Here is a 461373-nt window from a genome sequence, read left to right as displayed (position 1 = left end):
TTTCGGATGCCGGGTACCTGGTGCTGGGCCAGGAGGACATCGACCCCGCGGAACTGGCGGCACGGATCCGGCACCGGGCCGACGAGGCCCCGGCACGGCCCGAGGCCCCCGGATGCGGCACCGCCTGCGGCAGCGGTTGCGGCAGTGCCTCCTCGCGGGGCTGCGGCCCGATGGGCGCCGAACCGGTCCTCCGCCGCCGCGGTGCGGGCACGCAGGAGAACCCCAACGCATGAGTGTCGACACCTTGGACCTACTGGCCCGTGATTCCGGCCTGCTCTGGCACCCGTATGCCTCCCTCGATGCCGGGGCCCGCTACTCGGTGGCGGCCGCCCGCGGGGCCAGGATCACGCTGGAGGACGGCCAGGGCCGCAGCCGCGAGGTCATCGACGGGATGGCCTCCTGGTGGTCGGTGGTGCACGGCTACGGGAATCGCGTGCTCGATGCCGCAGCGCATGCGCAGATCGACAAGTTCAGCCACGTCATGTTCGGCGGACTCACGCACGAGCCCGCGGTGGAACTGGCCGAACGCCTGGTGGCCATGGCCCCGGGGAACCTGCAACACGTGTTCCTGGCCGACTCCGGCTCGATCAGCGTGGAGGTGGCACTCAAGCTGGCACTGCAGTACCAGGACGCGTGCGGGAAACCCGCGCGGCAGCGATTCCTGGCCCTGCGCGGCGGGTACCACGGGGACACCTTCGCGGCCATGGGCATTTGCGATCCCGTGGACGGCATGCACGCGGCGTTCGCGCCGCTGAGCCGCCAGCAGGTCTTCCTGCCCAGGCCCCCGGCCGCGCAGCGCACCGCATCCGGCGACTGGGTCTTTGGCGCGGACGAGCTGGAACGGTGGGAAGCCCAGGCGCGGGGCATTGCTGCCGAGCACGCCGGGGAACTGGCGGGCATCGTGTGCGAACCGGTCCTGCAGGGTGCCGGCGGCATGCACATCTACCCGCCACGGGTGCTGCGGGTGCTGCGGGAAATCGCCGACAAGCATGAGTTGCTGTTGATCGTCGATGAGATCGCCACCGGGTTCGGCCGCACCGGCAAGCTTTTTGCCGTCGAATGGGCCCAGGTCGACCCCGACATCATGTGTGTGGGCAAGGCGCTGACCGGCGGCTACCTCTCGCTGGCCGCGATGATGTGCACCCCGAAGGTGGCCGGGGTCCTTGGCTCCGGCAGCGGGTCGTCGGGGTCCGCGCTCCTGCACGGGCCCACCTTCATGGGCAACCCGTTGGCCTGCGCCGTGGCGTGCGCCTCGCTGGACCTGCTCACCGGCCCGGGCGATCCGAGGGCCGCTTCCGCGCAGTGGCACGCACAGGTGGCCCGCCTGGAGCGCGGCCTGCGCGCCGCGTTGGAGCCAGCGCGGGAACTGGCCGGCGTGAAGGACGTGCGCGTGCTCGGCGGTGTCGGCGTGATCCAGCTGCACGAACCCGTGCGCGTGGCGGACGTGACGCGCGTGGCCGTGGAAAACGGCGCCTGGGTGCGGCCCTTCCGGGACCTGGTCTACGTGATGCCCCCGTATGTCTGCACCGATGACGAGCTGCGGGTCCTGGGTTCGGCACTCACCGCTGCGGTGGGAGAAGTCCATGGCGGCTGACCCGACTTCGACCCGGCTTCCCGCGGCCGACGACACTGGACGGGCGGAGCCGGGATCCTGGGCGACCTGGCTGGCCGCCCGGGCGCGGGTGCGTGCCGCACGCGGCATGCAGCGCACCGACAACTCCCGCGGGCCGCTTATGGACCTGGCCTCCAACGACTACCTGGGTCTGGGCAGACACCCCGAGGTCCGGGCCGCGGCAGCCGCGGCGGTGCAGGAATACGGTGCCGGGGCCGCCGCCAGCCGCGTGGCCACGGGCACCCTGCCGGTCCACCGCGAGCTTGAAGGATCGTTGTGCCGGTACACGGGACGGGCGGAGGCGCTGGTCTTTTCCAGCGGCTACACCGCGAACCTCGGCGTGCTCGGTGCCCTCGGTGGCCCCGGCAGCCTCTTCATCCTCGACGCCCACGCGCACGCCAGCCTGATTGACGGCGCACGGCTTTCCGGGGCGCTGGTGGAAACCTCCCGACACAACGACCTCGAGCACATCGAAAGGCTGCTGCGGGAGAACCTGCGCGGCCCGGCACCCAAGCCGCGCGTCGCGGTGGTCGTCGAGTCCATCTACTCGGTGCTCGGGGACGCGGCGCCGCTGGCCGAGGCGGCCGAACTCTGTGCCCGCCACGGAGCCCTGCTGGTGGTGGACGAGGCCCATTCCCTGGCTGCGACAGACCAAGGCTCGGCGGTGCGTGCCGCGGGACTGGCCGGCTCCGGGCACGTGGTCGTCACCGCGACGCTCTCCAAGGCGCTCGGTGCGCAGGGCGGGGCTGCATTGCTCGGCGGGGAATCCGCGGGACTGCTGCGCGAGCACCTGGTGAACACCTCGCGCACCTTCCTGTTCGACACCGCACTGGCGCCGGCGGCCGCCGCCGCGGCGCTCCGCTCCCTGGCGCTTGCCGATCCCGGGCGAATCGGCAACCTTGCGCGCAATGCGAAGGTCATCTGCGAAACCCTGGCCGGGCACCCGGAACTGCGCGGGCGCATCGAGCCGGGCGCGGGTGCGGTCCAGTCGATCAAGATGCCCGGCGCGGCTGCCGCGATGGCCGTCACCGCCGCCTTGCGGGAACACGGCATCGCCGTGGCATGCTTCCGGCCGCCGAGTGTCCCGGACGGGATCTCGCGGCTGCGGATCACCGCACACGCGCACCAAGACCCCGTCGAATTGGCTCTCGTCCTGGGGACGGTAGCCCGGATCATCCTGGAAGTGGAATCATGAGCTGTCCCTTTGCCACCGCCGCGGCCGTTCAGAGCGCCCCCTTGGCGGGCCCGCTTCCCGCGGCCTACCCCGAAGCGGTGAACCGGCGCTACCGAAGCATCGAGGATCCCGCCGTGGTGCGGCAGATCCTGCGCAGGGCCGAGGAGTTCACCCCGGCCAACGCGCTGAGCACCGCCATCGCGCTGAGCCCCGCCGCGCTGCGCATCCTCGCATCGGTGCGTTTTGCCCTGCCGCCGGTCCTGGCAAGCGCCTCGGGCCAGGCGCACATGTCCGTCAGGCGGGTCGTGGCGGGCTTCTTCAGCCCGGCAAAGGTGCAGGCCCAGGGTTCGTTCATCGAGGAGCGGGTGCGCGGGATCTGCGCGGAACTGGAGGAGACCTACCGGGCCGGCGGCACCGTCGACCTGGCGGACCGGCTCGCGGCGGTGGTCCCCCCTGAAGTCATGCAAAAGCTCACCGGCATCCCCGTGCCGCCGATGGAATTCCTCAAGCGCTGGAGCCAGCACTCCCTGGAGCTCTTTTGGGGGTGGCCGGACGAGCAGCGGCAACTGGTGCTGGCCACGAGCGCCGCGGAATTCTTCGTCTGGCTCGTCGGCGCGGTGGACGAGTCGGTGGGGCGCGAAGACGGAAACCTGTATGCGACCCTGCACCGTGCGGGGGTGGATCAGCGCCGCATCGTCTCGCTGGGCTACTTCCTGGCGATCGCCGGACAGGAAACCACCACCATGCTCATCCAGACGGCGGTGTTCGGCGCCCTGGCCGACGGGCGCTGGGATTCCTGTGCCGATCCGCAGACCGGGGGACAGGCGTCCAAGGACGTGGTGCGCGAGGCCCTGGCCCTGGCGTCCTCGGTGCCCACCTGGCGGCGGATCACCGCCGTGGACGCCGAGGTCGGGGGCGAATCCTTCCGGGCCGGCGACGAGCTGGTGCTGCGCCTCTCCGGCGGGATGCCGGGTTCCCCGGACGACGACTCGCTGGCCTTCGGCTACGGGATCCACCGTTGCCTGGGCGCCGGCATCGCGCGCCTCGAAACGGAATTGGTGCTCAGCGCCACGGCGCGCGCACTGCCAGGAATCGAATTGCTCGATCGCGAGCCGCGGTGGAACCACCTGCTCTCGTTCCAGACGCCGGCGGACGTCAAGACGCGCCTGCAGGACGGCGCACCCATGCCGCGCAGCCAGAAGGGACACGCAAAATGATCTATGTTGTCACGGGAACCGATACGGACGTCGGAAAGACGGTTGTCACCGCCGCCTTGGCGGCCACGGCGTTGCGCCGTGGCGATCGGGTGGCCGTCTACAAGCCGACCCAGACCGGCGTGCGGCCGAACGAAGACGGGGATGTGCAAAACACGGCCAGATGGCTCGGGGCCCCCGACCGGCTGAGCGTGGTGGAGGGGATCCGCCTGCTTGAGCCGATGGCACCGGTGGATGCCGCGTTGGAGGAAGGCGGGGAGGCCGCCGCCGACGCGCTGCCCACGATGGCCGAGCACGTGCGGCGCATCAAGGCGCTGGCACAGGGCCACGATTCGGTCATCGTGGAGGGGGCGGGCGGGCTGCTGGTCTCGCTGACCCGCGCGGGGGAAACCATCGCAGACCTGGGTGCCGCGCTCGATGCGCACCTGGTGGTGGTGACCCGTCCCGACCTCGGGACGCTGAACCACACCGCCCTCACCCTGGAGGCGGCCGTCGCCCGGGGCTTTGCCCGCGGCACGTTGGTCTTGGGAAGCTACCCCGGTGCGCCTTCGGCGTTGCATGTCCGCAACCGCGGCAACCTGGAAGCGCTGGCCACCGACCGTGGATGGGACTGGGTGGATGGCCTGCCCGCGGGCCTGGTCGCTACGGGTCCGGCCCAGGGGAGAAACGAGGTTCTCTGGGAAGCGGGCCGCAGGCTGGCATCCGTGCTGGCGTAGCCAACACGCAGGCGTCGAACGCCGGCACTTCGAACTCGGCCTCGACAGCCTTGGCGGACACTCCTACGTTCACGGCGCGGAAGTGCCGCTCGCTCCCTGGTAGAGGATTTTGGCCAGGGCGATGGCGGTGTGCGTGGCCGGGTGGAAGTCGTGGGTGCGCCACATGAGATACACGGGCACGGGCTGGGTGTCCAGAAGCGGACGGTAGGTGATGCCTGCACGTCGGTACTGCGAGGCGGTCGATTCGGGGGTCACGCCGACGCAACGCCCCGTGGAGATGGCGGTGAGCCAGTCATCCACATCGCGGGTGTACTCGATGGCGGGTTGTTCACCCTCGGGCCACAGGTCCAGGGTGGTGGTTCCGGTGCGGTGGTCGATCGCCAAGGTCCGGGTGTGGATCTCGCGCAGGCGGACATGGTGCCGGCTGGCCCAGGCGTCGTCCGAGGCGAGGGCAACATAGCGGATTTCGTGGCCGATCAGGGCGTGCGCCCACGGTTTCAAATCCAGCGGGGCCCGGACGACGGCAAGGTCGCACAACCCCTCGGCGAGCCCGCCGGTCGGGGTGTTGTGGCGGATCAACCGCAGATCGGTCTCGGGGTGCTGGTCCTGCCAACGCCGCTGGAACTCGGTGGTGTGCCGGCCGAAGGCAGACCACGCATGGCCGATGTGAAGTCGGGTGTGGCCGGTGGTGGCTTCCCGGACGAGTTCGTCGGCAGCGCTGAGCAGCACTCGGGCCCGGGCCAGGACCTGGACCCCGGCCGTGGTGGGGGCGATGCTGCGGCTGGTGCGGTGCAGCAGCCGCACCCCGAGCACATCTTCGAGGCCGGCAAGGGTGCGGGAGACCGCGGCCTGGGAAACGCCCAGCTCAAGGGCGGCATCCGTGAAACTGCCGGTGTCGATGATGGCGACCAGGCAGCGCAGCTGCTTCAACTCCAGTGTCAACGTGTTCCGTCGCTTTCATCTATGTGTTTAGCGAATAGATTATCGCGTGGATGCATTTTGCGTATCCATCCGCTGCTTCCACCGTTGGAATCATGCAACTCGAACCCTCCGCTTCCGCCCAGCCCCTCGGTGCCGGTGTGCCCGGCAACCCCGCCACCTCCAGCGCCCGAGGGAGGCGGGGCGGAGTGCCACTGATGCTGGTCAGTGGCCTGTCAAACCAGACCGGGGCTTCGCTCGCGTCGCTGGCATTTCCCGTGCTCGGTCCGGCCGGGGTGGTGGCGGTCCGCCAATGGGTGGCCGCCCTCGTGCTGGTGCTGGTGGGCAGGCCGCAGCTTTGGCGCTTCAGTGCCGCCCAGTGGCGGGTGGTGCTGGGGTTGGCGTTGGTTTTCGCCGTGATGAACCTGTCCCTCTATGCCGCGATCGAGCGGATCGGGCTCGGCCTGGCCGTCACCCTGGAATTCCTGGGTCCGTTGGCCGTGGCGCTGCTGGGCTCACGCCGCCTCGCCAACGTGCTCTGTGCGACAGCCGCCGCGGGCGCGGTGGCCGTGCTGGTGCGGCCCACGCCGTCCACGGACTATGGGGGCATCGGTCTGGCGCTGCTGGCAGCCCTGTGCTGGGCCTGCTACATCCTGCTCAACCGGGAAGTCGGGTCCCGCGTGCCCGGACTTGAGGGCTCCGCCGCGGCCGCACTTGTCTCCGGCTTCCTTTACCTGCCGGTTGGTGCCTGGGTGCTGTGGCAGAATCCGCCGACGGTCGCGGTGCTGGGCTACGCCTTGGCGGCCGGGGTGTTGTCCTCGGCGGTGCCGTTCCTCGCGGACCTGTTGGCCCTGCGGCGGATCCCGGCCCATTCATTCTCGATGTTCATGAGCGCCAACCCCGTTTTCGCCGCGTTGATCGGCTTCGTCGCACTTGGCCAGCAACTCGACGCGCTCGCATGGTTGTCCATCGTGGTGATCGTCGGCGCGAACATCGCGGCCCTAGCCGTCGCGCAGCGTTCCACCCGCGGGTCCAGACGGTGAAAAAACTTCCATCCCGAAGCCGTGGCCATACCCATATGTGTCCGGTTTGCCTGGTGTTTTCTCGAAGGCGGTCTGCTGTCATGAAATGTGACGGGGGTGGACCCAGGTGAAATGCGCAGGGTGGTCCCGACTGTTTCCTATGCGGGGTTGCGCCGGAGGCGTTCCTGTGTTCGGCCGAAAAACCCTATGATCCAGCGGTATTCGGTGCTTTGCGGGTAGACTGACGGCGTCAAAAATCTAGGAGACTTGTCGACCGGTTATGAATTGTGACGACATAACCGAGGTCTTTGTTACGTCCTCGTCCTACGATGATTCGCATACTGCTCACCTTATTGAAAGGAACCCAAGGTGTCTGAAAACGAAGGCGTCTCAACCCCGGCAACTACCGTAGGTAGCGACCGCGTCAAGCGCGGCATGGCGGAAATGCTCAAGGGCGGCGTCATCATGGATGTTGTCACCGCAGAACAGGCCCGTATCGCCGAAGATGCAGGCGCTGTAGCCGTCATGGCTCTCGAGCGTGTCCCGGCCGACATCCGCGCCCAGGGCGGCGTTTCGCGCATGAGCGACCCGGACATGATCGACAGCATCATCGATGCGGTCTCCATCCCGGTCATGGCCAAGGCCCGCATCGGCCACTTCGTCGAGGCGCAGATCCTTCAGTCCCTGGGTGTCGACTACATCGACGAGTCCGAGGTGCTGTCCCCGGCCGACTACGAGCACCACATCGACAAGTGGGACTTCAAGGTTCCCTTCGTCTGCGGTGCCACCAACCTCGGTGAGGCACTGCGCCGCATCAATGAGGGCGCGGCCATGATCCGTTCCAAGGGCGAGGCAGGAACCGGCGACGTTTCCAACGCCACCGGCCACATGCGCAAGATCCGCGCCGAAATCGCCAAGCTTGCAGCCCTCCCGAAGGACGAACTGTACGTAGCCGCCAAGGAACTGCAGGCCCCGTACGAACTGGTCAAGGAAATTGCCGCCACCGGCAAGCTCCCGGTAGTGCTCTTCACCGCCGGCGGCATCGCCACCCCGGCCGACGCCGCCATGATGATGCAGCTGGGCGCAGACGGCGTGTTCGTCGGCTCGGGCATCTTCAAGTCCGGCAACCCGGCACAGCGTGCCGCCGCCGTGGTCAAGGCCACCACCTTCTACAACGACCCGGACGAGCTGGCCCGCATCTCCCGCGGACTGGGCGAGGCCATGGTCGGCATCAACGTCGCCGACATCCCGGCACCGCACCGCCTCGCCGAGCGCGGCTGGTAGCACCGGCTTCTCTCCGAGGCTGACGTAAGCGCAAAGGCCCGGCCCCGTTCGATTCCCTCAGGGAAACGGACCGGGGCCGGGCCTTCGTCGTTCGGACATGCATCGGGAGTTAGCGCAACACCATGTGCCGCCCGCGGCCGAGCAGGCGCATGCCGTTGGCCTCGAAGAACTGCGCCGAGGTCGGCGAGGCGGAGGCGATCAACTCGACCTGCGACTTTTCCTCAAGACCCAGCGGATTGACCATGCCACGCGCCAGCCCGTGCAGCAGGGCCGAGCCAACGCCTTGGCGCCGGTGTGCGGCGCCCACGGCCAACCCGTGGATCGCCAGCTGCCCTCCGAGAGCCTGCTGGGCAAAGGCCCGGCCCACCAGGTCCCCGTCAAGGGTCCTGGCGGTTGCCTGCTCGATGCGCCGCAGGGCCGGGTGTCCGGCGCTGAGTCCGGTGGAAGCCGGATCGCGCCAGAGATTTGCCACGTTCAGCTCCTGGGCGTCGGCTCCCGAAGCCTCCGGCACCTCGGTGCCAAGGCGCACGCGCCCCGGCCACAACTCGGCGGGGCTCACCAACTCGCCTGCATGCCAGCTGATCTGTGCGGCGTCGGTGAAACCGGCGGATTGCAGGCCGTCGGCCGGGGCTCCGGAATTGACCCAGGCCTCCACCCGGCGGGCACCCAAGCGGGTTCCCTCGGCCAGGCCGGGGCGGATGCCGGCTTCCTGGGCGTGCCGGGGGAAGAGCAGAACCAGCCGGCGGCGTGCGGGCTGCCAGGCCCACGAGCAACCGTGGGTCGTAAAGAGCTTGCCGCCCGTGGCGATCGCCATGGCCTCGTGCCACTGGGTGAGTGTCTCCTGGGCAAAGCTGATGGTTGTCATGCGCCCTGGCCCGTTGGCAGTCCCCGGCGAACCAGCAGCGGTTCGATCCTGGCCGGTCGGCCGCGGAAGAGCTCGTAGGATTCCAGCGGGTCGCGGGTGTTGCCGCGGGAGAGCAGCTCGCTGCGGAAATGGTCCCCGTTGCCCCGACGCAGGCCGCCGTTTTCGGTGAACCACTCCACGGTGTCGGCGTCCAGGACCTCCGACCAGATGTAGGAGTAATAACCGGCCGAGTAGCCGCCGTCGAAGATGTGCTTGAAGTATCCGGTGCGGTAGCGCGAGGGCACCAGGTCGGGGATCAGCCCGGCCTCCTTCAGGACGCGGTCCTCGAACGCTGCGGGGTCCTCGACGGTTTCCCCGGCCGGCAGCGAGTGCCAGGCCAGGTCCAGGACGGCCGCGGTGAGGTACTCGGTGGTGGCAAAGCCCTCGCCCCAGAGGGCCGCGGCCTCCAGCTTGGCGATGGTGCCCTCCGGCAGCGGTGCGCCGGTCTCGGTGTGGGCGGCGTAGCCGGGCAGGATTTCCTCGTGCAGGGACCACATTTCATTGACCTGCGAGGGGTACTCGACGAAGTCGCGCGGCACCGAGGTGCCGGCCAGCGACGGGTACTTCCCGGCGGAAAACAGCCCGTGCAGGGCATGGCCGAATTCGTGGAAGAGCGTGTTGACCTCGTCGAAGCTCACCAGCGCGGGTTCCCCCGCCGCCGGCTTCGGGATGTTCAGCGTGTTGGTGACCACCGGGCGCTCATTGAAGAGCCCGACGGATTCGCGGATCGAGTTCATCCAGGCGCCACCGGATTTGGTCGGACGGGCGAAGAAGTCGCCCAGGAAGAGCCCCAGGATGCTGCCGTCCTGGTTGTGCACGTCCCAGATGCGCACATCCGGGTGGTAGAGCGGCAGGTCGGTGCGTTCGGAGAAGGAAAGCCCGTAGAGCCGTTGCGCGGCGGCAAAGACGCCGCGGGCGAGGACCGCGTCGAGCTCGAAGTATTCGCGCAGCGCCGCGCGGTCAAGGGTGTAGCGCTCCTTGGCGACGGCCGCCGAGTAGTAGGCCCAGTCCCAGGGGTTGATCGGGGCACCGGAAATCTTGGCCAGCTCATCGGCCTCGGCGCGGGCGTTGGCCACGGCCGCCGGAACGAGTTCGGCCAGGCGTTCCCGGACCGCCTCGAGGGACGGTGCCGTTGCCCCTTCCAGGACCACGTCGGCATGGGTTTCGTGGCCCAGCAGTTCCGCGCGGGTGGCGCGCAGCGCGGCCATCCGGGCGGCAAGCCCCAGGGTGCGGTTTTCGCCGTCCCGGCCGCGGGTCACCGAGGCCTCGAAGAGCCGCCGGCGCGATTCGCCGATCTCCAGCGTGGCCAGCAACGGCTGGGCGGTCGGCAGCACCAGGGTCAGCAGGTACCCGGATTCGTGCCCGGCCTCGCGCGCGGCACCGGCGGCCGAGGCCAATTCTCCTTCGCTGAGCCCGGCAAGGTCCCCGGCGTCCTCGAAGTGGACGGCGGCATCGTTCATGGCGCCGAGCAGCTTGCGGGAATACTCGGAGGACAGGTCGGTGATCCGCCCGTTCAGTTCCCGCAGGGTTGCCTTCTTGTCCGCATCCAGTTCCGCGCCGGCGGCGCGGAAGGTGCGCAGCGTTTCGGACACCAGGCGCGCGTCCTCGCCCTCAAGCCCCGTGGCGTCGAAGGATGCCAGCCGGTCGAAGAGTCCCTGGTCCAGGTGGATCGCGTCCATGTGGCCGGAAAAGAGGGCCTGGAGCGTCGGGTCGATCTCGCGCAGGTCGTCGGTGCCGTGGGCGGAGAAGACCGTCCCGTACGCCATGATGGTCCGGCGCAACAGCTGCCCGCTGCGCTCCAAGGCCACAAAGGTGTTCTCAAACGTCGGAGCGTCGGCATCTTGCGCAATGGCCCGAAGTTCTTCCAGCTGCCGTGCCACGCCGGCTTCTGCTGCCTCCAGGTAGTGCGCTGCGGTGATGGCGGGGAAATCGGGGAATTCGAACGGCAAAGTACTTCGCTCAAGCAACGGATTCTGCATGTCCTCAAGCCTGTCACATGCCCGGCGCGCTGTCCGTTTCCCGCGCCGCCGAGGCCTCATCGAGGTTAGGCTCGTACCCATGGACGAACGCCCCGCCGATTCCGTGCGTGACCGAAGAATCCTTGCCATGCTTCCGGCGCTGGCGCTGGCAGTCGCGCTGGGGTCATGTTCGGTTGCGCCCGCGCAACCGGCGCGGGTCCCTGCACCGGCTTCTGCCGAACCCACATCTGTCACGGCAGCGCCAAGCGACGAGCCAACAGCAGGCACTGTGCCGCAGGAGCCAGCCGCACCGGATTCAACAGCAAAACCCCCGCCCGATGCGTCGTGCCCCGGGGACGAATGCATCGAGGTCGCCGTCGCCGGGGACATCCTCCTGCACCCGGCGTTGTGGGAACAGGCGAAAAAGGACGGCAAGGGGCAGCTGGACTTCGAGCCGCTGCTCGGCGGCATTGCGCCGTTCCTTGACGAGGTCGACCTGTCGCTGTGCAACCTTGAAACGCCGCTGGCCCCCAAGGGTGGCCCGTACCGGGGCTACCCGATGTTCGCGGTGCCGCAGGAAATCGTCCCGGCGCTCAAGGCCGTGGGGTACGACGGTTGCACCACCGCCAGCAACCACTCGATGGACGGGGGAGCGGAGGGCGTCATCCGCACCCTGGACGCGCTGAAGGACGCCGGACTGGTTTCCACCGGTTCCTACCGGAGTCCGGTTGATGCCGGGAAGCCGCTTCTCACGCAGGCCGGAGGCGCCAAGGTTTCGGTCATTGCCGGAACCTATTCTCTCAACGGCGTCGCCGAGGACGCCCCGTGGCGGGTCGACGACATCGACGAGGCCTCGCTGGTTGCCAGGGCCAGGACCGCACGCGCCGCTGGTGCGGACATCGTCCTGGCGGCAATCCACGACGGCGCCGAATACACCGACAGGCCCACTGCGGGGCAAAGGGAGCTGTACCGGGCCCTGGCCGACAGCGGCGAATTCGATTTCATCTACTCGCACCACACCCACTCGGTGCTGCCGATCGAAAAACGCGGAAGTACCTGGATCGTCTACGGGTTGGGCAATTCTGTGGCCAAGCACGACACCAAGACCGTGCTGAACCGTGAGGGCATCACTGTAAACATGCAATTCGTGCGAACCGCTTCCGGCTGGGAACCCGGGAAGTTGCGCTGGGTCCCGCACTTGATGGCCGAGGACCGCGCGCGCTGGTGTGCCCTGCCTGCGCCGGCCGGGAGCCAATGCACTGACACGCAGGGCGACGCCGCATCGCTGAAACGCACCACGGCAACCGTCAATGCCTTCGGTGCCGACCGGGACGGCGCAGGACCCTGGGTGCCGGCAGCCAGGTGAGGCCGATGATGCCCGACGCGCCGTGTCATCAAGATGGAATGGAGCCCCCCGCGGGTTTAAGCTTGGCTGTCCGCCTGCCCAAGCCGCAGGCGGAGCATACAAGGACAACCAGAAAGCGACACACGTGTCACGAATAGGAGTGCTCGCCCTGCAGGGCGATGTGCGTGAACATCTCCACACCCTGGGCGCCCTGGGCGCAGAGGCCGTCCCGGTGAAAACACCGCAGGAACTGGCGCGGGTCGAGGGCCTGATCATCCCCGGCGGCGAATCCACGGTGATCGACAAGCTCTCCCGTATGTACGGCGTGGCCGATGCACTGAAGGCGCGTATCGCCGACGGCTTCCCGGTCTACGGGTCGTGCGCCGGGATGATCATGCTGGCCAACACCATCGCCGACCCCACCACCAACCTCATGGGAGAGCCGCAACAGAGCTTCGGCGGCATCGACATGGTGGTGCGACGCAACGCGTTCGGCCGCCAGGTCGATTCCTTCGAGGTCGACATGCAGGTCCGCGGCCTGGAATCCGTGTCCAGCCAGGATCCGGACGAGCCGACCAAGCCCGTGCGCGCGGTCTTCATCCGCGCCCCGTGGGTTGAAAGCATCGGCACGTCCGTGGAGGCATTGGCCACTATTCCGGCGGCGAACACGCCGATGAACGCGGATGGGGTCCAGGTGGATAGAATTGTTGCAGTACGTTCGGGAAACCTGCTGGCGACGTCCTTCCACCCCGAGGTGACGGGCGAACGCCGCATTCACGAATTATTTATCCACATGATCAGAGGAGAAGCGTAAGCATGTCCGGCCACTCCAAATGGGCAACCACCAAACACAAGAAGGCTGCAATTGACGCCAAGCGCGCCAAGTCCTTCGCCAAGCTGATCAAGAACATCGAGGTCGCGGCGCGAGCCGGCGGCGCCGATATGGCTGGCAACCCGGCCCTGGAACTTGCGGTTTCCAAGGCAAAGAAGACCTCGGTTCCCAATGAAAACATTGACCGCGCCGTCAAGCGCGGCGCCGGTTTGACCGGTGAAGTCATCGACTACACCGAGATCATTTACGAAGCACGCGGCCCGCAGGGTTCGGCCCTGCTGATCGAGTGCTTGACCGACAACAAGAACCGCGCAGCCTCCGAGGTTCGCCTGGGCATCACCCGCAATGGCGGTTCCGTAGCCGATCCAGGATCTGTTGCGTACCTCTTTGCCCGCAAGGGTGTTGTCGGCCTGCCGAAGAATGGCCTGACCGAGGACGACGTGCTCATGGCAGTCCTCGACGCCGGCGCCGACGAGGTAAAGGAAGTCGGTGACTCGTTCGAGATCCACAGCGAACCGACCGACCTGCGCGCCGTCGTTGCAGCCCTTGAGGAAGCCGGCATCGAGTACGAGAGCGACGAAGTTGAATTCGTTCCCTCGATGCAGGTCGAGCTGGACGCCGAGGCGGCCCGCAAGTTCCTGAAGCTGGCGGAGGCACTCGAGGAACTCGACGACGTCCAGAACGTCTACTCGAACGCCGACATCAGTGCCGAGGTCATGGCAGAACTCGAAGAGGCCTAGGCCCCTTTGGCTCTGCGAGTGGTCGGCGTCGACCCCGGACTGACCCGTTGTGGGCTGGCCGTGGTCGACGTCGAACCCAACCGGCGTGCCACGCTCATCGATGTCAAGGTCATCGGCTCCGAACCGGACCTGCCGCTTGACCGGCGCCTTCTGGTCATAGCCGACGGCATCGACGCGTGGCTTGACCAGCACAAGCCCGATGTCGTGGCACTCGAGAGGGTCTTCAGCCAGCTCAATGTCAGCACCGTGATGGGCACTGCACAGGCCTCGGGCATCGTCATCGTTGCGGCGGCCCGCCGTGACATCCCCGTGGCGCTGCACACCCCCACCGAGGTCAAGGCCGCGGTGACGGGTTCCGGCCAGTCCAACAAGCAGGCGGTCGGCAAGATGGTCGCCAAGATCCTGCGCCTGGACGAGCCGCCCTCTCCCGCGGACGCCGCCGACGCCGCGGCCCTTGCCATCACGCATGGCTGGCGCGGTGCGGCATTCGGCTCCGCCGGCGCAGCGGCATCGGCTTCCTCCCCGCGCAGCGGAACCTCTGGCCTGACCCCGGCCCAGCGAGCCTGGATCGCCGCCGAGGCCAAGGCCCGAAGCGTCAAATCACGCTAAACGGGTTGGACGGGAACCGGCTTGGCGCCGGTTCCCGGGTTCGGCGGGCGATCAAATCCACGAACAAATTGCGTCCAGCCTGTAAGCTGTTCGTAGATATATTCGCATTGCCGGTCGTTGGTTGCCGGCAAACCCCAAACCACCGGAGGTCGGCCAGATGATCAGTACGCTCAGGGGAGTGGCGCAGCAAGTCAACCTGAACAGCGCGGTCATCGAGGTCGGCGGCTTCGGCATGCTCATCCAGGCAACCCCGCAAACCCTGTCCACCCTGCATGTGGGGCGCGAGGCATTGGTGCACACCTCCATGGTGGTCCGCGAGGATTCCATGACGCTCTTCGGCTTCGCCAGCGGCGAGGAGCGAGAAGTGTTCGAGGTCCTCGTCGGCGTTTCGGGCATCGGCCCGCGCACCGGGCTTGCCATCCTTTCCGTGCACACCCCGGAGGACGTCCGCATCGCGGCAAGCACCAAGGACACCAAGGCCTTCACCAAGGTTTCGGGCATCGGACCCAAGGGCGCCGAACGCATCGTGCTGGAGCTTTCAGGGAAACTCGCCCCGACCGGCGCCGTGGCAACCGGCGGCGTCGCCGTGGCCCCGGCATGGGAGCCGCAGGTCATCGAGGCGCTCACCGGCCTGGGCTGGACCGAGAAGGACGCCAACAAGGCCCTCGAGGCGTTGGCCAAGTCCGATCCGGAAATCACCACCAACGGCAGTGTTCCCGAGATCCTGCGGGCCGTGCTGCGTTCCCTGGGCCGCGGCACGCGTCCCGGACTCTAGGAGTAGACAATGAGCGAATCCGGCATCCTCACCAACGCAGGTTCCGAACCCGAAGAGCGTGTGCTCGAGGCGGCGCTTCGTCCCAAGAACCTCGACGACTTTGTGGGGCAGGCCCGGGTCCGCCAACAGCTCTCACTGGTGCTTGAAGCATCGAAGATCCGTGAGCGCACGGCCGACCACGTGTTGCTCTCGGGCCCCCCAGGCCTGGGCAAAACGACCCTGTCCATGATCATCGCCGCCGAAATGAATGCGCCATTGCGCATCAGCTCGGGTCCGGCGATCCAGCATGCTGGCGACCTGGCAGCCATCCTTTCGTCGCTGACGGAGGGCGAAGTGCTCTTCCTGGACGAGATCCACCGCATGAGCCGTCCCGCCGAGGAAATGCTGTACATGGCCATGGAGGATTTCCGTGTCGACATCATCGTCGGCAAGGGCGCCGGTGCCACGGCCATCCCGCTCGAACTTCCCCCCTTCACACTCGTCGGTGCCACCACGCGCGCCGGCCTGCTCCCCGGCCCGCTGCGCGACAGGTTCGGGTTCACCGGGCACCTGGAGTTCTACAGCACCGAGGAACTCGAACTGGTGCTGCGCCGTTCGGCCATGATGCTTTCCCTGAAGGTCAACTCCGCGGCTTTCAGCGAAATTGCCTCGCGTTCGCGTGGAACTCCCCGTATTGCCAACCGCCTCCTGCGCCGCGTGCGCGACTGGGCCTTGGTGAACAGGCTGGAAAACATCGATGCACGAGCCGCATCCGCCGCACTGGACATGTATGAGGTTGACGCGCGCGGCCTTGACCGCCTTGACCGTTCGGTGCTGCACGCACTGTGCACCAAGTTCGGCGGGGGACCGGTGGGCCTCTCGACCCTGGCCATCGCCGTCGGTGAGGAAACCGAAACCGTCGAGACGGTTGCCGAACCCTATCTGGTGCGCGAGGGGCTGCTCGGGCGTACCCCTCGCGGACGCATTGCCACCGCGGCGGCCTGGGACCACCTTGGCCTGCGCATGCCGGCAGAGGCGGTCTTCGCCGGACGCGGGGCTTATGAAAACGACGGGGACGACGGGGAATAGGAAATTCCCTGATCGTTTACCGGGTGAATACCGAGAATTCAAAGGATATTTACAGGGCAAATGTTGGCCTTGGTCACAGTTTCTGCATATCGGCACGATAGGATAAGGGTGCCCACCGGCTGCAAACATTCAGTGCGCAGACCGATGACTATGACTTAGAAACAGGTATTTACTCGTGACCGATTACGTTTTGGCCCAGGCCGCCGCTGGTGCGAAGGCCCCATTCGACCCCACCATGCTGATCATGCTTGCCGCATTTGGCCTGCTGATCTTCATGATGATGCGCGGCCGTAAGAAGGCGGCCAAGACACAGGAAGAGATCCGTTCGAACTTGGCACCCGGCGCCGAGGTCATGACCCAGTTCGGCCTCTTCGGTCGCATCGTGAGCATCGATACCGATGAGAACAAGATCGTCCTGGAAGTTTCCCCGGGCAACAACGTCACGGTCCACTCGCAGACCGTTGCCAAGGTCGTGGCCCCCGAGGCCGCAGCCCCGGTCGTCGAGGTTCCGAACGACGCTTCTTCGCTGACCGCTGCCCCGGCGGAATCGACCGAGACCCCGGCGTCCGAGACCCCGGCCTCCGAGACCCCGGCCTCCGAAACCCCGGCCCCGGCCTCCGAAACCCCGGAGGAGACCCTGCGTCGCCTCAACAACGAGGACAACGGCCCGAAGGCCTAATTGGACCTCACCACCCCTTAGCAGTGAACGGTTTGAGGGATTTCCAAGGTCCATGACCTTGGTCGAGTAATCCCCGTCCACCGGCATTCACCAAGCGGCCCGGGGCACTGACAAGGACCAACCGCTCCCAGTGCCCCGGGTTTTACGCGGAGTCTTCGCCCGCCATTTGATGCGGTCGCAACAATCAGAAAGCCTCACGATGTCAACTACTGGTCCGATCAAGCAGGCGCGTAAATCCCTGCTGTGGCTCGGCGTTATCTTCCTCATCTCTGCAGCCATTCTTGTCACCGGTGTGCTGAACGGGAAGACGACTTTTGCCCCGAAACTGGCCCTCGATCTCGAGGGTGGTACCCAGATGATCCTGGCGCCGCGCGTGCAGGGCGGCGCCACCGCCACGCAGGAGCAGCTGGACCAGGCCGTGGAGATCATCCGCGACCGCGTCGATGGCTCAGGTGTTTCGGAAGCTGAAATCACGACCCAGTCGGGTCGCAACGTCGTTGTCTCAATGCCGGGTGTTCCCGATGCCCGCACCCGTCAGCTGATCCAGGCCTCGGCCAACATGGAATTCCGCCCGGTCATCATCGCCGGTGGCTTCGAGGCCGTCCCCGAGGACCAGCGCACCCCGGCAGCGGATTTGCCTGAGCCGACGGAAAAGCCGAAGAACGCCTCGGACACCAACTGGATCACTCCGGAGCTGTTCAAGCAGTTTGAGGCCTACGACTGCCCTGCAGAATTGGGCAAGGGAGCGGACACCGTCCACGACCCGTCCAAGCCGATGATTTCCTGCGAGCCGGACACCGGTGCCAAGTACATCCTCGGCCCGGTCGAGGTTCCCGGCGCGAACATCGCCGATTCCTATTCGGAAATGGCTCGCTCCCAGCAGGGTGCCGTGACCGGCCAGTGGGCTGTCAACCTCGTCTTCAACGAGGAAGGCAAGAAGCAGTTCGCCGATGTCACCCAGCGCCTGGTCAGCCTGCCGGGTTCGCAGAACCAATTCGCCATCGTGCTTGACGGCACCGTGATTTCAGCACCCACGACCAATTCCGTCATCGGCGACGGCCGCGCACAGATCACCGGCAACTTCACCGAGGAAAGTGCCAAGGCGCTGGCCGACCAGTTGAAGTTCGGTGCCTTGCCGATCAGCTTCGAGATCCAGTCGGACCAGCGAATCTCCGCCACCCTCGGTGCGGACCAGCTCAAGAGCGGACTGATTGCCGGTTTGATCGGTTTGATCCTTGTTGGCATCTACTCGCTCTTCCAGTACCGGGCACTCGGTTTCGTGACCATCGTGTCGCTGCTGGTCTCCGGCGTCCTGACCTACATGGCCCTGGTGCTGCTTGGCTGGTCCATGAACTACCGACTGTCGCTGGCAGGCGTCGCGGGTTTGATTGTGGCCATCGGCCTGATCGCCGACTCCTTCATCGTCTACTTCGAACGCATCCGCGATGAGCTGCGCGACGGACGCCCGTTGCCTTCCGCCGTTGAAATGGGCTGGAAGCGCGCCAAACGCACCATCCTCGCGGCCAAGGCCGTGAACATCCTTGCCGCCGTCGTACTTTACATCGTGGCAGTCGGAAACGTCAAGGGATTCGCCTTCACCTTGGGCCTGACGGCAATCATCGACATCATCGTCGTCTACCTGTTCACGCACCCGGTCCTGCAGCTGCTCGCCAGGACGAAGTTCTTCGGCGAGGGACACCGTTTCTCCGGCCTGGACCCGTCGCTGCTTGGCGTCGTCCCGCTCTACCAAGGCGCGGGCAAGATCCGTAGCTTCAGCACCGAGGCCGATGCGGCCCGTGGCAAGAAGAACGCCAGTGCGGCCAAGGAAGCGGAACGTCGCCAGACCATCGCCGAACGACGCCAGGCTGCCTCCCATGGCGTGGCCACCAAGCAGGACGACAGCGCTGATAAGGATTCATCAAATGGCTAATCTCGCAACATGGGGCAATGAGCTCTACACCGGCAAGCGGTCCTACCCGTTCGTCGGCAAGCGCAAACTCTGGTTCGCCATTGCAGGCGTCTTGGTACTGCTTTCGATCCTGGTTCCGGTCGTCAAGGGCGGCTTCAACCTGGGCATCGACTTCCGCGGCGGCTCGGAATTCACCGTATCCTCCGTCGAGAAAACAGACGTCACCGTGGGCGAGCAGGCTGTGCTTGCGATCGCCGCTGACCACCACCCGAGCGTGACAAACATTGCGCCGAACACGATGCGCATCCAGACCGACAAGCTCACCGACGATCAGTCGCTGGAGGTCGCACAGGCATTGGCCAGCGCCTACGGCGTCACCGCCTCGGAAGTGACCTCGACGTTCGTCGGCCCGACCTGGGGTGCGGATGTCTCAAAGCAGGCATTGATCGGCCTGATCGTGTTCGTGGTCCTTGTGGCACTGCTGATGGCCGCATACTTCCGGACCTGGAAGATGTCGCTGGCGGCAATCATCGGCCTGCTCGCCGTTGTGATCATCACCGCCGGCATCTACGGGCTCTCCGGCTTCGAGGTAACCCCGTCGGCCGTCATCGGCTTCCTGACGATCCTCAGCTACTCGCTGTACGACACCGTCGTGGTCTTCGACAAGATCCGCGAAAACACGGCGGGCTTCGCCGACCAGCACAAGCGCAACTTCGAGGAACTGGTGAACCTGGGCATCAACCAGACCCTGGTCCGCTCGATCAACACCTCCGTGGTTGCGGTCCTGCCGGTCGCCTCGATCCTCTTCATCGGTTCCTACCTGCTGGGAGCCGGAACGTTGAAGGACCTGTCGCTGGCTTTGTTCATCGGCATCATCGTGGGCACCCTCGCCACGATCTTCATCCAAGCGCCGTTGTACGCGTGGCTGCGCCACAAGGACGCGGACGTGGTTGCACACAACAAGAAGATTGAATTGGTTCGCCAAGAAGCCTAATCATCTTCGACAAGACGGCGGGGTAGCGGATGTAATGTCCGCTACCCCGCCGTCTTGTATCAAGCGGAAGTGCTATAACCTTGCAAGAGACGTTGGTGAACCCTTTCCGCCCGGTTGCCGGGCGAGGAAGGCCTCCCCATCGCAGCGCGCGACCGCTGGTCAATCCCAGGATCGCATCATATCGAGAGGAGACACGCCCCAATGGTTGATAACCAGAGTGTCACGATGCCGGGAACCCCGGGACCGGCACCCAAGCGTGGAACGATTTCCAGGCTGGTGCGGCTGGCCGGCAGGGGCGCCAGCGCCCAACCACCGACTCTCGAGCCGCTGTTGCGCACCGTTCGCGCCCAAAACCCGAAGGCCGACCTGGATCTGCTGATCCGCGCCTACGAAGTGGCCGAGCACCACCACGAGGGCCAGAAACGCAAGAGCGGGGATCCCTACATCACCCACCCGGTGGCCGTGGCAACGATCCTCGCCGAAATGGGCATGACCGGGTCGATCCTTGCCGCCGCGCTGCTGCACGACACCGTCGAGGACACCGAGTATTCCCTCGACGCGCTGACCCGCGAATTCGGCGAGGAAATCGCCAAGCTCGTCGATGGCGTCACCAAGCTCGACAAGGTGAAGTTCGGCGAGGCCGCCCAGGCCGAGACCGTGCGCAAGATGGTCATCGCGATGTCCAAGGACATCCGCGTCCTGCTGATCAAGCTCGCCGACCGGCTGCACAACGCGCGCACCTGGCGTTACGTTTCCCCCGAATCCAGCGCCAAGAAGGCGCGCGAGACCCTCGAGATCTTCGCCCCGCTGGCCCACCGCCTGGGCATGAACACCGTCAAGTGGGAACTCGAGGACCTCTCCTTTGCGGCCCTGCACCCGAAGGTCTACGAGGAAATCGTCCGCATGGTGGGGGAGCGCACCCCCGAACGCGAGAAGTACCTGGGCACGGTGCGCAGCGCCATCGAGGAAGACCTGAACGAGGCACGCCTCAAGGCGACGATCAGCGGCCGCCCCAAGCACTACTACTCGATCTACCAAAAGATGATCGTGCGCGGCAAGGACTTCGACGACATCCACGACCTGATGGGCGTGCGCGTGCTAGTCGACTCGGTGAAGGACTGCTACGCAGCGCTCGGGCTCATGCATGCCCGTTGGACCCCGCTGCCCGGCCGGTTCAAGGACTACATCGCGCTGCCCAAGTTCAACCTCTACCAGTCGCTGCACACCACGGTGATCGGCCCCGGCGGCAAGCCCGTCGAGATCCAGATCCGCACCCACGACATGCACCTGCGGGCCGAGTACGGCGTGGCCGCCCACTTCAAGTACAAGCACGGCTCCGACGGCGTGGAAGTCAAGGCCGGACAGCAGGACATGGACTGGCTGCGCAGCCTCATGGACTGGCAAAACGAAACAAGCGACTCCAACGAGTTCCTTGACTCGCTGCGCTACGAAATCAATTCCGCCGAGGTCTTCGTTTTCACGCCCAAGGGACAGATCATGTCCCTGCCCGCCGGCTCCACCCCCGTGGACTTCGCCTACGCGGTGCACACAGACGTGGGCCACCGCACCATCGGTGCCCGGGTCAACGGCAAGTTGGTTCCGCTGAACAGCGAATTGCACCACGGTGATTTGGTCGAGGTGTTCACCTCCAAGGCCGAGGGCGCCGGGCCGAGCCAGGACTGGGCCGGTTTCGTGAAGTCGCCGCGCGCCAGGAACAAGATCCGCCAGTGGTTCACCAAGGAACGCCGCGAAGAGTCGATCGAAAAGGGCAAGGAGCAGCTGACCAAGGCGCTGCGCAAGAACAACCTGCCCCTGCAGAAACTGATGACCCACGACGTGCTCAGCGCCGTCGCCCAGGAATTGCGCCACCACGACATCGCCGCGCTCTATGCGGCCGTCGGGGACGGACACGTCTCGGCACAGAACGTCATCGAGCACCTCACGGCCATGGTCGGTGGCGACAGCACCACGGTAGAGGCCGCGCTCGAGGAAACCCCGATCTACGCGGTGCCGGGGCGCCTGGCGAATTCCGATGCCGGCGTGGTGGTCCAGGGTGCCGGAGAGGTGCTGGCCAAGCTGGCGCGTTGCTGCACCCCGGTGCCGCCGGACCCGATCCGCGGATTCGTCACGCGCGGCGCGGGAGTCTCGGTGCACCGTCTCGACTGCGTGAACCTCAAGCAGCTGGAACTGCAGCCGGACCGTCTGGTCCAGGTGCAGTGGGCGCCCACCAAGTCTAGCGTGTTCCTTGTCGAAATCCAGGTGGAGGCGCTTGACCGCAAGTCGCTGCTCTCGGACGTGACCAAGGTGCTCTCGGACAACCACGTGAACATCCTGGCAGCTAGCGTGAACACCTCGCGCGACAGGGTGGCGTTCTCCCGCTTCGCCTTTGAGATGGGCGACCCGAAGTACCTGAACCACGTGCTGAACGCCGTGCGGCGCATCGACGGCGTCTACGACGTCTACCGCACCACCGGCGGGCACAGGCGTTCCTAGCCCGCCGGATCCACGCCTGTCCGCGGCCCGTCCGGTGGTTCTTCCATGAGCCGCCGGATGATGGCCAGGGCCCGGAGGCGTCCGGGGCGGCGCACCGAGGATTCGACCTGCTCGAGCATCTTGGGATAGCCGCAGCGAAGCCGCGCCGAACCGTGGATGCGGCGCAGGATGGCAAAAGCCTGCTCCAGCTCGCTGTTGAAGGCGACATCCATGGCGGTGCGCAGCGGCGAGGTGACGTTGACCCCGCCAAGCGTGCAGATCTGTTCCTCGTCGATGAGTCCCTCGCTCATGCGCAGCATCATCCGCGCCGTCGGCGGGCAGGGCCGGTGGTAGCGCGGGACGACGACCTCCAATTCCCCCGGCATCGGTGCGCAACCGTATACCCACGCCGCGGTGCGGCGGCACAGGGCGCTCTGCTGCCCCAGGTGTTCGGCCGCCACAACCGCCGCAACCTGGGCGCGGCTCGAGGACGTGTCGGAGACGACCGTTGAAACATAGGCGCCCGGCAGAACCTCGCGGAGCACGCCGTGCAACCGCATGGCCTGGAGCTCGTTGAGCGTGAATGGTTCGTCCACCAAGGAAACGTGCGGGCCCAAGGGACCGGGCTGGGGCGACGGGCCGGTGGTGCGTGGTATTGCCGTGGGATCGATCGTGTCCGTAGCGGCAGGGGACTGCCCTGGCCCGGCGATGCCTGCGCGAGTGGGTGTGCTTTGCATGCATACAGCTTCACAGCCCACGGGACCTGCCGGGAAGGCATCGGGCGGATTGTGGATAACAGTGCCGCAGGGTCGGCAGGATCGGATTCCTGCCGACCCTGCGGCCGGTCTTCCATATATGGCAGCGCGATGGGCGCCGTACGCCCGGTGGCCGGACCGGCTTTCCGGAGCCAGCCACCGAGGGCCTGCGGAGCGTCATTTCGGGCCGGGCTGCGGGTCCGGGGTGTCTTCGAGTTCGGCGTGCCTGGGGCTGTCCGGGTTCATCAGCGAGTGCTTCCGGCCATAGACGAAGTAGATGACCAAGCCGATCACCAGCCATACCACGAAGCGCAGATGCGTGTCCCAGGAGAGCTGCCAGATCAGGAGCAACGAGAACAACGCACCGATCGCGGGGACCACGGGCATGAAGGGCAGCCGGAACGTGCGCGGGGCCTCCGGCTTGGTGTACCGGAACACGATCACCGCAACGCAGACCACGACGAACGCGGCCAGGATGCCGATGTTCGTCAGGTCCGCCACCAGGCGGATGGGGAAGACCCCGGCCAGGAAGGCCGCACCGAGACCGGCAATCCACGTCACGCGCTTGGGCGTGCCGCGGCGGTCCACCTTGGAGAACCACTTGGGCAGCAGGCCGTCCCGGCTCATGGAGAACCAGACGCGGCTGACGCCGAGCAGGAACGTGAGCATCACCGTCAGGATCGACACCACGGCGAACACGGAAATGATGCTGGCCACCACGGGCAGCCCGACACCGGTGAAGGCGGAAGCGAACCCGGCGGTGGGGTCGATGGCCGTGTAATTCTGCATGCCGGTCAGCACCAGGGTGGCGGCAACGTAGAGTACCATGGCAACCACCAGAGAGTAGATGATGGCCTTGGGCATGTGCTTCTTGCCGTCCGTGGCCTCCTCGGCGGCGGTGCTCATGGCATCGTAGCCGAACACCGCAAAGAAGACGGTGGCCGCGCCGGTGAGTACCGGGCCGAAGCCGCTGGGCATGAACGGGTCGTAGTTGTTGGTGTCGATGTAGAAGATGCCCAGCCCGATGATGAACAGGATCAAGAGGATCTTGATGCCCACGGCCACCAGCTCGAACCTGCCAAACGCCTTGGTGCCCCGGCCGAGGATCCAGGTGACCAGCAGGCACACTAGGATGGCTGGCAAGTTGACCACGCCGCCGCTGTCCGCGGTGGCGGAAATACTGTCTGGAAGTTGGACGCCGAATCCGCCAAGGAAGGCGTTGATGTAACCGGAGATGCCGATGGCGACGACCGCAACGATCGCAATGTACTCCAGCAACAGGTCCCAGCCGATAAACCAGCCGATCAGCTCCCCGAGGGCGACGTACCCGTAGGTGTAGGCGGACCCGGCACGCGGGATCATGCCGGCGAATTCCGCGTAGGACAGGGCCGCGGCGGCCGAGGCCAACCCCGCGATGAGGAAGGAGAACAACACGGCTGGCCCCACGCCGGGATGGGTTTCATCCCCGTGTGCCACGAGCCCGGCGAGGGAGAAGATGCCGACGCCGATGATGCCGCCGACGCCGATGGCTGTCAATTGCCACAGGCCCAACGACTTTTGCAGTCCGCTCTTTTTGCTTTCCAATTCCATCTCGGCGATTGGCTTGCGCCGCCAGACTGACTGTTTGTTTGGCTGGGTACTCATGCGGGGGCCTCCTGACTGGATGGCGGTGTCCGGACAGTGTGGCTCGGCGCCCGGGAGCACCATCAGGTGATGATAACCAAATGTCCCTTCAGTATGCGATCCGCGATCGGCGATGAAAAGGGATTTCTCGCGATCCGCCCTGGTTGTCCCGCCGGCCTGCATCCGGGAGCAACGCCGAGGGGCCCCGATCCAGGTGGATCGGGGCCCCTCGGTTGGTTGGCCATGTCGGTCCACGCACCGCGGGCGGGCGTGGATCTGGCTGCTACTGGAAGTCGGCTGCGGACTTCTGCAGGGTTTCGAGCCACAGGCGACGGGCGTCCAGGGCTTCCTGGGCCGAGCGGATCTTGGACTCGACGCCCTTGGCCTGGGCCTTCGCCAGGTCCTCTTCAAGACCGGCGATCGCGTCCTCAAGCTGGGTCAGCATCGAGTTCGAGCGGGCCTTGGTCTCCGGGTTGGAACGACGCCACTGGTCGTCTTCGGCCGAGCGAACGGCGTCCTCGACCTGGCGCAGCGAAGATTCAACACGCTGCATGTCGGCGCGCGGAACCTTGCCGGCTGCTTCCCAGCGGTCGCGGATGGACTCCAGCAACTTCTTGGTTGCAGCCAGGTCCTTGATCGGCAACAGGGCCTTTGCCTCGACGAGCAGGGCCTCCTTGACGACCAGGTTGGCACCGTACTCTTCGTCGATGGCGGCGTTGGCGTTCTGGCGGGCCTCGAAGAAGACGTCCTGGGCGGCGCGGAAGCGTGCCCACAGTGCGTCGTCGTCCTTGCGGGAGGCGCGCTTGGAGGACTTCCACTCGTCCATCAGGCGGCGGTATTCCCCGGCGGTTGCTCCCCAGTCGGTGGACTGTGCGAGTTCCTCGGCGCGGGCAATCAACGCTTCCTTGGTGCGCTTGGCATCGGCGTTGGTCGCATCGAGCTGCGAGAAGTAGGCGCGGCGGTGGCGGTCGAAGGTGGTGCGGGCTCCGCGGAAGCGCTTCCACAGGGCATCTTCGGTGGAGCGGCCCAGGCGGACGCCGGACTTCTGGGCGTTCTTCCACGCATCGAACAGGTCGTTCATGCGGTTCGAGCCCTGCTTCCACTGGACCGTGGTCGGGTCCAGTGCGGCCAGTTCTTCGGCCTCGTTCACGATGGCCTCGCGGGCAGCAAGCTCGGTGGCACGCAGTTCCTCGTTGGCCTTGCGCTCGGTGGCGACCAGTTCGGCCACGGCAACGCGTGCGGTTTCGATGCGGGCTTCCAGGGCTGCGATGTCGCCGACCATGGCACGCTCGGCAACGGTTGCTGCCAGGTGGTCAAGGGTCTTGTTCATGTCCGAGCTCGGCGCCTTGGCCGCAACGCGCTGCTCGAGCAGCAACAGGGCCGAGACGACCTCGTCGTGCTTGCGCACGAAGTAGGCTAGGGCCTCGTCGGCCGTTGCATCGGGGTACTGGCCCACCGGGTGCTCGGCACCGTCGATAAGCAGGAATACGTGTCCGTCCTCGGAAACACGGCCGAACTTAGCGGCTTCTTCCAGCGGCGTGGTGAACGTCGGGGGAGCCTGAATGGCGGCTGCCTTCTTCGCGGGGGCGCCCTTGGCGCCCGGGCGTGGAACCGCGGCGGGTGCCGGGGTCGGTACCGGAGCGGCCGGGGCTGCAGGGGCCTCGGGCTGCGCCGCCGGCGCCTCCTCTACCGCCGGCTCAACCGGGGTTGCCTCGTTCTGCTGCTCTTCGGCCACGATTGCTGGCTGGAGATTGTCGTCGGATTGCTGACTGGTGGTCACCGCTGAAACTCTTTCGCTAAGGATCGGCCCCGGAATTTGCGCCGGGACTCAACTGTCACCGCCACTTTACCCGCGTTGGCACGGCCGCAGGTACTCTTCGGCGAAAATTGAAGCAACTGGTCCCGCGGTTTCGCCATCGGCGCACCCGCGGCGCGACTAGACTTGTTCTCTGTGTGCATCCACGCCACGCCGCAGCCCGAGCTGCACGGCGGCACCGCACGCCACAAGTTCCACACCCCGATTTGACTCAAGGAGCACCCACTTCATGGCACGCAAGGCCTCACTATCCGGCTTCCCCGAATGGCTCCCGCAGGAGCGCGCGGTGGAGCAGCATGTACTGGACACGCTGCGCCGGATCTTCGAGCTCCACGGGTTCGCAAACATCGAGACCCGCGCCGTGGAAACCGTCGGCCAGCTCCTGCGCAAGGGCGAGATCGACAAGGAAGTGTACGGGCTCTCCCGCCTGGCGGCCGAGGAATCGGCGAAGAACGACCCCAACGCGCTGGCCCTGCACTTCGACCTGACCGTGCCCTTCGCCCGCTACGTGGTGGAGAACGCCGGGCACCTGGCCTTCCCGTTCCGCCGTTACCAGATGCAGAAGGTCTGGCGCGGCGAACGCCCGCAGGACGGCCGCTTCCGCGAATTCACCCAAGCCGACATCGACGTGGTCGGCGACGGCGAACTGCCGTTCCGCTACGACGTCGAACTGGCACTGGTCATTGCCGAGGCGCTTTCCGCACTGCCGATCGGGGACTTCCGCCTGCGCGTTAACAACCGCAAGCTTGCCGAGGGCTTCTACCTGGGCCTGGGGCTGACGGACACCGCCGGCGTGTTGCGCTCCATCGACAAGCTGGAGAAGATCGGGGCCGAGAAGGTCGCTGAACTGCTCAAGACCGAGCTCGGCGCCACCGACGAGCAGGCCGCCGCGGCCCTGTCCCTGGCGCAGATCTGCACCCAGGACACCTCCTTCGTGGAACAGGTCCGCGCCCTGGGCGTCGCCCACCCGCTCATGGAGGAGGGCCTGGACGAACTGCGCCAGGTCATCGAGGCCGCGGTGCTGCGCGCCCCGGGCAAGGTCGTCGCCGACATGTCGATCGCCCGCGGCCTGGACTACTACACCGGCACCGTCTACGAGACCGTCCTGGTGGGCCACGAGTCGCTCGGGTCGATCTGTTCCGGCGGCCGCTACGAATCGCTTGCCTCCACCGGCAAGAAGAACTACCCGGGCGTCGGCCTGTCGATCGGCGTGACCCGCCTGGTCTCGCGCTTGCTCGCCGAGAACAGCGTTGTTGCCGCCCGCTCGGTGCCAAGCGCCGTGCTTGTCACCCTGGCCAACGACGGCTCCTGGAACGACGCCCAAGATGTGGCCGCCGCGCTGCGCTCCCGTGGCATCGCCTGCGAGGTCGCGGCCAAGGCCGAGAAGTTCGGCAAGCAGATCAAGTACGCGGACAAGCGCGGCATCCCGTTTGTCTGGTTCACCGCCGAGGACGGCACTCACGAGGTCAAGGACATCCGCACCGGCGCCCAGGAACCGGCCGATCCGTCCGTGTGGAGCCCCGCGGCGCAGGACCTTGCCAACATGGTCGGCGCCCCCGTGCCGGCCTCTGCGTAGGCACTGCCTCCCAACGCGCCGCAACGGGTGCATGTCGGCGGGCCGGGCTTAGGCCCGCCGACGTGACTCGGCGCACACCGGGCGCGGTTCCGTGGTTGGCATCGGCCGCGTGCCGGTAAACTCGCACATAGATTCTTCACATCCGCACCCCCGCTGATCCCGCGCCACCGGCGCGCGTCACCGGGGTCCCTGCGCAATCCGCACCCTTCTGGAAAGGAATGCAGTGCTACGCACTCATCAGCTCGGCACCTTGAACGCCGAGAACATCGGAGAAACCGTCACCCTCACCGGTTGGGTGGCCCGCCGCCGCGACCACGGTGGTGTCGCCTTCCTTGACCTGCGCGACGCCTCCGGCTTCGCCCAGATCGTGGTGCGCGATGAGGAAGACTTCCACCCGCTGCGCAACGAATTCGTCCTGCAGATCACCGGCAAGGTCGAACGCCGCCCCGAGGGCAACGAGAACCCCGCGCTGGCCACCGGCGAGATCGAGGTCATCGCTGACAAGGTAGTGGTGCTGAACACCGCCGCGCCGCTGCCGTTCCAGGTCGACGAGCACGTCGAGGTCGGCGAGGAGGCGCGCCTGCGCCACCGCTACCTGGACCTGCGCCGCCCCACCCCGAACCGCAACATCCGCTTGCGCTCCGAGGCCAACCGCATCGCCCGCAACCTGCTGCACGACCAGGGTTACTGCGAGATCGAGACCCCGACGCTGACCCGCTCCACCCCGGAAGGCGCCCGCGACTTCCTGGTGCCGGCACGACTGTCCCCGGGTTCCTGGTACGCGCTTCCGCAGTCCCCGCAGCTGTTCAAGCAGCTCTTGCAGGTCGGCGGCTTCGAGAAGTACTACCAGATCGCCCGCTGCTACCGCGACGAGGACTTCCGCGCCGACCGCCAGCCGGAATTCACCCAGCTGGACATCGAGGCATCGTTCGTCGAGCAGGATGACATCATCGAGCTCGGCGAGGCCCTGGTGAAGGAACTCTGGAAGCTGATCGACGTCGAGATCCCGACCCCGATCGCCCGCATCACATACCACGAGGCCATGGCCAAGTACGGTTCGGACAAGCCGGACCTGCGCTTCGGCCTCGAGCTGACCGACATGACCGAGTTCTTCAAGGACACCGAGTTCGGCGTCTTCAAGGCCCCGCACGTCGGTGCCGTGGTCATGCCCGGCGGCGCCACCCAGCCCCGCCGCACCCTGGACGGCTGGCAGGAATTCGCCAAGCAGCGCGGCGCCAAGGGCCTTGCCTACGTGCTGTACAAGCAAGACGGCGAACTGGCCGGCCCGGTTGCCAAGAACCTCACCGACGTTGAGCGCGCCGGCCTGGCCGAGGCCACCGGCGCCAAGCCCGGCGACTGCATCTTCTTCGCCGCCGGAACCCAGACCGAGGCCCGCGCGCTGCTCGGCGCTGCCCGTGTTGAGATCGGCCACCGCACCGGCTTGATCAAGGATGGCGACTGGGCATTTGTCTGGGTTGTCGATGCCCCGATGTTCGAGCCCGCCGCGGCGGCCGTCGCCTCGGGCGACGTGGCAGTGGGAACCGGCGCCTGGACCGCCGTGCACCACGCGTTCACCTCCCCGAAGCCCGAGTTCTTTGACACCTTCGACACCGACCCGGAAAGCGCGCTCTCCTACGCCTACGACATCGTCTGCAACGGCAACGAAATCGGTGGCGGTTCCATACGTATCCACCAGCGCGACATGCAGGAGCGGGTTTTCAACCTGATGGGACTGGACAAGCAGTCCGCCGAGTCCAAGTTCGGCTTCCTGCTTGAGGGCTTCAAGTACGGCGCCCCGCCGCACGGCGGAATCGCCCTGGGCTGGGACCGCGTGCTCCAGCTGCTTACCGGTTCCGACTCGATCCGCGACGTCATCGCCTTCCCGAAGACCGGCGGCGGATTCGATCCGCTGACCGCTGCCCCGGCACCTATCACGCCGCAGCAGCGCAAGGAAGCCGGCGTCGACGCGAAGCCGGAAGCCAAGAAGGCCGAAACCAATGAGCCGGGCGAGGCCAAGTAGCCTCCACGACCTGGCTTGACCCCGCGGGGCGGGGGAGGAGCACTGATCCACACGGATCGGCGTTCTTCCCCCGCCCCGCGGCGTTTAACGAGCCCGTGAACAACTTCAAGCCCGGGATAATCCAGGGCTTGAAGTTGGGTGGCGTCCGTTCCGGGGGGGGGGGGGGGGGGGGGGGGCTGCAGGACGCGGTTCCTGGGCAGGAGAGTACTGCGGCGGGAAAACAACAGGAAGAAGTGGGTTTCATGCGGGCGGGGCTCGAAATCAACCGGGCTGATGCAAGGGGCCCATTCGCGCCGCGGGGAGCCGTACGAAAGACCGCAACAGTTTGGTGGATAACTATGGAACCATATGTTACCTAGATAAAATTTTGACTTAGTCCGAATTTTTGCGACGTACGTCAGGCAATCAACGCACGCCCAAAGAAGCGCCTTGATCCACGCCCTATTTGCCCAGCTCTCGCATTTGCCGTGTGTCCCTGATGTAGCAGGCCCCGGCTGCCTTTCGCCGGGGGAGGGGGCGCCTGATTGAGGGAGAGCGGTTCCCTCGACGCTCCGGCGGGATTGGACGCCGCCGGAGCGTCGGGGGAACGCGTTGGGAAGCGATGCATGTGGCTCAGCGTCGGTAGGCAATTTGGGACGTGCTGCGGCACGGGGCTGGACTGTAGAAGGCTCCGCCGGAACCGCATGGCGGTACCGCGCGACTTCTCATGCCTGCGCACAGCCGGGACGCCCCTTCCAGCGACTGCCCTCTCTGACTGTTGCGGGTGCGGCGGGACAGTATTGGCAACGGCGATGGCCCAGGGGCCCGGAGAAGACCAGCTGTTGTGGAGTCACGGTATCCGTTGGTGTCATGAAGCCTTGTACTTAGCGACGCGCGGGCACGCGGCGAGCAGGTACTGGGGGCACTGTATTCGGGGGAGCGGAACCGCCACGGACCGATCTGGTTCCCTGTGTGGCATACCCAGCAGTAACTAGCGTTCACGGAACCGCGTGGCAACGCTGCGCTGGATGAATCAAGTCAGGAGAGCCCTTCCCGGACCTGCCACCCGCCAGAAGTCTAGGGCGTACGACTGAAGAACATCCAAAATTGCACCACAAACGGCGTATATATATGTGGATATCCTTGCTACAATTTATTATCTAGATAAATTTTTTACTTAGTCCGGATTTTCGCGACTTACGTCAGGCAAACACACCCACCACCAAAGAGAGGCAAAGACATGCACCCTTTTGTTGGCCGATTGCGTCGTCGGCAATGTCCCGCAATGAGCACCATCAGCCGTACGATACCGGGGGAGTGGACCCAATGATCGAAGAGAAGAAGTTCCCCAGCAGCTGGCAGCGCGCAATGCTTCCCATGAGCCTGTTGGATGCGCTTGAGGCCGGCCCGAACCACGGGTACGCGCTGGCGCAGGCGCTCGAAGGGCGCGGTTTCTCACCCATCAAGGGATCGACGCTCTATCCGGCGTTGGTGAAGCTGGAGGCAGCGGGCCTATTGGACAGCACCTGGGAAGACGGGGACGGGGCGCCAGGACGAAAGGTTTACACCCTTACCGGATCCGGGCGCGGCCACTTGGCGGCGCAACGCGAATTGTGGTTCTTTTTCAAGGATGCGGTTCTGCGCAAATGACAACTCACCCGCGGAAGAAGACCATGAAGCGACCAAAAGGCAAAGCTGGCCCATGGCAGGCCGAAGCCGATTCCTGGCCCGAGGAGCATCGCGAGTGGGCGGTGGAAGCTGCCGTCACCATGATCTTTTCAGGTGCCGATGAGGCAGTAGTCGCCCCGGCGCTGGCGGAGATACGCGAAAGTGTGGCCGCCAGCGGGCAATCGCCCACCGAATTGTTTGGCGACTCTTTCGAATACGGCCTCGCCGCCGGCAAACGGCTCCGCCCGCCGGTCGAAGTTCTCGAAAACCGACTTCCCTTTCGGAACGTGGTCGGGGGAATTTCGGTCATGCTATTTGCATTCGGCGGGATGCTGACCGTGTTGGGACCCTGGTTTGGGTTCGACGATGGATGGACCGAAGTCAGCTTCAGCGGGCCTGTCGTGTGGTTCCTCCCATTGGTGTGTGTTTTTGTAGGACTCGGCCTGTGGGGCTGGGTGTTGCGCACGCGTGGCAGGCTCAAAGCCGCATGGCTTTCATGGGCGGGAACTGTCGCGGGACTTGCCGGAATCGTCACACTAGCGGCAAATCTGGACGACGTCCCGATGCAAGGACCGCTGAACTGGATCTTCCGCTGATCGGTGTCGGGATGTTCGCTTCAGCCTTCCTGATCCCACAGCAAAAGGGGCGGTCGTTAGTCGATGACTCGACGTGGGACGACGAACGCTGGTTCAGCCATGCTGAGAACCTGCTCCGTGGCCGCTATTCATTTCCTCGAAAGCTGGCCGCCGAGACGTTGCGCAAAGCCACCGGGCATCGCAAGCTCTCTGGTGATACGGCAAGCGCCGCAGAGCAATTCGGAAATATCGAACTCTTTGTCGCTCAGCTGGCATCCGCGGCCAGCCCTCCCTTAATGCGCAGCATGATCTTGAAACGGCTGGCCATCAGTGCGGGATTGATTTTTTACGGGACAGCCATGCTGATCCCCGACCTCACCGAAGACGGAATAGGCGTCTTGGCAGTGCTCAAGGCAGCTGCGTGGATAGGCCTGGTCGTCTGGTGCGTCATGTCCTGGAGGCCAAAACGCATAGCTGCGGACATCCAAGAACGCCAAGCATCCCGGCACACAGATGCTTCCAGCCTTTCAGCTCATCAGGCCGACGACTGAGTCTCCGAAAAAGCCTCAGCCCGGCAAGTCATCCGTGTCCACAATGAGCGTGTATGGACCGGAATTCACGAGCGAAACCTCCATCATCGCCCCAAACACACCGGATTCCACGTGTGCTCCCAGCGCCCTAAGTTGCGCCATGAATTCCTCATACAACGGCTCACTCACTGCACCGGGCGCCGCGGCGGTCCATCCAGGACGACGCCCCTTGCGCACATCCCCATACAGCGTGAACTGGCTGATCACCAGCAACGGTGCGTCCAAGTCCTCGCACGATTTCTCATCGGACAGCATGCGCAAGCGCCACACCTTGGCCGCCAGCTTTGCGGCCAGTGCCGGTGTGTCTTGATGCGTCACGCCGAGCAGCACCAGCAAACCCGGCGCATCGATTTTCCCGACGACTTCTCCCTCGACTTCAACCGATGCGCGCGATACAACCTGCAAAACTGCCTTCATGACGTCCTTTGTCTTCGAAATGGGTTCGGCGGCGGTCAACGACTGCGGCCAAGAACATTGGCCAGCCCGTTTGGTTGCCATCCGTGCCCAAACCGCACGCCATCTTCGACTCTACATATTTATGTTGATCGCCTGCACCTTGGCGCAGACCGACCTTGCGTTTAATTCCCGGATTCGTGCGGGCCGAGGGGAAGTCCACTTTCCCCCACAGTTGCCGGATGGCGGCAACACGAGTGCTTCAAAAAGCGCAGAATGATGGCTATGAGCACGCAAACGAGCACGCTCCCTTCGGGGTATGCCGAACCCCGGATGCTGGGCCAGGACATGGCCGCAGCCATACTCGGACTGCGTGAACTGATGGGACGGCTGGCCACGGTGCCACTGGACGCCGCGGCCAGTGCGATCATGCTTGGCCTTCTCGAACAAGGGCACCGTGCCATCGCCTACGGCCAGCTCGTGGCTACATTTGACGCGGACGCCGCCCAGATCCACCAGCTCGACCCAGCATCGGCTCAACAAATCGATGACCTGGTTGCAGATCCGCAGTCGCTGGCCGACGGAACAGCGTACATCCCGCCCGAGATCATGTGCCAAGGCATGGCTCCACACCGCAATACCGTCGCTTAGGTCCAGGCCCACTTGCACATTTCAGTCTCGGAAGCCCGCCGTAGGCTCACAGGCGCCCGGCTGCTGCTCGCTCCCGCATCCGCACCGGAAACAGCATCGGCAACCACGGAAGATACCTTGCCGCCCAAAACCTCAACACCCAGTTACCCGGTACTGGCCGGTGCCGCCTCCGACGGCACCGCGGATGTAGGCAACCTCTCCCATTTGGCGGGACGGCTCGAGGGTATGCAGTCACGCATCACCCCGCGCCCCGACGCCCGAAACATCACCACCGCAATCGAGGAAACGCTCGTTCACGAGGCACGGACCGGTGAACCCAAATCCTGTGGCAAGGCCATGCAGGACTGGGAGGAATTCCTGGCCGACAACGGGTCGCCCATCACCGATGACGAGATCCTGGCCAAGCGCGGCATGTTCTACCGCGGTTACAGGGACGGGTGCGACGAGTTCCTGCTGCGTTGCGACCCGCTCGAGTCCGAGGTCATCCTCTCCTTCGGAGAGGCGTGGAGCAACCCGCGATCGCGAAAGATGCCTCCCGGCTCCGCATCCACTGCCGCAACCCGGAATTCTCCATCCTTCGCGACGGGAGGCGATGCCATGCTGTCACCCTCGGGCACCCCTGACTTTTGCCCTGTTGGAACACCTGCCCCCGAATGGGCCCTGACACCCGGCGCCGCAGCACGGGACATGCCCCTGAGCGAATTGGACTGTGGACTTCCTCTGCAGTGGTGCTCCCTTGAAGATGCGGCCGGCGACCCGCGCAGCTCACCGCAATTGCTGCTCGATGCAGTCATCGCGGCTTGCGCCGGTGTTCTCTCGGGTGAGGATGTCAGTGATACCGGTGGAATGCACGTCAAGATCGGCGTTCTCATCGGTTATCGAAGCCTGCTGGGAGAGATGGAAGATGCCGGGATCACCGATCACGGCCGGCCCATTTCAGCCGCAAACATCAGGCGGATGGCTTGCAACGCCGACATGTTGCCAGCGGTGTTGGCGACCAATGGGGAATTGCTCGATCTGGGACGGGAGGCACGCGGTTTCAATAAGACCCAGCGTCGCGCCCTTGCGTTGCGGGACCGGGGCTGTACGGTTCCGGGCTGCCCCAGACCTGCCGCGACCAGCGAAGCCCACCATGTAAAGCCATGGCTAGAGGGCGGTGAGACCAGTGTCAAGAATGGCGCATTGCTTTGCCTCTATCATCATCTGCAGGTGCATGCCGGACTGATCACGATGAAGATGATCGACGGCGTTCCACATCTCGTCGAGCGCGCGGGCCAGCCGCGCGGCGCCCCGGAACGCAATCTCCACTGGTATCCGGAGCTTCGCACCTCCGGATACACGTCCCCGCTGTTTTCCGACTGATCGATCAACGCGGATCCGAGTCACTCGATACGCGGATGCGGGGAAAACAAACGGGCTCGTGCCCACACCCGTTGCAGCCAACCAAATACCGCGTGTGCGTCCAGATTGGTTGGACTCCGGCTACCCAGGCCGACGAAAATGTCAGCTGGATAAAACATCAGACCGGCTGAACTAGGCTAGGGGAGTGAACGATCTTCTCAGTGCGTTGGATGACGACGAGGAAAACAACGACGAGTATGTGCGCCCCCGGGCACCCCTTGCGGTCCGAATGCGCCCGCGTTCGGTGGAAGAACTCGTTGGACAGCAGCACCTGCTCAAGCCCGGTTCCCCGTTGCGCCAGTTGGCCGGCGTCGATGGACCCGGCCCCTCTGGTCCTTCCAGCATCATCCTCTGGGGACCGCCCGGCACCGGCAAAACGACCATCGCCCACGTCATCGCCCGTGCCCCGGGACGCCGTTTCGTTGAGCTCAGCGCCATCACCGCGGGCGTGAAGGACGTGCGCCGCGTCATGGACCAGGCGCTGGAGGACCGCGACCTGCGCGGGCTCACCACGGTGCTGTTCCTCGACGAGATCCACCGCTTCAACAAGGCCCAGCAGGACGCTCTGCTCCCCGGCGTCGAAAACCGCTGGGTCGTGCTCGTCGCCGCAACAACCGAAAACCCTTCGTTCTCTGTCGTGTCGCCGCTACTCTCGCGCTCGCTGCTGCTCACGTTGCGGCCGCTGGAGGAGTCCGACGTCGCCGGGCTGATCACACGGGCCCTTGAGGACCCTCGCGGGTTCAACGACGAGTTGGTCATGGACATGACCGCGCTTGACCATCTGGTGCGCATGGCCGGGGGAGACGCGCGCCGTGCCCTCACCGCGCTGGAAGCCGCGGCAGGCGTGGCATGGAGCGCGGCTGATGCCCAGTCGCAAAATCCGGAGCCAGCCGTTACCGTCGAGCCATCTCCGGAGGATGAAACATCAGGTCAAGGGGATGGCGCTGCCGATCCTGACGCCGAGGACGCGTTGGCAGTCGGCACGGATGAGGAACCCGAAGAGGACCGGCGGATCCGCATCACCCTCGAACACACCGAACGCGCCATGGACGCCGCAGTGCAGCGCTATGACAAGGCGGGGGACCAGCACTACGACATCATCAGCGCCTTCATCAAGTCCATCCGCGGCTCCGACGTCGACGCGGCCCTGCACTACCTGGCAAAGATGCTCGAAGCCGGCGAGGATCCGCGATTCATCGCCCGAAGGATCATGATCAGCGCCTCGGAAGACATCGGCATGGCCGATCCGACCGCGCTGCAAACCGCCGTTGCCGCGGCCCAAGCCGTCCAACTCATCGGCATGCCAGAGGCCCGAATCATCCTTGGACACGCCGTGGTCCACGTGGCAACCGCACCGAAATCAAATGCCGCCTACAACGGCATCAACGAGGCTGTTGCGGATGTGCGCGCCGGCCGCGGTCGCGGCGTTCCCATGCATTTGCGCGACGCCCACTATGCAGGTGCCCAGCAATTGGGCCACGGCAAGGGCTACATCTATTCGCACGATGCCCCGCATTCGATCGCCACGCAACAGTACGCACCGGATGACCTGCAGGGCGTCGACTACTACCGCCCCACGACAAATGGAGCCGAGCGTCTCATAGGCGAACGCCTCGAGCGAATCAGGGGCATTGTTCGAGCCAAGTTCCGCGGCAAAAAATAAACCCTGCACATCGCCGCCGGAGCGGCGCGATCCTGCGGCGATGTGCCGCAGAATTGATGGCGGTGGTAGGATTGATCCTTGGCTGGCAAGCCCTGTGTGCAAATTCAATGGAACTTCGGTTCTGTGGGGTGCGCAGACACGGGTTGTAGTGAATAGGGAAGCGGCTTCCCACAACTCTCCACGATGGAGGCCAGTTAGATAAACAGTCGCTCTAAAAGAAAAGGACACTCGTGGCTAACAACACTCGTGCCCGCCGTAAGGTTCGCCTCTCGCGAGCCCTCGGCCTTGCTCTGACTCCTAAAGCTGAAAAGTACATGGAGCGTCGTCCCTACGGTCCGGGCCAGCACGGCCGTGCCCGCAAGAAGCAGGACAGCGACTACGCAGTACGCTTGCGCGAAAAGCAGCGTTTGCGCGCCCAGTACGGCATCCGCGAAGCACAGATGACCCGTGCCTTCGAAGAAGCCAAGCGCACCAAGGGCCAGACCGGTGAAAACCTGGTCGAGCTGTTGGAAATGCGTCTGGACGCCCTGGTTCTGCGTGCAGGCTTCGCCCGCACCATCGCCCAGGCCCGCCAGCTGGTTGTGCACCGTCACATCCTGGTTAACGGCCAGCGCGTTGACCGTCCGTCGTTCCGCGTGTCCGAGGGTCAGCTGATCCACGTTCACGAGCGTAGCGAAAAGATGGGCCCGTTCCAGATCGCCGCTGCAGGCGCTCACCGCGACGTTCTTCCGACCGTCCCGGCTTACCTGGACGTCAAGCTTGAAGCCCTTCAGGCCAAGCTTGTTCGCCGCCCGAAGCGCTCCGAGGTTCCTGTAACCTGCGAAGAGAACCTCGTGGTCGAATACTACGCACGCTAAATTCGACGGGCTCACGCCCACCCGAATGATGCAGTGCAACACGAAGCCCGCGGCCCTGGCCGCGGGCTTCGTGTTTATCCGGCATGTTTCGGTTCTGTGCTACCGGCCACCATTCGGTAAGGTGGAAAAGCACACGTCACCAACGGCAGAGGAAAAGCACATGACAGGGTCGGATATCGCCGGACTCATCGCAGCAGGGGTCTTTGCCGTGCTCGTGGCACTGTTGGCCGTTCCCATTTGGAAGCTCGGCAAGGTGTTCGACGAGCTCCGTGCCGCGATTCGTGAAGTTTCCGACGGCACCACACCGCTGCTCACCGAGGTCACCACCACTGTTGTAACCACCAACGACCAGCTCCGCAAGGTCGAAGGCATCACCAACAACGTCTCGGACGCCTCCGCCAACATCAGCGCGCTTTCCTCACTCATGGCGGCAACCGTCGGGCAGCCGCTGATCAAGATCGCCGCGTTCTCCTCCGGTGTCCGGGCAGCCCTGGGAACCAAGCCCTCGGGCAAGGGACGCCGCAGCCGCTAGGGCAATGGCCCTCGAGCGCCGCTCCACCACCGACCCCGATCCGGAAAACCGCTGGATCGGGGTCGGTGGGACCGGCGCCGGGCGAAGTGCGAAACGTTCAGCGGGCTCAGGTCCGGCGGGAACAGCCGACACATCCAACGGCCTGGGTCCAACACGAAAAAAGAGGAAGCGCAGATGAAGAAGCTATTCTGGGTCGGCATCGGAATCGGTGTCGGCGTACTCGTCGCCCGCAAGATCGGCGAGGCCAAGTCGCTGGCGGGCCCCGAGGGACTCAACCGCACGATGGGTCGCATCGGCGATTCGCTGCATGAGCTCACAGAGGCATTCCGCGACGGAATGAACGAACGCGAAACAGAATTACGCCAGGCCCTGGGCCTGGATGAAGCAACCGGCCACGGCCGCCACTAAACTTGTAAGCGGTGTTGTGCCCGGATCGGATTGATTCCAGCGAACACCACCGCACCAGATATACCCCGTAAGCACGAAGGGACCGAAGAGGAACAATGAAATCGCAGGAAATTGCACGCCGGTGGGTCGACTACTTTGAGTCAAAGGGCCACACCGCGGTTCCCAGCGCCTCGTTGGTCTCCTCGGACCCGTCGCTGTTGTTCACGGTCGCCGGCATGGTGCCGTTCATCCCGTACCTGACGGCACGCGAAGAGCCGCCGTACACGCGCGCCACTTCGGTGCAGAAGTGCATCCGCACCGGTGATATCGAAGAAGTCGGCAAGACCGTGCGCCACGGCACCTTCTTCCAGATGGCCGGCAACTTCTCCTTCGGGGACTACTTCAAGGAAGGCGCGATCTCCTACGCTTGGGAGCTGCTGACCAGCCCGGTCGCGGACGGCGGCTTCGGCCTGCCCGCCGAGAAGCTGTGGATCACCGTCTACCACGAGGACGAGGAAGCACTGGCGATCTGGCGCGACAAGATCGGCGTTCCCGCCGGCCGCATCCAGAAGATGGGCAAGGCAGACAACTACTGGTCCACCGGCCAGCCCGGCCCGGCCGGCCCCTGCTCGGAGATCTTCTACGACCGCGGCCCGGAGTACGGCATCGAGGGCGGCCCGGAGGCCGACGACACCCGTTACATCGAAATCTGGAACCTCGTGTTCATGCAGTACCAGCGCGGCGAGGGCACCGGCAAGGACAACTTCGAGATCCTGGGCGAACTGCCCAAGAAGAACATCGACACCGGCCTGGGCCTCGAGCGCCTGGCGATGATCCTGCAGGGCGTCGAGAACATGTACGAGACCGACCAGGTCCGTCCGGTGCTCGACAAGGCCGCCGAGCTCTCCGGCAGGGAATACACCTCCACCGAGGACCACAACGACCCGCACCACGCCGACGACGTGCGCATGCGCATGGTCGCCGACCACATCCGCTCCTCGCTGATGCTGATCTCCGACGGCGTTTCCCCGGGCAACGAGGGCCGCGGCTACGTGCTGCGCCGCCTGATCCGCCGCGCCATCCGCGCCATGCGCCTGATGGGCGTCGAGACCGCGGTCCTTCCGGAACTGCTGCCGGTCTCCCGCGACGCCATGAAGGGCGTCTACCCGATCGTCGAGACCGACTTCGAGCGCATCGCCCGCATCGCCTACGCCGAGGAACGTGCCTTCCTGCGCACCATCGCCTCCGGCACCACCCGCCTGGAAGAGGCCCTGCGCATCTCCAAGTCCAAGGGCGAGGCACTCTCCGGCGAGGATGCCTTCGCGCTGCACGACACTTACGGCTTCCCGATCGACCTCACCCTGGAAATCGCCGCCGAGGCGGGCCTGTCGGTAGACGAGACCCAATTCCGCGCCTTGATGAGCGAACAGCGCACCCGTGCGCAGGAGGACGCCAAGGCCAAGAAGGCCGGCCACGCGGACCTGACGGTGTTCACCCAGCTGCACGAGCGCGGCGATGTCATCTTCACCGGCTACGACGAGCTGACCAGCGAATCCACCGTGCGCGGCATCGTGCACAACGGCGCCCTGGTGGACGTGGCCGAACAGGGCCAGCAGATCGAACTGGTGCTCAACGAGACCCCGTTCTACGCAGAGGCGGGCGGCCAGGCCGGCGACGTCGGACTCATCACCGGTGACGGCTTTGTGCTCGAGGTGCTCGACGTGCAGTCCCCGATCCGCGGACTGAACGTCCACCAGGCGATCGTGCGCGAGGGCGAATTGCCCGCCGACGCCGCGGTGCTTGCAGAGGTCGATCGCGCCCGCCGCCTGTCCGGGGAGCAGGCGCACTCCGCCACCCACCTGGTCCACGCCGCGCTGCACGAGATCCTTGGCCCGGACGCGCTGCAGTCCGGCTCCTTCAACAAGGCCGGCTACCTGCGCTTCGACTTCTCCTGGTCCGAGGCGCTCTCCGCCGCGGCCCGCAACGAGATCGAAGAGGTCGTCAACCTCTCCATCCGCAACAACCACCAGGTGCTGACCAACGTCATGCCGCTGGCCGAGGCCCGCGCCGCTGGCGCCATGAGCCTGTTCGGCGAGAAGTACGGCAACACCGTGCGCATGGTGGAGATCAACGGGGCCTGGAGCCGCGAACTCTGCGGCGGCACCCACGTGGACGCCACCGCGCAGATCGGTTCGCTGACCCTGCTGGGCGAGGCATCTGTCGGTTCGGGCAACCGCCGCGTTGAGGCGCTGGTCGGCATGGAAGCCTTCCGCCACGGTGCCGCCGAGCGCGCGCTGGTCTCGGAGCTCTCCGCGATGTTCCGCGTCCCGGCGGCGCAGCTCAACGAGCGCATCACCGACACCGTCGCGAAGCTGAAGAACGCGGAAAAGGAACTCGAGCGCCTGCGCACCGCGCAGCTGGCCGCCCAGGCCGGCACCCTGGTGGCCCAGGCCCGCGACATCAACGGCGTCCGCGTCCTGGCGCACGATGCCGGCGAGGTTTCCTCCGCCGACGGGCTGCGCACCCTGGCACTGGACCTGCGCGACCGCCTGGGCTCCGAGGCCTCGACCGTCGCACTCACCGGCGCCTCCAACGGACGCCCGATCGTGCTGGTTGCCACCAACGAGGCCGCCCGCACCAAGGGCGTCAAGGCCGGCGCGCTGGTGCGCACCGCCGCGAAGATCCTCGGCGGCGGCGGCGGCGGCAAGGACGACCTCGCCCAGGGCGGTGGCCAGGACGTCACCAAGACGTCCGAGGCCATCGAGGCGATGATCCGCTCGATCCAGGACCTGTCATAACTTCGGCAACAAACCCCGCACGCGGGGTGCTGCTCGGCGTCGACGTGGGCATGGCCCGCGTCGGCGTCGCGGCCAGCGATCCCGACGGCATGCTTGCGACTCCGGTGAAAACGCTGAAGCGCGACGCGAAGAAGAACAGCGACATTTCGGTGTTGGTGAAACTCGCCGCTGAGCGCGAGGTCAGGCAAGTGTTTGTCGGCCTGCCGCGTTCGCTCTCCGGCGGGGAGACCGCTTCGACGACCATGGCACGGGATTATGCCGACGAATTGGCTAATGCTCTGGCCCGGGCCTCCCTGGGCGTGGAGGTGCGTCTCGTCGATGAGCGGCTGACCACCGTCAGCGCGCACAGGTCCCTGCGCGAGGCCGGTTTGGACGGGCGAAAGCACCGATCGGTTGTCGACCAGGTAGCCGCGGTGGAGATTCTCCAACAGGTGCTTGAAATGCGCCGACACGGCCAGTTTGCCCCCGGGCAGCTGGTTTTCCCCGCGGATTCCGGGTTCGGCGATGTATCCTAAGGACCACAATTCCGCTGTTGATCACGCACGGCGCGTCCGCACCCGCGCAGGAAACGATCTGCATGACGCGTCACTTTTAGGTTACGATCAGGTCACATCTCAAAAAGCTGAACAGGTGGGCCTCCGTCGTCCCACGGCTACTACGTTGCCCGCGGGCAAGGGAGAACACCGCATGACTAACGAATCGTCCTTCGATTCCTCGCGCCACGAGAACGAGGTTTCACCGCGACGCGCCGCACGAGCGGCCCGTCAACGGGAGGAAGCCGGCGGGGACGACCCTGTTGCACCGTTCGCCGAGTCGGGTTCCGCCCACTCGGCCGCCTCTGCCGCTTCCGCGGCGGAGGCCCTTGAGGGCGAGCCTGTCGCTCCGACCGAGGCGCAGCTCGCCGCTGAGGCGCAGCGCGCCCAGGCCGTTGCCGCGGCCCAGCGCGCCCGGACCGAAGGCGCCCAGCGCGCCCGCTCCGAAGCCATCGAGGCGCAACGCGCCGCCGCGGAACGTGTGCGTGAAACGCTGCGCGCCAACGCCGCAGGTCCCCGCCGGGCCCGCACCGCCTCCGGCCGCAGCGCCGTGACCCCGGATTCGGCGCACTACTTCGCGCCCTCCGCCACCGCATCCGCAGCCGGCGGCCGTGCCCCGGAGACCGCCGCGGATGCAGGTGGCCCCTTCGACCAGGACCACCTTGCCGCTCCGCCGGTTTCGCCGACGGTTTCCCAGCCGAAAGCCCTGGCCGAAGCCCCCGCAGAACCTGCGATCCAGGAGCCTCCAGCCGCACCGGCGGCGGATCCGGCAGGCCCGCGCTGGGACGCCCGCGAACACGCGGCCATGAGTTTCAACGACATCCTCTCGCACCGGGACCATGCCGCGGGCAGTGAACCGCGTCCCGGCAAGGCCGATTCGATCCAGGACCCGAACTTCGAGCCGGCTTTCGGGCAGTCCGTGGAGCCTGTGCTCGAGGTCCCGGCCCCCGAGGCGCAACTCCCTGCATTCCCGGCCGCCGAGGCCGACGTTGCCGAAGGGCGCGCCGCCGAGCCCCATGAAGAACCCGTCTCCCACCTCCACGGCTACGAAGCAGGTTTCGAGGAAGTCCCCGACGCCTGGACCGACCCAGAAACGCCGGCACCCGTCGCCTACGGGGCGGCCTACGAGGCAGCGCCCGGAGACGTCTCGCACGACTACCACTACGAGGGGGACGAGTACCTCCCCGAACCCCACGAGCATCAATACGCGGAGCCCGAACCTGTCGCCCAGGGTGGCGGGCGGGAGAGCCTGTTCCTCAGCGGTCCGACCGCGGCGGACCGGGCACTTCGCAAACGCCGTCGCCGCCGCCGCAACGCGGTGATGGTAGCCGTGCTGCTGGGCTTCTGCGCAGTGATTTTCGGCGTCGTGATAGTTCTGCAGGGCGTCGTGGCCAAGCTGAACCCCAAGGATTACCCCGCGCCGGGCGGGGCAACCGTCAGTTTCGAGGTCAAGTCCGGCTGGGGACCCCAGCAGATCGGCCGTGCCCTTGTCTCGCAGGACATTGTCGCCAGCGACAAGCTCTTCCTCGAGGCTGTCCAGATGGTGGAAACGGAAAACCGTGAAATCCACCCCGGCAAGTACGACCTGCGCATGCAGATGCCCGCCCTGGACGCCGCCACGATCCTGATCGGCGAGGGTCCGGAAAAGGTCGGCTACGTGGCGATCAAGCAGAACACCCGCATGCCGGCGGTCCTGGAAGAGATTTCCAAGGCCACGGGCCTGCCGCAGGCCTCGCTGGAATCCCTCGCCGGGGACCCCGCGGCCTTCGGCATCAAGGGCAACGTGAAGAGCCTCGAGGGCTTCCTGCACCCGGGCGAATACCGATTCCCGCTTGATTCCGATGCCAAGTCGGTGCTGCAGCTGATGGTCGACGCCTCCAAGAAGGCGCTGGCGGACGAGGGCATCACGGATCCGGCGGAGCAGTACCGGGTGCTGACCATCGCCTCGATCCTGCAGGCGGAGGCCCGTCCCGACGACTACGGAACGGTTGCCGGCGCGATGGAGAACCGCCTGCACGCCAACAACACCGAGACCAACGGGTTGTTGCAGGTCGACTCCACCGTCATCTACGGGCTTGACCGCTTCACCCTGCACTTCACCCCGGAGGAAAAGCAGGACGCTGGCAACCCATACAACTCCTACGTCCACAAGGGCCTGCCCCCGACGCCGATCGGATCCCCGGGCACCTCGGCCATCAAGGCGGCCGCGAACCCGCAGGCCAACGACTACTACTACTGGGTGACGGTAAACACCAACACCGGTGAAACGAAGTTCGCCAAGACCTACCGCGAACACCAGGTCAACCAGAACGAGTTCCGCGCCTGGTGCGCGGCCAACACGGACGTCTGCAAGTGACCGGGGGGCACCCGGCACCCGGCGCGCGCGCCGCGGTGCTGGGCCACCCGATCGGGCATTCGCGTTCCCCGCTGCTGCATTCCACCGCGTACCGCGAGCTCGGCGTGCAGATCGACTACACGGCCATCGATGTGCTCCCGGAGCAGGCGGCGCAGTTCGCCGAGCGCCTGCGCACCGAACCCGGCTGGGTCGGGGTTTCGGTCACGATGCCGATGAAGGACGCGCTGATCCCGTACGTCGACGAGCCCTCGGAGCGGGTTCGCCGGCTCGGGGCCCTGAACACCATCGTCGTGTCCCGGGACGCGGGCGGAGTGCGGCTGCTTGCCGAAAACACCGACGTCGAAGGCATAATCCGGGCACTCGGCGTTGACCTGGGAACGGATTCCCCCGCGGCCGCCGGCCAAAGGATCGCAATCCTCGGAAACGGCAACACCGCGCTTGCCGCGCTCGAGGCGTGTGCCCTGATGGGTGCGGGCCACGTGGACCTGCTGGTGCGCAACCCGGAGCGTGCGCACGACGCGCTCAAGCTCGCCGGGATCCTCGGTCTTAGGGCAACCGCGTTGCCCTACACGGAGGCTGCGCCGCGCCTGCCGGGCTACGATGCGGTGATTTCCACCCTTCCGGCACATGCCGCGGATTCCTGGGTGCAGGTCCTTGGCCTTGGCGCTGGCGTCATCAAGCCCGGCGCCGTGCTCCTGGACGTGGCCTACGATCCATGGCCCTCCGCGCTTGCCAACGCCTGGGAAGCGGCCGGTGGTTTGGTCGTTTCCGGGCTGAGCATGCTGGTCCACCAGGGCGTGGAGCAGGTCAAGCTTTTTTCTGGAATTCAAGTTGCCGACTGGGGGCGCGTCACAAATGTGATGTGCGACGCAGTGGGCGTGCCCCGGCCCTGATCGGGCCGCGGGGACATGGCAGGATGGAGAGCATGTTGCGTTGGTTGACGGCGGGCGAATCACATGGCCCCGCATTGGTTGGAATTATCGAGGGACTGCCCGCGGGCATTGCCATCTCTTCACAGGATGTGCGCGATGCCCTGGCACGCCGCCGCCTTGGCTATGGCCGCGGCGCCCGTATGAAGTTTGAGCAGGACGAGGTCTCCTTCATGGGCGGTGTGCGCCATGGGCTGACCCAGGGCGGACCCGTGGCCATCGAGGTGGGCAACACCGAATGGCCCAAGTGGGCCAAGGTCATGAACCCGGATGAGGTCGACCCCGAGGAACTGGCTTCGATGGCGCGCAACGCGCCGTTGACCCGCCCGCGCCCCGGTCACGCCGACTTCACCGGCATGCAGAAGTATGGTTTCGACGACGCCCGCCCGGTGCTGGAGCGTGCCTCCGCGCGCGAAACCGCTGCCCGCGTGGCACTGGGATCCGTTGCCGCGAACTTCCTGGCCCAGCTGGGCGTGGAACTGGTTTCGCACACCGTGTCCGTCGGCACCGTCTCCTCGCCGGAGGGTTCGCCGCTGCCGCGCGCCTCCGATGTCATGGCCCTCGACGCCGACCCGCTGCGCTGCTTTGACGCAGACACCTCCGCGGCCATGGTCGGCGAGGTCGACGCAGCCCACAAGGAGGGCGAGACCCTCGGCGGCATCGTCGAGGTCCTGGCCTACAACCTTCCCCCGGGTTTGGGCTCCTACGTGCACTGGGACCGTCGGCTTGATGCACGCCTGGCCGCGGCCCTGATGGGCATCCAGGCCATCAAGGGCGTCGAGGTCGGCGACGGCTTCCTCACCGCATCGCGCCGCGGCTCGGCCGCACACGACGAGATCGTGCGTGGCGAGGACGGCGTCATCGACCGCTCGGGCAACAAGGCCGGCGGCATCGAGGGCGGCATGAGCATCGGCGACGTCCTGCGCGTCCGCGCGGCCATGAAGCCGATCGCCACCGTGCCGCGCGCCCTGCGCACCATTGACACCTCCACCGGCGAGGCCACCACGGCACACCACCAGCGTTCGGACGTCTGTGCCGTTCCGGCCGCGGGCGTCGTCGCCGAGGCCATGGTCGCCTTGGTGCTTGCCCAGGCCATGCTGGAGAAGTTCGGCGGCGATTCGCTGACCGAGGTCAAGCGCAACATGGAAACCTACCTGGACGCCATCCCCGAATCCCTGGGTTCGGTCCGCCGTCCATGACCCGCACGATCTTCCTGATCGGGCCGATGGCCAGCGGCAAGAGTGCTGTTGGCGCGGAGCTGGCCCGGCTGCTTGACACCCAGGCGCTGGACACCGACGCGCTGGTGGTCCGCGACCACGGCCCGATCCCGGAGATCTTTGCAAGCCGCGGGGAGGCCGGATTCCGCGGCCTTGAAACCGAGGCGCTGCGCGGAGCGGCTGAATCGTCCCGCGCCGCCGGCCCGGCCCCGCTGGTGGTTGCCACCGGCGGGGGAGCGGTGCTGGCGCCGGAGAACCAACGCATCCTGGCCGAGGGCTTCACCGTGTACCTGTACACGGATGCGGCCACGGTCGCGCACCGGATCGACGGGGACACAACGCGCCCGCTGCTTGCCGGCGCGGCCGCCGGCAACACGCCGGACGGCGTCTGCGCGGATGCGGAATCCCGCGCAGCCGAAGCGCTTGAGAGCTGGTCGCGGATCTTTGCCGAAAGGGCCGACACCTACGAGAAGTGCGCTGACCTGCGCATCGACACGCGTACCCTTGGCCCTGCCGAAATCGCGGAGGCAATCGTCACCGCCTACCGTGATACTGGACACTGAAACACCATCTCGCGTGCAGAAACACATACGCTTAATCTGTTGGACCGGGACATCGCGTTTCGGTCCAACTGCTAAGAGTCGCCCCGTTTCGGACGACGCGTTATCACTCACGCACACACCTTCCCGCGGCACGCGGATGGGCATGTGCGCTACGCAGCACTTGGAGGACCTACGATGAACCCCGCGCCCACGACGATCCACGTCACCGGATCGGCCCCGGCCGAGAACTACGACGTCATCGTCGGCAACGGCCTGCTCGGACGCCTGCCCGGCATCCTCGGCGAACGCGTCAAGCGCGTCATGGTCATCCACCCGCGCGCCCTGCGAAGCACCGGCGACACGGTCAAGGAAGACCTCGCGGCAGCCGGCTACGCGGCATTCTCCGCCGAGATCCCCGACGCCGAAGAGGGCAAGCACATCCAGGTTGCTGCGTTCTGCTGGCAGGTGCTCGGCCAGAACGACTTCACCCGCTCCGACGCGATCGTCGCCGTCGGCGGCGGCGCCGTCACCGACCTTGCCGGCTTCGTCGCGGCCACCTGGCTGCGCGGCGTGAAGGTGGTACACATCCCCACCTCGCTGTTGGGCATGGTCGATGCCTCCGTGGGCGGCAAGACCGGCATCAACACCGCCGAGGGCAAGAACCTCGTCGGCGCCTTCCACCCGCCGGCCGGAGTGCTGGTGGACCTCGACACCCTGGCCACGCTGCCCAAGAACGAGCTTGTCACCGGCATGGCCGAGGTCGTGAAGTGCGGCTTCATCGCCGACGAGCGCATCCTGGAACTTATTGAAGAGGACCCGGCGGATGCAACCACGGCCGGTTCGGCCCGCCTGCGCGAACTCATCGAGCGTTCCATCGCCGTGAAGGCCCGGGTAGTCTCCTCGGACCTGCGCGAAGCGGGGGAGCGCGAGTTCCTGAACTACGGCCACACGCTGGGCCACGCCATCGAGCTGGCCGAGCGCTACTCGATGCGCCACGGTGCCGCCGTCTCGATCGGCATGGCCTTCGCCGCCGAGCTGGGCCGCACCGTCGGCAAGACCTCCGATGCCGTGGCCGACCGCCACGTGTCGATCCTCAAGTCCCTGGGCCTGCCCACGACGTACCGCGGGGACCGCTGGAGCTCGCTGCTTGACGGCATGCGCCGCGACAAGAAGACCCGCGGGGACCTGTTGCGCTTTGTGGTGCTCGACGAGATCGGCCACCCGCGCATCCTCGATGTGCCGGACACCTCGCTGCTCTTCGCCGCCTACCAGGAGATTGCCGAATGACCACCCAGGAATTGACCCAGGACATGGCACAGTCGCTGACGCACACCCAGGAACTCCTGCAGGTGCCGACCTCCAGCACCGCCGGGGCCTCGACCCACAACATCGAGTCCGGCATCCCAGGCGTGCGCTTCGACCCGGAGTCCATGAGCCAGACCATCTCCGACGAGGCGTTGGCCGATGAGACGATGGCCCGCGGCAACGCCGCCGAGCAGGTCGTCGTGCTGCTGGCCCGCGGCCACGTCCGCGCGGCCAGCGAGCTGGTCGCGGAAACCCGCTTCAACGAGCCGCAAAACTTCGCCATGCGCGTGCTTGACACCTCGCTGACCCGGGCCTCGGGCGATCCGCAGCGTGCGGCCAACCGCCTGCGCGCAATGTTGAGCGAATTCAACGGCACCGCACACGAATCGGTGCTGCAGCAGCACCTGGGCATGGCATACGTGGAAAGCGGCGACCTGCGCGCCGCGGCAACCCGGTTCCGCAAGGCCATGGACCTGCGCACGGCCGAGGGTGCCGACGAGCGGCTCATCGACTCCTCGCGGCGTTGCCTGGAGGCGCTGACGGCGCGCCTCGAAAACCTGGCCCCGCAGGCCGCGGAACAAGCCCTCTAGCAGCATCTTCGGCCCTGTTTGCCGCACGTCGCGTGCGGCAAACGGGGCCCGCACGACTTCTGCCGGCTCGCGGGTCTGGCAGATCACCAAGAAAAATTGAGCGGCGGTGCATATCCGTGCGCTAAACTGGATCTTGGATTTTTGACAACACGCCCGGGCGGCCGCATTCATGTGGCCCCGCCCGCCGCGGCAGACACTTGCCGGCGGAGCATCGGGCGCATACGGGAAATGAGTAGATCGTGGCTTCAACCACCGACATCAAAAACGGACAGGTCCTCAAGATCGAGGGCCAGCTCTGGACCATCATCGACTTCCAGCACGTGAAGCCGGGCAAGGGCGGCGCCTTCGTGCGCACCAAGATGCGCAACGTGCTCACCGGCAAGGTCGTCGACAAGACCTACAATGCCGGCGCGAAGATCGAAACCGCAACCGTTGACCGCCGCGACTACCAGTACCTGTACCAGGACGGCGAAGACTACGTGTTCATGGACCTCACGGACTACGACCAGATCACCGTTCCGGGCACCGTCGTCGGCGATTCGGCCGGCTTCATGCTGGAGAACCAGAACGCCACCATCGCCATGCACGAAGGCGCACCGCTGTACATCGAACTGCCGGCCTCGGTCGTCCTCGAAATCACCTACACCGAGCCGGGCCTGCAGGGCGACCGCTCCTCGGCCGGCACCAAGCCTGCCACGCTGGAGACCGGCGTCGAGATCCAGGTGCCGCTGTTCGTCGAGCAGAACACCAAGGTCAAGGTCGACACCCGCACCGGCGATTACCTGGGGCGTGTCTCCTAGTGAGCGCACGCGCCAAGGCCCGCCGCAGGGCACTTGACATCCTTTTCGAAGCCGAGCAGCGCGACGTCTCGCCGCTGGCCGCAATGCGTTTGCGTCGTGAAGCAACAGACATCACGATCAACGAGTACACCGTCACCCTGATCGAGGGCGTCATGGCCGAGCTGGACCGGATCGACGAGATCCTCTCCTCCTACTCCAAGGGCTGGTCCCTGGAGCGCATGCCGACCGTCGACCGCACCGCGTTGCGCATCGGCGCCTGGGAACTGTTGTTCAACGACGACGTTCCCGACGGCGTGGCAGTGGCCGAGGCCGTCGCCCTGGTCCGCGAGCTGTCCACCGACGAGTCCCCGGAGTTCGTCAACGGTCTGCTCGGACGCATCCAGCAGATGAAGCCGACGTTGCTGGCCTAGCCGCCGGCAACACCAGGCAACCTTCAGGTGGCCGGGATCCACACGCATCAAGCGTGCGGGTCCCGGCCACCAGTTGCTTAACCCGTCAGCGGCATTGCCGGACCCGAACGAGCGAGCAACCCCTTGCGGGTGCAACGCGTCAGAAAACGCCCACGGCCCTGCCGGATGCCCACGTCGGCGCCGTGATCTGAAAGAATCGGCATCATGATGAAGATGCCGGAAACGGGCCTGCACAACAACATTCCCTCGTATGCGACCGACCGAACAGGGCTGTGCACGGGAACGCTGATCTTCGGCGTCGGGCTCCGCAACGAACCCGCGACGCTGGCCGGCATCACCCATCTAGTCGAGCACGTTGTGCTGTACATGGTTGAGCACTTGCCGCTCCTTCTCGGTGGTGTTGTCGACGATGATTCGGTGAAATTCCACGCCACTGGCGACGCGGAGGAAGTTGCACAATTTCTCAATGCCGTCGCTGTCGCCGTATCCGGTTTCTCCAGCGTGCCGGAAGAAGTGTTCAGTCGCGAAAAGTCGGTTATTGAGGCAGAAGACCCTTCAGCGTTTTGCACGGTTTCCAACGGTTTGTTGACAAATCGCTTCGGTGCCAACGGTCTCGGCGTCGGCTATTTGGGAGCTCCTGCCACCACCGGAATGCGCCTTGCGGAAGCTGTGGAGTGGGTCGACCGCTGGTTCACCGCGGAGAACGCGGCGGTGACGTTTACGGGCCGCATTCCCGGATCCCTGGATATTCGCCTTCCCTCGGGAAAAGTGCCGCTCAGGGAAGTGCATCCACAGGTGATCGACTCGCCCACGGTGGTTCGATCGCCGAAGGCAGGGGTGGCTCTTTCACTCTTGGTTCCGGCGGAGTTTTCGTCGTTGCTCGGGGAGGCCTTGTACCGGGAATTGACCTCCAGGCTTCGCCGCTCCCAAGGATTGATCTATTCGGTCGCGGTGCTCACCACCCGCATCGATGAATACCGGAATCAGTTGGATTTGGTTCTTGATCCCCTCCCCGCAAACGTCACAACGGCCTTCGGCGCGGGCATGGCGGCCCTTGATGAAATTGCCAAGCACGGATTCAGCGGGGAAGCGGTCAAATTCGCACGCAATGCACTTCAAGTGGAGCTGGCCTGGGAAGATAACATCGCTTCAAATTACCTCGACCAAATGGCAGTGGACGGGCTCCTGGGGCGATCCACGTCGACTTTGGATGAGCTGCACCGGCGCATTACAACGCAGAGTGGAGAAGAGCTCACGAGAGTGCTCAATGGGGCTATGTCGACGCTCGTTGTTGCCGTGAACCGCGACTTCAAGATCGGCAGGAAAAACGCGGCAGTTTTTGGGCTGGCTTCGGATCCTTTTGACATTTGGCAACGGGTCGAGGACCAAGGTGCCCACGACGAAACCGTGGTCGAATTGGATGGGCTCACTCCGTGGAAGCACAAATCTTCCAAGGCCACGCTCTGGCTCACGCCTTCCCGCCTCGTGAAGAGAAAAGCCGGCAAGACGCGCTCGATCAACCTGTTGGACCTAGCAGTAGTCGGGAACCGACAGTGCGGGTGCATCTCACTGATGGACCGCCGCGGACGGAGCACGGAAATCGTCTTGGATGACTGGAAACGCGCCAAGAGACTCAGGCGGGCATTGTTGGGATCTTTTCCCGCTGAAATTGTGCGGGAATTCCCCGAGGAGTAGGAACCGGCGGTTCACGGGGGAATTTCAGAATCCCAAGGTGCCGGTCGAATTGCCGCTTCCACGCACGTGACGCACCGACTCAACGGCAAATGCATCCCGTGAGTGGATCCCGGCCACCTGTTGCTTGACGGTCACTTGCTCAACGGTCGTTGTCGTCCGGTGTTGGCTCCGTCGTGCCGGGACCTGCCGATCCGGGAGAATAGGCCCGGGTCGATCCCTCTGTGGCGCTCCGCGGCGGCCGTGGCCCAGCGACCAATGCGAGCTGCTCAAGGTAGTCACCGCCGCTGGCGATGCGCGAGATGTGCCGGGGTTTGATGCCCGTCAGCCGGCGCTTCCAGCGCGCCCGGTAGGTGACCTCCAGCAGCCACACACGCTTTTTCTCGACCTCGGCCAGCGAACCGATGAGCATGCCGTCGGGCCATGCCACGTCGCGCATCACGCAGAGCAGCGCCCCGCCATCGCCCAGCGCCTTGAGCACCGCACGGGTCGTATCCAGGTCCTGCATGCCCAGCTCCGACTGCGGCACCGGCAGCTTCCAGGCCTCGAGCACCCGCGCGGCAAAGTGCTTGGTCTTGGCCACGTGGGAGATGTGCCTGCGGCGAATCGCCACCGTCTCGTCCGGAGCGCCGCCGGCGGTGGTAGCGTGCATCAGGATCCACTTGCCGCCCATGGCCAACACGTAGCCGCGGACCATCTCCGCGTCCCTGCCCTTGAGCGTCACATCGACCATGTGCCGGTAGTCGAGCGCCTTGACCAAGCGCGTGGAATTCTGCTTTGCGTGTTTCACCTTGCTCCTTGCGAGGGGTTGGCGGTTGCGGGTTGAAGGCCGGGGGCCGTGTCGCCGCAGCGGTTTTGGAACCTAGACTACGACGCCTGCCAACAATTGCGCGCGTTGCCTGTAGGACTGGTGCAGCAAGGCAAGCTCGCGGGCGTGGTCGCCCGCATCGGCATGGCCCGCGGATATGCGCTGCCGCACGCTTGCCAGGTCCATGGCGGTTTGCGTGAAGTCCTGCATCAGGCGCCCGCGCCCGTGGGCCGAGGCCCAGGCCCTGGCCGCCTTGCGGCCGGCCGGCGTGGCGAACATTGCTACCTCCGCGGGCGTGAACCAGCCCGCTTGCCGGTACTCGTCCAGCCGGCGGGCGATGAGCCGCAATTCGGCCCGCTGCAGCAGCACGACCGACACAACGGTTGCGACAAAGAGCGGCAGCTGGAGCAGGAAGTAGAAGTCCAGGAACGAGTCGAAGAAGATGCCCACCCCGCCGTTCCACAGGAAATGTCCGAGCACCGCCGGCAGCAGGCCCAGCCCCAGGTAGAGCGGCCAGCGGGACCGGTCCCCGTGCTCGGCGCACAATCCCAGCGCAAAACCCGTCCACGCGGTGAAAAGCACGTGCGCAAAGGGGGAGAAGAGCCCGCGCAGCACGAACACCGCCGCAAGGTCGCCCGGGGCTCCGGATTCGGCGTAGCTGGAGCCGAAGTACAGGATGTTCTCGGTGAAGGCGAAGCCCGCCCCCACCATGCCGCCGTAGACGATGCCGTCGATCGGCCCGTCGAAGTGCGCCCGGTTGAGCCAGAAGATCAGCAGCACCCCGGCGCCCTTGACCAGTTCCTCGACGATCGGCGCCTGCACCACGGCCCCGAAGGTGTCAAGGTCCAGCCGTCCGGCGGGATTGAAAAACAGCTCGGTGAACAGGTCGCCCACCAGCAGGGCGCCGGCCACCGACGTCCCGGCGCCCCAGAGCAGCGCCAGCAACAGCATGGGCCGCGGCTCGGGGTCCCAGCGGTCCACCCAGCGCAGGCCAGCCAGGCACAGGCCCAGCGGAACCATCGCCAGGAGGCCAAGCCACAGCAAGGTGCCGGAGCCGAAGATGCCGGAAAGGAAGAACGTGACGCCCAGCAGCAGCAGGGTGCACAGCACCAGCGCGACGAGCACCCCCGAACCGGGCCTGCCGGGTTGTGCCAGCGGCATTCCGACGGTGGCCGGCAGGCCGGTTGCGGTGCGGGAAGCCCCGGTCCACGGATCGCGCGGGTTGGGTTCGGGCGATGGCTTCATGGGGTGTGAGGTAACGCTCATGCACCAAAGCCTACGTGTGATGCACGCCGTGGTAATTTTGATGGAGTAGCAAACCACCAAAAATGAGCCAGCAACCTTTAAATTCCGTCCTGTGAGGCGGGGAAGGAGGCCGCATCATGAGTGACGACGCCAACGCGGCACGGAACTTAGCGCCAAAAACCGCCCGGACCGTCCTCTCGAGCGAGGACATCGACCGCGTATTGACCCGCATCGCCCACGAAATCATCGAGGCGAACAAGGGCACCCGGGACCTGGTCCTGTTGGGCATTCCCTCCCGCGGATTCCCGCTGGCCCAACGGTTGGCAGAGCGCATCGCCGCCACCGAACCGGGCCTGGACGCGGCCTCCATCGTCGGCCAGCTCGACGTCACCATGTACCGTGACGACCTGCGCCACTCCACCACCCGCACCCCGCTTCCCACGCGGCTTCCCGCCGGCGGCATCGACTCCAAGGTCGTGGTGCTGGTCGACGACGTGCTCTACTCCGGACGCACCATCCGCGCCGCGCTTGACGCCATCGCCGACCTGGGCCGCCCGCGCATCGTGCGCCTTGCCGTGCTGGTCGACCGTGGCCACCGCGAACTCCCGATCCGCGCCGACCACGTCGGCAAGAACCTGCCCACCGCCACCACCGAGAAGGTGCGCGTCCACCTGGCAGAGGTCGACGGCGAAAACAACAACGAAGTCATCATCGAGGCCGCTGCATGAAACACCTGCTCTCCACCCTTGATTTGTCGCGCGCAGACGCCATCCGGATCCTCGACATCGCCGAGGAAATGGCCGCGGTCGGCACTCGCGAGGTCAAGAAACTCCCCGCGCTGCGCGGACGCACCGTCGTGAACCTCTTCTTCGAGGACTCGACCCGCACCCGCATCTCGTTCGAGGCCGCCGCCAAGCGCCTGAGTGCGGACGTCATCAACTTCTCCGCCAAGGGCTCCTCGGTCTCCAAGGGCGAATCGCTCAAGGACACCGCGCAGACCCTGCAGGCCATCGGCGCGGACGCCGTGGTCATCCGGCACGGCGCATCCGGCGCCCCGGCCCGGCTGGCCGCCACCGACTGGATCGACGCACCGGTGGTCAACGCGGGCGACGGCACCCACGAACACCCCACCCAGGCGCTGCTCGACGCATTCACGCTGCGCAACCACTGGGCCCGCGTCAACGGGACCTCCACGCTGGGCACCGACCTGACGGGCATGAAGGTCGCGATCGTCGGCGACATCCTGCACTCCCGGGTGGCCCGCTCCAACCTCTGGCTGCTGCGCACCCTGGGCGCCGAGGTCACCATGGTGGCCCCGCCGACGCTGCTGCCGCACGGGTCCAACGTGTGGCCGTGCGCCATCAGCTACGACCTGGACGCAACCCTGGCCGGCGGCATCGACGCGGTCATGATGCTGCGCGTGCAGGGCGAACGCATGCACGCCTCCTTCTTCCCGAACACCCGCGAATACTCGCGCCTCTGGGGTTTCGACGACGCCCGCCTGGCCGCGCTTGACGCGCAGGGCCAGACCGAGACCATCATCATGCACCCCGGCCCGATGAACCGCGGCCTGGAGATCTCCTCCGCCGCGGCCGACTCGCCGCGCTCCACCGTGTTGGAACAGGTTTCCAACGGCGTCGCGGTTCGCATGGCCGTCCTCTACCTACTGCTATCGGGGGACCAGCTGCGTCCCTCCGGCCTCTAGAACCCTAAGAAACGGGAGTCACCGATGAGCACCAACACCAACACCTACCTGGTCCGCGGCGCGAAGCCGCTGGGCGCAGAGGCCACCGACCTTTTGATCAACGACGGGCTGATCGTCGCCCTGGGCGCCGATGCGGCAACCCACCCGGCCGCAGCCGGCGCCACCGTGATCGAGGCCGCGGGCCAGATCGCCCTGCCCGGCATGGTCGACTTGCACACCCACCTGCGCGAACCGGGCCGCGAGGACGCGGAAACCGTCGAGACCGGCACCCGCGCCGCGGCGCTGGGCGGCTTCACCGCCGTGCACGCCATGGCCAACTCCAACCCGGTGGCGGACACCGCCGGGGTCGTCGAGCAGGTCTGGTCGCTGGGCCGCCGCTCGGGCTGGGTCGACGTGCGCCCGGTGGGCGCGGTCACCGTCGGCCTGAAAGGTTCGCAGATGAGCGAGATTGGCGCCATGGCCGATTCCCGCGCCGCGGTCCGCGTCTTCTCCGACGACGGCATCTGCGTGTTCGACCCGTTGGTCATGCGCCGCGCCCTGGAATACGTGAAGGCGTTCGACGGAGTGATCGCCCAGCACGCCCAGGAGCCGCGCCTCACCGAGGGCGCCCAGATGAACGAGGGCGAGGTCTCCGCGGTGCTCGGACTGGCCGGCTGGCCGGCCGTCGCCGAGGAATCGATCATCGCCCGCGACGTGCTGCTGGCCGAACACGTCGGCTCCCGCCTGCACATCTGCCACGTCTCCACCGCCGGGTCCGTGGAGATCATCCGCTGGGCCAAGTCCCGCGGCGTGCAGGTCACCGCCGAGGTCACCCCGCACCACCTGCTGCTGACCGACGAGATGGTCAAGAGCTACGACCCGGTCTTCAAGGTCAACCCGCCGCTGCGCCGCGAGGCCGACGTCATGGCCCTGCGCGCGGCGCTGGCCGACGGCACCATCGACATCATCGGCACCGACCACGCGCCGCACCCTTCCGAGGCGAAGGAATGCGAGTGGGCCGCGGCCGCCATGGGCATGACCGGGCTGGAGACCGCGCTCTCGGTCGTCCAGCACACCATGATCGAAACCGGCATGATCAGCTGGGCCGACTTCGCGCGCATCACCTCCTCCGCGCCGGCGGAAATCGGCCGCGTGTCCGACCAGGGCCGCGCGCTGGAGGTCGGCGAGCCGGCGAACATCACGCTGGTGGACGCCGCCGCCCGCTGGGTCGTGGACCCGTACGCGATGGCCACCAAGGGCCGGAATTCCCCGTTCAAGGGACTGGAACTGCCGGGCAAGGTCACCACCGTGTTCTTCCACGGGCACCCGACCGTGCTGGACGGCGCCCTGGCCACCCCGCGCCTTGTGGGAGCCGAGTAAGTTGGGCCAATACACCGGCGCTGTACTGATCACCATCGCCATCATCGCGGTGCTGGTCGCCCTGATCCTGCTGGGCTGGCGCAACCGCCTGCGCCGCCAGTCGGACATCGCGGCCCCGCCCGCGGTGCCCGCCGACCCCGGCCTGCTGCTGGCGGACCCCAGCGAGGGGCAGTACGTCTGCACCACCACCGCCGGGGACTGGCTTGACCGCATCGCCGCCCACCAGCTGGGCATCCGCAGCAACGCCACCCTGGGCGTGCACGCCGACGGCGTGCTGCTGGCCCGCCACGGGGCCACCGACGTGTTCATCCCCGCGGCAACCATCACCAACGTGCAACGCGCCTCGGGCATGGCCGGCAAGTTCGTCGAAAAGGACGGGCTGCTGGTCATCACCTGGGCGCTGGGGGACAAGGCAGTGGACACCGGCTTCCGCCCCCGCTACCACCAAGAACTGCCGGTCCTGCTCAAGGGCATCGCCGCCCTGGGGCGGGCCGGAACACCGAACGACGAAAAACCATCACCCGCCGAGGATAAGGAAAACCAGTGACAGCAGTACTAAGGACCGAGCCAGCCCTCCTGGTGCTCGAAGACGGACGGGTTTTCCGCGGCCGCAGCTACGGTGCCGTCGGCACCACCTTCGGCGAGGCCGTGTTCTCCACCGGCATGTCCGGCTACCAGGAAACCCTCACGGACCCGTCCTACGCCAAGCAGATCATCGTGCAGACCTTCCCGCACATCGGCAACACCGGCGTGAACGACGAGGACGCCGAGTCCTCCCGCATCTGGGCCGCCGGCTACGTGGTGCGCGAGGCGGCGCGCCGCCCGTCCAACTGGCGCGCGCAGCGCTCCCTGGACGAGGAACTTGTCAACTTCGGCGTCGTCGGCATCCAGCACGTGGACACCCGCGCGCTGACCCGCCACCTGCGCGAACGTGGCGCCATGAAGGCCGGCGTGTTCTCCGGCGAGGCCGCGGCGGCCCCGGTGGCCGAGCTGATCGAGCAGGTCAACGCCCAGGCCCCGATGGAGGGGCTGAACCTCTCCGCCGTGGTTTCCACCCGGGAGGCCTACACCGTCGAGCCCAAGGACCACGGCTTCGACGGCGAGGTGGAGTTCTCCATCGCCGCGATCGACCTTGGCATCAAGGCGATGACCCCGCAGCGCTTCGCCGAGCGCGGCGTGCGCGTGCACGTGCTGCCGTACAACGCCACGTTCAAGGACGTCGTTGCCACCGGCGCGCAGGGCGTCTTCCTTTCCAACGGCCCGGGCGACCCGGCCACCGCCAACGTGCAGGTGGAGCTGGTACGCGAGGTGCTGGACGCGAAGATCCCGTACTTCGGCATCTGCTTCGGCAACCAGATCCTGGGCCGCGCCCTGGGCTACGGCACCTACAAGCTGCGCTACGGCCACCGCGGCATCAACCAGCCGGTGCTGGACAAGGCCACCGGCAAGGTGGAGATCACCAGCCAGAACCACGGCTTCGCCGTCGACGCCCCGCGCGAGGGCGCCTCGCTGGCCCCGCTTGACCGCTTCGGCCGCGTCGAGGTCTCCCACATCTCGCTCAACGACTCCGTCGTCGAGGGCCTCGTCTGCCTGGACCTGCCGGCGTTCTCCGTGCAGTACCACCCGGAGGCGGCCTCCGGACCGCACGACGCCAGCCACCTCTTTGACCGCTTCATCGACGTGATGCGCGCAGCCGGGACCGGCTCCGCATCCACCTCCACCACCGCCTCCACTCAGGAAGAGAAGTAATGCCCAAGCGCGAAGACCTCAAGTCAGTCCTGGTCATCGGCTCCGGCCCGATCGTCATTGGTCAGGCAGCCGAATTCGACTACTCGGGCACCCAGGCGTTGCGCGTGCTGCGCGAGGAGGGCCTGCGGGTCATCCTGGTCAACTCCAACCCGGCCACCATCATGACCGACCCGGAGTTCGCCGACGCCACATACGTCGAGCCGATCACCCCGGAGGTCGTCGAGAAGATCATCGCCAAGGAACGCCCGGATGCGCTCCTGCCGACCCTGGGCGGCCAGACCGCGCTGAACACCGCGATCGCCCTGGACAAGAACGGCGTGCTGGAGAAGTACAACGTCGAGCTGATCGGCGCCAACATCGAGGCCATCGAGCTCGGCGAGGACCGCGAGAAGTTCAAGGGCGTCGTGGAGCGCTGCGGCGCCGAGTCCGCCAAGTCCGTCATCGTCCACACCATGGACGAGGCCTTCGCGGCCGTCGAGATCCTGAACTACCCGGTGGTCGTGCGCCCGTCCTTCACCATGGGCGGCCTGGGCTCCGGCATGGCGTACAACGCCGAGGACCTGCGCCGCATCGCCGGCGCCGGCCTGCAGTACTCGCCGACCACCGAGGTGCTCCTGGAGGAGTCGATCCTCGGCTGGAAGGAGTACGAGCTGGAGATGATGCGCGACAAGGCGGACAACGTCGTGGTCGTCTGCTCCATCGAAAACTTCGATCCCGTGGGCGTGCACACCGGCGACTCGATCACCGTGGCCCCGGCCATGACGCTGACCGACCGCGAGTACCAGAAGCTGCGCGACATCTCGATCGCGGTCATCCGCGAGGTCGGCGTTGACACCGGCGGCTGCAACATCCAGTTCGCCATCGAGCCGGACACCGGCCGCATCGTGGTCATCGAGATGAACCCGCGCGTGTCGCGTTCCTCCGCGCTGGCCTCCAAGGCCACCGGCTTTGCCATCGCGAAGATCGCCACCAAGCTCTCGCTGGGCTACACCCTTGACGAGATCCCGAACGACATCACGCTCAAGACCCCGGCCTCCTTCGAGCCGGCCCTCGACTACGTCGTGGTGAAGGTCCCGCGCTTCGCGTTCGAGAAGTTCCCGGCCGCCGACGCCACGCTGACCACCACCATGAAGTCCGTCGGCGAGGCCATGAGCATCGGCCGCAACTTCACCGAGGCCCTGCAGAAGGCCCTGCGCTCCCTGGAGCAGAAGGGCGCGGAGCTGGAGTTCAACAAGCCGATGGACTTCGAGGTCGACCAGCTGATCGCCGACTCCGTCAAGGGCTCGACCTCCCGCCTGTCCAACGTGCAGCGCGCCCTGCTGGGCGGCGCCACGATCGAGCGCATCTTCGAGCAGACCGGCATCGACCCCTGGTACCTTGACCAGCTCGCTCTGATCAACGAGACCGCCGAGATGGTCCGCTCCAACCCGGACCTCACCGAGGACGTCTTGCGCACCGCCAAGCGCCACGGCTTCTCCGACGCACAGATCGCCAAGCTCACCAACAAGACCGAGGCGGTGGTGCGCGGCATCCGCCACGCCCTGAACATCCGCCCGGTGTTCAAGACCGTGGACACCTGCGCCGCCGAGTTCGAGGCCTTCACCCCGTACCACTACTCCTCCTACGACGAGGAGACCGAGGTCGCGCTGCACGAGAAGCCCTCGGTCATCATCCTGGGCTCGGGCCCGAACCGCATCGGCCAGGGCATCGAGTTCGACTACTCCTGCGTGCACGCCACCATGGCGCTGCGCAAGGCCGGCTACGAGACCGTCATGGTCAACTGCAACCCGGAAACCGTCTCCACCGACTACGACGTCTCCACCCGCCTGTACTTCGAGCCGCTGACGCTCGAGGACGTGCTGGAGGTCATCCACGCGGAGGAATCCACCGGCGGGGTGCTCGGCGTGTTCGTGCAGCTCGGCGGCCAGACCCCGCTGAAGCTCGCGCAGGAACTCGCCGACGCCGGCGTGCCGATCCTGGGCACCTCCCCGGAGGCCATCGACCTGGCCGAGCACCGCGGCGCCTTCCAGCGCGTGCTGGATGCCGGCGGCCTGATCGCCCCGAAGAACGGCACCGCCGTCTCCTTCGAGGAGGCCAAGCGCATCGCCGACGAGATCGGCTACCCGGTCCTGGTCCGCCCGTCCTACGTGCTCGGCGGCCGCGGCATGGAGATCGTGTACGACGAGGCAAACCTCTCCCGCTACATCACCAACGCCACGGAAATCACCGAGGACCACCCGGTGCTGGTCGACCGCTTCCTCGAGGACGCGATCGAGATCGACGTCGACGCCCTCTTCGACGGCAAGGACCTGTACGTCGGCGGCATCATGGAGCACATCGAGGAGGCCGGCATCCACTCCGGCGACTCCGCCTGCGTACTGCCCCCGATCACCCTGGGCAAGGACGTGCGCGACCGCGTCGTCGCCGCGACCCACGCCATCGCCGAGGGCGTCGGCGTGCGCGGCCTGATCAACATCCAGTTCGCGCTGGCCTCCGACGTCCTGTACGTCATCGAGGCCAACCCTCGCGCCTCCCGCACCGTGCCGTTCACCTCCAAGGCCACCGGCGTGCAGCTGGCCAAGGCCGCGGCGATGATCGGCGTGGGTGTGTCGATCGCACACCTGCGCTCCGTGCACAAGATGCTGCCGGAGACCGGCGACGGCGCCAACCTGCCGGACGGCGCGCCGGTCTCGGTGAAGGAAGCGGTGCTTCCCTTCGCCCGCTTCCGCACCCCGGAGGGCAAGGTCGTCGACTCGCTGCTCGGCCCGGAAATGCGCTCCACGGGCGAGGTCATGGGCATCGACAAGTACTTCGACACCGCCTTCGCCAAGTCGCAGGCAGCGGCCAACAACCCGCTGCCGACCTCCGGCAAGGTCTTCGTCTCGGTGGCCAACCGCGACAAGCGCTCGATCGTCATCCCGGTCAAGCACCTGGCCGACATCGGCTTCGAGATCGTCTCCACCGGCGGCACCGCCGAGGTGCTGCGCCGCAACGGCATCCCGTCCACCGTGGTCCGCAAGGTCCGCGAGGGCGCTGCCGAGGGCGAGTCCAACATCGTGGACCTGATCACCGACGGCGAGATCGCGATGATCCTCAACACCCCCTCCGGCGGCGAGGCCCGCGGAGACGGCTACGAGATCCGCGCGGCGGCAACCTCCGTCGGCACCCCGGTGATCACCACGGTCGCCGAATTCGGTGCGGCCATCCAGGCGATCGACGCCATGCGCCACTTCGAGTGGAACGTCTCCTCCCTGCAGGAGCACGCAGCCACCCTGAAGGCAGCCACCGCGTTGCGGGATGCAGCCGATGCCTAGCACCAACAACACCACCGTGCCGCAGGCCGGACGTGCCCCCTTCGGGCATCGTCTGGCCTCGGCCATGGCCGCGCACGGTCCGCTGTGCGTGGGCATCGACCCGCACCCGGGGCTGCTCGCGGCCTGGGGCCTGAACGACGACGTCGAGGGGCTTCGTGCCTTCTCGCTGCGCGTGGTCGAGGCCATGGCCGGACAGGTTGCGGCGCTCAAGCCGCAGGTGGCGCTCTTTGAGCGCCACGGTTCGCGCGGACTGGCCGTGCTGGAGGAAACCCTTGCCGCGTGCGCCGAGGCCAAGCTGCTGAGCATCGCCGATGCCAAACGCGGGGACATCGGATCGACCATGGCAGCCTACGCCGACGCCTGGCTGGGTGAGGGCAGCCCGCTGGCCTCCGACGCCGTGACGCTGAGCCCGTACCTGGGCTACGAGTCGCTGCGCCCGGCGCTGGACCTTGCCGCAGCCACCGGCCGCGGCGTGTTCGTGCTGGGTTTGACCTCCAACCCGGAGGGCAAGGCGGTACAGCATGTGGGAGGCGACGAGTCCGTTGCCAAGCGCATCATCACCGCCGTCGGTGCTGAGAACGCCGCCGAAAACCTGTCCGGGGTGCCGTTCGGTTCCACCGGCCTGGTCATCGGAGCCACCGTGGGTTCGGCCCTGGATGAGCTGGGCATCGACCTGGCTGCCTCCGCCGCCCCCATCCTGGCCCCCGGGCTGGGAGCCCAGGGCGCCACAGGCGCCGAGATGAAGGTCTCGTTCGGGGCGTTCTGGCCGCAGGTGCTCGGCACCTCCAGCCGTGACATCCTCAGGGCCGGTCCCGATGCGAAGTCGCTGCTCGAAGCGGCACTGCGTACCCGGGATTCCCTGGTCTAACAGGCCCGGCCGTCCGTCGGTCCGGCAGTGAGTGTGCGTTTGGCCTTCCGTCCCGCGAGGGAACGGAAGGCCAAACGCACACTGTTTTAACGGGGGTCGACCGGGCACATGCGAGGTCCATCCCGACCGCGTCCCATGGCACCAACACGCACTCCCACGGCCCCGAACCGCACGGGAGAACCAACCGGGCAGGGCTTCGAGCCCGCCGGAGGACATGGTTGGGCCACAATGAACCAATATGACACGGCCCAGTCGCTTTTTCACAGCATTTTGCCAGACTTCGAGAGGTTAGCCGTTTCGGGTGGGAGGTTGATCACGGGCCGTGAATATACCAGTCACTGACTGGTGCTTATGCGTAAATGTCCGCCACTGCGGATACCTTGGCCAAGATTCCCGAGAAGCGCGGTTTTCTAGGCATTTCCCGCGTGTTCGGCGCGCATTCCGCCCGTTTTCACCGGAAATTCGTGTTCGCGCAAGTGGGTGCGGATTCCGCGTCAGAATCATGATCTTGCTTACAGCGCTGTAATTATAAATCGCGTACGAAACACGGTTTTGACGCTTTGTCGCATTCGTGGTAGCCACGGCGCGAATACCCATTGCATCGGGGAGTAAGTTTGGCTATCTTCGGTTCAGGGCGCACCGCCCTAGTGCTGAAACCTACAGATGGAATGGCGGCAAGAGCATGGTACTGCGAGAACTCTCGGACGAGGATCGTATTCGAGCACGGGCGAAGGCGCTGGCAGCGCGCACGCGTCGGGCCGACATCAAGAACCAATTTGGCGCCGGCAAGCTCAGCATCACCGAGGTCCTGGATCTGGTTCCGGACGACGAGGCCATCGGGCGCCTGCGCGTGATGGACCTTTTGGAGTCCGTGCCGGGGGTCGGGGAAATCCGAGCCCACACCCTTATCGATAGACTAGGGATCTCACCCAGCCGGCGCCTGCGCGGACTGGGGCGCAAACAGCGCATCGCATTGGTGGAACATTTCCAGCAATCGCCACCCAAAACGAAAGAGTAATGAAGCACACCATGACGTTTAGTGCCCATCCTTCGGTCACAGTACTTGCCGGCCCCACGGCCGTGGGCAAGGGGACGATCTCGACCTACATTCGAGACAACTACCCGGAGGTATGGCTCTCGGTCTCCGCAACCACACGCAACCCCCGCCCCGGCGAGGTCGATGGTGTGCACTACTTCTTCGTCGGACCCGAAAAGTTTGCGGAACTGGTCCAGGACGGGGAAATGCTTGAATGGGCGGTCGTGCACGGGCAGAACAGCTACGGCACGATCCGCACCAAGGTGGAAGAGGCGGTTGCCGCCGGAAAGCACGTGCTGCTGGAGATCGACCTGCAGGGCGCGCGCCAGGTCAAGGAGAACATGCCGGAGGCGAAATTCGTGTTCCTGGCCCCGCCAAGCTGGGACGAATTGGTCCGCCGGCTCATCGGACGCGGCACCGAAACGCCCGAGGAGCAGCAGCGACGGCTGGAAACCGCTAAACTGGAACTTGCTGCCGAATCCGAATTTGACGTGACCATCGTCAACGACGAGATTTCGCGGGCGGCTAACGAGCTGGTTACCCTCATGGGATTGACCCCGCACGAGCACTAAAACTTTTTTGCCGGTGGGATCCTTGTGCGTCTTTGGCGCGCAAACCCCGCTCGCACCCCGACTGATCCACCGACTAGTTATTTGGAGGCTTCGTTGACCACGAACCTTGAAGGCATCATCAGCCCGTCCATCGACTCGCTGCTGACCACCACCGACTCGAAGTACGCCCTGGTGATTAACTCCGCCAAGCGCGCACGCCAGATCAACGCATACTACGCACAGCTGCACGAGGGCCTGTTCGAGTACGTCGGCCCGCTGGTCGACACCCGCCTGAACGAGAAGCCGCTGTCGATCGCACTGCGCGAAATCAACGAGGGCATGCTCAGCGTCACGAAGATCGAAGAAGCGGCAGAGTAATTACCCGGGCCTCCCAGGCTTTTTGAACATAGGGGCCTGGGCCCGGAAGCGGCCGGCTCCGCACGAGAGTATCGGTGGTAGCAGTGAAGCGCATTGTTCTTGGTGTATCCGCAGGGATCGCCGCCTACAAGGCAGCTTTGCTGCTACGGCTGTTTAAGGAGGCGGGCCACCACGTCGACGTGATCCCCACCGAGGCGTCGCTGCAGTTCGTGGGCATCGCCACCTGGGAGGCGCTGAGCGGCAACCCGGTGCGCACCAGCGTCTTTGAGGCCGTCGACACCGTCAACCACGTGCGACTGGGCCAAATGGCCGACCTGGTGGTGATCGTCCCGGCAACCGCGGACGTGCTGGCACGCGCGGCGGCCGGCATGGCCAACGACCTGCTCACCGGCACGCTGCTTGCCACCGGCGCGCCCGTGGTGATGGCCCCGGCCATGCACACCGAAATGTGGGAGCACCCGGCAACGCGGGCCAATGTTGCGACGCTGCGCTCCCGCGGCGTCCACGTGATGGACCCGGCCGTGGGCAGGCTCACCGGCAAGGACTCGGGCCCCGGGCGTCTGCCCGAACCCGAGGACATTTTTGCAACGGTCGGGCCGTACCTGTCCGATGCCGGCGAGGGCGCACCGGCGGAGCTTCCGCTGGCGGGCAGGATCCTCGCGATTTCGGCAGGCGGCACCCGCGAACCCCTGGACCCGGTGCGCTACCTCGGCAACCGTTCCTCCGGACGCCAGGGCATAGCCCTGGCCAAGGCGGCGATGGCCGCCGGCGCCCGGGTGCGCTTCATCGCGGCGCACATGGACCAGCCGGCGCCCGAGGGCGTCGAACTGAGCACCGCGTCCACGGCCCGGCAGCTGCAGGCCGCCGTGAACGAGGCCGCGCGCGGGGCCGACGTGCTGATCATGAGCGCGGCCGTCGCGGACTTCCGTCCCGCCGAGTACGTGGACTCCAAGATCAAGAAGTCCGACGAGCACGCCGACCCGGTCATCACGCTGGTGCGCAACCCGGACATCCTGGCACTGCTGGTTGCCGACCGCGCGGCGCAGGGGCTGGTCGGCGACCTGCCGGGCCTGATCGTCGGATTCGCGGCGGAAACCGGCGACGCGGAAAACAGCGTGCTTGAATACGGTGCGGCCAAGCTGGCCCGCAAGGGCTGCGAACTGCTGGTCGTCAACGAGGTGGGGGAGAACCTGACCTTCGGGACCGATGAGAATTCGGTCACCATCCTCTTTGCGAACGCCGCGGAGCCGGTGCACGCCGCCGGATCCAAGGACGACGTCGCCGCGGCCATCATCGCCGCCGTGGCCGGTGCGCTGCGCGGCTAGTACCGCACCCGGGGCCGCTCGCGGCGCGTCACCGGGCGTCACGCAACGTCATGCCCGCCGACCGGCCTCGTCACACGCACTTCACGGCGCTGACGCATGAATCTGACCGCGCGCCAAGTTGACGGTAGAGTGGCTAGGTGACTTTAGAAACCCCGCAGCTGCGCCTCTTCACCTCCGAATCGGTTACGGAGGGCCACCCGGACAAGATCTGCGACCAGATCTCCGATGCCATCCTCGACGCCATGCTGGCGCAGGACCCCAACTCCCGTGTAGCGGTGGAGACGCTGACCACCACCGGGTTGGTGCACGTTGCCGGTGAGGTGACGACCGACGGCTACGTCGAAATCCCGGAGATCGTGCGCCGCACCATCCTGGACATCGGCTACGACTCCTCTGCCAACGGCTTCGACGGCGCCCGCTGCGGCGTTTCGGTGTCGATCGGGCAGCAGTCCCAGGAAATCTCCGACGGCGTCTTCAACTCGCTGGAGGTCCGCGAGGGCACCGCGGTGGACCCGCGCGACGCGCAGGGCGCCGGTGACCAGGGCCTGATGTTCGGCTATGCCTCGGACGAGACCGAAACCCTCATGCCCACCCCGATCCACCTGGCGCACCGACTCTCCGAGCGCCTGACCGACGTCCGCAAATCCGGCCTGTTGGACCTGCTGCGCCCGGACGGCAAGACCCAGGTCACGGTCGGCTACGACGGCGATACCCCGGTCTCGGTCGAGACCATCGTGGTTTCCTCCCAGCACGCCGCCGAGTTCTCCCTGGAGGACCTGAAGGACGGGCTGCTGGAGCACGTGGTGATCCCGGTGCTGGCCAACGCCCCGCTAGACACCTCCAAGACCCGCATCATCCTGAACCCGTCGGGCCCCTTCGTCATCGGCGGCCCGGTCGGCGACGCCGGCCTCACCGGCCGAAAGATCATCGTTGACACCTACGGCGGGTTCGCCCGCCACGGCGGCGGCGCATTCTCCGGCAAGGACCCCTCGAAGGTGGACCGCTCGGCCGCCTACGCCATGCGCTGGGTCGCCAAGAACGTCGTTGCAGCCGGCCTGGCACGACGCGTCGAGGTGCAGATCGCCTACGCCATCGGCGTGGCGCGCCCGGTTGGCCTCTACGTGGAGACTTTCGGCACCGAGACCGTCGACCCGGCGAAGATCACCGCGGCGATCAACGAGGTCTTCGACCTGCGCCCGCTGGGCATCATCGAGGACCTGGACCTGAAGCGCCCGATCTACCAGAAGACCGCAGCCCACGGCCACTTCGGCCGCGAGGATACCGACTTCACCTGGGAAGCGCTTGACCGCGTGAACGCGCTCAAGGCGTACTTCGGGGCCTAGGTGCCCGTAAACCCGCAGCAGGGCCGCCCCGGCGCCGTGCCGCTGCCGGCCCCCGTGGCGCTTGACCCCCTCGAGGGCCGGCGCCGCGGGGGCCGAGCCGTTTGCCGAGCAATCCGGCAAGCCGTACGCCTGCCGATTTGGCAAGCCGCTAGGCAAATCGGTGGCCGGACGTGCCACAATGCTGGTGGACATCTGTCTGGCGGGCATCTGCCCGATGGGCAGCGCCAGGCATGGGTGGAAAACGGTGAACACCGAATACACCGATTACACCGACAAACACAGGACAACCCGAAGGGAACGCGCCGGCACCGTGAGTGATCCACTTCAGCCATCGCTGCTGGCCGGCTTTGACCTGGGCTCCACGCTGCCCGGAACCCCCAAGACGGCCGAGCAGCTGCCCGTGGCCCGGGTTGTCATCGACTCGGCGCTGCCGCACCTGGACCGACCCTTCGACTACCTAGTGCCAGCGGAGCTGGATGCCTTCGCGCAGCCGGGCGTGCGGGTGAAGGTGCGCTTCGGCGGCCAGGAGCTGGCCGGATTCCTCTCCGAACGCCTTGAACACGGCGAACCGGGCGTGAAATTGCAGCCCCTCGGAGCGGTGGTGTCGCCCGAGGTGGTGCTCAGCGCGCCGGTGCTTGCCACGGCCCGCGCCGTGGCCGAACGCTACGCGGGGACGCTCTGGGACGTCTTGCGCTCTGCCGTCCCCCCGCGCATGGCCCGGGTCGAAAAGGAAACCGGCACCGCTGCCGAAGCGACTGAGACGAACCCGCCTGAAACAAACCCGCCGGCAGCCGACCCGGGCCCGGTCGACCCGCGTGTCCCGAACCGACACGCCGACGATGCGCCCGTGGGCGATCAACACGGACTCCATCCACACAGCGTCGATTCACGCGATCTTGGACCATCACATGTCGACCCACTGCACAGCCCGCTGCTGGCCGAATACGACGGCGGGGCGCACTTCGCCGCGGAACTCGCTGCGGGCAATTCCCCGCGCGCGGTGCTCAGCGCGGTGCCCAACCGCCCCGGCCACTGGCCGGCGCTGTTGCTGGAGGCGGCGCTGGCGGCCAACGAATCGGGGCGCGGCGCACTGATCGTCGTGCCCGACGCGCGCGACCTGGCCCGGCTGTGCACGCTGCTGGACGAGCGGATCGGCGCCGGGAACTACGTCCGGCTCAGCGCCGAGGACGGGCAGACCCCGCGCTACAGGAACTTCCTCAGGGTGGCCCGCGGCAACACCAACCTGGTGGTGGGCACCCGCAACGCGGCCTTCGCCCCGGTGAAGGACCTGGGGCTGGCGATCATCTGGGACGATGCGGACACCTCGCACGCCGAACCGCGTGCCCCCTACCACCACGCCCGCGAGGTGCTGTTGTTGCGCAGCGAGATCGAGAACGCTGCCCTGCTGGTTGCGGCACCCGGGCGCAGCGCTGAGGCCCAGCGGCTGATCCGCAGCAACTGGGCGCTCGAGCTGCGGGCCAGCCGTGCGCTGCTGCGCGCCCACGCGCCGCGGGTGATCGCGGCCTCCGACGAATTCGAACAGAACCGCGACCCGCTGCTGCATGCGGCCCGGCTGCCCGCCGCGGCCTGGCGTGAGGCCAAGCGCGCGCTGGAACGCGGCCCGGTGCTGGTGCAGGTGGCCCGCACCGGATTCATGCCGGCGCTGCGCTGCGAACGCTGCAGGACCAGTGCGCGCTGCACCAAGTGCACGGGCCCGCTGGCGCTTGACGATGCGCGCGGCGCACCGTCCTGCGGCTGGTGCGGTCTGGTGGCGGCCGGCTGGTCGTGCGCCGAATGCGGGTTCATGCGGCTGCGCGCGGCGAGCATCGGCGCGGACCGCACCGTGGAGGAACTCGGGCGGGCCTTCCCCAACGTGAACGTGGTGGCGGCCACCGGCGCCAAGCCGCTGCACCATGTCCCCGACGCCCCGGCATTGATCGTCGCCACCCCCGGCGCCGAGCCGGTCGCGGAGCACGGCTATGCGGCGGTGCTGCTGCTGGACGGGGACCGGATGATGTCCCGCGAGGGCCTGCGCACCGGCGAAGAGGTGCTCAACCGGTGGATGGGTGCCGCGCAGCTGGCCCGCGGCCACGAGGGCGCCCCGGGCATGCCCGGCGGCGGGACCGTGGTGGTGGCCGGGGAGCCCAGCGAGCCGATGCGCGCGCTGGTGAGGTTCGATGCCGGAGCCTACGCCGATGCGGAACTGGGGGAGCGCCGCGTCTTGGGGCTGCCTCCGGCAGTGCGCACGGCCCTGGTCAGGGGTCCCGCGGCAACCGCCGACAAGTTCGTGGCGGCACTGGGCTTCGGGGACGATGTCCGCCTGCACGGACCGGTGCTGGAGGGCGAGGGCGAGCACCGCTGGCTGCTCTTCTACTCCTACGCCCAGGGGCCCGCCGTCACCAGGAAGCTGCGGACGCTGCGGGCAAGCTTCAGTGCGGCGAAGGAACCGATCCTGGCGATCCGGGTGGACCCGGACGGCATCCTCTAGCCGGCATCCTTCAGGACGGCCGGCCGGGCCCCGTGCAGGATGCGCGGCACCGGCTTGGGCACGTACGGGTGCGCGGCGCCCAGGAACCCGTTGACCAGCGCACCGGCCTCCGGCGCCTTCTCGTAGTGGACCAGGTGCCCGACCTCGGGAATCACCCGCATGACCCCGCGCGGGAACGCGCGCTCCAAGGCCTTCTGCCCCGGGATGGAGCCCAGCTCGTCCTGCTCGCCGACCACCAGCAACGTGGGCTGTGAGATCCGCGCGGCAAAATCGCGCACGGTCTGGGTGATCGACGCGGCGTAGGCCTCGCGCAGCGTGGCCCGCGAGGTGAAGCCGGAGAAGTAGCGGCGGTGCTGGTCAAAGACGTAGGCGCGCATGGCGGGGTCCTTGGACTTCAGCATCGCCAGGCTTGTCACGTCGGTGATGAGGCGCGAGCGCAGCAGCCCCTCGCCGAGTCTTGCCGGCAGCGCCGCCCCCGCCCGGTAGTAGAGGCTTGCGACCCGGGACATGAACGCCTGGTCGCCCTCGAGCGCGGGCTCGCAGATCGGGTTGATGAGCACCAGTTGGGCAAACGCCTCGGGGTGCTTGGCCAGGTAGGAGGAGGCGACGATGCTGCCGAAGGAGTGGCCCAGCAGGATGGTATCCGGCCCGAGGGCCAGCTCCGTGCGCAGCGCGTGGATGACCTCGGTGTACCCGGTCACGTCGTGTGTCGGCTGCGGGTGCCCCGGTGCGGCGGCGAACGGGGTGGAGACCCCGAAGCCCGGCAGGTCCGGGACGATGACCGTGTAGCCGGGCAGCTCTTCAATCAGCCTCACGAGCCCGTGGTGGTCTCCCCGGAAGCCGTGCACGGCCAGGATCACCCCGCGGCTGGTTTCCCGTGCGGGGTAGCTCCAGCAGTGGACTTGGGATCCGTGCACCTCGTGGATGCTGTGCAGGCTCGGGCGCTGGGGGCAGAAGACTTCGGCTGGCATGCATCCAAGCCTAGTGGCAAGTTGCGCCCCGGCGCGTGGTGTCCGGTACCTTGCGGCCGGTCACGGGATTACCCCCCCCCCCCCGCGTGGGTCGGTGATGAAAACTGATTGCGGGATCGTACAACTTTGGGTCAGTATCAGGCGTCAATGACTACATACTTTGTGGATTTCCTGCATCCCGGGTGGGCCGATCATGACTACTGCCCCTCGCGCCTGGATGGAAGTCGATCGTGGCGTGTGTCGGTCATCCCATTCGGAGTGCCACTCTGAACATGGGCAGGACGAGCAAGATCGTACAGATCGGCCTTCGCACTCGAGACAGATCTGAATCCATGCCCATGATGGCCAGCCCGCCGGAGGTGCGCTGGGAAACGCCCCCGCCGATCGCCAGCATCGTCGTCGATTCTCCCGCGCCGTTGGGGCCAAGCACGCCGAAGGACGCCCGCCCACGCAGGCACCTCGAGGAAATGCCATCCACAGCAGTGGTGTCGCCGTACTTCGTTGGTGAGATCGTGCGCGAAAATGACGATGTTTCCGGCAGGGTCTGAAAGATTTGCGTGAGGCACGCGCTCAACGGAATTCGTATAGACGACTGAGAAAAGCCGATAATGCCAATTCCTGTCCTGATGCCTGTCGAGACTACAGCCACCGCGAGCATTGGGTGCCGGGGCAGTGGATTCGGCACCCAATGGCCAGTTATCTGGACAAAACCCCAGCCATTCTCCCGACTGTGAATACCGCCATAAACCCATCTCGGTCGGGCTGAAATTTGCAACAGAATGGTAACGTTATCCATTCGTAATATTCCCTGATTGAAACTTGTGTGAACATGGCTGACAACTCTTCTACCGGCGACAAGCCAAAACTATCCCTGGGACTAAGCGGAACCCAGACCATCGGCTCGGCTATGGCCGCTGTAACCTCTGCATTAGTAGGCTCCTTCCTTGGGGTTGCAGGAACGCTTCTCGGCGCTGCACTCGGTTCAATCGTCGCCACGGTGGGTGGCGCTCTATATTCCCGGACACTCAAATCGGCTACCGATGTGGCCAAGGTGAGAATCCCCAGGCGAAACCGGCGCGGCCTCACTGCCGACGGTGCCGACGACGGCGAGGCCAACACGGGCGAAACGATGGCCGCCAGTGCACCGGCCGAGGTTGCCGGGGCTACCGACGACCAGCCAGCACGCGCTGGAAAGAAGCTCACGCCCAAGACCTGGATCAAGATCGCGTCGGTCAGTGTAGGCGCGTTCGCAATCGCGATGGTTGGCATCACCGCCGTCGAATTCGGCACCCAGCAGCCGATCTCCAGTCTGGTCTCGACGACGACGGGCATTGACACCGGCACGAGCAAGCAGAAGACGACGACACTCGGCCGGGTGCTGACCGGCAATCAGTCCCCAGCGGACAAGGCGGAGGAATCGACTGAGCCGGCGGACGAAGTGCCAGGGCAGACCGAGGATGGCACGGGCAAAGAGGGAACGAACAACGATAGCCAGGACGCGGACGGCACCCCGGTTGACGGGGACAGTGGTTCTGTCCAGATCGTAGAGCCGGAAACGGGCGAATCAGACGAAACCCCACCGGCGGACCTCGCTCCCGAAACCGAGCCGGCACCGGTCACCGACCCGAAAACTGAGCAAATCCCGGAGCCAAAAATCGTCACGGAACCGGGGTCAGCAAAGCAGGGCGACTCGTCGGGTGACGATGGAGCTGTCGGCACGGGCAAGTAGGGTCCCAATCAATACGGGCCGCAAGGCGGCAACGGCGATGCCGGCTTCGGTCCGCGGAGATCCTGCGGCCCGACGCCGGCACCGCCGTTTCCGGGCCCTTCCTCCGAGGGGCCGGGCACGAAGCCCCGACGACCCGACGAAAACGCCCACTCGGTGCATGGGGCAGCATTCGGAAACGGCGATTCGAAGAATCCATAAAACGCCGGAGAATCGACTGGGACTCCGCGTGGCCACCGGGTGTTGGGGGTATGGGTGCCTCTTCGTCTCCGGGCCGCAGATGGCCTCTTCGGTGCTGGGCTCATCGAACTACAATGGCCAGGCCATCGTCGCCGCGGAGATGAACCAGGCAGCCAACGACTACCGGGAATTGGATCCCATGGTTGAAAAAACCTTGAGAACCCGGGCGAAATGCCACGGAAGTGGCTGGTCGACACCGGGTACTGCTCGAAGGCGAACCTGGAGATTGCGCGGGACCTGAAAGCGGAGCCTGGCACCGGGTTCTCCATTTCCGCCGCCCGCATGAAACACGGCACCCGATCCTCGCATCGCCGAGGGGCCGGATTCCTGCCAATGCCACCGCCGGTGAGCGAATGGCCCGGAAGCTGAAGACCAAGATCGGGAAGAAGATCCATTCCAGGTGCAAGGCCTTCGTGGAGCCGGTCTTCGGGCAGATCCACGCCCGGCAGGGCAAGTACCTGTTGCTGCGGGGGCTGGAAGGCGCCCCTGGAATGGAAGATTGTCGCAGCGTGCCACAACCTCATGAAACTGCACGGCTACCGGACCGATTCGGTCGTGCAGTGGGTCTCGCGTGGGTCCGTGCTTCTCTTTGGCCTGGTCAAGGCTGCAGGCCGGACTTTTGAGGCTTCCGGCCGGCGATAGCGCCGAACACGTCATCCTTGGCCCACATTCCCGGCGTCACCCGTCTGTCACAGGAGTGCCGACACGTCTAGATGCCCGGTGCCCCGGGGGAGTTGAGCAGTTCCAGCGCCGTGCCCTCGTCGAGCACCAGGTCGGTGACCAGCCCTCCGGCGAGGGCCCCGCGCAGGGCCGTGAGTTTTCCGCGCCCGGAGACCACGCAGAGACGCCGAGGCACCTCGCGCAGGGTCTGCAGGCTGGGCCCGGTGGCGCGCTCGTTGATTTCGATGCCCTCGTCGCTGCCGTGTGCGTCGAAGAACATGGTGGCGACGTCGCCCACCACGCCGCGTTCGCGCAGGGCGCGGTCCTCCTCGTGGGTCAGGTAGCCGCCCCGGTAGACCTGCGAGGGGACGGCCGCCGCCGTGGCGCCCAGACTGAAGACCGCCAGGGTCATGTTTCGCTGGATCTTCAGTACCCGCTGCACCGATCCCTCGCGCCACATGGCTTCGCGGGTGGAGGCCCTGTCGAAGAACGCAGGGACGGGGAACTGCTCGACGCGTGCGGTGAACGCGGCCCCGAATCGCTGCAGGATGTCCGAGGCGTAGGTCAGCCCGGTGGTTTGCGGGTTCGCTGCGCCGTTGAGCTGGACGATCACGGTGTCGTGGGTGGGCTTGCGGCTCAGCGCCGTCGACATCGCCTGCACCGTGGAACCCCAGGCGACGCCGACCGTCATGCCGGAGGAGATCAGGGTGCTGAGCACGTGGGCGGCGTGCGAGGAGACGCGCTCGAGGATTTCGCTGTCGCTGAGCGACCCGTCGGTGGGAACCACAAACACCTGGAGTCCGTAGACGCGCTCGAGTTCGCGCACCAGCACGGGGGTCCTGTCCCCGGTGGCGTTGATCTCGATGTTCACCAGGCCGGTGCGCCGGGCCAGGCCGAGCAGCCGGGACACGGTGGAGCGTGAGACGCCCAGTTCGCGGGCGATCGACTCCATGGTCAGGTGCTGCAGGTAGTAAAGCTGCGCCGCGCGCAGGGCGTCGCGTTCGCGGGGAACGACCTGCGCCTGATGCAGTGCCTGTTGCTTCGCGTGCACGTTTAGAGCACCTGGTGCTGGTGAAACGTCGGTGGTTAGGTGCTGTTTCATCTGCCGAAACGGCCTTTCGTGCACATATGTGCATTTCGGTTGACGGGAGTGTTCTGCACTGACCAGACTAGCTCGTATCCGGTGCAATGCGGCTCCCAGAGCCCGCTGGCGATCATCCGGGGAGGTCTGTGCACTGTTGCTTGTTCGGTTTCGGTGCCAGAGTGGATTCCCCGGGGTGTGAACCGATTGTTCCCGGGTTGTTTGAAGTTTGAGCCACGCGTTACAGCACCATGGAAGGGCCTCACAGTGGAAGCCGCAACCCCACATCGTTCACAACTCGCCGCCTTGCGCGAGCGCCCGGGAGCCAAGGTCCTGATAGTGGGTGGCGGCATCAACGGGGTCGCCACGTTCCGCTACCTGGCCATGCAGGGTGTCGACGTTGCCCTGGTCGAAAGGGGCGACTACTGCCAGGGCGCCTCGGGCGCCTCCTCGCACATGATCCACGGCGGCATCCGCTACCTCGAAAACGGCGAGTTCCGCCTGGTCCACGAATCGGTGCAGGAGCGCAACTCGCTGCTGGAGATCGCCCCGCACTACGTCAAGCCGCTGCAGACGACGATCCCGATCTTCTCCACGTTCTCAGGCATCCTCTCGGCCCCCATGCGTTTCCTGACCCACCGCAGCGGCAAGCCCACCGAACGCGGCGCCGTGCTGATCAAGGCCGGACTGGTGCTCTACGACCTGTTCGCCGGCGCCGGGGCCTCCAAGCGCAACACCCCGTGGCACAAGTTCCGCGGGGCCAAGGCCTCGCTGGCCGAGCTGCCGCAGATGCGCGACGACGTGAAGTACACGGCGACCTACTTCGATGCCTCGGTGCACAACCCCGAGCGGCTCACCCTCGATGTCCTGCGCGACGGGCTGCACGCCAACCCCAACGCCCGGGCCAGCAACTACGTGTCCCTGGTGGGCCACGGCGCCCAGGGGGTCCGCCTGCGCGACGAGCTCAGCGGCGAGGAATTCGATTTCGACGCGCAGGTAGTCGTGAACGCCACAGGCGCCTGGGTCGACCTGACCAACCAGGCCATCGGCAGCCCCAGCAAGTTCATGGGCGGCACCAAGGGCAGCCACATCGTGCTGGACCACCCCGAACTGCTTGCCGCAACCGCCGGCCGAGAGATCTTCTTCGAGCACAGCGACGGCCGCATCGTGCTGATCTACCCGATGGGGGACCGCGTCCTGGTGGGAACCACCGACATCGACGCGGACATGAGCGTGCCCGCACGCTGCACGGACGCCGAGGTGCAGTACTTCTTCGACTTGGTCCACCACGTTTTCCCGCGCATCCGCGTCACCGAGAATGAGATCGTCTACAAGTTCTCCGGCGTCCGCCCGCTGCCGCGCCACGACGACACGGCCCCGGGATTCGTCTCCCGCGACTACCGCGTGGAGCGCACGGAGCTGGAAGACAATTCGGTCATGCTCTCGCTGGTCGGCGGCAAGTGGACGACCTTCCGCGCGCTGGCCGAAACCCTTGGCGGCAAGGTCCTTGCCGAGCTCGGCGTCACCGAGGTGCAAAGCACCCGCGGCGTGGCGATCGGCGGCGGCAAGAACTACCCGCGAAGCACCCAAGAGAAAAACGCCTGGCTGGCTGCCCGCGCCGACCGTGCACCGCGGGAGCGCCTCGAGGTGCTGCTCGTTCGCTACGGCAGCCGCGCCGACACGGTGCTTGATGCCATCGGGGTCAACGATCCCGTGCTGGCCGAATGCGCGGAACTTTCCGCGGCCGAACTGGTCTACCTGGCCGAACACGAACAGATCGGCACGCTCGTCGACCTGTTCATCAGGCGAACCTCCCTGGCGTTCCGCGGCCTGGTGACCCCGGAGCTCATGGCCGTCTGCGCCGGGATCCTCGCCCCGGTCCTGGGCTGGGACGCCGCCGAAATCGAAGCACAGGTCACCGAATGCACCCGGGTCCTGGAACAGGAACACGGGGTGCGCTTCGCCCCCGCCGGCGCCTAAACCCCGGGACCTGCGCTTCACCTCACCTTTTAGTTTCCATCTACCCCTTTACCCACGTTTTAGAACGTGGGTAAAGTGTGCCCAAAAGCGTTTGTGATTAAGCTCACGTCAGTAGGGGAATTTCAGCTCGAGGGGCCGCCTTTCGGCCGGGCTCCGGCTGGAAGCTGTTGCAAGAAATTCACGCCATGTTTTTCACTCACACACGAAAGAGGTTGAACCATGTCCCTAAACGCATTCATCGCCGAGATGCTCGGCACGATGCTGTTGCTCTTGATGGGCGGCGGTGTCGTTGCCAACGTGGTGTTGGCCAAATCCAAGGGGTTGGGCGGCGGATTCCTGATGATCAACTGGGGATGGGGCCTTGCGGTCTTCTCCGGCGTCTTCATCGCGGCCGCCTCGGGTGCGCACCTGAACCCGGCGGTCACCGTCGGCCTGTGGGTCAATCCCGATGTCCCCGAGTTCGGTCCGGGCATTCCCAAGACCTTCATCGTGGTCCTCATGTATTGGACCGCGCAGATGCTCGGCGCCATGATCGGCGCGGTCCTGTGCTACCTGGCCTACAAGCAGCACTTCGACGCGGAGGAAGATGCAGGGCTGAAGCTTGCCGTCTTCTCCACCGGCCCTGCCATCCGCTCCTACGGTTGGAACCTGGTCACAGAGATCATCGGCACCTTCGTGCTCGTCTTCGTGATTGCCGGCCTGGGCAAGACGCCGCACCAACTTGGCCCACTGGCGGTCGCCCTGCTGGTCGTCGGCATCGGCGCCTCGCTCGGTGGTCCGACCGGGTACGCCATCAACCCGGCGCGTGACCTCGGCCCGCGCATCATCCATGCGCTGCTCCCGATCAAGGGCAAGGGTTCCAGCGACTGGTCCTACTCCTGGGTGCCGGTCGTCGGCCCGCTGATCGGCGGCGTCATCGGCGGCCTGAGCGCCGCAGTCCTGTTCTAACCCGCGTGGCAAGCCACGGCTTCTTCGCAACAAACCACAGCAGTCCCCGCCGTGCTCCCCGACCCTCGGGGAGCACGGAACCCGCAACCGGGCCCAGGGCCCGACGTTGAAAGGACCCCACCAGCATGTCCAAGTACGTCATCGCCATTGACCAGGGAACCACCAGTTCCCGTGCCATCGTGTTCGACCACGCAGGCACCATCGTTTCCACGGGCCAGATGGAACACGAGCAGATCTTCCCGCAGGCGGGATGGGTCGAGCACAACGCCACCGAAATCTGGGACAACGTGCGCGAAGTCATCGCCGTCGCCCTGGCCGCCGGAAACCTGACCCGCCACGACATTGCGGCCGTCGGCATCACCAACCAGCGTGAAACATCGGTGGTCTGGAACAAGAAGACAGGCGTTCCGGTTTACAACGCCATCGTCTGGCAGGACACCCGCACCCAGTACATCGTCGAGGAACTCGCGGCCAACGGGGGCGTGGACCGCTACAAGGAACGCGTCGGCCTGCCGCTGGCGCCGTACTTCTCCGGCACCAAGGTCAAGTGGATCCTCGACCACGTCGACGGCGCCCGCGAGGCCGCCGAGGCCGGGGACCTGCTCTTCGGCAACACCGACACCTGGGTGACCTGGAACCTGACCGGCGGCACCGACGGCGGCGTGCACATCACCGATGTCACCAACGCCTCGCGCACCATGTTCATGGACCTGGAAACCCTCGCCTGGGACGACGAGATCCTCGCCGACTTCGGCGTTCCGCGCAGCATGCTGCCGGAAATCAAGTCCTCCTCCGAGGTCTACGGCGAGGTCCACTCCTCGCAGCTGCTGCGCGAGGTGCCGATCGCCGGCATCCTCGGCGACCAGCAGGCGGCAACGTTCGGCCAGGCCGCCTTCGGCGCCGGCGAGGCCAAGAACACCTACGGCACCGGCTGCTTCCTGATCTTTAACACCGGCGAAGAGATCGTGCGCTCCAAGAACGGGTTGCTGACCACCCTGGGCTACAAGCTCGGCGACGCGGCACCGGTCTACGCGCTGGAGGGCTCGATCGCCGTCGCGGGGTCCCTGGTCCAGTGGCTGCGCGACAACATCGGGATGATCGCCACCTCGGCGGAGATCGAGACCCTCGCGGCAACCGTGTCCGACAACGGCGGCGTGTACATCGTGCCGGCGTTCTCCGGGCTCTTTGCCCCGTACTGGCGCTCCGATGCCCGCGGCGCGATCGTCGGGCTGACCCGTTACGCAAACAAGAACCACATCGCCCGCGCGGCCCTGGAGTCCACGGCCTTCCAGACCCGCGAGGTGCTCGATGCGGTCAACGCCGACTCGGGCGTTCCGCTGACCGAGCTGAAGGTCGACGGCGGCATGGTCGCCAACGACCAGCTCATGCAGTTCCAGGCGGACCTGCTCGGCGTGCCTGTGATCCGTCCCAAGGTCACCGAGACCACGGCGTTGGGAGCCGCCTACGCCGCGGGCCTGGCCGTCGGGTTCTGGAACGACCTGGGCGAGCTGCGGGCCAACTGGTCCGAGGACAAGCGCTGGGAGCCGAGCATGGACACCGCGGAGCGCGAACGCCAGATGCGCCTGTGGCAGAAGGCCGTCACCCGCACCTTCGACTGGGTTGACGAGGACGTGCGCTAGGCGGCAGCAATAACCGCACCATGCCGAGCATGCAGCCGGTGCCCGGGTGTTGACCCCGCCACGAAGTGGGGCAACGCCCGGGCCTTGCTGTAGAATGCAGAACATGAACGTTGAGCTCTTGCTAACCTAGCCGTATGGGTAACACCCCATACGGCCGCCCCTTGCATGCAAGGGGCTTTTGTGTGTCACGGGGTCTTTCGATCCGGCGCACAGGCGGCCCGGCGAACCGGGAACGTTCCCGCATACGCGCACGATTATAAGAAGGCGAAACACGATAGTGAGCACTCAGCCCACCGGCACCGATACCGCGGACAACGAGTCCACCGCAGCGGCCTACAACTTCCAGGAGATGGAAGCCAAGTGGGCTCCGGTGTGGGACGAACTAGGTGTCTTCACCCCCAAGGACGACGGCAGCGCCGAACGCCGCTACGTGTTGGACATGTTCCCGTACCCCTCGGGCGACCTGCACATGGGCCACGCCGAGGCCTTCGCCATGGGCGATGTCGTCTCCCGCTACTGGCGCCAGTGCGGCTACGACGTCATGCACCCGATCGGCTGGGACTCCTTCGGCCTGCCGGCGGAAAACGCCGCCATCAAGCGCAACGCCCACCCCGCCGAGTGGACCTACGCCAACATCGACACGCAGGCCGCCAGCTTCAAGCGCTACGCGATCTCCGCCGACTGGGACCGCCGCCTGCACACCTCGGACCCGGAGTACTACCGCTGGACCCAGTGGCTGTTCACCCGCTTCTACGAAAAGGGCCTGGCCTACCGCAAGAACCACCCGGTGAACTGGTGCCCGAAGGACCAGACCGTGCTGGCCAACGAGCAGGTCGTCAACGGCGCCTGCGAGCGTTGCGGCACGCAGGTCACCAAGAAGTCGCTGAACCAGTGGTACTTCAAGATCACCGACTACGCCGACCGCCTGCTCGATGACATGGACGACCTCAAGGGCCACTGGCCCGAGCGCGTGCTGGCCATGCAGAAGAACTGGATCGGCCGTTCCGAGGGCGCCCACGTGGACTTCGTGATCGAAGCCACCGAGGCCAAGGAAGCGCACAAGACCACCGTCTTCACCACCCGCCCGGACACCCTGCACGGCGCCACCTTCTTCGTGGTTGCAGCCGACGCCGAGCTGGCCGGCGAGCTTGTCACCGAGGAGCACCGCGAGGCCCTGGAAGCCTACCAGGAACAGGTCAAGGCGCTGTCCGAGATCGAACGCCAGGCCACCGAGCGCGAAAAGACCGGTGTCTTCACCGGCCGCTACGCCATCAACCCGCTCAACGGGGAGAAGCTGCCGGTTTGGGCCGCGGACTACGTGCTGGCCGAATACGGCACCGGCGCGATCATGGCCGTGCCCGCGCACGACCAGCGCGACCTTGACTTTGCCCGCGCCTTCGGCCTGCCGGTGCGAGTTGTCGTCGAAACCGGCGCCGAGGACCCTGCCGAGACCGGCGTTGCCGCCGCCGGCGAGGGAACCCTCGTCAACTCCGGCGAGCTCGACGGCCTGCCCAAGGCCGAGGGCATCGCCCGCGCCATCGAGATCGTCGAGGCCGCCGGCACCGGCGAGAAGTTCGTGAACTTCCGCCTGCGCGACTGGCTGCTGTCCCGCCAGCGCTTCTGGGGCACCCCGATCCCGATCATCCACTGCGCCGACTGCGGCGAGGTCCCGGTTCCCGACGACCAGCTGCCGGTCCGCCTGCCGGACAACCTGCGCGGCGAGGACCTGGCCCCCAAGGGCACGTCCCCGCTGGCCGCCGCCAGCGACTGGGTCAACGTGGACTGCCCCAAGTGCGGCGCCGCCGCCAAGCGCGACACCGACACCATGGACACCTTCGTGGACTCGTCCTGGTACTTCCTGCGCTTCGTCTCCCCGAAGTACACCGAGGGGCCGTTCGACCCGGAGGCCGTGCGCAACTGGATGCCGGTCGGCCAGTACGTCGGCGGCGTGGAGCACGCAATCCTGCACCTGCTCTACTCGCGCTTCTTCACCAAGGTCATCTTCGACCTGGGCCTGATCGACGTCACCGAGCCGTTTGCCGCCCTGCTGAACCAGGGCCAGGTGCTCAACGGCGGCAAAGCCATGAGCAAGTCGCTGGGCAACGGCGTGGACCTGGGCGAACAGCTGGACAAGTTCGGCGTCGACGCCGTGCGCCTGACCATGATCTTCGCCTCCCCTCCGGAGGACGACGTTGACTGGGCCGACGTGTCTCCGGGCGGCTCCCAGAAGTTCCTGGCCCGCGCCTGGCGCGTGGCCCAGGAAGTGGCCAGCGAACCGGGCGTGGATGCGTCCACCGGCGACAAAGCGCTGCGCCACGTCACCCACAAGACGGTCCACGAGGCCACCGCGCTGCTCGAGGGCGGCAAGTTCAACGTCGTCATCGCCAAGGCCATGGAGCTGGTCAACGCGACCCGCAAGACCATCGACTCCGGCGCCGGCTCCGCGGACCCCGCCGTCCGCGAGGCCGCCGAGGCCACCGCGATTATCCTCTCGCTCTTTGCCCCGTACACGGCCGAAGACATGTGGGCCGCGCTGGGCCACGAGCCTGCCGTTGCCAACGCCGGATGGCCCACCGTCGACGAGGCATTGCTCGTCGAGGACAGCGTCACCGCCGTCGTGCAGATCAAGGGTAAGGTCCGTGCACGCCTTGAGGTGCCCGTTGACATCACCGCCGAGGACCTCGAGGCCCTGGCGCTTGCCAACGAGCAGGTCATCCGCTACCTGGACGGTGCGGCGATCAACAAGGTGATCGTGCGTGCGCCGAAACTGGTGAACGTGGTTCCCGCCTCCTAGTCAGGGGCTGTAGCCTAACCATATGGATCCAGACCAGTTGCCCGTCCGACCGCCGTGGCAGACACGCACCGGCGGTTGGGTGGACAAATTGCGCCAGCGGATGGACCGCCCCGAACACGGCGGTCCGGGCGGGCGCGGATTCATCCCCGTCGGGGTTGTCACCGATTCGGCGGCGGCCCTTCCGGCCGACTGGGCCAAGGCCCACGGGCGCTACCTGCGGGTGGTGCCCATGCCGGTGATGATCGACCACCAGATCTACTCCGAGGGCACCGACGACGTGCCGCACGAACTCGCCCTCGGTTTGGCCATGGGCAAGTCCGTGCGCACCTCGCGCCCGGCGCCCGGCCAAATGCTGCGCGCCTACCAGGAGCTTGCCGCCGCGGGGGTCAAGCGGATCATCTCCATCCACCTCTCCGGCTCGCTCTCCGGCACCGTGGAGGCCGCCCGCCTGGCGGCGCCGCAGTCCCCGGTCCCGGTCACCGTCGTCGACTCGCTCACCGTCGCCCTCGCCGAGGGCTTTGCGGTGATGGACGTCGTCGAGGCGGCCGGCGCCGGTGCCGGCCTCGAGGAACTGGTGGACATGGCGGGCCGCGCAGCGGAAAACCACGTGTTTTTTGCCGTGCCCTCCCTTGAACAGTTGCGCCGCGGCGGGCGGATCGGCACGATGGCCTCGGTGCTGGGTACCCTGTTGAACGTGAAGCCGATCCTGAGCGTCTGCGACGGGCACGTCATCGCCCACGAAAAGGTCAGGACGCAGTCCCGCACCCTGGCCCGGCTGGTCGCGATAGCCCGCGAGGAGGCCGCCGCGCGCGGCCCCGAGGTGCGCCTTGCCGTGCACTACTTCGGCAACGATGCCGCCGCCGAGGAAATCGTGCAGGAACTTGCCGGCGCCTCTCGCTTCGAGGTCCTGGCCGTTCCCGTCCCTGCGGTGCTGGGCGCGCACACCGGAGCCGGCGTGCTGGCCGTCGCCATCGGCGGCGGAACCGCGCCCCGACCGCCCGGACCGGACGCGGCCAAACCGCGCCGGGAGCAGCGGCCCAAGCACGGCGGGGATTCCGGGACCGCGCTGCGCCCGGAGGTTCCGGCGGCGACCCAGGAGTAGGGTTGCGCGCAGGGCGATGCTTGCTCAGGGCTTGGTTCCCCCGTTGACGTTCCGGTCGTGGCAGGCCGCCGCGGCCTCCGGCGCAACGGGCGGGGCCGGCACGGGCAGGTTGCGGATGCCGATCGCGGAGATCGCGGAGCCCGCAAACAGGAGCGCCGCCGTGACAAGCAAGACCCTGTGGAAGGAAGCGTAGTCCAGGGTGGCTCCGACGATCGTGCCCGTGGCCGCGACGGAAACCAACCCCGCAACGCGGGCCACGGCATTGTTGATGGCCGATCCGATGCCGCTGCGGTCCGCCGCGATTGACCCCAGCACTGCCGCGGTCAGCGGCGCCACCGTGACCGACAGGCCCAACCCGAACAGCACCACCCCGGGCAGGATCTGCCACCAGTAATCCAGCGGTTCCCGGGACGTGAGCATCAGCAGGAACCCGCACCCGGCCAGCAGCGGCCCGAGCGCCATGAACAGGCGCGGTCCGTGCTTCCCGGCCAGCGTGCCGAACAGGGCGGAGAAGCTCAGCGACATGATGGTCAGCGGGAGCGTGGCCAAACCCGCGGCCAGGGCGGAGAACCCGGCAACCTCCTGCAGGAAAATCGGGATGATGAACATCCCCAGCGACAGGCCGGCGTAGATCGAGGCCGTGGCAAGGTTGCCGACGCCGAAGTTCCGGATCCGGAACAGCCCCAGCGGCATCATGGGGTGTTTGGCGCGCGCCTGCCACCAGATGAAGCCGGCCAGGCAAACCAGCCCCGCGACGAAGGGCACCAGCACCAGCGGGCTGTTCCAGCCCAGCGTGCCCTGCATGATCAACGCAAAGACGGTTCCCGCCAGACCGAGTGCCGCAAGCAGTGCGCCCGGGATATCGACGTGGGCGCCCCCGGTCCCGTGCGCCGGGTCGTGCAGCCTGGCCAGCAGCGCCATGGTCGCGGCGATCGGCACCACGTTGATGCCAAAGACCCAGCGCCAGCCGATGGTGTCGACCAGCACCCCGCCAAGCAGCGGGCCGACGATGAATGCCGTGCCGGTCCACCCCGTCCACAGGCCGATGGCCCTGGCACGGGGCTCCTCCTTGAAGGTGGAGGTGATCAGCGCCAGCGAACTGGGCACCAGCAGGGCCGCCGCGGCGCCCTGGAGCAGCCGCGCCACAACCAGCACCGGGCCCGAGGGCGCCATGGCGCACAGAAGGGAAGCCGCGCCGAACAGCAGCAGCCCGGTCCGCAGCACCCGGACGCGGCCGTATGCATCGGAGAGGGCGCCTGCCACAAGGATCAGCGAGCCGAGGGTCAGCAGATAACCGTCAAGCACCCACTGCTGGAGGGCCAGTCCGCCGCCGAGGTCCGAGGCGATGGCCGGCAACGCCACGTTGACGATCGACCCGTCGAGAAACGCCACGAAGGAGGCCAGGATCGCCACCCACAGGACCACCCGTTCATGTGAAGTCATGCGGCGTTCCATTTGTCCCCTCCTGCCGGGGCCCCGGGTTGGCCTCCCTGCACGGGGACGCCGCCGTACACCCGCGGCTATACGCGGACCGGCTGCGCTCCAAGGGCCGTTCCCTTACGACAGAAGGTAGAACCGCGTGCACGAGGTGTCAACGACGGGGGAGCCGCCGGCGGCATCCGGCGATGGTTTGTGGCCTCTTTCGCCCGAGTTCCGGCATCCGTCCGTGCAGTACCGGCGACGAGCCGAACCCGCCAGTGGGAGTCGATTTTCGGGTCGCTCGTTATTGCTTTTGACCAGCGGCAGGTGTCCACTGTGTATAGGGCCTGCGCCACGGTGAACGTGGCCGTGTGGCGGGGACCGGACAATATTTATGGAACAACCTCCAGGAGGATGCCATGTCCGCAGAACCGGCTGAGCAGAAGACTGTGAAGCCTTGGGTCTATCGCGTGATGCCCGTCGAAGGCGAGGATAACAAGAAGTGGGACCTGCACAAGGTCCGGACCAGCAAGCATACGCACTTCCACACCGTTAAAGAAGCGGTTGCCGCGGCCCACGAGGAAGCCGGCACGCACCCGGCCCACATCGTCATCCACGCCCTTGACGGCCATGCCTACCGCGAGTACGACCTGAGCTGAAAGCGCATGAAGCCAGCCGCAATCCGACCGCAGCGAACGCGTGGCCGAATCCCGGCAGTGCAGACGATGGCCCACTTTGCCGTGCAAACACGCACCCGTGTTTGCACGGCAAAGTGGCGTCGGGGCACTGGTTGACGATGTGGGTTGAATGGACGTTTGCCGGAATAGTGATGAACGGGTGACTTGCGGGCGGCATTCCACGCGCGTTTGCATCGGTCCGACCTTGGAGTTCTCCACACCTTGGCCGGGGGAGTGACCCAAGACCGGAGCAATGCGTTGAACTGATGGCATGGGCAGACACGATTGGGCGGAACGTGCGGCCGCCCCAAACCTGGCGCAGGCACCGGGTCGCCTACGCGTTCTTGTCGGCAGGTCCGCAGTCATCGTTCTGGTCATCGGTGCGCTGAGCTGGATCTCGGTATCCATCGTTTTCAACCCGCCGCCGGGCAGCCCGAAACAGATCCAATCCGTGCCGTTGGCCGTCGACGGAAGCTCCGTGCCGGCAGAAAAGAGAACCGTCGAACAAGATCCGAGTGAACAAAGCGGGCAATCGCCGACGACCGGAAGCGAGGGTGCCGGTGCCAGCGTCGTCGTCCACGTCATCGGAGCGGTCAAGAAACCGGGCGTGTACGAGTTACCGCTGGGCTCCCGCGTGCTGGACGCGGTCAACCGCGCCGGCGGATTGCACAAGAACGCGGCGCCGGAGGCCATCAACTTGGCGGCCGAAGTCATTGACGGGCAGCAGCTTCGCATTCCGCTCCGTGGCGAGCGCTCAGTTCCCGCGGTCCAAGCGCCCGATGCGGCGGCCCCAAACGCCGGCGCTCCGGGCGGCATGCTGAACATCAACACCGCCACCAGTGCGGAACTTGAAGCGCTGCCCGGCATCGGCCCCGCGCTGGCCAAACGCATCATCGACTTCCGGCAATCCAACGGTGCATTCAAGAACCTCGCCGAACTTGATGCCGTCAGCGGCATCGGTCCGGCAATGCTGGCAACATTGCGCCAAAAGGTGGACTTCCAGTGAGCCGGGGCGCCGCGGGCGGACCCCTGTGGCGTTCGTTGCCAAGCCGGTTGTGGCGGCAGATGGCCGCGCACGCCGGCCGCAAGCCCAATGCGGTCGCTGCCGAGGAAGAGCCGCTCAGGTTGGACCTGCGCGGACTGTGGTGCCTGATCGGGGCCTGGGCCGCCGCGCTTGTGGGGGTGCGCCTGACCGTGCCGCAGCAGGGATGGGTGGCGCTCCTGGTCCTGGGCTTGTCCGGGCTCGGCGTGCTGTTGCTGCTGCGTACCAGGCACGCCCTGTTCGGCGGGGACACCGCCCCGGTATTCGCGGCACCCGCGCTGATGTGCGCAGCGGCCGGCCTGGTGCTGGCGAACCTCGCGCTCAGCGGGGCAACCACCGTGCCCGAACCGCTTCGCCAGGCCGCCGAAGACTCTGCTGTCGTCCGGCTCCGGGTCGAGCTGGCAGGCACTCCGAGAGCAGCCCTCGTGGCCGACAAGTTTTCCCAAGATGCCCCTGGGCACACCCGCTACCAGATTGAGGCACGCGCCGGGTCGATGCGCAGCGGTGACATGTGGCTCCCTGCCGATGCTCAAGCCACTCTGGACTACGGAGAATCGCTGGCCCCGGTCGGCACGGCGCCCACGCGCGGCACCCATGTGGAGGTGCTGGCCCGCATCACGCCGGCACCGGCCGGGCAGCGCAGCCGTTTCCGGCTCACGGCGGTGGCCCCGTTAGCGCTCTTGGGGACCGACAACCCACCAACCGTTGCCGAACACATGCGCCAAAAGTTCCAACAGCACGCGATGGCGCTGCCCGAGCCGGGGCGGGCGCTGCTTCCTGCGATGGTGTACGGGGATCGCGGCGGCCAAGGCCAGGAACTCTCCGACGCCATGAAGGCCGCGGGGTTGTCGCACCTGAGTGCCGTCAGCGGGGCAAACTGCGCCATGGTGCTCGGCGCGGTCTTTGCCTCGTGTCGCCTCTTCGGCGCGCCGAGATTGATGACCCTGTTTTTGGGAATTGCCGCCCTTTACGGGTTCGTGCTGTTGGTCGGCTACGAGCCCAGCGTGTTGCGCGCGGCCGTCATGGGAGCCATTGCCGCGCTCTCGGTGCGCTCCTCGAGGGGACGCAACGGGCTCTCGGCGCTGTGCCTTGCGGTGGTCGTGTTGCTGGCCATCGACCCCTACCTGGCGGGGGAGGCCGCGTTCCAGCTCTCCGCACTGGCCACGGCGGGGATCGTGCTCATCGGGCGCAGGCTTGCCGACAAGCTCTCACGGTGGCTGCCGCAATTCCTCGCCGAGGGAACGGCCATCGCCGTCGCGGCCCAGATCGCCTGCCTGCCGGTGTTGGTCGCCCTCAGCCCCTCCTTTTCGCTGTACTCGGTGCCCGCCAACCTGTTGGTTGCCCCGCTCATTCCATGGATCACCATCATGGGCACAGTGGGCATCGTGGTGCTCCTGTTCTCGGCACCGCTTGGCGCACTGTTGATCTGGGCCGCCGGCATTCCGGCGGCCGGAGTTGGACTTGTCGGAATGTGGGTGGCGGAATTGCCGGGCGCGCTGAGGCCTTGGCCCGCGGGCGTCCTGGGCGTCGCCCTGGCCTGGATGTTGTTTATCGCCGTTTTCTTCTCGCTGGGCTATGCGCCGGAGCGTCCCGGAACCTGGCGGTCGCGGATCCCCATGGGGGTCCAAGCCGTGGCAACGGGGTTGCTTCTGGGCCTCACCCTTCCCGTGACGGCTCTGGTTCCGGCACCGGCCGTGGCATGGCTGGTGGTGGCCTGCGACGTGGGCCAGGGCGACGGACTGGTGCTCAATGCCGGGGCGGCCGGGGCGATTGTCGTTGACACCGGAAGGGAACCGCCAGACATCGATGCCTGCCTGCGCCGCCTGCGCGTCGAGAAGATCGCCGCGGTCTTCATCACGCACCAACATGCCGACCATGACGGAGGGATCGCCGGAGCCGGGCGAAATCGTCAGGTGGGGCAGCTGTTCTATTCGGTGCTCGATGACCCGGCGAAGCCGCCGGAAGTCAACGGGCTCAAGGGCGATCAATTGGTTTCCGGAGACCATGGCAACGCCGGGACGGTGAGTTGGCGGGTTCTGGCACCAAGCCGCACGGATGCCAAGTTGGATGAAAATGATGCCTCACTGGTCATTCGCTTCGAAATGCAGGTGCCCGGAAGCAACCGGGTTGTTTCAATGTTGGCGACCGGCGACATGCAGGAAACGCCGATGGGCACGCTGCTGGCCTCCGGGGCCGTGCAACAGGCCGACATCTTGAAGATCGCACACCACGGGGCGGCCAACGGCGGCACCGAAATCATCGAGGTTGCGCGCCCCCTGGTGGCGCTGATCAGCGTGGGGAAGGACAACACGTACGGGCATCCGAGCCCGGACATCACCGGGGCCCTGCAGCAAAGGGGCGTGCCGGCGCTGCGCACCGACGAGCACGGCACGCTCGTCCTTGGCTGGGTAAATGGCGGGCTCAGCGTTTCGGCGCTGGAAACACAGCAACCGGCACAGCAGTTCGGGATGGAAACCCGTCCGAAAATCCCTAATGCGGGCGTTGCGGATAGTATTTATGGGGTTCTCCATTCACTACGTAAGGGTTCGGTCATGGCTGCGGCACGAGGCACAACTAAGAGCGCCGGGATTTCCTGGCGGGACGTCTCCCCGGCGGCGATCATCCTGTTGCAAGGCTCCGAGGAGCTACTTGCGTCCCGTTCCTTTGAGAAGGTCCGGGCAACCCTGCGGGCCGGCGCGGAAGTCGAACTCACGCGCTTTGAAGCCAACTCGTATGAACGCGGTGAATTGCTGCTGGCTTCCAGCCCTTCACTGTTCAGCGAAACCAAACTCATCGAGGTTCGCCAGCTGGCCAACATGAACGAGGACTTCCTAAACGATGCCCTCGAGTACGCCAAGGCCCCGGCACCCAACACCACGCTCATCATGCACCACGGCGGGGGAGTGCGCGGCAAGAAGCTGCTGGATGCGCTCAAGGCTGCCGGAGTGGTCATTGTGGACTGCCAACCGCTGAAAAAGGATGCGGAGAAGATCGATTTCGTCACCCAGGAATTCAAGGCAGCCAAGCGGCGCCTGAGCCCCGAAGCCGCCAGGGCCTTGGTTGCGGCGCTGGGCAGCGACCTTTCCGAATTGTCCGCGGCATGTTCTCAGCTGCTGCAGGACACCACCGGGGCGATCGACCAGGACGTGGTGGACAAGTACTACGGCGGCCGGGTCGAAGCCACGGGTTTCAAGGTTGCCGACGCGGCAATGATGGGACGAGCCGACGTGGCACTTTCCACGCTTCGGCACGCCCTTGCCACGGGAACCGATCCGGTGCCGATCGTCGCAACGCTCGCGATGAAGCTGCGCCAGGTTGCCAAGGTGGCCGGGGTCAGAAAGTCCGCAGGCCAGCTAGCAAGCGAACTGGGCATGCCCCCGTGGCAGGTGCAGCAAGCCCAGGAGCAGGCCCGCTACTGGAGTGCGGACGACCTGGGCCGCTGCATCCGCCTGGTTGCCGAGGCCGACGCCCAGGTGAAGGGTGCTTCACGCGATCCCGAGTACGCCGTCGAACGCGCGGTCACCCAGATAGCCCTGGCTGCCCGGCGCTAGGTCCAACCGTTCGGCAGCTACCGCTGAATTCCGCACTCGCGAGCATAGCGGTGGGGCTCAAGGGGAATCGGGCCGAAGCGTTCCAGGAAGCGCAGTCTCGCACGGGTTCGTGCCGCATGGCGGTTCCACAGGCCCGAGAAGAACATCACGGCGGCCGAGGCCGTCGAGACGGCTGCAACGACATCCGTTGGGTAGTGCACGCCGATGTAGATCCGGGAGAGCGCCAAGGCCACAACCATGGACGTAGCCCGAATCACCGCCGCATTCCGCCATCGGGTTCCACTGGCCAGGTAGTAGACGGCGAAGGCCAAGCCCACGGCCAGGCAGACGTGTCCACTGGGGAAACTGTCGAATCCCGTTTCCGGGGCCAGCGGGTCCGCCAGCAATGTGGGGTTCGGACGGGGTCGCGCCACGATGACCTTGAACACCTGCGAGGAGAGCCAGCCCACGGACGCAACGGCCCCGAATCCGATGGCGTTGACGGGTGAACGCCGGAGCAGCAGGAGAAACAGGCAGATCGCGGCCGGAAGGATTGCGCCGCCGAGTGGACTGAAGATGGTGCTAAGCAGAAGGGCCATCTCGTTAAGCAGCGTGTCGTGATGTCGGCTGATCTGCTGGTCGACCGCCAGTTCGCCTGTGGAGTAACCGGGTAGGAACTTTGCGCTGAAACCAACGGCCGGCACGAGCGCAAGCATTGCGGCGGGTATCAGCACCCGTGATTTCAGTTGCGGCAGAACCAACATCCGCATGCGTTCGCCGAATTGTGAACCCAGGTCCGCGGTCCGGGTCGTGCTGGCTTTACTCATCTGGCGGTCCGCTCATTTCAGCATCCGGGGTCAAGGGGCGAACGGCGCCGTCACCAGACACCGACCTGCCGAGGCCGCCGGCCTGTTCCGTACGTTGGCCTTGAGGGATCCGCTGGTTGGCTGGGTGCTTCCCTCCGGAGAAGTCGTGGTTCAGGGACCCGTATTCCTGCTGGGCACAGGTTCTGGAATTCAGGCGGGAAACCAGGGGCCCGCTTAAACAAGTAGGTCCTCCACCCAATTGGGTGGAGGACCTACTATGCAGTGAAGCAATCCTTAGAGGGCGTTAACCTTCTTGGAGATGGCCGACTTGTGGTTTGCTGCGTTGTTCTTGTGCAGCACACCCTTGGTGACGGCCTTGTCAATCTTGCGGCCAGCGGTTACCAGTGCGGTAGAGGCTGCTTCCTTGTCCTCGGACACAACGGCAGTGTTTACTGCGCGGATTGCGGTCTTCAGCTCGGACTTGATTGCAGCGTTACGCTGGCGTGCCTTCTCGTTGGTGAGAATGCGCTTCTTCTGGGACTTGATATTTGCCACTGTTTTAAACTCTCTTGCTCATCGCTTATATGGTCGGTGAGGGATATCTTCCGGGCCATTGACTGAGCGGCGTGGGGATACCTATGGCGACCCGGGAGAAGTGCCCGTCGACCTGCGCGGACACACAAGAAGTAATACTATCAGGTTCGCATCGAAGTCACGATTCATTCGCGGAATCGAGGACGTGATGCGGGTCAAGTTTTCGTGCCGGCAGTGACCTGCAATTCGCACTGAAACAGCACTTCAGACCGGAAATTCCCGATGTGTTGCCCCGCAGCCTAGGAACTGAGTCGGCCCGCGACACGCGAGAAAACCTGCTTGTTCAAGACGGCCCCCTCACGCCTGATGCCCGAAGGCCTGAGTCGGATCAGGCGATCAATCTTGACCTCACTAGGCCGCCCCTGCTTGTCCCACGGACCCGATCCGATGTCGACATAGTCCCTATCGGAGTGACCCGGATTGTTGTGGTCCTTGGATGTCAGCATGAGGGCCAACAGGTACTTTCCGTCTTTTCCCACCAGGAGGACCGGGCGGTCCTTGCCTTGGCTGAAGTCCTCTTCATACGGGACCCAAGCCCAAACGATTTCGCCGGGATCCGGCTGTCCGTTGGCTACGGGGTTGTAGACGGGCTTCACTGCACCATGGAAGTCGCCCGGGTAGTCGCCGTTTTCCCACCCCAGTGCCGAGTCTGAATCGGTGTGCACCGGCTTGGAGGCGTTGCGCGCACCGGCCGGAGCGGCGGATCTGGGCTTGGGTGCCGGTTTTGCTCCTGTTGCGGCTGTCCGGGAGCGAGTCGGGGCGGGCTTGGTGCCCTCATTTGCATTCGTGTCGTTCTGGGATTTCAGGAATCCTTCAAGGACTCGACCGAGAAACCCGAAGAATTTATTGGCGTTGAACTTCATCTGGCCAAACTATCAGGAGCAACACCTCGTGCCGATTGTGCGACACCGGCGTCGCGGCATGGGAGAATGGCCATTGCGAAGCAATTCGCTGCCAACTTACTTTTCCACTCCTTATTAGCGAGGTCCCTTACGTGTCACCCATGGCCCGCACCGCACCGGTGCCTGCCGCGACAGATCCGGCGATCATCAGAAACTTCTGCATCATCGCCCACATCGACCACGGCAAGTCGACCCTGGCCGACCGCATGTTGCAGCTCACCGGAGTCGTCTCCTCACGCGATATGAAGGCCCAGTACCTGGACCGGATGGACATTGAACGCGAACGCGGCATCACCATCAAGTCACAGGCCGTACGCATGCCATGGGAGGTCGACGGGCAGTCCTACGCACTGAACATGATCGACACCCCGGGGCACGTCGACTTCACCTATGAAGTATCGCGTTCCCTGGCGGCCTGCGAAGGCGCCATCCTCCTGGTTGACGCGGCACAGGGCATCGAAGCCCAGACCCTGGCCAACCTGTACCTGGCCATGGAGAATGACATGACGATCATTCCCGTGCTGAACAAGATCGATCTTCCCGCGGCGCAGCCCGAAAAGTACGCGGCGGAGATTTCCAAGCTCATCGGCTGCGATCCCGAGGACATCCTTCAGGTTTCCGGCAAGACCGGCATGGGCGTCGAGGCCCTGCTGGACAAGGTCGTTCGCGACCTTCCGGCACCGGTCGGGGACCCGAATGCTCCGGCGCGTGCCATGATCTTCGACTCGGTCTACGACACCTACCGCGGCGTTGTCACCTACGTCCGAGTCGTTGACGGCAACCTCTCGCCGCGCGAGAAGGTCCAGATGATGTCCACCGGCACCGTCTACGACCTGCTGGAAATCGGTGTCTCCTCACCGGAGCCGGTTCCCACCAAGGGCCTGGGCGTCGGCGAGGTCGGCTACCTGATCACCGGCGTGAAGGACGTGCGCCAGTCCAAGGTCGGCGACACCGTCACCAACTTTGCCAAGCCGGCCGAGAAGTCGCTGGGCGGCTATCAGGACCCGAAGCCCATGGTCTTCTCCGGCCTGTACCCGATCGACGGTTCGGACTACCCGGCACTGCGCGACGCGCTGGACAAACTGCAGCTCAACGATGCTGCCCTGACCTACGTCCCGGAGACCTCCGTAGCCCTGGGCTTCGGCTTCCGCGTCGGCTTCCTGGGCCTGTTGCACCTAGAAATCACCCGCGAACGCCTCGAAGCCGAGTTCAATCTGGACTTGATCTCCACCGCGCCGAACGTGGTGTACGAGGTCATGACCGATGACAAGAAGATGCGCACCGTGACCAACCCGAGCGAGTTCCCCGACGGGAAGATCCTCGAGGTCCACGAGCCGATGGTTGCCGGCACGATCCTGGCACCGAACGAATTCGTCGGCGCAATCATGGAACTGTGCCAGTCGCGCCGTGGCGTCATGCGCGGCATGGACTACCTCTCCGAGGAACGCGTGGAGATCCGCTACTGGCTTCCGCTGGCCGAGATCGTCTTCGACTTCTTCGACGTATTGAAGTCCAAGACCCGCGGCTACGCCTCGCTGGACTGGAAGGCCGACGGCGAACAGATCTCGGACCTGGTCAAGGTCGACATTTTGCTCCAGGGCGAACAGGTCGACGCGTTCAGTGCCGTCACCCACCGCGACAAGGCTTACGCCTACGGCAACATGATGACCCAGAAACTGCGCGAACTGATTCCTCGCCAGCAGTTCGAGGTGCCGATCCAGGCAGCCATCGGTTCGCGCATCATCGCCCGTGAGAGCATCCGTGCCATCCGCAAGGACGTTCTGGCCAAGTGCTACGGCGGCGACATCAGCCGTAAGCGCAAGCTGCTGGAAAAGCAGAAGGCCGGCAAGAAGCGGATGAAGATGGTCGGCCGCGTGGAGGTTCCCCAGGAAGCCTTCATCGTTGCCTTGTCATCCGACGAGCCCAAGAAGAAGTAATAATGCCAGGTGCTTTGCCCCTCGGGGATCCGGCACCATCGGACGGGTTGCTTCCGGCAACCTGCGCCGATGGTGCCGTGGACCGGACCTTTTCGGTCTACGTCCACATTCCGTTTTGCGCCGTGCGCTGCGGCTACTGCGACTTCAACACGTACACGGCCCATGAGCTCGGCTCGGGTTCCAGCCAGGACACCTATGCGGAAGCGGTCTCCTCGGAGATCGCCTTTGGCGCCAAGGTCCTGGAGGAATCCGGCGTGCCGCGGCGCAGCGTGTCCACCGTCTTCTTCGGCGGCGGAACCCCCACGCTGTTGCCCGCCGAGGACCTGGTCCGCGTGCTGCGTGAAATCCGCACCCAATGGGACCTGGCTCCCGACGCGGAAATCACCACGGAGGCCAACCCGGATTCGGTGACGCCGGAGTCCCTGCAGCTGCTGGCCGACGGCGGGTTCACCCGCGTGTCGATCGGCATGCAGTCCGCGGTCCCGCATGTCCTGAAAACCCTTGACCGCACGCACAACCCCGAGCGGGTCGGTCTGGCCGTGCAATGGGCGAAGGCTGCGGGCCTGCAGGTGAGCGTCGACCTGATTTACGGCACGCCGGGGGAGTCGATCGAGGATTGGCGCACCAGCGTCAACACTGCGCTGAGCTACGACCCCGACCATATTTCCGCCTACGCGCTGATCATCGAGGACGGAACGCGGCTTGCCGGGCAGATCCGCCGCGGCGAGGTCGCAAACATCGACGATGACGACCACGCCGACAAGTACCTGATCGCCGACGAACTTTTCGCCGCTGCCGGGTACAACTGGTACGAGGTCAGCAACTGGTCGAAGGACGCGGACAGCCGCTGCCTGCACAACCTTGCCTATTGGCAAGGTGGCGACTGGTGGGGCGCCGGGCCCGGGGCGCACTCCCACGTCGGCGGGCTGCGTTGGTGGAACGTCAAGCACCCTGCCGCCTACCAGCAGCGCATCGATGCAGGCACCTCGCCCGCCGCGGGACGTGAGACCCCGGACGAGGACGCCCGCTACCTGGAACGGGCCATGTTGTTGACACGCATCGTCGACGGCATGGACACCGCCGAACTGAAGCCCGAGGGCCGGAAGGCAATTGCCGGCTTGATTGCCGATGGCTTGGTGGTCCCCGAGGCGGCATTTGCCAAGAAGGTTGTCTTGACGTTGCAGGGACGGCTATTGGCCGATGCCGTGTTGCGGCGCCTGCTGGATTTCTAGGGAGCACTTCGCCGCCATAGCAGGTGGATCCTACAAAGGTGGGTGGCGGGTTGGAATTCCAGCCCGCCACCCACCTTTGTCATCTGGAGCAGGTGTCCTTGCAGAGCCGGTGCTGCCGTCAGGGGACCGCGGCGGCGTCTCCGCTCGCCAGCTTGGATGGTTTTCGGTCCGGCCGGGCCCGGGGAGTCTCGGCCCAGCGCGTCGATGAACGGTGCACAAAATGCGGTGGCCTGGACCGCTGCCGGAATGACCGGGCAAAGATCAAAAACCGGCTCGGGTGCTCTCCAAATCGTAAGGGGCACTGCCTTGTCGGCAATGCCCCTTACGATCCCACCCGGCTCTTTGCTACTTGAACAGCCGAAGGTTGAACGGGTAGCGGTAGGGGCGGGACTTGTTCGCGTTGATGCCCGCCTTGACGCCGCTGACGGTGAGGAAAATCCAGATTGCCACGACGAGGACCGCGAAGACCCATCCAATGACGGGAATCAGCGAGAGCAGGTTCAGCAGCACTGCCAGGACCGTGAGCGGAAACGTGAAGTTGAGCGCTTCCTTGGATTCCTGCGCGGTGAACGGCCCGCGCGAGCGGTACACGTAGTAGATGATGGCCGAGGGGATGCACCCAAGGATCGCGCCGAAGTGGGCGATGGTTGCCCACTGGCGATCTTCGGCAGGCGTCAGGGGCAGCGGGGCATCCGAGGAACCTTCGAATCGGTCCGGCTGGCCATTGCCTTCGCCGGGTGACTGTCGTGCCTCGTTGACCACTGCTGGTGTCCTCTTCGTTGCTGTTGGTGAATCGTTGGACAGTTTATCGCCAATCCAACGGGTCCATAGAATCGAACCGCGGCTTTGGGCGAGTCCCGGCCGGATGGTGAACGGTTATCCCCTGACTTGCGCCACCTTTGGGTTGCCCACGTGCCCGATCATAAGCGAAGCGTGAGCATTCTCACGGTGCTGACATTTTTCCGGCCGGGCGCGTCGCCGGTGGATGGAGAGTTATTCGGGCCCGTGGTCGCCTGCGGTGAGGAAGTCGATGACCTCTTCAACGCGGCCCAACAGCGAAGGTTCCAGATCCGCATAGCTTCGCACCTGCCCCAGGATGCGTTCCCATCCCTGGGCCACGTCGACCTGTTCCCGGTGCGGCCAGCCCAGGCCCTTGAGGATGCCGGTTTTCCAGTCCGTTCCGCGCGGCACCACCGGCCATGCCTTGATGCCCAGCACCGTGGGGCGCACGGCTTGCCACACGTCGACGTACGGGTGGCCGACAATCAGCACATTGCCGGCCGCGCCCGGAACCCGCATGGCCTCTGCGGCGATCTTTGCCTCCTTGGTGCCGGAAACCAAATGGTCGACGAGGATTCCAAGCTTGCGCTGCGGGCCGGGGGAGAAATCGCGGATGGCGGCAGCCAGGTCATCGACTCCGTGCAGGGGCTCGACGACAATGCCCTCCACGCGCAGGTCGTGGCCCCAGACCTTTTCAACCAGCTGGGCGTCGTGTTTGCCTTCCACCCAAATGCGGCTTGCCCGGGCGGTGCGGGCCCGCAGGTCGGTGACCATTCGCGACCCCGAGGCGCTGCGCGCCGTGCCCTGCTTGGCCGGCTGCGCGGCAACCGGTTCGGTGATTTCCACGGGCTCTCCCTCGAGCAGGAAGCCGAAACCCGTGCGGAAGGACTTGGTCCGGCCTGCCCGGTCCTCCAGGGCCATCACGCGCATGCCGCCGGATTTTTCCATGCGGACAACCTCTCCCACCCAGCCGCTTTCGACGTCTTCGAGCAGCAAGCCCAGGCTCAGCGGGACCTTGCGGAGCTGTCGTCGTGCGGGGGCGCTCATGTCTTGGGCGCCCCAGGTGTAATTGGTCATGGTTTCACTTTCCGGTGCCGGTGGTCGCATGCTGCGGCGGTGGGGCGTGTGGTGAACGCGGCACCGCCGTGTTTGAACAAACCATGCTAACAACCCAGCCGGACGTATTAGACTTAGCACTTGGACATGTCGAGTGCTAAAGGCCGCAAATTCGCGGGCCCGGGCACCCAGATGCGTCGTCGACCGTATCAATCTGGTAGTCAGGAGGGTAAGAATGACCGAACCGCGCAGGCTTGAGGTCCTCCGAGCCATCGTTGAAGACTATGTCAAGTCCCGTGAGCCGGTGGGTTCGCGGGCCCTGCTGGATCGGCACAACCTCGGCGTCTCGGCCGCTACCATCCGCAACGACATGGCTTCGCTTGAGGAAGAGGGCTTTATTGTTGCCCCGCACACTTCCTCCGGGCGGATCCCCACAGAGAAGGGCTACCGCCATTTCGTCGACCAAATCGGCGACATCAAGCCGCTCTCGCCAGCCGAGCGACGTGCCATTGCCGCGCTGATCGAGGGCTCGCACGACCTCAATGAGGTCCTCGAAAACACCGTCCGCCTGCTGGCAAGCATCACCCAGCAGGTGGCGCTCATCCAGGTGCCGCATTACTCAAACGCCACGGTCCGCCACATCGAGCTCGTGGGCCTTGGCGCCGGGCAGACACTCGTTGTCCTCATTGCCTCCAGCGGCAAGGTTGAACAGCGGGTCATTCTTTTGCCCCCGGAAACCGGCGAAGAAGACCTCCAGCGCCTGCGCGCGGTGTTCCTCGCGGTGTTGGACAACCGACCCATTGCAGATGTCTCAAAACTCTGCGGAGGTCCCACGGACCTGGTCGAACCACGACTGCTGCACGCGGCACGGGCCATCGCCGAGGCGTTGGGGGCGCTGGCTCGCAACAACACCGTGGACCGGATGGTCATGGCCGGCACCGCAAACCTGGCCCGCGCAAACCGCGACTTCCCGTTGAGCATCACCCCGGTCCTCGAGGCGCTTGAGGAACAGGTTGTGCTGCTGCGCTTGTTCTCCGAACTGGAACAGGACGCACACGGGATCGCGGTGGGCATCGGAACCGAAAACCAGTACGGCGCCCTCACGGAGGCCTCGGTGGTCGCGACCGGCTACGGGCCGGGCGAACAATCGATGATCGGCGTGTTGGGCCCGACCCGCATGAACTACCCCACCTCGATGGCCGCCGTGCGCGCCGTCGCCAGATATCTTTCCCGCATCTTGGCCGGCTGACCGCCGGGCCATTGTCAATTTTTGAAGTACGAAAGGACACAGCGAGCACTGTGAGCACTCACTACGAAGTTCTGGGCGTCAGCAAGGACGCCACGGGCGAAGAGATCAAGAAGGCCTACCGCAAGTTGGCCCGCAAGCTACACCCCGATGTGAACCCGGGGGAGGACGCCTCGGAGCAGTTCAAGCTGGTGACCCGCGCCTACGAGGTGCTCGCCGACGCGGACAAGCGCGCCAACTACGATGCCACGGGCAACGAAAACGGCACGGGCCAGACCGGTTTCGGCGGAGGCGGCGGTTTCGGCGGCGGCTTCGGGGACATCTTCGAGCAGTTCTTCGGCGGAGGCCAGGCCCAGGGCCCGGCCTCGCGCACCCAGCGCGGCCGCGACGCGCTGATCACGGCGACGATCGACCTTGCCGATGCGGTGGCCGGCACCGTGTACCCGCTGGACATGGAAACCGCCGTCACCTGCCCCACCTGCGAGGGTACCTGCTGCCGCAAGGGCACCTCGCCCGTCACCTGCAGCATCTGTCACGGCGCCGGCCAGGTCCAGCGCCCGGTCCGCTCCTTCCTGGGCCAGATGATGACCGTGGAGACCTGTGCGGCCTGCCGCGGCTTCGGCACCACCATCCCGGATCCCTGCATCGACTGCAACGGCCAGGGCCGCATCCGCGAACGCATCTCCAAGCAGCTCAAGGTCCCCGCCGGCGTTGCCAGCGGCACCCGCATCCACCTGGCGGGCCAGGGCGAGGCGGGTCCCGGCGGCGGTCCCAACGGCGACCTGTACGTGGAGATCGAGGTGCGCCGCCACAAGGTCTTCGAACGCGAGGGCGTCGACCTTCACGCACGCATGAACGTCCCGATGACGGCGGCCGCGCTCGGCGCGGACCTGAAACTGGAGACCTTCGACGGCGCCCAGGTCATCGAGGTCGAATCCGGCGCGCAGTCCGGCGACACGGTTCGCCTGGCCGGCTACGGCGTTCCGCGCCTGCGCGGCGGCAAGCGCGGCGACATCATCGTGCACCTGCACGTCGAGACTCCGACCAAGGTCGACGCGGCACAGCGCGAGCTGCTCGAGCAGCTGGCCAAGCTGCGCGGCGAGGAATTCGCCGAGGGCCGCATGGAAAACAGCGGCGGGATGTTCTCCCGCCTGCGCGGCAAGCTCGGCAACCTGGGCTCATGAGCAACCAGTGCTTCTTCATGGAGCCCGGGTCCATCGGCGACCCCGCCGTGGGTTCCGTGCTCACCCTTGAGGGGCCCGAGGCCCACCACGCGGTGAACGTGAAGCGCGTGCGCGGCGGGGAGACGATCGACCTTGTCGACGGCACCGGCGTGCGCGCACGCGTCGAGGTGCTGGACACCGACAAGTCCTCCCTGCGCGCCACGGTGGCTTCCGTCGAGCACGAGGAGGCCCAACCGGTCCGCATCACCCTGGTGCAGGCGCTGGCCAAGGGCGACCGCGACCTGCAGGCAGTCGAGTCCGCGGTGGAGCTCGGCATCGACGCGGTGCGCCCGTGGCAGTCCGAACGCGCGATCGTGCGCTGGAACGAGGCCAAGGCCGCCAAGGCGCTGGGCAAGTGGGAAGCGACGGTGCTCAGCGCGCTGAAGCAATCCAGGCGCACGTTCCTGCCCGAGGTCCTGCCGATGCTTTCCACCCCGGCGCTGGCCAAGTCCATGGCGGCCGCGGCGGACGCCGGGACTCCGGTGCTGGTGCTGGTGCTGCACGAACGCGGTGCCGCCTCGGTGGCCGACGTCGTCGGGACCTGGGCCGCCGAGCACGCCCGGGAGCTGGCCGCCGGCAAGGCGCCGCGCGCCGAGGTACACCTGGTCGTCGGGCCCGAGGGCGGGATCTCGGACCACGAGATTGACCAGTTCCTGGCCGCCGGCGCCAAGGTGGCGCTGCTGGGCCAACACGTGCTGCGCGCCTCGACCGCGGGGCCCGCGGCGCTGGTGCTCGTCAGGCACCTGCTCGGACAGCTTTAGGAAGCGGCCCCTGACGCAGGCAAAAAGATCCCTGTGCCGGATTCCCCTTGGTGGGGGATCCGACACAGGGATCTTTGCGTTGGCGGTGTTTGGTCGGTGCGGCTAGGTCGGCGGGAATCTCAGTCCTCCACCGTGAAGTCCTTGGATTCGATGGCGACCCGCTTGTCAGTGGTCGCGTCGACGCCCCATGCGGTGAACGTGTAGTCGCCGGCCTCGAGCTTGTGGCTGAAGGAGAATTCGTTGGTGTCCAGGCCGTCGCCGCCCGTGGGCAGCTGGCCGGAGGCGACGGGCTCGGTCGATTCGCTTTTGGTCTTCAGCGGGTTCATGGACTTCCTCCGCCGGATCTCCCAGAATTCCCCGCCGGGGAAACTGGCGCTCAGGCCGCGGAAATCCACCTGCCCGGCGGGCACGGTGCTGCCGGCTTGCGGGTCGATGACCCACAGCGGGGCCGCAAGCTTGGAATCGCGGGTGAAGGTCTGGTCCAGCGGAATCTGGCCGAAGGCCAGGAAGTCGCTCGATCCGTCGACCTGGATCCGCACGCTCGGTTCGATGCCGTCGGAGAGGATGCCGGCGTTGGCCGCCGCGGCCGTGGCAGTGAACACCAATTGCGCGATCGACCGCTCCGCGAGGCCGCGGTCCAGCGACGCGCCAAACGCCTTTTTGCCCAGGTCGATGGTGATCATGTTCCCGGGGCTCACCGAGGCACCGATCGAGTTGCTCGGCCGCCACAGGTTGAAATAGTCGGTGTCATGCGGCTTCGAGTTCAGCATGTAGCGCACCGATGCGGCGATCGGATCCCCGACCCCGGGGATCTGCACGAACTCCCGATAGAGACGCACCGTTCCGTCCGATTCCGAGAGCCAGTAGACGGGCATGCTGCGGTCGGTGCTCAAGGGCTCCATCTCGACCGCCGACAACGGGGCGGCCGAATGGACGTCGGCGTTCGATGCGGGCATCGAGAACTGCTCGGCGCCGGTCCCCAGACCGCAGGAGGCCGAGGTTCCAAGCAGCGCCGTGAGTGCCAAGACCGCAATGCGGGAATGGGCGGCGCGACGGGATCGGGACATCGGAAATAGTGGCTCTCTGGGAGAAAGGGAACTAAAAGCAGGGGTGCATCCGCATCGGGGGAGTTGGCGGGCTTTCCCCAGCCTTGCACAAATTTTCCCTCGAGGGGGGCGCCGATCCGCGTTTTGCGGGGACTGTTGCCTGATTGATATATTCGCGGGCCGGCAGGCGGGCCGCCCGCGCGCCAATGGCCGGTGCCACAAGGGCAGGATAAGATGGACGAGGTGCAGGGACCATTGGCCGCGGAAGGACCGCAGGCCTTAGTCGCCCACACGGAATGCGGAGGCGGCAACAGTCGTATGGATCCAGAGATGAGCCAATCAGGGCAGCCGCGGGAAACCGATGCGCTGGTCAGCTTCGACAGTTCCGACCAAATGGTAGCCACCCTGGGTGCACACGATGAACTATTGCGTGTCATCGGTGGCGCCTACCCGGGCGTCGAGCTCCACGCCCGGGGCAACGACCTTCGGGTCACCGGCGAGCCGGGAGCCGCGCACAGGGCCTTGCGGGTGATCACCGAGGCCCGCACGCTTGCGGCCAACGGGACCCGGATTTCCGCGCAGACCATTGAACAGCTGGTGCGCATGCTGGAGGGCTCCGGCGCCGGCGACGCCCAGTCCGTGCTGGGGCTGAAGATACTTTCCGGCCGGGGCAAGGCCATCCGGCCCAAGACCGTGAACCAGAAGGCCTACGTCGATGCCATCGACGAGCACACCGTGATCTTCGGTATCGGTCCCGCGGGCACCGGCAAGACCTACCTGGCGATGGCCAAGGCCGTTGCGGCGCTGCAGTCCAAGGAGGTCAGCCGAATCATCCTGACCCGCCCGGCCGTGGAGGCCGGGGAGAAGCTCGGCTTCCTGCCGGGCACCCTCACCGACAAGATCGACCCGTACCTGCGCCCGCTCTACGACGCGCTGCACGACATGCTGGAGCCGGATTCGATCCCGCGCCTGCTGGCCGCCGGCACCATCGAGGTCGCACCGCTGGCCTACATGCGCGGACGCACCCTCAACGACGCGTTCATCATCCTCGACGAGGCACAAAACACCACGCCCGAACAGATGAAGATGTTCCTCACCCGGCTGGGCTTCGGCTCCAAGATCGTGGTGACCGGCGACATCACGCAGGTCGACCTGCCCGGCGGCACCAAGTCCGGGCTGCGCGTGGTCACCGAGATCCTCGAGGGCGTCGATGACATCGCCTTCTGCGAACTCGACGCGACCGACGTGGTGCGCCACCGGCTGGTCGGGGCCATCGTCGGCGCCTACGAGCGTTGGACCGCCCGCCAGGACCCCAACTTCAACCGCTCGGCCGCCCGCGCGCGGCGCCGGGCCGCCGCTACCCCCGGCACGGGCCAGGCAACCCACAGACAGCACGGCAAACCACAGGGACACGGTCCCGACAATCAGGAGAACGCATCATGAGCGTAGAGGTCAACAACGAGTCCGAGATCGCAGCCGATCTCGAACGCATCAGCGCGTTGGGACGCCACATCCTCTCCGAGCTGCACGTGCACCCGGAAACCGAAGTCTCGATCATCCTGATGGACGAGGAGCCCATGAGCGCGCTGCACGTCGAATGGATGGACATCGACGGGCCCACCGACGTGATGAGCTTCCCGATGGACGAACTGCGCCCGGGCCGCCCCGGTTCTCCCACCGAGGCGGGCATGCTCGGCGACATCGTGATCTGCCCGCAGGTCGCCACCGCCCAGGCCAAGACCGGCGGGCACAGCGTCGAGGACGAGATCCTGCTGCTCACCACGCACGGCATGCTGCACCTGCTGGGCTTCGACCACGCCGAGCCCGAGGAAAAGGAAATCATGTTCGCCCTGCAGCGCCAGCTGCTTGAAGCCTTCCTGGGCCGCCCGGCTCCGCGGGAGACGATGAACTAGTGACCGCGATTGTTCTCGCGCTCTGTGCATTGGTGTTCATCGTCAGTGCAGCAATCCTCACCGCAGCCGAATCCGCCTACCTGTACCTTTCCAGGCAGCAGGCAGAGGTGCTGCGCAGCGAATCCGCCGCCGGCCACCTGAGCCGCATCCTCGACGACCCCACCAGCCACACCCACGCCGTGCGTTTCTGGCGCATCTGGTTCGAGACTGCCTCCGCCGTGGCGGTCGGCATCCTCTACCACGACAGGCTCGGCAACGTCTGGCTGGCCGGCCTGCTGGCCACCGTCACCATGGCCGCGGTCAGCTTTGTGCTGGTCGGGGTCTCGCCGCGCCGCTACGGGCGCACCCACGCCGCCGGGGTGGTGCGCCGCACCGCGCCGCTGATCCGCTTCCTGCGCCTGGTGCTGGGCCCGATCCCGTCCTGGCTGGTCGGCATCGGGCAGGCGATCTCCCCGCGCGCCGTCGAGGAGGACGAGGGCTTCCTCTCCAAGGAGCGCCTGCGCGACCTGGTCGACCGGGCCTCGGAGGGCGACGGCCTGGAGGACGACGCCGCGGAGATCATCAACTCCGTCATGGACCTGGAGGACACCTACGTCCGCTCGGTCATGGTGCCGCGCACCGAGATGGTCACCATCGCCAAGGGCCAGGACCTCAACGCCGCCATGGAGCTGTTCCTGAACTCGGGCTGCTCGCGCGTGCCGGTGATCGGGGACGATGCCGACGACATCTTCGGCATCATCTACCTCAAGGACGTGGCCTACAAGCTGCACAAGGAACCCGGGTCCGCGGCGCTGGTCGAGCAGCTGGCACGCCCCACCCGGTACGTGCCCGAGTCCAAGCTGGTCGGCGAGCTGCTGCCGGAACTGCAGCGCGAATCGACCCACATGGCCATCGTCATCGACGAATACGGCGGAACCGCCGGGCTGGTCACCCTCGAGGACCTTATTGAGGAAATCGTCGGGGAGATCGATGATGAATACGACAGGCAGCGCAACGAGATCGAGGACCAGGGCGACGGCAGCTACACCGTCACCGCCCGCACCTCCATCGACGAACTCGGCGAGCTTTTCGACATCGACATCGACGAGGACGAGGTCGACTCCGTCGGCGGGCTGCTGGCCAAGGAACTGGGCAGCGTCCCGGTGCTCGGCTCGCACGCCGTGGTCCACGGCATAGAACTGAAGGCCGTCTCGCTCAGCGGGCGGCGCAACCGCATCGGGAAGATCCTGGTGCGCAAGGTGGAAGTACAAACGACAACCGGCGAACAACCCGCCGTGAACGATGCACCGCATCACAAGGAGCAAGCATGAGCCGGAACACCAAGACCCCCGCAATGATGCCCGATGGCGGCTGGCCGAAGGACTTCCGCTCCGGCTTCACCTCCTTCGTCGGCCGCCCCAACGCGGGCAAGTCCACGCTGACCAACGCCCTGGTCGGCCAGAAGGTGGCAATCACCTCGTCGAAGCCGCAGACCACCCGCCACACCATCCGCGGCATCGTGCACCGCGAGGACGCGCAGCTGATCCTCGTTGACACCCCGGGCCTGCACCGCCCGCGCACACTGCTGGGCCAGCGCCTGAACGACCTGGTCGCGGACACGCTCTCCGAGGTGGACGCCATCGGCTTCTGCCTGCCGGCCAACGAGAAGATCGGCCCGGGCGACCGCTTCATCGCCACCCAGCTGGCGCAGCTGCAGAAGAAGCCGATCGTCGCGATCGTCACCAAGGCGGACACCGTGGACAAGGCGGCGCTCATGCAGCAGCTGTTGGCCGTGGCGCAGCTGGGCGTCGAAACCCTCGGCGAGGGCGGCTGGGCCGCCGTGGTGCCGGTCTCGGCCACCAAGGACTTCCAGGTCAAGGAGGTCGCCGACGTGCTGGCCGCGCAGATGCCGCTCTCCCCGCCGTTGTACCCGGACGGCGAGCTGACCGACGAGCCGGAGGCCAAGATGGTTTCCGAGCTGATCCGCGAGGCCGCGCTGGAGGGCGTGCGCGACGAGCTTCCGCACTCGCTGGCCGTGGTTGTCGAGGAAATGGTCCCGCGCGAGGGACGCCCGGAGGACAACCCGCTGCTGGACGTGCGCGTGAACCTCTACGTGGAGCGTTCCAGCCAGAAGGCCATCATCATCGGCAAGGGCGGCGCGCGCCTGCGCGACGTCGGCACCCGCTCGCGCAAGGGCATCGAGGCGCTCCTAGGCACCAAGGTGTACCTGGACCTGCACGTGAAGATCGCCAAGGAATGGCAGCGCGATCCCAAGCAGCTGGGCAAGCTCGGCTTCTAGTTTCCAGCTTCACCATGCAATGCGGAACGATCCCGGGCGCGGTTGGCCCGGGATCGTTCCGCATTTCGGCGGCCGGGCTGCCCGATGGCGCCTGACCGCTCCTGCTTGCGGTCTACTGGCCGAGCCTCCTGCGGATCTCCGCAGCAATCGCTTCCGACCTTGCGGCGATCTTCGCACGGAGCTCCCGCTCCTCCGGTGGCAGCGAGCCGTCGTTGGCCAACATGCGGTCGGCTTCCACGTCCCCGAGCGCATCGATGATGAATGCCCATGTTTCACGGGGAAGTCGTATCTCCGAGACATGGCCCTCGGCCGGCCAGCTCTCGAGCCCCCCGGGATCGGCGGGCCGGTCCGGAATGCCGCGCCACCCGGCTTCACGGACCGTGCCGCACCATTGCACCAGCGAGGGATCCCCGATGGCCAGGGCACCCAGGTTGTCCAGGGCCCCGTCGATGAGAAGCCAGTCCTTGGTTGGAATGGAAAGCCCGATCCGGGCAGGCGATTCTTCGTTCATGGGTCGATCGTAGCGGAGACTGCCGGCGCTGAACACGGGTTGACGTGGCGTTGGACATGAACGGTGGGCCGCATGCGGTGCGGGCCCCTGTCCACCATGTGAAACAATTTGTTCAACAAATCACACCGGGTGCGGGCGCGATGCTATGTTAAACAAATGCATTTCGGACTACTACTACTAAGCCGCCGCGGCGAGACCCAGACAGGACTCTAAGCGTCCTTAGGCCGACCCCTCGCTGCGGAGTCAACCACCGTCCCGGCCCCCTTTCTCACCCACTTAGAAAAGGCCCAGTGAAATGCAAAACATGCAGAAGACCTCCGGAATGCCGATCCACAAGTACGTGCCGTTCCAGGACCAGATCAACATCTCCCTGCCGGACCGCACCTGGCCGGACAAGTACATCACCCAGGCCCCGCGCTGGTGCGCGGTAGACCTCCGTGACGGAAACCAGGCGCTGATCGACCCGATGAGCCCCGAGCGCAAGCACAAGATGTTCGACCTGCTGGTCAAGATGGGCTTCAAGGAAATCGAGGTCGGCTTCCCGTCCGCCTCGCAGACCGACTTCGACTTCGTGCGCCAGCTGATCGAACGCGGCATCCCCGACGACGTCACCATCCAGGTGCTCACCCAGGCCCGCGAACACCTGATCGAGCGCACCTACGAGGCACTCGAGGGCGCCAAGCAGGCCATCGTGCACCTGTACAACTCCACCTCCGTGCTGCAGCGCCGCGTGGTGTTCAACCAGGACCAGGACGGCATCATGGACATCGCCCTGACCGGTGCGCGCCTGTGCAAGAAGTACGAGGAGCAGCTGGTCGGCACCAAGATCACCTATGAATACTCCCCGGAGTCCTTCACCGGAACCGAGCTGGAGTTCGCCAAGCGCATCTCCGACGCCGTGGCCGAGGTTCTCGAGGCCAGCCCCGAGAACAAGATGATCCTGAACCTGCCGGCGACCGTGGAGATGGCGACGCCGAACGTGTACGCAGACTCGATCGAGTGGATGCACCGCAACCTGGCGAACCGCGACTCGATCGTGCTCTCCCTGCACCCGCACAACGACCGCGGAACCGGCGTCGCCGCCGCCGAGCTCGGCTACCTGGCCGGCGCCGACCGCATCGAGGGCTGCCTCTTCGGCAACGGCGAACGCACCGGCAACGTCGACCTGGTCACCCTGGGCATGAACCTGTTCGGCCAGGGCATCGACCCGCAGATCGACTTCTCCGACATGGACGAGATCCGCCGCACGGTCGAGTACTGCAACCAGCTTCCCGTCCCGGAACGCTCCCCGTACGGCGGAGACCTGGTCTTCACCGCCTTCTCCGGCTCCCACCAGGACGCCATCAAGAAGGGCTTCGAGTCCATGGAGGCCGACGCCAAGGCAGCCGGCAAGACCATCGACGAGATCGAGTGGGCCGTGCCGTACCTGCCGGTGGACCCGAAGGACATCGGCCGCTCCTACGAGGCCGTCATCCGCGTGAACTCGCAGTCCGGCAAGGGCGGCGTCGCCTACCTGCTCAAGAGCGAGCACTCGCTTGACCTGCCGCGCCGCGCTCAGATCGAATTCTCCGGCGTCATCCAGCGCAAGACCGACGGCGAGGGCGGGGAAATCTCCTCGGCCGCGATCTGGAACGTCTTCCAGGACGAGTACCTGCCGGTCACCGAGGGCTCCGACCACGAGCCGTGGGGCCGCTTCAAGCTCGGCTCCGCCACCGCCGACACCGCGGAGGACGGCAGCTTCGAGCTGACCACCACGCTGATCATCGACGGCACCCCGCACCGCCGCTCGGCCACCGGAAACGGCCCGATCAACGCGCTGGTCAACATCCTCTCCGCCGAGGGCGTGGACGTGCGCGTGCTGGACTTCACCGAGCACGCGCTTTCGGAGGGCGGCAACGCCGCTGCCGCGGCCTACGTCGAATGTGCCGTGGGTGAACGCGTGCTCTGGGGCGTCGGCGTCGACACCAACACCACCATGTCCTCGCTGAAGGCAGTGGTCTCCGCCGTGAACCGCGCGGTGCGCGACTCCAAGTAAATCCCTTCGGGGTGAGACAGCCGTGGGTCCGGTGCATCGGGTTGATGCACCGGACCCACGGTTTTGTTTGAGATGATGGGTAGCGTGTCACGAACAGGTTTTGCAGCAAAGAGCTACCGCACGCGCGGGATCATCTTGCGCACCCAGAAACTGGGGGAGGCCGACCGCATCATCACCCTGCTCAGCCCCGAGCGCGGCGTGATCCGCGCCGCCGCCAAGGGCGTGCGCCGCACCAGCTCCAAGATGGGTGCGACGCTCGAGCCCTTCATGGAGGTCGACGCCCAGATCGTCGAGGGCAAGTCGCTACACACCATCATCCAGGCGCAGCTGCGCAACCCCTACGGCCATGCGCTGGTTGCCGACTACGCCGCCTACACCGCCGCCCACGCCATGGTGGAGACGGCCGAGCGGCTCACCGACTCGGAGGCCGAGTCCATTGCCCCTCAGTACCGGCTGCTGCACGGCGCCATCGCGGCGTTGGCCCGCGGCGGCCACGAGCCCGGCACCGTGCTTGACTCCTACCTGTTGCGGGCCCTGGCCACGGCGGGCTGGGCGCCGAGCTTCACCCACTGCGTGCGGTGCGGCGCCGTCGGCCCGCACCAGGCCATCAACATCCCGCTGGGCGGGGTGGTCTGCCACGATTGCCGTCCCGCCGGATCGCTTTCCCCCTCGCCGCAGACCGTCGAGTTGCTGGCGGCCCTGCTGGCCGGGGACTGGGAGACCGTGGATGCCAGCGACATCGCATCGCGCACCCAGGCCGGCAACATCGTGACGAGCTACCTGCAGTGGCACCTTGAACGTGTAGTCAAATCCCTCAAGCTCGTGGAGAGAAGATGAGAAAACCCACCAAGATCACCGGGAATCCCGGACGCAGCCACCCGGCACCCCACCCGGCGGGTTTCACCGTGCCGCAAATCCCCGCCGAATTCGTGCCGCAACACGTGGCGATCGTGATGGACGGCAACGGCCGCTGGGCCAACCAGCGCGGGCTGCCGCGCACCGAGGGACACCGCGCGGGGGAGGCTGCGCTGTTGGACGTGATGGCGGGCGCGATCGAGATGGGCGTCAAGTACGTTTCCGTCTACGCGTTTTCCACCGAAAACTGGAAGCGCAGCCCGGAGGAGGTGCGCTTCCTCATGGGATTCTCCCGCGACGTGCTACGCCGCCAGCGCGACACCCTGAACGGGTGGGGCGTGAAGATCCGCTGGGCCGGGCGCGAACCGCGGCTGTGGAAGACCGTGGTCAACGAGCTCAAGGCCGCCGAGGAGCTGACCGCCGGCAACGAAACCTGCCAGCTGACCATGTGCGTGAACTACGGCGGCCGGGCCGAGATCGCCGACGCCGTGCAGGCCATTGCCGCCGAGGTCCAGGCCGGGCGCCTGAAGCCGTCGCAGGTCAGCGAGAAGACCGTGGCCAGGTACCTGGACGAACCGGAGTTGCCGGACGTCGACCTGTTCCTGCGCACCAGCGGGGAACAGCGCACCTCGAACTTCATGTTGTGGCAGTCGGCGTACGCGGAAATGGTGTTCATCGACGAACTCTGGCCCGACGTGAACCGATCGACCCTGTGGTCGGCCGTGCAGGAATACGCAAGCCGCGACCGCCGCTACGGGGGAGCCGTGGACAAGCCCGAGGCCGGCGCATAGTCCGGTCCCCCCTGCTCGCAGCCAGTCCGGCTTTCACCCGGCAAGCGGGACTGGCTGACAGGAACGATCGGGGGGCCTTGCCCGGGCGAGGACCTGGTCCATCCGGGCTTCGCGCACACCGAATGCCGCGCTGGCGCCGTTCTCCGGTCCGACGAGGAAGACGCGAAACACCGGATTGTCGTTTTCCCGGCTCGTGTCACGCTCGTCTGCAAGCAGCGACTTCATTCCAGAGGCCATTTCTCTTGTTCCGCCGGAGGTTGGGCCCGCGGAACCATCGGCCCGTGCGAAACTATCCTGTGGTCGTTCGCGTCGGCAGGTATCCCGCGGCCCAACGGTCGATCGCCGCGTAGGCCGCCGCTCGCGGGACCGGCAACGAGGTAAACACATCGTGCATCGATCCGTCGATGATGGCGTTGGTGACCTCCGATCCCAGGCCCAGGCTGCGTTCGCGCACCACCTGCACCTCGATGACCGAGTCGCTGTGCAACATCGATTCATCGAAGCTCGTGCCGAGGTGTGCTGAACGCGAGGTCAGAACCAAGATGGGGATCTTCACGGCCAGCCCTCGGGAGACTTCCCTGTGCCCGGCCAGGATCGCCGTGATCCACCCGGCCGTGGTGGGGAAGGAAACAGGCGGCCTCCACACGGGATGCAGGTCCCAGGAGCCGTGGGACAGCCGGCTGAGCGACCGCCAGTAGTGGTCGAACTCGGGCAGGTGCAACTTGGCGCGCGGCCTGACCCTGGCGATCGGTTCAAAGACGCCTTGGGTCGCGTACCGCACCAGATAGCTGCCCTGCGTTTCCAGCCACGGGCTGTTGAGGATCAGCGCGGAAAACGCTTCCGGGTTGCGGTTGACCCACAGGCTGGCGATGAGCCCGCCGGTGGAGTGGGCGACGCAGATGCCCGGCATCTCTTGGCCCTCCAGCTCGCGGATGGCGGCAAGCGCGGCGGCAAGGTCGGCATCGTATTCCTCGAGGTTGCTGGTGAACCCGGGGTTTTGGTGGTGGGCCCTCATGCTGCGTCCGTAGCGGCGAAGGTCCAGCGCGTAGAAGGAATATCCTCGCGAGGCCCAGTACCCGGCAAGCTCCGCGTTGTAGAAGTAGTCGCTCCACCCGTGGATGGCAAGGACAAAACCGTTGCGTACGGCTTTCGCGGCATTCCGTTCGGCGCGGAAGCGCCTGATATCTTCGCGCAGCGGGGCCAGCTGGGCGGAGATCTTGCGCAGCCACCCTGTGGGCTCGGTCAGGTGCCGGGGATGTTCCTGGGGTTGGTAGCGAACGAGCGTGGCGCAGAGTTCACCCTCTTCGTCGGTTCCCATGGGCAGGGTCGTATAGGAAAACCCCGCGCCCAGGATATCGGGGAGCCACTGGCCGCGAAGCGTCGTTTCGCAGTAGTCGGGCCAGGTGGCGGTAGGGTCGTAGTCCGGCGCTGCGGGGAACCCGGACGTTTGTGAAGACGCGTGCGACATGTGATGAGCATAACCGGGTTGAAGTTGTTTGGAAGGAGCGCAGAGGGAAGACTGGAGATCATGCGCATCTATCCCACGATTTTCCGTGTGCTTTTCTCGGGCATGGACCCCGAAAAGGCCCACCACTTTGCCTTTAACGCCATCCGACTTACCGAAAAGGTCGGGCTTTCGAGCGTCGCCCGCATGATTTGTTCCCCGGATTCCTCGTTGCGCCGCACCGTCATGGGCATCGATTTCCCGTCGCCTTTCGGCCTGGCCGCGGGCTTCGACAAGGAAGGTGCCGGAATCGGTTCCCTCGCCGACCTGGGCTTCGGCCACGTGGAGGTCGGAACGATCACCGGTGCCGCCCAGCCCGGCAACGAACAGCCCCGCCTCTTCCGCCTGGTTGAAGACAAGGCAGTCATCAACCGCATGGGCTTCAACAACGACGGTGCCCATGCAGTGGCCCCGCGAACCCGCGCCGCCCGCATGTTGCTGAACCGCCGCTTCGGTGCCCACCGCCCGGTCATCGGCATCAACATCGGCAAGACCAAGGTCGTGGAGCTCGAGGACGCCGTTGAGGACTACCTGATCTCAACCCGCGAGCTCGCCCCGCACGCCGACTACCTGGTGGTCAACGTGTCGTCGCCGAACACCCCCGGCTTGCGCCTGCTGCAGAGCGTTGAGTCGCTGCGCCCGTTGCTCAGTGCCGTCGGCGCCGAGGCCGACCGCGTGGCGGGGCGCCACATCCCGCTGCTCGTGAAGATCGCGCCCGACCTGACCAACGAGGACATCGCGGATGTCGCAACGCTGGCCCAGGAGCTGAAGCTCGACGGCATCATCGCGACCAACACCACGATCTCGCGCGAGGGATTGACCTCCGATGCGTTCAAGGTCGCGGAAATCGGTGCCGGCGGATTGAGCGGAGCACCCTTGAAGGCCCGCTCGCTGGAGGTCCTGAAGGTATTGCGCGCCAAGGTGCCTGCCAGCATGGCGATCATTTCCGTCGGTGGCGTCACCACCGGCGAAGACGTCATCGAACGCCTGCAGGCGGGTGCGGACCTGGTGCAGGGTTACACCGCGTTCCTCTATGAGGGACCGCTGTGGGCTCGCAGCATCAACAAGACCCTGGCCAAGGCCGCAGCCAATGGGGTCAGCCTGCGCAACTAGTCGTTGGCCGCCCCGATAGGGTGATGGGTCGGTTGGGCTGACCGTGTGATTTGCGCGGTCAGCCCAACCGACCCATTTGTCTATTCCCGTCCGGGAGGCCATGGAAAAGGCGTGTGTTGCACCGCTTCCGGTGCAACACACGCCTTGTGTGGATTGTTGAACGCTTGTGCGTTTAGCGCGGGTCGTCTCCGCGGCGTACCTGGGGCTTGGGCAGGCGCAGCTTGCGGAACTGCATGCCGCGCATGACGCCGTACCAGACAACGCCGCGTTCGACGGTGCCGTAGCGGGCAACGAGGCCCTTCTTCAGTCCGCGGGACATGATGAACGAGTCGATGACCACCAAAGCGACAAGGATCCACAGCGCAAAGGTCACGTACACCTGAACCTGCAGGAACTTTGACATGGTCAGCGAGATGATCAGGAAGCCGAAGACGGCGAACATGAGGTATTCGCCGACCATGAAGCGGCGGTCCACGAAGTCGCGGGCGAAGCGCTTTTGGTCGCCGCGGTCCCGCACCGCCATGTAGCGCTCGTCACCGGTTTCATTGGCCAGACGCATGCGGTTCTGCGCTTCGAGGCGCTGGGCGCGCTCTGCTTCACGCGCAACCTTGCGGTCGGTGGGAACCAATGGCCGCTGGCGGCTTGCTTCCTGGGCCTTACGCTTGGGAGTCGGGGCATTTTTGCCGGTGGGCTTGATGGTCTCTTCTGTGGGCGCTTCTACGGAAGCTGCCTGATCTTTCTTGCGTCCAAACACCCATATAGTCTACCCGCGTGTGGCACGCCTGCCTCATCCAAGACACGACACGGTTGTAGGCTTTCGAGTATGACTACCAAGAACACCGCCGATTCGGCGTCATTCGGTGTGGATCGCGAAGCGCTGAGCACCCACATCGACAATGACTTCGGACGAATCGTTTCCGAACTAAGCAACCTTGTGGCAATCCCCGGCATCGCCTGGGAGTCGTTCGACGCCGCACAGCTGGACCGAAGCGCCGAGGCCGTGGCGCAGCTGGTGCGCGAAGCGGGGATGGAGCAGGTCGATATCCTGCGCGTGCCCACCGAGTCCGGCGCCATCGGCGGACCCGCCATCGTTGCCAACCGCCCCGCCCGCGACGGCAAGCCGACAATCCTGCTTTACGCACACCACGACGTGCAGCCTCCGGGGGACGAGGCACTCTGGAAAACCAAGCCCTTCGAGGCCACCGAGGTTGACGGACGCCTCTTCGGCCGCGGCGCAGCGGACGACAAGGCCGGCATCATGGTCCACATCGCGGCTCTGCGCGCGGTGTTGGCCAAGGTCGAGGAATTCGGCCTCGGCGTCACGTTCTTCCTCGAGGGCGAGGAAGAGGCCGGTTCCCCGAGCTTCCGCCGGTTCCTCGAGACCCACCGCGACCGCCTCGCCGCCGATGTGATCGTTGTTGCGGACTCGAGCAACTGGAAGGTCGGGGTCCCGGCGCTGACCACATCCCTGCGCGGAATGGCCGGGGGAGTGGTTGAGGTCCGCGTTTTGGACCATGCCGTGCACTCGGGCATGTTCGGGGGACCGGTCCTCGACGCCCCGACGATCGCCGCCCGCCTGATCTCCACCTTCCACGATGCCGAGGGCAACGTGGCAATCGCCGGACTTGTGGCCCACGAGACCGCGGAAGTGGAATACCCCGAAGCCGACTTCCGCACCGATTCCTCCGTCCTGGATTCGGTCGCCCTTGCCGGCAGCGGCAAGATCTCCGACCGTCTCTGGAACAAGCCGGCCCTCTCGATCATCGGGATGGACATCCCGTCCGTTGCGGTGTCCTCCAACACGCTAATCCCGTCGACGCGCTTCAAGCTGAGCCTGCGCCTGGCCCCGGGCCAGGACCCGCAAGAGGCCGTGGAAGCGGTCCGGACCCACATCATGGCCCAGGACCTGCGCGGTGCACAGGTCAGCTTCGAATCCGACGAGGCCGGTCAGGCATTCTCCACAGACACCTCGGCTCCGGCCGCGCAGGCAAGCCTCTGGGCCCTGGGCGAGGCATGGGGCGTCCCGGCCGTGGAAACCGGCATCGGCGGCTCCATCCCGTTCATCTCCGACCTGCTCGAGGTCTTCCCCCAGGCGCAGATCCTTGTCACCGGCGTCGAGGATCCCGATTCGCGGGCACACTCGGCCAACGAGTCGCTACATTTGGGTGACTTCCGTCATGCAATTTTGGCTGAGGCGATGCTCTTGGCACGCTTGAACAACCACGGGCTCTAAGTCACAAGGGGCGCCGCGACATCCTTTGCGGCGTCGACGTACCATAGAAGATGAGGGGCCACGCTTGAGGCGTCGCCCAAGTTGAGCAGTAAATGGAGGATCAAGCATGACAGCTGCACCCAACGAAACCACCGCCGATGCTACGGAACTGCCGACCCACGAGGTCAAGCTCTCCGATGTCGCTGCAGACAAGGTCCGTTCACTGCTTGAACAGGAAGGCCGCACCGATCTCCGGTTGCGCGTCGCCGTTCAGCCAGGGGGATGCTCGGGCCTGATCTACCAGCTCTACTTCGACGAGCGTCTGCTCGAGGGCGACGCGGTCAACGAGTACGACGGCGTTGAGGTTGTCGTGGACAAGATGAGCGTCCCGTACTTGGCCGGTGCTTCGATTGACTTCGAAGACACCATCGCCAAGCAGGGCTTCACCATCGACAACCCAAGTGCCGGCGGCTCTTGCGCCTGTGGAGATTCTTTCCACTAAGTCGGAACCAAATACACCGCCCACGCGTTGAGACATCTTCACGCGTGGGCGGTGTTTTGGTCGGCATTCGAGCGCCCGAGAGGGTAAGCTCTACGATAAGTAGTAAAACTATGGTTTTCTTCGACCTCATCAGCGTTGATTCACTTGAGTCCGGCCGCTGAGCGTCGAAGACTCATTCAGCACCAACAAAGAGGAAGGGCCGTCTGTGAGTTCGCAAGACCGAACCAGCAGCCGCCGCAAAGGCAGAGCCAAAGTCTTGGCTCTTGCTGGCGCTGGCGCGTTGTTGTTGACGGGATGTTCAGCGGAAGCCCAGCGAGGTTGGCTCCCAAACGTCGAACGTGACACTACCAACCACACCGGTATGATCCAGGATCTCTGGGTCAACTCGTGGATTGCAGCGCTTGTCATCGGCATTTTAACGTGGGGCCTGATGCTTTGGTGCATCATCGCTTACCGCCGTCGCAAGGGCGATACTGGCTACCCGCGCCAGCTTAGCTACAACTTGCCAATCGAAATTTTCTACACGGCCGTGCCGTTGGTTCTGGTCCTGACGTTCTTCACGTTCTCAGACCAGACCGAAAAGACCCTGAATACCAAGGTCGACTCCGAGCTCGTAGTGGATGTCCGTGCCAAGCAGTGGGCATGGGACTACAACTACACCTACAAGGGCGTAGAGAAGTACGACGCAACAGTCCAGGCTCACCTCACCGGTGAACCGGGCGTTGAAGAGACTCTGCCGACCCTGTACCTGCCGGTTGGAAAGAGCGTCACGCTCGAGCTGAACAGCCGTGACGTCATCCACTCGTTCTGGGTCCCTGCATTCCTGCAGAAGCTGGACATGATTCCGGGAAAGACCAACTACATCTACCTCACCCCGCAGGTTGAGGGTCAGTTTGACGGCAAGTGCGCAGAACTTTGTGGCGAATACCACTCGGAGATGCTGTTCAACGTCAAGGTGGTTTCCGAGGCCGAATTCGAGGCACAGCTGGCCACCATGAAGGATGGCCACTTGGGCGTAGAGTACGATCGCCAGCCGGGCCTGGTCAACCAGGCTCCCAACGAAACCGCCGCGGAAGGGGAGTAATCCATCGTGACTACTTACGAATACGCCACCGACGGGGCCAAGAGCCTCGCACCGCGCGTGGTTCCGGTTTCCAAGGGACGGATCTTCGTCAACTGGATCACCTCCACGGATCACAAGACCATCGGGTACATGTACCTGATCATGTCGTTCCTCTTCTTCTGCATCGGCGGCGTGATGGCATTGATCATCCGTGCCGAGCTGTTCGAACCGGGTATGCAGATCCTGCAGACCAAGGAACAGTACAACCAGCTGTTTACCATGCACGGCACGATCATGCTGCTCATGTTTGCAACCCCGCTCTTCGCAGGCTTCGCAAACGTCATGATGCCGCTCCAGATCGGCGCACCGGACGTGGCCTTCCCACGACTGAACGCACTGGCCTTTTGGTTCTTCTCCTTCGGATCGATCATCGCGCTGTCCGGTTACCTGACCCCGCAGGGTGCTGCATCCTTCGGCTGGTTCGCTTACGCACCGCTGTCGAACACCACCTTCAGCCCCGGCGTGGGTGGCGACCTCTGGGTCTTCGGCCTGGCGCTGTCGGGCTTCGGCACCATCCTCGGCGCCGTCAACTTCATCACCACCATCATTTGCCTGCGTGCACCGGGCATGACCATGTGGCGCATGTCGATCTTCACCTGGAACACGCTGATCACCGCGATCCTGATCCTGATGGCATTCCCGCCGCTGGCAGCCGCACTGTTCGCACTGGGTGCGGACCGACGGTTCGGGGCGCACGTCTTTGATCCGGAAGCAGGCGGGCCGGTTCTCTGGCAGCACCTGTTCTGGTTCTTCGGCCACCCCGAGGTTTACATCATCGCGCTGCCGTTCTTCGGCATCGTGTCGGAAATCTTCCCGGTCTTCAGCCGCAAGCCGATCTTCGGCTACAAGGGCCTGATCTTCGCAACCATCTCCATCGCGGCACTGTCCGTAGCGGTTTGGGCGCACCACATGTACGTCACCGGCTCCGTCATGCTTCCGTTCTTCGGCTTCATGACCATGCTGATCGCCGTCCCGACAGGTGTGAAGTTCTTCAACTGGATCGGTACCCTGTGGCGCGGATCGATCACCTTCGAAACCCCGATGCTCTGGAGCCTCGGATTCATGGTGACCTTCCTCTTCGGTGGCCTGACCGGCATCATCCTTTCGGCTCCGCCGCTGGACTTCCACGTTTCGGACACCTACTTCGTGGTTGCCCACTTCCACTACGTGGTCTTCGGGACCGTCGTGTTCGCAATGTTCGCCGGATTCTACTTCTGGTGGCCAAAGTGGACCGGCAAGATGCTCAACGAGCGCCTTGGCAAGATCCACTTCTGGCTCCTGTTCATCGGCTTCCACGGCACCTTCCTCATCCAGCACTGGCTGGGTGTCATGGGCATGCCGCGTCGTTACGCCGACTATATGCCTGAAGATGGCTTCACCACGATGAACCAGTTCTCGACGATCTTCTCCTTCATCCTGGGCATGTCCATGATTCCGTTCTTCTGGAACGTATGGACCACCCACCGCAAGGCCAAGAAGGTTCTTGTGGATGATCCGTGGGGCTTCGGTGCGTCGCTGGAATGGGCAACTTCTTGCCCGCCGCCGCGCCACAACTTCCACTCCATCCCGCGCATTCGATCCGAGCGACCGGCTCTTGACCTGCACCACCCGGAACTGAGCGCACGCTCGACCCCGGACAACGCAGTGGCCAAGATCTTCGGCCCGGCTGACCAGAAGGACAAGTAGACATGAAAGTTGAGTCCTGGCTCTTCCTCGGTGGCATCTTCTTCTTCACCCCCGTAGGAATCGTTTACGGCATCATGGTCAACTGGGAGGAGCCTGTCGGTTTCCTCGCTTTGTTCATGCTCTCCGGTCTCTCGATGATGATCGGCTGGTACCTGCTGCACACCGCGCGTCGTGTGGGCCCACGCCCCGAAGACCGTGTTGACGGCGACATCCACGAGAACGCCGGCACCATCGGCCTCTTCTCCCCGTGGAGCTGGTGGCCGTTGTTCCTCGGCTTCGGTGCCGCAACCGGCTTCGCCGGATTGGCACTGGGCTGGTGGGTACTGTACATCGGTGCAGGCCTTGCCGTGATCGGCTTGGTAGGTTGGGTTTACGAGTACAGCCGCGGTGCCCACGCCCACTAATCCTGGTGCGTCCTAACCGCAGCTTCTGAAGTGCCGGTGTTTCCCCGTAGGGGAAACACCGGCACTTTGCGTTTATCCCCGGCTCTCATGAGCGAGAATTAATGCAGGCAGTTCTTGGGCCTCAACCAATGGAGTAGACGTGAAACCCTATGCGCCACAGCCGCCGGTTCTCGGTGCCATCGATGAAGACTCGTCCCTTGGCAAATACCGGCAAATCCGTGAAATCCTGCGCACCCATGCCAAGACGGTGTGCGAACCCGGGTTCAAGCTCCCTCCCGAGCGAGAGCTTGCCGCCTCTCTTGGAGTGGCCCGGAAAACGCTGCGGCAGGCCATTGATTCACTGGTTGAAGACCAGGTTCTCAAACGCGTGGTGGGGGTGGGCACCTTTGTCGCTCACCCCAAGGTCGACCTGCAGGTTCGGCTGAACTCCTACAGTGAAGAGATGATCAGGCGAGGCATGGTCCCCGACGCCCATGTGTTGCGCTTTGACGAAGTCCCGGCCTCCGGAAGCCTCTCGCGGCACATGCAGATCGACGAGGGTGCACCGGTCATTCGTTTCAGGCGACTGCTCCTCGCCGACGGCAAACCCATGAGCCTTGATGAAAACTTCATGCCCAGCGACCTCGTGCCCGGATTCCTCAACGACCCGCCACCGATTTCCCTGTACCAGTCATTGCATGAGCGCTACGGACTGGTCCTTGAATGGGGCGAGGACCAGATTGAAAGCACGGCGGCCACCGCCGCCAACGCCGGACTGCTCCAAGTCGAGGTCGGGTTCCCGTTGCTGAAGATCACCAGGTACGCCTTTGTGGGGGACGGGCTCGTCGATTACTCGGTCTCGCTCTATCGCTCGGACCGCTACAAGCTCTTTGTGCCCTTGCAGCGCCAAGGAAGCCGCACGCCGCGCTACACCACGCTGTAGCCAAACGTAGCGCTTAGAACGCCTCTCAGGTGGTTGCGGGAGTGCGCGCCTCGGACGCTTGGACGCAAGCTGCGCCCGACATCACCGCACGACACGTCGAGGCCGCCGTTGTCGTTGCGTTCGCGGATCCGCTGTTCTCGGTTGCTGTCCCGAGATAAAAGGCATCGAAGAGTTAGTGACGTGGGCTAGTTGTATCCGCCGGCCTGCGCCACGTATATGCGGGCGTATTCGCTTTTGTTGCTCATTAGCTGCTCGGGGTTTCCGCGTTCGACGATCTTGCCTCCGGAGACCACCAAGATCTCATCTTTCGTCCTCACCGCCAAGAAGCGGTGGAACCCGGGGACAGTGACCATGCCGTCGAATCCCGTGGCCTGGTCGACAAATCTCCGGTAGAGCTCGTCTTCGGGTTTCGGGTTCAATGCCGCAGTTGGCTCGTCGCGGATGCGCAGCAGAGGGTTTTGCCGCATCGACCCCCGAATCGCGGTTTCCCTTCCCGGCTGGAACAGACTGGCAACTCCGGCACCGGGCCTCGGGGGAGGGGCTGCCAGAATCCGTGGACATGACCTAATCGGCCATGTCCACGGTCTTCGGTCCGGGGAGTCAAGGAAAACCAAGACCCTGAAACTTAAAAAGTGTGGGGCCCGTCTTTCGACGGGCCCCACACTTTGGGCTAGTTCCTAGTGGAACTTAGTGACCGATGGAATCCTGTTCGGATCCTTCGATCTCTGCATGTCCATGTGCAGCCTTGGCGGCTGCCAACTCGGACGGAGTCACCGGAGCAACGCGATCCTCGAAGAAGAACTTGGACAGTGCGCCACGGCGCTTTTCCTTGCGGGAAATGTGGCCTGCTGCGTCCGGCTGTGCCGGAATGACCTTGCGGTCCTCGAAGGTGGCCAGGTGGTACTGCTGGTAGACATCGAGGTCCTCGTGCTTCTCCGAGAAGCCGCCTTCCGGCGACATCTCGATGATGCCTGCTTCGCGACCGTGCAGGACAATCTCGCGGTCCTTGCGCTGCAGCGACAGTGCGATGCGGCGTGCAAGGACGAAGCCGAGGATCGGGCCAACGATGAACAGCGTGCGCAACCAGTACGTCACGTCGTTCAACGACACGTGGAAGTGCGTTGCGATCAAGTCGGAGGAAGCCGCAGCCCACATCACGCAGTAGGAGACGACGCCTGCAACACCGACGGCCGTACGGAACGGTGCGTTGCGCGGACGATCCAACAGGTGGTGTTCGCGGTTGTCCTTGGTGAGCCAGCGTTCGATCCACGGCCAGGTGAACATCAAGGTGAAGATGATGCCGGCCGGAACCAGTGCAGGAAGCAACACGTTCAGGGACAGGGTGTTCCAACCCCAAGGGAACGGGATGACCCACTCGAAGGAGAAGTTGCCAATCATACCTGGCATCAAGCGCAGCGCGCCGTCAACCCAACCGATGTACCAGTCAGGCTGGGTACCGGCGGAAACCGGCGACGGGTCGTACGGTCCGTAGTTCCAGATCGGGTTGATCGTGAAGAAGCCCGAGATGAAGGCGACGATGCCGAAGACGATGAAGAAGAAGCCGCCGGCCTTTGCTGCGTAAACAGGACCAACCGGGAAGCCTACGACGTTGTCGTTGGTGCGGCCCGGGCCGGGGTACTGGGTGTGCTTGTGCACGACAACCATGAACAGGTGCAGGCCGACCATCAGAAGGATGATGGCAGGCACGATCATGATGTGCAGCGAGTACAGACGAGGGATGACGGCCGTACCCGGGAATTCCCCACCGAAGAGGAAGAACGAGAGGTACGTGCCGACAACCGGGATCGACTTCATGACGCCGTCGATGATGCGCAGGCCGTTGCCGGAGAGCAGGTCATCGGGGAGCGAGTAGCCGGTGAAGCCTGCAGCCATCGCCAGGATGAGCAGTACGCCGCCGACAACCCAGTTCAGTTCGCGGGGCTTGCGGAATGCACCGGTGAAGAACACGCGGAGCATGTGGACCGACACAGCCGCAACGAACAGCAGTGCGGACCAGTGGTGGACCTGGCGCATGAACAGACCGCCGCGGATGTCGAAGGAGATATCCAACGACGACGAGTATGCGGCTGACATGCCGATGCCCTTGAGCGGGTTGTACGAACCATCGTAGATGACGTGGGTCATCGACGGGTCGAAGAAGAACGTCAGGAACGTTCCCGAGATCAGCAGCAGTACGAAGGTGTACAGCGCCACCTCGCCAAACATGAAGGACCAGTGGTCGGGGAAGATCTTGCGACCGAATTCCTTGACCATGGCCGAGCCGCCGGTGCGCTCGTCAACAAAGTTGGCGATACGACCGGTCGCGGTCTTCGGAGTGTATTTAGTAGTGGTGCTCATGGTTAGCCACGCTCCCAGTAGCTCGGTCCAACTGGCTCTTGGAAGTCGCTCTGAGCGACCAGGAAGCCGTTGGAGTCAACCGCGATCGGCAGCTGTGGCAGCGGACGACCGGCCGGGCCGAAGATGACCTTGCACTCGTTGGTGAGGTCGAAGGTCGACTGGTGGCACGGGCACAGCAGGTGGTGTGTCTGCTGCTCGTACAGAGCAACCGGGCAACCAACGTGGGTGCAGATCTTTGAGTAGGCGACGATGCCGTCTACGTTCCAGTCCTCGCGGCCGGGGGAGACGTTCATCTGCGTCGGATCCAGACGCATCAGCAGTACGACGGCCTTGGCCTTTTCGTTCAGCGGATCTTCGGTCTCGTTCAAGCCCTCGGGAATGACGTGGAAGACCGAACCGATCTGCACATCCGCGGCCTTGATCGGGGTGCCCGAAGGGTCGCGGGTCAGGCGAACGTCCTTGGCCCACATGGTGTGGCGCAGCTGTTCGATCAGCTGGCCTGCGGTCTTGCCCGAACCTTCAAGGTCGCGGAACATGAAGATCGCCGGAACCGGAGCCAATGCGATGGCACCGATGAGGGTGTTGCGAATCAACGGGCGACGCTTGATGCCGGTTTCTTCGATGACCTGGTTGATGATGTCTTCGGCATCCTGGCGATCCGCTTCGGGGCGGATCGCGTGGCGCATTTCCGAGACTTCGTGGTCCGGCATCAGGACCTTGGCCCAGTGAACGATGCCGATACCAATGCCAAGCATTGCAAATGTGGTGCCAAGGCCGAGCATCGAGTTCTGTACGCGGATTTCCGAGAGGCTATCCGGACGTCCGAGAACGAAGTAAGCAATGAAGAACGACAGGGTTCCGATGATGGAGATGATAAAGAGCAGCGCTACCTGACGCTCTGCTCGCTTCTCTGCTCGCGGGTCGGTATCTGCCAAGCGCTTCCGATGCGGCGGAAGGCCGGGATCCTGGAACTTATCCAGGGTTCCCGTGCCAGCCTTAGCAACGGTGCCCGAATCGTCCGGACTGCCGTGACTATGGTCGCCCATGTTGTCTCTCATCCTTTTCTCAAGATTCATTAGTACGTAGTGATTTCGACGGCGCTAGCCGTCTGCGGCCTTAGGAAGGACGCGAAGTGAGCCAGATGGTGAAGGCGATGACGATGCCCAAACCAGCGGTCCAGATGAAGAGACCTTCAGAGACCGGACCCAACGAACCAAGCTTGGCTCCGCCGGGCGAACCCTGGGATTCGATTTCCTTCAGGAAGGTGATGACGTTGCGCTTCTCTTCGGCGGTGATGTTCGAGTCGTTGAAGACGGGCATGTTCTGCGGGCCAGTGATCATGGCCTCGTAGATGTGCTTTTCCGAAACCCCAGCCAATGACGGAGCGAACTTTCCGCGCGTAAGGGCGCCACCCGCTGCGGCGGCGTTGTGACACATTGCGCAATTCACGCGGAATACGGTGCCGCCTTCGGCGGCGTTGCCCTTGGAAGTATCGAGAACTTCCTCGGAGGGGATGGACGGTCCGGCACCCAAGCTCGCAACGAATGCGGCGAGCTGTGAGATCTGTTCGTCATCGAACTGCACCGGCTTGGCCTGAGCCTGGGGGCCCTGCATCTGCATCGGCATACGGCCGGTTCCGACCTGGAAGTCGACAGCAGCGGCGCCAACACCAATCAGCGACGGACCGTCTGCGGATCCCTCGGCATTCATACCGTGGCAGGTGGCACAGTTGGCGACGAAGAGCTTGTTGCCTTGTTCGATGTCGCTAGCGGTGTAACCCGTGGCTGCCTTAGCCTCGTTGACGCTGCCGGCTGCCACATACAGGCCTCCGGTGATGAGCAGGCCCATCAAAAGCAGCGCGACGGCGGCGAGTGGATGGCGGCGCCTTTGCGAAAGAGCCTTCACTTGCTGGTTCCTCACTTATTTCTTAGAACTGGGAGTTGCCGTAAGTAGGCAACTTTTGGGGTGCGCTACTTCAGGAAGTAGATGATGATGAACAGGGCGATCCACACGACGTCGACAAAGTGCCAGTAGTAGGACACCACAATCGCACCGGTTGCTTCGTAGTGACCGAACTTGCGTGCAATGAGTGCACGACCGATGATCAGCAAGAAGGCGATGAGGCCGCCGGCCACGTGCAAGCCGTGGAAGCCGGTGGTCATGTAGAAGACAGAGCCGTAAGCGTTGGAGTTCAACGCAATGCCGTGAGCCACCAGTTCGGTGTACTCGTAGGCCTGAACGGAAACAAAGATGGCACCGAGAATGAAGGTCAGAACGAACCATTCGACCATTCCCCATTCCTTCAAGTTGAACAGTCCGCCGGTGCGGCGAGGCTTAAGATCCTCGGCACGGAAGACACCCAACTGGCAGGAGAATGAGCTCGAGACCAAGATGATCGTGTTGATAAGTGCGAACGGAACGTTGAGTTTCGCGGTTTCGGTCGCCCACATTTCCGGCGATGCAGCACGGAGTGTGAAGTACATGGCGAATAGCGCGGCAAAGAACATGAGCTCGCTGGATAGCCAGACGACAGTTCCTACCGACACCATGTTGGGACGGTTCGGCGCAGGATGCGCCGGGGCATTTAGGGCATGAGTCGCAGTTGTCACAGAGCCATTATGTCTATAAAAGTGCCTCTGACACCAATGCATTGCCCCCCGCGTGGCGCGAATTTTGGGCACTTCACGCCTACAACCGCGGAAACACGCGGGATTAACATTTCAGACTTTCTACGATTCGTAGATAACCTAGAGGCGTGTCAACGATTCGAGCGCAGCAAAAGTTCCCCACATGGCCAACAATTCTCTCGAGCCTGATCGCCGGCGGCGACCTGGATCGGGACCAAGCGTATTGGGCCATGGGCGAGGTGATGACGGGCAATGCCACCGATTCCCAGGTGGCTGGCTTCCTTGTTGCGCTCCGCTCCAAGGGTGAAACGGTCGACGAGCTGACCGGCCTTGTGGAAGCGATGCTGGCCAATGCGAGGCCGCTCACTATAGAGGGTGACCGACTAGACATTGTCGGAACCGGCGGTGACAGGCAAAATACGGTCAACATCTCGACGATGGCTTCCCTGGTGTGCGCCGGAGCTGGCGCAAAGATCGTCAAACACGGAAACCGGGCCGCATCATCTTCCGCGGGTTCGGCGGACGTGCTTGAGGCTCTCGGAGTGCGACTCGATATGCCCATCGATCGGCTCGAGGACGTCCTGGACGCGGCCAACATCACCTTTTGCTTCGCCCAGGTGTTCCACCCCTCCATGCGCAATGCCGCGGTGCCTCGTCGAGAGCTGGGCGTGCCAACGGCATTCAACTTCATGGGGCCGCTGACCAACCCCTCACAACCGACGGCCTCCGCCATCGGCTGCTCCGACCTGCGCATGGCTCCGCTCATGGCGGGCGTACTGGCAGCACGCGGAGTTCGCGCCTTGGTGTTCCGGGGAGAGGACGGCCTGGACGAGTTCACCACGACCGCGCCGAACCGCGTGTGGGAGGTCCGTGACGGCAAGGTCACCGAATCGCTCTTTGACGCCCGGGACATCGGGATGGCCCGAGCGACCCTTGATGACTTGCGTGGCGGTGACTCCGCACACAACGCACAGGTGGTTCGCGAGATCCTCGATGGAGCCCGCGGGCCCATCCGCGACGCGGTGGTGCTCAACGCGGCCGCAGGCCTGGTGGCGCTGGATGCATCTGCCGACGGGTCCTTGCAAGAACGACTCACCGCAGCCAAGGCCAGGGCCGAGGATGCGATTGATTCCGGCGCGGCCAAGCGCGCGCTTCAGGCATGGATCTCAGCGACAGCCTAGTTCCGAGGTCGTCAATCCAAAATATTTAGTCGTGGCACGCCTGTCCCCATGGGACGCAAGGCGTGCCACGGCTGTTTGTAGAGCCTTGAGCGTCGAATTCAGCCCGGGGGCCCGGATGAGGCGTTCGGGGCGCAGGGGATGCCGTGGGACGGTCCTGCTGACTGGGTCGGCAGCGTGCAGGGCTGGGGAGCCCCTAAGCAACAACCGCGAGGCCGGGCGATCCCGCGACTCCGGCCAGCGTTTTGAGCACCAGGAGTCGACTTAAGCAAGTGGGCGGCTTGTTGCCGATCAGAGTTGATCGACAACAAGCCGCCCACTTGGATGTTGCAGAGGCTGAGGGGCCGTGGCCTACTCGAGGCCGAGCGAGAACGCCGCATCGAGGTCGTGGCTCGAATACGCCCGGAAAGCTATGTGGGTCTGTGTGCCCTTGATTCCAGGGACCTTTGAGAGTCGGTTGGCAATGACTTCGGCCAGATCCTCGTGGTGACGCACTCGCGCGATGGCAATGAGATCCCAGTCGCCGGCCACCGAGTAGACCTCGGAAATACCCTCGATATCTGAGATCTTCTCTGCGCACTCGGGAATGCTGTCAGAAGCTGTTTGGATCATCACGAATGCAGTGACCACGGTGTTACCTCCAGTAATTAAATGAGTGTCGGTCCGAAGCTTAGGCCGAGCCTAGTTCAGGACTTGGCGGAGCGCACTTGGCGGCGCGCAACAAGAGTGGTGATGACCCGTCGACCCATCAAGAAAACGCCAAGGGCGATTGTGGTGACGACGATGAAGGGAACCGCCGCGGTGGCCCCAAAGAGCACTCGGAGCGCCAGCCCCAGTGAAACGGTTCCGATCCACACAAGGACGCCGGTGGGCCAGAGGCGTGAATGGTTGATCCACGGACGCGAGAGCAGGCTCAGAATCGTCAGTGCGATGAGGAAGGGTGAGGCAGTCTGCAGGACGCCCAACACGGTCAATGAATGTTCATGTGACTGACGCCCGCTCAAGGCAAAGAGCAGAACGAGAACCACATCGATCGCGAAATAGGCGATCCAGGTCTTGCGAGAGGTCATATAGCTATTCTATGGCCAGTAGTAACCGGTGCCAGACGGCGTATTGCCTGGCGCGTGCCGATCTGGGCCCCATTGGCCGTTCGGCGAGCGCGTGAATCCCGAATTCGAAGTGCTACTTGCCAAGCGGTCCAGTGCGCCCTCGGGGATACCGTCGGAGGAATTTGTGCCCCGGATGATCTCTTGCCCCAAGCAAGTCGACCAGGACATCCACAAGGATCCATGAGGGGGTTCCCGTAACCGCTGTCAGTGACAGCTGCGAGACTACTGCGCTGCGCCTGTGCGCAAAGGTTGGTGCGATACCTTTCGCGTTAATCCCGGGTTCGAGATCGACGGATTTCTCCTCTTTATACGCGCCCGAACCGGTGGAAACCGGCGATTGGCGTCTCCGGCCAGTGGTGGATGGTTCGGGGGCGTCTATCCAACGTTGAGCTCAAGCACGGTTTCCAATCCGTCTTCTTCATCCCATTGTTCTCCGACTACGCGGAAACCGTACTGATCGACCAGGTTGCGCGACGGGGTATTGTCCGGGCGGATGCTTGCCCGCACCGTGTTCACCCGGGGATCGTGTCTGGCGGCATCGATCAACGCCAACAGGGAATACCGTGCGTAGCCCCTTCGGCGGAACAGGGGGTCTATCGAGTAGCCGATTTCGACCATGCCCGTCGCGTCCGGTTTGCCGTGGAATCCCGCTCGTCCAACGACCGTCCCCGTTCCTGCGTCAACGACAAGCCGGGTAACCCAGGGCGCTTCTGTGGGATCCATGGCGATTTGCCCACGGCGCCTGTGCCAGACGCCTCGGCATTCGGCGGTTGTCAGGTACGGCGTCAGGCCAAGGTCCGTCAGGGATCTGGCTTTGGCGAGGTCGCCGTCGGCAAGGGCATCGAGTACGTCCCGTGGCACTTGCACGAGCTTCACCCGGACGCCTGGCGACGAGGGGGCCGAAGTCCACGGGTCGGCAGTGATGGTCATGAATCCATATTCTCAAGCTGCACAGTCATCGGTCTCCTTAAAGAAGTGGGTGAGTCTCAACGGCTTCGCCCATTTGCCAACAACCCGATTCGAAGAAATGTTCGAATCGGGTTGTTGGTCGCGTGAATGACCCCATGGATTCTCGATCCTTGTTCAGGACGACCCGGCAAGGCGCTGTGGATGCTGGGAGGCTGCGGACTTGGGGTCCAGCTGCTCCAGTGTCACCAGTCGAAGAGGGTTTTCGGGCAGGGGGAACGTGGATTCCACACCGAGCCCCCTATCGATGTGTAGCAGTTCGCCGGACTCCATCAGGCGCCAGCCGGGATCCGCATTCATCATCTCCGTGGCCACGATGACGGACGAGCGTGCGGCCAGCGCAGGGCTGTGTGCATGGATCCGGTTGCTATGCATGACCAGCGGTTCGCGGGGCAAGTTGTGTTCGATGCGTCGCTCCAGAACGTAGAGCTCGTGCGTTCGGGGATAGCGCACCGCCCAGAGATCGGTGGCCGTGGTCAGGATGAAATTCAAGCTGTAGACGGGAAGGCTGTCCGAGATCCAGGCAAGTGCGGCGGTGATCCCCGCGGCTACGTCGCCCCCGGCCCGGCGTGTTTCCGCGGTGGTCAAGGCGAACACTCGCTCGCTATCGGTTTGGCCCAGGAGCAATTCCGAAGTCCCGCGCAGGGCCAAATGCCTGTCAAGTTCCTCGAGGCCGCCCAGCACGCCGTTGTGGGCGAAAAGGCGGCCGTCCTGCACAAACGGATGGGTGTTCTGGGGAGTGTGTCCGCCGGTGCTTGCGTAGCGGACATGGGCGAGAAACGTGCTGCTCTCGAGGTGCTTGGCTTCGAAGGCGAATTCGGAATCATGCCACGCCGAGATCGGTTGTTTGCTGATGAACGGGCTGCCGTCCGGGGCGAACGAACCGATTCCCGTGCCGTCGGGCTCGTAGTGGCTCTGGCGTTGCAGGCTGTTGGGAGCCTTCAGCAGCCAGAACGAGGCCTTGGCTGGGTGTTGGCCCGCATGCATCCCGAATAGGCGGCACATTTTTGTCCCTCCCTTGTGGGGGATTTGCTGCTTCCCTCGTTGGCTTGCCCCGCATTGCGCCTCAACCCACACTGTCCTGTGGGTCCGGTTTTATCAAGAGTCGAGTGGCGCAGTCCAACGAGTCCGAGTGCCCGTCCTATCACCATGTCCACCGACGCTTTGCCCGAGGCGGACATGGTGCTCAAGTGATGGGTACCGGGCGCCAGCGGCATATCGGCGAGCGCCGCTTCCCCGAGCGCACGAACGAAGCCGGATGGTCTGCTCGGGTTCGGTTTCAGGCCTGACAAATAGGACAGGTGTCCGTCGGGTTAGTCCGATTGCTTCGGGCGCCACACGCCGAAGCGGTTGCCCCGCGGGTCAAGCAGGCGGGCGAACTCGATGGACCCGTTGTCGACGTGGGGGAGTGCAACGCTTGCGCCGAGCGACTGGGCCCGGGCAATGGCCGCCCTGACGTCGTCGACCTGCACATAGAAAACCGCCCAGGAGCCGCCACCCATCGGCGTGGTGTCCCACAGTCCGCCCTTGTCGCCGTTCACCATGCTGTACCCGGCCGGCGAGGGCTCGCCGAACGTCCAGTCAAAGAGCGAGCCGTAGAACCGTTGGGCCTCCTCCGGGTCGGGCGTACCGATTTCGAAGTAATTCGGGATCTCGGGCATGGCCGTCTCCTTCTCCACTTATGCCACAGTGCGCAAGAAAGCCGCTGCCAATCAAGTTGGCAGCGGCCTCACGCTTCGCTAGGGCATGACCTTGTACAGATCGATGACGGTCTCTTCGGGCGGCGACGTGAATCCGCCCTCGATGCCTTCCTGCAAGCGGGGAAGGAGTGTGCCGTCGCGGAACTTCTCCCAGCTCTCCTTCGATTCGTGGACGGCCATGATTGTCCAACCGCCGGCGGAAGAACCACCAGCGTGGAAGATCTGGCCCTCCGGCAGGCTCCCGTCTGCCGGGTGGACCGCGGCAAGTGAAACGTCGTATTGCTCCTTGGTGCCTCCCGGGAAGAAGTGCACAACTCCGTAGGGCGTGGATCCCATGATTGTTCCTTGGACGAAAAGGGATGTAGCGGACACCCCCAGTAATAGACCCCGCCCCTAGGGGTGTCAAGGAGTTGGGGCGGGGTTTATTACCGTCACTCCGCAGAGCTTCCTGTTGGTGGGTACCCGGAATGTAAACGACGACAAGAACAGCACCATGTCAACGATCATCGTCGGGTCCGCAGCATGGCAGACGTACATGTCATCCGCGAAATACGGGCACTGCCCCGTTACCCCTGGATCATTGATGTCGGGGTAACGGAATCATTCCGGAATTACTACAAAGGTATCGGGGTGCAACCGGCCCGACTTGCGGGCCGGTTGCTTTCAGGCCATGACGAAGAATTTCACAAACGGAGACCGCGTCCGCCAGGTGGCCGTGAACCCGTCCGGGAACGAGTAGATGCCCCCGGGGACGAGCTTGATCCTCTCGCCGTCGGGGGTTTCGAGCTCGGCCTCGCCCTCGATCACGTGGAAGGTGTCGGAGCCGTGCACGTAGTAGGGGAACTCCGCGCCGTTGTCGGGGCCGATCCGCCACAGCCCCGCCACTGGAGCGGCTTCTCCCTCCCCGCGGAGCCAGTGGACCTCGCCGGTCTCCCGGCCCTCGAGGATGAGCGGTTCCCATGACCCTGCGGCCACGGTGGAGCTCCGGTATTCGGTGGTGTTTGCCATGATTCCTCCAGATAAGATGGTGGCCCGCGGTTGCTCGGCCAATGTTTGTTTTGTGATGGTTCGACGAAGCGGACCGGCAGTGGCTCGTGCCTAGCCCTTGCCTGCGCCCAGGTACTCGTCGATGTCGCGCGCCGCACGGTATCCGCTCTCGATCGCTCCATCGATGAAGGAGCGCCACGCGATCGCCGAGTCGGCACCGGCAAAGAACAGCCGGCCTTCCGTGGTGCGCAGGTCCGGCAGGATCTGCGCCAGCTGCCCGGGCCTGTAGATGCACCAGGTGCCGAGCGCGAGCGGATCGTTTACCCAGTCCCACCCGAAAATTTCTTCCACCTCAACGCCCGGCAGCAGCGGCTGCAGGGCTTCCTGCATGCCGGCCACATCGTCGAACCCGGCCATGGGCAACTTGTCCGGGTTGGCGGCGAACGCGACCAGCCAGCTTCCCTCCGCGCCGTGGCGGTAGGTCACCGCCCAGTTCAGCGCGTGGGCTTCGGGAGCCATCACGCTGACGTTGCCGATGTCGCCCTTCACCCGCACATAGGACTTCATGCCGGCGCCGGCGTGGCGTTCGGTCGACGCGGTCCGCTTGATCTCGGACAGGGGAGGATCGAACTCCACGGAGTTGAGGACATTCATCGGGAGCGCGATGAGGCCCACCGGCGCACTGATGGTGTCTCCATTGGCAAGCTCGACGCGCACCTCCCCGTCGGCCTGCGCGACCCTCAGCACGGGCGTGCTGAGGCGGATGTCGGCAAGCCGTGCCTGCTCCGCGATGGAACCGATCAGCTCCCGCGTCCCTTTCACAAGTTTCGTTGCCGTCAGCGCTGCCATGGCCTGCTCCACGCTCCACCCCGACAAGGCGTAGGTCCGGAAGAACTCGGAGGCGGCTGCCTGGTCGAGCGGGCCCAACGCGACCAGGCAGCACATCGTCTCCACCCAGTCGCGCACCTGGGGGGACAGCTGCAAGGTCTCGAGGTGCTCGCGCATCGATCGATCGCCGTAGCCCTGAGGATCCGGACCCCACGTTTCTCCGTACGGCTCCGGGAACAGCGTCTTGCCCGGTGCGCAGAACTGGTCGAGCGCCGCGACTCCCTGTGCGACCTCGTCGTCCGACAGGTCCACGATGCGGCCGCCGGACACGATCGCCTGCCGCAGCCCTTCCGGGGCGGGAAGCGGTTCGGTCTCGAGACCGTAGCGGTTGATTTCGGCCCATACGTTCGGCTGCGCGGGGTGGACCCAGGTGCCGCCGAGTTCCATCGCGTGCCCGTCGTGGTCCGCCGTGTAGGTCCGGCCGCCCAGCCGGTCGCGCGCCTCGACCAGCACAGTGCTTCGCCCGCGCAGCGACAACTCGCGAGCGGCCGTCACCCCGGCGAACCCGCCGCCGACAATCACGGCATCAGGATGAATATTGGAGTTTCCCATGGTGCGTTCCTTTCGATCGACTGCCATGAACCCGGTGCCCCTCCCATGCATGGAGATGGCCGCAGAGAAGCGAGCCGCTGAGGGGGTGCATTCCTGCCTCGCTGATGGCCGCAGGTAGGTTAGTTTCATTCCACACGTTTGGGATGCCCGCAGTCATCATCCTTCGGGAATGAAACCCCATATCAGGAGTCGGAGCCGCCCCTGCCGAGACCCGGAACCCTGCGACGCTTCCTCGACGCGGATGCAGTTCGACGCCACGACGAAGGACTACGGGCAGCGGCGGACCGCCGAGGGTAAAGGCATCAAGGAGATCCGCCGGTGCCTCAAGCGATCCATTGCCCGGCGACTCTTCAGGAAACTTCAAACGCTTATGCCTTGACTCGAAGCATAGAAGGGTCAGAAGTCGCCTGCACTGAATGTCCAGAGTCTTCTGCACTTGCGGTGACGACATGGCGTGCCGCTTTTTTTGTCACTCAGTGGAGAGACCCGGGCTGACCAGCCGTTGGAGACAGAAGTCCCGGAAGGCGTGGGCGCGGTGGGTGAGGTGTGCTTGGCGGATGCTCGCTACCACGACGTCATGCGGTGGCTATGACGACGGCCGTCACTTCCGCTATTGTGCAAAATGAGCTGACCTCAGCCGCCGGTGCCGGGCGTAGCACGCTAGAGGCAAAGGATCGCGCGCAGTATCTGTCCGAGGCCGTTCAGCCCGGAAAGTAACCAACGCTGGCCGGAGCGCTCAGCGGGCAACATGAGCCCGCGGGGCCTGACGAATTGTTCATCAACATCATGACTACGCATCTGGTTGGCGCAGCGGTTCCTGTTTCCAGCGGTGTCGCCCGAGGCCACAAGAGCCGCCAATCCGAACCAAAAGCACAGCTAATACTGACCCAACCAGATCGTCCACTAGCGTTGTGGGCGGCTTGTTGACGGCCCTGCCTTTTCCGGGGGAGAGGCGCCTGCTGATCGGCGGACCGGCAGAGTCGGCCCCTGTCACAAGGACCGGGCACCCACGGCGTGGGGACATCCCGGGGGCAAAGTCCTAGGATTCAGTCATGACTCAAGAGACGTGGCAAAAGTATACCGAGTGGCCCCTCCTCGGTGCGGCTTTCCTCTTCCTGGCGGCCTACTCCATCCTGGTCATTGTCGAACCGCCGGCCCCCTACGCCGCCGCCCTGGCAATTGCCATTTGGTCAACCTGGTCTATTTTCGCCGTCGACTACATCGTGAAGTTGCTCCTTGCCCCCCGGCCGGGCCGGTGGTTCATCCGCCACCCCCTGGATCTGCTCATGGTGGTGGTCCCGGTAGCGCGGCCATTGCGGCTCCTGCGCCCACTCAAGCTGCGCCAAGTAATGGACCGGGCCCCGGGCACTGCCATCAGAACGCGCGTCATGGCCTACGTCCTTGTCTCCGCAATCCTGCTGATCTACACCGTCGCCCTGAGCGTCCTCAGTTTCGAAAGAAGCGCCCCGAACGCGAACATCACCACGATGCGCGACTCATTGTGGTGGGCGGTGGTCACCACCACGACGATCGGCTATGGCGACTATTACCCCGTCACCGCTCCCGGCCGGTGGGCTGCGGTCGCGCTGATGATCGGCGGGTTCGCCGCCTTGGGCATGGTCACCGCGACACTATCCTCCTGGCTCGTGGAAAGTGTGGCCGCCGCAACCGATCGACGGACGGAAGCAGCCGAAACATCCAGTAGCGGGGAGCTTGCCCGCCTCACGACCCAGATAGGGATGCTCCAGGACCAGCTGGCCCGCAGGCAGGGGCCAATCGAAACCGACAGCGGCCACGCCGAAGACACACACAAGGAACCAGGGTAGGGAGTTGGCGCTGGAGATAACAAATACGACTTGCCGTGTAAACGGCCACCCGAGACCCGCAGGGCCAGCACGGCCCAGGACAGTCCCGCATTCCGGGCTCGGTCGACGGCCAGTGATGCCACCCTCTCCAGAGGGTGGCGCCGGACACCCGGGAGGCGTGTGAGGGGTGTCGTTTTTCGAAGTCAACCGCACTGGTGTCCGAAGGCCTATGCAATGCGCCGGGGCGTCCGTAGGCCGAACGGTCCGGGAACGCCAACGAGGGCCCGGGCTTGGGGAACCCGGGATCCTCGTTGGCGCCGCCATGGTGGTGCGGCGCTCGACCCGAATTTCCCGGGCGGGGGAACCCGAAAATCGGGTCGTTCGGCTTTCCCCGTGGGCCCTGGGTACCGCCTTCGCAAACCCCACGCCGACATGGAATCCCAGTTTCAGCCGTGGAACGATTGTCCCGGCCGAACCCTGCAAAAAGCTTTGAAGCTCCAGGACCGTGGTTTCCAGCGCCAAGGGCCGCAAAGTTGGACACCGTGGTCTGCAGTTGTTCGTGTGTCCGGTACAGCCAGTCGGCCGTATGCATCGGTCCCGGCCCCTTGGTGGATGTCCGCCGGACCCGGTTCGACCAGGATCCCTGTAGCTACAAGGGCAATAAACCTACAGGCGGGTGTCGTGTCGCAGGAAGACCGCGCACACCACGGCGATGACGGCGATGAGGAACGTGAGGGTCCCGAGCCCGGCGGCGAGGCCAACGGTCGTGGCGACGGCCCCGAAGATCAGCGGTCCGCCCGCGTCGCCGGCCTCCCGGCCGAGTTCCGCCGACCCCATGGTGCGTCCGATCCGTTCCGGTGGGGTGGTGGCGGCGAGGTGGGTGAAACCCAGGGGCATGGTGATGCCGATGCCGCGGGACAACTCAAGTTGCCCAGTGGCATCGTCTGCTGCCGGATGGCCAACGATATCCATCGCCGCCAACGGGCCAATGACAGCATCCTGCCGCCGCAAACGTGCCCACTCGTCATCCGGCAGGCGCTGCAGGCCCCGCTCGGCAATAATCCGATGTTCCTCGGTTGTCACGGCCGGCACAATCCGTACTGGCGGCTCTTGACCATATCTAAGGTTAGTGCGGACGACTTCTGAAAACGACAGCCTCTGTCCAGTCTGCGGCTCCACATGGGTCGGCGTTGGTGTGCCAATCCCGGGCGGCAGACCGGTACGAGCCTTGGATGTATTCCGTCCATGCGAATTCAGATCAGCCCTTGCTCCAGAGCCATGCGGATGGCCGACCTGCGGCTCGTGACGCCGAGCTTGCGATAGATCGATCTTTGGTGTGTCTTGAGCGTGTTGACAGAAACGAACAGGGAGTCGGCGATTTCTGCAGCAGTCAACATGGATCTCATATAGACCAGTACTTCTCGTTCACGTTCCGACAGCGTCCCAAAGTAACGCTGACTGCGCTGAACCTGCTCAGACGGATGCTTCGCCAAGATGGCTGCGATGAATGCATCGTGGTCGGTTCCCCACACCAAATGCTGGACCAGCAGCGGGAGTAGGTCCGGGCGCCGTTCGACGAAGGGTCGCAGGATGGACTCTGGTTCGGAGCACTGGACTGCGTATTCGAGTCGCTCGTGGGCAACTTCAGATTCTCCGGCCGAATGGGCGATGAGCGCCTCTGTCAGAGCACCACTGGCTTGGACATATGGTGGGTTGGATTCGTCCGCGAGGGCTCCCAAGCACGCCATCGCACGGCCGGGTTCGCCAACGGCCCTGAGCAGTTCGGCGATCAGGACGTCGGCCAGCGGGGAGACGCCGCCCTTGGTCAGGGGGCGAATGATTGTTGCGACTCCTTCCATGTTGCCTTCCGCCTCACGCAATTTGGCCGTGGCGACCACCCTCAGGGCCGGCCATTGCGAGTCGTCGCGTTGCCGGGCATCGAACGCTTCGAGTGCCGCCGCCGACGCTGCGATCCCGGCGGAGTCACCGGTGGCGCAGTCGACCAGCACACGGTAAACGATGGTCAGCGAGTCGGCCGGAAACGGATCGCTGCCGACTTCAAGCGCCTCGGAAAGTTCGGCGTCGGCGCGGGCCAAGTCATCTTGCCAGTATCCCGCCACGCCCCGCGCGACCTTTACCGGGGCAAGGCGTTCCCTACAAGGCCATGAGAAGGCCTCGGCCTGGTCGAGCAACGCCGCGCCTTGTTCTTCGGCGACGGCGAAGTCGCCGTTAAGCGAGAGCGCCAAGACGAGCTCTGCGCCAGCGCACAGCTCGACAGTCGTGAGGCCGTTGGCCCTGCCCAACGCGGTGGCCGCTTGCAATAGCTCGGTCGATGCCCGTCCCGCAGAGGGGGATCGTGCCTCGGCCCTGCCCAGCAAGAATAGTCCGTTGGCCAGCGCGGTTGAGGGGTATTCCGTGGCACGGTCTACAAGTTGCCGGCCCCGGAGCACCGCCGTTCCGGGGGCCCCGCTGCCGAGGATGAACAGTTCGAACAGCGTGCGGTTGGTTTCGAATCGGTTGCGGCGCCGGCCGCCGAGGGCGCCGATTCCATCCAGCGCACGGCGGAGCAATGCCACCGACGAGGACAGGTCGCCCGCGACGCCGCGGCAGCATGACCGGATCAGTAGTATTTCCGGATCCTCGCTCCAGGGAAACGGCAATTTGAGGCAAAGCTGTTCAAGGGACGCCGACCCACCGCCCAGCAATACCTCCAGCCAATGTTTCCCCATCGACTTCACTGCCGTTTTGGGTTCGTTTCCGAGCAGGGCTTCGGAGACGCAGGTGAAGACATCCACGTCTTGGTAGTACCGGGCCGCGGAGCTGTGCAGGGCCTGGACGAGAAGGGGGTCCCGATGGGACAGGATGGCGCGGCACGTCGCCGCGAAGAGCGGCTGCCAACGGTACAGGACTTCGGGGCCGCGGCCGCGTTCCTCCTGAAGGAAGATGCCATTGCGCAGGCAATGCGCCAGCCACATGGCGCCATCGGAGTTGCCGTTCAGCTCGATGGCCAGCGGGCCGCTGATCGAGTCGCCCGTGGTGGCGCGAAGAATGAAGTCGGCCAGCGGACCGGGATACCGGGCCAGCACCTCCTCGGCGACGTAGTCCAAAAAGGCCCGCCGAGGCTCCGGCAGGAACGCGTCCACAGGGGCCGCGCGTCCCTCCCGCAGGACCAGGCCCTCCGTAATGGCAATGGGCCATCCCGCCGTCGCCTTCCAGAGCCCGGCGCCTTCCAAAGCCCCGTCAAATCCGTGTACCGACAGCAGCTCGCAGGTCTCCTCCAGCGTGAATGCGAGCGCATCGGGCCCTATGTCGGTGACCGTGCCGCGTAGCCGTTGTGCGGCGAGGGACAACGCAGGGTCTCCGCACGAGGAAAGCACCAGATGCAGCTGGGGAGGCCCGGACCTGACCAGTGTTCCAAGAAGTCCGCCGTCCAGGGCGGGGCCAGCCAGGTGGAGGTCGTCGATGACCAGCGCCATGGGTTCGGAAAGCCGCTCCAGCGCCCGGACGACGCCGCGGTAGTCCTCCGGCGGATCCTTGCCCGGGTTCGGCTCAAGAAGCAACAGCGCGTCGCGCCCCGGTCCGCGAAGGTTCGCCGCAGCCTGCTGTAGCGCTATGACGACCCAGCGGTACAGGTCACCGGGATCGTCATCGGACAATTCGAGGGACAGCCACGCGCAGGCCACATCGGTACCGCGCGACCAATCGCCCAGCAACGTTGTTTTTCCGTAGCCGGCGGGCGCGGAGAGCACGGTCGTTCTGTGGGAGCCGTCGGCGAAAGACACGGCTTCTTCCAGCCGCCGACGCCGCAACGTTCCAAGCTGGTATTCGGGTGGACGGGTCTTCGCATGCGAGCCGGACGGCCCGGTTGAAACCGGTGTTTCCCTCACAAGCTCCACGGTAGGCGCGGAACTGGGCGCCTACAACCCTTCGGGACACTCGACCCGGATCGAGTTGTTGCACATTCCGCCGCGGAACGCCGCCCTGGGCCGATTGCGGAAGAACCCTCTGCTGTGCGCTCAGGCTTCGCCATCCATGCTTGCCTTCGGTTTGACCCGGGGAGAAACGCCGGGCAAAAGGCTGAGGGCCGTGAGGGGGAAGAGCAGGCACGACAACATGCCTGCACCGACGAGGGCCGCCGCCGTCGCCGCCGACAGGACACCCTCCGTGACGCCGATCCCCGTGATCGCCACGATCAGCGGCAGGCCGGTCGCGCTGAAGAGCCCAAGGGAGACGCGTTGACGCACCGCGGCGCCGTGCGGAGCCGCAAACGCTCCGGGTATTCCGCGTACCACGAGCAGTGCCACGAGGAACGCCGGCACCAAAAGGAGCGCGGTGGTTGAACTCACCAAGGCGGCGAGGTCGAAGGTGACTCCGGTGGTGACGAAGAAGATCGGCACCAGGAAACCGAAGGCCACGGCTTCGAGCTTGGACTCGACAAGGTGGCGATCCCCCTTGCTCGCGCCACGGAGCACGACGCGGCTCAACACACCGGCGGCGAATGCACCCAGAAGCATGTCGAGCCCCATGGCGATGCTCAAAGTGACAAGCGCGATGACGACAAACAGCGCGATTCGCACGGCGAACTGCCCGCTGGTGTGCAACGTGGCTGTGACCAGTCGATGCAATCGTGCGTGCCGCCGACGGCTGGCCACGAGGATCGCCCCGACAGTGATCACGGCGAACACGATGACAACCACAAGGGCTTCAGCCGGCCGTCGTCCGCTGAGGAACAGGGAGATCGCCAGTAGCGGCCCGAACTCGCCGAGGGCTCCCACTGCGATGGCCGAGGTGCCAAATTTGGTTGTGAGCTGTCCGGCGTCGCGAAGCACCGGCATGATCGTTCCCAGCGCGGTCGTGGTGAGCGCGATTCCCACGATGAATCCCGCTTCCATCGACGGAAAGAGGAGGAGTCCGATGCCAATGCCCAAGACCAGCGAGCCCACCCAACCGATGGATGCCCGCCGGAGAGGACGCCCGCTGATTTGGGAGAAGTCGATCTCGTTTCCCGCCATGAAGAACAGCATGGCCAAGCCAAACTCGGACAGCAGCTCGACGTGGTCGTTCGCCGTGGCCCACCCCAGGATGCTGGGTCCCACGGCTATTCCCAAAAGGATCTCGAACACCACGATGGGGATGGGCGCGACTTTCCCGGCAAGGCGGGCAAGCGCCGGGGCGGCAACCGCGACCGCACTGATCACAAGAAGCGAGGTGACGTCCTCAAGCATGTGGGCCACCCCAAATCGGGTCGAGCACGGTTTGTGCAGGAACCACTGGTGCCGGTGCCGATCCACGACTTCGGTCTTGGTCCCGGGGCTCTGATGCGCACCCCGCGGGTTCTGAATTGCCACTTACCGTGAAATCTTCACACGTCATGAATGCCGCGTTGTTCACACCGAGCAAATAGGCGGAAACCGCAATGAAGAGCACCGAAGCGAGGACAAGGACACGGCGCCCCATCGTCAGCCCAGAACCCAGCTCGGGCCAAATGATGCGAGACAACACCCACATCGTTGCCGGAATACCCACGACGGCAACGGTGCTGCCAAGGATATCCGTCAGCACGTCAAGTGTGCCTCCGTCGTTCGTGCCGGCAATGGCGAGCACCAGCCACAGGGAGGGCACCAGCAAAGCGACCACCCTGCGCGTGCGATAACGCCCCCCGTCGCGACGGAATATGACGACCAGCAATGCCGCTGTTGCGGCGGCCCAAACGGACAGGACTTGATCGAAGAACAGCCTTCCCCATGCACCCAAGGTGAACGAAGGCCACCAGATTGCGACGCACATGCCGACGGCCACGACGACTTGGGCCCGGGCCGGCGTGCTAGTGACTGGTTCCATTTCTTCTGAAGACATCACGCCACAGCACCTTGTTCTGCATTGCGGGCTTTCCGGTCGCCGTCGCCGTTCCGCCTAGCCACCCAGGGCTCTTTCCTTGAGGAGGGTGTATTCCTCGGTGGTGATGGTCCCCGAGTCCAGCAAGGCGCGAGCCTTGGTGATCTCGTCGCTGGGGCTCGCGCCACCGGCAGCTGATCGGATGTATTCCGATTGGGCTTCTTGGCGGGCGATGTATTGCCGTTGGTTCCGCGCCGCCATGCCATCCCCGCGCGCGATGAGGTACACAAGGATTGAAATCAACGGGACGAAGACAAGACAAACAAGCCAAACTGCTTTGAGCCAGCCGTTGAGGGCCTTGTCCCTGAAGAGATCCGAGACGACCGAGAAGAGCATGAGCAGAACCGCCATGAAGGCGTAAATCCAGAACAGGAACCAAAAAAAGTCCCAGAAACCAGTCCAGAAGTCCATTTTTACTCCTTATTCGAAGGCGCGTTCCCGAAGGGTGGCATCCAGGTCATTGCCGATCGCCCGCCGTGGGTTTGCCTGTGATGGTCTCACTGGCGGAGAACCGACCACGAAGTCCTGCATCTCGGGAAAGAGCGCGTTGGCCGGCCCGAAAGGCTTTGAAGCCTTCCGGGCCGGCCAACGTGTCTAGCACTTGAGTTGGCTCTCAAGGCTGTTCAGCGACGTGTCGACTGCGTCGGCTTGGTTCTCCAGTTCCTCGATGGCGTCCGAGACCTTCGCGCCTTCCTTCACGCTTTCCACCGTTGCCTTCAACCGGTCAACCTGGGTTTTTAGTTCAGCGACCCGTTCTTGGGCGACGTCTTTCACCTCAGCAACGAGGGCGTCGTAGGACATGACCACTTTGTCCCGTGCCGCACCGACCTGCTCGAGCGTGGCATCCGGGGTCAACGTGTTGTGGAACTCGTCAAGCGACGCAGCCAAGGCGTCGGCAGACGAACAGACCGGTGAGACCGTTTCCGTGGGGACCGGTGAAACCATTTCCGTGGGGACCGGTGAGGCCATGTCAGTGGGGACCGGTGAGGCCGATTCTGCGGGGGGTTGCGGTGCGCATCCGGCCAGGGCAAGCAATAGTGCTGCCGCAGCAAGGGCCAGGGGGCCCGCCGTTCTGGATAGTCTGTGTTGCATTGGGTTCTCCTTTGAACAACAGATACGGGAAGCTTCGCTACTGGTTCCCGTGTTCTTGTGTCTCGAAGTATCCGCCGGTACTGCCAACCGGCGCGTCACCCGGCATAGGTGAGATTCCTGTCGGGCATCACCTTCTCAGGAGCAAGTAGGCCTACAGGGATATGGACGGCATCCGGGGGAGTCTTGCCGTGAATCATCCGGAACCTGATGCCATGGAGGCCAGGACCGACCGGCCATGGGTGTTGATCATCACAAGAAGAGATCGTCGCGACGGCGTGCTGCCGCAGCACACCCGTGGGAATCGGTTCGACATTGAGCGCCCACGGCAAAACCCGTGCTGCACAGGAACCAGAAATTCCATCAACCGGAGTCAATCGAGGAGCCCCGGACCGGGTTGTTTCACCCTGGTAAAGCTTTCCGTGAAGCGGGGCGGCTCGCGGGCGGAACAACACCGCAAGGGTAGTCAGTTCACGATGGGGGAAAAAGGCGCAAGCTCGATCGTCGCGCCGTGCACCAGCAGGCTTGAAGACTCGGGAACCTCGTGCCAAGCACCCTCCATGGATCCCAGCGGCTCGGAAACCACCAAACGCGCGTCATCCGAGAGTTTTCCCAGCAGTTCATTGGCAGGATGCAGGGTGCGAAGCGCCGTAATGTCCGTGCTGCAGTACAACGAACGTGACTTGCCCGCGCTGGAATAGCGGAAGGCCCACGTCGATTCCCCATCGGTGGTCGCCACCGTCATCTGGATGGGGTACTCGATTCCGTGCTGGTGCCCTGTCTGTTCAATGAAACCGACAGCCGAGGCAACCGCTGCAAGCGGATCCCGAGCCAGGCCAAAGGTCAGGGCCAAGTAGAAGAACAACTCCGAATCCGTGGAACCCTCGATTTGAGGGAACAATTCCGGGTCTACAGCCAGGGTCAGATCGCGTTTCACCCGCGAGAAGTCGGTTATGAGCCCGTTGTGCATCCACAACCAACGATCGTGCCGGAAGGGATGGCAATTTGTCTGCTGGACCGCGGAACCGGTGGAAGCGCGGATGTGGGCAAAAACGCGGCCTGAATGGGCCTGGGCAGAAAGCTCCCGCAGGTTCCGATCGTTCCAGGCGGGCTCCGCGCTGTGGAACACGCCGGGGCGGGGCGAGGCCGAATACCAACCGACACCGAAGCCGTCGCCATTCGTCGTTTCGGCGCCCATGGTGGAGTGTTTGCTTTGCACCACGAGCGAGTGCTCGGGTCCGTACAAAAGGTCCTGAAGGTTCACGGGGGAACCAGAGTATGCAAGCCAGCGGCACATGAGTAATCCTTTCCAACAACTATCACAGCACGGAACGACTTTCAGTGAATCACCTGTGTCGGGTGATAAAGCGCGGCAGCGGGTGGCCGCCGCCGCGCTGCCGGGGTCGAGGGGCGGCGGCCGAAACCGAACGAAAACCGCGACGTCGTGGCCGCCGGTCGCGACGTCGCGAATTTGGCAAAGACGCAGGCTGCCGGGCGGAACACGTGCAAGCAGGCTTGCACGAAGTTTTCCGTGGTGCGGCAAAAGTCATCCAATATGTGTGGCGCGCCAAGCCGGATCACGTCGCATAGTGGGATATACCACAATTCGGGGATCGGCAATGCTGCTCCCCGAATTGCGGTTCCCGAGAGGAGGGTCATGAGACGCAAGCATCCAACCTTTTTTGGCGCCACGGTACTCGGCGCTGCAGCAATCGGTCTTGCCCTGGGCGGTTGCACCTCCACAAGCCCGGAGGAGAATGTTTCGCAAGCCTGCACAGCTGCAAACAACATGTCGTCGGCACTGGTGGAGTTCAGGAACGCACTGACTCCGGAAGCGACCATCGAAGAACTTCAAACGGCGCGTGACAAGGTCAGCGACGCCTATGACTCACTGTTGGCGGAAGCCGAGAATGTGGCACAGGATCGCATGAACGAACTCGAGTCCAGCCTGGGCGAGTTCCGTTCCGCCGTCGAGTCGGTGCCTGACGACACCAAGGTGCCGGTCGCGATTGACTCCCTGCGGACCGAGGCAAACGACGTTGGCACTGCCCTTGACTCGCTGCGAAGTGAACTGAAGTGTTAGCTTCACCGGTTGCCGGCAGCCCGCCGACGTGCCTCTGAGCGGGAATCGGATGTTCCACCTGCACGGGGACAGCCTCCGATGACCGACCGCTATGCACCGCTCCATGGGCACCTGATTTGAAGGAACGAGAATGGACTTCTGGGAGAATTTTTGGGACCTGCTTTGGTTTACGTTCTGGTTTTACCTGGTTATCGCGTTCGTTGGCGTCCTCTTTTGGATCGTGGGAGACCTCTTCAGGGACAAGATGCTCAATGGCTGGTTCAAGGCATTGTGGATTATCGGGTTGGTGTTCCTGCCGATCGTTGGCAGCCTCGCATACCTGATCGCACGCGGCGCCGGCATGGCGGAGAGAAACCAGCGGTATACACAGGCCCATCATGTCCACCCAGCCGCGGGGGAGAGCCCCGGCGACGCGATAACGAAGGCGCGTGCCTTGCTCGACGCAGGGAGCATCACGTCCGAGGAATACGAACTCATCAAGGAAGGGGCGTTGACCTGACAGGTGCAGCATGTAGCGGGCTGGCACCCGATACGGAGCCGACACCGTAAACCAAAAACCACCCGCGAAAACCGGTTCGTCCAACACCGGCCTCCAAGACCGTATCTTGGAGGCCGCCCGTTCCACGGACCACAGCGTCAGGACGCGACACGACTCCGGAGAGTGAGGACAAATCATGGCACGACGGAAGGCCCAGATCGATTTCAAAGATCTGGATAGGACCCGAAGGATCCAAGTCACGCTCCTAGCGGTCGTGAGGCTAGTCCTCGTACTGACGGCAGGGATGCTGCTGTATTTCCTGATACCCGTCGACGGGTTCAATGAAGTCGATCCCCTTGCAGCATGGGTCCGGCTAACCGTGGTGAGTTTGGTGTTTCTGGTGGTGCTGGGACTGCAGGTCCGCATCGTGGTTGCCGCCGGCGTTCCGCAGGTCCGAGCGGTGGAGGCGGTGGTGGAATGCGTGGTAGCGTTCCTGCTCCTATTCGCCTTGCTGTATTTGTCCTTGTCTACGACGGATCCGTCGTCGTTTAGCGAGCGCCTGGACAGGGTGGACGCCCTCTACTTCACGTCCAGCACTTTCGCCACCGTCGGCTTCGGCGACATTGTGCCCGTGACGCAATTGACCCGAGTGCTCGTGGCCATCCAGATGATGGCAGGAATCGGCGTACTGGTCATGATTGCGAAGGTCGCCTTTTACGCCGCCAAGAAGGGGCTGGGCCAAAAACCGTAAATTGTGGCGGGTCGCACCAACGGGCTAGGGAACGTCCCTCGCTTGGAGTCATTGGCCGGCAACGTCGTTCGAGGACACTCGGCGGCAGCCACCCGAAATGCCGCTGCGAAGCGCTGCGGCAAAGGAAGGATCGTCTTGAGGAGAATACGACGTGCGTAGATTCGGCATAGAAGAGGAGTTCCTCCTCGTGGACGCCCAAACGGGCCTGCCCGCAGTCCCGGACGAGAGTGCCGTTGCGGCCCTTATGAACATCGAAGGCGGTGGAAGCAGCACCAGCAGGGAGCTGCTCTCCTGCCAGACTGAGAGTGCCACGCCCATCTGCACCAACGCGAAGCAGGCCTTGGAGTCACTGCAGGGGTATCGGCGGGCATTGGCAACGGGAGCCGAGTCGCTGGGGTTCCGGGCGGTGGGGATCGGCACCGCACCCGTGGTCCCCGAGCATCCTGCCACGGTGGCCGACACTCCGCGCTACCGAGACATGGCGGCCCGTGCCGCGGGGATCGTCGATGACCAATATGTCAATGGACTGCATGTGCATGTCGAGGTGCCGGACCGGGCAGCCGGGGTGAGGGTTCTGAATTCCCTGCGTCCGTGGCTGCCGCTGTTCACCGCTATCGGCGGGAATTCCCCGATGTGGCGGGGGCGCGACAGCGGCTTCGCCAGCTGGCGGACCATCCACTACCGCCGGTGGTCGGTGCAGGGAATCCCGCCGTGCTTCGCCGGTATCAACGACTACGACCTGCGGCTTAAGCGAATGCTCGCCACCGATGTCGTTCTTGACTGCGGCCACATCGCATGGGCCGCCCGGCTTTCCGACACCTACCCGACCATCGAGGTGCGGGCCTCGGACACCCAACTTGAAGCCAAGGATTCGGTGCTGATTGCGTTGTTGATTCGTGCCGTGGTCGGTGCCGAACTCGAGGATCCTGCCCAACCCGATGGCGTGGCGGATCCCGAGATGCTGGATATCGCCCTGTGGAAAGCCGCCCGCGACGGGCTGGGCGGCGAGTTGATCGACCCGGGCGACGGGGAGAGCCGCCCTGCCGAAGAAATCGTGGGTGTCCTCATGGCGAGAATTGAACCGGTGCTTTCCCGCCACGGAGACTTGTCATTCGTCGAACGCGGGTTGGCCGGACTGTTCGAGAACGGCACGGGAGCCCAACGCCTGCGGCGGGTACATGCTGACGTCGGGATGCCTGGGCTTTTGGACTACGCGGCATCGGCGCTCCTGCTTTAGCGCTTGCCCGGTGTTCGGTGCTGCGCCGAGTAAGCGGGGTTTCACGTTGGTGTCCGCCGCCTTTGGCATGCGGCCCGCTCGCGTCCCCGGAGGTGTTGACGGGGACGCGAGCGGGCCGGCATCGAAACGGAAGTCGCCGGCGCCGGGTGTCCTGCTAGGACCCGGTGCTGAAGCCCAGGCCGTGGCCGAACCTGAACAGGGGGTCGGCGGTGTCAAACGGCACGTCCGGAAGGCTTGCCTGCACGGCGTCCATGGAGCGCGGCAGGTCCATGGGCAGCCTGCCCCGCGGGTCGGCCACGCCAAAGAGCACGTCGAGCAATGCGTGGCTGCCGGCGCCGAAGTTGGCGGTGATGGCAGCTGCCTCGCCGACCAGCGGAGTGAGAATCGCCGGTCGGTCCAGGAACACGTCGATCACCGTCGGCACCATGCCGCACAGTGCGACCAGGCCTTCAAGCTGCTCCGCCGGGTAGTCGAGGGAGCCGGCGTGGAAGAAGTTCTCGAACATGGTTTCCCGCTGCTCGTACGGCGCCTGCAGGCGCACGATGGCGACGTCGGCCTCCTCCGGGGAATCGACCACCTTTCCGTAGCCCGCCGCCGCCTCCGCGGAGACGCCCTGCAGGTAGACCTTGATGCCGCGGGACAAGGGCAGGATCGGTGCCCCGGCGGCATCGGTCCCGTTGGCCAGCAGAGTGAACGATGCGCGCTGGGCGGCCTCGCCCGCGGCCCGGAACTCCGTGTTGCCGACGATTGCCTCGGCCCGCTCGACGTCGACCAGCGGGGAGTCGAACAGCCCGAGCACAAACTTCTCGCGCAGCAGCCGCCGGGCGGACACGTCGATCCGCTCCTCGCTGATTTTCCCGCTGCGGACCAGGTCGACCAAGAGCTCCGGGATGGCTTCGCCGCCGAACTGGTCGGCCCCGGCGTTGAGCACGGCCAGCATGCGCTCCCGGGTGGAGAGGTGTTCCACGCCCCAGGCCCGGGCGGGGAAGGGCTCACCGGCGATGACCGCGTCGCTGAGCAGGCCCCAGTCGGTGCAGACGACGCCGTCGAACGTGTAGCGCTCGCGCAGCAGGCCGGTGATCACGGACTTGTTGAAGCCGAAGCCGACCTCGTCGTACTCGGTGCCCACGGGCATGCCGTAGTAGGGCATGATCTGGCTGCTGCCCGCGTCGAACGCGGCCTCGAACGGCAGTAGGTGGTGCTCGAAGTTGTTCCCGGGGTAGACCTGTTCGCGGCCGTAGGCGAAGTGTGGGTCTTCCCCGTCCTTCTGGGGGCCGCCTCCGGGGAAGTGCTTGGTCATGGTGGCCACGGAATCCGGGCCTAGGGACTCTCCCTGGAAGCCGCGGATGTAGGCGGCCGCCAGCTTCCCGGTCAGTTCCGCGTCCTCGCCGAAGGTCGCCACCTGGCGAGCCCAGCGCGGTTCGGTGGCCAGGTCGATCTGCGGGTGCAGCGCAACGCGCAGCCCGACGGCTGTGTATTCCTGCCGGGCGATGTCGCCGAAGCGCTCAACCAGGTCGGCGTCACCGATCGCCGCCAGGCCGAGGGGTTCCGGCCACTGGGAGAACGGCCCCGCCAGCATCGCGGTGCCGGGGTTTTCCGTGAACGAGTGCCGCGGGTCGGTGGACAGCGTGACGGGAATTCCCAGACGGGTGGCCCCGGCCAACTCCTGCAACTTGTTGTGCCAGAGCGCCATCTGGGTGGCACTGGCGGCGGCGCCGAACACGTTGAAGTGGGTCATGCCGCGGCCTTCGACCAGATCCGAGGTGGAGGGGATGCCGAAGACCGGATCGGCGTCCGCCAGTTCCCCGTCCTCGCCGATGGTGATCATGGTGTGGAAGAACAGGCCCGCCTTTTCCTCCAGCGTCATCTGGGACAACAGGTTCTCGACCCGCTTGGTGACGGGCAGGCCTGCGTTGCGGAAGGCCGGATCAACGGGGCTGGTTGCCGGGGGATCGATCATGGGGTTGGTTCCTTTGTGTTGGAGAGTTTGGCCATCTGGACAGTCGTTGCAAGTTTGCGCTGGTTGCGGCGGGCGTCGTCGCGGGCGAGCAGGGGAGCGCACAGCCACCACAGCATCAGCGCCACCCCGGCGCCCAGCACGGCACCGGCCACGGTGTCGCTCAGCCAGTGGGCCGCCAGGAACGTGCGGCTCCAAATCATGACCAACACAAAGGCCACGGCCACCGGCGACCAGTAGCGCCGCACCGCGGGGGAGAGCAGCGCGATGAACATGACCATGAGCGCCGCCGTCAGGGTGACGTGTCCGGAGGGAAACGATCCGTGGTCCACCATCACCAACGGGTTCTCCGGGCGGGGCCGGTCCACCACGTTCTTGAACAGCTGCGCGAAGAGCATCGGCACGATGTAGACCAGGACGGTGAAGAGGACCGCCCACCGCCGCCGGGCAAGGAGCAGTCCAATGATGAGCAGGGGCAGCATTACCAGGCCCGGCGGGCCGCCGAATGCATTGAGCCATGCGACGGCGCCGGAGGGTTGGTAGTCCGGGGGCCCGGCCACGAGCGCGTGCCACCACTCATCGAAGCCTTGGAAGAACGGGGCCGCGGGTGCCGGCAGCAGTGCGAGCAGCATCATGACGACAAAGGCAACGGAAAGCATACTGGCAAGCCATTGCCATCTCCTGCGCCCGTTGTCCAAAATGCGCACCGAGGCGTCGCGGCGGACCCGCCCCGAGGGCGTTTCGTGGGGCGCCCCTTCCATGGCTGTCACTAGCCCAGCGACCTGGTCGCCAGGGGGCCCCAGGCATCCGCGGCAGCGCCGTCGAGTGCGGGGCGGTCGTTTGCCTGGCGGTGCGGTGCCGGGGAGTCCCCGGAGCGTGAAACCCTCATGGGCTCGTGTCCTTTCGGATGGGCGCCGCATGGGCGCGATTAGCAAAAACATACATTGAGCTGTTTTGTTGCACAAGGGGAGGGCTCCAAGGCGCAGTGTTGTATGATCGGGGGCATGTCCCCGAAAGGCCCATATCCCAAAGGCGTCGCCAAGCGCGAGGAAATTCTGCGTACGGCCCTGGCGATCTTTTCCCGGGAAGGATACCGCGGCACGTCGCTGCGGGAGGTTGCCCGGTCCTGTGGCCTGAGCCTGCCGGGGTTGATGCACTACTTCGACTCCAAGGAAGACCTGCTGGCGGCCATTCTGAAGAAGCGCGACGAACACGACTTCGCCGCGCAGCATGAAGTTGGCGGAGATCCGTTCAAGACAATCAGCGGTGTCATGCGACACAACGCCGAGGTGCCCGGGCTGGTCCAGCTGTACGCAACGCTCTCCGCCGCGGCCAGCGACCCCGCCCATCCCGCCCATGATTTCTTCGTGGGGCGATACCGGGATTTCCGCGTCACCCTTGCCGAGACGCTGCGGGAACGGCAGTCCGCCGGGCTCCTCGCCGCGGACCGCGATGCGGAGAAATTGGCGGCAATCATCATTGCGGTAGCCGACGGCCTGCAGGTGCAGTGGATGCTGGAGCCGGGGATCGACATGGCAGGCCACATCGACTATTTGGTTTCACTCATCGACATCGTGGCCCCGCCCCCGTCATCCGGGGAGTAGGTTTCGGCGCTCCTGTGGCTAAACTCGGGCCATGGCACTTCGAAGTTCCTCCGCCACCGCGGAGGCCGCAGGGACACTTGTCAGTGGGGACGTGCGTCGGCACAACCTGAGCATCGTGGCCCGCTACCTGCTGGAAAACGGACCCAGCTCCCGCAGCCAAATCGCCGATGGCACCGGCCTGACCCGTGGTTCGGTGACCGCGCTGGCCGCCGTGTTGCTTGACGCCGCGATCATCCACGAGGCCTCCCCAGAGAACGCCCGCGGCAAGGGCAGGCCGCTGACGCTGCTCAGCCTGGCCGCGGACCACGTGGCGATCCTGGCCCTCCAGCTCGACGCCGACAGGGTCACCGGATTCCTCACCACGATCACGGGCGAACCGCTGCTGCGCATTGCCGAGCAGCACGGCCGGCCCATGGGGCAACCCGAACCCGTCCTGGACGTCATGGCCTCCGTCCTGGGGCGGACCCTTGATGCGTGCCAGGACCTGGGCCGGCGGTTGGCGGACATGACGGTCGTCGTTTTCGCGCCGGTGGGCGGCGAGCCTCCCGTGGTCATCGCGGACACGGATCTGGGCTGGGGAGCGGTCGACGTGCTGGGCGGGCTCCGGCAGCGCGAGCCCCGCATGCCCCCGGACGCGGCGCTGCTGCCCGACGCCCCGCTGGCGGCGTCGGCCGAACTCGTCCGGCTCAAAGACACCCTGGATATGATCTACCTGAAGAGCAACTCGGGCATCGGCGGGGCGATCATCCTCAACGGCACGGTCGTCGAGGGCGCCCACCGGCTGGCCGGGGCGTTCGGGCACGTGCCGCTCGTGCCCGACGGCGAGCCCTGCGGCTGCGGCCAGCGCGGCTGCCTGGTGACGGTTGCCGGGCCGGACGCCGTCCTGCACGCGGCGGGCCTCGGGCCGCTGCTGGTCGCAGGGGGGCTCGAAGCGGCGCTGGACGAGCTCACCGACCGGGTCCTGGCCGGCGAGCCCCTGGCCCTGGCGGCCTGGGACGGCGCGGCCGGGTGGATCGCCCGCGCCCTGCAGATCCTGGCCATGTCGATCGACCCGCAGGCCATTGTCCTGGGCGGCTACTGGGCGCGACTGGCGGACTCCGTGGCGCGGCGTTTTGCCGACATCCGGCCCCCGACGTGGCCCGATGCGGCGCGGATGGCGACCGTCGTGGTGGCGGGCCGGCTGGACGGGGATGCAGCGCTGCTGGGCGCGGTTTGGAGCGCCCGGGACAGGCTGCTGCTGGATCCGCTCCGGATTTCCATATAGTTCAACCCTTGAACTATTGATCCGGGGGACGCATACTCATCAATTAGCACCGTCAACCCCCGACGGCCGGAAGCTTGATCCCGGGAAACTCAATGATGAGGAATATCGTGTCCACTCCAGCTCCTTCCTTCGACGCAGGCCCCTCCGGCCAGACCGTCCTGCCTGACGCCGCGGCCCAAACCGGCGATCCATCCGCGCGGCCGCCGACCAGCCGCTCGCTGCTGCCATCCCTGGCCATCACCTCGATGGTGCTCTTTGCCACCTACAGCGGCCTCATCTCCGTGTTGTTGCCCAACCAGGTTGCTGCCATCGACGAGGCCAACAAGGTCTCCAACCTGGCTATCGTCAGCACCGTGTCCTTCATCTTCACGCTCTTCGCCCAGCCCCTGGTCGGCGCATTCAGCGACCGCACCCGCAGCCGGATGGGCAAGCGTGCACCCTGGATGATCATCGGCGCCGCGTCCGGCGCCGTGTTCCTGATGGGGCTTTCCGGACTGCAGTCCATCCTGTGGATCGCCGTTTTCTGGGCCGTCATCCAGGTCTCGCTCAATGCGCTGCAGGGCCCCATGACCGCGATCGTGCCCGACCGCTTCCCGACCTCCCGCCGCGGCGTCGCCTCCGCCATGGTGGGAATCGGCACCATGGCCGGGAGCACCGTCGGCGTCGTGGTGGCGGGGCAGCTAGCCAGCAACGTGGGCCTGGGCTACACCATCTTCGGCGTGGCCGTCCTGCTGGCCACGCTCCTGTTTGTGGTCTTCAACCGCGACTTCTCCAGCAAGGACATGCCGCGCACGCGGTTCAGCTGGAAGGAGTTCTTCGCCGGCTTCTGGATCAACCCCAAGAAGAACCCCGACTTCGCGTGGGCCTTCGCCGCCCGCTTCTTCTTCATCCTCGGCTACTTCGTGATCTTCGCCTTCCAGCTGTTCATCCTCACCGACTACATCGGCCTGAGCCTGGCGGAGGCCAACGGTTCCATCGGCCTGCTGGCACTTTCCGGCATGGCCACCACCCTCGTGTCGATCGCACTTGGCGGCTGGTGGAGCGACAAGATCGGCAAGCGCAAGATCTTCATCTACGCGGCCACCGTGTTCATGCTCATCGGGCTGGTCTTCCCGCTCGTGATGCCGAACATGACGGGCATGATCATCATGAGCGCCGTGAACGGCTTCGGCTTCGGCCTGTACATGGCGTGCGATACCGCCCTGATGACCGAGGTCCTGCCCGGCGGCGGCTCCGCGGCCGGCAAGGACCTGGGCATCCTCAACGTGGCCACCAACATCCCTCAGGCACTGAGCCCGGCGATTGCCGGCATCCTCATCGGCTCGCTGGGCGGATACCCCGCGCTGTTCATCTTCGGGATGGTCTCTGTCGTCGTGGCAGCGTTTGTCCTGGTTCCCATCAAGAGCGTTCGCTAGGAGCACCGGACATGACCGAGAACCCACAACAGCCCGTCGTCGCCACCCGGTCCGGCGCCGTCCGCGGCACCTGGAGGGATGGCGCCGCGGCCTTCCTGGGCATTCCCTTTGCCGAGCCGCCGGTCGGCGACCTCCGCTTCGCCGCCCCCGTGCCACACCGGCCCTGGTCCGGGGTTCGCCCCGCCGACAGGTACGGCGCAACGCCGCAGCGCAAGCCGCTGGCCGAGGTGACGCTCATTCCGGAGCCGTCGATCCCCGGCGATTCCACGCTGAACGTGAACGTGTTCACCCCGAGCCCCGTTGCGGCCAACGGGGCCGGGCTGCCGGTGCTGGTCTGGATCCACGGCGGCGGCTACGTCGCGGGCTCGCCCGCCAGCCCCTGGTACGACGGCGCAGCGTTCAACCGCGACGGCGTCGTCACCGTCACCGTGTCCTACCGCCTGGGATTCGACGGGTTCGGCTGGATCCAGGACGCCCCGCGCAACCGCGGCGTCCTGGACTGGTTGCTGGCCCTTGAATGGGTGAAGTACAACATCGCGGCCTTCGGCGGGGACCCGTCGAAGGTGACGATCTCCGGCCAGTCGGCCGGGGGCGGTGCGGTGCTGACCCTGCTGGGCTGCCCGCGCGCCCAGCCGCTGTTCAACCGAGTGATTTCACTCTCCGGCCCGCCCACCGGCACCACGATGGCCGCCGCGGAGGCGTTGGGCCGGAAGCTGGCCGAACTCGGCGGTGTCGCCCCGACCGTGGCCGGACTGTCCGCGCTGACGGAAGCCGAGATCCTGGCGCTGCAGGGCCAGGTATCGACCATCGGCGGCGGCGACGGGGAAGCCGACCCAATCGCCGGGCTCGCTGCCATGCTTGGCGACGGCCTCACCCTCGGGCCCGTCGTCGACGGCGATCTCATCCCGATGCCGACGACCGAGGCGCTTGCCGCCGGCATCGGCGCGGACAAGAAACTGATCCTCGGCACCACCGACAACGAGTTCGGCATGGTCCTCGCCGGCGCGGGGGAGGCGCTGTCCGGCGTTCCGGCCGCGGGCGTGCTGGGTGCGGTGGGCGCCGAACCCGAGGTCATCGACGCTTATGTGGCGGACCACCCGGATTTGGGCACCGCGGACCTCGTGGGACAGTACGTCACCGACCACATGTTCCGGGCACCGGCCCTGAACCTCGCCGAACTGCGCGAGGGCTCGCAGGCCCCGACCTGGCTGTACCGCTTTGCCTGGAACTCGCCCACCATGGGCAACGCATGCCACTGCCTGGACGTTCCGTTCATGTTCGACTGCCTCGGTGCCGAGCACATTGCACCGCTCGCGGGGACCGATCCGCCGCAGGCGCTGGCCGACGAGGTCCACGGCAGCGCCGTGTCCTTCATAGCCACGGGGGATCCCGGCTGGCCGGCCTGGGAAGACGCCGCGCGTGCAGTGCGGGTTTACGGTGTCCCGACGACGCTTGTCGCCGACGGGTATGCCGATGCCCGGGCGCTGCTTCCGGAGCGGGCAGCCAGGTAGCCACCGCGCCCGGACCGGAGCGTCCGTTTAAGCAATAGGTCTAGTCCCGCGAATCCCATACACGGGACCAATACCTATTGCGTGGAACTTGCGCAAGTCGATGCCACAGTCGTTTCCTTCGGACTGATCGAGGGCAGCCTCGCTGGCTTCCTTGGCTGCCTTGTGCCGGAGGAACTTGGCAGCAACCATGTAGGTTCCAAAGGAGGAAGCAAGGGAGAAAACAACGCCGACCGCCACCACTGCCGGCAAGTTTGCGTCCCTCAGGAACAGGGCAGTAACAGCAACCAGGGCGTGTCTCTTAATCCCGGGCAACCGGGTTGGGACGGACTGGCGGGTGAAATCCCGTTATACCGTTCCCTTCAATGACCACCGGTTGATGACTGAGGGCATCAACCACTGCTACCGGACCAGGATCCCGTGGTGCGATCCGCCCGATCACTTAGGTTCGTCGAAGACCGCGAGGAAGCGTCACCGGCGCTACGCCGGTGACGGCACTCGGGATTCGGTCCTGGCGACCCTGCTGGGCCATGCGGAGGCGAAGGGCCCGATCAATTGTGAGGTGTCGGTGGATTCCACTGTGCCCCCCCCACATGGTGACCTGCCGGATGACAAGAATCTGCCGACTGAGCCCGCGGACCATGCCGTGGGCCGGCCCCGGGGCGGTTTGACCACCGAGATCCACGCCCTGATCGACGGCAACCGGCAGCCCCTGCAGGGGACAGACCAGGTGCTGGCGCAGCCTCCCAGAACCAACGCGAATGCGAGGCGCAATAGCCGTACTCCGCCCAGCCGGCCAACTCCGAATGCCGCGCGGTCTCGCGGGAGTGCCCGCATTCGACCGGGGCTGAATCAACCAACCACACATCATCCGCACCGACATCGGTGGCCGCACCAGGGTGCCCATGAGCCAGGTCATCGTCGGATAAAGCCTCCGCAGGCGGTTGTTGTATCCCGCCTGGCCGGGCAGGTAGGGAAATATTCCCCCGAAATGCTCCCGGGCATGGCGCAGCCAGCGGGCCTCGGACACGAAGCCCAACAGTGCCTGCATCAACGCCAGCGTCATCGGCTCGGCGTCCGAAATACGCGGGCTGATCCCGATACGCGGACGGTACGGAACCCGTTCCGGATGGGCCTTCAACAAGTCATCCGCTGCAGCATAGAATGCCGTGGCAAGGGTGTCCAGATGGCGTCCACGTCAACCTCCAAAAGTATGACGTAGGGTAGATACGCCGATTCTGGACCCCCGCCTGCAGTGTCACCCCTTGGAATTACTCTCTAGAGCCAGAGCCAGAGCCCAGCCAGCCACCGAAGCTGGTGCCGTTGGGCTGCGTGGCGGTCAGCGCGCCGACCGCGTGCCCATTAGTCCGATGCCCCACTGGCTGCTGATGGGGATTTCGGCACGGCCGTCTCCGTCAAAATCCAAAAATGTCCCAGTCACATTCTGACCCTCAAGCCAACAGCTGGACAGATGAAGGCGTCCGTGCGGACGACGTTGCCCGGAAGGCTTGAGGGCACGGGCGGTGGTGGTGCCCTCAAGCCTTCCGGGCTGGCAGGCGCAGCGATGGACCTGATCATACTCAGCCGCCATCCCGGCGCCTACCTTACGTGTTGGCTCACTGTTAATGCCCACGAAATGAAGTACGTGCCTCATTTGTTTTTGCTCGCGACAACTCTGACCACAAGGGCGGGCAGAGTTGTCGCGATCATTGACTGTGAGTAAGCACGAGGCCTTGCCCAGCTCGCGCAGAGAACGGATACTGACAAAAATGACTCTCATCCACTGGTGCGTGAAGGGGACATGAAATGACGGAAAACGACAGTCCTTTCGGAATGAACTTGGGCTATGTGAACGTCAACGAGTTCCCCGGACTAAAGGTAGGGGACGTCATCAAGATCGTCCCTGGCCGCCTCAGCAACGAAATTGCAGTTGGAGAGTTTGTCTTGATCTCGATGAGCGAGGAAGCTGAAGATCAGCTGTCCTTCAAGGTGGCGGACGAAATCGCCGTGATAAGCAGCAGCTCTGACGAAGTGGGCGCACGGGTGTCCCACGTGACGGATGAAGCGGTGACTCTGGAGGTCTTGAGCGCTCACGAAAACGGTGGTAGATGATGACCTCTCAAACGGCGCCCGAGCCTGTCCCAGGCCCGGGCGCGGACACAACAAAGGCAGCTTCAACTTCAGCGGCTGCTGTGATGAAGCTGGTGCAAGACCAGCTCGCGGAGGAGCGCAGCACGAAGTCTTCATTGGAGGCCCGTGCCATCGGTGTTATTACGTCATCCGGGGCCTTGGCCACGCTACTCTTCGCGCTTGCTGCGCTCGTGACCAAAGCTGCGGGGCATGAACTGCCCGATCTGGCCCGCCTGGTGCTCGGCGCCACACTCGTCGCGTTCATGGGTGCCGCCGTCTTGGCGATCATCGCTGCCCGCCCTGAGACGTACCAGGAGGTCACCATCGAATCGTTGCGTGCGGCCGCGACCCAGGAGGCAATGGGCGCCCCGGCAGAAAAGGGCGAGTCGGAGATCGCGAGAGTTCTCGTCGACATCATTGCCAAGGCTCGGGACGAGAATGGAAACAAAGCGCGGTTCCTCAGGCGAGCGGTCACGCTTGAATCAGTCGCCGCGGTACTGCTCGCCCTAGCGGTCGCCATCGTTCTGGTGCAGGGCTGACACGCTGCATTCAGCTGCGCAGCAGCGTCAGGCGTTGTCAAACGAGAACCGCCCAACGAAAGCTGACCCACCGCCGCACCGCCGTGCCAAATGGGTGGCGGTGCGGCGGCATACATGGAACTGTCAGGCAAGCAATGCGGATCGTCATCGACTCACAAACCCTAACGGGTGTCTCCTAGGTTCGTACTCCTCGATGGCCGCGCTGCAGTTGAGCATGATGTGGAGGGCGGCGGTAAATCGTTAGGTCAGGGAGAGATTATCGTAGCGTGTGGCCAGCGCGCCGCGGGCCTTGCCTACGGCTTAGTCCGAGGCTAAGCGAGAAGAATCCTGCAACTCAACCGATCCCCGTGTCGGGATCAAGGCCCAGCCCACTGGACTCCCGCCCCTCGAAACGTCGGGAGTTGCGGCCATCGAAATGGCCAAGAACAAAACCAAGGACGGCACCGACACCAGCGCCTGCCAGAACTCCGGCGAGTATCTCCAACAGGAAAAGCGGAAGGATCAACAATCCGAGCTTTTCTCCAGCTGTCCTGGCCATGAACCCGTGCTATATGCAAAACGCTGCCCGACTTGGTACGGCTTCAGTTGAGGCAATGGCACCGGCACCGGGCCGCGCCACGGATGCACGAATTCGGCACGCAGACTCCGCCTCGCACGAGGTTCGATGATCGGGCACGCACGGCCCTGCCAGAGCTGTACATTGGCGTCAATGTACAGCTCTGGCAGGGGCGTTCTCCGGGTCCTAGAATCGGGGTGGAGGCAACCGACGACCGTACCCCGGGACTTGCCTACATGTGCCACCCAATGCCCCTGCAGTTCCGGGAAAGGACGCCAAGCGTGAACAAGATCCAGAGCCACCTCAGCACCCTGCCCCATTCGTCCGCGACGTTGCCAGGCGTGACCGGGACGGGGTCCTGAACACCATGCAGCCCACCGGATACCCTCGAACGGAACACTCCTACGACGCCGGCGCATCGACACCTTTTCCGGAGCTTCCGGATATCCAGGGCGTGGAACGGGTGGAAGCCCCGGTCGATTCCCGGCTCGACGCCGTCTATTTCGACACGGAAACCCTTGCCTTGGCAACCAGGCGCATCACCCTTCGGCGCCGCACCGGCGGAATCGACCACGGGTGGCAACTCAGCATCCCCCACGGGTCCGCCCAAGGACAGGAACTCAACGCTCCGCTGGGCCAGCCGGATGCAGTGCCGCGGGAACTACTCACGCATGTGCTCGCCTACACCCGCGGCGAAGACCTCTTGCCCATCGCACGTCTGGGCACCTTGCGCAGCACTTGCCGGCTCTACGGACCCGGAGGGGAGCACCTTGCCGACTTCGCCGACGACCGGATCCATGCCGAATCGACGCACCCGCCGGGCCCGGGCATGGAATGGCGCGAATGGAAGTTGATGCTCGTCCACGGCGGCACGGACCTGCTCGTTGCGGCCGAGGAAACGCTGACCGCAACGGGTGCGGTCCGTTCCAGCCCTGGCTCCGAACTGGCCCGCGCGCTCGGTGGCGCCTACCCGACCGAACGTTCCACAGGCACCGGACGGCCGCGCAAGAAGGGGCCCGCGTTCGACGTCGTGGCCGCATACCTGGATGTACAAATCGGCGAACTTCTCTCCGAGGACCCATGTGTGCGGTTGGGGGAACCGGAATCCATCCATCAGATGAGATCGGCGACCCGGCGGATACGCTCGGTCCTTTCGACCTACGCGAGCCTCCTCACTGCAATGGAAGTCCGTAGGCTCGGAGACGAACTGAAATGGCTCACCCGGATGCTGGGCCGTCCACGCGACGTCGAGGTTATGCGCGAACGGCTCCGCCGGCACATCGGCGAATTGCCCAAGCCGCTTAGGGCCGGGCCGGTTTCCGAACCCATCGAGCGAGAACTCGGCACTGCATACAACGTCGACTACAGGGAGCTGCTGAAGGCCCTTGAATCCGATCGCTACTACCGGCTCCTCGACGACCTCGAGCAGTTCCGCGACCATCCACCGACCAAAGCCAGGGCCTCCAAGCCCGCCCACAAGGAGGCTGCCGGATTGGTCAACAAGACGGCCAAGCGCCTGGACCGTTCGCACAAGGCCGCTGTGCGCGCCAAGGCCGGAGGCACCCGCGACACCGCGCTCCACCAGGTCCGCAAGGACGCCAAACGACTGCGGCACGCCGCGGAATCCGTCACGGAAATCCACGGAAAGCGCGCGCGCAAGATCTCCCGTAAGACTCACCGGCTCCAAAGTATTCTGGGGGACCACCAGGACAGTGTCATGGTTCGTGCCTTCCTAGACGAGCTGGTCTCGGAGCCCGGATTGCCCGAGGGAACAGTCCGCGCTTACCGCCGGGTACAGCGCATTGAAAAAGACATCGCCCGTACCGCGGTGAAGAAGTATTCCAAGGCCCGGAAGAAATCCTCCGGGCTCCGGCTGCACCGTTGATCGGGCTTCGGGGTTGCCAGTTGCCGCTGCCGGTTCGAGGACATGGAGCCTCTGTGGCCAGGGCCTGGCTTGCATCGGCCCAGATAGGGAAGATCGGACTCTCCGATGGCATGTGGTGAACAGTCTCCAGATCCATGCTGCGTCCTTCCGTCGCCTCGTCAAACCTTGACTAGTCCCTTCTCGACAAGGATCTCGGCGGCAGCAACAATTGCTTCCCTGGGCCTTCGGGGCTGCCACTCCAGTATGCGGTTGGCATTATCGCGGGTCATCTTCCTGGCGAAGCCCAGATCCGGATGGAGGGCGCGGAACTCTTTGTTGAAGATGGAAGCGACTCGCACCACCAAATCAGGAATGGACCGGTCAGGACGTTTTTTGGCTACCTCTCCGAGGCTTTCCTTCAGAATCGAGCCGATCTGATTTATGGGGATCGCCGGTCCGATGGAGAGAAGGAAACGCTGGCCGGCCGCCTCGGGCGTTGTCATAGCCAGCTCATGCGCACTCGCCACGTCGCGGACGTCGACAATCGGGATCCACAGGTTCGGATATCCCGGCATTTCCGCCTCAAGGAGGCGTTGGATGATGCGGTTCGATCCGGAAATGTTGCTGCCCATCACCGGTCCCATGACGGCAACGGGAAGGATGGTGGCGAGTTCCATTCCTCCGCGCTCGGCGGGCATGAAATCCCATGCGGCACGCTCGGCAAGGGTCTTGCTCTTGGAGTACGGGGGAGCGCCGGGGCCATCGAGAACCGTCAAATCCTCATCGTTGAACTCGTGATCCGTTCCTGCGTAGCCATAGGCGACAGCATGGAACGCGGAAGTGAGTACGACCCGCTTGACACCGCCATCGCGGGCTGAGGGTAGCGGGTCGCAGGGTGCTTTCCCGGGCAGGAACAATGACGTCGTCCTCATCTTCGACGTTTTCCACCTGAACGTGGGAGGCCACATGCAACACGAAATCACAGCTGGAAACGGCTTCGGCCCACGCAGCGCCTCCGGTGAGGTCGGCCGCCACGAAGTCCAAGGAGTCGCCACCCACCATTCAGGCGGCCGTGAGCACCGGCCGGACGTCGGGCTCTCGCCCGAGGGATCGTACTCTCGTGCGCACGAGACATCCCTTTACGAGGAGCTGGAGGATGCAGTGTCCGGCAATCGGGAACCTCCGGTAACCAGTACCGTCCGTCGGGCCGTCGTCTCTTCTTCGGCCTGGTGTTCGCCGTTGCTTCCCGGCGGCAATGGCAGCGGGCGGCTTTTCGCGGACGCGTTTGCCCGTGTCGGCATCGCTTCGCTCCGCTATGACAAGTGGGCATCCGGCCCCATGCGATGGAAAACGTCACCATGCTCAGCGGAACGATGAGCATGCAATCTCATCTGGATGAGCTGGTTGCGGCCGTTCGGGTGCTCGCCGGGGCGGACTTCGTCGACTCCTCACGAATCGTCGGTCTCGGCAACAGCGAGGGTGCACTCCATGTGCTCCACTACGCCACAGCCACGCAGGACATCCCCTTCGCCGGGATCGTGCTGGCAGCTCCTCCCGGCCGACCGAAACGGGATGTGTTGCTGTCCCAGTTGGCAGTCCAGCTCGCCAAGGTCCCCGGTGGGTCCGAATTGATGTCGAAGGTCGAGGATGCCGCCGCGCGCTATGCGGTCGGAGAGCCAATGGACCTAGACCCGGGATTGCCCGAGAGCGTAAGGATGCTCTTGGCCAGTTTCGAGGCGCCCGCGAATCTGCCGTTTGCCCGTGAGTTGTGGGCCGAATCCACGTGCGACTCGCTTGCAAAGGTGTGGATTCCCACGCTGGTGTTGATCGGCCGGCGGGACGTGCAGATCGATGCGCATGCCGACGGAGTGCCCTCTGAAAGAGTGAATACCAATCAAGTCCGTGGTGTCCCACTCGAGTGTTCAAGGTAGAGAGATCGTGTTGCTTTCCCATACGTATCAGTGTGCTGCGCGACCGAATGGCTTGGTGCAATGGAGGGTGCTCCGGCTACTCGGTGGTTGTACCGCGGTCGCATTCTATGGCAAGGATGCTGATCTCGACCTCGCCGGGCACCAATCCCGTGTGGCGAATGGTCTCCCGGATGCGTTCCCGGACAGCTTCTGCGACATTCAGAGCCGTGTAGGCGATGTCGGTGGCAATGTCGAGATGGACCCGCGCCGTGCCACCACTGAGTGTGACGGTAACCCCGTCATCACGGAAAACCCCGTCAGGGCCTCCGGCACCACTGAATTTCCGGATGACGGCGGGACCGAGCCGGGTCAGGAGCCCTTGGACGGTGGGCTCGGTCCTGAGCACACCCGGGGTTTCCAGTGCCGTCCGGGCTGCCAGGGAGGCGATCAGCTTGCCGGTGACGATCTGGCCCGGGATGGGTTGTTCAGACATCGTAGAGATCCTCCACAGTGATATTGATCGTTCCCGTGCCGATCCCGACGCAGGCCGGGATTGCCGTGCCGATGCGTTGCCGCAACGCATCAACGGTGCGTGGGATATTGATGCCGGTTGCGGCGGCCACGCGAAGAGTGACAATGAGGTGCGGGCCTGGGTGGTGTGCGGTGCCGGTTGATCCGGGCGAGGCGATGTCGCAGGAGGGATCGTTGTTGGCTGGGCGTATGTCGATGTGGCAGCGTCGTGCGTGGACCCCGGGGATCTCCGCGGCTGCGATTCGGATGACGGATGCCAAAGCTTGCTCACTGACCTCCGTGTTCCCCTCCCTTGAGGTGTGAAGAAGGATCCTGGCGATGCGGCGGACCTCTGCCCGGGCCACATCCATGATGGCCTTCGTGATGCCAAGGCGCGGTTTCATTGCCGGGTTGTGCAAGTCGTTTTCCCGCAGCGAACGGGTTGCCTCGCTGAGTTCTTCCAGCCGGGCCCGGGCCGATTGGCATAGTTCACAGGTCTTTTCATGCGGAGTGGGGGGGAGGCCGATGGTGGCCCAGATCCGGTCGATGCTGCGTCTGCAACCCAGTCTGGGGGCTTCTTCTACCGCCATTCGCTCATCCTCTCCGCTATCTGGTGCCGTGCCCTGGCAAGCCTGCCACGGACCACTGTCGGATCCATCTTCAGTGTGGCACCTATTTCGGCGTAGCTGCGTCCATGCATTTCTCGCAGCAACCAGCAGGCGCGTTGCTCCGGGGGCAGGGTGTGCAGGACTGCCGCCAGCCTTTCGTCGCGGGTTGTTCGTTCTGCTTCGTAGACAGGGTCGGTCCCCGCCTGCTCGGCAGTCGACCAGCTGTTCGTGGCCGCCCGGAGGCCATCCGGGTCGGTGGGGGTTTCGGGATGTGCGGAACGCTTGCGCAACAGGTCCAGGCACCTGTTGGTGGCCAACCGGTAGACCCAGCCGCCGAAGGCCTGGACGTCCCGGAGCATTGGCAGCCCGCGCCAGCTGGCCGTCAGGGCCTCTTGGACGACGTCTTCGGCTTCGCCGCGGTCATTGAGCAGCCGGTAGGCCAGCCGGAACAACCGGTCCTGGTAGGCCAACACGAGATGCTCGAAGGCTGCCAAGTCCCCGTCCTGTGCACGGGCGACGATGCTTCCTTCATCATCCAATTCCGGTTCGACGTATTCTCTGCGTTCCTCCACGAACCCGTCCGTCCCGCCCGGCAGGGTACCGGCGCTTGCCCCAAATATGCCATAGGCGTGCATCGGCCGGAACTGGTCCGAAGTGATTCTAGGCAAACATTCCAAAACAAATTCTTCCCACCGCGTGACGATGGCCGGTATGTTTCGTCTTTAACTTTGTAAGCACGATCACTCATCCCACGAGGAGATGTTTTCCATGACAGATGCACCCAAGATTCCCGGAAGCTCCAGCGGCGTCATGGCCACCGCGGAGGAGCAGGGGCGGCGCGCACCACAGGAGCAAACGAAGATGATGGACGCATTGCACACCGAACGCGGGGACACCACCATCGAGGAAACCGTCGTGCAGAAGCTGGCTGGCGTGGCCACCCGAGAAGTTCCCGGCGTGTATGCCATGGGAAGTGCGGCGCGCCGGGCGTTCAGCGCCCTGACCGAACGCATTCCCGGTTCCCAGACCAATGTCAGCGGCGGCGTCAGCGTAGAAAAGGGCGAACGCCAGACGGCCATCGACGTCTCCATCGTCATCGAGTATGGGTTCTCCGTGGTGGAGCTCAGCCAGGGGATCCGCCGCAACATTATCCAGTCTGTTGAGCGCGCCACCGGGCTGGAAGTGCTGGAGGTGAACATCAACGTCACCGATGTTCACCTGCCCGAGGACGACCAGCAAGACCACCAGGACCAGAAGCCCGAACTCCAGTAAGCGCCCTGCCCGGTACCCACCCCCATGGGGGGTACCGGGACGATGAGGAAAAGGATGGTTATGTCTACTACACGTTGGTGCCTGAGCATAGGCCTGGTGCTGGGAATCGTTTTGGGCTTCGGCGGCTGGCTGGCGTTGCTGGCAACCGTGATCCTCGGATTCATCGGCCTGCTGGTCGGTCGGGCCGCCGAGGGAAAACTGGACATGCAGGCCCTGTTCGGTAAGGCAACGAGCCGATGAATCCGCAAGGATCCCACGCGCTGCCGTTGCCCGGGGCGGGTCGGCGGGGTGCGGACCTCGACGAGATGGGCTCGCGGGGGCAAACGTTCCTGGCGGACAAGGTGATCGAAAAGATCGCCGGACAAATCGCCAGCGACGAATCATCCGCGGGCGGTTCCTCCGGCGGGTTCCTGGGCATCGGAGGCCATGCGGACCTGTCGGCCCGGCCCAAGGCGTCCGTGGAACTCGCCGGGAACATCGCAACCATACGTGTCGAGGTCGGGATGCTGTATCCGGTGCCGCTGCGCCAGGCCACCGAGGCGTTGCGCCAACGAATCAGGACCAGAATCACGGAGTTGACCGGGGTTGAAGTCCGGCAGGTCGACATCAGGATCTCCTGGCTGACCACCGGCACCAACGGGCGCAGGAAGCTGCTATGAACCGGCACAACCAACGTTCAACGAGCCTGCGGCACCGACCCAGCCGTGCCGTCCCGGCTCTGATCGCCGGAACCCTGCTTCTGGCAGTCGGCATCTCCTTGGCGTGGTTAGCCATCAGCCGGCTGGCCAGCGGCTCGTGGTCCACCCTGCTGCAAGGATCACGAGCCGCTGGCTGAACGCGCTGGCATGGAACGACCCCTCCGTCGAGGGGCTCGGGTTCGCCGCCATCGTCGTGGGCGTGATCCTACTGCTGTGTGCCTTTATTCCCGGGAGGTTTAGTGCCCTCACCGTCGATGTTGCGGGCGCCGGCGCCGGCGAGGGGACGTCACCGGTGCAGGAGCGAGAAACAGTGATGACCCGCCGCGCCGTCGCCCACCTGGCCAAGGCCCGATGCGTGCAGATCGATGGCGTCGACTCGGCCGTCGCGACAGCCACCACCACGAGTGTCCACCTGAGTGTGAAGACGTTCCTGCATGATCCGGGGGACCTGCGAACCCGGGTCACCGACGCTGTCCGGGCCCGCCTGAAAGAAACCGGACTCGATCCGGTTCCGCAGGTTACCGCAGCGGTACAGTCCAGAACCTGAGACCACGCACCCGCCCACCCTGAAGGAAGTTTCCAATGAGACAGACCGCAGGAACGCTGAACCGGATCTGGCTGGCAATTCTCGGCGTCCTCATCCTGGTCGCCGGCACCGCACTGCTTCTGCAAGCCACCGGAGAACTGCATACCTTGCTGGGCACCGCTCCCTCGGGGCAACCCGTGCTCACTGGTGACCTCGATGCATTCTTGGCGTCTCCGTGGGTGGCGCCCATCATGCTGGTCTGCGGAACCATAATCGGTGTCCTGGGGCTGCTGTGGATCATCGCCCAGGTCCCAAGGAAGAACCCAGCGGGTGCCTACCGCTTCCAAGACGATGGCGGGGCCGGATTCACCGTCTGTGATCCGTCCGTCCTGACGGCTGCCGTCGAACGCCAGATCAACACACTGCCCGGGGTCGCCACTTCCGCGGCACTGCTGCGCGGAACGGCCATGTCCCCAGACCTGACCTTGAAGGTGACGGTCAATGACAGGGCGGACATCCAGGAAATCATCCACCGCATCGACACTTCCACCCTGCAGGACCTCTCCGGCGCACTGGAGGCGCCACTGCAGCAATGCCGGCTGCAGATCGATGTCAACGGACGAATCCAAGGCACCGGAACCGTCATCCACTGATAGTCGTAGGACCCATGGCGAGCTCCAGCTCCGACGGTTCCATGCACCTGATGGCCGGGGCCCCGGCCAGGGAGCCACCCACCTCTGGGCCGACGACAACGCCATGCCAGCTGGGTGCCGGTGGGCCCTCGGTTTGGCTGATTCACCGTAATGCTAAGCGTTCGCATGGCTACTGCCCGGATATCACGGTGATTCATCCGTCCGTGAGAAACCCGGTCCCGGGTTGGCACCCGGCGATGCATGCCTTCAGGGTCCGTCGCCGGCCCACTCCTTGAAATCCTGAAACTTTGATGTGTCGGTTTTGTTCCAGTACGACGCGGCTTTTCCTATAGGACGGCTAGGGCGCCGCATGGCGCGGCCAGTACCTCGCGGCTTCGGACCGATTCGGCTTTGAGTGCTTGAGCCGCCGTCCGGCGATCCTCCTGGTAAGCGCTGGCCTGGTCGGTGAATTGTTGCCGCTCCTTCTGCCTTCCGTCCGCCAATTGAAGCTTGGGCGCATCATCGATGAATCTAAGGTCGATGAAGGTGCTGACCTGCTTCCGGGGAACGACCATATAGCGCCTGTTAGCCGTTCCTCCTGAAGTTGTGAAAGTACAGTGCAGTTGCCTTCAGAAAATGACAATCCTGAAGGTCAATTTTGTTTGCGTTGAAAACGACCGTTTGCGGATCGACCCTCGCATTCTCTTTTCCGATTAATGATCTATTTCCCGCTGGCCAGTTCCGCGTGGCCGTGCAGGGTTCCGGTGGCGAACCCGATGGTGGCCGGCTCGGGGGTGCCGCAGCAGGACTCGGACTCGGCCTCGGGTTCCGGGGTGCCGCAGCTGGCTGCGGGTTCGCCGGCGGCCGGCAGGTCGCAGGACCCGCCCAGGTCGGTGGAGCAGACCCCGGTTTCGGGCAGTTCCAGTTCGACAACGTCGGCGGCCGCGCGGTCCCCGGCCAGGGAGGCCGCGATGGAGCGGACCTGCTCGTAGCCGGTGGCCATGAGGAAGGTCGGGGCACGGCCGTAGCTCTTCATGCCGACGATGTAGAAGTCGGTCTCCGGGTGGGCCAGGATGCGTTCGCCGTGGGCGGTGACCGTGCCGCAGCTGTGGAACTCGGGATCGATGAGCGGGCCGAGTTCGCGCGGGGCCTCCACGATCTGGTCCATGTCCAAACGGAGTTCCGAGAGGATTGCCAGGTCGGGGCGGAAGCCCGTGGCCGGGACCACCAGGTCAACGACGAGGCTGCGGCCGTCTGCCAGGACCACGGTCAACCGGTCGCCCGTTTCCAGGGCGGTGACGGAGACGTTTTCGAGGATGGTGATGTCCCCGTTTTCGACGAAGCGGCGCAGGGACGTGCCCAGCTGCCCGCGGGCCGGCAGCTCGTCGGCCGCCCCGCCGCCGTAAAGGCGGACCGGGTTCGCCGCCCCGCGCAGGCCCCAGAGCACGGTGGTGTCCGGGTGCTGCTGGCGCAGGCGGCCGAGGCTGATCAGCGTGTTGGCCGCCGAGTGCCCGGCGCCCAGCACGAGGACGGTTTTCCCGGCGAAGGAATCCTGATCCGCACCCAGGGGATCGGGCAGGGGAGAGGTGATGAAACCTGCCGCGCGGGCCTCGGCCTCGCCGATGGCCTCGAGGCCCGAGCGTCCCACCGGGTTGGGCATGTTCCAGGTTCCGGAGGCGTCGATGACGGCGCTGGCCAGCACGTCCTCGGTTCCCGCTGCGGTTTCGGTGCGGACCAGGAAGAGGGAATCCTCGCGATTCTTTGAGCTGGTCTTGTCCACGCCCCTGCCGTCGGGCTGGATGCGGGTGACCTTGGCGACCCGGTGCCCGTAGCTGATCCGGGGGGCCAGCGCCGGGTGGGAAGCCAGGGGTGCCAGGTATTCGGCGACCATGTCGGAACCCGTGGGGAGGCGGGTTTCCCGGGGCGCTTCCCAGTCCCCGGCATAGGTGTCGGTCAGCGTTTCCAGGAGCCTTCGGGATGCGGCGTCGATGTTGTAGCGCCAGGTGGAGAAGAGCTTGATGTGTCCCCACGCGGACATGGCGGCACCTGCCGTGGCTCCGGCCTCGAGCACGCGGACGTCCTGGTGGCGTTCGATCAGGTGTGCCGCGGCGGCCAGGCCGATGGGTCCGGCGCCGATGACGACTACGGGGTATGTCTGGTTCATGGTCTTCTACTCCTGGGATTCGAAGGGGGTGTTACTTGGTGGCGGGTAGCAGTTCGGAGATGAGGGTCTCGATGCGGGAGCGGATTTCGTCGCGGATCGGGCGCACGGCCTCGACGCCCTGGCCCGCCGGGTCATCGAGCTTCCAGTCCTCGTAGCGCTTGCCCGGGAAGATCGGGCAGGTGTCGCCGCAGCCCATGGTGATCACCACGTCGGATTCCTTGACGGCCTCGGTGGTCAGGATCTTCGGGACCTCGGTGGACATGTCGATGCCCACCTCGTTCATCGCGGCGACGGCGGCGGGGTTCACCGTGTCCGCGGGGGCCGAGCCCGCGGAGCGGACCTCGATCTGCCCGGCCGAGAGGTTGGACAGGAAGGCTGCTGCCATTTGGGAGCGGCCGGCGTTGTGGACGCAGACGAACAGGACGGAGGGCTTGGAAGCGGTGGTGTTCATGCGGAGACCTTCTGGGTGGTGAGGGACGGGGTGGTGGTGAAGAACTTGCGGGACCAGAGTGCGACATAGACCAGCGCCACGAGGACGGGGACCTCGATGAGGGGCCCGACGACGCCGGCCAGGGCCTGGCCGCTGGTGACGCCGAAGGTGGCGATGGCGACCGCGATGGCCAGTTCGAAGTTGTTGCCGGCGGCGGTGAAGGCCAGGGTGGTGGTGCGTGCGTATCCCATGCCCAGCGACCGGCCGATGAGCATGGATGCGCCGAAGACCACGGTGAAGTAGACCAGCAGCGGCAGGGCGATGCGGGCGACGTCCAGCGGCTTGGCGATGATGGCATCGCCCTGCAGGGCGAAAAGCACCACGATGGTGAACAGCAGGCCGTAGAGGGCCCAGGGGCCGATCTTGGGCAGGAACTTGTTTTCATACCAGTCGCGGCCCTTGGCCTTTTCGCCGAGGGTCCGGGTGAGGAAACCCGCGATGAGCGGGATGCCGAGGAACACCAGCACCGAGAGGGTGATGGACCAGACGGAGAATTCGGCGCTGGTGGTCGGCAACCCGAGCCAGCCCGGCAGCACTTGGAGGTAGAACCAGCCCAGCGCGCCGAAGGCGAAGACCTGGAAGACGGAGTTGATGGCGACCAGCACGGCCGCCGCTTCGCGGTCCCCGCAGGCCAGGTCGTTCCAGATGAAGACCATGGCGATGCAGCGGGCAAGCCCGACGATGATCAGCCCGGTGCGGTATTCGGGCAGGTCCGCCAGGAAGACCCAGGCCAGCACGAACATGAACGCCGGCGCGAGCACCCAGTTGATCACCAGGGAGGTGATCATGAGTTTCTTGTCGCCGATGACGCGTCGGGTTTCGTTGTAGCGGACCTTGGCCAGCACCGGGTACATCATCACCAGCAGGCCCAGGGCGATGGGGAGGGAGACGCCGGCGACCTTGAGGGAATCCAGGGCCTGGCCGAGTCCCGGAATGAGTCGCCCGAGTCCGAGCCCGAGGGCCATGGCCGCCAGGATCCAGACGGCCAGGTAGCGGTCAAGGGTGGATAGCTTGGCGGTGATGTGCCCAGTGTCTTCGGGTACGACGGTAAGTGTCACTTCAAGTTCACTCCAGATTCAATTTCAATACATCGACGAACATCGATGCATTGAGTATTCTTGCATATATCGACAATTGTCAATCTCCCGTCGGGGAGTGCAAAGAAGACGAGGGAAGACGCATGTCTACTCCAGTTGCCCAGGAAACCAGTGACCAATCCGCAGAGATTTCCGCCAATGAAACGGACGCTTCGTGCTGCGTCCCGTCAAGCAGTCCGGAATCCCCGATTGTCACTGACGCCGAGGCGTTGGCACTTCGTTTCAAGGCGCTGACCGAAGAGAACATGCGGATCACCGGACTCGTCGTTCCCCACCCGTTTTGAAAGGCCTCCCGTGAGCTCCGGCAAGACCAAATCGATCCTCAACGTCATCATTCGCTGCGGCCCCGCCGGATACACCGCCTCGGGCACCATTGGCGCCCAGGGTTGCACGTCCAAGATTTCCCTTCGCGGCGTCTTCGCCGCAGGCGAAGGCACCGCGGCGAAGACGGTCAGCAACGCCGCCCAGCCGGTTTAACCGTGGCACTCAACCAACGATTCACGACCAAGCGCTGCTACGTCATCACCGGCATGGGAATAGGGCAGGTCCTATCCTGGGGATCGACCTTTTACCTGCTAGCGGCGCTGGCCGGCCCCATCGCCACAGATACCGGATGGCACAGCTCCCTGATCGTGGCTGGCGTATCGGTGGGGCTCGCCATTGCAGGTCTCGGCTCACCTCGAGTAGGCCGGCTCGTGGCCGGCAACCACGGGCGCACCGTCCTGATTGCCAGTGCACTGTTACTCGCATTGGGCCTGGCCATGATCGGCTTGGCCCCCAACCAGTGGTGGTACCTTGGCGCGTGGGTGATCCTCGGATCGGGCATGAGTGGCGGCCTCTACAGCGGGGCGTTCGCGGTGCTGGGGCACACTTATGGTTCCTCGGCGCGCTCGGCCATCACCCTTCTGACGCTGTTTGGAGGGTTCGCCAGCACCATCTGCTGGCCGCTAAGCACCTTTTTGGTGAACGAGGTCGGGTGGCGGGGGACGGCCCTCGTCTATGCGGGGGCGCACCTGGTGATCACTGCCCCCCTTTATGCGCTCACGGTTCCGCGACAACCATGTGCGCCAGCGCCCGGTGGCGGATCCGGAGGTACCGACCCTGCGGCATCTGGAGTCTCGGGCCCCAGATGGTTGTTGATCGTCTTGGTCGCGACCATCTCCGCCCTGAGCACCTCCATTGCCGCGTTGATGTCGGTCCACATGTTCTCTATGCTTGCGGGCATCGGCATCGCCAGCACGACCGCCGTCGTTCTCGCTGCAGCCATCGGCCCCTCCCAAGTGGGTGCCCGGTTCATTGAATTGTTCATCGGGCGAAAGCGCCACCCATTGTGGACGCTGCTGACCGCGACTTTGGCCATGGCAGTGTCCATCGGTTTCCTTGGCATGGGGATTTTGGCGCCGGCGATCCTCGTCGTTGTCTACGGGGTCGGGATCGGGTTGAGTTCCATCACCAACGGGACCGTACCATTGGCGCTTTTCGGCCACAAACAATACGCGCGAATTATGGGCCACATCGCCTTGCCGTCCTTGCTCGCCCAAGCGGCAGCCCCGATCGTAGGTTCGGTGCTCATCCAGAACCTGGGGCACAGAAATACCTTGATAGCACTGGGACTTTTTGCGTTCCTGGCCTTCGTGCTTACGATTTGCCTGATGTTTCTTCACCACGGCAAACGAAAGAATCAAGGACATTTGGTCCAGCGAAAACCGTCCCACCCGGCGTTCCCGTCATCCGAGGAAGTGGTCCCCGTGCCGCCAATGGGATTGGGCTTGTAGGTTACCTCGAGTTCTGGATCTTGGGTCTACGATAATTGGCGTTTAAAACCACAAGTCTCCCGAAGGAGTCGAACCAAAGTCTTTTGCTCATGAGAAACGTGCGCGCCAGCGCGAGATTTCAACCGTAAACTCGGCAGATTGCCCCGATTCGGCCCACAATTCAGCCAGTTCATTTCCTTCCGCATTCTTCATGCGGTCTAGCACGCTCGCGGCTTTCGCCGTCAAATGTTCAGGCAAGGGTTCGGTCGTTCGTGGCCAAGGCTGCGGCGCATAGTCTGCATCGTTTTCAAGCATCGCCGGTTCATTCCAGGCAACAACAAGTGCAGCTGCCGCCAACCCCGCTGCGCCGTCGGTTGCTTCCACTTCTGGATCCGAGCGAAGGACCGTGTCCAGTGCGTTTTCGATGACCGTCGCAACCTCGGCAGTGGTGTTGGCGTCATCGAACTCGTACGAAAAATCCGCGGCGTCATCGTTGCAAAATACCGATACATCCCATGCGCCCATCTGTGGTGCTCCTAAGTCGAGTCCTCGGCCGACGATCAGCGGCTTGGATGAGATTCTTGCATATTCATTTGGGTAGGCCAACGGTGGCCAGTGAGCCCCAAACGAGAAGCCACAATTCCCGCGGAACTCACCTTTGAAAGGAACCTTTTCCAGACAGCATTCTTTCGCGCCTTCGATCCAGTGAAGTCGATCGTTTAATGTCGGCTCCTTTGCGGCACAGGATCTTTCACGTTTCAAGGATTCGTTCATTCGGTAGAGTTATCCAAACGCGACTTGCCAACTTGGAGAAACTGTGAAAATCAATAGGCTCATCAACGCAGCTCCACTAGCAGTTGTCTCACTGGCGTTACTGCTCACGTCGTGCACGCCCGCGAATCCTGGTGGTGCATCTGGTGTGGCCGCCCAGCCGGTTGCAGCCAACCAGAGCCCGGTTTTTGCCGCCAAGGTGACGTCCGACCTGAAACCCTTCATTGAAGCCGGGCAAACATGGGCGCTTCAGACTCGGGGAGAAACGCTATTCGCGGGCAACAAGGCTGTTTCCGTGGAAGGCCAGGACAAGTCGGCCAACATCAAGGTCACGGTGTTCAATCTCGACGACGGCTCGACCGTCGGCGAAGGCACTGTCGGACGCATCGCCAAGGCTGGCGAGCCGGAGAATGATTACCCGATCACCCAAGGCATCATCCGGCATGAGGGCAAAGACTTCTTGGCAGTGACCCAGATGGGTTAGGCGAGCGACAAGGCCCCTGCTCCGGAGGATGTATCCGATGCCAAAGTCTCGTTCATCGAACTCGACAACCCCGCAAAAGTCATTGACTTTGAGCAAAAGAAGACCAGTGTGGGGTTCGATGATGATGATCCAACCGCCAACAGGAGCATCGGTCAGATGGTGCCGCTTTGGGGCGACACTGACAACGATGGTGAACCGGAAACATACTTTGCCACGCCTGCCGGCATTACTGAGGCCAAAAGGCTCCCTGAGGATTGGATAGGCCCCCTGAATGTTATTGCCCTGAGCAAGGGCGAGCCGGTCGTACAGGGCCAGGAAGGTAGCGGAGAACACGAGCTAAAGGTGCCCGGTGGTTGGGACGTGGTCAGGACCATTGACCATCTTGAAAAGTACCCGCTCGGCGACATGGAAGTCCTGGCCGTCAACGGCAACTACATCTCCTTTGACTACTACTTTGCCTCGCTGAAGCCCCACCACGGCAGCTACCTGGTGGATCTGGAAACCCGCAAGATCACCCAAACACGCCGCGAAGACAACAAAGAAGAAGGGTTCACAATCAAGGGCGTCCGGAACTCGGTCGACGGGGATTTCCTGATCATGAAGGATTCCGCATACAACAAGCGGACCGGGAAGCTCGTGGACTTCGAGGGGAGCAAGGGTACAGAACGGGTTTTGCTCGGTGTCTCCAACCAAGATGGCACCCGTGCCTACGGGACCATGGGCGACGATCAAGCCAAAGTCTTGGTGGATCTGACCACCAAGAGAATCCAGAAGGTCGAAGCGGACGGCGAAGGAAGCAGCGAGCTCCCGGCATGGATCACCCCCGACAACACCGTCGTGTTCAATGACAGCGGCATTCTCTTCGGGGTGCGCACCAGATAGCCGAGTACACGCCGGTTTCCAGGTTCTCCCGCGTATCGCGGCGGAAGGCTCTGTCAAAACAAGTTCATTCCCAATGCCAGCTGCGCCCGGCAGATGATTTGTGTTGCCTGAAAGTGTCCACAAGAGCGTCGTAGGATTGGAGCCACCGTATCGGAATAGGGGAAACAGGCGTTATGGCAAAATCTTCGGAAGACAGTTTTTGGACTCTCATGCATGCCGAGCGGGCTGCACTGGCGGAGGACTTGTCGGGCCTCAGCTTGGAGCAGTGGCATCACGAGACGCTATGTGGGCAATGGGATGTCGAGCAAGTCGTTGCGCATCTCACTGCCGCGGCGAGCCTGAACCAGTGGCAGTGGCTGCGCAGCATGCTCGGCGCGCGATTCCGTCCGGATGTGCACAACCAGCGCCGGCTCCAGGATCATCTCGGAAACACTTCGGCCGAGACCCTGGAGCGGTTTCGAGCCGTCATCAACAGCAGCATCGCGCCGTCCTCCCACACCCCGGCCTATCTGGGGGAGATTGTCGTGCACGCCCAAGACATTCGCCACCCGCTGGGGCTTTCCCGCACTCCAAGCGTTGAGGCGTTGACTCCCGTCGCGGAGTTCTACGCGCACCGTAACTTTGCGGTTGCCAGTCGCACCCAAGCTGCCGGCCTCCAGCTGAGGGCCGACGACGGAATTTTCACAGCGGGTGAGGGACCGCTGGTTTCTGGGCCGACTCTTGCCTTGGTGATGACGATGGCCGGACGCGTTCCGTACCTTCAGCACCTCCAAGGTCCCGGCGTGCCTATTCTTCGGTCACGCCTCGAAAACACCGTACTTGAACCACCTAGGTGACTGGATAGCGGATCTTATTGGGCAACCGTTACCGCTCGGATATCCGGGACAACACCCATCGGACTTCTTCGGCGAGGAGCTCGATGCCGCTCCCGACAGGTTGGTATCCAAGCTCGATTGCGGAAGTTATGTCCAAAGTCATTGGTGTTTGCCACGGGTGACGTCCCCGTTCGGACCCACCAGGGACACGTTCGATCCGTCCGCTCCATGAGAGTTCGGCGGCGATGGTGCCCACGATTTCCTCGGCAGTGGGGGCGTCGGGATCTGCGGTGTTGAGTATGCGGCGGCCGGGACGATTCGCGACGGTCTCGATCAGGGCTGAGGCATTCGACGCCGCCGTGAGGTGGTCGATCGTCTGGGCATTTGCGAGCTCGATTCTCGTATCACCTCGGAGCATCGACTCGACAACGCCAGTGGTGCGCGCGTTGCGTGCCCACCTGCCGTGGACCTTCGAGGGCCTGATCACCGTGACCGGGAGCCCTGAATTGAGCGCCGCATTCTCGGCGGCGACCTTGCAAGGGGCATAACCTTCCCGGGTGAAGGGATCCACGTGGTCCGCGGCAGGTGGCAGAGTGGGTGCTAATTCGTTGACCGGTCCGGTGAACTGCAGTGGCTCGTCGCCGTTGATGTGCCGGCCGGAATCATCGACGTAAACGGCTCGGCTCGACACCAAGACCAGGCTACCCATCGAGGCCATCGCCGGAAGGAGCGCCCGAACATCCGGAGCCGAGTAGGCCACAAGATCGACCATCAGGTCCGCGCCGTTCCCCGCAAGACGTTCCACGCCTCGGGTGTCATTACGTTCAATTTGATGAAAACGCACGCCGGACTCGGACAACTCAATCGGCATTCGGGACGGATCGCGACCAGTCACGTCCACATCCCATCCCGACTTGGCAAGCAGCTCCGCTGTCGCACCGCCGATGGCCCCGGTTCCACCCAAAATAATCGCACGCACTTCATCCTCCAATTCACCGGTCGACTTTGCACTCTACGGGGTCCACGAACCGGTCAATGACTACTTCGTTCGTAGATGCCCAGGCGTCAACATTGGGGCGCAGACGTAGACGTCGTTCCTTTTGGCGATGGCAGCGAGGACCGTCAGCATGAACTCACCCTCGGGACGTTACTCTCAATATTTCCGTGGTGCGTGTTCTGGCCCGTGTATTCGTACGGTTGTGAACGCGTGCCTATAAGTTCCTGCCCTGCTTGAGCCGCGGCGCCCAGTTCTTCGTGACGAAGAATCTTACCGGTCACGTTCTGGCTCAGCTCACACTTCCGGGCAAGCTCGGATCGCATTGCTCCCGCATTGAACCGATTGCGGTTTTCAACTGTCTGAAGGGCTGTGAAGTTGTAGGCTCCATGAATTTTCCCAAGTTGGCTGGCAACTGCACGCTGCGCTGAAGCCCCGGGGGAGTACTGGCGTCCTAATCACGCAGATTTCTAGCCTAGTCAATGCCCGTATCCAACACAGTGGGCTTCACTGGGTTGCCTTTGCCGTGGCGGGAATGTGCTCGCCCATATGCGCTGCGTGAGTTCTGTTTCCACCACCACTCGTCAGCGTTAGCGGCGATCCTGCGCAGATGGTCTCTACTGAGCGGACTAAACCCCATCGCGATCAGTTCTTGGTGAATATCCTCGGCTGCACCATAGGCCATGTTCTTCCACTGCTGACGGTTGCGCACACCGTGACGGTGGTCCTTGCACCACGCGCTGAGCTTGCCAAACAGCTCTGCTCCTGTATCCATGACTAATTCTCCTTACCGCCCGGGAGATCCGAGCTGGAGCATTCCGCTATTCCTTCCTGTATGGCCTCATGTGGGGTTTCAAACTGATCTTTTAGGCTTGATCCCATCATAATGAGCGAGGACCGCCTGCGTTGCCCCGCATCGGGTGTTCCATTTGGTTTTCATGGAAGGTTCCGTATCGGATGGGCTTGTCCGGGACTCTCTTCGGGCCAAGAGGAAGCTGTCGATGGTCGAAGGAACTTGGCCTTGTCCGCAGGAAGCGGTCTAAGCGAACCCGAATTCGGGGAACAGATGCAGCGATTCACGGACGAGGGGAGTGAACTCTTCCGTGGAGTGACGGCTTCTGTCGAATAGTTCAACAGAACTTACGTCCTCAAAAGCGCCAAGGTGCTTGACGCGTCCTATTACGTTCACTGACTTTATGAGCCCACTGTGCGTGAGATCAATTGCGGCTCCGTTGCTGGAACGGTCGACACGAATGGCGAAGCGTTCTTGCCGATGGATTGAATCCAGCAACACACCGCATTCCTCTTCCAACTCGCGCGCCAGCGTCTGATTTTCGGTTTCGTTGATTTCGGGTGACCCTCCAGGCAGATCAAGGAGGCCGGAGTAGGGCCCACGCGACTTACGAATCAGGACAAATTGATCATCCTGTTTCCAAAGGCCGTACACGCCGAAATGAGTGATTGCATTCATCAGGCTTCATCCTTGCATGCCGCATTCAATATCGGCGACGAAGCCTGGGCTGTCCGGCCCCGATATTGAATCTATGAAGGATTGGCGGGCCCTCTCGCTGCTCGGGATCGTACCGATTGCTCACGGACAAAGCGATTGCTGTTGCCGACGATTCACATTCGGGACAGCCTGCAGGAGCCTCCCGGATAGTCCCGCCCCTCAATCTCGGTGTCGCCATGGGTCCCTTTCTGACGCTCTGATGGGTGAAGGCGGAACAACCAGATAGGGGAGTGCGGGACGTACCAGTTGAGTGAGATCCACGGTCAAGCGCTGCCATTGTCCAATCGCCCGGGCCAGCAGGTGGATCAATGGCTCAGTTCCGGATGGGTCCTCGGCGCATTGGGCTTCTCCGACGGAGAAAAGAGTGCAATGAACGCGACAATTGTGGCCGGCAGGAAGAACCAGCCGATGCTTAGGGAACCCAGGACGGCGAAGATGCTCAGAGCAATGGCGGCCGCGATCGATGCGTATCTCTGTGGGCGCCCCCTGAGAAGGAGAGGTAACCCGGTCAGGGAGACAGAGACCAGCAGCGGCAATAAGACCCCCGGTCCTATGGTCTCGAGCAGGGTCGAAGTCCTGACCTGCTCTGGCCCGTCGTTTGACTGTGAAACCTCGCTATATCCAGGGACCAGCAGTAGGAACAGGGCGGCAGCGATCGCGAACGCGAAGGCCGCAACCTGGAGAACATACTTGCGTTGATGATGGCGTTTCAATTGGCCTCCGGCGACATTCGTTGAATCCAGAAAAGCACGCTTCAAGGCTGTCAACCAGTCTTCCGCTGCATCACGGTCCTCGGCCCGCCGCAGGTGGCCCGCCATCACCAGGCCAGGTTTTGGACACCGTCCTAAATGTTGGTTCCACGCCGCCCAGACATTGAGTGAAGAGGACTCACGACACTAATTGGTTCGGCAGCGCGGACGGCCACGAGCGTTCGTTGTCGCACCGCTTCGGCGAGCACTCTCGCAGCACCGAGTGCCATGCTCCGCAGCCGTTTGCACGCGAGAATATTGCGGCAATAGAGCCGTCTTCATGGCGGCTGGAACCCGCAACGGGAAGCATCACCGGGCGGTGTGCGATCTTTGCGCGGGTTGAAAGTAATTGGTCAGGAACTCGGCCAGAATGCCGGCCATGATCAAGGCGATCGCGTGCAGTAACCACTGGGGGCCAGTGAACTCGCGAATGTCGGTTTTGCCGAGGGTCAACAGGAGGACGGCGAAGGGACCATAAACGATCGACAGGACGAACCCAAAATAGCCCGAAAGAGGAGTGCGTGAGGTCCCACAAGGTAAACCTGCCCCGACACTTTTCGACCTTGCATGTCCGTCGATGCCCCCGCATGCGTGCAAGGATGAATCCATGACCTCGGAAACCTTCACTTTGTCCGGCCAAAACTTCTATCTGCGCAGAGCCGTTGAAGCGGACGTCGCCCACATTGTTGAACTTATGGTCAACGACGTGCTGCGGAAGGCCGAAAACTCGGCTGCGGCCGAGGACCGCACCCCCTACCTTGACGCCTTCCATGCCATCGACTCGGATCCGGCGCAATTGTTGGTTGTCGTGGCCGACAACGCGGAAACTGTTGTGGCCACCATGCAGTTGACCGTCATTCCCGGCCTTGCTCGCATGGGTGCGACACGCCTGCTGGTGGAGGCAGTCCGGGTCGATGAGAGATTGCGGGGCAATGGCTTGGGAACGGTGATGATGGAGTGGGCCATCGCGGAAGGTCGGCGGCGAGGTGCTTCATTAGTTCAGTTGACGAGCGATAATACCCGTGAAGATGCGCATCGATTCTACGAGCGGCTGGGTTTCGCACCTTCTCACGTGGGGTTCAAGCTGTTCCTCTAGCCTTACCCACTCATGGTGAACAAGTGGACCGTCTGACCTCAATCGAACTAGCCAGGTTCCAAGGCAGGGAAGGTCGTTGATCCAGCTAGAGGCCAAGGATGCCGACCAGCACTGCCTCCGAATCACACAAGTCAGGCAGAACGATGGTTACCCCGGCGGCTGCTAGTTCGGCCACACTATAGCTGCCATTCGCGATTCCAATTGGAGTCGCCCCGGCGGCGAGCGCCGCTTCAACATCCAATGGCGTATCGCCGATCAGGACGACGTCCTTGCCTTCGAATGCATGACCGTACTTGGCCATGGCCGCGGCCACAGCGGTCTGAACCAAATCTGCACGTACCGTATGGTGATCGCCGAACGCCGCTACATCGAGATCGAGAAGTCCCGCGGCGCCGATGCAGTCCACTTTGATCTGGCCGATTCATTACAGGTTTCCGGAGAGTACCGATTGCAGAATTGTTCCCTCGGCGCTGAGGGTTTCCAACGCTTTAAGCGCCCCCGGCAAGGCACAACCACCGTGTTCCGCAAATATGTCGCGTCGCTCCTCGGCCAGGGAAGCTGCGAGGTCTTGCAGCTTCCCTGGCAGTTCTCTTGTCCCGGCGCACCTTGCCTGATGAAGTCGCCAAGTATTGCGCGGTCTGTACGCCCTGCGAACGGAATGCTGTCGGGAGCGTCCGTTGAGAAGAGCTGCTTGAACGCTGACTCCATGGCCGCCCGGCCAAAACACGCGGGATGAAGCAACGTATGGTCCAAGTCCCACAGGACCAGCTTGCCAAATTTATTGCTCGGTGCGGGTTGCTCAATCAACGGCTTCGACTCCATTCGTTCGCGAACACATGTCCAACGAAGCTACCAACGCATCGGAGCAGGAAACTCGAGCAGTCGCCTATGTTTCTACCGCTCGTCCCAAATGAATCAATGCAAGCCAGCCACATAACCAAGAATAGCCATGACCATCGGGGGAGTCCTGACCGGGACATCCGAACAGTCTTTTCACATGCGAAACCAATGTGCAAACGCTCTTGAACGGGGGAGTAGCGGGGCCGTCGGCAAGTCCGAGAATGTCGCTAAAGCTGGCTGATATCGACGCCTGTGACCGGATCGCCGGCACGCTCATACGAAAGTAGGATGGCGCCGCTCGGAAATGCCCTTGGCGGCTGCGCAAACCGGAACGCCGCGGGCACGCCGGCTCCATCATTGAACAACCGCTTTCCCGATCCGAGCGTGAGCGGGTAGAGGAAGAAATTCAACCGGTCGGCGAGGCCGGCCTTGAGCAGCGACCGCGTGAGGTCGCCGCTGCCGATGACGTGGATGTCGTTGAACCGGTCCTTCAACGCGGCCACCTCCGCAACATCCGACAGCGCCGTGGTGCCCCGCCATGCCGGGTCGGACAGTGAGCGCGACACGACGAACTTCGGCAGGGCGTTGAACTTCACTGCGATGGGATCGTCGTCGCCCTGGACGGGCCAGTACGACGCGAAGATGTCGTAGGTCTTGCGTCCGAGCAACAGAGCGTCCATGTGGTCGATGCCGGCGCCGATCGCTTCGCCGGACTCGTTGTCGAAATATGCCCCCTGCCAGCCGCCGAATTCGAAGCCGCCCTCGCGGTCCTCATCGGGGCCGCCCGGCGCCTGGTAGACGCCGTCCAAGGTCATGAAGAGGTCGACGGAGAGGATTCCCATGGTGTGCTCCTTCGTGTGATCGGCGACCTGTCGCCGCCGCTACTCGTGCGTTGACGAGCTGGCTCTGATGGACTTCACTGCGTTTCACAGTAGCCACCAGCGCACGGCAGGTCGAGAGTCAGCGGACCCGGATGCGATCGGCGCTGCGACGTCAGTGCGGTTGGACCAGGCGATCCGGGCCTGGTCATCCACCGTCCCGTCTCACCTGAGCTGAGCCAAACCCCTTGAATCCAGCTTTCAGTTGGCTCCACAACGTTGTCGCCCCTTCAGCCAGTCAAGGGTGTCGCTCGAGTGAACCGCGCCAACGGAACGTTTTGGATACGTCGGCACGGAGCGCCACCTGCTGTACCGGTTGATGCGAAACGCCAACGGCATTCAACGGGGGAATGAAGAATGGGGCATGTCTGCAGTGCGAGGTACCCGGATCGACAGCAGATCCTGCATCAGGGCTTCAATCCTGAAAGTAGAGCTCCGTGTGCAGCTTGCATCCCGGGTTGAACGCCGCAGCGCAACTCGGGCAGGAGTCGATATCTAGATATTCGGCGATCGCCAAGAGGTGCCCGCATACCCCGCAGAGCACGGCCGGCTCGTCGCGGGAATCGACAGGCCATTGCGCCGCAACGTGGTCGGCGGCCTCTTCGTGGCAGAGATGGCACGGGTAGAACTGGCGGCAGCACGCGAACTTGATCGCGATCACGTCGAGCGGGGTTCGATAGTGGAAGCAGCGCGTCTGGCCATCGACGACGGGACCGAGCACGTTCGGCCGGCCGGGGTTCATCGCACGCCCCTGGCGGTAAGCGCATCGCCGAGCTCGTCCGCGTGTTTGAGCGCCACGATGAGGAACGGGACGACGAAGGTGCGCGGGTTGTTCCGTGCCCCACGCGCCCGCTGCGCATCGCGAACCTCGTTCGCCCGGCGGCCGAGCACCGGGATGGTGCTGATCGTCACCGTGAGCAGCAACGCGATCCGCTGCGGGTCAAGGCCCAGCCGCTCCAGGGGGCGCAGCCCGCGCTCGATGGCGTCCAGCAGCGCGGTCACTCGCGTGGTGAGCGCCAGCAGTGCGGCGAGCACTATGGCGGCCGTGACCCGGGCGGCGTTGGCGACCGCGGGCTCCGGGCCCATGAAGACCAGCTGGCTGACGACGGTGATCACGATGACCCAGCGGACCGCGAAGACCTGGCGGCCCAGTTCCCGGATCCCGCACAGTCCCGGGCCGAGGCCGGCCACCGCGTAGCCCAGGACGGCCACCGCAGCGGCGGCGGCCGCCGACCACCAGTGCGATGGCAGCAGCGACACGGCGAGCACCACGAACAGGATCATCAGCAGCTTCGGTCCGGCGGGCATGCGATGCAGCCAGCCGTACCCCGGACGGTAGAGCGTCAGCATCGCAACACCGCCTCGTACCTGGCGATGATCGCATCCGGTTCCCCGACTGCCACCATGCGTCCGCCGGCGAAAAGCACGGCCTGTTCGCAACGCGCGGCCAGCCCGAGGTCGTGGGTGACGAGCACCAGTCGGTGCCCATTGTCCTCGAACAGGTGGTCGGCGACCCTCCTGGCGTTGCGCGCGTCCAGGTAGGCGGTCGGCTCGTCCGCGATCACCAGCTCCGGGCTGCGCACGAAAGCGCCGCACAGCGCGAGCATCTGTTTCTGGCCGCCGGAGAGGTCGTGGGACGGGCGCTCGGCCAGTTCGGTGATGCCGAACCGTTCCATCGCCGCGGCCACCCGTTCCTCGAGCTCGGCCGGGCGGAGCCGGTCGGCGCGCAGCGAGAAGGCGACGTCCTCGGCGACCGTTGGCATGATGATCTGCGCGTCCGGGTTGCTGAACACGATGGCGATGCGGCGGCGCAACTCGGCGGCCCGGCTGGCCGGGTCGATCCCCAGGATGCTCAGCTCGCCCGAGGTCCTGGCAATGAGTCCGCCGATCAACCGGGCGAACGTGGATTTGCCCGAACCGTTCTCCCCGATGACGGCCACGGTGCGCGCGTCGAGATCGAGGGAGAGATCCTGCAGCACGTCCGTATCACCGAGGCGCACCCCGACGTTGTTGAGGTGGATTCCGTTCGAGCTCATCGGACAACCTCCAGCACTGCGGCGATTCCCATGCCGCCGCCGATCGACGCGGCGGCAAGACCGCGGGTCCCTGCCGGCGCGCCCGCGCGCACGAGGCGGCTGAAGAGGCGCACCACGGCGATCGCACCGCTGGCACCCCAAGGGTGGCCCAGCGCCAGCGCGCCGCCGTCGGCGGACAGCCGCGGGTCGTCGTCCGCGATCCCGAGCCGGTCGAGCACGGCGAGGCTTTGCGCGGCGAACGCCTCCACGATCTCCAGCGCCGCGATGTCCGCAAGGTCCAATCCGGCCGAGCGCAGGGCCGCCTGGATTGCACCGGCGGCCCCGATGCCCGGGAGCGCCGGATCGCAGCCGAGAACGGCGGACGCCCGGATCGCGAGCCCGGGAGCGGTCCCGGCCGGGGCAAGCACCAGGGCGGCGGCACCGTCCCCGATGCGCGTGGCGGTGCCCGCGGTGAGCGAGCCTCCGGGAAAGAGTGCGGGCAGCCGGGGGAGCAGTCGCTCCGCGCCGCCGACCGCGTCGTCATGTTGGAGCCCTGCCAGCGGGACCAGCTCGGCATCGAACCGGCCGGCGGACCGTGCCGCCCGTGCGCGGGCGTGGCTGCGGGCGGCATGGGCGTCCTGGCGGGCACGCGAAATGCCATCGTGCACGGCGAGATCCTCGGCGGCCCGGGTCATTTCCGGGTCGCTGAAGCCCGCCGGGGCGAACGGTGCCCGGTCATAGGCAATGCCGTCCACCGAACGCACCGGCGCCGTGGAGGCGCTCTCCACGCCGCCGGCGACGCGCATGCGATCGTCACCGGCGCGGAATGCGGCCGCGGCATCGAGCACGGCCGCCAAGCCGCTCCCGCATTGCCGATCCACCGTCACGCCGGGAACCTCGTGGCCGAGCCCGGCCGCCAGCGCGGCGATGCGGCCCGGGTTTCCTCCGGGACCCATGCAGTTCCCGAGCAGCACATCGGCCACGGTGACAGGGGCGCCGTTCGCGGCTGCGGCGTCGGCCAGGGCTGCCCGGATCACGGGCGCCGCCAGCTCCTCGACACGCAATTGTGCCAGGGCACGGCCCCGCGTGCCGATCGGGCTGCGCCGGGCTGCGATGATCACTGGATCGCGGTCAGACTGCAAGGGACTGCACCTCCCCGGACTGGACCAAACGCACGGCTTCGGCCCGCGCGGGCTTGCCCGACGCGGTCCGCGGGATCTCGCCGGCGAACCAGCGTCGCGGTCGATGCGCAGGAGCCAACTGGGCTGCGGCAAGCGGTCGGACATCAACCGGCGCATCGTCATCCAACTCCAACAACGCGGAAACCAGGGCGCCGATTGGTCCGCTCGGCAGCCCGAACACGATCGCGTCGCGGACGCCGGGAATCGAGCGCAGCACGGCCTCGACCTCCTCGGGAACGATGGTCGCCGAAGCGCTCAGGATCGCGTCGTCGGCCCGTCCCAGCAGTCGCAGGCGGCCGTCGACAAGTTCCGCACGGTCGCCGACCGTCGCCCACTCGCCGTCCCGGCGCAGCGGACCGGGGGCGCCGGCATAGCCGGACGCGATGAAGGTGGAGCGCACCCACAGCTCGCCATCCCGGATCTCCAGGTCGACCCCGGGGAACGGCCGCAAGCCGTCGCCTTCGTCGCAGGCCACGAAGGACAGCTCGGCGGCACCGTAGTAGGCGGTCACGCGGATGCCGGCGGCCTCGGCACGCCGGCGCAGCGCCGGATCCAGGTGGGACCCGCCGATCAATGCAGCGCGCAACCGCGGTGGAGCGCCCGCGTCGAGTACGGCCCGAAGAGCCTGCGGGGTGCCGTGCAAGGCATCGGCATCAGGGGTGACCCGCAGCATCGGGCGCGGCCCGCCCGAAAGCGAGTGGGCCAGCGAAAATAAGGTGAGCGAGGAAGCCGGCGGGGCGGGCAGTGCCACGTTTTCCCCGTGCCCGGCGTCCAGGAACCTGCTGACGGCGGCAAACGAGTCGTCCCAGGATTCGGCGCTGCGCAACACGATCCGCGGCGCGCCGCTGCTGCCGGAGGTGAGGGTCGCCCAGGCGGTTCCGTCGGGAAGCTCCGCCTTCGTGGCGGCCTCGACCATGGCGCCCCAGTGCGCCGTCGACCACCGGGGATCACCGACAAGGGGGACGTCACCCGCCTCGCGGATCTGCTGGAGATGCTCGAGCAGGCCGGGCTCCCCACCGCTGACCGGAATGATCACTAGACCCGCTCCATGACCGGGGCCGTCTTCGAGGCCCACACGCGGCGGAAGGCGCGCGGATATGCCCGGACCAACGTCATCACGATGATCGTCGCGGTCACGACCTTGATCAGGTCGCCAGGTACGAATGCGAGACTCATCAACACCGTCTCGCCGAGCGGCAGGCGCGTCACCATGCTCTGCACGGGGATCCCGACGGCGTAGATCACCAGGATGCCGCCGGTGAGCACGCCGACGGCCGTCCGCCACAGCACCGGCTTGCGCCCTCCCGCATGCACAATCAAGCCGATGACAAACGCAGCGACGATCCAGCCAAGGAGGTAGCCCGCCGAAGGCCCGAAGAACACGCCGATGCCACCGCGGCCGCCTGCGAGGAGGGGCAGGCCAATCGCGACCAGCGCCATCAGCACGGTCATCGAGAGGGCGCCAAGCCATGGTCCGAGAATGGCGCCAGCGAGCATCACGCCGAGCGTCTGGACGGTGATCGGGACGCCGCCGGCGACGGTGAATCCGCCCGGCAGGCCGAGCACGGCGACAATGGCCGCGAATACGGCGACCCGTGCGAGGCTTGTGGCGTCGAGCCGCCGACTGCCGGTACGGTTTGAGAGGGTACGAGGATTGGTCATTGGAGATTTCCTTGTTACGTTTCAATCCTGAACGGCATCTACTTGAACACCGTCCAATTGAACAGCGTTCAGGTGGACGATGCTTACTATAGTGATGCCATGGCGAAAGCCACAACAATCGCGGTAACACTTTGACGCCGCAACCCTGCTCGTTGCTCGATGAACACGGGCCAGCCGACCCTCCGACGCGCACTCTCGCTGCCAATCCGCGTGATTCGTTACTCGCTTGGCAAACCTGGCCCGAACCGTCAATATTCGACGACATCCTTGCAATGTCGCAGCAGAAGGGACGCTTCTTACTGAAATGCCAGTGCAATTTTGTGGCCGGCGGGTGGGGGAGTGCTACTACACTTTGCGAAATTGGAGAAGACTCCCTGGTGATGCACCGTGATGCGCTCATCGAGCCAAACGCCAACGGACATCACTGAGCCGCCGCTGGACCTTGCAAAGCAATTGCGAGTCACGCCTTGAACGTAAGCCAAGGGCGGTCATGTCACCACGGCAGCCAGGCAGGTCCCTGCAGCCCATCCGCAATCAGAGCTTCAGATTTGTCGCCCATGAATTGAAGTTCAGATGCAGAAGCTGCTCGCGCTCGAAAACCAACACAGACGCAACACTGCTTCATCGCATTCCACCAAAGATCCCGGATAGCCGCGCTTCCCAAAGCGTCTTCGACGGCGGACCGCCCGACAGGCAACCTCGCGCACAGCCAGCTGCCCGTGCGCGCTCCACCTGCAACGGCAATGACGCGCGCACGCTTCACCGTTGACGGATGTCCCATCCCATCTAAGCTGAACCACGAAAAGCACGGAATCCGTATTTTGGTCCGGCTGTGGTGAGACAAACTTGCTGCTGTTGTCTCACCACAGCCGGACCAAAACTTCGAATCCGTCCGGAAACAGCTCCAAGGCCGCATAATGCACGTACGGGGCTCCGGGTGATCCCCGCTTGGCGTCCCGGGGCGCGGCAAGGACGCCGCGACGAGCCGGGCCGCCGCAGTCGCTACCCGGGAACTGCCGCCTGGTACTGGGTGATCTGGTTGCCCTGCTCCGGGAAAGCGTGGCCGACAACCGGCCCGTCGACCGAGCCCGTGTGGACCCACATCGCGGCTTCGACAAAGCTATACGGAGTGGTCCCATAGGGCGGGTAGCCCCAGGGCATCTCGTAGTTGTCGAAGACGTTGGTGAGGTACCAGGTCCCGAAGGCGCTGGTCAGCTGCACCTGGGTGGCGATGTTGCGCCCGCTCACCGGTGACTTCCAGGTCTTCAACGCTTTCCACTCCGCGTTGTTCCCCACGTGGAAGGCAAGGCCGCCGCCCGGTGTGTCATTGGGCGTCCCGAACGAGTTGCGGCCGATCTCCAGGATCGGTTGGAGGGGAGCCGATCCGTTGGGCGCGCCGTACCACTGGCGCCAGGTGAAGACGTTGCCGTCGTCGAATGTCAGCGCCCCCCAGGTATACGCAGTCGTCCACGGCTCCTGCCCGGAGTTGTAGTTCCCCCACTGGTGCTCAAACCAGGTGGTGCCGGTGAGATGGCGGGTCTTGCCGCCGATGGTGACGGTGCCCTTACTCTTCGATATCGGGCCTGTGTAGTAGTAGGACAGTGAGTACAGGGTGGTGGGATCCAGCTTCTGCCCGTTCCAGGGGATGTTCTGATTCTCAAAGCCGGCAAGCCCGACCGGCATGTAGCCGTACGGCGACTGGGGCGTGTTCACCATGTCCATGGCGATGGCCGGGTTCCCGTTGCTTGCGGCAACACCCGTGAAGCTGAAGCGCCACGTGTCAGGCTCGGCACGGTACACCGTCGTGAATTCCAGGTTCTCGCCCGTGGCGTTGTACTGGAAGTCGTGCGGCGAGGTCGAGCCCCGCGGCCGTGTCGCCTGCAATGAGCCAACGGCAGTCAGCTGGTGCGACCAGACCAACTCCTGCTTGGCGAAGTCCCCGAACGAGAAGCTGACGCCTTGCTCCCACAGCGAGGGCCCCCCGGGAGCACTCGGGTTGTTCGTGATGTTGTAAAAAACGCCGAACTCTTCCCCGGTCTCGTCATCGGTGAAGAAGCCGGTCCAGTAATGCCACTCCTGCACCTGGCCGGTGTCGAAGATTCCGCCCGTGTGCCATTTGTGGTCCTGCGGCAAGAGGTACAGGGCATAGCCGGTGACTTCCTGGAGCGCGCCGGCCTGGCCTTCGGAGGCGGCGCGTGCCGGATGAGCGACACCGGCCCCCAACAGGCCCGCCGTGGCGGCCATGGCCAGGCCCGAACCCAAGACCAAACGACGGTTGATTTCTGTTCCTGACGCGCCAGCGATGTCCGCACGTTCACCATCGCCCTCGGTCACCGGGCGATGGTTCCGCCCTTTGCTCTCATACATGTCTATGCCTCCTAGTGGAAAAACCCACTCTGGCCTTCGGAGTCCGCGGTCGACTAATCGCGGGTCCGTCGCGGGTCCGCGGCACTGGTTGGCCGATCCGGACTCCGCGCATCAGGCGCTCTCACACGGGAGAATGCGGCCCCGGGCAACCGGTTCGGGCATTTCTCGCGAAACTTGGTGCGGCCACTGAAGGGTGGCCGCCGGTCACCATTGCGTACCGGCTTGCGATGGCGGTCAACGTCGGGATGAACACTGCGTGGATCCAGGCCTCAATCCCGCCTGGTGCGGCCGGGGCAGGCACGGCCGCGTTCGCAACCGCCACGTCAAGGCTTGCCCCTCCAGCATCAATCCAGTGACACTTGCGGCGGCGTGCGGGCCGGTGCTTCGCGATTCACGTTGACATCGGCTTCTCCACACTTCCACATGGCAACCTCCCGAGAAACCGTCAACTCAAATTATGCTCCGGTCCACCTCACCCGGCGTCATCTCGGACGGATGATATTTCGGGCAAGACCCGCAAATCCCGCATCGGCCGACACAGCACGGATCAGGCGTCTCCGACCCGGGAGCCCGTCAGCTCGGTGCGTGCTTTGGATGCCGAATGCCGAATGCCGAATGCCGAATGCCGAAGACATTTTGCGGGAACCGGCAGCAATGGTCCGACTGTAGTGAGTCAGATTAGCCGGAAAGTCCATCTGCAATGAGACAGATCTTGCTATTGGTCCATGTGCAGTGAGATTGGTCCGCTTTAGATGAGACAGGACAACCGGGGTCGGTGCAGAGGCTACTGGGGAGGGCCCTTCAAACCGTCACTGGATAACAGGCTTATCGTCCTTGGGACTATTCGACAGTTTCCGCCCCTTAGGAATCCATCACTGAGCCATTGAATGCAGGAAATCTACCCTTGCCCCGGGCGGGCTCGCCGATTCCCTCGCCGTCCCATCTCAGCGAAGTTGGACTGCATATCTGGAATATCGTTGTTTGGCGTGACCCGAGCCTAGTGAGCCTGGACCAGTTGTCTCGCCATTGCCTACGACGTTCGGGTAGGGGAGAGGGCAGGAAGTCGTTCTATTCTGTTTCCAGAATCAACCTGCCATCCGGCTTGTGGATGAGATCCCAACGATGGTCTGTCGCCGGCCGCGCGTTACCTCTGCTCGGTGCCTGTTGCGCCCAACCGAGTGCCGTTTCCAGCCAGGTCTGCTGCAGTTGCTGGCCGATTTCGTAGCGCAGCTCAGAGGGATCAGCTAGGACCACCATCGCCAAATGGTTGGTGTCAGGACCTCGTCCGACCAGATACGTTGCCCGGCGCTCTTTCTCGCTTCGTCTCGCGAGAGGGGCGGGCAGTGAAACGACGGTGTGGCCGGGGTTTGCATCACGTAATTTCGGGCCCAAATTCTCCGCGGGTTGGCATCGTTGCGGGGTAGCTGCCCATTTGCATGCCCGCATGCGCCGCGTGCTTGGTCATCGTCATGCTGGTGTAGCCGAGCAATGCGGAGAGACTTGCCGGGTCAAGTTCCTTGGACAGGTCGAACAGGGTGGTGTTTCGCGTGGCGAGCGGCTGGAGATCGAAGATCTTGAGTCGATTCCATAGAGCGTTCCCGCTGATGTGCTGGCCTGCCATGGTGGACGGGAACAGCCAGGGTGATTCCTTGTTCATGGATCTGCTGTTTGCGCCGTGGCGCAGGTGATCTGTGAAGAGGGGGATCAGTGGTTCTGGGATTGTGGCTGGCTGGCTGCCAAGGGCGATGGTCATGCCGTTGGCGTCGGCGTGGATCTGGTTGCTCTGCAGTGAGGCGAGCTTGCCGATGGGTGTGCCATAGAGCAGGAAGATGATCGCAGCGATTCGGGTTCCCAGGTAGACCTCGTCGGCTTCTATGACTGTGCGGATGGCGTTGAGCCTGCTCGTCGTGCTGGACATTGGTGAGGCCACGGCCTGGCGGGCCTTGGCCTTGAGTGCGCGCCCTTTCCCGGTGAGCTTCCGTTGCTGGAGCAAGTTGCGAATGTGTTTGCGGGTAGAGGGCCCTTCGGACCAGTAGAGGTCAATGTGTTCCTGGCGAATCTTGTCGATGTGTAGGCCGTGTTCGGTATCGAGCCAGACCATGAATTTGCCGGCCTCGGTGATTTCCTGCTTGGCGGAACGCGTGGCGTAATCCATGTTTGTCTGCGGTGGCATCGTTCTAAGCCGACGCAGGTGGTGCCACCGACCGAAAACTTCCAGGGGCTGGTGGATCCGCGGGCGGTCTTCGAAGCTGCCGAGTCGCGTGTCCAGCCACGCTTCAAACCTGAAAAGCCGAATATCGCCACGGCCGGGCAGGATGTGGTGATGCACGAGCATTTCGCGCAGATGTTCCACGGAGTGTGCCGGCGGTAGCGCGTCGAATGACTCGTGGCTGAGCTCGAGCGTACGGGCCCCGATCGAATTCAAAAGTGCCTGTGCCTCGGGTAGACGCATCCAGGTGATGATGCTGCGGGGCCGGTCGGTGCTGGCCAGTTCGCGAATGAGGCGGTGGAGCCGGAGGTCGGGCGGTTCATTGGGTTTGAGGATGCCGGTGAGGTCTTCGGTGACGATGCAGGCGGCGCAATGGCCGCCTCGGCGCCGTTCTGCCTCGCGACCGCATTTGCTGCAGGTGAGGTTTGTCGTAATGCCGGCGCAGTCACGGCAGATCTCTTCCCCGATAGGCGAGCGGCCGGGCAGGAGCCTAAATTCGCGGCAATGCGCGCAGGCTCCTGACGCGTTGACCGCGGAAGAGAAGCACGCGCCGCAGACAGCCCCGTCCGGCCAGTGGACGCGAATCCTGGCAACCAGGTTCCTGCATCGGTCGCAACGGTGCGTGCCGCTACTTCTGGGGCGGCCGCGGCCGCGAAGTTCATTCATCGTCATTCCCGGGCCGCTTAATGCGGGCGCGAATCGGCCGATAGGCCTCCGCGAGGGGAACCTCCGAGGCGCTTCCCACGGCCTTTTTCGGCCGCAGGGCCCGGGTGTCCGTTGCGCTATAGGTAACTAGTTCATTGACTTCGACCCGGAAGATGTCCGCGAGTGCGACAAGGACCTTGAAGGCGATCCGTTCGGGTTCTTGGGCCACCAGGCGATAGATCTGTGATTCCGAGAGCGTGATGCCCCGTTCCCGAAGCGGTTCAACGAGGTCGCGACTGTTGCGCATCCCGCTCCGTGCCATCAGTTCGCGAACACGCCACTGGTAGTCGACCTGGCGTCTCATGGGGATTCCTTCCGGTCGGGGTCTGGGAGGAGGGCGCCGCTGCGGACGAGGGTGCCGGTCAGGACCCTGGTCAGTTCGCGGGCGCGGTAGTCCGGTGAGGCAATTGTGTAGATCGAGGTGGTCGATGCGTGCTCGTGGCCAAGCTGCAGCTGGACGAAGCTCACGTCGTAGCCAGAGTCGATTTGGAGGTTCGTGGCGTAGGAACGGCGGAATGAATGGATGTCGAGACCGGGCGCGAACCCGAGCTCCCCTATGAGCGCGTGGAAGCGGCGGCGCAGGTAGGCCTGGTCAAGCTGTCTTCCCGTATTGGTAGGGAACAGGGGAGTGGATCGGTGGAGCCCAAACCGGGGGCGGCCTACCCGTTCCCAATGGTCCAACATCTCGGATGCCCAGTCGAAGACGGTCAGCACGGTCCGTTGCTTCGGGGCGGAGCCCTTCATGGCCTTGCCTTGTCGAACGCGAAGCACGCCCCATTCACCGAAGGATGGGGCGCGAACGTTGCGGGAGAAATCGGCGAGAATCAGGTGGCGGGCCTCGTTGTGGCGCAATCCCCAGGCATAGATCGTTTTGAACATCACCGCATCCCGCCAGGCTGCCAGCGCTCCCTTGCGCCCCGAATTGAGGATCCGCTCGGGTTCCAGGTCTGCCAGGTCGAAGAAATCCTGCAACTCCTGCATGCTGAACGGCCGCTTGGAGGCCTCGCCGGTTTCCTGGGCATGAGTAGCTCGGTTGAGTTCGCTCAGGACCTGGGAGAACACCGTTCCGAACAACTGACCGCACCGAGCATTCCAGTCATAGGCGGAGTCTCCGGCAAAATCGAGAAACAGCTTTACATCGGCCTGGTAGGCGCGGACCGTGTTGTGGGAAAGGTTCTGGACGCCTCGGAGGTGTGAAAAGAAATCATCCGCATCGCCGGGAAGCCATTCCCAGGGGGCCTTCCCAACAAATGATGTCATCCGAAGCACCGAACGCGACCGCCGCCGAATCGTGCCCAAGCCAAGGTTCTGGGCCAGCTGTTGGCGCTTCCAGCCCTCCAACGCTTCACTCAAGAACTCGTCTGGATCTGGCGGCGAAGCCTTGGCGGGAAGCCAGAGCAGCCGGCCCATTTCTTCGCTCACGGCGCGGTCTCCATGAATGCAAATATTGCAGACGGAATGCAAGAACTGCAATGGGTCGGTCGGAAATAGCTGGTCAAGCAATGTTCTGGGGGCCGAGCAAACTCGCGGCACCACCGGATCGACATGGTTGCCGGTGATCTGGCAACCGCCAAGTCAACAAGCCTATTGCGACGCCGTTGTCAGACGTATCAGAAGGGGATTATCTGCACGTTTTGCGGATAGTCCTTCTATTACCTGACATAATGTAGATTATCGGCGCAATGAATCACCGTCCGGAAGTGGGCAAATATCAGATTTTTGACCATGACACTCATCCGGCCAACATGCCCGAATCCCCCGGCATTTTTTCGATTTTCACCGCCCGCTCCGGCTGGCCGCCTGCGGCCACCGCACGCGCCCGGCCGGAGCTGCCGACACGCAGGAATCCGAGATCGAACGAGGGTCGCCCGGAGCTGTCGATTTCGGCCGCAGATTTCATGGAGTCAACTCTCAAAAATTCACGACCAAACACTCGCCCATCACCACCCTCCGGAAGATAACTTTTGGTTGACATAACTATATTTTGACTGCATTCGGCGACGTTTTGGTGGTTGCATAGTTATTCAGGGAAACTCGTTGGTATGCCACATCAATATTCGGACGCCCAGGCTTCCACGCTGTCCGGAACATCGGACGGATTGCACGACGACATTCAGCGAGTCATCCATGAGCGCGCGACGGTCGAACGCCTGGATCTTGACAAGCAACAACAAGCCGCAGTGCGATTGCTGAGCGGCAACGTGGCCATGCACCTTGGCCCGGGGCACCTGTCCCCCGCCGGAAAACACGTTTATCTCTGGGGTCCTCCAGGCCGCGGCAAAACCTGGATTCTCGGTGCGTTCTATGACGCCTTGCCCACATCAAGGAAGCGACGCGTCCACTTCCACGATTTCTTCCGCGAACTGCATTCCTCGGCGCACAAGGCCACGGAGATTGCATTGGCACAGGTTGACGAACCCGGTTCACTTGGGTCTTCCCGTGGCCGCATGGACCGCGTTGCGGCGCGCACAAGCGCCATAGAGCAGGCGATCGAATCGATGTTGGGCGACGTCGAGGTGCTCTGCTTCGACGAATTCCACTGCAATGACCCCGGTGATGCAATGTTGCTGGCCCGGATGTTCAAATTCATCATGGGCCGGCGGATCCTGCTGATCACCACCTCAAACTATCCGCCGGAGGAACTGCTCGCCGACGAGTATTACCACCACTTGATCCTGCCAACCATCGACGCCATTCGTGAACAGATGAACGTCCACGAACTCGACGCAAGGCTGGATTACCGCTCGATTGCCAAGGATGAGGCCGACAGGCGGGGCTTCGCCAAGGGCACGCTGGCCATCTCGCCATCGGAATCGGAATTGCACGCGCTCGGCATCACCGTGCCGGATGCCACGGAATCGGCACGGCTCAAACCGACTAGCCATGAAATCCGGGCCCTGCGGGTTGCCAACGGCCAGATCTGGTTTGATTTCCGCGATCTCTGCGAATCGCTGACGTCCACGCTGGATTACCTCGAATTGGCCAAGGACTACGGCCACTGGATTGTTTCCGGTGTACCGGGTTCCGCCGAAATGACGCCCTTCGGCCTGCGCCGTTTGGCCAACGCCATCGATGTTCTCTACGATCACGGTATCCGCCTCGATCTTTTGATGGACGGCAACTTTGCCGATTCGTTGTCGTTGCTGCCCGAGCTCGATGCATCACGGCTGGAAAGCAGGCTTAACGCACTGCGGCCTTTTGTCCCTGGCAAAGAAGCCAAAGAACCACTAGCTGAAGGTGTGAACGCATGAGCCAGAACCCGGAATGCAACGAAGATGACTTCCTCTCCCCCGATTGGATCCGCGAAGAAGTCACCCGACTCGTGGAGATTCACGTGTCGGGCACGATTCCGCCCATAGTCCAGCTCGGCCACCCAGTGCTTCGCATGCCGGCGCAGGAATTCACCGGCCAGCTGGATGCAACACTGCTTCGCGAGTTCCTGGACACCATGAAAACCGTCATGCACGACGCACCCGGGGTGGGCCTTGCAGCCCCGCAACTCGGCATTCCTTTGCGAATCGCCGTGCTCGAGGACATGTACCCCACCAACGATGACGTCGCAGCGGTGCGCGAACGCATGCCGTTGGAGTACTTCGAGGTCCTGAACCCGACCTATGTAGCCCGCGGCAAGCGAACGGCTGCCTTCTACGAGGGATGCCTCTCCTTCAACGGCTACCAGGCAGTCGTCGATCGCCCGGCCGATATCGACACCGCCTACATGGATGCAGACGGCCTCGCCCACAATCGCTCATTCAGCGGTTGGCAGGCCCGGATCTTCCAGCATGAAACAGACCACCTGGATGGAACCGTGTACATCGACAAGGCGCTGACCCGTTCGCTGTGCGCCAGCCACGAGTTCATTCGCTGGGCGAACCCCGGTATCGAGGAAGCACGCATCGGGCTGAACTTTTGAGCATCTGACGGCACCGGGAGCCTCACGGTTGCAGGGCGTCTTGGCCCTCCGACCGTGGGCCAGGTGTCTCCGGCTAACCTGCCGATTTCTTCTTGAACGCCGCGACCGAGTCGGCGAGTTCTTCGACTGTGGTGATCGACGCCGGGAACAGCTCATCCCCGAGCCCGCCCAGCACCGTCGTGAGCTTGCCTTCGGCGGTGCTGCCGATGATGCCGTCACGCGCCGTCGCGTACATGATTCCCGGCTCCTCGCTGGGGCGCAGATACCAAACCAATTGATCCGCAGGCATCAGGGCCGCCGAGGCGTCGTTGGCCGATCGGCTCGTGCTCGAGATCCACACCTTGACCTGATTCGCCGCGGCCCCGGCAAGTACCTCGTCAACCCCGACGGTGAGGATCGTTGTTCCGTTCGCATCAGTCGTTCCGTCATCCAGGCGAACCGGATAGGACGGCCCGGCCTCGGCATCGATGACGGAACCCAGCACGATCAGTTCGGATCGCTCGTACAGGTCCGCGAGGGACCTTGCGGGATTGACTTCGAGCGCAGCATTCATCCGGTAAATGTCCCGAAACTCGTCGGCGGCATAGGCCGTGGTGCGGGTTGAGGCAGTCCCCCGGTGTCCCGGACGCAGGTCCGGGACACCGGGGCATCCGGCAAGAACGGCGGCCGCGATTGCGCCCATGAGAAGGCACGCCTTGTGTTTGGCCGTCATTTCAATTCCCTCCGTTTGCCCAAAGCCTTCCCGAATTCGGGTGGTCGATCAATGGCCCGGCAAGAATTGTTATCAATGAACGGGTTTCACCGCATCGCGTCTTGTCCTATCCCGCTGCATCGGCCGCCGGGATGGCGTCCACCGGCAAATAGCGGTTGAACCACTCGAGGATTGTTTCAAAACGCTGGCGCCGGTGCCACGGGGAACCGCCACGGCTCAGCCCGTGGCTTTCGCCCGGAAAGAGCACGAACTCGGTGGGGACGCCGCGCTGCTTGAGGCCCACGAAGTAGCGCTGGGCCTGTTCGAGCGGACACCGGTAGTCGCCTTCCGAATGCATGACGAGGGTCGGGGTGCGCACCCGGTCCAGCCTGGCCATGGGAGATTGGCCGGCCACGTGTGCCGGATCGGACCCGGTGTAGGCGTCGGCAAAGAACCAGCCGATGTCCGAGGTTCCGACAAACGAGGTCGGGTCCAGGAATCCGCGCTCCACCATCGCCGCCGCGAAGCGGTGCTCGTGGGCGATCGCCCAGGCCGTCAGGTATCCCCCGTAGGAGCCGCCCAGGACGCCGGCCCTGGTGGCGTCCAGTTCCGGGTTTGCCGCGCAGGCACCGTCGAGGAAGGCCATCACGTCAAGCAGGTCGACGGTGCCCATGGCATGCCGGATCGCCAGCCCGTGCTCACGCCCGTAGCTGGAGCTGCCCCGCGGGTTGCACTGCAGCACCGCGTATCCGGCGGCCGTGTAAACCTGTGCCTCGTCGAAATAGCCTGGCCCGTATTGCGAGAACGGGCCTCCGTGGATGTTCAGCAGCACCGGGTGCGGGCCGGGCCCGGACGGCAGATGGATCCAGCCGTGCACCGGGTATCCGTCGGGGGCGGTGAAGGTGGCTTCCCGCGGCAGGCTCACTCCTGTTTGTTCCCGCAAGGGTGCCGCGAAATCGGTCAGCCGGCGCACTCCGCCGGTTTCCAGCACGGAGCACTCCCCCGGCGAATCCTCGGAAATATGGGAGACAACGATCGTCCCGCCGCTGGCGGCGGCACCGTGGATGAATCGCGGCCCGGCGCTGAGCACGTCCACCGTGCCGTCGGCGCCGATCCGGTGGAGTTCGCCGGTGCCGCGCACGCGGGCACAGGCCAGCACCGATTCGCTGCCGTACGGGACCAGGGACTCGGATTCCGTGTAGTCAACCTGTCTGGCTTCTTCAGGGGCGGGGGCGCTTGCGGCGGGTAGCCCGGCTGCCGGCACCGAAACCACCACCGTGTGCTTGGCCAGGAAGTCGGTCCCGGATTCCCCCACATGCTGGGCCAGGGCAAAAAGCGCCGATCCGTCCAGGCTCCAGCATGCCGAACGGTAGGCCCATTCCCCCGCCGGGGCGCCCAGCACAAGCTCCGGTTCGACCGGCTGCCGCGCTCCGGACGGAACCCGGTGGATCATCGATCGCAGATCCGAATCCTGGTTTTCGTGCAGTGCGGAGGTGAAGTAGATCCAGGCGCCGTCGGGGCCGTAGAAGGGCTCGCCGATGTCCTGGGCGGCCACGGCAAGCTCACGGACGGCAGGCCGGCCAGTGGGCAGCGGACTCACACCGTGCGCAGCCCTGCCCCGCGGTTTGACGAACGGTTCTGCATCCGGCCCGGGGACCTCAATGCAGAACAGGCCCTGGACCTTGTCCTTCCCGAAACCCACGCCGTCGCCGCGGTAATTGAAGGTGGTGATGCGCCGGGGCGCCTCATCTCCGGCCCCGACCCCTTCGATCGAGCCGTAGCGTCCGGGTTCGGCGGTGCGGGAGGTGAAGGCGATGGCCAGCGAGTCGGGAGACCAGGTGAAACCGCTGACTCCCATGGGCCGGTCGGTGAGCACCTGCGGCTCGCCGCCGTCGGCCTCAACCACCGCAAGCTGCGCCTTGCCCTTGGCGTCGGAGCGCAGGAAGGCAATACTCAGGCCGTCGGGAGAGTACCGGGGCTGTCGATCCGATTCCCCGCGGGTGAGGCGCCGTGGCGGCACGGAGCCGTCCACGCGGGTTTCCCACAGCTGGCCAACGTAGGTATCGCTGGCGAAACTCGGCCGCGAGGCAGCAACCACGGCACGGGTGGAATCGGGGCTGAGGCTTGGCGCCGATACAGTAGTGAGTAGTTCTAGTTGCACTGGTTTCACCGCGCTAGCCTATCCAAAACTTTTAAGATGAAGGAAGCACGTGGAGCAGCCGACAAACCTGGATGTGGGACTGGTCTGTCCCGTCTGCCGACTCGAGCTGCGATTGCGCACCCGGCCGGGCCGGCCAACCCAACTTTCCTGCCCCGACCTGCACGCCTTCGATGCGGCCAAGCAGGGATACTTCAATCTTCTCACCGGCAAGGGAACCGCCTTTCGCGAGGACGGCTCCGCCATGGTTGCCGCCCGGGCGGCCTTCCTTGAGGCGGGCCACTACGGGCCGTTGGCCGCCGCCCTCGCCGAGTCGGTGGCCGCCGCGGTTGACGGAAACCCCGCGCCACGCATCCTGGATGCGGGCGCCGGCACCGGTTACTACCTCGGCCAGGTTCTTCACGGTCTGCCGGAATCGGCCACGGCCATTGCCATGGACATCTCCAAGTTCGCCATGCGACGGGCCGCAAAGCTGCCGGGCACCCTGGCATTGGTCTGGGACCTGTGGCGCGAGCTGCCGATGGCGGATGCTTCCTTTGACGCGCTGATCAACGTCTTCTCCCCGCACAACGGGAAGGAATTCGCACGGGTACTTCGCCCGGGCGGCGTGGCCTTGGTTGTCACTCCCCTGCCCGAGCACCTGGCCGACGGCGCGCAGCTGCTGGGCCTGCTGGGGATCGCTGGCGACAAGGCGGCAGGCGTCATCGCATCCATGGGTGAATCGTTTGCCTTGGAGGACACTCGGGAAATCCGCATGCCGTTGGCGCTCTCCCCCGATCAGGCCTTTGACTTGGCGATGATGGGCCCGGCCGGGCACCACCTGGATCCCGCAATCCTTCGCGAACGGATCGACGCGCATCCCGGGGCCATCGAACTCTCTGCGGCCTTCAGGGTCCAAGAGTTCAGGCGCCGCTGATTCCCGCCGCCCCTCTGCGGCCGGATCAACATGGCGTGTTTAGGCCCGTGGATGTGGCTCGCAGGCTGCCTCATGGGGCCGGGGCATGCTCTCTCGCCGGTGTCCCGGCATTCCGGTCAGGCGTGGAAAGGCCGGGGAGGTCCCGAGGTGGCCCGTACCGTATGGGCGAAGCGACGAAGACCGCGATCGCAAGCAGGGCGAACACGGTCCCTATCGAACATACCCGCGTCATGACCGTGGCGGTCCTCGCTTGGAGGCCGCGGCGTGCCAGGGTGAGCAGGCCGAATCCGGCCAGTCCTCCGGCGGTGTTGACAAGCAGGTCGGTGACGTCGGAGATCCCGATGGCCAGGACGTGTTGTGAAACCTCCAAGACCAGGCTCGCACCGGCGAACGCGCCCGCGGCCCTCCACCACGGCCAGGACGGCGCGAGGAGGCCGAGGTAGAGGCCGAACGACACGAGGAGCACGGTGTTCGCCACGACCTCGAGGGGGTCGCTGGCACCGGCCCCGGCACTGGGTGCGAACGGGACGAGCTTGATCTGGCGCAGTGCGCCCCCTCCGGCGTACGGGACCTCGAGCTTCAACAGCACCATCCAGGCCAGCAGGACGAGGTAGACCACGAAAAGCACGAGCGGCAGGACGCGCCCGCCCTCTCGGGAAGGCTTCTTCTCCATGGCAGACACAGCAAACTCCACGACGATCGACACTACCTCTCAACGCTAGGGCACGCTGCCAGAAGGGTGTTGCCGAGGCCACGCCCCGCCAGCGCAGCGTGGCGGCGGGGCGGGGTCCCGTTCGGTGGGTTCGCGCGGTGGGTCCAAAAACATCTCCCACTCCCACTCCCCGTCCGAGATCGAGCTGTGCGACTCACGCCAGGACTCGCCCGCGGGCCGCCGAAATAGGTTGGCAACACGCCCTCAATGATGACGCGCAAGGCAGAACATACTCCCTTGTGCTGATTCGATTTGGGTACCCCGTCGGGCAAAATGGAAGCACGAGTTGGTGTGGATCCAACGCATCACGCCTTGAGGGGAAAAAATGATTGAGTGGGCAGTATCAAATGCCTGGGTGGTTTGGCTGGCGCTATTCCTGTTGCTGGCCATCATCGAGATGATCTCCCTTGATCTGTACTTCATCATGCTGGGCGTTGGGGCGCTCGGCGGTGTAGCCGTCGCGTTGCTCGGCGGACCATTCTGGTTGCAGGTCGTAGTCTTCTGCATCACGGCACTGGCCATGATCGTGCTGGTCAGACCGATTGCCATCAGACACCTGCGCAAGGACCCGGAAGCCCTTCGCACCAATGTAGATCGCCTTATCGGCGAGGACGCGCTGGTGCTGGAACCGACAAACCGGATGAACGGCCGCGCAAAAATCGGCGGGGAAACCTGGTCGGTCCGCACGGATGATGAGGTTGCGCTGCAACCGGGAACCTACGGTTCGGTGGTGCGCATCGAGGGAGCCACCGCCTACATCACCCGGCGAACCCGCATGACCGGGCTGGACTAGGTCCTGCGCCGCCCGCACCTACTAGGTTTATTGGCGCCCGTTTCCGGGTGCCCCAACGAAAGTGAGAAGAGATGCAAACATCGGGTCTTGGCCTAACGGTCGTCCTGGTTGTACTGGCAGTCTTCGTGATCATCGTGCTTTTGCGCGCCGTGCGGATCATTCCGCAGGCACGGGCCGGGATCGTGGAGCGATTGGGCAAATACCACCGCACCCTTCTACCCGGGTTGACCCTATTGATCCCGTTCGTGGATCGCCTGCTCCCGATCTTGGACCTGCGCGAACAGGTCGTCAGCTTCCCTCCGCAGCCGGTGATCACCGAGGACAACCTGGTGGTCTCGATCGACACCGTCGTGTACTTCCAGATCACTGAGCCCCGCGCGGCGACCTACGAGATCGCGAACTACATCCAGGCCGTCGAGCAGCTGACCACCACCACGCTTCGCAACGTTGTGGGCGGTTTGAACCTAGAAGAGGCGTTGACCAGCCGCGACCAGATCAACGGACAGCTTCGCGGGGTGCTGGACGAGGCCACCGGCAAGTGGGGCATCCGAGTCTCCCGTGTCGAGCTCAAGGCCATCGACCCGCCCCTGTCGATCCAGGACTCGATGGAAAAGCAGATGCGCGCCGAGCGTGACCGCCGAGCAGCCATCTTGACCGCCGAGGGCACCAAGCAGTCGGCGATCCTGACCGCCGAAGGCCAGCGCCAGGCCTCTATCCTGAAGGCCGAAGGCGACGCCAAGGCCGCAATCTTGCGGGCCGACGGTGAAGCACAGGCCATCCAGAAGGTCTTCGATGCGATCCACGCGGGCAAGCCGGACCAGAAGCTGCTGGCCTACCAGTACCTGCAGACGCTGCCCAAGCTCGCCGAGGGATCGTCAAACAAGCTGTGGATCATCCCAAGCGAAGTGGGCGAGGCCCTGAAGGGCATCGGCGGGGCCCTGGGCAACTTCGCCGCCCACGACGACGACAAGCCGCAGGCCGGCGGCAGCACGTTGATGTAATCGACGGGCCCTGAACGGCCGGGTTTTCGGGCGGGCGACCTCACAAACGAGGGGGCCCGCCCGAAGCCTTGTCGGGGCCGTATAATAGAAACTTCGAGACTTGCGCCCCGCGGGAATTTTTTGCTGAACCGGGACGTTGAAATCGGTAGCCGAACCCGTTTGTAATCGCAGTAGGGAGACAACATGAGCGATCGCAGCCTGCGTGGAATGCGCCTTGGCGCACAGAGCATGGAAACTGAGGCTGGCGTCGAGCCAGCAGCGCGCCAGCGCGTTGAATACCGTTGCGAGGACGGCGAACAGGTGTTTGTGATCTTTGCCGCCGAGGCAGAGATCCCGCAGACCTGGACCTCCAAGACCGGCAAGGAAGCAACGCTGGTCAATGGTGAGAAGCAGGAAGAGGAATCGACCGAAAAGCCGGTTCGTACTCACTGGGACATGCTCCTCGAGCGTCGCACCCCGGAAGAACTTGAAACGATCCTTCAGGATCGCTTGGACAAGTTGCGTGCCACCCGTGGCGCAGCCCAGGCAGCAGCCAAGTCCTAAGCAACAACAGCACTAAAGACTGAGGGGCCGGTGGAAATCCACCGGCCCCTCAGTCTTTTAACGCATGTGGCTGAGCCGCGCGCCTACTTCTTGCCGCCGGTCAGCTTCTTCCAGCGTGCGCCAAGTCCCCACTTGGTGACGTTGAGCATTGCCTCGACAACGATGTTGCCGCTCATCTTCGAGACGCCGAGTTCGCGCTCGACGAAGGTGATGGGAACCTCGACGATGTTCTTGCCCATCTGCGCCACGCGGAAGGTCATGTCGACCTGGAAACCGTAGCCAACGGACTCGACAGCGTTGAAATCGAGCTCCTCGAGGGTTTCGCGGCGGAACGCACGGTAGCCTGCGGTGATGTCGCGAAGATTTACGCCGAGCATCATGCGGGAGTAGAAGCTGCCCACGCGGGAAATCGCCTTGCGGTGCAGCGGCCAGTTGACGACGGACCCGCCCTTGACCCAGCGCGAGCCAATGACAAGGTCGGCGCCCTTGGGGATTTCGGCCAACAGCAGCGGCAGCTGCTCGGGCTTGTGGGAGCCGTCGGCGTCCATTTCAACGAGCACGTCGTAGCCGGCATCAAGGGCCCAGCGGAAGCCCGCAAGGTATGCGGCCCCCAGCCCTTCCTTGCCGGTACGGTGCATGACGTGGATGGCGCTGTCTTCGCTGGCCATCTTGTCGGCCAGGTCTCCGGTGCCGTCGGGGCTGTTGTCATCGACGATCAAAACATCCGAGTCAGGGACTGCGGCACGTAGGCGACCCACGGTGATCGGCAACGATTCAAGCTCGTTGTAGGTCGGAATGATCGTGACTACGCGCACGCGAAAGTCCCTTTCTGCTGAAGAGGTGATCCACATGGAGCCGGGAGCAAAGTGCTTCACCGGGATTGTTCCGAACAGGTTTAAGTGTCAGGACCATGAATGTCAGGATCTAGTTGAGGTCAAGGCACAATTATACGCGTGGTTTCGGAACCCGGGACGCTCGGCATCGTGTGATGCCCAAGACCCTGGCCGGAGATCGGCCGTAAGATACAGGTTTGCCCCCGGAGCTTCGGTCCATTCCTTGACGACAAACGCCAAGGTGTTATCTAGTGCTCCGGGGGCCAACCCGTCAACGCGCGCCGGAAAACCAGCATGCCCGACCTTAAAACCGGACAATGATTACAGCCTACCGCCACCGGCCACACTGTCAACCGCATTCCGGCCGCAATCCTACAAAGAGTATGAGGTCAGATGCTGTTTATGGGTGAATTTGCGGCTACTGCCATCCTGCGTCCGCTAAACGCCCATTGCGTCGAAGAGAACCCGTCCGGAGCGGACGGTGCGAAGGCACGTCGGCATCTCGTCTTCCAGCACCGGCAGCATTGGCGTTCCTGCCCGGGCATCGGTGCTCCAGGAGGAAACCCTGACATCGGGGGTCTGGACGGTGAGTTCCGAGGCGTTCCAGATCGCGAACGTCGCCTCGGCGCCGGTCACCAACTGGCCCGCCAGGGGGTTCGACTCCCCCAGTGCGCGGAACCCGGACCGGGTGTGGGCCATGAAGGCGGCCTTCGCGGAAATCCGCGCTTGGGAATCGTTGAGTTCAAGGCAGGCCTTGATGGTTGCCCAGGGGTTGGTCGGGGTCACGGGGGCGTCTGAACCCACCGTCACCGGCACTCCGGCGGAAAGGAACTTGCCGATGGCATTCATTCCGGTGGCCCGCTCGGTTCCCAGGCGTTGTTCGTAAAGTCCACCCGGGCCGCCCCACAAGGCATCGAATTGCGGTTGCAACGAAGCCGTCAGGGAGAAGTTGAGCATTTTGGCACGTGCCTGCTCATCGACCATTTCGACGTGCTCCAGGCGGTGGCGGCCGGCCTGGACCGCTGCAAGGCCGACGGTTTCCGCGGCCTTGGCAAAGCCCTCAAGGGCCGCGTCCAACCCGGCATCCCCAATCACGTGGAACGAGGCCTGGATCCCGGCAAGCGAGCAGGCGCTCACATGCGCACTGATCTGCTCGACGGACAAGTACGAGGAACCGCGGCTTCCCGGGGCATCCGCGTAATCGGAACGCAGCAGGGCGGTGCGTGAACCGATGGAACCGTCGATGTTCAAGTCGCCCCCGAGTCCGACCAGGGCCGGGGATCCAAAGGAATCCAACAACTCGCGGGCTTCCGATTCCTCGGTCACGGCCTGCGCCCAATAGGCGTAGAGCTTGGGGCTCGCGGCTGTTTCCTCTTCGCTTGCTGCCAATAGGGACTGCAGGTCCCGGCGCCCTGAAATATGCTCGGCCGCCATTTCCACAACGGTGCCGTGGCCGGTGGCGGCCAAATGCGCCAGTGCGCGCTCACGATGGGCCGCATTCACCGATTCGTCGTAGGCGAAAACGGCGGTGCGCACCCGGGCATGGAGGCTTCCACGGACCAAAGCGCCGGAGAATTCCGATCCTGCCACGAGCCCGAGGCGCTGGGCAACCTGCGGGCTGACTAGCGCCGAGTGGACGTCGATTCGGGACAGGTAGACCTCGCGGCCCGGTGCCGCGCGTGCGAGCTCCTCGAGCGTCGGAAGGGATGCATCGGCGAACTTGGTTTCATCCCAGCCGAAACCCTGGATGATTCCGTCTCCCGTGTCGGCGGCGGAGGACACCAGGTCGAGGATGTCCGCGGCGTTCGATGCACCGCCCAGGTCCAGACCGGCAAGGTTGGCGCCGAGTGCACCGAGGTGTACATGGGAATCGACGAAAGCCGGGGCGACAAGTGCGCCTTGCAGGTCGATCTCGGTCATCCGCGCATCCAGCAACGCACCGGCCGCCGATTCGGAACCGATCCAGGCCACGGTGCCGTTTTCAACGAGCATCGCCGTCGCAAAAGGGTCCGCGGGCGAGTAAATGGATCCGTTACGATACAAATCAAGAGACATTATTTACCTTTACTTTTAGAACCGCGCACGGGAAGCCAGGGCGCTGAAAGCCGAAATCGGCAAGACAAAGTCGGTTAGTCGACAACGTTCGAATAGGCCACGACGCCGCGCCGGATCCGGTCGACGGCACGGTTGCAGGAACGCGCAAGGCCGGCGTTCAAGTCGGGGATCTTGGCCAGCTGGTCAAGGACGTCGATGACCTGCTTGGCCCACCGCACAAAGTCCCCTGCCGCAAGGTCGGTGCCGCGCAGGCACTCGCGCAGGTCAGAGCCCTTGGTCCATTTGTACATGGGCCAGATGAGTCCGGAATCCGGGGCAACCGTTTCGGGAAGCCGTGCAATCACTTCCGCATCGCTGAGCCGGGACCACAGGTTGATCGAGGATTCCCAGGCCAGCTGCACCTTGGCGCTGGGCATTCGCGGCTCGTCTGAGTTGTCCTCGCGGCGAGCCTGGAAGACCAAGGCGGAAATGAATCCGGCCAATTCTTCCGCATTCATCTCATTCAGGACCCCGGATTCCATGACCAGAGAGGTCAGGAGGTCACGTTCGCCGTAGATGCGACGCAAGCGCTGGCCAGCCTCGGTGATTTGGGCTTGGTCCTTGTCGTTCGACGCAGGAATCATGTACTCGAACTGCTCGAGCACCGATGCCACCCGGTCGAAGGTCTTCGCGATGGTGTTGGTGCGCCCGCTGATCTGTGAGCGCAACTTGTTGGTGTCCTTCAGCAGCTTCGTGTAACGCTCACCCCATCGTGCGTGGTCTTCGCGCTCGGAGCAGCCGTGGCACGGGTGCGCCTTCAAGGCACGGCGCAACTCGGCAATCTTCTCCTCCTGCTCCTGGCTCCCGGAGAAATTGAAGCCCGCGGCGCCGCGGCGCGGCGGCCGGGAATCGGCGATCGCGTTGTGCAGTGATGCCGCAAGGTCCTTGCGCTCCTTGGGGCTTCGACCCGTGAACCCCTTGGGGATGCGGATCTGCGAGATGATCTCGACCGGGCCGTCCAGGTCCTGCACCCCGATGCGCCGGATATGCTTTTCCTCGGTGAGCACCGTGGGGCGCGGATCGTTCCAAGCCGTGTCCAGTTCCACAACCACGCAGCGGCCCAGCTTGCGGGGGCCGTGGACCTCGATGATGTCGCCAAGCATCAATGACTCAAGCGACTCGCTGGCTGCCGAACGCCGTTGGCGGGAGATCGTTTTCGACGCCTCCTTTTCCGCCTCGGACAGCGCGTTGCGCAATGCCGCATACTCGCTGAAGTCGCCGAGGTGGCAGGTCATGGCCTTCTTGTAGCCCTCGAGCGATTCCTCGCGCGCGCGGACCTGGCGGGCCAGGCCAACGACCGAGCGGTCGGCCTGGAACTGCGCGAAGGACGTTTCGAGAATGCCCCGGGCACGTTCACGTCCAAACTGCGATGTCAGGTTCAATGACATGTTATAGGTCGGACGGAAGCTGGAGTTCAGCGGGTAGGTTCGCTTTGACGCCAGACCGGCAACGGCGGCGGGATCGGTGTCGTTCTGCCAGAGCACAACCGCGTGGCCCTCCACGTCGATGCCGCGGCGACCGGCGCGACCGGTCAGCTGGGTGTATTCGCCGGCGGTGATCGAAACGTGAGATTCGCCGTTGAACTTTTCGAGTTTCTCCATGACAACGGAGCGGGCGGGCATGTTGACGCCGAGCGCCAGTGTTTCGGTCGCGAAAACCGCCTTGACAAGACCGCGGGCAAACAGGTCCTCGACGACTTCCTTGAAGATTGGAAGCAGGCCCGCATGGTGGGCCGCGAACCCGCGCATGAGACCTTCGCGCCAAGGCCAAAAGCCGAGAATCTCCAGGTCGTCGGTCGGCAGCTTGTACGCGACGAGGTCAATCGCCTGCTCGATCTCGGTTGCCTCGGCCGTGGTGGTCAGCGCAAGGCCGGAGCGAACACACTGCGCAACTGCGGCATCGCAGCCGTTGCGCGAAAATATGAAGACCAATGAGGGCAGCAATCCGGCCCGGTCCAGGGCCATGATCATGTCCGGCCGCGAGACCTTGGTGCTTATCTGTTCTCGCTGGCGGCCGCCGTTTCCGTTGCCTCCGCGCCGTCCGCCTCGCTGGAACGACCGTGAACGCGAGGCAGGGAATCCCCGCTGGGCGAGTTTGCCCAACTCCGGGTTCACTGCGGCGGAGCGTTCAGGGGTTTCGGCAACCTGGTCGAACGCAACGTCCTCGGCGAAGAGGTCCATGAGCTTCCCGCCGACCATCACATGCTGGAAGAGCGGGATCGGGCGGTGTTCAGAGACGATGATCCGGGTGTCGCCGCGCACCGTGTCCAGCCAGCCGCCGAATTCCTCGGCGTTCGAGACGGTTGCAGAAAGCGAAATCACCTGCACGTCGTCGCGCAGGTGGATGATCACTTCTTCCCACACTGCCCCGCGGAACTTGTCGGCGAGGTAGTGAACCTCGTCCATGACCACATAGCCCAAGCCCTCGAGCGTGTCGGAATCCGCGTACAGCATGTTCCGCAAGACTTCGGTGGTCATGACGACAACGTCGGCTTCGCCGTTGATCGTCATGTCGCCGGTCAAAAGGCCGACGCGTTCCGGGCCGTAGGTGGAAACAAGGTCGCTGAATTTTTGGTTGCTGAGCGCCTTGATAGGGGTCGTGTAGAAAGCCTTTCGACCGGATCGAAGGGCCTCAAAGATCGCGAACTCCCCCACCACCGTCTTGCCTGCACCCGTGGGTGCGGCGACAAGAACGCCGCTGCCGGAGGCAACAGCCCTGCAGGCTTCTTCCTGGAATGGGTCTAGGTCAAAGCCAAGTGTTGCTCGGAATTCCGGAAGGCCGGTGTCGGCTTCCTTTGTCCGTTCCTTGGCTGCGGCGTAACGCTCGGCCGGCGTGTTCACGCTGCGACCCCTTTCAAGATGGTGTTAAGTGGTCCCACGCTGGTGAGCTGCTTTGGGCACGGCTTATGGAAGATCCGGCACCTCAGGAAGGGATGAACCCTGTCCGGCATTTGCCGCATTCTCTGCTTCCAAGGCTGCGAGATTCTTGTTGCGTTTGCGATCGTTTAGATGGCAAATCAGCGTGGCCGCTGCGAAGGTAAGGAAGAGCGGTCCAGCGAGGGCGAACATGGTGATCGCGTCGCCGCCGGGTGCTGCCATCGCCGCCACCAACGCGATAAGGAACACCGTGATGCGCCAGTGCTTCATGATCGTCTTGGCTTTCAGCACGCCAATCATGTTCAGTCCGACCATCAACACGGGAACCAACATGGCCAGGCCGAAGGCAACCAGCAACCGAAAGACAAACGGAAGGTAGTTATCGCTAGAGATCAACGACTGGGCGTTTGCCGGCGTCAACGAGATGAGGAACTTCAGGGCATGCGGCAGGACCCAGTAGGCCATTGCGACACCCATGACAAACAGCGGGGCTGCTGCCGCGGCAAAGGCGAGGGCGGTGTTACGTTCCTTCTTCTTCAACCCGGGCACGATAAAGGCCCACAGCTGGTAGATCCAGACGGGAGCGGAGAAGACCAGACCCAAGAGCAGCGATGTCTTGAGCATGAGGTCGAACGGGGCCATCACCGAAGTGAAGTTGACTTCTCCCCCGTATTCGCGCACCGGGGCTACGAGAAGGGCAAGGACGTCGTCGTACAGGAAGAACCCGCCGACGGTGCCCAGCACCAAGGCAATAAGTGAAATGAAGAGGCGGTTTCGCGCCTCCACGAGGTGTGCCTTGAGGGCCATGCGGCCCTCAGGATTATCCTTCCGCCCCTTTTTCCGGGCAGTTTCCTTGTCGCTCACGAAATATTAGGCGTTGTTCTCACGACGGTCGGGATCAACGATCTTTCCCTCAACAGTTTCATCCGCTGCAGAGGGATTCTTGTCATCGTCCTTCATCTGACGCACTTCCGACTTGAAGATACGCAGCGACTGTCCCACGGAACGAGCCAAACCCGGAAGCTTCGGGGCACCGAAGAGCAACAAAGCCAAAACAATGATGATGACCAGGTGCCATCCTTGCAGTCCACCGAACATGGGGAACCTACCTTTCAATTAGTTTAATTCTACGTCAGAACAGGTCGAGATCGGCCACGCGTTGCGCTTGTCCGCGCAGAGCTTTACGCTCCACGCGGCGCGCGCGCCGAACTTCGACGCGTCGGGCTTTTCCAGCTTCCAATGATGCGCGTGCATCCTCGGGGTCTTGGAAGAGCGCGGCAACACCGCTAGGTCCTCGATCGGGCAAAACTCCATAGTCGATGGGCCCGGCAGGTGTCTCCATTGCCGTTCCTATCCGGTCGCCGGCCTCGCTCACTTCATCCATTAGTTTCATGAATCCGCGGAAAAGCCTGATGCCGGCAAGAACCAGAAAAAGCAGCATTCCAAGAATAAGGACTATCCAAAGCAATACCCAAAACCACCACGGCAACATGTTCAAGCCACCTCCGAGATCGACAAAGCGTTCTGCAGCCAGGATTCGACTTCTTCGCGCACGTTGTCCGGAGCAAGCACCCGCAGGTCTCCGCCGTGGTAGGCGATCATACCTGGAAGAACGGCCGTGGAGGACATGCGGATTTCGGCAATCAACTCATCGCCGACCCTGGCCCATTGCTCCGGCGCATACTCGTCGGCAACCAGGGCCAGGCGTTTGCCGAACCCAAGGACCACCTGCACGTCGTCGGCACCCGGAGTGAAGAAGATGTCCTCCGTGTCCTCGTGTTTGCGCGGATCCAACTCGAAAGCTGCACCCGTTGTTTCGGCTGCCTGGATGCGGTCGACACGGAAACTGCGGATCTGTTCATTGCGTTGGCTCCAGGCCCGCAGGTATTGCCGACCTGCATGTTCCACCAGGCGAATGGGCTCCACGAGCCGCTCGCTGACTGCGTCGCTGGAGGCGCTGTAGTACTTCAGGTTGACGACCTGGCTTTCACGGATCGCACAGAGCAAGACGGCGTAGTTCTCGTTCTCCTCGGTGGAGCGCAACGCGATCGACAGCACCGATTCAAGCCCCTCGAACCCGACAGCTGCCTGTTGCAACTTGGCAAACGCCCCCTGGATCGACTCCGAGTGCTCAAAATCGGGCAACTGACGCAGGGACGCAAGCCCCGAGAGCATCGCAGCTGCCTCTTGAAGACCCAAGCGGATCGGAGCGTTGAGGGCCTCCGCGTTGTTGATGCTGATCGCACCGGTTTCCCATTCCACATCGATCAATTCGTCGGGGAGCCCATTGGGCACGCCGCACATCATGATCGTCTGCAGGTGCTCCAACAGCTGCTTCTCGCTCAGCCCGAAATGCTTGGCCGTCTGGGCGACCGTCGGCGACCCCAGCTTGGCGACGTAGGAAATGATGTCGAGGTTGCGGGCAACAGCGTCGGTGGATGGCGGCCGGCCAACGTTGCGGCGCTTGCTCAGTTTGAATGGGGGTACCGGAAACCGCTGTTTCGCCAAGGCATCGGCAAGCTTTCGCTGCACTGCCGCCGCGAGCCCGGCGGGTTCAAGGACCCTGGCGTTCGGGCCGAGTTTTGCGATCTCGGCCGCCAGCGTCACCAGGTCGTGGAATTGGAGATGGATTTCGTCGCTCTCTTCACCCGGGATGATGGTGCTCGCGCGGGAGCGCAGGGACCAGCCCGTTTCCTTGACGAGGGAAACCCGCGCCGTTTCCCCGGCGATGAGCGGATCCAGCCGGCCCAGGGCTTCGGCCATCTTGAACCCGGCGGGTCGCGACGAATGGGCCTTGCCCGGTGTCACGTCGCTGAGGATCCGCGAAAGGCGGAACATCCGGACGCCCTGGCGGTTGTGGTCGAATCCCACCAGGTACCAGTTGCCAAAGCGCGAGCCTATCCCCCAGGCATCCACGGTTCGTTTGCTGGATTGCCCCTGGGCATCCAGGTACTCGAAGCCGAGGATCTCCTGCGACCATACGGCGTTCAGGCAGGCGCCAAAGGACGGACCCGAGGCGTGCAGGCGCGGAACATACTCGGTGAACCGCGCATCTTCGCCGGCATCGGGGCTTCCGACGGCAAGTCGCCCGGTGGCGCGGGCGGCAAAAGATTCAAGGTCGGTGTCTTTCCAAAGCTGGGCAGCCAGCCCGAGAACAGCGGATTCTTCGGTGGTGAACCGGACTTCCGGCAACCTGTAGCTTTCGGGCGGGATCAGGTAACGTTCCTCGCCGCCCTCACCCAGGGTCTTCAAGGGAATTCCCATGTCCCTGAGGTCTTTCTTGTCCCTGTCGAACTTCCGGTCGAACGCAGCCTCGGAGAGCCCCTTGTAGTCATCGACGATCTTGCGCAGCTGGCGCTTGGAATAGCCGTGGGGCGTATTGATCAGGGCATAGGTGAGACTGACGAGCTTCTCGGCCCGGGAGGGACCGCCGGAGTTAATTTGAGCCACGTTCGCAAGATTACCCCGTGGCCGTCACCGCGTGCCAATGCAACGCCGGTTAAACGGACTTTGGCCGTGTTTGCCCTGATGAACAGGGCAAACACGGCCAAAGGGCGACTCGGAAGCCGCAGGTGCCTAGCGTACGGCTACGAGGTCCACCACGAAGATCAGTGCTTCGTTCGGGCCGATGGCTCCACCGGCGCCGCGGGAACCGTAAGCAAGCTCCGAAGGGATCTCGAGGCGGCGACGGCCGCCGACCTTCATGCCGATCAGGCCCTGGTCCCAGCCCTGGATGACCTGGCCGACACCGGCACGGAAGTCCAGCGGGGTGCCGCGGTTCCAGGAGGAGTCGAATTCTTCGCCGGTCGACCAGGCAACGCCCACGTAGTGGGTGGAAACGGTCGAACCGGGAACAACCTCGGCGCCGTCGCCGACGACGATGTCCTCGATCTTCAGCTCGGTCGGGGCATCGGTGCCCGGGAATTCAATTTCCGGCTTGGTGCGGTCGTATTCACGCTGTCCAAATGACATGCTTGAATCCTTTCGGTTGATTGCTTGTAGCGTCTTAGCTACTTTACTTCCTTGAGTTCAACGAAGAAGACCAGCGTGCCGGCGGGGCGTCCCTGGGCGGCGGCGTCCGGGCCGTAGGCCAGGTCGGACGGAATGGTCAGCATAACCTGGGTTCCGGCCTTCAGGCCGGTCAGGCCCTGGGTCCAGCCCTTGATGACCTGTGACAGGTTGAAATCGGAAGCTGCGCCGCGGTCATAGCTGGAATCGAACTGCTTGCCGTCTTCCCAGCGGACGCCGGTATAGTTTGCCGAAACATCGGACGTTTCGGTGGCGACCTTGCCGGTGCCTTCCTTCACCACGTCAACGACCAAGCCGGCCGGCTCTTCCTTGTCCTTCGGGATGGTAATGGCCGGCTTGCCGTCCTTCATCTCAAACGTCGGCAGGGCGCCGGCGTCCTTGAGCTTCTTGACTTCGTCCGGGCCGAGCTTCTCGGAAGCCGGCGGAATGTCCCCGGCTGACATGACCTTGAGGACCACCAGGGTCTTGGCCGATGCAGGACCTGCGGAAGGCGAGGCCGATGCGCTTGGGTTTCCCGCGGCATCCGCGGCAGGCTCGACGAACGCAATCCAGGAGCCGACCTTGGTCGCCAGGAAGGTGTCATAGAGCGCAGGCAACTGCTGCTTGAGCTCGTCCGTGGTGGGAAGGGTGGATGGCGCCTGGGCAAAGCTTGAGCCCAGCAGGCTTCCGTTTTCGGCGTTGTAGGCAACCGACTTGAACTGGACGTTCTGGTTTTCCTTGATCGTCTCGCCCTCACCCTCGATGACGACCTTCGCGGCGGCCTCGGTGGCTACCAGCGGGGTGTCGAAGGTGACGGTGGGATCCGATGTGTCATTGGCCCCGGGGGTGATCTTCAAAGATGAGAAGGGGGCGGTGTCACCGCTGGAAGCCGGGGTGGATGAACCACAGGCGGAAAGCAGCAGCAGTGATGCCGCCGCGGCGAGTGCCATAACTTTGCGCACGAAATCAACTTTCAGTTGGGGCATGGAGACAAAGCAAACCCACACACGGTGGTGAGTAGATGTCAAAGTATTTGTTCAGCTTAAACGCTGATTCTGTGAAATTCCTTATCGAACCGTGGATTCGAGCCGAAAGTTTGCTCAGATGCTCTGAATCAGTGCCGCCACCCGCGGATCCTCGTTCAGGAACGGGTCCTTGCACAGCACGGTTTGGCCGGGGTGGTCGTTGAGCTTCAGGTGCACCCAGTCAACCGTGAAATCGCATTCGGCGTCCTTTGCCGCCCGCACGAAGTCGCCGCGCAATTTGGCCCGGGTGCTTTGCGGCGGGTTGTCCACCGCGTAGGCGATGTCCTTGGCGTCGACAACGCTGGCCGCCTGGCCCCGGTTGCGCAGCAGGTGGAAGAGCCCGCGCTTGGTGTCGATGTCATGGTAGGTCAGGTCCAGTTGGGCCAGGCGGTGCGCATCGAGGCCCAGGCCGTGGCGCGTGGCGTAGGAGGAAATGAGCTTGTGCTTGATGGCCCAGTCGATTTCTGTGTCGATCGTGGAGAAGTTCCCCGACTCCACCGCACCCAGGGTCCGCTCCCACAGGTCCAGGACCTGCGGGACCCGGTCGTGGTGTGCACCCTCGCGGGCAACGAACTCGGTCGCCAGCGCCAGGAACTGGCGCTGCAGTTCCAACGCCGTCATTTCCCGGCCGTTGGCCAGCTTCACGATGGTCCGGCCGTTGAAGTCGTGTGAAATATCCCGGATGCTGCGGATCGGGTTTTCCAGCCGCAGGTCCGTCATGATCTTGCCGGATTCGATGATCCGCAACATCAGGTCGGTGGCGCCGAGCTTCACCAGCTGCGTGGTTTCGCTCATGTTTGAATCGCCCACGATCACGTGCAGGCGCCGGTAGTACTCGGCGTCCGCGTGCGGCTCGTCGCGGGTGTTGATGATCGGGCGCGAACGCGTGGTTGCCGAGGAAACGCCCTCCCAGACGTGGTCCGCGCGTTGCGAGAAGGCGTAGAGCGACTCGCCCTCGACGTTGACGATCTTTCCGGCACCGGCGATCAGCTGTCGTGTGACCAGGAAGGGGATCAGGATTTCGGCCAGGCGCGCGAATTCGAGCCTGCGCGGAATCAGGAAGTTCTCGTGGCAGCCGTAGGAATTCCCGGCGGTGTCGGTGTTGTTCTTGAAGAGGTACAGCTTGCCGTTGAAGCCATCGGCGGCCATGCGCCGTTCGGCGCTGGAGACCAAGTCGTTGAGGATTGATTCGCCCGCGCGGTCGTGGGCGATGAGCTGGGCCAAGTCGTCACATTCGGCCGTGGCATATTCGGGGTGCGACCCCACGTCCAGGTAGAGCCGCGACCCGTTGGTCAGGAAGACGTTGGAGCTGCGGCCCCAGGCCACCACGCGGCGGAAAAGATAACGGGCCGACTCCTCGGGGGTGAGGGGTCGCCCGGTCGGATCCGAATAGTTGATTCCGTACTCGGTCTCTATGCCGAAAATCCTGCGGTCCATGAACCCGTTATTCTCCTGAACTCAATATCGCTGCAATGGTTGGCTTGTCCAGCCGGTGGAAATGCCTGTGGGTGCCCCGGGAGTTGATGCGCTCAAGCACCGCAACCTCCAGCAGGGCCGCCCCGTCGGGGCCCTCGCCGACGCCGGGCAGGACGGCTGCCGCGGCACGGATCACGTCGGCGGCGCTCGACTCGGCCAGGACGTTCTCGCCCCAGACGATGGTCCACGCAGCGCGAAGTGCCGGGGTGTCGCCGCCCATGATGATCAGCCCGGGCTGTTCGGCAATCGAACCGTCGAAGTTCAACGAGAACAGCGTGTCATCTTCCTGGGTCTCCCCCAGCTCGAGGACGGCGAGCTCGACCTCGAAGGGTTTGGCTTCGGCCGTGAACACCGCGCCGAGGGACTGGGCGTACACGCTGGCCAGTCCGCGGCCCGTGACGTCCTGGCGGGCGTAGGAGTATCCGCGGGTGTCGGCGTAGCGCACCCCCGCCTGGCGGAGGGATTCGAATTCGTTGTACTTGCCCACCGCGGCGAAGGCGATCCGGTCATAGATCTCGCCGATCTTGTGCAGCGAGCCGGAGGGGTTCTCGGCGATGAGCGCGATGCCCTCGGCACAGGAGGCCACGATGACGGCGCGGCCTCGGGCGATGCCCTTCCGGGCGAAATCCGCCCGGTCCTTCATCAGCTGCTCGGGGGAAACGTAATACTGGGCGCTCATCTAGGCCTCCATTCCCTGGCTGGTTCGTTCGTCGATGATCTGCTGGGCCACGGCCGCGAGCACCGGTTCGGCGACACGGGTGGCACCCTCCGCCGTGACGGTGTAAACGACCGGCCACAACTTGCGCACCGTGTCCGGGCCGCCGGTGGCCGAATCGTCGTCGGCCGCATCGTAGAGGGCTTCGACGGCGACACGGATGGCGCGGACGGCGTCCATGGACGGTTGCCACAGCTTCTTCAGCGCGCCGCGGGCGAAAACCGAGCCGGAGCCGATGCTGTGGTGCTCGACCTCTTCGTAGAGGCCGCCGGTGATGTCGAAGGAGAAGAGCCTGCCCGACCCCTTGGCCGTGTCGTAGCCCGCGAACAGCGGCACCACGCTCATGCCCTGCATGGCCATGGCGAGGTTGGAGCGGATCATCGAGGCCAGCCGGTTGGCCTTGCCCTCCAGGGACAGCCGGGTCCCCTCGATCTTTTCGTAGTGCTCGAGCTCGACCCGGAAGAGCTTGGCAATGTCGATGGCCAGGCCGGCGGCCCCGGCGATGCCGACCACCGAGAACCTGTCGGTCTCGAAGACCTTCTCGATGTGGCGGCTGGCAATCACGTTGCCCATGGTGGCGCGCCGGTCCCCCGCCATCACGATGCCCTCGGCGTAGGAGAGCGCGACGATGGTGGTGGCGTGCGGAACCCCGGCCGCGGGGGCGCTGGTGTGCGGCAACAGGTCCGGCCGGTCCCGGTTCAGGTGTTCAAGGAACGACGGGCCCGGACCGAGCTCGATCACTGGCCGCCCTTTTGCACGAAGCCGCGCACAAACTCCTCGGCGTTTTGTTCCAGTACTCCGTCGATCTCGTCGAGCAGGTCATCCACGCCGGCATCCTGCGTGGTGGCCTTGACGGCCTCGGTTTCCTGCTCCTGCTCGGTGGTGTCTTCGCTGCGTCGTGCCGAAAAGCTTTCCTGCGTCATGGTCCTGCCCCTTTGTCGTTGGTCCGGATGGCACGTGCCCGGCACGTACCGTGGTCGGGGGCCGAACGCCGGTGGCGGCGGCCGGCCCGAAATTCACTTATGCGTCCATCTTGTCACTGCCAGGGCGCTTTAGCGCTTCAACGTCCCAATGAACTCGCCGATCGAAAGTTCCGCGTCAAACAGCCCGCCGACCAGCTTCTTGGTGCCGCGCAGCGGTTCCAGGGTGGAGATCCGTTCCAACTTGCGCGCCCCCGGAACGCTGAAGGACACCGAGTCCCAGCTGGCCGCCACCACGTGCTCGGGGTATTGGCTGAGCACCCGGCCGCGGAAGTACGCCCGGGTGTCCTCCGGCGGGGTTGAGGCCGCGGCGGCAATCTGCTCCGGGGTGTAGAGGGTCTCCATCAGGCCGCGTTCGGCCAGCCGGTAGTACAGGCCCTTTTCCGGGCGGATGTCCGCCCACTGCAAATCCATGAGCGCGATCTTCGCGTCCGTGAAATCCAGTCCGTGGCGATCGGCATAGCCGCTCATCAGCTTGTACTTCGCCACCCAGTCCACGGTGTCCGCCGCGGCGAAAAGGTCGCTGCCCAGCGTGGTGAGCGTGCTGTCCCAGCGGCGCAGGATCTCGGCGGTGGCATCGTCGTCGGCGCCGGTGCGCGCACAGTGCTCGACGGCGGCGTCCAGGTAGATGCGCTGGATCTCCAGCGCCGTGAGCCGGCGCCCGTCGGACAGCTCGACCCTGGCCTTCAGGGTCGGGTCGTGGCTGATGGCCTGCAGGGCGGCAACCGGTTCGCGCAGCGCCGGTTCCGGGGCTGTGCCAGCCTCGATCATCGACAGCACCAGGGCGGTGGTGCCGGTGCGAAGCAGCGTGGACACCTGTCCGAGGTTCGCGTCCCCGATGATCACGTGCAGCCGCCGGTACTTCTCCCAGTGGGCGTGCGGCTCGTCGCGGGTGTTGATGATCGGGCGCCGAATGGTGGTTTCCAGGCCCACCTGCGCCTCGAAGAAGTCGGCGCGCTGGGAGACCTGGAAGCCGTCGTACTGGCCCAGCATGCCCCGGCCCACCCGGCCGGAGGCGCAGATGACCTGCCGGCTCACGAAGAACGGGATCAGGTGCGTGGCGATCGAGTCGAAGGGGACGCTGCGCGGCATGAGGTAGTTCTCGTGCGCGCCGTAGGAAACCGACTTGTTGTCAGTGTTGTTCTTGTACAGGTGCACCGGCACGAACCCGTTGGTGGCCTCGATGCACCGGGCGGCGGTGAGCGCCACGTGGTCCCCGGCCTGGTCGTAGAGCACCGCGTCGAAGGGGTTCGTGGTCTCCGGGGAGGAGTACTCCGGGTGCGCGTGGTCGACGTAGAGGCGCGCCCCGTTGCCCAGCACCATGTTCATGAGGACCTCTTGGCCCTCATCCGGCTCGTCGTAGAGCGTGGAGCCGATGGTCGTGTCTCCCCCGGCCAGCGCCACCTGCTCGGCATCGAGCTCCGGTTCCACGTCGGTGAGCTGGGAGGGGTCCGCCTGGGAGCGCGGCTGGGTGAAGCCGCGGGCGTCGTTCAGCGGGGACTCGTCGGAATAGTCCCAGCGGGTGCCGGCCAGATGCCCGTACCCGGCGCGGACGGAGGCCGCATAGGCGTTGATGACCTGGGCCGAGAGCATGGTGGCGTTGGCGCCGGGCATCGCCGGGGCCAGCACGCCGTATTCGGTTTCCAGGCCCATGACACGGTTCACGCTCACAGGTACTGTCCCGTCTCTTCGCCGGCACCGGCGGGCAGGGACTTTCCGCGCCCGTTCTTGTCCGCGACGATGGTGCGGATGAAGGTGATGCGTTCGCCCTTGCGCCCGGAGATCCGGGCCCAGTCGTCCGGGTTGGTGGTGTTGGGCATGTCCTCGTGCTCCTGGAACTCCTCCACGACCGCGGCCAGCAGGTACTCCATGCGCACGCCGCGCTCGCCGTTGGTCAGGAACGCCTTGATGGCGGACTTCTTGGCGCGGTCCACCACGTTGCGGATCACGGCGCCGGAGGAGAAGTCCTTGAAGTAGAGGATCTCGGTTTCCCCGTTGGCGTAGGTCACCTCCAGGAACTGGTTTTCGGCCCCGGTGGAGTACATCGAATCGACGGTGGCCTGGATCATGGCGCGCACGCAGGCCGTGGCGTCGTTGCCGTGTTCGGCCAGGTCCGCGGGGTGCAGCGGCAAGTCGTCGGTGAGGTACTTGGCGAAGATCTCCGCCGCGCCCTGGGCGTCCGGGCGGCGGATCTTGATCTTCACGTCCAGGCGCCCGGGGCGCAGGATGGCCGGGTCGATCATGTCCTCGCGGTTGGAGGCTCCGATGACGATGACGTTGTCCAGGCGCTCTACGCCGTCGATCTCGGCCAGCAGCTGCGGAACGATCGTCGTTTCCACGTCCGAGGACACGCCGGTGCCGCGGGTGCGGAAGAGCGAATCCATCTCGTCGAAGAAGACGACGACGGGGCTGCCGCCGGCCGCCTTTTCCCGGGCGCGGGCGAAGATCAGCCGTATGTGGCGTTCCGTTTCGCCGACGTACTTGTCAAGCAGCTCGGGGCCCTTGATGTTCAGGAAGAAGCTGCGTGCGGATCCCGAATTGCCGTTGCGCTCGTTGGTGCGTTCGGCCAGCGAATGCGCCACGGCCTTGGCGATCAGGGTCTTGCCGCAGCCCGGGGGGCCGTAGAGCAGGATGCCCTTGGGGGCCGTGAGCCCGTGCTCGCGGTAGAGGTCTGGGTGCAGGAAGGGCAGCTCGACGGCGTCGCGGATCGCCTCGATCTGGTCGGAGAGCCCGCCGATGTCCGCGTAGGAGATGTCCGGCACCTCCTCCAGCACCAGGGACTGCATGTCGCTCAGGTGGATCTTTTCCATGCCGAGGCCGGTGCGCGAATCGAGCGAAAGAACGTCCCCCACCCGGACGATTTCCTTGACCAACTGGTCGGAGAGGCGGATGACGCGTTGGTCGTCGGCCCGTCCCATGGCCACGACCCGGTGGTCCTCCAGCACTTCCTTGACGGTGACCAGTTCCCCGGCCTGTTCGTAGCCGAGGCCCGCGACGACCACGAGGGATTCGTTGAGCAGGACTTCCTGGCCGACGTGGAGCTTGTCGAAGTCAAGCAGTGGGCTGATGGCCACGCGCAGCTTGCGCCCGCCCTGCAGGATGTCGACGGACTGCACGCCCGTGGCGGAGATCGCCACGCCGCCCTGCGGGTGGCTGCGCGGGTGCTTCTCGACGATGGTGCCGTGGCTGAACGGGGTGTCGCCGTCTTTTTCCAGCCCGGCCTTGAGGTTGATGATTTCCTCGCGGGTGCGTTCCAGCATGGCAACCAGGCGCGAGTTGTTGGAACCCGCCGAGGCCAGTTGGCGGTCGAGTTGGCGGTTCTTGTCACGCAGCACGTTCAATTGCCGTTCGGCGGCCGTGACCTGGCCCTCTAACCGTGTGCGATCTGTATCTTCGCTCATCATCAACCCGTTTCGCATTCTCTGAGGTCTGCGTGCACCGGCACCCGCCGGCACACGCAACTACACACTCATACTATGCATGCCCCCGCGTGATCCGGCGGTTTGTGACCGCCGGGCCACGCGGGGCGGGGGCTACTCGCCCGAGGGCTCTTCCTCGTCAAGCCCGGCCTCGCCCTGCGGCAGCGAGCCGCGCTGGGTCATCGATTTGGCGTCCTTGGCGGCGCGGCGCAGCTTGCGGGCGGAGACGCCGCGTTCGCCCAGGGCCTCGTGGTGCCAGGCCTCAGGGTTCTCGGAGCGGGTCCAGGTTTCCAGGTCCGCGGCGGAGTAGGTGTGCTCCTTGACGCGCTTGGCGCCCGGGATGCCCACGGCGCCGTCGGCCAGCCGGCGGCAGGTGATCAGGAACGCGGTGTGCGCGACCATGCGGTGGTCCGGGCGCACGGCCAGGCCCTCGACGTGCCAGCCGCGGACCATGGTCTCGAACGACTCCGGCTCGGTGTACAGGCCGGTGGCGCGGATGGCCTCCACGGTGCGGGACATCTGGGTCACGGTGGCGACGTAGTTGACCCACACGCCGCCCGGTGCCAGCACGGTGGAGACGGCGTCCACGCACTCCCACGGGGAGAGCATGTCAAGGACCACGCGGTCCACGGAGCCCGGTTCCTCGGTCTCCAGGACCTTTTCCTGGAAGTCGCCGATGGAGATCTGCCAGGCCGGGTGCGGGCCGCCGAAAACGGTGTCCACGTTGCCGCGGGCGATCTCGGCGAATTCCTCGCGGCGCTCGAAGGAGTGCAGGTAGCCGGCATCGCCCACGGCGCGCAGCAGCGACATCGACAGGGCGCCGGAACCCACGCCGGCTTCCACCACGCGTGCGCCCGGGTAGATGTCGCCCATCTGGATGATCTGGGCGGCGTCCTTGGGGTAGACCACGGTGGCGCCGCGCGGCATCGAGAGCACGAAGTCCTTCAGCAGCGGGCGCAGGGCCTGGTAGCGGACCTCGTTGGTGTTTTCGACGATCGAGCCCTCGGGCAGGCCTACCAAATCGTCGTGGAAGAGCACGCCCTTGTGGGTGTGGAACTCCCCGCCCGGGGTCAGGGTGATGGTGCTGATGCGGCGCTTCTGGTCGGTGAGCTGGACCCGGTCGCCGGGACGGAAGGGGCCGCGGCGGTTCATTGCGCCGTGCGGCGCTGCTGGCATGTCACTCATGTGTTGGTGGGTGTCCTTTGTGCTTGGGGATCTTGTCGTTTGTTGGCCTGCGCCGGCCTGCCCTTCCGGGACGGCTGCGCGGCACGGCTGTTGGGCGCCTAGTGCGCGTGGGGTTGCTGCGGTTTTCCGGTGATCGCGGCGACGATGTTCGCCTGGTCAAGCAGCCCGATGACGCGGTTCTGCTCGTCGATCACCGCGTATTCGCTGCCTTCGAGTGTTGCAAGGTAGCCGATCAGGGCGCGGCCGTCGGCGCTGGCGCTGACCACCGCGCCGGGGCTCAGGGCCCGCGCCGCGGAGAGCGCCGGGCTGCCGGCCAGCAACACCGGATCGATCTGGCCCAGGGTGGATTCGTCGATGACCCCCTGCGGGGTGCCCGCCTGGTCGATCAGGATGACGCGTCCGCCGCGGCTGGCGATGCGCGCGGAAACATCGGCAAGCGTGGATTCCAGCGCCAGGGCGGTGGCCGGTTCCATCAGCGCACGCACGGACACCAGCGGCAGGCGCAGGCGCAGTTTGGCGTGGGCGATGATTTGGGATGCTCCGGCCCACATGAAGCCGCCGACCAGGATCGCCACCAGCAGCACCTGGAAATCAAGGGGTTCGTTGCGGGTGAGCGGGCTGATCACGAAGTAGCCGACGATCAGCACCACGATCACGCGTCCGGCCCAGCCGGCGGCAACGGTGCCGCGGTCCTGCGAACCCGTGACCTTCCAGACCGCGGATTCGACGAGGCGTCCGCCGTCCAGCGGCAGGCCCGGCAGGATGTTGAACAGCGCCACCAGGAGGTTCGCCCAGACCAGGATGTCCCACAGCAGGAAGGTGACGCCGGTGGGCTGGACCAGTTGCAGCAGCACATAGCCGATTCCGGCAATCACGAAGTTTGCTGCCGGTCCGGCCATGGCCACGGCCAGCGAGCGTCCCGGCGTGGCATTGAACGACGAGAATTGGGTGTGCCCGCCCCACAGGTTCAGGACGATCCGGGCCCCGGGCCAGTCGAAGGCCTTGGCGGTGAGTGCGTGGGCCAGTTCGTGCACCAGCACCGAGAGCGCCAGCAGCACGGCGTAGGCAAAGGCGACGACGAAGGCCCCGTAGCCGAGTCCGGGGATGCTCCGGTCGACCTGGGGACCGAAGACCACGACGATGAACGCCGCGATCAGGAACCACGACCAGGCCAGCGACACCGGAACGCCAAAGAAGGATCCCAGCGGGATGCCTTCGCGCTTGGCTGGTGTTTCAGTCATTTAGTGTGCTCCGATGCCGATCAGGGACGAAAGTGTTGAGAGCTCGACCTGTTCCAGCGAGACGAGTCTGTGCCACAGGTCCGATTCGGGGACCTGGCTGAGGTGAGGGACCAGCACCGCCGTCAGGCCGGCCGATGCGGCCGATGCGATACCCGGGGCCGAATCCTCGATGCCGATGACCCGGTGGGCCTCAAGGTCCGGTACCAGCGCGGAAAGTTTCTCGAGGCCTAGCAGGTACGGGTCCGGGTGCGGCTTGCCATTGCGCACCTGGTCACCGGTGACCTGGAATGAGAAGTACTTCCTGGGGAGCATCGAGAGCACCTGGCTGGCCATCGCCGACTCGGACATGGTGACCAGGCCGCAGGGGATGCCGGCGACGTGCAGTTCCTCGAGAAGGTCCAGGGCACCGGGGCGCCATTCGACGTGGTTGTTGATCCCGGCCATCACGCGCTCGTTCAGCCAGTCGATGATTTCGCGCGCACCGAGGTCAACCCCGGCGCGCTGCAGCACCGCGGCGGAGTCGGGCAGCGCGCTGCCGACCAACCCCAGCGCGTCCTCGTGGGTCCAGGATCCGCCGTGGGCGGCGACAAGCTCGTTTTCGGCACCCATCCAATACGGTTCGGTGTCCAATAGCGTCCCGTCCATGTCCCAGAGCACGCCCTGGACAAGGCTGTTTAGGGTGGGCGTGGGCAAAACGGCCTGATTCTGGGTTGGCATGAGCCAATTCTAATGGGCTTGGGGTTCACATGCTGACGACTTCGCGCGCTAGTGTGTGGTTGTGAGCGAAGATATAAACGATCCGGTGACACTTTCGTCCCTCGTGGCCTCCGCCCCCTGGGACGAGACCGTCCGCCCGGCCATCATGATCGTGGCGTTTGAGGGCTGGAACGATGCCGGCGATGCAGCCAGCGAAGCCCTCAGACTCATTCGCCGTGCCAGCGGTGCCAAGAAGATCCCCGGCATCAGCGACGACGACTTCTACGACTACCAATTCTCCAGACCGCAGGCGCACCGCACAGCCTCCGGCAAACGCAGCATCAAATGGCCAACCACACATATGTACCGGGCGGAACTTGAAGACAGCCCCGTCGACCTGGTGCTGCTGCGCGGGGTGGAACCGACCTACCGGTGGAAGGCATTCATCTCCGAAATCCTCACCCGGGCCGAGGAGGAAAACGTGCAGGCGGTCATGGCCCTTGGCGCCCTGCTCGCCGATGTCCCCCACACCCGCCCCATCCAGGCATCGGTGACCAGCGACGACCCCGCGGTCCGCAAGGCGCTGGGCGTCCAGGAATCCAGTTACGAGGGCCCCACCGGCATACTCGGGGTGCTGGCACAGGTGGCCGAGGCCTCCGGACTGCCCACGCTGAGCATCTGGTCGGCAGTTCCGCACTATGTCGCCCAGGCGCCGTCGCCAAAGGCCCAGCTCGCATTGCTGCACAGGGTCGAGGAGTTCTTCCCGTTGACGATCGACCTGGAAGAACTCACCGAGGACGCCTTGGCTTGGGAACGCGGGGTCAACGAACTTGCCAAGGGCGACACCGACATCGCGGCGTACGTGCACCAACTCGAGCAGGCCCAGGACGAAACCGAACTGCCCGAAGCCACGGGCGAGGCAATCGCCCGGGAGTTCGAGCGCTACCTGAAGCGCCGCAGCCGCCCCGACTCCCCCGATGAGCCCGGTGGCCCGGAGGGCAGGTAGGTCCGGACCTTCCGCATGCATGCCTGCCAGACACTGGATTCCCACAATGGCGGGGCCATACGGTGCAGGATGCATCTCAGCAGCAACAACTATGTGACTTGCTGCTTTGCATGAAGTGCACACAAGGATAGGTTTGGAGAATGCTTGAACTAACGGATGTATGGCCACTTTTTGGCCTAAAAATCAGCAGCCCGCGACTGGAACTACGGCTGGTCCAGGACGAGGATCTGCCCGGGATCATCGAAGCAGCGCTCAGCGGGATCCATGACCCCGCCGCCATGCCCTTCTCCACACCTTGGACCGATGCGCCCAAGGAAGAACTCATGCGCAGCACCGCCAGGCACCAATGGCACGTCCGCTCCGGTATTGCTCCGGACAACTGGACGTTGAACCTGGTTGTGAGTCACGAAGGCACCCCGATAGGCATGCAGGACATCGGCGCCCGCGATTTTTCAATCCGTAAGACCGTGACGACTGGTTCATGGCTTTCGAGCCGTTACCAGGGTCTGGGTTTTGGGAAGGAAATGCGTGCAGCTGTGCTGCTTTTTGCCTTCGATCACCTCGGCGCCGAAGTCGCCGAATCCTCGGCGGCGGTCTGGAACCACTCGTCGTTGGGAGTCTCGCGCAGTCTCGGATATGTCCAGGGCAGCGTCAAACGAGTGGTGACGCGCCCGGGTGAGCTGGCAGAGCAGCAGGAAGTAAGCGTCACGTCGGCCGAATTCAAGCGCCCCGACTGGACCGTTGTCGTCACGGGCCTCGAAGCCGCAAGGAAAGAACTGCTGGGGAACCACGCGATTGATGGCAGAGTGCCGACGGTTCCGTTGAGCCGTTGAGCCATGTTTGATTGCCTGCCGTGCCGAGTGGCCTCGATACTCAGTGGGGACACAGGATCGCGTCATCAGTCAGCTCGAAACCGTTCGCATGGATCATGACCATGTAGCGACAGTGCATCCCACCAATGATGAGGTGCCTGTGCCGGACTCGCGGCCACGGCGCACTCGACGAACATCCCAATTGGAAGTTCCCGTTGACTGGCGGTTTGGTCTACCCGTGATGCTGCAATTTGGCCACCAAACGAAGCAGCTGGTTGTGTGCCGCTGCGCGGCCGGCCTTCGCGCTCCAATTACCAGAAACACAAAATGAAACTGACTTGATCAACCTTCAAGCTGTCCTTCAACGGTCAAGAATGGCTCGCTGACCGACCGCAACCACAACGGGCTGCTGCATTGGCTCAGGCGATGCATTCACCGGTTGCGTACACCATTCAAAATAGTTGCCGACTCACGAAGCTGGGCATGGTGGCAATGCAAGGGGCGCGTTCCGTGAACCGCAACCTTCCCGCGATCCGCGGGTCCGGCGGCGGCACGCGAAACGCGCCCCTTGGGTTTTCCGGCCGGAAGCCGGAAACGTAATCTAGAAGAGCTTGAGCCCCAGCAATGCGTCCAGCGCATCGGCCAACAGTTTCCCGCCGGCACCCTGGGAATCATCCGGGGCCGCGGGTTCCTGGACGCTGAAGGCATCGAGCACGGCAAGGGCCGCTGGTGCGTTCAGGTCGTTGGCCAGCTTGGAACGGATACGGGTGATCACGGCGGTGGCCTCGGAAAGCGTGGTGCCGGGAATGCGGTTCCGCCAATGCTCAACACGGTGCTGGCCCTCGACGAGCAATTCCTCGGTCCAGAACCAGTCCGAGCGGTAGTGCTGGCCCAGCAAGACGGCGCGAATGGCCACTGGCTCAACGCCGGCGGCACGCAGCTTGGAGACCAGCACCAGATTGCCCAGGGACTTGCTCATCTTTTCGCCGTCAAGGCCCACCATGCCGGTGTGCACGTAGGCTTCCGCCAATGGCTTGCCGTCCAAGGCGGCGGCATGGCCGGCGGAGAATTCGTGGTGCGGGAAGATCAGGTCCGATCCGCCGCCCTGCACCGTGAACGGCGCCGGCAGGAAGCGGCGGGCAATGACCGAGCATTCGATGTGCCAACCGGGGCGGCCGTCGCCGAGGCCCGCGCCGTCCCAGCGCGGTTCGCCTTCACGGGCGACGCGCCACAGCAGCGGATCCAGGGCGTCGCGCTTTCCAGCGCGCTTCGGGTCCCCGCCGCGTTCAGCGAAGAATCTCATCATGGTTTCGCGGTCGTAGCCGCTGACGCTGCCCAGTTCCCACGCGCTGTTTGCCGCGGCGATGGCATCGAAGTAGATGTCCCCGTCGGGGTCGCCGTTCTCGCCGGGCACCCGGTAGGCCAGGTCCTTGGTGACCAGCTCTTCGATGAGCGGAACCAGCCAGGTGATCGATTCGACGGCACCGATGTAGTGCTGCGGCGGAATGACGTTGAGCGCTTCCATGTCGGCACGGAACAGGTCGGTCTGCTCCTCGGCCAGGGCCACCCAATCCACGCCGGTGGCCGCGGCGCGCTCGAGCAGCGGGTCGTCGATGTCGGTGACGTTTTGCACGTAGGTGACTTCGCGTCCGGCATCGAGCCAGGTGCGCTGCAACAGGTCGAAGGCAACATAGGTGGCTGCGTGCCCCATGTGCGTTGCGTCGTACGGGGTGATGCCGCAGACATACATGCTCGCCGGAGCATTGGACTTCTCCGCCGGGGCGGTGTCAACAAGTGAACGGCTGGAGGTGTTGTGAACCTCAAGAATCGGTGCGTTTCCCGGGATATGCGGGATGGTGGGCGCGGACCATGCAAGCACGGGGCGTCCTTTCTCTTGGGCGTTGTCCCAAGTGGATGGGGAGTACTTACTTTCAACAAGCCCGTTCGGGGCTCAGTTATTCCACCGGTGCTGGGCTTCCGGCGGGATCGCCGGAATCAGGCGTTGAGGAGGCCGAATCCCAGTGCCAGGTACAGGACCAGGCCCAAGCCGATGCGGTACCAGACAAAGAGCCGGTAGCTGTGGGTGGAAACGTACTTCAGGAACCAGCCGACAATGACAAGACCGACAAAAAACGCAATGACGGTTGCCAAGGCGGTCTGCGGCAAGGTGTAGACGCCCGGCTCGTCGAGGGACTTCACGAGCTTGTAGAGCCCCGAGGCGAACACCGCCGGAATGGCCAACAGGAAGGAATAGCGTGCGGCCGCCTCGCGGGTGTATCCCATGAGCAGGCCGGCTGTGATGGTGCCGCCGGATCGGGAAACACCGGGGATCAGGGCCATGGCCTGGGCGAAACCGAAGAGGATGCCGTGCTTGGGGGTCAGCTCCCTGAGTTCACGGTCCTGCCGGCCGTAGTGGTCGGCGACGGCAAGGATCAGTCCGAAGACGATCAGGGTTGTTGCAACGATCCACAGGGAGCGGAAGGTCGTGTCGATCTGTTCCTCGAAGAGCAGGCCAAGCACCGCGATCGGCAGCGAGCCGACAATGATCAGCCAACCCATTTTTGCGTCGGGGTCGCTATGCGGGACCTTTCCTCGCAGGGCGTTGAACCAGGCACCGATGATGCGGACGATGTCTTTCCAGAAGAACACCAGGACGGCCGTCTCCGTGCCGAGCTGGGTGATGGCGGTAAACGCCGCCCCCGGATCCGCCGCATTCGGCAGCAATTCGCCGACGATGCGCAGGTGCGCGCTCGAGGAGATGGGGAGAAATTCTGTCAGACCTTGTATCAGCCCCAAGAAGGCTGCTTCAAACCAATTCACGTACCGACATTACTTCACCGAGGCACATTGGGTCTTACCGGCGTCCCATGGACGGGCAAAGTTAATACCTGAGAACTACTTTTTGCCGGTGTATCCGGTCTGATGAAGGGTCTTACTCGCGCAATGATTCGGGGCCGGATTCGTACTCCTTGAAACCCTCGTCATCGTCGTCTTCATCAACTACGCTCAACGGTAAGAATTCTTCGTAGGCTTCATAGAGTGCATCCTCATATTCCTCGAAGGCATCTGCCACGGCCAGAAATGCGGAGCTGAGAGTCGCATCCTCGGCACCACGTTTGGAAGCCACTGCGGCCAAGTGCTCTTCAAGGCAGCTAATCAAAACGCTGAGGGCAACGCGCGGGTCTGTACTCATGGGCTAGACGTTACAGGCACAGCCACACGATGGACAGGGACATGATCGAAAAGATAATTCCGCCGCAGCAAATCATTGCCGGTTCACCCGACGCGGCAAACCAGAGATATGAATATTTGGTGATCACCACGCTTCCGCATGAGCAGCGGTCCTTGGTGCGCGGCGTACTGCGCGAACATGCGGAGTACGGGAAATGGGAGCTCATGCGCAGCTGCCTCTACCAGGGCGGCGGGCAAAAATACTGGATGCGACGACGCGTGATGCGCGTGAACCCGACCCTGAACATTCGCGCCTAGAAATGGTGCCGTGATTGGGTTCTCGTCCCGACCGACAAGGACAACAACCCAACCACTATCACTCACTGCCCCAGACGGGCCGCGGCCGGCTCGCCCGAAGCGTTCGCAGGCGGGACCTAGGACTCCACGGGACCCAACAGCCAAGACGCGACGGTGGAGTGCGCCGATTCGGCGTTTGAGGGGTGGTACAGGCTGGCAAGCGCGTCGCGGTAGAGTCGTTCGAGTTCGGAGCCCCTGAAGTACTGGCCGCCGCCGGAGACCTTTGCCGCGACCTCAACGCACGCCCGGGCGGTGTCCCCCGCCTGCGTGCGCAGGGTGACCAACCGCGGGAACCAAGCCGGACCGTGGTCAATCAGGTCATCCAGGTCCCGGGTGGTCATCCGCAGCATCGCATCCAGCTGCAACACCATCATGCCGGCCTCGGCCACCTGCCAACGGATGTCCGGGTCCTGGTCATAGCTGCGGCCCGCGTTCTTGAGCGATTTCCGGTTGGCGGGATTCGCCGCGGCCAGTTGCATGCCGCGTTCGGCCAGGCCCACGTAGACGGAGGCCGTCAGCGACAGGAAAGACGCAAAGATGCCGAACACTAGCGGGTCCGCCACCGGGCCCACGGGCAGCACGGTGTGGATCTGCTCGGCGGGGACCCGGGCGCCGGTGAGGATCGTGGTGTTCGACTGCGTGGCCCGCATCCCCAGCGTGTTCCAGTTCTCGGGGATTTCGATGCCCGGGGTGTCCCGGTCCAGGAAACCATGGACCAGGGTCGGGGCCTCGGCTCCGGTGTCCTTTCCGAAAACCCCGAGCTTTGTCCAAACCGGAGCCAGGGAGGTGAAGACCTTGACCCCGGTGTAGGCGTAGGAACCGTCTTCCGCCCGAATTGCGGACGTGACCGAGTCGAAGAGCACCTCGTCGTTCCCGGCCTCCGACACTCCAAAGGCCATTACTTCCCCGGCGGCGACCCAGTCAAGCACCATCTTCAGGCGGCCATCCCCGCGTGCGGCAAGCAGCGTGGCAACACCGGTCCACACCAGGTGCATGTTCACCGCCAACGCGGTGGCTGGAGCGTAGGAACCCAGCAGCCGCTGGGCGCCCGTCATGGTTTCCATGCCCCAGCCGAATCCGCCGAGCTCCACCGGCAGCATCGCCTTGAGGTAGCCGGCTTCCTTCAGCTCGTTGAAGTCGTCGTTGCAGAAGGTGTTCTCGGAATCGTAGTTCGTGGCACGGGCGCGGAAACGCTCGAGCATCTGCGAGTCGAGCACGTCGGTAATGGTTTTCAACTGGGTCATGTTCGCTTTCAATCGAAACCGGCCGGGAACCTCACCGCATGTCGGTATTCGGTGTGGCCCGGCCGGTCGGTCCTAGTAGGTGGTCAGCAGGTCGCGCAGGACCCTGGTCCCGAACTTCAACGAATCGACGGGCACACGCTCGTCGACGCCGTGGAACATTCCGGTGAAATCCAGTTCCTCGGGCAGCCGCAGCGGGGCGAACCCGTAGCCGGTGATGCCCAGCCGCGAAAGCGACTTGTTGTCGGTGCCGCCGGAGAGCATGTAGGGAAGCACCACGGCCTCGGGATCCTCGCGGCCCAGGGCCGCAACCATCTGGTCAACCAGGTTTCCGGCGAAGGGAACCTCCAGGGCGCGATCCTGGTGGACCGAGGTCAGGTGTACGTCGGGGCCGGCAAGCTCGCGCAACTTGGCGATGACTTCCTCGTGCTGGCCCGGCAGGGTCCTGACGTCGATCAGGGCCTCGGCGCCCCCCGGAATCACGTTGTGCTTATACCCGGCGGACAGTGCGGTGGGGTTGGAGGTGTTTTGCAGGGTCGCTCCGACGAACCTGGCCACGTTGCCCAATTCGTTGAGCAGGACTTCCGGGTTGTCGTCGGTGAATTCGATCCCGGTCATGGAGGAGACGCCTTCGAGGAAGGCTCGCGTGGTGTCGGTATAGGAGATCGGCCAGTCGTGTTCGCCGATGCGGCTGACCGCGGCGGCGAGCCGGGTGACGGCATTCGCGTCGTTGATCTGCGAACCGTGCCCGGCACGGCCCGCGGCAGTGAGCTTGAGCCAGGCGATGCCCTTCTCTGCCGTTTGCAGCAGGTAGGCCCGCTTGCCGTCGATGGTCGCGGAGAAGCCGCCGACCTCGCTGATGGCCTCGGAGGCCCCTTCGAAGAGTTCAGGGTGGGTTTCCACCATCCAGCGGGCACCGTAGTCGCCCCCGGCCTCTTCGTCGGCGAAGAACGCAAAGATCAGGTCGCGGCGGGGTCGGATGCCGTCACGCTGCATTTCGCGCAGCACCGAAAGGATCATGGCGTCCATGTCTTTCATGTCCACGGCGCCACGTCCCCAGATCATGCCGTCCTTGATTTCGGCACCGAACGGGTCGACCGACCATTCGTCCTTGAATGCCGGAACCACGTCGAGGTGGCCGTGGACGATCAATGCCGGCAGGGATTTGTCCGCGCCTTCCATGCGGGCCACTACGTTGGCGCGACCCGGGGAGGATTCAAGCAGAGTCGTTTCCAGCCCCACCTCAGAGATGAGCCCGGCGACGTATTCGGCCGCGCTGCGCTCCCCCGGCCCCTCGTTGCCGCCGAAGTTGCTGGTGTCGATGCGGATCAGCGCTTGGCAGATGCCCGCGACTTCGTCCTCGGCGGCGATTCGGGCGGAGGCGCTCTCTTCAGCTGACATGGTGGGATCTGCCTTTCACGGGGTGGCTAACGACTTCAACCATATCCAGTTTCAGGCTAGGAGAGCGAGAGCAAGACGCGTGGCGAAATGCGGTTAATACAAGAAAACCCCTGATCAGATTCTCATCTGATCAGGGGTTGATCTGTGCGAAGGAGGGGACTTGAACCCCCACCCACATAAGTGGACTAGCACCTCAAGCTAGCGCGTCTACCATTCCGCCACCCTCGCTGGTGACTGTCGAACCGAATGATTTTCCGAAGAACTTTATTTCCGTTGTTCGCAGCGAGATAAAATACTAGCACGGTTTTGACGCGCCTGCGTTCACCCCGCAACGAGGGCAAACCGAGGGCCACCCAAGGGTGCCACCGCGCAAATACTAGAAAACCCCTGATCAGATTTACATCTGATCAGGGGTTGATCTGTGCGAAGGAGGGGACTTGAACCCCCACCCACATAAGTGGACTAGCACCTCAAGCTAGCGCGTCTACCATTCCGCCACCCTCGCTGGTGACCATCGAACCGGGAAAGTTCCGAAGAGCTTTGCTTCCGTTGTTCGCGGCGAGATAAGACTCTAGCACGGCTTTGGTGCACACTCCAATTCGGTGGCTCTCGCGGCCAAAAATGCCGTATTCACAAGGAATTTCATGCCACTTACGGGACAAATCACCGAGATTGCGCAAAAAGTGTGGGGAGCGTCATACCGCTCGGACAATTTTCGCTTTGATGACCCGGAACGGGCATCATTTTCCGCTCCCCGGTGTTATTAGGATTAGCAGTGTTGCACCCGCCCCAGGCCCCCGTTCCTGGATGGGCGCAACCACCCGAATCCCCCATTCACATTCAGTAGGCGGCGCACACCAATGTTCGATTCAACGATTCACCCCCGGCGCATCGCGATGGTCTCGTTGCACACTTCCCCGTTGGAGCAGCCTGGCGCCGGGGATGCGGGTGGGATGAACGTGTACATCCGCCACCTTGCCCTCGCCCTGGCCAAGGACGGGGCAATCGTCGATGTCTTCACCCGAGGCGCCACCGAATCCCGTGCCACGGCCATGGCCCCCGGCATCACCTGCCACGAAGTGCAGGGTGGACCTCCGGGCAAGCTCACCAAGGAGGAGCTGGGCAGCCACCTCGAGATATGCGCAGAGGCGATCCTCGACTATGCGGCGGACTTCCCCGCCTACGATGTAATCCACTCACACTACTGGATGTCGGGGATCGTGGGCCTTCGGCTGCGCGAGGCCTGGGGCGTTCCGTTGGTGCACACCATGCACACCATGGGCAAGGTCAAGAAGGCATCGGCCAAGACCGAGGAATCGGGGGCACGGATCGCCGGGGAAATGCAGATTTGCGCGCGGGCCGACCGCCTCACCGCCAACACACCCGCCGAGGTTGCCGAGCTTATCGAGTTGTACGGCGCGGCGGCGGACCGGATCGATGTGGTGGCGCCCGGCGTCGACCTCGAGGCGTTCTATCCCGGCGTGTGTGCGGAGCGCATCGGTGCTCCTAATTCCTTGCGCGTGGTGTTTGCGGGACGAATCCAAAAGCTGAAGGGCCCGCAGATCCTGGTACGCGCCCTGGGCATCCTGGCCCGCGAACGACCCGAGCTGGACGTGAAGCTCTCGGTGATCGGTGCCAGGTCCGGCGCCAAGGAGCTGAACCTGCAAAAGCTCGTCGAGGCCGAGTCCGTTGAGCATCTAGTGCGGTTCTCGCTGCCCATGCCCGCCGGGCACCTGGCGCGCGCGTTTCGGTGCGCCGACGTTGTTGCGGTCCCTTCTTACAGCGAATCGTTCGGTCTGGTGGCACTCGAGGCGCAGGCCTGCGGGACTCCGGTGCTCGCGCACCGGGTGGGCGGCCTGCCCTATGCGGTGCAGGACGGTGTCACCGGAATCCTGATCGATGACACCGAGCCGGAGTCCTGGGCACGCGAGCTGGCCCGGTTGGCCGAAGACCCCGACCTGCGCCGGACCCTGGGCGCGCAGGCCGCGGCCTTCGCATCCGCCCACGGGTGGGAGCAGACTGCCGCGTCGTCGATGATTTCCTACGACCGGGCCCGGCACGGCAGCCCCAGCGTGGGGCCGCGCGAACTGCAGTCTCCTCCAGCCGCATAGGACATGCCCGTAGGAACGGATAGGCTCCACAGATGATCCCGAAACCGAATCCGCCACGTCCGGTGATCGTCGGTGTGGCGCCCGGGCAGCCTCCCCGCGTCGTGGAGCAGGCCGCAGATTTTGCCCTCCGCTTCGGCACCGAATTGGTGTGCGCGTTCGTGGACCAGGCCCGCCTGCCGCTGTCGGAGGGCGCCGATGGATCCGTGACTTCCGCATCGATCGATCCCGACCTTGCCGACGACGCCGGGGAAGTCTTCGACGCCAGACTGGCCTTGGAGCTGGAACACATCTTGAAGGACTCCGGCGTCAGCTGGCGGACCTTGGTGCTGGCAGGTGAGGTATCCGCCGCCCTGGGGCGCCTCGCGGAACGAATCGACGCTTCCATGATCGTGGTCGGGACGCACGAACACTCCGTCGGCGGCAGCATCCAGGAATTCTTCAACCGCTCGGTCGCGACACACCTGGCGCACCGGCAGACCCGGCCAGTGGTGGTCATCCCGGCCCGTACACCCGGATCGGAATCGCCGCTGCCGAGGCGGGATGCCTGATGGACGGCGTGAACCGCCCCAACCACCTGAAGTGGCGGATGTGGGCGGTTGTTGCCGTCGGCGGAGCCTTCGGGGCCGCGTCCCGCGAGACGTTTTCACTGCTCGTTCCCGAGGTGGGCGGTGTTCCCGTCGCCATTGCCATTGTCAACATCCTGGGCGCGTTCCTGCTTGGATTCCTCTACGAGGCTCTCACCCGCCCCGGGATTTCCGGCGACCGGGCAAGCCGCCTGAAATTGCTTCTGGGCACGGGCTTTTGCGGCGGGTTCACCACCTACAGTTCACTTGCCGTGGACACCGCCGTGCTTGGCATCCACGGGCGCCCCGGGACGGCCCTGCTCTATGTGATGGGGACGGTGGTACTGGGGGCCTGTGCCACGTGGGCCGGCATCATCGCCGGATCCAGATCGGCCAAGGCCGCACGGGAGGCCCAGTAATGACTCCCTGGCTGTTTCTTGCCCTTGCCCTAGCCGGCGGCATCGGGGCTTCCGTGCGCTATGTGGCCGACGGAATCATCCGCTCCAAGGTGCCGGCCGGTTATCCCTGGCCGACGACGCTTATCAACGTCTCAGGCTCGATGGTCCTCGGATTCCTGACGGGCTTGGCCATGGACTCCCTTCTTCCGGCGGATCTCATGATCGTCCTGGGCACGGGATTCCTTGGCGGATACACCACGTTCAGCACTGCCAGCTACGAAACCGTGCAACTGGTTCGGGACCGCAGGTATGCCGCGGCCCTTGGCAACGGCCTGGGGCTGGCGGTCGCAGCCGTCGCCGCGGCCTTGTTGGGCCTGTGGCTTGGAATCTCACTCTAGCCACAGGGTCGCTCCGGCGCAGCCGAGGTGACAGCTGAATCAGGACCAAGCCCAACCAGAACGGCCATGCGCCAGTCCTGGACCGCAAAGGCCGCCACGATCAGCGGACCCGTCAGGACGTTCATCTGGAAGAAGATCTGCGACAGGCCTTGGAGGACCGTTGCCACCGCACTGTCCATTGCTAGCTCTGCTCGCCCACAACCTCGCCGGATTCGCGCTTCTGGGCCCAGCGTTCCTCGACACGCCCCCACTTCCAAAAAGCCGTCGAGCCCAACCAGGCCGCCGCAAGGACGCCAACCACCAGGTACCCGATGCTTTCGAGGTCGAATCCGGCAATCCACAGGGTGAAGGGATCGCTCAGGCCGAGCTTTTCATTGAGCAGGCCGATCAGTTCCACCCCGCCGATCACCACGGCCACCATGACCGAGATGCCGGTGACGGTCAGGCTGTAGTACACCTTGCGAACCGGGTTGATGGCCGCCCAGGAGTATGCCTTGACCATGACCGCGGAATCGAGCGTGTCAAACAGGCTCATGCCGGCCGCGAAGATCAACGGAAGGCACAGCACCGCGTACCAGGGCAGGCCGCCGGCGACCCCGGTTCCGGCCAGGAGCAGCAGGGCGATCTCGCTGGCGGTGTCGAACCCGAGGCCAAAGAGGAACCCGACGCCGTACATCTTTGCGGGGCGGTCAACTGACTTGACCAGCGGCCGCAGCAGCCGGTTGATGAAGCCGCGCCCGTCCAGCTGCCTTTCGAGCTCCTTTTCGTTCAACGTCCCCGTCCGGGCCCGGCGCCACACCCTGAGGATGCCGAAGAAGGACACCGCGTTGATCAGGCCAATCAGGATCAGGAAAACGCCGGAGACCAGCGTGCCGAAAACGCCAAGTGCAGTGCGTATGCCGTTGCCGTCGGCGGCCAGCCCGACCGCCCAGGAAACACCGAGCGCGAGCATCGCCGCCATGAGGAAGACGACGGTGGAGTGGCCCAGCGAAAAGTACAGCCCGACGCCCGCAGCCGGCATTTTCATGTCGACCAGCTTGCGCGTGGTGTTGTCGATCGCGGCGATGTGGTCGGCGTCAAAGGCATGCTTGACGCCGAGGATGTAGGCGGTGACGGCAACCCCAACACCAAAAATCGATGACCCCCATTGGATGTGTTGGGGATAGATCACGACGAAAAACGTCCCCAGGCCAAGGACGTGCAGCAGGACGACGGGGATGAAAACCCGGATGACCTCTCGCGCGCAGGGGGTTGGGGAGGCCATGGCATCAACTCTTTCGAATCAGGGGGGCCACGGCGTTGGCCTGGCATTGCTGGGCAACCGCCCAGGCCATGGTGTTCGTCTTGGCAAGTATCGTTGGGTCGTCCCCCATGATACGGAGCCGCATCCCCGCTTCATACGGCAAGACGCCGACGCCAAATAACATTTCGTCGTCCCCAAAGGAACCCTTGAGCGCCGCATCCATTTCGTCGACACGTTCCCGTGCGGGCACCTTGTCCGTGACCACATACAACATGGCCAATGGGCCCCACCTGCCCTTGCCCCGGGTGTCCGGTCCCCCCGATGAAACCGGCCACCCGGGCCGATGCGGATCGGCCGTGCTAGGTGCGGGTGACCGACCCGGAAAAGTGCGGCTTGCCGCTGCGCGCACCCCATCCGCTGAACATGGTGGTCCGCTCCTCGTCGCCGAATGCGACATCGACGGTTGAGGGCAGGAACACGGGGGTGGAAAACTCGATGGTCCACGAGTACCCCGCGCCGTGCGGAGCAGCGCCGGCCAGCGCCCGGCCCGCAAGGTACATGCCGTGGGCGATGGCCCGCTTCATGCCCAACGCCTTGGCCGTGGGAGCCGAGAGGTGGATGGGGTTGTAGTCGCCCATGACGGCCGCATAGGCCCGCCCCGTGTCGGCCGGCAGCACCCAGGAACCGGTGCGCATCGGCGGCACAAAGGGATCCCGCGGGGCATGTTCCCCCTCTGGCTTGGGCCCAAGCCAGACGCCGCGGGCCAGGTAGGTTGACACCCCCCGCCAGACAAGCTCCGAGCCTTCGCGGACCTCCGCGACAAGGTCCAGCTGCGTCCCCGCACGGTGCTCACGCAGGCCCGTCGGGTAGGCGAGCACGCTCAGCTCCGCCACAGGGGAAACTGGCCGCAAGTGCTCCACCGAGTTGGTCAGGTGCACCATGCCAAGCAGCGGAAGCGGGAAGTCCCCGCGCACCATCACGGACATGGCCACGGGGAAGGCCAGCCCATGCACAAAGACACTGGGCAGTTCCTCGCGCACGGTGTCGCCCATCAGCCGCTGGTAGGCGACCAAGTGGTCACGATCCACCCGCAGCCCGGCCACCCGGTGCTCAACCGGGGGAAGAACCAGCAGGGCGGGCTTGCTGCCCGGCAGCAGGCCCTTGGCCTGCATTGCCAGCGCCTTGGCATAGAGGGAACCCAGCGACGGGACCTCCGTTAGCTCCAGGGATTCGCGCATGCTCATGCACCAACCAGCGACTGGCCGCACACTCGCAGCGTGGACCCGTTGATGCCCGCGGCCGAGTCCGATGCCAGGAAGCCGATGGCCTCGGCGACATCCAGCGGCAATCCGCCCTGCATCAGCGACGGCATGAGCATACGCGCCACGGTGCGCGTTGCCACCGGGATCCTGGCCGTCATGTCCGTCTCGATGAAACCCGGGGCCACCGCGTTGATGCCGCCGCCCCGGGCGGCGAAGCCCGCCGCGCTGGCGCGCACCATGCCGATGACACCGCCCTTGGAGGCCGCATAGTTGGTCTGCCCGCGGTTCCCGGCAATGCCCGAGGTCGAGGCCAGGGCCACGACCCGCAGGCCCGGAAGCCCCGCCGCCAGGAACGCCTCGTTCATCCGCAACTGCGATTCAAGGTTGACGGCGATGACCGAGTTCCACTTCGCTGCGTCCATGTTGGCCAGCAACTTGTCGCGGGTGATGCCGGCATTGTGGATCACGATGTCCAGCTTCCCGTGCCTCGACGTCGCATGCTCGATGATCACGGCACCGGCGTCCTCGCGGGTGATATCCAGCTGCAGGGCGGTCCCGGAAACCTGGTTGGCGACCTTCGCCAGCGCATCCCCCGCCGCCGGAACGTCAACGACAACAACGGTTGCGCCGTCGCGCCGCAAGGTCTTGGCGATGGCCGCGCCGATGCCGCGGGCTGCACCCGTCACCACGGCGACCTTTCCGGCCAACGGCTTCTCGAAGTCCGCCGGGAGCTCGCCGTCCGTGGAATCCACGTGCAGGAATTGGCCGTCGACGTAGGCGCTGCGCCCGGACAGCAGGAAACGCAACGCGGCAAGTGCGGAGGGAGCCGTGGCGTCGACGCGCTCGCCGAGCACCACGCCGTTGGCCGTCGCCCCGCCGCGAAGTTCGCGGCCCAGGGAACGCACCGCGCCGTCGATGCCCTGGCGGGCCGCGGCCTGCGCCGGCGCGTCGGTGCCACCGGCCGGGCGGCTGAAGGAAACGACACGCCCGCCCGGGGCAAGCTGGCGCAGCGCGTGCCCGGCGGCGAGCATCGGTTCGGAGAGCTCACCCGGTTCGGCAACGTTGTCGAGCATCAGGATGATCGCGCCGATCTTGCCTTCACCCACGGCGTGCCTGCGCACATCCAGTCCCCAGCCGAGCATGGTGTCGGAGAGTCCCTGCGAGGCCGGGGAGTTTCCAAGCAGCAACACGGGGCCGGGCACCAGCGGCGCCCCGGGGGTGTGGCGGCGCAGGATCGAGGGCCGCGGCAGGCCCAGGGTCTTGGCGAGGTTCTTGGTGAAGCCGGTGTTGACGAGTTCAAGGTACTTGTCGGCCATGGTTAGCGCGCCTCCAGGATCGCAACGACACCCTGCCCGCCGGCGGCGCACACGGAGGCGAGCCCGCGACCGGACCCCTTTTCATGGAGCATCTTCGCCAGCGTGGCCACGATGCGCCCGCCGGTGGCGGCGAACGGGTGGCCGGCTGCCAGCGAGGAGCCGTTGACGTTGAGCCTGCTGCGGTCGATAGAGCCCAGCGGCTCGTCCAGGCCGAGCTTGTTCTTGCAGAATTCCGCATCCTCCCAGGCCGCAAGCGTGGCGAGCACGGTTCCGGCGAAGGCCTCGTGGATCTCGTAGAAATCGAAGTCCTGCAGGGTGAGGTTGTTGCGCTTGAGCAAACGGGCCACCGCGTAGGCCGGGGCCATGAGCAGGCCCTCGGCCCCGTGCACGAAGTCCACGGCGGCGGCCTCGAAGTCCACGAAGTTCGCGAGCATCGGAAGGTCGTTGGCGCGTGCGTAGTCTTCGCTGCCCAGCAGGACCACGGAGGCACCGTCGGTCAGCGGGGTCGAGTTTCCCGCGGTCATGGTGGCCGCATCGCCTAGGTTCTTGCCGAAGGCGGGCTTGAGGCTCGCGAGCTTTTCTAGCGTCGAATCCGCACGCAGGTTGGTGTCGCGGCTGACCCCGGCGAACGGGGTGACCAGGTCGTCGAAGAAGTTTCGGTCGTAGGCCGCGGCAAGGTTCTTGTGGCTGGCCAGGGCCAGCTCGTCCTGTGCCTCGCGGCTGATGTCCCATGCCTTGGTGGTCAGTGCCTGGTGGTTGCCCATCGACAGGCCCGTGCGCGGCTCGCCGGTGCCCGGCGCGTTGGGGGCCAGGAAGCTCGGACGGAACTTGCTCATGGCCTTGAGCTTGGCCCCGGTGGTGCGGGCCCGGGAGAGATCCAGCAGCATGGAGCGCAGGCCCTCGGAGACGGCGATCGGCGCATCGGAGGTCGTGTCGACGCCGCCGCCGATTGCCGAGTCGATCTGCCCAAGCTTGATCTTGTTGGCCAGCGAGCCGATGGCTTCCATGCCCGTGGCGCAGGCCATCTGAACGTCGTAGGCGGGGGTTTCGGGGGAAAGCGAGGTTCCCAGCACGCATTCACGCACCAGGTTGAAGTCCTTGGAGTGCTTGAGCACGGCGCCGCCTGCGACGGCCCCCACCCGCTGGCCCTGCAATCCGAAGCGGGCCACCAGTCCGTCGATCGCCGCGGTGAGCATGTCCTGGTTGCTCGCCTTCGAGTAGGCGCCGTTGGAGCGTGCAAAGGGAATTCGGTTGCCACCGATGATGACCGCCGGGCGGACCAGCTGGGTGTCGGACTGTGCAGACATGTAAAAACTCCTCGAGGAGAAATGTGAGATGCATTACTGATACCCAGCGTACCTGATACGCTGGGTATCGTGAACAACCAACCCGCCGACGCGACAACGTCGCAACAGTTCGAAACCAGTGGCGATGGCCGCTCGGCACGCTGGGACGCGCACCGCGCAGCCCGCCGCCTGGAGCTCATAAAGCTGGCCCGCCGCGCAATCCATGAGCTGGGGCCCAACGCCTCGATGGACGACATCGCAGCTCAGGCCAACACCAGCAAGTCCGTGTTCTACCGATACTTCGGCGACAAGGACGGGCTGCGCCACGCCGTCGGTGAATACGTCATCAAGAAATTCCGCTCCGGGGTGATCGCCGCCGGACGCAAATCCAGCAACAACGGGGATGCGCTTCACGCCATGATGCTCGCCTACCTGCAGATGGCGGCAAACTCGCCGAACATCTATTTTTTTGTCACGGCGAGCCCCTCAACCGACGTCCTCACCGATCCCTCCGGCGCCGGCGGGAAGGTGCGCGAGGGCGCGCTCAACGATTTCTTCGAGGAATTGACCTCGATGATGCGTGAACGCATGCATTCCTACATGGGCATCGCTCCGGGCGAGTTGGCCAGCCCCGCGTTGGAGCTCTGGCCGCGCGCCTCGATCGGCATGGTCCGCGCAGCCGGTGAATTGTGGCTGCGCGCCCCGGAGACCAGCGAACGTCCGACCATCGAGGAACTGGCGCAAAGCATCACCGGATGGCTGACCCACGGAGTCGCCCACCAGGCCTCCGCGGAAAGCCACTAGCCTCCTCCAGGACTTGCCCGAAGCGGCAGACACCAAACGAAACACCAGAAACAAACCCACCGAAACACCCAAGAAAACACCTCACGGATCCGACGACAGTTACCCCGCATGGCGAGGGCAGCGCAACCGAAAGGCAAGAAAGCCAGTGACCCAGGAACAAATGACCCTAGACACCGCCGACGCCACCATCGATGTGGCAGCACTCGGCGATCAGCTGCTTGGCCGCTGGGCTGACATCCGCAAGAAGTCGCGCGCGCTGGCCGGCACCGAGGCCGTGCGCGGAACCCCGGGGCTCGGCATGGACGACCACCGCGAACGGGTCTTCGGCCAGCTCAAGGTGCTCGTGGATTCGGGCGCGGTGCACCGGGCCTTCCCGAGGCACCTTGGCGGCGAGGACAACCACGGCGGATCCATCGCCAGCTTCGAGGAACTCGTCGTTGCCGACCCGTCGCTGCAAATCAAGGCCGGAGTCCAGTGGGGGCTGTTCGGCTGCGCGGTGCTTCACCTCGGAACCCAGGAACACCACGACAAGTGGCTGCCGGGCATCATGAGTCTGGAGATCCCCGGTGCCTTCGCCATGACCGAAATCGGCCACGGTTCGGACGTTGCTTCCATCGGCACCACCGCCACCTACGATGCCGACACGCAGGAATTCGTCATCAACACCCCGTTCAAGGCCGCCTGGAAGGAATTCCTCGGCAACGCTGGCGTCCACGGCAAGGCGGCAGTCGTCTTCGCCCAACTGATCACCCGTGGCGTCAACCACGGCGTGCACGCCTTCTACGTTGACATCCGCGACGAGAACGGCTTCCCGCCCGGCATCGGCGGCCAGGACGACGGGCTCAAGGGCGGTCTCAACGGCATCGACAACGGCCGGCTGCACTTCACCAACGTGCGCATTCCGCGCGCCAACCTGCTCAACCGCTACGGCAGCGTCACCGAGGACGGCACCTACTCCTCCCCGATCCACTCCCCCGGCCGCCGCTTCTTCACCATGCTCGGCACCCTGGTCCAGGGCCGTGTCTCCCTTGACGGGGCAGCCACCGCCGCATCCAAGGTCGCCCTGCAGATCGCCGTGACCTACGCGAATCAGCGCCGCCAGTTCAACGCTTCCTCGGACACCGTCGAGGAAACGCTCATGGACTACCAGCGCCACCAGCGCCGGCTCATCCCGCGTCTGGCCCGCACCTACGCGGCATCCTTCGCCCACGAGGAACTGCTCGCAAAGTTCGACGGCGTCTTCTCCGGTGCCACCGAAACCGACGAAGACCGCCAGGACCTTGAGACATTTGCCGCGGCCCTGAAGTCGCTGAGCACCTGGGATGCACTGGATACGCTGCAGGAATGCCGTGAGGCCTGCGGCGGCTCCGGTTTCATCGCGGAGAACCGCTTTACCCAGCTCCGTGCCGACCTGGACATCTACGTGACCTTCGAGGGCGACAACAACGTCCTGCTGCAGCTGGTGGGCAAGCGCCTGCTCACCGACTACGGCCAGGAGTTCCGCGATCTGAACGCAGGCGTGCTGGCCCGCTACGTGGTCAAGCACGCCGAAAACGTGGCGCTGAACCGCTCGGGGCTGCGTTCGGTTGCCCAGGCCGTCGCCGACACCGGCTCGGAGCGCAAGAGCGCGAACTTCTTCAAGGACGAGGCCAACCAGCGTGCCCTGCTCACCGACCGGGTCAATGCCATGGTCGGGGAAATCGCCGATGCGCTGCGCGGGGTCTCCACCAAGGACCGGGCCAAGAGCGCCGCGGCCTTCAACTCCCGCCAGGACCAGCTCATCGCCGCAGCCCGGGCGCACGGCGAGCTGCTGCGCTGGGAGGCCTTCACCCGAGCCCTCGCCGAAACCACCGACACCGGTACCCGGACGGTGCTCACCTGGTTGCGCGATGTCTTTGCCTTGACCCTCATTGAGGAGAACCTCGGCTGGTACCTGATGAACGGGCGCTTGTCCATGCAGCGGGCCCGCACCCTCTCGGGCTACGTGAACATCCTGCTGGATCGCCTGCGCCCTCACGCCCAGGACCTGGTCGATGCCTTCGGCTACGGCCCGGAGCACCTGCGTGCAGCCATCGCCAACGGCGGGGAAAACGAGCGCCAGGACGAGGCCCTGGAGTACTACCGCCGCCTACGCGCCAGCGCCGATGCCCCGGTGGATGAGAAGGTGTTGATCGCCCGTGCAAAGGCGGCCAAGAAGGCCGCACACCAGGGCGGAAAGAAGTAGCGCACGGCGTCGGACGTCACGGGGCCGGGGCTTGGCGGATCAACTGCCGAGTCCCGGCCCCGGCCCCTGTCCTTGCCTGGCGGTGCACCTCTGGCGGCGGTTATTCGCCGTGGGCGCAACGCCCGCGGTCATTCCGCTTAATGTCGCACCGCCGCGTCGCATAGAGTTAAAGCTGCGGCACACGAAAGGGACCACCCATGGCGAAGAACTCAATTTTTTCCCGAATATTCAAGATCGGGAAGTCGAACGCCAACGCGGCGTTGGACGCACTTGAAGACCCACAAAAGATGCTGGATCAGTCGGTGCGCGACTACAGCAACAACATCGCCGAGGCAGAATCGGCGGTGGTCCAGACGATCGGCAACCTGCGCATGCAGGAAGAAGATTACAAAAAGGCTGTCCAGGATGCCCAGCAGTGGGGCAACAAGGCCCTTGCCGCCTCCAACAAGGCCGAGGAATTTGTTGCGGCCGGCGACGCGGCAAACGCCCAGAAGTTCAACCAGCTCGCAACGGTTGCCATCCAGCGCCAGATGGCCAGCGAAAAGACTGCGGCAAACCTGGAACCCGCAATCACCTCGCAGCGCCAGGTTGTTGAAAAGCTCAAGACCGGTCTGGACACCATGAAGACCAAGCGCCAGGAGCTCATCTCCAAGCGCGACGAGTTGGTTGCCCGTGCCCGCAACGCCAAGACCCAGAGCCAGATGATGGAAGCGGTCAAGGCGCTCGACATGAGCGACCCGACCTCGGAAATCGGCCGTTTCGAATCCAAGATCCGCGCCGACGAGGCAAAGGTTCTCGGAGCCGCCGAATTGGCCGCATCTTCGCTCGATTCGCAGTTCGCTGCACTCGAGGATCTTGGCGAAAGCACCGAGATCGAAGCCCGTCTGGCTGCCATAAAGGCCAGCAGCAACATCCTCGAGGAAGCCCCGGCAACGCCGGCCGTCGAAGCCGCCGCACCGGAGGTTTCCGAGATCGAAGCCCGCCTGGCCGCCATGAAGAAGAACAACGCCCAGGGCGTCTAGCAACGCCGCTTGCCCCAACGGCCGAATACCCCGTGCCCAAGCGACCTTTCAGGTCGCTTGGGCACGGGGTATTTGTCTGTGCCGACTGCGCGAAAATTCCAGGATTGACTGACCCAGAGCAAACCACATCGATTTCCGGCTTGCCTCGGCGGGACTTTCAGCTACAGTTCTCCATATCGAAGCGAAATCAAGATTGTTGCCACAAGCCGCTGGATGCGGCGTCAACATGAGGGGGACTTTGAATGCTGACTCTCAGGGGTTTTGTGTCTGGACTATTGGCAGGCTGGGGGCTGTTGCTGTTGATTAGCCCGTTTTTCCTCTATGGATTCATAAATGGCACGCCCGAAAGATACGCATGGCTCACCACCGGCCCCGCACCATTCAGTGATTTTGGTGGCGGGCCGTTTCAGCTCGCCTTGTACTGTGCGCTGGCATTCACCGGGTTGGTTTTGTTGACCGTCGCCTACGTGGTGCTTGCCAGCCAACGAGTCGTTGCCAAGGCCAACGGTGACGTTGTGGCATAGGAATTCCCCTTCGAGGGCGGGCACCGGTACCTGAGCAAAAGCCGGCCATGACGGTACCGGAAACCACAAGAAGATCGTCGGGGCCCGAACCTGGGATACCCTTCGGCTCAACTAGAAGCCTCTCGGCCCGGACTCGGCCAAGAATTCCAGGAACCCGCACCCGAGGATGCGTTTTCGGGCCTGTTCCGTTTCGGGATGCCACCAATTCAGGTTCTGGAAACAATGCAAGTAAAAAAATACGTGATTCGTCGGCTTCGACTAGTCCCAAGCGGCAGCAGAAGCGTTCAACGAGCCTCCACAGATCACAGGACCACCCGGCGCAGTCGGACTTGAATTCCGGCCCGTACGCAACCCGGCCTGTTCTTCCACGTAATGGAAGAACAGGCCCGGCCTGAAGGTCGTATGCTATTTGATCCTGATCTTGGCCACGACCATGTGGTGGTCTGAACCGTGCAAGGAAACGATCTTGTTTTTCTTGGTGGTCACAACGTTTTTGTAGGAGACGGTGCCCTTGATGTATTTCGTCATGATGTAATCGATGCGGCCATAGGTCGATGCCATCATGGAGCCAGTTCCCTGGCTGGTGGTGGCACGCATGTAGTTGGTGCGCTTGGCACTCGAGGCCGCGTCGGTCCAGCCGGCCTTAACCAAGGTGGTCTGCGGGCTGTTGGGCCCGTCGTAGTAGCTCGAGTTGAAGTCGCCGCCGGTCACGATCGGCAACTTCTTCTTGTTAATCGAAGCCAGCTTTTCGTTGATCAGCTTGGCGCTCGACTCCATGGAGACCTTGCCGGTCTGTGGCAGCTTCGGGGAGACATGCACCGAAACCGCGTAGAACCGCTTTCCGGTTTTCTTGGATTCGAGCAGCACCCAGGCCGCTCCGCGCCGTTCTTCGCCCTTGGCGTTCGGGATCTTGAAGGTACCCTTCTTCACGGCCTTGAACTTGGTTTTCTTGTAGGCGACACGGTTGGAGTACTGATTCGAGCCGGCCTTTTCGGGCTTGCGGTCCAATGCGTACCCCTGACCCTTCAACTTTTTGTCCAGACCCTCCATGGTTTTGGTCTTGGATCCGGGGAGGTTTTGGTTGAGGCCCTCCTGGATCAGGATGACATCTGGGTTTTCGGCCTTGATGGTGGCCAGATGAATCTTGACCCGGGTGTTCCAGTGCGCGCGCTTTGCTCCGGGAACGATGCAGGTTCCGCACATCAGGTTCTGTGATGCGACCTTGACAGTTTCGCCGCTGGACAGCTTGGGGGCTGCCGCGTAGGCGGTGAATCGACGGGCGGTGCGCGTCTCGAAACCCTTGTTGTGGGCTTGAACCTGGACAAAAGTGGGCATTCCCGAGCGGGAGCCGTTGGACAGGTTCTTGACGGTGTAGCTGGTGCCCTTGATGTTCCTGAAGACCCGCTTGTTCTTCGTAAGGTTGACGTCGTCCGCCACGGTCACCGTGTAGTGGGTCGTGTTGGACGTTTTGTTCCATCGCACCTTGAGGCTGTCGGTCCCCCCGCTTGCCTTCACACTTGTGAAGTTACCCGGGAACAGGGCCTTGGTGGTTGCACTGGTGGTTTCGGACCATGCAGACCGCTTGTAGGAATAAGTGCCCGACTTGGCGCCTGGCCCGCGTGTCAGGGTCCGGTATTGGAAGTAATAGGTGGTTGCATTGTCCAAACCGCGAATCGTCCGGCTGTTGAACTTTTCCTCCACCCGGGCGTTTTGAAAATCAGTTCGATCAGAGTACCTGACCTCGTAGCTCCAAGCCCCACTGACTGTGGGCCAGGACAGGTCGATGGAACCGGAAGTCACTTTCGAAATGCTTGCCGTGCTTAGGGTTTTGACCTGCACGGCCGTAGAGATTTCAGCGGCCGTGGCTGGAACGGACACGGCACCGATGGCCAGGGCTGCGGCCAGGATTACGGTGGCCGCCTTGGTGGGCTTTAGCATGCATTATTCCTTCGTTGAGATTCTCCTCGATTCTAATCATGCGTGTAAATGTGAATTCTTTTCGACACCCTCTGCTCTCGGAAGTCGTCAGCAGGAACACGCTGGGCACCAGCTGAAAATCCAATCTTCGAGGATCTCAGCCCGTCAAAAATTGTGCTTCCTCGGCAGACGGTGCTGTGGTCCCGAGCGATACTCCGTTGCCCCGTATCATTTCTGGCTCAGGAAACCTTCCCGATTAATCGAGGATTCTACAGGTCAGCCCCATTGGCGCACGCGAGTCTTAGGACACCAAATGGCGCAGGGGCGCACTAATGTTTACGAATTCGGTAGCGAGAAGACCGCTGATATTTGCATCATTCCGCATGGTTGAACCGGGCCAAGGTGCAGGAGAAAACCGTTTAGACCCGAAGCCGGGCTGGCAGCGCCAACTAAGATACCCCACCGAGTAGTGCCACACGGGCAACCGGATATCTCACCTCAAAGATTTCACGGTCCTCCCCCAAGAGATCCAGGTGCGGGACGGGGAAGCCTGAACTTACGGGTTCCAGTGGTTTCTTAGCGACCAAATACGAACCTGGCAACCAATGCCGCAACCACGGATGACACGTTTTCACAGTTTTACGCGCGAACACAGGCGGGTATTGGTCCCAGCATCAGTAGCGGTTCCGGATGCTGGGACCGTCACAACGTTGTCGCACCCGTTGGTTGAAACACACATGACGGGGCTCCCGACGGCTCATAGAACTCATTCTGCCGGCACACTTACCCGGGCACTGTCACCTCGTCCACGAAGGGCACCTTGGCGACATACTGCTGGTAGAGCTTGACGGCATCTTGAAGTGGCAACTGCCCGAACTCCAGCATCGTTTCCAGACCTTCGAGCTCAGCGTTGCAGGTTTCCGCTGCGGTGACCCGACCGTTCAAGTCACGGGAGTTGCTCAGATTCGTGGCCACGGCGGCCGCGACCGAAAGCAGCATTGCGATAAGACACAAGACCCGCCAAACAGTCGAGCTGTCCTCGATGCCAAGGCGGCTTTGCACGCTGGCGGTGAAGGACTGGCCGCCCAGCGCCGGTCCGGCAGTCATCACCGCCGCGATGGCGCTGCCAACGATGCTGAGATTGGCCAAGCGGTTGCGCCGGGGCCGGGTGCGACTTAGGAACCGCGAAATATTCGCTCGCCTGGCCTTGATGCGCTCCGAGAGCTGCTGCCGCACGCCCGATTCGTCGTCCATGACTGCTACTCCTGCCAGTCTGCGGCAGGCCTCCGGCGGTGCACCCGCCGACTTCACCTGACCGCTACGGTTTCAAGCATATGCCCGTCATTCCCTTGTCTCTAGGCGTCTCGCGTTGACCACCCGATTTTCCGCTTGTGAGAACGTCCAACCACTACACTCCCCCGGCAGGAATCCGACGGTTCGGAAGTGCGCCATGCAACGGACACGGCTGAGACGGTTCTCATGGTTCGACTGCCCGAACAACGCCGCCGGATACCCGCTGGGCGGTTGCAACTCCGGCAGACGAGATGAGCAAGTGGGCGTGCTGGAAGTACTTCGAAGGGCACGAAGGCTGCACCTTCGCATTTACTGAGGCTGGCAAGTCCGGGCGCCTATTGCAATATGCGTTAGTCGTGGCTAACCTATTTTCATGCTCGATCTCCTGGAAACCGCAGCCGAACCCAACAGGCGACGCTTGTTGCAGCTGCTGGGTCGCGGAGAAGTGAGCGTCAACGAGTTGGCGGAGAACTTTCCTGTCAGCCGATCCGCGATCTCCCAGCATCTAAGGCTGCTGGCTGACGTCGGATTGGTCCAGGCCAGGAAGGACGGCCGGCGTCGGCTTTACAGCTTGGACCCGCATGGCATGGCCCGACTTCGCGACTCGCTGGAATCGTTTTGGAACACCGAGCTGGACCAGCTTGCGGCGGACGCCGCCTCGGCCCAGTCGTCCCAATCACCACCCCATCCCAAGGAGAATTCCGATGACCATTGACATATCCGTCTTCATTCCGGTCGATCCGGACACCGCGTTTGCACTCATCACCGAACCCGAACGTCTCCGCCGCTGGCAAACCGTGGCCGCCCGCGTGGACCTGAGGGTTGGCGGAAGCTACCGGTGGACCATCGCGCCAGGGCATTCGGCGGTTGGCAACTTTAAGGAAATCGAGCCGGGCAAGCGCGTCGTTTTCACGTGGGGCTGGGAGGGGCCGGAGGCCGCGGAAGCCAACCCTTCCACCGTCGCCATTACCCTTGAACCGGTGGAAGGCGGCACTACTGTCCGGCTAGTCCACGAGGGCCTCCCCGGCGAGCAAGTCGCTGCCCACACCGAGGGCTGGAATCACTACCTGGGCCGCCTCGAAGCCCTGGCCACCAAGGGTGATGCCGGGGCCGACGACTGGGCTGCCGCCCCGGATCCGATCAACGAACTGATCAGCGCCGAAGCCACACTGGCCGTTGCCCAGCGCACCCTGGCCGCCTTGGAATCGTCGGACATGGGCCTGCAGACGCCCTGTGAGGATTTCACCGTGGCCGCTCTCGTCGAGCATCTTGTTGGATCCGTAGTCAGCATCGGCAAGGCCCTGGGCGTCGACATCGACGACGATGCCAGCGCATCACCCGAAGTCCGCGTGGCCGATGCCGCAGCCGCAACGTTGGATGCCTTCAACGCCCGCGGACTGGATGGCACCATCGACATGGGATTCGCCGAATTGCCGGCTGGCACCGTGGCCAACATCCTGAACATTGAGTTCCTGGTCCATGCCTGGGACTTCGCGTCCGCGACGGGACGGGTTCTTGAAGTTTCGCCGGAACTTTCCGAATACGTCTTGGGACTGGCCCGGAACACCATCGCCCCGGGCATGCGCGGACGGACCTTCGCCGAGGAAACCCTCGTCGAGGAATCCGCCGAGAGCCTGGACAGGCTCGTTGCATTTACCGGCAGGCAAGTCACCAAGGCCTGAGCCTGCGTCCGAAGGGAACCAGCGTGGTCGACGTCCAGACTGAAATCCACATACGCGTCCCGCGCGCGGGACATCGCGGACTATACGGTAAACCCGGGCAATGCCTCGCAGTGGTACGGAAACATCGCCTCCGCCACGTGGCTGATCGCACCGCTGCTGTCGTGGGTTCCCGGGTGGCGTTCAGCGCCCGCTTTCCTGGGCCGGACGTTGGACTACAGGTATGAGGTCGTCGAAATCGTGCCGAAGGCAAGGCTCGCGACGCGGACAAACCAAGGACCGTTCCCGATGCAGACAACCTACACGTGGTCCGACGCCCGCGATGGGACATTCACGACTCTGTGCAACAACGGCGAACCCCGCGGATTATCCGTTGTTGCCGGGGCATTCATGGGCCCTATGATGCGCCCAGCCATGCGCAAGGACTTGGCAAACCCAACGTCGGTCCTTGAGTCGCAGCGGCGACAAACATAACTGCGGCGGTATCGATCCCGAATCTTCACGGGAGTTCAAATGAGTAGCCACGGCGCGACCGCAAGGACGCGCCGTGGCTTCCGTGAAATGCCCCTCCGTGAGCAGCTTCAGCCATAGGACCCACGCCCAGGAACACGAAGAGGACTTGACGGTTCCGGTGCTGAACGAGGCAACTGGCACGCAGGCACGTACGGACTCCATGCTTCCGGAATGCCAGCAGGCCTCCCTCCTGCCCCGATCTGGCGCACGACGCCATTTTTCCAGTCTCGCCGCGCCGTGACGGACTTTTCTCCGCCGCGACTCTTCACCGATGTAGCGCTGACCTGTCCCATTGCGCGAGACAGTCCCGGTGCAGCTGCGTCGGCACCACTCGGGTCCGGGAAGGGGCAACACAGGCGTATTGACAGCGTTTTGTGAGGCGTGACATAGTCACAACCATGAACCTGTCAGACAGCCGGACAGTAGGACCGCATTCGATCGTGAGGACGAGTGCCGCCGAAGCCGTCTTCAACGCCATCCGCCACTCCATCGAATCCGGTGAGTTGCCGGTCGGCAGCAAACTCGGCGCCGAGGCGGCACTTGCCGCTCGGTATTCGGTGAGCCGCTCCGTGATTCGCGAGGCGTTGCGCTCCGCGGCAGCCCTTGGCCTTACCGAAACCAAGACCGGCAAGGGAACCTTTGTCATAGCCAGCCGCGCCGGCGGCGACCTGAAGCTCGGCCTCTTCTCTGCCCGCAGTCTCATGGAGGCACGCCCGCACATCGAGGTTCCCGGGGCCGAACTGGCCGCGGCCCGCGCCACCGCGGAACAGCTTGAGGAAATGCACGGAATCCTCGAGGCCATGGAGGACGAGGACGATCCCGAAATCTGGGTCGCGCTGGATGCCAGTTTCCACGCCGCCATTGCCCGCGCCAGCGGCAACGGGGTCTTCGAGCGGGTCGTCAACGACATCCGCGAGGCCATGGTCAACCAATCCGAGACCATCAACCTCATCACCGGCCGCCAGCACCCCTCCCACGCCGAACACCGTGAAATCCTCGCAGCCATCGAGACCGGCAACAGCGACGCGGCCGGACGGGCCATGGCCGCGCACCTGACGGCAGTGGACGAGGCACTGACATTGATCCTTGGAGCCAAAAAAGCATGAACCCGAGCAACTTCCCCGCCCATGCCCCGCTCGCCGTACAGACGCGCGGCGAAACCATCGAAAGCGTCCACTTCGGCTCCCTCGTGGCACTGGCCCCGAACGGCGAAACCGTGCTCACCCGAGGCGAGCCCGAATCGCCGACATATCCGCGGTCGGCCCTGAAGCCGTTGATCGCCGTGGCCCTTGTGCGTGCGGGACTGGAGCTGCCCCCCGCACAGCTGGCCCTGGCCGCGGCCAGCCACTCCGGCTCCGCCGAGCACCAAGACCAGGCGGAAAAGATCCTCGCCGACGCCGGGCTGGAACCCGGGGCCTTGGGCAACTCGACAGACCTGCCCTACGGAGTGGCCGAACGTCACGCCTGGATCCAAGACGGCAACGGGCCCACCCGGCTGGCCCAGAACTGCTCGGGCAAGCACGCGGCCATGCTCGCCGCCTGCGTGCTCAACGGCTGGCCGCTGGATAACTATCTGCAGCACGCACACCCACTGCCCACGCTCATCCGCGAGGTGATCGGCGAACTCACCGGCGAACCCACCACCCTGATCAGCACCGACGGCTGCGGCACCGAGGTCTTCGCGCTCTCGCTGACGGGCATGGCCCGGGCCTTCCAAAAACTGGTCACCGCGCCCGTGGGGACCGCGGAGCACCAGGTGGCCAGCGCAATGCGCACCCACCCCGAGATGGTTGCCGGACTCGGACGCGACGTCACCGAGCTCATGGGCGCAGTCCCCGGACTGCTGGCCAAGGACGGATTCGAGGGAATCCAGCTAATCGCGCTGGCCGACGGCGCCGCCGTTGCCCTGAAGATCTCCGACGGAGGCGACCGCGCGCGGATGCCCGCGGCCGTCCCGGCCCTGCTGGCACTGGGCGTGGATAAGACTTCACTGGAACCATTCAACAACCTGCCCGCCCTAGGCGGTGGCCATCAGGTCGGCGCCCTCTACGGGCTGCCGCTGCCCTAGCGCCGCAAAAGTCCGGCGCACCGCCGCAATCCCCGCCCACGGGGCAAACCGGCGCTTGAGCGCGCCCAAAAACAACCCGTCAAGCCCAGCCACCCTAGGAGAACCATGTCTGAAACCACCGCCATTCTGCAGGCCGCAATTCCACAGGCCGTACGCAGCGAACACGACCTGATCGGCGACAGGGACATTCCCGCGGAAGCCTACTGGGGCGTCCACACCCTGCGCGCCGTGGAAAACTTCCCGATCACCGGCCAGCCGCTCTCCACCAACTCGCACCTGGTGGTGGCCCTGGCCATGGTCAAGCAGGCCGCCGCCCAAGCAAACCAGGAACTGGGCTTGCTCGACGCCCAGCGCGCGGACGCCATCATCACGGCGTGCAGGGAGATCATCGGCGGCAAGTTCCATGACCAGTTTGTTGTCGACGTGATCCAGGGCGGTGCCGGCACGTCCTCGAACATGAACGCCAACGAGGTCATCGCCAACCGGGCGCTGGAAATCCTGGGCCATGCCAAGGGCGAGTACCAGTTCCTGCACCCCAACGACCACGTGAACCTCAGCCAGTCGACGAACGACGTGTACCCGACCGCGGTGCGCGTTGCCACCATCTTCGGCGCCAAGTCGTTGGTCTCGGCGATGGAACACCTCGGCGCGGCCTTCGCCGCCAAGGCCGTGGAATTCCGCACCGTCGTGAAGATGGGTCGCACCCAGCTGCAGGACGCAGTCCCGATGACCCTCGGCCAGGAATTCAACGCCTATGCCGTCACGCTCGGCGAGGACCGCGCCCGGCTCGCCGAATCCACGCTGCTCATCCACGAGATCAACCTGGGCGCCACCGCCATCGGCACAGAGCTGAACGCGCCTCCGGGCTACTCCGCGCTGGCGTGCACGCACCTTGCCGCGATCTCCGGGCTCAAGCTGGAGACGGCCTTCGACCTGATCGAGGCCACCGCCGACGTCGGCGCCTTCGTGCACCTCTCCGGGGTGCTCAAGCGCGTGGCGGTCAAGCTCTCCAAGGTCTGCAACGACCTGCGCCTGCTCTCCTCCGGCCCGCGGGCGGGGCTGGGCGAAATCGACCTGCCCGCGGTGCAGTCCGGCTCCTCGATCATGCCCGGCAAGGTCAACCCGGTGATCCCCGAGGTCGTGAACCAGGTGGCCTACGAGGTCATCGGCAACGACGTGACCATCACGATGGCCGCCGAGTCCGGGCAGCTGCAGCTGAACGCCTTCGAGCCGATCATCGTGCACAGCCTGACCAAGTCGATGCGCCACCTGGAGGCCGCGTGCATCACGCTGGCCGACAAGTGCATCGTCGGCATCACGGCCCACGAGGACAAGCTGCGGGCCCAGGTCGAGAATTCCATCGGCCTGGTTACCGCGCTGACCGTCCAGCTGGGCTACGCCGCCTCGACCAAGATCGCTTTGGAGGCCCTTGCCACCGGACGCGGTGTGGCCGAGCTGGTCCTCGAGCATGGCTTGCTCACCGCGGAGCAGCTCAACGAGTTGCTGCGTCCCGAGCGCCTGGCCAACCTCAGCGAATAGCCCCCGCCGTTTCCAGCATTTCCATCCCTTGAGCACGCCCAAGACACTCCCCGAGAGGCACCTGCGCATGAACAATGAAGTTCAAGAACCCCGCACCACCGTTGCTACCGACACCCCGAATTCGGCATTGACCGCCGAAGATGCCGGGATGCACAAGGGATTGAAATCCCGCCAGATCCAGATGATCGCCATCGGCGGGGCCATCGGCACGGGGCTGTTCATGGGTGCCGGGGGCCGCCTGGCGGGAGCAGGCCCGGCATTGATGTTCAGCTACGCGGTCTGTGGGTTCTTCGCGTTCCTGATTCTGCGCGCGCTGGGCGAATTGGTCGTCCACCGCCCGTCCTCCGGCTCCTTCGTCTCCTACGCCCGCGAGTTCTTCGGGGAAAAGGCGGCGTTCGTGACGGGGTGGCTTTACTGGCTCAACTGGGCGATGACCGCCATCGTGGACATCACCGCCATCGCGCTGTACATGAACTTCTTCGCCAAGTACGTCCCCTGGATCGGGGCAGTCCCGCAGTGGGTGTGGGCGCTTGCCGCGCTGCTGTTGGTGCTGGGACTGAACCTCGTCTCGGTGAAGGTCTTCGGCGAGCTGGAGTTCTGGTTCGCCCTGATCAAGGTCGTTGCGCTGGTCGGGTTCCTTCTGGTGGGCACCTACTTCGTCATCTTCGGAACGCCCGTGGCCGGGCACGAGGTCGGGTTCTCCCTGATCGCCGACAATGGCGGGCTCTTCCCCAACGGGCTGCTGCCGGTGGTCGTGGTGATGCAGGGAGTCGTGTTCGCCTACGCCTCGATCGAGCTGATCGGCACCGCGGCCGGGGAAACGCAGAATCCCGAGAAGGTCATGCCCAAGGCCATCAACACGGTGATCATCCGCATCGCCGTCTTCTACGTCGGCTCGCTGGTGCTGCTTTCGCTGCTGCTGCCCTACTCCGCCTACAAGGCGGGCGAGTCGCCGTTCGTCACGTTCTTCGGCTCCATCGGTGTCGATGGCATGGACTCGATCATGAACCTGGTGGTGCTCACCGCCGCAATGTCCTCGCTGAACGCCGGCCTGTATTCCACCGGACGGATCCTGCGCTCGATGGCCCTGGCCGGATCCGCGCCGAGTTTTGCCGCCAAGTTGAACAGCCGCGGCGTGCCCTACGGCGGCATCGCACTGACCGCCGCCGTCGCCGGCCTGGGCGTGGTCCTCAACGCCATCGTCCCGGCCCAGGCCTTTGAGATCGTGCTGAACATGGCGGCACTGGGCATCATCGCGTCCTGGGGCATGATCGTTCTGTGCCAGCTGGCGCTCTACCGCCTGGCCAAGCGAGGCGCGGCCGTCCGTCCCGCGTTCCGGATGATCGGCGCCCCCTACACCGGCTACCTGACCTTGGCGTTCCTGCTGGCGGTGATCGTGCTGATGGCCTTTGATTCCCCGGTGGGCACCTGGACCGTGGCCTCGATCATCGTGATCATCCCCGCGCTGATGTTGGGTTGGTACCTCTCACGTGGCCGCATCAACGAGATCGCCGCAGCCCGACATGAATCCGCCGGGGCACCATCGGCGTCGGCGCACGAAGGTCTCGCCGTGACCGCCGTCGGGCTGGACCAGAAATAGGTTCCGCTTCGGCACAGTACAGGTATGGGGTATGTCGGCAGCGGCCGGCATACCCCTGCTTGTCAGGCTGCTAAGTCCCGCGCACTGGCTGGTTCCGCTGGGACTCGCGATCCAGGTTGCATGTTCTTCTCGCCGGCAACAAAGCCTGAACTGTACAGTCGTGCTTACACCTGATTTCCACAAAACACGGCCAATGCCGCGAGCCCGAGGGAGAGCGCCAGAATCATGCAAATGTCAGCTGAAGTTGCCGTCCGCCAAGCGTCATCCGAGGATGTCGATGCGCTTGCCCCGCTTTTCGACGCGTACCGACAGTTCTATGACTGCCCGCCGGATCTTCCGCTCGCCCGCGCCTACCTTGCCGACCGAATCGGGACAGACGAATCGACCGTCTTCATCGCGTCCACCAGGGCCGGGGACGTCGTGGGGTTTACCCAGCTTTACCCGACGTTTTGTTCGGTCGAGGCAAGTCCGATCTTTGTGCTCTACGACCTGTTTGTCGCGCCCGCTTCGAGGCAACACGGGGTCGGCCGGGCGCTGTTGAGCAAGGCCGAAGCGTTCGGGCGCGCCAGCGGCGCCTCGAGGCTGGACCTGTCCACGGCGAAGACCAACGTGAAGGCCCAATCCGTGTATGAATCGCTCGGATGGGTCCGCGACAAAGTTTTCTTGCAGTACTCGTTGCCCCTGGCATAGATGACTGCGCGAAGTAGGCGCTGCACCCCGCCGCTCGTGTCTTCATGGGCGGCGGGTTACCGCGGTCCACATACAGCGTTTTAGATTTACCGATCATCGGCCAAACCGCATTCACGCCCGCTTCTTCGAGCCAGATCCGCTCGGAGGAGGCCATTGAGGATGATACGGAAACCCGCCGACGGCGCCAGGCAAGTCGGTTTCAAGCACCATGGATAAGCCACTGTGCCGTACGGATCAACTCGGCATCGGTGTCCTCCGTGCGGAGTCCCCCGATGTCTGACCGCGTCACGGCAGCGCCTTCAAAGAGACTGACAATCGTGCCGGCCACTGCATCCCGATGCATGTCCGGGAGCCCGGGCCTGGCATGATGCACGAGCTCACTCACATGTCCGGCATATCGGGCGTAGAAGGACCTGACCGCCGAGGCGATCTGCGAATCCGACGAAGCGATGGCCCACACCTCAACGTGCATACGGATTCCGGTAATGTCCGAGTGCTCCGCCAAGAGCGCGGTAATCAAGCGATGCGAATGTTCCCTGGTTAGGGGTTCGGTCGAGCCCGGACCCTCTGCGGCACCGAACCGGGCCACATCGTTCAGCCGTTGAAGTGACCGTTGGAGCGAGCGTTCAAGAACGGCCCGGATCAGGTCAGCCCTGGTGGGAAAATAGTGCTGCAAGTGCCCCACGCGGACCCCGGCAGCGGCCGCGAAATCCCGCATCGCCGAGCCGGCATTGCCTTTGGACGTGAGTACTTCCTCAACAGCATCAAGGATCGCTGTTTGCCTGAGGGTGCCCTTGTTTCCGGTCATGATTTCAATATTGTCACACCATGCCTTGTGAGCTCAGCGCAGGCCTCGGCGAGACGAGCTGTGATCTCGGGGAAGCCGACGCCCGGTTGCGCGTTCGGGCGGAGGACATTTTGGATGCCAAGGAGCCCGCCGAGCGCTGTCAAGTGGGCTTGCCCGGCGGGGTCTGAAATCACCGCAGCGCGCTTGCCTCCCTTGCCCTGCACGTCGACTCGGACATGGGCCGACCCGCCGTTGCCCGGCGAGTACAGCAGCGATCGCCTCAAGGGTGTCCACCGGCTTCCACGACCCCAGCGAAAGAGTCCGACCGACTTCGCAGCCAAGAGGGCTGTGGTTGATGCATTGGAACTGAACCCGATACGCGTCGCAGCTGTCTTCACGCCGAGGGTCATCGGGAAAGTCAGTTGTTCCGGGGTATCGAGCCGGGCAACCTTGGTGCGGTGCCCGGCTATGTCCACCCAATGTGTGTCGCTCAAGGGGCTAACGACCTGGGGCTTGCCATGTTTCGTGATTTCAAAGTCCTGCCCCAGCCGATCGATGAAATCCACGGAGTCGGCACCTGCGCTGTCATTGTTGTCATAGCGGATGGCAACGTCAATCTGCTGCGCACCACCTATTTCCTCGGCCAATGATGCCGCAACGATGTTAACGACCCCTCCCATCCATCCTGATGACAGCAACACCGGTGCCGTCGGATTCAGCAATGTTGCCTGCGTGACGGCCTTGGTGAGACGGCTGGTCCATCGGGTGATGTCCACATAAGGGATTCCTGCGCTGACAGCGGCACGAAGGACGCGGTCATTGGGATCGTTGACTGTGCTGATGACGGCTCGGGCCGGGGACAAGAACGGCGTGGGGTCATCAAGGTCCCACTTCCTGACATCGACATTGTGCTCGTTGGCCAGCGCGGCAGCGCGCCCGGGATTCCGACCTGTGAGGACAAGCGGCCACGAAGGAGCTGCGAGCCGGGTAAGGGCCGTTCCTACGATTCCGTATCCGCCCACAATCAGTACGGGTCCATCGGGGTGGTGCTCGAGATTGTCATCCATGATTACGATCTTAGGTCATTTGACCTAAAAGCTATACAGCGGCTTCCGGGCCCATCCCGCAGGTATAAATCGCGTCATTTCAGACACCACAGCTGAACCAATATCTTGTGGCAGGACGCAGCACTACGGTTCGGGCTTTCAACGCTAGACGTCGCACTTCTTGCAAAGCCCAATGTCGCAACTAGTTGCCGATGATGAACGTGCTCGCTGCTTGTCATTTTCCAAAGGCGACTGCATTGGAAGCCCAAAATCACCTGCACTGTGACTGCGCGTCCCTCCACGGAAACCACTCGCGGCACGTCTACCCGAGCTCGCGGCGCAGCGTTAGATCTACAACTGATCCGACCCAAAGCTGACGTGTAGCTTGGAACGTGACTGGATACTCTCCGAGAACCGCTACCCGATTCCGCGCGTTCACAACGAGCGCAACCCTTGTCATTGAAGAGACCAGTTCGTCCGTGAGAGCCCCACTGTCCCACTGCCTATCGGTGCGGCCTGGCACGCGAGCGGCTTCCGCTTGGAGGCTAAGTGCCGCCTGCTCGTGCTCGAAAAGTACTGCGCCTCCCACCACACCGAAAGGACCGCAAGCCGGTCTGGCGCTTCGCCCAACTTGAGTGCGTCCCGCGTGTAAGCGGCAGCAGAATGCGCAACCGTTCATCTGAAACATCGGAGATCGAAGGATCCATATTTCAACAAGCGATCATTCTCAGCTATCCGAGGAAGGTTAGGCTCGAGTCATGAGTGTCGAACGGAATGTGGAGATCGTCGGCGGGGTGCCCGAAGGCGGTATCCCGGAGGTAGCGGGCCTGTACTGGTCCGCATTCGGGAGGAAGCTGCGACCCGCGCTCGGCAGCAAGGAGCACGGGGTGCCGTTCCTGGCGAGCCAGCTGAATTCCGATCGCTTCTTCTGCGCGGTCGCCGACGGCAGGGTCATCGGCGTCGTCGGTTATGCGCTCGACGGCCGCTCCGCCGTCGGCTTTTCCTACCGGGACCTGCGCGCGTGGTACTCCTCGGCAAGTGCGCCCTGGCGCGCGGTGCTGATCGCGGTACTCGGTCGCCGCTCGCGGCCGGAAGAACTGCTGCTCGACGGACTCTCTGTCGCGCCGTCGATGCGAGGAGCGGGTGTCGGCCGTATGCTTCTCGAGCGCGCGATCGAGTTCGCCCATGATCGGGAGCTGTCTGAGGTGCGGCTGAGCGTCGTAGATTCGAACCCGCGTGCCAGGGCCCTCTACGAGAGACTGGGGTTCGTCGAAGCCGAAACGGTCTCGATCGCACCATTCGGCGCTCTCTACGGGTTCAGACGCTCGACCGACATGATCTACTCTCTGGGCTAAACGACGAGACCACGGTCGAACTCGATGCTCGCAGGGGCCTCTGGAGCTCCACCTCCGGACCAAAGGACGGTGCTCGGTCCAGCTGCGCCCGAATCCATCGACTTACGAATTGACAGGCCCCGACAGCTGCACAAGCATCGATTCATGACCAAAAATACAAGTGAACTCACTATTCGACCAACAAATGGTCCCTCGGAATACCCGGAGCTTGTTGAGATCTGGCGCAGTGCGGTGCGGGCTACGCACGACTTCCTCGAGAAAACCGACTTCGAACGAATCGAGATCTCCCTCGCTCCCTCCTACTTTCCCGCCGTGACCCTCATTGTCGCCGAGCGCGACGGAAGACCGCTCGGATTTGCCGGCATCGCCGGGGGCAACCTCGAGATGTTGTTCGTATTGAACGAGGTACGGGGCAGTGGCCTAGGGTCGGCACTGCTCGCAGAGGCAATCGCCAATCACGGCGTGACCATGGTCGACGTGAACGAGCAGAACGCTGGCGCGCACGGCTTCTACCTCAGCCGCGGCTTCCGCGAGATCGGGCGGAGCCCGCTCGACAGTGACGGTCGCCCCTACCCGATCCTCCATCTGCAGCTCCTCGCGTAGCGCTGCTGGACCGGGGAACCGTCACCGTGGCCTGCGGGCTTTCCGGAGGATTCCGGCGCGTAGTAGGACATGGCCTCGCACCCCTATGCATCTCCACCAAAGAAGTCGATATGCCCCCCACTCCAACAAGTACGACCAAGCCGCTCTCTCCACCCAAGTTAATCGCGGCAAAGTTATTTTTCTACGCCACCGAGGCTTCCTGCTGAGGAACTCTCAACTGGGTTCGATACCGCCGCGTTTAACGGAGCCGTTGGGTCCATCGAACGGGTTTTGCCGTGTCATCGTCGTGATCGTCGTGATCTTCGCCAGCGACTAATTCGCTGTAGCCATCGGGAGCCAGCATTTCCGGATACCTTGCCCCACTGGTGGGGAGAACCAAAATTCATGCTCTTGGCGCCGATCATCCTTAAGGTGCGACTCGATACTCGCTGAGGACCGCTACGCGATTCCACGTGTTCATAACGAGCGCAATCCAGGTCACCGCTGAGACCTGTTCCTCCGTGAGAGCGTCGCTGTCCCATTGCCTATCCGTGCGGCCTGGCAGGCGAGTGGCTTCCTCTGCGAGGCCCAGTGCGGCCTGCTCGGTGCTCGAAAAGTATTGCGATTCCCACCACACGGGAAGGACCGCAAGCCTGTCTGCCGTTTCGCCAAATTTGAGTGCGTCCCGTGTATGCAGGCGGCAGCAGAATGCGCAACCGTTCATCTGAGACACTCGGATTTTGACAAGTTCGATGAGCCTTGGGCCGAGGCCTGCAGCCAGTGCAGCCTCTTCGGCGGCTTTGCTGAGTTCCGCCACCTTTTTGTATACGTCGGGGTGCTTTTTGCTGATGTTGACACGTGCCATGTGTGCTTTCCGTTTCCAGGTGAAAGATTTTCCGCCATGTACCAACATGGCTATAGTTTCGAGAACGCCCAGTACGTTTCGGTGAGGCCTAAGTGTGGCCGCTGCACACCCGGCCAATCCTGATATCCCTCTGGCATTTCCATACATCATCGGGTTCTGCCTTTTGGCGCGCACCAAATGATTGAGGCTGCCTGATGAGGTCCTCTTCATACGCTGCAAGTTCGTTCTCTGCGGATACGCTGCCCGAGGTTGATACCGAACCTCAAGTAAAGGGGCTACTGAGACTGCGTGGCTCGGTTCATCGAATACACGATGGGCCCCTCGGGGACCGTGGTCGTGGCGGCGGTGGTGAACCCTAGACGTTGGTAAAGGCACACGTTTCGCGCGTCCGACGTTTCGAGAGCGACGGCGCCTCCTTGCCGGTCTATTATTGCCAGACCCGCTGCCACAACGGCTGTCCCGAGGCCAGCTCCTTGAAGGGAAGGATTGACGCCGACCGTTTCAAGCGTCCACGAACCCGCTGGAACCTGAGGCAGAGACAATCCAATGAGTGCCGCGAGGCGTGGTCCGTGCAACGCTCCTACCCGTTGTTGCGTGTGTTCGTTGGGGGCCGGGGCATCTGGGGGAAGGAACGCGGCGACTGCGCGAATTTGTTCATCCACGACTACGATGCCGTGGTTGAGGGCGTGGTTGAGATAGAGTCGCTGGACTTCTTCAAGGCGTTCAGCATATCCGTCTGCCGGAATCGCCCATCGTGTCCATGGGTACGTGTCAAATGCTGCGGCGAGGACCAACGCTGCGGCATCAAGGTCTGAAGAAGTGGCAAGGCGGACGGCATGGATCATGCGGTATTTCTCCTGAGGTGTTGACGTGAGTACCACTGAGTGGCCACAATGTCAGATTGTGAGAGTGGTTCTTGTGATCAGAATTTGCCACGTCAAGGCTTGCACGAAGTCATCCAACTGTGTCTCGGTTGAGAGGCGTTGGCGGAACGCATCCCATTCCTGGCCTCTACGTTGCGCCTTCGGAGTCACAGGAAAGTCGAACTTCCCGCAATTACTTGTACGGTGCAGGCGCGTGAAGGCTGTGGATCGTCGATAAACCAGACGACATGGTCAATGACCACTATGAGATCTTCACGGTCCGGTCGGCATCCATTGTCGCCGTGCGGCTGCCCTTGAGCGTTGGGGCGAAAAGCGTGGTCGCCACGCCCACCTTGACTAGAGCACTCAGTCACCATGGCGACCCGGAGGCGTTGGTAACCGTCCCGGTCAGGAGGCTTCCGAACCACCAGTTTCAATCTCGGGGGTCACGATCTGCCATTGGCCGAAGAGGGTGAGGCCCGATGCACCGGCGAGGATATTCGAGGCAACGTTGTCCAGCTGGCATCGGTACTGCGGTTCGTACCCCTGGTTGAGCGCGTGCCTGCACATGGCCCGCACCAAACGGCGGGCGTGGCCCCGGCCACGTGCCTCGGCAAGTGTTAGAACACCGATGTCGGCAAGTTTGCTGTCTTGCTGCCAGGGATACATGCTGCCGGCGCTGAGGATACGACCATTTGCGTCGATCACACCGAATACGGCCCAGTCATCGAGTTCCACTTGTGCATCGTCGAGATCTTGTTCCGAGACGCCTGCCTGAAACTCCGCAAATTGTGCTGCATCGTGCTCGCTCAATTGGCGGATGTCAGATGGCGTGGGTTCAGAGAACAACGGTTCACGGGAGTCTTCAGACAAGTAGTAGATGTTGTCGGCGCCATGAAGGATGATGCCTTCTTCAACAAAGCGCGCAAGGAGTGCATTCGCATCCAGTTTCCCGGTTGACGCCAACACTTCCGAGAATTGAGCGGCAACTTCGGGGCGCATCGCAACGGCCGTCCGACCATCGCCTGCAGTTTTAAGCACGGTGATCCGCTCGGATTCATCCAGGGTCTCGTTGAGAATGATGCTCAGATGAGTGCTGTGATGCACACGTTTTCCGTCGAATGGTCCTTGCCAGAAATCCCTCACTAGCGGGTGGAAATGTTGCATAATTTTCTCCTTTTGTCAGTGACTGCCAAGTTAGACATTGGCTGTCACCCTTGACAGCATATGTCACTAAACGTTGATAGACTGTTGCGATGTCGAAAAGCACCCTCAGAGAAGTCTCGCGACAGGCCATGCGCCAGCGAATTGGCGAGATAGCGGAGGATTTATTCGTTTCGCGCGGTTATGACGCCACCACCGTGGAGGACATCGCTCGTGAGGCTGGAATTTCGGAACGAACGTTTTTTCGGTACTTTGCATCCAAGGCTGAGGTTCTCTTTCTAAGATTCGAAGTCGACACTCATGGTCTCGCTGAGGCCATCGAGGCGCGTCCCCCAGACGAAGCGCCCTGGTTGACTCTGCGGCATGCCCTTGAGAGCGCACTGGAGAACCTCGATCAAGAATCAGTTGCGAAACGTGCGGCACTCTTTCGGAAGATCACCGAGACCGCGCCCCAGATCTTGGCCCAGTACTTCGCCCGAGTTCACGCCTCCCAGCAGGAACTGTGCGAAGTCCTTTGGACGCGATGGAAGGTCGAGCACCAGGTGGATGCCGACACTCGAGTTATTTTCCGCGCGCTGGTGAGTTCTGTGTTCGCTGTGCTCAACGAAGTTGAACTTGCTACGCAGGAGCGCCCCCTTGCAGAACGTAGACGCATGTTTCGAGAGGCCCTTGATGCTGTTCGTCCGGCCCGCGAAGATCTAGCTGGCAAACCAAATTGATGGCGGGCCGGGCGACATGGTCAATGAATATCGTGAGATCTTTGGGTGAGGTCAGCATCCGTTGTCGCCGTGCGGCTCCCCTTGAGCGATGCGGCGAAAAGCGTGGCTGCGGCCCCACTATGACTAGAGCGCTCAGTCCCCATCGCGGCTCGGATGCGTTGGTACCGTCACGATGATCGGGCTAGTGGTGAGGAGCCCGCCCCGCATCAGCCAGCTGACGATCGTAACGCCCGCGTCTTCGGTGACCCCCGGGATCCTCGCAGCGGCGCTGGCTGGGCTTGGGACCAGAGTCGCAGAACCGTATCCGGCCAGCGCGATTCCCGCGAGCACGATGGCGAGGTTGTCCGCTCAAGGTTCCCTATCCGGGGTAGTGCTCCACGTCGCCGGGGCCCGAGTCTACAGTCAATCTCTGGGGCTTCGAGATGCGACACCTAGCTCTGCAAACAGTGCGACATTCAGCGTTGAAACCCGCAACTACGCCGAAGAGCAACCGGCCTCGGGGATTCTCGATTCAATTCATTCTCGAAATACATCGTTCGTGAGAGTTCCGCGAGGTGAGCGGCCGTTGGAATACGGGGCCGTTCAGTGGCGAAGCCGAACCGGTACCTCCGACCGCTTGGGATGGCGGATACGGAAAAAGGAAACAAACCAGGCGAGCTCGGCCCTACCATGTATCGCTTGCCCGGATCCACACAGCGACCGCTGAAAGCCGGGCCCAGATTGCGGATCCGCCCCTGATCCGGCTACGAACCGGGTGCGCTCCGTCGAAGTTTGCGGACCGCACGCTGGTCCTCACGGCGCAGCTTTCGATCATGAGCAGCGCGGCTCAATCGGCCGTGCAGGAGCAATAGCCTCGGTACGACCACGTAGACCGCCATCGGGACGACAACCAGCGTGAGGACGAGTGCGCGCAGGACGGGGTGCCACTCCTGGGCAAACGAGCCCATGGCCGTCATCCCGATTGCGACCATGGGGAAGATCGCGCACCACGTGAGGATGGCTCGGGTGTGTACCGATGCAACGCCGGGACTCCGGTGATGGTTCGTGTCGGTTTCGTCGGCGGCAAGTGCCTTGCCCTCGTGCTTCATGTTTTCTCCTGGTATTCGTTTTGCGGAACCCCGACGCGGGGATCGGTTCTCCGTTCGGGTCTCACCGTGGTGGGAAGACCTCGCGGTGGGGGCTTGAGCCATGGCCGGAGCGCGGCGAGGCGTCTTTCGCTACCGTCGCCGGCCCACCTTCATCGATAGCGTGCTCGATGACCGCCAGCTCTCATTGATGAATGTCCCCCTCAAGAGGGGCGCGCGTAGGTTGCCGGGGTGAGGGATCCATCGCCGGCGACGTAGGTCTGGGCACCGGGGACACGGTCGGTGTTCTGGGCACTGACGGCAAGCCAATGTTCTTCGGCGCTGCGACTGAGGGTAAAGCTCAGAACCCCCGAACGGTCCCCCACAGGATCTCCGGATGGACCAATCTGTCCGGAGAGGCTCCACGCTGCATGCACGACGGCAACGTCGGGTCCCAGCTCACGGACGGCGACCTTGTCCAGGGTCATGACGGTCCGCGGGAATATCCGGCGGAAGCCGTAGGCGTGGTTGTGCTTGATCTGGGAACGCGTCTTCCACCAGAGGCCCACCACGTTGACGAAATCGGCGTCCTCCGCGAAGAGACTCGCCAGGGCATCCGCGTCGGCGGCATTCCAGGCCGCGGCGAAGCCAGTGGCGACTTGCGCCGGTGACTCGATCATGAGCGGGCTCCTTTGTAGTCGTGTGCTCAATGGCGGTGCACTTGCGAGCGAAACAGGATCAGTTTGCGGCAACCTCAAGCGGGGCCATGAGATAAGCCAGGGACCGTTCCAGCCGTGTGCGATCCATGCCTGCACGTACGGTCAGCTGGAAGCCGGAGAGTGCCGTGACCAAGGCGCTGGCCGCCACCCGGGCATCGACGTCCGTAGGGACGGACCCCGCGCCTTGTCCGGCGCGGAGGTGCTCGGTAAAGGCATCCTCCAGTCTTCGGTGGTCTTCGGCAACTCGGTTGGACACGACACCGTCCGACAGAGCCAATTCGGCGGCCTGGTTGGTACTCATACACCCAAAGCGCTGGCACGCTTCCAACCCCACCCCGATGACTTCCTCGAAGAACGCCCTGATTCCCTGCGGGGCCGAATGCGCGTTCAGGACCTTGGTGAGATGCTCGAGCTGGCGATCCCTGTAGAGGTCGAAGGCAGCAACAAATAGCTGGTGCTTGTCCCCGAACGCGGCGTAGAGGCTGCTTTTGCTCAGCCCGGTGACTGCCAGGAGTTTGGCAAGGGAAGTCGCCTCATAGCCGTGCTCCCAGAACGCCCCCATGGCGTTCTCGAGAACTGCGTCCCGGTCGAACTCCGGTTTGCGTGCCATGTGCGCTGCTCCTCGTTGTTGTGGACCGGTCGGTCTTGGACAATCCACCGTACCAATTGCAGGCAGGATCGCCCGTTTTTGGGTAGGCGATACCCCGCAAGCAGCGCGCACGGAACCATTCCGCGCGGCTCGTTCCGACGCCTTTTCGTGACGCCCGCAGAAGAGTCTCGAATTCCGGAACGATCGGTCCAAAAGACCACCATAGCACTATCAGGACCGACTGGTCCATAATGGTTCGAGAAGTCTAGGGTGGAGCCATGATCTACGTTTCCCATGTACTGCCAGTGAACGACAACGACAGCATTCCCCTCACCAGGGCCCAGCTTTGGGACGGCCTTGTCATGAAGGCCAACAATGCGCTTCCCTTCGTGGCTGCCATGAGCGAGTGCACCGTCACCGACCGCATCAGCGACACGGTGTTCGATCGCGACATTGTGGTCAACGGCCAGGCGTCCACCGAAAGAATCACCCTGCAGGAACCAAAACGAGTTGTCTTTACGCGCATTGCGGGCAGCGTCCTTGGCACGATCGCCAATGAGATCGAGGGCGACGACAACGACCTCAGGCTCCGCTTCAGCTTCGCGCTCGTCATCCCGGACGTAGAGCCGGGGTCTGCAGAGGAGGATGCCTACGCAGAGGGCATGAAGTCCGAGTATCTCAAGGCGGTTGAATCGACAATCGCCACGGTGAGGCAGATGACTGGCACGCCGACCGCCTAGCGCTGATCGAGTTCGTCCTTCCCGGAATGGATCGATTGTGGGGGCCGGGCTTCCCGACCCCCACAATCGCAAACCATGCGCCGGAAGTTCCGGGGTCCCGGTGCTGGAGGGTGATCCGCATTCCGGCGGCCAACAACCGCATTCATGCGCCGTCTGCCCCTGCCGGTAGACTTGATGGCGACATGACTGAGAATTTTTCTGAGGCCGATCAGGCCGGTACCGACGAACTTTTTACCGCAGCCGAGCTTGAGGCAGCCATCAAGGTGCTGGGCCTGGTGCACCGCCTCGAACCCGAGGACGAGCGCCACGTGGCCGTGCGCCGCGCAACGGGCAAGATGTTCAAGGCCGCCAAGCGCCACCGCAAGAACGAGAAGCGATCGGCCATCAACGCGGCCGACCGCGCCGTCGTTGAACGTACCGCGACCGGTTCCCCGCAGCGCCTTGACGACGAGACGCTCGGCCTGGACCTGAGCACGCCCACCGACGAGCACACCGCCGGCGAGTACATCAAGCCGCGCGGCTGCTATATCTGCAAGCAGCGCTACACCACCGTGGATGCCTTCCACCACTACCTGTGCCCGGAGTGCGCAGCGGCCGGCCGCGAACGCCGCGACGCCCGCGCGGACCTGACCGGAAAGCGCGCGCTGCTCACCGGCGGACGCGCCAAGATCGGCATGCACATCGCCCTGCGCCTGCTGCGCGACGGGGCGCACACCACCATCACCACGCGCTTCCCGCGCGACGCTGCCCGCCGCTTTGCCGCGCTTGAGGACTCCGCCGACTGGATCCACCGCCTGCGCATCGTCGGCATCGACTTGCGCGACCCGTCCCAGGTCATCGCGCTGGCCGACCGCGTCGCGGCCGAGGGCCCGCTGGACATCCTGATCAACAACGCCGCACAGACCGTGCGTCGCACCTCGAACTCCTACCTGCACCTGATCGAATCCGAGTCGCAGCCGCTTCCGGCCGAGCTCGAGTTCGCGCACGGCGGCCCGGAAGTCTGGGGCGAGGCCAATCCCCCCTCGGAGCACCCCAAGGCCTTGGCCAGCGCCTTCCACCTGGAGGATTCGGCGCTGCTGGTCCCGACGCCCCACGCCAACTACGACGCGCAGGCGGTTGCCGACCTGGCCATGACGGCCGGCTCGGCGAGCCTGGAGCGCATCGCCGAGGGAACCGCGATCGACGCCGGCGGACTAGTCCCGGACGTCGTCACCGAGAACTCCTGGACGCAGATCCTGGGCGATGTCGACGCGCTGGAAATGCTCGAGGTGCAGCTGTGCAACGTCACCGCGCCGTTCCTGCTGGCCTCGCGCCTGCGCCCGGCGCTGGCCGCGTCCGATGCGCACCGCAAGTACATCGTGAACGTCTCCGCCATGGAGGGGCAGTTCTCCCGCCGCTACAAGGGCGCCGGGCACCCGCACACCAACATGGCCAAGGCCTCGCTGAACATGCTCACGCGCACCAGCGCCGAGGAAATGCTCAAGACCGACGGCATCCTCATGTCCGCAGTGGACACCGGGTGGATCACCGACGAGCGTCCGCACGATTCCAAGGTCCGCATGGTGGCCGAAGGCTGGCACGCGCCGCTTGACCTGATCGACGGCGCGGCGCGCGTCTACCAGCCGATCGTCGACGGCGAACGCGGCATCGACCTGTACGGCTGCTTCCTGAAGGACTACGAACCCTCGCCGTGGTAAAACGCCTCCGGGCCCTGCGCAACGTGGCGCTTCCCGGGACGCACAGGAAACTTGTCCCCGGGCTGCTGACCGCCGCGGGCCTGGTGACCGTCGCCTTCGCCGGGCACCTGCTGGTTCCGGGGGTTCCCGTGCTCACGCTCTGCGTGGTGCTCGGGGCCGTCGCCGGAAACTCGTTGCGCGCGGCGCCGAAGTTCCGTCTGGCACCGGGCATGGGCTGGGGCGGCAAGCACCTGATGCGCGCCGGGATCGTGCTGCTGGGGTTCCAGCTGGCCCTGGCCGACGTGCTGGACCTGGGCTGGAAGGGCGTGGGCCTGATCGCCCTGGTGGTGGCCGGGTCCTTCGGCGGGACCTACTTGGTGGCCCGGGCGCTGAAGCTGCCCGGGGACCAGCCGGTGCTGCTGGCCAGCGGGTTTTCCATTTGCGGGGCCAGCGCCATCGGCGCGATGAGCCAGGCCCGCGGATCGGCCCGGGACGCACCCGTCCCGGTGGCCCTGGTGACCCTCTGCGGCACGCTGGCGATCGCCGTGTTGCCGCTGGCGAACACCTGGTTGAACCTCAACGAACTGGACTTCGGCCGCTGGGTCGGCGCCTCGGTGCACGATGTCGGCCAGGTCGTCGCCACCGCCCAGGGCGCAGGATTCACGGCGCTTGCCGCGGCCGTGGTCGTCAAGTTGGTGCGCGTGCTGATGCTCGCGCCGATCTCGGTGCTCGGCTCGATTTCTGCCCGCCGCCGGCAGGCAGCCGCAACCGATGGCTCGATGCCCGGTGCGGGAGAACGCCCGCCGCTGGTTCCGATCTTTGTGCTTGGCTTCATGGCCTGCGTGCTGCTGCGGTCCACGGGCTGGATGCCGGATTCCGTCCTGCACGCCGCGAAAACCGGGCAGGAAATACTGTTGGGCGTGGCCCTTGTCGGACTCGGTTTCGCCATCGACCTGCGCCACCTCTTTTCCACCGCCGGCCGCGCCCTGGCCGCCGCGATCGGCTCGTGGGCCGTTGTCGCCGCGTTGGGTCTGGGCTTCGTCGCACTGATGGCCTGAGGGCGCCCTTGTTCCAACCTTGGCGCCGACTTCGGTGCCGGCGCACCGAGCCGAACCCTCCCCGGCCGCTACGGACCGCTGTCGGCCAGCGGCATCCTTGGAAGCCGCGGGCCGACGGCAGTACCGCTTAGGGCGATACCGTATGCCGTTCGTGGGCAAAACGGGCATACGCTGCCATCAGCACGGGGTTATCCACCGACCCGAGATCCGCAACCGTTTCCAGCTGCGCCCCCTGTAGAAGCCGCTTGACGGGAACCTCAAGCTTCTTTCCGGTGCGGGTATGCGGAATGCCGGGCATGAAGACGATCTCGTCGGGCAGGTATCGGACGGACAGGCTCTCGCGGATGGACCGGGTGATTGCGGCGTGGGCCTCCTCCGGCTTGATGCCTGCGGCTTCGTGCACGAACAACGGCATGTAGTAGTCCATGCCGAGTTCCGCACCGACAACCAGCGCCTCGGCGACTTCCGGCAGCGATTCAACCCCCGCACAAACTGCACTTGCATGGCTGCTGTCTCGCGGAAACGACATCGCTCCGATCCCTGGGACCCGCAGAGTCTCACGCGTCGAGGAAAACACTGCGGCGGATTCCCTCGAACTCACCACGGATCAGCTCACACGCTTGGATGCACTAGAACCGGCCTCCGGAGAACGCCACGATGAGAACGGCATAGCTGCGATCGATCGGTGACAGAAACCTGCCACCGAAGCACGCCCGTCGGCCGGACCAGCGGCCCATGCACCGAGGTGACTTGGGTGTCTCGAAAAACTAAGGTTTCCAAGGCGCCACAGCGTGGCTATCCCAGGCGAGGTGACGGAACCGGTTTCCTCGCTGCAGATTGTCTCGCAAACTACATCTCGCCAATCCGACACAGACCAGGGCGACCCATTTGCCGATCCCCATCGAGCCACTCCCCCGCCAAGAAACGGCAGCGACGGAGGCGAAGGCAACCGCCGGGCGGCGTTCCCTTCACATCGGTGGTTCTCGCCATCACGACTCCCGGCACGGGGCCGCTCAGGTGCACTGCGTGTTGTTCCCGACCAGCACCGACTTCAACAGGTGGATCGGCGGTTCACGCTGGGACTGGTTCCCTAGGCCGCGTCGGGGTTTGCCAGTGCCGAGCGAACGGCCGGCACGTCGATCTTGAGCTCCGCCAGGAGGACGGCGGCGGGATCCGGCGCGTGGAGGTCCAGGACAGCACCGAGGAGGTGTCGCGCTTCGAGGCTTCGAGAGTGCTCGCTCACCGCACGGCCCAGGGCATCCCGCATCAGGTCCTTGGCACCCGAGTTGAACGGCGTACGTTTCGTTCCGCTGATGGGCGCCCAGCCCGCTTGCCCGCCTCGCAGATCAACGCCGATGGCCCGGAGGGCGGTTGAGTCGAGGGCTTCGGAGGAGGCCCGGGCCGCCTCGAGACTTGCGCCCAGCATTCCGGCGATTCCCGGGTCGTGCAGGAGGCCAAGGAGCAGGTGGTCCGTCCCGATTCGGCGGTCGCCTCGGCCCTGCGCTTCCGCGACGGCGTGGACGACCGCCGTCCGTGCGTCCTGGGCAAATCTTTCAAACATCGCTCGCGCCGTTCTTTGCGTACTTCGCGTGGACCGACTGCCGGGATACGCCCAGTGCGTCTCCGATCTGCTCCCAGGACCAGCCGGCTTCCCGTGCCGCCTTGACGTGCGTGGCCTCGACGCGTTCGGCAAGTCGCCGCAGGGCGCCGACCGCGCGAAGTCCGGTGGCGGGATCCGCCTCGCGAAGCCGCCGGGTAAGATCTTCTTCCATCATGCCGTCAGTTTAGGCTGACACCTTCAGGGTGTCAACATAGACTGACAAAAGGCATCGCTCGTTCAACTTCCGGGAAAGCCGGCCACGGGGACGCCGTCGCGCATGCCGAACGGCTTGTGGGACACCCAAAGAAGATCGGACCGCTGAGACAATCTTCGGAGAAGTCCTGCCACGCCGAATTTCGACCCCCACGTCATAATAACGGACCCTGGAGCCCACAGGAGGGCCCTAACGGGTGCATCGCGCACGTGGACGTGAACTGCTACGTGAGGTGCGAGCGTGCCTGTGGCCCCACGCTGATGGGCCGGCCCGCGATGGCCCTGTCCATCAACAAGGGCTGCGCCCCGGCCACAGGATCCCGTTGAGGAAGAACACCCAACCCAGGAGGGCATTGTGGGTCTTTACCCAACGAACCTGCCGCATTACCCGCAACCGGTTGGGGGCGTGGTGAGTCACAGTGGGCGATCTTGGCCCGTCGACCAACTTGGGCAGGAGCATCCGCACCGCAACAGACTCCGGGCACCGTATTCTTAATCACGTTTAAGGTGCCGTCCCAGGGGGAACGCCCGGCCAAAACCATCCAGATGGAACCCGATCTGCTGGTGCGGCTCGATGAGGTCGGCATCCGCCCGGGGCCCTAGTCACCCTCGAAAGGGCCTGCGAATCCTTGGTCGTGAGGGTGCGTGGATCGAAGGGTGGCGGTGCTTCCGACCGAAGTCGGCGCCCGCGTGTTTGTCCGCCGCATGGATTGATAACGGAATTGTAACTTTTGCATACGCCCCCGTAGGGTTTTGCGTCAGGTTGCACTCACGCACCCCAGCCCCGATCCGGTTCGCACAACCCTACCGGCGGATCGCGGAGCAAGAATTCCCGGTAGGGGCGGAGGACCCAATCAACCGTTCCTGGTCTTGGACCATGGATCTTGGGGTGAAGCTGAGTCCGCCTTGGCGGGCTCGGCCGAGTTGATCTCATGACTCGAATCCGACAGCTAACTTCGCAGGCGATACATGAGAGGTAAACACTTGACCCAGCAGCACAATTCCGGGCGCCGCCGCGCGCCCGGACCCGTTGATGCTTTGCCTGCCAACGGTTCAGTAGAGCAGATCGTGGACACCGCACTGAGCAGCGAAAAAGCATCCCGACGTTCCGGTCGACGCGCACTGAGCACGGTCCCGGATTCCGTCAAGGCTCCGAGTGCCACGCAGTACACTGGCCGCCACTTTGTGGCAGACCTGCGCTATGGGGCGTCCCCGGCCACGGCATCCATCGCCGCCACCGAAATCCCTCCCGCACCAGTTGCACAGCCCGTGCCGCTGGCGATGCCTGCCGAAGTCGACGATCTGGACAACGTCCTGAAGTTCGCGCCCCGGACCCAGCGCCCTCGACTTGGGTTGGCGCACAAGCTCGCCGCCGTCGCCGCCGTGTCTGGCCTGGCATTCGCCGCCGCCGCCCCCACGCAGGAAGCGGAGGAAGTTGTCCCGGAGCCCCAGCGCGTCGCCCAGACCGCTGTCGCAGATGTCAGGGCCCCGGCCAACGACAAGATCACGATCGATCGCGCCTCGGTGACCAGCAAGTACATTAAGGAAAAGAAGGCGGCAACTGTCACGACCGCTGCCGGCGGAAAAGTCACCAAGAAAGCCAAGCCGGCAACCGCCACGACCGCTGCCGGAGGAAAAGCCACCAGTCTCGCCGCAGGCGGAGCCCTGGCACAGCCGGTTGACAACATACGGTTGACGTCGCGCTTCGGCCACCGCAAGAACCCGACCGGACCCGGCTTCATGAATCACAACGGCCTGGACTACGCCGTTCCCATGGGAACGCCCATCAAGGCCAGCGCCGCCGGCACCGTGGTGCAGTCCGAATGGGCCGGGCACTCCGGCTACCGCGTCAAGATCGATCACGGCAACGGGCTGGAAACCAGCTACAACCACAACTCGGCCCTCAAGGTGTCCGTGGGGCAAAAGGTCAAGCGCGGCGCAGTCGTCTCGCTTGCCGGCAGCACGGGCAACTCCACGGGGCCGCATCTGCACCTCGAGGTCATCGTCAACGGCAAGTGGGTTAACCCCGAGGGCTGGCTATAACGACTGTCCTCATTCCGTATTTAACTGTCAGATTTTTGGTGACCGGGTGTCGCGGCGGGGATCCTCTACGGCTACAGGACCAACCGTCTAGACCTCGGGGTCAGCCGCGCCAGCGCTCCAGATCTTTTTTCTGCTGCTCCAGCTCGGGCTCATCCCCGAAGAAATCGATGAGGATGTCCAATGCCTCCAACGCCCGAACGCGCCCGGTTTCATCGATCTGCCCCGTAAGGCGAAGCAGGGTGAAGGCGGCTGCAGCGACGAAAGTAGCGTCCTCGTACCATTCCTCCGCCGTTGGGGATTCTCCCCATCCACCGGTTGCGGGGGCCTCGACGATTTCCAAAACATCCGCAACCGTGGAACCACTGGTCAGCTCGGCGCGTTTTTCGGCCGCATCGTGGAGGGTGTCCCATCCCTCGCCGGATCCGAACGGGGCGAACTCTCCGGCCACGTCTTCGTAGAATGGTGCCGTGAAATGGCGTGTGAAATTCTCGTGGGCTTCTGGCAGTTGCTCTTCGTTCATTACTCTCTCCGATGTGGTTCAGGCGGATCGCAACGCGTCCATTGACACGGAACCAAGATTAGCCGAGCCAATGCGTTCCACGGTTCCAAACGACTCTGCGGCGTTCAGGTGGAGTACGTCAGAAACCTTAGAAGAATGCTCCGCTCCCCCATACGAGATACGGGCCAGCAGCCGGTGACTGCTTACGCTCTTGGTCGGTGTTCCGTCAGTGGTCAACCGCCTACCTCGTCAGGTGCCGTTGAGGAAACCCACCGGAAGGCTTCGGGACAGACCGTGGAAAGCTTCGATACGGCAACCGAAGCTGAAGGCCCCCTCGAACCCTGGGCCACACGCCTGCACGGGCCGACCTCAGGAGGGATGGAACGGCCAAGCAGGATCGCAATGGCCGATCCCTATGCGGGAATTCTCAGGCCGCGGCAATTCTGTCCCAGTGAGGGTTCGGCTTACGGACGCCCCAGCGCAGTGCATAGGACTTTGGAAACCAATGCAGTCGACGTCGAAAAATGACAAGACACGCGAGTGAGTACCTCGAGCCAGGATGCGCAGTTGCAGCTCGACGCACTGGTCACTGCCGGGGTGCAGAAGCGCGACGTGTTCGCCGACGTCACCTCGGGAAGCCGGACGGCGATCGAGCGGCCCGGGATAAAGAAGCTACTTGAATACGCCGAGGCCGGAGACACCGTGGTGGTCTGGCGGGTCGACCGGCGGGGACGTTCCCTGATCGATGTGTTGAACACCGTGAACCTGCTGCGCGAACGCGGCGTGAACGTCCGATCCATTGCGGACGGGATCGACCCGGCGACCTCGACCGGTCGGATGATGCTGAGCTTGCTGGCCTCCTTGGCCGAGTACGAGCGCGAGCTGATCGTTGAACGCGTCAACGCCGGGATCGCCGCGGCCCGGCAAAGCGGCACCCGTTTCGGCCGGCTGCTCTCCGATCCGACGGTGATCGCTGACAAGCGCGCGATCGCCAAGGACGCCCGTGCGAAGGGACGCACCGCGGAAGACGCGGCGCGCCTGGTCGGGTGGAGCCGCGCGACGCTCTACCGCCACCTCGGCCAAGACTCCGGATCCATCAAGGGCCGGTGATCCCTGATGTCTCAGCGCAGTGCAGTCGACTTCTGAACGACACGTGCCCGAAGAGATCGACCTCCACGAGCGTCTTCAACCTCACCCGCACCCGAAGCCCCACAACCAGGGACCACGATCACGCGTTTAGCGCCAACCCCTGTACCGATGGTCCTCACTGCCGGTTCACCCCGCGCGAGATCCCCGGACGGATGAGCGTAGTTGTGCCGCCATGGTTCGGCCAACACCAAGTGGCCACTGGACCATGATGTAGTCAGTGGCGTTCTCGAGAGTCAGTTGGCGGGTGGAGTTGCCGCTGCGCACCCAGAACTCGGAGCGCTCGTTCCGCCCCGGCTCAAGGAAGACCGGGCGGGGAGAATTTGGGCATGAGATCCTACAGACGAATGATGGGGTACCGTCAACCTCGACAGGGGCAAAGTCAATGATCGGCAAGGCTGCCGCGTTCTGCCCAAGTGTGGAAGATAGCAGGTCGCGCAGCCACAGCTCGTAGCGGTCGGTGTCGGGTCGTTTGACGAGGCTGAAGTCCGGTTCCAAACCAATGATCCGCCCGTCGTCGGCGACGCCTATGAGGAGAGTCCCGCCGTCGGCGTTGAGAAAGGCCGCGACCGATTTGGCAATGACGAGCTCCATTCGCTCGTCACGTTGCTGGGTGTGCATGTTCCATCGGGCCGAAGACTTGAACTCGACGAGTTGCGACTCACCTCGGCGCGCGACATCCAGAATCGAAATTCGCGGCTGGGGTGGTTGGAAGCGCCGTGCCACGAGTGCGAATAGCGTCAGCAGGGCTGCAGTGCACGCGATTGAGAGCAGCAAGACTTCAAGGCTCCACGGTTCGGAATTGCGGAAGATCAGGCTGCTGAGCACCAACCCCAGGGACAGGCCTATAACGGCAAGGACGAGGGTGGTTGAGGTGCTCACCGATACGCGGCGACGGACCAGCCAGCGGGTGATTTGACCGATGAAGTAGGCGAAAATTAGTGCAATCGGAAGCCCAATGCCAAGCAGGATCATGGACTCGGGACCGGATCTAAGCATGAGTCCCATACTACGGGGCCGCCGTGTCGCTCGGCGACCGGGGACTCGGCCCACATCGATTCTCCGGCCAACGGGGGACTGCAATCCTTGGTGCAACTTAGCGAACGGGAACTGCCGCATAACAAGGTACTGGATGGAACACGGCAGTGGGGCCATCCCAGTCAACCAGTTCCGGGAACCGAAGCGCAGTAGTGGCACACAACAGCTGACCGAGTTTCAGTCAGGATCAGTAATCTGGCTTCGGCCGTCCCACTGAGGGTTCCGCTTACGACGCGCAGAATAATGACAGTCTGCATTGTTCATGTTTTGGTTTACTCCAGTCTTGAGTGTCAAGGACCATCCACAGCCCCAGGTCACTGGCATAGTCTGTGACCTACGACGCCAAGCCACGAGTGGGAGCCGGCTGAACCATGAATAGCATCAAGGAAGCCTCGGCCGTGCTGCGTCACCGGCAGTTTCGAAGCTTCTGGACAGGACGGGTAATTTCGTCACTCGGTTCGGCTGCGGCCCCGATCGCTGTCGCGTTTGCGGCTCTCGAAGCAGGAGGCGGGGTCGAATGGCTGGGATTCATCCTCGCCCTCAACATCGCTCCCCAGGTTCTCCTGCTTCTCGTGGGAGGCGTGCTGGGCGATAGGGTCCGACGTGACCGGGTGATGGTCGCTGCGAACGCTGCTTCCGGCGTCGTTCAGGTGGCCATGGCCATCCTGATTCTGACCGGTGAGGCCGAGCTATGGATGCTGGCCACCTCCGTCTTTCTCCTGGGTGTGGCATCGGCCTTTTTCCAGCCCGCATCCCAGGGATCAATCGTCCAGCTGGTTCCCCCGGAACAACGGGTAGCCGCAAATGCGGTGCTTCGCCTTCCCTTGAACGTCGCCAAGGTGCTCGGCCCGGCTCTAGGTGGTCTGGTGGTCGCCTTGGTCGGCCCGGGCTGGGCACTGGCGTTCAACGCTTGCACCTTTCTCCTGTCGGTATTCTTTCTCGCCTCGATCCGGTTGCCCCAACCGCTCAAAAGCAAGGCTTCCGGGCTTTCCGCCTTCCGAACCGGCTGGAATGAATTCAGTGCCCGGCGTTGGTACGTCATCATGGTGGCGCAGTCCACCGTCACGGTCCTCATGTGGCTGGTGGGATTCCAGCTCTGCGGACCGGTCGTTTCCCACTCATCACTCGGCGGGGCCTTCGCGTGGGGATTGATCAGCGGTGGCTTTGCTTTCGGACTGGTCGGAGGCTCACTGGTCGCCGTGGCGGTTCGACCCCGGCGAGTCGGCATCACAGTATCTCTCTGCTTGGCAGCCCAGGCGCTGCCGCTAGTGGCCCTGGCTTTTGTTGCCCCGATCTGGGTAATCGTCGGCGCAGCCGTCCTGGCGGGAATTGCCCTCGATATCTCGATCGTGTCCTGGTCGGCATTCTTCCAGGAACAAATTCCCGAGGGTTTGCAGTCACGGTTGTCCTCGATCAGTACCTTTGGGCAGCTTCTTCCCGTCCCGATTGGTTATGTACTGTTCGGGTTGCTCAGCGGGTACGTCAGCAACACCGTGATGGTGAGCCTCATGTCGGGGATTCTCGTTGTCGCGGCGTTGCTGCCGCTCCTTCTGCCGTCCATTCGCCAATTGCGGCTTGGACAGATGGTCGATGAATCCATGGTTGGTGGGGGCGATCCCCTGCTTCCGGACTTGCTTATGAGGGGAGCCAAAGGTGAAGGCTCGACTTAAGCTTGCCGCAGCGACCGTCCCAGTGAGCGTTCCCCTTGCGGAGATTGGAAATCCGAGCGTACCGGGCCTCCAGAATCGCCGGATGCCAGAGGCACAGGAAACCGGCCGTTGCCTAAGGTCAATGTAGACCGCAGGTAGATTCTCCGCTGATCGTCACGTGTTCTTCCTGCGCCCTATTCGGTTGGTACATTTCAACGTATGACCGGTGCAATTATCATTGTCCGTCACCCAGTGGAGGGCGACGCGAGCACCCTGGCCGACATCCAAATCTCGGCTTGGAGAGCCGCCTACCGGGGCGTGATGACCGACGAGTACCTCGACGCCATGGACTGTGAGAGTTTTGCAAAGGGCTGGGCTCGAAACATTGCAAAGCCCAAACCAGGAACAACCCACTTGGTGGCGCAAGCAGAAAGTCAGGTCGTTGGGTTTTGTATACTCGGGCCCGCCACCGGAGACGCCGATTCCGCACTGGGGCAGCTCTACGCAATTAATGTGCATCCACAGTGGTGGGCCAAGGGCGCAGGTTCAGCGCTGTTCGCGGCCGCCGAGGAAAACCTCGTGGCTCTGGGTTACGGCAAGGCTTTTCTATGGGTTGAGGCCGACAACAAAAGAGCCATCGACTTCTACAACAATCGTGGGTGGCTAGACGATGGAGGGACACTGCAGGACACCCGTTTCGACCCGCCCGTGTCAGAACGACGCCACAGCCGTGAATTGAAATAGCCCATTTGCTCCGAGGCCCGCCGATTTCTGGTTTCATGTCCCGCAAGCCGTTCCTCCTGCGGAAGCCCCAGCGCAGTGCAGTGCAGGCGACTTCGGATACCCAGTGCAGTCGCCATTAGAGGAAAATAACATCGACCCCGGCGACACGCCGGGGTCGAGTGAAGTTCAATGACCAGTTCTCAAACGGTCGTTTTCGGTTGTCATATTCGACGGCCATCCGTCACCGAGTAGCAAGGCCAGCGGTTTCTAACCAGCGGTGCGGCGCTAGAGCAGCCGTTGGGTGTGTCATAATCCCTTCAGAAACGGAGAGGGTCAGCCGCATTCAGCTGACCCTCTCCCGTTACCTGCAGCTCAGTTGGTTCGAGAAGCCGCTGAGTGAATGGCCTTGGCGAGGTCGCGGGGACGGCTCCACATAGGCCAATGCCCCGTGGGGAGGTCCATGACGTCGAGGTGTTCGAGGTTCGCGACTTCGGCAAACATGGGATGGCCTGCTAGGACCAGCTCCATCACCTGTTCGCTCGAGATCGAGCAGCACATCAGGGTGGTCGGGACGTTGCGGCGGGCCTCGTTCGTGAGCTCGACGGGCTGACGAAGCACTGGGCCGGGCTCAGGGACGGCAAGGGCCTGAAAACGCTCGAGGACCTCTGCGCTCAGGCCTTCGAGGCTCGCCTGCTGCGCGAGCACATCGAATGACGGCAGCGGCAACTCATTCAACTCATCCGGGAAGTCGGGGGCGAAGACACTGCCCGCCACCACAGGGCCGGAGTCGACCCACACCACCCGGTGGACAAGCTCAGGGTGCCGGTCAAGGACGAGGCTGACGGGGGCGTTAGCCCCACTGTGGGCGACGAGAATCGCGGGCTGATTTCCGTGTTGAGAAATGGTACCTAGGATCGCTTCTGCTTGGTCGTCGAGAGTCTTCGCCGCACGTTCAGAATCGTGCGCGTCGAGACCGGGCAGTGTCATGGCGATGGCACGAGAATGGTCGGTTTTCAGGTGTTCAAGGACTTCATCCCACGCCCAAGCGCCTAGCCAGTGGCCGGCGATGAGGATGATGGTCGGACTGCTAGTAGCGGTTGTCATGTCATAACTCTCGCATGCACTAAGGACAAGGGTATGACACTATTTAAGTCATGAATTTGTCTGGGTCTGAGCCGTGAAGCGAGCCGAACGACTGCATGCTCTATCCGAGATGTTGCGCCGCAGCGGCGCGCGGGGGGTCTCCGCCGAAGGGTTGGCGAGAGAATTCGAGGTGTCCGTGCGGACCATCAAGAGAGACCTTGATGCGCTGGAGAACAGCGGTGTGCCAATATGGTCTCGTCCAGGTCCGGGCGGTGGCTACGGATTGGCCAGCGGCGCATCCTTGCCACCCGTCAGTCTGTCTCCGGCGCAGGCTGTGGCCCTCATGGCGGCCGTGTCTGCTGCACCCGATGCTCCCTACGCTGATCTGGCTGCAGCCGGTATCCAGAAGATCCTGGATGTTCTCGATCCCAGAACGCGAGTAAGGGCCGACGAGCTAGCCCGCCGCGTGTGGGTCAATGCGGTTCCCTCATCTTCGCGCGCAACAAAGTCGGCCTTGGAGGAGGCGATGGCCGAGCAGCGGGTGATTCGGATTCGCTACATATCAATAGACGGCACCACGACCACCCGCGACGTTGAGCCCGTGCTGTTCGCCTCCACGAATGGCCAGTGGTACCTAATTGGGTGGTGCCGAAGGCGCGACGCAATGCGATGGTTTACCGTGTCTCGCATCGAGCGGGCCAACGTAACTAAGACGGCCTGTAGTGGCCACACTATCCACGAGGTTGGAGTACCCCCGGCGAACGCTAGACCGGTGCACGGCCGGGGCGAGTGAATCATTGAAGTAACGTGTTCGGTCAATTTCAATAGCGACCGCTCCATGCCGGAAACGGTCGTTTCCGGTGTGATCGAGTCTCGTGCTCGGTGAGGGTTGGCACAATGGTCCCCCAATACGTCAGGACTGTCAGGGCAACTCTGGTCGAGCCGTCACTCGCAGGGGCCGGAATCGTAGGGCGACCACCCCCGACCGGAAGTCATGGCGATCCACGAGCTCGAGCCGAATGCGCTCGCGCAAACCGTGGAGCAACGAAGGCCCATGTCCGGCGAGGACAGGCTGCACAAGGAACACGTACTCGTCGATCAGTCCCAGATCTGCCAACGCCAGCGGGAGCGTCACTCCACCCACGAAGAGCCCTTCGCCTGGCGCCTGCTTGAGCCGTTCAACCGCTGGCCCCAACTCTCCTTTCACCAGCTCGGCGTTCCAATCGACCTCGCTCAGCGTGCTCGACACGACGTACTTCTTCGCCTGGTCGATGGTCTCAGCGAACGGGATCTCCCACTTATCCATCCAGTCAGGCCACTTACCCGTGGCTGGCTTCCGCCACGCTGACTCCATCATCGCGTAGGTCGTCCGACCGAATAACAGTGCATCCGCCCGCGCTATCTCCGCGGTCCAATAGCCCATCGATTCCTCGTCCGGAGGAAGGCCTGCCTCGTGATGGCAGCAGCCGTCGAGCGTGACGTTGATGGAATATCTAAGTGGTCTCATCTCGTTGCTCTCCCTCGATGCGCGCGGCGCGTCTCACCGGACCATGCTCAGACCATAGTCGGCGCCATTCTTCATCGACGCCCGATCCCACCTAATTATCACCGCCGGGGTGCGCGCCGCAAACGGTCGTTTCCGGTGTGATCGAGTCTCGTGCTCGGTGAAGGTCCCTTATAAGGGCGCTTTTGCGTAATCCAGAGAACTTTGGACACTTAGTACCGTCGACCTCGGAAAATGACAAAGTTACAGCAGTTTGCGGCGATTCGAGTTCGATGTGGCGACAGGCGGGCCAGAGTTTCATCTTCACGTCTAGAAACCACTTAGTCTAAGCAACTTGTTATGTCAGCGAAGTCTTAGACATTCGACCCGTATTCACCATCGCGTTGAGCATCCCCTTTTTGCACCAATGCCCAGAAGGAAACATCTACCGTGCTGGGTCACTATTTTGTGGCGAAAATAGTGATCCAGATTTGCGCATCTGCCTCGACTTTGACTTCTACCGAATGATCCTTCGCGGGTTCATCCAACGAATAAAGGGCACTACCTACTGCTTCTAGCGAGCATCCACTCTTGCTCCAGGCAGGTTCCGTCTGAACGATTGAGGCTTCCCAGTCGCCAGCGCCGGTGCAAGCCACTGTCGTGCCCACCTGCTTATATCCCTCTGGGAGGCTACCGACATGAATAGTTGAGGGTCCTGTACCGCTAAATTGTTTCAGGACTAACCCCGACGTTGCAGTGCCTTCAACATTAGATTTCTGCTGTTCGAAAATCTTCGCGTTGTCTTGGCTCGACTCGGTATTAGACGGTTCTGGCATCGGGACAGGTGCTTTGTCCCCACTCGTGCACCCCGATAAGGCAAAAGTAGCCAGCATTACGGTAGCCAGCAGGGACATCGCGTTCTTCTTGTTCTCCATTGGCAGAGCCTATCCTTCACTCTGCGGAGGTAAAATTCATTACTTGACCATGTCACGGTAGAAATTACATAAACAAATACTCGATACCTGACAAGCGGGCTGGTTCAGGCCATCTTGTAGAGCGTTCCTCATGCGGACGCCCCCAGCGCAGTGCAGAGGACTTTGGACAGCTTGTGCAGTCGCCTTTAGAAAAGACAACTGCTACAGCTTCTGATCTAGCGACTGCGGAATCGGTGGTCCCGCTTGTAATCCTCGTGACGGAGTTTCAGCGCCGCCTCCACTTGCCCCGGAGCGTCGTCACCAATAAGTAGCCGGAGCCGCGGATCGCCGTCCTCCCCGACATGCGCGAGAATCGCGGCCGCCACATCCGCCGGGGAAGTTCCCCCGGCGGCTTCCGCTGACGGCCAAGGCACGGTTGCCGTACCGAACAATTCGGTCCGTAGCCCGTCGTAGGCGGCAAGCGGAGAGCTGAATCGCATGCTCCCGCCCGCCCAGTCCGTGTCTATCGCTCCAGGCTCGGCGAGGGTCACACGGATACCGAATCGACCGACCTCGGCAGCCATTGCCTCACTGAACCCCTCAAGGCCCCATTTCGCTGAGTTGTAGAGCCCCAGTGTCGGGATTGTCCCCACGGCTCCGACTGTCGAGATCTGAACAATGTGCCCACTTCCCTGGTCGCGCATGACCGGTATCGCGGCCTGGCTGAGCCAGAGTGGACCGAAAAGATCCGTGTCGAGGATGGCGCGCGCTTCTTCCTCGGTTGCTTCTTCTACCGCACCGATGAGGCCGTACCCGGCATTGTTCACGAGCACATCCAGCCGCCCAAATCTGGCCACGGCCTGTGCAACAGCGGCGAAGGCACCGAGCCGGTCGCGAACGTCGAGTTGCTGTACAAAGAGGCGTTCGTGTTTCGGTAGAGAGTGTGCGCCTCGCACGGTTGCGACCACAGCATGCCCTGCTTCGAGTGCGGCGAGAGTAAGAGCGCGACCCAGCCCTCGATTCGCACCGGTAATCATCCAAGTTTGGCGTGAAGTCATGTTTCCACCGTATCAATAAATGGACGCATCGTCTCGTTTTGTTGATAGTGTTTGGGCATGGCGCGCCCGCGAACTCGAACACTGGTCTATGACGCGGTACTCTCGCTTGCTCGGGAGGACCGCCTCGGAAGCATCTCGATGGAAGGCGTGGCAGCGCGCGCGGGAGTGAGTAAACAAACGCTGTACCGCACATGGCCATCAACCAGGGTGATCCTGTTCGATGCGCTCCTGGCTCGGAGCCTCAGCGAGGACGGCATGGTCGCCGTGCCCAACTCGGGCTATCTGGAGGTGGACCTGGAATCGCTCGTCGTTGCGACGATCGCAGAGTTGACCGATTCAACGCAGGAGCCCCTTCTGCGAGCCGTCACCGCCGACATCCAGACCGATGAGGTGCTAGCTGCTCAATTTCGAGATCGGCTCTTGACGCCTCAGCTCAAGGCCATTTCTAACAGACTTCGACGGGAGAGCATCGATGACCCGGACGCGGCCGCAGAACTCTTATTGGGTCCCATATTTCACCGTTGGCTCCTGCGTACCCGCGCCTTTGAGCCCGGATGGGCGAGCGCACACGTTCAACGCGTGCTTCAAGCCACCGCATCTCGCGCAGTACTGTTAGATCTGCTCGCACGGCGTCCATAACGGGATCTACTTCGAGCAGCCGTCCCGCAGGAGGTTCCTCTACGGAGCAGCGACTCGGCCGCGTAGTTGCCACAGTCGCAGTCCACTGAACCGTCTAGTTCAGGACAGGCAAGCGACGAATTCCGGCGCGTAAATGGAACGCGGCCACATTTCGCGGCGGTGCATTCCGCAGGCCTCAGAGGCCTCCAGCGACTCGCAGATTCGCTCCCGTGACATAACTCGCCTCAGCCGACAACAGCTAAGCCGCCGCCCCGGCAATTTCGGCCGCCTCACCGGCGCGTCCCAACGGGGTGACGGAGGCGACCTGCGCGGGACGATCAGGGTCTTGATGGAACTGCGTCCAGATAGTCCCCGGGGAAACTGCATTCACACGAATTCCGGGCGCCAGCTCCTTCGACAGACCAACGGTCAGCGCGTCCACGCCCGCCTTAGCAGCCGCGTAATGCACGTAGGTGGACGGGCTTCCGAGCGTGCCTGCTGCGGAGGAGATGTTGACGATCGCCCCGCCCCCGGACTTTGCCAGGGATGCTTGAGCGTACTTACAACAGGCGATGACGCCAAACAGGTTGACATCAATATCACGGCGGATCGCTGCCAGCTCGTTTCGTTCGAGTCGACCCACCGCAGTCGCAGCGCCCGCGTTGTTGACCACGCCCGTTACCCTGCCAAAACGTTCGGCGGCCTCGAACATCGCGGCCACTGAGGCTTCGTCGACGGTATCAACCTGCACGCACAGCGCGCGCTGATCGAGAACACGGATCTCTTCAGCAACGGACTCGGCAGAATCCGCATCGGACCGGAACCCGATCACGACGTCACGGCCCGCTTGAGCCAGTCTGAGACTGATCGCTCGGCCGATCCCCCGCCCGCCACCGGTCACCACCACTTCTGAGCTATTCACTCCACCATGATAGCCAGGCACCAACCGCAGCCTTCCAGAAACGGTCACCTTTCGGGGGCTGAGTCCGTTACATACTACTGCGCGCCTAGGCCGTCGTAGTTCTCTGGAATTGGCCCCTCAATGCAAAATAGGGCAACAAACGCCGGAATAGGACAGCGAGCATAAACTACACGCGGCCGATAGTCACAAGCCTATTCCCCATCCTGTGAATCGATACCAACCCCGACCAGAGTTCTTAAGATTGGTTGCCGTCCAAGAGGTCCAGTCGCATGAAGACACTGTGCGGATCGAGCACATAGTTGCCGAAGGGCTGGCATTCGGTGAACCCATGGCGCCCATAGAGCCGTCGAGCAGGGGCAAAGAACTCATCACTACCCGTTTCCAGGTAGAGGAACCTGTAGCTACGTTGCCGAGCTTCTACCACTATCCGGCTTAAGAGCTGAGAAGCAATGCCCTGACCCCGCGCCGCAGACGTAGTTCGCATGGATTTGATCTCGCCACGATCTGAGGCGAATTGCTTCAATGCGCCACAGCTAAGTAGCTCGTCGTCTTCGCGAGCCGTCCAGAAAGTCACGTCCTGTCCTGAGAGCGCCGAATGCTCAAGAGCATGCACACTTTCCACAGGCGAGGTGGCGAGCATGTCTACCAGATGTTCGTCGAGCAATTGGCGGATGTCTTTTTGACGTGGATCATCAATCTCAATCAAAACCATGGCATGAATTATATTGTTTCTTGATGGACTGAGCATTGATGACCTTGACAGCAACGCCATCGTCCCGGTCAACGTTCGGCGAATTCAGGCGGTCGTCGCACCAAGGGGTTTCCCTGGCTCCGATAGTAGCCGTTCCATGGCTTGTGCGGGGGTGACTCCGCCCAGGACCTTGCGGGGCCGGCCGTTGAGCTCGGTGGCGACTTCCAGCAGCCGCTTCGGTGAGGGCACGGACAAATCCGTGCCCTTGGGAAAGTACTGGCGCAGCTGCCCGTTGGTGTTTTCATTGGTTCCGCACTGCCAGGGCGAATGGGGGTCGCAGAAATAGATGTCCATTTTCGTGGCCGGGGTGATTTGCCGGTGCCGGGCCAGCTCGGTGCCCTGGTCCCAGGTCAGTGATTTGCGCAGGTGCGTTGGCAAGGCGTTGAGGGTCTTCACCAGACCCTCCCGGACGGCGACGGCGCCGTGGTCGTTGGGCAGGTGGACCAGCAGCGTGTATCTGCTTTACCGTTCCACCAACGTGGCGATCGCCGAGCGGCAGTTGGACCCCAGCACCAAATCACTCTCCCAGTGCCCCGGCACGGCCCGGTCAGCGACCTCGGGGGTCGCTCGCTGATCAGGACCATGTCCGGGATTTTCGCCGCACACTTGCCGGCGGATCGCCTCGGCCGTCGGACCGCACGGCCTGTTCGCAGGTGTTGGTGCAGGTCGGCATGCAAGTGACCGCGTCCCTGCGCATACAGCGCCTGGCAGATCGTTTCGGGGCATACCCGCATCTCGGCCCGGTCCGGGAACGTTGCGGTGAGGTGGCCGCCGATCTGTCCGGGGCTCCATTTCACGCTCAACGTGGGCTGGCACCCGCGCAACTCGGCTTTCTTCTGGGCCGCATGCGGCACATATTTCCCGCGGCCCCGTGCACTCTTCACGGGACCGTTGCGGCTCAGCTCCCGGCCGATCGTCGAGGCGGACCGGTCTTTCTGCGCAGCGATTGACCGTGCGCCGAAGCCCGACAGGTGAAGGCCGGCAACCCGCAGCCGCTCGTCCAGGGACAGGTACCGGCCCGATGGCCCTGGTTTCTTCCGCGAAGGAAGCCCAAGCCCATGCCGGTGAGAACACGTCAATGACGCGAGGTGGCGAAACGCCCGAGGAACAAGGCCTCGGTCAAGGCCATCCCTTCGATCTCGCTCGGAGCTACGCTTTCGTTGGGTGCGTGGATGAGGGCGAGCGGCTCCTCGACCCCGATCAGGATGATCTCGGCATCGGGGTAGATTTTCTCAAACACGTTGCATAGCGGGATGGACCCGCCCTGTCCGAGGCTTGCCATCGGCCTGCCGTAGGCCTCCAGCGCGGCGGCCGCCATGGCCTGGTATGCCGGACCCTCAGTGGCGGCCTCGAATGGGGAACCGGTCGCCTCGACCTCCACCGCGACGTGCACCCCCCACGGAGCGGCGTCGCGCAGGTGCGCGATCAGGGCCGGCTCAGCGATTTCGGGTGAGATGCCGGGCGGAATGCGGAGGTTCAGCCGGGCGGCCGCGCGCGGGACGACGGCGGCAGCTGAGCCGACGACGGGAGGGCAGTCGATGCCGAGGATTGTCACCGCCGGCCGCGCCCACAGCATGTCCGAAACGCTGCCGTTGCCGAGGAGCGAGACGCCGTCGAGCACGCCGGCGTCCGTCCGGAACTGCTCGGGCGGATATGGCGCCCCCGTCCAGCGGCGGCCGCCGTCCAGGCCGGTGATCGTGGTGTTTCCCTGCTCGTCACGGAGGGTGGACAGGATAGCCACCAGGGCGGCAAGGGCATCGGGGGCGGGTCCGCCGAACATTCCGGAGTGGACCTCCGACACGAGGGCCTCCACGGTGACGACGACGTTGACCATGCCGCGCAGGCTGACGGTTGCCGCAGGGTGGCCCACTGAGGCGTTGCCCGTGTCGCAAACCAGGATCGCGTCGGCACGCAGCAGATCGGGATGGTCGACGACGAAGGCCTCGAGTCCGCCGGTGCCCTGCTCCTCCGAGCCTTCGACGACCAGCTTGAGATTGACTTGAACGTCCTCGTCGAGGGCACGCAGCGCCGCAAGGTGCATGATGATGTTGCCCTTGCAATCGGCGGCCCCGCGGCCGTACCAGCGGCCATTCACCTCGGTCAGCTCGAACGGCGGCGTCCGCCAGGCATCGTCGTCGAGCGGCGGCTGGACGTCGTAGTGGGCGTAGAGGAGGACGGTGGGTGCCTGCGGATCGCCGCAGGACCGGGAGCCGACGACAGCCATGCTGCCGTCCGTGGTCTTCTCAAGGCGGGCGTCGGCGAATCCGATCTCCGCGAACTTCTCCTGAACCCACTGCGCCGCGCGCTCACACTCTTCAGCGGGGAACTGGCGAGGATCCGCCACGGATTTCAGGGCGACGAGGTCGGCGAGCTCCTCGCGTGCCTGGGGCATCAGCTGCGCTATACGCTCTCGGGGATCCATGCTCAGGACCCCGTCAAGTTCTCGGTCTTGAGATTGTCGACGAACACCTTGAATTCGGCCAGTTCCTCGGGGCAATAGACCTCGATAATGAGCAGCTGCCCCTTAACCGCGCGGTTGTCGGCGATCCCCGGCCGGGCGCCGGGCCCGGTGGCCCCGTTCGATAGAAGAGACAGCAGGGTCGCCCGGCTGAGCGCCTCGTTCGGGTTGGCGCACGTCGCGCCCCCGTCATCGCCGAGGACACGAACGATCTGATCCTTGTCGGGGGTGTGAGCTCCGGCCTTATGAAGCGCCACGATTAGTTCGTCGGCCTTTTCTTCGGCACGATTTGTCTCCCTGGCGGCGCTAAACGCGAGAATTGCCCACAACACCATGGCAGCGAGGATCACGCAGGCACTGACGTAGATCCATGTGCGTTCACGTGGGGATTGGTTTTCCGTAGGCGTAGTCACGAGGTCACCTCCGGTGCTTCGTCCTGCTTCCAGGAGGGCTTGCGGAGTCGGTAGAAGAGGAACGGTACAAGCAGGCCCAGGCCTAAAGCGCCTCCGCCGACGATGAGGAAGTAGAGCGTTGGGTTGCCGGAGGCGAACTGGGAGGGCGGGACAAAGCCGACCAGCAGCGCGGCCAATGACGCCGCGAAACCGACTCCGCACATGCCGACGAGCATCGGGGCCCGGAAGCCGCGCGGATGGTCTGGATGTTTGCGGCGCAGATTGACCGCGGCCACGAACATCAAAAGGTACATGATCAGGTAGACCTGTGTCGTGATGACCGAGAAGACCCAGTAAGCACTCGAGACGTCTGGTATCAGCGCGTAGGCCAGACCGATCACCGTGGTGACGATCCCCTGAACCACCAGGATGTTCTGCTGGACACCGTTCTTGTTGAGCCGCTGCAGGAACGGCGGGAGGTAGCCCTCCTGTCGTGATATCAGCAGGAGCCCCTTTGAGGGGCCGGCGAGCCAGGTGAGCATGCCGCCGAGCGATGCGGCGACCAGCATGATCCCGACGATCGGAGTCAGCCATTGCCACCCGAAGTTGGCAAAGACGGCATCGAAGGCCTGCATGACTCCGGCAGTCAGGGAAAGTTCCTCAGCGGGAACGATCCAGCTGATGGCCAGCGCGGGAAAGATGAAGATCGCGAGGACCAGGCCCATGGCCAGGAACATCGACTTCGGGAATTCCTTGCCCGGATTCTTCAGCGACGAGACATGGACGGCATTCATCTCCATCCCGGAGTAGGAAAGGAAGTTGTTGACGATGAGCACAAGGCTGGAGAGCCCCGCCCAAGCGGGCAACAGGTTTTCGGCGGTCATGGGTGCCGCGGACTCGTTGCCCTGGCCGAGGAAGACGACGCCGAGTGTTACGAGGACGATACCCGGGATCAGAGTCCCGATGATCAACCCGCCGCTGGCGAGACCGGCCACCCCTTTGGTGCCGCGCGAGGAGACCCATACACCGGACCAGTAGACGACGATGATCACTGCCGCCGTCCAAACTCCGCTGCTGGCGAGCTGGGGGTTGATGACATAGGCGAGCGTGCTCGCTACGAACCCCAGCAGACTCGGGTAATAGAAGATCGTCATAGCGAACTGGCACCACACCGCCAGGAAGCCCATCGGCTTGGAGATGCCCTCGGAGACCCATTTGTAGATGCCGCCGGTCCAGCCTGAGGCGAGCTCCGCCGAGACCAGCGACGTGGGCAGCAGGAAGACGACGGCCGGCAGCAGGTAGAGGAAGACGCAGGCCAAGCCGTAAACGGCCATCGTCGGTGCGGCGCGGAGACTGGCGACCGAACTGGTGGTCATCATCGCCAGTGCTATCCAGGAGATCCATTGGGTGCCGGTAACTCGTGTTCGTCCGGCGGGGATGGAAGAGGTCCCGTCAGCCGGGATGTCTGCGGTGCTCATGGCGTTTCCCGATCTAGCGTTTGCGAGGTCATGAGTGTCTCCATTCAACGTTCGCCGGTTGGGTCATGGATCTAAATATGAAGCCGGGGTGCGCTGCCGCAATCACCCGGACGGGGTGATTGCGGCAGCTACAGATCGATGAGCTAGTCTCGGTCGATGTGGGAGAACACTGAAGCAGCCGTCCGGATGATCGCGGCGATGTCCTCGACCCGGGACCCGCTGACGAACCGTTCCGGTGAAGTCCTGCCCGAAATCCTGCAGCAGCCGGGCGGATCGTTCATAGCCGGGGCGGACGCCGGATAAGTGGTGTGTATTGGTTCCAGGGTCGATCGCCCGCTCTCAACCCTGTCCCGGACCGGTTCGGCACGCTGTTGCTGAGGTCGGCAGCGTGTAGGAAGTGGCTGCGGCGGCGGCCGCGGTAGCAGACCGGGTGCCGATCCCATTGCCGTAGATGGTGGCGGCCAGCGCGGTGCCGCCGCGGCGCCGGCGCACCGCGCAATGATGGAGGCACCCGAGGCACCCCCGACTTGGTTTTCCGGCACCGCCGCGGTTGCCGCGGCCGAGGCGGGGCCGGCGAACAAGCCCATACCGACCGCGCTGGCGACCAACGACACCAGGAACGCGGAATAGGCCCACGACGCTTCGACGAAGCCCACGATGACAAAACCTGCGGTGGTCAAGGTAAACCCGAGAGCGTTCGTCTGCCGGCCGCCGAACTTCGCCGCTAATCGAGGGACCAGCGGGGCCACCAGCACGAGCCCGACGGTCGCGGGAAGAGTCGCCCGTCCCGCCTCGAGCGGGCTCAGGCCCAAGGTGGTTGGGTCCTGAAAATACAGGCTCAAGAGGTACATGAGAGCGTTAATCGTTCCCGCACCGATGAGGATGGCGATGGTTGAACCGGCCAGGACGCGGTTCCGCAGCAGGGCGAGGTACATGAGAGGGACAGCTACCCTCCCCTCGACGCGGATGAAGGCGAATCCGGCTCCGAACGAGATCGCGAAGCAGCCCGGAGTAGCGGCTGAGAGCCCCCAGTCGCTGCTCCGGGTCACCGCGTGGATGAGGGGTGTCAGCGTCAAGGCGATCAACACGGTGCCCACGTACTAGATCGTCTTTAGCCGGTCGGGGTCTCTTGACTCACGAACGGTCATCGCCGACGCTGCCATGCACGGCACCGCGAAGCCGGCGTCGATCTAGAAAAGCCCCTGCCAACGGACCTGCGGCAGCGCCCCACAAGGTTACGGCCCGAAGCTTGGCGTCACCCGAGTTCGCGACTGACAGGAGGCTGAGCCCGCAGGCCAGGATAATCGATCCGGCTGCTCCTGGATGACATGACCGGCAATGACCATTCCTCCTGAGCCGGCGAGGGCGATCATCACGCAGGACACGACGAACAACAGCAGCCCTAGCTGGAAGACGCACCTGCGACCGAATACATCTCCCAGCGAGCCGAAGGTGACGATCACCGCCGCACCGACTAGAGCGTAGCCGGTCACTGCCCACTGCAGGGTCGCCACCGAGATTCCGGTGTCCGCAGAGATCGCCGGGAGCGGGATGCTGAACGCCGAGGTGTTCGCGTTCACCACCAGTGTTGAGTTGCAGGTGGCAGCGAGCATTCCGTCCGATCGAATTTTAGCCCGCCCGGCGTCGCTCATCGCTTTGCCCTTTACCTTGTGGGACGGTGGGCACCGCGAGTCCTGGAGATTGGGTTTGCGACATCGAGCCCTGCAAATAATGCGGCATTCAGCGTTGAAGCCCACAGCAGTGCTTGAATGAAGCATGAAGACTTCCAGGAAGGCCGCGTACGCGACGGTGGGACTCTTGCTGACTCTCACAGGAGCGGTAGGGAGTTTCGTGGTGTTTTTACAGCCATGGAGGAGCTGTCCCGAGATTGATGACAGTTCTGCGGGCTGCCCCGCTACATCAAGTGATCAAGCCCTACTTGGCCTTGCCCTTTTTGTTCTGCTCGTTGGGATAGTGCTTCTGGTCAGGTCAATGAGGCATGAGCGGATTCCGTCCGACGCTGCCGGGCACTTTGGGAAATTCAATTAGAGTCCGATAGTGAGTCGCCTCAGCAATGGGGTGGCATTCTTCATCTACGGACCAACAGACCGACCGACTGGCGTCCTAGGTTCCATGAGAACCTAGCGCAACGTCAACGGATAGGTCACTACCTGCTATAAAGCAATCCCAGCTTCTCTCTGGATACCCGATTACTACTACCAACCGTCCCGCAGGCCGTTCCTTATCTGGGGCAGGGGCCCCATTGTCGCCAGGGTTCCGCGCTTACAATCTAGCGGGAGTCCTGAGACTTGAAGCTGCGATATTTCGCATTGAAAACCACAGGTCACGTCGTCGTGTACCGACAGACCGCGATCGGTCAGGAATCGTTGACGTCGTCCTTAGCGGCGGAACGCTTGCCGGCCCGGTTCAGTGTCTCGGCGACGGTGTGCGCCCAGGTGGTGGGCAGAAGGACGAGCAGGCTTGCCGCGACGACGAGCAGGATTATGGCGATGCCGACGGCGATCCAGAGAGCCCGGTCGGGCGAGTGCTGCGTGAGGGCCGCCATCAGGATCAGCGGCGCGGGGGAAAGATTCCAGAGCGATACCGCGATCTGCAGCGCGACGATCCGACCGCGGTCGTGGGTGCGCGCTAATGCGTCGACCCATTGCGTGACGACGGGGTTGTGGCTGAAGCACCTCGCTGTCAGCCTGGCGTAGGGGGCGAAGTCGCGCGAGATGCTCACGATAAGCAGCGCCCCCGCGGCGACGGTGAACAACAGCAGCACGATGCCGATCGTGCGGGCAGCGCCGGCGCCGGCGCCGAGAGGGAGAATGCGCGAATTCGAGTCGGCGGGCAGCGGCGAGTCATGTGCGAGCCTGATGGTTCCGCGCTTGCGCGATGCCTCCATGAAGGCGATCAAGACCAGCTCCTCGGCATCAGTCCCACAGGTCCTGGTCGTTGCCCGGTGGCTGGTTCATACCTGGTAGTGTCCACCACCACGAAAAAGGTTTGCGGCAGGGCCCACTCCCCCGCGTCTGCCCGCCGCTTCTCATCGAGGAGCAGTCGGCAGAGAGGCCCCTCATCGCTGGGGGGATTGTGGCATGTATGGGCCAGGCGATCTGATGTTTCCGTCGCCCAGAGGCCCCGAAGGCATGAGCGAACATCCGCGGAAGCCATATCGGCGTTCGGCGCAGCGCGTGGCACCAAAAAACTTGGAGGGCTGTCCGGCTACTTCGCCTGCTTTCGGTGTCCCGCAGAGCGTTCCGCTTGAGGACGCACGATCGCAGTGCAGAGGACTTCGGACACCAGTGCAGTCGACTTCGAGAAATGGCATATTGATCCTCAGAATTTAGGTTGTGTTTGCACCGTCCGGGGAACGTCTTGCGGATAGTAGTGGTGCCTCGCTACTGGAGTTAATTTGTCCGCCTTGGTAGCTTTCAACGCATGGCCATCAAACTTGAGAACGTCGGTATCGCCGTTCGCGACCTCGAAGCAACAATCGCCTTTTTCACCGATCTCGGTCTTGCTGTCATCGGCCGTGACACGGTCAGCGGCGAGTGGACCGACACCGCCGTCGGACTTGATGGCAACCACGCCAACATCGCGATGCTCCAGACCCCAGACGGTCATGGCCGTCTTGAGCTCTTCGAATATATCCATCCCAAAGCGATCGAGTCGAACCCAACTCGTCCCAACGACATCGGAATGCACCGCGTAGCCTTTTCGGTAGACGACATCGACAAGGCCCTTGAGGTAGCTGCGAAGCACGGATGCTATCCACTACGCGGCGTGGCGACCTACGCCGACGTCTACAAACTCACGTACCTCCGAGGCCCCAGCGGAATCCTCGTGATGCTCGCCGAGGAACTGAAGAAAGACTGACTCCATAGTCATGCCTGTATTGCCAGGCCTCGGGGCCGAAAGACTGTGCAGTAAGGGGTTCGTCCTACGGAACGTGGGAACCTCCATTCCCTAACGCACCGTCCAACCATTCCGGCCAAGACGCCACTCGTGGCCATCCACCTCGATAGTCACGACGGGGACAGTGCCCCGGCGGAACAACCGCCTCCGTTGATCGATACGTGCTTCGCCCCGGAGGTAGGCACGCATGACGAGGCAGAGCCGCCGAAGCTCGTCTTCCTTCTCCTGCTCCACATCGTCGTCGTCAAGCACACCGGTCTGCACGTTCAGTTCCGGGATGAAACCGTCCATCCACGTGTAAGAGGCACGAATGATTGCCGTGCGGTCTTGCTCGGGTTCACTGATCACACGGACCGAGTATCGAAAAGGGTCGTCTCCGGAAGTCACATCTTCCACGGTGAAGTTCTGGTCGAACACCTCAGCGACGACCCGCTGGAGCATGGCATTGATGTCGATGGTCACCGTGTCAGTCTTCCACGTGCGGCCAGGCATGAATGCGGCTACTGGCCGATCGAGACATCGCCCGGATGAGGTTCGGCTTACGGACGCAGCCCCAGACACCCCCACGAAGTTGCCGTCGCAACGTGCTGTCGGCGTAAGGTAGCCGCATGATCCTTCCCGCTGTTCATGACCCTCGGCTCGTGAGCATCCGCCGTGGTGGGACGCTCACCGAAACCGACCACAGGCTTCTGGCCGTGTGGGCCGCCACCTGCGCCGAACATGTGCTGCCCTTGTTTGAGGAAGCGAATGGCCGGGACACCCGACCTCGTGACGCAATTGAAGCGGCACGGACTTGGGCTCGCGGCCAAGCGAAGATGATGGACACCCGTGCGATCGGCGGGCACGCAATGGGTGCCGCTCGCCCTCTGCGGGGCGCCGCGCGCTTTGCGGCATACGCGGCCGGGCAAGCTGCCTGCGTTGCTCATGTTCCTGAGCACGACCTTGGTGCCGCTGCCTACGCCATCAAGGCGGTTCAGGCCGCAGCGCCGCGGGGAAATGAAAAAGAGGCAGGCCGGGCTGAGCGCGACTGGCAGCGCCGGCAGATTCCCGGCAGTCTCTACGACCTCGTCCTCGAAGACCAAACCCGCCGCAACGACATCTGCTGGTCTGTATTCAACGACTGAACCCCCGGCCCGTTCACTTTATCCAGTAAAGGTCCCAAGCGGACCTGATCCAGCGACGAAGAACGGCGGCAAACCGTCTACGACCGGTGGCCCGTCGTATTCTGGGATTCGGGTCACCCGCGAAGACAAGAATAGGGCTATGCGGTTTCATTTCGTTTGAACCAAACGCTCTTGGTTTGGAGCATTTGCGGTTCACCTCCAATTGATTAAGTGCACTGTCGTTTCGCCTACGCTGAACCTATGCGACATACATCGGGACAAAAGCTGGGAACGCTGTTCGCTCCGGTGTTCTTGCTCGGAATGGTCGCCGGCGTTGCAGTTGGAGCAATCGCCGGAGGTGTCATGAGCTTGTATTCGATCATTGAAGCCGCCAACGATCCAGAATTGTGGGCTGGTTGGGGTCGCCGGGGCTACGGCACGATCCCGGTAATCTACGGTATGCCCGTGGCTGGTGTGGTTGCCCTTGTCCCTGCGGCCGGAGCTTTCCTAGGGCTATTCATTCATTCCGGGCATGTGCCTTTGCCGTCCGTAAATCAACAAGCCCTGGCTGCATGCTGGGGAGCAACAGCCGCGGCGGCCGTTCCTGCCGTCGTTCTGATGCTTGCAACCGGTGAGGAGTACAAAACAGCCATCGTGATCGGGGCAGGGTTCGTTCTTGTCTCTTCCTGTATCGCTTTCTTGGTTGCTCGGCAGTACTTGCGATACCTGTCAACCCACGATGAAGCAACCATCCGCGTGACCCGGGCGAGCTCCTCGTCCCACTTAAGCTTCATGATTTGGAGTTGTATTGCCCGTGCAATTGTTGGCCGGTCGTGGCAAGCCTATCGACGAGGAGGCTCGTGCGGCCCCTGACTTCGACGTGGTCATCGTGGGTGGCGATGATGGCAATTGTGCCTTGCTCGGCCACGTACCGGGCTGCGACCAGCCTGATTTGTCTACTTGCCCGTTTTTCGGGCAATGATCGTGTATGTGCAAGGTACAAGATCACGTTCGGATTCCGGCCACGCGAAGCCGTCCGGGACTTCGATCATGCGGGGGCTGAACTTCCATGGAAGCGTCGTACCCTCGTCGAGACGAAGAATCTGCAGCCCCGCCCCGATGAGGGAGTTGAGGATTTCGGAGATTGGGTGGGCCCACTGGAACGTTCGGGGATGAGCCACTTTGCCGTCCCCGGCGTAGGTGGACTCGTCGTCCCATACCTGGGCCTGGCCGTTGCCAAAATATGGGTAGCGAAGCTGTAGTCCGTCGGCATGCTCATCAATGGCGTAGAGGGCAGGGTGCCCATCACGCATGTAAAACGTCCCTCCGGCCCGTAAGAGCCCCGCTACTTGTGCGGCCCAACGATCCAGGTCGGGAAGCCACGTGATGGTTCCTATGCTGGTGTAAACGAGGTCGAAGTCGCTCTCTACGGCGGCACGGGCTTCGAGAACGTCGGTCTCGACCCACGTCGCTTCTAGGCCCAGACGACCTGCCAGTCCGGCGGCAGATTCCAGGGCGGAGGGGGAGAAATCGACGCCGGTGACCCGAGCCCCTGCCCGGGCCAGGGACAGCGTGTCCGTGCCGATATGGCACTGGAGATGGCACACGTCCAAACCCGAGACCGTGCCGTTTGGGAGAAAAGGTGCGAGTGCTGTCAGGTCGGTTCGGATGACTCCGGTCAGATGGTCCGGATCGTCCAAGTCACTGATCGCGTACGCCGTTTCGTGCAGCGGAACCCGGTCTTCCCAGTTCTCACGGTTGCTCGCGCGTGCAGATTCCCAGTCGATTGCAATTCGGCTATCACTCATGGCGCTTGAGTCTATGCCCAAGTCAAACGCAATCTCTATTTGTTTCATGCCGATCAATTCAAACCGCTCTCCTCGAGGCAACTTGCAAGGAGCGCCGTCTGGCGGAAGACCGGGCCGGACCTATTCAGGCGACAATATTCAAGAAATGGCCGCCTGATTGGTCGCTTCAAAGACTGCTGAGCATGATGCCGTGTCCGCGTTTGGAATCCGGCCAATAGGGATTGGTGCCGGAACGAATACGCACGGTTGCCAGTAGATTCCCACACCTGTCCCTACCGAAACCCAACCGTGCTCCGAGCAATTGCACATGGCAAGGTGCGGGCTGTCACGATTAGTTCCACTCGACGGGGCTAGGCATCTCAATCGCAAGGTTGAGGAACTACCGCAAGCAAACAGAAAGTGCCGAAGCCAAGACGAAGCTGTTGTGACGTCGAGCAAGCCCCGGATCGCGGGGATCACTAGCCTGATCAGCGCCCACTTGACCCCCAAGAACATACCCACACCGCTTCATCCAGACGACCAACAGTGTGCTGCTTGCGACCAGCGGCGGCGCATCCGCGTTGCCATCCAACTCTCAAATTTCCAAGGCGCCAACACCTTGCAGAGTCCCGTAGACAGTTCCGCTTCTGGGACAGTGGCCCTGTGCCGTCAGGAGGGCATACCACCCTTAGAGGCGTTCCTACTCGTTGGCATCTGGCGCACGATTCGTATCCGGTCTTAGGATTCGTGGCCGCGAAGCGACGTTGTAGCCACGCTGCCAGAAAAGTCGAGAGGAATTATCCGTTTACGAAAGCTGGACCTTCTGCCCCTCTCCCAATTCAAGCGGATCGCTCACGCCCAGGATCGCATACGCACCTGCCGGCATGCCCTCCAGGGACGCGAGAGTCCTCGCTGCGGCCAACATCTCCTCAGAGGTATCTCCGGTCAGGTAGTAAACGTACTCGTCCGTTTCGCCGCCGGGAACGCTCGACCACGCGTCGCTTGTGTCCCATTCAGCGACGCCAGGAGGGTCAAGATCTTCAAGATCCTCGATCCATTCCTCTCCCACCTCAACCCAGGGGAAACGTTCGTTCAGATCGCCGGAGACCACGTCCTCACTGATGACGAGCGGGAAATGCACTTCACAAATCAGGTCACTCACTTCGACATACCTTTCCTCGACTGCCATGAACAGCATTGGCCCAATCGTAGGCTGTCCAGATGCAATTACTGGATTTCAGGTGCTTCAGAATCACCGAAGTCACCGTACCGTTAAATGTTCACATCTGGGGCGGCGGCCCCCGTGGCCCGCGCCTACAGGCTACCGCGAGTTCAGGCGCTTGGAGCTGCGACATTTAGCGTGGGAAACCGCCGACCCACCAGGCGGCTGCCGGTTTCGGCCATCCTGCCCAACGCGTGTTCTTCGCAGAGATTCAAGTATCGACCGCGGAGGAAAGGAGCGCATCGCGTTGCAGGTCGGCGGGTTGCGACCCGTACGCATCCGGCACCCGTCTGTAGCCGCTGCGCGTGCCAGTGGAAAGTCCCTGTAGAGGTTTTGCCAACACTGCAACGATACTTTTCGCCGAAACGAGACACATTCGCGAGGTGTCTATTGAACACCGACAGCGCCAACCCCCAGTATGGAAATGAGCGCTGCTGGGGCCACTCGAATACGTAGTTTCTGACAAAAACAAGATCTGGGAGCGGGGACAAAGCCATGACAAGTTTGCGATTCACGACGATTGTTCGTCCGTCCACGCCATCGTCTCTATTCCAAATTCACGGAGCAACCGCAGTAGGTTCCGAAATGGGATCACGCCCCAACTGTGATCCCTGTCAGTCAGATGAATATTTGGTCTTCGAACATGTCCGAATCGTGGTTGACCCCGCTCGATTGGCATCGCCCATGTGGGAACTTGAATTCTGGTGTGGCGAATGTGAGACGTTCTACGGATTCACGACCCTCCACCCGCCCAAGGATCCCCACGTCGTGCGAACGGGGATCATGACGCTGACTCGATCCGCCAATGCGGGATCAATCAAACATTCCTAGCTTCCCGAATGTCGGGCGGGTGCCACCTAATGACATCTTTTGGCTGGCGAACCGCCGGATTTCACTTCCAACGAACGTCGATTTCAAACGATTACTGGCCCAACCGATTTCCCTGTCGCACCGGTAGGACCGGAAATCGCCACGCGAAAGTAGGTGCTCGTCATGCGTACTTTTGGCATCGAGGAAGAATTCTTCATCATCGATCCACTCACCGGAATGCCAGGCCACCATCACTGCGGCGCACGGATGAAGCCTTCGAGACTGTGTCGGCCAAAACCAGATCACGGAACAAGAACCCCGGTTCCGCTAGGTGTGAACCGCCGGTAGGGAACACAGCTCCGCAAGCGGAGTATCCAACATCCAGGCAAGCAAATTCCCCCGTCTTGAATTGGAGGTTCCGCAGGCCGGTGATGAGAAGGAACAACGAATAGAACGGAAGTAAGTAAAATGCGTGGAAGCAGCCTTGTTTGGACAATCGTGGGCGTTCTTGTGGCCGTAGCACTGGTGATCTGGATCGCTTCGGCGATCTAGGACGATTTCCCTGAGTAGTCGCGCAGAGGCCAGACCACAGCTGGAGGCACGACTTCGGGAATGGCTTGGCATACAAGGGTTACTCGTAGTCCAAGCCATTTTGTCCTGACGGAAGTCGCTGCCTACTGTCATTTGCCGCGCCGCGAACAAAATCCAAGGCCAAAATCATTGCGGCGCACGGATGAATCCTTCGTGTTTGCGTCGACCGAAAGCAGTTCACAGGACAACGCCTCGGTTCGTTATGTGCGAGCCGTCGGTAGGCCTCACAGCTCCGCAAGTGGAGTATCCAACATCCAGGCAAGCGAAGTCCCGTCGACGCGTCCTTCGCGCATTCCCTTTAGATGTGCACTGAAGAGGTCAAAGGGAATCCGGGGGGAACGATAAGCTCTTGCCCTGTTATGGCTCAGGCAGTCGGGATCTTGCCAGACCAGAAGCTGCAATGTCCCCTCGTCGGCGTGAACCAGCGCCGGGCCCCTGCGTATGCCAAGTCCATCCAGCCTTCGCATCAGGGCCTTGGCCGAGACTCCGGACTCCCAGAGGAAATTTGCAAGTTCTCGCGGAGTCTGTCGATCCCAGTCGATCTTGAGCAACCGCTCGGCGGGCATCAATAGGGCCAATGCAAACTCGTTTGGCCAGTTGGCGGGTTCTAGGCCTCGCTGGCCAATGACTGATTGCCGTCCACTCAGCAATTCTCCGAGTTCACGTGCAAGCACCAAATTGGCTTGGTACCAGGCACCGGTAGCGCGCACCACAATGTATGTCAGGTCTCTGTTGCGCATGGCGCGGGCATCAAAGTCTGGTCCTTCTGCAGCCACGAATACACCAACGCCATAGCATCCTTCGATCGCAGCCGGGAGATCGTGAACGAAGGGAAAGTCGAGAAGCTCACTGAGGTCTCTTGCGACAATGCCAGCCGCCGATTCCGGCGTTATTTCAGGATCCAAATGCGGAATCGAACCAGTGGTAAGTCCGACTTCCCGATACGCCCCCGCAGGAAATGCAACCGTTTCCGCAATTTGGTCGCGACGCCAAGGGACTGGATCCATCGATTCGTCCACGTAGCTATCGGGACGCGGATCGCCGGTGATCAACCATCCCAGGGAAACTTCCAGTACATTTGCGAGCCTCGCAAGTTCCCCCGCATTGAAGTTCCGCTGTCCATTGAGCGAACGACTCAGGGCGTCCGTGCTCATGCCGATCTCGCGGGCGATTAACGACTGGTTCAATCCGCGCTGACTCGATCGTATGGCGTCTTTCACGCGCAACCGGATCTCATCCATGGGCCATCGCCTTCTTCATTTGTGTACTGCCTCCGACACCCAAAGCCGCCTTGCCGCGTGTCGACTAGTCACGGCGTATTCAGCATTGCTTACCCGCAGGCTGCCTGTAAAGATGCGAGTAGGGAGGAGTAGGGACCACAAATGGAATGCCGGCAGCGAAACGTTTCCCAACTCGTGTTTAAGCACGTCTCACCTTCAAGTTTGCGCTGAGGGGCACTCCCTACTTGAGCCCGCTCCGATAGGGGGTGCCCGAAGCACACCCGCGCTATTGTCCATGCTCCGCGCTCGCCGTTCGTGGGGTTTGAAACCAACACTCCTCGTAACCTTCAACGCGCGCCATTCGGGTCCTGAAACGCTTTTGACCGGCCCGAACGGAATTCGACAGTTCGCACGCATGTACGCGTCTTGAGGCGCCTTCTGAAATGACTACTGGAATCGGGATTCCCCGACCAGAAAAATTCCGGCCGCACCATGAGCAGCAGACCGCAAGGGCTGGTTGGCACAACCCGTGAGAAGGGCAGGAGCCAAGGCCCGCTAAGCCATCGCGCTCAACCGGCCGGGCATGCCCTTTCCCGGAGCCTGCCCCACTGAGCTCTGGTCCCTCTCCGTCAAGGAAACTCCCACCTCAACATCACGACGAGAGGGACGCCGCAACCACGGTTCCCCACGTTTCTCACCGTTGTCCCCCGGCTACCTGGAACCACGCCTCGCGTCCCCCGCTTCACGTCTATGACACCGCGCGACGCAACATGGTGGCGTATTTGCGACAATTTTGCCTCGCAATATTGTCAAGCGCTCCTTTCATGTTTCAATGGTCTGGTGGATCAGTTACAGAGAATCTCCGGCCCGAACGAAAACCTCTCCCGCGATGAAGCGGCATGGCGCGCGCAGACCCTTGACGTGCATTCCTATCAGGTGAAACTAGACCTTTCGGAGGCCCGCGATGCCTCGGTGACCGGCTACAGGTCCACCACCACGATCGTGTTCTCCGCCGAGGAAACGACCGAAACCTTCGTGGACTTCATCCACGAATCCATCCGTTCCATTACGCTCAACGGCGTGGCTGTCGACCCCGCAACTGCCGTGACCGGTTCCCGCATTTACCTCGAAAACCTGCTCCCGGGTGAGGACTCCCCCAACACGCTTGTTGTCGACGGCACGGCTTACTACTCGCGCAGCGGCGAGGGCCTGCACCGTTACGTCGACCCGGCCGACGGCCTGACATATTGCTACACGCAGTTCGAGCCCTCCGACGCCCGCCGCGTCTACGCCAACTTCGAGCAGCCGGACCTGAAAGCCCCATTCACCTTCACGGTGCGCGCGCCCCGGGAATGGCACGTAGCCTCCAACCAGTCGGCCTCCGGTGTCGAAGAGCACGGGGACGGCACCGCGACCACCAACTTCGCCCCGACCCTGCCGATCTCCACCTACATCACCGCGGTGCTTGCCGGGCCCTACTTCGTGGCCACCGACAGCTACTCCCGCACGCTGTCCGACGGCAGCGAACTGGTCATCCCGTTGAACGCCACCTGCCGCGCCTCGATCGCCACGCACTTCGACGCGCAAAACATCTTGGACCTGACCAAGACCGGACTCGACTTCTTCCACGAGCTCTTCGACTACCCCTACCCGTGGGGCAAATACGATTCGGCGTTCGTGCCGGAGTACAACCTTGGCGCCATGGAAAACCCGGGCCTGGTCACGTTCACGGAGGGCTACGTCTTCACCTCGCGCGCAACCGAGGGTCAGCACGAGACCCGCGCGAATACCATCATGCACGAGATGGCCCACATGTGGTTCGGCGACCTTGTCACCATGAGCTGGTGGGATGACCTCTGGCTCAAGGAGTCCTTCGCCGACTACATCGGCACCCTGGCCAACGACGAGGCCACGGAGTTCTCCACCGCCTGGATCACCTTCGCCAACCGCCGCAAGGGCTGGGCCTACGTCGCGGACCAGCTGCCCACCACGCACCCGATCGTCGCCGACATCACCGACCTCGAAGCCGCCAAGCAGAACTTCGACGGCATTACCTACGCCAAGGGCGCCTCGGTGCTCAAGCAGCTCGCCGCCTACGTCGGCGCCGAAGCGTTCCGCGACGCCTCGCGCAAGTACTTCCGCGTCCACGAATTCTCCAACACCTCGCTGAAGGATTTCCTTGCGGTTCTCGAGGATGCCTCGGGACGCAACATGGACTCCTGGGCCGATGCCTGGCTGAAGACGGCCGGCGTCCCGGTGCTGGGCATCGAACTCACCGAATCAGAGGGGCTGGTCACCGCGGCGCGGCTCACCCAGTCCGGCATCGACCCGCTGACCAACACCCCGATCACCCACCCGCACGTGCTCAACGTCGGCCTCTTCGACCTGGTGGACGGCGAGCTGACCCGCACCGCCAGCCACGCGGTGGAACTCACCGGAACCGGGGTCGCCCTCGACTTCCTGGCCGGCGAACGATGCCCGGATCTCATCCTGCCCAACGACGGCGACGCCACCTACGCCATGGTCGCGTTCGATGAACGCTCCCTGGAAACGCTCCTGGGCCACCTGGGCACGCTCGGGGATCCGCTGGCGCGCGCCAGCTGCTGGGCCGCGCTGTGGAACATGGTCCGCGATGCAAGGCTTGCGGCCACGGACTTCCTCGCCGCAGTCCGCGCCCACGCCGAATCGGTCACCGAGGTCTCGGTCTTCGCCTTCCTGCTTGAACAGGCCAACACCGCAATCGGACAATACCTGCCACCCGAATTGCGGGCCGACGAACGCCAGGCGCTTGCCGACGCGCTTGTCACCTGGCTGGACCGGGCAAATCCGGGCAGCGACGCGCAGATCGCAATGGCCCGCGCGCTGGCGAAGCTGGCCCGCGGCCACGTGGCCACCGACGTCGTGGATTCGCTGCTGGCAGGTGAACCGCGCTGGGATTCCCTGGTTGTCGACGAGGACCTGCGCTGGGCCCTGTGGCAGGCAAAGGCCGCCACCGGACGCCTCGACGAGGCAGCGCGTGCAGCCATGGAAGCGGACGCGGCGGCACATCCGTCCGCCGTTGCAACCTCCGGCCGCCTGCTGGCGCTGGCGGCCCGCCCCGACGCGGCGGTGAAGGCCGCGGCATTCGGGGCGGTCATCTCCGGCCACGACGCCAACGGCGCGGCGTTGTCCAACGAGGCGATCAGCGCAACCGCCGCGGGCTTCCAGCTCGGCGGCCACGAGCTGCTCGATGCACACTACGCCGCCTACTGGCCGTCCCTCGAGGACATCTGGGAAACGCTGACCATGGGCCTGGCCACACGCGTGATCCGCGGGCTCTTCCCAGCCTCGCAGAACCTTGGCGACGCGAAGGTCCACCCCGTGGTGCTGGAAGTCGACTCTTGGCTTCAGGAGCACCCGGCCGCCCCGCGGGCGCTGCGCCGGATCCTGCTGGAAGAGCGCGACGCACTGGTGCGTTCGCTGGCGGCCCAGCGTCTCTGCGTTGGCCATGTATTGCACGCGCTGGAGTCCGCACGCTAGATTCGGAGCGGACCAAACATCGCGTGCACTAAGCACATGGTGCCTTAGTCACAGGCACCGATGTCGGGGTGGCGGGATTCGTTCCGCCGCCCCGACTGCGTTCGGACAGGCTCCTCTTGGCGCCGGCGGGCTCAGGAAATACAGAACTCGTTGTCCTCCGGGTCGGCCATGGCGTACCAGGTGAACGGCCCCTGGTTCCCCGCATACAGGAAGCGGGCCCCGCGCGCGATCAATTGCTCGCGCTGCACATCCTTGTCCGTGCCCGGGTGCAGGTCCAGATGCATGCGGTTCTTCACGGTCTTGGGCTCGGGCGCCCGCTGGAAGACCATGCGTTGCCGCGGCATCTGCCCCACCTGGTCCACCGGGCAGATCCCGGCGCCGATCCTCCAGACAAGCTCCCCGTTGAAGTCCATGGTGTCGGCCTCGGAGGCCTGGCCGGCGTCGACCATTTTCCTGATGAAGCCCGGCTCGATCGGCTCAACCGTCCAGCCGAGCGTCTGCGCCCACCATGCGGCCTGCGTGTGCGGATCGGTGCAATCGAGGGTGACCTGTATCGATAAATCCATGGGCCCACGCTATGGCGGCACCGGCGTGGATTCAAGGTTTGGGAGACCTTTCGTTCCGTTCGCGCATTCCTTGAATTGAAGGCCCCGCAAGCCGATGATGAGAAGTAGCAACGAATTGAACGGAAGTCAGCAACATGCGTGGAAGCAGCCTTATTTGGACAATTGTGGGCGTTCTTGCGGTCATTGCCTTGGTGATCTGGATCGTTTCAGCGATCTAGGTGCCTTCTCCAAGCAGTTACAAGGAAGACCGGCCATATCTGGAGATGCTGAAATACGTAGGGTGCGGCATCACTTGTCCCCCCAAGTCTTTCTGCCCATGACAGGAATCGATGACGACTGACATTTTTACATGTTCTCAGCAGAGCGCTCGCAAGGTCGACCTTGCCGCGACCGGATGAACGTGCTCATGTCCCAGGTTTTTGGAAATGGAACATCGCTGGTCGGCAGTGCAAAAGACCTCTGCGGAATCAAATAGGACGCAGCAGGTCCTGCTTCAAAAAGGCCATCCCCGCTGCAACATTTGGAACAGATTTCCGCAACGATCGGACCCCATTGGGAGTTCGTAGGCTGATCCCCCACCGTCGCACCCGGAAGCCAAATATCCAGCAGTTAGATACTGTCAATTTCTCTGCTGGGTGGTGTATTTGCACTGAATCACATCGGGATGCCAACAGTCCCCTCCGGTGTAAATATTGATTTTCTGCGCAGGCTAGGTGAATTTGTCCCGAAACATCAAAGACGGGCCGCTGGTGCGGTTCCTGATGGGTGGCCTGCGATACCAGATCGAGCACTATCTTTTCCCGGTGGCTCCACGGCCCAGCCTTCCTGCATTGCGGAAGCTGGTCCGCGAGTACTGTTCCCAATACGACATCCCGTACACCGAAAGGACCCTGTGCGACGCCTCCACCACAGTGGTGACATACCTGAACCAGATCGGGGTGAAGAACCGGGACCCGTACGTCTGTCCACTGGTGCAGAGATACCGCGGGTGAGGGAGCAACCGGTTACAGCGCCTAGCCATGATTGGATCCGCAGGATATCGAGAGTGGAACCCGCACAATGAAAGTCGCCATACAGGGTGCCGCGTGTGTAGCGTCCGGCATCTGTGGTTTCATTGCTCCCAAGGTTTTCCCGAACCGAGAGGAAATCGGTGGAATCGTGGAACTCCTTGGCCCGAACCCACCGCAGACCGAAGGGGACGTTGCCCGGGAGACAGAGTAACTGTGCCCATCAGGAACAGTCCAAATCGAGGAGCACCCGATTCCGGCTCGACAACTAGGTGAAGTACCGCACTGGCTCCTGTTTGCGCGCGACCAGCTGCTTGGCGATAACGTTCAGCTGGATCTCGTTGGTGCTCTCGCCGACGACTATCGAAAGGACGACGCGGGCTCCGTTTAGTACACGGGAAGGTCCGTGAAGTAGTCCGACAGCTGCTCGCCACGGTCGACCATATCTTGCCGCCGGGCGTGGGCGATATCACGGGCGAAGATCGTGGTGCCGGACAACGCCGACCGGCCGTCCACCTCGCAACCTGCGATTCACTGTCGTTTCAAGTACGGTCGTGTTTCCCATAAAAATGGTGCCCCTCGCTCATCTCAGTAGAAGTCTGGATGGCGTGAAACTGCTGGCGTTCTGTGATTGGTCGATGTCAAGCCTCATCAGTTGCCGGTGAGGAGAACGCCGGGAAAAGCTTGGATTTTGTTGTCGGAAAACAATGGTGCGCCAACGAACGCTGCAATCCATAGCCAGGGCCGTGGAGAGCGCGGCGGCCAGGAGTCATAGCCTGCTCGATGGATTCGTATGATTCGCCCTCGGACACCCGTGGTTTGCGAAGAGATCCACGAGGTCTGTACGCGGAAGGCCGTCATCGTCCAGAATTGCCTCGACGAACACCGCAGCTTCGTCTGGCCGGCATCTTCCGGAGGCCAGGATCGCGGAGTAGGCTGTTTGCATTGTCGGGATTTCCGGCCCGATGTGGTCGCGACCGCGTCTGCCTCACTTGGAGACACCGGAGGCCCGGCGATGAGGAGCGGAGGCGTTGTCATGGCTGGTTTCGGAAAGACTGGACGCTTTGAGCTGCCGGACCCCGTTCGGCGGCTCTTTGAAGGTGATTGGGATTCGCCGTGGCCAAGGGTGGAGGAATACCGGGATGGCGAGGCAATGGTTGTCCGGGCTGAGCTGCCCGGCATAGATCCGGACCAAGATGCCGATGTCTCAATCAGCAACGGCGTCCTGACCATTAAGGTCGAACGGCGTGAGGAGCTGGAGCACAAAGAGAAGAGCGGGTACCGCTCCGAGTTCCGGTACGGGTCATTTTCCCGGAGTATTCCGCTGCCAGCTGGCTGCCATGAGGATGAGGTTCGGGCATCCTATAGGGATGGCGTATTGCAGATCCGGGTTCCGTGCCCCGAAGAAGGCCAAACAGCATCATCGAAGGTGCGGATCGACAGGGAATAGCCGTCGTAATCCCGTCGGTCTCGTCCTTGTGGGGCGGCAGGTACCTGCGGCCGATCTCCTCGGCGTATGCCAGCCAGTGGATGTCACACGGCCTCCGACAAGTATCAAGGATCCACCCTCCAAATCTGGGCCTGACCCGATTGAGATAGTCGGGCAACGGTTCTCCGACCGGAGTCCAGGAATTGGCAAGAAGTTGGGGATCGGCGCCAACGAAGCCATACCAGATGTCGAGGATTGCCTCAATTTAGTGCGCCAACACGCCCCCGGCCCGGGACGAGGCCGCTACGTCAGCATCAGTGAACAATACGTTTGCTTTCATTTCCGCCAGATCGATCTCGGCGACCGGGGAACGCCCTGCGCAGCCGTAGCCGTAGCCGGGAATTTCATTCGTGGTCATTTCATCGCTCCAAATCGGTGCGAACCGTCTCCACTCCGGTGTGCTGAAAGTCCTACGGAGTCAACGCGGCCCCCGGGCACTACCGGTCGCGGCGTCCGCGGGCATATGCTGAGCTCGTCCAGACCAATCCAGCATCATCTATCGAGCCCCGCCATGAGCAAGCTACGCGTCCACAACTTTTGCATCTCACTCGACGGCTTTGGAGCCGGTCCCCGCCAGAACCTCGAGCACCCGATCGGCGTGGGCGGCAACGCATTGCACCGGTGGATCTTCGACACCGCCTACGGCAGGTCGATGATCGGTAAAAGCAACGGCAGCACCGGGCTGGATGACGGGATGCTGCGCGACGGCGATGAAAACATCGGGGCAACGATCATGGGCCGGAACATGTTCGGCCCCGTCCGCGGCCCCTGGGATTCCGACGACGACGCGCGCACGTGGCGTGGCTGGTGGGGCCAGAATCCCCCGTACCACCATGAGGTGTTCGTACTGACCCACCACGCCCGGGAACCGCTGGCCATGGACGGCGGGACCACGTTCCACTTTGTGACCGGCGGCCCGCTGGTGGCCCTCGAGCGCGCCACGCAGGCGGCGGCGGGGGCCGATGTCCGGGTGGCCGGGGGCGTGGGCACTGTGCGTGACTACATCGCCCGCGGCCTCATCGACACCCTGCACCTGGCACTGATCCCCGTGCTTCTGGGCACCGGGGAACGCCTCTTCGAAAACGACTGGAACGCCGCGGGCTACCAGTGCACGGAATTCGAGCCCAGCGACGAGGTCATCCACGTGCAGTTGGAGCGCCAAGGCTAGCCCGCAGGTCCTGGCCACAGCCGCATGGCAGCGGCCGGCTCCCCCAAGAGAATGCCGACAGTTGCCATGCGGTGCGGGAACCGGGTGCCGCGGGGCTAGGCGCCCGCAGGAGCCGGCGCCGGGGGAACCGCCTTCTTGGTCGGGCGGTTGGCAAAACGCTGCTGCAGCATGACGGCCCCGACGATGATGGCGCCCTTGGCGATCGCCTGCACCGAGGTTGACATGTTGTTCTGCGTGAACACGTTGGACAGCGTGGAGAAGATCAGCACACCGAGCACGGTGCCCATGATGCTGCCGCGGCCGCCCACCAGCAGGGTCCCGCCGACCACCACGGCGGCGATCGCATCGAGCTCGATGAGCGTGCCGTGGGTGGAGGTGCCGGCGGTGGTGCGCCCGAGCATCATGACCCCGGCGATGCCCGCCGTCAGCCCGGTCAGCGCGTACAGGTACATGGTGTGGCGCTTGACGTTGATGCCGGCCAGTCGGGAGGCGTCGACGTTGCCACCAATGGCCACGGTGCGGCGGCCAAAGGTGGTGCGGTTCAGCAGGAACCAGCCGCCGGCCACCACCAGGGCGAAGATCCAGATCAGCACCGGGATGCCGAGCAGGCTGCCGGCAAACACCGCCTTGAACCCGTTGACGTTGACGATCTGGGTGGTGCGGTTGGCCAGCAATTCGGCCAGCCCCCGGGCACCCACCAGCATGGCCATCGTGGCTATGAACGCCACCACGCCGCCGTAGGCCACCACGAACCCGTTGATGAACCCCGCCGCGACCCCCACCAGCAGCGCCACCAGCACCATCACGATCCAGTGGGAGTCCTTGGCGAAGGCCTGCACCCAGGACAGCGTGGCCACCACGGTGCTCAGGCCCATGACCGAGCCGACCGACAGGTCGATGCCGCCGCCGGTGATCACGAAGGTCATGCCGATGCTGATCACGCCGATCACCGAGGCCAGGCGCAGGATCACCAGCAGGTTGCCCACGCTGACAAAGCGGTCGCCCGCGGTGAGGAAGCCGATGAGCACCAGGCCCAGCAGCGCGATGACCAGGCCGATGGAGCGCGTCATCGACCCTCCGGAGAGGCGGGAAAACACGCTGCCGGGTTTCGCCGGCCCGCCGTGGCTGCCGGCAACCCCGGCTGCGGCGGGAGGGGGTGCGTCGACCGTCTCGACGGCGCTGTCGTTCTCGCTCATGCTGCGGATCCTTTCATGACCATGTCGAGCACCCCGTGCTCGTCGATGGCGTCTGCGGGTGAGGTGTGGAGGACACGGCCTCCGGCTATCACGAGCACCCGGTCGGAGAGACCAAGCACCTCGTCGATTTCGCTGGAGACCACCACGACGGCCGTTCCGTCGTCGGCGAGTTGGCGCACCAAGGCATAGATTTCGGCGCGGGCACCGACGTCCACGCCGCGGGTCGGCTCGTCCAGCAAGAGCACCTTGGTGCCGTGGACCAGCCAGCGCGCCAGCAGGATCTTCTGTTGGTTGCCGCCGGAAAGCGTGCGCGTGACCCGGTCGGGGTCCGCGGGGCGCAGTTCCAGCGACACGAGCTGCTCGCGGGCGACCGCCCGTTCCGCCTTCTCGTTGAGCCGTCCGCCCTTGGCCCAGCGGACGAAGCTGGCAAGCGTGACATTGCGGTAGATCGGTTCGTCGAGGATCAGGCCCTGGCTCTTGCGTTCCTCGGGCGAGAGCCCCATGCCCGCCTCGACCGCCGATCCGACCGACCCCGGCTTCACCGCGACCCCGGAAACCGTGACGGAGCCTTTGGAGGACTTCCGGGCCCCGTAGATGGTCTCGAGGATTTCCGACCGTCCGGATCCCACCAGGCCGGCAAGGCCCACAATCTCCCCCGCGTGGACCTGCAGGTTGACGTCCTCGAAGACCCCCGGCAGGGCCAGCTCCCTCACGTCCAATACCACGGGCGCGCCGTCCTCCAGCGGGGTGGCCGCGGGGAACACGTTGGCCACGTCCCGGCCGGTCATCAGCTTGATCAACTCGGCGGTGGGCGTGGCGTCCACCGGAAGGTTCGTGGCGACGGTGCGCCCGTCCTTGAGCACCGTGATGCGGTCTCCGATTTGGTGGATCTCTTCAAGCCTGTGTGAAATGTAGATCACTGCGATGCCGGCCGCGCTGAGGTCGGTGACAACCCGGAACAGGTTCTTGACTTCGTCGCTGTCCAGGACGGCCGAGGGTTCGTCCATGATGATCAGCTTGGTGTCGTGCGACAGGGCGCGGGCCATGCTCACGATCTGCTTGTTGGCCGCGGAGAGCGTGCCGACCTCTGCCGTGGCGGAAATGTTGCCGTGGCCCAGCCTCGCCATCAGCTCCCTGGCACGCCTGTTGGTCATCCGCCGGTCGATGACACCGGCCTTGGCATGTTCGTGGCCCAGGAAGATGTTCTCCGCGACGCTCAGCCCGTCGACGACGTCCAGCTCTTGGTACATCGTTGCGATGCCCAATCCCAGGGCCGCCACGGGGTTGGCGATCGAGATCGGCTCGCCATGCCAGTGGATTTCCCCGCTGTCGGGCTGGTGCGTCCCGGAGAGCGTCTTGATGAGGGTGGACTTGCCTGCCCCGTTCTGGCCGAGCACGCAGTGCACTTCCCCGGGCAGCACTTCAAGGTCCACGCCCTTGAGCGCCTGGACGCCGGAGAATCCCTTGGTGAGTGAGCGAACTGTCAGCAGAGGTCCGCCATTGACTACATTGGTCATAGAGGCAACATAACAGCAAGAACTCCAATTTGCACCAGTTGTTTTCCAGAGAATTCCACGTAAACCTGCACATTCTGGTTTGTTTGTTCCGTGCGGATTCCGTCGTAATTCTCGTGATACTTTCCGTCTGAATCCCTAGCAAACTGAAAATTTGCCTGATATGTTGCTTCACACGTCAAAGTGGACACCGAGACCCATTTGGTTGGTCTCAGCCGGATGAGCACCTCCGCCGCGGCGACTCGTAAGCACTTGCACAGAACACTTGCGTTTTATCAACTTGGAGGAAACAACATGCGCCACACACGATCACGACGTCACCGGATACTGCTCGCCTCGGGCGCGATGCTGGCCGTTGCGGGACTTCTCACCGCATGTACGCCCGGAGAGACCGACCCCGCAGCCGGCGGCAGCGGCGGAGCCAGCAGCGACGCCGGAACACCGGCAAGCCCGGAGGCGGCCAAGCCCGGCGAAAAGGTCACGATCGGGTTCTCCGGCCCCGCAGCCGACCACGGCTGGATGGGCGCCATCAACAGCGCGGCACTCAAGTCCGCCAAGGGATTCAGCGACGTCGAACTCGTGGTCGCCGAGGGAACCAACGACGCCAGCCTGCAGATCAGCCAGATTGAAACCTTCATCAACAACAAGGTCGACGCCATCGTCATGCTGCCCACCGACGGTGCCGCCCTGACCGACGTCGCCATCAAGGCCATGCAGGCCGGCATTCCCGTGGTCAATGTCGACCGCGAATTCAGCAGCAATTTTGCCGCCCGCACCACGGTCCTGGGCGACAACTACGGCATGGGCGTCAGCGCCGGCACCTACATCTGTAACGAACTGGGGGGCAAGAAGGACGCCGTCGTCGCGGAGATCGCCGGCATCGACAGCCTGCCGCTGACCCAGGACCGCAGCCGCGGCTTCAAGGAAGCGCTCGGCGACTGCGGGCTGACGGTTTCCAACCGCGTTGCCGCCGACTTCACCGTCCAGGGCGGCGAGGCCGCAACCTCGCAGCTGCTCGCATCGGCCCCGAAGCTGGACGCCGTGTGGAACCACGACGACGACCAGGGCATCGGCGTACTGGCCGCCATCACCGCCGCCAACCGCAACGAGTTCTTCATGGTCGGCGGGGCCGGTTCCAAGAACGCCATGGAATCGATCAAGGCCGGCGACAGCGTCCTGCGCGCAACCGTCATCTACCCTTCCACCCAGGCCGCCGACGGAATCGCCATGGCACGCCTGATCGCACTGGGCCTGCCGGCGACCGACTTTGTCACCCAGGGCGTCCCGAACCGAGTGGTGCTTGACGCCCCGGTCGTCACCAAGGAAAATGTCGACACCTACATCGGTGCCGCCTTCGATTCCTGATCCATTTCCCGCGGTGCCCGCGATCCTGCGGGGCGCGGGCACCGCACCACCCCCCGTAATCTTCAAGAAAGGTTAGACATGACTGACAGCTCCCCCCGCTTGCGGGTGGCCATGATCGGCGCCGGATTCATGGGTGCCGCCCATTCGCAGGGCTGGCGTGTGGCTCCCCGGTTCTTTGAGCTCCAGGCACACCCGGAAATGGCGTTGCTGGTCGGCCGGGACCACGGCCGCACCGAGGCCGCCGCGCAAAAATGGGGCTGGGGAGAGGTGTCCACCGATTGGCGCGAGGCAATCCTGCGGGACGACATCGACATCGTCGACATCGTAACGCCCGGCGATTCCCACGCGGAGATCGCCATTGCCGCGCTCGATGCGGGCAAACACGTGCTGTGCGAAAAGCCCCTGGCCAACACCGCGGAGGAAGCCCGGGCCATGGCCGCCGCGGCGGAGCGGGCCGCGGCGCGCGGAATCTACGCCATGGTGGGCTTCACCTACCGCCGGGTGCCCGCCGCCACGCTGGCCCGGGACCTCGTGGCCCAGGGACGGCTGGGCGAGATCCGGCAGGTCCGCGCCAGCTACCTGCAGGACTGGCTCATGGACGAGGACGGCCCGCTGAGCTGGCGCCTGCAGAAAAACCGCGCCGGCTCGGGCGCGCTGGGAGACATCGGGGCCCACGCGGTGGACCTCGCCCAATACATCACCGGTTCCAGCCTGTCCTCGGTCAGCGGCACGATGGAGACGATCATTGCCGAGCGCCCGGTCCTTGCCGAATCCAGCGGGCTCTCGGGCACCGCTGGGCGGGAGCGCGGCACGGTTACCGTCGATGACCTGGCGCTATTCACCGGCCGGTTCGGCGCCACGGACACCACCTCCGGCTTCCTCGGGTCCTTCGAGGCCACCCGCTTCAGCACCGGGCGCAAGAACGCGCTGCGCATCGAAGTCTCGGGCTCCAAGGGGGCGCTGGGCTTCGACCTCGAACGGCTCAACGAACTCCAGTTCTTCGACGCCACCGCACCTGGCCAAACCCAGGGATTCAGCACCATCCTTGTCACCGAACCCGGGCACCCCTACGTGGATGCCTGGTGGCCGGCCGGGCACATGCTGGGCTACGAGCACGGCTTTTCCCACCAGGCCCGGGACTTCATCCAGGCTGTCGCCGCCGGCACCCAGCCGACGCCGTCGTTCGCCGACGGCCTGCAGGTCCAGCAAGTGCTCGACGCCGTCGAACGAAGCGCCGCCGCAAACAGCGTCTGGACCGCCGTCGCCAACTGACCCGGCCAACACCCATCCACCACAACACACCCATTGCCACCGAGGAGACCGAAATGACCCGCCCCATCACCTTGTTCACCGGCCAGTGGGCCGACCTGCCGCTGGAAGAAGTTGCCGCGCTCGCCTCCGGGTGGGGCTACGACGGCCTGGAAATCGCCTGCTGGGGCGACCACCTGGACCCCTGGCGCTGGGACGACGACCAGTACGTGGCCGACAAGCTTGCCCTGCTCGCCAGATACAACCTGAAGGTCTACGCGATCTCCAACCACCTCAAGGGCCAGGCCGTCTGCGACGATCCCATCGACCAGCGCCACTGGGAGATCCTTTCGGATACGGTGTGGGGCGACGGGGACCCGGAGGGCGTGCGCCGCCGGGCGGCGGAGGAAATGAAAAACACGGCCCGCCTGGCGGCGAAACTCGGCGTGGACACCGTCATTGGATTCACCGGATCCAGCATCTGGAAGTACGTGGCCATGTTCCCGCCGGTTTCCCAGGACGCAATCGACGCCGGCTACCAGGACTTTGCCGACCGCTGGAATCCCATCCTCGACGTGTTCGACGAGGTTGGCGTGCGCTTCGCCCACGAGGTGCACCCCAGCGAAATAGCCTACGACTACTGGACCACCAAGCGCACCCTGGAGGCCATCGGGCACCGCAAGGCGTTTTGCCTGAACTGGGACCCCAGCCACTTCATGTGGCAGCAGCTCGACCCGGTGGATTTCATCCTGGAGTTCGCCGACCGCATCATCCATGTCGACTGCAAGGACGTGAAGCTGCGCCTCGGCAACGGCCGCAACGGCGTGCTGGGATCCCACCTGGCCTGGGCGGACCTGAACCGGGGCTGGGACTTCGTCTCCACCGGCCGCGGCGACGTTCCCTGGGAGGCAAGCTTCCGCGCGCTGAATTCGATCGGCTACGACGGGCCCATCTCCGTCGAATGGGAGGACGCGGGCATGGACCGGCTGCTCGGCGCCCCGGAGGCGCTGGCCTTCGTAAAACGTAACGCCTTCGCCGCACCGGTGGCCGCGTTCGACTCGGCCTTCAAAGCGCAATAAAATTAGGCACCCTATGCGGTTAAGATTCTGCGCCCGGCCTGCACGTGTGAACGATGCAGCTGCCGGCCCACACAGTGCAAGCGTTGTTTCAAGCGAGTCCAGAGAGGTGATCTGAGTGTCGGTTTCCGATTCCGCAGTGGCTCCAACCGCGCGCACGGGCAGCAATCTGGACAACGTCCGTCGAAGCAACCTGGCCGCGGTGCTGGGCATGGCGCATACGCAACGCCGGGTGTCCCGTGCGGAAATCACCAGGGCGACGGGCCTGAACCGTTCCACCGTCGGCGGCCTCGTGGCCGAGCTGGTGGAGCTCGGGCTCGTCGAGGAGCAAGAGCCGGGTTCGACCCACCACGCGGGGCGGCCCAGCCCCATCATCGTCCCGCGCGAAGACGTCGTGGCCATCGCGGTCAACCCGGAGGTCGACGCCGTGACCATCGGCCTGGTCTCACTGTCCGGCAAGGTGCTCAAGCGGATCCGCTACGACACCGCCCGGGTCCCGACCCCGGAGGAGGTCGTCAACATCGTTGCGGCGGTTGTCGCGGGGATGGCCGGGGAACTGCAAAGTTCCTTCCGGACGGTCGGCGTCGGGCTGGCCGTTCCAGGTTTGGTCCGCGAACAGGACGGCGTGGTTGTGCTGGCCCCGCACCTTGCCTGGCACAACGTGCCGCTTGCCGGAATGCTCGGCACGGCGCTCGGGCTTCCGGTGGCGGCGGCGAACGACGCTTCCACGGGCCTCATGGCGGAATCCCTCTTCGGTGCCGGCCGCGGGGTCCGCGACCATGTCTACCTCAATGGAGGTGCCAGCGGCATCGGCGGCGGCATCGCCGTCGAGGGCAAGCTCCTCAAGGGGGCCAGCGGTTTCGCCGGCGAGTTCGGCCACACCCTGGTCAACTCCGCGGGCAAGCCGTGCCATTGCGGCGCCCATGGCTGCCTGGAAACCGAAGTGCGGCAGGAGCAGCTGCTGGCAACTCTGGGACTGGGAAAGTCCGGGCTCGAGGAGCTGGAAAGCGCGCTCCTTGCGCAAGTTTCCCGTCCGGGGGGCCCCGATGTCGAGGTCCTCGAGGTGGTGCACCGGCAGATGGAATTCCTCGCCGACGCGCTGCGAGGAACCGTGAACATCTTCAACCCGGAACTCATCATCTTTGGCGGATTCCTGGGCACCCTGTACTCGGCCGATCCGCAGCGGATGGCCCGGTTGGTGAAATCCCGGGCGCTGGCGGGGCCGAGCGAAGACGTCCGCTTCGCAAGGGCCGAGCTGGGAGCCGACCTGCTCCTGGTGGGCGCGGCCCAACTGGCCTTCGCGCCGTTCCTGGCCGACCCGGCCAGCATCCTGGCCACCGCGGGTGCGTCTGCCTAGGAATCCTCAGGGAAAGGGACTCCCCGAGCAGCATCCCGAGCCCGGGGAGTCCCTGCGATTGCTCCGGTGTCGACGGTGAAATCATGCGGATCCAACCGGTGATGTCGTCGGAGCATTTGATGGCGCGGCGAACGGTTGAACGGGCAACCGCAATGAGTTCGGCAATTTCCGCCGTCGCGCGGCTTCCCGTTTCGTGGAGGGCGCCCGGGCGTTGAAGGGGAAGCGGCCCACGGCACGGGCAACCCATGCATTCTTCCGGGCTGTGGGGACTGGCAATTGGTGGATACGCGCGCGAAACCGGCGAGCAGTCCAGCCATGGCTTTGCAAGCATCGGTTACCGTTCCCCTGCCCCGCGGAAATCAGGCCGATCTTGAAAGCGACTCCACGAGAAGGATCGTTGCGGCTATCGCAGCCGATCCGCGTACAAGGTTTGATCTGCTCCAGCTACGGTCAAAGGCCATCCATTGAGCTGCGGATTCCAGCGAGTCAGGGGCTACCCGGGCGATGGTGTTGTTGAGGGGAACGTTGCGCGCGACGGTGACGCCGAACGAGACGAGGGCCAAGGCTGCGCCGGCAAAGCGGTTTGAAGCTGTCCCACCTGTGGTTAGGTCCGCAACAAGCACGCCGGCGGAGGCTGCCGCACCGCCGAAGAAAACGGCCATAAAGGGCTTTCGAACTGCACTGTCATTGATACGTTGCATCGCAGTAACTGATTCAGCTGCAGGCAGGGTTCGAAGTGCTGGCATGACAATCACCGTAAAGGCAAAGTAGACCCCTCCCGCGACGCCGGCGCAGACAGCAGAAGCGGCCGTCAGGGCGGTTATGATCGTGTTGCTCATGCGCTTGCCTTGATACGTGGGCTCCAGATGCCGAGCGCGGCAACGCGGCGGGCATACTCGGTGAAGTCCGTCCCGGGCCGGCCAAGAGCCCTTTCCAGATCGTCGGTGACAGAGGCATTGCGCCCATCGAGGATCGACTCGAATAGCTCAGCGAGGGGTCGAGCATCCTGATGCGGGATGCCATCCAAGGCTACGTCGGCCACGAACTCCTCGGCCGTGCTGGGGGCGTATTCAATGTGCCGTCCGGTCGCCGCTGAGATCTCGTCCGCCACATCTAGCATGGACAACAACCGAGGCCCGGTCACTTCGTAGACGGCCCCCGCGTGCCCTTGCTCGACAAGCGCCGCGCTTGCGACCTCGGCAAGATCGTCAAGATCGATGAAAGGTTCCAGCACATCGCCCGCCGGCAGGACGAGTCGACTCCGAAGGACGGGACCGAGCAGAAAATGCTCACTGAAATTCTGGGCGAACCACGAGGATCGGATGATCGTCCATTCCGCAACCGTATCCTGCACGGCCCTTTCGCTCACGAGAGCTCCCTTTTCCCCGCGGCCCGAGAGCAGCACCAGGCGATTCACGCCCAGCTTGCGCGCCTGTTCGGCGAACTCGCCGATTAGCTCCGCCACGCCGGGAAAGGCCAGATCCGGCGAATAGCAAACATAGGCAGCCGAAGCTCCGTGGAGCGCGGTGTCCCAGGTTGAGCGGTCCTCCCACGACCACGGATTCTTTCCCTGTCTGGAAGCGACCCGCGTCTGGATGCCGCGGTTGTGTAGACGGCGAACGATTCGGCGGCCCGTGCGACCAGTACCGCCAAGTACAAGCACATCTGTATTAGTCATGACACCAGTCAACTGCATCAATCCCGCACTATGAATATCTCTATGATGCAAATCCATACGTGGTCGTCTAGGTTTATGGCATGGATCCACTGACTCGCCTCTTGGACGGCCCCCGGGCGCGCAGCGCCTTTGCGCTCCGGATGGTCATGTCGCCCGGTTGGTCCATTCGTGTGCAGGACCAAGCGCCCCTGACTGTCATGGCCATGATGACGGGCAGTGCATTCTTGGAAGCCGACAACGACCGATTCCCACTGAACAAAGGCGACATTGCTGTCGTCCGAGGCACAGCCCCCTACATCGTGTCCGATGATCCCGAACGCGACCCGGATGTGGTCATTCATCCCGGGCAACGGTGCACTTCCCCTTCCGGGGAAGATCTCCACCCGAGCCTGACCCACGGAATACGAACTTGGGGCAATGACTCCTCCGGGGCAACGACGATGCTCATCGGCACCTACGAAACCAACACCGAGGTAGGTGCGGTCGTCACAAACGCTTTGCCCCGAGTGGCTATCGTCCCGTCCGGGAACGTCAGCCAGTCCCTGCTCGGTTTCCTCGAAGGTGAAATTACCACCGAGGCACCGGGGCAAGGCAGCGTCATCGATCGGCTGCTCGACGTGCTTCTCGTCCACTCGATCCGCGCATGGGCCAGGCTCCACCCAGAAACCGCACGAGGCTGGCTTGCCGGCGGCAACGACCCTATCGTCGCCAAGGCACTGACTTTTTTCCACGAATCGCCCGCAGATTCTTGGAGCCTTGAATCACTCGCACAGCGTCTCAACGTGTCCCGGGCAACCCTCGCGAGTCGGTTCCGCGCCATAGTGGGCGAACCGCCCATGACCTACCTGACGAACTGGCGGATGCTACTCGCCAGTGAACTACTTGCCGAACCCCATCTCACAACCGCACAGATCGCATTCAAGGTCGGGTATGGCAGCCCCTTTGCGTTGAGCACGGCTTTCAAGAGACGATTCGGGATGAGCCCGACGCGATACCGCGACCGGACCTATCCAACAATTGCCGCTCCGGCGAGCTTCTCCCCACCGGCGCATCCCCCCTTACATGAGAACCAGCGCAAGCCGTCCGCTGGTGCCATTAACGGAGGCCCTCCGGCCGCCTACGCTAGTCACTTGCGTGGACCGTTCCCGGTCCGCACTCCGGTTCAGGTGGCAGCACTACCGCTGGGTGCAAAGGTTCAGATCGACACGGTTGTGGGACCTTAGCGCACATGAGCTCAGCGTCCCTCCTCCCTACGGGATTGGTGACGTTTAGAGCAAAGTTGTTCGGATCAGGGCTGTAATCCACGTGCTGCGATTACTCACCCTCTGACCCCCACTCGCAGCCTCAAATTCTGTCGACGGCACCACTGCCCGCGGCCGGTGGCTATCGGTTTGCCGGCCGACACATGCAGTTCAGGAGTACGCACTACCGGCTGCCTGGCGCCCCAATGGCGGTTCCGCGCCCGCCACCGGCTCTTGCATTGACCCACCTGGTTCTCCCTGCGCACGCGTTGAACACTCCGCCTGACATTGTTCACGCATGCCCTCTTCACCATTTTGCGAATTGCACAACATAAACTCTCCCTCATGTCCCCCGCTGAATTTCCCTTGAACGTGCACAATTTTTGTCTGAAGGTTGCTGCCACGAAAAGGGGTTGACATCGGCATCTTTTCTAATATGTTTGGACACAGAACTTATTGGAAAATGAACACCCGAAGATACAAGGAGCAACACCATGGCGCTTGAACCCACCCGCGACGACAAATTCTCCTTCGGGCTCTGGACCATCGGCTGGGAAGCGCAGGACCAGTTCGGTTCCGCGACGCGCCCGCCGCTGGACGTGGTGGAGGCCGTGAACAGGCTTTCCGATCTCGGCGCCTACGGAATCACGTTCCACGACGACGACCTGTTCCCGTTTGGCTCCTTCCCCACCGCGCGCCGCACGCAGATCAAGCGTCTCAAGGGTGCCCTAGAGTCCACAGGCATGGTCGTTCCAATGGTCACCACAAACCTGTTCAGCCATCCCGTCTTCAAGGACGGCGGGTTCACCAGCAACGACCGCGACGTCCGCCGGTTCGCCCTGCGAAAGGTCCTGGAGAACATCGATCTGGCCGCCGAGCTGGGCGCCGAAACCTTTGTCATGTGGGGCGGGCGCGAGGGCAGCGAATACGACGCCGCCAAGGACGTCCGCGGCGCGCTGGCGCGCTACCGCGAGGCGGTGAACCTGCTCGCCGGGTATGTCACCGACAACGGCTACGACCTCCGCTTTGCGATCGAGCCCAAGCCCAACGAACCACGCGGCGACATCCTGCTCCCGACGGTCGGTCACGCCCTGGCCTTCATCGAGACCCTGGACCGACCGGAAATGTTCGGTGTCAACCCGGAAACCGGGCACGAGCAAATGGCCGGCCTGAACTTCACCCACGGGATCGCCCAGGCGCTGGACCGCGGCAAGCTCTTCCACATCGACCTCAACGGACAGCGCGGCGTGAAGTTCGACCAGGACCTCGTCTTCGGCCACGGCGACCTGCAAAACGCCTTCTCCCTGGTGGACCTGCTGGAGAACGGCGGCCCCGGCGGCTCCCAGGCCTACGCCGGCCCGCGCCACTTCGACTACAAGCCTTCCCGCACCGAGGACTTCGACGGCGTCTGGGACTCCGCGGCCGCCAACATGCGCACCTACCTGCTCCTGAAGGAACGCGCGGCGGCGTTCCGGGCCGACCCGGAGGTGAAGGCCGCCCTGGCAATCTCCAAGGTCGAGGAAATCAACGTCCCCACCCTGAACCCGGGCGAGGGCCACGCAGAACTGATCGCCGACACGTCCTCCTACGAGGAATTCGATGCCGACGCCTACATGGGCGGCAAGGGCTTCGGCTTCGTGAAGCTGCAGCAGCTGTTCATCGAACACCTGCTCGGCGCAAGGTAGGCACCCGTGGGGCTCGTGGCCGGGATCGATTCCTCGACCCAAAGTTGCAAGGTCGCGGTGCTTGATTCGGGCACCGGCGCCCTGGTCCGCTCCGGCAAGGCCGCCCACCCGGACGGGACGGAAATCGACCCATCCCTGTGGTGGGAGGCCCTGCTGGAGGCCGTTGCCGATGCCGGCGGGCTGGAGGGAGTTTCGGCGCTTTCGGTGGCCGGGCAACAGCACGGCATGGTGCTGCTGGACGCCTCCGGAAACGTGTTGCGGCCGGCCCTGCTCTGGAACGACACGCGCTCCGCCCCGGCCGCGAACGACCTTGTCGCAGAGCTCGGCGCCGCCGAGCTGGCGGCCCGCTGCGGCTCGGTGCCCGTTGCCTCGTTCACCATCACCAAGCTGCGCTGGGTCAGGGACAACGAGCCGGGGATCGCCCGACGGGTTGCGGCGGTGGCGCTCCCCCACGACTGGCTGGCCTGGCGGCTGCGCGGCTACGGCCCCGCCGGCCACGGCCCGCTGGGCCCGGACCTGGAAGAACTCACCACCGACCGCTCGGATGCCAGCGGCACCGGATACTGGTCGCCGCGGCTCGAAGACTACGACGTGGAATTGTTCGGGCACGCATTCGGCCGCGCCGCCCGCGTGGCATCGCCCGGTCGCTTCCGGCAGGACGACGGCCACGTCATCCTGCCCCGGGTCGCGGGGCCCGCGGAAACCACTGGCACCATCCACCCGACCCATGCCGGCGGCTTCGACGGCATCCGACTCGGCGCGGGAGCGGGAGACAATGCCGCCGGCGCACTCGGCCTGGGGGCCATGTCGGGCGACGTGGTGGTCTCGCTCGGGACCAGCGGCACCGTCTACGCCGTGACTGATTCCCCTGGCGCCGATGACACGGGAACCGTTGCGGTTTTCGCCGATGCCTCAGGCGCCTACCTGCCCATCTCCGTGACGCTGAATGCCGCCCGGGTCCTCGGAACCACCGCTTCCCTGCTGGGGATCGACCTGGAGCGCTTCTCGGAACTCGCGCTGGCCGCGGAACCAGGCAGCGACGGCGTCGTGCTGGTCCCCTACTTCGAGGGCGAGCGGACACCGAACCTGCCCGACGCGACGGCAAGCTTCCACGGACTGTCGCTGGCCTCGACCACCCGGGAAAACGTTGCCCGGGCCGCGGTCGAGGGCATGCTCTGCTCTCTGGCCGTCGGACTGGACGCGATCCTCCGCCAAGGGGTTACGGCCAAACGGCTCTTGCTCATCGGCGGCGCCGCCCAAAGCCCGGCGGTGCAGGCGGCCACTGCGCAGGTTTTCGACGTTCCGGTCCAGGTTCCGGCGCCCGGTGAATATGTTGCGCGTGGCGCAGCGGTCCAGGCCGCCTGGGCATTGTCCGGCATCCGGCCCGAATGGCCGCACCCCGGTCTGGCCGCACCCGAGCCCGACCACCGCCCGGCCATCCGGGAACGGTACAACACCGCGGCCGAGGGCATTCGGTTCTGATTTCCTGGTGGTGATCCTGTGGTTGCCGTGCAGGCCACCGACATGCGCGAGGGCGAAGCCAACGAGGTCGGGCGATGCGCTGCCGGACTTTTTCTGTTCCAGAGTGGGCGGCCCGGGCGGCCGAGGCATCTCGGTCATGGCCGCAGTCCTGCCGGATGCGCCGTCGGAGGATCGGGTTCCCGGCCGGATCGTGGCCGGGCTCCGGCCGGGAGGGTTCCCCGGCGTCCGGCCCTGGATGGGGCTCATGGTCTTCGTGACACCGAGGGGCATCGCGCCCCTATCATTCGGCGGCCCGCAAGCCGTAAAATTGGCGTTGTCGCGGGCCATGAGGCCGGCCACCATCCCGTCCGCCACCTCTTGGCCGTGGCCATCGACGATTGGCCTGCCCCGACCGGGCCCGTCGATTCCGGACGGAGGAATCCTCGTGAACACCAGCCCGACAGACACAGGCCGCATGACCCCGCAACAGCGCCGGGTGGCAGGGGCCACCATGATCGGCACGACGGTGGAGTGGTACGACTACTTCATCTACGCCAACGCCGCCGCCCTGGTCCTGGCCCCGTTGTTCTTCTCCCCGCTGCAGGGGCCGATGGCCTCGATCGTCTCATTCGCCACCGTGGGCATCAGCTTCCTGTTCCGCCCCCTCGGGGCCGTCATCATGGGCCGGGTGGGCGACCGGTACGGCCGCCGGATCGTGCTGATCATCACCCTGATCCTCATGGGCCTGGGCACCACCCTCATCGGCGTCCTGCCCACCTACGCCACCATCGGGGTGTGGGCCCCGATCCTGCTGGTTCTCCTGCGCATCATCCAGGGATTCTCCGCCGGCGGCGAATGGGGCGGGGCGGCGCTGATGGCCGTCGAACACGCCCCGGCCGAACGCCGCGGCAAATTCGGGGCCTTCCCCCAGCTTGGCGTTCCCGCCGGGATGCTTCTGGCTTCCGGGGTCACGGCAATCTTCGCCGCCGCACTCACCGACGAGCAGTTCCTGGCCTGGGGCTGGCGGGTGCCTTTCCTCCTGAGTTTCGTGCTGATCCTGATCGGCCACTACATCCGCACCCGGGTCGAGGAGTCCCCGGTGTTCCACGAGCTGGAGGCCACGAAACAGACCGAGACCGCGCCGCTGTCCACCCTCTTCCGCGAGCACCCCACGAAGGTCGTCCAGGCCACGCTCGTCTTCATGGGCAACAACGCCGCCGGCTACATGCTCACCGGCGGCTTCATCCTGGGCTACGCCACCACGCGCCTGGAGATGAACGCCGGGACCATCCTCAACATCATCACCCTCGGCTCGGTGGCCTGGCTGGTCTCCACCTGGGTCTCCGGGGTGCTCTCGGACCGCATCGGCCGGCGCAAGATGTACATCATCGGTTGGGTGTGCATGCTCGCCTGGCTGTACCCGCTCTTCCTGCTCATCGACACCGGCGAGGTGGTCCTCGTCGTCCTCGCCCTGGTGGTCTTCGGCGCGGTCATGGGCCTGTCCTACGGACCGCTTCCGGCGCTGTATGCCGAGCTGTTCCCCGCCCGCATCCGGCTCAGCGGCGCCTCCATCAGCTACGCGATCGGTGCGGTGCTCGGCGGGGCCTTCGCCCCCACGATCGCCACCGCGCTGGTGGGCACGTTCAACACCACCCTCGCCGTCTCGACGTACCTGTTCCTGCTCGCGGCGGCCTCGCTGGTCGCCACCCTGACCCTGGAGGACCGCACCGGGACCGACCTGTACCCGCAGGACATCAAGCTGCAGCCGTTGGAGGACGACGACACCCCCGGCCCCACGCACAACCTCTGAGAGTGATGCCTCGAGTCAAGCCACTGGCGTTGGCGGGGCCGCACGTCACAGACACTTATCCCGTCGCCGCGGAGCGCCCGGGTTGGGCCGGCACCGCAGGGACTCTCACCCTCCACGGAGACCAGAACCAGTCCCTCGCCGGCCCGCTATCGATAGATCGGCATCGTCGGGCCAACGAAAGTGCTCCGGTCCACCCGCGATACCTCATCAGGGAACCAGTCGAACCCTGCGACCTGCACATCACTGAGAAAATCAACCGCCACCAATTCAACAGCCGCCTGGCACCATAGCGTGAAATTCCGCACCGGTCCCCTCGACCCTCGAGCCAATTGAGCCGCGCTGCGCGCACCGACCGTGCGAAGCCCGGCAGTGCCGCGCACACACCCGGCTCACAGGCGCCGCCAGCTACCATTGAGGTGGCAAAGAACCTGCCACGAGTTTGTCCGGCTTCGATTCCCACGCATGAAAGCGCAATCATGACCCCTTCACGCATGAACGTAGAGTCCTTCAACCTTGACCACCGCACGGTCTCGGCACCGTATGTGCGCGTGGCCGACCGCAAGGAACTCCCGCACGGAGACGTTATTACCAAATATGACGTGCGGTTCACCCAGCCAAATGTTGCCCATTTGGAGATGAAGGCAATCCACTCACTCGAGCACCTCTTCGCCGAGCACTCCCGCAACCATTCATCCTCCGTCGTAGACTTCTCCCCGATGGGTTGCCAGACCGGCTACTACCTCATTCTGCAGGGCGAGCCCGACGTTGCCGCCGTCGTGGACCTGATCGAGGCCACCCTCACCGACGTGCTGGATGCCACCGAGGTCCCCGCGGCCAACGAGGTCCAATGCGGCTGGGGCGAAAACCACTCCCTCGAGGCCGCCCAGGATGCCGCCCGGGAATTCCTGGCGCAGCGCGCCGTCTGGGAGCAGGTCTCCGAATGAGCGCGGTCGATGTCATTGTCATCGCGGCCATGGAAGAGGAAATCACCCCGTTCCTCCAGCGTGCCGCGGAGGTCAGCGAGCCGGTTCGGGTCGGCAACGCGATCCACCGCAGCGGCCGGCTCAACGGCCTGAACGCCATCTTCGTCCAGAGCGGCATCGGCCTGGTCAACGCCTCGGGCGCGGCCACGGCCGCACTGCTGCAGGCGAACAGGGACGATGCGGATGCACCGGCCCCCTTGGTCGTCAGTGCCGGCAGCGCCGGCGGGCTTGGCAATTCCGTGCGGGTGGGCGACGTTGTCATCGGCACCGTGAACGTCAACGCGGACGCCGATGCGCGCGCCTTCGGCTACGAACTCGGGCAGGTGCCGGGCATGCCGGCCTCCTACCCGGTGCCGGATTCCTTGGTGGAGGCCAGCAAAATCGGGGCGCCCGGATACGGCATCGTGGCCACGGTGCACCACGGACTCATCGTTTCCAGCTACTCGTTTGTCGGCATTGACCGTGCGGCGATCATCAAGGGCCAGTTCGACCAGGTCCTGGCGACGGACATGGAATCGTCGGCCATCGCGCAGACCTGCCGGGCATTCAACGCCCCGTTCCTGGCCATCCGCGGCATCTCCGACCTCTGCGGGCCGGCGTCCGACGCGGACTTCCTGACGCACGTCGACGACGCCGCCGAGCGCTCGGCCGAGATTGCCACGGCGGTCATCGGGTCCTGGATTGCGGCCGGGGCACCCCGGGCGGAGTTGGAGCCAGCGTTCGCATGACCCCCGGGCACAACAAGCGCCCTTAGTAGACGAGTGTGGCCCTCCGGCAGTTCCGGAGGGCCACACTCGTCTACGAGACTTTTGGGGGCCGGGCCGGCAACGCCCGGCACCGCAGGGCTTGCGCCTACGGAACGCGTGCCGTCCATTCCTCGGTGGTGAACTTCGTTTCGGCCAGATCCTTGGCGGCGGCCAGCGTCGCCTCGTCGAGCGTGCCGGGCACCGCCGCGTACTTGGCGGCAAAGGTTCGGCGCATCGTCTCGATGAGTTCCATGCGGCCCATGTCGGCCTGCCGCTTGAGCGGGTCCACGCGCTTGACCGCCGAGGCGATGCCCTTGTCGGAGATCTTCTCGCGTCCGATACGCAGCACCTTCAGCATCTTTTCCGCGTCGATGTCGTAGCTCATGGTCACGTGGTGTAGCACCACGCCGCCGGCCAGGCGCTTCTGTGCCGCCCCGCCGATCTTGCCGGTGTCCGTGGCGATGTCGTTCAGCGGCTTGTAGTGCGCCTTGACCCCGATGGATGCCAGCGCCTCCATGACCCAGACATCGAGGAACGGGTAGGAATCGGCGAAGCTCATGCCGTCCACCAGCGAGCCGGGCAGGTACAGCGAGTAGGTGATGCAGTTCCCGGCCTCCATGAACATGGCCCCGCCTCCGCTGATCCTTCGGACCACCTGGATGCCGTAGGCTGCGGCCGCATCGGCGTCGACCTCGTTGCGCAGCGACTGGAAAGAACCGATGACAACGCCCGAGTCGGCCCAGTCCCAGAACCTCAGGGTCGGTCCGCGGGTTCCGGCGGCAACCTGCCGGGCTATCACCTCGTCGAGGGCGACGTTCTGGGCGATCGGCAACACCGAGGGGGCTATGACCTCCCACAGGTGGTCGGCCCACGCGGTGGCGTGGCCCAGGGCGCGGCGGACCACGCGTGCCACGGCGTCGGAATCGAACCCGAACATCACTGCGTCGGCGCGCAGCCCCGCCTTCACGGCGTCGCGGATCACCGAATGCTCTACGTCCTGCGGCAGCCCGATGAGCGCCGCGTTCAGATCCTCGAGGGCATCGTCGGGTTCCAGGAAAAAGTCCCCGTTGATCGAGGCTGCGGCGATGGCCCCGTCCTCGACCCTCAGGTCGGCAACCACCAACTTGCCGCCGACAACCTTGTATTCACCGTGATGCGTGTAGCCCAAATCCATGGTTTCAATCCTATGTCCACGGGGCACGGTTCCCCGCTTCGCATCCGGCGTCAGCATCTACGGCCCCGACGGCCTTGCCGCCCCGGGCCTGTCCGAGTCCTGTTTGTCCGGGTCCGGTTTGCCCGCCTTGGTGGTTTCCTTGCCGAGCACCGCGTTCCTGGCACGCGTGGCGACGGCGGAGACAGCCGACTCCAACGGCCCGCGACCGGCAAGGTTGCGCCAGAGGACGCCGAAGAGCAGCGCTGCGCCGACCTGCAGCCCGAAGGAAGCGAACGGTTCCTCCCCCAGCACTCCGCTGGCCAGGAACAACAGGTGCCCGGAGTACAGAGTCAGTGTCATGCTGCCGGCCGGGGCCAGCACATCGATGATCTGGTGGATGTACTTGCCGGCCAGTATCAGTACGCCAAGGGCCACCATGCTGGTGCCGATGGTGTGCAGCAGTTCCAGCGGCATGGAGGAGTACGGGGAGGCCGCCACCAGCCAGGCCCAGTCGTCCTCGTCGACCGGCGGGTCTTCGCCCGCTACGAGCAACCCGGCGGACTCCCCCGGGGACAGCTGCAGAACGCCTATCATCAGCAGCCACGAGAGCGCCCAGGCCGCCGCGGCAAGGCACGCGCCGCCTGCGGCCAACCAGGCCGCAATCCGGCGTGAGCTCAGGTCCAGCTTGCCGATAGCCAGGCCGGCGCACATGTAGGCCATCCACGGCACCGCCGGGTAGAAGCCTGTGAACAGCAGTTGCCCGACGGTCGAGAACGGTTCGGTGAACAACGTGCCGAAGGTGAGGTTGTCCTCCTCCGGAGCGGGTATCACGTTTCGCACGGCCTGCAGCAGGATCGGGCCCCCGATCGCGAAGACCGCCGACAGGACGGCCAGCACCCGCGGGGTGAGCCCCAGCAGCGGCACCGCCAGCAGGAACATGACACCGTAGTAGGCCAGGATGATCTCGACGTCGGGACCGGCGTATGCCAGCAGCATCCCGATGGCCATAATGACAAGCGCGCGGGCGGCGACCCCGGCCATGGCCGCCTTCAGCGGCCGCCCGCGAAGGGGGCGCGTCCCGCCGGAGCTGAACGCCAGCGAGACCCCGGCCAGCAGGGCGAAGAGCGCGGATGCCCTGCCCGCAAAGAGGACCCATGTCAGGGAAGGATTGCCCCCGGAATGTTCCTCGGGCAGCACGTGGATTCCCATCATGCCGATCAAGGCCAAGCAACGCGCCGCATCAATTGCGGTGACGCGCTTCCTGCCGGAAGGCTTGGCCTGCTGTTCGCCGGGCTCGGGTACGCGGGGATTTGCGGCATTGAACATGGTTGACCTCTATGAACCTCCGCCGGCGCGAGAACGACTGCGGATGGAACGGGCCCCGGTGCCGGAGTTGCTGCCGCAATCGTACTTCCGGACCGGGCCGGCGGCAACGAATGGGCCTGCGGTCGGTTTGCCCAATTCATCGCCACAAGTCGCGGCACCGCCTGGACCTACCCCATCCGGCACGCCCGGCCAAATCCCGGGCACCACCGAGAATCCCCGGGCGGGCACCGACCTGCCGGCCTTCTCGAACGGCAGGAAACCCGGGAACTGCTCGATTCGGCAGGCCGGGAAAACGTAGTTAAAAAGCAACGGGACCTTCCCGAAGGAAGATCCCGTTGCAGGCGTGAAGGCGAAGAATTACTTCTTGGCGCCGAAGCCCTTGAAGCGAGCGTTGAAGCGCTCGACGCGTCCGGCGGAGTCCATGATGCGCTGCTTGCCCGTGTAGAACGGGTGCGAAGCGGCGGAGATTTCGACGTCGATAACCGGGTAGGTGTTGCCGTCTTCCCACTCGATGGTCTTGTTGCTCTTGGCCGTCGAACGGGTCAAGAACTTCTCGCCCGAGGCGAGGTCGTTGAACACCATGGTGTTGTACTGCGGGTGAATATCAGCCTTCATGCTAAAAACCTTTGTTCGCGTCACTGGATTTTGCCAGCGACCAAAATTTGCGTCAAACCGGCCCGTGAGGTCACGAAGCCGACATTCCAGTATAGCGGAGCGCCCAAGCAATTTTCCACCCGACCTCATCCGCTGGATAAACACCGGAACCCAGGAAGCCTTCGCACCCGGAAGCGTCTTGTTCGGCGTTGCGCCTGCCCGTCGTGAAGGCGTCGCCCCTTGGGTATGCTGGTCGCATCCGCAGGAGGTGGCAGAATGCCGTGCAACACGGCGCCACCGTCGAAAGGGGCTCTGGCTGGCATGTCCGCACACTCGCACGAATCCGAGGCAACAATCCCGCGCAGCGGGTACGCACCGGATTTCCTTGGCACCTGGGTCGGGTTTCCGATCATGGACCCCGGCATGGAAAGTGACGCGGTCAAGTGGGAAGGTTCGGAAGCCATCCCCTACACCCACTTTTCGCTGGCCCTGAGCAAGTCGCGGCGGTTCGCCCGCTGGGTCGCCTGGAACATCGACGGGAGCAGCATCAAGATGCTCAGCCGCAGTAACCTCGAGTTCTCCAAGGATCCGCGGTTGCCTGCCGACGCGCAGACCGGCAACGAACTCTACATCGACAACCGGCTGGACCGCGGACACATTGCCCGCCGGGCCGACCTGCTCTGGGGCGACCAGGCGGAGGCACGCCAGGCGAACAAGGACTCGTTCTACTACAGCAACATCACCCCGCAGATGGAGGACTTCAACCAGAGCAGCCAGCAAGGCATTTGGGGCCGGCTGGAGAATGCCCTGTATGCGGATGTCGAGGTTGAAAGACTCAGGGTCAGCGTCTTCGGCGGGCCGGTCTTTCGCGAGGACGACCGCATCTACCGTGGCACGGCACTGCCCTCGGAGTACTGGAAGCTCCTGGCCTTCCAGGAAAACGGCGTGTTGAAGGCCCGGGCGTTCCTGCTGACACAGGACCTTGTCCAGCTCAGGGCTCTTCTGGCCCTGGACGAATTCCGGGTCTACCAGATCACCTTGGCCGAGCTCGAGGCTCGCACGCAGCTCCGTTTCCCCCGGACCCTGCACGACGCCGAACCCCTGCCGGCTCTCGCAGTCCCCTTCTTCGGGGAAATAAGACCCTTGGCGAGCACCTCCGACATCCGCTGGTGATGCCCGCCGGCGGCTAACGGCTGCGCAGCTCCCAGAAAGCGACGGCCGAGGCCGCGGCGACATTCAGCGAGTCGACGCCCGGGCGCATCGGGATCATCACCGTGCGGTCGGCCATTTCCAGCGCCGCGGGGCTCACCCCGGCCCCCTCGGTGCCGAGGACCAGCGCGAGTTTCTCGCTGTGCATCGCGGCCACCTCGTCGATGCCCTGCGAATGCGATGTCAGTTCCATGGCCGCGATGTCGAAGCCCGCGGCGCGCAACTCCGCGACGTCGTCCGGCCAGGATTCCAGGCGTACCCAGGGGACCTGGAACACCGCGCCCATGCTCACCCGGATGGAGCGGCGGTACAGCGGGTCCGCGCAGCGCGGGGTGATCAGCACTGCGTCGATGCCCAGTGCGGCGGCGGAACGGAAGATCGCGCCCAGGTTGGTGTGGTCGACGATGTCCTCGAGGATCGCCACGCGCTTGGCCGCCGGCAACACCTGGTCCAGGGTCAGCGGTTCGGGCCTGTTCATGGCCGCCAGCGCGCCGCGGTGCAGGTGGAACCCGGTGATGGATTCTAGCACGGCGTCCTCGCCGGCGAAGATCGGCACCTCCGGGTGTTCTTCGAACACGTCGGTGAGCGATTCCAGCCACTTGTTCGCCATGAAGAACGAGCGCGGCTTGTGCCCGGCGGCCAGCGCGCGGCGCAGCACCTTTGAGCTTTCGGCGATGTAGCGCCCGTGTTCGGGGTCGGTGCGTTGGCGCAGCGCCGCGTCGGACAGCGCCACGTAGTCGGACACGCGGGGGTCGCCCGCGTCCTGGACGATGACAAGCCTGTCCCCCAGCTGCGCGCGCAGGGCGGAGATGTCGGCGGGCGGTTTCTGGCTCATGTCAGGCTCCGGAGAAAAGTTTGGCGACCATGGTGGCCAGCGCCACCAGGCCCAGGATGACGATCACGGCCCGTAGCCAGCCCGGGGAAAGCCTGCGCCCCACCCTGGCCCCGATGAATCCGCCGATCAGCGAGCCCGCCGCGATCAGGATGACGACCGGCCAGCTGATGCGTTCGGGCGCGAAGATCAGGTAGGAGGCCGCGGCGACCAGGTTGACCACCAGGGTCAGGACCACCTTGATCGCGTTGGACTGCTGCAGCGAGGCGTGCAGGAAGACCCCGAACACGGCCATCAGCAAGATGCCCTGCGCCGCGGTGAAGTAGCCGCCGTAGATGCCGATCAGGAACACCAGCACGTAGAGCAGCGGGGACACCGTCGCGCGGTTCGCCTCGTCCGGGTCCACCCCGACGGAAACGGCCTGCCGCTTCTTGGCCCAGGCGGAGAGCCGCGGCTGGAAGATGACAAGCAACAGCGCCACCACGATCAGCACCGGGGCGACGTATGAGAAGACCGCCTCCGGCAGATGCAGCAGCAGGTAGGCGCCGACCAACCCGCCGGCCAGGGAGACCGGCATGAGCTTGAGCAGCGTGCTGCCCACGCTGGCAGCCTCGCGCCGGTAGCCCCAGGCCCCGGAGAAGCCGCCGGCCACCAGGCCCATGGCGTTTGAGACCACGGCGTTCACCGGGGGGAACCCGAGGGCCACCAGCACCGGGAAGGTGACAAGGGTGCCGGAGCCGACGATGGTGTTGATGGTGCCGGCCCACAGGCCGGCGAAGAAGATGACTATCTCACGCCAGTACTCCACCGCAGACCCCGCGCCCTAGTGCTTGGCGACGGCGCTGTAGCGGCCGTTTTCGGCGCGCAGGCTCAGCGGCACGGCGAAGGTCTCGGAGAGGTTTTCCTCGGTGAGGGTCTCGGCGATCGGGCCGGCGGCAACCAGCTTCCCGTCGCGCAGCAACATGGCGTGGGTGAATCCCGGGGGGACCTCTTCAAGGTGGTGGGTGACCAACACCATGGCGGGGGCTTCCTCGTCGTTTGCCAGTTCGCTCAGGCGGGCCACCAGGTCCTCGCGGCCGGCAAGGTCCAGGCCGGCGCCGGGCTCGTCAAGCAGCAGCAGTTCCGGGTCGGTCATCAACGCGCGGGCAATCTGCACGCGCTTGCGTTCACCCTCGGAGAGGGTGACAAACGGGCGGTTGATCATGGTGGACATGCCCCAGTCGTGCAGCAGGGCAAACGCGCGGCGTTCGTCAAGCTTTTCATAGTCCTCGCGCCAGCGTCCGGTCATGCCGTAGGAGGCGGTCAGCACCACATTGAGCACCGTCTCGTGCTCCGGGATGTGGTTGGCGAGGGCAGCCGAGGACAGGCCGATGCGAGGGCGCAGCTCGAAGACGTCGACGGCTCCGAGCACCTCGCCCAGCACGCCGGCAACACCGCGCGTGGGGTGCATGCGCGCACCGGCGATCTGCAGCAGCGTGGTTTTTCCGGCGCCGTTGGGCCCGAGTACGACCCACCGCTCACCCTCTTTAACTTGCCAGTTGATGTCCGTCAGTAAGTCTTTGCGTCCGCGTACAACGCAGACGTCGGCCAGGCCCAGCACTTCATTCATGGGTAAAACACTAGGCCAGCCACCCGCTTTTGACCCAACCGACGCCCGGTTCCACACATGCTGCAACATTTGGGCCGCGGTTTTGGGCAGAATGCGCCGCCGCGGGAGAATGGGAACCATGCATCCCACTGCCTTCATTGTGTTCCATTCCGCTGCCCCGCACCCGGTCGAGCCGGCCAGGCTTCGCTCCACCTTGGCCGCCGCGGGCCACCGCGTGCTCAGTGAGGAGCCGTTCGAAGACCCCGGGCGCAGCGGTTCCCGCTGGGAGGTCACCGGCAGCGTCCGGCAGCTCCGCGCCCTGGTAAACCCGCTCGATGGAAACAATGCGCGCTCCGAGGACCCAGCGGTCCGCGCACTGAGCATTTCCGTGGTGCCGTCCGAGCTGGTGCGCGCACCGAAGATGCTGCTGGTCATGGACGTGGACTCCACGCTGATCAAGCAGGAGGTCATCGAGTTGCTCGCGGCGCACGCGGGCTGCGAGGACGAGGTCACCGAGGTGACGGAGGCCGCCATGCGCGGCGACCTGGATTTCGCCCAGTCGCTGCATACCCGCGTGAAGATGCTGGCCGGGCTGGACGTCGCGGTGATCGAGCAAGTGCGTTCGATAATCGAGCTCAGCGACGGCGCCCGCGAACTCATCGCCTCGTTCAAGGCGGCCGGCCACCACGTTGCGGTCGTTTCCGGCGGCTTCGCCCAGATCCTGGACCCGCTGGCCGCCGAGCTGGGCCTGGACTTCGCCTGCGCCAACGACCTGGGCATAGAGGACGGCAAGCTGACCGGCACCGTCAACGGCCAGGTCGTCGACCGCGCCTACAAGGAGACCATGTTGCGTGCCTGGGCCGGACAGCTCGGCATCGAGCTCGGGCACACCATTGCCGCGGGCGACGGCGCGAACGACCTTGACATGGTCGGCGCCGCGGGGCTGGGTGTGGCGTTCAACGCAAAGCCGGCGCTACGCGATGCCGCCGACGCCCGGATCGACCTCCCGCGCCTTGACGTCATTGGGAATCTCGTGGGAATCGCATAACGATTTGCCCCGAACACCCGATATTTACTCCGGCGATTGGAGTACACCGGTAAGATTTATTCGGCGGTTGACCACTTTGTTGTGCATCCGCACCCTGACATACGGCACCAAGCCGTGCCATCGATGGAAGAGAAACAGACGTTTTGCTCAGTGAAGAAATGGACAACGTGAAGCGCGGTCGCCAACGCAAGTCCCGGCGCGGTTGGTACATTGCCGGGGCCTCGGCGCTCCTGGCCTGCGGGCTTTACGGCGGCGCCGCGGCGTACGCCGGCACGCAGATTCCCGCGAACACCACCGTCCACGGCGTCAACATCGGCTCACTGTCCCCGGAGGCCGCGCGCCAGCTCCTGGAGAGCAAGCTGAAGCCGCTGGCCACCGAACCCGTCGCGCTGGCCGTCGGCAAGAAGACCGAAAACCTCAAGCCTTCCAAGGCGGGGTTAGCCATCGACGTCGATGCCACGCTCGAGGGCCTGACGGGATTCAACATGAACCCGGCCACGATCGTCGAACGCCTCACCGGCTCCCTGTCCGTGGAACCCGTGACCACCATCGATGAGGCCAAGCTCCGCGAAGCGCTGGTCAAGCTCGCCCCCAAGTTCGCCACCGAGACCGCCGAGGGCAAGCTGGCCTTCGACGGCGCCAAGCCCGAGCTGACCAAGCCCGTGACCGGCATCGAGGTCGACCTCGACGCCGCAGTCAAGACCGTCGGTGCCAGCTGGTTTGCGCCGGTGGACCCCGTCGAGCTGCCCGTCAACAAGCAGGAGCCGAAGGTCTCGACGGAGACCTTCGAGAAGCTGCTCGACGACACCGTCGAGCCGCTGGTCGCCGGCCCGGTCAAGCTGACCGACGGCACCTCGACGGCAAGTCTCTCCCCCGCCCAGCTGGCGGCCGTGACGTCCTTCAAGAACGAGGGCGACAAGGTCACCATGTCCCTGGACACCGACAAGCTCATTGCCGCGGCGGCCGAGGGCGCCGACGGTTTCAAGTCCACGGCCAAGGACGCGCAGATCGTGCTGGCCGGAGGCGCCCCGAAGGTGATCCCGTCGCGGACCGGCAAGTCGATCGACCCCGACGGCCTGGCGGACAAGGTCCTGGCCGCAAGCCAGGATCCGGAGCGCACGGCAAAGATTTCGCTCACCACCGTGGAGCCCGAGCTGACCACCGAGAAGGCCAAGGCCCTGGGCGTGAAGAAGGAAATCGTCCACTTCTCCACCCCGTACCCGGCGGCCGACACCATTCGCACCAAGAACCTGCTGGCAGGTTCACGCCGGCTCAACGGCGTCATCGTGAAGCCGGGCGAGACCTTCTCCCTGGAGAAGGCGCTGGGCCCGATCACGGCCGCCAACGGTTACTACGGTTCCGGCGTCGTGGTCAACGGTTTCGCCACCGAGGCAGTCGGCGGCGGCCTGTCGCAGATCTCGACCCAGATGTACAACGCGGGCTTCCTGGCCGGCTACGACGACATCACCCACAAGCCGCACAGCCGCTGGTTCGACCGCTACCCCGCTGGCCGCGAGGCCACCCTCTGGGAGGGCCAGGTGGACATGGCGTGGAAGAATAACACCCCCTACGCCGTCATGGTCGAGGCCTGGGTCGGCGGCGGCCGGGTCCACACGCGTTTGTGGAGCACCCCGTACTGGAGCGTGACCTCAAAGTCCTCGGCGAAGTACAACTTCACCAACCCGGGCACCGAGCGCAACTCCGCCTCCAATTGCAAGCCGGAAAGCGGCGGCAAGCAGGGCTTCTCCATCAACGTGACTCGCACGCGCACGTCCGCCGAGAAGACGCTGCCGGCCGAGACCAAGTCGTGGACCTACTCGCCGTGGAACAAGGTCGTTTGCGAGAAGTAGCCGCAACGCAGCATTTGCTTTCACAGCATGAGCGAGGCGCCTCCACCCCTTCGGGTGGGGGCGCCTCGCTGTTTCCGGCTGCACCATCGCGGGTCTGGTGGTCGGAGACCAAAATCCCCGATTACAAGTTCGAGGCCTCAAGTTCGGCTCCTTAAAAATACGAACAGGTATTGGGTCTGCCGCTCGGGCCGTACATCTCAAACCTGCAATCGCTCAATGACCACAATAAGATGGCGAGTCATCGAAGAGCGCTTCGTGGATCTCAGGAAATGCATTCGTCAATCCACAACATTGGGGTGCTCCACACATGTCCTGGAACGAAGCCTTGTCTGGCTGGCTGGAGTGACTGGAAATCGCCAGTCGTGACGGGACAAGCTCGACTAGAAGCTCTTGGATCAGAGGGCTTTCCAAGGTGGAGAGCCCCAGGACCAGCGGTCTGGAACCAACATGTGAAACGGAAGAAAAACTGCCATGCCCAACTAACGCCCACATCGGGGAGAGATCTCTCACGTGTCGGTGACGCTTTGTTCGGTAACGCTGCAGTGATGCGTAGTCCGGATACTGGCCCTACGGATTCGCAGAGGAATGGAGACGTGATGAGTGAACTCCGAAGTAATTGGAAGCCGCAGCAGGTGCAGGAGAGCCTTAGCGCGGCAAACGAGAGCCTGCCGGAAGCGCGAACCATTGACAGGTTCCAGGTACGAGGCAGGGCAGGTGGAATGGACTTGCTGTCAGGTGAGGAAATGTATGAGGAGGTCTCGGCCGACGAATCTGGCGGCGTACTCCGTGTTCCACCGGATCCGCCGCAACGCCCCACGGATCAAGGAGGCCTGTGATGTGACTCTACTTCCAGAACGGAACCCAAGACACGCTCTATCTTGCCTACGCATACCACGCTCCCGGTTGCGAGGGCGGCACTGACTGGGCGAAGAAGGGGTGGTACGGTATCGCACCCGGCGGAACCGCGAAGGTTCTCAGCGGTTGGGCCGGGCCAGGCAAGTACTTTGTTTTCGCCGAGAATGAGTCCCGCACCAGGGCGTGGAGCGGACCCTTCTTCACGCAGTTGCCTTCAAGGGCATTCGATTGGTGTTGGCAAACCGGGAGTAGCGACAGCCGTGTGCTTGGTCTTGCCAAGATCGAGGTGGGCTGGGGAATCCTCGATGACACGCTGCGCCTCCACTGACGCAAGGGCGCACAGAACGCTGCAGAATCGACCCGGTGATCTGGTAGGTTCGCGCTGGGGCGGGTGGCTCCGTGACGTGGCCGCAACGGAGCTCAATTCGCGGGGGAATCCATCAGGCAAGGAAAGCAAGCCCCCCAAACAGTTCCCTTCCGAGATCCAATTCGGCCGTGAAGAAGATACCGGTCATCGGCATTAATGCCGCCTTCAAGAAGATCAGTGCCATGGCGCTCTCACGCCAGATGCTGGCCCAGACCTGACGGCTGGAATCCTTGGCCACGGCCGACACCGCCACCAACCACCTCAAGGCCCAGTCATGTCCCGAAGGTTTCCCCCTGACACAATGTAACTGCGTACGTTCATAACATGTGGTGACTTCTGACTGTCTGGACGGTTTTGGGCCGACGCGATCCACATTCTGTACAACCAGCGACTTGCTCTGCTCCGACAGCCGGAACAAGGGCTTGGAACCACCTGGGAAGCACGAAAATAGCTCAACTCCGGTCTCGACTTTGCGTCAGAGGACTACGGCGTTCTTACTACAATGGGAGACCAAGTCGTGGACCTACTCCCCGTGGAACAAGGTCGTCTGCGGCAAGAAGCCGTAGCACAACGCACCTGATTTGGTTCGACGAAGCGTCCCGATCCTCCCCCGTACGGGGCAGGGCCGGGGCGCTTTGTTGGTTCACCGGGCGCTGCGGAATCGAATGCCCGGGACCGCTCCCGTCATCGGATTCCCGCCGAGGGATGCCCGCGTTATAGGGTTTTTCAGTGATCGGGAAGAATGCAAGGCAATGGGGCACGGCAGCCAAGGCGTTCTTCTACATCCCCCCGGCCAGGGGTGAGCACCTCGGTGCGTTGCGGATGTTCGTCGGGCTGGCCATACCTTCCCTGGTCCTGCTCTCCACCGGGCACCACGACTTGGTGATGTACGCGGTGTTCGGCTGCTTCACCGGCATGTACGGGCGCGGCGAGCCGCACCAATTGAGGTTGTTCCACCAGGTTTCCGCCGCGGCGTTCCTGTGCGCCTGCGTGCTTGCCGGGGTTCTGACCTCGGCCGCGAACGTGGGCGACTGGGCATTCGTCGGCATCGAGACGCTGGTGGCAGGAGTCGGTTCGGTGGTCACGGACCGCATGCGGCTGCGCCCGGTGGGCCCGTTCTTTGGCGTCTTTGCCTTCGGCGCCTGTGCCGCCACGCCGCTGGACACGACTCCCTGGGTTCCGGCACTTGTGGCAGTCCTCTCCGCCGTCTGCGCAATCGCCGTCGGGTTTGCCGGCTGGTTCCGGGTCCGCACGTGGCACCCCGGCAAACGCCGGACACCCAGGCCGCACCTCATGCCGACGCTGCCAGAGCACTTGGCCACCGGGGCGATGTACGTGGTTGCCGTCGGATTGGCCGGCTCCCTCGCCACGGCCATGGGCTGGGGCCACCCGTACTGGGCCATGGCCTCCGCCGCCATTCCACTGTCAGCGGCGGGCCTTTCCGCGGGAATGGCACGCGGATTCCACCGCGTCATCGGGACCTATGCCGGCCTGGTGGTTGCCGCCCTGGCCCTCGGCGCTTTCACCCACCCTGTTTTCCTGGTACTGCTGGTCATAGCGCTCCAGTTCCCCACCGAGCTGTACATCATGCGGCATTACGGGCTCTCCCTGGTGTTCTTCACGCCGCTGATCCTGGCCATGACCTACCTGGCGAACCCGGGGCCGCTGCGGGGGCTGGTCCTGGACCGTGCCGCCGAGACAACGATCGGCGCCGTCATCGGCATGCTGGTGCTCTTCCTCTTCATGCGTTGGCGCCGGGAGAAGGCCGTCACGGCGGCCAGCTCGGCTTGACGCCCGGCAACCCGCTGTCACCTGCAACGCAACTGCCCGGGTGCCGTGGGAGCCGCTGGTAGCGTGAATGGGCGATGACCTCTACAAAGCCTCAATCGAAACCCGCCTCGCGGCGGCGCGGCGACCATCGATCGCGCCCGGCCGTCGGATTGGCATCAACGGTGTGCGCGCTTGCGGTGGTGCCGACCATCATCACCTTCATGGTGCTCATACTCGCAGTGTTTCCGCGGTCGATGAGCCGTACGGAGCGGGGAAAATTGTTCTCCTGCTCCAGATTATCCCGATCGCGTATGCCGCCGCGGCGATGGCCTTCTACAGGATGCTGCGGAACACCACGGTCCGCAAGACGTGGCTGCGGGCAACGTTCTTCATCGTCATCGTCAGCGCCACATCGACACCCGCCACGTGGGTGGCCACCGAGGCAGTGGTCGATGAATGGTGCGAATCCCAACCAGGCGGACGTGGATACACGTCAACCGCATCCGCCACCGAAATCCCGTTGCCCTGCCGATAGCCGAGGTGCCCAGCCCGCACCTTAAGACGTGTAGGTCCCCGCTTCCTGTCTCGGAAGCGGGGACCTACGCGTCTGGCTTGATGACTACTACTTCAGGAAGTCCCCTGCGCCACCGACGTATTCGGTGTGGCCGGTTGAAACATCGGCGGTGACCATTGCCGCCACCTCGGCACCGAATTCCTCAACGGAGTACAGCTTGCCGGCGGCGGCGCGGCGGGCCTCGATGGCGCCAGGCTCCGCACGGTCCAGCAGGGTCGCGGTGATGGTGCCCTCGATCATGTCGCCGGAAACCACCACGAAGGTGATGCCCTTGGCTTCAAGCGCGGGGACGAATTCGCGCAATGCAAGTTCGCCGGCACGCTTGGAGCGGGCAACCGGCTCGTAGGCGTCCATGGTCTCGACCTGGTCGATGAAGTGCGCCTGGTGGCTGGTCACGAAGACCACACGGGACCCCGGAGCCATCTTCTCGGTGGCCGCCTGCAACATGGCAACCTGGGCGTCGCGGTTCAGGCGCAGGGCGTAGTCCTCGCCCAGGCCGGACTCCATGCCGCCGGATGCGTTGAGTACCAGCACATCGAGCGAACCAAAGTTCTCGATGGCAGCGTCAACCAAGGCTGCCGGGCCATCGGGAGTGGTGAGGTCGGCACCAACCGCAACTGCGCGGCCGCCTGCTTCGGTGATGGCGGCGACAATCTTGTTGGCGCGCGGTGCCTTCTGGCGGTAGTTGATGACAACGCCGGCACCCTGGGCGGCAAGGATCTTGGCAACTTCTGCGCCAATGCCGCGCGAGGAACCCGTGACGATGGCGCCCTTGGCTGAAAGATCGGTCAATTCTGCTCCTAAAAGTGGTGAAGCGGGAATCCTGCGCTTGGCGCACACGGAACCGGCTTGTCACCGAAAGTTTGGTTAATTCTTACAAAAGTACGTTCTGCTGGTTCAATCCTGCCAGCAGCTGCACAGCGGATGGCTTGTAGGAAACCTCCAAATTTGCCGCCGTGCGATGCCCCGGTGCTTAGGCCAGTGCTGCGCGCACCATTTCGCTGACGGCCTTGCCGTCGAAGCGGCCGGCAACTTCGGCGCTGACCAGCTTCATGACCGATCCCATCGAGCGCATCGACAGCTCAACGCCGTCGGCGCGCAGGGAGGCGATCGCCGAATCGATGATGCCCTGCACCGCGGCCGAATCCAGCGGGGCAGGCAGGTAGGCCTCGATGATCTCCGCCTCCGCGTTTTCCGACGCGGCTCGGTCCAACGCCCCGGCCTCCGTGTAGGTCTGGGCGGTTTCGCGGCGGCGTGCAGCTTCCTTCTGGAGCAAGGCAGTTACAGCGGCGTCGTCGAGCTCAACGGGGGCCTTTCCGCCCTTTTCGCGCGTGTTGATTTCACCAAGCAGGTTCCGCACAGTCATCAGCTCGACACGGTTTCCAGCCTTCAGGTGGTTCTTCATGTCTTCGCGCAGGCGGGTTTTCAGGTTTTCCATGGCGTGGTCTTCTTTCGCTGCTTATCCGGCAAGTACGCAGTGCGGCCGCACCCGTTCCATGCCGGTATCCATTCCAGTTTATTGCCTTGGCCAGGCTTCCGGCACACCCGGCAGATCCCCATACTGGCACCTCACAAGGGCTCGCGGAAATGACGAGGCCTCGGCCGGCGACTCGTGCCCGGCTCCCCCAACGATGACACCGGGCCGGCACGTCGTGGATTGTTTTGGTGGTGAGGATTTTGCCTGACCGGTGTGGGATTTTCCGGACTAAGTCAAAAATTTATCTAGATATAATATGGGAGCACAGATATGCACACCCTGGATTTCCGGCTGAGATCGAATTCGGAACCGGCGTGCGAAGGCGGATTTTTGCCCGCAGCGACCGCGATCCGGGCAATGTTGGCGTCCGGGGAAACGAGGGAGCGTCGACACATCTGATCGGGCGGCAACGCCCCCTGGTACTGGGCATGGCCATGCGCCCTCCCCCGATGCCTGTGCGGAACCGCCCGGGCATCGGACCGTTCTTCCCCGCTGGGGCCCATTCGCGCCCGAAAATCCTGGGAACGTCTGTGGGCCACGCTCTGGGCAGGCGGAGGCGTCGGCCCGGCATCGAGGGCAAAACGCATTCAACCCCGAATTGCTCGAGGGCGCGCAAAAATGCGCAGAGAATCTTAGCGAGGCAATACCGGAAACTATCCGGCAGGGCTGATTGGCGGCTTCAAGGCCACCCGTGCAACAACATGGAGATGTCGCGACACCCAACGGGGTTCGGACTGCGCAGAATTGCGTTCGGGGTCGCTACACGAATCGAGTCCGGTACCCCCGGAGGACCGGACGGGGCAGCCTCAAAAATCCTGCGGAATCAAGAAAATGGACGCGGGTTCCCATCCAAGGGAACCGACGGGGGCAACGGAGGACTTGGTCCATCCGTGCAACAACCCCTGGGGTCGCCGTATTCAGTATCTGGATGCTGTGGCTTCCGCGGTTGCGGCCGCGGAAGCCACAGCATCCGGCAATAAGCGAAAGCCCTAGTGGCCCATGCCCAGTCCGCCGTCAACCGGGATCACGGCGCCGGAAATGTATGCAGCCTCGTTGCTGGCAACCCAGCGGACGACGTTGGCAACTTCCTCGGGTTCGGCGAAACGGTTGGCCGGGATGGAGGCGAGGTAGCTCTTCTGCGTTGCCTCGGGCAGCTCGGCGGTCATGTCCGTGTTGATGAAGCCCGGGGCCACGACGTTGGCCGTGATGCCGCGGGAACCCAGCTCGCGGGTCAGCGAGCGGGCGATGCCCACCAAGCCGGCCTTGGAAGCTGCATAGTTGATCTGGCCCGGCGAACCGTAGAGTCCCACCACGGAGGAAATCAGCACAACGCGGCCCTTGCGCATCTTGATCATGCCCTTGGAGGCGCGCTTGATCACGCGGAAGGCACCGGTGAGGTTCGTGTCGATGACGGAGGTGAAGTCGTCCTCGCTCATGCGCATCAGCAGGGTGTCGCGGGTGACGCCGGCGTTGGCGATCAGCACCTCGACCGGTCCGTGGGCCGCCTCGACCTCGGTGAAGGCGGCATCGATGGATGCTGCATCGGTGACGTCGGCCTTCACGCCCAGCAGTCCCTCCGGGACCTCGCCGCTGCGGTAGGTGATGGCGACCTTGTCGCCGTTGGCCTCGAATGCGCGGGCGATGGCCAGGCCGATGCCGCGGTTGCCGCCGGTGACCAGAACACTGCGGGCGGGAGCGGATGGGATTTCGGACATGGATCCTCCAAAAGACGTAATCAGGGGCTTGTGATTTCTGCTGCTTCAATCCTAGCGCGCGGCGGTTCGGGGTTGTGGCCGCAGGATCCCGGTCGCATCCTCCGCGCTGGCCGATCGTTGCGGGGGATGCGCCTCGGAGCGGCACCCGATTCGTAACCCGAGACTGGTCGGTGAGACAATGACAAGGACGGATCGACGGAAGAACTATGAGCGAGCCACACTCCAGCCACCATCATCACGAGCACGGGCCCCAGGTGCATCGAATCACCGAGGCACGTGAATCCCACACCGTGGAGCAGAATTCCCGTGTGCTCAAATACACAATCTCCATGTCGGTGCGTATGCTCTGCTTCCTTGCGGCCTTCTTCACCCACGGATGGATCCAGTGGGTGTGCTTTGCCGGAGCGATCGTGCTGCCCTACGTGGCTGTGGTGATCGCCAACGGCGGTGCCGACCTGACAAAGCGCGAACCGCCCGCGGAATTTTTCGCCGGCGACGAACCCCGTTCACTCACCGCTTCGCCCGAGCCGGATTCGCAGGCGTCCCACGAGGCCGACCCCGGCCGATGGACCGCGGAAACCGAACCTGACCACTACCCCCAGGATGCGCCCGTCACGATCGACGGGTCGTTTGTCGACGAGCCGGAAGCCGGCGCGGCAACTTCAGCACAAGACGGCCCGGATCCAGAGGGCGCCGGCGAACCGAAAACCGAGGACGGCAAATGAACCTGCTCGACAGCCTTTCCGGCTCCGGCACTCCCCCGGAACCCGCCGGGCCGGCCAAATGCTCCCGCAAGGGCTGCCGCAATGACGCGAGCATCCAATTGCTGTGGAACAACCCGAAGATCCATGCCCCGGAACGCCGCAAGATCTGGCTGGCCTGCGCCGAGCACGCCGACTGGCTGGAAAACTACCTTTCCGAACGCCTGCTGTTCAAGCAGCGCCTGCCGCTTGCCACCCAAATAGGCCAGGCACCGGCACAGCCCGACGGCACCACTTCCAAGGAGAACTAACTAGCGTGTATCGATTCCTGGCCAGCACCCGCTGGATCGGCTGGCTCCTGCTCGTCTGCCTTGTCGCCGTCGCCTTCGCGTTCTTGGGCAACTGGCAGATGGACAGGCGCGAACAAGCGCTGACCGAGATCTCCCATGTGCAACGCAACTTCGACGCGGCCCCCATTCCCTTCGCCCAGGCCAAGCCGCTCTTTGGACAGCTTCCCGCCGACGGCAAGTGGACACCGGTCACACTGGAGGGCAGCTACCTCACCGAGGACCAGACGATCGTGCGCAACCGGATCTCCGGGTCCCGCCCCGGCTACGAGGTGCTGGTCCCGTTCCGGACCACCGACGGCACCACAGTCATCGTCAACCGCGGTTTCCTGCCCATCGGCAACGAGAACGCCGGGCAGCCGGACAGCATCCCCGCTCCCCCGGCCGGCACCGTGAAGGTCCAGGTGCGCCTGAAAGCGAGCGAGCCGAAGCTGGACCGCGGCGCCCCCGAAGGGCAGCTGGCCTCGATCGACCTGCCGGCCTACGCGGCCAAGCTCGACTACCCGATCGCCACCGGCAGCTACGGCCTGATGTTCCTGGAGGCCCCGGCCCCGGCCACCGCACCGACCCAGCTGCAGCGCCCCGAGGAGGACGAGGGACCGCACCTGTCCTATTCGTTCCAGTGGTTCGCCTTCGGCGTGCTGGTCTTCATCGGCTTCGGCTACGCCGCCAAGCAGCAGGCCCGCATCAACCGCGAGGACCGCGAGGAGGCCGCCGAGGCAGCGCTGCGCGGCGAGGGACCCGTGCTGCACCAGGCGCACAGGATGCGCAAGCGCCCGAAGAAGCTGGTGCGCCGCGACGGAACCCCCACCGACGAGGCAGAAGAGGACGCGTACCTCGACGAGCTCGAACGCCGGGCATCGCAGCACGGGCACGCCGGGCGCCCCGACGCCGGCTGATCCGGCACCCGGTTATATCGACGCCGTCACGACGACAAAGCGGCCCTGTCCATCCTGAATTTCTTTCTGGATGGACAGGGCCGCTTTTCGCTTGCCGTCGAGCGGGAACGCAGCGTCGGCGGGCGCGGCGCCCGGCAGCCGACTGACCGGCGACCGGCGGGGTGTCGCCTTTTCGGGCGGCCCGCTTCGGGCCGGAAGCGGGCCTGGAAATCTTGTTTGGGCGACGAACGGCCCGTAGCGTGATGAACAGTGGCCCGCGGACCGCCGGCCCCCGGAGAGAGGACACACCATGCCAACCGTGATTGCCCGCCACGATGTCAAGGACATGGAACATTGGCTTGCCTCGCGGAAGCGCGCAGAGCTCTTCGGCCCACTGGGCATCACCAACGTCCGCACCTTCGTGGACCCGTTGAACCCGACGCAAGTCGCCGTGGAGATGGACGTTCCCGATATGGACACCCTCTTGATTGCGATGCAATCCGAAGCGTTTGCCGAGGCCATGGCCCACGACGGGGTGCTGCGCGAGACGTTGGTGCTCCTCGTCGAGGTGTAGTTTCCATCCCCGGCAAGCCGGCCGAACCCTGGACGTTAAGCGCGTGGGGGGCTGCACCATGTTGGTGCAGCCCCCCACGCGTCCACCCAGGCCCTAGGCCAGGGTGACCAGCTCAAGGTAGGAATCGTTCCAGAGGTCCTCGTCGCCGTCCGGCAGGAGCACCACGCGGTCGGGATTCAGTGCGGACACCGCTCCTTCATCGTGCGAGACCATGACCACGGCGCCGGAGAAGTTCGACAGCGCGGAGAGGATCTCGGCGCGCGAGGCCGGGTCCAGGTTGTTGGTGGGCTCATCGAGCAGCAGCACGTTGGCGCTGGATGCCACGATGGTCGCCAACGCCAGACGGGTCTTCTCGCCGCCGGACAGCACGCCGGCCGGCTTGTCGACGTCGTCGCCGCTGAACATGAACGAACCGAGGATGCCGCGCACTTCCTTGTCGCCCATGTGGCTCGGGGCCGCCGAGCGCATGTTCTCAAGCACCGAACGGTCGACGTCCAGGGTGTCGTGCTCCTGGGCGAAGTAGCCGATCTTCAGGCCGTGGCCCGGGACCAGGTCGCCGGTGTCCGGGGTGGACACGCCAGCGAGCATGCGCAGCAGGGTGGTCTTGCCCGCGCCGTTCAGGCCCAGGATGACAACCTTGGAACCCCGGTCGATCGCCAGCGAGACGTCGGTGAAGATCTCCAGCGAACCGTAGGACTTGGACAGGCCCTCCGCCATGAGCGGGGTCTTGCCGCAGGGGGCCGGATCCGGGAAGCGCAGGTTCGCGACGCGGTCGGCGACGCGGACGTCGTCCAGGCCGCCCATCAGGCGGTCCACGCGTTTGAGCATGGACTGTGCCGCGGAGGCGCCGGAGGCGCGGGCCTTCATCTTGTTGGCCTGGGCCAGCAGGGTGGTTGCCTTCTTCTCCGTGTTGGCGCGCTCGCGCTTGCGGGCACGCTCGTCGGTCTCGCGCTGCTGCAGGTAGCGCTTCCAACCCAGGTTGTAGACGTCCATGGTGGCGCGGTTGGCGTCAAGGTGGATGACCTTGTTGACGGTGGCCTCAAGCAGCGAGGTGTCGTGCGAGATGACCAGCAGCCCGCCCTGGTGGTTGGCGAGGAAGCCGCGCAGCCAGGTGATCGAGTCGGCGTCGAGGTGGTTGGTGGGCTCATCGAGCAGCAGCGTCTCGGCGTCCGCATACAGGATGCGGGCAAGCTCGACGCGGCGGCGCTGACCACCGGAAAGCGTGGAAAGCGGCTGGTTGAGCAGGCGCTCGGGCAAGGACAGGTTGTTGGAGATCGCGGCGGCCTCGGACTCGGCGGCGTAGCCGCCGCCGGCGATGAACTCGGCCTCGATGCGGTCGTACTGGCGCATCGCCTTGGCCGCGACGGCCGGGTCCTCGGAGGACATGTCGTCCTGGCACTTCTTGAGCTTGCCGACGATGATGTCCAGGCCACGGGCCGAAAGGATGCGGTCGCGGGCCAGCTGCTCCATGTTGGGCGTGCGAGGATCCTGCGGCAGGTAGCCGATGGTTCCGGAGGTGGTGACTGAGCCACCTGCTGGCAGCGATTCGCCGGCCAGCACGCGCGTCATGGTGGTCTTGCCAGCACCATTTCGCCCGACGAGGCCGATCTTATCGCCCTTGTCGATGCGGAACGAGACGCCCTCCATGAGAAGGCGTGCGCCGGCGCGCAGCTCCAAATCGGCAACGGAAATCACGGTGACCCTTTCGGTGGAGTTTTAGGAGCCCTGATGGGCAACCTATCCAGTCTACCGGGGTCGGGGCGCGGTTCCGGCTACGATGCGGTGAAGCTCACTCCGGCGTCTCGTCCTGGCCCTTTCGGGGCGCGTCCCCCGGTTCCCCGGCGGGGGCGGTTTTGGGTGCCGACTTGGGGGCAAGCTTGTGCCGGTAGGCGTCCATCTGGGCCAGCCGGCGGCGCAGCGAGTCGGCCCGGTGGGCGTCTCCGCCGCTGGTCGCCTTGATGTGCTCGGCGCCGAAGTGCCAGAGCAACACGTCGTCGAGCAAACGGTCCGGGCCCGGGGAGTACCGGTGGTCGAGGGCCGCACGCACCGAGGTGATCACCCCGGGCTGCAACAGCTCGGCGAACTGCCGGGTGCTGCTCAGCCCGTGCGCCGCGACAAGCTCCGCCGCCCAGCCCCAGTCGTCGTCCGACTTCCTGTCCACGTGGGGCAGCAGCGTGCGCCAGATGAACTGGATGCGCGCGGCCGAAAGCGGCACGGCACCCTCGCCCTCGGCGTCCCAGAACCCGGTCACCGTTTCAAAGCGTTCGTGGAGTTCGGAGAACTGGTCCTCGGCGGCCTCCAGCATGGCGGCGGTGGCGGTGAACTGCCTGTCGATGTGCGGGCTCCAGGCGCGCGGCTCGGCGTTCTTGAAGCGGATGTCGTGCTCGATCTCGCTCCACGCGTGGGACAGGATGGTGCGGATCTGCACCTCGAACACGAAGTTGCCGGTGATCTTGATGTCCCCGCCGAGCACCGCCTGGAAGTCGCGGACGACCTCCTCGCCGCGGGTCTTGAGGATCAGGTGGCGGCTGGAGTAGCCGTAGGTTCCCGATTCGACGGATCCGATGTCCTTTTCGCGGTCCGATCGGCAGTCGAAGTCCGAGCGCCGGCGCTTGATCAGGTTCGCGGCGTCGCGGATTTCATAGGGCAGCTTCACGATCACGCGCACCCCGACCAGGTCGTGGATTTCACGCAGCGGGCTGGGGAACTCCAGCGCCGGTGCGCCGCCGTCCTCCTCGGCAGCAAGCATGCGCGAGGCCTTGTCGCGGAACGACTCGACGCCCTTGACCCGGCTGACCACAAAAAGCGGCGAGGTTTCCGTCTCCTCGAAGAGCGAGGAAATGCGGGAGCGCATGGCCTCGGCGACGTGTTCGAGCATCGGGCGGGCCTTGGCGTAGCGTTCGACGCTGGCCGCGACCTCTTCGCGCAATGAATCATCGAGGGTTTCCCAGGGGGTGCCCACACGTGCCTCCTACATACAACTGCTCTTGGGGAATCAGTTTCCCACCCTATCAACTGCCGATTTGCCGTGCCGGGTTCCGCCGCACGCCGCAAACCTGACAATCCGCAGGGAATCCCCCCGGAATACAAAACCCCGCCGTGCCCCGGAAGCGATACGGGGTGCGGCGGGGCGTCGTGGTGCGGACTCAGGCAGCGGATTCACGGTGCGGCGGGAAATCCGCCGCGGCCGGATGATACCAGTGCTGGTTCCTGGTGTTAGTTCTTGCTGTCGATCGACTGGGCAACCTCGTCGTACAACGGGGATGCGCCGTTCTTGGCCGGGGTCAGGACCTGGACCTTGCCATTCTTCGCGCCCTGGCTGTTGTTCTTGGCCGGGGCGCCGTTGGAGTTGGCCGGGATCACGGCGGGCGGCGTGCCGGGCTTCGTCGAGGCCTGCGCCGCGGCCTTGGAGCCCTCGAGCTTGCCCTCGACGCGGGCCCGTGCAACGTCGTCGGCGGCCTTCTGGCGGGCAGCTTCCAGGCGTTCGGCCTCCGCGGCCTGCGCGTCGGCCATCGCGGCCTGGAATCCATCGTCGTAGGCCAGCCCGTACTTCTCCGATTCGGCGGCTTCCTCGTCGTACTCGGCCGCCGCGCGCAGCTCCGCCGCCTCGGCCTTCTTCTGGTACATGTGGACCGTCAGGTGGGTGATGGCCAGCAGGACCACCGGCGGCATGGCCGCGACCAGCGCCGAAACCACCGGAGGGATGTCCGATTGCTGGGCGCTGACGGTGAGGATCGCGTGCACGGAGTTCGCCGCGGTGGAGACGATCGCACCGAAGAAGAGCAGCGACCACGGGTAGATCATGGCGCGGCGGCTGTGGCCGTTCAGCGCTACGATCGCCACGGTGGAGGCGACGATCATGCCGTCGACGATGATCGGCCAGATCCAGGCGAGGTTGGCGTTGATGCCCGAGCGCCCGGCCAGGTCCGTCAACGCGTCGAAGGACAGCACGAAGGCGCCCACAGCGATCAGGACCGTTGCCGCTACGGCGGTGCGCAGGACCGCCTTGTGCGGCTCGTTCGGGATCTTCTCATTCATCGTTTAATTGCCTCAATCTTCGTCGGTTTTTCGCGGTGCAGGTGTGGTCTGGACCTTCGTGCAAGTGACACGCCCCCATGGCAAACCAGCCTCAATCCTACGTGGACAGCGTGCCCACAGGGCAAAACGCACGATTTGCAGGTCGTTCCCGGGCCGACCTCAGGCGGCCCATTCGCGGTTCCGGCCGGCGGCCCGGCCGCTGGCCGGAACCGCGCGCCGGTCGGCAAAGTGCAGGCCGGTGATGCGGGCGGAGAAGCCGCGGCCGGAGGCATCTAGGAGGACCACCAGCAGGCAGGCGGCCCCCAGCAGGAAGGCGGTGGCGCGCAGCCCGAGCCCGGCTCCGGTGTCCCCCGCCAGCTCGGCGGCGCCGAGCAGCAGCGTGAACCCGCCGCCGCCGAGCAAGGTGCGCAGCGCCTGGCTGCCGATCCCGGCCGGGTAGCCCGACTCGTCCGCGGCGAAGATCCAGGTGCAGCGCTGGCCCAGCGAGGCGCGCCCCGGCGCCAGCGCCGGCAGGATGATTACCAGAAGCGGGGGAAGCAGCGCGGCCGCAACGTCAAGCACGTTGGTGTCCAGCGGCTTCCCGGCCACGTTGTTCACCAGGGCGCCGCCGGTGCCCAGGATGAACGCGAACACGGCCACCAGCGCCAGGTCGAAGACCATGCCCAGCATGCGCCGAGTGCGGGTCACCGGGCGCGGCCTGTGGTATTCCCGGGCCGCCACCCGCTCGTTCGGGCCCGAGATCCAGGCGAACACCGGCAGGTAGGCCAGCAGGGCGCCGATCGCCGCGCCGGAGGTGTTGGCGATGACGTCGTCGATGTCCGTCACCCGGTAGGCGCAGTCGTAGATCCCGAAGACGCCCGTGTACTGGGTGGTCTCGATCAGCACCGAGGCCAGCCCGCCCAGCAGCACCGCGCCGATGAAGCCGACGCGCGCCCAGCGCACGGCCAGCACGCCCAGCGGCAGGAACAGCACCACGTTCAACGCAACCTGGAGCAACAGCGCATCATGGAGGATCGCCCCCGGCGAATCCAGCAGCGCCTCCTTGAGCTGCGGCAGGAAGGCGAAGGGCATCTTCTGCACCCCGCCCATTCCCGGGATGTCACAAAAGTCCCCGCGGGTGGGCGGCAACGGAAGCATCGTGTAGCTCAGGAGGCCGAACAGGTAGAGGATCACCGTGACGCTGGCCAGGGACCGGCGCCAGGACAGGCGGCCGTGCCGGTGGTACTGCATGGCTAGGAGAAACACCCCGGCGGCGGCCGTGAAGAGCGTGGCAAAAAGGATGGCGATCCAGCCGGGCCAAAGCATCGTGTTCATCGGACAAAACTACCGAACATGGCCGCGCAAACGGCATTTTGTGCCGATCATCACCCCGCATTGGCCGACGCCACGTGTGCCAAATTCCGCCCTCAGCGGCTATTGTTGAAAGTGGACCTTCCTCCCGTTCTTCCCGTGGCATTCCAGCCACCGGATCACACCAGGTCCCACCCCTCCAAACCACTTAAGTAGCATCGGCGTGTTCGCGACGCGCGGGAACCGTATTCCCGCGCGCCCAAACCTCCCCCATGCCCCCTCGTTCGACCCCAGCAGGAGAAGCGCACCTCAATGACAGCAATTGCCCCGGACCACGTCGAGAACTCCCTCATGGAACGCCGTTACGAAGAGCAGATCGAACCAGTCAACCGCCTTCTGGACGAGACTCGCTTGCTGCGACCCACCTCCTCGGTTTCCTACGTGGACCCGGTGCACAACATCGAGGAAGCACGCATCATTTCGCTGTACTCGAACATCGGCGTCGCCAACGAAAACGGCTTCATCGATGCCGGCTCGCAGGAGGCCGCGACCCGTATGCTGGGCATGCAGTGGCAGCTGGGCCTGCGCCCCGAGTACATCCTGCCGTGGAACGTTTCCCCGTGGCACACCCCGGGCGAGCCGAACGGCAAGTTCCAGCCGCCGGAGATCACCTCGGGCCTCAAGCCGCTGCTGCGCCTGCTCAAGGTCGTCCCGCGCGCCTCGGTCTTGATCGCCCACGGCACCGAGGCACACCGCCTCTCCGAGCAGCTGCTCAAGACCCAGAACCCGCTGCTCTGGCGCCGCGGTTTCAAGACCTACAAGGTCAAGTCCCTGGACGGCCGCGCGTTCGCCGGTTCCCCGGAGCGCCAGCAGGCACACCTCGAAGAGATCTACGCGGCCTACGCCGACGCCATGGCCCGCACCGGCCTGTCCTCGGCCAAGTAGCCGCACTTCCGTGACCAGCCGCACACCAAGGTGCGGCAAGCCGCGCCTGACGACTGGATAAACTCGAGGTTATGCCTACCAAGACCCCCGCGAAAATGACTCGCCCGCAGAAACTCCATCTCGGGCTGGCCATGGCTCTCGCGGGGGTCTTGTACGTCGCCCACGCGTTCCTGAAGTTCAAGAACTACGAGTCCCGCGGCTACGACCTTGGCATCTTCGACCAGGCCGTGCGGCAATATGCGCTGTTCAAGCCGCCGATCGTCCCGATCAAGGGCGTGGACTTCAACCTGCTGGGCGACCACTTCCACCCGATCCTGGCCCTGCTGGCCCCGCTGTACTGGATCTGGGACGACCCGCGCATGCTCGGCATCGCTCTGGCGGCCCTGCTGGTCTCCACCGCGATCCCGGTCTACCTGTTCACCCGCCCGCGCTTCGGGCACCTCGGCGCGCTGCTCACCGCCTGCGCCCTGCTGCTGTGGTGGCCGTTCCAGTCGATCGTCAACTGGGAGTTCCACGAGGTCGCGTTCGGCGTGCCGATCATGGCGTGGATCATCTGGGCGTTCGACCGCGGCCGCTACTGGCTGGTCGTCGGGCTGGCCAGCTCCCTGCTGCTGGTGCGCGAGGACATGGGCATCACCATGGTCGCCGTCGGCATCGTGCTGCTCTTCCACAAACAGTGGGCCAAGGCGGGGCTGACCATGGCCATCGGCCTGGCCGGGTACGTGGTTGTCACCAGCTACCTGATCCCGCTCTTCTCCCCCGCGGGAGCCTTCACCTACTGGCAGTACACCGCCCTGGGCGCCAGCGCGGGCGCCGCGATCGTCTTCCTGGCCACCCACCCCTTCCAGTCCATCGGCATCCTCTTCAACCACCAGCTCAAGCTGCTGCTCTGGCTGCTGAGCTTCCTGCCGCTGGCGCTGCTGCCGCTGGCCTCCCCGTACGTGATCCTCGGGGCGCCGCTGCTGCTCAGCCGACTGTTCAACGACCGGCTTAACACCTGGGCCCCGGTCTACCAGTACGACGCGATCATGGCCCCGATCCTCATCCTCTCCGCCGTGCATGTGCTGGGCAAGCTGATCGACCGCTACGGCTGGACCAGGATCAAGGTCATCGCCCCGGCCTACCTGCTGGCCTTTGCGCTGGTCGGCACGCTCTTCTTCCACTCGATCTTCCCGCTGGGCCGCACGCTCACCGGCGCCAACTGGAGCACCAGCGAACTGGTCGCCGCCAAGGAACGCGCCGTGGAGATGATTCCCGACGGCGTCTGCGTCGAATCGGCCGACACCCTGGTCCCGCACCTGACCGACCGCACCTACGTGGGCATGATGGGCGACATCGGCACCGACTTGTCCAGCTGGATGATCATCGACTTCAACGAACAGGAAATGGGCGGCTGGGATCCGTTGCTGCCCCCGCAGGCGCTGCGCCGCGCCGAGGCGCTGGGGTTCAAGCAGGTCGCCCCGATCGACCACGGCATCATGGTGCTGCACCGCGACATCCCGGTGGACCCCGTCTGCTCGGACTACCTCAAGCGCTAGGTTCCGCGAGCGGTGGATTCCTGCCGGTCGGTGGTGGTCCACGCGAATGGCTCCGGGCAGAACCGCCCAAGCCACAAGGATCAACGCCTCGATTCAAGTCACCGGGTAAAGTTTCCCGAATGACTTCTTGGCATCGGGAACATCTCGCCGAATCGCAGTCCGCACTCCTCGATACTTGGTTGCCTGACGCGCAGCTGGGTGCTGACCTGAGCTGGGGTTTGGCGCTGACAACCGTGTTGGACGTATCCGCGGGAGCTGGACGCTTCATCGTCAAGGCCGGGTCCGGCGACAACCACCACGTTTCCCGCGAGATAGCGGCCCACCGGACGGCCACCGGTGTACTGGCCGACACTGGCCACGCCTCGCGAATGGTCCACTGCGACAACGAGGCAAACATCCTCGTCACCACGTACCTGCCCGGGCAGCTGGTACAGGGCACTTCGGCGGAAGCCGATCCCGACACATACCTGCAGGCAGGTCGCCTGCTGGGAAGGTTTCACCGGCAGCACGTGCGGATCGATGATGCCGTCGATGCCCGGGCGACATGCAAGGCACTGGCCTGGTTGGACGGCGAGCACCGGATTGACCACGGCACCGCCACCCTGCTGCGGGAAACACTCCGCTCCCATCTTCCGGTTTCGGTGCCCGTTGTGCCGACGCACGGCGATTGGCAGCCACGTAACTGGCTCTTCAACGCAAACGACCAGAACAGGCCTGGAACCGTGCGCATCATCGACTTCGGACGATTCGAACACCGCCCGGCGATGAGTGATTTCTGCCGTCTCGCCGCCCAACAGTGGCAAGACAACCCGGAACTGGAGGCCGCGTTCTTCGACGGATACGGCGCAGATCCCCGCGACCGAGAACTGTGGAGGATCATTCAAATCCGTGAAGCAATTGGAACTGCGGCGTGGGCATACAAGATCGGCGACGAAACGTTCGAGCGGCAAGGTCACCGCATGATCGCTGCCGCACTCGCTCTTCCCTAGTCAGTTCCGAAGCGCACCGCAGGTGATCCTCGGGTGCTCACGAAGCGCCTCGGAAAGTAAGCTCTAACCAGTTGGATGCGACGGAACGGAGTGGTCAATGGCCAAAAGGGCGAAAAAGCGGACCATCACCGACAGCGCACTGGACCATGTCTTCTTTGTCCTGGGCGGCACCGCAACGGTGTGGCTCGCCTTCCTCCTGGTCGGCGAGAGTTTCCACCTGGGCTGGGGCCAGCTCTGGTTTCCCCTGGTCTTCTGGGCGTTCGTCGCCTACCTGCTGTTGCCGCGCCTGCACCGGATCCTGACGGCGATCTACGTCCCCGGCTACTTCATCGGCCGCGCCCGGACCAGCGACGGGCTGCTGGGCGACCCCGTGAACCTCGCCCTGCTGGGCTCCGAAAGCCAAGTCCATGCGGCCATGGGCTCCGCGGGCTGGACCATGGCCGACGACCTGACGTTCTCCAGCGGCCGGCGCATCGCGGAGTCGACGATCCTGCGCCGCAGCTACCCGGGGGCGCCGGTCAGCCCGCTGTATCTTTTTGGCCGGCAGCAGGACTTCGCCTACCAGCAGGAGGTGGACAACACCCCCGGCCAGCGGCACCATGTGCGCTTCTGGCGCTGCCCCGAGGGGTGGATGCTGCCCGGCGGCCGCACCGTCGCCTGGCTTGCTACCGGGACTTACGACCGCAGCGTGGGATTCTCGCTGTTCACCCTGCAGATCACGCACAAGATCGAACGGAACACCGACGTCGAGCGGGACCACATCGTCCGCAGCGTGTCCGCGGCCGAACCCCTGGTGTCGGTCGGCGTGATCAAGGACTTCTCCACGGGTTACCACTCGCGCAACGGAGGCGGGGACTCGATTTCCACGGACGGGGACCTGCCGATCATCGATGTCCGGCGGATCCCCGCCACATCCGGCCTTCCGGGCCCGTCGTCGCACGCCGGCGCGGCGATTTCCGCCCCCACTGTGGTCGGCGGCCTCCTGGTCGTGGCCAGGGCTGTGGTCGCCCTGCTTCTGGTCCCGAAGCTGCTGGGCGCCTCCACGCAGTTCGCCCACGTGACGATCGACGGGGCGCCCGCGGAACCATCAGTCACCACGGCCGCGCTGGCCGTCATTGCCGCCGTCGTCCTGTTGTTCGGCGTCGGCGAACTGGTCATGGCGTGGGGCATCCTTGCCGGCAGGAACTGGGCGCGCGTCGCTGCCATGTGGCTCAGCGCCGTGTCGATCGTCATCCAGGCGATCGATGTCTCCACTGGCGTCACGAGGATCACCCTGGAGGCTGGCCTAGTCGGGCTGGCCTGCGACGTGCTGATCCTGCTGGCCCTCTCCAGCGGACGCGCCGGGAACTACGCACGAAGCACCTCCCGGCGCACCCAAACCCGGCAGCCGCCTCGAGCGGTGCAAGATCCGAGGCGTGCCGGCGGCCTGTGATTCGGCCCTTGTTCCGGGCCAGACGCTTGCCATCGACCGAAAACCTATTGGTGAGTGGTAGCCCATGAGGGGAAGGCCCCGCTCCACCGCAACGCTGTGCGCCCGCCCCGGCCATCCACCGCGGCATTTCACTATGGGATGTTCATCGGCCCCGAAATGCCGGCACGCTCCATGAGATTGGCGGCACGACGACCCGCGAGCATGCCGAACAGGAGCACCAACGCGATGCCGCCACTGACCACCAGGCCCATGGCCATGCCGCCGTGCGACGGCACATCGTCTTCATAGCCGACAACGTGCGCGATCCCGAAGCCCATGACCGCGGCCGGGTAAAAGACACCGATTCCGATGAGTCCGTGCGCGCCAAGGACGGAGGTCACGGCGCTGAGCCGCGACCCACGAACCACAAAGAGCACGCCGGCGCCCCACACGGCGTAGATGGCAAGCGCCAGCGCGTTGCCCGCATTGGATCCGGCCTGGAATGCCGCGTAGGACTGCCACACATTCAGACCTGTACCCACCGGGGCAACCAAATATACCGAAACGAATCCGGCCAACCACGTGGCTGCACCGACACCCAACGCGACCGTGTGGGTTCGGGAACGCGCTGGCAGGACGGCACTCAATTTTTTCATGGGTCCCATCCTGCCAGTTCACGACGCAACATCCGGCCACGCGGGTGGCACGCCGGCGAAATCGGCCCGATTGCCCGGATTTGTGGTCCATGGAGGTCCGGATTAGAGCCGTTGGTTTGCCAAGCGTTCCGGACCGCCCGGCTCAGAAGCGGCAACCCCATTCGTTGACAGTGAACGCCCGGCAGGCGGAAACTTGGGGGTACTGAGCTGCCCTGCGGCGCCTCGCCGCGGCGGGCCACTCGGCGGAACAGGGGGTCTGGGATGTCGGCGCGCGTTGCGGATACGGCGCCAGATACGGTCCGCGAAGTGGTCGTTGTTGAGCGACCTCCCTCTTGGCGGGGAACTCCATTCCACCTTTCTTATGTCCACCTCGACCGCGAGGTTTCCGGTGCGGAGCTCCTGGGCATCCACCGCTGGGCAACGGAACAGCACCTGGAAAACCCGCGGGTGATCTCGCCCATCACCATGGAATGGTCCTCGGTGTACCATCCGCGCTTTTACCGGGCCGCCGCAGGCACCGGTGCAACAACCGTTCGCCCCCTGCAACCGGTGGAGGCCAATGGCACCGACTCCTCCCTCCAACGGTTGTGGTTTGAGTCGGTGGTCTTCCTGGCATCCGTCACGCTCTCCGCTGCCATCGTCCAATCCCGTTTCAGCAGCGGCACGTTGGCCAGCAAGTACGACAGGCTCTGGCAGGCCGGAAAGTTCGCCTCGACGGGCCTGGTTCCGGGATTGCAGGGCCAGCTGCTGATGGACGACGTTACCGCCATGGCCCGCGACTCCGGCACCTCCGACCTGGAGCGCCTGCTGGCCATCCGGCGCCGCTTCGAAGAGGTCGTTGCCCACCTCCGCGGTCCGGAATTCGTAACGGAGGTCAGCCTCGCCCGGCAGGAAGTCCCCCCGGTCCTTGGTCCCCGCTTCGGCTTCATCGACGAGCTGCGGCACAGCATCGGGTCCCAGCTCGAGTGCGTCATCGTCTACGGCTCCAGCGTCAACAGCAGGGAATTTGCCGACTACGACCTGGTGCTGGTGGTCAAAGACCCTGAGGTCGTTCTGCGGAAGCTCTATGCGACGTCGCCGCGGTTCGCCGGCAAGGAGCTCAACGTCGGCGTCTACTCATCCGACGAACTGTGGCGCATGCAGTGCCTTTCGGGAGACAACCTGGCCGACTACGGGCTATGCATCTACGGTGAAACACGCGTTCCGGCCAAGTCCACGACCGATCTACTGATGCGGAACCTGAGCTTCGGCATCGTGCGGCAGCGGCAGCAACTGGGCATGATCGGGGCGGCGTTGGCGGACCGACCACGGCCGGGCGACGATCGCCACAACCTCTACGGGTACTTCACCAAGATCCCGGCCAACATCGCCAAGGGGACGTTCGGGGCCATGAACCAACGCCTCACAAAGGAAGAAGTCCACCAATGGATCGAGTCCATCTGCGGATTCCGGACCGCCCAAATGCAACAGCTGGCCTCTGACGGCGACCCCGGTCGGGCCCTTGCCGAATCCGCGGTCGCCACAGGTGCCGTGCTGCGCGCGCTCAACGAGCAATTCAAGGTGGTTCGCCCCCAACGGGCACCCAACCAAGGCGTCTAAAAGCAGGAGGTTAAATATGATTACGTCAGCACTCCGGGCCGGCGCGGCCGCCAGCCTGATTCTCGACCAGTGCCTCGACCTTGAACTCGAGGTGCAGCTGGTTTCTTCCACCACAAAACACGTCATCTTGAAGGGTCCGGGCGGGGAAGAGATCGGAGTGGACCTCGATCACCACCGGCATTCCTTCGTGGAACAGGTCCTGCGCCAGATCAAATTCGATTTCAAGAAGCTGCCGTTGCTGGTCCTTGGCGACAGCAAGGAGATCCGCCTGCTGACGCCGAAGATCGCCCTGGCCAGGCTGCTCCCCACCCTGTACTCGTTCACCTACAACAGGTACGGGGAGGTCAAGGGGACGGAAGACATCCGGGCCAGGTTCTCTGCGGAAATCTTCCGCAAGATGGCACTCTCACCGGGCCCGTACCGGCTTTCGTCGGCTTTCCTGGCCCTGGTGGAGTCCCCGGCCGGGCCGCTGCTGGCCGAACGCCGCGTCGAGGTGTGCAACCTGGAAACCAGGGTCAAGCGCTACCATATCGGTTCCCCCATCCACCGCTACCTTTTCACCGAGGAGCACTCCACGGTGGCCGGGCAGCCGTTGCAGCGCTGGGACAGGTTCGCGAACCCCATCGTCTGTTTCGACTGGCGGCATCCGCTCACCGACCACGAGGGAAACCGGCTGGCGGACGAACCCCTGCCCGACGACTACGCCGCGTTGTGGATCGGCGACGTGCAGCGGGCCAAGTTCCTTGCGTGCGAGACGTTCGGCTGGCTGGAGAACTTCTTCACCACCGGAGGCCTGAGGCTCATCGACATCTGCTTCTTCATCGACCAGAGCGGCGGAACCATCTACGGGGAAATCAGTCCGGACTGCATGCGCGTGAGGACGCATGCCTCCGACGACGCGGAGGCACTCGACAAGGACCAATGGCGCAGCGGCGGCAGCCCGGAGCAGGTTCTCGAACGCTACGCCCGGCTGTATTCCACGCTGTTTGATCCACACCCGTCCCCACCCCTTCAAACCCCCAGGGAGAATTCACCATGAGCACGCTGACCGTCAAGAACACCCGCGCCAAGGTATCCCCCGGCGGCGTCATCACCCTGCCGGTTTCCGCACGCAAGACCCTTGGCATGAAGCCCAAGGCCGGTGCCCGGGTCACGGTGAGCGTCAAGGGAAACACCGTGCTGCTCGCACCGGCGACCGCGGATGGCGGATTCCGGGTATCGCCCAGGGGGCAGATGGAGGTCCGCGGAGAGGCCCTGCGTGTACTCGAAGGGGGCAAAGAGCGGCACTTCTATTTTGAATTGGACGACGAGCGGCAGACGGTTGCCCTGCATCCGTGGAAATGAACACGGCATCGATGCCGTCGAGGTCACCGACGCCGGCCGTAGTTGGCATCGACGGGCACGACGGCACCGGAAAAACGACGATCGCCAAGAACGTCGCGACCCGGCTGGGCTTTTCATACCGGCGGCCCTTTGGCGGCGAGCGGGGGTTGGCGCTGTCGCGTGCCGCCGCGTCCGGTGACACCGCGGCGGTGCTGAGGATCGGCGCCGACGCCCTGGCCCGGGCCGTGCAGCCCGCCGGCGAGGGGCGGCCCCTGATTCTGGACAGGTCGTGGATGACCGTCGCGTCGCTGGTGGACGACGAGGATTTCCGCGATAGGTGGACCCTGTGGATACCCACCATCCTGTGCTGGGCTGATCTGCCCACCACGCTCGGACGCTTGGCGCTGCGCGACGAGCCCGGGGAATCGGTCGCACTTCACCGCCACTACATCGATCGGTACAGGACGATTGCCCAACGCATGGGATGCTCCATCGTGGACACGTCAAACCGGTCGGAGGACGCTTCCACGGCCGAGATGGAACTGATCGTGCTCGAATTGCTCGGCGACACCGAGCACGGATGAGCGCGGGCTTGGCATGGGCAATGGCCGCCGTGCCACGGGCGTCGGTCGGCATGAAAAAGCGGCTTCCGGAAAGTTCCGGAAGCCGCCCTTCCCCGCCTATCGACCAGCCGTCTTGCGGCCCGGTCGCCAATCATGCGCTCCGCGGATCAGGCCTGACTTGTGGCCTTGCGCCCCAGCACGAATTTGTCCTCGAGGCCCTCCAGGGGGCCGGCCAGCGGGTCGTCGTCACCCTCGGCGCGCACCACGTCGCGCTCCGGATGCCTGATGTCCCCGATGATCTTCACACAGATGTAGGTGAGCATGGCCATGTGCGCGACGATGCCGATCCCGTAGAGGATCTCGATCGCCCAGCTGTCACCGAAGTACTTCAGCCCGGAGACCCACTTGGCGCTCCAGAGCCAGACGAACACCCAGTGGAACACCTCGATTCCCTGCCAGAGCAGGAACTCGCGCCACTTGGGCCGCGCCAGCACGTAGAGCGGGATCAGCCACATGACAAACTGCGGCGAGTAGACCTTGCCCAGCAGCAGGAACGCGGCGACGATCAGGAACGCCAGCTGCGCCATGCGCGGGCGGCGCTTGGCCGTGAGCCCCAGGTACGCGATGCCCAGGCAGGCGATGCCGAAGAGCCCGTTGGACAGGTAGGACATGGTCGATCCGTCCATGCCGGTCCATACGAAGGCCAGCCACATGGAGGAGTTGCCCGCCGGGCGGTCGCCGGAGAAGGTGTAGAACCTGCTCCATTCGTCGAACGCGGTGAGCATGAACGGCACGTTGATGGCCAGCCAGGCGGCAACGCCGGAGCCCAGCGACACCCAGAAGTGCCGCATGCGCCCGGTACGCAGGCACAGCACCAGGATCGCCCCGAAGAGGAAGAACGGGTACAACTTGGCCGCGGCGCCCAGTCCCAGCAGTACGCCGGCCAGCACGATGTGCTTGCGGGAGAAGGCCAGCAGGCCCAGCATCGCGAGCATCACCGCCCACAAGTCCCAGTTCAGCTGGCTGGTCAGGATAATGCCCGGGGCCAGCGCCACCATGATGGCGTCGCGGCTGCGGTGCCTGGCGGCGTACGCCACGGCCACCACGATCACGGCCCAGCAGACGAAGGACAGCGCGGAGTTCAGGTCGAAGTACGCGAGCTGGCGCTCCGGCGAAAACCCGATGCCGGGGATGGCCATGGCCGTCAGGCCGGCGATGATCGCCAGCAGCACCGGGTACTCGAGCGCCTGTTCGGCCGGCAGCCCGGTGAAGTACGGGAAGAGCTTGTCAGCCATGCCGCGCGTGCCGAAGAGCTGGGTGAAGTCCGAGTAGCACATGTGAAGGTGCTGTTCGGCATCGGGCCAGCCGTTGACCCGGCACCACTGCTTGGTCAGCACGGCAATGGCGGCGCCCACCGCGGTGAGCAGCAGCAGCCCGATGATCACCGGACGGGTGGCCTCCCGGGCACGGAACAGGTCTTTGACCGGTTGCATCACGATCCGGTTGCCTCGTTTCTTCTGGGTTTTGGTCGTTTGGTTTTAAGTCGTTTGGAACTCTTGGGGTGCACGGTCGGCGCACCGCGGGGCCGGCGCGGGTCCGCGCCGAACATGCTGGCTGTCTTCGGGTCGATGAAGACCAGGTAGCCCATGTAGGCCAGGCCGGCGATCGCGGCAAGGATGCGGACCCACGTCAGCGAGATCCACTGCCCCACCGACAGCTGGTCGACCACGCCCGCAAGCACCAGCACCAGGCACAGCACGTACAGTGTGCGCTCCCATTTCACCGGGTACCGGCGGCCGAGGGAGAAGAACGGGATCAGCCAGAGCAGGTACCAGGGCTGGATGATCGGGGCCAGCACCACCGCGGCACCGAGCGCGTAGCCGGCGTAGAGCAGCGGCTCGCCGGCCGGATTCCTGATGGCCAGGAAGAACACCAGCACCAGCGAGAGCAGCATGAAGATCGTGAAGACCACCCCGGCAATCGCCTGCAGGTCCCCGCCGAACAGCGAGCCGATCCACCCGATGAGCATGCCCAGCAGCCCGACGGGCGCATAGGGGAACGCGGCGCCGCCCGCATTTGCCATCGCCGCAATCCAGCCGAACCACAATCCCGAGGCCCAGCCCAGCAGCGCCATCACCGCACCGGCGATCGCGCCGGTGAGCAGCCAGGCACGGATCTTCGCGCCCAGTCCCGCGTCGCGCGGCACCATCGCCAGGCCCAGGAACGGAAGCACCAGCACCACGATCGGCTTGATGGCCACGGCCAGCGCGGCGACAAGCACCCCGAGCACGTGCTTCTTGCGGAAGACCAGCAGGAAGCCGAGCAGCACCCCGCCGGCCATCAGCCCGTCGTTGTGCACGCCGCCGACCATGTTCAGCAGGAACAGCGGGTTGGCCACGGAAATCCACAGCGCCCAGGCGCCGTCGCCGCCGGTGTGTTCGGCCAGCCGCGGAATCGCGTACAGGCACAGGGCGACGCCGGCGACGGCCACCAGGCGCATCATGGCGACGCCGTATTCGGGCACCCCGCCGGAGACGAAGTAGGTGAACCGCGCGTACATCAGGAAGAGCGGGCCGTACGGGGACGAAGACTCGGCCCAGAGCGAATCGGCCCCCTGGGCGAACCAGCCGGGAAGCTGTGACACCCAGTCCTGGTACGGGGAGCGGCCCGCGTGCATGAGCCGGCCCTGCCCCAGGTAGGAGTACACGTCCTGCGAGAGGATCGGGAAGGAAAGGAAGAGCGGGGCCGACCAGGTCCAGATGGCCCGGCGCAGCACGCGCAGGGGTTGGGCGTCGGCGGCCCGGGTCCGCTGGCGCAGCCGCAGCCAGGCGCGAAAGAGCAGCATGGAGCCCAGCGCGAGCAGCAGCGTGCAGATGACCACGCCGAGCGTTTCCACGCGCAGCGGCAGCAGGAACCTGGAGCGGGACAGGATCGATTCCTGGGAACTCGGGATCCAGCCCACGCCCCAGGACCCGACCATCACCATCAGCGAGGCAAGCAGTCCCTGCCCGATCGCGATGTTCGGGCTGTTTTCCCCGCCGCCGGTGAGGTGGCGCAGCAAGGGAATCCGCGCGCTGCGTTCGCGCACGGATTCCAAAGCCCGGGTGGTGGCCACAAACCGCCGGGCGGTGCCTTGCGGCGCCGCTTTGACGGGTTGCGCCTGAACACGTGGCGGATCGACGGGACCTACGATCGGGGCACCTCGTGATCCCCGGCATTCCCCGCGGCGTTGTTTCCGGCGGGGCGCTCCCCCGCGGAGTTCGTTGCGGTGGCGTTCGTTGCGATGGAGCCCGCCCCCGTGACCGCGTGGCCCGGCTCCCGGCCCGGTTCGGGACGCGCTTCCGCACCGGCCGCGGCCGGATCATTCAACACGGCCGGATCATTCAACGCGGCCGGACCGGTCGCCACGGACCCCTGGGCGGCCAGCGCCTTGCCGGGGTGGCGTCCGCCGAACCGCACCGGAACCAGCCCCCGGAACAGCACCCGCGTGCGCGGGTCAAGGAACCCCAGGTAGAACATCGCGGCCCAGGAAATGCCGGTCGAGAGGTGCTTGACCCACGGGTCGAGGTCCCCGAGGAACTGCCAAATGAAGATCTGGTCGGCGGCGCCGAAGGCAATGAAGAACGCGGTGGTGAAGTAGACCCAGAGCATCTGCCAGTCGTCGCGGATGCCGGTGACGGCGAAGAACGGCAGCAGCCACAGGATGTACCAGGGCTGGATGATCGGCGAGAGGATCACCAGCGCGGAGAAGGCCAGCGCCATGCGCTGGATCAGGTGGGTCGACTTGCCCTTGAAGATCAGCAGGAACACCAGTCCCACGGAGGCCAGCCGGCCGATGAGCTTGAGCAGCGGCAGGATCCAGTCCACGGGCAGGCCGATCGTGGACAGCGCCCCGGACAGCAGCGCGTTCAGCGCACCCAGCGGGGCGAACATCACGGCACCGGTGCCGGTGCCCAGCATGACCGAAAGCCACCCGAAGCCGTAGCCGTTGGCCCAGCCGATCAGCGCCATGATGCCCAGCACCAGCCCGGCGGTGTAGAACCAGTAGCGCACGATCCGGGCCCAGCTGGCGCCCGGCCCGGCCCAGAGCAGCCCGATGAACGGCAGCAGCACCAACGTGATCGGCTTGATGCCGATTGAACCTGCAATCAGCACGACGCCCAGCACGCCGCGTCGCGTAGCCGCGTAGTAGGTGCCGGCCAGCGCCAGGCCCACCATGAACGCGTCGTTGTGCGCGGAGGCCACGAAGCTGATCAGGAACAGCGGGTTTGCCACCGAGATCCAGGCGGCCTTGGCCCCGGAGACCTTGTGCAGGGCCGCGAGTTTCGGCACGTAGACGAGGCACAGGATCACACCGGCGAACGCCACCAGCCTGAAGAGGAACACCGACAGGTCCGGGCTGGTTCCCACCAGGCGGTTCACCCAGTACTCGACGTTCAGGTAAAGCGGGCCGTACGGGGTCTCGGACTCGGCCCAGGTGATGTCGGCGCCCAGCTGGAACCAGTTGTTGAGCGTGGAGATGCCGTCGACATACGGGTCCTGCCCGGCGGCGACCAGCCGCCCCTGGCCGATGTACGCAAAGACGTCGCGGCTGAAGATCGGCAGCGCAAAGAGCATCGGGACGCTCCACGCCCAGACGGCCTTCCTCACGGTGGCCAGCGAGCCCTCCGGCCAGCCGGCCAGCTGTTGCCCCATGCGCAGCCAGGCGCGGAACAGCACCCAGCAGCCCAGGGTCATCACCACGGTGCTGGCGATCACCCCGGACTCTTCGGTGCGGATCGCGATCAGCAACGGGTTGCGGTTCATCGGGGAGACGCTGGCCAGCCAGCCCACGCCCAGGGACCCGAGCATGATCATGACGGAGCCGACCACGCCCTGGATCAGCGGGGAAAGGTGGATCCCGCGCGGGGTTCCCGGGGGCGTCTTGACCGCGGACCCGGCCGCGCCCCCCCGCTTGCCCGCGGGTTGCACGGGAAGGCCGCCGTCGGAATCCGCGGGGTGTTTCGACTCCATCTGGCCCCTTCTCCTTACATCCGCCTTGGTGCGCCATTTGCTCGCCGGCGCAACCGGCGCCGGGGCGCGAAAGATCGCCCAATCCTGCGAAAAATCAAGTCCGATCCTAGCACCGGAAACTCCCAATTCCCCGGATGCGGCCTGCGGTTGCGCCGCAGCTCACATGGACTTGGCGTGGCTGGCGGGCTTCCGCCGGCCACTGCGCATAGGCTTGGATTCGACCAAACGGGCCCACCGCCCACGGACACGGACACAATCGCGGACATTGTCTCGGGACGCCGTGCCCGGACTCCGGTCGATCCCGGCGTGCAGGCGCCGCCGGGACCACCAAACACCAAACACACAGCAGAAACGGGGATTCCCTTCATGGGCCGACGAGCCAAGGCTCCAGCTTCCACACCCACGCGCAACCACGGCATGCTGGGTTGGGGCGCATTCCTGGCGGTGCTGCTCGGCTTCTCCGCCCCAGCACTGGGAATGGCCACCAACGCGGCGATCGCGCTGGCGGGAACCTGTCTGGCGGTGTTCTCCCTGATCTGGTTCTTGGGCGTATCGGGCTCATCGAGCTCAACCCGCTCCTGACCCTTCCATGCAGGACGGGTCGGCAATGAACAGAGTCGAGCGGCTTCCGGAAGTTTGTTTCCCGGGAGCCGCTCTTCCCATCTCCCGGCGGAGTCGTCGGGCCTGGCTGGTCACCCTACGGCCGACGACATGGTCGGACTTGTGGATGCTGGTTGAGTGCCGCATGACAAGGAATCCAGGTAGACCTTAACGTTGCTTGGGTTCGGGCGCGAGATCCGGGCGCTCGCGCCGGGTGCGCCGTGGGCATCAACCCGGTCACCACGGATTGGCCCTTCTGCGGGGCGCAGCCAGGGACCGGCACCAGCCAGCAAGTAGACGGTCAGTAACTGTCATGGCTTTCACCCGCACCTAAGAACTCCGCCCCAGATCCGCAACGGGGGAATGCCGCACCCATCAGGTAAATTGGGGCCTGTGCCTATTTCAGCTGAAAAAATTGTATGGATCGACTGCGAGATGACGGGCCTGAGCCTGGAACACGACGCCTTGATCGAAGTTGCGGTCCTGGTGACCGATGCGGAACTAAACGTCCTCGGTGAGGGTGTCAGCGTGGTGATCAAGCCGTCGGCCGAGGCCATGGACCAGATGAACGACTTCGTGCGCAACATGCACGTGGCAAGCGGGCTGATCGAAGAGCTCGACGCCGGCCTGTCCATGGAAGAAGCGACGAAGATCGTCATGGACTACATCCGCTCCTACGCCCCCGAAGCCAACAAGGCCCTGCTGGCCGGCAACTCGGTCGGAACGGACAAGACCTTCCTGGTGCGCGACATGCCCCAGGTCATCGACCACCTGCACTACCGCATCCTTGATGTCTCCACCATCAAGGAGCTCGCCCGCCGCTGGTACCCGCGAGCCTTCTTCCAGGCACCCGCCAAGACCGGCAACCACCGCGCCCTGGGCGACATCAAGGATTCCATCGACGAATTGAAGTACTACCGGGCCGCCGTCATGGTTCCTGCGCCGGGCCCGGATTCGGCGGAGGCAAAGGCAATCGCCGCACGCATCGTGGCCGAAAAACCCGCCGACTAGGGCATGTGTCGCAGAACACATGCAAAAGGGGGCATTCCGAGTTGGCACTGCACCCCAAAGTGTGTGTAAGATAGTTCTCGTTGCCAAGCGGTTCGGATGAAAGTTCGGAAGGCCGAAGCAACTAGCCTCACGGCGAACTTGGTGGGTATAGCTCAGTTGGCAGAGCGTCTGGTTGTGGTCCAGAAGGTCGCGGGTTCAATCCCCGTTACTCACCCCAATGAAGCCGCTCCGGATTTATCCGGAGCGGCTTTTCCCATACCCGGGCACTACATGAATTGCACCGCGCATGCGGGCGGGACCATACGGACAATTGAATGTGGACGGGAATCCGACCCCCGGCCCACGGCAGAGAGGGTAGTCACAGATGAAACGCACACTCTTCGAAGAAGACCACGAGCATTTCCGCGAACTTGCCACCGAGTTCAACGTCCGTGAGCTCTCCCCGCACTACGCAAAATGGGACGCCGCACACCAGATGCCGCGCAGCATGTGGAGCGCCGCCGGCGAGGCGGGCCTGCTGGGCCTGGCCATCCCCGAGGAATTCGGCGGCATGGGCATCGACGACTACCGCTTCCGCACGGTGATGGACGAGGAATTCGTTGCCGCCGGCCACCTGGGTGTCGCCCTGGCCTTCCACCTGCACGACGACCTGGTGCTCCCCTACCTTCTGAACTACGGCTCGGACGAGCTGAAGACCAAGTGGCTGCCCGGCATGGCCGACGGCTCCATCGTCACTTCCTGTGCCCTGACCGAACCCGGCTGCGGATCCGACCTGCGCGGCGTGCGCACCAAGGCGGTCCGCGACGGCGATGACTGGCTGGTCACCGGCCAGAAGACGTTCATCGGCAACGGTGTCACCGGCGACGCCTCGGTGGTGCTGGCCCGCACCGACGGCGGCACCGGCCGCGGCAACGCCGACTCCTATTCCCTGTTCATGGTGGGCAAGGCCGAGGGCTACACCCCGGGCAACCAGCTGGACAAGATGGGTGTGAAGGCCTCGGACACCGCCGAGCTCTTCTTCGACGAGGTTCGGGTGCCGGGTGCCGACCTGATCGGCGAACTCGGTGCCGGCCTGCGCTACGTGAAGGAACAGCTGCCCCAGGCGCGCCTGGCCATCGCCGTTGCCGCTTCCGCCGTGGCCCGCGCCTCCTACAACCAGGCCCTGCAGTACGCCACGGACCGCCACGCGTTCGGGGACAGCCTGCTGCAGTTCCAGAACACCCGGTTTGTGCTGGCCGACCTGTTGACCGAGGTCGAGGTCACCGAGGGATACGTCGACCGCGCGGTCCTCGCGTTCAACGACGGGGAACTCGATGAGATCGAGGCCGCGCAGGTGAAATTGTGGGCATCCGAGCGTGCAAAGTCGGTCAGCGACCGCGCCCTGCAGATCCACGGCGGCTACGGCTACATCCTCGAGTACCCGATCGCCCAGTCGTTCCTCGCCGCCCGCCTGCTGACGATCTTCGGCGGCACCAGCGAGATCATGCGCGAAAGCATCGGCCGTTCCCTGGGCACGGGGTCCTAGCCGGCCCTGCACCTCGCGGGACAGAAAATCACCACCTTCGGCCGCATCACACGCCGGCCGGCACATCATCACAAGGAGCAAGTCTTGAGCATCCGTCCAGTCACCATCTACGGCGAACCCGTGCTGCACACCCGTGCCAAGGAAGTCACGGAGTTCAACGACGAGCTGCGCGAACTGATCGCCGACATGTTCGAGACCATGGACGCGGCCAACGCCGTGGGCCTTGCCGCCCCGCAGGTGGGCGTCGGACTGCGCATCTTCACCTACGAGTACGAGCACGAGGACAACGCGCCGACCCGCGGCGTCGTGGTCAATCCGCGCCTCACGCTCTCGAAGGTTTCCCAGGCCAACCCGGACCCGGATGACGACGTCGAGGGCTGCCTCTCGGCCCCCGCGCTGAACTTCCCGCTCAAGCGCGCCGAGTTCGCCCGCGTGGAGGGCTTCGACGGCGACGGCAACCCGGTCTCCTTCGACGCCACCGGCTGGTTCGCGCGCATCATGCAACACGAGTACGACCACCTGGACGGTTACCTGTACGTGGACAAGCTCAACGACAAGTGGGCCAAGCGCTGGAAGAAGGCCAAGAAGTCCCTCGAATGGGGCGTTCCGGGGCTGACCTGGCTGCCGGGCACCGACGAGGACCCGTTCGGGCACTAGGCCCCGCCTTCCCTCCCCCCGGTTTTCGTCCGCCGGTTTCTGCCCGCAGGTTTCCGGCCAGCCCCGCAACGGGCACCGGAACCTGCACCTACCCATCCGCGCTTGTGCACAGAACCAGGAACCTCCGATTCGATGACCGTCACCCATGGCCCTGAAGTTGCAGCCGCAATCCTCGACCTGTGCGCGATCCCGGCCGCCGACCGGCAGGCCTGCACCCTGATGCTGGGCACGCCGGCCGACTCCGGAACGCAGCGCGCCCTGGAATCCATCGACGCCCGCTGGGGCGATGCCGCGGCGCCGGAGCTCAAGCATCTCGACGGGGTCGACGAGCAGCGGTGGATCGAGGCCATCCTCCGCTTCGCCCCCGTGGCGGCCGAACGCCTGGAGCGCTCCGGCGTCTCCCCCGCGGTGATCGAGGCGACGTTCGCCGACATCGGCAAGCAGATGGAGCTGCACCGGCGGACCTACGGGGGCTTCGGGATGGACACCTGGTGGTGGCTGGTGCTGCACCTCTCCGGATTGCTCTTCCGGCTGGGGCGCCTGCAATTCCACCTGCACCGCGAGACGGCCAAGGGCCCGTGGGTCATCGGCCTGCACATTCCCGAGGACGGTCCGCTGGACCCGGCCTCGGTGGACGAGTCCCTGGCACTGGCGGCGGTGTTCTTTGCGCGCCAATTCCCCGACGCCCGGATCGACCACGCCTCTTGCGACTCCTGGCTGCTGGATCCGCACCTTTCAGCGGGCCTTCCGGCATCGAACATGGCGAAATTCGCCGCGCGGTTCTCCAACGTGGAGCTGCGCAACGAACCCAAGGACGCGCTCTACTTCACGTTCCGGGCGCCCGCGGACGCGGAACCGACGACGTTGCCGCGCGAATCCTCGCTGCAGCGCCTGGTGCTCGAGCGCATCGACGCCGGCGGCACCTGGCAGGTCGGCAAGGGCGTCTGCGCGTGGCCCGAGTCCGGCGCCTGACGCCTTCCAGTTCCCGGGCCGTTGCCGGGGTTCTTTCGGCGTCCGCTCACGGTCCGAGGGACTGGATGAGGAAGATATCGGTGTCGCTCGCGCCAAGGCATGGCGCCAGGGTGCGCAACTCCACCTCGCCCAGCACCGCCAGTCCCCCGCCAAAGGAAACCTGGTCTCCCACCCGGTATTGACGGCCCTGTATGTCGATGCCGGGCCGCCCGCCGTCCAGCAGCACCGCCGTTTGCGGGAATGCGGGGATCGCGGTCCCCTTGTCGGTGGCGACGCCCAGGCAATCACCCCGCCCCACGATCAGTGTCCCGGCCAACTGTTCCTGCATCGATGCGCCGCCCATGGCCGCGTTCGTGTGGATGAACCGCGGGTCGCTTTCGGAGAGCCTTAGCACCAGCGGCGGATTGCTGCCGTCGCCCGGTTCGGCGGCGGTATTCGCACCTGGATTCGTGGAGCAGGAGGCGAGCAACGGCAAACCCAGGCAGACGGCGGCCGTCGTCAAGAGCAGCCAGCTGCGCCGAAGTAGTACGCCGGCGGGCCGCGCACCGGCGTACCTGGCCTGTCGTTGGGCATTCATGGTCAAACCCTAGCCGCGAAAACCCGCGCCGGCAGCCCCTGCCGCGCAAACCCGACCCATCGCGGCCCGGGCGTTAAACGCGGAAGCGGGCCGCACCGATCGAAAATCGAAGGGTGCGGCCCGCTTCACGGCGGCGCGGAAACCTAGACGCTGAGGGTCTGGGTTGCGGCGATGGCCGGAACGGCCACCGGGTGGGTGCCGGCCATCGTTTCGATGACGCGGACCACCTGGCAGGAGTAGCCGAATTCGTTGTCGTACCAGACGTAGACGACGGCGTTCTTGCCGGTGGCGATGGTGGCCAGGCCGTCAACGATGCCGGCGCGGCGCGAGCCGACGAAGTCGGTGGAGACGACCTCGGGCGAATCGATGTAGTCGATCTGCTTGTGCAGCTCGGCACCCAGCGAGGTCTGGCGCAGGAAGTTGTTCAGCTCTTCCTTGTCCGTGGCCATTTCCAGGTTCAGGTTCAGGATCGCCATGGATACGTCCGGGGTCGGGACGCGGATGGCGTTGCCGGTGAGCTTGCCTTCGAGTTCCGGAAGGGCCTTGGCAACTGCCTTGGCGGCACCGGTCTCGGTGATGACCATGTTCAGCGCCGCTGAACGGCCGCGGCGCTCGCCCTTGTGGAAGTTGTCGATCAGGTTCTGGTCGTTGGTGAACGAGTGGACCGTCTCGACATGTCCGTGCACCACGCCGAAGCGGTCGTTGAGCGCCTTGAGCACCGGGGTGATGGCGTTGGTTGTGCAGGATGCGGCGGTGATGATCTTGTCATCGGCCGTGATGTCCGTGTGGTTGATGCCGTGGACGATGTTCTTCAGGTTGCCCTTGCCCGGTGCGGTGAGTAGGACGCGGGAAACGCCCTTGGCCTGCAGGTGCTGGGACAAGCCGGCCTCGTCGCGCCAGCGGCCGGTGTTGTCGACGACGATCGCGTTGTTGATGCCGAATTCGGTGTAGTCGACGGTGGCCGGGTCGTTCGAGTAGATGACCTGGATCAGCGTGCCGTTGGCGAGGATGGTGTTCTTTTCCTCATCCACGGTGATCGAGCCATCGAACGGGCCGTGGACCGAATCGCGGCGCAGCAGCGAGGCGCGCTTGACGATGTCGTCGTCGGAACCCTTGCGCACGACAATGGCGCGCAGGCGCAGGCCGTAGCCGCCGCGTTCGATGAGGATGCGCGCCAGCAGGCGGCCAATGCGGCCGAAGCCGTAGAGCACGACGTCGGTCGGCTCGGCGTCGGTGGCGCCGGCCTGGCCGACCTTTTCGCCCAGTTCCTCGGTGAGGAAGGCAACGAGGTCCGTGGAACCGGATTCGACGAACTTCTTGTTCATGCGGCCGAGGTCGATGGAGACGGCGCCGACGTTCAGGGAGTCGATGGCCTGCAACAGCGGCATCGTCTGCTCGATGGAGAGCTCTTCACCCTCGATGCGGCGGACCACGCGGTGTGCCTTGAGGATGTTGATGGCCGACTGGTTGATCAGCTTGCGGCCGTAGATGGAGGTCACCACGTTGTTGTTGCGGTACAGGCGACCGATCAACGGAATCATGGCCTCGGCGAGCTCTTCGCGCCCGCTCCATTCCTGTAGGGCTGCGACAGACTGCTGGGTCACTGAAAATCCTTCCAATTCAGCCGGCTGGTGATCCTTGAGCCGGTTGCTACCGTAAAAGCACCTTTGCAGAAACGGTTGTGTGGGGTATCAGGATCTTTCCCCGTGGGCTGTAGCCCGCTATCCATTCTAGTCGTTGAGCGCGGGGTTCGGCGTCACCGGCCGGTGAGGTCGATCACAGAATGCTGGCGTCGAAATATCCGGCGGCTCGGCCGAGGGCGACGATTCAAGCGGGTGGGCCCACGGGTTCAAGCCGCCGCCCAGCCACGCGAGCGTGTCGACCCAGAAGGTGTCGGCAAAGCGCGCGTGGAACAACGCGAAATGCCCGAGTTCCGGCTGGTCCAGTTCCTGCGGGGAAATCCTGGCCAGTTGGTGCCGCGCATTTGGCGTGTAGGCCAGGGCCCTCCGCATGGCACGCGGCGTGGCGAAGGGATCATCGGTTGCGGCCACGGCGAGGATCTGGGCGGTCAGCTCCCGTTGGTGCCGCCGCATGTTGGCGCCTGCTTCCCTCTGGCGCACCGCGGTGAAATCCCTTCGGCTGCGCGCCCAGTCCAGCGCCACCCCCCGGGGCAGGTCTTCCAGCCAGCCACGTTGCCTGCCGGGAAAATACCCATGGCGCAACGCGGCCAAGGGCATGGCCAGGTGCCAGCGGCACAAGAATCCCGCGCGGTGCCCGGGCGCGTAGTCGCGCCAATGGGCGTGCTGCGCCCCAACCGTGAGAATCCTGGTGAGGTGTCTGGACTCCCTGGCGAGCCCCACACCAAAGCCGCCGAAGCTGTGGCCGACATAATGCAGGGGCAGGCCCGGATGGTTTGTGCGGGCCCAGGCGAGCACCGCATCGATGTCTCGGTAGCCCCAGTCGTGCCAGCGGACCGTGAATCCCTTGAGGCTTTCGGGCGCGGAGGCGCCAATGCCGCGGTAGTCAAAGGTGATGGCGGTGAATCCGTGCCCAGCCAGGAATGCCGCGTAGCGGTGGTAGTAGGTGGACAGCACCCCGGTGGCACTGGCGATGACGACAACTCCCTTGGCAGGCCCGTCCGGGGCGGCCGGTTCGAATAGGTGCCCACGCAGGATGTACCCGTCGGCGCAGGAGATTTCGATAGGTGTCACGGACCAGGAGTCCCGGCACCGCTAGGCGAGGTATCGCTTGCTCCGTCGCCGGGCCCGGGTGGATGATTTGGGCGGAAATGGAAACCAGCCAGCGGGTCCTTGTCCTGCCCTTGAGCAGACTCGACAATCTTGCGTTTTTGCTGGTCAAGTTCCATTCGCGCGGCGGTTGACGAGGGGTTGTACACATCGTTCAAGGCATCGAAGAACCCGGAGGAACCATTGGAACCTGCCGATTTTTCCGGGAAGGTGAACTTGGAGGCGGCCCAGAGCAGCAGCAGGCAGACCACCGGGACACCAATGAGCCAGAGCAACCATTCCATGGTTCGAGTCTAGCTGTGCACCGCCGTTGCGGGTCCGATTTCCGGGCGTGGTTTGGGGCTTTCGAGTGGGCGGGATGGTCCGAACCTCTGGTTTCTTCTAAACCCGAACTACCAGTCGCACCCATCCGGGAAGGGTAGACGATCGCGGCACTTGGGGATTCGGCCTACGTTCCCTGAGACTTGCTTGAAAACCTCAAAACAGCCGGGCACACGGCGGTGATGAAGCCCAAGGCGCTGCACCCGGCCGTCGCCAAGCGATTCTTGCTCAAGGATTTCAAATACGATCAGGAAACCCGAACCCTGGATTCACCACCAGGGTGCTGCGCAAGATCAACTCCTAGGGCAACGTGTGCTTTGGGGCCGCGTGCAACGGCCGCCCGGTACGGAATAAATGAACGAATGCGACGAATGGGCACAAGGTCGTCCTCACCTAACACCACTGGCGGCATCGTGCCTACCGGGCCGCGGTCCAAGACTCCTGGTTTCACAATTAGGTATCGGCAATACCAGCAGCTGATTGGGCGTTCAATCGCGTGGCTCTTCGTCGGGTTCAACCGCCGACTGCGATACCGAGGAACCATCCAGTGCAATTCCTGGTTGCAGGCCCGCTTGACGGGACTGAAACGCTGGCGACGGAGAAACTGGGGCTCATCCGCCAATATTGATCCATAGTCCTGGCCTGAACCCCGGGAGGGGGTAAGGAGCACCTGGGACCGGCCCGGATTTCACTGCCGGCAGAGGACCATAGGATCCCCAAAAACGGTCGAAGAATGAAAATAGGGACGGAAACGCGCCCGGCCATATAGGCCTCCAAAGCCACGAAGAGTGGTGCCGACGGTGCCTTCGCCTCGGAACCCACCCCGTTTATCAATTTCACACTAAATCTGCACAGTTCCAGGGGAACAAAGAAGGCGCCGACCGGGTAACCCCAGCCGGCGCCTTCACGAACGAACCGCTGCTACTTCTTTACGGTCAACGTCTGCTTCATCGTCTTGGTCTGTTCTTTCGACCATACCTTGGAGGTGGTCTTCTGAACGGTGTTGGTGGACTTGTACAGGTCCTTCGGCGACAGGACGTTCAGCTTGGCCGTCTCGCCGGCCTTCTCCGGAACGAAGGCGCCCAGGTTTCCACCCGGGTCGACTGCCGAATCCCAGCCGTAGTAGCCAGCGGCTTCCAGTGCGATGTTTCCCTCCGTTGCCGGGGCGCTGATTCCGTGAACCTCGAAGGAGCCGTCGAATCCTCCGGTGCAGGTGGTCGTCACGAGAAGGATTTCCACCCCGTCTTTATCGGCAGGATCTCCTGTGAAAAAGCCAAGGGGCGCTACATCTGACACCGAGTTCTTGAACTTGCAGGTGACCGCAACGTTGCTGCCCTTCTTGGCAACGAGCTTCTTGGTGGTGACAGCCTTGCTGGTCGTCTTGCTGGTCCAGGTCTTGTACTTGGCAGTTGTCGTGACCGAGTACTTGCCCGCCTTGAGCTTGGCCGAGGACACGTTCTTCGCAACGGTCTTCTTACCCTGCTTCACGGTGATCTTGGACGAGGAGACCTTGACCTTGCCGGAGGACTTCACAGAGGGCTTGACGGTGGCCTTCTTCGTCTTCTTGTTCACCTTGGCGGTCTTGATCTTGCTGATCGCGACCTTGTGCGGCGCCGGCTTCGCAGCTTGAACGGCGGCAGTCGGTGCGACCGGAGCGGCATTGGCGGGCAATGTGCCGCCGATGACTAGCCCTGCCGACATGGTGAGCGCCAGGAGTGGCGCAAAAATGCGTCGAGACATAGTTTCCCCAATGAATGGTGAGAGTGAGATGAACCATAACCCTAACACTTTGAAGTTAAAAGCAAGCTGCTGACTAGGAATAACGATTTCAACGCAAATCGAAGAGAAACGCATCTCTGGATTCGACTTCGGCGCGACCCTCGTCGGTCTAAGGGAATACGAACCCCTCAAGTTCCTAGAAACTGAATGCAGCCCGAAAACCACTTGGGTGGAGCACCTAGGCAATACGGCAAATGATGGAGCGCCAGCTACACGCCCAGCATCACCGTCGTGATCACCGGGACGCTGTCATCTAGGCTCTAGATCAAGCGGCGGCTCGGTTTCCCTCTCGGACCCGCCAACCTTCTATGGGGTGACGATGTGCCAGGCGCCAGGACATCGGTTCTGGCGTGCCAGTGCCAAATGGCCGCTCCGCAGCGGTTCGACCGGGGGCATTCTGGGTGCACGCCAGAAGTGCCAACAAATATCCGTATTCGACGACGAACGGTCATAGGAGCAGGAAACGAAAACCCCTACTTCCCCGTAATTTCAAGGGATGGAAGGGGATTTGAATGGACGGGATGGCCTGTACGCCGGGTTTTGTGCCGCGGTCGGTTACCCGAATCGCGGTGACGATCATCTATCTAGAAGTGCCGTTGCCGACACCCTCAAGCAGTCCACCCGACTACATTGAGCGAACAACCCAGTAGTCTGTCTGACCTTGCTCCGGGTGGGGTTTACCTAGCCGCCCCAGTCACCTGAGGCGCTGGTGGTCTCTTACACCACCGTTTCACCCTTACCCGCACGAATGCGGGCGGTCTATTCTCTGTGGCACTGGCCTGCGGGTTACCCCGAGTGGGCGTTACCCACCACCCTGTTCTGTGGAGCCCGGACGTTCCTCGGGCCACTTGCGTGGCACGCGATCGTCCGGCCATCCCGTCCAGCGTTCAAGTCTAGTCGCTTTTGGATCGTGGTTTGCACCTTGGGGGCTGCAGCCCGGCAGTCGGTCCCTTCAATTCACGAAAACGGGTTTGGGTCGCCGGGCGATTAGGATCGATGGGTGCTGATCTTGCTTCCGCCCTCCGAGGGCAAACAACCCGCTTCAAGCGGCGAACCGTTCAATGCAGATGCCCTGCAGTTCCCGGAACTGAACGCGCATCGCCACCAGCTCCTGGACGTGCTGGCCGAGGTCTCACGCGGCGGGGATGCCCTCGAGGTGCTCGGCGTGGGCAAGTCGCTGGTCGAGGAGGTCACCCGCAACATCCAGCTGCACAGGGAGCCTGCGGCCGCCGCACACTCGGTCTACACCGGGGTACTCTTTGAGGCGCTGGGCTACGACAGGCTCGATGCCAACCAGCAGCGCTTGGCGGACCGAAGCATCCTGGTGATCTCCGCGCTCTGGGGTGCCGTCGGCTTCGCGGACCGGATCCCGGCGTACAGGTTGTCGATGTCGGTGAAGCTGCCGGAAATCGGCAAGCTCGCCAGCTGGTGGAAGCCGAAGCTGACCCCTGTGCTCAACGAACGGGCCGCCGGCGAACTGGTGGTCGATTGCCGTTCCAGCACCTATGCGGCGGCTTGGGTCCCCGCCCCCGGGCAGACGGTCGGTGTTTCGGTGTTCCAGCTGCGTGGCGGGGTGCGCAAGGTCGTTTCCCACTTTGCCAAGCACACTCGCGGCGAGCTGGCTGCGCACCTGCTCACCCGCGGCACCGAGGTGGCAACGCCCGAGGAGTTGCTGGCGGCGGCGCGGGAACGCTGGGAGGCGGAACTCGTGCCGGGCACCGCACGCAAGGCGCACCAGCTGAACATCATCCTGCCCGAGGACCACGCGTTCAGGGCCGTGGGCTAGCAGCCGCCGGAACTGCGTCGGCTTGGATGCCTGCCGGTGGCCGGGCTGCCCGGATGGCGCATTGAGCGGACTCCGAGCATTCCGGGCGGCCGGGCCGTCCTAGTCGTCCTAGTCGCCGGCTACCAGCTCGAACTCGAATCCGTCCGGATCGGCAAGGTACGCGGCGTAATGCTGCGGGCCGCCGGCGTACGGGTGGGCGTCCGCGAAGAGCAGCCGGAATCCACGCTGGATGGCCGCGGCGGCAAGCCCGTCTACGCGCTTCCGGCTCCCGGCGGCGAACGCCAGGTGGTTGACCCCCGGGGCGCAGCGTTGGTGCGCAACTGGAAGGACGTCTGGACCCGATTCAAGAACGATGTAGTCGTTCGCCCCATGGTAGCTCGTGCCGTTGGCCCAGGGCTCCCCCGGGCCATAGCCAAGCTGCTCCAGCAGCCAGCCGACGGTGGCGCGGGACGCCTCGAGGTCGCGGACCCAGATTTCGGTGTGGTGCAGGCGGCCGCTGCGCGGGACGGCCACGCTTTCCGTGGCCGGTTCCGAACCCGGGGAATCGGCCACGGCGTGGTTCGCGGGTGTGCCCGACGGGCCTACGCGCCCCATTCGCTGCTGCGGACCAGGATCGCGCCGGTGTCGGGGCAGAAGACGATTTCGTCGGCGGGGGCCGCCTTGATCTCCGCGAGGTCGCCCGGAGCCAGGGCGATCCCGCTGGCCTCCGAGGTGCCGTGGAAGAGCCGGGCCGCACCGATGCCCGAGCGGGTGCGGATGCGCTCGTATATGGTGAACAGGCCCTCGTCGAAGGTGGCTGCAGCTTCCCTGCGCCTGACCTCGACGGCTGCGAGCTCCTCCTTCAGCGCGGCGACGGCCGCATCGCGGCGGGCCGTGTGGGCGTCGAGCTCGGCGGATCGCTGGGTGTTGAGTGCCGCCGCGGCGTCGTGCTCGGCCTGCAGGTCCTCCAGGTCGCCCATGATCTCCAGTTCGGCGTCCTCGAGGTCGCCGCGGCGCTTGGTGAGCGATTCGACCTCGTGGGACAGCGCCATCATGTCGCTGGCGGAACCCGCGTTGGTGTCGATCCGCTTCTGGTCCTTGTTGATGTGCGCGGTGACCTTCTCGACGGCGACCTCGGAGTCCTTCAGCGCGGCCTGCTGCGTGGTGAGGCGGGCGAGGACCTCGGCCAGCGAGGTGCCGGACTCGGTGAACCGTGCCTGCGCTGCGTCGACCTCGGCATCTCTGGAGGCCTCGGTGACGGTGCGCTTGAGCTTGGTGATTTCCGAATCGAGCCGGGCCAGGTCCAGGAGTCGAAGTTGTTCCGCCGGTGCTGCCTTTGCCATGGTGTCCTCCGCAATACGCTCGGTGCCCGCCTAAGCCGCGGGCACGAGGCGATCGGTGATCGCTTAGCCACAACATTAGTGTGCAGGGGGCGGGCGCAGGGTGGTCGACCCGCCGGGGTGGCGGACGGCGGCATTGCGGTTCGGGCGATTGCGTGGGTTTTCAGGCGGCGGCGGATTCCGGGTGGAAAACCCAGTTCCGCATAGGTCTTTGCAGCGGGTCCCGCGAGACCGGCAGCACCACGAACGGGATGTCCTTGATGAACTCGATCCCGAAGTGCCCGGCGTGGTGTGCGGAATGGCAGCCGACGCAGAGCAGCACGCCCTTGTTGACACGGGTTTGGCCGCCCTGCGACCACGGGTCGATATGGTGGGCCTCGGTTCGGTTCACGGCCATCGAGCAGCCGGGATTGATGCAACCGCGGTCCCGCGCCGCGATCGCCCGCTTTTGGCCCTTGGTGAAGAAGCGCCGCTTGCGGCCGAGGTCCAACGGCTGGCTGTTGCCGCCCATGACCAGCGGAAGGATGCCGGCGTTGCAGGCCAGCCGCCGGGCGGTGGCCGCGGCCAAGTAGTCGCCGTGGCCGGTGAGCCCGGGCGCCTCCGACGCACCGGTGAGTGAGTCGTAGTCGATCATGACAAGCATGTCCACACGGGAGTTCATGGACATCCCGGGATCCGCGGTGACGCCGGGGTTGGAGCCTGTCCGGACTGCATCGAGCACCGCCTGCAGCAAGCGCTGCGCCCGCGCCCGGGCGTTGGCCTCCGCCGGTCTCTCCCCGGGCAGCGTATCCCGGTCCGTGGTGGACGATGGCTGGCCCACGTCGGTGAAGCCCTCGCGAGGACGGTCTTCGGGCGGGATGCCCGAGCCAACGGCCCATTCCGGAATCGGCCGCGCCGGTTGCCCGGCGGCCGGGCCTGATGGCGGGCCGGATGGTGGGCTGATCCGATCGCCGGAGGCCGTGCGCGGATTGTTCAGGTCGTCGGCCAGGGTAGTAAGCAGCTCGTTCCCCTCGGCATCCGTCGTCAACTCCCATTGGTATCCGGTGGGTTTCTTGCCGCGGAAACGCAGGCCGAGGAAGGGTCGGATGGCTGCCTCGTCGCGTTCGATCGCTGTCTCATCGAGCCTGACGTTGGCTTCCCTGAGCATCCGGCCCACGGTACCGGCGTCCTGGTCGGTGACGGCCCGAGCGGCGACGGCCTCCAGTTCCGCGGCGGACTCGGCGGGGTTGGGCTGCGCCTCCAGTGCCGGGGCCATCGAACCGAGTTTCCCTGCGGTGTTGGCGATGAGCCGCGGGTCGGCCACCGCGTCCCGGAGGATTTCTCCGAGCCTGGGGAATTCGGGTTGCCGCACGGACCCGCCGGGTCCGCGGTGCGGCAGCAGTTTTTCGTAGCTATCCACGCGGTGCTTGGCCTGGAAGTACGTCAGCCTGAGCAGGTTCTTGAGCAGGTCCGCGGTGTCGCGGTTCAGCGGCTTCCTGCCGGCCGGGATGGTCTGGTCCACGGGCAGCGCCAGGGTGCCGGCCGCGAATTCGTCGCCACGTCCAAGCACCTGGTTCAGCTCGGCCAGCGGTTCCTCGGCGCAGGTGTGGGCATCGGCCTCGACACAGGCGCCCGCGGAGAGGATCTGTGCGTAGCCGGCGACGCGGTAGGGCTGTTCGGCAAAATGGGCGAAGGCCGCCGCCTGCACCGGCGAACCCTTGATGCCGCGCATGGCCCGATCCGCCGTCGTGCTGAGAACGGGGCCGAGCACGGCCAGGATGCGCAGGTCGTCGACCGGGGCCGCTGGGTTGGCCGCGCTCAGGACCCCGCGGATTGCGGCCAGCACCGCCGAAGTGGTTTTGTCGACCGGCGTATCACCGCAGTCGCCTTGTGCCATGGTGGACATGGCATCCACTATGGGCGCGACGGACTGCAGCCGGGGGCGTCGGCCCCGGGATGTGGATAAGCGTCAAGCGGTCAGGCAACTGCGCTACGGGGTGAGAATGAAGTCCCACGGATCGGAGTTGATCTTGGAAACCTCGGCCTCGACCGAGTGGCCCAGGTCGTGCAGCACATTGACCAGGGCGTCGGCCGCCGAGGGCAGCCACAGCCATTCGCTGGCGAAGTGGGATACGTCGATCAGGTACGGCTTGCCGTTCAGCGAGGCCTCGCGGGCCTCGGATGCGGGGTGGTGGCGCAGGTCGGCGGTCACGTAGACGTCGGCCTCCGAATCACGCACCGCGTCGAAGAGCGAATCGCCGGCGCCGCCGCAGACGGCGACCTTCTGGACGATTCCGGCACGCTCGCCCGCGACGCGCACTCCCCCGGCCACCGAGGGCAGCGCGGAGAAGACGCGGCTGGCGAATTCCTGCAGCAGCATCGGTTCGGGAAGCATGCCGACGCGGCCGATGCCCTCCTCGGGCAGGCCGGCGCTGGAGGGTGCCAGTGGCTTGGTGTCCGTGACGCCCAGGATGTCGGCAAGCACGTCGGAGACGCCGCCGAGCGCCGAGTCGGCGTTGGTGTGCGCGGTGACCAGGGCGCAACCGGATTCGATCAAGAGGTGCACGGCCTCGCCCTTGAAGCCCGTTGCGGCAACGGAGTTCACGGACTTGAGCAGCAGCGGGTGGTGCGTGACCAACAGGTCGGTGCCGCGCGAGACGGCGTCGGCGATCACCTCGAGCGTGGGATCGACGGCAAACATGATGCGGCGCACCGGGCGTTCGGGGCGCCCCACGACGGGTCCGACGGCGTCCCAGCTCTCGGCCAGCGACGATGGCCAGAGTTCCTCGATGGCCAGCAGCACCTCGCCAAGCGTGGGGGTGGTCAGCACGGGGGCAGGATCGTCGGCGAGCTCTTCGTCCTGGACCCGGTCGTCTACGCCGTCGTCCGCAGGGGCGGCGGCCACGGCACCGGCGGTTGCCGATGCCGGCTCGGCAACATCGGTCAAACCTGCAGCGGGCGCCGCGGTGCCGGCCTGGCCGGGCTCGCCGGGCAGCGTTGAAACGTTGCCAGGCACGGCGGCCATGGCCCCGGGATCGGATGCGGGCATGGTTCCGGAGGCCTGGCCGACCCCTTCCGGGTCCGCCTGGTCGGAGACGATACGCATGCCGTGTGGCTGTCCCTTGTTGCTTTGCATGCATCTACCGTAACCGGATTGGCGCGCTTTGGACGCATGCCCGGCAATGATTTGGGCGCATGTCCGGGTACGGGTCCGGGAATGAAATGCCGCGCCCCGTGCTTGAGTATCCATGTGAACGATTTTTCAATCTCCGCGACCCCGATCCGCTTTTCGCCGACCACGGTCGGCGGGGACGGGCAGCAGCTGCGCACCTTTCTCCTAGCAGGCGGCTGTTTTTGGTGTTTGGACGCGGTGTACCAGCGGACCCGCGGGGTGACCTCGGTCATTTCCGGCTACACCGGCGGGGACGACCCGGCACCCCACTACAGGTCGGTCTGCTCGGGAACCACCGGTCATGCGGAAGCGGTCGCCGTAACATTCGACCCGGCGATCGTGCCCGAGGAAGTCATTCTTGACATGTTCTTCACCATGCACAACCCCACCACGCTGAACCGGCAGGGTTACGACGTGGGCACGCAATACCGTTCGGCGATGTACCCGCTGGATGACGCCCAAGAGGAGCTTTTCCGCGAATCCATGCGGAAGTTCGCCGGGTTGTACGCCGATCCGATCGTGACGGTGTTCGAGGAACCCGCCGACTTCTTTGTGGCCGAGGGCATCCACCAGGATTACTACAACCGTTTCCCGGGCGAGGGCTACTGCCGGGTCATTATTGACCCGAAACTCGCGAAAGCAAGGAAATATTACGCCGCGTGGCTTGAAGAACCCGCCACGCCTCGCAGCTGACTAGGCTTATAGCCAACCACTTGACCACGGTTCAACCCTGCGGGACCGCTTGCATGTAAGGACACATCCACCATGGCTAAGGACACATCAACCATGTCGAAGATCTACAACGACGTCACCGAAATCGTCGGCCGCACCCCGCTGGTGCGGTTGAACCGCCTGGCTGAGGGCCTGCCGGGCAACATCGCGGTGAAGCTTGAGTTCTACAACCCGGCAAACTCGGTCAAGGACCGCATCGGCGTGGCCATCGTGAACGCCGCCGAGGAATCGGGCGCGCTGAAGCCGGGCGGAACCATCGTGGAGGGCACCTCCGGCAACACCGGCATCGCCCTGGCCATGGTCGGCGCGGCACGCGGCTACAAGGTTGTGCTGACTATGCCGGAGACCATGAGCACCGAGCGCCGCGTCATGCTGCGTGCCTTCGGCGCCGAGATCGTGCTGACCCCGGGCTCCGAGGGCATGCGCGGAGCCGTGGAGAAGGCCAAGGAGATCGTGGCGACCACGGAGAACGCCATCTGGGCGCAGCAGTTCGCCAACATCGCCAACCCGAACATCCACGAGGCCACCACCGGCCCGGAGATCTGGGAAGACACCGACGGCGAGATCGACATCCTCGTCGCGGGCATCGGCACCGGCGGCACCATCACCGGTGCCGGCCGCTTCCTGAAGCGGCAGAAGCCGGGACTGCAGGTCATCGCCGTGGAGCCGAAGGACTCGGCCATCCTCAACGGCGGCAAGCCGGGCCCGCACAAGATCCAGGGCCTGGGCGCCAACTTCATTCCCGAGGTGCTGGACACCGAGCTGTACGATGAGGTGCTTGACGCCGCGATCGACGACTCGGTGTCGGTGGCCCGTGCGCTCGGCACGCAGGAAGGCATCCTGGGCGGCATCTCCGGCGGCGCCGCCGTCTGGGGCGCCCTGCAGGTCGCTGCCCGCGAGGAAAACGCCGGCAAGCTGATTGTTGCCGTGATCCCCGACTTCGGTGAGCGCTACATCTCCACCCTGCTCTTCGACGACATCCGCGGCTAAGGGCCCGCATCGTTTTCGGCCGGCAGCGCCATTCGAGCGCCTTTCCCTCGGATGGCGCTGCCGGCCATCTTCCGAACAAAGGTCACGTTGTGAGTTTCTTTTCCCGATTGCGCGAGGATCTAGTCAGCGCGAGCGCCCATGATCCCGCCGCCCGCGGCAATGCCGAGAACTTCCTGGCGTACTCCGGGCTGCATGCCATCTGGATCCACCGGTTGACCCACCGGCTCTGGCAGAACCCCAAGTTGCGCTTCCCGGCGCGGCTGATTTCCCAGGCCGGCCGGTTCATCACAGGGATCGAAATCCACCCGGGCGCAACGATCGGCCGGCGCTTTTTCATCGACCACGGCATGGGCGTGGTGATCGGCGAGACCGCGGAGATCGGCGACGACGTGATGATCTACCACGGTGTCACGCTCGGCGGGCGATCGCTGGCCAAGGTCAAGCGCCACCCGACCATCGGGGACCGCGTGGTCATCGGCGCCGGAGCCAAGGTCCTGGGCCCGATCGTGATCGGCGCGGACTCGGCCATCGGCGCCAACGCCGTGGTGGTCAAGGATGCGCCGGAGGATTCGATCATCACCGGGATCCCGGCGAAAAACCGGCCACGCACCGCCGAGGAACACAAGCCGGCGGTGGATCCGGCCGAGTACATCGACCCTGCCATGTGGATCTAGCGGGCCGGATACCGGTAGCCAGAAACAAAGCGGCGTCGAAACCGTCCCCCTTTCGGGGCGGTTTCGACGCCGCTTTTCTTTGCCCGGTGCCGGCCTATGCGTCCAGGGATTCCGCTGACTTCCCGCGGGCGGTTTTGAAGGACGTCACCGGGTCGTACCAGTCGATGTGCTGGTTGCCCAGGCATGCCAAAAGTTCAATGAAGTCATCCATCGACCACACGATGTCCGTGAAAATGCCGGCAGCCTCGTCCTCGACTTCCCGGCGGCCCCCGTTCACGTAGTGCACCTCGATGCCCTCGGGCACTCCGGTCTTCGCGGCGGAATATACGTAGATGATGACGACGATGTCCTGGTCCTTCCAGGGCTCATGGTGCACCGTTCCGGCGAACTCGCGCCTTCCGGCAACCACCGCCGCAAGCGACAGACCCCAGCCTTCGGCCGGCGGCCCCTCGCCGCGCAGCCGCGCGGCAACCGCAAACTCCCGCGTCAAGCGCCTTCGTGCGAACACCAGGCCTCCTCAACGTGGCTTATGAAGTCCCGCCGGTTTGGATGGGTCGCTCAGGCCCCGTCCGGATACTTGGAGAGAAGGTATTCACGCAGGCCGGGGATGGCGAATCGGATGTTTCCGCGGCCCGCCGGCTCGGCCAGGCCCGCGGCAATGAGACGGGAGCGGTAGTTGCCCGAGGTGTTGCGCCGGTCCCCCATGCGGGCGCCGACCTCGGCAATCGAGGAGGGTCCGTCGTCGACGGCCATGGCCAGCAGGAAGTCCAGGTCCTTGGACGAGGCCTCGGAGAGCGCCGCCTCGATGACAACCCGGGTGTTGCGCCGCCGTGCCACCCGCGTCGCCTTCTGGACGTCTTCGGGGCCGATGGTCCCGGAACCGACCTCGGCCAGCTGCCACAGGTGGTAACCGACCAGCTGGATCAGGAACGGGTACCCGTCGGTGGCCTCGGCGGCCAGCTTGGCCAGCTCGGGCGACAGACCGAAGCCGGCGCCGTTGAAGGTATCCAGGTAGGAGGCCTTGACCTCGCCGACGGCGGCGGCATGCAGGTCGATCCGGTCCGCCCGGCGCAGGAAGGTGGCGACGCCCTCGTTGAGCAGGTCGGAGACCGCGGCGGGCAGGCCGGCGAACACCAGCGCCACGGGCAGTCCGTCGCGGATGAAATGCTGGACGCTGGCGGCCAGTTGCGCCAGCTCGCTGCGGTCAGCCGCATGGATCTCGTCGACCGTGATCAGCAGCCCGGTTTTCTGCGCCTCGAGATAGCCCAGCAATTCTTCGCCGAGCTGGCGCCAGCCGACCTGTTGTTCGGGCGGCAGGCTGGTGGAGATGCTGAACCCGCCCGCGGAGAACCCGGTGATGCGTCGCCGCGCGGGCCCGTCGCCGAGTTCGCCGGCCGCGTGTTCCATGGCCTTGCCCAGCCTGCCGAGGAAGCCCGCCGTCGCCGTTTCGGAGATGACAACCCAGCCCTTGGCGCGCGCCATGTCCTCGGCGACGCCGAGCATCACGGTCTTCCCGATGCCGCGGGCGCCGGTGATGATGGACAGTAGCCCGGGCGCGCCGGAGCGGATGTCGAGTCCGTATTCGAATTCGTCGAGGACTCCTGTGCGGCCGATGATATCCGGCGGGGTCGCCCCGGCCGTCGGGCGGAATGGGTTGATCACTGGCAACTCCGGTGAATAGTTGTGTCATCTGTGAATACCTGTGTAATTAGTGTAATCCAGTGTTCACGGGGGAAAACGCAACACACCGTTGATCTATGCCGCGGGATCCGGGTTCATGTCGGCCAGTGCCGCCAGTGCTCGCTCGGGATGTTCCGCCATGCGGTTGAGCACGTACAGCCACCATTCCCCGCCAAAGACGATGTACTCACGCGTCGCGTAGCCCTCGGCACGCAGCTGATCCATCAGCTGCGTGCCGAGACCCAGCAGCATTTCGAATTCGACGGCACCGCCCTTCAGGGCATCGCCGTGCTCGGCGATAAGGGCATAAACAAGTTCCCCGTCGTGGGTGGCAAAGGCCGCGCTGTGTCCCGACTCCACCAGCCGGGCAGCCAGCGAACGGTACGCCGCAGAAAGCTCCTCGCTGTTGCGCGGGTAGGCAACGGATTCCGGTTCGAGGAAGGCCCCCTTGACCAGCCGGATCCTTCCGGGGCGTCGCAGGACCCGCTCGAGGTCCGCCGGCGTGCGGTGCAGCCTTGCCTGGAGCGTGATGCCGATCCGCGGGATCTCGTCGGCGAGCTGATCGTAGAGGTCCAGGATCAGGTCGGTCCGGTCCGATCCCTCGGCGGAGATCATCAGGATGGTTCCCTGCGTCTCCGTTGCCCGGGCGAGTGCCCGGACATGTTCCAGCGCAAGCTCGCGCTCAACAAGCGCGCCGAGGTGCGTGAGGTCGAAGGAGATCGTGCCGGGCAGCGTGGAGTCGGCCAGCGCCGCGGCCACGTCCAGGAATACCCCGGCCTCGGACACGGCAAGTTCGCGGGTGCGCACCGATTCGCCCGCGTATTCGATGCTGATGCGGTGGCCCCTGTCCGCGGCCTTCCGCGCGACCCGGATCGCATCTTCGACGGTGTCCCCCGCGGTGTATCTCCGCGAAACCCGCGTTGCCATTTCCGCCAGCACCGGCGAGGACATGACCCGCGCTTTCATGCCCTCGTCGAGGGCAAATGTCCGCAGCGTGTCGGCTGCGCGTTCCAACTCATAAGCACTTGTCATAGGCCTAAACGTAGCTCACGACGGATCGAGTTCCGGCGTCGGTTACGCAACGGCCGGGCTAGCAATTGGTCGTTGCCGCCGGAGCGCGGCAGTACGAGTCCGGGAGGGGCCCATGGCTGCTGTCACCTCCCCGCAACGATCCCTATTGAGGCAGGGGCCCGCAAGCGCCCGTGGCGTGAGAGGGATCCCTTTGACTCCTACACGGGGCGCGTTTCCGGGCTCACGGTCATGGCGGGGTCGCGCTCGACCGAGTCGCCGAGCGCATCGTCTATGGCGGACATCAGCTCCGGCGGGATCACCACGCCGGATGCCTTGACGTTCTCTGCCACCTGCTCGGGCCTCGAGGCACCGACCAGGGCCGTGGCGACATTCGGGTTCTGCAAGACCCAGGCGATGGCCAGTTGGGACATCTTCAGCCCCAGCTCATCGGCGATCGGCCGCAGCCCCTGGACACGTTCGAGCACCGCGTCGTCCAGGAACCGGGAGATGGTGTTTTTCCCGCCCTTTTCGTCGGTGGCGCGGCTTCCGGCCGGGGCTGGTTGCCCGGGAAGGTATTTGCCGGAGAGGACGCCCTGCGCCATCGGGGACCAGACGACCTGGGACATGCCCAGTTCCTTGGCGGCGGGCACGACCTCGGCCTCGATCACGCGCCACAACGCCGAATACTGGGGCTGGTTGGAAACCAGCGCGAACCCCGCCTGCTTGGCCAAGCGTTGTCCCTCGCGCAACTGTACGGCCGACCACTCGGAGACACCGATGTAGAGGGCCTTGCCGGCGCGCACGACGTCGGCGAACGCCTGGATCGTCTCCTCAAGCGGCGTCTCGTAGTCGTACCGGTGTGCCTGGTAGAGGTCGACGTAGTCCATGTCCAGGCGCCGCAGCGAACCGTTGATGCCCTCCATGATGTGCTTGCGGGACAGGCCGGTGTCGTTGGGACCCTTGGGGCCGACGGGCCAGTACACCTTGGTGAAGACCTCAAGCGATTCGCGGCGACGGGACTTCAGCGCCGCCCCGAGAACTTCCTCGGCGGCGCCATTGGCATAGGCGTCGGCCGTGTCAAAGGTCGTGATGCCCGCATCCAGTGCCGCCTCGACGCAGGCGGCCGCAACATCGTTTTCCACCTGGGAACCGTGGGTGAGCCAATTGCCGTAGGTGATTTCGGTGATTTTGAGCCCGGAGGCCCCGAGGTATCGATAGTCCATGGGGTCGAGCCTATGCCCGGGCATGGTGCCCAACAAGGCATGTGCAAGCGGTGTGCCAATCCGGTCTCGGCCCGGATGCACCAGGGGCAGCCGTTCAGCGTGTCAGGGCCAGGTACTCGTGGGTGAAGGCGTGGCGCACCTCGATGCCCTTGAGCGCCGCATCCCCGTGCAGCTCATTGTTCTCGATGTTGACCTTGACGCTGATGACGGCATTGGCCTGGATCTGCTCGATCGAGTAGGCGGACATCCGCGCAGCCAACGAGGGGCCGCGCAGCAGCATGGCGACCGAGCGGGCGTGCCGGGAAATGAAGATTGCCGCCTGCCCGGCGGAATTCCCTACCCCGATGGTGCATTCGGACCAAGGAATCGAGTGCCGGCACGCCCGCTGGCAGAAACCGCTCAATGATTCCGGATGTCGCAGCCGATGCCGCGCAAGAGCAATCGCCTGGACAACGCGGTGATGGAGAACTTCTTCGGGCACCTGCAGGAAGAGATGTTCCTCCACCATGAATTCACCGGCACCGAGGGGCTTCTCGCCGAGCACGGGGACTATATCCGCTGGTACAACCACGACCGCATCTCATTAACGCCCGAGTGCTTGGGCACGAAGGTATATCGGCCCAGACACTCGCTGCGCAGTAGAATCTTGCTTACCGAGTCCAACTTTCGGGGGCGAGTTCAATTGCTTGACCACCAACATTCGTTCATGAATGTTTCACTTCTATGTGTTTGGCTCAGACACGTGACTGCCGTGCCAGCCAAGTCACTCGTCTCCCTTGGCCGCCTGCCAGCAATCAACATGCAGACGCTCATCACCCACGGCACAGGGCGTGCCACACTCTAGAGAGTGGGAAAGATGACGCGCAATACCTTCATTAGGACTGGGTTGGGGGCCGTTCTGGCCTTTAGCCTGGCAGTGGCCCCGCTGGCGATCTCGCCGGCAATGGCCACCAACTTGGCGATGCCGGCAGAAAAAACCGCCACTGCACTGCTTGAAAGTCGCTCGGCCGAGGCCGCTTTCCACAGAACCCTCCCGGTTGCTGTTAGGTTTGATGGTCCGTTGGATGCAGCCCATGTGATCATCAACGAGGCCTATCTCAACGGCGGCAGCGCGAACGCTTCCTACAAGAACAAGTTCGTGGAGCTGTACAACCCCACTAACGAAGATATTGACTTGTCGGGCTGGTCATTGCAATATCGCTCAGCCACAGGGCAGGTAGCACCCACCGGATTCGCCGCCCTTTCCGGCACCATCAAGGCCAATGACTACTACCTGGTCAAAGGCAATTCCAACGGGGTTGCGGGCAGCGGCCTCCCCACAACTGATGCGGACGCGAGCGACTTCTCCCTTGCCGGCGGCGGCGGGACGCTGATCCTCTCCGACAAGAACGACATATTGCCGGCAGACCTTGCCACCGGATCCGTGGTGGGAACATCCGGCGTGGTGGACCTCCTAGGCTACGGATCGTCCAACACCTTTGAGACCGCACCATCCTCGGCGGCGAGTGCTACCACGTCGCTGAACCGCACGCTCTTTGCCGATACGGACAGCAACGCAGCAGACTTCGCTACGGCCGCGCCCTCGCCCCTGGGCACGGGCGGCGGCGAACCGCCGCCGCCAACTGCTGATTCGGGAACCAAAGCAATTGCCGAAATCCAAGGTACGGGTGCCGTGAGCCCCCTGGTTGGCACCACCGTGACGACTAGGGGCAAGGTCACTGCGGCCTACCCCACCGGTGGTTTCAACGGCTACTTCATCCAGACCCCCGGCACCGGCGGCGACCTAGACATGGCAAACCACAAGGCCTCCGACGGTGTCTTTGTGTATTCCCCCATGACCGTCGCCAACGTCAAAATCGGCGACCACGTCCAGGTGACAGGCCTCGTCAAGGAGTTCGGCGGCGCCTCGGACACCGCCACGACCACGGAAATCGACGTCGCCGCCGGAGGAATGACCCAACTTGCCGAGCCTGCAGCAGAGGTCAAGGCGGCTGTCATCGCGGTCCCCGCCTCAGTCGCGCCGCGAGAAGCCTTGGAGGGCATGCTGGTTGACCCTCAGGGAGACTTCACGATCACCGACAATTCTTCGCTGAACAACTACGGCGAACTCGGTTTGGCCACGGGAAAGACTCCTCTGGTTCAGCCCACTGCCGTGGCGCCCTACGGCTCCGCCGAGTACACGGCCACGGTCGCCGAGAACACCGCCCGCGCCATCAAACTCGACGACGGCGCCAGCACCAACTTCCTGAGCTCCGGTGGCTCCGTTCTTCCGCTGCCGTGGTTGAGCCGGGAAACGCCGATGCGCGTTGGTTCGACCTCCGAGTTCATGGCCCCTGTCATCTTTGACAACCGCAACAACGCCTACAAATTCCAGCCGTTGGAGACCCTCACCCCGGCGAATGCCGGCACCGTGCAGCCCATCACCTTTGGCAACAACCGCGTGGACGCGCCGAAGGACGTGGGCGGCAACCTCAAGGTTGCCTCCTTCAACGTGCAGAACTACTTCACCGAGACCGGTGACACGGACCCCGCGTGCGAGTTCTACACCGACTTCAACGGCAACAAGGTCACCGTCAAAGGCGGCTGCCCCCAGCGCGGTGCTGCCGATGCGGCGAACCTGAAGCGCCAGCAGGACAAGATCGTGGCCGGCATCAATGCGTCCGGCGCCGATGTGCTCTCGCTGGAAGAAATCGAGAATTCCGCCAAGTTTGGCAAGGACCGCGACAGCGCCCTTGCTACGTTGGTTGATGCCCTCAATGTCGCCGCTCCGGGAGTCTGGGACTACGTCCGCTCCCCCGCGGCGGACCAGCGACCTGCGGTCGAGGATGAGGACGTGATTCGCACCGCCTTCATCTACAAGAAGCATGCCGCCGAGCCCGTGGGCGACTCCGTGATCCTGGATGACAAGGCGTTCATCGGCATTGCCCGGCAGCCGCTGGCGCAGTCGTTCAAGCCCGTCGGCGCCGAGGATTCCGCCAAGGTGCTGCTGATCGCCAACCACTTCAAGTCCAAGGGTTCGGCGATCGGCAATGACACCGATCAGGGCCAGGGCAACTCCAACCTGGCCCGCACCGCCCACGCCAAGGCGCTCGTGGAGTTCTCCACCAAGCTGCAGGCCGAGCAGGGCACCGACAAGGTGCTGCTCATGGGCGACTTCAACGCCTACGGGTTTGAGGATCCCATCAAGGTCATGACCGATGCCGGTTACGTGGACCAGGATCCAAAAACCGGCAAGCATTCCTACAGCTTCGGCGGAATGGTCGGTTCGCTTGACCACATCCTGGCCTCGCCTGCCGCCGAGGCAGCGATCACGGGTGCGGATATCTGGAACATCAACTCCGTCGAATCCCCCGCCATGGGATACAGCCGCTACAGGTACAACGCCACCGATTTCTACGATTCTTCGGCGTTTGCCGCATCCGACCACGACCCCGTCATCGTCGGCCTGGACCTGGGCGGGGCTCCGGCAGCCACCAAGGAAATCAACCTCTTGAACATCAACGACTTCCATGGCCGCGTTGACGCCAACACCGTGAAGTTTGCCGGCACCGTGGAACAGCTGCGCGCAGCGTCCGGGGACGCCAACACGGCGTTCCTCTCCGCAGGTGACAACATCGGCGCCAGCGTGTTCGCTTCGGCTTCCCAGGATGACGTGCCCACCATCGACGTGCTCAACGCGCTGGAACTGCAGGCCTCAGCGGTCGGGAACCACGAGTTCGACAAGGGCTACGGCAATCTCGATGGCCGCGTCAACGACGCGGCCGACTGGGATTACCTGGGTGCCAACGTGTACGCGAAGGGCACCACCACCCCGGTGCTTGACGAGTACAGGATCATCACGCTCAACGGCGTGAAGGTTGCCATCATCGGCGCCGTCACGCAAGAGGCCCCCACCTTGGTGACTCCTTCGGGCGTTTCCATGCTGGAGTTCGGCGACCCGGTCGAGGCGGTCAACCGCGTCGCCAAGGAGATCACCGATCAGAAGCTGGCCGACGTGATCGTGGCCGAGTTCCACGAGGGCGCCGGTGCAGGAACCCCGGATGGCGCAACCCTGGAGGAAGAGATCGCCGCCGGGGGCGCGTTCCGGGACATCGTGACCAAGACCAGCCCCTCGGTCGATGCGATCTTCACCGGGCACACCCACAAGCAGTACGCGTGGGACGCCCCGATCCCGGGCGTCTCGGCCGACGCAGCGCTGAAGACCCGGCCCGTGCTCCAGACTGGAAGCTACGGCGAGTTCATCGGCCAGATCATCCTGAAGGTGGACTCCGCTTCCAACGAGGTTGTTTCCTACACGCAGGGCAACGTGCCGCGCACCACGACCGACGACGATGAGCTGGTGGCCACGTTCCCGCGTGTGGCAACGGTCAAGGACATCACGGACAAGGCACTTGCCGACGCTACGGTTGTAGGCAACGTTCCGGTCGGGAAGATCTCCGCTGACATCACCACGGCGCAGACCTTCGACGCCGCGACCGGCAAGTACACCCGTGATGACCGCTCCAGTGAATCAACATTGGGCAACCTGGTGGGCGACGCCCTTCTGGATGCGCTCAAGGCGGAGCAGACCGGTGGCGCCGAGATCGGCGTGGTCAACCCCGGCGGGCTGCGTGCGGAGCTGCTCTACAAGAACGACGGTTTCGAGGATGGCGTGGTGACATACGCCAACGCCAACGCCGTGCTGCCATTCGTGAACAACCTGTGGACGACCTCCCTGACTGGAGCACAGGTCAAGGAGATGCTGGAGCAGCAGTGGCAGACAAATGCCGACGGTTCCATCCCGAGCCGCCCCTTCCTGAACCTGGGGCTCTCCTCAAACATGGACTACACCTACGATTCCACCCGCAAGCCGGGAGACCACGTCACCTCGGTCACCATCAACGGGGAACCGTTGGACCCGGAGCGTTCCTACCGAGTGGGCACGTTCAGCTTCCTGGCCACCGGAGGCGACAACTTCCGGGTCTTCACCGAAGGCACCAACACCAAGGATTCAGGCCTCGTCGACCGGGATGCGTGGATCAAGTACCTTGGAGAACAGTCCCAGACTGCACCGATTGCCCCTGATTTCGCCCGACGAAGCGTTGAGGTCATCGGCAACCCGGCCAGGGTGGATGCTAAGGGTACCGTCGGCTTCCAGCTCAACAAGCTTGACCTGACGTCCCTGGGCAGCCCGAAGAACGCCACCGTCACAGTGGAATTCACTGACAACAAGGGCAAGAGCACCGTGGTTGACACGGTGGGCGTGAGGGACGGATCGGCCAAGGTGTCCTTCACCTTGCCGGCCGATGCCCGCACCAGTGGCACCATCACCGTCAAGGCCGCCCCGAGCGGCACCACGGTGAAGCTGCCGTTGCTCATCACCAACCCGAACGAGCAATGCAAGCCCAAGCAGGATGCGAAGGCCTGCGTCTGATCCGAGTGGCGTCGGAATGACAGTGTCACTTCTTCTCCGAAAGCGGAGGAACGGGCACCGTCGTGGGGGGCAGCACGGTGTCCCGGATGCCGAACCGGCCACCTGCCGCAAGGCCGGATACGCTAGGAGGTGGCACCCCACCGCGGGGCACCACCTCCTTGGCGTAGGCAAATGAAGACTAGTGGGTGTCTTCTGCTTCGATTTCGGTCTTGTCGCCGCTCCACTGCGTGTGGAACGAGCCCTCAACGTCGATGCGGCTATAGGTGTGCGCACCGAAGAGGTCACGCAGGCCCTGGGTCAACGCGGCCGGCAGGCGCTTGCTGCGCAGTCCGTCGTAGTAGGCCAGCGAGGAGGAGAACACCGGAACCGGCACGCCCAGCTGGACGGCGGTGGCGATCACGCGGCGCCAGGCCGGAACGGCCGCACCGATGGCCTCTGCGAATGCCGGGGCGAAGAGCAGGTTGGCCGGCTTCTCGTCGGCGGCGTAGGCCTTGGTGATGTCCTTGAGCAGCTCGGCGCGGATGATGCAGCCGGCACGCCACAACGAGGCGATCTCGTCAAGCTTCAGCTCCCAGTTGTATTCCTTGCCGGCGGACGTGAGCATGTCCAGGCCTTGCGCGTAGGAAACCAGCTTGGAGGCGAAGAGTGCCTGTCGCACGTCCTCGACGAAGTTTTCGCCGAGATCGACGGCAACCTCGTGGCCCTGGAGTACTTCCTGGCCGATGGCGCGCTGGTCGCGCTGCGAGGACAGTCCGCGGGCGAACACGGACTCGGCAATGGCCGAGATCGGTGAACCAAGGTCTAGGCCGGACTGCACGGTCCAGCGGCCCGTGCCCTTCTGGCCGGCGGAGTCGACGATCACGTCAACCAGCGGCTTGCCGGTCTTGGCGTCAACGTGTCCGAGGACCTCGGCGGTGATTTCGATGAGGAAGGAGGCCAGTTCGCCCTTGTTCCATTCCTCGAAGATTTTCGCCTGGGCTGCCGGCTCAAGGCCCGCGCCGGTGCGCAAGAGGTTGTAGGCTTCGCCGATGACCTGCATGTCGGCGTATTCGATGCCGTTGTGGACCATCTTCACGAAGTGGCCGGCGCCGTCGGTCGAGACCCATGCGCAGCACGGTTCGCCATCCACGTGGGCGGAGATCTTCTCGAGCATCGGGCCGAGCGCTGCGTAGGACTCCTTGGAACCGCCGGGCATGATCGACGGGCCCAGCAGTGCACCCTCTTCGCCGCCGGATACGCCGACGCCCACGAAGTGCAGGCCCTTTTCGGCAAGATCGGCCTCGCGGCGGCGGGTGTCGACGAAGTTGGAGTTGCCGGCATCGATGATGATGTCGCCCTCGTCCAGCAGCGGAACCAGCGAGTCGATGACCGAGTCGACCGGGCCGCCGGCCTTGACCATGATCAGCACGCGGCGCGGGGTTTCGAGGTTCTCTACCAGTTCGGCAAGGGTCTCAGTGCGGATGAAGTCGCCTTCATCGCCGTGTGCGGCCAACAGGGCGTCGGTCTTGGCGACCGAGCGGTTGTGCAGGGCAACGGTGTAGCCGTTGCGGGCGAAGTTACGGGCAAGGTTTGCGCCCATGACGGCTAGGCCGGTGACGCCAATCTGTGCAGGCATGAAGTCTCCATCGGTTGCGAATATCGAAGCCGGGCAAGATACCGGCACGACAAGCGCCGGGCACGGCTTCGTGACTACCCACCAGCTTAGTTTGTCCTGTGTGCACAAGGCCAAATAAACACGCCTCGTTGCAAGAAATTGCCCCGGGCATCCGCAGGATTCTGGGAGTTGGCTGGTCGGTTTATGTGCGAAGTAGCCTATAAGGTTGAGTCATGCCCAATAGCTTGCACCACCGCGCAGTGGAACACGTCGGAAGCCGTATTGTCGACGGTTCCATTCCCACCGGCGAGGTGGTCCTGGCTTCGGAGATCGAAACCGAGCTCGGGGTCTCCCGCTCGGTGGTCCGGGAGGCCGTCCGGGTGCTTGCCTCGGCCGGGCTGGTGGTATCCACCAAGCGCGTCGGCATCCGGGTCTTGCCGCCCGAGGACTGGAATCCCTTCGATCCACTGGTGATCAGGTGGCGATTGGCCAGCGGCGGCCTGGGCGCCCAGCTGCGATCGCTCACCGAGCTTCGCGTCGCGGTCGAGCCGATGGCGGCGGAACTCGCCGCCGAACATGCCCCGGACGAATTCTGCGGCGAATTGTTGAACCTGGCCGCGCAGATGCGCCATGCCGGCAGATCCGGCGACCTCCACACGTTCCTGGAGCTGGACATCCGCTTCCACGCCTTGGTTCTGGCCGCCTCGGGCAATGAGATGTTTGCAAACCTTGCCAACCCGATCGGCGAAACCCTGCGCGGACGCACCGAACTCGGGCTCATGCCCGAACGTCCGCACGAGGAGGCGCTGACTTGGCACCAGGCCGTTGCCGACGCGATCTCCGCACACGTGCCGCAGGACGCAAGGGCTTCGATGGAGAAGATCATGCGGCGGACAAACCAGGAAATCTGCGGCGTCTGGGCCGACAAACCGAGGATCTTCCCCCACCCTAAGCACTAGGCATTCCGGCGTTCAAAGAGAACCCACCTTCCATCATCGATTGACTTTCGATAGATATCTATCGATACTCAATACATGAAACGATCCGTCATCCTCGCCTTGCGCGTTCTGCTGGTCCTGGTGTTCCTGGTCTTGCTTCTGGGCCAGATAGTCATCGTTCCAACCTTTGCCACGGAAACGGCTGCGGCGTTCCCCGAGGTGGCATTCCTTGCCGCACCCTACACGGCCATCGCCGATGCGGGAATCGCCTGCGTCCAGGTCGGGCTGTTCGCCACCTGGGTGCTGCTTTCCATGGTGGAGCGCGGCGCGATCTTCACCGAGCATGCATTCCGCTGGGTCAATGTCATCATCGGCGCGGCCATCGCCCTGACGTTCCTCACCTTGTTTGCCGGCGTGCACCTCTTGGCGGTGGTCCAGGTGGGCGGCCCCGACGTGTTGCTGGCCGTCAGCGCGGCGGGAGTCGCAGGCGCATCCATCGTCTTGCTCATGTTTGTCATGCGTGGTCTGCTCCGCAGCGCGACCACCCTCGAAAACGAGCTGGCGGAGGTCGTCTGATGGCGATCATCGTCGACATCGACGTCGAGCTCTCCAAACGGAAAATGTCGGTGAACGATTTCGCCGATGCCGTGGGGATCTCCCCCGCCAACGTCGCGGTGCTCAAGAACGGGCGCGCGAAGGCCGTGCGTTTCAGCACCCTCGATGCGATTTGCAAGGTCTTGGAATGCCAGCCGGGCGACATCCTGCGCTGGATCCCTGACGGGCTGGAGCGCCAGGACGGTTCCTGATGGACACCGCGTCGCGCAGGGTTGCCTCGTCGGCTTGCCGCTTGTGCTCTTGGTTGCGATGATTCCCCGGATCATTCCGTCATTGAAGTGGGACAAGGCCATGGATGCCTGCATGCAAAGCGACGGCGAACCAAGGCACGAACACCTCATCCCGTTCCTGACACTCTAGGAACGCCACCAACTTCAAGAATGAAAACCCACAGGGGACCACTCCTGCCTTTTGGAGCACCCGGATCGGAGACACCATGACTGAACCACTGAGCATGAACCCAGGCACCGCAACCGGGTTGAAGCCCGTTGCGTTCGACAGTTGGCTTGAACACTTCCGGAACAACCCGGCGCACCAAAAGGAGATCGAGTCCCTCATCGAATGGAACCAACCCTCGAGCCTGGACGGACCGACTCGACGGGCATTCGTTCGCTCCTTCCAGCGCTTCGAGCTCGGTGAGAGCGGGGACGGAAAACGCCTCCTCGCCAAGGCCGCACTCGAGGGCGACGCCACCTACCTCGCGGCACTTGAACTGCTGGTCCACGAGGAACAGAAACACTCGGCGCTCTTCCGCCGCGGCCTGGACCGCCTGGAGGCGCCCAGCCTCGAGGCGCACTGGTCGGACGCGGTGTTCACGGTGCTGCGCCGAACGCTCGGCCTGCGCACGGAACTGGGATTGTTCCTGATCGCCGAATCGGTGGCCATGGGCTATTTCACCGCGCTTGCCGAGCGGGCACCCGATCCGGTGCTGCGGGGCATCGGCCGCCGGATCGCAACCGACGAACAGGACCACATCCGCTTCCAAATAGACCGCCTGCACCAGGGCTTCCGTGACACGCCACGCGCGGGACGCATGCTGATCGGGCTGGGCTGGGGAGTCATCGCCGGCGGTGCGGCAGCCGTCCTGGCGGTGGACCACGGTCCGGCGCTGCGGGCGTGCGGGCTTTCGCCGGCACGATACTGGCGGCAGGCCATGGGGGAATTCCGCCGGGCAGCCCGCTTGGTGCTTGCGAACCCCGGGGCCGAGCCGCTTGGACCGCTGGCCAAAGACGTCCGCTAACCAGGGCTGCGGCCGAGGGCCCCTGGAATTCGGCCCCTGGAATTCAATGGTCGCGGCCGGCCCGCCGGTTAAACGACGAAGCGCCTGCCCGGTACTCAAACGGGAGACCGGGAGGGCGCTTCGCCTTTGCGTTGCAACAGTTTTAGGTGTTGCGAGTGTGGCCGGGTTTGAACCCCGCTGTCAGAACTTCAGCAGGACTTTCCCGGATTCCGCCGAGTTCCTCGCCGCCTCGAATGCCCCCAAGGCATCGTTGACGTCGAATTCGTGAGTGACGATGGCCGAGACGTCCAGCGTGCCGTCGGCCAAGGCTGCAATAACCTCGTCAATCTCGTCATTGAACCGGAAGGAGCCAACCAGTTCAAGCTCGCGCGTAATCGCCAGAGAAATCAAGGCGGGCTGCTCACCGGAGGGAAGCAGACCAACCATGACAATCCGGCCGCCTCGAACGCTACCACGCACGGCGGAAGCGAGTCCACGATGGTTGCCGCTGGCCTCGATCACCACGTCGGCTTCGACTGCGGCGATGGCCTCCGCATCGGTGGCTTTCAGGGTCGCTATCGCTCCTGCGGAGGTCGCGATTTCCAGCGGCTTGTCGAACATGTCAACCGCGATGATCTCCGCGGCCCCCGCGCGCTTGAGGACCGCAACGGCCAGCGCGCCGATGGGACCTGCACCGATCACCATGACGCGCTTGCCAGCCACGTCGCCAGCCCGCGAGACTGCGTGCCAGGCCACGGCGGCGGGTTCGGCCAGCGCCGCGTCGCGCAGCGAAAGCCCTTCGGGCAGGGATCGCAGCATGCGCGAGGGAAGGTTCACGATGGTCGCGAACGCACCCTCGGTGTGCGGGAAACGCGCTGCCGAGCCCAGGTAGGTGCAACCCGGGGAAAGGTTCGGCCGGTCCTCGGGGTAGCGCGCGCCCGCGCCGCCCGGGGTGGCCGGGTGCACCGCGACCCGGGTTCCCGCGGCCGGGCCGGTGCCGTCGGCCGCGCCGTCGATGACGGTGCCGACGATCTCGTGGCCGAGGATCATGTGTGCCTTGAGGATCGACTCCCCCGCCGCCCCGTGGCTCCAGTAGTGCAGGTCGGAGCCGCAGATGCCGCCGTAGGCGATGGCAATCCGGGCCTCGTGGGCCGCGGGCGCCGGGACCTCGATGGACTCGACGCGCAGGTCGCCCGCGGCGTGGGCGACGACTGCGGTGGCGGTGGCTGTGCTGGTGTTAGACGACAACTGTCATTCCTCCGTCGATGAAGATGGTCTGGCCGTTGACGTAGTTCGAACCGTCGGAGGCCAACCACACGGCCGGGCCTGCGAGGTCGGCGACCGTGCCCCAGCGCCCGGCCGGGGTGCGGCCCAGGATCCAGGAGTTGAAGTCCGGGTCGTCGACGAGCTTCTGCGTCATTTCCGTGTGGATGTAGCCGGGTGCGATGCCGTTGACCTGAAGGCCGGAGGCCGCCCATTCGGCGGTCATGGCACGGGTCAGGTTGCGCAGGCCGCCCTTGGCCGCGGTGTACGCGGAGATGGTCGGGCGGGCTAGGTCCGTCTGCACGGAGCAGATGTTGATGATCTTGCCCTCGCCGCGTTCCAGCATGCCCCTGGCGGCCTCGCGGCCCACCAGGAACGCACTGGTCAGGTTGGTGTCAAGCACGCGCTGCCAGTCCGCGACGTCGAGCTCCAGCAACGGCACGCGGTGCTGGATCCCGGCGTTGTTGACCAGGATGCGCAGCGGGCCCACCTCGGCCTCGATCTTGGCGATGTTCTCCGCCACGGCCGCGGCGTCGGTCACGTCGAAGGCGATGGAGAAGATGCGCTCTTCCCCGTAGCGTGCTGTGAATTCGGCGGCGGTTTCGGCGAGGCGGGCCTCGTCGCGGCCGTGCAGCACCACAGTGGCACCGGCGTCGGCCAAGGCCGCCGCCAGTTCGCGGCCGATGCCGCGCGAGGATCCCGTGACTAGCGCGATTCGGCCGGTCAGGTCAAAGAAGTTGCTACCCACGAACTGTCTCCTGTGCTCTCGGTTTGGGTGGTTAGGCTACGGCGCCGGCGATGGCGAAGATGCCGAAGGCGATGGCGAAACCGCAGATGGCGACCAGGGCCTGGCCCACGGTCCACACCTTGAGGGTAGTCTTCACGTCCATGCCGAAGAAGCGCGAGACAAGCCAGAAGCCGGAGTCGTTGACGTGGCCGGCGAAGACCGAGCCCGCGGCCAGTGCGAGCACGATGGCGACGACCTCGATCGAGTTGAAGTCCGGGTTGCCGACGACAACCGGCTGGACGATCGCTGCGGCCGTGGTCAGTGCGACGGTTGCCGAGCCTTGGGCCACGCGGACCACTGCGGCGATGATGAAGCCGGCGACAATGATCGGCATGCCCATCGCATCCAGGGAGCTGGCGACGGCGTCACCGATGCCGCTGGCGCGCAACACGGCTCCGAACATGCCCCCGGCACCGGTGATCAGGATGATGGAGCAAACCGGGCCGAGCGCGGAATCGGTGACGGATTCGATGAGCGTCTTGTCCTTGTTCTGCTTGTAGCCCAGCAGGTACATGGCAAGCAACACGGTGATCAGCAGCGCAACGGGGGTTTCACCCAGCAGGCGCATGATCTGCACCCAGGTCACGTTCTTGTCGACGAGACCGGCGGTGGCCAGCGCGTTGAGCCCGGTGTTCATGAAGATCAGGATCAGCGGCAGCAACAGTAGGGTCAGCACGGTGCCCAGGGACGGCTTGGAGGCGAAGTCGTGCTGTTCCTTTTCGGTGCCGGCCAGCACGTCCGGGATGGCGATGTTGTACTTGCGCCCCACGTACTTGCCGAAGAGGTGGCCAACGATGTACCAGGTCGGGATCGCCACGACGAGGCCCAGCAGCAGCACCAGGCCGACGTTTGCCTCCAGCAGGCCGGAGGCTGCAACCGGGCCCGGGTGCGGCGGCACGAAAATGTGCATGACGGAGAACGCCGTGGCCGCCGGGAAGGCATAGCCCAGGAACGATCCGCCCAGGCGGCGTGCCACGGTGTAGATGATCGGCAGCATGACAACCAGGCCGGCGTCGAAGAAGATCGGGAAGCCGAAGAGCAGGGAGGCGACGGACAGCGCCAACGGTGCCCGTTTTTCGCCGAATTTGTTGATCAGCGCGGTGGTCAGCACATCGGCGCCGCCGCTGGTTTCGAGCATGCGGCCAAGCATCGCGCCAAGACCCACCAGCAGTGCAACTGTCGCGAGTGTTCCGCCGAACCCGACGGTAAGCGTCGGAACGATTGCCGCGACGGGAATGCCGGTGGCGACCGCGGTCAGCAGCGAAACGACGACCAACGCCACGAAGGCATGGATCCGCCACTTGATGATCAGCAATAGCAGCAGCAGGATTGCACCTGCGGCGATTGTCAGGAGCGCGGGGGCACCCAGCGTCCAGTTCATGACTAACTCGTCGGTCATCGTTGTCCTCATGAGATGTGGTGTGGTGGGGGGCGGGCGGGCGGGAGTGCCCTCAAAAGCCTGGGGGGGGGTTATACGGAGTCCAGGTGAAGTGCCACGACGGCGACAATCTCATCCGGCGAGAGCGAGACTTCGACTTCCACCGCCGCCTCGTCGGACGCAATCGCCTCAAGGGTGTTGAGCTGCGACGCAAGGAGCGTCGGGGGCATGTATTCGTGGCTGCGCTCGTCAAGACGGCTCTGGATCAGCTCGGGCGAACCGCTCAAGTGGACGAAAACGGTGTCTGGTTCGCATGAACGCAGGAGGTCGCGGTAGCTGCGCTTGAGCGCCGAGCAGGCAATGATCGCGGGGATTCCGGCCGCGACGCTGGCGGCGAGGGCTTCACCGATCGTCTCGAGCCAGGGTCGGCGATCGTCGTCGTTGAGAGGGTGCCCGGCAGCCATTTTGTCCTTGTTGGACTTTGGGTGCAGGTCGTCGCCGTCGATGAAGGCCAGGCCGAGGCGGGACGCAAGTTTCTGTCCAACGGTCGACTTCCCGCAACCGGATACACCCATAACGATCATGGGCGGGTAGGCAGGGTTGGTCATCATCACTCCATCGTGGCTTCAAGTCTATTGTCAGACATAACCAAAGAATGTGACGGATAAGTCTGATTTATACAGACTAGAACTCGGCTCCCCCGGTGTCAACGCCGCTCCGCCGCTCTCCGAAACGCCCGGACGGTATTCACCAGCCGCACGCCGCTTCCGCCCCGCCCCATTTGCGTTGCCGACGTGTTTCGACAGGCGGGCGGATGCACAACACAGCGACCTCCGGGCGAGGGAATGGGCATGTCTTGGCTTGTCTGGGGCGATTGCGACGTGGCCGCGATATGCCGCCGGGCACGGCCACGCGACGAACCCAAGGGGTTTGTGCATCTGGCATCGCCGTCTGAAATCGAGATGACCGCAAGCCCCAATGTTCGGGACTTGGAGCAGACACCAGGTTCGTCCGAGCGGATCAGGCCAGGGAAATCAGTGAGGCAGGAGGCAACCCATCACTCCGGCGCGATGAGTCGACGGGCTCCCGCCATGACTACCCTCGATCATTCAAACTTGGGGGTGCGAACTTGCAACGGCCCCTGTCCGGACTGGCGGCAAAGCACGCCGCATTGGAGATTCTCGCGGGCGTCGCGTTCATTGCGATCGCCGCTCCAATGAACATCGGCTGCGCGCAAATCATGGCCCTGCCACCGACGGCCAGCCTGCATGGGCTCATGGTGCCGAGCATCGTCGGATTCCGCGGCTGCCAATCCCCCAGAAAACCGGAGCCCGTCCGGAAAAATCCGGTTCCGAGGAGGGGCGCTCGTCCTTGCCTGCCCAAGGCTAGTCCACACAGAAACGTTGACCGGGCCGCGATCGTGCGGGCTTTCCCTGCTCGCCATGCGGGACGGCCCATCTCCCTTTGCACGGCATCCGAGACCCGGCAACCGGCAACCGGCCCGAAGTTCCGTGTTCGACCAGACACCGAACAGCCACGGAACATGCTTCCGAACCGACGCGAGCCTGAGCGTGGCCTTCGACGTCCGGCACTACAGTGCCGCGGACTTCCGGATCCCGCGACAGACCATGGCCGCCGTCCCGTCCCGATACACCTTTAATGCGTCAGGACCTCGTGTCAAGGATCACGATGCCATTTCGATCCGCGTGTGCAGGGCCTCGGTACCCGGGCCGGACCAAGGGATTCTACTTGCGCGGCGACGACAGTACCTGCCGCCACCGGGGGCAAGTCCTGCCACGTCGCGGCAAGCCGGGCCATCGAACTGATCCGTTTGCGGACCAGACGCCAAAAGACGACCGACAGGGAACATCAAACCCGCGTCAGGTCGTCTTTCGGAAACTTCCGCCAAGAACCTGGCCCGGCACCGCATGGTGCCGGGCCAGGTACCCGCGATGCGTGCCGGGTCAGGGAGTGACGATGGCGAAGGCATCGTCCCCCTTGTCCAACACCGCCAGCAACTGCTTCAACACGGTGGGATCGCCCTCGATGTCCACCCCTGGCGAGTCCGCATCGCCGCCCAGCAATGCAAGCATGCGGCCCTTGGCAATACGCAGCGTGGCCTGAACGTCACCTCCGGCGGTTTCCAGGTAGATCAACACGCCATTGTTCAGGGTGACCAGGAACCTCCGACCCAGGTCGGTGAAATCGATCGCGAAGTTCAAATCCAGGTCCCAGGCCCTCGGCCCGTCCACCGTGATGGCGATGGCACTGAGCAACTGCTCGGGTGAGAGCTGTGCCATGACCGTCGGCGCATTCGTCTTGGTCGGGGTACCGAAGTTGGCACCACGCAGTTCCGTGGCACCGGACAAGTAGAAGTTCCGCCACGTGCCGTTCTCCGAGCCGTAGGCCAGCTGTTCAAAGGTGTCGGCCAGCAGGGCCCGGGAGTCCGCGTGGTTCTCATCGGAGAATACCGCATGGTCAAGCAGGGTTGCCGCCCAACGGAAATCGCCCGCGTCGTAGGCGGACCGTGCCACCTCAACGACCCTGTCGATCCCGCCGATGGCCTCGACGTAGCGCTTGCCCAGCTCGACGGGTGGATGCGGCCACAACCGTGCCGGATTTCCGTCGAACCAGCCCAGGTACCGCTGGACGATGGCCTTGACGTTGTGGCTCACCGAACCGTAGTAGCCCCTGGTGTGCCAGGCATTCTCGAGGGCGGGGGGCAGCACGAATTCCTCGGCGGCCTCGGCGGCCGTGTAGCCGCGGTTGATCAGCCGCAGCGTCTGGTCGTGCAGGTACGCGTACAGGTCCCGCTGGATCGACAGGTATTCCACGACGGTTTCCCTGTCCCAGGTGGGCCAGTGGTGCGAGGCGAAGACTACGTCCGTGCGGTCGCCGTACCGGTCGATTGCCTCCGTCAGGTACTGCGCCCAGACATGCGGATCCCTGACCAGGGCTCCGCGCAGGGTCAGCAGGTTGTGCAAGTTGTGGGTGGCGTTCTCCGCCATGCACAGGGCCTTGAACTGCGGGAAATAGAAATGCATCTCCGAGGGTGCCTCCGTTCCCGGGGCGAGCTGAAACTCGATTTCGATGCCGTCGATGGTGTGGGTCTCCCCGGTCCGGGAGATGGTCAGGGTCGGGACAATCAGCCCGATGTCCCCCGTCGAGGTCGTCTGACCCAGCCCGGCGCCAACCGCGCCCTGTGGTCCACGTTCCAGGGCCGCACCGTACATGTAGCCGGCCCGTCGGCCCATGGCGGTGCCCGCATACACGTTTTCGGAAACCGCATGCTCAACAAACCCCTCAGGCGCGATGATCTGAACCGCGCCGGAGTCGACCTCCTCCTGGTTGGTGACGCCAAAGACGCCGCCAAAGTGGTCCACGTGGCTGTGGGTGTGGATCACCGCAACAACCTTGCGGTCCCCGCGGTGGTCCCGATACAGCGCAAGTGCCGCGGCCGCGGTTTCCTTGGACAGCAGCGGGTCGATGACAATGATTCCGCTCCCGCCCTCAATGAATGTCACATTGGAAAGGTCGAGTCCACGTACCTGGTAGATGCCCTCGGTGACCTCGAAGAGTCCCGCCCGTGCAACCAGCCGCGACTGACGCCATAGACTCGGATGCACTGTGCTCGGTGCGTCGCCGGAGAAGTCCCCGTAGCTGTCGTTGTCCCAGATCACGGCACCTTTGTCGTCGTGTATGACGTTGGGTTTGATGGTGGCAATGAACCCCCGTTCAACGAGGTCGAAGTCGGCGGTGTCGTCGAACGGCAGTTTCCCGTAGGCTTCCGAATGCTGGGCCTGGATGGAGCGAGATGCTGGCTGCTTGTGCATGAAAATCTCCTAACGTGGGGTGGAATGTTTCGCAACTAAACCCGGGAGCTTGGCGTTGGTCGCCGTGAATTCCTGCTCAGTGAGCAACCCGGACTGACTGAGGTCGATATGCCGCTGGAGCTGTGCGAGCATATCCGTGCCGGCGGTGGTTGCCGGGCCGCAGCTGCGGCGAGTTGTCGGGAGCCGGAGCAATTCCCTTGCGTGAGACGCCAATCTGCGTCCGCTGCCGGGCGGCAGCGTATCGCTCCTGCTCGTACCGGGCTCGGTCCCCGCACTGCTGATTGGCGGCAACCCGGCCCGAAACGGCTTAGGCGGTACCGGCCATGGCTGCCGTTCGAGCGGTAGGTCCAATGAGACCGGTGCGACAAACACGACGACGAGACATGTTCGCCGTCCTGTGCATTGGGTTTCCGACGGGTTTTGATATAGGCCGATGATTGCGTTGACAGCTGGTTCGGGTATTCGTTCAGTTCGCAGGATCTCCCTGCCACCCCGCACCAGTTCCCCGGCAAGGCTTACGGCAAAAGCCGGCTCCAAAACGAGGACGAGCCCGGAAACCCCGTGCGCATCGGCAACTAAACCACCCATTTGGCGCCGGGATGCGTACACGTCATCACCTCTACCGACGCGACCCTCATGAGTGTTCCTTTCAATCACGACTACGGGGGATAACATCGATCCTCCGGTACGCGGGCCCGCCGGACTTCACCCACACAGGGCGATTTACCAGGAAGCCTCTTTCAGCAGTGTTTTGGTTTGACGTAGTCGGCAGCCCCAGGAGCGTTTGCCTTTGCCGTCTGGGCTTCGTTGAGGCGCCTGGGACGGATCAATGCGCCAACCGCGGGCAAGTCATCCGGGACACCACCGATTCCGAGCAGGTATTGATGAGGCCCAACACACACATCAGCGCTGCCTTCGATTCTGTCGATCGTGTATACCTCGGAACAATCCTCGCTTCTGGGGGGGCGACGCCCCGTTGCTGCTCTCCCAAAGGGAAAAATGGCGCCAGTTCGGAACCGGCCCGGACCCGGTGGAATTGAATGCGGATGGCACCATTCACAGCATGGAAGTTCGAGGATGCAGAAGGCGCGGAACAAGCGGAGCGTGCGCTCCTTGACCTGCAGACCAAGGAACTCTTCAAGGTTCATGATTCTGCGCTTGTCACTTGGGCGGACGGGGCCAAGAAACCCCCAGACCAAATAACTGGCCGGCTTCATCGGAGCCGCAGCGATGGGAGGAACCTTTTGGGGCTTCCTGTTCGATATCCTGTTTTTCGTCACATACGGGTGCCTCCGCCGATGAGGCCAAGGGATCTCGGCGTTGTTTGCCGGATGCACCGGCGCCATCACTGGCCTCGTTGCCGAGGCGTTCCAGGGAACCAAAATCGAGTTGCTCGAAACAAGTCTCCGCTAAGAGGAAGAGCTTCTCCACGATTTTGCACCGGGGTCAGATTTCGACATAACCCCATTGCTGTCACATGATGTCCAGAACCGGATCCAGGTCCTGGGCTCCGCCGTGGACGACTTCGATATGGCCGACGACGCCATGCAAGACGACGTAACCCATACCCAAGGCCGCTAAATCGCTGAAAACGAGCCGCCATTTTCAAGAGCGCCCGCAGAGGCTTGGGAAGCAAACCAAGCTGTTCGGCATTGACCCAGCGCCAACCATTGTAGGCAGGTCCGGGAAACGCCGGCATCAAGCAAACGAAAAAGCTCCACGGCTTGGAATGACTTCCAAGCCGTGGAGCTTCGTGTCGGTGGGCCCTACCGGGATCGAACCGATGACATTCACGGTGTAAACGTGACGCTCTACCAGCTGAGCTAAAGGCCCTGAAACACTTTTTGTTCGAAAAATTTTCGAATCAGTTCGTTGCGACAAATAGATAATTTAGTACACGCAACAGCGACTTGGCAAATCGGCCTTTTTCCAACACTTCGTCCAACTACCCGAAAACCGTAAGTTGAGCAACCCTCGAGCCGAAAGGCCATTGGCAATGCCTGATGATCCTGACCTCAAGCAGCACGCCTTCGGATGCGCCCAAGGCCATTGGGGCATCCTTGAATAACGACTACCCGGATCGGCACAACGCCAGTACAAAGTTTTTGTTACGCCCTGCCAGCGGAAAGGACAGCTTCGTCAATCAACATGTCGTGCTCCCGCATAGCTATAGGTCGGCCACCGGTGGTGACCGAGAGACTGGTTCCGCCGCCCGGAGTGCTGGCAAGTTCCAAACGAGCACCGACCATTTCCGCGGCATCCGACATCATGCGCAGTCCGAAATGTTTCTCTTTGCCGCCCTTCAGCACGTCGAATCCCAGCCCGTCATCGGCGATGTTCAAGGTCCAAAACCCTCCGTTGGGCTTCAGGCTCAGCTGCACGTGCTTTGCATCCGCGTGTTTCATGATGTTCACCAGCGCTTCGCGCCCGACTCTGTAGAGCATTGTCGCCTGTCGGCTATCCAGGGTGAGCGGCTCGGCAATATCGACCCGGGTCCGGATTCCCTTGCTTCGAGTGCGTTCCACCAACACGGACAGAGCCGCCGGCAATTCGGCCGCATTCACCGGCGTCGAATACAGGTCGCTGGTTACCTCACGCAACTTACGGATGCTCCCCTGCAGGATCTCACTGGGTGCAGATCCGTCGGCGGAAGTTGACGAATCCAATGCGTAAGCCAGCCCGGCCAGATCCTGGATGATGTCGTCATGCAAGTCCCTGGCAAGCCTGACCCGTTCCTGTTCACCGGCCTCGATTGCCTGTTGCAGCAATGCGCGGCGGGCCCGTTGATATCGTTGCACACGTTTGGCCAGAGCGATGCCGGGGATCAGCTGCGCGGCCTGCAAAACGCCCAAGGCCACCAAGAACACTGGGATCATGCCAAGGAGCATGTGATGTTCAGGCAAACGCACGACATCAGCGTGAAAATACATTTCAAAGAGCAGCGGCGTATCCGTGCCGGCGCCAGCCAATACGTATACTTCCACCAGGTCTTCGCTGCCCGCCTCGAAGATATTCTCGCCTTCGTCCTGCGGACCCAGGGTGACCACACCAGGTCCCCCGGCCAGCATTTCCTCGGCCCATTCTTCAAGCGGGAACGTTTCTCCAATGAGCTCGCCCACGTCCGAATAAAGAACCGTTCCGTTGGAATCCCAGACCTTGATGCGCAGGATCATTTCATCGGACATCCACGGGGACATTCGTGCATCGATCTGTGCCACAGCCGACTTGTCCCCGGCCGCCAGATCGGGGTTGAGCACGGGCCCAATGGCGTAGTCCGCCAGTCGTTGCGTGAGCTCCAAGACCTCTTGCTTGGCCAGATTCTGGGCGACACTGCGCCCCCAGAAGGTCGCGGGTATCGATACCGTCAGCAGCACGACCAGGCCGGTAAGCAAGAACTTCAGAATTGCCGATCGCACGGACGAGCCTTCTTCGCGCAGCAAGGCAGTCGTGGGGTGGTCGCCTCGTCCAAAACGAATCATTGGCCGACCGCGCCCACGAGTCCCAGCCTATTGGCGGTGGCCACGGCCTCGAGCTGGGAATGGGCGTCGAGCTTACTTAAGATCGATTTCACGTATCCGCGACACGTGTGGGCACTAATTGCCAGCGTCCGGGCATTGGCAGTCACATCGAATCCCTGACTCATTAGCTGCAGCACCTCCAGTTCCCTGGCAGTCAGGCCGGGGTTCATGGAAACCTCAAGCTGGCGGGGCTTCAGCAACTCTGAAATGAGTGCCGGACCGACTATGAACTCACCTTGGCGTACCGTGCGCAAAACGTCCAGCAGTATTGACAATGCCCCATCCTTGGGCAGAAATCCGCACACACCAAGGGAAGCTGCCCGTTGCATGGCCTGAGAGGTCGGGTCGCCAGTGAGCATCACAATGCGCATCGATGGCAACGCCCTGAGGATCCGCTCGGCTCCCTGCAACCCGTCTCCGTCCGGCAGCCGGTAGTCGATCACCACCAGATCCGGTTCGTCTTTGATACACAGTGCTACCCCTGCCTCAAGCGTATTGGCCGTGCCAATACACCGTAGGTCCACCTCGCGATTCAGCGCCCCTGACAGCAAATCCGCAAAAGTCGCGTGATCGTCTATCACCACAATCCGAGACACCGCAATTCCTTCGTCCCCCGCCACGGAATTCATGTTCCCCACCGTTGCTTCCCCAAGAAGACCTACCCAAAACATGGGTGCCAGGTTCGGCACTTAGGGTTAGTATTGCGATGATCTTGAACCTTGGCAAGGGGATGTCTCGCCCCGCGCCCACCGTCGCTTGGGTCGCGGGTGTTTAGACTGCGGCAGCCGTCATCATCCGTTCCACGTAGCCACGCACTATGGTGCCCGCCTCGTTCAATGTGATTTCCCCGCCTGCATAAGAGTCGAATCGATCCATCCCTGGCGATACGGCCACGCCGCCACCGGAGCCTTCAAGTGCCAGCAGCGCCCTGATCACCAGGGCAAAGTCATCGTTCGACGATGACGTTTCGTGCAACATTCGGAGTTGCGCTTGCTGCAGCAGCTCACCGGGCTGGCAACCCAACTCCCTGTCCATTACTCGGCGGCACTGTTCATAGGCTTGCAGTCCGCGCAGTGGTTGCCGAATCTGTTCCATGCCAAGAATCAACACCGACCACGCTGGTTCATTGAGCGGGTCAAGGTCCAGCACCTGCCGGGCCAGACCAATTGCCTCGTTCAGCTGCCCCAGTGCCAGCGCCGTTTCAGCGGCCAGAACCCTTGCGGCCATGACCCGGGCAGCATGCAGGGTTCGTTCCGCCTCGGCCCATTCCGGCAGGAGCTCGTGGCCCAGCAGCGGCTCATCAGAAATAGCCAGCGCCTGCCGCAACAGTGCTGCAGCTTGCTCGCCAGTGGCCTGTTCGGCGCGGGTCAACAAAGAGTCAAAGCGGGCCAAATCCAAATCAATCAGATCCGCATCTAAAAGGTATCCACCCGTGGTGGTTTTCAGAACGCCGCGTTTGCCCTGCCCCGGTTGAAGGCAACGTCGCAGAACCGAAACATATGATTCAAGGGTTGAAACTGCGGTCGAAGGCGCTGATTCCATCCACAACATGTCGATGAGTGTCCCTTTTGATACCGCCGAGCCCAGATGAAGCAAGAGTATCTCAAGGATTTGCCTCGACTTCGGCCCACCCAAGTGCTGGGCGCTAAGCACCTCGGTTCCACGACGGATTTGCAGTGTCCCAAGTACCTTGGCGCTTACACGCCCGCTGGCACAGTCCTCTACCCCGAATACATCAGTGTTGACATTCACTTTGTAGCTCCCCAAGTGCCTTATCCCCAAAATACTGACAAACCCCATAATTCAGTGTTTGGCCAACTGGCATAAGCCGCTAGGAAGGGGGGCGACAGACCCCCGAAAAAAGGGGGGTCAACCACGAACGGATCACAATTGGTAGAAACAGTCCGAAATTCCTGCCAAACGTCATGCCTTGGCTGGCAAGCCGACCGGACAAGCGAAATAGGCGGTTCGGGTGGCCTCTGGTACCGACTACGCCCCTGCATTCGCTGGCGTACGGGTTGCCAACGAACTGCTATTTCCAGCGGTGCCAGGAAACCCTGGCACCGCGGAAATGCATCGAGGGTCCGGCCTGGGGGAAGCGGGACCCTCGAAGGCACCGCAATATTAGTGCGGTACAGGCTCGAGGACCCGGTTGGGACAACCGGTGCGCCGAGCGAGCGGTTCACCTCGAAGCCTGATGGACGTCTACATCGGCCTTTGACCGTGGCTAAACCGTATGCTGATCATCCACCCCGAAGGTTGTGAAAAGCTTTGGATTTACGCAGGTCCCGGAAGGAACCTCGTCCGGAGGAAGCAACCGAGTTCGCGTCGAAGAAAGTCGTCATGCGGGTGTAACGGCAAATGCTCCCGGCCAACGAACATGCAGGGCCTCTCGGAGCCTGCCGTTCGCCGACATGAGTTCCAGCCTCCCGGTGTGAACCGGCGGAAGGAGCCAGGGCCCCGTCACAGTCACCGCACGGCTTGCCGAGTGGTCGCTGGATGCTTCCGAAGACCCGTGCCTGGCATTCCTTGTGCCAGCCGGACAACGGGTTCCGGAACCCGGCCCCGAGCAAGACGCCCATGCCGCGGAAAACAAAAACCCGCAGTTCCCATCGGGGCATCCGTGGGGACTGCGGGTATTTGTTTGGCGGTCCTACCGTCATGGAAGCGATGACAATCACGGTGTAGACGTGGCGCTCAACCAGCCGAGAGAGGCCCAGAACCTAGCATGGTGAACGGAATGATTTCCGTTCATGGGCTTTGCAACAAGAAGGTCATCTACGACAGAGTCAACAGGCTTGGCCAATCCTTGCCCGGACAATGATCCAGTTCGCGCCCACTGGTGGCAATGGGGCCGCCGAGCCAGCAGGTGGTGGGGGCCGCGGGTCACCATGATGAACGCACCGCCCCGCCTCCATATCGCTAGCGCTGGTTGTACCGCGTGCGCACGAAGTACAGGCCCACGAGCGAAATCACGGCGATCGCCATGTAGTAGAGGCTTGGCGCGTTCAGCGATCCTGTGACGCTCAACAGCCAGGTCAGCACGAGCGGCGCTATGCCGCCGAGCAGGGTAACCCCGACGTTGTATGTCACGGCCAGGCCCGTGCCACGAATCGACGACGGGAACATCGAAGATAGCAGCGCCGGCAGCGGACCGAAGTAGAACGCCATGAGCACACCCAACAGGGCAATGACAATGATCAGCATCGGCACCGTCGGGTTGGTGACCATGAGCTGGAACAGCGGCCATGCGAGCAAGAGCGCGGCGATCGCCGCGTAAGTCATGACTTTGGCGGGGCCCACGCGATCGGCCAGGTGGCCCACGAAGGGAACACCGACCAGCGCGACCAACCCGGCAACAACGCCGCCGAGGAATGCCGCGGTGGCCGGAATGTGAAGGTTCTTCACCGCGAATGTCGGCATGTACAGAATCATGTAGACGGAGATGGTGGCCACGCCGATAACAGCGGAACCTGCCAGCAGGCGGCCGTAGTGGTTGACCAGCAGCACCTTCAATGGCGCGTGCTCCTTCTCGCCCTTGATGAATTCCTCCGTTTCATCGAGCCTGGCGCGGATGTAGAGGCCCACCGGCCCGATCAGCAGACCGACGAAGAACGGTACGCGCCAACCCCAGCTATACAGCGCCTCGGTTGAGAGCCATTGGGTCAGCGCAAAACCGAAGGCCGAGGCCAGCAACATCGAGGCGCCCTGCGCGGCAACCTGCCAGGAGGAGTAGAAGGCCTTTCGGTTCGGTGCGGTCTCGATCAGGAAGGCGGTGGCGGTCCCGAACTCACCGCCGGCGGAGAAGCCCTGGACGAGGCGTGAAATCAGGATGATCACCGCGCCCCAGACACCGACCTGGGCGTAGGTGGGAGCCACCGCCATGATGAGGGTGCCGAGCATCATCAGCAGCAGGGTCAGCGTCAGCGCGTTTTTCCGGCCCTTGCGGTCCGCGTAGCTGCCCAGCACCATGCCGCCCAACGGGCGAATCAGGTACGAGATCGCGAACGTCGCAAAAGTGAGCATCAGCGCGAAGGTGCCATCGGACTCGGGATAGAAGTTCTCGGCAATGACCACGGCGAAGGTCGCGTAGACGATGATGTCGAACCACTCGAGGGCGGCGCCGATGGAGCTGCTGATCACCGCTTTCTTGGCAGCGGCAAGCTGCTGCGGGGTGACGGTTATTACGTCAGCCATGTGTTTCTCCTTGGAGAGTACTAGGTTTGGGGGATTTTGCGCCGGCGCTCAGGCGCTCAGCTTGGCCAAGAGGTTCTCGATGTACGCCTCGCATGCGGCGATCTGGTCAAGTTCGATGAACTCGTCCGGGGCGTGGGCCTGGGCGATGTCGCCGGGGCCGCAAACGACGGTGGGGATGCCCGCGTTGAAGAACAGACCGGCCTCGGTGCCGTAGGTGGCCTTGTCGGGGCTGGGGATGCCGCCCAGTTCGGCGGCCAGTGCGACGACTCCGGCGTCTTCGGGCGTGTCCAGGCCCGGGGTCTGTGCCAGCACGGTGAACTCGACGCGGACATCCCTGCTCTGCTCCCGCATGGATTCCTCGATGCGCATCGCTTCCGCCCGGAAGCGCTCGATGAGTTCGGTCGGGTCATCGGCGGCGATCGAACGGAACTCGAAGTGCAAGGTGCATTCGGCCGGAATGGTGTTCACGGCGATGCCGCCGTCGATCTTGTTCACCGTGGTGGTGGTGTAAGGGACGATGAAGGCCTCATCGAACGGGCCGTCCTGCTTGAAGCCCTGCGCCATCGAGTCCACGACGCGGGTGAATTCCGCCGCAGCCGAAATGGCGTTGACGCCCTGGGTGGTCAGCGAGGAGTGGGCAGCGACGCCGTGGAAATCCACTCGGATGACGTTGACGGACTTGTGGCCTCGGACCACACGCATGCTGGTGGGCTCCCCCACGATGCAGCCGCGCGGGTTCAAGCCGGCTTCGGTGATGGCGGCGACCAGGTCCACGGCGCCGAGGCAGCCGACTTCCTCGTCGTAGGAGAAAGCCAGGTGGATCGGTTCGTTCAGTTTTGCCGCTGCGATCGACTCGAGCTTGGCAAGGATGACAGCCACGAAGGTCTTCATGTCGCAGGTGCCGCGGGCGTAAAGCTTGCCGTCGCGGATCTCGGGGATGAACGGGTCGCTGCTCCAGACCTGCCCGTCGACGGGAACAACGTCGGTATGGCCCGAGAGCACGATGCCGCCGGTTCGGGTGCCGTCTGCGGCCGGAATGGTGGCCAGCAGGTTGGCCTTGTTGCCCTCGTTGTTGTGCACCAGTGTCGGGTCGACGCCCACGGCCTCAAGGCGTTCCACGACGTACTCGATCAGGGGAAGGTTGCTGTCCCGGCTTGTGGTATCAAAACCGATCAGCTTCGTAATTTCAGCCATGGTCGCTTTGCTGGGCGCTGGTGACATTTGTACTCCTAAAGCAGTTCGTCAAATCGACTGCCCAATGTTGTCATATATCAAAATGCAGAATCAAAGCCTCTCACCCCTTGGACACCAGCCGAGTGGCTATCGTTACACACCCCTAGGAAACCACCACCTGCCGGCCAGAGCAGATGCGCCGGGTGGCGGCCCTACACGATCGACAACCATTGGCGCGTTGGCCGCCGGAGCAGCTTTGCTCGACCGCATTGCGCGGACGTTGGCGGACTCATGTTTTGACTGATCAATTCACTGTTCAAGGTGGCCCGGCGACCGTCTCTACAGCCTCCAACCGGGTGCGTGCATCGAGCTACGCCACGATGTACTGCATGTAGCCATGAGTGGAAATGCTACGTGCCTTCGCTTTCCTGGCAACATCGTGGCCGTCGGCCATGTGCCGAGGCATATCAAGTTCATGCATGGCCAGCGTCGGGCCATGGGGTTCCACGGATCGGCCGAGCGTGTGCCTGGGAGCGATCAATACGGGAGCGACATGAAGTCTCCGCGGCGCTCCGTTTGCAGTACCTTCAAAATGATGCAAAACGTACCGCCCTTGGGCAGGAATACGCAGATGCCTATGGAATCGACGCGCTGGATGGCATGCGCCGTGGCATCACCGGTGCGCATCGCGATTCGGATGCTCGGTCCTGTGCGAGGATTCTGGACGCCTTGGTTCAGGCCACGACCTGAACCAAGGCGCGTTGCACATACCCCGCGACGATCGTCCCGGCTTCTTGAACGGTGAACTCCAGTTCTGCCGCAGAATGAGCCTCGCTGGGACGTGCCAGCTGGCTCTTGCCCATGAGCGAGCCCTGGATGGCCAACAAGGCCCGGATGACTTGGCCAAAATCGTCGTTTTCCGCCGAGGTGTCGAGCAACATGCGTGCCTGTGCACTTTGCAGGACCGGCCCCGGCTGGCAGCCCATTTCCCGGTCCATGACCCGGCGGCATCGTTCAAATGCCTGTAATCCCTGCACCGGATTCCGGCCTTGTTCCAAGCCCAGGATCATGCACGTCCACGCAGGTTCGTTCAGCGCATCGCCGTCCAATACGCGTTGAGCCCAACGGACCGCTTCGGATGCCAGTCCCAGCTCCAGGGCCGCCTCCGCAGCATGTACTCCGGCGGCAGCAACCCGTGCCGCGTGCATGCGCCGTTCGTTTTCGGCCCATTCGGGTAGCAGTTCGTTGCCCAGTAGCGGTTCGTTCGCCATGTGGAGCGCCTCTTGCAAGAGGGCATACGCCTGCTTCGCCCCGGAATGTTCGGCGCGGGCAAGCAGTTCGCTAAAGCGTGCGAGATCGAGGTCGATCATTTCTTGTTCCAACAGGTAGCCACCTGTCGTGGTCTTCAGCACGCCGCTCTTTCCTTGGCCGGGCTGCAGACAGCGGCGAAGCACCGAGACATATGACTCCAGGGTCGACACGGCCGCTGCCGGAGCCGCCCCGTCCCACAACAGGTCGACAAGCTTGCCCTTGGAAACCGGAGTACCCAAGTGCATGAGCAGGATTTCCAGGATCTGCCGAGATTTCGGTCCTCCCAGTTGCTGGGCGTTCAACACCTCATTTCCCCGGCAGATCCGAATCGTTCCCAGGATCTTGGCATTCATCAGAGGCCCAGCTGCCAATTGGTCCCCGAATTCCCCATTGATTATCTTCACGTCGAAACCCCCCAATCGAGTGTCTCCCCAAATATGACAAGACCCATGCTTCCCGCACGGCGTTCGACCCATAAGCCCCATTCGAGGGTGCAGGCATCCCTGAAATTAGGGAGGCAGGCTTTCGGAATCGCTTCAACGACCCAGGGAGTGCACAAAGCCTCCGTGGTTGCCGGCAAAAGTAAGTCGGCAACCACGGAGCAGGTGGTGCTAGCCCGGTGATGGGCCTCAGCGATTGGCTACCGCAGTCGTTGCAACCGAACCCCGGGTGGACTGCACCATGACGGATGTAATCTGCCGGTTGGGACCGGGTTTGATCTTTAGCTGCCAATTGTTGGTCGCGTCGACAACCGCCGTGCCCAACTTGGTCACGGGGCTCCCGGGGGTGGTGTTGTAGATCATCAACGCGGTGCCGGGTGTCGGCTGCACCGCGGCACCGGGTTGGACTGCCGTGCGCGCAATCCTGAACTCTGTACCCAAACGGTGCCTGGTTCCGGCGGAAATGCTCACGGCGTCGGTCCTCAAAATGAGTTCCACGGTGGCCGGAGCGCTGGCCACGCCTGCCGCATTGGTCACCATCAGCCGCATTCGGATCGGGACTGCGGCCGGAACCACGGCCGGAACCGTGTCAGAGGCCTTGGCGAAAAACGGCATGCTGAGCGTTGGCTTGGCGGTCGTAGTACTGGACAGCGTGACCGGCGCACCGGCCACCTGCGACTATTTGTAGCTGACTGCTCCGGTGGAGGTGCTGCCGTCAAGGACCACGGAGCCTCCATAGTTGATGCTTGTGACGGACGCGGTGGCACGAGCGACGGCAGGTGCCGCCGGGTCCGGGGCCGGGTCGATGACAGGTCCGGGATCCGGCTGAGGGGTGACCGGTGGCAGACCTTCGGGGGTGGCGTCTCCCCCGAGAATGCTCACGGCCATGCTCATCTGGCCGCCGGCAGCATCCGAGAGCGTGATGCGTTCCGGCGGCGCAACTACCGTGAAGTTCGCGCTCTGCGTTGCATCCGGCGTGGCTCCGGTCGCAAGTGCTCCGAGCCCATCGACGGTCAGGGCGTTGCCGAAGCGGGATGCCGCGGCGACACTCAGGATCGTGCCGTCATAGTCGGCCTTCAGCACGGTGATTCCATGTGGCTTGGAAACGTTGACGACCGAGCTGCTGATCGGTTTGTCTCCAATGTTGCTGACCTTGATTTGTGTGGGCGCGGCACCGGTGAACTTGATGCGTGCGTAAAACCGCTTGGATCCAGGGTCTGTTTCCATCGGGTTGTCTTGAACTTGCCCTCTTGCCCTTCGACCTGCAGTTGCGTTCCTTCGCTGCTGGCAAAGACGTCGATCATGTCACTTGCGAGCAGAGCTCGCTGCGTTTCCACACCGGTGTTGGTGGAGATTTTTCCTTGCAGGGAGAAGAGGTTGGTGGACTGGTTCAGTCCCCCGCCGCTGACCGAGAACTTGTTGTAACCAAAGGGGCTGCCCGTTACCGTGTGCTCCTGGCCGGGATCGCCGAGGTAGCCGCTAGGGGCAGCGGGTGCGGTGGCTGGATCCCAGCGAAGGAATGGTCCGATATTGCTTTTCAGGGCCGTGGTGAAGTTTCCGGCGGCCGGTGAGATATCCTCAACCAACTTCCCGTCACCGGCGGCGTCGGTGTCGATGGTCAGCGTCCCGTAGGGGTGCCTGAATGTCAGGGTCGCGTTGGGGGTGGCGCCGCGGACGGTGACGCGTTGACGGCCAAAGACGACCTGGTCTCCGGCTTGTACTTGGTTGGCGAATGCCGCTTCAACGCCAAGAACCAGTACGGCCCGTCCACCTCCCGGAAGATCCAACTTTGTGGAAGCGAGCATGTAGAAGGCTTCCTCGGGGAAATTGTCGGGGAAGGAAATGGGGAGATCTTCGTTTGGGACGTCACCGGGAAGGAGCCCGCAGAGCGGGTTCTGTGCATCGAGGCACAATTCGACGCGTGTGCCGGCTCGGTCCTGGTACCAGCTTGGGAAACCGAAATCGGCATTCACTGGGCCGACGGAAACAATGCCGCCGGGATTCTTTACGGTGACCTCGGTTGATGCTTGTGCCGGGGCCACGGTGGTCAATGCCAGCAGCCCGATGGCGGCCAGAGCGATTTTGCGTTGCATGTACCGGCCGGCCACAGCGCGTCGCGCTGGCCTTCCGGAATGAGTGGATTTCATATCAACTCCTAAGAGGAACCAAAATGTACGATCACTGTGCAACTCCCACCCTTAGGAAACCTTGCTATCTGCATCCCTAGAAGGTGCGGCCAATTGGGCAACTGTCAGGCAATGCCAACGAAGGTCTTAGCTTGGGGAACGTCGGGCCCTTGCGTGCGCCGCAAAATTGATGCGTCTCTTGGCCCGAAAGTCACGGACGGGACACCCGGAGTTCGAGCCTTTCGGATTTTCCGGTGACCCGGATAGTCTGTCGCAGAACTGGCGTCGGCCCGGGGCCCTGTTTCGGCCGTGGGATGATCGTTCCAGCCCGACTCTGTGAAAAGCCTTGACCCTTTTTCGCGTAGGTTCGACCCCGCCCCGCCTGACGCATTGGCGGGCGAAAAATAGGTGCCACAACACAAAAAACCCGCAGTTCCCATCGGCGTAACCGTGGGGAACTGCGGGTTTTTCTTTGGTGGGCCCTACCGGGATCGAACCGATGACATTCACGGTGTAAACGTGACGCTCTACCAGCTGAGCTAAAGGCCCTTCTCGACACTACTGGTTCGTGCGGAATAACTTCCGTTCGAAGTGTTCGTGACAAGTAACTAACTTAGCGGATGACCCACCCTAGTTGTCGAATCGACGCAATGTGATCTTCGACAACTGCTAGGTGAGTAGGTCAATCGCCTCTCTGTAGCGAGCGATGGCGCGCGCCTGATGGATGGGTGAACTAAAGGAATCAACCACATGTGTTCCACGGATGAGGAACGTGTGACGCGTTGCCGCGCCTGACTCAAAATCGAAGGCACCGTAACCTGAGGCAACGGCACCGTGTGGCCAAAAGTCGGCCAACAAATCAAACCCGAATCGGGATTGATCGGCGTAGGTTCGCAATGCGAACTTGTGATCCACCGATACCCCCAGGATGCGCACACCCCGGGCGGTGAATTCATTTCGTGCTTTTTCGAGCTCTTCAAGCTCCGACCCACAGACCGCGGAAAACGCGAACGGGTAAAAGACTAAAAAGTAGGCCTGCTCCCCCAACGCACGGGAGTCGATGAGTTCCCCGTGCTGATTGGGCAAGACAAAGCCCGGGGCCACTTCACCGGCCCCCGGCGCCGGGATTTCATTCCCGGAAACCGATTGTGATGTTTCCAACGCCCTAGTTCTTGCGGCGTGCAACCAGTCGGGTTGCCGACCAGTCCTCGGAAACACCCTCGGTATTTGTCACATGAAGTCCCGCGGTTGGTGCATCCTCTTGGATTGTTGCAGGTGTCACATAGCCGTCGCGCCCCGACTTTGGGGTCAACAGCCACACAACACCCTTCTCATCCAGGCTGACCAGCGAATCGACCAGGGCATCAACTAGATCCCCGTCGTCGGCACGCCACCAGTAGACGATGCCGTCTACTACCTCGTGATCTTCTTCAGTAAGTAGCTCGGAGCCCACCGTTTCCTCTAGGGAATCGCGGAGGTCAAAGTCCACATCGTCGTCGTATCCGAGTTCCTGAATCAGGTCCCCATCTTTGAAGCCCATTTTCTGTGCGGCTTCGTGCTTTGCCGGTGCGGCGTCGCTCACGTCACTCCTCCTGCTGGTGTTCAAGCGTCTGGTACAACCAAACACCCTTTTTGCGCTCCCATCAAGCGCAGAGGCTCCAACACGCCGAAATAGTGATGACTTCGACCCACTTTTGCCGTCCGAGACCCCATCTGAGCACCGTCAACGACTTTCTCGCAAGCAACTCAGGTACAGGTTGAGCACCGCCGAGCACTAGAGTGTAAGCGAAGGTCCGCGACCAACCACCCTTGAGGAACGGGCCACAAACTTTGGCGTTTGCAACGCCACTGTGTGCTGAACACGAAACTTTCGTTCGGCACACAGCCCCCGCTGTACCCCATAACGAGGAGAAGATGGACGTGGCTGTAGAGGAACATATCTCTCACATCCGTAGCGGCTTGACTAGCCAGTTGCCAGATCGAGATCCGGAGGAGACCGCCGAATGGCTTGAGTCCTTCGACGATCTGGTTGAGACTCAGGGCACCGAACGTGCCCAGTACATTGTCCGTTCGCTGCTGCAGCGCGCCGGCGCAAAGTCCGTGGGCGTCCCCATGGTCACCACCACGGATTACGTGAACACCATTCCCGTGGACCAGGAACCCGAGTTCCCGGGCGACGAGCAGGTCGAACGCCGCTACCGCGCCTACATGCGCTGGAACGCCGCCGTCATGGTGCACCGCGGCCAGCGCCCCGGCGTGGGCGTCGGCGGGCACATCTCCACCTACGCCGGCGCCGCCACCCTGTACGAGGTGGGCTTCAACCACTTCTTCCGCGGCAAGAACCACCCCGGCGGCGGCGACCAGGTCTTCTTCCAGGGCCACGCCTCCCCGGGCATGTACGCCCGCGCCTTCATGGAAGGCCGCCTGAGCGAGGAGGACATGGACGGCTTCCGCCAGGAAAAGTCCCGCGCCGGCCACGCCCTGCCCTCCTACCCGCACCCGCGCTCGCTGCCGGACTTCTGGGAGTTCCCCACCGTGTCCATGGGCATCGGCCCGATGAACGCGATCTACCAGGCGCAGTCCAACCGCTACCTGCAGAACCGCGGCATCAAGGACACCTCCGACCAGCACGTCTGGGCCTTCCTGGGCGACGGCGAAATGGACGAGCCCGAATCCCGCGGCCTGTTGCAGCTGGCCGCCAACGAGAAGCTCGACAACCTCACCTTCGTGGTCAACTGCAACCTGCAGCGCCTGGACGGCCCGGTGCGCGGCAACGGCAAGATCATGCAGGAGCTCGAGGCGTTCTTCCGCGGCGCGGGCTGGAACGTCATCAAGGTCGTCTGGGGCCGCGAGTGGGATGCCCTGCTCGAAAAGGACGCCGGCAGCGCCCTGGTTGACATCATGAACCAGACCCCGGACGGGGACTACCAGACCTACAAGGCCGAGAACGGCGCCTTCGTGCGCGAGCACTTCTTCGGCAAGACCCCGGAAACCAAGGAAATGGTTGCCGACCTCACCGACGAGGACATCTGGAACCTCAAGCGCGGCGGCCACGACTACCACAAGGTCTACGCCGCCTACAAGGCAGCGACCGAGTTCAAGGGCAAGCCGACGGTCATCCTGACCAAGACGGTCAAGGGCTACGGCCTGGGCCCGCACTTCGAGGCGCGCAACGCGACGCACCAGATGAAGAAGATGACCCTGGAGGACCTCAAGGGCTTCCGCGACCACCTGCGCATCCCGATCACCGACGAGCAGCTGGAGGCGGACCCGTACCTGCCGCCGTACTACCGCCCGGCCGACGACTCGGCCGAGTACAAGTACATGATGGAGCGCCGCGCCGCGCTCGGCGGCGCCGTGCCGTCGCGCCGCACCACGTCCAAGGAGATCCACCTCCCCGAGGACAAGGCCTACGACACCGCTTCGCGCGGCTCGGGCAAGCAGCAGGCCGCCACCACCATGGCGTTCGTCCGCCTGCTCAAGGACCTGATGCGCGACAAGGACTTCGGCAAGCGCGTGGTCCCGATCGTGCCCGACGAGTCGCGCACCTTCGGCATGGACGCGTTCTTCCCGACCGCCAAGATCTACAACCCGGCCGGCCAGAACTACCTCTCCGTGGACCGCGAGCTGGTCCTGGCCTACAAGGAATCCCCGGCCGGGCAGCTGATCCACCCGGGCATCAACGAGGCCGGAGCCGTCGCGGCGTTCACCGCCGCGGGCACCTCCTACTCCACCCACGACGAGCCGTTGATCCCGATCTACGTGTTCTACTCGATGTTCGGCTTCCAGCGCACCGGCGATGCCATCTGGGCCGCGGCGGACCAGATGGCCCGGGGCTTCATCATGGGCGCCACCGCGGGCCGCACCACGCTGACCGGCGAGGGCCTGCAGCACGCCGACGGGCACTCCCCGATCCTCGCGGCCACCAACCCGGCCGTGATCACCTACGACCCGGCCTACGGGTATGAGATCGGCCACATCATGCGCGCCGGCCTGGAGCGCATGTACGGCGGGGCGCACGAGGACCCGAACGTGATGTACTACATCACGCTCTACAACGAGCCGTACCAACAGCCCAAGGAACCGGAAAACCTGGACGTCGAGGGCATCGTCAAGGGAATCTACTTGGCCTCCCCGGCCAAGATCGACGGCCCGCGAGCCCAGCTTCTCGCCTCCGGCGTGGCTGTGCCGTGGACCATCGAGGCCCAGCGCCTGCTCGCCGAGGAGTGGGGCGTCTCGGCCGATGTCTGGTCCGTGACCTCGTGGAACGAGTTGCGCCGCGACGGCCTGGAAGCCGAAGAGGAAGCGTTCCTGAATCCGGGCGCGGAGCCGCGCGTGCCCTTTGTCGCCCAGCAGCTGGCCGGAGCCACCGGCCCGGTTGTTGCCGTGACCGACTACATGAAGGCCGTGCCGGACCAGATCCGCCAGTTCGTCCCCAACGAGTTCGCGACCCTGGGCGCCGACGGGTTCGGCTTCTCCGACACCCGCGCCGCCGCGCGCCGCTTCTTCAAGATCGACGCACACTCGGTGGTCGTACGCACCCTGCAGATGCTGGCCAAGCGCGGGGAGGTCGACGCCTCGGCGCCGGCCGCCGCCTTCGCCAAGTACCAGCTGAACGACGTCAACGCCGGCACCAGCGGAAGCGCCGGCGGCGAGGCCTAGGCCTTAGCACCACAGCACCATATTGGACGGTGGCGCCGACTCCCCCAGGGGAATCGGCGCCACCGTCCTTTTGTTCTTGCCCTCACCAATTTTTGCTGGCGCCTTGGGTCCCGTGGTCTTTGTGTGAACACTACAAAATAGTGCCTGCGGCCATGTGGTGCGTATGCTCGTATTCATGAGTGACGAGCAAGCGGCGAATCTGAGCCAGCGGATCAGGCCGTTCCGCCAAGCCAAGGCCAGCCCCGAAACCCTCAAACGTCTCAAACAGCACCTGGGCGTGCTCTCCACCGTCGCGCTCAAACACCTCGACCAGTCGCTGCCCTGGTACCGCGGGCTGCGCCCCGAGGAACGTGCGGCACTCGGGCTTGTCGCCCAAAAGGGCATCGCCTCGTTCGTCTCCTGGTACGAGCGCCCCACCACCTCCCCGCAGTGGGTCATCAACGACGTGTTCGGCGCCGCGCCGACCGAGCTGACCCGCTCCATCAGCCTGCAAAAGGCGTTGCAGCTGATCCGCACCATCGTCGAGGTCGTCGAATCCCAGGTCCCGGACATCGCCCCGGAAGCCGAGCACACCCAGCTGCGAGAGGCAGTCCTCCGCTACTCGCGCGAGGTGGCATTCGCCGCCGCCGACGTCTACGCCCGCGCCGCGGAAACCCGCGGTGCCTGGGATTCACGGCTCGAGGCGCTGGTCGTCGACGCGGTGATGCGCGGCGAAAGCCAAGACTCGTTGCGCTCCCGCATTGCCGCGGTCGGGTGGAAGTCCCACGAGAACATCATGATCATGATCGGTGCCACGCCGGCCTCCTCTCAGGTGGGTTTTGTCAGCGAGTTGCGCCGGGCCGCGGCCCGCTATTCGCGGGATTCGCTGGTTGGCGTGCACGGCGAACGGGCGATCCTGATGCTTGGCGGCGTGGACGCCGACCGAGCCGGGCTGGACCGCCTGGCCTCCTTCTTCGGCGAGGGCCACGTGGTCTACAGCCCGCTGGCGCCCACCTTGAAGGAAGCCCCTTCCTGCGCGCAGGCCGCCTTTGCGGCGATCGCCGCGGCCAAGGCCTGGCCGCTGGCCCCGCGCCCCGTGGCCGCCGACGACCTGTGGCCCGAGCGCGTGATGAACAACGACACCGAGGCACGCCACGCGCTGGTCACGGGAATCTACGACCCGCTGCTGAAGGCCGGGAACGGCCTGATCGAGACGCTCTCCAGCTATCTTTCGCTGGGGCATTCGCTCGAGGGCACGGCCCGCGAGCTGTTCGTCCACGCGAACACCGTGCGCTACCGGCTCAAGCGCGTGTGCGACGTGACGGGCTGGGATCCGCTGGTCCCGCGCGAGGCATTCGTACTCCAGACCGCGCTGGTGGTCGGCCGGCTGGACGCCGAAACGATCGAAAACCAGCCCGAAACGCGGCAAACCATGCCGCGCACCGGTCACTGAATCCTGTAGGATTCCTACAAAAGCACGCCGTCAAGTCGGTGTGCGAAAACAGCCGCAGTGAATGACTTCTTTGGAAAGCTGGAGTAGTGCTAGCAATCGTGTGCCCAGGACAGGGCTCTCAGACCCCCGGATTCCTTTCCCCATGGCTGGAAGTCGCGGGTGTCTCCGAACACCTCGCCGGACTTTCCGCCATCACCGGGCGTGACCTCACGGCCCACGGAACGGTCTCCGACGAGGAAACCATCAAGGACACCGCAGTCGCCCAGCCGCTGATCGTGGCCGCCGGGCTCATTGCGGCCCGCGCGCTCTTCGGCGAGGACCTCCCGGCCAACACCGTGCTTGCCGGCCACTCCGTCGGCGAGATCACCGCGACCGCGCTGGCCGGTGCGCTGAACGAAAACGACGCGATGGTCTTCGTGCGCGAACGCGCCAACGCCATGGCCCTTGCCGCCGCGGCAACGCCCACCGGCATGGCAGCGGTGCTCGGCGGCGACGCCGAGGAAGTCAACGCCACAATCGTTGCCGCGGGCCTCACCCCTGCCAACGCCAACGGCGGCGGCCAGATCGTTGCGGCAGGCACGATCGAACAGATCGAGGCCTTTGCCGCCAATCCCCCGGCCAAGGCGCGGGTCATCCCGCTGAAGGTCGCCGGCGCGTTCCACACGCACCACATGGCCCCGGCCGTTGCCGTCCTCGAAGAACTTTCCGGATCGCTCACCGCCAACGACCCGTCCGCCACGCTGCTGTCCAACTACGACGGCAACGCGGTGGCCAACGGCCAGGAGAACCTGGCATCGCTGGTCGCCCAGGTGTCCCGCCCTGTTCGCTGGGACCTGTGCATGGAGCAGCTTGCGGCCATGGGCGTCACCGGAATCCTGGAACTGCCGCCGGCGGGAACCCTCGTGGGGTTGGCCCGACGCGGACTCAAGGGCGTTCCCACCCTCGCGCTGAAGTCCCCCGAAGACCTCGAGGCCGCACGCGCCTTCGTCGCCGAACACACCCAAGCTTAAGGAAGAGCACCAAACATGACAGCAGTGATGAACCAGACGCCCACGCGCGAGTTCAGCCGGATCCACGGCGTCGGCTCCTTCCGCCCGGATGTCATCGTTTCCAACGAAGACGTGTGCCAGTGGATCGATTCCTCCGACGAGTGGATCCAGCAGCGCACCGGCATCGTGACCCGTGCCCGCGCCGACGAAAACACGTCGCTGCTGGACATGGCCGAGGGTGCGGCCCGTGAGGCGCTCGCCTCGGCGGGCATCGAGGCAAGCCAACTGGGCGCCGTCATCGTCTCCACCGTGACCTTCCCGCACGCAACCCCGTCGGCCGCAGCAGCGCTGGCCGACCGCATCGGCGCCACCCCGGCCCCGGCCTTCGACATCTCCGCAGCCTGCGCGGGTTACTGCTACGGCGTGGCCCAGGGCGACGCCCTGGTCCGCTCGGGCATGGCCGAGTACGTCCTGGTGGTCGGCGCCGAAAAGCTTTCGGACTACATCGACAACCACGAACGCACCATTTCCTTCCTGCTGGGCGACGGCGCCGGCGCAGTCGTCATCGGCCCCTCGGACATCCCGGGCATCTCCCCGTCGGTGTGGGGCTCGGACGGCTCGAAGTGGTCGGCCATCGGCATGACGCACTCTCAGCTGGACCTGCGCGACGCGGTGCTCCAGGCAGAGTCCTCCCCGGAGGGCACGGCGCTTGTGGCAAGCACCGAGGCCCAGCTGTGGCCGACCCTGCGCCAGGACGGCCAGACGGTCTTCCGCTGGGCCGTGTGGGAAATGGCGAAGATGGCCAAGCTGGCCCTCAAAAAGGCGGGCATCACCTCTGAGGATCTCGCCGCCTTCATCCCGCATCAGGCCAACATGCGCATCATCGATGAGATGGTCAAGCAGCTGAAGCTTCCCGAATCCGTGGTTGTCGCCCGCGACATCGCCGACGCCGGCAACACCTCCGCGGCTTCGATCCCCATGGCCATGGACCGCATGCTCAAGGAAAACCCGGAGCTCTCCGGCGGACTGGCACTGCAGATCGGGTTTGGCGCCGGGCTTGTCTTTGGCGCACAGGTCGTTGTCCTGCCCTAGGCTTAACACCCAGGGACACAACCCACAATCCGGACCGCACCAAGCGGTTTGAATAGTCGTCGGGCTTTGCCCGGCAAAAACAGAAAAGGAGCCATCATGGCTAGCAACGAAGAGATTCTGGCCGGCTTGGCCGAGATCGTCAACGAAGAGACCGGCCTGGCCACCGAGGCAGTCGAAATGGACAAGTCCTTCACCGAGGACCTGGACATCGACTCCATCTCGATGATGACCATCGTGGTCAACGCCGAAGAGAAGTTCGACGTGAAGATCCCGGACGAAGAGGTCAAGAACCTGAAGACCGTTGCGGATGCAGTGAACTTCATCGCGGGCGCACAGGCCTAAGTGGCTTTCCGATTCTGCCCTCGGGCCCGTTCCGTCCACCGGAACGGGCCCGAGGTCGGGACCGGGCTCGGGCATGTGAAGTGCCCCGTAAACTTGATTACCGGTTTCGCAACCGATTCCCAGACTTTTTCGATCCAATCCGGCCCGCAGCGCACCAAATCCGCGCGTGGCTCCGATGCTTGGATCGCGCACTAGCCTCGCTAGTCGTTTCGCCCCCAACCAGTAGAGAGTTTCCTCATGGCTCGCAAAGTTGTCATCACCGGCCTCGGTGCCACCACCCCCATCGGCGGCGACGTCCCCACCCTGTGGGCCAACGCGCTCAAGGGTGTCTCGGGCGCCCACACCCTGCCCGATGAATGGGTTGAAAAATACAACCTGCCGGTGAAGTTCGCCGCCAAGGCCTCCACCCCGGCCTCCGAGGTGCTCTCCCGCGTTGAAATGAAGCGCATGGACCCCTCCACCCAGTTCGCCGTCGTTGCGGCGCGCGAGGCCTGGAAGGACTCCGGGATCGAGTCGGTCGACCACGATCGCTTGGCCGTGGCCTTTGCCACCGGCATCGGCGGCGTGTGGACCCTGCTTGACGCCTGGGACACGCTGAAGGAAAAGGGCCCGCGCCGCGTGCTGCCCATGACGGTTCCCATGCTGATGCCAAACGGCCCGGCCGCGGCCGTCTCGCTGGACCTCGGCGCACGCGCCGGCGCCCACACCCCGGTTTCCGCTTGCGCCTCGGGCACCGAGGCTATGCACATCGGCCTCGAACTGATCCGTTCGGGCAAGGCCGACGTGGTCGTATGCGGTGGCGCGGAAGCCGCCATCCACCCGATGCCGATGGCCTCGTTCGCCGCCATGCAGGCGCTGTCCAAGCGCAACGACGACCCGGAGCACGCATCGCGTCCGTACGACATCGACCGTGACGGCTTTGTCATGGGCGAAGGCGCCGGCGCATTGGTCCTCGAGGCCGAGGAGCACGCCATTGCCCGCGGCGCGACGATCTACGCCGAACTTGCCGGCACCTCGGTGACCGCCGACGCGTACCACATCACCGCACCGGACCCGGAGGGCCTGGGCGCCACCCGCGCACTGAAGGCCGCGATGTTCGACGGCCGCATCCAGCCGGAGGACGTCGTGCACGTCAACGCGCACGCAACCTCCACCCCGGTGGGCGACAAGCCCGAGTACACCGCGCTGCGCGCCGCACTGGGCAGCCACCTGGACAACGTCTGCGTCTCGGCCACCAAGTCCCAGATGGGCCACCTGCTCGGTGCCTCCGGTGCCGTTGAGTCGGTCCTCTCGGTGCTGGCCGTCTACCACCGCAAGGCGCCCGTCACCATCAACCTGGAAAACCAGGATCCGGAAATCCCGTTGGACGTCGTTGTCGGCACCCCGCGTGAATTGCCGGAGGGATCCATCGTGGTCCTGAACAACTCGTTCGGTTTTGGCGGACACAACGCCGTAGTCGCAATCCGCAGCGTCTAGCCGTTTCCTTGGCCCCATGGGCCAACTTGGATCGGGGTCGCACTCCACCGCATCGGTGGGGTGCGACCCCGATTTCGTTTAAGCCCACAGCGGTTGGCCGCTACTTGAGCTTGGTGGCTAGACCACGGCTTCGGCCAGCGGTTTCCAGGTCCAGCTCGGGGAACCGTTCCCCGAGGGGTGGTGGCCGGCGGGTTCCTGGTGGGTCAGGGCGATGGCGTGGGTGACGACGTCGGCCAGCCGGCCGTGGCGCACGTGGGCTTGCCGCTGCCGGGCGGCCCCCGTTCCGTTCTCGAGGATCCTTTCCAGGGCCTCCTCCACGTAGGCCCCGTCCCCGGATTCCTCCAGGGCGTCCCGCACGTGGTCGTGGAGTGCGGCAATGACGCGCCGTGCGGTGTCCGGCCGATGGGTTGCGGGGTGGAGCAGTTCGCCGCGGAGGCCCCACCGGCTGGCCATCCAGACCCCTTGGCGCAGGATGATGGCCGGGACCCCGTCCGGTTCCTTTCCAGACTCCCATTCCCGGGCGGCGGTCTCCACCAGGGCCCGTACCAGGGCCGCGATCAGGACGGTGTCGCGGGGATCCAGGCAGACATCGGACACCCGGATCTCGACGGTGGGGTGGCGGGCGGAGAGGCGGGCGTCGAAATCCGGGTTGACGACCACCCCGGTGGCCGACAGGTCCGCCACCAGTGAGTGGTAGGCCCGCGCCGAACCGAAGACCTCCATCGGGCCGGCGGAGGACCACCGGTTCCAGGCCTGCGTGCGGAAACTGGCGTAGCCGCTGTCCCGGCCGTTCCAGAACGGGGAGTTCGAGCTCAACGCCATGAGCGGGGGCAGCCAGGACCTGATGCGGTCCAGGACGGCCACGCCTTCCTCGTCGGAGCCGACGGACACGTGGACATGGAGCCCGCACGTCAGTTGCTCGCGCGCCGTCAGGGCATACTTTTCCACCAGGGCGTCGTAGCGTTCGTTCCGCGTGGGGTGGGGTGTGAGCGCCAGCGGGGAGGTGGCCAGGGCGACGATCCTCGCACCCGCTGTCCGGGCGAGCGAGTCGGCGTGGGCGCGCCCGGCCAGTATCTCCGCGGCGAGCCCGGCCAGGGTGCCGTGCGGGTGCGTGATGACCTCGAGTTGTTCCTGGTGCAGCTCGGCGGACAGCACCTGCCCGGCGGATGGGCCGCCGGCGCCGTGGAGGCGCATCACCTCCGCGGACAGGGGCAGCGGGACCCCGTTGACGGGATCCACGATCAGGAATTCTTCTTCAACACCAAAGGTACGCATCTGCCAAGTGTGGACCATGAAAGCGGCAGCGGACGCCACGCCCCGGACCACGGGCCGGCGCCGGCCCGGCGCACCGACCGGATTGCCACCCCCGGGGAACACGCCCCGAAGACCGACGGGCCCGCCGCCACCGCCACAGACGGGCTGCAGGCCGCGCGATCCTTCCCGGTGGGTGGCGCCGCGTCCAGCCCCCTGGGTGCCATGGAACCGCCAAGCAAAATTCAACAGACGCACGGGGGTGAGCCCCCATGCCGCTCTCCGTCTTGGTCGCCCATCCTCACGTTGGTGACGGGAATACTACGAGGTTGCCACACGGCTCACAACCAGCATCGGGGACTGGACTCGAGCACACCGTACGGCAGGCGACATCCCAGCGCGAGTCACGACAACTGCCGACTCGGAACACTGGGTATCCGTTGGGAGCCTTGCCCCGGACACGGATGATCCGGGCGAGCAGTCCCTTGCATGCAAAATCCCCGGCCGCGGGCCTGTCCAGGGAAAGCTTTCCCTGGACAGGCCCGCGGCCGGGGATGGAATGCGGTGCCATACGGAATTCGTCGTTAGATCACTTGATGGAGCCAGCGTACGGGTGCCCCCTCGGCCGCGTAGCGGAAGGGTTCGAGTTCCTCGTCCCAGGCCTCGCCCAGGGCAATGGAAAGTTCTTGGTAAACGACGGCCGGATCGCCGGCACCCTTTTCATAGGCCCAACGGATGCGTTCCTCGCTGACCATGATGTTGCCGGCGGCGTCCGTTGTTGCGTGGAAGATACCCAGCTCCGGGGTGTGTGACCAACGGCTGGAATCGACACCGGGGCTGGCTTCCTCGGTGACCTCGTAGCGCAGGTGTGCCCAACCGCGCAGTGCGGAGGCCAGCAGCGCACCCGTGCCCGGCTTGCCGGTCCAGTTCACTTCGGCACGGGACATACCCGGGGCGGCGTTTTGCTCACTCCAGTGCAAATCGGTGCGCTGTTCGACAACTGAACCGATCGCCCATTCGATATGCGGGCACAACGCTGAAGGGGCTGAGTGTACGAAAAGTACGCCCCTGGTCATTGCTTCAGACATGCCTTCCTCCGATTTGCTGTTGGAACGTCTTCCCCAACGCCAACAACCCACTTCGAAGGACAGTAAATCCTATTAAGTATTCTGCATGATTATACGCCGTTCGGCCAATAACTTTGGCGCATGACTTCAAGTTATGCGCGCGGATGGGCCCTCTGGTAGCTCTCCTTGAGCCGCTCAACGGAAACGTGTGTGTATAGCTGCGTGGTAGCCAGCGATGAGTGGCCCAGGATTTCCTGCACGGCCCTCAGGTCAGCACCGCGATCGAGCAAATGGGTTGCCGCACTGTGCCGCAGGGCGTGTGGTCCGCGGGCAGCGGTGTCCCCGAGGTCGGCGAGCGCTTTTGAGACGACTTCGCGGGCTTGGCGGGCATCGAGGCGTTTGCCTCGTTTGCCGAGGAGCAATGCGGGGCCAGAGTGTTCGTTGCGGAGTGTTGGTCGTGAGCGGCGGAGCCAGTTGTCCAAGGCGTTGAGTGCGGGTTGTCCGAAGGGGACTGTGCGTTCCTTGTCTCCCTTGCCGATGACGCGCAGCGTGCGTCGGTCGAGGTCGAGGCTGTCGATGTCCAGGGATACGAGTTCGCCGACGCGGATTGCTGTGGCGTAGAGCAGTTCGAGGATGAGTGTGTTGCGGTCGGCGAGCGCGCGTTCTTCTGCGGTGGGTTCTTGTGTGTCCGCGTTTCCTTGGTTTGTTGTTCGTGGCGGGGCGTCGAACATGCGTTGGATTTGGTTGCTTTGCAGGACGTGTGGGAGTCGTTGTTCGCGTTTGGGCGATTGCAGGCGGATTGCTGGATTTGTGTCGATGAGGTTTTCGCGTAGCGCCCAGGCGAGGAAACTGCGTATCGATGCAGAGCGGCGGGAGAGGGTAGTGCGGGCGAGGCCTGATTCCTGCAGGGTCATGAGCCAGGTGCGCAGCAGTGGCAGGTCTATGCCTTCCAGGGTTTGGGCTCCGCGTGGGATTGCGTATGTGAGGAGGTTGGTGATGTCGGAGCTGTAGGCGCGTAGTGTGTGTTCGCTGCGTGAGCGTTCGAGGCGCATGTGCCGCAGGAAGCCATCGTGGGCACTTTGGAGTGCGGCGGGGATGGCGATGGGTTCGGATTTTTGTTCGGATCTTTGTGGCACGTTTCTACTGTCTCCCAGTGACGGCGTGGGGGCAACGGTGCCACGCCGCAGGGTAGCGGTGATCTCGTGTGGGGAGCGTCTTCACTCCCATGGGCGTATTGCCCGATTACTCACGTGGGAGAGGATCTGAGTCTTGGCGCATCCGTTGCTTCGGCTTTCCAGTGGGGTATCTGCGTATCCAGCCATCTGGCTTGGATTCTGTGAGGCCCTTGGCGGCGAGGCGGCTGAGTCCGCCGAGGATTGAGCCGATTCCCAGGCCTGCGAGTATGGCGAGTTCGTCGACGGTGCGTGGCGAGCGTATTGGCAGTGCGTCCAGGAGCAGGAGGTCTTGCACGTCCAGCCCATCGTATTCGCGGGCGTCTTCCGCTTTGGCGGCGTTTACTTCCCCTATGGGAGGTGAGTCCTTTGCCGGGTGGGGTGCATGGGTTTTCCCGAGTAGTTCGAGGGCTTCGGCGGCGTCGGTGATGAGTGTTGCTGCCCCCTCCCTGATGAGCCTGTGGCAGCCTGCGGAATTTGCGGAGTATATGGACCCGGGGACTGCCCCCACCTCGCGGCCCATTTCCGCGGCGTGGTGTGCGGTGCTCAGTGCCCCGGAGCGCCAGCGTGCTTCGCTGACGATTGTAAGTGAGCATAGGGCGGCGATGAGCCGGTTGCGTTGCAGGAATCTCCAGCGTGTGGGTGTGGATCCCGGAGCGACTTCGGAGATGAGTAGCCCCTCGCGGTGTACTTGGTAGAGGAGGTCTTCGTTCCCTGCGGGGTAGAAGCGGTCTAGTCCCCCGGCCATTACGGCGATGGTTGAGGGGCGTGTTGTGGCTTCTCCGGCTGGCGGTTCTTCGGCGAGCGCGGCTTCGTGTGCTTTGGCGTCGATTCCGTAGGCTCCCCCTGAGACGATGCAGATGCCGCGTCTTACCAATCCGCTGGCTAGTTCGGCGGTGATGGTGCGGCCGTATTCGGTGGCGTCCCGCGAGCCCACGATCGCGACCAAGGTATTGGGCTCGCGCAGGGTGTCGATGGCGCCTTTGCCCCTGTACCAGAGTGCATGGGGTGCTGCGAGTCCGAGCGCGTCGAATCCGCGTGGCCAGTTTTCGTCGCCGGGCAGGAGGATTCCCCCTCCCAGGTTGCTCATCAGCTGCAGGTCCGCTTGGGGGTTTGCAACACTTGCTCGCGCCCGCCATCTGTCCAGTCCCGCATCGAGGCGCAGGCTCGAGCGTGCGGCGCCGTGGGCGTCCAGGAGATCAGCTACCTGCTGTTGGGTTCGGGCGGGTGTCGGGCCGGTGTGTTCGCGGATCAGCTTGTAGGCTTCGACGGCACCCAGGATCGCCACCAGGGCGGCGCCGGTTAGGTCGTTGGGTTCGATGATTCTCGTGAGTCCCGCCCTGGCTGTGGTTTCGTTCATGTTCTGTTCCATGCGTTGGTGCTCCCTGGCTCCCTTGGCGCTTTTCCTAGCTGTCCCCTTGAGGCTGTCGTTGCCTTTACCTAAGGGTGGACCCATCATGGGCGCCGGGCCGGGTCGGTTGGTGTGCGCGGGTCCGGACTGTGCCGGTGCGGCGGGTTGGCGTGGTTTTCCGGTTCTTGTGCGGGCAGGTCCCCCGGCCGGTCCGAGACCCTTGGGAATCGCCCGGTCGGGCGCGGCGTGCTTTGGGGTTTGACGGTGACGCACGGTGACGCGTAGGCGCCCAATGGGGCGACCTGGAAAATCAAATATTGCTTGTGGCCTGCATAGTAGGCAACGATGGTCGAGTGGCTCTCGCCCTCAGGGCGGAAGCGAGATAGATGTTCCTGCAGAATCTCTCTAGACGAATTCAGGCTAACCATGACGAACAGAAGAAGATTTCCCCTCCTAGTCGCCCTCTCGGTGGTCGCTGGATCATTGATCCTCAGCGGCTGCTCGGATCCCACCGCCGCCCCGGAAACTTCCGGTGGCTCGGCCGCCGCCTCGAAGTTGACGGTTTCCTCGGCCAACTTCACCGAATCCGAGATCATCGGCAACCTCTACGCCGAGGCGCTCAAGGCCAAAGGCTACGACGTGGCGACGAAATTCAATATCGGCTCCCGCGAGGCCTACATTCCGGCTCTCGCCGATGGCTCCATTGACTTGATCCCCGACTACACGGGCAACCTGCTGCTCTTCTTGGACAAGAACGCGGATGTCAGCACGCCCGCTTCGATCCTCAATGAGCTTCCGGCCGCGCTGTTGGCCAAGAACCTTGTTGCTCTGACCCCCGCTGCCGCGCAAGACAAGGACTCCGTGGTTGTCACGCGGGCCACCGCCGACAAATGGAACCTGAAGTCCATCGGCGATCTTGCCGCCCACAATGCCGAGGTGACGATTGCCGGGCCTCCGGAGTTCAAGGAACGCCCGGTTGGGTTGCCGGGGCTGGAGAAGAACTACGGGTTGGTTCCCGCCAAGTTCGTCCCGATCGCCGATGGCGGTGGCCCGGCAACGGTGAAGGCGCTGCTGGATGGCTCCGTGACCGCGGCGAACATCTTTACGACCAGCACCGCAATACCGGCGAACGATCTTGTGGTGCTGGAGGATCCCAAGAACAATTTCCCTGCCCAGCAGGTCATCCCCGTGGCGGGCAAGGACAAGCTGGACATGAAGGCGATCGAGACCATCGACGCCATTTCGGCGAAGCTGAGCACGGAGGAGCTGATCAAGCTCAATGAGCAGGTCTCCGGGGAGTCGAAGACCGAGCCGAAGGCTGCGGCGACTGCCTGGCTTACCGAGCAGGGCTTGATCACCAAGTAGCATAAAAACCATTATCGAACACATGTTCGAATGGGGGTTGGTTGCCGTTACCCGCCGGTTGCCAACCCCCATATTTTTCCCGGAACCACGCGCCAACACCGCCTCCCAGAAGGAACTTTCCCGATGATCACCTTCGAATCCGTCTCCAAGACCTACCCCGGAGGCACCACAGCGGTGGATAACCTCGACCTTCACATCGAAACAGGTACTTTCACGGTCCTCGTGGGCCCCAGCGGCTGCGGCAAGACCACGTCCATGCGCATGATCAACCGCATGGTGACCCCCACCAGCGGGCGCATCCTCGTCGACGGGCAAGACGTGGCGGAAATCCGCCCCGTGTCCCTGCGCCTGGGCATCGGCTACGTCCTGCAAAACGGCGGACTGTTTCCCCACCGCACCGTGATCGACAATGTCGCCACCGTCCAGCGGCTGCTGGGGCTGTCCAAGACGGCGGCCAGGGCCAAGGCCCACGAGGCACTGGAACGCGTCGGGCTGGATGCCTCGGTGGCCCACCGCTATCCCGCCCAGCTCTCCGGCGGGCAGCAGCAGCGCGTGGGCGTGGCACGCGCTCTGGCGGCCGACCCGCCCATCCTGTTGATGGACGAGCCATTCAGCGCCGTGGACCCGATCGTGCGCGAGGAACTCCAGCAGGAGGTCCGGCACCTGCAGGCCGAAATCAAGAAAACCATCGTCATGGTCACCCACGACATCGACGAGGCGCTGACCCTCGGGGACAAGATCGCCGTCATGGCGCCGGGCGGCCACCTGCAGCAATACGCCCCGCCCGCGGAAATCCTCACGCGCCCCGCCAACGAATTTGTCGCCTCGCTGGTGTCCAAGGACAGGGGCTTCCGGGCACTGTCCTTCGACACGCTCGATCACGTCCCCAGCACCCCGCTGCCGGCCCCGCGCAGAGATGGGAGCATCGACATGTCCGCGCTCGCCCCCGGCTGGGTCCTGGAGCCATCTGCGGGCCACGGGACGGCGGGCGCGGACGGCGCGGCCCAATGGGTCAACACCGACGGAGCCCGCTTTGCCGTCGCCGGCGCGCTGCGCCCCGGGGACTCCCTGCGCATGGGCCTCGACGCGGTGCTGGCGTCCCCGATCGCCGCCGCACTGCTGCTTGACGCGGGGGGGCGGCCGGCCGGTTACATCACCCTCGGCGACCTGACCCCGCACCTTCGCCCCGGGGTGGTGGCCGGGGCATGAAATGGCTGCTGGCAAACCTCGAGCAGGTTTGGGAACTCACAATCGAACACCTGTACCTATCGGTCATCCCCATCGTGGTCGGCCTGGTGCTGGCGCTGGTGCTGGGGCTCGTCTTCGGAAACCGCCGGCGAGCGCGAACCCTCATCACCACCGTGGCAAGTGCGGTCTTCACCGTGCCGTCGCTGGCATTGTTCGTGGTGATGCCCACGCTGCTTGGCACGCAGATCCTTGATCCGATCAATGTGGTGATCGCGCTGAGCCTGTATTCGGCGTCGCTGCTGGTGCGCACGGTCTTTGACGCGCTGGATGCGGTTCCCGCCGATGTGCTCAATTCCGCAGAAGCCATGGGGTACTCGCCGGCCAGGCGCCGCCTGCTGGTGGATCTTCCGCTGGCGTTGGCCCCGTTGGCCGCGGGAACCCGCGTGGCGGTCGTGACGAACGTTTCCCTTGTCTCCGTGGGCGCGGTGATCGGCATTGGCGGACTGGGGCAGCTGTTCACCTCCGGGTACCAGCGCAACTATCCCGACCAGATCATGGCCGGCATCATCATGATCCTGTTGCTGGCCCTGGTCCTTGACCGGGTGGTCGCGGTGATCGGCCAGCTGTTGACCCCGTGGCTTTCGGCGAAGAATGCCGGAGACTCGGCGAGCGCCGTGCCAAGGGGCGCTGGTGCCGGCCTTGCCGCAACGCAGGCAACCGTCGATCCGTCCCTCGGAGGCAATAAATGATCAACGACATGCTGACCTACCTGGGCACCGGCGCCAACTGGGCGGGCGAGGGCGGAATCGCCGCCCGGCTGGCCGAACACCTCTGGTATTCCTTCCTTGCGGTGCTCGCGGCCTTGGTGGTCGCCTTCCCGCTGGGCTTGTTCATCGGCCACACCGGGCGCGGCAAGGTCGTGCTGGTGTCCCTGTCCAACGTCCTGCGGGCTTTGCCGTCCTTGGGCATCATGACGCTGCTGGTGCTGCTGATGGGCCTTGGGATCTTCCCGCCCCTGGTGGCGTTGATCCTCATCGCCATTCCGCCGATCCTGGCCGGAGTGTACTCGGGGGTGGCAAACGTCGACCCGCTGGTCGTGGATTCGGCGCGTGCCATGGGCATGAAGGATTCGCGTCTCATCCTGCAGGTCGAGCTCCCGCTGGCGTTGCCGCTGATGCTCGGCGGGCTGCGCGGGGCGATCCTGCAGGTCATTGCCACCGCGACCATCGCTGCGTACGTGAACCTTGGCGGGCTGGGCCGCTACATCTTCGATGGGCTGGCCCTGTACGACTATGGCCAGGTGCTGGTTGGTGCGGTGCTGGTGACGGCGCTCGCGCTGGTCGTGGACGGTTTGATGGCACTGCTGGTCAAGCGGTTCTCGCCGGCACGCAGCTACCTCGCAACCTAGCCCGCCTGGCCCGTATTGCGGACAGGACCATCCCGACCAAGGTGGTGATCGGCATGTTGCCGATGTAGCCAATTTTTCCGATTGCACCGATCGAGGCGACGGACCCAATGGATCCGACCGCCGCGATCGAACCGGCCGAGGCCACCGAGCCTATTGATCCGGCCGAGGCCACCGAGGCGATGGAACCGGCCGAGGCCACCGAGGCGATGGAACCGGCCGAGGCCACCGAGCCTATTGATCCGGCCGAGGCCACCGAGGCGATGGAACCGGCCGAGGCCACCGAGGCGATGGAACCGGCCGAGGCCACCGAGGCGATGGAACCGGCCGAGGCCACCGAGGCGATGGAACCGGCCGAGGCCACCGAGCCTATTGATCCGGCCGAGGCCACCGAGGCGATGGAACCGGCCGAGGCCACCGAGCCTATTGATCCGGCCGAGGCGATCGACCCCGCCGAGCCGATCGATGAATGGTGGGCCGTGTCTGTGCCCCAAACGGATTTGCGCATGAGCCAATGATCCACGACACGATCCCTATACGTCGAGCACCGCTTCGTACAGGCGCATGCTTCTACCCGACGTCTCCCTTGCCACGCTGGCGTAGTTGCAAGGCCACGTCCACGTCCCCGGCGGTGGGGCAGGCATGCGAGTTCAGGTCCGCGATGCTCCAGGCAATGCGCAGCACTCTGTCATACCCCCGCGCACTGAGCCGCAGGGATTCCGCCGCCTTGTTCAACCCGGCGGTGGCCGCGGCAACCAAGCGCAGTTCGTTGCGCAGGATCGAACCGGGTAGCTCTGCGTTGGTGCCTATGCCCCAGCGCTTGAGCCTGTCCCGCTGTTGCACCCTGGCCTCGCGGACACGGGCGGCAACCAACGCGGAGGATTCAACGGGGCCGCGCGAGGCCATCTCACGCGCCGAAAGCTGCGGGACAAAGAGCTGCATGTCGATCCGGTCCAGCAGCGGGCCCGAGAGTCTGGCTAGGTAGCGGCGGCGTTGCATGGGTGTGCAGGTGCAATCCGTCCCCTTGCCCAGGTTCCGCCCGCACGGGCACGGGTTCGCCGCCATCACCAGCTGGAACCGTGCCGGATAGGTCGCCGTGCCCGCCGCCCGGTGCAGGGTCAGCACCCCGGACTCGAGCGGCTGGCGCAAGGCGTCGAGTGCCGTGGCACTGAACTCGGGGCTTTCGTCGAGGAACAGTACTCCCCGGTGAGCCCTGGATGCGGCACCTGGTCGCGGGACACCACTGCCCCCGCCGATCAGCGCCACCATCGAGGCACTGTGGTGCGGGGCCTCGAACGGCGGGCGGCGGATCAAGGCGGTGATCTGCCCGCCTCCTGCCGCGAGCGAATGCACGGCAGTGGTTTCCATGGCCTGGGTGTCGTCAAGGTCCGGGAGCAGGCCGGGCAAGCGCTGTGCAAGCATGGTCTTGCCCGCGCCCGGCGGCCCGGTGAGCAAAAGGTGGTGCCCGCCGGCCGCCGCGACCTCCAACGCGTAGCGTCCCTGCGCCTGGCCTACCACCTCTGCGAGGTCCAGCGCCCGCACATCGAGTCCCTCCCACGCCCCCGGCTTGCGTTGCGGGGAATGGTGCCGCGCCCGGAAACGCAGTTCGGACGGATCCGCACCGCAGTCGGCGAGCAGCTGGGACAGGTGGTCGTAGGAGCGCACCTTGGCCCCGGCAACCAGTTCGGCCTCGGCAAGGTTCCCGGCGGCAACAACGATCTCCGGGTAGCCGGCACGCACGGCGGCCATGACCGAGGGCAGCACTCCTGCCACCGGGCGCAGGGACCCGTCAAGCCCAAGCTCGGCCAGGTAGACGACCTCGGGCTGGGGCGTGATGCTCCGGTCCGCGGCAAGGGTTGCCAGCAAGATCGCCAGGTCGAAGCCGGAGCCGCGCTTGTGCAGTGTCGCCGGGGTCAGGTTCACGGTGATGCGGCGGTTGGGCAAGGGGATGCCGGAGTTTCGTGCCGCGGAGCGGATCCGTTCACGCGATTCGTTCAGCGACGCATCGGGCAACCCGAGCAGCAGGAAGCCGGGGATGCCGTTGCCGACGTCGGCCTCGATTTCGATGAGCTGGCCGTTCAGGCCGGTCAGCCCGATACCCAGCGTCCGCGCCAGGCTCATGATTCGACCCCGATCAGGTGCTCGATGCTCGGTTCACGCCCGGGCGCCATGATGATCGCCAGCACGTCGACGCGCACCGTGCGGGCGTCCCTGCGGTGTTCAACGCACCAGCGCCGGGCCAACCTGGAGATCCGCCGCAACTTGGCCGGGTTCACCGCCTCGGCGGGATGCCCGAAGCCCAGCGAGCTGCGCGTCTTCACCTCCACCCCGACGATCTGGCCAGCGTCGTCGGCGATGATGTCCAGCTCGCCGATCTTGCACCGCCAATTCCTCTCCAGCACGGTGTACCCGACACCGGCCAGGTAGGTTGCGGCAAGCTCCTCGCCCCTGGCACCCAGCTCCTGGTTGTGGTTCACGTGTCCCACGCTCCCTTCGGCACTCCCCGGGCCGGCCACCATTATGCGCGCCGGCCCCGAATGGTTCATTGCACCCAGCGTGGCCGCTTGATGCCGGGTGCGGGGCGGGCTGCGTCGGGAATGTGGATAAGCCCGGCGGCGCGCATCAACCGGGGTTCGTTCGAAGTGGGCGCTGGGACCTTCAGGGGCGGTGGATCCTTGCCGCCGCTTGGCGCAGGACCTCGGGATCGAGCTCGAATTCCATGCCGAGCGGTTCGGCATCGCCGTGGATGTCGGGGAAGTTCTCCACCTTGAGGACGCAGCGAAGCCGCCGCGCCCCGAGGACCCCGGGCATCCAGAGTTCCACGCCGCAACGATTCACCCGGTTGAAGTCCCGCGGTTCCATCCCCTGCACGCTGCAGAGGTAGAACGAGCCGGTCACTGGGTCGTCGGCCTCGAGCTCGCATTCGGCCACCGTCCGGCCACGCAGCCGCCAGGCGGCAAGGTCCTCATGCTGCCCACGGACCTGTGCGCATTCAACAGCCAGCATGACGCCGTTGCCGTAGACCCGGGCGGCGGCCACCTGGACCAAGGTCCCGGAGCCCGATTGCAGCAGTAGGTTCAACGGGACAACGACGCCGAGCTCACGGCCGATCGGCCCGTGGCTGTCATCTTCATCGTATTCCTGGGCGCGGTAGTCGAAGTCGTCCTCCGGGAACTGGTCCGGGTCCGGGTGCTGCTGGCTCGTGCGCATGAGCGGATCCCCCAGAAACGGGTGCCCGGTGTAGGCCTGGTGACCCGCCTTGAGCCTGAAGAGCGCCTCGTGCACGCGGTCGGAGGCGTCAAGCACCAGGGGGTCCGTGTCGGTATCCATGAGCAGCTCGGCCAGTTTACCTTCGCGTTCCGCGAGTACTCGGGAGTACCCGGCGAGCGCATCGTTCAGTACCGTGATGCCGTTGGCAAATGCGCGCTTCCCGATCTCCATCTCGGGTTGCCCGTTCTCGAACGTGAGCCCGAGGTCTTTCAGGTTGAGGCGCTCCTCCGGGCATTCTTCGCCGAGGAAGCCGAAGTACATGCTTCCCAGGTCGTCACCCTCGCCCTCGTCCGGAACATCGTTGGCTGATTCATCGGGCGGTTCGTTGTTGACCATGTGCGCTACCCCTCGTTGCTTGTACAGGTGACTTCGGCGGGAAGCTGAAACGGGCCGCTGGCCACCGATCCGGCATTTCGATGAGCGTACCAACGAATCCCCAATACTGTCCGGGGCCTCTGCATTGCCGGACCCGGGGACTGCCGCCGGGAACGGGTAACAGCGCCGCCCCGCATCCGGCGGCGGTGGGGCCGAGGTTGCGGGGCGGAAAGGTGTTGCGAGTCGGCGTTGGCCGGTCAGTCCAGGCCGTCCTTGGGGATCGTCAAGTCATCGACGCGGTTCAGTTCCTCGATGTTCACGTCCTTGAACGTGACGATGCGCACCGACTTCACGAAGCGGCCCGTGCGGTAGACGTCCCACACCCAGGCGTCGGTGAGGGTCAGGTCGAAGAAGACCTCCCCGTCGGCCGAGCGGGTCTTCAGGTCCACCCCGTTGGCCAGGTAGAAACGCCGTTCGGTTTCCACCACGAAGTTGAAGAGGTTCGCAACGTCCTTGTACTCGCGGTAGAGCTGCAGTTCCAAATCCGCTTCATAGTTTTCAAGATCTTCGGCACTCATGTTGCTCCCTCGCCCTCCTTGTACGTATCCCTAGCCCTTGGGTGTGAGCTGCCAGGTCTTGCGGTGGTACCCGGTGGCCCCCTGCTCGACGATTGCCTGCCGGTGCCCCGTGGTGCCGTACCCCTTGTTCTGTATCCAACCGTACGCCGGGTGTTCACTATCGTAGCCATCGAGCAGCTCGTCACGCTCGACTTTGGCCAAAATCGACGCCGCGGCGATGGACAGCGCCAGCAAGTCGCCCTTGATCAGGGTTTGCACGGGGATGAGGAGTCCGTCGATGTCACCGGCTTCCCCGAATCCGGGCATCAACGAATCCAGCAGCGTGGGCTGCCTGGTGGCCGAGAGCCAGTCCAGGTTCCCGTCCAGCAGCACCGCGTCGGCTTCCACACCGGCCGCCGTGACCGCCCGCAGGCCTGCCAGCCGCAGCGCAGGCACCAGGCCCAGTTCGTCGATTTCGGCGGCGCTTGCGTGCCCGACGCCCCAGCCAGCGGCCCATTCCTTGATCAGCGGAACCAGCGTTTGGCGCTGTTCGGCGTTCAGCAGCTTGGAATCGCGCACTCCCGGCAGGTCCGGGACGCCGTTGGGGTCGATGACGACGTAGCCGACGGACACCGGGCCGGCCAGTGCCCCGCGGCCCACCTCGTCCGCGGCGCCGATGAGCTTGTGGCCTCCGCGTGCGGCCAGCGCACGCTCGTGTTCGAGGGTGGGTGGTTGTGAAGCCATTATTTGCTGGGGGCCGGGCTCTTGGGGGCCGGCACGTTAGAGAAGACCTCGGGGTGGTTGGAGATCCCTCCGATGCGGTCAAGCGGCCAGGAGATGACCGAGGCCTTGCCCTCGACCGAGGAAATGTCGACGAACCCGTCCTGTACGTCCTCGTGGTAGCGGGAATCGGCGGATTCGGCCCGGTGGTCGCCCATGACCCATAGCTTGCCCTCCGGGACCACCTTGGTGAATTCCTGCTCCGAGGGAGCATCCCCGGGGAAGATGTAGGGCTCGGTGATCTCGACGCCGTTGATGGTCAGCTTTCCATCCGGGGCGCAGCATTTGACGGTGTCACCGGGCATGCCGATGATGCGCTTGATCAGGTGCTGGTTGGATGCGTCCGGCACCAGGCCGACGAAGGCGAAGAATTCGCCGAGCGGGTTGGTCACGGTCGAGGCAATGGGCGGCAGCCAGCCCTGGTCGTCTCGGAAGACGACAACGTCGCCGCGGGTGAGTTCGAAGGGGCCGGGCACCATGAGGTTCGCGAAGATGCGGTCGTTCTTCTGCAGGGTTTCTTCCATCGAGCCCGAGGGGATGTAGAAGGCCCTGAAAAAGAAGGTCTTCACCACCAGGGAGATCACCAGGGCGACGACGACAACTATGATGATTTCTCGCACCGCTGCCCACAAGGGATTCCTTTTCCTGCGGGGTCGTTCGGATGCTGCGGCTGGCTCACTGGCGTGCGTCACGTGCGTGGGGCCCTTTCAGGGGTATCTAACTGTTGTCTTGGCGACACGCTATTCGTGGCACCGCTGTTGGGTGCCGCCGGTTGAATGCCGTCCGCCGCTTCCTAGCCTACGTTGCGTCGCTGGCAATTTACCTATGTGGCGCGAAGCTTCGGCGAGAGCGCCCACGTGGTTCCGGGTTTCGGCATCCGCCGCGAGGTGCAACCCCACGGATCGGGCGGGCTCGACTCCATGGGCCTGGATGCCGGCCTCTACGACGCGTCTGGCCCGGCGACGCTGAATTTGACCTTGATGGGTGCCGAGGCGGTCTTCTTGAGAACCTGAACGGCGGTTGCCGTGTGGGAACCGGCCTTCCAGCCTCCGGGGATCTGCGCCTTCCAGGCTCCCCTGACAACCGTGGTACTCAATTTGGCCTTGCCCAGGACGATCGTCACCGTAGCCCCGCTAATGCCGCGGCCGGATATCGTGGTGGGCGCCTTGTCCTGCGCGAATTTCCTGCCCGCGGTCGGGGATGCGATCGACGGCGCCTTTGGAACGACCTTAAAGCTGATCCGGGCGTTTGCCGAGGTATGCTTGCCGACTTTCTGCGTTGCCTTGATGCCGTAGCTGCCGAGGCTCCAGGAGCTCTTCAGCTTGACGCTCCATTTGCCCTTCCCGCCGATGGTGAGGCTCTTGATGACGTCTCCGCTGAGCTTCAGCGTGGCCCCCGGAATGCCGGTCCCCGAAATGGCCCGCGGTGCCTTGGTGGATGCGGTGTTGCGTGCCGGTGCGGTAAACGCCGGGGCAGGAACGGCAACCTTGAAGGATGCGACGGCCGCCCGGGAGACTAGGGAGCCCTTGGACTGCGTGACGGTGATCTTGTGTCCGCCGTACCCCAGCGCGCCTGTCTTTTTGCTCCATTTGCCGTCCTTGCCGACCTTCGCCTTGCCTTTCACGGCGCCGGACAGCTTCACCGTGGCACCGGGAAATCCCTTGCCGGAAATCTTGGTCACGGACCCGACGGAGGTCGCCCCGTTTGTGGGTGCCGTGATTCTCGGGGCCGGGATGAGCAGTTTGACGGAGCCCGCGGTGGATCGGGATTTGCTGAACCCCTTGGCCGTCTGCACCGTGAACTTGAATGTGCCCAGCTTCTGCGGCGTCTTGAAGCTGAAGGCGCCCTTGGAGATCTTGGCCGTGGCGATCTTCTTTCCCGAGGAGACCACCTGGACCGTCGAACCGGACGGCGCCGATGCCACTGTTCCGGAAATCTTGGCCCCTGCCGCCATGCCCGCACCCTTGACCTTGGTGGTGATCTTGGGGGCGTTGACAAAGATCTTTATGGAGTAGCCCTTGGCCTGCTTGAGCGCTTGGTTGATGTCGGTGAAATAGGCACGGCCCTTTGCCCCGTCCGACTCATCGGAAATCGCGCTGGTGAGTCCCACGGCCTTGCCGCCGGAAATGACCGCTCCGCCGGAATCGCCTTCAAAGGCCTTGGCGAACCAGGGGTTGGACATGCCGAAGCCGCGGATGCCGCGAAGGTCCGAGGAACTGTTCCTGAACCCTCCGACGATGAAAATCCCTATCTCGTCAACGGTGCCGCAGGTCCATCCCGTGGTCCGGCCCGACTTGCAGACGCTTGCCCCGATGACGGCGCTGGCCACACCCGTGACCTTGGCTCCGGAACCTCGCTCATCGACCCCCTTCCAGTCGGTGACAAGCGGTTGCGGCCTGAGTCCGGAGTTGATCTTGTCCAGCACGGATACGTCGGTGCCGATGTTTCCAAGCACTTGCTTGCCGTCGGTTGTCAGCGAGGTGTTTCCGGGGCCACCGAATTGCGAGAAGCCGAAGGAACCGAGTTTGGCACCGAGACCCTCAAATACATCCGGTGAGCCGTGCTCGGCAATGTAGACGTTGGTGATCTGCCCGTCGCGCGTGCAATGCCCGGCCGACAGTGCTGCGGGGTCTCCGGAGGCGTTGAATCCGTTGAAGCCCAGCGAACACAGGGTATACGCGTCCTGTCCGATGGGCGCACCGTACCCCATGCCGCCGAGCACGTCATTGGCCGCGGTGACGGTGGCGGGACCCTCGGCTTCATGGATGCTGACGTCCGGGTACTGGACCGCGAACTCCTCAGGTGTCAGCTTGCCGCCGGACGTCAGGGTTCGCGAAGCGGGACGGGCCGGATTGTCCTTGGATCCCGAGCGGATCACGTAGCCGTCGGCTGTCTCCATGACCGCCTGGAGCTGGCTCAGCGTCTCGGAATCGACAGACGCCGCGTATGCCTTGTACAACTCGTCGACGTCCGCCGGGCTCTTCCTGGTCGGTGCGGCGGTTGCCATGGAAGCGGAGGCTGTGTTCGCTTCCGCGGTGGCAAGCGCGAGATCGACCCCGGTGCCCCGCGTCAGCGCATCGAGCTTTTGGGCGACCGCCTCGCGGTCGGCCGTCCCGACGCTGACGGCGATCTTGTTCCCGTCGATGGCAAAGGTTGCCTTGAGCCCCGCACCCTGCAAATCCGTCCGGAGCTGATCGGCAACGCCAACGAGTTCGCCCTGGGCCTTGAACTCTTCGACGCCCATGCCCAGGTCTCGTTGCACGGCCTCGGCAAGCCCTTGGGGCAGTGCCGCGCTCCGTGCATCCGGCGCGGCCGCGTCGACGGCGGTCGGCACGGCGACAGCGGGATCCGTTCTCTGCCCGGCGGTCGCCGGAGCGGGTCCGGCCACGAAGGTGCTGCCTACCACGAACGCCGCAGTTGCGGCGGCGACACCGGCACGCCTCAGAAAAGTCCGCGATGATTCCTGCATGTGGAGTTCTCCCCATCAAGGTGGTGTCCAGCCAGATGCATTTTTGGATGCGCTGGCGCCATCCAGGCTGGGCACGTTACGAGCAATATTGACCGCTGGGTGAAACTCTAACCCGTGGCCATGCGGGAACGAAGAGCGCGCACGCATTGAGAATTTCGCTTGGAAGCCCCGCAGCCTGTCCGGTTTAGCGGGGACTCGAGGGCCGTGGCTTCTAGTCGTTCCCCGATGCGAAACCGGGCTCCATGGATCCGTCGCCAACGGGACGCTTGCGGTCAAGCGGCCAAATGACCTCGGTAACCTGCCCCAGGACCCTGTCGACGGGGATCATGCCGCCGCCGGGGGCACCGAGCAACGCCCGGGAATCCTCGGAGACCGAGCGGTGGTCGCCCATGACCCAGATGCGGCCGTGCGGAACCTGGGCGGTGAACTCCTGCTCACTGGGATTGTCGCCGGCAAAGACGTAGGGCTCATCGAGCGGAAGGCCGTTGACCCTGATTTTTCCGTCCGGTCCGCAGCAGGTGACGGTGTCCCCGGCCACGCCGATGACCCGTTTGACGTACACCGAGTCGTTGCCGGCCAGGCGCAGTGCCCAGGCGAGGGAATCCACGGCGCTGGGTCTCTGGTAGGGCAGGAAGGAACCCCGGCCGTCGAAGATGATGATGTCGCCGCGCTGGATGGGCTCGTGCTTGTAGGCAAGGCGGTTCACCAGGAGCCCGTCGCCGGGGTTCAACGTCGATTCCATGGAGGCGGAACCGATGTAGAAGAAATCAACGACCGTCGCACGGATCACCAAGGTGATCACGGCCGCGGCCATGAGGGCGCCAACGGCAAAGCGCCAGCCCCGCGAACGGGACCGGCGCTTTGCTGAAGCGGAAAAACTATCCGATTCTGTAGGTTGATCCACGATGGATCCCCGTGACCGCACGAAGGCGGAAACGAAGGTACTCGCTTTTCTTGCTACTTGGCGGTGCGGAAGTCGCGCTTTTCGCGGATCTTCGCAGCCTTGCCGTGGCGATCGCGCATGTAGAACAGCTTCGCACGGCGAACGTCGCCGCGGGTTACCAGTTCGATCTTTTCGAGGACCGGGGAGTGTACCGGGAAGGTACGCTCTACGCCGACGCCGAAGGAGACCTTGCGAACGGTGAAGGTTTCGCGAACGCCATCGCCCTGGCGACCAAGGACGAAGCCCTGGAAGACCTGGACACGGGAGTTCTTGCCTTCGATGATGTTTACGTGAACCTTGACGGTGTCACCGGCGCGGAAGGCCGGAACATCGGTGCGCAGCGAGGCTGCATCGACAGAGTCGAGAATATGCATGAATGCATCTCCTAGGCAGACGCCGCAGGTCACCCACCTTAGACACGGGACACTTATTTTCCCCGACGCGCAAAAACGCTTTGGCGGAAAGATGTGGTGTTCCGAAGCTTGGTACCGGGACCCGTTTGCGGATCCTCGGCGGTTCAACTGTTGATTCGTTCCCCCTGCGGCAGGAGCAGAACCCAGTAGACCCAAGAATCTATTTTGCCACACTCCCGGCCATGCGGCGAAGTCCGGACCATCGGCTGGACACCTGCCAATGCATTTCGGCATCGAACATGTCACCCAAGCCCGCAGCGGATCGGCAAAAACCAAGCCCGCGCCACGTGTCGCGGCCGGCCGTTTGCGGGCAGTCGGCCGCGGCCCACCGGGCATGGGCCGCAAGCGGCAGCCGGGCCGTTTTCCGCCCCCAACGAAGTGCAAGCCGCCCCGGGCTTGCCAGCCGGGAACCCGCACCGCGAGTGTCCAACGTTACATTTGACCCTTCGGCGGAATGTGCTGTAGCTTCACTTACGACCACACGGGAGCCCTTGCAGGGGCTGAGATCGAGCTGACGCAGCTTGCGACCGTCGAACCTGTCCGGGTAATGCCGGCGAAGGAAGTGAGTACTCCTTGAGCACCATCGAAACAACGACCACCCCTGCCCAAGACGCCCCCGCGGCAACCGAAACCCAGTCCCTGAGGTCCCATTCACTGGCCTACCTCGAGGATGCCGGATCAGGGATCCGGGTCCCGGTGACCGAGATCGCGTTGGAACCCTCCCCCAACGGGCAGCCCAACGACCCGCTGCGGGTGTACCGCACCGCGGGGCCGGGCAGCGACCCGGTCGTGGGGTTGCCTCCGTTCCGCGCACAGTGGATCGCGGAACGCTCGGACACCGAGACTTATGCGGGCCGGGAACGCAACCTGCTCGACGACGGCAAGTCGGCGATGCGCCGGGGAGCCGCCTCGGCCGAATGGAAGGGGGCCAGGCCCAAACCGCGGCGCTCGGGCGCCGGGAAGCGGGTGACCCAGATGCACTACGCCCGCCGGGGCATCACCACCCCGGAAATGCGCTTCGTTGCCCTGCGTGAGAACTGCGACGTGGAGCTGGTGCGCAGCGAGGTCGCCGCGGGCCGGGCGATCATCCCCGCCAACATCAACCACCCCGAGTCCGAGCCCATGGTCATCGGCAAGGCGTTCCTGGTGAAGATCAACGCCAACATCGGCAACTCCGCGGTGACAAGTTCCATCGCCGAGGAAGTGGACAAGCTGCAATGGGCCACCCAGTGGGGCGCCGACACCGTCATGGACCTGTCCACGGGCGACGACATCCACACCACCCGCGAATGGCTCATCCGCAACGCCCCGGTCCCCATCGGCACCGTACCGATCTACCAGGCGCTGGAAAAGGTCAACGGCGAGGCCAACGCGCTGACCTGGGAAATTTTCCGCGACACCGTGATCGAGCAGTGCGAGCAGGGCGTCGACTACATGACCATCCATGCCGGGGTGTTGCTGCGCTACGTGCCGCTGACGGCCAACCGGGTGACGGGCATCGTCTCGCGCGGAGGGGCCATCATGGCCGGCTGGTGCCTGGCGCACCACCAGGAGAACTTCCTGTACACGCACTTCGACGAACTGTGCGAGATCTTCGCGCAATACGACGTGGCGTTCTCCCTGGGCGACGGGCTGCGCCCCGGCTCGATTGCCGATGCCAACGACGCCGCGCAATTCGCCGAGCTGGACACCCTGGCGGAGCTGACGGCGCGGGCGTGGGAATACGACGTGCAGGTCATGGTCGAGGGGCCCGGGCACATCCCGTTCCATCTGGTGCGGGAAAACGTCGAGCGGCAGCAGGAACTGTGTCAGGGCGCGCCCTTCTACACGCTGGGCCCGCTGGTCACCGACATCGCACCGGGCTACGACCACATCACCAGCGCGATCGGCGCCACGGAGATCGCCCGCTACGGCACCGCGATGCTCTGCTACGTGACCCCCAAGGAACACCTGGGCCTGCCGAACAAGGACGACGTGAAGACCGGGGTCATCACCTACAAGATCGCCGCGCACGCCGCGGACCTGGCCAAGGGGCATCCGGGCGCTTCCGAGCGGGACGATGCGCTGTCCAAAGCGCGCTTCGAGTTCCGCTGGCGCGACCAGTTCGCCCTGTCGCTGGATCCGGTCACCGCGGAGTCCTTCCACGACGAGACGCTGCCGGCCGAACCGGCCAAGACCGCGCACTTCTGCTCCATGTGCGGCCCGAAGTTCTGCTCGATGCGCATCAGCCAGGACATCAGGGACGAGTACGGGTCGGCGGATTCGCAGGCCGCCATCGCCGGGATGTACGACGGCATGCGCGAAAAGAGCCGGGAGTTCCTCGCCGCCGGCGGCAAGGTCTACCTGCCCGAGCTGGAGGTTCCGGCCAGGGTCTAGGACGGCCCGCCCTCCCGGGTTCCCGCGCAGAAGACCGGCGCGGGAACCCGGGGCGCCCCTGGCCTCGACCATGCCCGGGATCCGGAATTAGGATGGGGCCATGCCCCTTCCACGCCCGGTACGCGCCCTGATCACTGGTTCCTTGTTTGCAGCACTGCTGGCGGTGAGCGCCTGCAGCACCCCGGGGACCGGGACCCCGGAGACCCCCTCGCCAGTGCGCGGGTCCGCACCCGAAGCCGACCCCGAAGTTTCCGCGGCACTGGGCCAGACACTGCTGGCCGCGGCTGTGGCGAACGACGGGCCCGAGGTGCGCAGGCTGCTGGAGTCCGGGGCGAACCCCGACCACCGGGATGAACAGGACCGGCCGGTGCTGGTGGCCGCAACGCGCGCCAACGCCGTGGAGGCCGCCCGAGAGCTGATCCTCGCGGGCGCCGACGTGAACGCCAAGGATGCGATGGCCGATTCGGCGTTCCTTTATGCGGGGGCCGAGGGGCTGAACGAAATCCTGGCGCTCACCCTCGAACACGGGGCCGATGTGGCCAGCACCAACCGCTACGGCGGCACGGCCCTGATCCCGGCCTGCGAACATGCCCACCTGGAAACCGTGGAATTGCTTCTGGCAACCCGGATCGATGTGGACCACGTGAACAACCTGGGTTGGACCTGCCTGCTGGAGGCAGTCATCCTGGGCGACGGTGGCGAGGCGCACCAGCAAGTCGTTCGCCTGTTGATCGATGCCGGCGCGGACCTGGACATCGAGGACTCAGCGGGCACCACGGCGCTCGGCCATGCACTGCGGTTGCAGCAAGGCGAGGTGGCCAGGCTGCTGCAGGACGCCGGGGCGCGAGGCTAGACCGGAATGTTGCGGTGCATCACCAATGACACCCGGGATCTACCGTTGGCCTCGACCATGGCCACGACAACGACTTAGGATAAGGCCATGTCCAAGAAACCGGATGCACGGAAGCTGGTCGCGTGTTCGGTCCTTGCTGCGCTCATGGGCCTGGGCGCATGCGGCATCCCCCACTCGGGAGTCCCGGGATCCGTTGCGCCGACCACCCTGCCCAAGTCGACATTGAATTCCGACGCCGCGGCCGTCCTTGGGCAGGCCTTGATACGTGCGGCATCGGTGAACGACACCGCGGAGATCAGCAGGCTCCTTGAGGCCGGCGCCCCCATGGAATACCGCGGAGAAGGCGCCCGGACGGCGTTGCTCGCCGCAACGCGGGCCAACGCGATCGAAGCGGCACGCGAACTCATGGAGCACGGTGCCAACGTGAACGCGAAAGACGAGCTGAAGGACTCGGCCTTCCTCTACGCGGGAGCCGAGGGGCTTACCGAAATCCTGGTCCTGACCCTGGAACATGGGGCCGATATCCGCGCCACCAACCGCAACGGCGACACCGCGCTGATCCCGGCCTGCCAACATGCCTACGTCGAAACGGTGGAAATCCTCGTGGACTGGGACATCGCCGTGGACCATGTGAACGACGCCGGCCTGACCTGCCTGCTCACGGCCGTCATCCACGGCGACGGATCCCAGCCCTACCAGGACGTAGTGGAGATGTTAATCGATGACGAGGCGAACCTCGCCATTGCGGATCCCGAGGGAATGACCGCGTTGGACCATGCACGCAAGTTGAAGCAGAGCGCGATAATCCGGCTGCTCGAAACCGCCGGAAAACCGGCCTAGGCGCCAATGACGGTGACGGGATCCTGCTCGATGCGGCTAGTCCTGCTCGATCTGGCTCTTGGGGACGATCTTGCCGTCGGCGATGGCAAAGCCGCTGTGCCACAGAGTGTCGCGGTCGTGGCGGTTCAGCGTGGAAGCATCCAGCTGCACAATCAGGTCCGGGCGGCGGGCCGCGGTGCGCTCCAGCTGCTTGTTGCGGCGGAAGCGCGCGATCTTTCCGTGGTTGCCCGAGAGCAGCACCTCCGGAACCTCGCGTCCCTCCCAGGCGGCTGGCTTGGTGTACACGGGGTATTCCAGCAGGCCGTCGGAGTGGGACTCCTCGACCAGGGATTCCGGGTTGCCGATGACACCGGGGATCAGCCGGCAAATGGCCTCGACCATGGCCAGGACCGCCACCTCTCCCCCGTTGAGCACGTAGTCCCCGATGGAGACCGGGCGGACGTCGAAGGACTCGGCGGCGTGTTCGATGACGCGTTCGTCGATGCCCTCGTAGCGCCCGCAGGCGAAGGCCAGGTGCTCGGCCTCGGCCAGCTCGTAGGCCATTTCCTGGTTGAACACGGCACCCGCGGGCGAGGGCACGATCAGGACCGGCTTGTTGCCCGAAACCTTGGCAACCGGCGATTCGGTGGCAATGCGGCCCAGCGCGGCGGCCCACGGCTCGGGCTTCATGACCATGCCGGCACCGCCACCGTACGGGGTGTCGTCCACCGTGCGGTGGCGGTCGTGGGTGTAGTCGCGCAGGTCGTGGACGTTCAGGTCCAGGAGGTTTTCGCGGCGGGCCTTGCCGATCAGCGAAAGATCTAGCGCTGCCAGGTACTCGGGGAAGATGGAAACGACATCAATGCGCATCGGGACTAGGCTTCCTGGCCCGGGTTTTCGTCGGCGGCGGCGTCTTCACGGTTGATCTCGAAGAGGCCCGCCGGAGGGGTCATCAGGATGTAGCCGCCCTCGATGTTGACCTCGGGAACGATACTCTCCACGAATGGAACGTAGACCTCGTCGCCGTCGTTTGACTTGACCACCAAGAGGTCTTGGACGTTGCCGGTGCGCAGCGCGGTGACCTTGCCGATGACGTTGTCGCCTACGCGGGCCTCGAGGTCCACGAGTTCGTGCTCGTACCAGCCCTCGCTCTCGTCTTCCACGTCGTCGGTTTCGATGAACAGCTTGGCGCCGCGGATGGTTTCAGCGGTGTTGCGATCGAGGATTTCCGCGAAGGCCAGCAGGAGGATTTCCTTGTTCCAGCGAGCACCCTCGACGGTGAGGGTCTTGATGCCGGGGTGCTCCACCTCGAACACGGATCCCGGGACAAAACGGTCTTCCGGTGCATCGGTCAGCACCTGCACCGTCACCTCGCCGCGGATACCGTGTGGCTTGCCAATGCGGGCGACCTGCAGGCGCATGCGTTTTCTCCTTGAATACGTGAGGGTCCGGTGATCCGGTGCTGGTGGTTGCGCGGCTTTGCGGCGGGAAGGCCGGAAAACCGCTGGGTATTGCTTCAATCTTACGTGGCCGCGGGATGCTCATCCCCCGGCGCCCGTGAGCGTTGCATCGCATTTTGCCTTTAACGCACCGTGGCCCCACGTTTCCCTTGCGGGAACGTGGGGCCACGGCTACACAAAAAATGTGTCAGAGGCTGGCTACCGGCGACGGTCCGTGTCGACAACGTCAACACGAATTGGTTCGTCCGCCAGAGCGGCAATCACGGTGCGCAGCGCTTTCGCGGTGCGACCCTGACGTCCAATGACCCGACCGAGATCCTCGGGGTGCACGCGCACCTCTAGGATGTCACCGCGACGGTTCCCCTTCAACGCGACCTGCACGTCGTCGGGGGTGTCTACGATGCCACGTACCAGGTGATCCAGCGCATCTACGAGCACTGGTTACTCAGCCTCGGTTGCTTCTGCCTCAACGGCCTCAGCAGCAGGCTTTTCAGCCTTCTTGGTGATGGCCTCGGGCAGGATGACCGAGCCCTTCTCCGGAACAACGAAAGGAGCCTTCGGTTCCTTGAACTTCAAGGTACCTTCCTGGCCCTCGATGCCCTTGAACTTCTGCCAGTCACCGGTGATCTTCAAGATCGCGGCAACCTGCTCGGTCGGCTGGGCGCCGACGGAGAGCCAGTACTGGGCGCGGTCGGAAGTGACCTCGATGAACGAAGGCTCTTCGGTCGGGTGGTACTTGCCGATTTCTTCGATCGCACGGCCATCGCGCTTGGAACGCGAATCCATGACGACGATACGGTAGTAAGGTGCGCGCATCTTGCCGAAGCGCTTCAGACGAATTTTAACGGCCACTTTAGTGGTCACTCCTGTTTCTCAACATGTGCGAGTCCCTATTTCTGCACCCGTGGGGCGGGCCATACCGTAGCGACTCAAAAAGGACAGGATTCAACGCGGAGAGAGGGGCCACATCAAATCGAGTACCTGTCCATTATGCCAGAAAGTTTCCCCGGGCACAGACCATGTGTCATTTTCCGGCCGCAGCGTGTCGAATTCCACAAGCGCCGGCCCCGCCGCCGGACCTACGGGCCCGGAATCCGCAGCACGTGCAGGGCTTCCAAAAGGTGCGGTAGCGGTTCGGCGTCTTCACCCTTCGCCCAGTGCAGCCATCCGGCAAAAAGTGCGGCCGAGTAGGCGGCCGAAACATAGTAGGCCCGGGAGCTGGACAGCCCCGAGTCCACAAGAAAGTCAACGACCGCCTGGCGCTGGCCCTCCAACATTGCGTAGGAATGCGCCCCGAGTTCGGGGTGCTCGGCGATCAACCGCAGCCTGCCGCGCGTGACCGCCAGGTCGGGCAGCGCCCGGACGGATGCCACGGCAGCTGCGCGCAGCACTTCGAGCGGATCGCCCGGCGCAGATGCATCCCGATCTCCGAGGATCCCCCGCGAGGCCGCTGTTGCCTCTTCGAGGCCGCCCCAGACCAGAGCCGACTTGCTGGGGAAATAGCGGTACAGGCTCTTGCGCCCGATGCCGGCCGCCGCGGCAATCTCATCCATCGAGGTCGCTTCGTAGCCGCGCGCGGCAAAAAGGCGCACCGCAACGGCGGCGACGGCGTCCGGGTCGATTCTCGGGGGCCTGCCCGCCGATCGAACCTGTCGGGGAATGGTGCTATCTGGCATCCCACAAGTATGGGCCATTGTTTTAGGATACTCAGTGTCATAACCTGAAGGCGTCTTGGATTCCAGCATTGAGGAGAACGCCTTATGAGCACCGACACCACCTGGCAGGAAGTCACCACCACCGGCCGTTTTGCAGGAAAAACCGTGATCGTCACCGGCGCGGGCTCCGGCATCGGCCAGGCCACGGCCCTGCGCGTCGCACGCGAAGGAGGCAAGGTCATTGCCGCGGACATCAGCCAGGAGCGCCTCGACGCACTGGTGGCGGAATACGCGGACCTTGACCTGGTCCCGGTGGCAGGCGACATCTCCAGCGAGGAGGCCATTGCCAAGGTCGTTGCGGCGGCGGACGGCCAGGTCGACGCACTGGCCAACATCGCCGGCATCATGGACAGGTTCCAGCCCGTCCACGAGGTTGACGACGCCACCTGGGACCGCGTGTTCAACGTAAACGTCAACGCGACCATGCGCCTGACCCGTGCCGTGGTTCCCCTGATGCTCGAGGCGGGAACCGGCTCGGTGGTCAACATTTCCTCCGAGGCCGGCCTGCGTGGCTCGGCCGCCGGCGCCGCCTACACTGCCTCGAAGCACGCGGTCATCGGCATGACCAAGAACTCCGCGGTGATCTACGGGAAGAAGGGCCTGCGCTTCAACGCCGTTGCGCCGGGAGCCACCATCACCAACATCGAGGCCCCGATGGATTCGCCGATGGCCGTTGAGGTCCTTGGACCGCTGATGGGCGCGAACATCCCGGCACCCGCCACCGCGGCACAGCTGGCCGCCTCGATCACCTTCCTGCTCAGTGATGACGGCAGCAACGTCAATGGCGTGGTCCTGGCCTCGGACGGCGGCTGGTCCGCCGTCTAGCCGACCCGGCACAAAACACCGAGGCCGCCCGCGGATGCCCGACGCATCGGCGGGCGGCCTCGGCATTGGGGACCCCCATGGCTCAGGGAACCAGCACAACCTTTCCGCACACGCTGCCGGCCACGAGGTATTCCATGGCCTCGCGGGCCTCGCCCAGCCGAAAGGTCCTGTCGATCCTGCTCTCCAGCTTGCCCGCGGACATCAGTTCCACCAGCGCCGTCAGATCCTGCTTCTTGTTGACGGAGACCAACATGGCAAGGGACTGCCGCAGGAACGGGGACACGAGAACCGCGCGCATCTGCCGGTTCATGCCGGTCAGGCTTGGGCCCGGCACTTCGGCCCCGACGATCACCGCGCGCCCGTCGGTTACCAAGATTCGGCGAAGGGTGCCGATTGACGGGTTGCCGGCAATATCAATGACAACGTCATAGGCGGCATCCCGCGCATATGCGCCGCCGCCCGCGCGGTCGTACACAACGTCGGCCCCGAGCGATGCGACGAATTCCATTTTGTGCGCCGAGCATTCGGCGCTTACATGAACTCCGCGCAGCTTTGCCAGTTGCACGACGAACGAGCCCACCCCACCCGAAGCTCCGGTGACCAGCATCCGCGTGTCCGGGCCCAAGGTGCCGGCCTTCTGAAGGGCCTGCAATGCGGTGACGCCGGAGGTCGGCAAGGCGGCTGCCCGCTCCCACGTGATGCCCTCCGGCAGCTGGACCAGCTTGCGGGCATCCGCCAGGACAAACTCTGCGAAGGATCCGGCTGCCACACCCAGCACCCGGTCGCCGGCGGCAAACCCCAAGACCCCGGCACCGATCGCCACCACTTCGCCGGAAAAATCGATGCCCGGAACGGGATTGCGTGGGGCGCGCAAACCCACGGCCAACCGCACAGCGCGCGGTTCGCCGGCCATAAGATGCCAGGTGCCGCGATCGAGACCTGCCGCACCCACCCGAACCAAGACCTTCCCCGGTTCCGGTTCCGGCCTGGCGCTCTCCGAAAACTCCAACACCTCGGGGCCGCCGTAGCGCTTGTAGGTGACCGCGCGCATTGCAGATGGCGCACGATCGCTTGCCACCGATTCGGATTCAGGTGTCCGTGCTTTGCGTTGCTTGTCCATGATTTTCCTGCCTTGTCCTCTGGGGCGGAGCCGGGACGGCACCATCGTTTCGTACTATGTACGAAACGTACCGTACGCAGTACGAAAATGCGATAGGGTGCTCACTATGGTGAGAGAAACTTCCGGACCCAGTGGCGCCAAGCTGCAGCTGAGCCGCGAGCTGGTGTTTGAGCGCGCAATGGATCTGGCCGACCACACGGGGCTTGACTCCCTCACCATGCGCTCGCTGGCGGTGGCGCTTGGCGTGAAACCCATGTCCATCTACTACTACGTAGCCAAGAAGTCGGAGATCCTCGATGGGCTGGTGGACAGGGTCTTCGAAGAAGCGGCCTCGACCCGTTCCCATCACGATTCAACTTGGCAACAGGCAATGCGAGAACGGGCCGTCACCATGCGGGCGGTCCTGGCCAGGCATCATTGGGCACTCGGGCTGATCGAATCACGGACTTCCCCGGGGCCGGCGACCTTGCAGCACCACAACGAAACACTTGGCATCCTGCGAAGCGCAGGTTTTTCCATCGAAGCGGCCGCCCGCGCTTACGCTGTGCTCGACAGCTACATCTACGGTTTCGTGTTGCAGGAGTCCACGATTCCCGTCGGCGACACCGCGACCGTTACTGACGTCGCGGCGTCCATGCTCAAGCAATTTGAATCGGGCCAATACCCTCATCTGCTGGAGGTCGCCACCGCGGTTGTCATGAAACCCGGTTACGACTTCGGCAGCCAGTTCGAAGACGGGTTGGATCTGGTCATTCACGGACTCGAGTCCTGGCTGGACTCATAGGTTTGCCCGGCATCCACGCCACGAGAACGAATCCATCTGAACCGAACACATTCCGCACTGGACACGGAGCAAGGAAGACCATGGCACCGGCAGACAACTGGAAGCGCGCACAACTCGACGACTCGTTTTGGGCCGAACAATTCGCAGGACTGCAGGATCCCCACGTGGCACCCATCAATGAACTGGTGGATCGGTTGAGCCATGCGAAGGGCGCAGTCCGACTCCCCCACGCGGCACCCTGGCACGGCGGGATCCACGCGCCGGTTCTCAGCGTCCTCAACGACCCGGGTGAGAAAACGCTTGTTCCGGACTTCCTGTGCCTGCGGAACCCCGACCGGGCCTCGGATCGGCAGCGGCACCTGATGACGGAATTCGACATCAACCCATCGGATTTCTGCCCATGGAACGGCTACCCATGGCCACGGGAGAACAAGAAAGACCTGACACCCGGGGAAGCGCTCGAAGGCGGGCGGGCGCTGCTGGAAATCATGTCGCTGATGACGAACCTTCGCCTGCTCTTGCTGCTTGGCCGCAAGGCCCGGGATGCCGCCGATGCCGTCTTGCCGGAACTGACGGCGTCATATCCCCACTTGGAAGTCGTGCGCTCACTGCACCCGCTGGGTGCCAAAAGCACCGTTCACCGGCAGGAGCAAAAGGTGGTTTGGGCCAACGTGGCAACCCTCATCAAACAGGGCATGGCCTGAGCCGAACTGTTGAGTGTGCGCTAATCGTCACCGCAATGGGGAGCCGGTTTAGTCGGTCCGACATGTCGACCGTGCCATGCTTGTAACCTACGTTCCCACCAAACCGCTCCAAGAGAGAACCGAAATGCCGCGCATGATGAACGACCCCGACTTCAAGATCTCCCAGGAAGCGGAGTTGTGGGCCGAGCATGTTGCTCCAATCAATTCCCTGGTCAAAGACCTGTGTGCACAGAATCCCGCCGATGCAGGCGCCTCGGTGCCGTTCACCGCCCCGCTGCACGGCGGAACCGACGCAACGATCCTGTGCCTGATGCCCGCGCCGGAAGCTGCCCACCGTCCGCAAGAGGGCCTCGACATCCTCTCCACCGAAGACGACAACCCTCTGGCTGAGGCCTACTCGGAGCTGCTGGCCTGGGCCGGAATCGACGCCAAGGAAGTTCTCGTGTGGAATGCATACCCTTGGTACCGGAGTGAGGACGAGACCGGCCGACTAAACGCCGCCCAGATGAACGCCGGGCTCGAGCCCATGAGCCGACTCCTGCGCTTGGCACCCACCCTTCGCGTTGTCATCCTGATGGGCAAGGGTCCGGAGGAATTCTGGGCCAAGCTGGTCAAGAAGTATCCCGAGGCCGTCACCCGGATCACGGCGATTTCCAGCCTCTCCCCCGCGCCGCTTTCCGCAGCCGGCACCAAGGCCCAGCGTGAGGCGCGGATCGAACGTCGCGGAGCCGCAATGCGCGAGGCACGCTCGCTGGTTCGCCCGTCGCACGGCCGCACGGCCGTTCGCCGCGAAACGCTGGTTCGCGCCGACGAACTGGGTCCGGAACATTTGGGCCGGGTTGTAGAGGTTTCCGACGGCAACTTGACCCTGCACGGCCCGCTGCTCAAGGCATTCCAGCCGAGCCCGGAATGGCGTGTGACGCTGACCGTTAGCGTAGCCAACCAGCGCCGCTCCTTGGGCGTTACCTCGGATACCTGGGTTCGCATTTACCGCGGTACCGGAGCCCGCTAGACTCCACCCGTCCAACGCATCAAATGGCCTGCGCCCCGGTAGAAAAATCCGGGAGCACAGGCCATTTTTGTCCCCGCAAAGGAACGGCGCCCAGCCTGTCGGCAACGCCACGGAAGCCGGCGGCAAGTAGCGGGTGAAAACATCGAGGCCGGCCCCGATGTTTTCAGGCAACGGAGGCTCTTTAGCTTTGGTTCTGGCCATGGGCGTTGGCAGAAGCTACAGGGCCGAGGTGTAGATCCAGCGTGATATCCGCCTGACCACACCACAGAAATGTGCGAGGGCAAATCCCCCGCCAGCGACCATGAAAAGTGTGATGATCATCGGAATTCGGGTGTCACTGTCAACGCTGATTCCCAAAGCGTCAGCAACACGCGCGGGAGATGGTGCCCATGGTACTTCGAATATGTTGAGCACTACTTTGGACAAGAATCAAGGTGGTGAGGACCAGCCCAGCCAGGACTCCATTGGCCCGTACCTAGGACCATAGGGCTGTGAGATAGATGGCCGTCGCGATTCCGTACACCGCACCAAACATCACCTCAGAAATCATCCAGATCAAGCCTTCACTGGAGAAATTCACGGACCAATCCCTAGCGAGCCGTCCGGAAGCACAAGACTCGCAGACCCAACATCGGCAAGTCCCAATCGCTGGCCACTTGAGACGTATTCGCCCGGTTTACCTTCGACAAATCCCTATGTTTTCTCGTCCCGTGTGGATTTGATCGCTCTTTGGCCGCTATCTGTGATCGCTTGGTGTCACCGCCCGCTACCGACGGGCGGTCAGGAGCAGAACGGGACATTCCCCCCGACCGGGCGGTCGGCACTGAAATGCTTCTGCCCATGCCCGCCGGGCACCGGTGCCCGGCGGGCATGGGCAGGGCGCGGTGGGCCACACGGCGGAAGCCTGCACTGAACGCCTAGCCCCTCGACTTCGGCGGAGGAACGAACCAGATGCCACCGGTGGGCCCACCGTTAGGCGGAGACTTTCCGCCGAGGTCCGCTCTCCGCTCGGCGGCTGCCGGCCCGGCCCCGCCGGGACAGGCTCAGCCTTCGGCCTCAGCTTGCGCCTCGGCTGCGGCTTCGAGCCCGATGGCGAAGCCGAGCGCCGCGGCGAGGCTGCTGGCTGCCTCCACAACCCGGGGCGTGCCGATGATGGGCGCAACGGCGACGAGGATGCCCTGCGCATCCTGCAGGGTGATGCCGACCTCCATCGCTCCACGGGCGTTGAGCAGGTAGGAGGCGGGCGGGGCGTCGACCGCCGCGAGGGCTGCGATCCGTGCCAGCATCAGCTCACGAGGATCGAGGCTGCAGCGATCCAGCGATGCGGTGGTGATCTCGACGAGAGTGTCGAGGACTGGGTTTTCTTCTTCGGCCATGGTCATGTCTCCATCCGGTTGCGGTGTTTTGGGCCGAGGGACGCGATGGGGTCGGATCGCCCCGGCTCTACCCGCAAACCTATTGCGCCGAGGCATGGGACGACATCACCCGCAGGGGGTGAAGCTCCCGCCAGCAACCACCGGCATTCCTCAAGCCCGCTCCGCAAGGCATTTCCCGCATATACAAGTTTGGATGATCCCGTTGGCCGGCTTCAGTGAATCACAGCCGTAATTGGCTCGGTTTTTGCTGTGCTCAACGGCTCATGGGCAGGACCTGCCGCGCGGTATCGCCAATCTCGGGTGTGAGCCCTTCGAGGCCGTTCGAGAGTTTACGCGGCGCTCTTCCCATGATCGAACGCTTCGGGCATACCCGGGGTCGGCGCTAGCTCCCGTGCTGTTGATCGATGGCGGCCTGGAGCAGTCGGGATGGTTCCGTTTCCAGGTCAGGAAGCTGAAACCTGCCGCTGTCGACACGAGAGTGGTTCCGTGCGCGTGCATCCACCCTGAAAGTGCCAAAGTGCAGATTAGGGCCGCTATTGCCGCGACGACACAGAGCCCGTTGACGTGCGCTTTCCATGGCTGAAGGACCATCAATGGAATGGACCAGAGCACCGTCATGCCTATGAGCAGGGCCAGAATGTGGCGCGCCCAGCCGGCGCGGACACTGGTGAGTCGGATTCCGTTATTTATGGCACGGGCGCGTTGTCTCCGGAAGTTCCGCAAGGGGTGTTCCGTGTAGCGTCTCAAAACGTCCCACAACAAGGTGTTCCACCGGATAGGTACAGTGCTGACAGGTGCTCGTGAATCGCGACAGCATTTGGCGGTTTCAGCTCAGTGGTCGGTGCGTTTCGAGGGTCGCGGCCATCGCCATCACGGGTTACCGGCAGGAATGTCCGAAGCGGGCCACTTGCCTGTTCCAGCCGTCAGCGGCGTCGCATGCTGTCTGCGTCAGACCAATTCGTCGGTTCCCGTGCTGTGTAGCCCGGCGCTTTGTGGCGGCGTTCCGCGACTGCTCGGTTCCGTTGGTGTCGACGGCGGAGGAGCTCACCTGAATGACATAGAACGGCCGTCAGCCACCCCGCGCCGGCATGGGGCGACGGCCGTGAGCGCGCGTTTTTCGAACCGTCAGCGGTTTCGTTGACGATGGGCCATTTCGGGAACACAATCACAGTATGAAGGAGGATGCGATGCTGCAGGCGGCCCGGGCCGCTGTGCCCAGTGGCCCGGGCAAGCGATCCCCGGCTGTTTCCCGCGGGCACTTCGACGGGCAGGCCCGGGGGCGCACGGACCTCGATGGTCGCCTACTGCGCGCCAAATCCGAACGAACACGGAGCCAAGGCGCGTTTGAGCGCCCGGCAGAGACTGCCCGAGGCAATCAATGCCGCTGGCGGTTCCCGATGTAACAGGGAGGTCGACCGTCATGGTCAAGGCCAAAGATAGTCACCCAAGCGTCGAGGAGCGTGCTGCGAGAGGCAGGGGATGCCGGGTGAAGGCGCCCGTCATAAGCCACGAGGACTGGACTCCCGCGCCGGACCGACCGGATCCGGTCGCGCTCCTCGAGGAACAAAACATCACCCGGGAACAGGATCTCGTACCGGTGCGTCACGGCCGGATGCTGGTCTCACCGTTCACGTTTTACCGGGGTGCAGCCAAGATCATGGCCGCCGACTTGAAGGACACCCCGCGCGCGGGCCTGGCATCCCAGCTGTGCGGAGACGCCCATCTGTCCAACTTCGGCGTCTTCGCCTCGCCGGAACGGACCCTGCTGTTCGACTTGAATGACTTCGACGAGACACTCCCGGGCCCGTTCGAGTACGACGTCAAACGCATGGCCGCCAGCTTCACCATCGCGGCGCGGAACAACGGGTTCACCAAGGAAGAAACCCGTGATGTGACACGCACTGCCGTTCGGGCCTACCGCGAAGCGATGTCCGAATTCGCGCAAATGGGCACCCTGGACATTTGGTACGCCCGCCTGTCCGAGCAGCATTTGGTGGAAGCCCTCGAATTGGCAGTGTCAACCGGGAAGAGCAAAGCTCAAAAGAAGGCAGCCGAGGGCGTGGAAAAGACTGCGCGAAAATTTGTCGCAAAGGCCCGTACCCGTGACAGCCTTCAGGCACTTTCCAAGCTAGCTGAGCTCGTGGACGGGAAGTACCGGATCGTCAGCCAGCCGCCGATCGTCATCCCCGCCCGGGAGCTGGGTGCATCGTACGGCATGGATGCCGATGACGTTTGGCACGTGATTCGTGGCCAGCTCCGGTCCTACAGTGCCACCCTGCAAGACGAACGGCGTGAACTGCTCGAACGCTTCGAAATCATCGACCTCGCCCGCAACGTGGTGGGCGTCGGCAGCGTGGGAACCAGGGCGTACATCATCTTGCTTCAGGGGCGTGATCAAAGGGATCCCTTGTTCCTGCAGGTCAAGGAGGCCACGAGATCAGTGTTGGAGGACCACTTGCCGAAAAGCCGGTTCAAGCAGCCGGGTGAGCGCGTGGTGCAGGGGCAACGGAGGATGCAGGCTGCGAGCGACATCTTCCTTGGATGGACCAGAAGCGAGCAGGGAAACCGGTACCTGTACTGGCGGCAACTGCGTGATATGAAAGGCTCGGCCCCTGCGGAAGAGATGAAACCGATCGGCATGACGGTCTATGCCAGCTTCTGCGGGTGGACCCTCGCCCGTGCCCACGCCCGCTCCGGCGATCCGATCGCAATTGCCGCCTATCTCGGCAAGAGTGACAAGTTCGACCGCTCCATCGCCAAATTTTCCGAGCGTTACGCCGACCAGAACGAACAGGACTACCAGGCCTTCGCCGACGCGGTTCGATCCGGCCGCCTAGAAGCAACCGACGCCGACTAGTACTACAGTCGCGTTTGTAGGGTGTGTCCTCGGGCTTTGTAGTGGCATTGCCGGGCCCGGTGCTGGTGCTTTCGGCGCCAGAGGGAGCACCGGATGACGTGTGCCGGGTCCGGTTCCCGGGGTCAGGCAATCAGGACGATGAGGCGCCTGATCTCGGGCAGGGAGAATCTGTCCAGATGGCCGGTGCCTGGATGCGGGCCCCAGTTTTTGAGCGGATTACGCTCAGGAAGGCCTGGGCGAACATGGACAGGGTGATGTGCCGGTACCAGCCGGTGTATTGGCACACCGGGTAGTGGTCCAGCCCGGTTTCACCCTTGGAGGTCTGGAAGGTGTCCACGATGGCCCAGCGGGCTCCAGCGACCCGGGCCAGCTCGGCCGGCGTGGTGTTTTCGGGGGTGTGGCAGATGAAGCAGGCCAGGTCCGTGGGGTCATTGAGGGAGCGGCGGGCCAGCAGCCAGCGTTCCCCGGTGTCGGAGGGCCCGTTGATGCGCATCCTGGCCCAGGCGCAGGGCCGTTCGCCCTTGGTTCCGGTGCCGGCGGTGCGGGTGCGCCAGGCGCGCCCGCCCAGCGATGCGAAGAGCTCGTCGGCCCGCCCCTCGGCTCCGAACGAGTCGGGGGCGGGTGTGATCACGCGTTGGTTCATGGGCACGGCCGAGACGAAAGTGCATGCCGCGGGCCTCCATCCTGCGGCGCAGCCCGGTGTGCTGGCCGTAGACGGCGTCGCCGGTGGTCCATGCGGCTTGGATGCCGGCGTCCAGGGCGCGTTCGATCATGTCTGCTGCGAGCACCGGCTTGGTGGCCATGGCCCGGTCTTCGGGGATGCCGGCCCGTGTGCGGCGTTCCGGGTCCTCGGTCCAGGCCTTGGGCAGGTAGAGTTCCCGGTCCAGGAAGGTACGCCCGGCCGGTGAGGCGTAGGTGAGGAACACGCCGATCTGGCAGCTTTCCGCACGTCCGGCGTGCCCGAGTATTGGCGGGCGACCCCGGCCGGGGCCGACCCCTTCTTCAGGAAACCGGTTTCGTCGATCGCCAGGATCCCCGCGGGGTCGCCCAGGTTCCGACCCACGTAGGTGAACAAGGCGTCGCGCACCGCATCGGGGTTCCAGCCGGTGGTCGAAAGCAGGCGTTGCATCCCGTCCGGGGTCCCGTGTCCGGTGCGCTCGGACAAGGTCCAGGAATTCTTCCGTTCCTCGTCCGAGAGCAGGCCGCGGATATAGCCGATCGCGTTCTCCCGCGGTTCGGAACGCGCGAACTCGCCGCCGATCAGATCCCTGATTTCCTCAAGGCCTGAGCCCATTCCCGTATTCCTGCCACCCAAATATCATCGCTCACCCGTCATGGTTAACAGGAATCGGGGCCGAAATCCTTTTAAACCTGTTATCTCTCAAGACATCGGTGACAGTTCTGCCTCAACACATCGGTGACACTTCAGGGAGTTTTGGTGGTGACACTTCCGTCGCGTTAATGACTCTTTGACCGGTCGTTGCGGCTGGGCAAAGAATGAGCAGTGAACAAGAATGAGCCAGTCAACGCCCGTATCCGCCTCGCGATCGCCCAGTGGCCCGATGACGCACCACGCGGCGCCGTCTCCACGTTCTGCACCGAACACGGCATCACCCGCAAGACGTTCTACGCGATCCGGGCCAGGGCGCGGGACGAGGGGCAGGCCGCGGCCCTGGAGCCACGCTCACGCCGGCCCAAATCCTCACCCACCAGGCTCACCGAGGAGCGCAAGCAAGAGTCACTGAATGTGCGTGCCGCACTGGAATCCTCCGGACTGGACCACGGGCCCATCAGCGTGCACGACAAAATGATGGCCCTGGGGATGCAGGCGCCCTCGCCCGCGTCCCTGGCACGGATCTTCCGGGAAAAGAACGTGGCCCGAAACGAACCAAGGAAGAAGCCGCGGGCATCTTACCGCCGCTTCGTCTACCCGGCGCCGAACGCCTGCTGGCAGCTGGCAGCTGGATGCGACCGAATACGTGCTCACCGGCGGGCGCAAGTGCGTGATCTTCCAACTGCAGGATGACCACTCGCGCCTCGCGATCGCCTCCCACGTAGCCGGAGCGGAAACCAGCGCGGCGGCCCTGGCGGTCGTGAAAAAGGGCATCGCGGCCCGCGGGGTTCCCCAAAGGCTCCTCACCGACAACGGCGTTGCGCTGAATCCCTCGCGTCGCGGCGTCGAGGGCCAATTGGTTGCCTACGTGACCTCGCTCGGGGTCAAGGCAATCACCGGCAAACCCTACAAACCCACCACCCAGGGCAAGAACGAACGGTTCCACCAGACCCTGTTCCGCTGGCTGGACAAGCAACCCCTCGCGGCAACCCACCGGGAACTGCAAGGGATGGTCGACCGGTTCGACCTGATCTACAACACCGAACGCCCGCACCAGGGACTGCCCGGGCGCCTCACCCCGCAGCAAGCATGGGATGCCACGCAGATCGCCGAGGCACCCCGGCCGGCACCCATCCCGGGCCTTGCGGACGCCAATCCGCCCGAAGCGAGATCCGTCGGCGTGGGCCAACGCCCGACCGGAACAGTCGACCAATCGGAAGCCGCCGTTGCCGCGACCGGTGTGGTGGACGAAACCGCCTTCGAGACCAGCGCTCTGGAGAGGGTCACCGGCAGCATCATCCATCCCTCCGGCGCCGGAAGCCGGAAGCTGAAGGTCTATTCCAACGGCGTCGTGAACATCGGGCGAACCATATTTTCCTTGACCGCATCGATGGGCGGACGAACCGTCATTTCGAGCTGGGATGCCGAAGGCGTCATCTTCGCCAACACCCAAGGCGAGGTCATTGCGGACTATACGTGGCCGCCCAAAGGCACTACCTACGTTGGAATCACCAAGTCCCGCACGCTGTTTGGCAAGGACCGGAAACCGGGGCAACTGTCACCAAAGTCCTGATACATCAACTGTCACCGGTCTCCTGAGGCAAAACTGTCACCGAAGTCTTGAGACATCACAAATCCTTTTAAACCGCCGATCGACCCAGGAATAAACGCGACTGTAGTACTAGTCGGCAGGAAGGGGCGTGAGACCCGGATAGAGATTCTCTACTTCTTCCTCGTCCCATGCCGTTCCCCAGGGTTCTTCGCCCGCAATGGTCGAGGGACTCTCGGGGTAATCCTCGTACAGCTCCCGGCCGCCGCTGCTTCGCAGGTACGCATCTGCGCCGGTGTAGGCCAGCGACTCCGCGTCACCGATTTCGACGTCGCTGCGTAGCCTTCCGTCGGCCAATACCTGCGGATCCCGTTTCACGGCTTGGTGGTAGTCGCTGCCCTGGCCGACCACCCAGTTGCGGAAGTACTCGAAGCAGTCGTCGAGGCAGCCGCCGACAAGTACGTAGGCCGCGCCCCATAATTCCCACGTGTAGAGCTCGAGGTTTTTCGAGACGAACGTGGCGTTGAAGGAAGCGATCTGCTCCGGTGGCATGGCCGCGAGTATTTCCTCCAGCTCGACAGCTTGGCGCCCGGTGCTTCCGCCCGAGGCTTCCAGTGAACGGTCGATGATGTCCCAGAATTTTCCGTTTTTCATGTACCGCAATTCCGGCTCGACCTCCGCCGCGGGCTGGGGAACAGTGGTTGGTTCCACCGGGTGCGGAGCAGCACCCTCAACCGATGGCTGGACGCCGCAGGCGCCCAACACCAAGCTGAGCGAGGCCAGCAGCAACACGACACCGGGTTTGGTGTTAGATGTGCGGCGGCATGTTCCACCCGGGCGCGATCGGAGTCCGATTTGGCTAAACGCGTGGATGAGTGCTTCCAAAGTTCCCCCATGGCTTGTTCGCTTGAATGCGACCAAGTCGCTCTATGGGGCACTTTACCGGCCAGGCTCAATTCCGGTCGACTTGTTGGCCCTGTTGGGGCGGAGATCTCGGATGATGCGGAAACCAAGTATCAATGGACTGCCGGGCACGTTGCCGAAAACGGCACGGGCCGGGACGCGGCCTGGCGATGTCTTCCGGAGCCTCGAAGCATGCTCGGTTGCTCGGACCCGAGTTCACGCTTGACGGGGACCCAACTGGCGTAGCCCGCCAGATAGAACTCGACCAACCCTCGATTGCTGTCCGGAGAGGGTTCTCGAAACGTACGCTGAGGCGCCCCTGCTCTCGGATCCGGGTTCGTGTGTTGCTGCCGGTCGACGGCCAACCCTCGGGCGCCTTGGAACGGTCGTTATCTCCGCGTCGCGAACTGGATCCGGATGTGCTCGAGCTCGGCGCGTGGAAGCACTGCGGTCACCACGCCACCTTCCACTTCCGCGCCTATGCCGTACACGAACGGATCCGTATCGATCTCCGCGGCGGGCGCCTCGACTCCATCGACCAGGACAGTGACCCGATGATTGACCGCCCGGACGGTCACCTCGAGTGTGGGTTGGTCCCATGGATTGCCATTCAGCCCGTGTTCTTGCGGGTACTGGTTCATGAGGATGTGGTTGACGTGGTCGACCAACATGTTGCCCACCGAATGCCGCTCGGATGGGTCACGGTGCCAGGTGGTTCGCACGGCCTCCCAGAGCTGCGGATACCGCAGACGCTCCACCTGCTCAACCAGCCAGGCGGGCCGCGGCCAGGGAGGAACATCCTCGATGGCCCTTCTCCTGTCCTCGTCGAGGTCAGCGAGGTTTATCGAGTCCGAGTGGTCCTTCGAGTTTCGCCAGAGTATGTAGGTCACGCTGGCTGCCAATTCGAAGTATCCGCGATCGTCCGCGCCGGATTGAAACCC

429 protein-coding genes, 5 tRNA genes, 1 other RNA gene, 7 pseudogenes and 2 riboswitches (2 of these 444 only partly in view) are annotated in these 461373 nt (G+C 64.3%); of the genes and pseudogenes, 217 read left to right on the top strand and 225 right to left on the bottom strand.

Going from position 1 to position 461373, the window contains the following annotated elements; genetic code table 11:
* The 5 genes in view from bioB to bioD are tightly spaced (each overlapping or abutting the next) and all read left to right on the top strand, a layout consistent with a single transcriptional unit that may run on beyond the window.
* Nucleotides 1-233, top strand: partial view of a biotin synthase BioB gene (gene bioB / locus JOF47_RS08085; protein WP_209997099.1) — the 3' end only. 1000 nt of this gene lie to the left of the window's left edge; only the last 233 of its 1233 coding nucleotides appear in the window; its start codon lies beyond the left edge, outside the window; the stop codon is at nucleotides 231-233.
* On the top strand, nucleotides 230-1594 hold the full coding sequence (gene bioA / locus JOF47_RS08080) for an adenosylmethionine--8-amino-7-oxononanoate transaminase (RefSeq protein WP_209997098.1): 1365 nt from the start codon (nucleotides 230-232) through the stop codon (nucleotides 1592-1594). The genes bioB and bioA overlap by 4 nt, the downstream gene beginning before the upstream one ends.
* Nucleotides 1584-2807 (top strand): aminotransferase class I/II-fold pyridoxal phosphate-dependent enzyme, encoded by a 1224-nt coding sequence (locus tag JOF47_RS08075; protein ID WP_209997097.1) that lies wholly within the window; start codon nucleotides 1584-1586, stop codon nucleotides 2805-2807. The genes bioA and JOF47_RS08075 overlap by 11 nt, the downstream gene beginning before the upstream one ends.
* Complete coding sequence (locus JOF47_RS08070) at nucleotides 2804-4003, top strand: cytochrome P450 (RefSeq protein ID WP_245356302.1); 1200 nt, start codon at nucleotides 2804-2806, stop codon at nucleotides 4001-4003. Before JOF47_RS08075 ends, JOF47_RS08070 begins: the two co-directional genes overlap by 4 nt.
* Complete coding sequence (bioD, locus tag JOF47_RS08065) at nucleotides 4000-4716, top strand: dethiobiotin synthase (RefSeq protein ID WP_209997096.1); 717 nt, start codon at nucleotides 4000-4002, stop codon at nucleotides 4714-4716. Before JOF47_RS08070 ends, bioD begins: the two co-directional genes overlap by 4 nt.
* Before the next feature lie 69 nt (nucleotides 4717-4785).
* On the opposite strand, the gene JOF47_RS08060 is transcribed toward bioD, so the two are convergent.
* Nucleotides 4786-5658: a LysR family transcriptional regulator gene (locus JOF47_RS08060; RefSeq protein WP_209997095.1), complete on the bottom strand. Its 873-nt coding sequence runs from the start codon at nucleotides 5656-5658 to the stop codon at nucleotides 4786-4788.
* A 92-nt stretch (nucleotides 5659-5750) separates the two neighbouring features.
* On the opposite strand from JOF47_RS08060, the gene JOF47_RS08055 reads away from it, so the two are divergent.
* Both JOF47_RS08055 and pdxS read left to right on the top strand, forming a co-directional pair.
* Nucleotides 5751-6677 (top strand): EamA family transporter, encoded by a 927-nt coding sequence (locus JOF47_RS08055; protein ID WP_245356301.1) that lies wholly within the window; start codon nucleotides 5751-5753, stop codon nucleotides 6675-6677.
* Nucleotides 6678-7025: 348 nt separating this feature from the next.
* The gene (gene pdxS / locus JOF47_RS08050) at nucleotides 7026-7940 is read left to right on the top strand and encodes a pyridoxal 5'-phosphate synthase lyase subunit PdxS (protein WP_209997093.1); all 915 of its coding nucleotides are present in this window, start codon (nucleotides 7026-7028) and stop codon (nucleotides 7938-7940) included.
* A gap of 109 nt (nucleotides 7941-8049) precedes the next feature.
* Here pdxS and JOF47_RS08045 read toward each other — a convergent pair whose 3' ends face one another.
* Nucleotides 8050-8805, bottom strand: a complete 756-nt coding sequence (locus tag JOF47_RS08045) for a GNAT family N-acetyltransferase (protein ID WP_209997092.1) — start codon at nucleotides 8803-8805, stop codon at nucleotides 8050-8052.
* Entirely contained in the window at nucleotides 8802-10823 is a 2022-nt protein-coding gene (locus tag JOF47_RS08040) for a M3 family metallopeptidase (protein WP_209997091.1), read from the bottom strand. Before JOF47_RS08040 ends, JOF47_RS08045 begins: the two co-directional genes overlap by 4 nt.
* A 79-nt stretch (nucleotides 10824-10902) precedes the next feature.
* Between JOF47_RS08040 and JOF47_RS08035 the strand changes: the two genes are divergently transcribed.
* The 10 genes from JOF47_RS08035 to JOF47_RS07990 all read left to right on the top strand — a co-directional run bounded on the left by JOF47_RS08035 (nucleotide 10903) and on the right by JOF47_RS07990 (nucleotide 22246).
* On the top strand, nucleotides 10903-12168 hold the full coding sequence (locus JOF47_RS08035) for a CapA family protein (RefSeq protein WP_245356300.1): 1266 nt from the start codon (nucleotides 10903-10905) through the stop codon (nucleotides 12166-12168).
* Nucleotides 12169-12292: 124 nt separating this feature from the next.
* Nucleotides 12293-12961, top strand: a complete 669-nt coding sequence (pdxT, locus tag JOF47_RS08030; RefSeq protein ID WP_342592735.1) for a pyridoxal 5'-phosphate synthase glutaminase subunit PdxT — start codon at nucleotides 12293-12295, stop codon at nucleotides 12959-12961.
* Nucleotides 12962-12963: 2 nt separating this feature from the next.
* Nucleotides 12964-13719 carry a YebC/PmpR family DNA-binding transcriptional regulator gene (locus tag JOF47_RS08025; RefSeq protein ID WP_209997089.1) on the top strand — a complete coding sequence of 252 codons (756 nt, stop codon included), beginning with the start codon at nucleotides 12964-12966 and terminating at the stop codon, nucleotides 13717-13719.
* Nucleotides 13720-13725: 6 nt separating this feature from the next.
* The gene (ruvC, locus tag JOF47_RS08020; protein ID WP_209997088.1) at nucleotides 13726-14328 is read left to right on the top strand and encodes a crossover junction endodeoxyribonuclease RuvC; all 603 of its coding nucleotides are present in this window, start codon (nucleotides 13726-13728) and stop codon (nucleotides 14326-14328) included.
* Between the two features lie 157 nt (nucleotides 14329-14485).
* On the top strand, nucleotides 14486-15103 hold the full coding sequence (ruvA, locus tag JOF47_RS08015; protein WP_209997087.1) for a Holliday junction branch migration protein RuvA: 618 nt from the start codon (nucleotides 14486-14488) through the stop codon (nucleotides 15101-15103).
* 9 nt (nucleotides 15104-15112) lie between these two features.
* Nucleotides 15113-16171, top strand: a complete 1059-nt coding sequence (gene ruvB, locus JOF47_RS08010; RefSeq protein WP_209997086.1) for a Holliday junction branch migration DNA helicase RuvB — start codon at nucleotides 15113-15115, stop codon at nucleotides 16169-16171.
* A 175-nt stretch (nucleotides 16172-16346) separates the two neighbouring features.
* Complete coding sequence (gene yajC, locus JOF47_RS08005) at nucleotides 16347-16850, top strand: preprotein translocase subunit YajC (RefSeq protein ID WP_342592734.1); 504 nt, start codon at nucleotides 16347-16349, stop codon at nucleotides 16848-16850.
* 199 nt (nucleotides 16851-17049) lie between these two features.
* On the top strand, nucleotides 17050-18780 hold the full coding sequence (secD, locus tag JOF47_RS08000) for a protein translocase subunit SecD (RefSeq protein WP_209997085.1): 1731 nt from the start codon (nucleotides 17050-17052) through the stop codon (nucleotides 18778-18780).
* Entirely contained in the window at nucleotides 18773-19753 is a 981-nt protein-coding gene (gene secF, locus JOF47_RS07995) for a protein translocase subunit SecF (protein WP_209997084.1), read from the top strand. Before secD ends, secF begins: the two co-directional genes overlap by 8 nt.
* Before the next feature lie 201 nt (nucleotides 19754-19954).
* Nucleotides 19955-22246 (top strand): RelA/SpoT family protein, encoded by a 2292-nt coding sequence (locus JOF47_RS07990; protein ID WP_209997083.1) that lies wholly within the window; start codon nucleotides 19955-19957, stop codon nucleotides 22244-22246.
* Here the strand turns inward: JOF47_RS07990 and JOF47_RS07985 are convergent.
* From JOF47_RS07985 to JOF47_RS07975, 3 genes are all read right to left on the bottom strand, one after another.
* Nucleotides 22243-22962, bottom strand: a complete 720-nt coding sequence (locus JOF47_RS07985; RefSeq protein ID WP_209997082.1) for a type IV toxin-antitoxin system AbiEi family antitoxin — start codon at nucleotides 22960-22962, stop codon at nucleotides 22243-22245. The genes JOF47_RS07990 and JOF47_RS07985 overlap by 4 nt on opposite strands.
* A gap of 195 nt (nucleotides 22963-23157) precedes the next feature.
* The gene (locus JOF47_RS07980; RefSeq protein ID WP_209997081.1) at nucleotides 23158-24624 is read right to left on the bottom strand and encodes an amino acid permease; all 1467 of its coding nucleotides are present in this window, start codon (nucleotides 24622-24624) and stop codon (nucleotides 23158-23160) included.
* Nucleotides 24625-24886: 262 nt separating this feature from the next.
* Nucleotides 24887-26383, bottom strand: a complete 1497-nt coding sequence (locus JOF47_RS07975; RefSeq protein ID WP_209997080.1) for a DUF349 domain-containing protein — start codon at nucleotides 26381-26383, stop codon at nucleotides 24887-24889.
* 265 nt (nucleotides 26384-26648) lie between these two features.
* Here JOF47_RS07975 and hisS point away from each other — a divergent pair, with 265 nt between their 5' ends.
* The 5 genes from hisS to JOF47_RS07950 all read left to right on the top strand — a co-directional run bounded on the left by hisS (nucleotide 26649) and on the right by JOF47_RS07950 (nucleotide 32788).
* A complete protein-coding gene (gene hisS, locus JOF47_RS07970) occupies nucleotides 26649-27995 on the top strand; it encodes a histidine--tRNA ligase (RefSeq protein ID WP_209997079.1) in 1347 nt (448 codons plus the stop codon).
* A 223-nt stretch (nucleotides 27996-28218) separates the two neighbouring features.
* Entirely contained in the window at nucleotides 28219-30015 is a 1797-nt protein-coding gene (gene aspS / locus JOF47_RS07965) for an aspartate--tRNA ligase (protein WP_209997078.1), read from the top strand.
* Nucleotides 30016-31320: 1305 nt separating this feature from the next.
* On the top strand, nucleotides 31321-31644 hold the full coding sequence (locus tag JOF47_RS07960; protein ID WP_209997077.1) for a PadR family transcriptional regulator: 324 nt from the start codon (nucleotides 31321-31323) through the stop codon (nucleotides 31642-31644).
* Complete coding sequence (locus tag JOF47_RS07955; RefSeq protein WP_209997076.1) at nucleotides 31641-32258, top strand: hypothetical protein; 618 nt, start codon at nucleotides 31641-31643, stop codon at nucleotides 32256-32258. The genes JOF47_RS07960 and JOF47_RS07955 overlap by 4 nt, the downstream gene beginning before the upstream one ends.
* Nucleotides 32259-32269: 11 nt before the next feature.
* Complete coding sequence (locus JOF47_RS07950; RefSeq protein ID WP_209997075.1) at nucleotides 32270-32788, top strand: hypothetical protein; 519 nt, start codon at nucleotides 32270-32272, stop codon at nucleotides 32786-32788.
* Nucleotides 32789-32803: 15 nt separating this feature from the next.
* Here the strand turns inward: JOF47_RS07950 and dtd are convergent, their stop codons facing one another.
* Entirely contained in the window at nucleotides 32804-33244 is a 441-nt protein-coding gene (dtd, locus tag JOF47_RS07945) for a D-aminoacyl-tRNA deacylase (RefSeq protein ID WP_209997074.1), read from the bottom strand.
* Between dtd and JOF47_RS07940 the strand changes: the two genes are divergently transcribed.
* The 18 genes from JOF47_RS07940 (at nucleotide 33243) to JOF47_RS07855 (ending at nucleotide 51886) form a co-directional block, all read left to right on the top strand.
* Nucleotides 33243-33500 (top strand): hypothetical protein, encoded by a 258-nt coding sequence (locus JOF47_RS07940; RefSeq protein WP_209997073.1) that lies wholly within the window; start codon nucleotides 33243-33245, stop codon nucleotides 33498-33500. The genes dtd and JOF47_RS07940 overlap by 2 nt on opposite strands.
* A gap of 5 nt (nucleotides 33501-33505) precedes the next feature.
* Complete coding sequence (locus JOF47_RS07935) at nucleotides 33506-33871, top strand: hypothetical protein (RefSeq protein ID WP_209997072.1); 366 nt, start codon at nucleotides 33506-33508, stop codon at nucleotides 33869-33871.
* Between the two features lie 117 nt (nucleotides 33872-33988).
* A complete protein-coding gene (locus tag JOF47_RS07930; protein ID WP_209997071.1) occupies nucleotides 33989-35233 on the top strand; it encodes an HNH endonuclease signature motif containing protein in 1245 nt (414 codons plus the stop codon).
* 184 nt (nucleotides 35234-35417) lie between these two features.
* Nucleotides 35418-36935, top strand: a complete 1518-nt coding sequence (locus JOF47_RS07925) for a replication-associated recombination protein A (RefSeq protein ID WP_342592733.1) — start codon at nucleotides 35418-35420, stop codon at nucleotides 36933-36935.
* 230 nt (nucleotides 36936-37165) lie between these two features.
* Nucleotides 37166-37792: a 30S ribosomal protein S4 gene (gene rpsD, locus JOF47_RS07920; protein ID WP_209997070.1), complete on the top strand. Its 627-nt coding sequence runs from the start codon at nucleotides 37166-37168 to the stop codon at nucleotides 37790-37792.
* A gap of 160 nt (nucleotides 37793-37952) precedes the next feature.
* The gene (locus JOF47_RS07915) at nucleotides 37953-38324 is read left to right on the top strand and encodes a DUF948 domain-containing protein (RefSeq protein WP_209997069.1); all 372 of its coding nucleotides are present in this window, start codon (nucleotides 37953-37955) and stop codon (nucleotides 38322-38324) included.
* 174 nt (nucleotides 38325-38498) lie between these two features.
* Nucleotides 38499-38732, top strand: coding sequence for a hypothetical protein (locus tag JOF47_RS07910; RefSeq protein WP_209997068.1), 234 nt, complete (start codon nucleotides 38499-38501; stop codon nucleotides 38730-38732).
* A gap of 95 nt (nucleotides 38733-38827) precedes the next feature.
* Nucleotides 38828-41509, top strand: coding sequence for an alanine--tRNA ligase (gene alaS / locus JOF47_RS07905; protein WP_209997067.1), 2682 nt, complete (start codon nucleotides 38828-38830; stop codon nucleotides 41507-41509).
* Between the two features lie 26 nt (nucleotides 41510-41535).
* The gene (ruvX, locus tag JOF47_RS07900; protein ID WP_209997066.1) at nucleotides 41536-42024 is read left to right on the top strand and encodes a Holliday junction resolvase RuvX; all 489 of its coding nucleotides are present in this window, start codon (nucleotides 41536-41538) and stop codon (nucleotides 42022-42024) included.
* Nucleotides 42025-42196: 172 nt separating this feature from the next.
* Nucleotides 42197-44398 carry an endolytic transglycosylase MltG gene (mltG, locus tag JOF47_RS07895; protein WP_209997065.1) on the top strand — a complete coding sequence of 734 codons (2202 nt, stop codon included), beginning with the start codon at nucleotides 42197-42199 and terminating at the stop codon, nucleotides 44396-44398.
* Entirely contained in the window at nucleotides 44395-45291 is an 897-nt protein-coding gene (locus tag JOF47_RS07890; protein ID WP_209997064.1) for a shikimate dehydrogenase family protein, read from the top strand. Before mltG ends, JOF47_RS07890 begins: the two co-directional genes overlap by 4 nt.
* A 32-nt stretch (nucleotides 45292-45323) precedes the next feature.
* Nucleotides 45324-46526 (top strand): chorismate synthase, encoded by a 1203-nt coding sequence (aroC, locus tag JOF47_RS07885; protein ID WP_209997063.1) that lies wholly within the window; start codon nucleotides 45324-45326, stop codon nucleotides 46524-46526.
* On the top strand, nucleotides 46523-47107 hold the full coding sequence (locus JOF47_RS07880; RefSeq protein ID WP_209997062.1) for a shikimate kinase: 585 nt from the start codon (nucleotides 46523-46525) through the stop codon (nucleotides 47105-47107). The genes aroC and JOF47_RS07880 overlap by 4 nt, the downstream gene beginning before the upstream one ends.
* Before the next feature lie 174 nt (nucleotides 47108-47281).
* A complete protein-coding gene (aroB, locus tag JOF47_RS07875) occupies nucleotides 47282-48373 on the top strand; it encodes a 3-dehydroquinate synthase (RefSeq protein ID WP_209997061.1) in 1092 nt (363 codons plus the stop codon).
* Nucleotides 48370-48981 carry a tetratricopeptide repeat protein gene (locus tag JOF47_RS07870; protein WP_209997060.1) on the top strand — a complete coding sequence of 204 codons (612 nt, stop codon included), beginning with the start codon at nucleotides 48370-48372 and terminating at the stop codon, nucleotides 48979-48981. The genes aroB and JOF47_RS07870 overlap by 4 nt, the downstream gene beginning before the upstream one ends.
* Nucleotides 48982-49220: 239 nt before the next feature.
* Nucleotides 49221-49781, top strand: coding sequence for an elongation factor P (gene efp / locus JOF47_RS07865; protein ID WP_209997059.1), 561 nt, complete (start codon nucleotides 49221-49223; stop codon nucleotides 49779-49781).
* Entirely contained in the window at nucleotides 49781-50191 is a 411-nt protein-coding gene (nusB, locus tag JOF47_RS07860) for a transcription antitermination factor NusB (RefSeq protein ID WP_209997058.1), read from the top strand. The genes efp and nusB overlap by 1 nt, the downstream gene beginning before the upstream one ends.
* A 204-nt stretch (nucleotides 50192-50395) precedes the next feature.
* Nucleotides 50396-51886, top strand: coding sequence for a M16 family metallopeptidase (locus JOF47_RS07855; protein ID WP_209997057.1), 1491 nt, complete (start codon nucleotides 50396-50398; stop codon nucleotides 51884-51886).
* A 139-nt stretch (nucleotides 51887-52025) separates the two neighbouring features.
* Here JOF47_RS07855 and JOF47_RS07850 read toward each other — a convergent pair whose 3' ends face one another.
* Nucleotides 52026-52673, bottom strand: a complete 648-nt coding sequence (locus JOF47_RS07850; RefSeq protein ID WP_209997056.1) for a hypothetical protein — start codon at nucleotides 52671-52673, stop codon at nucleotides 52026-52028.
* 72 nt (nucleotides 52674-52745) lie between these two features.
* A complete protein-coding gene (locus tag JOF47_RS07845) occupies nucleotides 52746-53957 on the bottom strand; it encodes a PrsW family intramembrane metalloprotease (protein ID WP_245356299.1) in 1212 nt (403 codons plus the stop codon).
* Between the two features lie 116 nt (nucleotides 53958-54073).
* On the opposite strand from JOF47_RS07845, the gene pyrR reads away from it, so the two are divergent.
* The 13 genes from pyrR to JOF47_RS07780 all read left to right on the top strand — a co-directional run bounded on the left by pyrR (nucleotide 54074) and on the right by JOF47_RS07780 (nucleotide 70052).
* Nucleotides 54074-54664 (top strand): bifunctional pyr operon transcriptional regulator/uracil phosphoribosyltransferase PyrR, encoded by a 591-nt coding sequence (gene pyrR / locus JOF47_RS07840; protein ID WP_209997055.1) that lies wholly within the window; start codon nucleotides 54074-54076, stop codon nucleotides 54662-54664.
* The gene (locus tag JOF47_RS07835; RefSeq protein WP_209997054.1) at nucleotides 54661-55641 is read left to right on the top strand and encodes an aspartate carbamoyltransferase catalytic subunit; all 981 of its coding nucleotides are present in this window, start codon (nucleotides 54661-54663) and stop codon (nucleotides 55639-55641) included. The genes pyrR and JOF47_RS07835 overlap by 4 nt, the downstream gene beginning before the upstream one ends.
* Before the next feature lie 24 nt (nucleotides 55642-55665).
* Entirely contained in the window at nucleotides 55666-57000 is a 1335-nt protein-coding gene (locus JOF47_RS07830; protein ID WP_209997053.1) for a dihydroorotase, read from the top strand.
* Nucleotide 57001: 1 nt separating this feature from the next.
* Nucleotides 57002-57547, top strand: a complete 546-nt coding sequence (locus tag JOF47_RS07825) for a PH-like domain-containing protein (protein WP_209997052.1) — start codon at nucleotides 57002-57004, stop codon at nucleotides 57545-57547.
* Nucleotides 57544-58749, top strand: a complete 1206-nt coding sequence (carA, locus tag JOF47_RS07820) for a glutamine-hydrolyzing carbamoyl-phosphate synthase small subunit (RefSeq protein ID WP_209997051.1) — start codon at nucleotides 57544-57546, stop codon at nucleotides 58747-58749. Before JOF47_RS07825 ends, carA begins: the two co-directional genes overlap by 4 nt.
* Entirely contained in the window at nucleotides 58749-62063 is a 3315-nt protein-coding gene (gene carB / locus JOF47_RS07815; RefSeq protein WP_209997050.1) for a carbamoyl-phosphate synthase large subunit, read from the top strand. Before carA ends, carB begins: the two co-directional genes overlap by 1 nt.
* Nucleotides 62056-62931 carry an orotidine-5'-phosphate decarboxylase gene (gene pyrF / locus JOF47_RS07810; RefSeq protein WP_209997049.1) on the top strand — a complete coding sequence of 292 codons (876 nt, stop codon included), beginning with the start codon at nucleotides 62056-62058 and terminating at the stop codon, nucleotides 62929-62931. Before carB ends, pyrF begins: the two co-directional genes overlap by 8 nt.
* A 682-nt stretch (nucleotides 62932-63613) precedes the next feature.
* Nucleotides 63614-63949 (top strand): integration host factor, actinobacterial type, encoded by a 336-nt coding sequence (mihF, locus tag JOF47_RS07805; protein WP_209997048.1) that lies wholly within the window; start codon nucleotides 63614-63616, stop codon nucleotides 63947-63949.
* An 11-nt stretch (nucleotides 63950-63960) separates the two neighbouring features.
* Nucleotides 63961-64539 carry a guanylate kinase gene (gene gmk, locus JOF47_RS07800; protein ID WP_209997047.1) on the top strand — a complete coding sequence of 193 codons (579 nt, stop codon included), beginning with the start codon at nucleotides 63961-63963 and terminating at the stop codon, nucleotides 64537-64539.
* A 93-nt stretch (nucleotides 64540-64632) separates the two neighbouring features.
* Nucleotides 64633-64896 carry a DNA-directed RNA polymerase subunit omega gene (gene rpoZ, locus JOF47_RS07795; RefSeq protein WP_209997046.1) on the top strand — a complete coding sequence of 88 codons (264 nt, stop codon included), beginning with the start codon at nucleotides 64633-64635 and terminating at the stop codon, nucleotides 64894-64896.
* A gap of 83 nt (nucleotides 64897-64979) precedes the next feature.
* Nucleotides 64980-66221: a bifunctional phosphopantothenoylcysteine decarboxylase/phosphopantothenate--cysteine ligase CoaBC gene (coaBC, locus tag JOF47_RS07790; RefSeq protein WP_209997045.1), complete on the top strand. Its 1242-nt coding sequence runs from the start codon at nucleotides 64980-64982 to the stop codon at nucleotides 66219-66221.
* Nucleotides 66222-66358: 137 nt separating this feature from the next.
* On the top strand, nucleotides 66359-67564 hold the full coding sequence (gene metK, locus JOF47_RS07785; protein ID WP_209997044.1) for a methionine adenosyltransferase: 1206 nt from the start codon (nucleotides 66359-66361) through the stop codon (nucleotides 67562-67564).
* Between the two features lie 310 nt (nucleotides 67565-67874).
* A complete protein-coding gene (locus JOF47_RS07780; RefSeq protein ID WP_342592732.1) occupies nucleotides 67875-70052 on the top strand; it encodes a primosomal protein N' family DNA-binding protein in 2178 nt (725 codons plus the stop codon).
* Here the strand turns inward: JOF47_RS07780 and JOF47_RS07775 are convergent.
* Nucleotides 70049-71023, bottom strand: a complete 975-nt coding sequence (locus JOF47_RS07775) for an alpha/beta fold hydrolase (protein WP_209997043.1) — start codon at nucleotides 71021-71023, stop codon at nucleotides 70049-70051. The two genes, JOF47_RS07780 and JOF47_RS07775, sit on opposite strands and share 4 nt — an antisense overlap.
* 322 nt (nucleotides 71024-71345) lie before the next feature.
* Nucleotides 71346-71564 (bottom strand): annotated as a pseudogene (locus tag JOF47_RS21840) (hypothetical protein); the annotation flags it as partial.
* A gap of 288 nt (nucleotides 71565-71852) precedes the next feature.
* Here JOF47_RS21840 and JOF47_RS07765 point away from each other — a divergent pair.
* Complete coding sequence (locus JOF47_RS07765) at nucleotides 71853-72752, top strand: hypothetical protein (RefSeq protein WP_209997041.1); 900 nt, start codon at nucleotides 71853-71855, stop codon at nucleotides 72750-72752.
* Between the two features lie 946 nt (nucleotides 72753-73698).
* On the opposite strand, the gene JOF47_RS07760 is transcribed toward JOF47_RS07765, so the two are convergent.
* A complete protein-coding gene (locus JOF47_RS07760; RefSeq protein WP_209997040.1) occupies nucleotides 73699-74751 on the bottom strand; it encodes a sugar-binding transcriptional regulator in 1053 nt (350 codons plus the stop codon).
* A 246-nt stretch (nucleotides 74752-74997) separates the two neighbouring features.
* On the opposite strand from JOF47_RS07760, the gene JOF47_RS07755 reads away from it, so the two are divergent.
* The 5 genes from JOF47_RS07755 (at nucleotide 74998) to JOF47_RS07735 (ending at nucleotide 83194) form a co-directional block, all read left to right on the top strand.
* A complete protein-coding gene (locus JOF47_RS07755) occupies nucleotides 74998-76710 on the top strand; it encodes a glycerol-3-phosphate dehydrogenase/oxidase (RefSeq protein ID WP_209997039.1) in 1713 nt (570 codons plus the stop codon).
* A 219-nt stretch (nucleotides 76711-76929) separates the two neighbouring features.
* Nucleotides 76930-77658: an MIP/aquaporin family protein gene (locus JOF47_RS07750; RefSeq protein ID WP_209997038.1), complete on the top strand. Its 729-nt coding sequence runs from the start codon at nucleotides 76930-76932 to the stop codon at nucleotides 77656-77658.
* Nucleotides 77659-77783: 125 nt separating this feature from the next.
* Complete coding sequence (glpK, locus tag JOF47_RS07745; protein WP_209997037.1) at nucleotides 77784-79298, top strand: glycerol kinase GlpK; 1515 nt, start codon at nucleotides 77784-77786, stop codon at nucleotides 79296-79298.
* 277 nt (nucleotides 79299-79575) lie between these two features.
* Nucleotides 79576-82092 (top strand): leucine--tRNA ligase, encoded by a 2517-nt coding sequence (gene leuS, locus JOF47_RS07740; RefSeq protein WP_377737952.1) that lies wholly within the window; start codon nucleotides 79576-79578, stop codon nucleotides 82090-82092.
* A gap of 22 nt (nucleotides 82093-82114) precedes the next feature.
* Nucleotides 82115-83194, top strand: a complete 1080-nt coding sequence (locus tag JOF47_RS07735) for a DegV family protein (RefSeq protein WP_209997036.1) — start codon at nucleotides 82115-82117, stop codon at nucleotides 83192-83194.
* A 24-nt stretch (nucleotides 83195-83218) separates the two neighbouring features.
* Here JOF47_RS07735 and JOF47_RS07730 read toward each other — a convergent pair whose 3' ends face one another.
* Nucleotides 83219-84637 (bottom strand): MFS transporter, encoded by a 1419-nt coding sequence (locus JOF47_RS07730; RefSeq protein WP_209997035.1) that lies wholly within the window; start codon nucleotides 84635-84637, stop codon nucleotides 83219-83221.
* Nucleotides 84638-85032: 395 nt separating this feature from the next.
* On the opposite strand from JOF47_RS07730, the gene JOF47_RS07725 reads away from it, so the two are divergent.
* The 3 genes from JOF47_RS07725 to holA all read left to right on the top strand — a co-directional run bounded on the left by JOF47_RS07725 (nucleotide 85033) and on the right by holA (nucleotide 89883).
* Nucleotides 85033-85272 (top strand): DUF2188 domain-containing protein, encoded by a 240-nt coding sequence (locus tag JOF47_RS07725; protein WP_209997034.1) that lies wholly within the window; start codon nucleotides 85033-85035, stop codon nucleotides 85270-85272.
* Nucleotides 85273-85561: 289 nt separating this feature from the next.
* Nucleotides 85562-86296 (top strand): ComEA family DNA-binding protein, encoded by a 735-nt coding sequence (locus JOF47_RS07720; protein ID WP_209997033.1) that lies wholly within the window; start codon nucleotides 85562-85564, stop codon nucleotides 86294-86296.
* Nucleotides 86293-89883, top strand: coding sequence for a DNA polymerase III subunit delta (holA, locus tag JOF47_RS22495; protein ID WP_209997032.1), 3591 nt, complete (start codon nucleotides 86293-86295; stop codon nucleotides 89881-89883). The genes JOF47_RS07720 and holA overlap by 4 nt, the downstream gene beginning before the upstream one ends.
* Before the next feature lie 17 nt (nucleotides 89884-89900).
* Here the strand turns inward: holA and JOF47_RS07710 are convergent, their stop codons facing one another.
* From JOF47_RS07710 to JOF47_RS07700, 3 genes are all read right to left on the bottom strand, one after another.
* Nucleotides 89901-90689 carry a phosphatase PAP2 family protein gene (locus JOF47_RS07710; RefSeq protein ID WP_245356298.1) on the bottom strand — a complete coding sequence of 263 codons (789 nt, stop codon included), beginning with the start codon at nucleotides 90687-90689 and terminating at the stop codon, nucleotides 89901-89903.
* Nucleotides 90690-90962: 273 nt separating this feature from the next.
* Nucleotides 90963-91223, bottom strand: a complete 261-nt coding sequence (gene rpsT / locus JOF47_RS07705) for a 30S ribosomal protein S20 (protein ID WP_209997031.1) — start codon at nucleotides 91221-91223, stop codon at nucleotides 90963-90965.
* 278 nt (nucleotides 91224-91501) lie between these two features.
* Nucleotides 91502-92125 carry a type II toxin-antitoxin system PemK/MazF family toxin gene (locus tag JOF47_RS07700; protein WP_209997030.1) on the bottom strand — a complete coding sequence of 208 codons (624 nt, stop codon included), beginning with the start codon at nucleotides 92123-92125 and terminating at the stop codon, nucleotides 91502-91504.
* Nucleotides 92126-92256: 131 nt separating this feature from the next.
* Between JOF47_RS07700 and lepA the strand changes: the two genes are divergently transcribed.
* Together lepA and hemW are read left to right on the top strand one after the other, a co-directional pair.
* Nucleotides 92257-94101 (top strand): translation elongation factor 4, encoded by a 1845-nt coding sequence (lepA, locus tag JOF47_RS07695; protein ID WP_209997029.1) that lies wholly within the window; start codon nucleotides 92257-92259, stop codon nucleotides 94099-94101.
* Nucleotides 94102-94103: 2 nt separating this feature from the next.
* Nucleotides 94104-95333 (top strand): radical SAM family heme chaperone HemW, encoded by a 1230-nt coding sequence (hemW, locus tag JOF47_RS07690; protein WP_209997028.1) that lies wholly within the window; start codon nucleotides 94104-94106, stop codon nucleotides 95331-95333.
* A 345-nt stretch (nucleotides 95334-95678) separates the two neighbouring features.
* Here the strand turns inward: hemW and JOF47_RS07685 are convergent, their stop codons facing one another.
* Together JOF47_RS07685 and JOF47_RS07680 are read right to left on the bottom strand one after the other, a co-directional pair.
* On the bottom strand, nucleotides 95679-96095 hold the full coding sequence (locus JOF47_RS07685; RefSeq protein ID WP_209997027.1) for a DUF4870 domain-containing protein: 417 nt from the start codon (nucleotides 96093-96095) through the stop codon (nucleotides 95679-95681).
* A 231-nt stretch (nucleotides 96096-96326) separates the two neighbouring features.
* Nucleotides 96327-97190, bottom strand: coding sequence for a DUF3097 domain-containing protein (locus JOF47_RS07680; protein WP_209997026.1), 864 nt, complete (start codon nucleotides 97188-97190; stop codon nucleotides 96327-96329).
* Between the two features lie 214 nt (nucleotides 97191-97404).
* Here JOF47_RS07680 and hrcA point away from each other — a divergent pair, with 214 nt between their 5' ends.
* From hrcA to JOF47_RS07665, 3 genes are read left to right on the top strand one after another with little or no spacing between them, the layout of a single operon-like run.
* Nucleotides 97405-98418 carry a heat-inducible transcriptional repressor HrcA gene (hrcA, locus tag JOF47_RS07675; RefSeq protein ID WP_209997025.1) on the top strand — a complete coding sequence of 338 codons (1014 nt, stop codon included), beginning with the start codon at nucleotides 97405-97407 and terminating at the stop codon, nucleotides 98416-98418.
* Between the two features lie 50 nt (nucleotides 98419-98468).
* Nucleotides 98469-99599 (top strand): molecular chaperone DnaJ, encoded by a 1131-nt coding sequence (dnaJ, locus tag JOF47_RS07670; protein ID WP_209997024.1) that lies wholly within the window; start codon nucleotides 98469-98471, stop codon nucleotides 99597-99599.
* A complete protein-coding gene (locus JOF47_RS07665; protein WP_209997023.1) occupies nucleotides 99596-100399 on the top strand; it encodes a 16S rRNA (uracil(1498)-N(3))-methyltransferase in 804 nt (267 codons plus the stop codon). The genes dnaJ and JOF47_RS07665 overlap by 4 nt, the downstream gene beginning before the upstream one ends.
* A gap of 119 nt (nucleotides 100400-100518) precedes the next feature.
* On the opposite strand, the gene JOF47_RS07660 is transcribed toward JOF47_RS07665, so the two are convergent.
* Nucleotides 100519-101466 carry a GerMN domain-containing protein gene (locus JOF47_RS07660; RefSeq protein WP_209997022.1) on the bottom strand — a complete coding sequence of 316 codons (948 nt, stop codon included), beginning with the start codon at nucleotides 101464-101466 and terminating at the stop codon, nucleotides 100519-100521.
* A 309-nt stretch (nucleotides 101467-101775) separates the two neighbouring features.
* On the opposite strand from JOF47_RS07660, the gene JOF47_RS07655 reads away from it, so the two are divergent.
* Genes JOF47_RS07655 through era form a run of 4 tightly spaced genes read left to right on the top strand, consistent with a single transcriptional unit; the run spans nucleotide 101776 to nucleotide 105636 of the window.
* The gene (locus JOF47_RS07655; protein WP_245356296.1) at nucleotides 101776-102888 is read left to right on the top strand and encodes a PhoH family protein; all 1113 of its coding nucleotides are present in this window, start codon (nucleotides 101776-101778) and stop codon (nucleotides 102886-102888) included.
* On the top strand, nucleotides 102885-103358 hold the full coding sequence (gene ybeY / locus JOF47_RS07650; protein WP_209997020.1) for an rRNA maturation RNase YbeY: 474 nt from the start codon (nucleotides 102885-102887) through the stop codon (nucleotides 103356-103358). The genes JOF47_RS07655 and ybeY overlap by 4 nt, the downstream gene beginning before the upstream one ends.
* Nucleotides 103358-104668: a hemolysin family protein gene (locus JOF47_RS07645; protein ID WP_209997019.1), complete on the top strand. Its 1311-nt coding sequence runs from the start codon at nucleotides 103358-103360 to the stop codon at nucleotides 104666-104668. The genes ybeY and JOF47_RS07645 overlap by 1 nt, the downstream gene beginning before the upstream one ends.
* Nucleotides 104665-105636 carry a GTPase Era gene (era, locus tag JOF47_RS07640; RefSeq protein WP_209997018.1) on the top strand — a complete coding sequence of 324 codons (972 nt, stop codon included), beginning with the start codon at nucleotides 104665-104667 and terminating at the stop codon, nucleotides 105634-105636. Before JOF47_RS07645 ends, era begins: the two co-directional genes overlap by 4 nt.
* A gap of 112 nt (nucleotides 105637-105748) precedes the next feature.
* Here era and JOF47_RS07635 read toward each other — a convergent pair whose 3' ends face one another.
* On the bottom strand, nucleotides 105749-106147 hold the full coding sequence (locus JOF47_RS07635; protein WP_209997017.1) for a hypothetical protein: 399 nt from the start codon (nucleotides 106145-106147) through the stop codon (nucleotides 105749-105751).
* Between the two features lie 295 nt (nucleotides 106148-106442).
* Here JOF47_RS07635 and leuA point away from each other — a divergent pair, with 295 nt between their 5' ends.
* The 3 genes from leuA (at nucleotide 106443) to JOF47_RS07620 (ending at nucleotide 109828) form a co-directional block, all read left to right on the top strand.
* On the top strand, nucleotides 106443-108182 hold the full coding sequence (gene leuA, locus JOF47_RS07630) for a 2-isopropylmalate synthase (protein WP_209997016.1): 1740 nt from the start codon (nucleotides 106443-106445) through the stop codon (nucleotides 108180-108182).
* Nucleotides 108183-108266: 84 nt separating this feature from the next.
* Nucleotides 108267-109019 carry a DNA repair protein RecO gene (recO, locus tag JOF47_RS07625; RefSeq protein ID WP_209997015.1) on the top strand — a complete coding sequence of 251 codons (753 nt, stop codon included), beginning with the start codon at nucleotides 108267-108269 and terminating at the stop codon, nucleotides 109017-109019.
* Nucleotides 109016-109828: an isoprenyl transferase gene (locus JOF47_RS07620; RefSeq protein ID WP_209997014.1), complete on the top strand. Its 813-nt coding sequence runs from the start codon at nucleotides 109016-109018 to the stop codon at nucleotides 109826-109828. Before recO ends, JOF47_RS07620 begins: the two co-directional genes overlap by 4 nt.
* 33 nt (nucleotides 109829-109861) lie before the next feature.
* Here the strand turns inward: JOF47_RS07620 and JOF47_RS07615 are convergent, their stop codons facing one another.
* Together JOF47_RS07615 and JOF47_RS07610 are read right to left on the bottom strand one after the other, a co-directional pair.
* Complete coding sequence (locus JOF47_RS07615) at nucleotides 109862-110053, bottom strand: hypothetical protein (RefSeq protein ID WP_209997013.1); 192 nt, start codon at nucleotides 110051-110053, stop codon at nucleotides 109862-109864.
* A gap of 64 nt (nucleotides 110054-110117) precedes the next feature.
* Entirely contained in the window at nucleotides 110118-111296 is a 1179-nt protein-coding gene (locus JOF47_RS07610; protein WP_209997012.1) for an alpha/beta hydrolase, read from the bottom strand.
* A gap of 60 nt (nucleotides 111297-111356) precedes the next feature.
* Here JOF47_RS07610 and JOF47_RS07605 point away from each other — a divergent pair, with 60 nt between their 5' ends.
* Nucleotides 111357-112445, top strand: coding sequence for a quinone-dependent dihydroorotate dehydrogenase (locus JOF47_RS07605; protein ID WP_209997011.1), 1089 nt, complete (start codon nucleotides 111357-111359; stop codon nucleotides 112443-112445).
* 172 nt (nucleotides 112446-112617) lie between these two features.
* Here the strand turns inward: JOF47_RS07605 and JOF47_RS07600 are convergent, their stop codons facing one another.
* Nucleotides 112618-113199, bottom strand: coding sequence for a DUF3043 domain-containing protein (locus tag JOF47_RS07600; protein ID WP_209997010.1), 582 nt, complete (start codon nucleotides 113197-113199; stop codon nucleotides 112618-112620).
* A gap of 69 nt (nucleotides 113200-113268) precedes the next feature.
* Between JOF47_RS07600 and JOF47_RS07595 the strand changes: the two genes are divergently transcribed.
* The 6 genes from JOF47_RS07595 to JOF47_RS07570 all read left to right on the top strand — a co-directional run bounded on the left by JOF47_RS07595 (nucleotide 113269) and on the right by JOF47_RS07570 (nucleotide 119294).
* Complete coding sequence (locus JOF47_RS07595) at nucleotides 113269-114678, top strand: dipeptidase (protein WP_209997009.1); 1410 nt, start codon at nucleotides 113269-113271, stop codon at nucleotides 114676-114678.
* A gap of 106 nt (nucleotides 114679-114784) precedes the next feature.
* Nucleotides 114785-115159: a HesB/IscA family protein gene (locus JOF47_RS07590; RefSeq protein WP_209997008.1), complete on the top strand. Its 375-nt coding sequence runs from the start codon at nucleotides 114785-114787 to the stop codon at nucleotides 115157-115159.
* A 205-nt stretch (nucleotides 115160-115364) separates the two neighbouring features.
* The gene (gene ctaC, locus JOF47_RS07585; protein WP_209997007.1) at nucleotides 115365-116243 is read left to right on the top strand and encodes an aa3-type cytochrome oxidase subunit II; all 879 of its coding nucleotides are present in this window, start codon (nucleotides 115365-115367) and stop codon (nucleotides 116241-116243) included.
* A 6-nt stretch (nucleotides 116244-116249) separates the two neighbouring features.
* On the top strand, nucleotides 116250-117968 hold the full coding sequence (ctaD, locus tag JOF47_RS07580; RefSeq protein WP_209997006.1) for an aa3-type cytochrome oxidase subunit I: 1719 nt from the start codon (nucleotides 116250-116252) through the stop codon (nucleotides 117966-117968).
* A 2-nt stretch (nucleotides 117969-117970) separates the two neighbouring features.
* Nucleotides 117971-118372, top strand: a complete 402-nt coding sequence (locus tag JOF47_RS07575; protein WP_209997005.1) for a cytochrome c oxidase subunit 4 — start codon at nucleotides 117971-117973, stop codon at nucleotides 118370-118372.
* Between the two features lie 139 nt (nucleotides 118373-118511).
* Nucleotides 118512-119294, top strand: a complete 783-nt coding sequence (locus tag JOF47_RS07570) for a GntR family transcriptional regulator (protein WP_209997004.1) — start codon at nucleotides 118512-118514, stop codon at nucleotides 119292-119294.
* Between the two features lie 185 nt (nucleotides 119295-119479).
* Here the strand turns inward: JOF47_RS07570 and JOF47_RS07565 are convergent, their stop codons facing one another.
* The 5 genes from JOF47_RS07565 to ctaE all read right to left on the bottom strand — a co-directional run bounded on the left by JOF47_RS07565 (nucleotide 119480) and on the right by ctaE (nucleotide 124261).
* Nucleotides 119480-119761 (bottom strand): hypothetical protein, encoded by a 282-nt coding sequence (locus JOF47_RS07565; protein ID WP_209997003.1) that lies wholly within the window; start codon nucleotides 119759-119761, stop codon nucleotides 119480-119482.
* A 220-nt stretch (nucleotides 119762-119981) separates the two neighbouring features.
* Nucleotides 119982-121652, bottom strand: a complete 1671-nt coding sequence (gene qcrB / locus JOF47_RS07560; protein ID WP_209997002.1) for a cytochrome bc1 complex cytochrome b subunit — start codon at nucleotides 121650-121652, stop codon at nucleotides 119982-119984.
* Between the two features lie 2 nt (nucleotides 121653-121654).
* On the bottom strand, nucleotides 121655-122698 hold the full coding sequence (qcrA, locus tag JOF47_RS07555) for a cytochrome bc1 complex Rieske iron-sulfur subunit (protein WP_209997001.1): 1044 nt from the start codon (nucleotides 122696-122698) through the stop codon (nucleotides 121655-121657).
* 70 nt (nucleotides 122699-122768) lie between these two features.
* Nucleotides 122769-123557, bottom strand: coding sequence for a cytochrome bc1 complex diheme cytochrome c subunit (gene qcrC / locus JOF47_RS07550; RefSeq protein WP_209997000.1), 789 nt, complete (start codon nucleotides 123555-123557; stop codon nucleotides 122769-122771).
* Between the two features lie 65 nt (nucleotides 123558-123622).
* On the bottom strand, nucleotides 123623-124261 hold the full coding sequence (gene ctaE, locus JOF47_RS07545; protein ID WP_377738798.1) for an aa3-type cytochrome oxidase subunit III: 639 nt from the start codon (nucleotides 124259-124261) through the stop codon (nucleotides 123623-123625).
* Between the two features lie 146 nt (nucleotides 124262-124407).
* Here ctaE and trpD point away from each other — a divergent pair, with 146 nt between their 5' ends.
* Entirely contained in the window at nucleotides 124408-125460 is a 1053-nt protein-coding gene (gene trpD / locus JOF47_RS07540) for an anthranilate phosphoribosyltransferase (protein ID WP_209996999.1), read from the top strand.
* A gap of 348 nt (nucleotides 125461-125808) precedes the next feature.
* Here the strand turns inward: trpD and JOF47_RS07535 are convergent, their stop codons facing one another.
* The 8 genes from JOF47_RS07535 to JOF47_RS07500 form a co-directional block, all read right to left on the bottom strand.
* Nucleotides 125809-126087 carry an Lrp/AsnC family transcriptional regulator gene (locus JOF47_RS07535; RefSeq protein WP_209996998.1) on the bottom strand — a complete coding sequence of 93 codons (279 nt, stop codon included), beginning with the start codon at nucleotides 126085-126087 and terminating at the stop codon, nucleotides 125809-125811.
* 56 nt (nucleotides 126088-126143) lie between these two features.
* Complete coding sequence (locus JOF47_RS07530) at nucleotides 126144-126527, bottom strand: DUF3054 domain-containing protein (RefSeq protein WP_209996997.1); 384 nt, start codon at nucleotides 126525-126527, stop codon at nucleotides 126144-126146.
* A gap of 414 nt (nucleotides 126528-126941) precedes the next feature.
* On the bottom strand, nucleotides 126942-127496 hold the full coding sequence (locus JOF47_RS07525; protein WP_209996996.1) for a GNAT family N-acetyltransferase: 555 nt from the start codon (nucleotides 127494-127496) through the stop codon (nucleotides 126942-126944).
* Nucleotides 127497-127649: 153 nt separating this feature from the next.
* Complete coding sequence (locus tag JOF47_RS07520; RefSeq protein ID WP_209996995.1) at nucleotides 127650-128537, bottom strand: class II glutamine amidotransferase; 888 nt, start codon at nucleotides 128535-128537, stop codon at nucleotides 127650-127652.
* A 308-nt stretch (nucleotides 128538-128845) separates the two neighbouring features.
* Entirely contained in the window at nucleotides 128846-129193 is a 348-nt protein-coding gene (locus tag JOF47_RS07515) for a VOC family protein (RefSeq protein ID WP_209996994.1), read from the bottom strand.
* Between the two features lie 78 nt (nucleotides 129194-129271).
* Nucleotides 129272-129568, bottom strand: coding sequence for a hypothetical protein (locus JOF47_RS07510; RefSeq protein WP_209996993.1), 297 nt, complete (start codon nucleotides 129566-129568; stop codon nucleotides 129272-129274).
* 327 nt (nucleotides 129569-129895) lie between these two features.
* On the bottom strand, nucleotides 129896-130240 hold the full coding sequence (locus JOF47_RS07505; RefSeq protein ID WP_209996992.1) for a cupin domain-containing protein: 345 nt from the start codon (nucleotides 130238-130240) through the stop codon (nucleotides 129896-129898).
* Between the two features lie 90 nt (nucleotides 130241-130330).
* Nucleotides 130331-131686 (bottom strand): flavin monoamine oxidase family protein, encoded by a 1356-nt coding sequence (locus tag JOF47_RS07500; protein WP_209996991.1) that lies wholly within the window; start codon nucleotides 131684-131686, stop codon nucleotides 130331-130333.
* A 1025-nt stretch (nucleotides 131687-132711) separates the two neighbouring features.
* Between JOF47_RS07500 and JOF47_RS07495 the strand changes: the two genes are divergently transcribed.
* Complete coding sequence (locus JOF47_RS07495) at nucleotides 132712-133485, top strand: potassium channel family protein (RefSeq protein WP_209996990.1); 774 nt, start codon at nucleotides 132712-132714, stop codon at nucleotides 133483-133485.
* A 645-nt stretch (nucleotides 133486-134130) separates the two neighbouring features.
* On the opposite strand, the gene JOF47_RS22490 is transcribed toward JOF47_RS07495, so the two are convergent.
* The 7 genes from JOF47_RS22490 to JOF47_RS07460 form a co-directional block, all read right to left on the bottom strand.
* Complete coding sequence (locus tag JOF47_RS22490) at nucleotides 134131-134547, bottom strand: MFS transporter (RefSeq protein ID WP_377737972.1); 417 nt, start codon at nucleotides 134545-134547, stop codon at nucleotides 134131-134133.
* 170 nt (nucleotides 134548-134717) lie between these two features.
* The gene (locus JOF47_RS22305; protein ID WP_209996989.1) at nucleotides 134718-137246 is read right to left on the bottom strand and encodes a helix-turn-helix transcriptional regulator; all 2529 of its coding nucleotides are present in this window, start codon (nucleotides 137244-137246) and stop codon (nucleotides 134718-134720) included.
* Between the two features lie 234 nt (nucleotides 137247-137480).
* Nucleotides 137481-138689: a cation:proton antiporter gene (locus JOF47_RS07480; RefSeq protein ID WP_209996988.1), complete on the bottom strand. Its 1209-nt coding sequence runs from the start codon at nucleotides 138687-138689 to the stop codon at nucleotides 137481-137483.
* The gene (locus tag JOF47_RS07475; RefSeq protein ID WP_245356650.1) at nucleotides 138682-139320 is read right to left on the bottom strand and encodes a hypothetical protein; all 639 of its coding nucleotides are present in this window, start codon (nucleotides 139318-139320) and stop codon (nucleotides 138682-138684) included. The genes JOF47_RS07480 and JOF47_RS07475 overlap by 8 nt, the downstream gene beginning before the upstream one ends.
* Nucleotides 139321-139377: 57 nt before the next feature.
* Nucleotides 139378-139770, bottom strand: a complete 393-nt coding sequence (locus JOF47_RS07470) for an SHOCT domain-containing protein (RefSeq protein ID WP_209996986.1) — start codon at nucleotides 139768-139770, stop codon at nucleotides 139378-139380.
* Between the two features lie 183 nt (nucleotides 139771-139953).
* Nucleotides 139954-140451, bottom strand: coding sequence for a hypothetical protein (locus JOF47_RS07465; RefSeq protein ID WP_209996985.1), 498 nt, complete (start codon nucleotides 140449-140451; stop codon nucleotides 139954-139956).
* Between the two features lie 463 nt (nucleotides 140452-140914).
* Nucleotides 140915-141991 carry a class II glutamine amidotransferase gene (locus JOF47_RS07460; protein ID WP_342592731.1) on the bottom strand — a complete coding sequence of 359 codons (1077 nt, stop codon included), beginning with the start codon at nucleotides 141989-141991 and terminating at the stop codon, nucleotides 140915-140917.
* Nucleotides 141992-142105: 114 nt separating this feature from the next.
* On the opposite strand from JOF47_RS07460, the gene JOF47_RS07455 reads away from it, so the two are divergent.
* The 4 genes from JOF47_RS07455 to JOF47_RS07440 all read left to right on the top strand — a co-directional run bounded on the left by JOF47_RS07455 (nucleotide 142106) and on the right by JOF47_RS07440 (nucleotide 144997).
* On the top strand, nucleotides 142106-142531 hold the full coding sequence (locus JOF47_RS07455; RefSeq protein ID WP_209996984.1) for a basic helix-loop-helix domain-containing protein: 426 nt from the start codon (nucleotides 142106-142108) through the stop codon (nucleotides 142529-142531).
* Between the two features lie 130 nt (nucleotides 142532-142661).
* Nucleotides 142662-143030 carry an SHOCT domain-containing protein gene (locus JOF47_RS07450; RefSeq protein WP_209996983.1) on the top strand — a complete coding sequence of 123 codons (369 nt, stop codon included), beginning with the start codon at nucleotides 142662-142664 and terminating at the stop codon, nucleotides 143028-143030.
* 175 nt (nucleotides 143031-143205) lie between these two features.
* Nucleotides 143206-143760, top strand: a complete 555-nt coding sequence (locus tag JOF47_RS07445) for a potassium channel family protein (protein WP_209996982.1) — start codon at nucleotides 143206-143208, stop codon at nucleotides 143758-143760.
* Nucleotides 143761-143911: 151 nt separating this feature from the next.
* Nucleotides 143912-144997 carry a carboxylate-amine ligase gene (locus JOF47_RS07440; RefSeq protein ID WP_342592730.1) on the top strand — a complete coding sequence of 362 codons (1086 nt, stop codon included), beginning with the start codon at nucleotides 143912-143914 and terminating at the stop codon, nucleotides 144995-144997.
* A gap of 154 nt (nucleotides 144998-145151) precedes the next feature.
* On the opposite strand, the gene JOF47_RS07435 is transcribed toward JOF47_RS07440, so the two are convergent.
* Nucleotides 145152-146957, bottom strand: coding sequence for a glycoside hydrolase family 3 protein (locus JOF47_RS07435; RefSeq protein ID WP_209996980.1), 1806 nt, complete (start codon nucleotides 146955-146957; stop codon nucleotides 145152-145154).
* Nucleotides 146954-147715 carry a phosphatase PAP2 family protein gene (locus JOF47_RS07430; RefSeq protein WP_245356648.1) on the bottom strand — a complete coding sequence of 254 codons (762 nt, stop codon included), beginning with the start codon at nucleotides 147713-147715 and terminating at the stop codon, nucleotides 146954-146956. The genes JOF47_RS07435 and JOF47_RS07430 overlap by 4 nt, the downstream gene beginning before the upstream one ends.
* 243 nt (nucleotides 147716-147958) lie before the next feature.
* On the opposite strand from JOF47_RS07430, the gene JOF47_RS07425 reads away from it, so the two are divergent.
* From JOF47_RS07425 to JOF47_RS07405, 5 genes are all read left to right on the top strand, one after another.
* On the top strand, nucleotides 147959-148558 hold the full coding sequence (locus JOF47_RS07425; protein WP_209996978.1) for a TetR/AcrR family transcriptional regulator: 600 nt from the start codon (nucleotides 147959-147961) through the stop codon (nucleotides 148556-148558).
* A 31-nt stretch (nucleotides 148559-148589) separates the two neighbouring features.
* Nucleotides 148590-149822 carry an ROK family protein gene (locus JOF47_RS07420; protein WP_209996977.1) on the top strand — a complete coding sequence of 411 codons (1233 nt, stop codon included), beginning with the start codon at nucleotides 148590-148592 and terminating at the stop codon, nucleotides 149820-149822.
* A 107-nt stretch (nucleotides 149823-149929) separates the two neighbouring features.
* Nucleotides 149930-151237, top strand: coding sequence for an MFS transporter (locus tag JOF47_RS07415; protein WP_209996976.1), 1308 nt, complete (start codon nucleotides 149930-149932; stop codon nucleotides 151235-151237).
* Nucleotides 151238-151248: 11 nt separating this feature from the next.
* Complete coding sequence (locus JOF47_RS07410; RefSeq protein ID WP_209996975.1) at nucleotides 151249-152748, top strand: carboxylesterase/lipase family protein; 1500 nt, start codon at nucleotides 151249-151251, stop codon at nucleotides 152746-152748.
* A gap of 81 nt (nucleotides 152749-152829) precedes the next feature.
* The gene (locus JOF47_RS07405) at nucleotides 152830-153114 is read left to right on the top strand and encodes a hypothetical protein (protein WP_209996974.1); all 285 of its coding nucleotides are present in this window, start codon (nucleotides 152830-152832) and stop codon (nucleotides 153112-153114) included.
* 331 nt (nucleotides 153115-153445) lie between these two features.
* Here the strand turns inward: JOF47_RS07405 and JOF47_RS22485 are convergent.
* Nucleotides 153446-153931: pseudogene (locus JOF47_RS22485) on the bottom strand (transposase family protein); the annotation flags it as partial.
* Between the two features lie 620 nt (nucleotides 153932-154551).
* On the opposite strand from JOF47_RS22485, the gene JOF47_RS07400 reads away from it, so the two are divergent.
* Nucleotides 154552-154857, top strand: coding sequence for a hypothetical protein (locus JOF47_RS07400; protein WP_209996973.1), 306 nt, complete (start codon nucleotides 154552-154554; stop codon nucleotides 154855-154857).
* An 83-nt stretch (nucleotides 154858-154940) separates the two neighbouring features.
* The gene (locus JOF47_RS07395) at nucleotides 154941-155414 is read left to right on the top strand and encodes a hypothetical protein (protein ID WP_209996972.1); all 474 of its coding nucleotides are present in this window, start codon (nucleotides 154941-154943) and stop codon (nucleotides 155412-155414) included.
* Nucleotides 155415-155748: 334 nt separating this feature from the next.
* Here the strand turns inward: JOF47_RS07395 and JOF47_RS07390 are convergent, their stop codons facing one another.
* Complete coding sequence (locus JOF47_RS07390; RefSeq protein WP_209996971.1) at nucleotides 155749-155952, bottom strand: hypothetical protein; 204 nt, start codon at nucleotides 155950-155952, stop codon at nucleotides 155749-155751.
* A gap of 385 nt (nucleotides 155953-156337) precedes the next feature.
* On the opposite strand from JOF47_RS07390, the gene JOF47_RS07385 reads away from it, so the two are divergent.
* On the top strand, nucleotides 156338-157855 hold the full coding sequence (locus JOF47_RS07385) for a CYTH and CHAD domain-containing protein (protein WP_209996970.1): 1518 nt from the start codon (nucleotides 156338-156340) through the stop codon (nucleotides 157853-157855).
* Nucleotides 157856-158013: 158 nt separating this feature from the next.
* Here the strand turns inward: JOF47_RS07385 and JOF47_RS07380 are convergent, their stop codons facing one another.
* The gene (locus JOF47_RS07380) at nucleotides 158014-158766 is read right to left on the bottom strand and encodes an NAD-dependent epimerase/dehydratase family protein (RefSeq protein ID WP_209996969.1); all 753 of its coding nucleotides are present in this window, start codon (nucleotides 158764-158766) and stop codon (nucleotides 158014-158016) included.
* A 411-nt stretch (nucleotides 158767-159177) separates the two neighbouring features.
* Here JOF47_RS07380 and JOF47_RS07375 point away from each other — a divergent pair, with 411 nt between their 5' ends.
* On the top strand, nucleotides 159178-159765 hold the full coding sequence (locus JOF47_RS07375; RefSeq protein ID WP_209996968.1) for an alpha/beta hydrolase family protein: 588 nt from the start codon (nucleotides 159178-159180) through the stop codon (nucleotides 159763-159765).
* A 76-nt stretch (nucleotides 159766-159841) separates the two neighbouring features.
* On the opposite strand, the gene JOF47_RS07370 is transcribed toward JOF47_RS07375, so the two are convergent.
* From JOF47_RS07370 to JOF47_RS07360, 3 genes are read right to left on the bottom strand one after another with little or no spacing between them, the layout of a single operon-like run.
* Nucleotides 159842-160237 (bottom strand): Asp23/Gls24 family envelope stress response protein, encoded by a 396-nt coding sequence (locus JOF47_RS07370; protein WP_209996967.1) that lies wholly within the window; start codon nucleotides 160235-160237, stop codon nucleotides 159842-159844.
* Nucleotides 160230-160844, bottom strand: a complete 615-nt coding sequence (locus tag JOF47_RS07365; RefSeq protein ID WP_209996966.1) for an Asp23/Gls24 family envelope stress response protein — start codon at nucleotides 160842-160844, stop codon at nucleotides 160230-160232. Before JOF47_RS07365 ends, JOF47_RS07370 begins: the two co-directional genes overlap by 8 nt.
* The gene (locus JOF47_RS07360; RefSeq protein ID WP_209996965.1) at nucleotides 160835-161434 is read right to left on the bottom strand and encodes an RNA polymerase sigma factor; all 600 of its coding nucleotides are present in this window, start codon (nucleotides 161432-161434) and stop codon (nucleotides 160835-160837) included. Before JOF47_RS07360 ends, JOF47_RS07365 begins: the two co-directional genes overlap by 10 nt.
* 289 nt (nucleotides 161435-161723) lie before the next feature.
* On the opposite strand from JOF47_RS07360, the gene JOF47_RS07355 reads away from it, so the two are divergent.
* The 5 genes from JOF47_RS07355 to JOF47_RS07335 all read left to right on the top strand — a co-directional run bounded on the left by JOF47_RS07355 (nucleotide 161724) and on the right by JOF47_RS07335 (nucleotide 164011).
* The gene (locus JOF47_RS07355; protein WP_245356643.1) at nucleotides 161724-162134 is read left to right on the top strand and encodes an Asp23/Gls24 family envelope stress response protein; all 411 of its coding nucleotides are present in this window, start codon (nucleotides 161724-161726) and stop codon (nucleotides 162132-162134) included.
* Between the two features lie 60 nt (nucleotides 162135-162194).
* Nucleotides 162195-162374, top strand: a complete 180-nt coding sequence (locus JOF47_RS07350) for a hypothetical protein (protein ID WP_209996964.1) — start codon at nucleotides 162195-162197, stop codon at nucleotides 162372-162374.
* The gene (locus JOF47_RS07345) at nucleotides 162371-162793 is read left to right on the top strand and encodes an Asp23/Gls24 family envelope stress response protein (protein ID WP_209996963.1); all 423 of its coding nucleotides are present in this window, start codon (nucleotides 162371-162373) and stop codon (nucleotides 162791-162793) included. The genes JOF47_RS07350 and JOF47_RS07345 overlap by 4 nt, the downstream gene beginning before the upstream one ends.
* 103 nt (nucleotides 162794-162896) lie before the next feature.
* A complete protein-coding gene (locus JOF47_RS07340) occupies nucleotides 162897-163379 on the top strand; it encodes a DUF6286 domain-containing protein (RefSeq protein ID WP_209996962.1) in 483 nt (160 codons plus the stop codon).
* 35 nt (nucleotides 163380-163414) lie between these two features.
* Nucleotides 163415-164011, top strand: a complete 597-nt coding sequence (locus JOF47_RS07335; RefSeq protein ID WP_209996961.1) for an Asp23/Gls24 family envelope stress response protein — start codon at nucleotides 163415-163417, stop codon at nucleotides 164009-164011.
* Nucleotides 164012-164711: 700 nt separating this feature from the next.
* Here JOF47_RS07335 and JOF47_RS07330 read toward each other — a convergent pair.
* From JOF47_RS07330 to arsB, 3 genes are read right to left on the bottom strand one after another with little or no spacing between them, the layout of a single operon-like run.
* On the bottom strand, nucleotides 164712-166154 hold the full coding sequence (locus JOF47_RS07330) for an FAD-dependent oxidoreductase (protein ID WP_209996960.1): 1443 nt from the start codon (nucleotides 166152-166154) through the stop codon (nucleotides 164712-164714).
* Nucleotides 166155-166185: 31 nt separating this feature from the next.
* Nucleotides 166186-166605, bottom strand: a complete 420-nt coding sequence (locus tag JOF47_RS07325) for an arsenate reductase ArsC (protein ID WP_209996959.1) — start codon at nucleotides 166603-166605, stop codon at nucleotides 166186-166188.
* Nucleotides 166602-167702, bottom strand: a complete 1101-nt coding sequence (gene arsB / locus JOF47_RS07320; RefSeq protein ID WP_342592729.1) for an ACR3 family arsenite efflux transporter — start codon at nucleotides 167700-167702, stop codon at nucleotides 166602-166604. Before arsB ends, JOF47_RS07325 begins: the two co-directional genes overlap by 4 nt.
* Nucleotides 167703-167824: 122 nt before the next feature.
* On the opposite strand from arsB, the gene JOF47_RS07315 reads away from it, so the two are divergent.
* The 3 genes from JOF47_RS07315 to JOF47_RS07305 are packed head-to-tail and all read left to right on the top strand — an operon-like array spanning nucleotide 167825 to nucleotide 169516.
* Entirely contained in the window at nucleotides 167825-168025 is a 201-nt protein-coding gene (locus JOF47_RS07315) for a hypothetical protein (protein WP_209996958.1), read from the top strand.
* Nucleotides 168026-168035: 10 nt separating this feature from the next.
* A complete protein-coding gene (locus tag JOF47_RS07310; RefSeq protein WP_209996957.1) occupies nucleotides 168036-168218 on the top strand; it encodes a hypothetical protein in 183 nt (60 codons plus the stop codon).
* Nucleotides 168219-168220: 2 nt separating this feature from the next.
* Nucleotides 168221-169516: an MFS transporter gene (locus JOF47_RS07305; RefSeq protein ID WP_209996956.1), complete on the top strand. Its 1296-nt coding sequence runs from the start codon at nucleotides 168221-168223 to the stop codon at nucleotides 169514-169516.
* 87 nt (nucleotides 169517-169603) lie between these two features.
* Here the strand turns inward: JOF47_RS07305 and JOF47_RS07300 are convergent, their stop codons facing one another.
* Entirely contained in the window at nucleotides 169604-170269 is a 666-nt protein-coding gene (locus tag JOF47_RS07300; RefSeq protein WP_209996955.1) for a DUF4259 domain-containing protein, read from the bottom strand.
* A gap of 43 nt (nucleotides 170270-170312) precedes the next feature.
* On the opposite strand from JOF47_RS07300, the gene JOF47_RS07295 reads away from it, so the two are divergent.
* The 3 genes from JOF47_RS07295 to JOF47_RS07285 all read left to right on the top strand — a co-directional run bounded on the left by JOF47_RS07295 (nucleotide 170313) and on the right by JOF47_RS07285 (nucleotide 172468).
* Nucleotides 170313-170750 (top strand): hypothetical protein, encoded by a 438-nt coding sequence (locus tag JOF47_RS07295; RefSeq protein ID WP_209996954.1) that lies wholly within the window; start codon nucleotides 170313-170315, stop codon nucleotides 170748-170750.
* 108 nt (nucleotides 170751-170858) lie between these two features.
* The gene (locus tag JOF47_RS07290; protein ID WP_209996953.1) at nucleotides 170859-171632 is read left to right on the top strand and encodes a hypothetical protein; all 774 of its coding nucleotides are present in this window, start codon (nucleotides 170859-170861) and stop codon (nucleotides 171630-171632) included.
* A gap of 173 nt (nucleotides 171633-171805) precedes the next feature.
* The gene (locus JOF47_RS07285; protein WP_209996952.1) at nucleotides 171806-172468 is read left to right on the top strand and encodes a maleylpyruvate isomerase family mycothiol-dependent enzyme; all 663 of its coding nucleotides are present in this window, start codon (nucleotides 171806-171808) and stop codon (nucleotides 172466-172468) included.
* A gap of 28 nt (nucleotides 172469-172496) precedes the next feature.
* On the opposite strand, the gene JOF47_RS07280 is transcribed toward JOF47_RS07285, so the two are convergent.
* The 5 genes from JOF47_RS07280 to JOF47_RS07260 all read right to left on the bottom strand — a co-directional run bounded on the left by JOF47_RS07280 (nucleotide 172497) and on the right by JOF47_RS07260 (nucleotide 176309).
* The gene (locus JOF47_RS07280; protein WP_209996951.1) at nucleotides 172497-173438 is read right to left on the bottom strand and encodes an NAD-dependent epimerase/dehydratase family protein; all 942 of its coding nucleotides are present in this window, start codon (nucleotides 173436-173438) and stop codon (nucleotides 172497-172499) included.
* A gap of 478 nt (nucleotides 173439-173916) precedes the next feature.
* Nucleotides 173917-174216: a hypothetical protein gene (locus JOF47_RS07275; RefSeq protein WP_209996950.1), complete on the bottom strand. Its 300-nt coding sequence runs from the start codon at nucleotides 174214-174216 to the stop codon at nucleotides 173917-173919.
* Nucleotides 174217-174480: 264 nt separating this feature from the next.
* Nucleotides 174481-174912 (bottom strand): NUDIX domain-containing protein, encoded by a 432-nt coding sequence (locus tag JOF47_RS07270; protein WP_209996949.1) that lies wholly within the window; start codon nucleotides 174910-174912, stop codon nucleotides 174481-174483.
* Between the two features lie 344 nt (nucleotides 174913-175256).
* A complete protein-coding gene (locus tag JOF47_RS07265; protein WP_209996948.1) occupies nucleotides 175257-175772 on the bottom strand; it encodes a hypothetical protein in 516 nt (171 codons plus the stop codon).
* A 237-nt stretch (nucleotides 175773-176009) separates the two neighbouring features.
* Complete coding sequence (locus JOF47_RS07260) at nucleotides 176010-176309, bottom strand: hypothetical protein (protein WP_209996947.1); 300 nt, start codon at nucleotides 176307-176309, stop codon at nucleotides 176010-176012.
* Here JOF47_RS07260 and JOF47_RS07255 point away from each other — a divergent pair.
* A complete protein-coding gene (locus tag JOF47_RS07255; RefSeq protein ID WP_209996946.1) occupies nucleotides 176308-176796 on the top strand; it encodes a GNAT family N-acetyltransferase in 489 nt (162 codons plus the stop codon). The two genes, JOF47_RS07260 and JOF47_RS07255, sit on opposite strands and share 2 nt — an antisense overlap.
* Nucleotides 176797-176881: 85 nt before the next feature.
* On the opposite strand, the gene JOF47_RS07250 is transcribed toward JOF47_RS07255, so the two are convergent.
* The 11 genes from JOF47_RS07250 to JOF47_RS07200 form a co-directional block, all read right to left on the bottom strand.
* A complete protein-coding gene (locus tag JOF47_RS07250) occupies nucleotides 176882-177202 on the bottom strand; it encodes an HAD hydrolase-like protein (protein WP_209996945.1) in 321 nt (106 codons plus the stop codon).
* Nucleotides 177203-177863: 661 nt separating this feature from the next.
* Entirely contained in the window at nucleotides 177864-178478 is a 615-nt protein-coding gene (locus JOF47_RS07245; RefSeq protein WP_209996944.1) for a dihydrofolate reductase family protein, read from the bottom strand.
* A gap of 451 nt (nucleotides 178479-178929) precedes the next feature.
* Entirely contained in the window at nucleotides 178930-179256 is a 327-nt protein-coding gene (locus tag JOF47_RS07240; protein ID WP_209996943.1) for a CHY zinc finger protein, read from the bottom strand.
* Entirely contained in the window at nucleotides 179253-179864 is a 612-nt protein-coding gene (locus JOF47_RS07235; protein ID WP_209996942.1) for an energy-coupling factor transporter transmembrane component T family protein, read from the bottom strand. Before JOF47_RS07235 ends, JOF47_RS07240 begins: the two co-directional genes overlap by 4 nt.
* Complete coding sequence (locus JOF47_RS07230) at nucleotides 179858-180550, bottom strand: energy-coupling factor ABC transporter ATP-binding protein (protein ID WP_209996941.1); 693 nt, start codon at nucleotides 180548-180550, stop codon at nucleotides 179858-179860. Before JOF47_RS07230 ends, JOF47_RS07235 begins: the two co-directional genes overlap by 7 nt.
* Nucleotides 180547-181671, bottom strand: a complete 1125-nt coding sequence (locus tag JOF47_RS07225; protein ID WP_210001876.1) for a thiolase family protein — start codon at nucleotides 181669-181671, stop codon at nucleotides 180547-180549. Before JOF47_RS07225 ends, JOF47_RS07230 begins: the two co-directional genes overlap by 4 nt.
* Entirely contained in the window at nucleotides 181661-182746 is a 1086-nt protein-coding gene (locus JOF47_RS07220) for an AMP-binding protein (RefSeq protein ID WP_209996940.1), read from the bottom strand. Before JOF47_RS07220 ends, JOF47_RS07225 begins: the two co-directional genes overlap by 11 nt.
* Nucleotides 182746-183372 (bottom strand): biotin transporter BioY, encoded by a 627-nt coding sequence (locus JOF47_RS07215; protein WP_209996939.1) that lies wholly within the window; start codon nucleotides 183370-183372, stop codon nucleotides 182746-182748. Before JOF47_RS07215 ends, JOF47_RS07220 begins: the two co-directional genes overlap by 1 nt.
* A 1002-nt stretch (nucleotides 183373-184374) precedes the next feature.
* On the bottom strand, nucleotides 184375-185739 hold the full coding sequence (locus JOF47_RS07210) for a lipocalin-like domain-containing protein (protein ID WP_209996938.1): 1365 nt from the start codon (nucleotides 185737-185739) through the stop codon (nucleotides 184375-184377).
* Nucleotides 185740-186807: 1068 nt separating this feature from the next.
* A complete protein-coding gene (locus tag JOF47_RS07205) occupies nucleotides 186808-186996 on the bottom strand; it encodes a hypothetical protein (RefSeq protein WP_209996937.1) in 189 nt (62 codons plus the stop codon).
* Nucleotides 186997-187111: 115 nt separating this feature from the next.
* Nucleotides 187112-187912, bottom strand: a complete 801-nt coding sequence (locus JOF47_RS07200; RefSeq protein ID WP_209996936.1) for a hypothetical protein — start codon at nucleotides 187910-187912, stop codon at nucleotides 187112-187114.
* An 18-nt stretch (nucleotides 187913-187930) separates the two neighbouring features.
* On the opposite strand from JOF47_RS07200, the gene JOF47_RS07195 reads away from it, so the two are divergent.
* Nucleotides 187931-188110 carry a hypothetical protein gene (locus JOF47_RS07195; RefSeq protein ID WP_209996935.1) on the top strand — a complete coding sequence of 60 codons (180 nt, stop codon included), beginning with the start codon at nucleotides 187931-187933 and terminating at the stop codon, nucleotides 188108-188110.
* Nucleotides 188111-188606: 496 nt separating this feature from the next.
* On the opposite strand, the gene JOF47_RS07190 is transcribed toward JOF47_RS07195, so the two are convergent.
* From JOF47_RS07190 to JOF47_RS07180, 3 genes are all read right to left on the bottom strand, one after another.
* Nucleotides 188607-188957, bottom strand: a complete 351-nt coding sequence (locus tag JOF47_RS07190) for a helix-turn-helix domain-containing protein (RefSeq protein WP_209996934.1) — start codon at nucleotides 188955-188957, stop codon at nucleotides 188607-188609.
* Nucleotides 188954-190075 carry a tyrosine-type recombinase/integrase gene (locus tag JOF47_RS07185; RefSeq protein ID WP_209996933.1) on the bottom strand — a complete coding sequence of 374 codons (1122 nt, stop codon included), beginning with the start codon at nucleotides 190073-190075 and terminating at the stop codon, nucleotides 188954-188956. The genes JOF47_RS07190 and JOF47_RS07185 overlap by 4 nt, the downstream gene beginning before the upstream one ends.
* Nucleotides 190076-190385: 310 nt before the next feature.
* Nucleotides 190386-190628: a hypothetical protein gene (locus JOF47_RS07180; RefSeq protein WP_209996932.1), complete on the bottom strand. Its 243-nt coding sequence runs from the start codon at nucleotides 190626-190628 to the stop codon at nucleotides 190386-190388.
* A gap of 124 nt (nucleotides 190629-190752) precedes the next feature.
* Here JOF47_RS07180 and zapE point away from each other — a divergent pair, with 124 nt between their 5' ends.
* Nucleotides 190753-191904 (top strand): cell division protein ZapE, encoded by a 1152-nt coding sequence (zapE, locus tag JOF47_RS07175; RefSeq protein WP_209996931.1) that lies wholly within the window; start codon nucleotides 190753-190755, stop codon nucleotides 191902-191904.
* On the top strand, nucleotides 191901-192566 hold the full coding sequence (locus JOF47_RS07170) for a peptide deformylase (protein ID WP_209996930.1): 666 nt from the start codon (nucleotides 191901-191903) through the stop codon (nucleotides 192564-192566). Before zapE ends, JOF47_RS07170 begins: the two co-directional genes overlap by 4 nt.
* Nucleotides 192567-192639: 73 nt before the next feature.
* Here JOF47_RS07170 and JOF47_RS07165 read toward each other — a convergent pair whose 3' ends face one another.
* The gene (locus JOF47_RS07165; protein ID WP_209996929.1) at nucleotides 192640-193278 is read right to left on the bottom strand and encodes a hypothetical protein; all 639 of its coding nucleotides are present in this window, start codon (nucleotides 193276-193278) and stop codon (nucleotides 192640-192642) included.
* A gap of 106 nt (nucleotides 193279-193384) precedes the next feature.
* A complete protein-coding gene (locus tag JOF47_RS07160) occupies nucleotides 193385-195427 on the bottom strand; it encodes a S9 family peptidase (RefSeq protein WP_209996928.1) in 2043 nt (680 codons plus the stop codon).
* 40 nt (nucleotides 195428-195467) lie between these two features.
* Between JOF47_RS07160 and JOF47_RS07155 the strand changes: the two genes are divergently transcribed.
* Nucleotides 195468-196331: a methyltransferase domain-containing protein gene (locus JOF47_RS07155; protein WP_342592728.1), complete on the top strand. Its 864-nt coding sequence runs from the start codon at nucleotides 195468-195470 to the stop codon at nucleotides 196329-196331.
* A 70-nt stretch (nucleotides 196332-196401) separates the two neighbouring features.
* On the opposite strand, the gene JOF47_RS07150 is transcribed toward JOF47_RS07155, so the two are convergent.
* Nucleotides 196402-197004: a VanZ family protein gene (locus JOF47_RS07150; protein ID WP_210001465.1), complete on the bottom strand. Its 603-nt coding sequence runs from the start codon at nucleotides 197002-197004 to the stop codon at nucleotides 196402-196404.
* Nucleotides 197005-197368: 364 nt separating this feature from the next.
* Between JOF47_RS07150 and JOF47_RS07145 the strand changes: the two genes are divergently transcribed.
* The 3 genes from JOF47_RS07145 to JOF47_RS07135 all read left to right on the top strand — a co-directional run bounded on the left by JOF47_RS07145 (nucleotide 197369) and on the right by JOF47_RS07135 (nucleotide 199380).
* Nucleotides 197369-197836, top strand: coding sequence for an NfeD family protein (locus JOF47_RS07145; protein ID WP_209996927.1), 468 nt, complete (start codon nucleotides 197369-197371; stop codon nucleotides 197834-197836).
* A 71-nt stretch (nucleotides 197837-197907) separates the two neighbouring features.
* Entirely contained in the window at nucleotides 197908-198837 is a 930-nt protein-coding gene (locus tag JOF47_RS07140; RefSeq protein WP_209996926.1) for an SPFH domain-containing protein, read from the top strand.
* 183 nt (nucleotides 198838-199020) lie between these two features.
* Nucleotides 199021-199380: an RNA polymerase-binding protein RbpA gene (locus JOF47_RS07135; protein WP_209996925.1), complete on the top strand. Its 360-nt coding sequence runs from the start codon at nucleotides 199021-199023 to the stop codon at nucleotides 199378-199380.
* 83 nt (nucleotides 199381-199463) lie between these two features.
* Here the strand turns inward: JOF47_RS07135 and JOF47_RS07130 are convergent, their stop codons facing one another.
* From JOF47_RS07130 to JOF47_RS07045, 18 genes are all read right to left on the bottom strand, one after another.
* Entirely contained in the window at nucleotides 199464-200195 is a 732-nt protein-coding gene (locus JOF47_RS07130; protein ID WP_209996924.1) for a polyprenol monophosphomannose synthase, read from the bottom strand.
* A gap of 456 nt (nucleotides 200196-200651) precedes the next feature.
* Nucleotides 200652-202268, bottom strand: coding sequence for an amidohydrolase (locus JOF47_RS07125; RefSeq protein WP_209996923.1), 1617 nt, complete (start codon nucleotides 202266-202268; stop codon nucleotides 200652-200654).
* A gap of 74 nt (nucleotides 202269-202342) precedes the next feature.
* A complete protein-coding gene (locus tag JOF47_RS07120) occupies nucleotides 202343-205147 on the bottom strand; it encodes a DEAD/DEAH box helicase (RefSeq protein WP_209996922.1) in 2805 nt (934 codons plus the stop codon).
* Between the two features lie 63 nt (nucleotides 205148-205210).
* Nucleotides 205211-205990, bottom strand: coding sequence for a twin-arginine translocase subunit TatC (tatC, locus tag JOF47_RS07115; RefSeq protein WP_209996921.1), 780 nt, complete (start codon nucleotides 205988-205990; stop codon nucleotides 205211-205213).
* A 63-nt stretch (nucleotides 205991-206053) separates the two neighbouring features.
* The gene (gene tatA / locus JOF47_RS07110; RefSeq protein WP_209996920.1) at nucleotides 206054-206281 is read right to left on the bottom strand and encodes a Sec-independent protein translocase subunit TatA; all 228 of its coding nucleotides are present in this window, start codon (nucleotides 206279-206281) and stop codon (nucleotides 206054-206056) included.
* A gap of 34 nt (nucleotides 206282-206315) precedes the next feature.
* Complete coding sequence (locus JOF47_RS07105; protein WP_245356294.1) at nucleotides 206316-206675, bottom strand: hypothetical protein; 360 nt, start codon at nucleotides 206673-206675, stop codon at nucleotides 206316-206318.
* A gap of 2 nt (nucleotides 206676-206677) precedes the next feature.
* On the bottom strand, nucleotides 206678-208633 hold the full coding sequence (locus tag JOF47_RS07100; protein ID WP_209996919.1) for a helix-turn-helix transcriptional regulator: 1956 nt from the start codon (nucleotides 208631-208633) through the stop codon (nucleotides 206678-206680).
* Between the two features lie 126 nt (nucleotides 208634-208759).
* Nucleotides 208760-209155: an FKBP-type peptidyl-prolyl cis-trans isomerase gene (locus tag JOF47_RS07095; RefSeq protein ID WP_209996918.1), complete on the bottom strand. Its 396-nt coding sequence runs from the start codon at nucleotides 209153-209155 to the stop codon at nucleotides 208760-208762.
* 38 nt (nucleotides 209156-209193) lie between these two features.
* The gene (locus JOF47_RS22300; RefSeq protein WP_209996917.1) at nucleotides 209194-210153 is read right to left on the bottom strand and encodes an FKBP-type peptidyl-prolyl cis-trans isomerase; all 960 of its coding nucleotides are present in this window, start codon (nucleotides 210151-210153) and stop codon (nucleotides 209194-209196) included.
* A gap of 138 nt (nucleotides 210154-210291) precedes the next feature.
* Nucleotides 210292-211653 (bottom strand): Pup--protein ligase, encoded by a 1362-nt coding sequence (gene pafA / locus JOF47_RS07085; protein WP_209996916.1) that lies wholly within the window; start codon nucleotides 211651-211653, stop codon nucleotides 210292-210294.
* Nucleotides 211654-211660: 7 nt separating this feature from the next.
* A complete protein-coding gene (gene prcA / locus JOF47_RS07080; RefSeq protein WP_209996915.1) occupies nucleotides 211661-212371 on the bottom strand; it encodes a proteasome subunit alpha in 711 nt (236 codons plus the stop codon).
* Nucleotides 212372-213148, bottom strand: a complete 777-nt coding sequence (gene prcB, locus JOF47_RS07075) for a proteasome subunit beta (RefSeq protein WP_209996914.1) — start codon at nucleotides 213146-213148, stop codon at nucleotides 212372-212374.
* Nucleotides 213145-213330 carry a ubiquitin-like protein Pup gene (locus JOF47_RS07070; RefSeq protein ID WP_209996913.1) on the bottom strand — a complete coding sequence of 62 codons (186 nt, stop codon included), beginning with the start codon at nucleotides 213328-213330 and terminating at the stop codon, nucleotides 213145-213147. The genes prcB and JOF47_RS07070 overlap by 4 nt, the downstream gene beginning before the upstream one ends.
* Nucleotides 213331-213459: 129 nt before the next feature.
* Nucleotides 213460-215040, bottom strand: coding sequence for a depupylase/deamidase Dop (gene dop / locus JOF47_RS07065; protein ID WP_245356629.1), 1581 nt, complete (start codon nucleotides 215038-215040; stop codon nucleotides 213460-213462).
* Nucleotides 215041-215054: 14 nt separating this feature from the next.
* Complete coding sequence (arc, locus tag JOF47_RS07060; RefSeq protein WP_377738010.1) at nucleotides 215055-216791, bottom strand: proteasome ATPase; 1737 nt, start codon at nucleotides 216789-216791, stop codon at nucleotides 215055-215057.
* A gap of 129 nt (nucleotides 216792-216920) precedes the next feature.
* Entirely contained in the window at nucleotides 216921-217991 is a 1071-nt protein-coding gene (locus tag JOF47_RS07055; RefSeq protein WP_245356293.1) for a tRNA (adenine-N1)-methyltransferase, read from the bottom strand.
* Nucleotides 217992-218089: 98 nt separating this feature from the next.
* The gene (locus tag JOF47_RS07050; RefSeq protein WP_209996912.1) at nucleotides 218090-219232 is read right to left on the bottom strand and encodes a site-2 protease family protein; all 1143 of its coding nucleotides are present in this window, start codon (nucleotides 219230-219232) and stop codon (nucleotides 218090-218092) included.
* Complete coding sequence (locus tag JOF47_RS07045) at nucleotides 219233-219949, bottom strand: HAD family hydrolase (RefSeq protein ID WP_209996911.1); 717 nt, start codon at nucleotides 219947-219949, stop codon at nucleotides 219233-219235.
* A gap of 61 nt (nucleotides 219950-220010) precedes the next feature.
* Between JOF47_RS07045 and JOF47_RS07040 the strand changes: the two genes are divergently transcribed.
* Nucleotides 220011-220934: a PAC2 family protein gene (locus JOF47_RS07040; RefSeq protein ID WP_342592727.1), complete on the top strand. Its 924-nt coding sequence runs from the start codon at nucleotides 220011-220013 to the stop codon at nucleotides 220932-220934.
* 140 nt (nucleotides 220935-221074) lie between these two features.
* A complete protein-coding gene (locus tag JOF47_RS07035; RefSeq protein WP_209996910.1) occupies nucleotides 221075-221767 on the top strand; it encodes a GNAT family N-acetyltransferase in 693 nt (230 codons plus the stop codon).
* A gap of 580 nt (nucleotides 221768-222347) precedes the next feature.
* Here JOF47_RS07035 and mshC read toward each other — a convergent pair.
* The 3 genes from mshC to JOF47_RS07020 form a co-directional block, all read right to left on the bottom strand.
* Nucleotides 222348-223625 carry a cysteine--1-D-myo-inosityl 2-amino-2-deoxy-alpha-D-glucopyranoside ligase gene (mshC, locus tag JOF47_RS07030; protein WP_209996909.1) on the bottom strand — a complete coding sequence of 426 codons (1278 nt, stop codon included), beginning with the start codon at nucleotides 223623-223625 and terminating at the stop codon, nucleotides 222348-222350.
* 116 nt (nucleotides 223626-223741) lie between these two features.
* Nucleotides 223742-224566, bottom strand: coding sequence for an undecaprenyl-diphosphate phosphatase (locus JOF47_RS07025; protein WP_209996908.1), 825 nt, complete (start codon nucleotides 224564-224566; stop codon nucleotides 223742-223744).
* 112 nt (nucleotides 224567-224678) lie between these two features.
* Nucleotides 224679-224939 carry a hypothetical protein gene (locus JOF47_RS07020; RefSeq protein ID WP_209996907.1) on the bottom strand — a complete coding sequence of 87 codons (261 nt, stop codon included), beginning with the start codon at nucleotides 224937-224939 and terminating at the stop codon, nucleotides 224679-224681.
* Between the two features lie 41 nt (nucleotides 224940-224980).
* On the opposite strand from JOF47_RS07020, the gene JOF47_RS07015 reads away from it, so the two are divergent.
* On the top strand, nucleotides 224981-225235 hold the full coding sequence (locus JOF47_RS07015) for a DUF5703 family protein (RefSeq protein WP_209996906.1): 255 nt from the start codon (nucleotides 224981-224983) through the stop codon (nucleotides 225233-225235).
* Nucleotides 225236-225351: 116 nt separating this feature from the next.
* Here JOF47_RS07015 and JOF47_RS07010 read toward each other — a convergent pair whose 3' ends face one another.
* The 4 genes from JOF47_RS07010 to JOF47_RS06995 all read right to left on the bottom strand — a co-directional run bounded on the left by JOF47_RS07010 (nucleotide 225352) and on the right by JOF47_RS06995 (nucleotide 228421).
* Nucleotides 225352-226518, bottom strand: a complete 1167-nt coding sequence (locus JOF47_RS07010) for an acyl-CoA dehydrogenase family protein (protein ID WP_209996905.1) — start codon at nucleotides 226516-226518, stop codon at nucleotides 225352-225354.
* A gap of 72 nt (nucleotides 226519-226590) precedes the next feature.
* Nucleotides 226591-227916, bottom strand: coding sequence for a M20/M25/M40 family metallo-hydrolase (locus JOF47_RS07005; RefSeq protein WP_209996904.1), 1326 nt, complete (start codon nucleotides 227914-227916; stop codon nucleotides 226591-226593).
* A 145-nt stretch (nucleotides 227917-228061) separates the two neighbouring features.
* Nucleotides 228062-228144 (bottom strand) — tRNA-Leu (locus JOF47_RS07000).
* A 194-nt stretch (nucleotides 228145-228338) separates the two neighbouring features.
* Nucleotides 228339-228421 (bottom strand) — tRNA-Leu (locus tag JOF47_RS06995).
* A 448-nt stretch (nucleotides 228422-228869) separates the two neighbouring features.
* Here JOF47_RS06995 and JOF47_RS06990 point away from each other — a divergent pair.
* Genes JOF47_RS06990 through crcB form a run of 4 tightly spaced genes read left to right on the top strand, consistent with a single transcriptional unit; the run spans nucleotide 228870 to nucleotide 231386 of the window.
* The gene (locus JOF47_RS06990) at nucleotides 228870-230027 is read left to right on the top strand and encodes a glycosyltransferase (protein ID WP_245356292.1); all 1158 of its coding nucleotides are present in this window, start codon (nucleotides 228870-228872) and stop codon (nucleotides 230025-230027) included.
* Between the two features lie 32 nt (nucleotides 230028-230059).
* Nucleotides 230060-230575, top strand: coding sequence for a universal stress protein (locus JOF47_RS06985; protein WP_209996902.1), 516 nt, complete (start codon nucleotides 230060-230062; stop codon nucleotides 230573-230575).
* The gene (locus JOF47_RS06980; protein ID WP_209996901.1) at nucleotides 230575-231009 is read left to right on the top strand and encodes a fluoride efflux transporter FluC; all 435 of its coding nucleotides are present in this window, start codon (nucleotides 230575-230577) and stop codon (nucleotides 231007-231009) included. The genes JOF47_RS06985 and JOF47_RS06980 overlap by 1 nt, the downstream gene beginning before the upstream one ends.
* A complete protein-coding gene (gene crcB, locus JOF47_RS06975) occupies nucleotides 231009-231386 on the top strand; it encodes a fluoride efflux transporter CrcB (protein ID WP_209996900.1) in 378 nt (125 codons plus the stop codon). The genes JOF47_RS06980 and crcB overlap by 1 nt, the downstream gene beginning before the upstream one ends.
* Here the strand turns inward: crcB and JOF47_RS06970 are convergent.
* The 6 genes from JOF47_RS06970 to JOF47_RS06945 all read right to left on the bottom strand — a co-directional run bounded on the left by JOF47_RS06970 (nucleotide 231383) and on the right by JOF47_RS06945 (nucleotide 236514).
* Entirely contained in the window at nucleotides 231383-231553 is a 171-nt protein-coding gene (locus JOF47_RS06970; RefSeq protein ID WP_209996899.1) for an urea transporter, read from the bottom strand. The genes crcB and JOF47_RS06970 overlap by 4 nt on opposite strands.
* A 14-nt stretch (nucleotides 231554-231567) precedes the next feature.
* On the bottom strand, nucleotides 231568-232650 hold the full coding sequence (locus tag JOF47_RS06965; RefSeq protein ID WP_209996898.1) for a HoxN/HupN/NixA family nickel/cobalt transporter: 1083 nt from the start codon (nucleotides 232648-232650) through the stop codon (nucleotides 231568-231570).
* 4 nt (nucleotides 232651-232654) lie between these two features.
* Nucleotides 232655-232909, bottom strand: coding sequence for a hypothetical protein (locus JOF47_RS06960; protein WP_209996897.1), 255 nt, complete (start codon nucleotides 232907-232909; stop codon nucleotides 232655-232657).
* A 79-nt stretch (nucleotides 232910-232988) separates the two neighbouring features.
* Entirely contained in the window at nucleotides 232989-233867 is an 879-nt protein-coding gene (locus tag JOF47_RS06955) for a MaoC family dehydratase (protein ID WP_209996895.1), read from the bottom strand.
* Between the two features lie 2 nt (nucleotides 233868-233869).
* Entirely contained in the window at nucleotides 233870-235207 is a 1338-nt protein-coding gene (locus tag JOF47_RS06950) for a 3-oxoacyl-ACP reductase (RefSeq protein WP_209996894.1), read from the bottom strand.
* A gap of 2 nt (nucleotides 235208-235209) precedes the next feature.
* A complete protein-coding gene (locus JOF47_RS06945) occupies nucleotides 235210-236514 on the bottom strand; it encodes an acetyl-CoA C-acetyltransferase (RefSeq protein WP_209996892.1) in 1305 nt (434 codons plus the stop codon).
* 69 nt (nucleotides 236515-236583) lie between these two features.
* Between JOF47_RS06945 and JOF47_RS06940 the strand changes: the two genes are divergently transcribed.
* From JOF47_RS06940 to JOF47_RS06925, 4 genes are all read left to right on the top strand, one after another.
* Entirely contained in the window at nucleotides 236584-237297 is a 714-nt protein-coding gene (locus tag JOF47_RS06940) for a TetR/AcrR family transcriptional regulator (protein ID WP_209996890.1), read from the top strand.
* 160 nt (nucleotides 237298-237457) lie between these two features.
* The gene (locus tag JOF47_RS06935) at nucleotides 237458-239521 is read left to right on the top strand and encodes an acyl-CoA dehydrogenase family protein (protein ID WP_210001459.1); all 2064 of its coding nucleotides are present in this window, start codon (nucleotides 237458-237460) and stop codon (nucleotides 239519-239521) included.
* 197 nt (nucleotides 239522-239718) lie between these two features.
* On the top strand, nucleotides 239719-240543 hold the full coding sequence (locus tag JOF47_RS06930) for a PspA/IM30 family protein (RefSeq protein ID WP_209996888.1): 825 nt from the start codon (nucleotides 239719-239721) through the stop codon (nucleotides 240541-240543).
* 242 nt (nucleotides 240544-240785) lie between these two features.
* Complete coding sequence (locus tag JOF47_RS06925) at nucleotides 240786-241067, top strand: hypothetical protein (RefSeq protein ID WP_209996886.1); 282 nt, start codon at nucleotides 240786-240788, stop codon at nucleotides 241065-241067.
* A gap of 405 nt (nucleotides 241068-241472) precedes the next feature.
* On the opposite strand, the gene JOF47_RS06920 is transcribed toward JOF47_RS06925, so the two are convergent.
* Together JOF47_RS06920 and JOF47_RS06915 are read right to left on the bottom strand one after the other, a co-directional pair.
* On the bottom strand, nucleotides 241473-243005 hold the full coding sequence (locus JOF47_RS06920; protein WP_209996885.1) for a hypothetical protein: 1533 nt from the start codon (nucleotides 243003-243005) through the stop codon (nucleotides 241473-241475).
* A gap of 762 nt (nucleotides 243006-243767) precedes the next feature.
* Entirely contained in the window at nucleotides 243768-244238 is a 471-nt protein-coding gene (locus JOF47_RS06915; RefSeq protein WP_209996883.1) for an exodeoxyribonuclease VII small subunit, read from the bottom strand.
* Between the two features lie 412 nt (nucleotides 244239-244650).
* Between JOF47_RS06915 and JOF47_RS06910 the strand changes: the two genes are divergently transcribed.
* From JOF47_RS06910 to JOF47_RS06880, 8 genes are all read left to right on the top strand, one after another.
* Entirely contained in the window at nucleotides 244651-244992 is a 342-nt protein-coding gene (locus JOF47_RS06910) for an ArsR/SmtB family transcription factor (RefSeq protein WP_209996881.1), read from the top strand.
* Complete coding sequence (locus JOF47_RS06905) at nucleotides 244982-245959, top strand: TIGR03086 family metal-binding protein (RefSeq protein ID WP_209996879.1); 978 nt, start codon at nucleotides 244982-244984, stop codon at nucleotides 245957-245959. Before JOF47_RS06910 ends, JOF47_RS06905 begins: the two co-directional genes overlap by 11 nt.
* Nucleotides 245960-245998: 39 nt before the next feature.
* Entirely contained in the window at nucleotides 245999-246430 is a 432-nt protein-coding gene (locus tag JOF47_RS22480; RefSeq protein ID WP_377779772.1) for an SRPBCC family protein, read from the top strand.
* A 437-nt stretch (nucleotides 246431-246867) separates the two neighbouring features.
* Entirely contained in the window at nucleotides 246868-247575 is a 708-nt protein-coding gene (locus JOF47_RS06900; RefSeq protein WP_209996877.1) for a FadR/GntR family transcriptional regulator, read from the top strand.
* Nucleotides 247572-248537, top strand: coding sequence for an asparaginase (locus tag JOF47_RS06895; protein WP_209996876.1), 966 nt, complete (start codon nucleotides 247572-247574; stop codon nucleotides 248535-248537). The genes JOF47_RS06900 and JOF47_RS06895 overlap by 4 nt, the downstream gene beginning before the upstream one ends.
* Before the next feature lie 105 nt (nucleotides 248538-248642).
* A complete protein-coding gene (locus JOF47_RS06890) occupies nucleotides 248643-250076 on the top strand; it encodes an aspartate ammonia-lyase (protein WP_209996875.1) in 1434 nt (477 codons plus the stop codon).
* A gap of 67 nt (nucleotides 250077-250143) precedes the next feature.
* Nucleotides 250144-251676: an amino acid permease gene (locus JOF47_RS06885; protein WP_209996873.1), complete on the top strand. Its 1533-nt coding sequence runs from the start codon at nucleotides 250144-250146 to the stop codon at nucleotides 251674-251676.
* 231 nt (nucleotides 251677-251907) lie between these two features.
* Nucleotides 251908-252366 (top strand): GNAT family N-acetyltransferase, encoded by a 459-nt coding sequence (locus JOF47_RS06880; RefSeq protein WP_209996871.1) that lies wholly within the window; start codon nucleotides 251908-251910, stop codon nucleotides 252364-252366.
* Nucleotides 252367-252565: 199 nt separating this feature from the next.
* On the opposite strand, the gene JOF47_RS06875 is transcribed toward JOF47_RS06880, so the two are convergent.
* Entirely contained in the window at nucleotides 252566-253174 is a 609-nt protein-coding gene (locus tag JOF47_RS06875; protein ID WP_209996869.1) for a TetR/AcrR family transcriptional regulator, read from the bottom strand.
* Nucleotides 253171-254220, bottom strand: a complete 1050-nt coding sequence (locus JOF47_RS06870; RefSeq protein ID WP_209996867.1) for a saccharopine dehydrogenase family protein — start codon at nucleotides 254218-254220, stop codon at nucleotides 253171-253173. The genes JOF47_RS06875 and JOF47_RS06870 overlap by 4 nt, the downstream gene beginning before the upstream one ends.
* A gap of 737 nt (nucleotides 254221-254957) precedes the next feature.
* Between JOF47_RS06870 and JOF47_RS06865 the strand changes: the two genes are divergently transcribed.
* Both JOF47_RS06865 and JOF47_RS06860 read left to right on the top strand, forming a co-directional pair.
* Entirely contained in the window at nucleotides 254958-255554 is a 597-nt protein-coding gene (locus tag JOF47_RS06865; RefSeq protein WP_209996865.1) for a GNAT family N-acetyltransferase, read from the top strand.
* Nucleotides 255555-255698: 144 nt separating this feature from the next.
* Entirely contained in the window at nucleotides 255699-256157 is a 459-nt protein-coding gene (locus JOF47_RS06860) for a GNAT family N-acetyltransferase (protein ID WP_209996863.1), read from the top strand.
* Nucleotides 256158-256563: 406 nt separating this feature from the next.
* On the opposite strand, the gene JOF47_RS06855 is transcribed toward JOF47_RS06860, so the two are convergent.
* From JOF47_RS06855 to JOF47_RS06845, 3 genes are all read right to left on the bottom strand, one after another.
* A complete protein-coding gene (locus JOF47_RS06855) occupies nucleotides 256564-257001 on the bottom strand; it encodes a carboxymuconolactone decarboxylase family protein (RefSeq protein ID WP_209996861.1) in 438 nt (145 codons plus the stop codon).
* A 275-nt stretch (nucleotides 257002-257276) separates the two neighbouring features.
* Nucleotides 257277-257846, bottom strand: coding sequence for a GNAT family N-acetyltransferase (locus JOF47_RS06850; protein ID WP_209996859.1), 570 nt, complete (start codon nucleotides 257844-257846; stop codon nucleotides 257277-257279).
* A gap of 426 nt (nucleotides 257847-258272) precedes the next feature.
* On the bottom strand, nucleotides 258273-259031 hold the full coding sequence (locus JOF47_RS06845; RefSeq protein ID WP_209996858.1) for a GNAT family N-acetyltransferase: 759 nt from the start codon (nucleotides 259029-259031) through the stop codon (nucleotides 258273-258275).
* An 89-nt stretch (nucleotides 259032-259120) separates the two neighbouring features.
* Here JOF47_RS06845 and JOF47_RS06840 point away from each other — a divergent pair, with 89 nt between their 5' ends.
* A complete protein-coding gene (locus tag JOF47_RS06840; protein WP_245356291.1) occupies nucleotides 259121-259747 on the top strand; it encodes a TetR/AcrR family transcriptional regulator in 627 nt (208 codons plus the stop codon).
* 743 nt (nucleotides 259748-260490) lie between these two features.
* Here the strand turns inward: JOF47_RS06840 and JOF47_RS06835 are convergent.
* The 3 genes from JOF47_RS06835 to JOF47_RS06825 form a co-directional block, all read right to left on the bottom strand.
* On the bottom strand, nucleotides 260491-260835 hold the full coding sequence (locus tag JOF47_RS06835) for a putative antibiotic biosynthesis monooxygenase (protein ID WP_209996856.1): 345 nt from the start codon (nucleotides 260833-260835) through the stop codon (nucleotides 260491-260493).
* Nucleotides 260836-261035: 200 nt separating this feature from the next.
* Entirely contained in the window at nucleotides 261036-261491 is a 456-nt protein-coding gene (locus JOF47_RS06830) for an SgcJ/EcaC family oxidoreductase (protein WP_209996854.1), read from the bottom strand.
* 58 nt (nucleotides 261492-261549) lie between these two features.
* Nucleotides 261550-262140, bottom strand: coding sequence for a TetR/AcrR family transcriptional regulator (locus tag JOF47_RS06825; RefSeq protein ID WP_209996852.1), 591 nt, complete (start codon nucleotides 262138-262140; stop codon nucleotides 261550-261552).
* A 257-nt stretch (nucleotides 262141-262397) separates the two neighbouring features.
* Here JOF47_RS06825 and JOF47_RS06820 point away from each other — a divergent pair, with 257 nt between their 5' ends.
* The 3 genes from JOF47_RS06820 to JOF47_RS06810 all read left to right on the top strand — a co-directional run bounded on the left by JOF47_RS06820 (nucleotide 262398) and on the right by JOF47_RS06810 (nucleotide 265593).
* Complete coding sequence (locus JOF47_RS06820; RefSeq protein ID WP_209996850.1) at nucleotides 262398-262859, top strand: SRPBCC family protein; 462 nt, start codon at nucleotides 262398-262400, stop codon at nucleotides 262857-262859.
* A gap of 182 nt (nucleotides 262860-263041) precedes the next feature.
* Nucleotides 263042-264556: an SDR family NAD(P)-dependent oxidoreductase gene (locus tag JOF47_RS06815; protein ID WP_209996848.1), complete on the top strand. Its 1515-nt coding sequence runs from the start codon at nucleotides 263042-263044 to the stop codon at nucleotides 264554-264556.
* The gene (locus JOF47_RS06810) at nucleotides 264550-265593 is read left to right on the top strand and encodes a YeiH family protein (protein WP_342592726.1); all 1044 of its coding nucleotides are present in this window, start codon (nucleotides 264550-264552) and stop codon (nucleotides 265591-265593) included. Before JOF47_RS06815 ends, JOF47_RS06810 begins: the two co-directional genes overlap by 7 nt.
* Nucleotides 265594-265720: 127 nt before the next feature.
* Here JOF47_RS06810 and JOF47_RS06805 read toward each other — a convergent pair whose 3' ends face one another.
* A complete protein-coding gene (locus JOF47_RS06805) occupies nucleotides 265721-266122 on the bottom strand; it encodes an AMP-binding enzyme (RefSeq protein ID WP_210001875.1) in 402 nt (133 codons plus the stop codon).
* Here JOF47_RS06805 and JOF47_RS06800 point away from each other — a divergent pair.
* Complete coding sequence (locus tag JOF47_RS06800; protein ID WP_209996846.1) at nucleotides 266019-266282, top strand: aldo/keto reductase; 264 nt, start codon at nucleotides 266019-266021, stop codon at nucleotides 266280-266282. The two genes, JOF47_RS06805 and JOF47_RS06800, sit on opposite strands and share 104 nt — an antisense overlap.
* A 401-nt stretch (nucleotides 266283-266683) precedes the next feature.
* Here the strand turns inward: JOF47_RS06800 and JOF47_RS06795 are convergent, their stop codons facing one another.
* Together JOF47_RS06795 and JOF47_RS06790 are read right to left on the bottom strand one after the other, a co-directional pair.
* On the bottom strand, nucleotides 266684-267154 hold the full coding sequence (locus tag JOF47_RS06795) for a Clp protease N-terminal domain-containing protein (protein WP_209996844.1): 471 nt from the start codon (nucleotides 267152-267154) through the stop codon (nucleotides 266684-266686).
* Nucleotides 267147-267368, bottom strand: coding sequence for a helix-turn-helix domain-containing protein (locus JOF47_RS06790; protein ID WP_209996842.1), 222 nt, complete (start codon nucleotides 267366-267368; stop codon nucleotides 267147-267149). Before JOF47_RS06790 ends, JOF47_RS06795 begins: the two co-directional genes overlap by 8 nt.
* Before the next feature lie 844 nt (nucleotides 267369-268212).
* A riboswitch (cyclic di-AMP (ydaO/yuaA leader) is annotated at nucleotides 268213-268387 on the top strand.
* A 3-nt stretch (nucleotides 268388-268390) separates the two neighbouring features.
* Here JOF47_RS06790 and JOF47_RS06785 point away from each other — a divergent pair.
* Complete coding sequence (locus JOF47_RS06785) at nucleotides 268391-269449, top strand: M23 family metallopeptidase (RefSeq protein ID WP_245356290.1); 1059 nt, start codon at nucleotides 268391-268393, stop codon at nucleotides 269447-269449.
* A 100-nt stretch (nucleotides 269450-269549) separates the two neighbouring features.
* On the opposite strand, the gene JOF47_RS06780 is transcribed toward JOF47_RS06785, so the two are convergent.
* Nucleotides 269550-269969 (bottom strand): hypothetical protein, encoded by a 420-nt coding sequence (locus tag JOF47_RS06780; protein ID WP_209996838.1) that lies wholly within the window; start codon nucleotides 269967-269969, stop codon nucleotides 269550-269552.
* 519 nt (nucleotides 269970-270488) lie between these two features.
* Here JOF47_RS06780 and JOF47_RS06775 point away from each other — a divergent pair.
* The gene (locus JOF47_RS06775; RefSeq protein ID WP_209996836.1) at nucleotides 270489-271058 is read left to right on the top strand and encodes a recombinase family protein; all 570 of its coding nucleotides are present in this window, start codon (nucleotides 270489-270491) and stop codon (nucleotides 271056-271058) included.
* 165 nt (nucleotides 271059-271223) lie between these two features.
* On the opposite strand, the gene JOF47_RS06770 is transcribed toward JOF47_RS06775, so the two are convergent.
* Nucleotides 271224-272069 carry an AlbA family DNA-binding domain-containing protein gene (locus JOF47_RS06770; protein WP_209996834.1) on the bottom strand — a complete coding sequence of 282 codons (846 nt, stop codon included), beginning with the start codon at nucleotides 272067-272069 and terminating at the stop codon, nucleotides 271224-271226.
* 434 nt (nucleotides 272070-272503) lie between these two features.
* Between JOF47_RS06770 and JOF47_RS06765 the strand changes: the two genes are divergently transcribed.
* Together JOF47_RS06765 and JOF47_RS06760 are read left to right on the top strand one after the other, a co-directional pair.
* Nucleotides 272504-273802: an MFS transporter gene (locus JOF47_RS06765; protein ID WP_209996832.1), complete on the top strand. Its 1299-nt coding sequence runs from the start codon at nucleotides 272504-272506 to the stop codon at nucleotides 273800-273802.
* A gap of 198 nt (nucleotides 273803-274000) precedes the next feature.
* Nucleotides 274001-274525 (top strand): GNAT family N-acetyltransferase, encoded by a 525-nt coding sequence (locus tag JOF47_RS06760; RefSeq protein ID WP_209996830.1) that lies wholly within the window; start codon nucleotides 274001-274003, stop codon nucleotides 274523-274525.
* Between the two features lie 351 nt (nucleotides 274526-274876).
* Here the strand turns inward: JOF47_RS06760 and JOF47_RS06755 are convergent, their stop codons facing one another.
* Complete coding sequence (locus tag JOF47_RS06755; protein ID WP_209996828.1) at nucleotides 274877-275608, bottom strand: alpha/beta fold hydrolase; 732 nt, start codon at nucleotides 275606-275608, stop codon at nucleotides 274877-274879.
* Between the two features lie 73 nt (nucleotides 275609-275681).
* Here JOF47_RS06755 and JOF47_RS06750 point away from each other — a divergent pair, with 73 nt between their 5' ends.
* Nucleotides 275682-276380 carry a helix-turn-helix transcriptional regulator gene (locus JOF47_RS06750; protein WP_209996826.1) on the top strand — a complete coding sequence of 233 codons (699 nt, stop codon included), beginning with the start codon at nucleotides 275682-275684 and terminating at the stop codon, nucleotides 276378-276380.
* Between the two features lie 129 nt (nucleotides 276381-276509).
* On the opposite strand, the gene JOF47_RS06745 is transcribed toward JOF47_RS06750, so the two are convergent.
* From JOF47_RS06745 to JOF47_RS06735, 3 genes are all read right to left on the bottom strand, one after another.
* Nucleotides 276510-277094 carry a dihydrofolate reductase family protein gene (locus JOF47_RS06745; RefSeq protein ID WP_209996825.1) on the bottom strand — a complete coding sequence of 195 codons (585 nt, stop codon included), beginning with the start codon at nucleotides 277092-277094 and terminating at the stop codon, nucleotides 276510-276512.
* Nucleotides 277095-277531: 437 nt separating this feature from the next.
* Complete coding sequence (locus JOF47_RS06740; protein ID WP_209996822.1) at nucleotides 277532-278005, bottom strand: hypothetical protein; 474 nt, start codon at nucleotides 278003-278005, stop codon at nucleotides 277532-277534.
* Nucleotides 278006-278220: 215 nt separating this feature from the next.
* The gene (locus JOF47_RS06735; RefSeq protein WP_245356289.1) at nucleotides 278221-279042 is read right to left on the bottom strand and encodes an SDR family NAD(P)-dependent oxidoreductase; all 822 of its coding nucleotides are present in this window, start codon (nucleotides 279040-279042) and stop codon (nucleotides 278221-278223) included.
* 57 nt (nucleotides 279043-279099) lie between these two features.
* Here JOF47_RS06735 and JOF47_RS06730 point away from each other — a divergent pair, with 57 nt between their 5' ends.
* On the top strand, nucleotides 279100-279681 hold the full coding sequence (locus JOF47_RS06730; protein WP_209996820.1) for a TetR-like C-terminal domain-containing protein: 582 nt from the start codon (nucleotides 279100-279102) through the stop codon (nucleotides 279679-279681).
* Between the two features lie 238 nt (nucleotides 279682-279919).
* On the opposite strand, the gene JOF47_RS06725 is transcribed toward JOF47_RS06730, so the two are convergent.
* From JOF47_RS06725 to JOF47_RS06685, 9 genes and pseudogenes are all read right to left on the bottom strand, one after another.
* Nucleotides 279920-280582: an SDR family NAD(P)-dependent oxidoreductase gene (locus JOF47_RS06725; RefSeq protein WP_209996818.1), complete on the bottom strand. Its 663-nt coding sequence runs from the start codon at nucleotides 280580-280582 to the stop codon at nucleotides 279920-279922.
* A gap of 235 nt (nucleotides 280583-280817) precedes the next feature.
* Nucleotides 280818-281294 carry a GNAT family N-acetyltransferase gene (locus tag JOF47_RS06720; RefSeq protein ID WP_209996816.1) on the bottom strand — a complete coding sequence of 159 codons (477 nt, stop codon included), beginning with the start codon at nucleotides 281292-281294 and terminating at the stop codon, nucleotides 280818-280820.
* An 84-nt stretch (nucleotides 281295-281378) separates the two neighbouring features.
* Nucleotides 281379-282412 (bottom strand): annotated as a pseudogene (locus JOF47_RS06715) (IS30 family transposase).
* Nucleotides 282409-283725 (bottom strand): dipeptidase, encoded by a 1317-nt coding sequence (locus JOF47_RS06710; RefSeq protein WP_245356288.1) that lies wholly within the window; start codon nucleotides 283723-283725, stop codon nucleotides 282409-282411. The pseudogene JOF47_RS06715 and the gene JOF47_RS06710 overlap by 4 nt, the downstream one beginning before the upstream one ends.
* A gap of 32 nt (nucleotides 283726-283757) precedes the next feature.
* On the bottom strand, nucleotides 283758-284204 hold the full coding sequence (locus tag JOF47_RS06705; protein WP_209996812.1) for a hypothetical protein: 447 nt from the start codon (nucleotides 284202-284204) through the stop codon (nucleotides 283758-283760).
* Nucleotides 284201-285661 carry a glutamate/gamma-aminobutyrate antiporter GadC gene (gene gadC, locus JOF47_RS06700; protein WP_209996810.1) on the bottom strand — a complete coding sequence of 487 codons (1461 nt, stop codon included), beginning with the start codon at nucleotides 285659-285661 and terminating at the stop codon, nucleotides 284201-284203. The genes JOF47_RS06705 and gadC overlap by 4 nt, the downstream gene beginning before the upstream one ends.
* Before the next feature lie 143 nt (nucleotides 285662-285804).
* Nucleotides 285805-286758 carry an MFS transporter gene (locus JOF47_RS21810; protein WP_342592725.1) on the bottom strand — a complete coding sequence of 318 codons (954 nt, stop codon included), beginning with the start codon at nucleotides 286756-286758 and terminating at the stop codon, nucleotides 285805-285807.
* 138 nt (nucleotides 286759-286896) lie between these two features.
* Nucleotides 286897-287313, bottom strand: coding sequence for an MFS transporter (locus tag JOF47_RS21805; protein WP_245356287.1), 417 nt, complete (start codon nucleotides 287311-287313; stop codon nucleotides 286897-286899).
* A gap of 725 nt (nucleotides 287314-288038) precedes the next feature.
* Nucleotides 288039-288581 carry a hypothetical protein gene (locus JOF47_RS06685; RefSeq protein ID WP_209996807.1) on the bottom strand — a complete coding sequence of 181 codons (543 nt, stop codon included), beginning with the start codon at nucleotides 288579-288581 and terminating at the stop codon, nucleotides 288039-288041.
* Nucleotides 288582-289105: 524 nt separating this feature from the next.
* On the opposite strand from JOF47_RS06685, the gene JOF47_RS06680 reads away from it, so the two are divergent.
* Complete coding sequence (locus JOF47_RS06680) at nucleotides 289106-289543, top strand: VOC family protein (protein WP_209996805.1); 438 nt, start codon at nucleotides 289106-289108, stop codon at nucleotides 289541-289543.
* 90 nt (nucleotides 289544-289633) lie between these two features.
* Here JOF47_RS06680 and JOF47_RS06675 read toward each other — a convergent pair whose 3' ends face one another.
* On the bottom strand, nucleotides 289634-290044 hold the full coding sequence (locus JOF47_RS06675) for a hypothetical protein (protein ID WP_209996804.1): 411 nt from the start codon (nucleotides 290042-290044) through the stop codon (nucleotides 289634-289636).
* A gap of 146 nt (nucleotides 290045-290190) precedes the next feature.
* Here JOF47_RS06675 and JOF47_RS06670 point away from each other — a divergent pair, with 146 nt between their 5' ends.
* On the top strand, nucleotides 290191-290706 hold the full coding sequence (locus JOF47_RS06670) for a putative immunity protein (protein ID WP_209996802.1): 516 nt from the start codon (nucleotides 290191-290193) through the stop codon (nucleotides 290704-290706).
* A 240-nt stretch (nucleotides 290707-290946) separates the two neighbouring features.
* Complete coding sequence (locus JOF47_RS06665) at nucleotides 290947-291558, top strand: hypothetical protein (protein WP_209996800.1); 612 nt, start codon at nucleotides 290947-290949, stop codon at nucleotides 291556-291558.
* A gap of 83 nt (nucleotides 291559-291641) precedes the next feature.
* Here JOF47_RS06665 and JOF47_RS06660 read toward each other — a convergent pair whose 3' ends face one another.
* The 3 genes from JOF47_RS06660 to JOF47_RS06650 all read right to left on the bottom strand — a co-directional run bounded on the left by JOF47_RS06660 (nucleotide 291642) and on the right by JOF47_RS06650 (nucleotide 296336).
* Entirely contained in the window at nucleotides 291642-292541 is a 900-nt protein-coding gene (locus JOF47_RS06660) for a class I SAM-dependent methyltransferase (RefSeq protein WP_245356616.1), read from the bottom strand.
* Nucleotides 292542-293277: 736 nt separating this feature from the next.
* Entirely contained in the window at nucleotides 293278-293670 is a 393-nt protein-coding gene (locus JOF47_RS06655; protein WP_209996798.1) for a hypothetical protein, read from the bottom strand.
* Between the two features lie 1649 nt (nucleotides 293671-295319).
* Nucleotides 295320-296336 (bottom strand): helix-turn-helix domain-containing protein, encoded by a 1017-nt coding sequence (locus JOF47_RS06650; RefSeq protein ID WP_209996796.1) that lies wholly within the window; start codon nucleotides 296334-296336, stop codon nucleotides 295320-295322.
* An 819-nt stretch (nucleotides 296337-297155) separates the two neighbouring features.
* Between JOF47_RS06650 and pepN the strand changes: the two genes are divergently transcribed.
* A complete protein-coding gene (gene pepN, locus JOF47_RS06645) occupies nucleotides 297156-299834 on the top strand; it encodes an aminopeptidase N (RefSeq protein WP_342592724.1) in 2679 nt (892 codons plus the stop codon).
* Between the two features lie 131 nt (nucleotides 299835-299965).
* On the opposite strand, the gene JOF47_RS06640 is transcribed toward pepN, so the two are convergent.
* Nucleotides 299966-300400 carry a VOC family protein gene (locus tag JOF47_RS06640; RefSeq protein ID WP_209996792.1) on the bottom strand — a complete coding sequence of 145 codons (435 nt, stop codon included), beginning with the start codon at nucleotides 300398-300400 and terminating at the stop codon, nucleotides 299966-299968.
* A gap of 713 nt (nucleotides 300401-301113) precedes the next feature.
* On the opposite strand from JOF47_RS06640, the gene JOF47_RS06635 reads away from it, so the two are divergent.
* A complete protein-coding gene (locus JOF47_RS06635) occupies nucleotides 301114-301392 on the top strand; it encodes a fatty acid desaturase family protein (RefSeq protein WP_209996790.1) in 279 nt (92 codons plus the stop codon).
* Nucleotides 301393-301794: 402 nt separating this feature from the next.
* Here JOF47_RS06635 and JOF47_RS06630 read toward each other — a convergent pair whose 3' ends face one another.
* Nucleotides 301795-301923: a fumarate hydratase C-terminal domain-containing protein gene (locus JOF47_RS06630; protein WP_209996788.1), complete on the bottom strand. Its 129-nt coding sequence runs from the start codon at nucleotides 301921-301923 to the stop codon at nucleotides 301795-301797.
* A gap of 499 nt (nucleotides 301924-302422) precedes the next feature.
* On the opposite strand from JOF47_RS06630, the gene JOF47_RS06625 reads away from it, so the two are divergent.
* Nucleotides 302423-302857 (top strand): Hsp20/alpha crystallin family protein, encoded by a 435-nt coding sequence (locus tag JOF47_RS06625; RefSeq protein WP_245356286.1) that lies wholly within the window; start codon nucleotides 302423-302425, stop codon nucleotides 302855-302857.
* Nucleotides 302858-302903: 46 nt separating this feature from the next.
* On the opposite strand, the pseudogene JOF47_RS22545 reads toward JOF47_RS06625, so the two are convergent.
* A pseudogene (locus JOF47_RS22545) lies at nucleotides 302904-303092 on the bottom strand (protoglobin domain-containing protein); the annotation flags it as partial.
* A 9-nt stretch (nucleotides 303093-303101) separates the two neighbouring features.
* Nucleotides 303102-303254, bottom strand: coding sequence for a globin family protein (locus JOF47_RS06620; RefSeq protein WP_209996786.1), 153 nt, complete (start codon nucleotides 303252-303254; stop codon nucleotides 303102-303104).
* Nucleotides 303255-303407: 153 nt separating this feature from the next.
* Between JOF47_RS06620 and JOF47_RS06615 the strand changes: the two genes are divergently transcribed.
* Nucleotides 303408-304064 carry a dihydrofolate reductase family protein gene (locus JOF47_RS06615; protein WP_209996784.1) on the top strand — a complete coding sequence of 219 codons (657 nt, stop codon included), beginning with the start codon at nucleotides 303408-303410 and terminating at the stop codon, nucleotides 304062-304064.
* 95 nt (nucleotides 304065-304159) lie between these two features.
* Here JOF47_RS06615 and JOF47_RS06610 read toward each other — a convergent pair whose 3' ends face one another.
* Both JOF47_RS06610 and JOF47_RS06605 read right to left on the bottom strand, forming a co-directional pair.
* Nucleotides 304160-305260: an ABC transporter permease gene (locus JOF47_RS06610; protein WP_209996782.1), complete on the bottom strand. Its 1101-nt coding sequence runs from the start codon at nucleotides 305258-305260 to the stop codon at nucleotides 304160-304162.
* Nucleotides 305257-306777, bottom strand: coding sequence for a sugar ABC transporter ATP-binding protein (locus tag JOF47_RS06605; RefSeq protein ID WP_209996780.1), 1521 nt, complete (start codon nucleotides 306775-306777; stop codon nucleotides 305257-305259). Before JOF47_RS06605 ends, JOF47_RS06610 begins: the two co-directional genes overlap by 4 nt.
* 291 nt (nucleotides 306778-307068) lie before the next feature.
* Between JOF47_RS06605 and JOF47_RS06600 the strand changes: the two genes are divergently transcribed.
* From JOF47_RS06600 to JOF47_RS06585, 4 genes are all read left to right on the top strand, one after another.
* Nucleotides 307069-308139 (top strand): substrate-binding domain-containing protein, encoded by a 1071-nt coding sequence (locus JOF47_RS06600; protein ID WP_209996778.1) that lies wholly within the window; start codon nucleotides 307069-307071, stop codon nucleotides 308137-308139.
* Nucleotides 308140-308217: 78 nt separating this feature from the next.
* Nucleotides 308218-309411 (top strand): Gfo/Idh/MocA family protein, encoded by a 1194-nt coding sequence (locus JOF47_RS06595; protein WP_245356285.1) that lies wholly within the window; start codon nucleotides 308218-308220, stop codon nucleotides 309409-309411.
* A 53-nt stretch (nucleotides 309412-309464) separates the two neighbouring features.
* Nucleotides 309465-310466 (top strand): sugar phosphate isomerase/epimerase family protein, encoded by a 1002-nt coding sequence (locus tag JOF47_RS06590; protein WP_209996777.1) that lies wholly within the window; start codon nucleotides 309465-309467, stop codon nucleotides 310464-310466.
* 115 nt (nucleotides 310467-310581) lie between these two features.
* Entirely contained in the window at nucleotides 310582-311820 is a 1239-nt protein-coding gene (locus tag JOF47_RS06585; protein WP_342592723.1) for an ROK family protein, read from the top strand.
* 359 nt (nucleotides 311821-312179) lie between these two features.
* On the opposite strand, the gene JOF47_RS06580 is transcribed toward JOF47_RS06585, so the two are convergent.
* Nucleotides 312180-312659, bottom strand: coding sequence for an anthrone oxygenase family protein (locus JOF47_RS06580; RefSeq protein WP_209996774.1), 480 nt, complete (start codon nucleotides 312657-312659; stop codon nucleotides 312180-312182).
* Entirely contained in the window at nucleotides 312656-313498 is an 843-nt protein-coding gene (locus JOF47_RS06575; protein ID WP_209996772.1) for a Rossmann-fold NAD(P)-binding domain-containing protein, read from the bottom strand. The genes JOF47_RS06580 and JOF47_RS06575 overlap by 4 nt, the downstream gene beginning before the upstream one ends.
* 80 nt (nucleotides 313499-313578) lie before the next feature.
* Between JOF47_RS06575 and JOF47_RS06570 the strand changes: the two genes are divergently transcribed.
* The 6 genes from JOF47_RS06570 (at nucleotide 313579) to mtnN (ending at nucleotide 321406) form a co-directional block, all read left to right on the top strand.
* Complete coding sequence (locus JOF47_RS06570) at nucleotides 313579-314721, top strand: AraC family transcriptional regulator (RefSeq protein ID WP_209996770.1); 1143 nt, start codon at nucleotides 313579-313581, stop codon at nucleotides 314719-314721.
* A 512-nt stretch (nucleotides 314722-315233) separates the two neighbouring features.
* Nucleotides 315234-316424 (top strand): xylose isomerase, encoded by a 1191-nt coding sequence (gene xylA, locus JOF47_RS06565; protein WP_209996768.1) that lies wholly within the window; start codon nucleotides 315234-315236, stop codon nucleotides 316422-316424.
* Nucleotides 316425-316430: 6 nt separating this feature from the next.
* Entirely contained in the window at nucleotides 316431-317906 is a 1476-nt protein-coding gene (gene xylB, locus JOF47_RS06560) for a xylulokinase (RefSeq protein WP_209996766.1), read from the top strand.
* 424 nt (nucleotides 317907-318330) lie between these two features.
* A complete protein-coding gene (locus tag JOF47_RS06555; RefSeq protein WP_342592722.1) occupies nucleotides 318331-319695 on the top strand; it encodes an MFS transporter in 1365 nt (454 codons plus the stop codon).
* Between the two features lie 491 nt (nucleotides 319696-320186).
* Entirely contained in the window at nucleotides 320187-320639 is a 453-nt protein-coding gene (locus tag JOF47_RS06550) for an S-ribosylhomocysteine lyase (RefSeq protein WP_425354913.1), read from the top strand.
* Nucleotides 320636-321406, top strand: a complete 771-nt coding sequence (mtnN, locus tag JOF47_RS06545) for a 5'-methylthioadenosine/S-adenosylhomocysteine nucleosidase (RefSeq protein ID WP_209996763.1) — start codon at nucleotides 320636-320638, stop codon at nucleotides 321404-321406. Before JOF47_RS06550 ends, mtnN begins: the two co-directional genes overlap by 4 nt.
* Nucleotides 321407-321530: 124 nt before the next feature.
* On the opposite strand, the gene lplAB is transcribed toward mtnN, so the two are convergent.
* From lplAB to JOF47_RS06530, 3 genes are all read right to left on the bottom strand, one after another.
* Entirely contained in the window at nucleotides 321531-322598 is a 1068-nt protein-coding gene (gene lplAB / locus JOF47_RS06540; RefSeq protein ID WP_209996761.1) for a lipoate-protein ligase LplAB, read from the bottom strand.
* 57 nt (nucleotides 322599-322655) lie between these two features.
* Nucleotides 322656-323903, bottom strand: coding sequence for a heparan-alpha-glucosaminide N-acetyltransferase domain-containing protein (locus tag JOF47_RS06535; protein ID WP_209996758.1), 1248 nt, complete (start codon nucleotides 323901-323903; stop codon nucleotides 322656-322658).
* A gap of 357 nt (nucleotides 323904-324260) precedes the next feature.
* A complete protein-coding gene (locus tag JOF47_RS06530; RefSeq protein WP_209996756.1) occupies nucleotides 324261-324518 on the bottom strand; it encodes a type B 50S ribosomal protein L31 in 258 nt (85 codons plus the stop codon).
* Nucleotides 324519-324818: 300 nt separating this feature from the next.
* Here JOF47_RS06530 and JOF47_RS06525 point away from each other — a divergent pair, with 300 nt between their 5' ends.
* On the top strand, nucleotides 324819-325670 hold the full coding sequence (locus JOF47_RS06525) for a DNA/RNA non-specific endonuclease (RefSeq protein ID WP_245356284.1): 852 nt from the start codon (nucleotides 324819-324821) through the stop codon (nucleotides 325668-325670).
* Nucleotides 325671-325683: 13 nt separating this feature from the next.
* Here the strand turns inward: JOF47_RS06525 and JOF47_RS06520 are convergent, their stop codons facing one another.
* Genes JOF47_RS06520 through JOF47_RS06510 form a run of 3 tightly spaced genes read right to left on the bottom strand, consistent with a single transcriptional unit; the run spans nucleotide 325684 to nucleotide 328147 of the window.
* The gene (locus tag JOF47_RS06520) at nucleotides 325684-326541 is read right to left on the bottom strand and encodes a TrmH family RNA methyltransferase (RefSeq protein WP_209996752.1); all 858 of its coding nucleotides are present in this window, start codon (nucleotides 326539-326541) and stop codon (nucleotides 325684-325686) included.
* Between the two features lies 1 nt (nucleotide 326542).
* The gene (locus JOF47_RS06515) at nucleotides 326543-327346 is read right to left on the bottom strand and encodes a sulfite exporter TauE/SafE family protein (RefSeq protein ID WP_209996751.1); all 804 of its coding nucleotides are present in this window, start codon (nucleotides 327344-327346) and stop codon (nucleotides 326543-326545) included.
* Between the two features lie 15 nt (nucleotides 327347-327361).
* A complete protein-coding gene (locus tag JOF47_RS06510) occupies nucleotides 327362-328147 on the bottom strand; it encodes an ABC transporter ATP-binding protein (RefSeq protein ID WP_209996749.1) in 786 nt (261 codons plus the stop codon).
* A gap of 118 nt (nucleotides 328148-328265) precedes the next feature.
* Between JOF47_RS06510 and serB the strand changes: the two genes are divergently transcribed.
* The 4 genes and pseudogenes from serB to JOF47_RS22295 all read left to right on the top strand — a co-directional run bounded on the left by serB (nucleotide 328266) and on the right by JOF47_RS22295 (nucleotide 334037).
* On the top strand, nucleotides 328266-329174 hold the full coding sequence (gene serB, locus JOF47_RS06505; protein ID WP_209996747.1) for a phosphoserine phosphatase SerB: 909 nt from the start codon (nucleotides 328266-328268) through the stop codon (nucleotides 329172-329174).
* A 158-nt stretch (nucleotides 329175-329332) separates the two neighbouring features.
* Entirely contained in the window at nucleotides 329333-331024 is a 1692-nt protein-coding gene (locus JOF47_RS06500) for a VanW family protein (RefSeq protein ID WP_209996745.1), read from the top strand.
* Nucleotides 331025-331889: 865 nt separating this feature from the next.
* Nucleotides 331890-332207 (top strand): annotated as a pseudogene (locus tag JOF47_RS22475) (DUF1036 domain-containing protein); the annotation flags it as partial.
* A gap of 768 nt (nucleotides 332208-332975) precedes the next feature.
* The gene (locus tag JOF47_RS22295) at nucleotides 332976-334037 is read left to right on the top strand and encodes an FUSC family protein (RefSeq protein WP_342592721.1); all 1062 of its coding nucleotides are present in this window, start codon (nucleotides 332976-332978) and stop codon (nucleotides 334035-334037) included.
* 312 nt (nucleotides 334038-334349) lie between these two features.
* Here JOF47_RS22295 and JOF47_RS06485 read toward each other — a convergent pair whose 3' ends face one another.
* From JOF47_RS06485 to fabG, 4 genes are all read right to left on the bottom strand, one after another.
* Nucleotides 334350-334508 (bottom strand): hypothetical protein, encoded by a 159-nt coding sequence (locus JOF47_RS06485; protein WP_209996743.1) that lies wholly within the window; start codon nucleotides 334506-334508, stop codon nucleotides 334350-334352.
* Between the two features lie 130 nt (nucleotides 334509-334638).
* Nucleotides 334639-335382 carry an SDR family oxidoreductase gene (locus JOF47_RS06480; RefSeq protein ID WP_209996741.1) on the bottom strand — a complete coding sequence of 248 codons (744 nt, stop codon included), beginning with the start codon at nucleotides 335380-335382 and terminating at the stop codon, nucleotides 334639-334641.
* 181 nt (nucleotides 335383-335563) lie between these two features.
* Nucleotides 335564-336028: a GatB/YqeY domain-containing protein gene (locus JOF47_RS06475; protein ID WP_209996739.1), complete on the bottom strand. Its 465-nt coding sequence runs from the start codon at nucleotides 336026-336028 to the stop codon at nucleotides 335564-335566.
* A gap of 1028 nt (nucleotides 336029-337056) precedes the next feature.
* A complete protein-coding gene (fabG, locus tag JOF47_RS06470; protein ID WP_209996737.1) occupies nucleotides 337057-337782 on the bottom strand; it encodes a beta-ketoacyl-ACP reductase in 726 nt (241 codons plus the stop codon).
* Nucleotides 337783-337988: 206 nt separating this feature from the next.
* Here fabG and JOF47_RS06465 point away from each other — a divergent pair, with 206 nt between their 5' ends.
* From JOF47_RS06465 to JOF47_RS06450, 4 genes are all read left to right on the top strand, one after another.
* Entirely contained in the window at nucleotides 337989-338507 is a 519-nt protein-coding gene (locus tag JOF47_RS06465) for a DUF3099 domain-containing protein (RefSeq protein WP_209996736.1), read from the top strand.
* A complete protein-coding gene (locus JOF47_RS06460; protein ID WP_209996735.1) occupies nucleotides 338504-338794 on the top strand; it encodes an acetone carboxylase in 291 nt (96 codons plus the stop codon). The genes JOF47_RS06465 and JOF47_RS06460 overlap by 4 nt, the downstream gene beginning before the upstream one ends.
* Before the next feature lie 5 nt (nucleotides 338795-338799).
* Nucleotides 338800-339729, top strand: coding sequence for an SURF1 family cytochrome oxidase biogenesis protein (locus JOF47_RS06455; protein WP_209996734.1), 930 nt, complete (start codon nucleotides 338800-338802; stop codon nucleotides 339727-339729).
* A 289-nt stretch (nucleotides 339730-340018) separates the two neighbouring features.
* Entirely contained in the window at nucleotides 340019-340282 is a 264-nt protein-coding gene (locus JOF47_RS06450) for a hypothetical protein (protein ID WP_209996732.1), read from the top strand.
* 93 nt (nucleotides 340283-340375) lie between these two features.
* On the opposite strand, the gene JOF47_RS06445 is transcribed toward JOF47_RS06450, so the two are convergent.
* The 4 genes from JOF47_RS06445 to JOF47_RS06430 all read right to left on the bottom strand — a co-directional run bounded on the left by JOF47_RS06445 (nucleotide 340376) and on the right by JOF47_RS06430 (nucleotide 345634).
* Entirely contained in the window at nucleotides 340376-341977 is a 1602-nt protein-coding gene (locus JOF47_RS06445; RefSeq protein ID WP_209996730.1) for an ABC-F family ATP-binding cassette domain-containing protein, read from the bottom strand.
* A 94-nt stretch (nucleotides 341978-342071) separates the two neighbouring features.
* Nucleotides 342072-343244 (bottom strand): GTP pyrophosphokinase, encoded by a 1173-nt coding sequence (locus JOF47_RS06440; protein WP_209996727.1) that lies wholly within the window; start codon nucleotides 343242-343244, stop codon nucleotides 342072-342074.
* A 254-nt stretch (nucleotides 343245-343498) separates the two neighbouring features.
* Nucleotides 343499-344320 (bottom strand): DUF2637 domain-containing protein, encoded by an 822-nt coding sequence (locus JOF47_RS06435; RefSeq protein ID WP_209996725.1) that lies wholly within the window; start codon nucleotides 344318-344320, stop codon nucleotides 343499-343501.
* 159 nt (nucleotides 344321-344479) lie between these two features.
* Nucleotides 344480-345634 (bottom strand): VanZ family protein, encoded by a 1155-nt coding sequence (locus JOF47_RS06430; protein ID WP_209996724.1) that lies wholly within the window; start codon nucleotides 345632-345634, stop codon nucleotides 344480-344482.
* A gap of 288 nt (nucleotides 345635-345922) precedes the next feature.
* On the opposite strand from JOF47_RS06430, the gene JOF47_RS06425 reads away from it, so the two are divergent.
* The 4 genes from JOF47_RS06425 to JOF47_RS06410 all read left to right on the top strand — a co-directional run bounded on the left by JOF47_RS06425 (nucleotide 345923) and on the right by JOF47_RS06410 (nucleotide 350514).
* Nucleotides 345923-346555: a uracil-DNA glycosylase family protein gene (locus JOF47_RS06425; RefSeq protein ID WP_209996723.1), complete on the top strand. Its 633-nt coding sequence runs from the start codon at nucleotides 345923-345925 to the stop codon at nucleotides 346553-346555.
* Nucleotides 346556-346626: 71 nt separating this feature from the next.
* Nucleotides 346627-348093 (top strand): DUF2079 domain-containing protein, encoded by a 1467-nt coding sequence (locus tag JOF47_RS06420; protein WP_209996720.1) that lies wholly within the window; start codon nucleotides 346627-346629, stop codon nucleotides 348091-348093.
* A 119-nt stretch (nucleotides 348094-348212) separates the two neighbouring features.
* The gene (locus JOF47_RS06415; protein ID WP_209996718.1) at nucleotides 348213-349082 is read left to right on the top strand and encodes a phosphotransferase; all 870 of its coding nucleotides are present in this window, start codon (nucleotides 348213-348215) and stop codon (nucleotides 349080-349082) included.
* A 97-nt stretch (nucleotides 349083-349179) separates the two neighbouring features.
* Nucleotides 349180-350514, top strand: a complete 1335-nt coding sequence (locus tag JOF47_RS06410; protein WP_209996717.1) for an LssY C-terminal domain-containing protein — start codon at nucleotides 349180-349182, stop codon at nucleotides 350512-350514.
* Between the two features lie 131 nt (nucleotides 350515-350645).
* Here JOF47_RS06410 and JOF47_RS06405 read toward each other — a convergent pair whose 3' ends face one another.
* Nucleotides 350646-351149, bottom strand: a complete 504-nt coding sequence (locus tag JOF47_RS06405) for a hypothetical protein (RefSeq protein ID WP_209996716.1) — start codon at nucleotides 351147-351149, stop codon at nucleotides 350646-350648.
* Between the two features lie 306 nt (nucleotides 351150-351455).
* Between JOF47_RS06405 and JOF47_RS06400 the strand changes: the two genes are divergently transcribed.
* From JOF47_RS06400 to JOF47_RS06385, 4 genes are read left to right on the top strand one after another with little or no spacing between them, the layout of a single operon-like run.
* Nucleotides 351456-352748 carry a hypothetical protein gene (locus JOF47_RS06400; protein ID WP_209996715.1) on the top strand — a complete coding sequence of 431 codons (1293 nt, stop codon included), beginning with the start codon at nucleotides 351456-351458 and terminating at the stop codon, nucleotides 352746-352748.
* Nucleotides 352749-352764: 16 nt separating this feature from the next.
* Nucleotides 352765-353787, top strand: coding sequence for a phosphoribosylaminoimidazolesuccinocarboxamide synthase (locus JOF47_RS06395; protein ID WP_209996713.1), 1023 nt, complete (start codon nucleotides 352765-352767; stop codon nucleotides 353785-353787).
* The gene (locus JOF47_RS06390) at nucleotides 353784-354092 is read left to right on the top strand and encodes an AbrB/MazE/SpoVT family DNA-binding domain-containing protein (RefSeq protein WP_209996711.1); all 309 of its coding nucleotides are present in this window, start codon (nucleotides 353784-353786) and stop codon (nucleotides 354090-354092) included. The genes JOF47_RS06395 and JOF47_RS06390 overlap by 4 nt, the downstream gene beginning before the upstream one ends.
* Before the next feature lie 11 nt (nucleotides 354093-354103).
* A complete protein-coding gene (locus JOF47_RS06385) occupies nucleotides 354104-354655 on the top strand; it encodes a DEAD/DEAH box helicase family protein (RefSeq protein ID WP_209996708.1) in 552 nt (183 codons plus the stop codon).
* Between the two features lie 146 nt (nucleotides 354656-354801).
* On the opposite strand, the gene JOF47_RS06380 is transcribed toward JOF47_RS06385, so the two are convergent.
* From JOF47_RS06380 to mptB (JOF47_RS06370), 3 genes are all read right to left on the bottom strand, one after another.
* A complete protein-coding gene (locus tag JOF47_RS06380) occupies nucleotides 354802-356127 on the bottom strand; it encodes a glycosyltransferase family 87 protein (protein ID WP_210001446.1) in 1326 nt (441 codons plus the stop codon).
* The gene (gene mptB, locus JOF47_RS06375; RefSeq protein ID WP_209996704.1) at nucleotides 356127-357722 is read right to left on the bottom strand and encodes a polyprenol phosphomannose-dependent alpha 1,6 mannosyltransferase MptB; all 1596 of its coding nucleotides are present in this window, start codon (nucleotides 357720-357722) and stop codon (nucleotides 356127-356129) included. Before mptB (JOF47_RS06375) ends, JOF47_RS06380 begins: the two co-directional genes overlap by 1 nt.
* A gap of 98 nt (nucleotides 357723-357820) precedes the next feature.
* Nucleotides 357821-359647: a polyprenol phosphomannose-dependent alpha 1,6 mannosyltransferase MptB gene (mptB, locus tag JOF47_RS06370; RefSeq protein WP_245356283.1), complete on the bottom strand. Its 1827-nt coding sequence runs from the start codon at nucleotides 359645-359647 to the stop codon at nucleotides 357821-357823.
* 366 nt (nucleotides 359648-360013) lie between these two features.
* Between mptB (JOF47_RS06370) and JOF47_RS06365 the strand changes: the two genes are divergently transcribed.
* The 6 genes from JOF47_RS06365 (at nucleotide 360014) to JOF47_RS06340 (ending at nucleotide 364412) form a co-directional block, all read left to right on the top strand.
* Nucleotides 360014-360229 (top strand): hypothetical protein, encoded by a 216-nt coding sequence (locus tag JOF47_RS06365; protein WP_209996702.1) that lies wholly within the window; start codon nucleotides 360014-360016, stop codon nucleotides 360227-360229.
* A 411-nt stretch (nucleotides 360230-360640) separates the two neighbouring features.
* Nucleotides 360641-361258, top strand: coding sequence for an oligoribonuclease (gene orn, locus JOF47_RS06360; protein WP_209996700.1), 618 nt, complete (start codon nucleotides 360641-360643; stop codon nucleotides 361256-361258).
* A 141-nt stretch (nucleotides 361259-361399) separates the two neighbouring features.
* Nucleotides 361400-361475, top strand: a tRNA-His gene (locus JOF47_RS06355).
* Between the two features lie 147 nt (nucleotides 361476-361622).
* Complete coding sequence (locus JOF47_RS06350; protein ID WP_209996697.1) at nucleotides 361623-362783, top strand: acyl-CoA dehydrogenase family protein; 1161 nt, start codon at nucleotides 361623-361625, stop codon at nucleotides 362781-362783.
* 84 nt (nucleotides 362784-362867) lie between these two features.
* Entirely contained in the window at nucleotides 362868-363440 is a 573-nt protein-coding gene (def, locus tag JOF47_RS06345) for a peptide deformylase (protein WP_209996696.1), read from the top strand.
* Between the two features lie 132 nt (nucleotides 363441-363572).
* Nucleotides 363573-364412, top strand: coding sequence for an acyltransferase domain-containing protein (locus JOF47_RS06340; RefSeq protein ID WP_209996694.1), 840 nt, complete (start codon nucleotides 363573-363575; stop codon nucleotides 364410-364412).
* A 46-nt stretch (nucleotides 364413-364458) separates the two neighbouring features.
* On the opposite strand, the gene JOF47_RS06335 is transcribed toward JOF47_RS06340, so the two are convergent.
* The 6 genes from JOF47_RS06335 to rnpB form a co-directional block, all read right to left on the bottom strand.
* Nucleotides 364459-364989 (bottom strand): hypothetical protein, encoded by a 531-nt coding sequence (locus JOF47_RS06335; protein WP_209996692.1) that lies wholly within the window; start codon nucleotides 364987-364989, stop codon nucleotides 364459-364461.
* A gap of 143 nt (nucleotides 364990-365132) precedes the next feature.
* A complete protein-coding gene (locus tag JOF47_RS06330) occupies nucleotides 365133-366593 on the bottom strand; it encodes a glyceraldehyde-3-phosphate dehydrogenase (RefSeq protein WP_209996690.1) in 1461 nt (486 codons plus the stop codon).
* A 126-nt stretch (nucleotides 366594-366719) separates the two neighbouring features.
* Complete coding sequence (locus tag JOF47_RS06325; RefSeq protein WP_209996688.1) at nucleotides 366720-367700, bottom strand: alpha/beta hydrolase family protein; 981 nt, start codon at nucleotides 367698-367700, stop codon at nucleotides 366720-366722.
* Complete coding sequence (locus JOF47_RS06320; protein ID WP_209996686.1) at nucleotides 367697-368020, bottom strand: hypothetical protein; 324 nt, start codon at nucleotides 368018-368020, stop codon at nucleotides 367697-367699. The genes JOF47_RS06325 and JOF47_RS06320 overlap by 4 nt, the downstream gene beginning before the upstream one ends.
* Nucleotides 368021-368978: 958 nt before the next feature.
* Nucleotides 368979-369797: a hypothetical protein gene (locus JOF47_RS06315; protein WP_209996684.1), complete on the bottom strand. Its 819-nt coding sequence runs from the start codon at nucleotides 369795-369797 to the stop codon at nucleotides 368979-368981.
* A gap of 552 nt (nucleotides 369798-370349) precedes the next feature.
* Nucleotides 370350-370715: RNase P RNA component class A (rnpB, locus tag JOF47_RS06310), an RNA gene on the bottom strand.
* A 121-nt stretch (nucleotides 370716-370836) separates the two neighbouring features.
* Here rnpB and JOF47_RS06305 point away from each other — a divergent pair.
* Nucleotides 370837-371622 (top strand): YaaA family protein, encoded by a 786-nt coding sequence (locus JOF47_RS06305; protein WP_209996682.1) that lies wholly within the window; start codon nucleotides 370837-370839, stop codon nucleotides 371620-371622.
* A 108-nt stretch (nucleotides 371623-371730) separates the two neighbouring features.
* Here JOF47_RS06305 and JOF47_RS06300 read toward each other — a convergent pair whose 3' ends face one another.
* The 4 genes from JOF47_RS06300 to JOF47_RS06285 form a co-directional block, all read right to left on the bottom strand.
* Nucleotides 371731-372174: a VOC family protein gene (locus JOF47_RS06300; protein ID WP_342592720.1), complete on the bottom strand. Its 444-nt coding sequence runs from the start codon at nucleotides 372172-372174 to the stop codon at nucleotides 371731-371733.
* A 29-nt stretch (nucleotides 372175-372203) separates the two neighbouring features.
* Nucleotides 372204-372944: a zinc ribbon domain-containing protein gene (locus tag JOF47_RS06295; protein WP_209996680.1), complete on the bottom strand. Its 741-nt coding sequence runs from the start codon at nucleotides 372942-372944 to the stop codon at nucleotides 372204-372206.
* 160 nt (nucleotides 372945-373104) lie between these two features.
* Nucleotides 373105-374826 (bottom strand): HNH endonuclease signature motif containing protein, encoded by a 1722-nt coding sequence (locus JOF47_RS06290; RefSeq protein ID WP_209996678.1) that lies wholly within the window; start codon nucleotides 374824-374826, stop codon nucleotides 373105-373107.
* An 84-nt stretch (nucleotides 374827-374910) separates the two neighbouring features.
* Nucleotides 374911-375825: a Nif3-like dinuclear metal center hexameric protein gene (locus JOF47_RS06285; RefSeq protein ID WP_377738800.1), complete on the bottom strand. Its 915-nt coding sequence runs from the start codon at nucleotides 375823-375825 to the stop codon at nucleotides 374911-374913.
* 417 nt (nucleotides 375826-376242) lie between these two features.
* Between JOF47_RS06285 and msrA the strand changes: the two genes are divergently transcribed.
* From msrA to epsC, 3 genes are all read left to right on the top strand, one after another.
* Complete coding sequence (msrA, locus tag JOF47_RS06280; RefSeq protein WP_210001441.1) at nucleotides 376243-376785, top strand: peptide-methionine (S)-S-oxide reductase MsrA; 543 nt, start codon at nucleotides 376243-376245, stop codon at nucleotides 376783-376785.
* Nucleotides 376786-376878: 93 nt separating this feature from the next.
* Entirely contained in the window at nucleotides 376879-377814 is a 936-nt protein-coding gene (gene cysK, locus JOF47_RS06275) for a cysteine synthase A (protein WP_210001440.1), read from the top strand.
* An 89-nt stretch (nucleotides 377815-377903) separates the two neighbouring features.
* Nucleotides 377904-378488: a serine O-acetyltransferase EpsC gene (gene epsC / locus JOF47_RS06270; RefSeq protein WP_209996672.1), complete on the top strand. Its 585-nt coding sequence runs from the start codon at nucleotides 377904-377906 to the stop codon at nucleotides 378486-378488.
* 94 nt (nucleotides 378489-378582) lie between these two features.
* On the opposite strand, the gene JOF47_RS06265 is transcribed toward epsC, so the two are convergent.
* From JOF47_RS06265 to JOF47_RS21795, 5 genes are all read right to left on the bottom strand, one after another.
* Nucleotides 378583-378978 (bottom strand): hypothetical protein, encoded by a 396-nt coding sequence (locus JOF47_RS06265; RefSeq protein ID WP_209996671.1) that lies wholly within the window; start codon nucleotides 378976-378978, stop codon nucleotides 378583-378585.
* A 68-nt stretch (nucleotides 378979-379046) separates the two neighbouring features.
* Entirely contained in the window at nucleotides 379047-380150 is a 1104-nt protein-coding gene (locus JOF47_RS06260; protein WP_209996670.1) for an ATP-binding protein, read from the bottom strand.
* 93 nt (nucleotides 380151-380243) lie between these two features.
* Nucleotides 380244-381200, bottom strand: a complete 957-nt coding sequence (locus tag JOF47_RS06255) for a proline dehydrogenase family protein (RefSeq protein WP_209996669.1) — start codon at nucleotides 381198-381200, stop codon at nucleotides 380244-380246.
* A 197-nt stretch (nucleotides 381201-381397) separates the two neighbouring features.
* Nucleotides 381398-382402 carry an aldo/keto reductase family protein gene (locus JOF47_RS06250; protein ID WP_209996668.1) on the bottom strand — a complete coding sequence of 335 codons (1005 nt, stop codon included), beginning with the start codon at nucleotides 382400-382402 and terminating at the stop codon, nucleotides 381398-381400.
* Nucleotides 382403-382496: 94 nt separating this feature from the next.
* Nucleotides 382497-382973: an NAD(P)-binding domain-containing protein gene (locus JOF47_RS21795; protein ID WP_245356281.1), complete on the bottom strand. Its 477-nt coding sequence runs from the start codon at nucleotides 382971-382973 to the stop codon at nucleotides 382497-382499.
* Here JOF47_RS21795 and JOF47_RS22470 point away from each other — a divergent pair.
* Nucleotides 382863-383246, top strand: a complete 384-nt coding sequence (locus JOF47_RS22470) for an IS3 family transposase (protein WP_377779770.1) — start codon at nucleotides 382863-382865, stop codon at nucleotides 383244-383246. The two genes, JOF47_RS21795 and JOF47_RS22470, sit on opposite strands and share 111 nt — an antisense overlap.
* A 12-nt stretch (nucleotides 383247-383258) precedes the next feature.
* On the top strand, nucleotides 383259-387815 hold the full coding sequence (locus JOF47_RS06235) for an ExeM/NucH family extracellular endonuclease (RefSeq protein ID WP_377738070.1): 4557 nt from the start codon (nucleotides 383259-383261) through the stop codon (nucleotides 387813-387815).
* A 178-nt stretch (nucleotides 387816-387993) separates the two neighbouring features.
* Here JOF47_RS06235 and gndA read toward each other — a convergent pair whose 3' ends face one another.
* Nucleotides 387994-389430: an NADP-dependent phosphogluconate dehydrogenase gene (gene gndA, locus JOF47_RS06230; RefSeq protein ID WP_209996665.1), complete on the bottom strand. Its 1437-nt coding sequence runs from the start codon at nucleotides 389428-389430 to the stop codon at nucleotides 387994-387996.
* A gap of 212 nt (nucleotides 389431-389642) precedes the next feature.
* On the opposite strand from gndA, the gene JOF47_RS06225 reads away from it, so the two are divergent.
* From JOF47_RS06225 to JOF47_RS06210, 4 genes are all read left to right on the top strand, one after another.
* Nucleotides 389643-390368, top strand: coding sequence for a FadR/GntR family transcriptional regulator (locus JOF47_RS06225; RefSeq protein WP_209996662.1), 726 nt, complete (start codon nucleotides 389643-389645; stop codon nucleotides 390366-390368).
* A gap of 75 nt (nucleotides 390369-390443) precedes the next feature.
* Nucleotides 390444-390923, top strand: a complete 480-nt coding sequence (locus JOF47_RS06220; RefSeq protein WP_209996660.1) for a DUF2975 domain-containing protein — start codon at nucleotides 390444-390446, stop codon at nucleotides 390921-390923.
* A complete protein-coding gene (locus JOF47_RS06215; protein WP_209996658.1) occupies nucleotides 390923-391153 on the top strand; it encodes a helix-turn-helix domain-containing protein in 231 nt (76 codons plus the stop codon). The genes JOF47_RS06220 and JOF47_RS06215 overlap by 1 nt, the downstream gene beginning before the upstream one ends.
* A gap of 245 nt (nucleotides 391154-391398) precedes the next feature.
* A complete protein-coding gene (locus tag JOF47_RS06210) occupies nucleotides 391399-392202 on the top strand; it encodes a ferritin family protein (RefSeq protein ID WP_209996655.1) in 804 nt (267 codons plus the stop codon).
* Between the two features lie 180 nt (nucleotides 392203-392382).
* Here the strand turns inward: JOF47_RS06210 and JOF47_RS06205 are convergent, their stop codons facing one another.
* The 19 genes from JOF47_RS06205 to JOF47_RS06115 form a co-directional block, all read right to left on the bottom strand.
* Entirely contained in the window at nucleotides 392383-393429 is a 1047-nt protein-coding gene (locus JOF47_RS06205; RefSeq protein ID WP_209996653.1) for an L-idonate 5-dehydrogenase, read from the bottom strand.
* Nucleotides 393419-394192: an SDR family oxidoreductase gene (locus JOF47_RS06200; RefSeq protein ID WP_209996651.1), complete on the bottom strand. Its 774-nt coding sequence runs from the start codon at nucleotides 394190-394192 to the stop codon at nucleotides 393419-393421. The genes JOF47_RS06205 and JOF47_RS06200 overlap by 11 nt, the downstream gene beginning before the upstream one ends.
* Nucleotides 394193-394223: 31 nt before the next feature.
* Nucleotides 394224-395630 carry a GntP family permease gene (locus JOF47_RS06195; protein WP_209996650.1) on the bottom strand — a complete coding sequence of 469 codons (1407 nt, stop codon included), beginning with the start codon at nucleotides 395628-395630 and terminating at the stop codon, nucleotides 394224-394226.
* Nucleotides 395631-395701: 71 nt separating this feature from the next.
* Nucleotides 395702-396217: a gluconokinase gene (locus JOF47_RS06190; RefSeq protein WP_210001438.1), complete on the bottom strand. Its 516-nt coding sequence runs from the start codon at nucleotides 396215-396217 to the stop codon at nucleotides 395702-395704.
* Nucleotides 396218-397573: 1356 nt separating this feature from the next.
* On the bottom strand, nucleotides 397574-399442 hold the full coding sequence (locus JOF47_RS06185) for an alkyl/aryl-sulfatase (RefSeq protein ID WP_209996648.1): 1869 nt from the start codon (nucleotides 399440-399442) through the stop codon (nucleotides 397574-397576).
* Nucleotides 399443-400603: 1161 nt separating this feature from the next.
* The gene (locus tag JOF47_RS06180; RefSeq protein ID WP_209996646.1) at nucleotides 400604-400873 is read right to left on the bottom strand and encodes a hypothetical protein; all 270 of its coding nucleotides are present in this window, start codon (nucleotides 400871-400873) and stop codon (nucleotides 400604-400606) included.
* 329 nt (nucleotides 400874-401202) lie between these two features.
* Nucleotides 401203-401275 (bottom strand) — tRNA-Val (locus JOF47_RS06175).
* A 275-nt stretch (nucleotides 401276-401550) separates the two neighbouring features.
* Nucleotides 401551-402882, bottom strand: coding sequence for a sensor histidine kinase (locus JOF47_RS06170; protein WP_209996644.1), 1332 nt, complete (start codon nucleotides 402880-402882; stop codon nucleotides 401551-401553).
* A 35-nt stretch (nucleotides 402883-402917) separates the two neighbouring features.
* A complete protein-coding gene (locus JOF47_RS06165) occupies nucleotides 402918-403589 on the bottom strand; it encodes a response regulator (RefSeq protein ID WP_209996643.1) in 672 nt (223 codons plus the stop codon).
* A gap of 142 nt (nucleotides 403590-403731) precedes the next feature.
* The gene (locus JOF47_RS06160) at nucleotides 403732-404727 is read right to left on the bottom strand and encodes an AfsR/SARP family transcriptional regulator (RefSeq protein WP_209996641.1); all 996 of its coding nucleotides are present in this window, start codon (nucleotides 404725-404727) and stop codon (nucleotides 403732-403734) included.
* A gap of 1155 nt (nucleotides 404728-405882) precedes the next feature.
* On the bottom strand, nucleotides 405883-407157 hold the full coding sequence (locus JOF47_RS06155) for an MFS transporter (protein WP_209996639.1): 1275 nt from the start codon (nucleotides 407155-407157) through the stop codon (nucleotides 405883-405885).
* Between the two features lie 48 nt (nucleotides 407158-407205).
* Nucleotides 407206-408351 carry an acetylornithine deacetylase gene (gene argE, locus JOF47_RS06150; RefSeq protein ID WP_209996637.1) on the bottom strand — a complete coding sequence of 382 codons (1146 nt, stop codon included), beginning with the start codon at nucleotides 408349-408351 and terminating at the stop codon, nucleotides 407206-407208.
* Nucleotides 408352-409064: 713 nt separating this feature from the next.
* The gene (locus JOF47_RS06145) at nucleotides 409065-409946 is read right to left on the bottom strand and encodes an AfsR/SARP family transcriptional regulator (protein ID WP_425354921.1); all 882 of its coding nucleotides are present in this window, start codon (nucleotides 409944-409946) and stop codon (nucleotides 409065-409067) included.
* A 324-nt stretch (nucleotides 409947-410270) separates the two neighbouring features.
* Nucleotides 410271-410753 carry a hypothetical protein gene (locus tag JOF47_RS06140; RefSeq protein WP_209996634.1) on the bottom strand — a complete coding sequence of 161 codons (483 nt, stop codon included), beginning with the start codon at nucleotides 410751-410753 and terminating at the stop codon, nucleotides 410271-410273.
* Nucleotides 410754-410759: 6 nt separating this feature from the next.
* Nucleotides 410760-411164 (bottom strand): hypothetical protein, encoded by a 405-nt coding sequence (locus JOF47_RS06135; RefSeq protein WP_209996632.1) that lies wholly within the window; start codon nucleotides 411162-411164, stop codon nucleotides 410760-410762.
* The gene (locus tag JOF47_RS06130) at nucleotides 411158-412228 is read right to left on the bottom strand and encodes a hypothetical protein (RefSeq protein ID WP_209996630.1); all 1071 of its coding nucleotides are present in this window, start codon (nucleotides 412226-412228) and stop codon (nucleotides 411158-411160) included. The genes JOF47_RS06135 and JOF47_RS06130 overlap by 7 nt, the downstream gene beginning before the upstream one ends.
* Nucleotides 412229-412680: 452 nt before the next feature.
* Nucleotides 412681-412756, bottom strand: a tRNA-Val gene (locus JOF47_RS06125).
* 120 nt (nucleotides 412757-412876) lie between these two features.
* On the bottom strand, nucleotides 412877-413368 hold the full coding sequence (locus tag JOF47_RS06120; RefSeq protein WP_245356279.1) for a redoxin domain-containing protein: 492 nt from the start codon (nucleotides 413366-413368) through the stop codon (nucleotides 412877-412879).
* A 4-nt stretch (nucleotides 413369-413372) separates the two neighbouring features.
* Nucleotides 413373-413789, bottom strand: a complete 417-nt coding sequence (locus tag JOF47_RS06115; RefSeq protein ID WP_377738081.1) for a DUF3052 domain-containing protein — start codon at nucleotides 413787-413789, stop codon at nucleotides 413373-413375.
* A gap of 332 nt (nucleotides 413790-414121) precedes the next feature.
* Between JOF47_RS06115 and aceE the strand changes: the two genes are divergently transcribed.
* The 6 genes from aceE to JOF47_RS06085 all read left to right on the top strand — a co-directional run bounded on the left by aceE (nucleotide 414122) and on the right by JOF47_RS06085 (nucleotide 422200).
* The gene (gene aceE / locus JOF47_RS06110; protein ID WP_209996627.1) at nucleotides 414122-416869 is read left to right on the top strand and encodes a pyruvate dehydrogenase (acetyl-transferring), homodimeric type; all 2748 of its coding nucleotides are present in this window, start codon (nucleotides 414122-414124) and stop codon (nucleotides 416867-416869) included.
* A gap of 175 nt (nucleotides 416870-417044) precedes the next feature.
* Nucleotides 417045-418301, top strand: a complete 1257-nt coding sequence (locus JOF47_RS06105; protein ID WP_209996626.1) for a PucR family transcriptional regulator — start codon at nucleotides 417045-417047, stop codon at nucleotides 418299-418301.
* A gap of 86 nt (nucleotides 418302-418387) precedes the next feature.
* Nucleotides 418388-419311: an ACP S-malonyltransferase gene (locus JOF47_RS06100; RefSeq protein WP_209996624.1), complete on the top strand. Its 924-nt coding sequence runs from the start codon at nucleotides 418388-418390 to the stop codon at nucleotides 419309-419311.
* A 15-nt stretch (nucleotides 419312-419326) separates the two neighbouring features.
* Nucleotides 419327-420382 (top strand): beta-ketoacyl-ACP synthase III, encoded by a 1056-nt coding sequence (locus JOF47_RS06095; RefSeq protein WP_209996622.1) that lies wholly within the window; start codon nucleotides 419327-419329, stop codon nucleotides 420380-420382.
* A gap of 96 nt (nucleotides 420383-420478) precedes the next feature.
* Nucleotides 420479-420724: an acyl carrier protein gene (locus JOF47_RS06090; protein ID WP_068733191.1), complete on the top strand. Its 246-nt coding sequence runs from the start codon at nucleotides 420479-420481 to the stop codon at nucleotides 420722-420724.
* Between the two features lie 237 nt (nucleotides 420725-420961).
* Entirely contained in the window at nucleotides 420962-422200 is a 1239-nt protein-coding gene (locus JOF47_RS06085; protein ID WP_209996621.1) for a beta-ketoacyl-[acyl-carrier-protein] synthase family protein, read from the top strand.
* A 117-nt stretch (nucleotides 422201-422317) separates the two neighbouring features.
* On the opposite strand, the gene JOF47_RS06080 is transcribed toward JOF47_RS06085, so the two are convergent.
* The 4 genes from JOF47_RS06080 to dprA form a co-directional block, all read right to left on the bottom strand.
* Complete coding sequence (locus JOF47_RS06080) at nucleotides 422318-423475, bottom strand: carboxylate-amine ligase (RefSeq protein ID WP_209996619.1); 1158 nt, start codon at nucleotides 423473-423475, stop codon at nucleotides 422318-422320.
* A 560-nt stretch (nucleotides 423476-424035) separates the two neighbouring features.
* Nucleotides 424036-424539: a DUF3145 domain-containing protein gene (locus JOF47_RS06075; RefSeq protein WP_209996617.1), complete on the bottom strand. Its 504-nt coding sequence runs from the start codon at nucleotides 424537-424539 to the stop codon at nucleotides 424036-424038.
* Between the two features lie 131 nt (nucleotides 424540-424670).
* Complete coding sequence (locus tag JOF47_RS06070; RefSeq protein WP_342592718.1) at nucleotides 424671-425654, bottom strand: tyrosine recombinase XerC; 984 nt, start codon at nucleotides 425652-425654, stop codon at nucleotides 424671-424673.
* A 106-nt stretch (nucleotides 425655-425760) separates the two neighbouring features.
* Nucleotides 425761-427050, bottom strand: a complete 1290-nt coding sequence (gene dprA, locus JOF47_RS06065) for a DNA-processing protein DprA (protein ID WP_245356278.1) — start codon at nucleotides 427048-427050, stop codon at nucleotides 425761-425763.
* A 459-nt stretch (nucleotides 427051-427509) separates the two neighbouring features.
* On the opposite strand from dprA, the gene JOF47_RS06060 reads away from it, so the two are divergent.
* The 5 genes from JOF47_RS06060 (at nucleotide 427510) to JOF47_RS06040 (ending at nucleotide 431517) form a co-directional block, all read left to right on the top strand.
* Nucleotides 427510-428406 (top strand): ABC transporter substrate-binding protein, encoded by an 897-nt coding sequence (locus JOF47_RS06060; protein WP_342592717.1) that lies wholly within the window; start codon nucleotides 427510-427512, stop codon nucleotides 428404-428406.
* Nucleotides 428407-428529: 123 nt separating this feature from the next.
* Nucleotides 428530-429615, top strand: coding sequence for an ABC transporter ATP-binding protein (locus tag JOF47_RS06055; protein ID WP_209996611.1), 1086 nt, complete (start codon nucleotides 428530-428532; stop codon nucleotides 429613-429615).
* Entirely contained in the window at nucleotides 429612-430343 is a 732-nt protein-coding gene (locus JOF47_RS06050; protein WP_209996610.1) for an ABC transporter permease, read from the top strand. Before JOF47_RS06055 ends, JOF47_RS06050 begins: the two co-directional genes overlap by 4 nt.
* Nucleotides 430340-431002, top strand: a complete 663-nt coding sequence (locus JOF47_RS06045) for an ABC transporter permease (RefSeq protein WP_209996608.1) — start codon at nucleotides 430340-430342, stop codon at nucleotides 431000-431002. Before JOF47_RS06050 ends, JOF47_RS06045 begins: the two co-directional genes overlap by 4 nt.
* A gap of 107 nt (nucleotides 431003-431109) precedes the next feature.
* The gene (locus JOF47_RS06040; RefSeq protein ID WP_209996605.1) at nucleotides 431110-431517 is read left to right on the top strand and encodes a DUF4573 domain-containing protein; all 408 of its coding nucleotides are present in this window, start codon (nucleotides 431110-431112) and stop codon (nucleotides 431515-431517) included.
* A gap of 52 nt (nucleotides 431518-431569) precedes the next feature.
* Here JOF47_RS06040 and JOF47_RS06035 read toward each other — a convergent pair whose 3' ends face one another.
* The 9 genes from JOF47_RS06035 to rplS form a co-directional block, all read right to left on the bottom strand.
* A complete protein-coding gene (locus JOF47_RS06035) occupies nucleotides 431570-433120 on the bottom strand; it encodes a YifB family Mg chelatase-like AAA ATPase (protein WP_209996604.1) in 1551 nt (516 codons plus the stop codon).
* Nucleotides 433117-433476, bottom strand: coding sequence for a YraN family protein (locus JOF47_RS06030; RefSeq protein WP_342592716.1), 360 nt, complete (start codon nucleotides 433474-433476; stop codon nucleotides 433117-433119). Before JOF47_RS06030 ends, JOF47_RS06035 begins: the two co-directional genes overlap by 4 nt.
* A 181-nt stretch (nucleotides 433477-433657) precedes the next feature.
* Nucleotides 433658-434605, bottom strand: coding sequence for a hypothetical protein (locus JOF47_RS06025; protein ID WP_209996603.1), 948 nt, complete (start codon nucleotides 434603-434605; stop codon nucleotides 433658-433660).
* Between the two features lie 236 nt (nucleotides 434606-434841).
* Nucleotides 434842-435162: a DUF2469 domain-containing protein gene (locus tag JOF47_RS06020; protein WP_209996602.1), complete on the bottom strand. Its 321-nt coding sequence runs from the start codon at nucleotides 435160-435162 to the stop codon at nucleotides 434842-434844.
* Between the two features lie 30 nt (nucleotides 435163-435192).
* A complete protein-coding gene (locus JOF47_RS06015; protein ID WP_209996601.1) occupies nucleotides 435193-435885 on the bottom strand; it encodes a ribonuclease HII in 693 nt (230 codons plus the stop codon).
* Nucleotides 435885-436553, bottom strand: coding sequence for a signal peptidase I (gene lepB / locus JOF47_RS06010; RefSeq protein ID WP_245356277.1), 669 nt, complete (start codon nucleotides 436551-436553; stop codon nucleotides 435885-435887). Before lepB (JOF47_RS06010) ends, JOF47_RS06015 begins: the two co-directional genes overlap by 1 nt.
* A 308-nt stretch (nucleotides 436554-436861) precedes the next feature.
* Nucleotides 436862-439390, bottom strand: coding sequence for a S1 family peptidase (locus JOF47_RS06005; protein WP_209996599.1), 2529 nt, complete (start codon nucleotides 439388-439390; stop codon nucleotides 436862-436864).
* 211 nt (nucleotides 439391-439601) lie between these two features.
* Nucleotides 439602-440294, bottom strand: coding sequence for a signal peptidase I (gene lepB / locus JOF47_RS06000; RefSeq protein ID WP_377738091.1), 693 nt, complete (start codon nucleotides 440292-440294; stop codon nucleotides 439602-439604).
* Nucleotides 440295-440347: 53 nt separating this feature from the next.
* On the bottom strand, nucleotides 440348-440707 hold the full coding sequence (gene rplS, locus JOF47_RS05995; protein WP_209996598.1) for a 50S ribosomal protein L19: 360 nt from the start codon (nucleotides 440705-440707) through the stop codon (nucleotides 440348-440350).
* 510 nt (nucleotides 440708-441217) lie between these two features.
* Nucleotides 441218-441325: riboswitch (TPP riboswitch) on the top strand.
* On the opposite strand from rplS, the gene thiC reads away from it, so the two are divergent.
* The 3 genes from thiC (at nucleotide 441320) to JOF47_RS05980 (ending at nucleotide 444815) form a co-directional block, all read left to right on the top strand.
* Complete coding sequence (gene thiC, locus JOF47_RS05990; protein ID WP_209996596.1) at nucleotides 441320-443122, top strand: phosphomethylpyrimidine synthase ThiC; 1803 nt, start codon at nucleotides 441320-441322, stop codon at nucleotides 443120-443122. It overlaps the preceding riboswitch by 6 nt.
* Nucleotides 443123-443222: 100 nt before the next feature.
* Nucleotides 443223-443975: an ankyrin repeat domain-containing protein gene (locus JOF47_RS05985; protein ID WP_209996593.1), complete on the top strand. Its 753-nt coding sequence runs from the start codon at nucleotides 443223-443225 to the stop codon at nucleotides 443973-443975.
* 87 nt (nucleotides 443976-444062) lie between these two features.
* Nucleotides 444063-444815 (top strand): ankyrin repeat domain-containing protein, encoded by a 753-nt coding sequence (locus JOF47_RS05980; protein ID WP_245356276.1) that lies wholly within the window; start codon nucleotides 444063-444065, stop codon nucleotides 444813-444815.
* Nucleotides 444816-444851: 36 nt separating this feature from the next.
* Here the strand turns inward: JOF47_RS05980 and trmD are convergent, their stop codons facing one another.
* The 5 genes from trmD to JOF47_RS05955 form a co-directional block, all read right to left on the bottom strand.
* The gene (trmD, locus tag JOF47_RS05975) at nucleotides 444852-445664 is read right to left on the bottom strand and encodes a tRNA (guanosine(37)-N1)-methyltransferase TrmD (RefSeq protein ID WP_209996591.1); all 813 of its coding nucleotides are present in this window, start codon (nucleotides 445662-445664) and stop codon (nucleotides 444852-444854) included.
* Between the two features lie 5 nt (nucleotides 445665-445669).
* Nucleotides 445670-446215, bottom strand: coding sequence for a ribosome maturation factor RimM (gene rimM, locus JOF47_RS05970; protein WP_209996590.1), 546 nt, complete (start codon nucleotides 446213-446215; stop codon nucleotides 445670-445672).
* Nucleotides 446216-446452: 237 nt separating this feature from the next.
* Nucleotides 446453-446692 (bottom strand): RNA-binding protein, encoded by a 240-nt coding sequence (locus JOF47_RS05965; protein ID WP_209996586.1) that lies wholly within the window; start codon nucleotides 446690-446692, stop codon nucleotides 446453-446455.
* A 3-nt stretch (nucleotides 446693-446695) separates the two neighbouring features.
* Nucleotides 446696-447106 carry a 30S ribosomal protein S16 gene (gene rpsP, locus JOF47_RS05960; protein WP_209996584.1) on the bottom strand — a complete coding sequence of 137 codons (411 nt, stop codon included), beginning with the start codon at nucleotides 447104-447106 and terminating at the stop codon, nucleotides 446696-446698.
* A gap of 227 nt (nucleotides 447107-447333) precedes the next feature.
* Nucleotides 447334-447930: a TetR family transcriptional regulator gene (locus JOF47_RS05955; protein WP_209996582.1), complete on the bottom strand. Its 597-nt coding sequence runs from the start codon at nucleotides 447928-447930 to the stop codon at nucleotides 447334-447336.
* 84 nt (nucleotides 447931-448014) lie between these two features.
* On the opposite strand from JOF47_RS05955, the gene JOF47_RS05950 reads away from it, so the two are divergent.
* On the top strand, nucleotides 448015-448794 hold the full coding sequence (locus JOF47_RS05950) for an SDR family NAD(P)-dependent oxidoreductase (protein ID WP_209996580.1): 780 nt from the start codon (nucleotides 448015-448017) through the stop codon (nucleotides 448792-448794).
* An 82-nt stretch (nucleotides 448795-448876) separates the two neighbouring features.
* On the opposite strand, the gene JOF47_RS05945 is transcribed toward JOF47_RS05950, so the two are convergent.
* Nucleotides 448877-449914 (bottom strand): NAD(P)-dependent alcohol dehydrogenase, encoded by a 1038-nt coding sequence (locus JOF47_RS05945; RefSeq protein ID WP_209996579.1) that lies wholly within the window; start codon nucleotides 449912-449914, stop codon nucleotides 448877-448879.
* A 106-nt stretch (nucleotides 449915-450020) separates the two neighbouring features.
* Here JOF47_RS05945 and JOF47_RS05940 point away from each other — a divergent pair, with 106 nt between their 5' ends.
* The 3 genes from JOF47_RS05940 (at nucleotide 450021) to JOF47_RS05930 (ending at nucleotide 452414) form a co-directional block, all read left to right on the top strand.
* Nucleotides 450021-450698, top strand: a complete 678-nt coding sequence (locus tag JOF47_RS05940; RefSeq protein ID WP_209996578.1) for a TetR/AcrR family transcriptional regulator C-terminal domain-containing protein — start codon at nucleotides 450021-450023, stop codon at nucleotides 450696-450698.
* Between the two features lie 80 nt (nucleotides 450699-450778).
* Nucleotides 450779-451402 (top strand): uracil-DNA glycosylase family protein, encoded by a 624-nt coding sequence (locus tag JOF47_RS05935; protein WP_209996577.1) that lies wholly within the window; start codon nucleotides 450779-450781, stop codon nucleotides 451400-451402.
* A 133-nt stretch (nucleotides 451403-451535) separates the two neighbouring features.
* Entirely contained in the window at nucleotides 451536-452414 is an 879-nt protein-coding gene (locus JOF47_RS05930; RefSeq protein WP_209996576.1) for a uracil-DNA glycosylase family protein, read from the top strand.
* 1043 nt (nucleotides 452415-453457) lie between these two features.
* Here JOF47_RS05930 and JOF47_RS05925 read toward each other — a convergent pair.
* Nucleotides 453458-453790, bottom strand: a complete 333-nt coding sequence (locus JOF47_RS05925) for a carboxymuconolactone decarboxylase family protein (protein ID WP_209996575.1) — start codon at nucleotides 453788-453790, stop codon at nucleotides 453458-453460.
* A 1420-nt stretch (nucleotides 453791-455210) separates the two neighbouring features.
* On the opposite strand from JOF47_RS05925, the gene JOF47_RS05920 reads away from it, so the two are divergent.
* Nucleotides 455211-456647 carry a DUF2252 domain-containing protein gene (locus JOF47_RS05920; protein ID WP_209996574.1) on the top strand — a complete coding sequence of 479 codons (1437 nt, stop codon included), beginning with the start codon at nucleotides 455211-455213 and terminating at the stop codon, nucleotides 456645-456647.
* 130 nt (nucleotides 456648-456777) lie between these two features.
* Here the strand turns inward: JOF47_RS05920 and JOF47_RS22465 are convergent, their stop codons facing one another.
* Nucleotides 456778-457140, bottom strand: coding sequence for a hypothetical protein (locus tag JOF47_RS22465; protein ID WP_377738097.1), 363 nt, complete (start codon nucleotides 457138-457140; stop codon nucleotides 456778-456780).
* Nucleotides 457076-457941: pseudogene (locus tag JOF47_RS05915) on the bottom strand (IS701 family transposase). Before JOF47_RS05915 ends, JOF47_RS22465 begins: the two are co-directional and overlap by 65 nt.
* Nucleotides 457942-458151: 210 nt before the next feature.
* Between JOF47_RS05915 and JOF47_RS05910 the strand changes: the two are divergent.
* Nucleotides 458152-459553, top strand: a pseudogene (locus JOF47_RS05910) (integrase core domain-containing protein).
* Nucleotides 459554-459661: 108 nt separating this feature from the next.
* On the opposite strand, the gene JOF47_RS05905 reads toward JOF47_RS05910, so the two are convergent.
* Together JOF47_RS05905 and JOF47_RS05900 are read right to left on the bottom strand one after the other, a co-directional pair.
* The gene (locus tag JOF47_RS05905; RefSeq protein ID WP_209996573.1) at nucleotides 459662-460321 is read right to left on the bottom strand and encodes a DUF4240 domain-containing protein; all 660 of its coding nucleotides are present in this window, start codon (nucleotides 460319-460321) and stop codon (nucleotides 459662-459664) included.
* A 500-nt stretch (nucleotides 460322-460821) separates the two neighbouring features.
* Nucleotides 460822-461373, bottom strand: partial view of a hypothetical protein gene (locus JOF47_RS05900; protein WP_209996572.1) — the 3' portion only. The gene runs 132 nt beyond the window's last position; only the last 552 of its 684 coding nucleotides appear in the window; its start codon lies beyond the right edge, outside the window; the stop codon is at nucleotides 460822-460824.

The organism is Paeniglutamicibacter kerguelensis (genome assembly GCF_017876535.1).
GTDB classification, from domain to species: domain Bacteria; phylum Actinomycetota; class Actinomycetes; order Actinomycetales; family Micrococcaceae; genus Paeniglutamicibacter; species Paeniglutamicibacter kerguelensis.
This window is presented reverse-complemented; position numbering and strand designations above follow the sequence as displayed.

Coding starts and splice junctions, on each gene's coding strand:
- bioA (WP_209997098.1), top strand. CDS start 230: ATGAGTGTCGACACCTTGGACCTACTGGCCCGTGATTCCGGCCTGCTC.
- JOF47_RS08075 (WP_209997097.1), top strand. CDS start 1,584: ATGGCGGCTGACCCGACTTCGACCCGGCTTCCCGCGGCCGACGACACT.
- JOF47_RS08070 (WP_245356302.1), top strand. CDS start 2,804: ATGAGCTGTCCCTTTGCCACCGCCGCGGCCGTTCAGAGCGCCCCCTTG.
- bioD (WP_209997096.1), top strand. CDS start 4,000: ATGATCTATGTTGTCACGGGAACCGATACGGACGTCGGAAAGACGGTT.
- JOF47_RS08055 (WP_245356301.1), top strand. CDS start 5,751: ATGCAACTCGAACCCTCCGCTTCCGCCCAGCCCCTCGGTGCCGGTGTG.
- JOF47_RS08045 (WP_209997092.1), bottom strand. CDS start 8,805: ATGACAACCATCAGCTTTGCCCAGGAGACACTCACCCAGTGGCACGAG.
- JOF47_RS08040 (WP_209997091.1), bottom strand. CDS start 10,823: ATGCAGAATCCGTTGCTTGAGCGAAGTACTTTGCCGTTCGAATTCCCC.
- JOF47_RS08035 (WP_245356300.1), top strand. CDS start 10,903: ATGGACGAACGCCCCGCCGATTCCGTGCGTGACCGAAGAATCCTTGCC.
- JOF47_RS08025 (WP_209997089.1), top strand. CDS start 12,964: ATGTCCGGCCACTCCAAATGGGCAACCACCAAACACAAGAAGGCTGCA.
- ruvA (WP_209997087.1), top strand. CDS start 14,486: ATGATCAGTACGCTCAGGGGAGTGGCGCAGCAAGTCAACCTGAACAGC.
- ruvB (WP_209997086.1), top strand. CDS start 15,113: ATGAGCGAATCCGGCATCCTCACCAACGCAGGTTCCGAACCCGAAGAG.
- secD (WP_209997085.1), top strand. CDS start 17,050: ATGTCAACTACTGGTCCGATCAAGCAGGCGCGTAAATCCCTGCTGTGG.
- secF (WP_209997084.1), top strand. CDS start 18,773: ATGGCTAATCTCGCAACATGGGGCAATGAGCTCTACACCGGCAAGCGG.
- JOF47_RS07990 (WP_209997083.1), top strand. CDS start 19,955: ATGGTTGATAACCAGAGTGTCACGATGCCGGGAACCCCGGGACCGGCA.
- JOF47_RS07985 (WP_209997082.1), bottom strand. CDS start 22,962: ATGCAAAGCACACCCACTCGCGCAGGCATCGCCGGGCCAGGGCAGTCC.
- JOF47_RS07980 (WP_209997081.1), bottom strand. CDS start 24,624: ATGAGTACCCAGCCAAACAAACAGTCAGTCTGGCGGCGCAAGCCAATC.
- hisS (WP_209997079.1), top strand. CDS start 26,649: ATGGCACGCAAGGCCTCACTATCCGGCTTCCCCGAATGGCTCCCGCAG.
- JOF47_RS07960 (WP_209997077.1), top strand. CDS start 31,321: ATGATCGAAGAGAAGAAGTTCCCCAGCAGCTGGCAGCGCGCAATGCTT.
- JOF47_RS07955 (WP_209997076.1), top strand. CDS start 31,641: ATGACAACTCACCCGCGGAAGAAGACCATGAAGCGACCAAAAGGCAAA.
- JOF47_RS07950 (WP_209997075.1), top strand. CDS start 32,270: ATGTTCGCTTCAGCCTTCCTGATCCCACAGCAAAAGGGGCGGTCGTTA.
- JOF47_RS07940 (WP_209997073.1), top strand. CDS start 33,243: ATGACGTCCTTTGTCTTCGAAATGGGTTCGGCGGCGGTCAACGACTGC.
- dtd (WP_209997074.1), bottom strand. CDS start 33,244: ATGAAGGCAGTTTTGCAGGTTGTATCGCGCGCATCGGTTGAAGTCGAG.
- JOF47_RS07935 (WP_209997072.1), top strand. CDS start 33,506: ATGAGCACGCAAACGAGCACGCTCCCTTCGGGGTATGCCGAACCCCGG.
- JOF47_RS07915 (WP_209997069.1), top strand. CDS start 37,953: ATGACAGGGTCGGATATCGCCGGACTCATCGCAGCAGGGGTCTTTGCC.
- JOF47_RS07910 (WP_209997068.1), top strand. CDS start 38,499: ATGAAGAAGCTATTCTGGGTCGGCATCGGAATCGGTGTCGGCGTACTC.
- alaS (WP_209997067.1), top strand. CDS start 38,828: ATGAAATCGCAGGAAATTGCACGCCGGTGGGTCGACTACTTTGAGTCA.
- mltG (WP_209997065.1), top strand. CDS start 42,197: ATGACTAACGAATCGTCCTTCGATTCCTCGCGCCACGAGAACGAGGTT.
- aroC (WP_209997063.1), top strand. CDS start 45,324: ATGTTGCGTTGGTTGACGGCGGGCGAATCACATGGCCCCGCATTGGTT.
- JOF47_RS07880 (WP_209997062.1), top strand. CDS start 46,523: ATGACCCGCACGATCTTCCTGATCGGGCCGATGGCCAGCGGCAAGAGT.
- aroB (WP_209997061.1), top strand. CDS start 47,282: ATGAACCCCGCGCCCACGACGATCCACGTCACCGGATCGGCCCCGGCC.
- JOF47_RS07870 (WP_209997060.1), top strand. CDS start 48,370: ATGACCACCCAGGAATTGACCCAGGACATGGCACAGTCGCTGACGCAC.
- JOF47_RS07855 (WP_209997057.1), top strand. CDS start 50,396: ATGATGAAGATGCCGGAAACGGGCCTGCACAACAACATTCCCTCGTAT.
- JOF47_RS07845 (WP_245356299.1), bottom strand. CDS start 53,957: ATGAGCGTTACCTCACACCCCATGAAGCCATCGCCCGAACCCAACCCG.
- pyrR (WP_209997055.1), top strand. CDS start 54,074: ATGAGTGACGACGCCAACGCGGCACGGAACTTAGCGCCAAAAACCGCC.
- JOF47_RS07835 (WP_209997054.1), top strand. CDS start 54,661: ATGAAACACCTGCTCTCCACCCTTGATTTGTCGCGCGCAGACGCCATC.
- JOF47_RS07830 (WP_209997053.1), top strand. CDS start 55,666: ATGAGCACCAACACCAACACCTACCTGGTCCGCGGCGCGAAGCCGCTG.
- carB (WP_209997050.1), top strand. CDS start 58,749: ATGCCCAAGCGCGAAGACCTCAAGTCAGTCCTGGTCATCGGCTCCGGC.
- pyrF (WP_209997049.1), top strand. CDS start 62,056: ATGCCTAGCACCAACAACACCACCGTGCCGCAGGCCGGACGTGCCCCC.
- mihF (WP_209997048.1), top strand. CDS start 63,614: ATGGTACTGCGAGAACTCTCGGACGAGGATCGTATTCGAGCACGGGCG.
- gmk (WP_209997047.1), top strand. CDS start 63,961: ATGACGTTTAGTGCCCATCCTTCGGTCACAGTACTTGCCGGCCCCACG.
- JOF47_RS07775 (WP_209997043.1), bottom strand. CDS start 71,023: ATGCCAGCCGAAGTCTTCTGCCCCCAGCGCCCGAGCCTGCACAGCATC.
- JOF47_RS07765 (WP_209997041.1), top strand. CDS start 71,853: ATGGCTGACAACTCTTCTACCGGCGACAAGCCAAAACTATCCCTGGGA.
- JOF47_RS07760 (WP_209997040.1), bottom strand. CDS start 74,751: ATGAAACAGCACCTAACCACCGACGTTTCACCAGCACCAGGTGCTCTA.
- JOF47_RS07750 (WP_209997038.1), top strand. CDS start 76,930: ATGTCCCTAAACGCATTCATCGCCGAGATGCTCGGCACGATGCTGTTG.
- glpK (WP_209997037.1), top strand. CDS start 77,784: ATGTCCAAGTACGTCATCGCCATTGACCAGGGAACCACCAGTTCCCGT.
- JOF47_RS07735 (WP_209997036.1), top strand. CDS start 82,115: ATGGATCCAGACCAGTTGCCCGTCCGACCGCCGTGGCAGACACGCACC.
- JOF47_RS07730 (WP_209997035.1), bottom strand. CDS start 84,637: ATGACTTCACATGAACGGGTGGTCCTGTGGGTGGCGATCCTGGCCTCC.
- JOF47_RS07725 (WP_209997034.1), top strand. CDS start 85,033: ATGTCCGCAGAACCGGCTGAGCAGAAGACTGTGAAGCCTTGGGTCTAT.
- JOF47_RS07720 (WP_209997033.1), top strand. CDS start 85,562: ATGGGCAGACACGATTGGGCGGAACGTGCGGCCGCCCCAAACCTGGCG.
- JOF47_RS07710 (WP_245356298.1), bottom strand. CDS start 90,689: ATGAGTAAAGCCAGCACGACCCGGACCGCGGACCTGGGTTCACAATTC.
- JOF47_RS07700 (WP_209997030.1), bottom strand. CDS start 92,125: ATGAAGTTCAACGCCAATAAATTCTTCGGGTTTCTCGGTCGAGTCCTT.
- hemW (WP_209997028.1), top strand. CDS start 94,104: ATGCCAGGTGCTTTGCCCCTCGGGGATCCGGCACCATCGGACGGGTTG.
- JOF47_RS07680 (WP_209997026.1), bottom strand. CDS start 97,190: ATGACCAATTACACCTGGGGCGCCCAAGACATGAGCGCCCCCGCACGA.
- hrcA (WP_209997025.1), top strand. CDS start 97,405: ATGACCGAACCGCGCAGGCTTGAGGTCCTCCGAGCCATCGTTGAAGAC.
- JOF47_RS07665 (WP_209997023.1), top strand. CDS start 99,596: ATGAGCAACCAGTGCTTCTTCATGGAGCCCGGGTCCATCGGCGACCCC.
- JOF47_RS07660 (WP_209997022.1), bottom strand. CDS start 101,466: ATGTCCCGATCCCGTCGCGCCGCCCATTCCCGCATTGCGGTCTTGGCA.
- JOF47_RS07655 (WP_245356296.1), top strand. CDS start 101,776: ATGAGCCAATCAGGGCAGCCGCGGGAAACCGATGCGCTGGTCAGCTTC.
- ybeY (WP_209997020.1), top strand. CDS start 102,885: ATGAGCGTAGAGGTCAACAACGAGTCCGAGATCGCAGCCGATCTCGAA.
- era (WP_209997018.1), top strand. CDS start 104,665: ATGAGCCGGAACACCAAGACCCCCGCAATGATGCCCGATGGCGGCTGG.
- JOF47_RS07635 (WP_209997017.1), bottom strand. CDS start 106,147: ATGAACGAAGAATCGCCTGCCCGGATCGGGCTTTCCATTCCAACCAAG.
- leuA (WP_209997016.1), top strand. CDS start 106,443: ATGCAAAACATGCAGAAGACCTCCGGAATGCCGATCCACAAGTACGTG.
- JOF47_RS07620 (WP_209997014.1), top strand. CDS start 109,016: ATGAGAAAACCCACCAAGATCACCGGGAATCCCGGACGCAGCCACCCG.
- JOF47_RS07615 (WP_209997013.1), bottom strand. CDS start 110,053: ATGAAGTCGCTGCTTGCAGACGAGCGTGACACGAGCCGGGAAAACGAC.
- JOF47_RS07610 (WP_209997012.1), bottom strand. CDS start 111,296: ATGTCGCACGCGTCTTCACAAACGTCCGGGTTCCCCGCAGCGCCGGAC.
- JOF47_RS07605 (WP_209997011.1), top strand. CDS start 111,357: ATGCGCATCTATCCCACGATTTTCCGTGTGCTTTTCTCGGGCATGGAC.
- JOF47_RS07595 (WP_209997009.1), top strand. CDS start 113,269: ATGACTACCAAGAACACCGCCGATTCGGCGTCATTCGGTGTGGATCGC.
- JOF47_RS07590 (WP_209997008.1), top strand. CDS start 114,785: ATGACAGCTGCACCCAACGAAACCACCGCCGATGCTACGGAACTGCCG.
- JOF47_RS07575 (WP_209997005.1), top strand. CDS start 117,971: ATGAAAGTTGAGTCCTGGCTCTTCCTCGGTGGCATCTTCTTCTTCACC.
- JOF47_RS07565 (WP_209997003.1), bottom strand. CDS start 119,761: ATGCGGCAAAACCCTCTGCTGCGCATCCGCGACGAGCCAACTGCGGCA.
- qcrB (WP_209997002.1), bottom strand. CDS start 121,652: ATGAGCACCACTACTAAATACACTCCGAAGACCGCGACCGGTCGTATC.
- qcrA (WP_209997001.1), bottom strand. CDS start 122,698: ATGGGCGACCATAGTCACGGCAGTCCGGACGATTCGGGCACCGTTGCT.
- JOF47_RS07530 (WP_209996997.1), bottom strand. CDS start 126,527: ATGACCTCTCGCAAGACCTGGATCGCCTATTTCGCGATCGATGTGGTT.
- JOF47_RS07525 (WP_209996996.1), bottom strand. CDS start 127,496: ATGACCATCACTGCCGACCCGTGGACTTCGGCCCCCTCGTCGCCAGGC.
- JOF47_RS07520 (WP_209996995.1), bottom strand. CDS start 128,537: ATGTGCCGCCTATTCGGGATGCATGCGGGCCAACACCCAGCCAAGGCC.
- JOF47_RS07515 (WP_209996994.1), bottom strand. CDS start 129,193: ATGCCCGAGATCCCGAATTACTTCGAAATCGGTACGCCCGACCCGGAG.
- JOF47_RS07510 (WP_209996993.1), bottom strand. CDS start 129,568: ATGGGATCCACGCCCTACGGAGTTGTGCACTTCTTCCCGGGAGGCACC.
- JOF47_RS07505 (WP_209996992.1), bottom strand. CDS start 130,240: ATGGCAAACACCACCGAATACCGGAGCTCCACCGTGGCCGCAGGGTCA.
- JOF47_RS07500 (WP_209996991.1), bottom strand. CDS start 131,686: ATGGCAGTCGATCGAAAGGAACGCACCATGGGAAACTCCAATATTCAT.
- JOF47_RS07495 (WP_209996990.1), top strand. CDS start 132,712: ATGACTCAAGAGACGTGGCAAAAGTATACCGAGTGGCCCCTCCTCGGT.
- JOF47_RS07480 (WP_209996988.1), bottom strand. CDS start 138,689: ATGCTTGAGGACGTCACCTCGCTTCTTGTGATCAGTGCGGTCGCGGTT.
- JOF47_RS07475 (WP_245356650.1), bottom strand. CDS start 139,320: ATGTCTTCAGAAGAAATGGAACCAGTCACTAGCACGCCGGCCCGGGCC.
- JOF47_RS07470 (WP_209996986.1), bottom strand. CDS start 139,770: ATGGACTTCTGGACTGGTTTCTGGGACTTTTTTTGGTTCCTGTTCTGG.
- JOF47_RS07465 (WP_209996985.1), bottom strand. CDS start 140,451: ATGCAACACAGACTATCCAGAACGGCGGGCCCCCTGGCCCTTGCTGCG.
- JOF47_RS07455 (WP_209996984.1), top strand. CDS start 142,106: ATGAGACGCAAGCATCCAACCTTTTTTGGCGCCACGGTACTCGGCGCT.
- JOF47_RS07450 (WP_209996983.1), top strand. CDS start 142,662: ATGGACTTCTGGGAGAATTTTTGGGACCTGCTTTGGTTTACGTTCTGG.
- JOF47_RS07445 (WP_209996982.1), top strand. CDS start 143,206: ATGGCACGACGGAAGGCCCAGATCGATTTCAAAGATCTGGATAGGACC.
- JOF47_RS07435 (WP_209996980.1), bottom strand. CDS start 146,957: ATGATCGATCCCCCGGCAACCAGCCCCGTTGATCCGGCCTTCCGCAAC.
- JOF47_RS07430 (WP_245356648.1), bottom strand. CDS start 147,715: ATGGAAGGGGCGCCCCACGAAACGCCCTCGGGGCGGGTCCGCCGCGAC.
- JOF47_RS07425 (WP_209996978.1), top strand. CDS start 147,959: ATGTCCCCGAAAGGCCCATATCCCAAAGGCGTCGCCAAGCGCGAGGAA.
- JOF47_RS07420 (WP_209996977.1), top strand. CDS start 148,590: ATGGCACTTCGAAGTTCCTCCGCCACCGCGGAGGCCGCAGGGACACTT.
- JOF47_RS07410 (WP_209996975.1), top strand. CDS start 151,249: ATGACCGAGAACCCACAACAGCCCGTCGTCGCCACCCGGTCCGGCGCC.
- JOF47_RS07400 (WP_209996973.1), top strand. CDS start 154,552: ATGACGGAAAACGACAGTCCTTTCGGAATGAACTTGGGCTATGTGAAC.
- JOF47_RS07395 (WP_209996972.1), top strand. CDS start 154,941: ATGAAGCTGGTGCAAGACCAGCTCGCGGAGGAGCGCAGCACGAAGTCT.
- JOF47_RS07390 (WP_209996971.1), bottom strand. CDS start 155,952: ATGGCCAGGACAGCTGGAGAAAAGCTCGGATTGTTGATCCTTCCGCTT.
- JOF47_RS07385 (WP_209996970.1), top strand. CDS start 156,338: ATGCAGCCCACCGGATACCCTCGAACGGAACACTCCTACGACGCCGGC.
- JOF47_RS07380 (WP_209996969.1), bottom strand. CDS start 158,766: ATGAGGACGACGTCATTGTTCCTGCCCGGGAAAGCACCCTGCGACCCG.
- JOF47_RS07375 (WP_209996968.1), top strand. CDS start 159,178: ATGGAAAACGTCACCATGCTCAGCGGAACGATGAGCATGCAATCTCAT.
- JOF47_RS07370 (WP_209996967.1), bottom strand. CDS start 160,237: ATGTCTGAACAACCCATCCCGGGCCAGATCGTCACCGGCAAGCTGATC.
- JOF47_RS07365 (WP_209996966.1), bottom strand. CDS start 160,844: ATGGCGGTAGAAGAAGCCCCCAGACTGGGTTGCAGACGCAGCATCGAC.
- JOF47_RS07355 (WP_245356643.1), top strand. CDS start 161,724: ATGATGGACGCATTGCACACCGAACGCGGGGACACCACCATCGAGGAA.
- JOF47_RS07350 (WP_209996964.1), top strand. CDS start 162,195: ATGTCTACTACACGTTGGTGCCTGAGCATAGGCCTGGTGCTGGGAATC.
- JOF47_RS07345 (WP_209996963.1), top strand. CDS start 162,371: ATGAATCCGCAAGGATCCCACGCGCTGCCGTTGCCCGGGGCGGGTCGG.
- JOF47_RS07335 (WP_209996961.1), top strand. CDS start 163,415: ATGAGACAGACCGCAGGAACGCTGAACCGGATCTGGCTGGCAATTCTC.
- JOF47_RS07330 (WP_209996960.1), bottom strand. CDS start 166,154: ATGAACCAGACATACCCCGTAGTCGTCATCGGCGCCGGACCCATCGGC.
- JOF47_RS07325 (WP_209996959.1), bottom strand. CDS start 166,605: ATGAACACCACCGCTTCCAAGCCCTCCGTCCTGTTCGTCTGCGTCCAC.
- JOF47_RS07315 (WP_209996958.1), top strand. CDS start 167,825: ATGTCTACTCCAGTTGCCCAGGAAACCAGTGACCAATCCGCAGAGATT.
- JOF47_RS07300 (WP_209996955.1), bottom strand. CDS start 170,269: ATGAACGAATCCTTGAAACGTGAAAGATCCTGTGCCGCAAAGGAGCCG.
- JOF47_RS07285 (WP_209996952.1), top strand. CDS start 171,806: ATGGCAAAATCTTCGGAAGACAGTTTTTGGACTCTCATGCATGCCGAG.
- JOF47_RS07275 (WP_209996950.1), bottom strand. CDS start 174,216: ATGGATACAGGAGCAGAGCTGTTTGGCAAGCTCAGCGCGTGGTGCAAG.
- JOF47_RS07270 (WP_209996949.1), bottom strand. CDS start 174,912: ATGAATGCAATCACTCATTTCGGCGTGTACGGCCTTTGGAAACAGGAT.
- JOF47_RS07255 (WP_209996946.1), top strand. CDS start 176,308: ATGACCTCGGAAACCTTCACTTTGTCCGGCCAAAACTTCTATCTGCGC.
- JOF47_RS07260 (WP_209996947.1), bottom strand. CDS start 176,309: ATGGATTCATCCTTGCACGCATGCGGGGGCATCGACGGACATGCAAGG.
- JOF47_RS07245 (WP_209996944.1), bottom strand. CDS start 178,478: ATGGGAATCCTCTCCGTCGACCTCTTCATGACCTTGGACGGCGTCTAC.
- JOF47_RS07240 (WP_209996943.1), bottom strand. CDS start 179,256: ATGAACCCCGGCCGGCCGAACGTGCTCGGTCCCGTCGTCGATGGCCAG.
- JOF47_RS07235 (WP_209996942.1), bottom strand. CDS start 179,864: ATGCTGACGCTCTACCGTCCGGGGTACGGCTGGCTGCATCGCATGCCC.
- JOF47_RS07230 (WP_209996941.1), bottom strand. CDS start 180,550: ATGAGCTCGAACGGAATCCACCTCAACAACGTCGGGGTGCGCCTCGGT.
- JOF47_RS07215 (WP_209996939.1), bottom strand. CDS start 183,372: ATGACCAATCCTCGTACCCTCTCAAACCGTACCGGCAGTCGGCGGCTC.
- JOF47_RS07210 (WP_209996938.1), bottom strand. CDS start 185,739: ATGTATGAGAGCAAAGGGCGGAACCATCGCCCGGTGACCGAGGGCGAT.
- JOF47_RS07205 (WP_209996937.1), bottom strand. CDS start 186,996: ATGGTGGTCCTAGCTGATCCCTCTGAGCTGCGCTACGAAATCGGCCAG.
- JOF47_RS07200 (WP_209996936.1), bottom strand. CDS start 187,912: ATGCCACCGCAGACAAACATGGATTACGCCACGCGTTCCGCCAAGCAG.
- JOF47_RS07190 (WP_209996934.1), bottom strand. CDS start 188,957: ATGAGACGCCAGGTCGACTACCAGTGGCGTGTTCGCGAACTGATGGCA.
- JOF47_RS07180 (WP_209996932.1), bottom strand. CDS start 190,628: ATGTCAACCAAAAGTTATCTTCCGGAGGGTGGTGATGGGCGAGTGTTT.
- JOF47_RS07170 (WP_209996930.1), top strand. CDS start 191,901: ATGAGCCAGAACCCGGAATGCAACGAAGATGACTTCCTCTCCCCCGAT.
- JOF47_RS07165 (WP_209996929.1), bottom strand. CDS start 193,278: ATGACGGCCAAACACAAGGCGTGCCTTCTCATGGGCGCAATCGCGGCC.
- JOF47_RS07150 (WP_210001465.1), bottom strand. CDS start 197,004: ATGGAGAAGAAGCCTTCCCGAGAGGGCGGGCGCGTCCTGCCGCTCGTG.
- JOF47_RS07145 (WP_209996927.1), top strand. CDS start 197,369: ATGATTGAGTGGGCAGTATCAAATGCCTGGGTGGTTTGGCTGGCGCTA.
- JOF47_RS07140 (WP_209996926.1), top strand. CDS start 197,908: ATGCAAACATCGGGTCTTGGCCTAACGGTCGTCCTGGTTGTACTGGCA.
- JOF47_RS07135 (WP_209996925.1), top strand. CDS start 199,021: ATGAGCGATCGCAGCCTGCGTGGAATGCGCCTTGGCGCACAGAGCATG.
- JOF47_RS07125 (WP_209996923.1), bottom strand. CDS start 202,268: ATGTCTCTTGATTTGTATCGTAACGGATCCATTTACTCGCCCGCGGAC.
- tatC (WP_209996921.1), bottom strand. CDS start 205,990: ATGGCCCTCAAGGCACACCTCGTGGAGGCGCGAAACCGCCTCTTCATT.
- tatA (WP_209996920.1), bottom strand. CDS start 206,281: ATGTTCGGTGGACTGCAAGGATGGCACCTGGTCATCATCATTGTTTTG.
- JOF47_RS07105 (WP_245356294.1), bottom strand. CDS start 206,675: ATGTTGCCGTGGTGGTTTTGGGTATTGCTTTGGATAGTCCTTATTCTT.
- JOF47_RS07095 (WP_209996918.1), bottom strand. CDS start 209,155: ATGTCATTTGGACAGCGTGAATACGACCGCACCAAGCCGGAAATTGAA.
- pafA (WP_209996916.1), bottom strand. CDS start 211,653: ATGGACCGCAGGATTTTCGGCATAGAGACCGAGTACGGAATCAACTAT.
- prcA (WP_209996915.1), bottom strand. CDS start 212,371: ATGAGCGCCCAGTATTACGTTTCCCCCGAGCAGCTGATGAAGGACCGG.
- JOF47_RS07070 (WP_209996913.1), bottom strand. CDS start 213,330: ATGACGCAGGAAAGCTTTTCGGCACGACGCAGCGAAGACACCACCGAG.
- dop (WP_245356629.1), bottom strand. CDS start 215,040: ATGGGCCTGGAAACCGAATACGGCGTGCTGGCCCCGGCGATGCCCGGC.
- arc (WP_377738010.1), bottom strand. CDS start 216,791: ATGATGAGCGAAGATACAGATCGCACACGGTTAGAGGGCCAGGTCACG.
- JOF47_RS07055 (WP_245356293.1), bottom strand. CDS start 217,991: ATGAGTGACATGCCAGCAGCGCCGCACGGCGCAATGAACCGCCGCGGC.
- JOF47_RS07050 (WP_209996912.1), bottom strand. CDS start 219,232: ATGACTGAAACACCAGCCAAGCGCGAAGGCATCCCGCTGGGATCCTTC.
- JOF47_RS07045 (WP_209996911.1), bottom strand. CDS start 219,949: ATGCCAACCCAGAATCAGGCCGTTTTGCCCACGCCCACCCTAAACAGC.
- JOF47_RS07035 (WP_209996910.1), top strand. CDS start 221,075: ATGCTTGAACTAACGGATGTATGGCCACTTTTTGGCCTAAAAATCAGC.
- JOF47_RS07020 (WP_209996907.1), bottom strand. CDS start 224,939: ATGAGTACAGACCCGCGCGTTGCCCTCAGCGTTTTGATTAGCTGCCTT.
- JOF47_RS07015 (WP_209996906.1), top strand. CDS start 224,981: ATGATCGAAAAGATAATTCCGCCGCAGCAAATCATTGCCGGTTCACCC.
- JOF47_RS07010 (WP_209996905.1), bottom strand. CDS start 226,518: ATGACCCAGTTGAAAACCATTACCGACGTGCTCGACTCGCAGATGCTC.
- JOF47_RS07005 (WP_209996904.1), bottom strand. CDS start 227,916: ATGTCAGCTGAAGAGAGCGCCTCCGCCCGAATCGCCGCCGAGGACGAA.
- JOF47_RS06990 (WP_245356292.1), top strand. CDS start 228,870: ATGAACGTGTACATCCGCCACCTTGCCCTCGCCCTGGCCAAGGACGGG.
- JOF47_RS06985 (WP_209996902.1), top strand. CDS start 230,060: ATGATCCCGAAACCGAATCCGCCACGTCCGGTGATCGTCGGTGTGGCG.
- JOF47_RS06980 (WP_209996901.1), top strand. CDS start 230,575: ATGGACGGCGTGAACCGCCCCAACCACCTGAAGTGGCGGATGTGGGCG.
- crcB (WP_209996900.1), top strand. CDS start 231,009: ATGACTCCCTGGCTGTTTCTTGCCCTTGCCCTAGCCGGCGGCATCGGG.
- JOF47_RS06965 (WP_209996898.1), bottom strand. CDS start 232,650: ATGGCCTCCCCAACCCCCTGCGCGCGAGAGGTCATCCGGGTTTTCATC.
- JOF47_RS06955 (WP_209996895.1), bottom strand. CDS start 233,867: ATGCGCGAATCCCTGGAGCTAACGGAGGTCCCGTCGCTGGGTTCCCTC.
- JOF47_RS06950 (WP_209996894.1), bottom strand. CDS start 235,207: ATGGCCGACAAGTACCTTGAACTCGTCAACACCGGCTTCACCAAGAAC.
- JOF47_RS06945 (WP_209996892.1), bottom strand. CDS start 236,514: ATGTCTGCACAGTCCGACACCCAGCTGGTCCGCCCGGCGGTCATCATC.
- JOF47_RS06935 (WP_210001459.1), top strand. CDS start 237,458: ATGACCCTAGACACCGCCGACGCCACCATCGATGTGGCAGCACTCGGC.
- JOF47_RS06930 (WP_209996888.1), top strand. CDS start 239,719: ATGGCGAAGAACTCAATTTTTTCCCGAATATTCAAGATCGGGAAGTCG.
- JOF47_RS06925 (WP_209996886.1), top strand. CDS start 240,786: ATGCTGACTCTCAGGGGTTTTGTGTCTGGACTATTGGCAGGCTGGGGG.
- JOF47_RS06920 (WP_209996885.1), bottom strand. CDS start 243,005: ATGCTAAAGCCCACCAAGGCGGCCACCGTAATCCTGGCCGCAGCCCTG.
- JOF47_RS06915 (WP_209996883.1), bottom strand. CDS start 244,238: ATGGACGACGAATCGGGCGTGCGGCAGCAGCTCTCGGAGCGCATCAAG.
- JOF47_RS06910 (WP_209996881.1), top strand. CDS start 244,651: ATGCTCGATCTCCTGGAAACCGCAGCCGAACCCAACAGGCGACGCTTG.
- JOF47_RS06905 (WP_209996879.1), top strand. CDS start 244,982: ATGACCATTGACATATCCGTCTTCATTCCGGTCGATCCGGACACCGCG.
- JOF47_RS06900 (WP_209996877.1), top strand. CDS start 246,868: ATGAACCTGTCAGACAGCCGGACAGTAGGACCGCATTCGATCGTGAGG.
- JOF47_RS06895 (WP_209996876.1), top strand. CDS start 247,572: ATGAACCCGAGCAACTTCCCCGCCCATGCCCCGCTCGCCGTACAGACG.
- JOF47_RS06890 (WP_209996875.1), top strand. CDS start 248,643: ATGTCTGAAACCACCGCCATTCTGCAGGCCGCAATTCCACAGGCCGTA.
- JOF47_RS06885 (WP_209996873.1), top strand. CDS start 250,144: ATGAACAATGAAGTTCAAGAACCCCGCACCACCGTTGCTACCGACACC.
- JOF47_RS06880 (WP_209996871.1), top strand. CDS start 251,908: ATGTCAGCTGAAGTTGCCGTCCGCCAAGCGTCATCCGAGGATGTCGAT.
- JOF47_RS06875 (WP_209996869.1), bottom strand. CDS start 253,174: ATGACCGGAAACAAGGGCACCCTCAGGCAAACAGCGATCCTTGATGCT.
- JOF47_RS06870 (WP_209996867.1), bottom strand. CDS start 254,220: ATGGATGACAATCTCGAGCACCACCCCGATGGACCCGTACTGATTGTG.
- JOF47_RS06865 (WP_209996865.1), top strand. CDS start 254,958: ATGAGTGTCGAACGGAATGTGGAGATCGTCGGCGGGGTGCCCGAAGGC.
- JOF47_RS06860 (WP_209996863.1), top strand. CDS start 255,699: ATGACCAAAAATACAAGTGAACTCACTATTCGACCAACAAATGGTCCC.
- JOF47_RS06855 (WP_209996861.1), bottom strand. CDS start 257,001: ATGGCACGTGTCAACATCAGCAAAAAGCACCCCGACGTATACAAAAAG.
- JOF47_RS06850 (WP_209996859.1), bottom strand. CDS start 257,846: ATGATCCATGCCGTCCGCCTTGCCACTTCTTCAGACCTTGATGCCGCA.
- JOF47_RS06845 (WP_209996858.1), bottom strand. CDS start 259,031: ATGCAACATTTCCACCCGCTAGTGAGGGATTTCTGGCAAGGACCATTC.
- JOF47_RS06840 (WP_245356291.1), top strand. CDS start 259,121: ATGTCGAAAAGCACCCTCAGAGAAGTCTCGCGACAGGCCATGCGCCAG.
- JOF47_RS06835 (WP_209996856.1), bottom strand. CDS start 260,835: ATGAAGCACGAGGGCAAGGCACTTGCCGCCGACGAAACCGACACGAAC.
- JOF47_RS06830 (WP_209996854.1), bottom strand. CDS start 261,491: ATGATCGAGTCACCGGCGCAAGTCGCCACTGGCTTCGCCGCGGCCTGG.
- JOF47_RS06825 (WP_209996852.1), bottom strand. CDS start 262,140: ATGGCACGCAAACCGGAGTTCGACCGGGACGCAGTTCTCGAGAACGCC.
- JOF47_RS06820 (WP_209996850.1), top strand. CDS start 262,398: ATGATCTACGTTTCCCATGTACTGCCAGTGAACGACAACGACAGCATT.
- JOF47_RS06815 (WP_209996848.1), top strand. CDS start 263,042: ATGACTGAGAATTTTTCTGAGGCCGATCAGGCCGGTACCGACGAACTT.
- JOF47_RS06800 (WP_209996846.1), top strand. CDS start 266,019: ATGCCGAGTTCCGCACCGACAACCAGCGCCTCGGCGACTTCCGGCAGC.
- JOF47_RS06805 (WP_210001875.1), bottom strand. CDS start 266,122: ATGTCGTTTCCGCGAGACAGCAGCCATGCAAGTGCAGTTTGTGCGGGG.
- JOF47_RS06795 (WP_209996844.1), bottom strand. CDS start 267,154: ATGTTTGAAAGATTTGCCCAGGACGCACGGACGGCGGTCGTCCACGCC.
- JOF47_RS06790 (WP_209996842.1), bottom strand. CDS start 267,368: ATGATGGAAGAAGATCTTACCCGGCGGCTTCGCGAGGCGGATCCCGCC.
- JOF47_RS06780 (WP_209996838.1), bottom strand. CDS start 269,969: ATGAACGAAGAGCAACTGCCAGAAGCCCACGAGAATTTCACACGCCAT.
- JOF47_RS06770 (WP_209996834.1), bottom strand. CDS start 272,069: ATGATCCTGCTTGGCATTGGGCTTCCGATTGCACTAATTTTCGCCTAC.
- JOF47_RS06765 (WP_209996832.1), top strand. CDS start 272,504: ATGAATAGCATCAAGGAAGCCTCGGCCGTGCTGCGTCACCGGCAGTTT.
- JOF47_RS06760 (WP_209996830.1), top strand. CDS start 274,001: ATGACCGGTGCAATTATCATTGTCCGTCACCCAGTGGAGGGCGACGCG.
- JOF47_RS06755 (WP_209996828.1), bottom strand. CDS start 275,608: ATGACAACCGCTACTAGCAGTCCGACCATCATCCTCATCGCCGGCCAC.
- JOF47_RS06745 (WP_209996825.1), bottom strand. CDS start 277,094: ATGAGACCACTTAGATATTCCATCAACGTCACGCTCGACGGCTGCTGC.
- JOF47_RS06740 (WP_209996822.1), bottom strand. CDS start 278,005: ATGGAGAACAAGAAGAACGCGATGTCCCTGCTGGCTACCGTAATGCTG.
- JOF47_RS06735 (WP_245356289.1), bottom strand. CDS start 279,042: ATGACTTCACGCCAAACTTGGATGATTACCGGTGCGAATCGAGGGCTG.
- JOF47_RS06730 (WP_209996820.1), top strand. CDS start 279,100: ATGGCGCGCCCGCGAACTCGAACACTGGTCTATGACGCGGTACTCTCG.
- JOF47_RS06720 (WP_209996816.1), bottom strand. CDS start 281,294: ATGGTTTTGATTGAGATTGATGATCCACGTCAAAAAGACATCCGCCAA.
- JOF47_RS06710 (WP_245356288.1), bottom strand. CDS start 283,725: ATGCCCCAGGCACGCGAGGAGCTCGCCGACCTCGTCGCCCTGAAATCC.
- gadC (WP_209996810.1), bottom strand. CDS start 285,661: ATGAGCACCGCAGACATCCCGGCTGACGGGACCTCTTCCATCCCCGCC.
- JOF47_RS21805 (WP_245356287.1), bottom strand. CDS start 287,313: ATGAGCGACGCCGGGCGGGCTAAAATTCGATCGGACGGAATGCTCGCT.
- JOF47_RS06680 (WP_209996805.1), top strand. CDS start 289,106: ATGGCCATCAAACTTGAGAACGTCGGTATCGCCGTTCGCGACCTCGAA.
- JOF47_RS06670 (WP_209996802.1), top strand. CDS start 290,191: ATGATCCTTCCCGCTGTTCATGACCCTCGGCTCGTGAGCATCCGCCGT.
- JOF47_RS06665 (WP_209996800.1), top strand. CDS start 290,947: ATGCGACATACATCGGGACAAAAGCTGGGAACGCTGTTCGCTCCGGTG.
- JOF47_RS06660 (WP_245356616.1), bottom strand. CDS start 292,541: ATGAAACAAATAGAGATTGCGTTTGACTTGGGCATAGACTCAAGCGCC.
- JOF47_RS06655 (WP_209996798.1), bottom strand. CDS start 293,670: ATGCTGTTCATGGCAGTCGAGGAAAGGTATGTCGAAGTGAGTGACCTG.
- JOF47_RS06650 (WP_209996796.1), bottom strand. CDS start 296,336: ATGGATGAGATCCGGTTGCGCGTGAAAGACGCCATACGATCGAGTCAG.
- JOF47_RS06640 (WP_209996792.1), bottom strand. CDS start 300,400: ATGGATTTATCGATACAGGTCACCCTCGATTGCACCGATCCGCACACG.
- JOF47_RS06625 (WP_245356286.1), top strand. CDS start 302,423: ATGAGGAGCGGAGGCGTTGTCATGGCTGGTTTCGGAAAGACTGGACGC.
- JOF47_RS06620 (WP_209996786.1), bottom strand. CDS start 303,254: ATGACCACGAATGAAATTCCCGGCTACGGCTACGGCTGCGCAGGGCGT.
- JOF47_RS06615 (WP_209996784.1), top strand. CDS start 303,408: ATGAGCAAGCTACGCGTCCACAACTTTTGCATCTCACTCGACGGCTTT.
- JOF47_RS06610 (WP_209996782.1), bottom strand. CDS start 305,260: ATGAGCGAGAACGACAGCGCCGTCGAGACGGTCGACGCACCCCCTCCC.
- JOF47_RS06605 (WP_209996780.1), bottom strand. CDS start 306,777: ATGACCAATGTAGTCAATGGCGGACCTCTGCTGACAGTTCGCTCACTC.
- JOF47_RS06600 (WP_209996778.1), top strand. CDS start 307,069: ATGCGCCACACACGATCACGACGTCACCGGATACTGCTCGCCTCGGGC.
- JOF47_RS06595 (WP_245356285.1), top strand. CDS start 308,218: ATGACTGACAGCTCCCCCCGCTTGCGGGTGGCCATGATCGGCGCCGGA.
- JOF47_RS06590 (WP_209996777.1), top strand. CDS start 309,465: ATGACCCGCCCCATCACCTTGTTCACCGGCCAGTGGGCCGACCTGCCG.
- JOF47_RS06580 (WP_209996774.1), bottom strand. CDS start 312,659: ATGAGCAACACGATCATAACCGCCCTGACGGCCGCTTCTGCTGTCTGC.
- JOF47_RS06575 (WP_209996772.1), bottom strand. CDS start 313,498: ATGACTAATACAGATGTGCTTGTACTTGGCGGTACTGGTCGCACGGGC.
- JOF47_RS06570 (WP_209996770.1), top strand. CDS start 313,579: ATGGATCCACTGACTCGCCTCTTGGACGGCCCCCGGGCGCGCAGCGCC.
- xylA (WP_209996768.1), top strand. CDS start 315,234: ATGGCGCTTGAACCCACCCGCGACGACAAATTCTCCTTCGGGCTCTGG.
- JOF47_RS06550 (WP_425354913.1), top strand. CDS start 320,187: ATGAACGTAGAGTCCTTCAACCTTGACCACCGCACGGTCTCGGCACCG.
- mtnN (WP_209996763.1), top strand. CDS start 320,636: ATGAGCGCGGTCGATGTCATTGTCATCGCGGCCATGGAAGAGGAAATC.
- lplAB (WP_209996761.1), bottom strand. CDS start 322,598: ATGGATTTGGGCTACACGCATCACGGTGAATACAAGGTTGTCGGCGGC.
- JOF47_RS06535 (WP_209996758.1), bottom strand. CDS start 323,903: ATGTTCAATGCCGCAAATCCCCGCGTACCCGAGCCCGGCGAACAGCAG.
- JOF47_RS06530 (WP_209996756.1), bottom strand. CDS start 324,518: ATGAAGGCTGATATTCACCCGCAGTACAACACCATGGTGTTCAACGAC.
- JOF47_RS06525 (WP_245356284.1), top strand. CDS start 324,819: ATGTCCGCACACTCGCACGAATCCGAGGCAACAATCCCGCGCAGCGGG.
- JOF47_RS06520 (WP_209996752.1), bottom strand. CDS start 326,541: ATGAGCCAGAAACCGCCCGCCGACATCTCCGCCCTGCGCGCGCAGCTG.
- JOF47_RS06510 (WP_209996749.1), bottom strand. CDS start 328,147: ATGAATGAAGTGCTGGGCCTGGCCGACGTCTGCGTTGTACGCGGACGC.
- serB (WP_209996747.1), top strand. CDS start 328,266: ATGCATCCCACTGCCTTCATTGTGTTCCATTCCGCTGCCCCGCACCCG.
- JOF47_RS06500 (WP_209996745.1), top strand. CDS start 329,333: ATGGACAACGTGAAGCGCGGTCGCCAACGCAAGTCCCGGCGCGGTTGG.
- JOF47_RS06475 (WP_209996739.1), bottom strand. CDS start 336,028: ATGGAAAACCTGAAAACCCGCCTGCGCGAAGACATGAAGAACCACCTG.
- fabG (WP_209996737.1), bottom strand. CDS start 337,782: ATGTCCGAAATCCCATCCGCTCCCGCCCGCAGTGTTCTGGTCACCGGC.
- JOF47_RS06465 (WP_209996736.1), top strand. CDS start 337,989: ATGAGCGAGCCACACTCCAGCCACCATCATCACGAGCACGGGCCCCAG.
- JOF47_RS06460 (WP_209996735.1), top strand. CDS start 338,504: ATGAACCTGCTCGACAGCCTTTCCGGCTCCGGCACTCCCCCGGAACCC.
- JOF47_RS06450 (WP_209996732.1), top strand. CDS start 340,019: ATGCCAACCGTGATTGCCCGCCACGATGTCAAGGACATGGAACATTGG.
- JOF47_RS06435 (WP_209996725.1), bottom strand. CDS start 344,320: ATGAATGAGAAGATCCCGAACGAGCCGCACAAGGCGGTCCTGCGCACC.
- JOF47_RS06430 (WP_209996724.1), bottom strand. CDS start 345,634: ATGAACACGATGCTTTGGCCCGGCTGGATCGCCATCCTTTTTGCCACG.
- JOF47_RS06425 (WP_209996723.1), top strand. CDS start 345,923: ATGACAGCAATTGCCCCGGACCACGTCGAGAACTCCCTCATGGAACGC.
- JOF47_RS06420 (WP_209996720.1), top strand. CDS start 346,627: ATGCCTACCAAGACCCCCGCGAAAATGACTCGCCCGCAGAAACTCCAT.
- JOF47_RS06415 (WP_209996718.1), top strand. CDS start 348,213: ATGACTTCTTGGCATCGGGAACATCTCGCCGAATCGCAGTCCGCACTC.
- JOF47_RS06410 (WP_209996717.1), top strand. CDS start 349,180: ATGGCCAAAAGGGCGAAAAAGCGGACCATCACCGACAGCGCACTGGAC.
- JOF47_RS06405 (WP_209996716.1), bottom strand. CDS start 351,149: ATGAAAAAATTGAGTGCCGTCCTGCCAGCGCGTTCCCGAACCCACACG.
- JOF47_RS06395 (WP_209996713.1), top strand. CDS start 352,765: ATGATTACGTCAGCACTCCGGGCCGGCGCGGCCGCCAGCCTGATTCTC.
- JOF47_RS06390 (WP_209996711.1), top strand. CDS start 353,784: ATGAGCACGCTGACCGTCAAGAACACCCGCGCCAAGGTATCCCCCGGC.
- JOF47_RS06385 (WP_209996708.1), top strand. CDS start 354,104: ATGCCGTCGAGGTCACCGACGCCGGCCGTAGTTGGCATCGACGGGCAC.
- JOF47_RS06380 (WP_210001446.1), bottom strand. CDS start 356,127: ATGCAACCGGTCAAAGACCTGTTCCGTGCCCGGGAGGCCACCCGTCCG.
- mptB (WP_245356283.1), bottom strand. CDS start 359,647: ATGGAGTCGAAACACCCCGCGGATTCCGACGGCGGCCTTCCCGTGCAA.
- JOF47_RS06365 (WP_209996702.1), top strand. CDS start 360,014: ATGGGCCGACGAGCCAAGGCTCCAGCTTCCACACCCACGCGCAACCAC.
- JOF47_RS06350 (WP_209996697.1), top strand. CDS start 361,623: ATGAAACGCACACTCTTCGAAGAAGACCACGAGCATTTCCGCGAACTT.
- JOF47_RS06340 (WP_209996694.1), top strand. CDS start 363,573: ATGACCGTCACCCATGGCCCTGAAGTTGCAGCCGCAATCCTCGACCTG.
- JOF47_RS06335 (WP_209996692.1), bottom strand. CDS start 364,989: ATGAATGCCCAACGACAGGCCAGGTACGCCGGTGCGCGGCCCGCCGGC.
- JOF47_RS06320 (WP_209996686.1), bottom strand. CDS start 368,020: ATGGAATGGTTGCTCTGGCTCATTGGTGTCCCGGTGGTCTGCCTGCTG.
- JOF47_RS06315 (WP_209996684.1), bottom strand. CDS start 369,797: ATGTCTCGACGCATTTTTGCGCCACTCCTGGCGCTCACCATGTCGGCA.
- JOF47_RS06295 (WP_209996680.1), bottom strand. CDS start 372,944: ATGGCAAAGGCAGCACCGGCGGAACAACTTCGACTCCTGGACCTGGCC.
- JOF47_RS06290 (WP_209996678.1), bottom strand. CDS start 374,826: ATGTCCACCATGGCACAAGGCGACTGCGGTGATACGCCGGTCGACAAA.
- cysK (WP_210001440.1), top strand. CDS start 376,879: ATGTCGAAGATCTACAACGACGTCACCGAAATCGTCGGCCGCACCCCG.
- JOF47_RS06255 (WP_209996669.1), bottom strand. CDS start 381,200: ATGACAAGTGCTTATGAGTTGGAACGCGCAGCCGACACGCTGCGGACA.
- JOF47_RS06250 (WP_209996668.1), bottom strand. CDS start 382,402: ATGGACTATCGATACCTCGGGGCCTCCGGGCTCAAAATCACCGAAATC.
- JOF47_RS22470 (WP_377779770.1), top strand. CDS start 382,863: ATGGAGAACTTCTTCGGGCACCTGCAGGAAGAGATGTTCCTCCACCAT.
- JOF47_RS06235 (WP_377738070.1), top strand. CDS start 383,259: ATGACGCGCAATACCTTCATTAGGACTGGGTTGGGGGCCGTTCTGGCC.
- gndA (WP_209996665.1), bottom strand. CDS start 389,430: ATGCCTGCACAGATTGGCGTCACCGGCCTAGCCGTCATGGGCGCAAAC.
- JOF47_RS06225 (WP_209996662.1), top strand. CDS start 389,643: ATGCCCAATAGCTTGCACCACCGCGCAGTGGAACACGTCGGAAGCCGT.
- JOF47_RS06220 (WP_209996660.1), top strand. CDS start 390,444: ATGAAACGATCCGTCATCCTCGCCTTGCGCGTTCTGCTGGTCCTGGTG.
- JOF47_RS06215 (WP_209996658.1), top strand. CDS start 390,923: ATGGCGATCATCGTCGACATCGACGTCGAGCTCTCCAAACGGAAAATG.
- JOF47_RS06210 (WP_209996655.1), top strand. CDS start 391,399: ATGACTGAACCACTGAGCATGAACCCAGGCACCGCAACCGGGTTGAAG.
- JOF47_RS06195 (WP_209996650.1), bottom strand. CDS start 395,630: ATGACCGACGAGTTAGTCATGAACTGGACGCTGGGTGCCCCCGCGCTC.
- JOF47_RS06190 (WP_210001438.1), bottom strand. CDS start 396,217: ATGACCAACCCTGCCTACCCGCCCATGATCGTTATGGGTGTATCCGGT.
- JOF47_RS06185 (WP_209996648.1), bottom strand. CDS start 399,442: ATGCACAAGCAGCCAGCATCTCGCTCCATCCAGGCCCAGCATTCGGAA.
- JOF47_RS06165 (WP_209996643.1), bottom strand. CDS start 403,589: ATGAATTCCGTGGCGGGGGACGAAGGAATTGCGGTGTCTCGGATTGTG.
- JOF47_RS06155 (WP_209996639.1), bottom strand. CDS start 407,157: ATGGCTGACGTAATAACCGTCACCCCGCAGCAGCTTGCCGCTGCCAAG.
- argE (WP_209996637.1), bottom strand. CDS start 408,351: ATGGCTGAAATTACGAAGCTGATCGGTTTTGATACCACAAGCCGGGAC.
- JOF47_RS06130 (WP_209996630.1), bottom strand. CDS start 412,228: ATGAAATCCACTCATTCCGGAAGGCCAGCGCGACGCGCTGTGGCCGGC.
- aceE (WP_209996627.1), top strand. CDS start 414,122: ATGGACGTGGCTGTAGAGGAACATATCTCTCACATCCGTAGCGGCTTG.
- JOF47_RS06105 (WP_209996626.1), top strand. CDS start 417,045: ATGAGTGACGAGCAAGCGGCGAATCTGAGCCAGCGGATCAGGCCGTTC.
- JOF47_RS06095 (WP_209996622.1), top strand. CDS start 419,327: ATGACAGCAGTGATGAACCAGACGCCCACGCGCGAGTTCAGCCGGATC.
- JOF47_RS06090 (WP_068733191.1), top strand. CDS start 420,479: ATGGCTAGCAACGAAGAGATTCTGGCCGGCTTGGCCGAGATCGTCAAC.
- JOF47_RS06085 (WP_209996621.1), top strand. CDS start 420,962: ATGGCTCGCAAAGTTGTCATCACCGGCCTCGGTGCCACCACCCCCATC.
- JOF47_RS06080 (WP_209996619.1), bottom strand. CDS start 423,475: ATGCGTACCTTTGGTGTTGAAGAAGAATTCCTGATCGTGGATCCCGTC.
- JOF47_RS06075 (WP_209996617.1), bottom strand. CDS start 424,539: ATGTCTGAAGCAATGACCAGGGGCGTACTTTTCGTACACTCAGCCCCT.
- dprA (WP_245356278.1), bottom strand. CDS start 427,050: ATGAACGAAACCACAGCCAGGGCGGGACTCACGAGAATCATCGAACCC.
- JOF47_RS06055 (WP_209996611.1), top strand. CDS start 428,530: ATGATCACCTTCGAATCCGTCTCCAAGACCTACCCCGGAGGCACCACA.
- JOF47_RS06050 (WP_209996610.1), top strand. CDS start 429,612: ATGAAATGGCTGCTGGCAAACCTCGAGCAGGTTTGGGAACTCACAATC.
- JOF47_RS06045 (WP_209996608.1), top strand. CDS start 430,340: ATGATCAACGACATGCTGACCTACCTGGGCACCGGCGCCAACTGGGCG.
- JOF47_RS06040 (WP_209996605.1), top strand. CDS start 431,110: ATGGATCCGACCGCCGCGATCGAACCGGCCGAGGCCACCGAGCCTATT.
- JOF47_RS06035 (WP_209996604.1), bottom strand. CDS start 433,120: ATGAGCCTGGCGCGGACGCTGGGTATCGGGCTGACCGGCCTGAACGGC.
- JOF47_RS06025 (WP_209996603.1), bottom strand. CDS start 434,605: ATGGTCAACAACGAACCGCCCGATGAATCAGCCAACGATGTTCCGGAC.
- JOF47_RS06020 (WP_209996602.1), bottom strand. CDS start 435,162: ATGAGTGCCGAAGATCTTGAAAACTATGAAGCGGATTTGGAACTGCAG.
- JOF47_RS06015 (WP_209996601.1), bottom strand. CDS start 435,885: ATGGCTTCACAACCACCCACCCTCGAACACGAGCGTGCGCTGGCCGCA.
- JOF47_RS06005 (WP_209996599.1), bottom strand. CDS start 439,390: ATGCAGGAATCATCGCGGACTTTTCTGAGGCGTGCCGGTGTCGCCGCC.
- rplS (WP_209996598.1), bottom strand. CDS start 440,707: ATGCATATTCTCGACTCTGTCGATGCAGCCTCGCTGCGCACCGATGTT.
- JOF47_RS05985 (WP_209996593.1), top strand. CDS start 443,223: ATGCCCCTTCCACGCCCGGTACGCGCCCTGATCACTGGTTCCTTGTTT.
- JOF47_RS05980 (WP_245356276.1), top strand. CDS start 444,063: ATGTCCAAGAAACCGGATGCACGGAAGCTGGTCGCGTGTTCGGTCCTT.
- trmD (WP_209996591.1), bottom strand. CDS start 445,664: ATGCGCATTGATGTCGTTTCCATCTTCCCCGAGTACCTGGCAGCGCTA.
- rimM (WP_209996590.1), bottom strand. CDS start 446,215: ATGCGCCTGCAGGTCGCCCGCATTGGCAAGCCACACGGTATCCGCGGC.
- JOF47_RS05955 (WP_209996582.1), bottom strand. CDS start 447,930: ATGCCAGATAGCACCATTCCCCGACAGGTTCGATCGGCGGGCAGGCCC.
- JOF47_RS05950 (WP_209996580.1), top strand. CDS start 448,015: ATGAGCACCGACACCACCTGGCAGGAAGTCACCACCACCGGCCGTTTT.
- JOF47_RS05945 (WP_209996579.1), bottom strand. CDS start 449,914: ATGGACAAGCAACGCAAAGCACGGACACCTGAATCCGAATCGGTGGCA.
- JOF47_RS05940 (WP_209996578.1), top strand. CDS start 450,021: ATGGTGAGAGAAACTTCCGGACCCAGTGGCGCCAAGCTGCAGCTGAGC.
- JOF47_RS05935 (WP_209996577.1), top strand. CDS start 450,779: ATGGCACCGGCAGACAACTGGAAGCGCGCACAACTCGACGACTCGTTT.
- JOF47_RS05930 (WP_209996576.1), top strand. CDS start 451,536: ATGATGAACGACCCCGACTTCAAGATCTCCCAGGAAGCGGAGTTGTGG.
- JOF47_RS05925 (WP_209996575.1), bottom strand. CDS start 453,790: ATGGCCGAAGAAGAAAACCCAGTCCTCGACACTCTCGTCGAGATCACC.
- JOF47_RS05920 (WP_209996574.1), top strand. CDS start 455,211: ATGGTCAAGGCCAAAGATAGTCACCCAAGCGTCGAGGAGCGTGCTGCG.
- JOF47_RS22465 (WP_377738097.1), bottom strand. CDS start 457,140: ATGCGCATCAACGGGCCCTCCGACACCGGGGAACGCTGGCTGCTGGCC.